This window comes from Mycobacterium paraseoulense (genome assembly GCF_010731655.1).
Classification (GTDB): Bacteria; Actinomycetota; Actinomycetes; order Mycobacteriales; family Mycobacteriaceae; genus Mycobacterium; species Mycobacterium paraseoulense.
In genome coordinates this window covers 2,806,112-3,260,905 of the sequence record NZ_AP022619.1, presented here as the reverse complement: position 1 = coordinate 3,260,905, position 454,794 = coordinate 2,806,112, and the positions used below count along the sequence as shown (strand labels likewise).

General features: G+C 67.9%; 435 protein-coding genes, 4 tRNA genes, 6 pseudogenes and 2 riboswitches (2 of these 447 only partly in view). Of the genes and pseudogenes, 258 read left to right on the top strand and 187 right to left on the bottom strand.

Annotation, left to right across the window (positions count from 1 at the left end):
• The 10 genes from G6N51_RS15020 to G6N51_RS14975 form a co-directional block, all read left to right on the top strand.
• On the top strand, positions 1-606 hold the 3' end of the coding sequence (locus G6N51_RS15020) for an aldehyde dehydrogenase family protein (protein ID WP_083168568.1). It extends 921 nt beyond the left edge of the window; the window shows 606 of its 1,527 coding nt (coding positions 922-1,527); its start codon lies off the left edge, out of view; the stop codon is at positions 604-606.
• Entirely contained in the window at positions 603-1,808 is a 1,206-nt protein-coding gene (locus G6N51_RS15015; RefSeq protein ID WP_083168571.1) for a CaiB/BaiF CoA transferase family protein, read from the top strand. The genes G6N51_RS15020 and G6N51_RS15015 overlap by 4 nt, the downstream gene beginning before the upstream one ends.
• A gap of 384 nt (positions 1,809-2,192) precedes the next feature.
• Positions 2,193-3,005, top strand: a complete 813-nt coding sequence (locus G6N51_RS15010) for an MlaE family ABC transporter permease (protein WP_083168577.1) — start codon at positions 2,193-2,195, stop codon at positions 3,003-3,005.
• Between the two features lie 9 nt (positions 3,006-3,014).
• Positions 3,015-3,860 (top strand): MlaE family ABC transporter permease, encoded by an 846-nt coding sequence (locus tag G6N51_RS15005; RefSeq protein ID WP_083168579.1) that lies wholly within the window; start codon positions 3,015-3,017, stop codon positions 3,858-3,860.
• Between the two features lie 19 nt (positions 3,861-3,879).
• Positions 3,880-5,142, top strand: coding sequence for an MCE family protein (locus G6N51_RS15000; protein ID WP_083168582.1), 1,263 nt, complete (start codon positions 3,880-3,882; stop codon positions 5,140-5,142).
• On the top strand, positions 5,139-6,161 hold the full coding sequence (locus G6N51_RS14995; RefSeq protein WP_083168585.1) for an MCE family protein: 1,023 nt from the start codon (positions 5,139-5,141) through the stop codon (positions 6,159-6,161). Before G6N51_RS15000 ends, G6N51_RS14995 begins: the two co-directional genes overlap by 4 nt.
• Positions 6,161-7,279 carry an MCE family protein gene (locus G6N51_RS14990; protein WP_083168701.1) on the top strand — a complete coding sequence of 373 codons (1,119 nt, stop codon included), beginning with the start codon at positions 6,161-6,163 and terminating at the stop codon, positions 7,277-7,279. The genes G6N51_RS14995 and G6N51_RS14990 overlap by 1 nt, the downstream gene beginning before the upstream one ends.
• Positions 7,276-8,700, top strand: coding sequence for an MCE family protein (locus tag G6N51_RS14985; protein ID WP_083168588.1), 1,425 nt, complete (start codon positions 7,276-7,278; stop codon positions 8,698-8,700). Before G6N51_RS14990 ends, G6N51_RS14985 begins: the two co-directional genes overlap by 4 nt.
• Positions 8,697-9,962: an MCE family protein gene (locus G6N51_RS14980; protein ID WP_083168591.1), complete on the top strand. Its 1,266-nt coding sequence runs from the start codon at positions 8,697-8,699 to the stop codon at positions 9,960-9,962. Before G6N51_RS14985 ends, G6N51_RS14980 begins: the two co-directional genes overlap by 4 nt.
• Complete coding sequence (locus G6N51_RS14975) at positions 9,963-11,708, top strand: MCE family protein (protein WP_083168594.1); 1,746 nt, start codon at positions 9,963-9,965, stop codon at positions 11,706-11,708.
• A 61-nt stretch (positions 11,709-11,769) separates the two neighbouring features.
• Here G6N51_RS14975 and G6N51_RS14970 read toward each other — a convergent pair whose 3' ends face one another.
• The 3 genes from G6N51_RS14970 to G6N51_RS14960 all read right to left on the bottom strand — a co-directional run bounded on the left by G6N51_RS14970 (position 11,770) and on the right by G6N51_RS14960 (position 13,846).
• Positions 11,770-12,291 carry an Rv2253/PknI dimerization domain-containing protein gene (locus G6N51_RS14970; RefSeq protein WP_083168704.1) on the bottom strand — a complete coding sequence of 174 codons (522 nt, stop codon included), beginning with the start codon at positions 12,289-12,291 and terminating at the stop codon, positions 11,770-11,772.
• Between the two features lie 134 nt (positions 12,292-12,425).
• The gene (locus G6N51_RS14965) at positions 12,426-13,043 is read right to left on the bottom strand and encodes a hypothetical protein (protein WP_083168596.1); all 618 of its coding nucleotides are present in this window, start codon (positions 13,041-13,043) and stop codon (positions 12,426-12,428) included.
• Entirely contained in the window at positions 13,040-13,846 is an 807-nt protein-coding gene (locus tag G6N51_RS14960; RefSeq protein WP_083168707.1) for a hypothetical protein, read from the bottom strand. Before G6N51_RS14960 ends, G6N51_RS14965 begins: the two co-directional genes overlap by 4 nt.
• 219 nt (positions 13,847-14,065) lie before the next feature.
• Here G6N51_RS14960 and G6N51_RS14955 point away from each other — a divergent pair, with 219 nt between their 5' ends.
• Positions 14,066-14,449: a hypothetical protein gene (locus G6N51_RS14955; RefSeq protein ID WP_174814388.1), complete on the top strand. Its 384-nt coding sequence runs from the start codon at positions 14,066-14,068 to the stop codon at positions 14,447-14,449.
• Positions 14,450-14,484: 35 nt separating this feature from the next.
• Here the strand turns inward: G6N51_RS14955 and G6N51_RS14950 are convergent, their stop codons facing one another.
• Entirely contained in the window at positions 14,485-15,087 is a 603-nt protein-coding gene (locus G6N51_RS14950) for a TetR/AcrR family transcriptional regulator (RefSeq protein ID WP_083168599.1), read from the bottom strand.
• Between the two features lie 100 nt (positions 15,088-15,187).
• Between G6N51_RS14950 and G6N51_RS14945 the strand changes: the two genes are divergently transcribed.
• Genes G6N51_RS14945 through G6N51_RS14930 form a run of 4 tightly spaced genes read left to right on the top strand, consistent with a single transcriptional unit; the run spans position 15,188 to position 17,635 of the window.
• The gene (locus G6N51_RS14945; protein WP_083168712.1) at positions 15,188-15,973 is read left to right on the top strand and encodes a hypothetical protein; all 786 of its coding nucleotides are present in this window, start codon (positions 15,188-15,190) and stop codon (positions 15,971-15,973) included.
• A complete protein-coding gene (locus G6N51_RS14940; RefSeq protein WP_083168602.1) occupies positions 15,970-16,773 on the top strand; it encodes a hypothetical protein in 804 nt (267 codons plus the stop codon). The genes G6N51_RS14945 and G6N51_RS14940 overlap by 4 nt, the downstream gene beginning before the upstream one ends.
• The gene (locus G6N51_RS14935; RefSeq protein ID WP_083168605.1) at positions 16,773-17,351 is read left to right on the top strand and encodes a cytochrome c oxidase subunit 3 family protein; all 579 of its coding nucleotides are present in this window, start codon (positions 16,773-16,775) and stop codon (positions 17,349-17,351) included. The genes G6N51_RS14940 and G6N51_RS14935 overlap by 1 nt, the downstream gene beginning before the upstream one ends.
• Positions 17,351-17,635: a cytochrome C oxidase subunit IV family protein gene (locus G6N51_RS14930; RefSeq protein WP_174814387.1), complete on the top strand. Its 285-nt coding sequence runs from the start codon at positions 17,351-17,353 to the stop codon at positions 17,633-17,635. The genes G6N51_RS14935 and G6N51_RS14930 overlap by 1 nt, the downstream gene beginning before the upstream one ends.
• Before the next feature lies 1 nt (position 17,636).
• Here the strand turns inward: G6N51_RS14930 and G6N51_RS14925 are convergent, their stop codons facing one another.
• The gene (locus tag G6N51_RS14925) at positions 17,637-18,932 is read right to left on the bottom strand and encodes a cytochrome P450 (protein WP_083168611.1); all 1,296 of its coding nucleotides are present in this window, start codon (positions 18,930-18,932) and stop codon (positions 17,637-17,639) included.
• 185 nt (positions 18,933-19,117) lie between these two features.
• Here G6N51_RS14925 and G6N51_RS14920 point away from each other — a divergent pair, with 185 nt between their 5' ends.
• Positions 19,118-19,819, top strand: coding sequence for a TetR/AcrR family transcriptional regulator (locus tag G6N51_RS14920; RefSeq protein ID WP_083168613.1), 702 nt, complete (start codon positions 19,118-19,120; stop codon positions 19,817-19,819).
• Here G6N51_RS14920 and G6N51_RS14915 read toward each other — a convergent pair.
• Together G6N51_RS14915 and G6N51_RS14910 are read right to left on the bottom strand one after the other, a co-directional pair.
• Positions 19,735-20,157 (bottom strand): hypothetical protein, encoded by a 423-nt coding sequence (locus G6N51_RS14915; protein ID WP_083168616.1) that lies wholly within the window; start codon positions 20,155-20,157, stop codon positions 19,735-19,737. The two genes, G6N51_RS14920 and G6N51_RS14915, sit on opposite strands and share 85 nt — an antisense overlap.
• Entirely contained in the window at positions 20,154-20,900 is a 747-nt protein-coding gene (locus tag G6N51_RS14910) for an enoyl-CoA hydratase/isomerase family protein (RefSeq protein ID WP_083168619.1), read from the bottom strand. The genes G6N51_RS14915 and G6N51_RS14910 overlap by 4 nt, the downstream gene beginning before the upstream one ends.
• Before the next feature lie 111 nt (positions 20,901-21,011).
• Between G6N51_RS14910 and G6N51_RS14905 the strand changes: the two genes are divergently transcribed.
• The 5 genes from G6N51_RS14905 to G6N51_RS14885 all read left to right on the top strand — a co-directional run bounded on the left by G6N51_RS14905 (position 21,012) and on the right by G6N51_RS14885 (position 24,983).
• Complete coding sequence (locus tag G6N51_RS14905) at positions 21,012-21,434, top strand: lipoprotein LpqH (RefSeq protein ID WP_083168621.1); 423 nt, start codon at positions 21,012-21,014, stop codon at positions 21,432-21,434.
• 84 nt (positions 21,435-21,518) lie between these two features.
• Positions 21,519-22,709, top strand: coding sequence for an amidohydrolase family protein (locus G6N51_RS14900; protein ID WP_083168623.1), 1,191 nt, complete (start codon positions 21,519-21,521; stop codon positions 22,707-22,709).
• Positions 22,710-22,721: 12 nt separating this feature from the next.
• On the top strand, positions 22,722-24,161 hold the full coding sequence (locus tag G6N51_RS14895) for a FadD3 family acyl-CoA ligase (protein ID WP_083168625.1): 1,440 nt from the start codon (positions 22,722-22,724) through the stop codon (positions 24,159-24,161).
• On the top strand, positions 24,158-24,784 hold the full coding sequence (locus tag G6N51_RS14890) for a fatty-acid--CoA ligase (protein WP_083168628.1): 627 nt from the start codon (positions 24,158-24,160) through the stop codon (positions 24,782-24,784). Before G6N51_RS14895 ends, G6N51_RS14890 begins: the two co-directional genes overlap by 4 nt.
• 13 nt (positions 24,785-24,797) lie before the next feature.
• Positions 24,798-24,983: a (2Fe-2S)-binding protein gene (locus G6N51_RS14885; protein WP_083168631.1), complete on the top strand. Its 186-nt coding sequence runs from the start codon at positions 24,798-24,800 to the stop codon at positions 24,981-24,983.
• An 11-nt stretch (positions 24,984-24,994) separates the two neighbouring features.
• Here G6N51_RS14885 and G6N51_RS14880 read toward each other — a convergent pair whose 3' ends face one another.
• Positions 24,995-26,680: an alpha-keto acid decarboxylase family protein gene (locus G6N51_RS14880; protein WP_163750718.1), complete on the bottom strand. Its 1,686-nt coding sequence runs from the start codon at positions 26,678-26,680 to the stop codon at positions 24,995-24,997.
• A gap of 64 nt (positions 26,681-26,744) precedes the next feature.
• On the opposite strand from G6N51_RS14880, the gene G6N51_RS14875 reads away from it, so the two are divergent.
• The 4 genes from G6N51_RS14875 to G6N51_RS14860 all read left to right on the top strand — a co-directional run bounded on the left by G6N51_RS14875 (position 26,745) and on the right by G6N51_RS14860 (position 29,352).
• Entirely contained in the window at positions 26,745-27,188 is a 444-nt protein-coding gene (locus G6N51_RS14875) for an SRPBCC family protein (RefSeq protein ID WP_083176127.1), read from the top strand.
• Positions 27,189-27,193: 5 nt separating this feature from the next.
• Complete coding sequence (locus G6N51_RS14870) at positions 27,194-28,327, top strand: CaiB/BaiF CoA transferase family protein (protein WP_083176129.1); 1,134 nt, start codon at positions 27,194-27,196, stop codon at positions 28,325-28,327.
• 58 nt (positions 28,328-28,385) lie between these two features.
• Positions 28,386-28,841 carry an SRPBCC family protein gene (locus G6N51_RS14865; protein ID WP_083176131.1) on the top strand — a complete coding sequence of 152 codons (456 nt, stop codon included), beginning with the start codon at positions 28,386-28,388 and terminating at the stop codon, positions 28,839-28,841.
• Positions 28,842-28,902: 61 nt separating this feature from the next.
• Positions 28,903-29,352, top strand: coding sequence for an SRPBCC family protein (locus tag G6N51_RS14860; protein WP_083176133.1), 450 nt, complete (start codon positions 28,903-28,905; stop codon positions 29,350-29,352).
• A gap of 9 nt (positions 29,353-29,361) precedes the next feature.
• Here the strand turns inward: G6N51_RS14860 and G6N51_RS14855 are convergent, their stop codons facing one another.
• Positions 29,362-30,540, bottom strand: coding sequence for a pyridoxal phosphate-dependent aminotransferase (locus G6N51_RS14855; protein WP_083176135.1), 1,179 nt, complete (start codon positions 30,538-30,540; stop codon positions 29,362-29,364).
• 172 nt (positions 30,541-30,712) lie between these two features.
• Here G6N51_RS14855 and G6N51_RS14850 point away from each other — a divergent pair, with 172 nt between their 5' ends.
• Positions 30,713-31,924: an acetyl-CoA C-acetyltransferase gene (locus G6N51_RS14850; protein WP_083176137.1), complete on the top strand. Its 1,212-nt coding sequence runs from the start codon at positions 30,713-30,715 to the stop codon at positions 31,922-31,924.
• A gap of 4 nt (positions 31,925-31,928) precedes the next feature.
• Positions 31,929-34,073, top strand: a complete 2,145-nt coding sequence (locus G6N51_RS14845) for a 3-hydroxyacyl-CoA dehydrogenase NAD-binding domain-containing protein (protein ID WP_083176139.1) — start codon at positions 31,929-31,931, stop codon at positions 34,071-34,073.
• A 71-nt stretch (positions 34,074-34,144) separates the two neighbouring features.
• Here the strand turns inward: G6N51_RS14845 and G6N51_RS14840 are convergent, their stop codons facing one another.
• Genes G6N51_RS14840 through G6N51_RS14830 form a run of 3 tightly spaced genes read right to left on the bottom strand, consistent with a single transcriptional unit; the run spans position 34,145 to position 36,898 of the window.
• Entirely contained in the window at positions 34,145-34,771 is a 627-nt protein-coding gene (locus G6N51_RS14840; protein WP_083176141.1) for a class I SAM-dependent methyltransferase, read from the bottom strand.
• Positions 34,772-34,802: 31 nt separating this feature from the next.
• Entirely contained in the window at positions 34,803-35,666 is an 864-nt protein-coding gene (locus G6N51_RS14835) for an LLM class F420-dependent oxidoreductase (protein WP_083176143.1), read from the bottom strand.
• Positions 35,657-36,898, bottom strand: a complete 1,242-nt coding sequence (locus G6N51_RS14830; RefSeq protein ID WP_083176145.1) for an FAD-dependent monooxygenase — start codon at positions 36,896-36,898, stop codon at positions 35,657-35,659. The genes G6N51_RS14835 and G6N51_RS14830 overlap by 10 nt, the downstream gene beginning before the upstream one ends.
• Before the next feature lie 74 nt (positions 36,899-36,972).
• On the opposite strand from G6N51_RS14830, the gene G6N51_RS14825 reads away from it, so the two are divergent.
• Positions 36,973-37,962, top strand: a complete 990-nt coding sequence (locus tag G6N51_RS14825) for an LLM class F420-dependent oxidoreductase (RefSeq protein WP_083176147.1) — start codon at positions 36,973-36,975, stop codon at positions 37,960-37,962.
• 3 nt (positions 37,963-37,965) lie between these two features.
• Here G6N51_RS14825 and G6N51_RS14820 read toward each other — a convergent pair whose 3' ends face one another.
• Positions 37,966-38,259: a putative quinol monooxygenase gene (locus tag G6N51_RS14820; RefSeq protein ID WP_083176149.1), complete on the bottom strand. Its 294-nt coding sequence runs from the start codon at positions 38,257-38,259 to the stop codon at positions 37,966-37,968.
• A 144-nt stretch (positions 38,260-38,403) separates the two neighbouring features.
• Here G6N51_RS14820 and G6N51_RS14815 point away from each other — a divergent pair, with 144 nt between their 5' ends.
• A complete protein-coding gene (locus tag G6N51_RS14815; protein WP_083176151.1) occupies positions 38,404-38,820 on the top strand; it encodes a Zn-ribbon domain-containing OB-fold protein in 417 nt (138 codons plus the stop codon).
• Between the two features lie 17 nt (positions 38,821-38,837).
• Positions 38,838-39,983 carry a thiolase family protein gene (locus G6N51_RS14810; RefSeq protein ID WP_083176153.1) on the top strand — a complete coding sequence of 382 codons (1,146 nt, stop codon included), beginning with the start codon at positions 38,838-38,840 and terminating at the stop codon, positions 39,981-39,983.
• A gap of 40 nt (positions 39,984-40,023) precedes the next feature.
• On the opposite strand, the gene G6N51_RS14805 is transcribed toward G6N51_RS14810, so the two are convergent.
• Both G6N51_RS14805 and G6N51_RS14800 read right to left on the bottom strand, forming a co-directional pair.
• Entirely contained in the window at positions 40,024-41,673 is a 1,650-nt protein-coding gene (locus tag G6N51_RS14805) for a DNA repair helicase XPB (RefSeq protein WP_083176154.1), read from the bottom strand.
• Between the two features lie 41 nt (positions 41,674-41,714).
• Positions 41,715-43,967: a helicase-associated domain-containing protein gene (locus tag G6N51_RS14800; RefSeq protein ID WP_083176156.1), complete on the bottom strand. Its 2,253-nt coding sequence runs from the start codon at positions 43,965-43,967 to the stop codon at positions 41,715-41,717.
• A gap of 118 nt (positions 43,968-44,085) precedes the next feature.
• Between G6N51_RS14800 and G6N51_RS14795 the strand changes: the two genes are divergently transcribed.
• From G6N51_RS14795 to G6N51_RS14780, 4 genes are read left to right on the top strand one after another with little or no spacing between them, the layout of a single operon-like run.
• Positions 44,086-44,286: a hypothetical protein gene (locus tag G6N51_RS14795; RefSeq protein ID WP_142275261.1), complete on the top strand. Its 201-nt coding sequence runs from the start codon at positions 44,086-44,088 to the stop codon at positions 44,284-44,286.
• Between the two features lie 8 nt (positions 44,287-44,294).
• The gene (moaC, locus tag G6N51_RS14790; protein WP_083176160.1) at positions 44,295-44,822 is read left to right on the top strand and encodes a cyclic pyranopterin monophosphate synthase MoaC; all 528 of its coding nucleotides are present in this window, start codon (positions 44,295-44,297) and stop codon (positions 44,820-44,822) included.
• Entirely contained in the window at positions 44,822-45,304 is a 483-nt protein-coding gene (locus tag G6N51_RS14785; RefSeq protein WP_083176164.1) for a MogA/MoaB family molybdenum cofactor biosynthesis protein, read from the top strand. The genes moaC and G6N51_RS14785 overlap by 1 nt, the downstream gene beginning before the upstream one ends.
• On the top strand, positions 45,301-45,726 hold the full coding sequence (locus G6N51_RS14780) for a molybdenum cofactor biosynthesis protein MoaE (RefSeq protein ID WP_083176162.1): 426 nt from the start codon (positions 45,301-45,303) through the stop codon (positions 45,724-45,726). Before G6N51_RS14785 ends, G6N51_RS14780 begins: the two co-directional genes overlap by 4 nt.
• A 78-nt stretch (positions 45,727-45,804) precedes the next feature.
• Here the strand turns inward: G6N51_RS14780 and G6N51_RS14775 are convergent.
• The 4 genes and pseudogenes from G6N51_RS14775 to G6N51_RS14760 all read right to left on the bottom strand — a co-directional run bounded on the left by G6N51_RS14775 (position 45,805) and on the right by G6N51_RS14760 (position 48,929).
• A pseudogene (locus G6N51_RS14775) lies at positions 45,805-46,723 on the bottom strand (transglycosylase family protein).
• A 12-nt stretch (positions 46,724-46,735) separates the two neighbouring features.
• Positions 46,736-46,933, bottom strand: a riboswitch (cyclic di-AMP (ydaO/yuaA leader).
• Positions 46,934-47,171: 238 nt separating this feature from the next.
• Positions 47,172-47,450, bottom strand: coding sequence for a MoaD/ThiS family protein (locus tag G6N51_RS14770; protein WP_083167554.1), 279 nt, complete (start codon positions 47,448-47,450; stop codon positions 47,172-47,174).
• 4 nt (positions 47,451-47,454) lie between these two features.
• Entirely contained in the window at positions 47,455-48,531 is a 1,077-nt protein-coding gene (gene moaA / locus G6N51_RS14765) for a GTP 3',8-cyclase MoaA (protein ID WP_083167549.1), read from the bottom strand.
• Positions 48,528-48,929: a YccF domain-containing protein gene (locus tag G6N51_RS14760; protein ID WP_083167544.1), complete on the bottom strand. Its 402-nt coding sequence runs from the start codon at positions 48,927-48,929 to the stop codon at positions 48,528-48,530. The genes moaA and G6N51_RS14760 overlap by 4 nt, the downstream gene beginning before the upstream one ends.
• A 163-nt stretch (positions 48,930-49,092) precedes the next feature.
• Here G6N51_RS14760 and G6N51_RS14755 point away from each other — a divergent pair, with 163 nt between their 5' ends.
• The 3 genes from G6N51_RS14755 (at position 49,093) to G6N51_RS14745 (ending at position 52,570) form a co-directional block, all read left to right on the top strand.
• The gene (locus tag G6N51_RS14755; protein ID WP_083167539.1) at positions 49,093-49,500 is read left to right on the top strand and encodes a cold-shock protein; all 408 of its coding nucleotides are present in this window, start codon (positions 49,093-49,095) and stop codon (positions 49,498-49,500) included.
• A gap of 105 nt (positions 49,501-49,605) precedes the next feature.
• Positions 49,606-51,534, top strand: a complete 1,929-nt coding sequence (locus tag G6N51_RS14750; protein ID WP_083167534.1) for an acyl-CoA dehydrogenase family protein — start codon at positions 49,606-49,608, stop codon at positions 51,532-51,534.
• A 28-nt stretch (positions 51,535-51,562) separates the two neighbouring features.
• Positions 51,563-52,570, top strand: coding sequence for a glutathione S-transferase family protein (locus G6N51_RS14745; RefSeq protein WP_083167530.1), 1,008 nt, complete (start codon positions 51,563-51,565; stop codon positions 52,568-52,570).
• A 14-nt stretch (positions 52,571-52,584) separates the two neighbouring features.
• Here the strand turns inward: G6N51_RS14745 and G6N51_RS14740 are convergent, their stop codons facing one another.
• Together G6N51_RS14740 and G6N51_RS14735 are read right to left on the bottom strand one after the other, a co-directional pair.
• Positions 52,585-53,073: a DUF2771 domain-containing protein gene (locus tag G6N51_RS14740; protein ID WP_083167525.1), complete on the bottom strand. Its 489-nt coding sequence runs from the start codon at positions 53,071-53,073 to the stop codon at positions 52,585-52,587.
• Complete coding sequence (locus G6N51_RS14735; protein ID WP_142274819.1) at positions 53,070-54,722, bottom strand: MFS transporter; 1,653 nt, start codon at positions 54,720-54,722, stop codon at positions 53,070-53,072. The genes G6N51_RS14740 and G6N51_RS14735 overlap by 4 nt, the downstream gene beginning before the upstream one ends.
• A gap of 131 nt (positions 54,723-54,853) precedes the next feature.
• On the opposite strand from G6N51_RS14735, the pseudogene G6N51_RS14730 reads away from it, so the two are divergent.
• A pseudogene (locus G6N51_RS14730) lies at positions 54,854-55,636 on the top strand (DUF3027 domain-containing protein); the annotation flags it as partial.
• Between the two features lie 224 nt (positions 55,637-55,860).
• Here the strand turns inward: G6N51_RS14730 and G6N51_RS14725 are convergent.
• Both G6N51_RS14725 and G6N51_RS14720 read right to left on the bottom strand, forming a co-directional pair.
• A complete protein-coding gene (locus G6N51_RS14725; protein WP_083167512.1) occupies positions 55,861-56,316 on the bottom strand; it encodes an SRPBCC family protein in 456 nt (151 codons plus the stop codon).
• Positions 56,317-56,347: 31 nt separating this feature from the next.
• The gene (locus tag G6N51_RS14720) at positions 56,348-56,623 is read right to left on the bottom strand and encodes a DUF2530 domain-containing protein (RefSeq protein ID WP_083167507.1); all 276 of its coding nucleotides are present in this window, start codon (positions 56,621-56,623) and stop codon (positions 56,348-56,350) included.
• A gap of 192 nt (positions 56,624-56,815) precedes the next feature.
• Between G6N51_RS14720 and G6N51_RS14715 the strand changes: the two genes are divergently transcribed.
• From G6N51_RS14715 to G6N51_RS14705, 3 genes are read left to right on the top strand one after another with little or no spacing between them, the layout of a single operon-like run.
• Positions 56,816-57,247, top strand: a complete 432-nt coding sequence (locus tag G6N51_RS14715) for an Rv0880 family HTH-type transcriptional regulator (protein ID WP_083167504.1) — start codon at positions 56,816-56,818, stop codon at positions 57,245-57,247.
• Positions 57,244-58,122, top strand: coding sequence for a TrmH family RNA methyltransferase (locus G6N51_RS14710; protein WP_083167499.1), 879 nt, complete (start codon positions 57,244-57,246; stop codon positions 58,120-58,122). Before G6N51_RS14715 ends, G6N51_RS14710 begins: the two co-directional genes overlap by 4 nt.
• Positions 58,119-58,391: a DUF2537 domain-containing protein gene (locus tag G6N51_RS14705; RefSeq protein ID WP_083167494.1), complete on the top strand. Its 273-nt coding sequence runs from the start codon at positions 58,119-58,121 to the stop codon at positions 58,389-58,391. The genes G6N51_RS14710 and G6N51_RS14705 overlap by 4 nt, the downstream gene beginning before the upstream one ends.
• A 31-nt stretch (positions 58,392-58,422) precedes the next feature.
• Here the strand turns inward: G6N51_RS14705 and sepH are convergent, their stop codons facing one another.
• Together sepH and serC are read right to left on the bottom strand one after the other, a co-directional pair.
• Positions 58,423-59,196 carry a septation protein SepH gene (sepH, locus tag G6N51_RS14700; RefSeq protein ID WP_083167490.1) on the bottom strand — a complete coding sequence of 258 codons (774 nt, stop codon included), beginning with the start codon at positions 59,194-59,196 and terminating at the stop codon, positions 58,423-58,425.
• Positions 59,197-59,359: 163 nt separating this feature from the next.
• Positions 59,360-60,478, bottom strand: a complete 1,119-nt coding sequence (gene serC / locus G6N51_RS14695) for a phosphoserine transaminase (protein WP_142274809.1) — start codon at positions 60,476-60,478, stop codon at positions 59,360-59,362.
• A 242-nt stretch (positions 60,479-60,720) separates the two neighbouring features.
• Between serC and G6N51_RS14690 the strand changes: the two genes are divergently transcribed.
• The gene (locus G6N51_RS14690; protein WP_083167481.1) at positions 60,721-61,746 is read left to right on the top strand and encodes an AurF N-oxygenase family protein; all 1,026 of its coding nucleotides are present in this window, start codon (positions 60,721-60,723) and stop codon (positions 61,744-61,746) included.
• A 20-nt stretch (positions 61,747-61,766) separates the two neighbouring features.
• Positions 61,767-63,470, top strand: coding sequence for a 4Fe-4S binding protein (locus tag G6N51_RS14685; protein ID WP_083167476.1), 1,704 nt, complete (start codon positions 61,767-61,769; stop codon positions 63,468-63,470).
• On the opposite strand, the gene G6N51_RS14680 is transcribed toward G6N51_RS14685, so the two are convergent.
• Together G6N51_RS14680 and G6N51_RS14675 are read right to left on the bottom strand one after the other, a co-directional pair.
• Complete coding sequence (locus G6N51_RS14680; protein WP_083167472.1) at positions 63,467-63,925, bottom strand: VOC family protein; 459 nt, start codon at positions 63,923-63,925, stop codon at positions 63,467-63,469. The two genes, G6N51_RS14685 and G6N51_RS14680, sit on opposite strands and share 4 nt — an antisense overlap.
• A gap of 132 nt (positions 63,926-64,057) precedes the next feature.
• Complete coding sequence (locus G6N51_RS14675) at positions 64,058-65,179, bottom strand: citrate synthase 2 (RefSeq protein ID WP_083167467.1); 1,122 nt, start codon at positions 65,177-65,179, stop codon at positions 64,058-64,060.
• 104 nt (positions 65,180-65,283) lie between these two features.
• On the opposite strand from G6N51_RS14675, the gene pdxH reads away from it, so the two are divergent.
• The gene (gene pdxH / locus G6N51_RS14670; RefSeq protein ID WP_083167462.1) at positions 65,284-65,910 is read left to right on the top strand and encodes a pyridoxamine 5'-phosphate oxidase; all 627 of its coding nucleotides are present in this window, start codon (positions 65,284-65,286) and stop codon (positions 65,908-65,910) included.
• A 129-nt stretch (positions 65,911-66,039) separates the two neighbouring features.
• On the top strand, positions 66,040-67,332 hold the full coding sequence (locus tag G6N51_RS14665; protein WP_083167458.1) for a citrate synthase: 1,293 nt from the start codon (positions 66,040-66,042) through the stop codon (positions 67,330-67,332).
• A 51-nt stretch (positions 67,333-67,383) separates the two neighbouring features.
• Here the strand turns inward: G6N51_RS14665 and G6N51_RS14660 are convergent, their stop codons facing one another.
• From G6N51_RS14660 to G6N51_RS14640, 5 genes are all read right to left on the bottom strand, one after another.
• Positions 67,384-68,958, bottom strand: coding sequence for a phytoene desaturase family protein (locus G6N51_RS14660; RefSeq protein WP_083167454.1), 1,575 nt, complete (start codon positions 68,956-68,958; stop codon positions 67,384-67,386).
• Positions 68,955-69,218, bottom strand: a complete 264-nt coding sequence (locus tag G6N51_RS14655; RefSeq protein ID WP_083167449.1) for a DUF2630 family protein — start codon at positions 69,216-69,218, stop codon at positions 68,955-68,957. The genes G6N51_RS14660 and G6N51_RS14655 overlap by 4 nt, the downstream gene beginning before the upstream one ends.
• A 63-nt stretch (positions 69,219-69,281) precedes the next feature.
• Positions 69,282-70,622 (bottom strand): HAMP domain-containing sensor histidine kinase, encoded by a 1,341-nt coding sequence (locus tag G6N51_RS14650; RefSeq protein ID WP_083167445.1) that lies wholly within the window; start codon positions 70,620-70,622, stop codon positions 69,282-69,284.
• Between the two features lie 15 nt (positions 70,623-70,637).
• Positions 70,638-71,348 (bottom strand): two-component system response regulator PrrA, encoded by a 711-nt coding sequence (gene prrA, locus G6N51_RS14645; RefSeq protein ID WP_090418020.1) that lies wholly within the window; start codon positions 71,346-71,348, stop codon positions 70,638-70,640.
• Positions 71,349-71,562: 214 nt separating this feature from the next.
• Positions 71,563-72,702 (bottom strand): FAD-dependent oxidoreductase, encoded by a 1,140-nt coding sequence (locus G6N51_RS14640; protein ID WP_083167435.1) that lies wholly within the window; start codon positions 72,700-72,702, stop codon positions 71,563-71,565.
• A 117-nt stretch (positions 72,703-72,819) separates the two neighbouring features.
• On the opposite strand from G6N51_RS14640, the gene G6N51_RS14635 reads away from it, so the two are divergent.
• Positions 72,820-73,371 carry a TetR/AcrR family transcriptional regulator gene (locus tag G6N51_RS14635; RefSeq protein ID WP_083167430.1) on the top strand — a complete coding sequence of 184 codons (552 nt, stop codon included), beginning with the start codon at positions 72,820-72,822 and terminating at the stop codon, positions 73,369-73,371.
• 43 nt (positions 73,372-73,414) lie between these two features.
• On the opposite strand, the gene G6N51_RS14630 is transcribed toward G6N51_RS14635, so the two are convergent.
• Positions 73,415-74,887, bottom strand: coding sequence for an acetyl-coenzyme A carboxylase carboxyl transferase subunits beta/alpha (locus G6N51_RS14630; RefSeq protein ID WP_083167426.1), 1,473 nt, complete (start codon positions 74,885-74,887; stop codon positions 73,415-73,417).
• 27 nt (positions 74,888-74,914) lie between these two features.
• On the opposite strand from G6N51_RS14630, the gene G6N51_RS14625 reads away from it, so the two are divergent.
• The 8 genes from G6N51_RS14625 (at position 74,915) to G6N51_RS14590 (ending at position 82,849) form a co-directional block, all read left to right on the top strand.
• Entirely contained in the window at positions 74,915-75,646 is a 732-nt protein-coding gene (locus G6N51_RS14625; RefSeq protein ID WP_083167422.1) for an enoyl-CoA hydratase, read from the top strand.
• A gap of 5 nt (positions 75,647-75,651) precedes the next feature.
• Positions 75,652-76,764 carry an MBL fold metallo-hydrolase gene (locus G6N51_RS14620; RefSeq protein WP_142274808.1) on the top strand — a complete coding sequence of 371 codons (1,113 nt, stop codon included), beginning with the start codon at positions 75,652-75,654 and terminating at the stop codon, positions 76,762-76,764.
• 38 nt (positions 76,765-76,802) lie between these two features.
• Positions 76,803-78,389, top strand: coding sequence for a serine hydrolase (locus tag G6N51_RS14615; protein WP_083167417.1), 1,587 nt, complete (start codon positions 76,803-76,805; stop codon positions 78,387-78,389).
• On the top strand, positions 78,386-80,758 hold the full coding sequence (locus G6N51_RS14610; protein ID WP_083167412.1) for a cation-translocating P-type ATPase: 2,373 nt from the start codon (positions 78,386-78,388) through the stop codon (positions 80,756-80,758). Before G6N51_RS14615 ends, G6N51_RS14610 begins: the two co-directional genes overlap by 4 nt.
• Positions 80,759-80,826: 68 nt before the next feature.
• Positions 80,827-81,015 (top strand): antitoxin, encoded by a 189-nt coding sequence (locus tag G6N51_RS14605; protein WP_083167408.1) that lies wholly within the window; start codon positions 80,827-80,829, stop codon positions 81,013-81,015.
• Positions 81,016-81,019: 4 nt separating this feature from the next.
• Positions 81,020-81,493 (top strand): type II toxin-antitoxin system Rv0910 family toxin, encoded by a 474-nt coding sequence (locus G6N51_RS14600; RefSeq protein ID WP_083167403.1) that lies wholly within the window; start codon positions 81,020-81,022, stop codon positions 81,491-81,493.
• An 84-nt stretch (positions 81,494-81,577) separates the two neighbouring features.
• Positions 81,578-82,375, top strand: coding sequence for a VOC family protein (locus G6N51_RS14595; protein WP_083167400.1), 798 nt, complete (start codon positions 81,578-81,580; stop codon positions 82,373-82,375).
• 39 nt (positions 82,376-82,414) lie between these two features.
• Positions 82,415-82,849, top strand: a complete 435-nt coding sequence (locus G6N51_RS14590) for a hypothetical protein (protein WP_083167397.1) — start codon at positions 82,415-82,417, stop codon at positions 82,847-82,849.
• 5 nt (positions 82,850-82,854) lie between these two features.
• Here the strand turns inward: G6N51_RS14590 and G6N51_RS14585 are convergent, their stop codons facing one another.
• The 4 genes from G6N51_RS14585 to G6N51_RS14570 form a co-directional block, all read right to left on the bottom strand.
• A complete protein-coding gene (locus tag G6N51_RS14585) occupies positions 82,855-83,337 on the bottom strand; it encodes a VOC family protein (RefSeq protein ID WP_083167393.1) in 483 nt (160 codons plus the stop codon).
• The gene (locus G6N51_RS14580; protein WP_083167389.1) at positions 83,337-84,851 is read right to left on the bottom strand and encodes a carotenoid oxygenase family protein; all 1,515 of its coding nucleotides are present in this window, start codon (positions 84,849-84,851) and stop codon (positions 83,337-83,339) included. Before G6N51_RS14580 ends, G6N51_RS14585 begins: the two co-directional genes overlap by 1 nt.
• A 1-nt stretch (position 84,852) precedes the next feature.
• Positions 84,853-86,079 (bottom strand): acetyl-CoA acetyltransferase, encoded by a 1,227-nt coding sequence (locus G6N51_RS14575; protein WP_083167386.1) that lies wholly within the window; start codon positions 86,077-86,079, stop codon positions 84,853-84,855.
• Positions 86,080-86,337: 258 nt separating this feature from the next.
• On the bottom strand, positions 86,338-87,750 hold the full coding sequence (locus G6N51_RS14570) for an MFS transporter (RefSeq protein ID WP_083167384.1): 1,413 nt from the start codon (positions 87,748-87,750) through the stop codon (positions 86,338-86,340).
• A gap of 324 nt (positions 87,751-88,074) precedes the next feature.
• Here G6N51_RS14570 and G6N51_RS14565 point away from each other — a divergent pair, with 324 nt between their 5' ends.
• The 14 genes from G6N51_RS14565 (at position 88,075) to G6N51_RS14500 (ending at position 101,445) form a co-directional block, all read left to right on the top strand.
• The gene (locus G6N51_RS14565; protein WP_083167381.1) at positions 88,075-89,550 is read left to right on the top strand and encodes a DUF4185 domain-containing protein; all 1,476 of its coding nucleotides are present in this window, start codon (positions 88,075-88,077) and stop codon (positions 89,548-89,550) included.
• Between the two features lie 84 nt (positions 89,551-89,634).
• Positions 89,635-89,775 (top strand): hypothetical protein, encoded by a 141-nt coding sequence (locus G6N51_RS14560; protein WP_158086177.1) that lies wholly within the window; start codon positions 89,635-89,637, stop codon positions 89,773-89,775.
• A gap of 48 nt (positions 89,776-89,823) precedes the next feature.
• Positions 89,824-90,057, top strand: coding sequence for a hypothetical protein (locus G6N51_RS14555; RefSeq protein WP_083167378.1), 234 nt, complete (start codon positions 89,824-89,826; stop codon positions 90,055-90,057).
• A 240-nt stretch (positions 90,058-90,297) separates the two neighbouring features.
• A complete protein-coding gene (locus tag G6N51_RS14550; RefSeq protein WP_083167373.1) occupies positions 90,298-91,893 on the top strand; it encodes a GMC family oxidoreductase in 1,596 nt (531 codons plus the stop codon).
• Positions 91,894-91,918: 25 nt separating this feature from the next.
• A complete protein-coding gene (locus G6N51_RS14545; protein WP_083167368.1) occupies positions 91,919-93,142 on the top strand; it encodes a CaiB/BaiF CoA transferase family protein in 1,224 nt (407 codons plus the stop codon).
• Positions 93,139-93,576: a nuclear transport factor 2 family protein gene (locus G6N51_RS14540; RefSeq protein ID WP_083167363.1), complete on the top strand. Its 438-nt coding sequence runs from the start codon at positions 93,139-93,141 to the stop codon at positions 93,574-93,576. The genes G6N51_RS14545 and G6N51_RS14540 overlap by 4 nt, the downstream gene beginning before the upstream one ends.
• 116 nt (positions 93,577-93,692) lie before the next feature.
• On the top strand, positions 93,693-94,382 hold the full coding sequence (locus G6N51_RS14535) for a TetR/AcrR family transcriptional regulator (protein ID WP_083167358.1): 690 nt from the start codon (positions 93,693-93,695) through the stop codon (positions 94,380-94,382).
• Positions 94,383-94,527: 145 nt separating this feature from the next.
• A complete protein-coding gene (locus tag G6N51_RS14530; protein WP_142274807.1) occupies positions 94,528-95,799 on the top strand; it encodes an amidohydrolase family protein in 1,272 nt (423 codons plus the stop codon).
• 1 nt (position 95,800) lies between these two features.
• Positions 95,801-96,904, top strand: a complete 1,104-nt coding sequence (locus G6N51_RS14525) for an amidohydrolase family protein (protein WP_083167355.1) — start codon at positions 95,801-95,803, stop codon at positions 96,902-96,904.
• Between the two features lie 11 nt (positions 96,905-96,915).
• A complete protein-coding gene (locus G6N51_RS14520) occupies positions 96,916-97,941 on the top strand; it encodes an acyl-CoA dehydrogenase (RefSeq protein WP_083167350.1) in 1,026 nt (341 codons plus the stop codon).
• Positions 97,938-99,140, top strand: coding sequence for an acyl-CoA dehydrogenase family protein (locus G6N51_RS14515; RefSeq protein ID WP_158086176.1), 1,203 nt, complete (start codon positions 97,938-97,940; stop codon positions 99,138-99,140). Before G6N51_RS14520 ends, G6N51_RS14515 begins: the two co-directional genes overlap by 4 nt.
• Positions 99,112-100,359 (top strand): cytochrome P450, encoded by a 1,248-nt coding sequence (locus G6N51_RS14510; RefSeq protein ID WP_083167342.1) that lies wholly within the window; start codon positions 99,112-99,114, stop codon positions 100,357-100,359. The genes G6N51_RS14515 and G6N51_RS14510 overlap by 29 nt, the downstream gene beginning before the upstream one ends.
• The gene (locus G6N51_RS14505; RefSeq protein WP_083167337.1) at positions 100,356-100,547 is read left to right on the top strand and encodes a ferredoxin; all 192 of its coding nucleotides are present in this window, start codon (positions 100,356-100,358) and stop codon (positions 100,545-100,547) included. The genes G6N51_RS14510 and G6N51_RS14505 overlap by 4 nt, the downstream gene beginning before the upstream one ends.
• Entirely contained in the window at positions 100,540-101,445 is a 906-nt protein-coding gene (locus G6N51_RS14500; RefSeq protein ID WP_083167332.1) for an NAD(P)-dependent oxidoreductase, read from the top strand. Before G6N51_RS14505 ends, G6N51_RS14500 begins: the two co-directional genes overlap by 8 nt.
• 182 nt (positions 101,446-101,627) lie before the next feature.
• Here G6N51_RS14500 and G6N51_RS14495 read toward each other — a convergent pair whose 3' ends face one another.
• From G6N51_RS14495 to G6N51_RS14485, 3 genes are all read right to left on the bottom strand, one after another.
• On the bottom strand, positions 101,628-103,067 hold the full coding sequence (locus tag G6N51_RS14495; RefSeq protein ID WP_083167327.1) for an aromatic ring-hydroxylating oxygenase subunit alpha: 1,440 nt from the start codon (positions 103,065-103,067) through the stop codon (positions 101,628-101,630).
• 19 nt (positions 103,068-103,086) lie between these two features.
• Entirely contained in the window at positions 103,087-103,998 is a 912-nt protein-coding gene (locus tag G6N51_RS14490; protein WP_231965165.1) for an SDR family NAD(P)-dependent oxidoreductase, read from the bottom strand.
• Between the two features lie 78 nt (positions 103,999-104,076).
• On the bottom strand, positions 104,077-104,973 hold the full coding sequence (locus tag G6N51_RS14485) for an enoyl-CoA hydratase/isomerase family protein (RefSeq protein ID WP_083167322.1): 897 nt from the start codon (positions 104,971-104,973) through the stop codon (positions 104,077-104,079).
• A 76-nt stretch (positions 104,974-105,049) separates the two neighbouring features.
• On the opposite strand from G6N51_RS14485, the gene G6N51_RS14480 reads away from it, so the two are divergent.
• From G6N51_RS14480 to G6N51_RS14450, 7 genes are read left to right on the top strand one after another with little or no spacing between them, the layout of a single operon-like run.
• Positions 105,050-105,481 carry an SRPBCC family protein gene (locus G6N51_RS14480; RefSeq protein WP_083167317.1) on the top strand — a complete coding sequence of 144 codons (432 nt, stop codon included), beginning with the start codon at positions 105,050-105,052 and terminating at the stop codon, positions 105,479-105,481.
• A 42-nt stretch (positions 105,482-105,523) separates the two neighbouring features.
• Positions 105,524-106,834 carry an amidohydrolase family protein gene (locus G6N51_RS14475; protein ID WP_083167312.1) on the top strand — a complete coding sequence of 437 codons (1,311 nt, stop codon included), beginning with the start codon at positions 105,524-105,526 and terminating at the stop codon, positions 106,832-106,834.
• Positions 106,831-108,024 (top strand): acyl-CoA dehydrogenase family protein, encoded by a 1,194-nt coding sequence (locus G6N51_RS14470; RefSeq protein ID WP_083167307.1) that lies wholly within the window; start codon positions 106,831-106,833, stop codon positions 108,022-108,024. Before G6N51_RS14475 ends, G6N51_RS14470 begins: the two co-directional genes overlap by 4 nt.
• Positions 108,014-109,096, top strand: a complete 1,083-nt coding sequence (locus G6N51_RS14465) for an acyl-CoA dehydrogenase family protein (protein ID WP_083167302.1) — start codon at positions 108,014-108,016, stop codon at positions 109,094-109,096. Before G6N51_RS14470 ends, G6N51_RS14465 begins: the two co-directional genes overlap by 11 nt.
• Entirely contained in the window at positions 109,093-111,192 is a 2,100-nt protein-coding gene (locus G6N51_RS14460) for a CoA transferase (RefSeq protein WP_083167297.1), read from the top strand. The genes G6N51_RS14465 and G6N51_RS14460 overlap by 4 nt, the downstream gene beginning before the upstream one ends.
• Positions 111,182-111,424: a hypothetical protein gene (locus G6N51_RS14455; RefSeq protein ID WP_163750716.1), complete on the top strand. Its 243-nt coding sequence runs from the start codon at positions 111,182-111,184 to the stop codon at positions 111,422-111,424. Before G6N51_RS14460 ends, G6N51_RS14455 begins: the two co-directional genes overlap by 11 nt.
• Entirely contained in the window at positions 111,421-112,539 is a 1,119-nt protein-coding gene (locus G6N51_RS14450) for a thiolase family protein (protein ID WP_083167288.1), read from the top strand. Before G6N51_RS14455 ends, G6N51_RS14450 begins: the two co-directional genes overlap by 4 nt.
• An 8-nt stretch (positions 112,540-112,547) precedes the next feature.
• Here the strand turns inward: G6N51_RS14450 and G6N51_RS14445 are convergent, their stop codons facing one another.
• Positions 112,548-113,102, bottom strand: coding sequence for a TetR/AcrR family transcriptional regulator (locus G6N51_RS14445; RefSeq protein WP_083167284.1), 555 nt, complete (start codon positions 113,100-113,102; stop codon positions 112,548-112,550).
• A 184-nt stretch (positions 113,103-113,286) separates the two neighbouring features.
• Between G6N51_RS14445 and G6N51_RS14440 the strand changes: the two genes are divergently transcribed.
• A complete protein-coding gene (locus G6N51_RS14440) occupies positions 113,287-114,501 on the top strand; it encodes a cytochrome P450 (RefSeq protein WP_083167280.1) in 1,215 nt (404 codons plus the stop codon).
• A gap of 18 nt (positions 114,502-114,519) precedes the next feature.
• On the opposite strand, the gene G6N51_RS14435 is transcribed toward G6N51_RS14440, so the two are convergent.
• From G6N51_RS14435 to G6N51_RS14420, 4 genes are all read right to left on the bottom strand, one after another.
• Complete coding sequence (locus tag G6N51_RS14435; protein WP_158086175.1) at positions 114,520-115,809, bottom strand: phosphotransferase family protein; 1,290 nt, start codon at positions 115,807-115,809, stop codon at positions 114,520-114,522.
• A 63-nt stretch (positions 115,810-115,872) separates the two neighbouring features.
• A complete protein-coding gene (locus G6N51_RS14430) occupies positions 115,873-116,730 on the bottom strand; it encodes a mycofactocin-coupled SDR family oxidoreductase (RefSeq protein WP_083167272.1) in 858 nt (285 codons plus the stop codon).
• A 39-nt stretch (positions 116,731-116,769) separates the two neighbouring features.
• Complete coding sequence (locus G6N51_RS14425) at positions 116,770-117,990, bottom strand: CaiB/BaiF CoA transferase family protein (protein WP_083167663.1); 1,221 nt, start codon at positions 117,988-117,990, stop codon at positions 116,770-116,772.
• Between the two features lie 11 nt (positions 117,991-118,001).
• Positions 118,002-119,204: a cytochrome P450 gene (locus tag G6N51_RS14420; protein ID WP_232078395.1), complete on the bottom strand. Its 1,203-nt coding sequence runs from the start codon at positions 119,202-119,204 to the stop codon at positions 118,002-118,004.
• Positions 119,205-119,315: 111 nt separating this feature from the next.
• Here G6N51_RS14420 and G6N51_RS14415 point away from each other — a divergent pair, with 111 nt between their 5' ends.
• The 6 genes from G6N51_RS14415 to G6N51_RS14390 are packed head-to-tail and all read left to right on the top strand — an operon-like array spanning position 119,316 to position 125,630.
• Positions 119,316-120,551: a CaiB/BaiF CoA transferase family protein gene (locus tag G6N51_RS14415; RefSeq protein ID WP_197747121.1), complete on the top strand. Its 1,236-nt coding sequence runs from the start codon at positions 119,316-119,318 to the stop codon at positions 120,549-120,551.
• The gene (locus G6N51_RS14410; RefSeq protein WP_306460831.1) at positions 120,527-121,750 is read left to right on the top strand and encodes a CoA transferase; all 1,224 of its coding nucleotides are present in this window, start codon (positions 120,527-120,529) and stop codon (positions 121,748-121,750) included. Before G6N51_RS14415 ends, G6N51_RS14410 begins: the two co-directional genes overlap by 25 nt.
• Positions 121,747-122,196 carry a VOC family protein gene (locus tag G6N51_RS14405; RefSeq protein ID WP_083167255.1) on the top strand — a complete coding sequence of 150 codons (450 nt, stop codon included), beginning with the start codon at positions 121,747-121,749 and terminating at the stop codon, positions 122,194-122,196. Before G6N51_RS14410 ends, G6N51_RS14405 begins: the two co-directional genes overlap by 4 nt.
• A gap of 52 nt (positions 122,197-122,248) precedes the next feature.
• Positions 122,249-123,442, top strand: a complete 1,194-nt coding sequence (locus G6N51_RS14400) for a cytochrome P450 (RefSeq protein ID WP_083167658.1) — start codon at positions 122,249-122,251, stop codon at positions 123,440-123,442.
• A 2-nt stretch (positions 123,443-123,444) separates the two neighbouring features.
• Complete coding sequence (locus tag G6N51_RS14395) at positions 123,445-124,488, top strand: acyl-CoA dehydrogenase family protein (RefSeq protein WP_083167251.1); 1,044 nt, start codon at positions 123,445-123,447, stop codon at positions 124,486-124,488.
• Between the two features lie 2 nt (positions 124,489-124,490).
• The gene (locus tag G6N51_RS14390) at positions 124,491-125,630 is read left to right on the top strand and encodes an acyl-CoA dehydrogenase family protein (RefSeq protein WP_083167246.1); all 1,140 of its coding nucleotides are present in this window, start codon (positions 124,491-124,493) and stop codon (positions 125,628-125,630) included.
• A gap of 10 nt (positions 125,631-125,640) precedes the next feature.
• On the opposite strand, the gene G6N51_RS14385 is transcribed toward G6N51_RS14390, so the two are convergent.
• Positions 125,641-125,859, bottom strand: a complete 219-nt coding sequence (locus G6N51_RS14385) for a hypothetical protein (protein WP_083167241.1) — start codon at positions 125,857-125,859, stop codon at positions 125,641-125,643.
• A 117-nt stretch (positions 125,860-125,976) separates the two neighbouring features.
• Between G6N51_RS14385 and G6N51_RS14380 the strand changes: the two genes are divergently transcribed.
• Positions 125,977-127,272: an amidohydrolase family protein gene (locus G6N51_RS14380; RefSeq protein WP_083167237.1), complete on the top strand. Its 1,296-nt coding sequence runs from the start codon at positions 125,977-125,979 to the stop codon at positions 127,270-127,272.
• Between the two features lie 13 nt (positions 127,273-127,285).
• Here G6N51_RS14380 and G6N51_RS14375 read toward each other — a convergent pair whose 3' ends face one another.
• From G6N51_RS14375 to G6N51_RS14350, 6 genes are all read right to left on the bottom strand, one after another.
• The gene (locus tag G6N51_RS14375; protein WP_232078393.1) at positions 127,286-128,617 is read right to left on the bottom strand and encodes an adenylate/guanylate cyclase domain-containing protein; all 1,332 of its coding nucleotides are present in this window, start codon (positions 128,615-128,617) and stop codon (positions 127,286-127,288) included.
• Between the two features lie 161 nt (positions 128,618-128,778).
• Positions 128,779-129,726 carry an SMP-30/gluconolactonase/LRE family protein gene (locus tag G6N51_RS14370; protein WP_083167653.1) on the bottom strand — a complete coding sequence of 316 codons (948 nt, stop codon included), beginning with the start codon at positions 129,724-129,726 and terminating at the stop codon, positions 128,779-128,781.
• A complete protein-coding gene (locus tag G6N51_RS14365; RefSeq protein WP_083167228.1) occupies positions 129,723-130,259 on the bottom strand; it encodes a nuclear transport factor 2 family protein in 537 nt (178 codons plus the stop codon). The genes G6N51_RS14370 and G6N51_RS14365 overlap by 4 nt, the downstream gene beginning before the upstream one ends.
• 5 nt (positions 130,260-130,264) lie before the next feature.
• A complete protein-coding gene (locus tag G6N51_RS14360; RefSeq protein ID WP_083167223.1) occupies positions 130,265-131,080 on the bottom strand; it encodes an SDR family NAD(P)-dependent oxidoreductase in 816 nt (271 codons plus the stop codon).
• Positions 131,081-131,209: 129 nt separating this feature from the next.
• Positions 131,210-132,007 (bottom strand): enoyl-CoA hydratase/isomerase family protein, encoded by a 798-nt coding sequence (locus G6N51_RS14355; RefSeq protein ID WP_232078391.1) that lies wholly within the window; start codon positions 132,005-132,007, stop codon positions 131,210-131,212.
• Positions 132,004-133,200: a cytochrome P450 gene (locus G6N51_RS14350; protein WP_083167218.1), complete on the bottom strand. Its 1,197-nt coding sequence runs from the start codon at positions 133,198-133,200 to the stop codon at positions 132,004-132,006. Before G6N51_RS14350 ends, G6N51_RS14355 begins: the two co-directional genes overlap by 4 nt.
• A gap of 101 nt (positions 133,201-133,301) precedes the next feature.
• On the opposite strand from G6N51_RS14350, the gene G6N51_RS14345 reads away from it, so the two are divergent.
• Together G6N51_RS14345 and G6N51_RS14340 are read left to right on the top strand one after the other, a co-directional pair.
• Positions 133,302-134,114, top strand: a complete 813-nt coding sequence (locus G6N51_RS14345) for an enoyl-CoA hydratase/isomerase family protein (RefSeq protein WP_083167213.1) — start codon at positions 133,302-133,304, stop codon at positions 134,112-134,114.
• 2 nt (positions 134,115-134,116) lie between these two features.
• A complete protein-coding gene (locus G6N51_RS14340; protein ID WP_083167208.1) occupies positions 134,117-135,319 on the top strand; it encodes an acyl-CoA dehydrogenase family protein in 1,203 nt (400 codons plus the stop codon).
• A 2-nt stretch (positions 135,320-135,321) separates the two neighbouring features.
• On the opposite strand, the gene G6N51_RS14335 is transcribed toward G6N51_RS14340, so the two are convergent.
• Genes G6N51_RS14335 through G6N51_RS14315 form a run of 5 tightly spaced genes read right to left on the bottom strand, consistent with a single transcriptional unit; the run spans position 135,322 to position 140,002 of the window.
• Positions 135,322-136,092, bottom strand: a complete 771-nt coding sequence (locus tag G6N51_RS14335; protein WP_083167203.1) for an enoyl-CoA hydratase/isomerase family protein — start codon at positions 136,090-136,092, stop codon at positions 135,322-135,324.
• A gap of 9 nt (positions 136,093-136,101) precedes the next feature.
• Positions 136,102-136,899 carry an enoyl-CoA hydratase/isomerase family protein gene (locus tag G6N51_RS14330; RefSeq protein WP_083167199.1) on the bottom strand — a complete coding sequence of 266 codons (798 nt, stop codon included), beginning with the start codon at positions 136,897-136,899 and terminating at the stop codon, positions 136,102-136,104.
• Between the two features lie 6 nt (positions 136,900-136,905).
• Positions 136,906-137,757 carry an enoyl-CoA hydratase/isomerase family protein gene (locus G6N51_RS14325; RefSeq protein WP_083167195.1) on the bottom strand — a complete coding sequence of 284 codons (852 nt, stop codon included), beginning with the start codon at positions 137,755-137,757 and terminating at the stop codon, positions 136,906-136,908.
• Entirely contained in the window at positions 137,754-137,987 is a 234-nt protein-coding gene (locus G6N51_RS14320) for a lipoyl domain-containing protein (protein WP_083167190.1), read from the bottom strand. The genes G6N51_RS14325 and G6N51_RS14320 overlap by 4 nt, the downstream gene beginning before the upstream one ends.
• Positions 137,984-140,002 (bottom strand): alpha-ketoacid dehydrogenase subunit alpha/beta, encoded by a 2,019-nt coding sequence (locus tag G6N51_RS14315; RefSeq protein WP_083167185.1) that lies wholly within the window; start codon positions 140,000-140,002, stop codon positions 137,984-137,986. The genes G6N51_RS14320 and G6N51_RS14315 overlap by 4 nt, the downstream gene beginning before the upstream one ends.
• Positions 140,003-140,117: 115 nt before the next feature.
• Here G6N51_RS14315 and lipL point away from each other — a divergent pair, with 115 nt between their 5' ends.
• Entirely contained in the window at positions 140,118-141,392 is a 1,275-nt protein-coding gene (gene lipL / locus G6N51_RS14310) for an esterase/beta-lactamase LipL (protein ID WP_083167182.1), read from the top strand.
• 31 nt (positions 141,393-141,423) lie between these two features.
• The gene (locus G6N51_RS14305; protein ID WP_083167179.1) at positions 141,424-141,867 is read left to right on the top strand and encodes a nuclear transport factor 2 family protein; all 444 of its coding nucleotides are present in this window, start codon (positions 141,424-141,426) and stop codon (positions 141,865-141,867) included.
• Here G6N51_RS14305 and G6N51_RS14300 read toward each other — a convergent pair.
• From G6N51_RS14300 to G6N51_RS14280, 5 genes are read right to left on the bottom strand one after another with little or no spacing between them, the layout of a single operon-like run.
• Entirely contained in the window at positions 141,864-142,262 is a 399-nt protein-coding gene (locus tag G6N51_RS14300; protein WP_232078389.1) for a nuclear transport factor 2 family protein, read from the bottom strand. The genes G6N51_RS14305 and G6N51_RS14300 overlap by 4 nt on opposite strands.
• A complete protein-coding gene (locus G6N51_RS14295) occupies positions 142,259-142,654 on the bottom strand; it encodes a Zn-ribbon domain-containing OB-fold protein (RefSeq protein ID WP_232078388.1) in 396 nt (131 codons plus the stop codon). Before G6N51_RS14295 ends, G6N51_RS14300 begins: the two co-directional genes overlap by 4 nt.
• On the bottom strand, positions 142,651-143,817 hold the full coding sequence (locus G6N51_RS14290; protein WP_083167169.1) for an acetyl-CoA acetyltransferase: 1,167 nt from the start codon (positions 143,815-143,817) through the stop codon (positions 142,651-142,653). The genes G6N51_RS14295 and G6N51_RS14290 overlap by 4 nt, the downstream gene beginning before the upstream one ends.
• Positions 143,814-145,313, bottom strand: coding sequence for a class I adenylate-forming enzyme family protein (locus G6N51_RS14285; protein WP_083167165.1), 1,500 nt, complete (start codon positions 145,311-145,313; stop codon positions 143,814-143,816). Before G6N51_RS14285 ends, G6N51_RS14290 begins: the two co-directional genes overlap by 4 nt.
• Positions 145,310-146,383, bottom strand: a complete 1,074-nt coding sequence (locus G6N51_RS14280; RefSeq protein WP_083167160.1) for an LLM class flavin-dependent oxidoreductase — start codon at positions 146,381-146,383, stop codon at positions 145,310-145,312. Before G6N51_RS14280 ends, G6N51_RS14285 begins: the two co-directional genes overlap by 4 nt.
• Positions 146,384-146,485: 102 nt before the next feature.
• On the opposite strand from G6N51_RS14280, the gene G6N51_RS14275 reads away from it, so the two are divergent.
• The 7 genes from G6N51_RS14275 (at position 146,486) to G6N51_RS14245 (ending at position 152,943) form a co-directional block, all read left to right on the top strand.
• Positions 146,486-147,313: a MaoC/PaaZ C-terminal domain-containing protein gene (locus tag G6N51_RS14275; protein ID WP_083167155.1), complete on the top strand. Its 828-nt coding sequence runs from the start codon at positions 146,486-146,488 to the stop codon at positions 147,311-147,313.
• A 2-nt stretch (positions 147,314-147,315) separates the two neighbouring features.
• Positions 147,316-147,954, top strand: a complete 639-nt coding sequence (locus tag G6N51_RS14270) for a TetR/AcrR family transcriptional regulator (RefSeq protein WP_083167152.1) — start codon at positions 147,316-147,318, stop codon at positions 147,952-147,954.
• Positions 147,935-148,693 (top strand): SDR family NAD(P)-dependent oxidoreductase, encoded by a 759-nt coding sequence (locus G6N51_RS14265; RefSeq protein ID WP_306460830.1) that lies wholly within the window; start codon positions 147,935-147,937, stop codon positions 148,691-148,693. Before G6N51_RS14270 ends, G6N51_RS14265 begins: the two co-directional genes overlap by 20 nt.
• A 70-nt stretch (positions 148,694-148,763) precedes the next feature.
• Positions 148,764-149,531, top strand: a complete 768-nt coding sequence (locus G6N51_RS14260; protein ID WP_083167149.1) for an enoyl-CoA hydratase-related protein — start codon at positions 148,764-148,766, stop codon at positions 149,529-149,531.
• A gap of 6 nt (positions 149,532-149,537) precedes the next feature.
• Complete coding sequence (locus tag G6N51_RS14255; protein WP_083167146.1) at positions 149,538-151,178, top strand: class I adenylate-forming enzyme family protein; 1,641 nt, start codon at positions 149,538-149,540, stop codon at positions 151,176-151,178.
• Complete coding sequence (locus G6N51_RS14250; RefSeq protein ID WP_083167143.1) at positions 151,175-151,816, top strand: nuclear transport factor 2 family protein; 642 nt, start codon at positions 151,175-151,177, stop codon at positions 151,814-151,816. Before G6N51_RS14255 ends, G6N51_RS14250 begins: the two co-directional genes overlap by 4 nt.
• A gap of 14 nt (positions 151,817-151,830) precedes the next feature.
• Entirely contained in the window at positions 151,831-152,943 is a 1,113-nt protein-coding gene (locus G6N51_RS14245; RefSeq protein WP_083167140.1) for an acyl-CoA dehydrogenase family protein, read from the top strand.
• Between the two features lie 5 nt (positions 152,944-152,948).
• Here the strand turns inward: G6N51_RS14245 and G6N51_RS14240 are convergent, their stop codons facing one another.
• Positions 152,949-153,758, bottom strand: coding sequence for an SDR family NAD(P)-dependent oxidoreductase (locus G6N51_RS14240; protein WP_083167137.1), 810 nt, complete (start codon positions 153,756-153,758; stop codon positions 152,949-152,951).
• Between the two features lie 155 nt (positions 153,759-153,913).
• Here G6N51_RS14240 and G6N51_RS14235 point away from each other — a divergent pair, with 155 nt between their 5' ends.
• The 3 genes from G6N51_RS14235 to G6N51_RS14225 are packed head-to-tail and all read left to right on the top strand — an operon-like array spanning position 153,914 to position 156,693.
• On the top strand, positions 153,914-154,525 hold the full coding sequence (locus G6N51_RS14235; protein WP_083167134.1) for a TetR/AcrR family transcriptional regulator: 612 nt from the start codon (positions 153,914-153,916) through the stop codon (positions 154,523-154,525).
• A gap of 58 nt (positions 154,526-154,583) precedes the next feature.
• Positions 154,584-155,390, top strand: coding sequence for an SDR family oxidoreductase (locus G6N51_RS14230; protein ID WP_232078384.1), 807 nt, complete (start codon positions 154,584-154,586; stop codon positions 155,388-155,390).
• Between the two features lie 22 nt (positions 155,391-155,412).
• A complete protein-coding gene (locus tag G6N51_RS14225) occupies positions 155,413-156,693 on the top strand; it encodes a DUF427 domain-containing protein (RefSeq protein WP_083167129.1) in 1,281 nt (426 codons plus the stop codon).
• 25 nt (positions 156,694-156,718) lie between these two features.
• Here G6N51_RS14225 and G6N51_RS14220 read toward each other — a convergent pair whose 3' ends face one another.
• Positions 156,719-157,330, bottom strand: coding sequence for a TetR/AcrR family transcriptional regulator (locus G6N51_RS14220; protein WP_083167126.1), 612 nt, complete (start codon positions 157,328-157,330; stop codon positions 156,719-156,721).
• A gap of 225 nt (positions 157,331-157,555) precedes the next feature.
• Between G6N51_RS14220 and G6N51_RS14215 the strand changes: the two genes are divergently transcribed.
• The 4 genes from G6N51_RS14215 to G6N51_RS14200 are packed head-to-tail and all read left to right on the top strand — an operon-like array spanning position 157,556 to position 160,888.
• Positions 157,556-158,359 carry an SDR family NAD(P)-dependent oxidoreductase gene (locus G6N51_RS14215; RefSeq protein ID WP_264053520.1) on the top strand — a complete coding sequence of 268 codons (804 nt, stop codon included), beginning with the start codon at positions 157,556-157,558 and terminating at the stop codon, positions 158,357-158,359.
• Positions 158,360-158,374: 15 nt separating this feature from the next.
• Complete coding sequence (locus tag G6N51_RS14210) at positions 158,375-158,800, top strand: Zn-ribbon domain-containing OB-fold protein (RefSeq protein WP_083167121.1); 426 nt, start codon at positions 158,375-158,377, stop codon at positions 158,798-158,800.
• On the top strand, positions 158,800-159,975 hold the full coding sequence (locus tag G6N51_RS14205; protein WP_083167116.1) for a thiolase family protein: 1,176 nt from the start codon (positions 158,800-158,802) through the stop codon (positions 159,973-159,975). The genes G6N51_RS14210 and G6N51_RS14205 overlap by 1 nt, the downstream gene beginning before the upstream one ends.
• Before the next feature lie 46 nt (positions 159,976-160,021).
• Positions 160,022-160,888: an NAD(P)-dependent oxidoreductase gene (locus G6N51_RS14200; RefSeq protein ID WP_083167112.1), complete on the top strand. Its 867-nt coding sequence runs from the start codon at positions 160,022-160,024 to the stop codon at positions 160,886-160,888.
• A 201-nt stretch (positions 160,889-161,089) separates the two neighbouring features.
• Here G6N51_RS14200 and G6N51_RS14195 read toward each other — a convergent pair whose 3' ends face one another.
• Complete coding sequence (locus tag G6N51_RS14195) at positions 161,090-161,644, bottom strand: TetR/AcrR family transcriptional regulator (RefSeq protein WP_232078381.1); 555 nt, start codon at positions 161,642-161,644, stop codon at positions 161,090-161,092.
• A 240-nt stretch (positions 161,645-161,884) separates the two neighbouring features.
• Here G6N51_RS14195 and G6N51_RS14190 point away from each other — a divergent pair, with 240 nt between their 5' ends.
• Genes G6N51_RS14190 through G6N51_RS14180 form a run of 3 tightly spaced genes read left to right on the top strand, consistent with a single transcriptional unit; the run spans position 161,885 to position 164,372 of the window.
• Positions 161,885-162,739, top strand: coding sequence for an SDR family oxidoreductase (locus G6N51_RS14190; protein WP_083167103.1), 855 nt, complete (start codon positions 161,885-161,887; stop codon positions 162,737-162,739).
• On the top strand, positions 162,736-163,062 hold the full coding sequence (locus G6N51_RS14185) for a hypothetical protein (RefSeq protein WP_083167099.1): 327 nt from the start codon (positions 162,736-162,738) through the stop codon (positions 163,060-163,062). Before G6N51_RS14190 ends, G6N51_RS14185 begins: the two co-directional genes overlap by 4 nt.
• An 11-nt stretch (positions 163,063-163,073) precedes the next feature.
• Positions 163,074-164,372: a cytochrome P450 gene (locus tag G6N51_RS14180; protein WP_083167095.1), complete on the top strand. Its 1,299-nt coding sequence runs from the start codon at positions 163,074-163,076 to the stop codon at positions 164,370-164,372.
• A 391-nt stretch (positions 164,373-164,763) separates the two neighbouring features.
• On the opposite strand, the gene G6N51_RS14175 is transcribed toward G6N51_RS14180, so the two are convergent.
• From G6N51_RS14175 to G6N51_RS14150, 6 genes are all read right to left on the bottom strand, one after another.
• Positions 164,764-164,836: transfer RNA gene (locus tag G6N51_RS14175), tRNA-Arg, on the bottom strand.
• A gap of 40 nt (positions 164,837-164,876) precedes the next feature.
• Complete coding sequence (locus G6N51_RS14170; RefSeq protein WP_083167090.1) at positions 164,877-165,701, bottom strand: LLM class F420-dependent oxidoreductase; 825 nt, start codon at positions 165,699-165,701, stop codon at positions 164,877-164,879.
• Between the two features lie 23 nt (positions 165,702-165,724).
• Positions 165,725-166,780: a poly-gamma-glutamate hydrolase family protein gene (locus tag G6N51_RS14165; protein ID WP_083167085.1), complete on the bottom strand. Its 1,056-nt coding sequence runs from the start codon at positions 166,778-166,780 to the stop codon at positions 165,725-165,727.
• Positions 166,781-168,037, bottom strand: a complete 1,257-nt coding sequence (locus G6N51_RS14160; protein WP_372510159.1) for an Nramp family divalent metal transporter — start codon at positions 168,035-168,037, stop codon at positions 166,781-166,783.
• A gap of 90 nt (positions 168,038-168,127) precedes the next feature.
• Entirely contained in the window at positions 168,128-169,204 is a 1,077-nt protein-coding gene (locus G6N51_RS14155; RefSeq protein ID WP_083167077.1) for an NAD(P)H-dependent amine dehydrogenase family protein, read from the bottom strand.
• A gap of 24 nt (positions 169,205-169,228) precedes the next feature.
• Positions 169,229-170,020, bottom strand: a complete 792-nt coding sequence (locus tag G6N51_RS14150; protein WP_083167072.1) for an SDR family oxidoreductase — start codon at positions 170,018-170,020, stop codon at positions 169,229-169,231.
• 311 nt (positions 170,021-170,331) lie between these two features.
• On the opposite strand from G6N51_RS14150, the gene pstS (G6N51_RS14145) reads away from it, so the two are divergent.
• From pstS (G6N51_RS14145) to pstA, 4 genes are all read left to right on the top strand, one after another.
• Complete coding sequence (gene pstS / locus G6N51_RS14145; protein WP_083167069.1) at positions 170,332-171,444, top strand: phosphate ABC transporter substrate-binding protein PstS; 1,113 nt, start codon at positions 170,332-170,334, stop codon at positions 171,442-171,444.
• Between the two features lie 183 nt (positions 171,445-171,627).
• The gene (gene pstS / locus G6N51_RS14140; RefSeq protein ID WP_083167064.1) at positions 171,628-172,740 is read left to right on the top strand and encodes a phosphate ABC transporter substrate-binding protein PstS; all 1,113 of its coding nucleotides are present in this window, start codon (positions 171,628-171,630) and stop codon (positions 172,738-172,740) included.
• A 69-nt stretch (positions 172,741-172,809) separates the two neighbouring features.
• On the top strand, positions 172,810-173,745 hold the full coding sequence (gene pstC, locus G6N51_RS14135) for a phosphate ABC transporter permease subunit PstC (RefSeq protein WP_142274818.1): 936 nt from the start codon (positions 172,810-172,812) through the stop codon (positions 173,743-173,745).
• Positions 173,742-174,650, top strand: a complete 909-nt coding sequence (pstA, locus tag G6N51_RS14130; protein WP_083167056.1) for a phosphate ABC transporter permease PstA — start codon at positions 173,742-173,744, stop codon at positions 174,648-174,650. Before pstC ends, pstA begins: the two co-directional genes overlap by 4 nt.
• Before the next feature lie 16 nt (positions 174,651-174,666).
• Here pstA and ku read toward each other — a convergent pair whose 3' ends face one another.
• Positions 174,667-175,560 (bottom strand): non-homologous end joining protein Ku, encoded by an 894-nt coding sequence (ku, locus tag G6N51_RS14125; protein WP_083167052.1) that lies wholly within the window; start codon positions 175,558-175,560, stop codon positions 174,667-174,669.
• Positions 175,561-175,667: 107 nt separating this feature from the next.
• Between ku and G6N51_RS14120 the strand changes: the two genes are divergently transcribed.
• Both G6N51_RS14120 and G6N51_RS14115 read left to right on the top strand, forming a co-directional pair.
• Positions 175,668-177,938 carry an ATP-dependent DNA ligase gene (locus tag G6N51_RS14120; RefSeq protein ID WP_083167048.1) on the top strand — a complete coding sequence of 757 codons (2,271 nt, stop codon included), beginning with the start codon at positions 175,668-175,670 and terminating at the stop codon, positions 177,936-177,938.
• Entirely contained in the window at positions 177,935-179,872 is a 1,938-nt protein-coding gene (locus tag G6N51_RS14115; protein ID WP_083167044.1) for a fumarylacetoacetate hydrolase family protein, read from the top strand. Before G6N51_RS14120 ends, G6N51_RS14115 begins: the two co-directional genes overlap by 4 nt.
• Here the strand turns inward: G6N51_RS14115 and G6N51_RS14110 are convergent.
• Entirely contained in the window at positions 179,869-180,786 is a 918-nt protein-coding gene (locus G6N51_RS14110) for an SAM-dependent methyltransferase (RefSeq protein WP_083167040.1), read from the bottom strand. The two genes, G6N51_RS14115 and G6N51_RS14110, sit on opposite strands and share 4 nt — an antisense overlap.
• Before the next feature lie 76 nt (positions 180,787-180,862).
• Between G6N51_RS14110 and G6N51_RS14105 the strand changes: the two genes are divergently transcribed.
• Positions 180,863-181,669: an enoyl-CoA hydratase/isomerase family protein gene (locus G6N51_RS14105; protein ID WP_083167035.1), complete on the top strand. Its 807-nt coding sequence runs from the start codon at positions 180,863-180,865 to the stop codon at positions 181,667-181,669.
• Between the two features lie 67 nt (positions 181,670-181,736).
• Here the strand turns inward: G6N51_RS14105 and G6N51_RS14100 are convergent, their stop codons facing one another.
• From G6N51_RS14100 to G6N51_RS14085, 4 genes are all read right to left on the bottom strand, one after another.
• Positions 181,737-182,603 (bottom strand): LLM class flavin-dependent oxidoreductase, encoded by an 867-nt coding sequence (locus tag G6N51_RS14100; protein ID WP_083167030.1) that lies wholly within the window; start codon positions 182,601-182,603, stop codon positions 181,737-181,739.
• An 89-nt stretch (positions 182,604-182,692) separates the two neighbouring features.
• On the bottom strand, positions 182,693-183,457 hold the full coding sequence (locus tag G6N51_RS14095) for an STAS domain-containing protein (RefSeq protein ID WP_083167627.1): 765 nt from the start codon (positions 183,455-183,457) through the stop codon (positions 182,693-182,695).
• A gap of 448 nt (positions 183,458-183,905) precedes the next feature.
• Positions 183,906-185,138: a DUF4873 domain-containing protein gene (locus G6N51_RS14090; protein WP_232078380.1), complete on the bottom strand. Its 1,233-nt coding sequence runs from the start codon at positions 185,136-185,138 to the stop codon at positions 183,906-183,908.
• The gene (locus G6N51_RS14085; RefSeq protein ID WP_083167025.1) at positions 185,135-186,040 is read right to left on the bottom strand and encodes an AurF N-oxygenase family protein; all 906 of its coding nucleotides are present in this window, start codon (positions 186,038-186,040) and stop codon (positions 185,135-185,137) included. The genes G6N51_RS14090 and G6N51_RS14085 overlap by 4 nt, the downstream gene beginning before the upstream one ends.
• Before the next feature lie 122 nt (positions 186,041-186,162).
• Here G6N51_RS14085 and cobF point away from each other — a divergent pair, with 122 nt between their 5' ends.
• The 4 genes and pseudogenes from cobF to G6N51_RS14070 all read left to right on the top strand — a co-directional run bounded on the left by cobF (position 186,163) and on the right by G6N51_RS14070 (position 188,563).
• Positions 186,163-186,915, top strand: coding sequence for a precorrin-6A synthase (deacetylating) (cobF, locus tag G6N51_RS14080; protein WP_083167620.1), 753 nt, complete (start codon positions 186,163-186,165; stop codon positions 186,913-186,915).
• Between the two features lie 5 nt (positions 186,916-186,920).
• A pseudogene (locus tag G6N51_RS29225) lies at positions 186,921-187,163 on the top strand (DNA-formamidopyrimidine glycosylase family protein); the annotation flags it as partial.
• 150 nt (positions 187,164-187,313) lie between these two features.
• Positions 187,314-187,784, top strand: a complete 471-nt coding sequence (locus G6N51_RS29220; protein ID WP_232078555.1) for a zinc finger domain-containing protein — start codon at positions 187,314-187,316, stop codon at positions 187,782-187,784.
• Positions 187,785-187,813: 29 nt separating this feature from the next.
• Complete coding sequence (locus G6N51_RS14070; protein ID WP_083167016.1) at positions 187,814-188,563, top strand: SDR family oxidoreductase; 750 nt, start codon at positions 187,814-187,816, stop codon at positions 188,561-188,563.
• Between the two features lies 1 nt (position 188,564).
• Here the strand turns inward: G6N51_RS14070 and G6N51_RS14065 are convergent, their stop codons facing one another.
• Positions 188,565-189,884, bottom strand: coding sequence for an oxygenase MpaB family protein (locus G6N51_RS14065; RefSeq protein ID WP_083167011.1), 1,320 nt, complete (start codon positions 189,882-189,884; stop codon positions 188,565-188,567).
• Positions 189,885-189,976: 92 nt separating this feature from the next.
• On the opposite strand from G6N51_RS14065, the gene G6N51_RS14060 reads away from it, so the two are divergent.
• A complete protein-coding gene (locus tag G6N51_RS14060) occupies positions 189,977-190,552 on the top strand; it encodes a TetR/AcrR family transcriptional regulator (protein WP_167528613.1) in 576 nt (191 codons plus the stop codon).
• Between the two features lie 6 nt (positions 190,553-190,558).
• Here G6N51_RS14060 and pgi read toward each other — a convergent pair whose 3' ends face one another.
• Both pgi and G6N51_RS14050 read right to left on the bottom strand, forming a co-directional pair.
• On the bottom strand, positions 190,559-192,223 hold the full coding sequence (gene pgi, locus G6N51_RS14055; protein WP_083167002.1) for a glucose-6-phosphate isomerase: 1,665 nt from the start codon (positions 192,221-192,223) through the stop codon (positions 190,559-190,561).
• 191 nt (positions 192,224-192,414) lie between these two features.
• On the bottom strand, positions 192,415-192,747 hold the full coding sequence (locus tag G6N51_RS14050) for a chorismate mutase (protein WP_083166998.1): 333 nt from the start codon (positions 192,745-192,747) through the stop codon (positions 192,415-192,417).
• A 551-nt stretch (positions 192,748-193,298) separates the two neighbouring features.
• Between G6N51_RS14050 and pcrA the strand changes: the two genes are divergently transcribed.
• Positions 193,299-195,632 carry a DNA helicase PcrA gene (pcrA, locus tag G6N51_RS14045; RefSeq protein WP_083166993.1) on the top strand — a complete coding sequence of 778 codons (2,334 nt, stop codon included), beginning with the start codon at positions 193,299-193,301 and terminating at the stop codon, positions 195,630-195,632.
• A 128-nt stretch (positions 195,633-195,760) separates the two neighbouring features.
• Here the strand turns inward: pcrA and G6N51_RS14040 are convergent, their stop codons facing one another.
• Positions 195,761-196,339 carry a hypothetical protein gene (locus G6N51_RS14040; protein WP_232078379.1) on the bottom strand — a complete coding sequence of 193 codons (579 nt, stop codon included), beginning with the start codon at positions 196,337-196,339 and terminating at the stop codon, positions 195,761-195,763.
• Between the two features lies 1 nt (position 196,340).
• The gene (locus G6N51_RS14035; RefSeq protein WP_083167612.1) at positions 196,341-197,390 is read right to left on the bottom strand and encodes a M23 family metallopeptidase; all 1,050 of its coding nucleotides are present in this window, start codon (positions 197,388-197,390) and stop codon (positions 196,341-196,343) included.
• A 323-nt stretch (positions 197,391-197,713) separates the two neighbouring features.
• Between G6N51_RS14035 and sucC the strand changes: the two genes are divergently transcribed.
• Genes sucC through G6N51_RS14020 form a run of 3 tightly spaced genes read left to right on the top strand, consistent with a single transcriptional unit; the run spans position 197,714 to position 201,364 of the window.
• Complete coding sequence (sucC, locus tag G6N51_RS14030) at positions 197,714-198,877, top strand: ADP-forming succinate--CoA ligase subunit beta (protein ID WP_083166989.1); 1,164 nt, start codon at positions 197,714-197,716, stop codon at positions 198,875-198,877.
• A 12-nt stretch (positions 198,878-198,889) separates the two neighbouring features.
• On the top strand, positions 198,890-199,792 hold the full coding sequence (gene sucD, locus G6N51_RS14025) for a succinate--CoA ligase subunit alpha (protein ID WP_083166984.1): 903 nt from the start codon (positions 198,890-198,892) through the stop codon (positions 199,790-199,792).
• 51 nt (positions 199,793-199,843) lie between these two features.
• The gene (locus tag G6N51_RS14020) at positions 199,844-201,364 is read left to right on the top strand and encodes an acetyl-CoA acetyltransferase (protein ID WP_083166979.1); all 1,521 of its coding nucleotides are present in this window, start codon (positions 199,844-199,846) and stop codon (positions 201,362-201,364) included.
• A 10-nt stretch (positions 201,365-201,374) separates the two neighbouring features.
• On the opposite strand, the gene G6N51_RS14015 is transcribed toward G6N51_RS14020, so the two are convergent.
• On the bottom strand, positions 201,375-202,223 hold the full coding sequence (locus G6N51_RS14015) for an LLM class F420-dependent oxidoreductase (RefSeq protein WP_083166976.1): 849 nt from the start codon (positions 202,221-202,223) through the stop codon (positions 201,375-201,377).
• A 277-nt stretch (positions 202,224-202,500) separates the two neighbouring features.
• Here G6N51_RS14015 and G6N51_RS14010 point away from each other — a divergent pair, with 277 nt between their 5' ends.
• From G6N51_RS14010 to G6N51_RS13980, 7 genes are all read left to right on the top strand, one after another.
• The gene (locus G6N51_RS14010; RefSeq protein WP_083166972.1) at positions 202,501-203,391 is read left to right on the top strand and encodes a DUF5336 domain-containing protein; all 891 of its coding nucleotides are present in this window, start codon (positions 202,501-202,503) and stop codon (positions 203,389-203,391) included.
• 39 nt (positions 203,392-203,430) lie between these two features.
• Entirely contained in the window at positions 203,431-204,834 is a 1,404-nt protein-coding gene (locus tag G6N51_RS14005; RefSeq protein WP_083166968.1) for a cell division protein PerM, read from the top strand.
• A 21-nt stretch (positions 204,835-204,855) separates the two neighbouring features.
• Positions 204,856-205,503, top strand: coding sequence for a phosphoribosylglycinamide formyltransferase (purN, locus tag G6N51_RS14000; protein WP_083166964.1), 648 nt, complete (start codon positions 204,856-204,858; stop codon positions 205,501-205,503).
• On the top strand, positions 205,500-207,083 hold the full coding sequence (purH, locus tag G6N51_RS13995) for a bifunctional phosphoribosylaminoimidazolecarboxamide formyltransferase/IMP cyclohydrolase (RefSeq protein WP_083166959.1): 1,584 nt from the start codon (positions 205,500-205,502) through the stop codon (positions 207,081-207,083). The genes purN and purH overlap by 4 nt, the downstream gene beginning before the upstream one ends.
• A gap of 41 nt (positions 207,084-207,124) precedes the next feature.
• The gene (locus tag G6N51_RS13990) at positions 207,125-208,510 is read left to right on the top strand and encodes an ATP-binding protein (protein WP_083166955.1); all 1,386 of its coding nucleotides are present in this window, start codon (positions 207,125-207,127) and stop codon (positions 208,508-208,510) included.
• Positions 208,503-210,491, top strand: a complete 1,989-nt coding sequence (locus G6N51_RS13985; protein ID WP_083166952.1) for a vWA domain-containing protein — start codon at positions 208,503-208,505, stop codon at positions 210,489-210,491. Before G6N51_RS13990 ends, G6N51_RS13985 begins: the two co-directional genes overlap by 8 nt.
• Before the next feature lie 65 nt (positions 210,492-210,556).
• Positions 210,557-211,405 (top strand): aldo/keto reductase, encoded by an 849-nt coding sequence (locus G6N51_RS13980; protein WP_083166949.1) that lies wholly within the window; start codon positions 210,557-210,559, stop codon positions 211,403-211,405.
• Here the strand turns inward: G6N51_RS13980 and G6N51_RS13975 are convergent.
• The 7 genes from G6N51_RS13975 to G6N51_RS13945 form a co-directional block, all read right to left on the bottom strand.
• Positions 211,402-212,004, bottom strand: a complete 603-nt coding sequence (locus G6N51_RS13975; protein WP_083167608.1) for a DUF1707 SHOCT-like domain-containing protein — start codon at positions 212,002-212,004, stop codon at positions 211,402-211,404. The two genes, G6N51_RS13980 and G6N51_RS13975, sit on opposite strands and share 4 nt — an antisense overlap.
• Positions 212,005-212,110: 106 nt before the next feature.
• On the bottom strand, positions 212,111-212,893 hold the full coding sequence (locus G6N51_RS13970; RefSeq protein WP_083166946.1) for an enoyl-CoA hydratase family protein: 783 nt from the start codon (positions 212,891-212,893) through the stop codon (positions 212,111-212,113).
• Positions 212,893-214,059, bottom strand: coding sequence for an acyl-CoA dehydrogenase family protein (locus G6N51_RS13965; RefSeq protein ID WP_083166943.1), 1,167 nt, complete (start codon positions 214,057-214,059; stop codon positions 212,893-212,895). The genes G6N51_RS13970 and G6N51_RS13965 overlap by 1 nt, the downstream gene beginning before the upstream one ends.
• A complete protein-coding gene (locus G6N51_RS13960; protein ID WP_083166940.1) occupies positions 214,059-216,038 on the bottom strand; it encodes an acetyl/propionyl/methylcrotonyl-CoA carboxylase subunit alpha in 1,980 nt (659 codons plus the stop codon). Before G6N51_RS13960 ends, G6N51_RS13965 begins: the two co-directional genes overlap by 1 nt.
• A 5-nt stretch (positions 216,039-216,043) precedes the next feature.
• Entirely contained in the window at positions 216,044-217,633 is a 1,590-nt protein-coding gene (locus G6N51_RS13955) for an acyl-CoA carboxylase subunit beta (protein WP_142274816.1), read from the bottom strand.
• Between the two features lie 2 nt (positions 217,634-217,635).
• Positions 217,636-218,784 (bottom strand): acyl-CoA dehydrogenase family protein, encoded by a 1,149-nt coding sequence (locus G6N51_RS13950; RefSeq protein WP_083166934.1) that lies wholly within the window; start codon positions 218,782-218,784, stop codon positions 217,636-217,638.
• Positions 218,781-220,499, bottom strand: coding sequence for an acyclic terpene utilization AtuA family protein (locus G6N51_RS13945; RefSeq protein ID WP_083166931.1), 1,719 nt, complete (start codon positions 220,497-220,499; stop codon positions 218,781-218,783). The genes G6N51_RS13950 and G6N51_RS13945 overlap by 4 nt, the downstream gene beginning before the upstream one ends.
• Positions 220,500-220,720: 221 nt before the next feature.
• Between G6N51_RS13945 and rpmF the strand changes: the two genes are divergently transcribed.
• The 5 genes from rpmF to G6N51_RS13915 all read left to right on the top strand — a co-directional run bounded on the left by rpmF (position 220,721) and on the right by G6N51_RS13915 (position 225,329).
• The gene (gene rpmF, locus G6N51_RS13940) at positions 220,721-220,894 is read left to right on the top strand and encodes a 50S ribosomal protein L32 (protein WP_007168835.1); all 174 of its coding nucleotides are present in this window, start codon (positions 220,721-220,723) and stop codon (positions 220,892-220,894) included.
• 66 nt (positions 220,895-220,960) lie between these two features.
• On the top strand, positions 220,961-221,650 hold the full coding sequence (gene mprA / locus G6N51_RS13935; protein ID WP_083166928.1) for a two-component system response regulator MprA: 690 nt from the start codon (positions 220,961-220,963) through the stop codon (positions 221,648-221,650).
• A 16-nt stretch (positions 221,651-221,666) separates the two neighbouring features.
• Positions 221,667-223,217, top strand: coding sequence for a HAMP domain-containing sensor histidine kinase (locus tag G6N51_RS13930; protein WP_083166925.1), 1,551 nt, complete (start codon positions 221,667-221,669; stop codon positions 223,215-223,217).
• 73 nt (positions 223,218-223,290) lie between these two features.
• Positions 223,291-224,772 carry a S1C family serine protease gene (locus tag G6N51_RS13920; protein WP_083166922.1) on the top strand — a complete coding sequence of 494 codons (1,482 nt, stop codon included), beginning with the start codon at positions 223,291-223,293 and terminating at the stop codon, positions 224,770-224,772.
• Entirely contained in the window at positions 224,772-225,329 is a 558-nt protein-coding gene (locus G6N51_RS13915; protein ID WP_067921405.1) for a MogA/MoaB family molybdenum cofactor biosynthesis protein, read from the top strand. Before G6N51_RS13920 ends, G6N51_RS13915 begins: the two co-directional genes overlap by 1 nt.
• Positions 225,330-225,355: 26 nt before the next feature.
• Here G6N51_RS13915 and mscL read toward each other — a convergent pair whose 3' ends face one another.
• The 4 genes from mscL to G6N51_RS13895 all read right to left on the bottom strand — a co-directional run bounded on the left by mscL (position 225,356) and on the right by G6N51_RS13895 (position 227,630).
• Positions 225,356-225,814, bottom strand: coding sequence for a large-conductance mechanosensitive channel protein MscL (mscL, locus tag G6N51_RS13910; RefSeq protein ID WP_083166919.1), 459 nt, complete (start codon positions 225,812-225,814; stop codon positions 225,356-225,358).
• 66 nt (positions 225,815-225,880) lie between these two features.
• Positions 225,881-226,549, bottom strand: coding sequence for an SAF domain-containing protein (locus G6N51_RS13905; protein WP_083166916.1), 669 nt, complete (start codon positions 226,547-226,549; stop codon positions 225,881-225,883).
• A 66-nt stretch (positions 226,550-226,615) separates the two neighbouring features.
• Entirely contained in the window at positions 226,616-226,948 is a 333-nt protein-coding gene (locus G6N51_RS13900; protein ID WP_083166913.1) for an FmdB family zinc ribbon protein, read from the bottom strand.
• 88 nt (positions 226,949-227,036) lie between these two features.
• Positions 227,037-227,630, bottom strand: a complete 594-nt coding sequence (locus G6N51_RS13895) for a 5-formyltetrahydrofolate cyclo-ligase (protein ID WP_083166910.1) — start codon at positions 227,628-227,630, stop codon at positions 227,037-227,039.
• Between the two features lie 76 nt (positions 227,631-227,706).
• Here G6N51_RS13895 and G6N51_RS13890 point away from each other — a divergent pair, with 76 nt between their 5' ends.
• From G6N51_RS13890 to G6N51_RS13870, 5 genes are all read left to right on the top strand, one after another.
• Positions 227,707-228,618 (top strand): UTP--glucose-1-phosphate uridylyltransferase, encoded by a 912-nt coding sequence (locus G6N51_RS13890; RefSeq protein WP_083166907.1) that lies wholly within the window; start codon positions 227,707-227,709, stop codon positions 228,616-228,618.
• Positions 228,619-228,701: 83 nt separating this feature from the next.
• Entirely contained in the window at positions 228,702-229,991 is a 1,290-nt protein-coding gene (glp, locus tag G6N51_RS13885) for a molybdotransferase-like divisome protein Glp (RefSeq protein WP_083166904.1), read from the top strand.
• Positions 229,992-230,012: 21 nt separating this feature from the next.
• Complete coding sequence (locus G6N51_RS13880; RefSeq protein ID WP_180134418.1) at positions 230,013-230,666, top strand: GNAT family N-acetyltransferase; 654 nt, start codon at positions 230,013-230,015, stop codon at positions 230,664-230,666.
• Positions 230,667-230,829: 163 nt separating this feature from the next.
• Positions 230,830-231,876, top strand: coding sequence for a divisome protein SepX/GlpR (gene sepX / locus G6N51_RS13875; protein WP_083166901.1), 1,047 nt, complete (start codon positions 230,830-230,832; stop codon positions 231,874-231,876).
• A 46-nt stretch (positions 231,877-231,922) separates the two neighbouring features.
• Positions 231,923-231,995, top strand: a tRNA-Ala gene (locus G6N51_RS13870).
• Between the two features lie 36 nt (positions 231,996-232,031).
• On the opposite strand, the gene G6N51_RS13865 is transcribed toward G6N51_RS13870, so the two are convergent.
• The 3 genes and pseudogenes from G6N51_RS13865 to G6N51_RS13855 all read right to left on the bottom strand — a co-directional run.
• Entirely contained in the window at positions 232,032-232,505 is a 474-nt protein-coding gene (locus tag G6N51_RS13865) for an LppA family lipoprotein (protein WP_083166898.1), read from the bottom strand.
• 95 nt (positions 232,506-232,600) lie between these two features.
• Positions 232,601-234,541: a putative alpha/beta hydrolase gene (locus G6N51_RS13860; RefSeq protein ID WP_083166894.1), complete on the bottom strand. Its 1,941-nt coding sequence runs from the start codon at positions 234,539-234,541 to the stop codon at positions 232,601-232,603.
• 91 nt (positions 234,542-234,632) lie between these two features.
• Positions 234,633-234,833, bottom strand: a pseudogene (locus G6N51_RS13855) (hypothetical protein); the annotation flags it as partial.
• A 7-nt stretch (positions 234,834-234,840) separates the two neighbouring features.
• On the opposite strand from G6N51_RS13855, the pseudogene G6N51_RS13850 reads away from it, so the two are divergent.
• The 3 genes and pseudogenes from G6N51_RS13850 to G6N51_RS13840 form a co-directional block, all read left to right on the top strand.
• Positions 234,841-235,301, top strand: a pseudogene (locus G6N51_RS13850) (cytochrome P450); the annotation flags it as partial.
• Between the two features lie 109 nt (positions 235,302-235,410).
• A complete protein-coding gene (locus G6N51_RS13845) occupies positions 235,411-236,556 on the top strand; it encodes a M20/M25/M40 family metallo-hydrolase (RefSeq protein WP_083166891.1) in 1,146 nt (381 codons plus the stop codon).
• Positions 236,557-236,641: 85 nt separating this feature from the next.
• Complete coding sequence (locus G6N51_RS13840) at positions 236,642-236,893, top strand: hypothetical protein (protein ID WP_083166889.1); 252 nt, start codon at positions 236,642-236,644, stop codon at positions 236,891-236,893.
• 13 nt (positions 236,894-236,906) lie between these two features.
• On the opposite strand, the gene G6N51_RS13835 is transcribed toward G6N51_RS13840, so the two are convergent.
• The gene (locus tag G6N51_RS13835) at positions 236,907-237,647 is read right to left on the bottom strand and encodes a class I SAM-dependent methyltransferase (protein WP_083166886.1); all 741 of its coding nucleotides are present in this window, start codon (positions 237,645-237,647) and stop codon (positions 236,907-236,909) included.
• 209 nt (positions 237,648-237,856) lie between these two features.
• Here G6N51_RS13835 and G6N51_RS13830 point away from each other — a divergent pair, with 209 nt between their 5' ends.
• From G6N51_RS13830 to G6N51_RS13820, 3 genes are read left to right on the top strand one after another with little or no spacing between them, the layout of a single operon-like run.
• A complete protein-coding gene (locus G6N51_RS13830; protein WP_083166883.1) occupies positions 237,857-238,876 on the top strand; it encodes a GHMP family kinase ATP-binding protein in 1,020 nt (339 codons plus the stop codon).
• Positions 238,864-239,481 carry a D-sedoheptulose-7-phosphate isomerase gene (locus G6N51_RS13825; RefSeq protein ID WP_174814315.1) on the top strand — a complete coding sequence of 206 codons (618 nt, stop codon included), beginning with the start codon at positions 238,864-238,866 and terminating at the stop codon, positions 239,479-239,481. The genes G6N51_RS13830 and G6N51_RS13825 overlap by 13 nt, the downstream gene beginning before the upstream one ends.
• 13 nt (positions 239,482-239,494) lie before the next feature.
• A complete protein-coding gene (locus G6N51_RS13820) occupies positions 239,495-240,049 on the top strand; it encodes a D-glycero-alpha-D-manno-heptose-1,7-bisphosphate 7-phosphatase (RefSeq protein WP_083166878.1) in 555 nt (184 codons plus the stop codon).
• On the opposite strand, the gene G6N51_RS13815 is transcribed toward G6N51_RS13820, so the two are convergent.
• Positions 240,015-240,842, bottom strand: a complete 828-nt coding sequence (locus tag G6N51_RS13815) for a WecB/TagA/CpsF family glycosyltransferase (RefSeq protein ID WP_083166875.1) — start codon at positions 240,840-240,842, stop codon at positions 240,015-240,017. The genes G6N51_RS13820 and G6N51_RS13815 overlap by 35 nt on opposite strands.
• Positions 240,843-241,094: 252 nt before the next feature.
• On the opposite strand from G6N51_RS13815, the gene G6N51_RS13810 reads away from it, so the two are divergent.
• Genes G6N51_RS13810 through G6N51_RS13800 form a run of 3 tightly spaced genes read left to right on the top strand, consistent with a single transcriptional unit; the run spans position 241,095 to position 243,446 of the window.
• On the top strand, positions 241,095-242,045 hold the full coding sequence (locus tag G6N51_RS13810; RefSeq protein ID WP_083167599.1) for a GNAT family N-acetyltransferase: 951 nt from the start codon (positions 241,095-241,097) through the stop codon (positions 242,043-242,045).
• Between the two features lie 26 nt (positions 242,046-242,071).
• Complete coding sequence (locus G6N51_RS13805) at positions 242,072-242,764, top strand: DUF5642 family protein (protein ID WP_083166872.1); 693 nt, start codon at positions 242,072-242,074, stop codon at positions 242,762-242,764.
• 28 nt (positions 242,765-242,792) lie between these two features.
• Positions 242,793-243,446: a DUF5642 family protein gene (locus tag G6N51_RS13800; RefSeq protein WP_083166869.1), complete on the top strand. Its 654-nt coding sequence runs from the start codon at positions 242,793-242,795 to the stop codon at positions 243,444-243,446.
• Here the strand turns inward: G6N51_RS13800 and G6N51_RS13795 are convergent.
• Positions 243,443-244,048, bottom strand: coding sequence for an alpha-ketoglutarate-dependent dioxygenase AlkB (locus G6N51_RS13795; protein WP_180134405.1), 606 nt, complete (start codon positions 244,046-244,048; stop codon positions 243,443-243,445). The genes G6N51_RS13800 and G6N51_RS13795 overlap by 4 nt on opposite strands.
• 58 nt (positions 244,049-244,106) lie before the next feature.
• Between G6N51_RS13795 and arcA the strand changes: the two genes are divergently transcribed.
• Positions 244,107-245,321, top strand: coding sequence for an arginine deiminase (gene arcA, locus G6N51_RS13790; RefSeq protein WP_083166863.1), 1,215 nt, complete (start codon positions 244,107-244,109; stop codon positions 245,319-245,321).
• A gap of 60 nt (positions 245,322-245,381) precedes the next feature.
• Here the strand turns inward: arcA and G6N51_RS13785 are convergent, their stop codons facing one another.
• Both G6N51_RS13785 and G6N51_RS13780 read right to left on the bottom strand, forming a co-directional pair.
• Positions 245,382-246,230: a DUF559 domain-containing protein gene (locus G6N51_RS13785; protein ID WP_083166860.1), complete on the bottom strand. Its 849-nt coding sequence runs from the start codon at positions 246,228-246,230 to the stop codon at positions 245,382-245,384.
• A gap of 118 nt (positions 246,231-246,348) precedes the next feature.
• On the bottom strand, positions 246,349-247,917 hold the full coding sequence (locus G6N51_RS13780) for a dolichyl-phosphate-mannose--protein mannosyltransferase (RefSeq protein WP_083166859.1): 1,569 nt from the start codon (positions 247,915-247,917) through the stop codon (positions 246,349-246,351).
• A gap of 25 nt (positions 247,918-247,942) precedes the next feature.
• On the opposite strand from G6N51_RS13780, the gene rsmI reads away from it, so the two are divergent.
• Positions 247,943-248,776 carry a 16S rRNA (cytidine(1402)-2'-O)-methyltransferase gene (rsmI, locus tag G6N51_RS13775; protein WP_083167594.1) on the top strand — a complete coding sequence of 278 codons (834 nt, stop codon included), beginning with the start codon at positions 247,943-247,945 and terminating at the stop codon, positions 248,774-248,776.
• A 3-nt stretch (positions 248,777-248,779) separates the two neighbouring features.
• Here rsmI and G6N51_RS13770 read toward each other — a convergent pair whose 3' ends face one another.
• The 3 genes from G6N51_RS13770 to G6N51_RS13760 are packed head-to-tail and all read right to left on the bottom strand — an operon-like array spanning position 248,780 to position 252,151.
• On the bottom strand, positions 248,780-250,030 hold the full coding sequence (locus G6N51_RS13770) for an aminodeoxychorismate synthase component I (protein WP_083166856.1): 1,251 nt from the start codon (positions 250,028-250,030) through the stop codon (positions 248,780-248,782).
• A 28-nt stretch (positions 250,031-250,058) separates the two neighbouring features.
• Positions 250,059-250,970 (bottom strand): RNA polymerase sigma-70 factor, encoded by a 912-nt coding sequence (locus tag G6N51_RS13765; RefSeq protein WP_083166854.1) that lies wholly within the window; start codon positions 250,968-250,970, stop codon positions 250,059-250,061.
• Positions 250,967-252,151 carry an NAD(P)/FAD-dependent oxidoreductase gene (locus G6N51_RS13760; RefSeq protein ID WP_083166851.1) on the bottom strand — a complete coding sequence of 395 codons (1,185 nt, stop codon included), beginning with the start codon at positions 252,149-252,151 and terminating at the stop codon, positions 250,967-250,969. Before G6N51_RS13760 ends, G6N51_RS13765 begins: the two co-directional genes overlap by 4 nt.
• 312 nt (positions 252,152-252,463) lie before the next feature.
• Here G6N51_RS13760 and G6N51_RS13755 point away from each other — a divergent pair, with 312 nt between their 5' ends.
• Together G6N51_RS13755 and G6N51_RS13750 are read left to right on the top strand one after the other, a co-directional pair.
• Positions 252,464-254,077: a hypothetical protein gene (locus tag G6N51_RS13755; RefSeq protein WP_232078554.1), complete on the top strand. Its 1,614-nt coding sequence runs from the start codon at positions 252,464-252,466 to the stop codon at positions 254,075-254,077.
• Between the two features lie 294 nt (positions 254,078-254,371).
• Positions 254,372-256,234: a putative bifunctional diguanylate cyclase/phosphodiesterase gene (locus G6N51_RS13750; RefSeq protein WP_083167585.1), complete on the top strand. Its 1,863-nt coding sequence runs from the start codon at positions 254,372-254,374 to the stop codon at positions 256,232-256,234.
• Positions 256,235-256,300: 66 nt separating this feature from the next.
• Here G6N51_RS13750 and G6N51_RS13745 read toward each other — a convergent pair whose 3' ends face one another.
• Positions 256,301-257,095 (bottom strand): FkbM family methyltransferase, encoded by a 795-nt coding sequence (locus G6N51_RS13745; protein ID WP_083166848.1) that lies wholly within the window; start codon positions 257,093-257,095, stop codon positions 256,301-256,303.
• A gap of 282 nt (positions 257,096-257,377) precedes the next feature.
• Between G6N51_RS13745 and G6N51_RS13740 the strand changes: the two genes are divergently transcribed.
• The 6 genes from G6N51_RS13740 (at position 257,378) to G6N51_RS13715 (ending at position 265,994) form a co-directional block, all read left to right on the top strand.
• Positions 257,378-259,090: a hypothetical protein gene (locus G6N51_RS13740; protein WP_232078553.1), complete on the top strand. Its 1,713-nt coding sequence runs from the start codon at positions 257,378-257,380 to the stop codon at positions 259,088-259,090.
• 178 nt (positions 259,091-259,268) lie between these two features.
• Complete coding sequence (locus G6N51_RS13735) at positions 259,269-260,720, top strand: polysaccharide biosynthesis tyrosine autokinase (RefSeq protein ID WP_083166845.1); 1,452 nt, start codon at positions 259,269-259,271, stop codon at positions 260,718-260,720.
• Entirely contained in the window at positions 260,720-262,192 is a 1,473-nt protein-coding gene (locus G6N51_RS13730) for an O-antigen ligase family protein (RefSeq protein ID WP_174814385.1), read from the top strand. Before G6N51_RS13735 ends, G6N51_RS13730 begins: the two co-directional genes overlap by 1 nt.
• A gap of 136 nt (positions 262,193-262,328) precedes the next feature.
• On the top strand, positions 262,329-263,342 hold the full coding sequence (locus tag G6N51_RS13725) for a glycosyltransferase family 4 protein (protein WP_083166839.1): 1,014 nt from the start codon (positions 262,329-262,331) through the stop codon (positions 263,340-263,342).
• Positions 263,343-263,358: 16 nt separating this feature from the next.
• Entirely contained in the window at positions 263,359-264,285 is a 927-nt protein-coding gene (locus tag G6N51_RS13720) for an aldo/keto reductase (RefSeq protein ID WP_083167576.1), read from the top strand.
• Entirely contained in the window at positions 264,282-265,994 is a 1,713-nt protein-coding gene (locus G6N51_RS13715; RefSeq protein ID WP_083166837.1) for a GMC oxidoreductase, read from the top strand. Before G6N51_RS13720 ends, G6N51_RS13715 begins: the two co-directional genes overlap by 4 nt.
• A 60-nt stretch (positions 265,995-266,054) precedes the next feature.
• Here G6N51_RS13715 and G6N51_RS13710 read toward each other — a convergent pair whose 3' ends face one another.
• Entirely contained in the window at positions 266,055-266,822 is a 768-nt protein-coding gene (locus G6N51_RS13710) for a class I SAM-dependent methyltransferase (RefSeq protein WP_158086174.1), read from the bottom strand.
• 230 nt (positions 266,823-267,052) lie between these two features.
• Between G6N51_RS13710 and G6N51_RS13705 the strand changes: the two genes are divergently transcribed.
• Both G6N51_RS13705 and G6N51_RS13700 read left to right on the top strand, forming a co-directional pair.
• Positions 267,053-268,369 (top strand): UDP-glucose dehydrogenase family protein, encoded by a 1,317-nt coding sequence (locus G6N51_RS13705; protein WP_083166831.1) that lies wholly within the window; start codon positions 267,053-267,055, stop codon positions 268,367-268,369.
• 9 nt (positions 268,370-268,378) lie between these two features.
• Entirely contained in the window at positions 268,379-269,332 is a 954-nt protein-coding gene (locus G6N51_RS13700) for a UDP-glucuronic acid decarboxylase family protein (protein ID WP_083166828.1), read from the top strand.
• On the opposite strand, the gene G6N51_RS13695 is transcribed toward G6N51_RS13700, so the two are convergent.
• The 7 genes from G6N51_RS13695 to G6N51_RS13665 are packed head-to-tail and all read right to left on the bottom strand — an operon-like array spanning position 269,307 to position 277,450.
• Positions 269,307-270,509, bottom strand: a complete 1,203-nt coding sequence (locus G6N51_RS13695) for a glycosyltransferase family 4 protein (RefSeq protein WP_158086173.1) — start codon at positions 270,507-270,509, stop codon at positions 269,307-269,309. The two genes, G6N51_RS13700 and G6N51_RS13695, sit on opposite strands and share 26 nt — an antisense overlap.
• Positions 270,499-271,452, bottom strand: a complete 954-nt coding sequence (locus tag G6N51_RS13690; RefSeq protein WP_158086172.1) for an NAD-dependent epimerase/dehydratase family protein — start codon at positions 271,450-271,452, stop codon at positions 270,499-270,501. Before G6N51_RS13690 ends, G6N51_RS13695 begins: the two co-directional genes overlap by 11 nt.
• A gap of 54 nt (positions 271,453-271,506) precedes the next feature.
• Entirely contained in the window at positions 271,507-272,565 is a 1,059-nt protein-coding gene (locus G6N51_RS13685; RefSeq protein ID WP_083166819.1) for a glycosyltransferase family 4 protein, read from the bottom strand.
• Positions 272,566-272,578: 13 nt separating this feature from the next.
• Positions 272,579-274,039 (bottom strand): oligosaccharide flippase family protein, encoded by a 1,461-nt coding sequence (locus tag G6N51_RS13680; protein ID WP_083166816.1) that lies wholly within the window; start codon positions 274,037-274,039, stop codon positions 272,579-272,581.
• A 6-nt stretch (positions 274,040-274,045) separates the two neighbouring features.
• A complete protein-coding gene (locus G6N51_RS13675) occupies positions 274,046-275,590 on the bottom strand; it encodes a sugar transferase (RefSeq protein WP_372510158.1) in 1,545 nt (514 codons plus the stop codon).
• 23 nt (positions 275,591-275,613) lie between these two features.
• The gene (locus G6N51_RS13670) at positions 275,614-276,186 is read right to left on the bottom strand and encodes a dTDP-4-dehydrorhamnose 3,5-epimerase family protein (protein WP_083166810.1); all 573 of its coding nucleotides are present in this window, start codon (positions 276,184-276,186) and stop codon (positions 275,614-275,616) included.
• A gap of 58 nt (positions 276,187-276,244) precedes the next feature.
• Positions 276,245-277,450 (bottom strand): PPE family protein, encoded by a 1,206-nt coding sequence (locus G6N51_RS13665; protein WP_083166808.1) that lies wholly within the window; start codon positions 277,448-277,450, stop codon positions 276,245-276,247.
• Positions 277,451-278,140: 690 nt separating this feature from the next.
• On the opposite strand from G6N51_RS13665, the gene G6N51_RS13660 reads away from it, so the two are divergent.
• From G6N51_RS13660 to G6N51_RS13650, 3 genes are all read left to right on the top strand, one after another.
• On the top strand, positions 278,141-278,818 hold the full coding sequence (locus G6N51_RS13660; protein ID WP_083166805.1) for a TetR/AcrR family transcriptional regulator: 678 nt from the start codon (positions 278,141-278,143) through the stop codon (positions 278,816-278,818).
• 128 nt (positions 278,819-278,946) lie between these two features.
• Positions 278,947-279,657 (top strand): TetR/AcrR family transcriptional regulator, encoded by a 711-nt coding sequence (locus G6N51_RS13655; RefSeq protein ID WP_083166802.1) that lies wholly within the window; start codon positions 278,947-278,949, stop codon positions 279,655-279,657.
• Between the two features lie 95 nt (positions 279,658-279,752).
• Positions 279,753-281,750, top strand: coding sequence for a hypothetical protein (locus G6N51_RS13650; protein WP_083166800.1), 1,998 nt, complete (start codon positions 279,753-279,755; stop codon positions 281,748-281,750).
• 54 nt (positions 281,751-281,804) lie between these two features.
• Here G6N51_RS13650 and G6N51_RS13645 read toward each other — a convergent pair whose 3' ends face one another.
• Together G6N51_RS13645 and metG are read right to left on the bottom strand one after the other, a co-directional pair.
• The gene (locus tag G6N51_RS13645; RefSeq protein WP_083166797.1) at positions 281,805-282,167 is read right to left on the bottom strand and encodes a PAS domain S-box protein; all 363 of its coding nucleotides are present in this window, start codon (positions 282,165-282,167) and stop codon (positions 281,805-281,807) included.
• Between the two features lie 153 nt (positions 282,168-282,320).
• On the bottom strand, positions 282,321-283,871 hold the full coding sequence (gene metG, locus G6N51_RS13640; RefSeq protein ID WP_083166794.1) for a methionine--tRNA ligase: 1,551 nt from the start codon (positions 283,869-283,871) through the stop codon (positions 282,321-282,323).
• A gap of 19 nt (positions 283,872-283,890) precedes the next feature.
• On the opposite strand from metG, the gene G6N51_RS13635 reads away from it, so the two are divergent.
• The 5 genes from G6N51_RS13635 (at position 283,891) to G6N51_RS13615 (ending at position 289,925) form a co-directional block, all read left to right on the top strand.
• Entirely contained in the window at positions 283,891-284,745 is an 855-nt protein-coding gene (locus tag G6N51_RS13635) for a TatD family hydrolase (protein ID WP_083166791.1), read from the top strand.
• A 166-nt stretch (positions 284,746-284,911) separates the two neighbouring features.
• Positions 284,912-286,039: a resuscitation-promoting factor gene (locus tag G6N51_RS13630; protein WP_197747120.1), complete on the top strand. Its 1,128-nt coding sequence runs from the start codon at positions 284,912-284,914 to the stop codon at positions 286,037-286,039.
• The gene (rsmA, locus tag G6N51_RS13625; RefSeq protein ID WP_083166785.1) at positions 286,003-286,956 is read left to right on the top strand and encodes a 16S rRNA (adenine(1518)-N(6)/adenine(1519)-N(6))-dimethyltransferase RsmA; all 954 of its coding nucleotides are present in this window, start codon (positions 286,003-286,005) and stop codon (positions 286,954-286,956) included. The genes G6N51_RS13630 and rsmA overlap by 37 nt, the downstream gene beginning before the upstream one ends.
• Before the next feature lie 54 nt (positions 286,957-287,010).
• On the top strand, positions 287,011-287,967 hold the full coding sequence (locus G6N51_RS13620) for a 4-(cytidine 5'-diphospho)-2-C-methyl-D-erythritol kinase (protein ID WP_180134404.1): 957 nt from the start codon (positions 287,011-287,013) through the stop codon (positions 287,965-287,967).
• Between the two features lie 323 nt (positions 287,968-288,290).
• The gene (locus tag G6N51_RS13615) at positions 288,291-289,925 is read left to right on the top strand and encodes a fatty acyl-AMP ligase (protein ID WP_083167572.1); all 1,635 of its coding nucleotides are present in this window, start codon (positions 288,291-288,293) and stop codon (positions 289,923-289,925) included.
• Positions 289,926-289,955: 30 nt separating this feature from the next.
• Here G6N51_RS13615 and pth read toward each other — a convergent pair whose 3' ends face one another.
• From pth to G6N51_RS13595, 4 genes are all read right to left on the bottom strand, one after another.
• The gene (pth, locus tag G6N51_RS13610) at positions 289,956-290,531 is read right to left on the bottom strand and encodes an aminoacyl-tRNA hydrolase (protein WP_083166775.1); all 576 of its coding nucleotides are present in this window, start codon (positions 290,529-290,531) and stop codon (positions 289,956-289,958) included.
• Positions 290,532-290,543: 12 nt separating this feature from the next.
• On the bottom strand, positions 290,544-291,203 hold the full coding sequence (locus tag G6N51_RS13605; RefSeq protein WP_083166772.1) for a 50S ribosomal protein L25/general stress protein Ctc: 660 nt from the start codon (positions 291,201-291,203) through the stop codon (positions 290,544-290,546).
• A gap of 248 nt (positions 291,204-291,451) precedes the next feature.
• On the bottom strand, positions 291,452-292,333 hold the full coding sequence (locus G6N51_RS13600; RefSeq protein ID WP_083166769.1) for an oxidoreductase: 882 nt from the start codon (positions 292,331-292,333) through the stop codon (positions 291,452-291,454).
• A gap of 25 nt (positions 292,334-292,358) precedes the next feature.
• A complete protein-coding gene (locus G6N51_RS13595) occupies positions 292,359-293,594 on the bottom strand; it encodes a cytochrome P450 (RefSeq protein WP_083167567.1) in 1,236 nt (411 codons plus the stop codon).
• A 171-nt stretch (positions 293,595-293,765) separates the two neighbouring features.
• Between G6N51_RS13595 and G6N51_RS13590 the strand changes: the two genes are divergently transcribed.
• Both G6N51_RS13590 and G6N51_RS13585 read left to right on the top strand, forming a co-directional pair.
• On the top strand, positions 293,766-297,062 hold the full coding sequence (locus tag G6N51_RS13590; RefSeq protein WP_142274806.1) for a helix-turn-helix transcriptional regulator: 3,297 nt from the start codon (positions 293,766-293,768) through the stop codon (positions 297,060-297,062).
• Positions 297,063-297,141: 79 nt separating this feature from the next.
• Positions 297,142-300,426, top strand: a complete 3,285-nt coding sequence (locus G6N51_RS13585; RefSeq protein WP_232078376.1) for a helix-turn-helix transcriptional regulator — start codon at positions 297,142-297,144, stop codon at positions 300,424-300,426.
• A gap of 82 nt (positions 300,427-300,508) precedes the next feature.
• On the opposite strand, the gene G6N51_RS13580 is transcribed toward G6N51_RS13585, so the two are convergent.
• The 5 genes from G6N51_RS13580 to G6N51_RS13560 form a co-directional block, all read right to left on the bottom strand.
• Positions 300,509-301,129 carry an LpqN/LpqT family lipoprotein gene (locus G6N51_RS13580; protein WP_083167563.1) on the bottom strand — a complete coding sequence of 207 codons (621 nt, stop codon included), beginning with the start codon at positions 301,127-301,129 and terminating at the stop codon, positions 300,509-300,511.
• Between the two features lie 23 nt (positions 301,130-301,152).
• A complete protein-coding gene (arsC, locus tag G6N51_RS13575; RefSeq protein WP_083166761.1) occupies positions 301,153-301,509 on the bottom strand; it encodes an arsenate reductase (glutaredoxin) in 357 nt (118 codons plus the stop codon).
• Complete coding sequence (locus G6N51_RS13570) at positions 301,510-302,490, bottom strand: ribose-phosphate diphosphokinase (protein WP_083166758.1); 981 nt, start codon at positions 302,488-302,490, stop codon at positions 301,510-301,512.
• Between the two features lie 97 nt (positions 302,491-302,587).
• Positions 302,588-304,057 carry a bifunctional UDP-N-acetylglucosamine diphosphorylase/glucosamine-1-phosphate N-acetyltransferase GlmU gene (glmU, locus tag G6N51_RS13565; RefSeq protein ID WP_083166756.1) on the bottom strand — a complete coding sequence of 490 codons (1,470 nt, stop codon included), beginning with the start codon at positions 304,055-304,057 and terminating at the stop codon, positions 302,588-302,590.
• A 99-nt stretch (positions 304,058-304,156) separates the two neighbouring features.
• Positions 304,157-304,228, bottom strand: a tRNA-Gln gene (locus G6N51_RS13560).
• A gap of 169 nt (positions 304,229-304,397) precedes the next feature.
• Here G6N51_RS13560 and G6N51_RS13555 point away from each other — a divergent pair.
• The 9 genes from G6N51_RS13555 (at position 304,398) to G6N51_RS13515 (ending at position 314,505) form a co-directional block, all read left to right on the top strand.
• Positions 304,398-304,991, top strand: coding sequence for a TetR/AcrR family transcriptional regulator (locus tag G6N51_RS13555; protein ID WP_141659210.1), 594 nt, complete (start codon positions 304,398-304,400; stop codon positions 304,989-304,991).
• A gap of 149 nt (positions 304,992-305,140) precedes the next feature.
• Positions 305,141-308,800 (top strand): transcription-repair coupling factor, encoded by a 3,660-nt coding sequence (mfd, locus tag G6N51_RS13550; protein WP_083166750.1) that lies wholly within the window; start codon positions 305,141-305,143, stop codon positions 308,798-308,800.
• Positions 308,797-309,816 carry a nucleoside triphosphate pyrophosphohydrolase gene (locus G6N51_RS13545; protein ID WP_083166747.1) on the top strand — a complete coding sequence of 340 codons (1,020 nt, stop codon included), beginning with the start codon at positions 308,797-308,799 and terminating at the stop codon, positions 309,814-309,816. The genes mfd and G6N51_RS13545 overlap by 4 nt, the downstream gene beginning before the upstream one ends.
• A 104-nt stretch (positions 309,817-309,920) precedes the next feature.
• Complete coding sequence (locus G6N51_RS13540) at positions 309,921-310,649, top strand: lytic transglycosylase domain-containing protein (protein WP_142274812.1); 729 nt, start codon at positions 309,921-309,923, stop codon at positions 310,647-310,649.
• Positions 310,650-310,719: 70 nt separating this feature from the next.
• Positions 310,720-312,009, top strand: a complete 1,290-nt coding sequence (gene eno / locus G6N51_RS13535) for a phosphopyruvate hydratase (RefSeq protein WP_083166741.1) — start codon at positions 310,720-310,722, stop codon at positions 312,007-312,009.
• A gap of 1 nt (position 312,010) precedes the next feature.
• Positions 312,011-312,694, top strand: a complete 684-nt coding sequence (locus tag G6N51_RS13530; RefSeq protein WP_083166738.1) for an FtsB family cell division protein — start codon at positions 312,011-312,013, stop codon at positions 312,692-312,694.
• Complete coding sequence (locus tag G6N51_RS13525) at positions 312,687-313,175, top strand: DUF501 domain-containing protein (protein ID WP_083166735.1); 489 nt, start codon at positions 312,687-312,689, stop codon at positions 313,173-313,175. Before G6N51_RS13530 ends, G6N51_RS13525 begins: the two co-directional genes overlap by 8 nt.
• Positions 313,169-314,113, top strand: coding sequence for a Ppx/GppA phosphatase family protein (locus G6N51_RS13520; protein WP_083166732.1), 945 nt, complete (start codon positions 313,169-313,171; stop codon positions 314,111-314,113). Before G6N51_RS13525 ends, G6N51_RS13520 begins: the two co-directional genes overlap by 7 nt.
• Positions 314,114-314,214: 101 nt before the next feature.
• Positions 314,215-314,505: a hypothetical protein gene (locus tag G6N51_RS13515; RefSeq protein WP_083166729.1), complete on the top strand. Its 291-nt coding sequence runs from the start codon at positions 314,215-314,217 to the stop codon at positions 314,503-314,505.
• 144 nt (positions 314,506-314,649) lie between these two features.
• On the opposite strand, the gene G6N51_RS13510 is transcribed toward G6N51_RS13515, so the two are convergent.
• From G6N51_RS13510 to G6N51_RS29215, 6 genes are all read right to left on the bottom strand, one after another.
• Positions 314,650-315,330, bottom strand: coding sequence for a response regulator (locus G6N51_RS13510; RefSeq protein ID WP_083166726.1), 681 nt, complete (start codon positions 315,328-315,330; stop codon positions 314,650-314,652).
• Positions 315,330-317,894 carry a sensor histidine kinase gene (locus G6N51_RS13505; RefSeq protein WP_083166723.1) on the bottom strand — a complete coding sequence of 855 codons (2,565 nt, stop codon included), beginning with the start codon at positions 317,892-317,894 and terminating at the stop codon, positions 315,330-315,332. The genes G6N51_RS13510 and G6N51_RS13505 overlap by 1 nt, the downstream gene beginning before the upstream one ends.
• 12 nt (positions 317,895-317,906) lie before the next feature.
• Positions 317,907-318,782, bottom strand: a complete 876-nt coding sequence (locus G6N51_RS13500; RefSeq protein ID WP_083166720.1) for a potassium-transporting ATPase subunit C — start codon at positions 318,780-318,782, stop codon at positions 317,907-317,909.
• Position 318,783: 1 nt separating this feature from the next.
• Positions 318,784-320,934: a potassium-transporting ATPase subunit KdpB gene (kdpB, locus tag G6N51_RS13495; RefSeq protein ID WP_083166717.1), complete on the bottom strand. Its 2,151-nt coding sequence runs from the start codon at positions 320,932-320,934 to the stop codon at positions 318,784-318,786.
• Positions 320,934-322,604, bottom strand: coding sequence for a potassium-transporting ATPase subunit KdpA (gene kdpA, locus G6N51_RS13490; protein ID WP_083166714.1), 1,671 nt, complete (start codon positions 322,602-322,604; stop codon positions 320,934-320,936). The genes kdpB and kdpA overlap by 1 nt, the downstream gene beginning before the upstream one ends.
• 85 nt (positions 322,605-322,689) lie before the next feature.
• Positions 322,690-322,842 (bottom strand): hypothetical protein, encoded by a 153-nt coding sequence (locus G6N51_RS29215; protein ID WP_232078375.1) that lies wholly within the window; start codon positions 322,840-322,842, stop codon positions 322,690-322,692.
• A 377-nt stretch (positions 322,843-323,219) separates the two neighbouring features.
• On the opposite strand from G6N51_RS29215, the gene G6N51_RS13475 reads away from it, so the two are divergent.
• Positions 323,220-323,759, top strand: a complete 540-nt coding sequence (locus G6N51_RS13475) for a DUF6611 family protein (protein WP_083166711.1) — start codon at positions 323,220-323,222, stop codon at positions 323,757-323,759.
• Here G6N51_RS13475 and G6N51_RS13470 read toward each other — a convergent pair.
• Both G6N51_RS13470 and G6N51_RS13465 read right to left on the bottom strand, forming a co-directional pair.
• The gene (locus tag G6N51_RS13470) at positions 323,726-325,276 is read right to left on the bottom strand and encodes a sensor histidine kinase (protein WP_083166708.1); all 1,551 of its coding nucleotides are present in this window, start codon (positions 325,274-325,276) and stop codon (positions 323,726-323,728) included. The two genes, G6N51_RS13475 and G6N51_RS13470, sit on opposite strands and share 34 nt — an antisense overlap.
• Positions 325,273-326,046 (bottom strand): response regulator transcription factor, encoded by a 774-nt coding sequence (locus tag G6N51_RS13465; RefSeq protein WP_083166705.1) that lies wholly within the window; start codon positions 326,044-326,046, stop codon positions 325,273-325,275. The genes G6N51_RS13470 and G6N51_RS13465 overlap by 4 nt, the downstream gene beginning before the upstream one ends.
• Positions 326,047-326,518: 472 nt before the next feature.
• On the opposite strand from G6N51_RS13465, the gene G6N51_RS13460 reads away from it, so the two are divergent.
• A complete protein-coding gene (locus G6N51_RS13460) occupies positions 326,519-327,883 on the top strand; it encodes a PPE family protein, SVP subgroup (RefSeq protein WP_163750714.1) in 1,365 nt (454 codons plus the stop codon).
• A 78-nt stretch (positions 327,884-327,961) separates the two neighbouring features.
• Here the strand turns inward: G6N51_RS13460 and G6N51_RS13455 are convergent, their stop codons facing one another.
• The 4 genes from G6N51_RS13455 to G6N51_RS13440 form a co-directional block, all read right to left on the bottom strand.
• Complete coding sequence (locus tag G6N51_RS13455) at positions 327,962-328,246, bottom strand: WXG100 family type VII secretion target (protein ID WP_046182844.1); 285 nt, start codon at positions 328,244-328,246, stop codon at positions 327,962-327,964.
• A gap of 43 nt (positions 328,247-328,289) precedes the next feature.
• Positions 328,290-328,586, bottom strand: coding sequence for a WXG100 family type VII secretion target (locus tag G6N51_RS13450; RefSeq protein WP_007771418.1), 297 nt, complete (start codon positions 328,584-328,586; stop codon positions 328,290-328,292).
• 161 nt (positions 328,587-328,747) lie between these two features.
• On the bottom strand, positions 328,748-329,908 hold the full coding sequence (locus tag G6N51_RS13445) for a PPE family protein, SVP subgroup (protein WP_083175227.1): 1,161 nt from the start codon (positions 329,906-329,908) through the stop codon (positions 328,748-328,750).
• A gap of 61 nt (positions 329,909-329,969) precedes the next feature.
• Positions 329,970-330,869 carry a PPE family protein, SVP subgroup gene (locus G6N51_RS13440; protein WP_083175230.1) on the bottom strand — a complete coding sequence of 300 codons (900 nt, stop codon included), beginning with the start codon at positions 330,867-330,869 and terminating at the stop codon, positions 329,970-329,972.
• Positions 330,870-331,226: 357 nt separating this feature from the next.
• Here G6N51_RS13440 and G6N51_RS13435 point away from each other — a divergent pair.
• The 5 genes from G6N51_RS13435 (at position 331,227) to G6N51_RS13415 (ending at position 333,971) form a co-directional block, all read left to right on the top strand.
• Positions 331,227-331,300 (top strand) — tRNA-Leu (locus G6N51_RS13435).
• A gap of 132 nt (positions 331,301-331,432) precedes the next feature.
• Positions 331,433-331,903, top strand: a complete 471-nt coding sequence (locus tag G6N51_RS13430; protein WP_083175233.1) for a hypothetical protein — start codon at positions 331,433-331,435, stop codon at positions 331,901-331,903.
• Between the two features lie 63 nt (positions 331,904-331,966).
• Positions 331,967-332,269: a hypothetical protein gene (locus tag G6N51_RS13425; protein WP_232078374.1), complete on the top strand. Its 303-nt coding sequence runs from the start codon at positions 331,967-331,969 to the stop codon at positions 332,267-332,269.
• A gap of 9 nt (positions 332,270-332,278) precedes the next feature.
• Positions 332,279-332,647 carry a DUF732 domain-containing protein gene (locus G6N51_RS13420; RefSeq protein ID WP_083175237.1) on the top strand — a complete coding sequence of 123 codons (369 nt, stop codon included), beginning with the start codon at positions 332,279-332,281 and terminating at the stop codon, positions 332,645-332,647.
• A 97-nt stretch (positions 332,648-332,744) separates the two neighbouring features.
• Positions 332,745-333,971, top strand: a complete 1,227-nt coding sequence (locus tag G6N51_RS13415) for a class I SAM-dependent methyltransferase (RefSeq protein ID WP_083175240.1) — start codon at positions 332,745-332,747, stop codon at positions 333,969-333,971.
• 93 nt (positions 333,972-334,064) lie between these two features.
• Here G6N51_RS13415 and G6N51_RS13410 read toward each other — a convergent pair.
• A pseudogene (locus G6N51_RS13410) lies at positions 334,065-334,688 on the bottom strand (chemotaxis protein CheB); the annotation flags it as partial.
• A gap of 229 nt (positions 334,689-334,917) precedes the next feature.
• Between G6N51_RS13410 and G6N51_RS13405 the strand changes: the two are divergent.
• Positions 334,918-335,700 (top strand): hypothetical protein, encoded by a 783-nt coding sequence (locus G6N51_RS13405; protein WP_083175243.1) that lies wholly within the window; start codon positions 334,918-334,920, stop codon positions 335,698-335,700.
• 15 nt (positions 335,701-335,715) lie between these two features.
• On the opposite strand, the gene G6N51_RS13400 is transcribed toward G6N51_RS13405, so the two are convergent.
• Genes G6N51_RS13400 through G6N51_RS13390 form a run of 3 tightly spaced genes read right to left on the bottom strand, consistent with a single transcriptional unit; the run spans position 335,716 to position 339,161 of the window.
• Positions 335,716-336,729 (bottom strand): VOC family protein, encoded by a 1,014-nt coding sequence (locus G6N51_RS13400; protein WP_083175246.1) that lies wholly within the window; start codon positions 336,727-336,729, stop codon positions 335,716-335,718.
• Between the two features lie 27 nt (positions 336,730-336,756).
• Complete coding sequence (locus G6N51_RS13395; protein WP_083175249.1) at positions 336,757-337,602, bottom strand: alpha/beta fold hydrolase; 846 nt, start codon at positions 337,600-337,602, stop codon at positions 336,757-336,759.
• Positions 337,603-337,613: 11 nt separating this feature from the next.
• Positions 337,614-339,161: a bifunctional 3-(3-hydroxy-phenyl)propionate/3-hydroxycinnamic acid hydroxylase gene (locus G6N51_RS13390; RefSeq protein WP_083175313.1), complete on the bottom strand. Its 1,548-nt coding sequence runs from the start codon at positions 339,159-339,161 to the stop codon at positions 337,614-337,616.
• Between the two features lie 86 nt (positions 339,162-339,247).
• Between G6N51_RS13390 and G6N51_RS13385 the strand changes: the two genes are divergently transcribed.
• From G6N51_RS13385 to dmpG, 4 genes are read left to right on the top strand one after another with little or no spacing between them, the layout of a single operon-like run.
• Positions 339,248-339,904 (top strand): TetR/AcrR family transcriptional regulator, encoded by a 657-nt coding sequence (locus G6N51_RS13385; RefSeq protein WP_232078372.1) that lies wholly within the window; start codon positions 339,248-339,250, stop codon positions 339,902-339,904.
• Entirely contained in the window at positions 339,901-340,698 is a 798-nt protein-coding gene (locus G6N51_RS13380) for a 2-keto-4-pentenoate hydratase (protein ID WP_083175254.1), read from the top strand. The genes G6N51_RS13385 and G6N51_RS13380 overlap by 4 nt, the downstream gene beginning before the upstream one ends.
• A 15-nt stretch (positions 340,699-340,713) precedes the next feature.
• Complete coding sequence (locus tag G6N51_RS13375; protein ID WP_167528585.1) at positions 340,714-341,661, top strand: acetaldehyde dehydrogenase (acetylating); 948 nt, start codon at positions 340,714-340,716, stop codon at positions 341,659-341,661.
• A 2-nt stretch (positions 341,662-341,663) separates the two neighbouring features.
• The gene (dmpG, locus tag G6N51_RS13370) at positions 341,664-342,680 is read left to right on the top strand and encodes a 4-hydroxy-2-oxovalerate aldolase (RefSeq protein WP_083175321.1); all 1,017 of its coding nucleotides are present in this window, start codon (positions 341,664-341,666) and stop codon (positions 342,678-342,680) included.
• A gap of 4 nt (positions 342,681-342,684) precedes the next feature.
• On the opposite strand, the gene G6N51_RS13365 is transcribed toward dmpG, so the two are convergent.
• Positions 342,685-343,809, bottom strand: a complete 1,125-nt coding sequence (locus G6N51_RS13365; RefSeq protein WP_232078371.1) for an AI-2E family transporter — start codon at positions 343,807-343,809, stop codon at positions 342,685-342,687.
• A gap of 289 nt (positions 343,810-344,098) precedes the next feature.
• Between G6N51_RS13365 and G6N51_RS13360 the strand changes: the two genes are divergently transcribed.
• The 8 genes from G6N51_RS13360 to G6N51_RS13325 all read left to right on the top strand — a co-directional run bounded on the left by G6N51_RS13360 (position 344,099) and on the right by G6N51_RS13325 (position 351,467).
• The gene (locus tag G6N51_RS13360) at positions 344,099-344,854 is read left to right on the top strand and encodes a dienelactone hydrolase family protein (RefSeq protein ID WP_083175259.1); all 756 of its coding nucleotides are present in this window, start codon (positions 344,099-344,101) and stop codon (positions 344,852-344,854) included.
• 11 nt (positions 344,855-344,865) lie between these two features.
• The gene (locus tag G6N51_RS13355) at positions 344,866-345,141 is read left to right on the top strand and encodes a DUF6295 family protein (protein ID WP_083175262.1); all 276 of its coding nucleotides are present in this window, start codon (positions 344,866-344,868) and stop codon (positions 345,139-345,141) included.
• A gap of 23 nt (positions 345,142-345,164) precedes the next feature.
• A complete protein-coding gene (locus tag G6N51_RS13350) occupies positions 345,165-345,911 on the top strand; it encodes a DUF427 domain-containing protein (protein WP_083175323.1) in 747 nt (248 codons plus the stop codon).
• 373 nt (positions 345,912-346,284) lie between these two features.
• Positions 346,285-347,349, top strand: a complete 1,065-nt coding sequence (locus G6N51_RS13345; RefSeq protein WP_083175264.1) for a WD40 repeat domain-containing protein — start codon at positions 346,285-346,287, stop codon at positions 347,347-347,349.
• A 145-nt stretch (positions 347,350-347,494) separates the two neighbouring features.
• Positions 347,495-349,126: a long-chain fatty acid--CoA ligase gene (locus G6N51_RS13340; protein WP_083175267.1), complete on the top strand. Its 1,632-nt coding sequence runs from the start codon at positions 347,495-347,497 to the stop codon at positions 349,124-349,126.
• 66 nt (positions 349,127-349,192) lie between these two features.
• Positions 349,193-349,666, top strand: a complete 474-nt coding sequence (locus tag G6N51_RS13335) for an SRPBCC family protein (RefSeq protein WP_083175270.1) — start codon at positions 349,193-349,195, stop codon at positions 349,664-349,666.
• A 19-nt stretch (positions 349,667-349,685) separates the two neighbouring features.
• The gene (locus G6N51_RS13330; protein ID WP_083175273.1) at positions 349,686-350,555 is read left to right on the top strand and encodes a class II glutamine amidotransferase; all 870 of its coding nucleotides are present in this window, start codon (positions 349,686-349,688) and stop codon (positions 350,553-350,555) included.
• A 42-nt stretch (positions 350,556-350,597) separates the two neighbouring features.
• Positions 350,598-351,467: a patatin-like phospholipase family protein gene (locus tag G6N51_RS13325; RefSeq protein ID WP_083175276.1), complete on the top strand. Its 870-nt coding sequence runs from the start codon at positions 350,598-350,600 to the stop codon at positions 351,465-351,467.
• A gap of 34 nt (positions 351,468-351,501) precedes the next feature.
• Here G6N51_RS13325 and G6N51_RS13320 read toward each other — a convergent pair whose 3' ends face one another.
• Together G6N51_RS13320 and G6N51_RS13315 are read right to left on the bottom strand one after the other, a co-directional pair.
• Positions 351,502-352,581 carry a patatin-like phospholipase family protein gene (locus G6N51_RS13320; RefSeq protein ID WP_142275215.1) on the bottom strand — a complete coding sequence of 360 codons (1,080 nt, stop codon included), beginning with the start codon at positions 352,579-352,581 and terminating at the stop codon, positions 351,502-351,504.
• Between the two features lie 91 nt (positions 352,582-352,672).
• The gene (locus tag G6N51_RS13315) at positions 352,673-353,116 is read right to left on the bottom strand and encodes a lipoprotein LpqV (RefSeq protein ID WP_372510123.1); all 444 of its coding nucleotides are present in this window, start codon (positions 353,114-353,116) and stop codon (positions 352,673-352,675) included.
• A gap of 114 nt (positions 353,117-353,230) precedes the next feature.
• Here G6N51_RS13315 and G6N51_RS13310 point away from each other — a divergent pair, with 114 nt between their 5' ends.
• Positions 353,231-353,806 carry a cysteine dioxygenase gene (locus G6N51_RS13310; RefSeq protein WP_083175281.1) on the top strand — a complete coding sequence of 192 codons (576 nt, stop codon included), beginning with the start codon at positions 353,231-353,233 and terminating at the stop codon, positions 353,804-353,806.
• The gene (locus tag G6N51_RS13305) at positions 353,806-354,246 is read left to right on the top strand and encodes a rhodanese-like domain-containing protein (RefSeq protein WP_083175284.1); all 441 of its coding nucleotides are present in this window, start codon (positions 353,806-353,808) and stop codon (positions 354,244-354,246) included. Before G6N51_RS13310 ends, G6N51_RS13305 begins: the two co-directional genes overlap by 1 nt.
• Here G6N51_RS13305 and G6N51_RS13300 read toward each other — a convergent pair whose 3' ends face one another.
• From G6N51_RS13300 to G6N51_RS13290, 3 genes are read right to left on the bottom strand one after another with little or no spacing between them, the layout of a single operon-like run.
• Complete coding sequence (locus G6N51_RS13300; RefSeq protein ID WP_083175287.1) at positions 354,247-356,007, bottom strand: alpha/beta hydrolase; 1,761 nt, start codon at positions 356,005-356,007, stop codon at positions 354,247-354,249. It lies immediately after the preceding gene.
• A 7-nt stretch (positions 356,008-356,014) separates the two neighbouring features.
• Entirely contained in the window at positions 356,015-356,806 is a 792-nt protein-coding gene (locus tag G6N51_RS13295; protein WP_083175290.1) for an enoyl-CoA hydratase, read from the bottom strand.
• Between the two features lie 12 nt (positions 356,807-356,818).
• Positions 356,819-357,856 (bottom strand): enoyl-CoA hydratase/isomerase family protein, encoded by a 1,038-nt coding sequence (locus G6N51_RS13290; protein ID WP_083175327.1) that lies wholly within the window; start codon positions 357,854-357,856, stop codon positions 356,819-356,821.
• 214 nt (positions 357,857-358,070) lie between these two features.
• On the opposite strand from G6N51_RS13290, the gene G6N51_RS13285 reads away from it, so the two are divergent.
• Both G6N51_RS13285 and G6N51_RS13280 read left to right on the top strand, forming a co-directional pair.
• The gene (locus G6N51_RS13285) at positions 358,071-358,922 is read left to right on the top strand and encodes a Bax inhibitor-1/YccA family protein (protein ID WP_083175293.1); all 852 of its coding nucleotides are present in this window, start codon (positions 358,071-358,073) and stop codon (positions 358,920-358,922) included.
• 125 nt (positions 358,923-359,047) lie between these two features.
• Entirely contained in the window at positions 359,048-360,040 is a 993-nt protein-coding gene (locus G6N51_RS13280) for an IS481 family transposase (protein WP_142275218.1), read from the top strand.
• A 193-nt stretch (positions 360,041-360,233) separates the two neighbouring features.
• Here the strand turns inward: G6N51_RS13280 and G6N51_RS13275 are convergent, their stop codons facing one another.
• Positions 360,234-361,451 carry an acetyl-CoA C-acetyltransferase gene (locus G6N51_RS13275; RefSeq protein WP_083175299.1) on the bottom strand — a complete coding sequence of 406 codons (1,218 nt, stop codon included), beginning with the start codon at positions 361,449-361,451 and terminating at the stop codon, positions 360,234-360,236.
• Between the two features lie 83 nt (positions 361,452-361,534).
• Positions 361,535-362,509, bottom strand: coding sequence for an SGNH/GDSL hydrolase family protein (locus G6N51_RS13270; protein ID WP_083175302.1), 975 nt, complete (start codon positions 362,507-362,509; stop codon positions 361,535-361,537).
• A gap of 230 nt (positions 362,510-362,739) precedes the next feature.
• Here G6N51_RS13270 and G6N51_RS13265 point away from each other — a divergent pair, with 230 nt between their 5' ends.
• The 4 genes from G6N51_RS13265 (at position 362,740) to G6N51_RS13250 (ending at position 367,273) form a co-directional block, all read left to right on the top strand.
• Positions 362,740-363,807, top strand: coding sequence for an alpha/beta hydrolase (locus G6N51_RS13265; RefSeq protein ID WP_083175307.1), 1,068 nt, complete (start codon positions 362,740-362,742; stop codon positions 363,805-363,807).
• A gap of 70 nt (positions 363,808-363,877) precedes the next feature.
• On the top strand, positions 363,878-365,272 hold the full coding sequence (locus G6N51_RS13260; protein WP_083175310.1) for a cystathionine beta-synthase: 1,395 nt from the start codon (positions 363,878-363,880) through the stop codon (positions 365,270-365,272).
• 78 nt (positions 365,273-365,350) lie between these two features.
• The gene (locus tag G6N51_RS13255) at positions 365,351-366,064 is read left to right on the top strand and encodes an RDD family protein (protein ID WP_163750711.1); all 714 of its coding nucleotides are present in this window, start codon (positions 365,351-365,353) and stop codon (positions 366,062-366,064) included.
• Between the two features lie 48 nt (positions 366,065-366,112).
• Positions 366,113-367,273 (top strand): cystathionine gamma-synthase, encoded by a 1,161-nt coding sequence (locus G6N51_RS13250; protein ID WP_083172201.1) that lies wholly within the window; start codon positions 366,113-366,115, stop codon positions 367,271-367,273.
• Between the two features lie 8 nt (positions 367,274-367,281).
• On the opposite strand, the gene greA is transcribed toward G6N51_RS13250, so the two are convergent.
• Together greA and G6N51_RS13240 are read right to left on the bottom strand one after the other, a co-directional pair.
• A complete protein-coding gene (gene greA, locus G6N51_RS13245; protein WP_007168983.1) occupies positions 367,282-367,776 on the bottom strand; it encodes a transcription elongation factor GreA in 495 nt (164 codons plus the stop codon).
• A gap of 219 nt (positions 367,777-367,995) precedes the next feature.
• The gene (locus G6N51_RS13240; RefSeq protein ID WP_083172221.1) at positions 367,996-368,421 is read right to left on the bottom strand and encodes a DUF4307 domain-containing protein; all 426 of its coding nucleotides are present in this window, start codon (positions 368,419-368,421) and stop codon (positions 367,996-367,998) included.
• Between the two features lie 114 nt (positions 368,422-368,535).
• Here G6N51_RS13240 and mca point away from each other — a divergent pair, with 114 nt between their 5' ends.
• The 4 genes from mca to G6N51_RS13220 are packed head-to-tail and all read left to right on the top strand — an operon-like array spanning position 368,536 to position 372,104.
• Complete coding sequence (gene mca / locus G6N51_RS13235; RefSeq protein ID WP_083172200.1) at positions 368,536-369,408, top strand: mycothiol conjugate amidase Mca; 873 nt, start codon at positions 368,536-368,538, stop codon at positions 369,406-369,408.
• The gene (locus tag G6N51_RS13230) at positions 369,405-369,722 is read left to right on the top strand and encodes a hypothetical protein (protein WP_083172199.1); all 318 of its coding nucleotides are present in this window, start codon (positions 369,405-369,407) and stop codon (positions 369,720-369,722) included. Before mca ends, G6N51_RS13230 begins: the two co-directional genes overlap by 4 nt.
• Positions 369,709-371,721, top strand: a complete 2,013-nt coding sequence (locus G6N51_RS13225) for a thioredoxin domain-containing protein (RefSeq protein WP_083172198.1) — start codon at positions 369,709-369,711, stop codon at positions 371,719-371,721. The genes G6N51_RS13230 and G6N51_RS13225 overlap by 14 nt, the downstream gene beginning before the upstream one ends.
• A gap of 11 nt (positions 371,722-371,732) precedes the next feature.
• A complete protein-coding gene (locus tag G6N51_RS13220) occupies positions 371,733-372,104 on the top strand; it encodes a nuclear transport factor 2 family protein (RefSeq protein ID WP_083172197.1) in 372 nt (123 codons plus the stop codon).
• Positions 372,105-372,108: 4 nt separating this feature from the next.
• On the opposite strand, the gene trhA is transcribed toward G6N51_RS13220, so the two are convergent.
• The gene (trhA, locus tag G6N51_RS13215) at positions 372,109-372,888 is read right to left on the bottom strand and encodes a PAQR family membrane homeostasis protein TrhA (protein ID WP_083172196.1); all 780 of its coding nucleotides are present in this window, start codon (positions 372,886-372,888) and stop codon (positions 372,109-372,111) included.
• Positions 372,889-373,055: 167 nt separating this feature from the next.
• On the opposite strand from trhA, the gene G6N51_RS13210 reads away from it, so the two are divergent.
• The 3 genes from G6N51_RS13210 to G6N51_RS13200 all read left to right on the top strand — a co-directional run bounded on the left by G6N51_RS13210 (position 373,056) and on the right by G6N51_RS13200 (position 375,935).
• On the top strand, positions 373,056-373,844 hold the full coding sequence (locus G6N51_RS13210) for a (2Z,6E)-farnesyl diphosphate synthase (RefSeq protein ID WP_083172195.1): 789 nt from the start codon (positions 373,056-373,058) through the stop codon (positions 373,842-373,844).
• A 39-nt stretch (positions 373,845-373,883) separates the two neighbouring features.
• Positions 373,884-375,254 carry a hypothetical protein gene (locus G6N51_RS13205; protein WP_083172194.1) on the top strand — a complete coding sequence of 457 codons (1,371 nt, stop codon included), beginning with the start codon at positions 373,884-373,886 and terminating at the stop codon, positions 375,252-375,254.
• 255 nt (positions 375,255-375,509) lie between these two features.
• Positions 375,510-375,935 (top strand): hypothetical protein, encoded by a 426-nt coding sequence (locus G6N51_RS13200; protein ID WP_083172193.1) that lies wholly within the window; start codon positions 375,510-375,512, stop codon positions 375,933-375,935.
• A 7-nt stretch (positions 375,936-375,942) separates the two neighbouring features.
• Here the strand turns inward: G6N51_RS13200 and coaA are convergent, their stop codons facing one another.
• Complete coding sequence (gene coaA, locus G6N51_RS13195; protein WP_083172192.1) at positions 375,943-376,881, bottom strand: type I pantothenate kinase; 939 nt, start codon at positions 376,879-376,881, stop codon at positions 375,943-375,945.
• A gap of 113 nt (positions 376,882-376,994) precedes the next feature.
• Between coaA and glyA the strand changes: the two genes are divergently transcribed.
• The 5 genes from glyA (at position 376,995) to G6N51_RS13170 (ending at position 383,189) form a co-directional block, all read left to right on the top strand.
• On the top strand, positions 376,995-378,275 hold the full coding sequence (gene glyA / locus G6N51_RS13190) for a serine hydroxymethyltransferase (protein ID WP_083172191.1): 1,281 nt from the start codon (positions 376,995-376,997) through the stop codon (positions 378,273-378,275).
• Between the two features lie 96 nt (positions 378,276-378,371).
• Entirely contained in the window at positions 378,372-379,199 is an 828-nt protein-coding gene (locus G6N51_RS13185) for an acyl-ACP desaturase (protein WP_083172219.1), read from the top strand.
• A gap of 219 nt (positions 379,200-379,418) precedes the next feature.
• Positions 379,419-380,720 (top strand): PhoH family protein, encoded by a 1,302-nt coding sequence (locus G6N51_RS13180; RefSeq protein ID WP_055404939.1) that lies wholly within the window; start codon positions 379,419-379,421, stop codon positions 380,718-380,720.
• Positions 380,721-380,761: 41 nt separating this feature from the next.
• Positions 380,762-381,637, top strand: a complete 876-nt coding sequence (locus G6N51_RS13175) for a polysaccharide deacetylase family protein (protein ID WP_142274983.1) — start codon at positions 380,762-380,764, stop codon at positions 381,635-381,637.
• Positions 381,638-381,722: 85 nt separating this feature from the next.
• A complete protein-coding gene (locus tag G6N51_RS13170; RefSeq protein ID WP_142274982.1) occupies positions 381,723-383,189 on the top strand; it encodes an adenylate/guanylate cyclase domain-containing protein in 1,467 nt (488 codons plus the stop codon).
• A gap of 16 nt (positions 383,190-383,205) precedes the next feature.
• Here G6N51_RS13170 and G6N51_RS13165 read toward each other — a convergent pair whose 3' ends face one another.
• Genes G6N51_RS13165 through glpX form a run of 3 tightly spaced genes read right to left on the bottom strand, consistent with a single transcriptional unit; the run spans position 383,206 to position 386,663 of the window.
• Positions 383,206-384,156, bottom strand: a complete 951-nt coding sequence (locus G6N51_RS13165; protein WP_083172190.1) for a hypothetical protein — start codon at positions 384,154-384,156, stop codon at positions 383,206-383,208.
• 16 nt (positions 384,157-384,172) lie between these two features.
• Complete coding sequence (locus tag G6N51_RS13160; RefSeq protein WP_083172189.1) at positions 384,173-385,585, bottom strand: class II fumarate hydratase; 1,413 nt, start codon at positions 385,583-385,585, stop codon at positions 384,173-384,175.
• Positions 385,586-385,610: 25 nt separating this feature from the next.
• Positions 385,611-386,663, bottom strand: a complete 1,053-nt coding sequence (gene glpX / locus G6N51_RS13155) for a class II fructose-bisphosphatase (RefSeq protein ID WP_083172188.1) — start codon at positions 386,661-386,663, stop codon at positions 385,611-385,613.
• A gap of 55 nt (positions 386,664-386,718) precedes the next feature.
• On the opposite strand from glpX, the gene G6N51_RS13150 reads away from it, so the two are divergent.
• The 3 genes from G6N51_RS13150 to G6N51_RS13140 are packed head-to-tail and all read left to right on the top strand — an operon-like array spanning position 386,719 to position 389,772.
• Positions 386,719-387,417, top strand: coding sequence for a DUF4245 domain-containing protein (locus G6N51_RS13150; RefSeq protein ID WP_083172187.1), 699 nt, complete (start codon positions 386,719-386,721; stop codon positions 387,415-387,417).
• A 13-nt stretch (positions 387,418-387,430) separates the two neighbouring features.
• The gene (locus G6N51_RS13145) at positions 387,431-388,228 is read left to right on the top strand and encodes a dienelactone hydrolase family protein (RefSeq protein ID WP_083172186.1); all 798 of its coding nucleotides are present in this window, start codon (positions 387,431-387,433) and stop codon (positions 388,226-388,228) included.
• An 8-nt stretch (positions 388,229-388,236) separates the two neighbouring features.
• Positions 388,237-389,772: a carboxylesterase/lipase family protein gene (locus G6N51_RS13140; RefSeq protein ID WP_083172185.1), complete on the top strand. Its 1,536-nt coding sequence runs from the start codon at positions 388,237-388,239 to the stop codon at positions 389,770-389,772.
• A gap of 6 nt (positions 389,773-389,778) precedes the next feature.
• On the opposite strand, the gene G6N51_RS13135 is transcribed toward G6N51_RS13140, so the two are convergent.
• The 4 genes from G6N51_RS13135 to G6N51_RS13120 form a co-directional block, all read right to left on the bottom strand.
• Positions 389,779-390,879, bottom strand: a complete 1,101-nt coding sequence (locus G6N51_RS13135; RefSeq protein WP_083172184.1) for a 3-beta-hydroxysteroid dehydrogenase — start codon at positions 390,877-390,879, stop codon at positions 389,779-389,781.
• Positions 390,880-390,940: 61 nt separating this feature from the next.
• Positions 390,941-391,177: an exodeoxyribonuclease VII small subunit gene (locus G6N51_RS13130; protein WP_083172183.1), complete on the bottom strand. Its 237-nt coding sequence runs from the start codon at positions 391,175-391,177 to the stop codon at positions 390,941-390,943.
• The gene (gene xseA, locus G6N51_RS13125; RefSeq protein WP_083172182.1) at positions 391,167-392,417 is read right to left on the bottom strand and encodes an exodeoxyribonuclease VII large subunit; all 1,251 of its coding nucleotides are present in this window, start codon (positions 392,415-392,417) and stop codon (positions 391,167-391,169) included. Before xseA ends, G6N51_RS13130 begins: the two co-directional genes overlap by 11 nt.
• Positions 392,414-393,001: a lipid droplet-associated protein gene (locus G6N51_RS13120; protein WP_083172181.1), complete on the bottom strand. Its 588-nt coding sequence runs from the start codon at positions 392,999-393,001 to the stop codon at positions 392,414-392,416. The genes xseA and G6N51_RS13120 overlap by 4 nt, the downstream gene beginning before the upstream one ends.
• An 89-nt stretch (positions 393,002-393,090) precedes the next feature.
• Here G6N51_RS13120 and G6N51_RS13115 point away from each other — a divergent pair, with 89 nt between their 5' ends.
• Positions 393,091-394,089 (top strand): 4-hydroxy-3-methylbut-2-enyl diphosphate reductase, encoded by a 999-nt coding sequence (locus tag G6N51_RS13115; RefSeq protein WP_083172180.1) that lies wholly within the window; start codon positions 393,091-393,093, stop codon positions 394,087-394,089.
• A gap of 37 nt (positions 394,090-394,126) precedes the next feature.
• Here G6N51_RS13115 and G6N51_RS13110 read toward each other — a convergent pair whose 3' ends face one another.
• Complete coding sequence (locus G6N51_RS13110) at positions 394,127-395,302, bottom strand: DUF6542 domain-containing protein (protein WP_180134403.1); 1,176 nt, start codon at positions 395,300-395,302, stop codon at positions 394,127-394,129.
• A 142-nt stretch (positions 395,303-395,444) separates the two neighbouring features.
• Here G6N51_RS13110 and ychF point away from each other — a divergent pair, with 142 nt between their 5' ends.
• From ychF to G6N51_RS13070, 8 genes are all read left to right on the top strand, one after another.
• Positions 395,445-396,539, top strand: a complete 1,095-nt coding sequence (ychF, locus tag G6N51_RS13105; RefSeq protein ID WP_083172178.1) for a redox-regulated ATPase YchF — start codon at positions 395,445-395,447, stop codon at positions 396,537-396,539.
• Between the two features lie 54 nt (positions 396,540-396,593).
• Positions 396,594-396,968, top strand: a complete 375-nt coding sequence (locus G6N51_RS13100) for a nuclear transport factor 2 family protein (RefSeq protein WP_083172177.1) — start codon at positions 396,594-396,596, stop codon at positions 396,966-396,968.
• A 168-nt stretch (positions 396,969-397,136) separates the two neighbouring features.
• Complete coding sequence (locus G6N51_RS13095) at positions 397,137-397,409, top strand: hypothetical protein (RefSeq protein WP_083172176.1); 273 nt, start codon at positions 397,137-397,139, stop codon at positions 397,407-397,409.
• A 139-nt stretch (positions 397,410-397,548) separates the two neighbouring features.
• Positions 397,549-397,884 (top strand): hypothetical protein, encoded by a 336-nt coding sequence (locus G6N51_RS13090; protein WP_083172214.1) that lies wholly within the window; start codon positions 397,549-397,551, stop codon positions 397,882-397,884.
• 46 nt (positions 397,885-397,930) lie between these two features.
• A complete protein-coding gene (locus G6N51_RS13085; RefSeq protein WP_083172213.1) occupies positions 397,931-398,482 on the top strand; it encodes a VOC family protein in 552 nt (183 codons plus the stop codon).
• Between the two features lie 202 nt (positions 398,483-398,684).
• Positions 398,685-399,083 carry a VOC family protein gene (locus G6N51_RS13080; RefSeq protein ID WP_083172175.1) on the top strand — a complete coding sequence of 133 codons (399 nt, stop codon included), beginning with the start codon at positions 398,685-398,687 and terminating at the stop codon, positions 399,081-399,083.
• Positions 399,084-399,258: 175 nt separating this feature from the next.
• Positions 399,259-399,813, top strand: coding sequence for a glycoside hydrolase (locus G6N51_RS13075; RefSeq protein ID WP_083172174.1), 555 nt, complete (start codon positions 399,259-399,261; stop codon positions 399,811-399,813).
• 322 nt (positions 399,814-400,135) lie between these two features.
• On the top strand, positions 400,136-400,459 hold the full coding sequence (locus G6N51_RS13070) for a putative quinol monooxygenase (RefSeq protein ID WP_083172173.1): 324 nt from the start codon (positions 400,136-400,138) through the stop codon (positions 400,457-400,459).
• Here G6N51_RS13070 and G6N51_RS13065 read toward each other — a convergent pair.
• The 3 genes from G6N51_RS13065 to G6N51_RS13055 are packed head-to-tail and all read right to left on the bottom strand — an operon-like array spanning position 400,456 to position 402,329.
• The gene (locus G6N51_RS13065) at positions 400,456-401,145 is read right to left on the bottom strand and encodes a guanylate cyclase (protein WP_083172212.1); all 690 of its coding nucleotides are present in this window, start codon (positions 401,143-401,145) and stop codon (positions 400,456-400,458) included. The two genes, G6N51_RS13070 and G6N51_RS13065, sit on opposite strands and share 4 nt — an antisense overlap.
• Complete coding sequence (locus tag G6N51_RS13060) at positions 401,145-401,516, bottom strand: carboxymuconolactone decarboxylase family protein (protein WP_083172172.1); 372 nt, start codon at positions 401,514-401,516, stop codon at positions 401,145-401,147. The genes G6N51_RS13065 and G6N51_RS13060 overlap by 1 nt, the downstream gene beginning before the upstream one ends.
• A gap of 12 nt (positions 401,517-401,528) precedes the next feature.
• Positions 401,529-402,329, bottom strand: coding sequence for an SDR family oxidoreductase (locus G6N51_RS13055; protein ID WP_083172171.1), 801 nt, complete (start codon positions 402,327-402,329; stop codon positions 401,529-401,531).
• Between the two features lie 77 nt (positions 402,330-402,406).
• On the opposite strand from G6N51_RS13055, the gene G6N51_RS13050 reads away from it, so the two are divergent.
• Positions 402,407-402,616 (top strand): hypothetical protein, encoded by a 210-nt coding sequence (locus G6N51_RS13050; RefSeq protein ID WP_083172170.1) that lies wholly within the window; start codon positions 402,407-402,409, stop codon positions 402,614-402,616.
• On the opposite strand, the gene G6N51_RS13045 is transcribed toward G6N51_RS13050, so the two are convergent.
• A complete protein-coding gene (locus G6N51_RS13045; RefSeq protein WP_083172169.1) occupies positions 402,568-403,392 on the bottom strand; it encodes an adenylate/guanylate cyclase domain-containing protein in 825 nt (274 codons plus the stop codon). The two genes, G6N51_RS13050 and G6N51_RS13045, sit on opposite strands and share 49 nt — an antisense overlap.
• 123 nt (positions 403,393-403,515) lie before the next feature.
• Here G6N51_RS13045 and G6N51_RS13040 point away from each other — a divergent pair, with 123 nt between their 5' ends.
• Together G6N51_RS13040 and gnd are read left to right on the top strand one after the other, a co-directional pair.
• Positions 403,516-404,922 carry a glucose-6-phosphate dehydrogenase gene (locus tag G6N51_RS13040; RefSeq protein WP_083172168.1) on the top strand — a complete coding sequence of 469 codons (1,407 nt, stop codon included), beginning with the start codon at positions 403,516-403,518 and terminating at the stop codon, positions 404,920-404,922.
• A gap of 14 nt (positions 404,923-404,936) precedes the next feature.
• A complete protein-coding gene (gnd, locus tag G6N51_RS13035) occupies positions 404,937-405,959 on the top strand; it encodes a phosphogluconate dehydrogenase (NAD(+)-dependent, decarboxylating) (RefSeq protein ID WP_083172167.1) in 1,023 nt (340 codons plus the stop codon).
• Positions 405,960-405,998: 39 nt separating this feature from the next.
• On the opposite strand, the gene G6N51_RS13030 is transcribed toward gnd, so the two are convergent.
• Complete coding sequence (locus G6N51_RS13030) at positions 405,999-406,862, bottom strand: alpha/beta fold hydrolase (RefSeq protein ID WP_083172166.1); 864 nt, start codon at positions 406,860-406,862, stop codon at positions 405,999-406,001.
• 123 nt (positions 406,863-406,985) lie between these two features.
• Between G6N51_RS13030 and G6N51_RS13025 the strand changes: the two genes are divergently transcribed.
• From G6N51_RS13025 to G6N51_RS13015, 3 genes are all read left to right on the top strand, one after another.
• Positions 406,986-407,459 carry a VOC family protein gene (locus G6N51_RS13025; protein ID WP_083172165.1) on the top strand — a complete coding sequence of 158 codons (474 nt, stop codon included), beginning with the start codon at positions 406,986-406,988 and terminating at the stop codon, positions 407,457-407,459.
• Positions 407,460-407,570: 111 nt separating this feature from the next.
• Positions 407,571-408,476 carry an alpha/beta fold hydrolase gene (locus G6N51_RS13020; protein ID WP_083172164.1) on the top strand — a complete coding sequence of 302 codons (906 nt, stop codon included), beginning with the start codon at positions 407,571-407,573 and terminating at the stop codon, positions 408,474-408,476.
• Positions 408,477-409,718 carry a WS/DGAT domain-containing protein gene (locus G6N51_RS13015; RefSeq protein WP_083172163.1) on the top strand — a complete coding sequence of 414 codons (1,242 nt, stop codon included), beginning with the start codon at positions 408,477-408,479 and terminating at the stop codon, positions 409,716-409,718.
• Here the strand turns inward: G6N51_RS13015 and G6N51_RS13010 are convergent, their stop codons facing one another.
• Together G6N51_RS13010 and G6N51_RS13005 are read right to left on the bottom strand one after the other, a co-directional pair.
• Positions 409,719-410,333: a MarR family transcriptional regulator gene (locus G6N51_RS13010; RefSeq protein WP_083172162.1), complete on the bottom strand. Its 615-nt coding sequence runs from the start codon at positions 410,331-410,333 to the stop codon at positions 409,719-409,721.
• A complete protein-coding gene (locus tag G6N51_RS13005) occupies positions 410,330-411,907 on the bottom strand; it encodes a pyruvate, phosphate dikinase (RefSeq protein WP_083172161.1) in 1,578 nt (525 codons plus the stop codon). Before G6N51_RS13005 ends, G6N51_RS13010 begins: the two co-directional genes overlap by 4 nt.
• A gap of 200 nt (positions 411,908-412,107) precedes the next feature.
• Here G6N51_RS13005 and G6N51_RS13000 point away from each other — a divergent pair, with 200 nt between their 5' ends.
• Complete coding sequence (locus G6N51_RS13000) at positions 412,108-412,617, top strand: DoxX family protein (protein WP_083172160.1); 510 nt, start codon at positions 412,108-412,110, stop codon at positions 412,615-412,617.
• Here the strand turns inward: G6N51_RS13000 and G6N51_RS12995 are convergent.
• Both G6N51_RS12995 and G6N51_RS12990 read right to left on the bottom strand, forming a co-directional pair.
• Positions 412,614-413,081: a hypothetical protein gene (locus G6N51_RS12995; protein ID WP_232078369.1), complete on the bottom strand. Its 468-nt coding sequence runs from the start codon at positions 413,079-413,081 to the stop codon at positions 412,614-412,616. The two genes, G6N51_RS13000 and G6N51_RS12995, sit on opposite strands and share 4 nt — an antisense overlap.
• 135 nt (positions 413,082-413,216) lie before the next feature.
• Positions 413,217-414,581 (bottom strand): flavin monoamine oxidase family protein, encoded by a 1,365-nt coding sequence (locus G6N51_RS12990; RefSeq protein WP_083172158.1) that lies wholly within the window; start codon positions 414,579-414,581, stop codon positions 413,217-413,219.
• 118 nt (positions 414,582-414,699) lie between these two features.
• Between G6N51_RS12990 and prpD the strand changes: the two genes are divergently transcribed.
• Positions 414,700-416,205 carry a 2-methylcitrate dehydratase PrpD gene (gene prpD, locus G6N51_RS12985; RefSeq protein WP_083172157.1) on the top strand — a complete coding sequence of 502 codons (1,506 nt, stop codon included), beginning with the start codon at positions 414,700-414,702 and terminating at the stop codon, positions 416,203-416,205.
• A gap of 120 nt (positions 416,206-416,325) precedes the next feature.
• Here prpD and G6N51_RS12980 read toward each other — a convergent pair whose 3' ends face one another.
• Positions 416,326-416,535, bottom strand: coding sequence for a hypothetical protein (locus G6N51_RS12980; protein WP_083172156.1), 210 nt, complete (start codon positions 416,533-416,535; stop codon positions 416,326-416,328).
• Between the two features lie 122 nt (positions 416,536-416,657).
• On the opposite strand from G6N51_RS12980, the gene G6N51_RS12975 reads away from it, so the two are divergent.
• Positions 416,658-418,382 (top strand): DUF3556 domain-containing protein, encoded by a 1,725-nt coding sequence (locus G6N51_RS12975; RefSeq protein ID WP_083172155.1) that lies wholly within the window; start codon positions 416,658-416,660, stop codon positions 418,380-418,382.
• 90 nt (positions 418,383-418,472) lie between these two features.
• On the opposite strand, the gene metE is transcribed toward G6N51_RS12975, so the two are convergent.
• From metE to G6N51_RS12935, 8 genes are all read right to left on the bottom strand, one after another.
• Positions 418,473-420,743, bottom strand: a complete 2,271-nt coding sequence (metE, locus tag G6N51_RS12970; RefSeq protein WP_083172154.1) for a 5-methyltetrahydropteroyltriglutamate--homocysteine S-methyltransferase — start codon at positions 420,741-420,743, stop codon at positions 418,473-418,475.
• A 155-nt stretch (positions 420,744-420,898) separates the two neighbouring features.
• Positions 420,899-421,062, bottom strand: a riboswitch (cobalamin riboswitch).
• A gap of 81 nt (positions 421,063-421,143) precedes the next feature.
• Positions 421,144-421,785 carry an SDR family oxidoreductase gene (locus tag G6N51_RS12965; RefSeq protein ID WP_083172153.1) on the bottom strand — a complete coding sequence of 214 codons (642 nt, stop codon included), beginning with the start codon at positions 421,783-421,785 and terminating at the stop codon, positions 421,144-421,146.
• Between the two features lie 125 nt (positions 421,786-421,910).
• Positions 421,911-422,753 (bottom strand): SDR family oxidoreductase, encoded by an 843-nt coding sequence (locus tag G6N51_RS12960; RefSeq protein WP_083172211.1) that lies wholly within the window; start codon positions 422,751-422,753, stop codon positions 421,911-421,913.
• Between the two features lie 77 nt (positions 422,754-422,830).
• Entirely contained in the window at positions 422,831-424,111 is a 1,281-nt protein-coding gene (locus G6N51_RS12955; protein ID WP_083172210.1) for a TetR/AcrR family transcriptional regulator, read from the bottom strand.
• A gap of 138 nt (positions 424,112-424,249) precedes the next feature.
• Complete coding sequence (locus G6N51_RS12950) at positions 424,250-424,897, bottom strand: nitroreductase family protein (protein ID WP_083172152.1); 648 nt, start codon at positions 424,895-424,897, stop codon at positions 424,250-424,252.
• Positions 424,897-426,000 carry an acyl-CoA dehydrogenase family protein gene (locus G6N51_RS12945; protein ID WP_083172151.1) on the bottom strand — a complete coding sequence of 368 codons (1,104 nt, stop codon included), beginning with the start codon at positions 425,998-426,000 and terminating at the stop codon, positions 424,897-424,899. Before G6N51_RS12945 ends, G6N51_RS12950 begins: the two co-directional genes overlap by 1 nt.
• Positions 425,997-427,142 carry an acyl-CoA dehydrogenase family protein gene (locus G6N51_RS12940; RefSeq protein ID WP_083172150.1) on the bottom strand — a complete coding sequence of 382 codons (1,146 nt, stop codon included), beginning with the start codon at positions 427,140-427,142 and terminating at the stop codon, positions 425,997-425,999. Before G6N51_RS12940 ends, G6N51_RS12945 begins: the two co-directional genes overlap by 4 nt.
• Before the next feature lie 43 nt (positions 427,143-427,185).
• A complete protein-coding gene (locus G6N51_RS12935) occupies positions 427,186-428,160 on the bottom strand; it encodes an SDR family NAD(P)-dependent oxidoreductase (RefSeq protein ID WP_083172209.1) in 975 nt (324 codons plus the stop codon).
• Between the two features lie 136 nt (positions 428,161-428,296).
• Between G6N51_RS12935 and G6N51_RS12930 the strand changes: the two genes are divergently transcribed.
• The 10 genes from G6N51_RS12930 to G6N51_RS12885 all read left to right on the top strand — a co-directional run bounded on the left by G6N51_RS12930 (position 428,297) and on the right by G6N51_RS12885 (position 439,955).
• Positions 428,297-429,946 carry a nitric oxide reductase activation protein NorD gene (locus G6N51_RS12930; protein ID WP_083172208.1) on the top strand — a complete coding sequence of 550 codons (1,650 nt, stop codon included), beginning with the start codon at positions 428,297-428,299 and terminating at the stop codon, positions 429,944-429,946.
• A 98-nt stretch (positions 429,947-430,044) separates the two neighbouring features.
• Entirely contained in the window at positions 430,045-430,887 is an 843-nt protein-coding gene (locus tag G6N51_RS12925; protein WP_083172207.1) for a CbbQ/NirQ/NorQ/GpvN family protein, read from the top strand.
• Between the two features lie 90 nt (positions 430,888-430,977).
• Positions 430,978-432,090 (top strand): ABC transporter substrate-binding protein, encoded by a 1,113-nt coding sequence (locus G6N51_RS12920; protein ID WP_083172149.1) that lies wholly within the window; start codon positions 430,978-430,980, stop codon positions 432,088-432,090.
• Between the two features lie 7 nt (positions 432,091-432,097).
• Positions 432,098-433,240: a spirocyclase AveC family protein gene (locus tag G6N51_RS12915; RefSeq protein ID WP_083172148.1), complete on the top strand. Its 1,143-nt coding sequence runs from the start codon at positions 432,098-432,100 to the stop codon at positions 433,238-433,240.
• Positions 433,233-434,222 carry an SDR family oxidoreductase gene (locus G6N51_RS12910; RefSeq protein ID WP_083172206.1) on the top strand — a complete coding sequence of 330 codons (990 nt, stop codon included), beginning with the start codon at positions 433,233-433,235 and terminating at the stop codon, positions 434,220-434,222. The genes G6N51_RS12915 and G6N51_RS12910 overlap by 8 nt, the downstream gene beginning before the upstream one ends.
• 2 nt (positions 434,223-434,224) lie before the next feature.
• Positions 434,225-435,439, top strand: coding sequence for a cytochrome P450 (locus G6N51_RS12905; protein WP_083172147.1), 1,215 nt, complete (start codon positions 434,225-434,227; stop codon positions 435,437-435,439).
• Positions 435,440-435,529: 90 nt separating this feature from the next.
• Positions 435,530-437,014: an aldehyde dehydrogenase family protein gene (locus G6N51_RS12900; protein ID WP_083172146.1), complete on the top strand. Its 1,485-nt coding sequence runs from the start codon at positions 435,530-435,532 to the stop codon at positions 437,012-437,014.
• Between the two features lie 333 nt (positions 437,015-437,347).
• The gene (locus tag G6N51_RS12895; RefSeq protein ID WP_083172145.1) at positions 437,348-437,857 is read left to right on the top strand and encodes a hypothetical protein; all 510 of its coding nucleotides are present in this window, start codon (positions 437,348-437,350) and stop codon (positions 437,855-437,857) included.
• A gap of 152 nt (positions 437,858-438,009) precedes the next feature.
• On the top strand, positions 438,010-439,155 hold the full coding sequence (locus G6N51_RS12890; RefSeq protein WP_083172144.1) for a thiolase family protein: 1,146 nt from the start codon (positions 438,010-438,012) through the stop codon (positions 439,153-439,155).
• Positions 439,152-439,955 carry a crotonase/enoyl-CoA hydratase family protein gene (locus G6N51_RS12885; protein ID WP_083172143.1) on the top strand — a complete coding sequence of 268 codons (804 nt, stop codon included), beginning with the start codon at positions 439,152-439,154 and terminating at the stop codon, positions 439,953-439,955. Before G6N51_RS12890 ends, G6N51_RS12885 begins: the two co-directional genes overlap by 4 nt.
• Positions 439,956-439,960: 5 nt before the next feature.
• Here the strand turns inward: G6N51_RS12885 and G6N51_RS12880 are convergent, their stop codons facing one another.
• Together G6N51_RS12880 and G6N51_RS12875 are read right to left on the bottom strand one after the other, a co-directional pair.
• A complete protein-coding gene (locus tag G6N51_RS12880) occupies positions 439,961-440,977 on the bottom strand; it encodes an NAD(P)/FAD-dependent oxidoreductase (protein ID WP_083172142.1) in 1,017 nt (338 codons plus the stop codon).
• Entirely contained in the window at positions 440,974-441,474 is a 501-nt protein-coding gene (locus G6N51_RS12875; RefSeq protein WP_083172141.1) for an isoprenylcysteine carboxyl methyltransferase family protein, read from the bottom strand. Before G6N51_RS12875 ends, G6N51_RS12880 begins: the two co-directional genes overlap by 4 nt.
• A gap of 187 nt (positions 441,475-441,661) precedes the next feature.
• Here G6N51_RS12875 and G6N51_RS12870 point away from each other — a divergent pair, with 187 nt between their 5' ends.
• Together G6N51_RS12870 and G6N51_RS12865 are read left to right on the top strand one after the other, a co-directional pair.
• Positions 441,662-442,807: an NAD(P)H-binding protein gene (locus G6N51_RS12870; protein WP_083172140.1), complete on the top strand. Its 1,146-nt coding sequence runs from the start codon at positions 441,662-441,664 to the stop codon at positions 442,805-442,807.
• A complete protein-coding gene (locus tag G6N51_RS12865; RefSeq protein ID WP_083172139.1) occupies positions 442,804-443,526 on the top strand; it encodes a CPBP family intramembrane glutamic endopeptidase in 723 nt (240 codons plus the stop codon). The genes G6N51_RS12870 and G6N51_RS12865 overlap by 4 nt, the downstream gene beginning before the upstream one ends.
• A 5-nt stretch (positions 443,527-443,531) precedes the next feature.
• On the opposite strand, the gene G6N51_RS12860 is transcribed toward G6N51_RS12865, so the two are convergent.
• Both G6N51_RS12860 and G6N51_RS12855 read right to left on the bottom strand, forming a co-directional pair.
• Complete coding sequence (locus tag G6N51_RS12860) at positions 443,532-444,881, bottom strand: DUF2867 domain-containing protein (protein WP_083172138.1); 1,350 nt, start codon at positions 444,879-444,881, stop codon at positions 443,532-443,534.
• 84 nt (positions 444,882-444,965) lie between these two features.
• Positions 444,966-445,775, bottom strand: a complete 810-nt coding sequence (locus G6N51_RS12855) for an enoyl-CoA hydratase (RefSeq protein WP_083172137.1) — start codon at positions 445,773-445,775, stop codon at positions 444,966-444,968.
• A 97-nt stretch (positions 445,776-445,872) separates the two neighbouring features.
• Here G6N51_RS12855 and G6N51_RS12850 point away from each other — a divergent pair, with 97 nt between their 5' ends.
• Positions 445,873-446,958 carry a CaiB/BaiF CoA transferase family protein gene (locus G6N51_RS12850; protein ID WP_083172136.1) on the top strand — a complete coding sequence of 362 codons (1,086 nt, stop codon included), beginning with the start codon at positions 445,873-445,875 and terminating at the stop codon, positions 446,956-446,958.
• Positions 446,959-447,023: 65 nt separating this feature from the next.
• Positions 447,024-447,788: a 3-hydroxyacyl-CoA dehydrogenase gene (locus G6N51_RS12845; protein ID WP_083172135.1), complete on the top strand. Its 765-nt coding sequence runs from the start codon at positions 447,024-447,026 to the stop codon at positions 447,786-447,788.
• Between the two features lie 132 nt (positions 447,789-447,920).
• On the opposite strand, the gene G6N51_RS29440 is transcribed toward G6N51_RS12845, so the two are convergent.
• Positions 447,921-448,043 carry a hypothetical protein gene (locus G6N51_RS29440; protein ID WP_085981634.1) on the bottom strand — a complete coding sequence of 41 codons (123 nt, stop codon included), beginning with the start codon at positions 448,041-448,043 and terminating at the stop codon, positions 447,921-447,923.
• Between the two features lie 312 nt (positions 448,044-448,355).
• On the opposite strand from G6N51_RS29440, the gene G6N51_RS12840 reads away from it, so the two are divergent.
• Together G6N51_RS12840 and G6N51_RS12835 are read left to right on the top strand one after the other, a co-directional pair.
• Positions 448,356-450,671 carry an MMPL family transporter gene (locus G6N51_RS12840; RefSeq protein WP_083172134.1) on the top strand — a complete coding sequence of 772 codons (2,316 nt, stop codon included), beginning with the start codon at positions 448,356-448,358 and terminating at the stop codon, positions 450,669-450,671.
• A 64-nt stretch (positions 450,672-450,735) separates the two neighbouring features.
• On the top strand, positions 450,736-451,365 hold the full coding sequence (locus G6N51_RS12835; RefSeq protein WP_083172133.1) for a class I SAM-dependent methyltransferase: 630 nt from the start codon (positions 450,736-450,738) through the stop codon (positions 451,363-451,365).
• A gap of 8 nt (positions 451,366-451,373) precedes the next feature.
• Here the strand turns inward: G6N51_RS12835 and G6N51_RS12830 are convergent, their stop codons facing one another.
• Positions 451,374-452,087, bottom strand: coding sequence for an NAD-dependent deacylase (locus G6N51_RS12830; protein ID WP_083172132.1), 714 nt, complete (start codon positions 452,085-452,087; stop codon positions 451,374-451,376).
• A gap of 37 nt (positions 452,088-452,124) precedes the next feature.
• Between G6N51_RS12830 and G6N51_RS12825 the strand changes: the two genes are divergently transcribed.
• Positions 452,125-452,490, top strand: coding sequence for a GntR family transcriptional regulator (locus G6N51_RS12825; protein ID WP_067277218.1), 366 nt, complete (start codon positions 452,125-452,127; stop codon positions 452,488-452,490).
• 21 nt (positions 452,491-452,511) lie between these two features.
• Here the strand turns inward: G6N51_RS12825 and G6N51_RS12820 are convergent, their stop codons facing one another.
• Positions 452,512-453,033 (bottom strand): DUF1697 domain-containing protein, encoded by a 522-nt coding sequence (locus G6N51_RS12820; RefSeq protein WP_083172131.1) that lies wholly within the window; start codon positions 453,031-453,033, stop codon positions 452,512-452,514.
• 76 nt (positions 453,034-453,109) lie between these two features.
• Between G6N51_RS12820 and G6N51_RS12815 the strand changes: the two genes are divergently transcribed.
• Positions 453,110-453,553, top strand: coding sequence for a PPOX class F420-dependent oxidoreductase (locus G6N51_RS12815; RefSeq protein ID WP_083172130.1), 444 nt, complete (start codon positions 453,110-453,112; stop codon positions 453,551-453,553).
• Between the two features lie 37 nt (positions 453,554-453,590).
• Positions 453,591-453,779, top strand: a complete 189-nt coding sequence (locus tag G6N51_RS12810; RefSeq protein WP_083172129.1) for a DUF5302 domain-containing protein — start codon at positions 453,591-453,593, stop codon at positions 453,777-453,779.
• Between the two features lie 48 nt (positions 453,780-453,827).
• Here the strand turns inward: G6N51_RS12810 and G6N51_RS12805 are convergent, their stop codons facing one another.
• Positions 453,828-454,361 carry a nuclear transport factor 2 family protein gene (locus tag G6N51_RS12805; protein ID WP_083172128.1) on the bottom strand — a complete coding sequence of 178 codons (534 nt, stop codon included), beginning with the start codon at positions 454,359-454,361 and terminating at the stop codon, positions 453,828-453,830.
• Positions 454,362-454,474: 113 nt separating this feature from the next.
• Here G6N51_RS12805 and G6N51_RS12800 point away from each other — a divergent pair, with 113 nt between their 5' ends.
• On the top strand, positions 454,475-454,794 hold the 5' portion of the coding sequence (locus tag G6N51_RS12800; RefSeq protein ID WP_083172127.1) for an HhH-GPD-type base excision DNA repair protein. 253 nt of this gene lie beyond the right edge of the window; 320 of the gene's 573 nt are visible here — the first part of the coding sequence; the start codon lies at positions 454,475-454,477; its stop codon lies beyond the right edge, outside the window.

Below are 454,794 nucleotides of genomic sequence, written 5' to 3'. Positions count from 1 at the left end.
GGGCAGGGATGCGCCTTGACGTCGCGGCTGCTGGTGCCGAGGTCGCACCACGACGAGATCGTCGAGCTGATCGCGCAGAACTTCGCCCGCGTCCGCCACGGCGACCCGGCGGATCCGAAAACCTATATGGGCCCGCTGATCAACGAGCGCCAGCGGGACAAGGTCGACGGCATGGTCCAGCGGGCCGTCGCCGCGGGCGCGACCCTGGTCACCGGTGGCAAGCGGCTGGACCCGGGCTCCTTCTATGCGCCGACGTTGCTCACCAACGTGGATCCCGACAGCGAAATCGCGCAGGAGGAGATCTTCGGGCCGGTGTTGGTGGTGATCGCGTTCGACGATGACGACGACGCGGTGCGCATCGCCAACAACTCGATCTACGGACTCGCGGGTGCCGTCTTCAGCCGTGACCAGGACCGGGCGCTCGCGGTGGCGCGCCGGATCCGGGCCGGCTCCTTCTCGATCAACGGCGGCAACTACTTCGGTGCGGACAGCCCGTTCGGGGGCTTCAAGCAGTCGGGGGTGGGCCGCGAGATGGGTGTGGCGGGGCTGGAGGAGTTCCTGGAGCGCAAGACGTTCGCCGTGCCGGCGCCGGGAGCCCCGGCGTGAGTCCGCTGGAGGGTATCCGCGTCCTGGAAGTCGCCATGTACGGGTTCGTGCCGTCGGCGGGTGCCGTGCTCACCGAGTGGGGCGCCGACGTCGTCAAGGTCGAACACGCGGTGACCGGGGACCCCCAGCGCGGTCTCCGGCAGACCGGCATGCTGCGGGTCGAGGGCGACCCCAACCCCAACATCGAACACGCGAACCGCGGCAAGCGCAGCATCGGCCTGGACATGTCGGTGCCCGAGGGCAGGGAAGTGCTCTACGAGCTGGCCCGCCGTTCGGATGTGTTCCTCACCAGCTTCCTGCCGGACGCGCGCCGCAAGTTCGGGATCGACGTCGACGACATCCGGGCGGTGAACCCGAACATCGTCTACGCGCGCGGAAGCGCGCTCGGTCCGCGCGGCGAGGAGGCCACCAAGGGCGGCTACGACATGACCGCGTTCTGGTGCCGCGCCGGAACCGCCGCGACCATCACGCCGGCGGGGATGCCGGGGATGATCGCGCCGCCCGGACCCGCCTACGGCGACACCATCTCCGGCACGAACCTTGCGGGCGGCATCGCGGCGGCCCTGCTGAAACGGGAGCGCACCGGCGAACCGTCCGTCGTCGACGTGTCGCTGCTGGGCAGCGGGCTGTGGTCGATGGGGCACACGGTCGCGCTCACCAAGCATCTGGGCCAACGGATGGAGGCGCCGCCACCGGGGGTGCACGGCGCCCCGAATAACCCGTTGGTGGGCCTGTACACGACGTCCGACGGACGCTACATCTCCTTCGTGATGATGCAGCCCACCAAGTTCTGGGCCGACGTGTGCCGGCACGTCGAGCTGCCGGAGCTGGCGGACGACCCCCGCTTTGAAACGGTGGAGAAGATCGCCGCCAACACGGCGGAGGCGGTGGAGATGCTGACCAAGGCCATCGCGACCCGCACGCTGGCCGAGTGGAGCGAACGCTTCGCCACGCTGGCCGGCCCCTGGGCGCCCGTCCAGGACACCCTGCAGGCCGCCGACGACGCGCAGGTTCGGGCGAACGAATACCTGGTGCGCGCCGGCGAGCTGGACCTGGTCGCCAACCCGGTCCAGTTCGACGTCGCGGCGCCGCAAACGGGGCCGGCGCCCGGATTCGCCGAACAGACGGACGAGATCCTGCTGGAACTCGGACTCGACTGGGACCGCATCATCGAGCTCAAGACGGCCGGCGCCGTCACCTAGGACCGGAGGTCTCGTCGATGTTCGAGCCGACCGTTGCGGCTGTGGCGACACACTCGCCCCGGCTAAGCGGAGTGCTGATTGCTTGTCGGATAACGGTTATGCGTTTTCCATTCCGTCCGGACTCGGCATGAGTCATAATCGCCGGACGCTTCAAGACATGGGGCCCCACGTGTTGGAGCGTCAACTCACGCGACAGAACGGAGGGCCTGGCGTGAGGATGGACAGCGCTGTCATGCCCGAGGCGGATACCGGATTCCGGTCGCCCACAGGGCGTTTCGTCGTCGTCAGCGCGCCGTCGTGGCCGTCGATTCAGCCGAATCTACAGCAGTCAGTACGCGAGAACAAGACTGTCGGTCTCGTAACTCAGGAAAGGGTTTGAGCCCGATGGCAATTAGCAACGACCGCTGGTCACCCGGATTGCCCTCGCTGAGACTCAAGAATCTGTCCGGATCCATGCAGGCCGTGGGGGCCCTCTTCGCCATGTCGGCCGATGCGGTCAAGTTCCTGTTCCGCCGGCCGTTCCAGTGGCGGGAGTTCCTGGAGCAGTCCTGGTTTGTCGCGCGGGTGGCGCTGGCCCCCACTTTGTTGGTGGCCATCCCATTCACTGTCCTCGTCAGCTTCACCCTCAACATCCTGTTGCGCGAACTGGGCGCGGCGGATCTGTCCGGCGCGGGAGCCGCGTTCGGTGCGGTCACCCAACTCGGTCCGCTGGTCACGGTTTTGATCGTGGCGGGCGCTGGTGCTACGGCCATGTGTGCGGACCTGGGAGCCCGAACCATTCGCGAAGAAATCGACGCGATGGAGGTGCTGGGCATCAACCCGGTGCAACGGTTGGTCACACCCCGCATGCTGGCTTCGGGGTTGGTCGCCTTCTTGCTCAACAGCCTCGTCGTCATCATCGGCATCCTTGGCGGCTACGTCTTTTCGGTGTTCGTGCAGGACGTCAACCCCGGCGCGTTCGCCGCGGGTATCACCCTGCTCACCGGCGTGCCCGAGGTGATCATTTCGTGCGTCAAGGCGGCGCTTTTCGGTCTCATCGCCGGCTTGGTCGCCTGCTATCGGGGCCTGTCGATCACCGGCGGGGGCGCCAAGGCCGTCGGTAACGCGGTGAACGAGACCGTGGTTTATGCCTTCATGTCCCTGTTCGTCGTCAATGTCGTCGTCACCGCGATCGGCATCAAGATGACGGCGAAATAGGGGCTGCCAATGGCGCTGAGGGCCACATATCCGCGATTGTTCCGCCAGTTCGAGAGGCCGGTCGCCTCGCTGGGTCGGATCGGCGACCACACCCTGTTTTACGGTAAAGCGCTCGCCGGAATACCGTTCGCAGCCACCCGTTACACGCGCGAAGTCATTCGACTGATCGCCGAGATCAGCATGGGTGCGGGCACTTTGGCGATGATCGGCGGAACCGTTGTGATCGTCGGCTTCCTGACGCTGGCGGCGGGCGGCGTACTGGCGATTCAGGGATACACCTCGCTGGGCAACATCGGCATCGAGGCGCTGACGGGCTTTTTGGCCGCGTTCATCAATGTGCGTATCGCGGCACCGGTGGTCGCCGGGATCGGTCTGGCGGCGACCTTCGGCGCCGGGGTCACCGCTCAGCTGGGTGCCATGCGGATCAACGAAGAAGTCGATGCGTTGGAAGCCATGGCCATTCGGCCGGTTGCCTACTTGGTGAGCACCAGAATCCTGGCGGGAATGTTGGCCATCACGCCGCTGTACGCCATCGCCGTCATCCTGTCGTTCCTGGCCAGTCAGTTCACCACGACGTTCTTGCTCGGGCAGTCGCAGGGCTTGTACCAGCACTACTTCGACACGTTCCTGAACCCCATCGACTTGTTGTGGTCGTTCCTGCAGGCGATTTTGATGGCGCTCACCATCTTGCTGATCCACACGTACTACGGCTATTTCGCTTCGGGGGGTCCGGCCGGTGTCGGCAACGCGACCGGCAACGCGGTGCGCACCTCGCTCATCGTCGTGGTGTCGGTAACGCTGTTGGTCTCGCTGTCTATCTACGGTACGAACGGCAACTTCAACCTGTCCGGTTAGCAGAGGAGGTGGAACGGCAGTGACGCAAGGTGTGCCAGCGGGTCGCGGTGCGGTCGGCGGTCGTCCCCCGCGCGCCGGCCATGCACGGCCCCCGGCGGGACGGAATTACCTGCCGCCCCTGCTCGGGCTGTTCACCGTCGTCGTCATTGGCCTGATTTTCGCCGTGGCGGTGGGGCTTTTTCAGGGCTCCTTCACCGAAACCGTGCCGGTGACCGTGATCTCGCAACGCGCCGGCCTGGTGATGAACCCGGAGGCCAAGGTCAAGATGCGCGGCGTGCAGGTGGGCAAGGTCGCCTCGGTCGAATCGCTGCCCAACGGCCAAGCGGCCATCCACTTGGCGATGGACCCGTCGCAGTTGCGCTTCATTCCCAGCAACGTGCTGGTCGACATCGCGTCGTCGACGGTATTCGGTGCGAAGTCCGTCCAGCTGGTCGAACCTGCCCAACCGTCGGCCCAGCGCCTGCACGGTGGTCAGACGCTGCAGGGCCAGCACGTCATGGTCGAAATCAACACGGTATTCCAGGAATTGGTGTCGGTCCTCTCGCACATCGACCCACCGAAGCTCAACGAGTCGCTGGGTGCGCTCGCACAAGCGTTCAGCGGGCGGGGCCCACAGCTCGGCCAGTCGCTGAGCGACCTGGATTCCTTTCTGGCCAGGCTGGAGCCGAGCCTTCCCGCGTTCAGGCATGACCTCTCGGTCTTACCGGCGGTGGCCAACGCCTACGCCGACGCGGCGCCGAACCTGGTGAAGACCGCGGCCAACGCGACCCGGATCAGCAAGACGATTGTCGATGAGCAACACAACCTGGATGCGCTGTTGATCAGTGCGATCGGCCTGGCCGACATCGGCAACGACGTGTTGTCGACCAACCGCGAACGGCTCACGGATGTGCTGCATCTGTTGGTGCCGACCACCGATCTGACCAACGAGTACCACGAGGTGTTCACCTGCGGTTTCGGTGGGATGATCAATATCGCTCACGGCCCGCCGTTGTCGGAGCCGAGCATCAACATCTCGGCGAGCCTCACGTGGGGCGGTGAACGTTATCGGTATCCGACGAACCTGCCCAAGGTTGCGGCGACGGGTGGCCCCCAGTGCATGGGTCTGCCGAACCTGCCGTTCAACACACATCCGAAGCAGCTGATCGCAGATATCGGCGCCGACCCGGTGGGGTACGGAAACCCGCAGCTGCTGATCAACTCCGATCTCCTCAAACAGCTGTTGTACGGGCCGATCGCCGGCCCGCCCCGCAACTCCGCCATGGTTGGAATGCCCGGATGAGAACGCGCGCCACGCTGATCAAGTTCGCCATCTTCGCGGTCGTGATGGCCATGCTGACCGCATTCCTGTTCTTCATCTTCGGCCAGTACCGGACGGGCGCGACCAACGGGTATTCCGCGGTGTTCACCGACGTGTCGCGTCTCAAGGCGGGTCAGTCGGTGCGGGTCGCCGGTATCCGGGTCGGAACGGTCAATAGCGTTTCGCTACAGCCGGACAAAAAAGTCGTGGTCAAGTTTGACGCCGACCGCAGCATCGTCCTCACCGAGGGCACCAGGGCGGCGGTCCGTTACCTGAACCTGGTGGGCGATCGCTACCTGGAACTCGTCGATGGTCCGGGCTCGACGAAGCACCTGCCGGCCGGCGGTCAGATTCCCGTCAACCGCACAGCGCCGGCGCTCGACCTCGATCTGCTACTCGGCGGACTGAAACCCGTTACCCAGGGCCTGAATGCGCGTGACGTCAACGCGCTGACGTCAGGACTGATACAGGTCTTCCAGGGGCAGGGCGGGACTCTCGAGTCGCTGTTCACCAAGACGACATCGTTCTCAAACGCCCTGGCCGACAACGATCAGACCGTGCAGCAACTGATCGACAACCTCAATATCGTGATCGGCACGATCTCCAAGGACGGCACCAAGTTCTCCGGCGCCATCGATCGCCTCGAACGCCTTGTCAGCGGGCTGTCGGACGACCGCAACACCATCGGCTCCGCCATCGACGCGCTCGACAGGGGAACCGCGTCGCTGGCTGACCTGCTGAGCAGCGCCCGGCCGTCGCTGTCCGGCACGATCGATCAGCTGAGTCGGCTGGCGCCGATTCTCGATAGCGACAAGGACCGCCTAGACGCCGCACTCGGAAAGGCGCCAAAGAACTACCGCAAGCTGGTTCGACTCGGCGTGGCCGGCGCCACCATCCCGTACTACCTGTGCCAGTTGACACTCCGCGGCACGGATCTTCAGGGCAGGACGGTAAGAGCCCCCATATTTAGGTCGGACGCGGGAAGGTGCACGGAACCCTGATGCTCAAGTATCGCGGAGCTGGGCTCGTCAAGGCAGGACTCATCGGCGTCGTCCTGGCGGTGATGGTCATCCTGGTGGGCCTGTCACCTGACCGGTTCATCTCGTGGGCGACGATGGTCAGGTACCAGGCACTGTTTACCGAAGCCGGCGGCTTGGCGACGGGCAACCCCGTGATCGTGTCGGGCGTGAAGGTCGGCACGGTGTCGGATGTGAAGCTGCAACGCGGCGATGCTTTGGTGACGTTCGCGATGAAGGGCAACATCCTGCTCGGGTCGGAGACTTCCGCGCACATTCGCACCGGCACGCTGTTGGGTGAACGGATGCTGGCGGTGGAGTCCGCCGGCAGCGGCACGTTGCACCCGATGGCGCTCATTCCCGTCTCGCGCACGTCTTCGCCTTACTCGCTGACGGAAGCGGTCAGCGACTTGACAAATGACACTGCTGGGACGAACACCACGGCGCTGAACCAGTCGCTGGACACGCTGGCGGCGACGCTCGACCAGATCGCGCCACAAATGGGGCCGGCCTTCGACGCGCTCACCCGGTTGTCGCGCACCCTCAACAGCCGCAACAAGAACCTGGGCGAGCTGTTCAAGAGCGCCGGCGACGTCACCGGGATCCTTTCCGAGCGCAGCCAGCAGGTCAACAAGCTCATCCTCAATTCCGACTCTCTGCTCCAGGTGCTGGTGGCGCGGCGGCAAGAGATCGTCGACCTCCTGGCAAACACGTCGGCGGTGGCCAAACAGCTGACGCTGTTGGTGCACGAGAACGAAAGCAAACTGGCCCCGACGCTGGAGAAGCTGAATTCGGTGACCGCGGTGCTGGAGAAGAACCGCGACAACATCAGCAAAGCGCTGCCGGGCCTCAAGAAATTCCAGATCACCGTCGGTGAGGGTATCTCCAGCATGTACGCCTATCAGGCGTTCGTTCCGAACTTCCTTGCCCCACAACTCTTCCAACCGATCTTCGACTACCTGTGGGGATTCCGCACCTTCGATACCTCGAAGGGACCTGGCTACCCGTCACCGTTGCCGCGGTCGCTGACCCCCTGGCCGTACAACGGTATTCCGGTGTGCCCTGGCTGCACGTTGGGCGGCAGGGTCGGAGGATCACAATGACCTCCCGAATCCCCCGTAACAGGCTGACTGCCGTGGCGGCGGTTGTCCTGGTCGGCCTCATCGTCGCTGGCGCCGCCGTCCTCGTTCGTAATACGTTGTTCGGCCCCAAGACGATCACCGCCTACTTCACCACGGCCACCGCGATCTATCCCCATGACGAGGTGCGGGTATCGGGTGTCAAAGTCGGCACCATCAAATCCATTCAGCCGCAGGGCACTCAGGCCAAGATGACCCTCAAGGTCGACCGCGATGTGCCGATTCCGGCGGATGCGAAGGCGGTGATCGTCGCCCCGAACCTGGTGGCCTCCCGCTACGTCCAACTCACACCGGCCTATCGAGATAGTGGACCGGTCATGCGCGATGGGGGAGTGATACCGGTCGAACGGACCGCAGTCCCGGTCGAGTGGGATGAGGTCAAGACCCAGTTGATGCGGCTGGCAACGGATTTGGGGCCCAAGAGTGGGGTATCGGGCACGTCGGTGGGCCGGTTCATCGACAGCGCCGCCAATGCGCTCGACGGCAACGGCGACAAGCTGCGGCAGACACTCGGTCAGTTGTCGGGGGTGGGCCGCATCCTCGCCAACGGTAGCGGCAACATCGTCGACATCATCAAGAACCTGCAGACCTTCGTCGGCGCGCTACGCGACAGCAACGTGCAGATCGTGCAGTTCAACGAACGCCTGGCCACGCTCACCAGCGTGGTCAACGACAGCAAGTCCGACCTGGACGCGGCGCTCACCGACCTGTCGACGGCGGTCGGCGAAGTGCAGCGGTTTATCGCTGGGACGCGCAACCAGACCAGCGAGCAGATTGCCCGGCTGGCCGACGTCACGCAGACTCTGGTCGATCACCACATGGATCTGGAAAACATTTTGCACGCGGCGCCGAATGCGCTCGGCAACTTCTTCAATGACTACAACGCGGACACCGGAACCATTGTGGGCGGGTTCGGGATCATGAATTTCGCGAATCCGACATGGGGGGGCCAGCTTCTGCTGTCCTTCCCAGGCTGCGACCAAATCGGCGCCATCGAGAACGTCACCGCGGTTGAATCGGGGAAGCTGTGCGCCCTGTTCCTCGGTCCCGGCCTGCGACTACTGAACTTCAACAATCTGCCGATTCCCATCAATATCTTCCTGCAGAAGTCGATAGATCCCTCCAACATCCTCTACACCGAACCGCGGCTGGCTCCCGGCGGCGAGGGCCCGAAACCCGGACCACCCGAGATGCCGCCCGCGATATCGGCCTACACCGGCTTGCCCGGTGATCCGGTTGGACCGCCGGGCGCAGTGCCGCCGGCCCGGATACCGGGCGCGGCGATGCCGCTGCCGCCCCCGCCGTCCACACCCGTGCCGCCGCCTCCGCCCCCAGCGCAGAGCACGTCAGACATGCTGTTGCCGACCGACGGGCCACAACAATGATCGCCCGGGTAGCGGCGCGGCGGGTGTTCGCCGTCGGCTGTTGCGTGGTGGTGACGGCAACGGGATGCGCATTCCACGGCCTGAACTCGCTACCGCTGCCCGGCGCGGTCGGACGCGGGCCGGGAGCCAACATCTACCATGTCGAGCTGCCGAATGTCGGCACGATGGAGTCGAATTCGCCGGTGATGATCGACGATGTCGTCGTTGGCAGCGTCGGCGCGATGAGGGTGCACGGCTGGCACGCCGACGTCGAGATCTCGGTGAAGCGCGATGTCGTCGTCCCGGCCAACGTGGTGGCCACCGTGGGCCAGACCAGCCTGCTGGGGTCGATGCACGTGGAGCTCAACACGCCGCTCGGCCAGCCGGGAAGCGGACGGTTGCAGCCGGGCGCCACCATCCCGCTCAGTCGATCATCGGCCTACCCGTCGACGGAGCAGACGCTGTCGTCGCTGGGAGCGGTCGTCAACGGCGGCGGGTTGGGACAGATCGGTGAGATCATCCACAATTTCTCCGCCGCCCTGTCCGGGCGAGAGGGCGCGGTACGTGATCTGATCACTCGCCTCGACACCTTCGTCGGAACGCTGGACGATCAGCGGGACAACCTCGTTGACTCGATCCAGGCGCTGAACCGGCTGGCGGCCACGTTCGCCGACCAGCGCGACGTGCTCACCCAGGCGCTGCAGAAGATTCCGCCCGCTCTCGATGTGCTGGTCAAGGAGCGCCCACGGCTCACCGCCGCCCTGGACAAACTTCGCGTCTTCAGCAACACCGCCACCCGGTTGGTCAACGACTCGCAGGCCGACCTGGTCAAGAATCTCCAAAACCTGGAGCCGACCATAAAGGCGCTCGCCGACGTCGGGCCGGAGTTGGGCACGGCGATCGCGGCCGCGTTCGTGTTCCCGTTCACCCAGAACTTCGTCGACCGAGCCGTGCGGGGCGACTACTTCAACCTGCACGTCGATCTGGACTTGTCGATTCCACGGCTCAAGCGAGGACTGATGCTGGGAACGCACTGGGGGCAGCTGGATCAGCCGTTGGTGCCGCTGCCCGGGGACCCGTATTACCTGCAGTACACCCACGATCCGATGCACGACCCCCTGCGGCCACCGTGGGTCGACCCCAATGCGCTGCCGCCGCTCCCCGGGCCTCGGCCGGGCGCGGCCCCGCTACCCGGGCCACCGCCCACTGCGGCACCGCAGTCCGACGCGGCTCTTGGTCAAACACCGCCGCCGGCAACGGCACCGACGGAAGGTGGCGGATAGATGCTGACGCGCTTCGTCCGGATCCAACTCGCGGTCTTCGCGATCGCCGGAACCATCGGCGTGATCGCGATGGTCCTCTTCTACATCCAGGCGCCGACCCTGCTGGGCATCGGCCGGATGACGGTGACGCTGGAGCTGCCGGCCACCGGCGGCCTGTACCGGTTTTCCAACGTGACCTACCGTGGGGTTCAGCTCGGCAAGGTCACTTCGGTGGGCCTGACGGCGACCGGCGCGAAAGCGACGCTGTCGCTTAGCACTTCACCGAGGGTCCCCGCGGACCTGACGGCGAAGGTGCTCAGTGTCTCCGCGGTGGGTGAACAGTACGTAGACTTGCAGCCCAAAACCGATTCGCCGCCCTACCTGCACGACGGTTCGGTCATCTCCGTAGGCGACACGACGATTCCGCAGCCGGTCGGGCCGATGCTCGACCAGCTCAACGCCTTGGTCCAAAGCATCCCGAAGACCAAACTCGGCCAGTTGCTCGACGAGTCCTTCCAGGGATTCAACGGTTCGGGCTACGACCTGGGGTCACTGATCGATTCGTCACAGACATTGTCCCGCGACGCCAACGGCGTCGTCGATCGCACCCGAGCCCTCACGGAAGACACTGGGCCACTTCTGGATACGCAAGCACGCACCACCGATTCGATCAGGACGTGGGCACGTAGTTTCGCCGGCATCTCGGATGTGCTGGCCAACAACGATTCCCACTTCCGCACGATCCTGCAAAACGGTCCCGAGGCTGCCAACGAAGCGTCCCGGCTTCTCCAACAGATCAAACCGACGTTGCCGGTGCTGCTCGCCAACCTCACCACCATCGGTCAGATCGGCGTCACCTACCACCCCTCGCTGGAGCAGCTGCTGGTCTTGCTGCCGTCCGCGGTGGCCATCGAGCAGGCCGCCGCGGCGCCAAACCACCCCGAAGGTACGGCCCAAGGCGACTTCGCGCTCACGATCGACGACCCGCCGATTTGCACGGTCGGGTTCATGCCACCCAACACATGGCGATCCCCGGACGACCTCACCGACATCGACACCCCGGACGGGCTGTATTGCAAACTCCCGCAGGATTCACCGATCGGGGTCCGCGGTGCCCGCAACTATCCCTGTATGGGTCACCCGGGCAAGCGCGCGCCCACCGTCGAAATCTGCAACAGCGACAAACCGTACATGCCGTTGGCGATGCGCCAGCACGTCCTCGGTCCCTACCCACTCGATCCGAACCTGCTTGCCCAGGGCGTCCCGCCCGACGACCGGATTACTTCCAACGACAGAATCTTCGGCCCGGTGGAGGGCACGCCGCTGCCGCCGGGGGCGGTGCCGCGCGGCACACCGGCGGGGCCCCGGGGAGAGAACCCACCACCGGGCACGGTCGGAGCGGCGGTACCGCCCGTGCCGTCGTCCGGACCACCTCCGCTGGCGCCCATGTCGAGAATGTCGGCTGACCTTCCGCCCATCGCGCCGCTCGACGTCCCTGCGGCCGGGGACCTCCCCCCGCCACCAGCGGCGCCCGCGGCGCCCGCGCCTCCCGAAGCCGCACCGCCCGACACCGCCGGCGGCGCAGGGCCGCAGGCCGCGCCCAGCGCGTTCGGTGGCGGCGCCGGTAAGCCGGTGCCGTCGGTCACCATCGCCCGGTACGACCCGCGCACGGGCCGTTATGTCGGTCCCGACGGCAAGCTGTACCAGCAGTCCGATCTCGTTGCCCCGAAAGCACCCAAGACGTGGCAAGACATGCTGCCCACCTGAAGTCGCGGTGCGGCGCCGCCTAGATGTGGGGCGAGGTGACTCGGTGGGCGGGAACGCCCGTTCAGCCTAATTTGTCCAGGCGCAACGGCATCGCGATATCAAGCCACTGGTTTTGCCCGCAGGCACCCGACGGTCCGACCGTCTTGTCTTTTCCGGCGTAGGTCGACGTCCCGAGCTGATATCCGCCGTATTCGTTCACGGGATAGAAGTAGAAGGTCTGCTGCCCGGTGAACGCGGTGCCGTCCTCGCACCGTTCCCAGTTTGGCACCTCGCGCTTGACCTTCCACATCTCCCCGTCATTCATATATAGGGGCGCGCTCCATCCCTGGTCGCTGGTCACGGTACCGTGGCATTCCTGAAACGTGACGCACGACGAGCTAATCGTCCAGGTCTGGACGACCGTCGGCTCGCCGAAGTACTGATCGTTCCGCTGGGCCCAATCGCCGATGGACGTGGCGCGGAACGTCCCGTTGACGGCCACTTCTTCCTTGGTTGTTGCCCGCGCTATGGATGGCGTGCCCACACCGCCGAATACGGTGGCAGCGACCAGCGTTGCGGTGGTGAGTGTTCGAACTGATCGCATCAGGTGCTCCTCGACCCGCTTCAATTGGCCGACATTATTAAATGCGGTATCGACATTGCTTGCGGCTTTTCGTGCAATGAGATTAACACCGCTTCGGCTCCGATAAAATGGCGATTGAACCAAATGGAAAGCGGTCACGACAGCGGATCCAACTCCGAGATCAGCCATGCACCCTTGACTCTCGTCAACGTCACCCGGGCGCTGTTCGCGGTTGTCTGCGGTTGCGGCTTCTCCTTGCTTGTGGCGGTCTGGTTGATGAACACCAGCACCACGGCTGAATCTGGGTGCAACTCCGAGACGGCGGCCCGAACCACCTTGGCTGTCTGCGTGACGTGTCTCTGCTGGGCCAGCGCCGCCATCTGTTCTGAGAACTTGGTGTAGTAGGCGAGAAAATTACCGGTGAGATATGACTTTGCCTTGGCGAAATCACGGTTGAGGTTGTCGGGAGCGTACGACAACACCGCTACAGAACCTTCTGACGCCGCCTGGATCGCTCGGTGCGCCGCCGCGTCGCCGACCTGCTGATCCGGCCGGTACAGAACGAAGTAGAGACCGGCGGCGACGCCCATCGCGGTGACGACCAACAGGGTCGCGACTATCGCACGCCACCTCGCCACGCATCCGCGGATCCAGCGCTTGATCATGGCCACTCCGTTGATCCGAGCCGGCCCCGGGGCAGCGGCTGGCGACCCGCCGTCGTCGGACGCCGTCGTTTCCGCGTCGTCCAGTGACGAGCCATGCTCGACAGTCATTGCAGGAAATCAACTCTCGACATCTTGAGCCGGCCGTGATCGCGGTCCATATTGACGCTGAGCCGGAATAAAGCCGGTGGTGGCTTGGCGTTATCCGGCCCGATGGCAACGGTTTTCGCTGCCACAAGCACGACTCCCGAAGTGTCGCTCAAGGACTCGACGGCGACGGCTTCCACGGTGACCGTGCTGCCAACCTTCGTGTCCTCGGCCTTCTTGACCATGAGGAGTGACATCGCCGACAGCTGGCTGTTGAGGTCGCCCGTCGAGGCATCGATCATGCGCTGGACATCCCTCTTGGCGTGATCGGGGTCAATTGACATCAGCGCGGTGACCCCCTGCCGGGCTGCGGCAGTGAACTCCGCCGTGAGCCGCTGTTTGTGCACGGTGGTGCGGTGCTGCGACAGCATGAAACCGCTCGCTGCGAGTGAGGCGGAGGCGAGGACGACGCCGACGCCGGCGGCTACGGTCTTCCGCCCCGGACGTCGGAGCCACCCCGGTCGTCTCGGACGTCGAGGCACCCGCAGTCGTGCCCGGACCGACTTTGCGGGGCGCCGCTCGACATCGTGGAAAGCTGTGTCGTCGTGCGTCTTCCCGGCTTCGGCTGCCGCGCGCAGCCTTGCGAGGCGTTCCCGAGCCGCCGCCGCGCGCGCTTCGGCCTCGGCGATTTCGTCTTCCGCTCTTACTTCGGGAACGGGCGCGATGGCGTCGTCGCCGGCCTTTGAGCGCGCCCGTGGCCGGGCGGGATCGGTCACGTCCGCCGGACCATCAGACTGGCCGGCGTCGGGCCCCTCCGGTTCGTGCACGGAGAAGCAGCTTATCACTTCGGACCGGCCGCAACGGCGTCATCGGTCGGCCGTAATCGCGGCCCTCACATGCGAAAATGCTCGCCCGCCGGGTCACGACGCGCAGTCCCATCGGGGCGCCCGGCGCCGAACCCGCCGTGGGGCCCGGCTGATCTTCTCCAACCAGGAGAATTTTCTTTTCGCGTGTGGCAAAGTAATCGGGTGCGATTCATCGTGGCGATGGCTGCCGCGTTGCTCGGAGCCGGTGTGCTGGCGGCCCCGCCAGCGTCGGCTGGGCCGACCGTCTGCGACTACCCTGCCTGCACTCCGGGCATCATGCCGCATCAGGTTCTGGGCGCGCCGTGTGAGAACACCACCTATTACGCCTTCGGTGTCGCCGACGGTTATGTCTCGTTCGCCTCCGAGCCCGGACGGCTGATGTTCTGCGGCTCACCGAGGAGATACCAGCCGCGATGGTTCCGGTCACCGCCGATGGCGGGCGTCAAGGAGGAAGGCGCCAACTGCCAGAACTACCAGAACTACGTCGCGCAGGCGCCCGACGGCCTGTTCCTGATCTGTTTCGCCCACGACGGCGTCATGACCTGGGTGCGCGCCGACACCTAGCCGCACCGTTCCTGTTCAGCCGGCTGACACATCGCTCACTTGCGGGCCTGCCGAGGCAGACCGAGCAGGCGCCGGCTCAAGTCGGTAACCCGGTCGAGCAGTGTGTCGTCATCGATGTCGGCAACCAGCGGATGCATGACAGCCGTGCTGAGCGCGCCGGAGAACATGGCCGCCTCGATCCGCCCGTCCAGGCCCGCATCGCTCAGCAGCACCCGGTACAGACGGTCCATGAAGACTTGAAACGGCTTGTGCTCGGCCAGCAATCGGACGACGACGGGATCGAATTGCAGCGTGCGCACCAACCGGCGGTCGCGGACGGCCATCTCAACCACCCGCACCAATAAGGCATCTCTTGCCTGAGGCCCGTCGTCGAATGCTTCGGCCTCCTCGATGGCCGGCTCGAGCCGGCCGAGTTCGCGTTCGGTCACCGCGATGACGATCTGCTCTTTAGTCCGGAATTGATGGTAGACAGCAGCTTTCGTTATCCCGACGGCATCGGCGATCATCTGCAGCGACGTACCGCTGACACCGTGTGCGGCGAACAGTTCCAACGCGGCATCGAGCACCCGCGTCCGGGCCGCGCTGTGCTCGATCAGCCGGAATTGCCCACCGCTGACCTGTTCCCGTGCTGTTCCCACGCACCGAGACTAGACGATGCTATTGACCTAGACTAGCCGATCGGCTAGCTTCGCTGACTAGCCGCCTGTGGGTAGCCGACCTGGTAGGGGAGGGGTGCTGATGTCCGACGTCGATGGTGGCGTGACGCAAGCTCGGGGGGTGGCGCGGGCGCCGCTGCGTCGGACCGACGGTGAGCTGATCCTGCTGTGGAGTCTGCCCGTCGCCCTGATCATTTGGATCGCCTCGTTCTTCCTCTTCCCGGGTTTCAACCCGCCGATGTCTCCGACGATGCCGGCGGAACAGGTCGCCGCGTTTTACCGCGATCCGGCGCACATTCCCGAGGTCCGGTACAGCATGATCCTGTTCAACTGGTTCGGCGTGTGCCTGGTCCCGATTCTGGCTTTGATCGTGCTGCAGATCCGCAGGATGGCACATCGAACGCCGATCTTTTCCTACGCGATGCTGGGTTGCGCGGCCGGCGGCCCGACCCTGTTTCTCATCGCCAACGTCTGCTGGTTGCTGGCCGCCTTCCGTCCGGAGCGGAGTCCGGCGCTGACCCAGCTGCTCAACGATTTCGGCTGGATCACCTTCACGATCCTGGTGCCGTTTCTGATCGGGCAAAGCATGATCCTCGCCCTGGCAATCTATTTCGATGATCAGCCTCGCCCGGTGTTCGGCCGCTGGGTGGCCTACTTCAATGTTCTCGTGGCCACCGCTCTGGTGCCCGCGGCGTTCGTCGGCGTCTCGTTGACCGGACCGCTGGCATGGGACGGCTTCCTGTCGTTCTGGGTGAAGAACGTTGCGATCGCCGTCTGGATCGTCGTGATGGGCGTCGCGTTGGGGCGGGCCGTTTATCGCGAGCGCGCCGAGAACCACGGGCAGCCAGACGAAGCGGTCAACGCATGAGTGCGGTGATCACATCGCCGCCGCCCCCTCCCCCGGAAGCTCTGCATCGGCGAATCCGCTGGCACGTAAGGCACGACCCCAAACGTGAGCTATGGTTCGCATGGGGGACGCTGATGTTGTTCTACAACATCTTCTTTCCGATGTTCTTCATCGTGGCGCAAGTCCAGCCCCCGCCGGAGCCCAGCTGGGACCTCGCCACGCAGCTGCACTGGTTCACCGAACGCCATCTCGGGATACCTGTTGGCTTCGGCATCATCTTCACCATCAGCGGCATGATCGCGGTCAACAACGCCTTGATCGCGTACTCGATGCGGCGCATGTCGGTCAGCCGCGCCTTCGCATATTCGTATCTGCTCATCTATTCGCTCAGTGCGGTTCCGGGCATGCTGCTGCTCAATATCGCGCTGATCGTCGGCACGCTGCGACCCGAGCGCGACCTCGAAGCGATCGGTTGGCTTTACGACTTCGCCTTCTTGTCTTTCGACGGCACGATGGGGGTGTTCCTCATCGGCTCGCTGATCTGGATGGTTGCGATCCTGCTCGACGAGAACCGCGTGTTCCCCAAGTGGTTCGGCTATCTGAACCTGTGCAACGCGCTGACCGAAGTGGTGGTGGCGCCCTGCTGGATCTTCCGGCGTGGCGTGTTCGCGTGGGATGGTGAAATCGCCTGGTGGCTGGACATGGTCGTATTCGGGATCTACCAAGTCACTTTCATCGTCATGCTGTTTCGCATGATCCGCCGCGAAGACTTCGGTACCGGGCGGCTGCCCGATCTGCCGCGAAAGGAGGAGGCTGCGTGATGACCGGCGTCGCGGAAAAGGATCAACGGACCAGGTTCGTGCCCGGCCAGCCCGACATGTGGGCCTTCGTGTTGTTCGAGACGCTGGTCTTCACCGCATATTTCGGCTTCTACCTGTTCTCCCGCGCTCGTGACCCCGAGCTTTTCCTGCACTCGCAGGCACAGCTGGACCTGCGCATCGGGGTCTTCAACACCCTTGTCCTGCTGCTGAGCTCCTGGTCGGTGGCGCAGTGTGTCCAGTCTGCCCGTGCCGGCGCCTACCGTGCGGCGCTGCGCGACGTGTTCGTCACGGCCGCATTCGCCGCAATGTTCCTGTTCTTCAAGGTGTTCGAGTGGGTCCGCTTGGTCGGCATGGGAGACGGGTTGGACAGCAATGACTTCTTCACCTATTACTTCTTTCTCACCGGCATCCATTTCGTGCACCTGCTGATCGGCTTCGTCGCGCTCGGCGTCGTCGTCTACCAACTGCGCAGTCCGGCCCGCCGTTCGCAGGAACTCGTCGAAACGTGTGCGACCTATTGGCACACCGTTGATTTCCTATGGGTGCTCATCTTCGCGCTGCTCTACGTGGTGAGGTGATCGGAATCAAGTTCAACAGGCGGTTGCCGGCGGTATGGCTGATCCTGGCGTCGCTGACGCTGGCCTACCTGTGGATAGACCATTCCGCCGGTGGATCGCCGCGATCCAGTGCGGCGGTCACGTCGGGCGTCATCGTGATCGCACTTGTCAAGGTGCGCATCATTTTTCGCGAGTTCATGGAGGTCCGGAACGCTCCGGTCCTGTTGTGCCGGCTGACCGACGCGTGGGTGGTCGTCATGGCCGCCGCCCTGCTCGGCTGCTACTTCGTCGGCATGAACCTTTGATTCAGCCCGCGACGGCGATCGCGTCTGCGGTCGTGAACCTCAGGTGCAGTTCGCTCAGGCCGCGCAGGATGTACGTCGGCTCGTAGGTGTAGCGACGATCGGCGCTCGGCCCATGGTGGGTTTCGTTGATCTCGATGTGCGACATCCGGTCCAGCAGCCGCTCGATCGAGACCCGGCCCTCGACGCGGGCCAGCGGGCCACCGGGGCAGGAATGCACGCCGCGGGCGAAGGCCATGTGCTCGCGCACGTTGCGTCGGTGCAAGTCGAATTCGTGCGGATTCTCGAAGCGGCGCGGGTCACGATTCGCCGCGCCCGGCAGCACCATCACGACGGTGCCGGCGGGGATCTCGACCCCACCGATGGTGGTCTTCTTGACGGCCAGCCGTGAATCGCTCTTGACGGGACTCTCCATCCGCAGCGATTCCTCGATGAACCCGGGAATCAGGCTGCGGTCCTCGCGCAGCTCCCGCTGGATGTCCGGCCGGTCGCCAAGTACCTGCAGCGCCGCACTGAGCAGCTTGGCCGTGGTCTCCTGGCCGGCGGCGAACAGGAACGTCGCCGAACGGACGACCTCGATGACCGGCGGCGTCGAACCGTCGGGGTATTTCGCCGACGCCAGCGACGTCAGGACGTCATTGCGCGGCTCGCGTCGCCGATCCTCGATGTACGTGCAGAACTTCTCGTCGAGCCACTCCAGCGGATTGATGCCGACCGACTCGTGGTCCAGCGCGCCCACCCGCGCCTCGGGGCGGTCGGCGCCCAAGACCTTGCGGAACTCCTTGTGGTCCTCTTCGGGCACGCCCAGCAGATCGGCGATCACCAAGGTGGCGAACGGTTTTGAGTACTCGGCGATGAATTCGCACTCTCCGTATCGCAGGAACTCGTCGAGCTGACGGTCGGCGAGGCGCCACATGAATTCCTCGTTCTGCTTCAGCCGGCTCGGCGTCAGCAGCTTCGCCAGCACCGATCGCGCCTTGGTGTGGTCCGGCGGATCCATGGTGACCATGTGCTCGTGCATCGGGAAAAAGCTGCGGTGCTCTTCGATCTGGGCACTGATGTCGTCGCCTTCGGGCTGGAAGGGCAACGGGGGAAACGGCCCGCCGAGGGCGACGATGTTGGAGAACGTCTCCGGGGCCTTGTAGACCTCACAGGCCTCGTCGTAACCGGTGACGGCGACGACGCCGTAATGGGGCAGACGCAGCACCGGATTCTGACTACGCAGGTAGTCGAAGTAGGGGTGGGGATCGGGGACCAGAGACGGATCGGTGAAGAAGTCGATCGACTCGTAGTTACTCATCGGATGTGCGTCTCCCTGGGCTGGGTTTACCGGCGGGGTTCGGCGGCATGCGTTACCGCCCCCCAATTCCAAGATCTGCTGAGCACCTGCTTAGCACGACGGTAATGTCGTGGTCAAGGTCACAACGCCGTGCCGCGATACGATTCCCCTGGTCGGCAGGCGATCGGGAGGGACGGAGTAGCGGTATGACATCGGTCCGCAGGATCGGGGCGCCGGACGCGAAGAATCGCGGTCTGTTGCTCGACGCGGCCGAGCAGCTGATGCTCGACGAGGGCTATGCCGCCGTCACGTCGCGCCGCCTGGCGAACAAGGCCGGGCTGAAGCCTCAACTCGTGCACTACTACTTCCGCACCATGGAGGAGCTGTTCCTGGAGGTCTTCCGCCGCCGCGGTGAAGAAGCTCTCGCGGTGCACGCGCAGTTGATGAAGTCGCCGCAGCCGCTGTGGGCGCTGTGGCGATTCGGTACCGATCCCGCGTTCACGCGCATTTCGATGGAATTCATGGCGCTGGCCAACCACCGCAAGGAACTACGAGCCGAAATCGCTTATTACGCAGAGCGTTTGCGCGAAGAGGAACGGCAAGCGGTGACGACTGCCCTGCAGCGGTATGGGGTCGCCACAGAAGAGATGCCGCCGGTCGTGGTTACCGTGCTGATGTCGAGCTTGTCGAGATTTTTGGTCCTCGAGCGGGCGATCGGCATGTCCAGCGGTCACGCCGAAACCGTGCAATTAGTGGAAGATCACCTGCGTCGCCTGGAAGGCGAGCCGCAGCCCATCGATGGTGTACCGCAGACCTGGGTTGTTCACCAGTTCCGCAGCGAACAGAGCACGCCCTTGGGGCCGTCCTTGGACACGACCACGGCTCCGTCGACCGCCAGATCGCAGTGAAGCCCCGGCGTGCCGGGCTCTGTGCCCGTGCTCGCGACGACCATCGCGTAATCGTCGGGGTTCGACATGTCCAGGTCGAAGCTCCACGGCGTGCCGGGGCCGAGGTCGACATCGACGTGCGGTGTGAACGAGTAGGGGTTGTGGCTGTAATCGGAGAATTTCTCCGGCTGATGGTCCAGGTAATAGATGTCGGTGTAGATCGGGTTGTTCGCGGTAACGGTGTACTTGACGTGATGCATGACCGGGTCCGCCTGGGCGTGGCCGGCGCTCACGAGTAAACCGCTGGCACCCATCAGCAGCACCGACAATGTCGCTGCGCCCGCCAGCCTGCCCGTCATCTCGCTCCTCCGGCCGCCCGTCGCGCACTCATGGTGCGGTTCATCACCCGCTCAGCGGCCCGCCAGTGCGCGTCGGCAACCCACAGCCGCGCAAAGGATGCTATCGCTTCGTCCGCCGAAACTCCGCTGATTACCCGCTTTATCTCGGTCGCCGGGTGGCGAGCCAGCGACCTCGCGATGGATTGCCATCCCTCGTCGAACGAGGCGCGTGGCAACACCCGGTCCACCAAGCCGATTCGCTCGGCCTCGTCCGCGGTGAGGGCGGTACCGGTGCCGGCCAGCAACAGCGCCCGGCTTTTCCCGACGAGCTCGGCCAGCCGTTCGGCACCGCCCCAGGCCGGCATGATTTCCAGCTCGACCTGGTTGAAGGCGATCTTGACGTCGTCGGCGGCCAGCCTGATGTCGGCGGCGACGGCGACCTCGGCGCCACCGCCGAAGGCGTGACCGTTCAGCGCGGCGATCACCGGAGCGGGGAAGCCGGCAAGCTGATCGCAGATCGCCCGCATCCGCTTGGCCATCGCCGCGGCGTCCTCTTCCGTCCGCAGCGCGCGCAGCTCCTTGAGGTCACCGCCGGATACGAAGGCCCGATCACCCGCGCCCTTGATCACGAGGGTCTTGGCGCCCGCCGCCGCGTCGAGTGCCTTCTCCAGCTGCTGCATGGTGTCCAGCGCGATGGCGTTGCGCGCGTGAGGGCGATCGATGGTCAGCACCGCCAGCCCGTCGTCGATCTCCAGGTCCACCATGCGGCATCGCTCCTTGGACGAGAACAGACGATATTGGCATTGTCTGAAGTGCGAGAATAACATCGTCGCTGCAGGCCGAAGCGCTATCCGTCAGCGAAGACAGGGGCACCCGTGCGGGATCGAATCGCGGCCGCGGTCGCTGCGGCGCTCGCCGTCACCGTCGTCGGGGCGTGCACCCCGCAGCCGCCTAGCCGGCTGTCCAGCACCGCCTCCGTGACGGTCAATGGCAATGAAACGAAGTTCAACGTCGTCAAATGCGGACAAAGGCAATGGACCCGGACGATCGACATAGGCGGTGATTTCGCCGGAGCCAGCATCGTCGTGGACGAGCACGCGGAGCCCGTCAGCGCGGAGTCGGTCCACCTCCGGAATGTGAGCGGCTTCACCGGCATGTACTCGCGGGGCGGAGAGGGCGACGCCGACGCGAGGCTGAACGGCGACCGGTTCACCATCACCGGCACCGCGCATGGCTATAAGTCCGACAAGCCCAACGAACCGGACACCGCCACCTTCAAAATCACCGTCGCCTGCTGACCGCTACCCGGACGATGCCGGGGGCCCGTTGCGGTTCGGCGCCCGGAGAGAATAGTATTCTCATAATTCGCGAAGGAGGATTTCATGGGCCAGTTGTCGCATCGTGAGGACGTCCCGTTCCCGCTCTTTGACGCCGATAACCATCTGTACGAGCCGCCGGAGGCGCTGACAAAGTTCCTGCCCAAGGAGTACAAGGACTTCGTCCAGTACGTGCAGATCAACGGGCGCACCAAGATCGCGCTCCGTGGTGTGATCAGCAACTACATCCCCAACCCGACCTTCGAGGTCGTCGCCCGGCCGGGCGCCTGGGAGGAGTACTTCAAGTACGGCAATCCGGAGGGCAAGAGCAAGCGCGAGTTGTTCGGCGAGCCGATGCGCGCCATCCCGGCGTTCTTCGAGCCCGGCCCGCGCCTGGAGAAGATGAACGAGCTGGGCCTGGACCGCACCCTGATGTTCCCGACGCTGGCCAGCCTGATCGAGGAGCGGTTGCGCGACGACCCGGTCGCCATCCACGTCCTGATCCACGCGCTGAACCAGTGGCTCGACGAGGTCTGGGGCTTCAACTACCAGAACCGCATCTTCACCACGCCGGTCATCACCCTGCCGATCGTCGAGAAGGCGATCGAGGAGCTCGAGTGGGTGGTCAAGCGCGGGGCGCGGTGCATCCTGATCCGTCCGGCACCGGTCCCAGGCTTCCGTGGGCCGCGGTCGTTCGCGCTGCCCGAGTTCGACCCGTTCTGGGAGCGGGTCGTCGAGTACGACCTGCTGGTCGGCATGCACTCCAGCGACAGCGGCTACTCCCGGTACACCTCCGAGTGGGATGGCGCGGACCAGGAAATGCTGCCGTTCCAGACCAACGCGATGGGCATCCTCAACGAGTGGCGGCCGATCCAGGACGCGGTGGGCTCGTGGGTGATCCACGGCGCGCTGTACCGCCACCCCAAGCTGAAGGTGGCGATCGTCGAGGCCGGATCGAAGTGGATGACGCCGCTGCTGGACGGCCTGGCCGAGGTCTTCCGGAAGGCCCCCGAAGCTTTCCCGAGCGACCCCGTCGAAATGGTCAAGAACCGGATCTACGTCAGCCCGTTCTTCGAAGAGGGCATCGACGATCTGATCAACCTCGTCGGCGTGGACCAGGTGCTGTACGGCTCGGACTGGCCGCACCCGGAGGGGCTCGCGGAGCCGACCTACTACATCAACGCGCTGTCGCATCTGCCTATCGACGACCAGGCCAAGATCATGGGCGGCAACCTCGGCCGACTCGTGACGGTGTAACGCCCGAGCCAGATGACGCCTGCCCCACCGTGGGACACCATCCCCGCGATGGTCTTGAGCGCGGCGGACCGCTTCGGGGACGCGGAAGCGGTCGTCGACGGTCCGCTGCGCCTCACCTTTAGTGAGGTGGTCGAGAAAATCCGCTGCGCCGCAGGCGCGTTCGCCGACCTCGGGGTGGGTAAGGGCGACCGCGTCGCGATCTGGGCGCCCAACTCGGCGGAGTGGATCATCGCGGCCTTCGGGCTGCTCACCGCGGGCGGCGTCCTGGTTCCGATCAACACGAGGTTCAAGACCGACGAAGCGGGCGACATCATCACCCGCAGCCGCGCGAAGGCCGTCCTGGTACAGAAGGGCTTCCTGGGCCAGGACTACACCGCGCCCGCCGGGATACCGGTCATCGATGTCAAATCCGACTTCCTCTCCGGCGGCTCACCGCTCGAGCGCACGGTGAGCGGAGCCGACATCGCCGACGTCATCTTCACCTCGGGCACGACCGGCCGCCCGAAGGGCGCGATGATGAACCATCGCCAGACGCTGCGGATGTACGAGGAGTGGGCGACGCTCGCGGACCTGCGCGAGGGCGACCGCTACCTGCAGATCAACCCGTACTTTCACACGTTCGGCCTGAAAGCCGGGCTCGTCACGTCGTTTCTGCGCGGCGCGACGATGCTGCCGGTGGCGGTGTTCGACGTCGACACGGTGGTCAATCTCATTGAATGCGAACGCATCACGATGTTGCCGGGCCCTCCGACCCTGTATCACTCGTTGCTGACGGTCGGCGACAAAGCCAAGCTCGCGACGTTGCGGGCGGGCGTGACCGGAGCCGCCGACATCCCGGTCGAACTCGTCCGCCGCATACACGGCGAGTTGCCCTTCCAGACGCTGATGACCGGATACGGGCTCACCGAGGCCGGCAACGTCACCCTGTCCCGGCCCGGGGATTCGTTCGAGGACGTCGCCACCACGGCGGGCCTGCCGTGTGACGGGGTCGAGGTACGCATCGCCGACGACGGCGAGGTGCTGGTCCGCGGCTACGGCGTCATGCAGGGGTATCTCGACGACCCGGAGGGCACCGCCGCGGCGATCGACACCGACAGCTGGCTGCACACCGGCGATCTGGGCCGCCTCGATGCGGCGGGCCGGCTGCGCATCGACGGGCGCAAGAAGGACATGTTCATCGTGGGCGGGTTCAACGCCTACCCGGCGGAGATCGAAGGCTACCTGCTGGAGCATCCGGCGGTGGCCCAAGCCGCCGTCATCGGGGTCCCCGATGACCGGCTCGGTCAGGTGGGCAAGGCCTTCGTGGTGACGAAAACCCCGGTGGCCGAAAGTGACCTGCTGATATGGTGCCGAGAGCGGATGGCTGGTTTCAAAGCGCCGAGGTCCATCCAGTTCCTCGACGAGCTGCCGCTGAATGCCACCGGGAAAGTGATGAAGGATCAACTCCGTTGAGTGACGGCGATATTCATTCGATGGTGATCGCGTCGGACTATCGCGTTCCGGATCCCAGCCGGGTATGGCCGCTGCTCGAGCGCAGGAAGGCGGCCCTTTCCGACATCGGCGCCCATCACGTGCTGGTCTACACCTCGACGCATGACTACGGCCGCGTGCTGGTGATGATCGGCGTCCACAGCCGCGAGCCGATCGTGGAGCTGCTGCGCTCGCGGGTCTTCTTCGACTGGTTCGACGCGGCCGGCGTCGACGACATCCCGGCGGTCTTCGCCGGTGAGATCGTCGACAGATTCGTCCCCGCCCCCAACGCGCCCCCGGACGCGCCGGGCGTCGTCGTCGCCACCATCGCCTCGGTCCACGATGTGTCGGCGCTGGCCGCCGAAGTCGCCTCGGCCACAGACAGATTCGTCGCGGCCGGCATCCGCAAGACCTGGATCTTCCAGGCCTTCGACGATGAGCACGAGGTGCTGATCATGTCGGAGTTGGCCGACGAGGAGAGCGCGCGACGATGGATCGAGCATCCCGACGCCGCGGCCGAGTGGATGTCCGGCGCCGGGGTGGGGCCCTATCCGCCGGTGTTCGTCGGCCGATTCACCAACATGATGCGCATCGAGGCGGACTGAGCGGCCACCTGGAATGTTCGTGTGCCTGTGCAACGGGGTCACCAGTCAAACGGTGACCGAGGCGGTCGAGGCCGGGGCGTGCACGACCCGGGATGTCGCCCAGGCCTGCGGCGCGGGCGCCGACTGCGGTCGCTGCCGGCGCACCGTCCAGGCGATACTGCGATCGGCGGGACCGAACGGCGCGCCCACGCAATGCTGATGCGGGCGGCCTTACCGGCGAACGCTGCCGTCCGGCGACATCGGCTGGACGAGTTCGACCAGCAGCGGCGGGATTTCGAGCCGAGGCAAGACGACCTCGACGAGCACCATGCGGTCCCGGTGCTGCGCGGCGGCGGTCAGGGCGTCATCGAGCTCACCGTAGGTCTGTACCCGGAACGCCAGGTGGTCGGCGACCCCCAGCGCGCGGGGGACGTCCGTCCACCGCCAATTCACGATGTCGTTGTAGGGCGCCGTCTCGCCATGGATCGCCCGCTCGACGGTGTAGCCGTCGTTGTTTACCACCACGATGACCGGGGACAGGCCTTCCCGTGAGAAGTTGCCGAGCTCTTGGATGGTCAGCTGCGCTGCGCCGTCGCCGATGAGCAACACGGTTCGGCGGTCCGGATGCGCCACCCCGGCCCCCAACGCCGCAGGCAGCGTGTAACCGATTGAGCCCCAGAGGGGTTGGCCGATGAAGGTGACGTCCTGGGGCAAGCGGTGGTCGGCCATCCCGTAGAAGGAGGTGCCCTGGTCGGCGAGGACCACGTTGCCCGGGGTGAGGGCTGTGCACAGGCGGTCCCACAACATCTCTTGCGTCAGCGGTTGGTCGTGTGGCGGGGGCGGGGGCAGGGGGTCGGCGGGCGGCGGCACCACCGCCGGTGACGTGATCGGACGCCGGGTCAGGATGGCGGCCAGCGCCTCCAGCGCGGCGCCCATTTCCAGCGGCGCGAAGACCTCGCCGGCCACGCAGCTTTGGTACTGCCCGACATCGATGGTCCGCGCCGGGTCGATCCGCTGGCTGAAGAAGCCGCTCACCATGTCGGTGAACACCACGCCGGCGGTCACCAGCACCGGCGCCTGTTCGATGGCGGCACGCACCGCGGGGGCGCTGGCCGACCCGGCGTAGATGCCCAGGTAGTGGGGCGAGCTTTCGTCGAGCAGGCTCTTGCCCCACATCAGCGTCGCGTAGGGCACCACGTCGGCGGTCAGCAGCGCCTCGAGTTCCTTGACCACCTGCAGCCGGTGCACCAGGAGGTCGGCCAGCACCGTCAGCTGATGGTCGCCGATGAGCTCTGAGGCGGCCTCGACGAACAGTGACAGCGCGCGCGGGCTGGTGCCGCCGGTGTAGCGGGGCAGTGGGTCGCCGGGAGGTTCGGTGGGGAAGCGGGCCACATCGGTGGACAGCAGGATGTATCCGGGTCGCTTCTGTTCGCGCACCTCGGACAGGACCCGGTCGATCTCCCGACGGGCGGTCGCGGGCATGAGGTTGGCTTGCGCGCAGGTGATCTCGCGGCTGATCCGGAAGAAGTGCTCGAAGTCTCCGTCGCCCAGCGAGTGATGCAGCGCGCGCCGGGTGCCCTGCGCGTCTTTCGAGGGTCCGCCGACGATGTGCACCACGGGTACCTGCTCGGCATAGCTGCCCGCGATGGCGTTGGCCGCCGACAGCTCGCCCACGCCGAAAGTTGTTACCACGGCTGACATTCCGCGCAGGCGGCCATATCCGTCGGCGGCGTAGCCGGCGTTCAGCTCGTTGGCGTTGCCCACCCAGCGGATGCTGGGGTGGGCGACGATGTGGTCCAGGAATTCCAGGTTGTAGTCACCCGGAACGCCGAAGATCTCGGTGACCCCGAGCTCGGCGAGGCGGTCCAACAGGTAGTCACCGACGGTGTAGACGGGCTGGCTGGCGGCGTCAGTCACAAGCACGACGGTACCTCGGCCGAATCAGTCCCGGGCCGGACGCCGTTTCAGTATCGTGCGGGCCATGGCACTCAAAGAATCCCGTGACATCGTCATCGAAGCCAGTCCGAAGGAGATTCTGGACGTCATCGCCGATTTCGAAGCGATGCCCGAGTGGTCCGAACCGCATCAGAGCGCGGAGATCCTCTCGACGGGGGACGACGGGCGGCCCAGCCAAGTGAAGATGAAAGTGAAGGTGGCCGGCATCACCGACGAACAGGTGGTGGCCTACACCTGGGCAGACGACTCGGTGAGCTGGAAGCTGGTGAGTTCATCACAGCAGAAGGCGCAGGACGGCAAGTACACCCTGGTACCGCAGGGGGAGGCGACCCTGGTCAAGTTCGAGCTGCTCGCGGACCCGAATGTGCCGCTGCCCGGTTTTGTCCTGAAGCGCGCCGTGAAGGGCACGATCGATTCCGCGACCAAGGCGCTGCGCGAGCGGGTGCTGAAAGTGAAGAAGGGCAACTAGTCGCGGTGGTCGACGGCGGGCCCCTGGCCGGGGTGAAGGTGATCGAGCTCGGCGGGATCGGACCGGGGCCGCACGCCGGGATGATGCTCGCCGATTTGGGCGCCGACGTGGTGCGGGTGCGGCGCCCTGGCGTGGCGATCGCAAGCGCGGCGGAGCCGGGCGCAGCGGGTCGCCACCGAGCGGGCGGGTTGACGATGCCGGCCGAGGACCGTGATCTGCTGCATCGCGGGAAGCGGATCGTCGACCTCGACGTCAAGGCGCAGCCGCGGGCGCTGCTCGATCTCGCCGCCAAAGCCGACGTGCTGTTGGATTGTTTTCGGCCCGGCACCTGTGAACGACTCGGTATCGGCCCCGACGAATGCGAGGCGGTCAATCCGCGGCTGATCTTCGCGCGGATCACCGGCTGGGGACAGGACGGGCCGCTGGCCCAGACGGCGGGCCATGACATCAACTACCTGTCGCGGACCGGCGCGCTGTCCGCGCTGGGCTACGCCGACCGGCCCCCGATGCCGCCGCTGAACCTGGTCGCCGACTTCGGCGGCGGTTCGATGCTCGTGCTGCTCGGCATCGCCGTCGCGCTGTACGAGCGGGAACGTTCGGGCCGGGGGCAGGTCATCGACGCCGCGATGGTGGACGGCGTCAGCCTTCTCGCGCAGATGATGTGGACCATGAAGTCGACCGGCGCGCTGCGCGACCGGCGTGAATCGTTTCTGCTCGACGGGGGCGCCCCGTTCTACCGCTGCTATGAAACCGCCGACGGCAAATACATGGCCGTCGGCGCCATCGAGCCGCAATTCTTCGCGGCATTGCTCGGCGGGCTCGGCCTGTCCCCCGACGAGGTGCCCGCGCAGCTCGACTCCGGGTCCTACCCGCAGATGCACGACGTCTTCGCCAAACGGTTCGCCAGCCGGACCCGTGCGGAGTGGACGACCGTTTTCGCCGGCACCGATGCGTGCGTCACTCCGGTGTTGACGTGGAACGAAGCGGCCGCCGACGAGCACCTGAGGGCCCGCTCCACCGTGATCACCGCCCACGGCGCCGACCAGGCCGCACCCGGCCCCCGCTTCTCGCGCACCCCGGCCACACCGGTTGGACGGCCGCCGGCGGCCACCACACCCCTCGCCGAAATCGACTGGTAGTCCGCCTGTTACGGCGAAGCTATGCCACGGGCCGGCCGGCATTGCTAGGTTGAAACCAGTGGCCGTAAAAGCATCACGTGAATTTGTCGTCGACGCGCCGCCAGAAGTGGTCATGGAGGCGCTGACAGATGTCGGCGTCCTGTCCTCGTGGTCACCACTGCACAAACACATCGAAGTGATCGATCGTTATCCCGACGGTCGACCCCACCACGTCGCCACCACGATCAAGATTCTGGGTCTGGTCGACAAGGAGATCCTGGAATATCACTGGGGTCCCGATTGGGTCGTGTACGACGCCAAAGGGACGTCCCAGCAGCACGGTCAGCACGTGGAGTACAACCTCAAAGCCGAGGGCATCGACAAGACCCGAGTGCGCTTCGATGTCACGGTCGAGCCCGGCCGGCCCATGCCCGCGTTCATCGTCCGGCGGGCCAGCGAGAGCGTCCTCGACTCGGCGGTAAAGGGGCTGTGCGAATTGGTAAAGCGCGTCAACGGTTCGGCCGACGCGGAATAGTCCCCCAGTCCCTATCTTTTTCTGCTTCGTCAGTGGCTGAGCGGTTGCTAACTTATTAGCAGTGGCCGTTCAAGCATCGTCGGAAATTGTGATTGACGCGCCTCCGGAAGTGATCATGGAGGCGTTGGCCGATATGGACGCCGTACCCACCTGGTCGTCGGTGCACAAGCGGCTGGAGGTCGTCGACAAGCACCCCGACGGGCGACCCCACCACGTGAAGGTCACCATCGCGGTGACGGGCATCCATGACACCGAACTGCTCGAATACCACTGGGGCCCGGACTGGATGGTGTGGGACGCGGCCAAGACCGCCCAGCAACACGGCCAGCACGGGGAGTACAACCTGAGCCGGGTGAGCGATGACAAGACCCTGGTGCGCTTCACCATCACGGTCGAACCAAAGGCCCCGCTGCCGGAGTTCTGGGTGAACCGGGCCCGCAAGAAGATCCTTCAGTCCGCGCTCGAGGGTCTGCGTAAGCGGGTGACCGAGGGCTTGGGCCCGGTCGGGTGAGCCGGCCGGTCACCGGAGCGCGGCCAGCCTCCTGATCGCCTCGTCGAGGGTGTCCTCGCGTTTGCAGAACGTGAAGCGCACCAAGTGATTCCACACCTCGGCCTGCGCCGGGGCATGAGGGGCGGCCGGGTCGCAGAAGGGCGACAGCGGAATGGCCGCCACCCCCGCCTTTTCCGGTAGGGCCGCACAGAACGCGGCGCTGTCGTCGTAGCCCAGCGGACGCGGGTCGGCGCACAGGAAATACGTGCCGGCGCTGTCGTGCACCTCGAAGCCGACCTCCGACAGCCCGGCGGCCAGCCGATCGCGGCGGGCCCCCAGCGAGCGGCGCAGCTCGGCCACCCACGCGTCCTCGGTATCGAGGGCGAGGGCCACCGCGGGCTGGAACGGCGCGCCGCCGACGTAGCTCAGATACTGCTTTGCCGCACGCACCCCGGCGATGAGTTGTGCTGGGCCGCAAGCCCACCCGATCTTCCATCCGGTGCAGTTGAACATTTTGGCCGCACTGGAGATCGTGATCGTCCGCTCGGCCATGCCGTCGAAGCCGGCCAGGGGCAGATGCCGATGGTCATCGAACACCAGGTGCTCGTACACCTCGTCGGTGATCACCAGCAGGTCGGCGGCGACCGCGACGTCGGCGATGGCCGTCAGCTCGGCCGCGCCGAGCACCGTGCCGGTCGGGTTGTGCGGTGAGTTGACGATGAGCGCGCGGGTGCGGGGCGTCACCGCCCGGCGCAGGGCGTCGGCGTCCAGGGCGAACCCGCGGCCGTGCGGGACCAGGGGCACGGCCACCCGGTGCGCGCCCGCCATCGCCACCACCGGCGAGTACGAGTCGTAGAACGGCTCGATGAGCAGCACCTCGGAGCCGGGCTCGACCAGGCCGAGCACCGCGGATGCAATGGCCTCGGTCGCCCCGACCGTTACCAGCACCTCGGTGTCGGGGTCGTATTCGATGCCGAAGTGCCGCTTCCGCTGGGCGGCGATGGCATGCCGTAGCGACGCGACGCCGATGCCCGGCGGGTACTGGTTGTTCCCCTCGGCGATGGCGTCCTGGGCGGCCTTCAGCATCGCCGCGGGCCCGTCCTCGTCCGGGAACCCCTGACCGAGGTTGACCGCGCCGACCCGCGCGGCCAGCGCCGACATCTCGGCGAACACCGTCGTCGCGTACGGACGCAGTCGCGACACCGTCATGCTGGCGAGCTTAGGGTGCCGTCATGCTCGGGCAGGCCGGGGTTCCGGCTCGGCGAGCTGGAGTCGTGGGGATCGGCCCAACCAACAGGTTGGCCGGGCACTTTGTTAGGGTGCGGTATCTGGACCTACCTTTGATACGGATCCGAAACCCACTCGCGAAGAGGAACTCGACATGTCCGAAGAAGCCTTCATATACGAAGCCATCCGCACCCCACGGGGCAAGCAGAAGAACGGCTCGCTGAACGAGGTCAAGCCGGTGAACCTGGTCGTCGGGCTGGTCGACGAGCTGCGCCGGCGCAACCCCGACCTCGACGAGACCATGATCAGCGACCTGATCCTGGGGTGCGTCTCGCCCGTCGGTGACCAGGGCGGCGACATCGCCCGGACGGCGGCGCTGGTGGCGGGGCTGCCCGAGACCACCGGTGGTTTTCAGCTCAACCGGTTCTGCGCCTCGGGCCTCGAGGCTGTCAACACCGCCGCGCAGAAGGTGCGCTCCGGCTGGGACGACCTGGTGCTGGCCGGCGGCGTCGAGTCGATGAGCCGCGTCCCGATGGGCTCCGACGGCGGCGCCTGGGCGACCGACCCCGAGACCAACTACCGGATCGGCTTCGTGCCACAGGGCATCGGCGCCGACCTGATCGCCACCATCGAGGGCTTCTCCCGCGAGGACGTCGACGCCTACGCGCTGCGCAGCCAGCAGAAGGCCGCCGAGGCCTGGTCGGGCGGCTACTTCGCCAAGTCGGTGGTGCCGGTGCGCGACCAGAACGGTCTGGTCATCCTCGACCACGACGAGCACATGCGGCCCGACACCACGATGGAGGGTCTGGCCAAGCTGAAGACCGCGTTCGACGGCATCGGCGAAATGGGCGGCTTCGACGACGTGGCGCTGCAGAAGTACCACTACGTCGAGAAGATCAACCATGTCCACACCGGCGGTAACAGCTCGGGCATCGTGGACGGGGCGGCGCTCGTGCTGGTCGGCTCGGAGAAGGCGGGCGCGTCGCAGGGCCTGACCCCCCGCGCGCGCATCGTGGCCACCGCGACCAGTGGCGCCGACCCGGTCATCATGCTGACCGGCCCGACCCCGGCCACCCGGAAGGTCCTCGACCGCGCGGGGCTGACCGTCGACGACATCGATTTGTTCGAGCTGAACGAGGCGTTCGCGTCGGTGGTGCTGAAGTTCCAGAAGGACCTCAACATCCCCGACGAGAAGCTGAACGTCAACGGTGGCGCCATCGCGATGGGCCACCCGCTGGGCGCCACCGGCGCCATGATCACCGGCACCATGGTCGACGAGCTCGAGCGCCGCAACGCGCGCCGCGCGCTGATCACGCTGTGCATCGGCGGCGGCATGGGTGTCGCCACCATCATCGAGAGGGTTTAAGACCATGGCAGAGAACACCATCGCGTGGGACAAGGATGCCGACGGCATCGTCACGCTGACGCTCGACGACCCCACCGGGTCGGCGAACGTGATGAACGAGCACTACAAGGAATCGATGCACAAGGCGGTCGAACGGCTTGTCGCGGAGAAGGATTCGGTCACCGGTGTGGTGATCACGAGCGCGAAGAAGACGTTCTTCGCCGGCGGCGACCTGAAGAGCATGATCACCGCCGGCCCGGAGAACGCCGGGGACGTCTTCACCGAGGTCGAGGACATCAAGCGCGACCTGCGGACATTGGAGACCCTGGGCAAGCCGGTGGTGGCCGCCATCAACGGCGCCGCGCTCGGCGGCGGCCTGGAGATCGCGCTGGCCTGTCACCACCGCATCGCCGCGGACGTCAAGGGCCTCGTCGTGGGTCTGCCCGAGGTGACGCTGGGCCTGCTGCCCGGCGGCGGCGGGGTGACCCGCACCGTGCGGATGTTCGGCATCCAAAACGCGTTCATGAACATCCTGTCGCAGGGCACCCGGTTCAAGCCGGACAAGGCCAAGGAGATGGGCTTGGTCGACGAACTCGTCGGCTCGGTCGAGGAACTGGTGCCGGCCGCCAAGGCGTGGATCAAGGCCAATCCCGACGCGCACACGCAGCCGTGGGATGTCAAGGGCTACAAGATGCCTGGCGGCACCCCGTCCAGCCCGGCGCTGGCCGGCATCCTGCCGTCGTTCCCGGCGTTGCTGAAGAAGCAGCTCAAGGGCGCGCCGATGCCGGCGCCGCGGGCCATCCTGGACGCGGCCGTCGAGGGCGCGCAGGTGGACTTCGACACCGCCACCCGCATCGAGAGCCGCTACTTCACCCAGCTGGTCACCGGTCAGGTCGCCAAGAACATGATCCAGGCGTTCTTCTTCGATCTGCAGCACATCAACGGCGGCGGCTCCCGCCCCGAGGGCATCGAACCGGTCAAGATCAACAAGATCGGCGTGCTGGGTGCCGGCATGATGGGTGCCGGTATCGCCTACGTGTCCGCCAAGGCCGGCTTCGACGTGGTGCTCAAGGACGTCAGCATCGAGGCCGCCGAAAAGGGCAAGAACTACTCGGAAAAGCTTGAGGCCAAGGCGCTTCAGCGGGGCAAGACCACCGAGGAGAAGAGCAAGGCGCTGCTGGACCGCATCACGCCGACCGCCGACCCGGCCGACTTCAAGGGCGTCGACTTCGTGATCGAGGCGGTGTTCGAGAACCAGGAACTCAAGCACAAGGTGTTCCAGGAGATCGAGGACATCGTCGAGCCGAACGCGCTGCTCGGGTCCAACACCTCGACGCTGCCGATCACCGGTCTGGCGACCGGCGTCAAGCGCCAGGAGGACTTCATCGGGATCCACTTCTTCTCACCGGTGGATAAGATGCCGCTGGTCGAAATCATCAAGGGCGAGAAGACTTCCGACGAGGCGCTGGCCCGCGTGTTCGACTACACGCTGGCCATCGGCAAGACCCCGATCGTGGTCAACGACAGCCGCGGCTTCTTCACCAGCCGCGTCATCGGCACCTTCGTCAACGAGGCCCTGGCGATGCTGGGCGAGGGCGTCGAGCCCGCCAGCATCGAGCACGCCGGCTCGCAGGCCGGCTACCCGGCGCCGCCGCTGCAGCTGTCCGACGAGCTCAACCTCGAGCTGATGCACAAGATCGCGGCCGCCACCCGCAAGGGTGTCGAGGACGCCGGCGGCACCTACGAGCCGCACCCGGCCGAGGCCGTCGTCGACAAGATGATCGAGATCGGCCGGCCGTCGCGGTTGAAGGGCGCGGGCTTCTACGAGTACGTCGACGGCAAGCGCGCCGGGCTGTGGCCGGGGCTGCGGGAGACGTTCAAGTCGGGTTCGTCGCAGCCCCCGCTGCAGGACATGATCGACCGGATGCTGTTCGCGGAGGCGCTCGAAACCCAGAAGTGCCTCGACGAGGGCGTGTTGACGTCGACCGCCGACGCCAACATCGGGTCGATCATGGGCATCGGCTTTCCCCCGTACACCGGTGGCAGCGCGCAGTTCATCGTCGGCTACTCCGGTGCGGGCGGTACGGGCAAGGAGGCCTTCGTGGCCCGGGCCCGCGAGCTGGCCGCCAAGTACGGCGACCGTTTCCTGCCGCCGGCCTCGCTGACGTAGGTTCTGTAATCGCGAAGGCCCCCGAAGCGCTTGTCTTCGGGGGCTTTTGCGTCGCGTGTCGTCGCGACCGGTTACGTATCGCGGCGCTGGAAGAGGTAGTAACGCGCAGGGGTCTGTTCGCGCGCATTTCCCCGGCTCAGCCGCGCTTCGTCGAGGTCCCCCTCGTCACCGGCGGACAGCAGCGCCCATGCGGCTGAGAACCGCGATTCCATCTCGGCGGGCTCGACACCCGCCACGCCGAACCTCCCGCCGGGACGGAACGCGACGATGAACAGCCGTGCGTCGGGCGCGGCCACCGTGCTGACCTCCCGGACGTACGCCTCGCGATCCGTGTCGCTCATGTTGTGCAGGCAGCCGTTGTCGACGATCAGGTGGAACCCCGTGCCGATCCCGGTCTGACTCAACCGCGTGACGTCGGCGCCGACGAAGTTGACCGGCAGATTGGCGGCCTTGGCCCGGGCCTTGTCGAGTGCCTTCGGGACGAAGTCGACGCCGGTGACTTTCCAGCCGTGCTGTGCGAGGTAGATCGACGAGTCCCCGGTGCCACACCCGAGATCCAGGGCCGAACCCGCGGGCAGTGGGGGCGTGTCATTGGTGCCCTCGACCAGGTCTCGCAAATTTTGTGCGAGCGGATGGCCGTCCCACGGCGTGAAGCCGATGCGGTAGAAGATCCGAAACAGCGTCTGCTTGGAAGCCATACCCCACCCTAAGCGCGAGCGAGGCGGCGGGTCATCCCTGCGTGGCGGCGGCGATGCGGCGCCATTGCTCGCGCGGGAAGGCCTTCGGGTCGGCCAGCAGCACCTGGACGCACACGTGGTCGGCGCCGGCCGAATGATGCTCGGCGACCCTGCGCATGATCGCCTCTTCGTCGCCCCACGCGATGATGGCGTCGAAGAGCCGATCGCTCACCTGCGCCACGTCCTCCTCGGAGAACCCGCTGCGCAGCAGGTTGTTGGCGTAGTTGGGTAACGCCAAATACGCGCGCAGCCAGTCGGTTCCGATGCGCCGCGCCTCGTCGGCGCTGTCGGTCAGGATCACCGTCTGCTCCGGGAGCAGCAGGGGGCCGTCACCCAAAGCCGCACGGGCGGCGGCGGTGTGGTCGGGCGTGACCAGGTACGGGTGCGCCCCGCGGGACCGGGTCGCGGCCAGGGCCAGCATCTTCGGCCCGAGCGCGGCCAGTACGCGGCTCTCGGCGGGTACGGGCCGCGGGGCGGCATCCAGCCCGTCCAGGAATGCCGCCGTCGCCGCCAGCGGTTTGCGGTATCGCCCGGGTTGGCCGGCGTCGATCAACGGTGCGTGGCTGACGCCGATGCCCAGCAGGAAGCGGTCCCCGTGCTCGGCGGTCAACGTCGCATAGGAGTCGGCGACATCGGCCGGCGCATGCATCCACAGGTTGAGGATCCCGGTGGCGATCACGGTCCGTTTGGTCGCGGCCAGCAGGGTACCGACCGCGTCGAACACCGGACCGCCGACGTCGGGTATCCACAGGGCGGGAAAACCAAGTTCGTCCAATTCCGCTGCCGCGTCGGCGGATTCGGACGGATCGCCGTAGCGCAGTTGACTGCTCCAGATTCCCACACCGGTTAGTTCCATCGGCGGTAGCTCCCTTCGTCGGCGTGGGGGTCGGTGGCGCCGTAGTCGGGCACCGGCATCGAGTCGTGCATGCGCACGCCCTTCGTGTTGAGTTTCGCCGCTGCCCGGGACAGCGAGCCGGGCAGCAGCGAGACTAGCTGGGCGCCACGGGTCAACGCCCACACCCCAAGACGCGAGCCGGGAATGATGCCCCTGGCGGCCCCGCGTGCGAAGGCCCGGCTGCGGTGCACCGGTTCGCGCATCTGCAGTTCGTAGGCCGCGAACGCGCGCAGGAGGTCGCCGTCGGCCCCGGCGAGCTCGCCGGCCAGCACGTAGGCGCCGAGCACCGCAAGGCTGGTGCTGCCGCCCACCGCGGGCCCGGGGCAGTATCCCGCGTCACCGACCAGGGTGACCCGCCGCCGCGACCATCTGTCCAGCCGCAGCTGGCTGATCGAATCGAAGTAGAACGCGGGCGTGTCGTCGATCTCGCCGAGCCAACCGTCCACCTGCTCGTGCATGTTCGCGAACGATTCGCGCAGAATATCCTTCTGCTGCAACGCATCCCGATGGTCATAATCGAGTTCGTGCTTGGCGCGGAACAGGAAGACCGCGCGCGCGTCGTCCAGGTGTTCGGCGGTGTAGATGCCCGCGAGGCGGCCCACACCGACGTGGCAGGTCATCTCGCCGCGGCTGGCGAGCGCCTTGGGCGCCGACACCACCGCCAGATAGCCGCCGAGGAACCGCGTGAGGTCGGCTTCCGCGCCGAAGGTCAGCTGCCGGACGTTGGAGTGCAGCCCGTCGGCGCCGACGATGACGTCGAACCGCCGGGCGGGGCCATGCTCGAACGTCACCTCGCCGTCGTGTTCGATCGCGGTGATCGAGTCGCCGAACAGGTACTCGACGTCGTCGCGGCCGGCGGCGTAGTAGATCTCGCTGAGGTCGTCGCGCATGATCTCCACATGCCGGTCCGACGTGGCGGCGTAGATCTTGGTGAGGTCGATCTCGAAGGGCCGCGCCCGGCCCTCCCGATGCATGATCATGTGGTTCGTTCCGGTGGCGAGCGCCTCGATCTGGGGCAGGACGCCCATGCTCGCCGAAATCTCCATGGCGGGGCGGAACAGGTCGACGGCGTGGCCGCCGGTCTTGCGCAGTGTGGGCGCCCGCTCGACGACGGTGACGTCGAAGCCGCGACGGCTCAGCCAGTAGGCCAGCACCGGGCCGGCGATGCTGGCGCCGGAGACGAGGACCCGCACGGCGACCTCCCGCTTGCTTGACGATGGGTAAGCCTAGCGGGGGTCTGCCCGACCGATCGGGCTAGAGTCCCGCTATGCGCTTCGGTCTCTTCATCCCGCAAGGCTGGCGAATGGATCTGGTCGACATCGAGCCGAAGAAGCACTGGGCGGTGATGCGCGACCTGGCCGTCTATGCCGACAACGGCGCGTGGGACTCGCTGTGGGTCTACGACCATTTCCACACCGTCCCGATGCCGACGGGCGAAGCCACCCACGAGGCGTGGTCGCTGATGGCCGCCTACGGGGCGGTCACCTCGCGGATCAAACTCGGCCAGATGTGCACCGCGATGAGCTACCGGAATCCGGTATACCTGGCCAAGGTCGCGGCGACCGCCGACATCGTCTCCGGTGGCCGGATCCAGATGGGCATCGGCGGCGGGTGGTACGAACACGAGTGGCGCGCTTACGGTTACGGTTTCCCGTCGGCCGGCGTGCGGCTGGGCCGGCTAGACGAGGGCGTGCAAATCATGCGGGCCGCCTGGCGCGACGGCAAGGTCAGCTTCGATGGCAAGCACTACCAGGTCGACGGGGCTATCGTTGCCCCGAAGCCGCTGCAGGACAACGGTATACCGTTGTGGATCGCCGGCGGCGGTGAAAAAGTTACCCTGCGCATCGCCGCGAAATACGCGCACTACACCAACTTCACGCCGGAACCCGAAGCCTTTGCCCACAAGTCGGAAGTGCTTGCGCAGCACTGCCGGCAGCTGGGCACCGACTTCGATGCCATCGTGCGGTCGGCCAACTTCAACGCCGTCGTCGGAACCTCGGACGCCGACGTCAAGGACCGGCTACGGCGCGTCCGCGACCGCGTGGTCCGCTACGTGCCCGAGGCGGCCGCCGATGCGATGCTCGCCGCCGGCAGCGGCCCCGATTCGGCGACGGGCACACCGGAGCAGGTGATCGAACGGATCGCCAAGCTCCGCGACCTGGGGTGCGAATACGCCATCTGCTATTTCCCCGAGGCCGCGTACGACCGCTCCGGCATCGAGCTGTTCGAGCGCGAGGTCATTCCGGCCCTCGGCTAGCCGTCAGATGTCGGAGGTGGTGTACCTCTTCTTGACGGGCGGCTCGGCCAGCAGCGGCGGCAATTCGGTCAGCTTGCCCTCGCCGGCACGAAACGCGCGATAGGCCTCGTCGTGCTCGACCGTGTCCCACAGTTCATAGATCAGCCAGTGGGCCTCGTCGTCCTCGTCGACGAGCACGTCGGTGCCGAGGTTGCCGGCGAACGCCCGGGTGTCTCGCAACGCCCGGCCCATGACGTCGCGCGCCTGCGACACCTCGTCGGGCTTGAACTTCAATTCGAGTATCACCGTGACTGGCATGCCGCCCAAGATATCGCTCCGTGAGGTGCCTACCGGCCGCGGTGCCACGGATGAGAATGCGGTTTCCACTTTTCGGAAAGCTGTTATACGGTTCAGTGAGCAACATTCTGTTGGCGGCCCGTGGACGCTTCTGGAGGATCCCCGATGCAAAAGGCACTCGCCCCCGAGATCTCGACCTGGCCCGATGACAGCCCACAGCTGATCGGCAGCCGATGCGGCAGTTGCGGCGCCACCACCTTCCCGGTGCAGCAGTGGTGCCCGCGGTGCAGTGTCGGTGAGATGACCGACGTGTTGCTCCCGCGCCGCGGAACCCTGGTCGCGTGGACCACCCAGGGCTTTCCGCCCGGGGCGCCCTACGCCGGTCCGACCGGCAAGGACTTCGTCCCGTTCGGGGTGGGGCTGGTCCAGCTCGACGACGTGATCCGGGTCGAGGGCCGGTTGACCGAGAACGACCCTGCCAAGCTGCAATTCGGGCAGGAGGTCGAGCTCACCATGGTGCCGCTCACGACTGACGAAGAGGGCGCCGAAATCATGACGTTCGCGTTCCGGCCGGTCGCGTAAGGCATAAGGAGAGAGCGATGACCAACGATGTCGCCATCATCGGCGTGGGCCTGCACCCGTTCGGCCGATTCGACAAAACGTGCATGCAGATGGGCGCCGAGGCCGTCCAGTCCGCGCTGCAGGACGCCGGCGTGTCCTGGAGAGACATCCAGTTCGGTTTCGGCGGCAGCCACGAGATCTCCAACCCCGACGCCGTGACGCGGCTCGTCGGGCTGACCGGCATCACCTTTACCAACGTCTTCAACGCCTGCGCGACCGCGGCCAGCGCGATCCAGCAGACCGCCGACACCATCCGGCTGGGCAAGTATGACCTCGGCATCGCCATCGGCATGGACAAGCATCCGCGCGGTGCCTTCACCGACGAACCGTCCTGTCTGGGCTTGCCGCGCTGGTACGGCGAGAACGGGCAGTTCGTCACCACCAAGTTCTTCGGCATGAAGGCCAACAAGTACCTCCACGACCACCACATCTCGCAGGCGACGCTGGCCAAGGTGGCGGCCAAGAACTTCCGCAACGGTGCGCTGAACCCGAACGCGTTCCGGCGCAAGCCGATTCCCGAGGACGAGATCCTCAACTCGACGGTGCTGAACTACCCGCTGACCCAGTACATGTTCTGCGCCCCCGACGAGGGCGCCGCGGCGGTGATCATGTGCCGCGCCGACATGGCGCACAAGTTCACCGACAAGCCGGTGTACGTGCGTGCCTGCGAGATCCGCACCCGGCGGTACGGCGCCTACGAGGTGCATGCGACGTCGGCCCCGCTGGACGAGGACGCCTCACCCACGGTGTACGCCGCCAGGGCCGCCTACGAGGCAGCGGGCATCGGGCCCGAGGACGTCGATGTCGCGCAACTGCAGGACACCGACGCCGGCGCCGAGGTGATCCACATGGCCGAGACCGGCTTGTGCGCCGACGGCGAGCAGGAGAAGTTGGTGGCCGACGGCGCGACCGAGATTCACGGCTCGATGCCGGTCAACACCGACGGCGGGTTGATCGCCAACGGCGAGCCGATCGGGGCGTCGGGGCTGCGGCAGATGCACGAACTGGTGCGTCAGTTGCGCGGTGAGGCGGGCGAGCGTCAGGTGCCCGGCAACCCGCGCGTCGGCCTGGCTCAGGTGTACGGCGCGCCGGGCACCGCCTCGGCGACCATGCTGTCGCTTTAATTCGCCACCGCGCCGCCACCCCGGGGCATAGGGCTTTCGTCTAGATCGCCGGTCCCAGCAGGTCGTCCGCGTCGCGGATGATGTAGCCGTAACCCTGCTCGGCGAGGAAGCGCTGACGGTGCGCCGCGTACTCGGCGTCCAGGCTGTCGCGGGCCACCACGGAGTAGAAGATGGCGCCGCCACCGTCCGACTTGGGGCGCAGCAGCCGGCCCAGCCGTTGCGCCTCCTCTTGGCGAGACCCGAAGGTTCCCGAAACCTGAACCGCCACAGAGGCTTCCGGTAAGTCGATGGAGAAGTTGGCGACCTTGGACACCACCAAGGTGGACACCTCGCCGCGACGGAACGCGTCGAACAGCTCTTCGCGTTCCTTGGTCCGCGTCGACCCCTGGATCACCGGGGCGTCCAGCTCGGCACCGAGCTCGTCGAGCTGGTCGAGGTAGGCGCCGATCACCAGCGTCTGTTCGCCCGGGTGCTTGTCCAGAATCGACTTGACCACCGCGATCTTGGAATGCGCCGTCGAGCAAAGCTTGTAGCGCTCTTCGGGTTCTGCGGTGGCGTACATCATCCGCTCGTTGTCGGTCATGGTGACCCGCACCTCGACGCACTCGGCCGGCGCGATCCAGCCCTGGGCCTCGATGTCCTTCCACGGCGCGTCGTAACGCTTCGGGCCGATCAGGGAGAACACGTCGCCCTCGCGGCCGTCCTCGCGGACCAGAGTGGCCGTCAGGCCCAGGCGCCGCTTGGATTGCAGGTCGGCGGTCATCCGGAACACCGGTGCCGGCAGCAGGTGGACCTCGTCGTAGATGATCAGCCCCCAGTCGCGGCTGTCGAAGAGCTCGAGATGCCGGTACTCGCCCTTGGTGCGGCGGGTGATCATCTGATACGTCGAGATGGTGACGGGCCGAATCTCCTTGCGCTCTCCGGAATATTCGCCGACCTCGTCCTCGGTCAGCGAGGTGCGGGCCACCAGTTCGCGCTTCCATTGCCGCGCCGCGACGATGTTGGTGACCAGGATCAGCGTCGTCGCGCTGGCCTTCGCCATCGCGGCCGCACCCACCAGCGTCTTGCCCGCCCCGCACGGGAGCACCACCACCCCGGACCCGCCGGACCAGAACGAGTCGGTGGCCATCTGCTGGTAGTCGCGCAGGTGCCAGCCGTCCTGCGCGAGGCTGATCGGGTGTGCCTCGCCGTCCACGTAACCCGCGAGATCCTCTGCGGGCCAGCCGATCTTGAGCAGCATCTGCTTGACGCGGCCGCGCTCGCTGGGGTGCACGACGACGGTGTCCTCGTCGATGCGGGCGCCGAGCATGGGGGCGATCTTCTTGTTGCGTAGCACCTCCTCGAGCACCGCGCGGTCCACGCTGAGCAGCGTGAGGCCGTGCGCCGGGTGTTTGACCAGCTGCAGGCGGCCATAGCGGGCCATGGTGTCGACGATGTCGACCAGCAGCGGCTGGGGCACCGCGTAGCGCGAGAAACTGACCAGCGCGTCCACCACTTGTTCGGCGTCGTGGCCGGCGGCGCGGGCATTCCACAGCGCCAACGGCGTGATCCGGTAGGTGTGCACGTGCTCGGGCGCGCGCTCGAGCTCGGCGAACGGTGCGATGGCGGCACGCGCGGCACCGGCCAGCTCGTGGTCGACCTCGAGCAGCACCGTCTTATCGGACTGCACAATCAACGGGCCGTCAGTCAAGGGCGCAGCTCCTCCTCGTTTCTCGCCGCATCAGCCATCCATTATCGGCCGTTGGCCGACACCACGGACGTGATGCGGTGGATGGCGAAGTCACGCAGCCGCCCCGAGGCCGAGTCGAAGGCGGTCAGCTGGCCGCCCCGGACGGTGATCGGCGACACGACCCGCTGGGTGGCGACGCCGGCGGCATCCAGATAACCGATCACCAGCGTGTCTTGTTCCCTGGCCGCGCGCTGCAACAACGACATCGTCACAGCCGGGTCGACGCGAATGTTGCCGAACGGCGCGGCCGTCACCTTGCGCAGCACCGCGACCACGGCGTTGAGGCTCTCGCTGTTGGGGCGCGGCATCGGGCGGTAGGACCGCCGCTGCTGCGGCGCGGGCACGCGAGCCCCCCGGGGACGGACGTCGACGATCGCGCCGGTCGAGTCCTCGGCCGCGGGGGCGAAGCCCGCCGCCCGCAACGCGACCAGCACCTCGCCGATCGGCGCGGGGGATACCGCGACCGTCGGCGCCAGGGCGCGCAGTTGCACCCCTTCGGTGGCGGGCGCGGCCACGGCCTGGGCCAGCAGGGCCGGGTCCTCGCACCGTACGAACGAAGCCGCCATGCCGATCCGCAGCTGGCCGTGCCGGCGTGCGACATCGTCGATGAGATAGGTCAGGCCCTGCGGGACGGGCGTTTTGGAATGCCTGGCGAACAGGGCGTGCATCCAGTCGCTGGTCTTTCCGACGTCGAGGGCATGCCGGATCGTCTGCTCGCTGATGCGATACACCATCGCGGTGCCGGCCGACTCGACGGTCGCCACCGCGGCCAGCTGCTCGGCCAGGTCGCGCTGCAGCGGGCCGGGTACCACCACGGTCAGGTCGGCCTGGATGAGGAAGTAATCGATCGGTTTGGGCAGGGCCCGCGCCATGGCGTCGACTGCGGACTGGGCGTCTTCGTGCAGCAGGACTCGGCCGGCCGTGCTGAGCGCACCGCGTCCCACCAGCCCCAGCGCTTGGCTCTCGGCCAGCAGATCACCCACCGGGCCGGGCTGCAGCCGCTTGGCCCAGCGTGGCCGCCGCCAGATGAGCGCCGCCGACGCTTCGACCGCGTTGACCCCCGCGCCCGGCGGCAATTCGGCCAGCGTGCCCAGCAACAGCCGACGGTCCAGCGGCGCGGCAGTCGAGTACAACGCATCCGTAAGGGCGCCATAGGGTTTGGCGTCGGGTCCGCGGGTTCCGATCAGGGCCGGCCGGCTGGGCAGGTCGAGCCAACTGCTGGCCAGCAGCTGCCAGCGCTCGGCGGTCGGCATCGACGTGAACCGGTCGGTGGCCACCGTCGGCGCCCAGTACGGCGCCTCGCCGGTGGCCGGTTCCGGGTCGGGCATCCCGCTCGCGATCAAGCCGGCTGCGGCCGCCACCTCGAGAAGCAACCCCAGGCGCGACTCGTCGATGCCGGTCGACTTGCTGAGCCGCTTGACGTCGCGGATACCCAGCCCGCCGCTGCGCAGCTCGGAAACCGGTGCGGCGGCCAGCGTTTCGAGCAGGACGTCGAGTTCTCGCAATAGGTCGATGGTGGCCCCGGCCGCCACCGCGTCGACGTCGTCGGCGGTGGTGGTCGACACCACCGGGTCGGGTGCCGTCAGCCGCATGGGCCCGGGCTGTTCGCCGCGCAGCACCTGCCCGACGTGGCGCGGCAATATCACCGTCTCGGCGTCGATGCGGCGCAACAGACCCATCGCCAGCAGCTGGGGCACCGGCCGGTCCACGGGGGCGCCGGGCGCGGCGTCACGGGTGCGCCCCATCGGGGAACCCTCGAGGAGCTTGTCCAGCACGTCGAGCTGCGCCTGGTTCAACTCGTCGATGAGGCCGGCGATCTGCTCGCCGGTGCGGGAGGCGTCCTCGAGGGTGACCTGGCCCGGGTGCCACGGCAGCGCGGTGCCGGCGTCGGGTGCGACGCGCAGCGCGGCATCGCCCCAGACCAGGGCGCGCTCCCGGAGGTCGTCCAAGGCCGCCAGCAGGTCGGACTCCGGAGCTCGTTCACCGATCAGGGCCAGCAGTTTCGCCGTCGGCACCGGAGTGGCGTCGGCCTGCAGCACCAGCAGCGCGTCGAGCACCGCGAGCCGCAGGAAGTCGAGCTCGTCGGTGGCGGCCTTGACCGACTGGCGGGCCTGCGCGCGGGCGGCCAGCGCGGCGATGCTGCCGGGCGGCGGCTGGGCGAGGTCCGGCCGCAGCGCTAGCAGGCGGATCAGCCGCTCGTCGGACAAGTCGGCCAGCCACGACCCCAGCGGGATATCCGGGGTGTTGTCGGTCATTGCTGACCAGCGTAAAGCAGTCAGCGGGTCATGAGCAGGCGGCGAATGCCGGCAGCTCGTCCGCCGAACTGGCGGTCTTGCACGACGGGCGCAAGAGCGACCTGTCAGAATGGACGGCGTGGCTGACACTGCTGAGGGCAAAGCCCGCAAAACCAGGTATGTCGACAATGGGTGGCCGACGACGGACCCCGACGACCACGCGGTGAGCGAACTCGTGACCGACCGGACGGGTGCGTTGTCGCCCTTTGGCGAGCTGGCGTTCCCGCTGCCCCCCACTGACCTGCCCTACCTGCACCCGGTCACCGTCGTTAACCGGTAGGCGCCAGGATGGCTAGGGCCTCCGAGGCCGCCAAGCCCCCGGCGAGCTGGGCGTCGGGAGAATCCCCTGCGGGCGCACTGTCACACCTGGACGACCGCGGTGCGGCCCACATGGTCGATGTCAGCGGCAAGGGGGCGACCAAGCGGACCGCGGTCGCCGCGGGTGCCCTACATACCTCGCCGCGCGTCGTGGAGCTGATCTCGGCCGGAGGACTGCCCAAGGGCGACGCGTTGGCCACCGCCCGGGTGGCGGGCATCCTGGCCGCCAAGCGCACCAGTGACCTGATCCCGCTCTGCCATCAGTTGGCGCTCACCGGAGTCGACGTGGAGTTCATGGTGGGAGAATCCGACATCGAGATCACCGCGACGGTGCGCAGCACCGACCGCACGGGTGTGGAGATGGAGGCGCTGACCGCGGTCAGTGTGGCCGGTCTGACGCTCTACGACATGATCAAGGCGGTCGATCCCGCCGCCCGCATCGATAACATTCGGGTGCTGCGCAAGGAAGGCGGCAAGACCGGAACGTGGGAGCGGTGATGGGCGCCCGATCCGCCCGCGTCATCATCGCCTCGACCCGCGCGTCGGCGGGGGTGTACGACGACCGGTGTGGGCCGATCATCGCCGAATGGCTTGGGGAGCGGGGGTTTTCGTTCGCCGAGCCAGAGGTGGTGGCCGACGGTGAGCCGGTCGGGGAGGCGCTGCGCAAGGCGGTCGGCGACGGCGTCGACGTCATCATCACGTCCGGGGGCACCGGCATCTCGCCCAGCGACAGCACCCCCGACCAGACGGTGGCGGTGCTGGACTACATGATCCCCGGGCTGGCCGACGCCATCCGCCGGTCGGGACTGCCGAAGGTGCCGACGTCGGTGTTGTCGCGCGGAGTGTGTGGGGTGGCGGGCCGGACCCTGATCGTCAACCTGCCGGGTTCCCCCGGCGGGGTGCGCGACGGCCTGGGCGTACTTGCCGACGTGCTCGATCACGCGCTCGATCAGCTCGCCGGTGGAGACCACCAGCGATGACGCTCGTCGTCCGCGCGGCCATGACCGATCACCCGATCTTCCTGGCCGAGCACGAAGAACTCGTGGCCCACCAGTCGGCCGGGGCCATCGTCGGCTTCGTCGGGATGATTCGCGACCACGATGACGGCCGGCGGGTGGTGCGGCTGGAGTACTCCGCGCATCCGTCGGCTGAACAGGTCTTGGCCAAGGTGGTCTCCGATGTCGCGGAACAGTCGAGCGGGGTGCGCGCCGTGGCGGCCAGCCACCGGACCGGGGTGCTGCGCATCGGGGAGGCGGCGCTGGTGGCCGCGGTCGCGGCCGACCACCGCCAGGCGGCGTTCACCACCTGCGCGCTTCTCGTCGACACCATCAAGGCGCTGCTACCGGTGTGGAAGCACCAGTTCTTCGACGACGGAACCGAAGAATGGGTGGGCTCGGCGTAGCGCCGTAGCGATTGGAATGCCGGCACGCCCCGAAAGCGCAAACTTTCGAGGCGTGCCGGGCGGTCTGACGGGCGGGACTCAGGTGGCCGGGGACGGCTGGGCGATCGCGTCGAGCGCGTCGTTGCCCTGGATGTCCTGCGCCCGAATGGCCTCCCACAGCTGCTTCGTGTAGCCAACCGAGGAAACCTCCTGCGGCATGTTGGCCGGCACGAAACCGTGGAAGTCGTCGACGACGACGGGTGCGTCCGCCGGGGGTGCCGGCGGCAGGTCCGCCGGGGGTGCCGGCGGCAGGTCGGCGGGCGGCGCGGGCGGGATGGCGTCGGCGGGCGGCACATCAGCCGGGGGTGCCGGGGGGAGGTCCGCGGGGGGTGCCGGCGGCAGGTCGGCGGGCGGCGCGGGCGGGATGGCGTCGGCGGGCGGCACATCAGCCGGGGGTGCCGGGGGAAGGTCCGCCGGGGGTGCCGGCGGGAGGTCCGCCGGAGGTGCCGGCTGGTCAAAGCCCGTCAGTTGTACCGGCGGGGGCGGGGGGGGGCGCGTCGGCGGGCGGCGGAGCCAGCGGTGCCGGCTGGCCGTTGATCCCGGGCGCATCCAGGGGAGCGTCCAGGCCGGCCGGTGCGGGGACCTCGCGCGGCGTCGGGCCCGACAGCGGGCCACCGCACACCGGCCACGCGCCGCGGCCCTGGGTGGCCAGCACGCGCTCGGCGACGGCGATCTGCTGTTCTTTGGTGGCCAATTCGGCCGACGGGGCGTACTGGCCGCCGCCGTGTGCGGCCCACGTGCTCGAGCTGAACTGCACGCCACCGTGGTAGCCGTTGCCGGTGTTGATTCCCCAGTTGCCACCGGATTCGCAACGGGCTACCTGGTCCCATTCGCCGTCGGTGGCCGCGGCCGCCTGCGCGGCCAGGGCGATACTGCCGCCACCGAGGACCGCGCCGGTGACGGCGATCTTGGCGACACTGATGTTTGACGTGCTGGGCTTACGGTGACGTCCACTCATAGGCCGTAAAAAATCCTCTCTCGTCACGCGCCTGCGAGGTCAGCTGTCGGGTTCGGGTTGGAGAGGCCACCCGGCCGTCATCGAATGCACTGCGTATCCGCTGTGAAACGACGTCGGCTTCGCCCCTAGGGGCCGCACGCGGCCCCAATCCGATCACGGTGGACCGGTGGGTCCCCCGTCTCCATCCACGTAGGTCGGTGGGCCCCTGCCTACTGGATGGAGCTCGGCGCGATAGGGAGGGGAGGTCCGCCAATTCGATTGTCTTGGCGAGCCTTCGGAGAAAGGTATCGGTTTCTGTCGATCCCGTCACGTTCAGCGAAACCGGGCGTTTCCCTCTCGGCCATCTGCGAAAACCCGAGGAACACCCGGCATTCACGCAGGTCATAGCACCCGATATCGGAGTGTGATTGCGTCGTTATCGTTCCGTTACGTGAGATAACTCACAGTTTTAGCCGCCGGCGAAGGGGGGTAGGACGTCGATCGTGTTGCCGGTGCGTAACGGTGCGGTCTCGTCACGGATCGCCACGCCGTCGCAGAGGTAGGAACATCTGCCCAACACCGTGGCGAGTCGTGAGCCGCGCACGGAAAGGCGCTCGACCAGCTCGGCCACCGTGGTGCCGAGCCGCACCACCACCGTTTCGGACTCGGCGCCCGCCGCCGCCCGCGCGGCCGCGAAGTAGCGCACCGTCACCTGAATCCCGTTTTGTTGGACGGACGCCTGACCCATGGGGCTAGCCACCGATCGCGCTCATCGGGCGGTCGGGCTGGACGAAGCTCGGATCGTTGATCCCGTGACCGGCGGGCTTGCCCCACATCGCGACCCGCCACGCCCTTTCGATGGCATCGTCGGACGCGCCGCTGCGCAGCAGGATCCGAAGATCGGTCTCCTCGGCCGAGAACAGGCAGCTGCGGACTTGACCATCGGCCGTGAGCCGGGTGCGGTCACAGGCCGAACAGAACGCATGCGAGACCGACGCGATGACGCCGAACTTGCCGCTCGGCGTCCCTGGGCCGGTGTCGACCAGCCAGAGCTCGGCGGGGGCCGAGCCGCGGGGCGCCAGGTCGGGACGCAGCCGGAAGTGGGGGCGCAGCGTGTCGAGCACATCGTCGGCGCTCAGCGCGGCTCCGCGGCGCCATTGGTGTCCGGCGTCCAGGGGCATCTGCTCGATGACCCGCAATTGGTGGCCGCGCTCGAGGCAGAACCGCAGCAGTTCGACGACGTCGTCGCGCCCGGTGACGGGGTCCAGCACGGCGTTCACCTTGACCGGCGTCAGGCCGGCGTCGTGGGCGGCGGCCAGGCCGGCGAGCACGTCGTCGAGTCGATCGCGGCGGGTGATCGCCGCGAAGTGGTCGCGATCCACGCTGTCCATCGACACGTTCACCCGGTTCAGGCCTGCCTGGGCCAGGGCGGCGGCGCGCCGCGCCAGCCCGATCCCGTTGGTGGTCAGCGAGATCTCCGGGCGCGGCCGCAGCCCGGCCGCCGCCGCGACGACCTCTTCGAGGTGCCGCGCCAACAGGGGCTCGCCACCGGTGAACCGGACGCTGGTAATGCCCAACCGGGTGACGGCGATGTGCATCAGCCGGGCCAGCTCCTCGGGCCGCAGGAGTTGTTCGCCGGGCAGCCAATCCAGGCCCTCGGCCGGCATGCAGTAATTGCACCGCAGGTTGCAGCGGTCGGTCAGCGAGACCCGCAGATCGGCCGCGACCCGCCCGTAAGTGTCCACCAACGGTCCCGTCATCGGCGCGTCCGGCGCCTTCCGGGCGGTGCGGCCCGGCACCGTCGGCACACCCAGCGTCGTCAGGGTCATGCGGCCATCACCTGCGACGACGGCGAACCGACCGGAACGATCTGCTTGCCCAGCGGCATCAACGACACCGGGATCAGCTTCAGGTTGGCCAGCGCCAGCGGAATGCCGACGATGGTGATCGCCATGGCCAGCGCGCTGAGCACGTGGCCAATCGCCAGCCAAAGCCCGAACAACAGCACCCAGATGACGTTTCCGATGAGGGTCACCGTGCCGGCGGTCGGCTTGTCGACGATCGTGCGGCCGAACGGCCACAACGCATACGAGGCGATGCGCAGCGACGCGACGCCGAAGGGGATCGTGATGATGAGCAAGAAGCTGATGAGCGCCGCAACCACATACCCGGCGGCCATCCACAGGCCGCCGAACACCAGCCAGATGATGTTCAGGATCAGGCGCATATCTCCTCCACCGTCGCTGCCCAGCCTACCGAGTGGGCGATAACGGGGGTGCTCGTCAGGTGAGCATCCGAGTAGGATCTACAGACCAAACGGCGTCCTGCGCAGGCGGGACGCTTATTGTGTTGGCCATTCTATTAATCCGTTAGACAAGCAGGTGAGACCAGTGCCGACCGGCAAGGTTAAGTGGTACGACGCCGACAAGGGGTTTGGCTTCCTGTCGCAAGAGGACGGCGAAGACGTGTACGTCCGCTCGTCGGCGTTGCCCGCTGGGGTCGAGGGGCTCAAGGCGGGCCAGCGCGTGGAGTTCGGCATCGCCTCCGGGCGGCGCGGGCCTCAGGCGCTGAGCCTGAAGCTGATCGAGCCGCCGCCCAGCCTCACCAAGGCGCGCCGCGAGGTGCCCGCCGAGCACAAGCACAGCCCCGACGAACTGCACGGCATGGTCGAGGACATGATCACGCTGCTGGAAAGCGCCGTGCAGCCCGAGTTGCGCAAGGGCCGCTACCCGGACCGCAAGACGGCTCGACGGGTCTCCGAGGTGGTTCGGGCGGTCGCCCGGGAGCTCGACGCCTAGCTCGTCGCCGCCGGCCCGAGTGCCACCCGCCCCCACGAAGGGGTGAGGAAGTGCCGGTCACGGGGTACTCCCACCTCGCCACAGTCGTCGAGCGAGGAGGCTGCGATGGCACAGCAAGCGCACGTCACCGAGGAACAAGCCAGGGCACTGGCCGAGGAGTCTCGCGAAACCGGTTGGGACAAACCATCCTTCGCGAAGGAGCTGTTCCTTGGTCGTTTTCCGTTGGAGCTCATCCACCCGTTTCCCAAACCGTCCGATGCCGACGAGGCGCGCACCCGCGCGTTTCTCGACAAATTGCGCGGCTTCCTCGGCGGCGTTGATGGCAGCGTCATCGAACGCGACGCGCAAATTCCCGACGAGTATGTGAAAGGTCTGGCCGAGCTGGGTTGTTTCGGCATGAAAATCCCGTCGGAATACGGCGGCCTGAACATGTCGCAAGTGGCCTACAACCGGGCGCTGATGCTGGTTTCCTCCGTTCATCCCAGCCTCGGTGCGCTGTTGTCGGCCCATCAGTCGATCGGGGTGCCGGAGCCGCTCAAACTCGCCGGAACCCCGGAGCAGAAGAAGAAGTTCTTGCCCCGGTGTGCCGCGGGCGCCATCTCGGCGTTTCTGCTGACCGAACCGGATGTGGGCTCCGATCCGGCCCGGCTGGCCTCGACGGCAACACCCGTCGAAGACGGGACGGCCTACGAGCTCGACGGCGTGAAGTTGTGGACCACCAACGGCGTGGTCGCCGAACTGCTGGTCGTGATGGCCCGGGTGCCCCGCAGCGATGGGCACCGCGGCGGCATCAGCGCTTTCGTCGTCGAGGCCGACTCACCCGGGATCACCGTCGAGCGGCGCAACAAATTCATGGGTTTGCGCGGCATCGAGAACGGGGTGACCAGGCTGCACCGCGTTCGGGTGCCCAGCGAAAACCTGATCGGCCGCGAGGGCGACGGTTTGAAGATCGCGCTGACCACGCTCAACGCCGGGCGGCTGTCGATTCCCGCGATCGCTACGGGTTCGTCAAAGTGGGGCCTGAAGGTGGCGCGCGAGTGGTCGGGGGAGCGTGTGCAATGGGGCAAGCCGCTGGCCGAGCACGAAGCGGTGGCCCGCAAGATCTCGTTCATCGCAGCGACCAACTATGCGCTCGACGCGGTACTCGAACTGTCCGGGCAGATGGCCGACGAAGGGCGCAACGACATCCGGATCGAGGCGGCGTTGGCCAAGCTGTGGTCCAGCGAGATGGCGTGCATCATCGCCGACGAGGTCATGCAGATCCGCGGCGGCCGGGGCTATGAGACGGCGGAGTCCCTGGCCGCGCGCGGCGAACGCGCCGTGCCGGTCGAACAGGTATCGCGGGACTTGCGGATCAATCGCATCTTCGAAGGATCCAGCGAGATCATGAGGCTGCTCATCGCCCGGGAGGCGGTCGATGCCCACCTGTCTGCGGCCGGTGACCTCGCCAAGCCTGACACCGGTTTGCGGCAGAAGGCCGCCGCGGCGGTCGGGGCCAGCGGATTCTACGCAAAGTGGTTGCCGCAGCTCGTTTTTGGAGAAGGGCAGCGACCCAGGGCTTACAGCGAGTTCGGACCGCTGGCGTCGCACCTGCGGTTCGTGGAACGCTCCAGCCGCAAGCTGGCCCGCAACACCTTCTACGGGATGGCGCGCTGGCAGGCCAAATTGGAGCAGCGTCAGGGGTTCCTCGGGCGCATCGTCGACATCGGTGCCGAGCTGTTCGCGATGTCCGCGGCCTGTGTGCGGGCCGAGGCCCAGCGCGCCGCGGACCCGGCGGTCGGTCAGCAGGGCTACGAGCTGGCCGATACGTTCTGCCGGCAGGCCACCCTGCGGGTCGAGGGGCTGTTCGACGCGTTGTGGACCAATACCGACAGCTGCGACGTCCGGCTGACCCGCGAGGTGATGCAGGGCCGTTATTCTTGGCTCGAGGAAGGCATCATCGACCAGTCGGAGGGCACCGGCCCGTGGATCGCCCACTGGGAGCAGGGCGCCTCCACCGAGACGAATCTGGCTCGGCGATTTGTGAGTTCCTAGCCGACGTTCTTAGCGAAACACGGGAGATATGGCCACCTACGTTGCCGGGGCGGGTGAATTCACCCGCGACACCAACTACATCACCACCCGCATCACCGCCGACGGGCGGGACGGCTATCCCGTCGAGCCCGGCCGGTATCGGCTGATTGTCGCCCGGGCGTGCCCCTGGGCCAACCGGGCCATCATCGTGCGCCGATTGCTGGGACTGGAACCCGTTCTCTCCATTGGGTTTTGCGGTCCGACGCACGACGAGCGCAGTTGGACGTTCGATCTCGATCCGGGCGGTGTCGACCCGGTGCTGAAGATCCCCCGGTTGCAGGACGCGTACTTCAAGCGCTTTCCCGACTACCCCAAAGGCATCACCGTCCCCGCGATCGTGGAGGTGCCGACGGGGGCGGTGGTCACCAACGATTTCGCCCAGATGACCCTGGACCTGTCCACCGAGTGGTCGGCATATCACCGCGACGGCGCACCGGACCTGTACCCCGAGCGGCTGCGCGCCGAGATCGACGAGGTGAACAAACGGGTCTACACCGAGATCAACAACGGGGTGTATCGGTGTGGTTTCGCCGGCTCGCAGCAGGCCTACGAGGCGGCCTACGACCGGCTGTTCACCGCGCTGGATTGGGTCAGTGGTCGCCTGGCCAATCAGCGATATCTGGTGGGCGACACCATCACCGAGGCCGACGTGCGGCTGTTCACCACGCTGGTCCGCTTCGATCCCGTCTACCACGGGCATTTCAAGTGCAACCGCAGCAAGCTGAGCGAGATGCCGGTGTTGTGGGCGTATGCGCGCGACCTGTTCCAGACGCCCGGATTCGGCGACACCATCGACTTCGTCCAGATCAAGCAGCACTACTACATCGTGCACGCCGACATCAACCCCACCGGCATCGTGCCCAAGGGGCCGGACCTAGCGGGCTGGCTGTCGCCGCATGGCCGGGAGCTCCTGGGCGGCAAGCCTTTCGGCGACGGAACCCCGCCCGACCCGCCGGTCGAAGGGGAGCGGGTGCCCGCCGGGCACGGCGCACAATAACTCGTGTCGAGCGCTCAATAGGTCAGGCGCACTGACCATTCCGCGTGCGGCACATCGCGCAGTTCCCCGCCAGGGTCCATTACGAGCGTCAGCAACTGCACGACGATCCCGACCAGGCGCCCACGCTGTGGGTCGACCGGGGGGATGGTCACCGCGAACCGGGTGTTCGGCCGAAAGATGGTGCTGGTGGTGTTGGTTGGGTCCTCGTATACCTGCAGGAGCCGCCAGGGCGCCCGGTAGATCGCGTCGGGCACCGAGAGCTGCACGGGGTAGCGCTCGCTGACCTTCAGCTCGCCCTGGGCTTGAGGTGTGTCGCAGTCGTCGAGGTTGAGCACGCTGCAGTAGAGGTAGGGCCCCACCCTGGCGAGGTGGCCGTGCGAATACGCGCTGATCTCGGGCCGCTGCGGGCCGGCTGGGCGCACCAGCAGCCAGGTGCCGACACCGACGGCCACGCACGCCACAGTCACCAGGCCGGCGAGCAGCACGGCCACACCGCGTTTCACTCGGGCACCACCGCCGGGCTGCCGCGGCGTGCGCCCTCCTGCTCGACCATGACGGGGCGGTTACCGCCGAGGCCGGGGATCAGCGAATTCCCTTGATAGCTGACGAGTGTCTGCGCCAACCCGAGGATGAGCAGCGCGGTGACCGCGGTGAAGCCGACCCACAATTCGGTGTAGACCAACACGCCGACCGCCCCGCCGAGCACCCAGGCCAACTGCAGCGTCGACTCCGAACGCCCGAAACCCGAGGCCCGCGATTCCTCGGGCAGGTCGTTCTGCAGCGAGGCGTCCAGCGAGGCCTTCGCGATGGCGCTGGAGCCCGACGTGACCAGGGTGGCGATCACGGCGGCTGCCAGGGTTCCCGCGACCGAGGCCGCCAGCGCGACCGCGGAGACCGCCAGCGTGCAGCGCACCACCAACACGGCCGGCCTACCCAGTTGCAGGCGGGCGGCGGCGAAGTTGCCGGCGAAGTTGCCGATTCCGGCCGCCGCGCCGATCATTCCGAGCATGCCCAGCTGGACCCAGCCGTTGGCCTGGTGCGCCTTGGCGACGAACGCCGGGTACAGGAACAGGAAGCCGACCATGACCTTGATGGTGCAGTTGCCCCACAACGCGGTAATGATGTTGCGGCCCAGCGGTTGTCGCAGTGTTCCGCCGACCTTCTTGACTTCGCTGTGCCAGTGCCGGCGTTGCGGCTCGCTGTCCTGGCGGTAGCTCAAGGTGGCCGGCACCTCGCCCGCCGTCACCTCGACCCAGCGCGGAATCCGCATGGCCAGCAAGGCCCCCACGATTGTGACCGCGATGACGACGAACAACGCGCCGGGCAGCTTGAACAGGCGGGTGCAGACGAACTCGACGCCCGCCGCCACCGCCCCGCCGGCGATGGTGCCGCCGAGAAGGCCGAACACGGTCAACCGGGAGTTCACCCGCACCAGGTCGATGGTCGGCGGCATGACCCGCGGCGTCACGGCGCTGCGCAGCACGCTGAACGATTTGGAGAACACCATCATGGCCAGCGCGCAGGGATAAAGCACCCACGACGGATAGCTCCCTGTGGCGCCGTCGTAGTTCGTGATCAGCAGCAGCGCCAACCCCGTCCGCAGGGCGAACGATGCGGCGAGCGCGACGCGCCGGCCGTGCTGCAACCGGTCCAGCGCCGGGCCGATGAGCGGCGCGATGACCGCGAACGGCGCGATGGTGATCAGCAGATACAACGCGACCCGGCCCTTGCTTTCCCCGGTGGCCGCCGCGAAGAAGAGCGTGTTGGCCAGTGCCACCGCCATCGCGGCGTCCACCGCGAAGTTGGCCACCACCGGCCACGTCAGCGCGGTCAGACCGGACTTGTCGGCGCCGTCGGCGGTGGCGGCGCGTTGCACCATCCAGTACATCCGCGAACCCATCTCGCGGCTTCGCTGCGCGGCGGCGCGGGTGACGGTGATGCGTTCGCCCGTGGGGGCAGCGCGTGGGGGTGTGCTGTCGCGTCGATCCGGCTCCGGCTGATGACCGATGGGCGGCAGGTAGCGGTTGGCGCTCGGCATCGGCGGCGGGCGGCGCGACCGGCGGTAATCGGCGTCGTCGGCGGGGTAATTGGCCATGCCCGGGTGCTGTTTGCCCGCTCCATTGCGGGGCCGGCGACCCGGAGTGGAGGCCACGCGGCCCGGATCGTCACGCCGCCGTCCAGACACGTTGGAGATTCTCCCCTATGCCGACGACATGCGTCTGCAGGTAACGGGGCGTGGCTCGCCAACCTAGTATTGGAAACGCAATGCAGGAAGGGGACAGGGTGACCGGGCCCATCGAGGAATCCGCCGTGGCGACCGTGGCCGAGTGGCCTGAGGGGTTGGCGGCCGTGCTCACGGGCGCGGCGGACCAGGCCAGGGCCGCCGTCGTGGAGTTCAGCGGGGCGGAGGCGGTCGGCGACTACCTGGGCGTCAGCTACGAGGATTCGGCCGCTGCCACGCACCGGTTCCTGGCGCATTTGCCCGGCTATCAGGGCTGGCAATGGGCCGTCGTCGTCGCCGCGCATCCCGGCGCCGACCACGCCACGGTCAGCGAAGTGGTGCTGATCCCGGGCCCGACGGCGTTGCTCGCGCCGCAGTGGGTCCCGTGGGATCAGCGGGTGCGCCCCGGGGACCTGAGCCCCGGCGACCTGCTCGCCCCCGCAGCCGACGATCCGCGGTTGGTTCCCGGCTATCTGGCCACCGGTGACGCGCAGGTCGATGAGACCGCCGCGGAGATCGGGCTGGGCCGGCGGTGGGTGATGAGCGCCTGGGGCCGTGCGGAGGCGGCCGAGCGCTGGCACACCGGCGATCACGGCCCCGATTCGCCGATGGCGCGCTCCACCAAGCGGGTGTGCCGCGACTGCGGTTTCTTCCTGCCGTTGGCGGGCTCGCTCGGCGCGATGTTCGGGGTATGCGGCAACGAACTGTCGGCCGACGGTCAGGTCGTCGAAAAGCAGTACGGTTGCGGCGCGCATTCGGATACCCCCGCTCCGGCGGGAACCGGTTCGCCCATGTACGAGCCGTACGACGATGGCGTGCTCGACGTCGTGGAGGCACCGACCGAGGTGGCTGAGGCGACCGCGCCGGTCGAAGCGGAGCCCGTCGCGGTGGCTGAGGCGCCCGAGCCGGCGGAGCCGGACGTGCGCCCGCAGGTCGAGCCGGAGGTGGAGGCGTCGGCGCCCGAGGCGCCGGAGGCCCAGCCCGAGCAGCCCGAGGTGTCGGACGCCCAGCCCGAGCAGTCCGAGGCATCGGATGCCCAGCCCGGGCAGACCGAGCAGTCCGAGGCGGACTAGCCCTTTTCGGCGGCCGCCTTGATCCTGGCGAGCGAGGTGTGCATGCCCTCGACCAGCTCGCGTTCGAAGTTGGTGGTCCCGCCGAACAGTGTGTTCACCGACAGGTTCGAGAAGGCGGTCACGCCGTTCTCGGCGTGACGGCTCTCGATCACCCGGGTGCCGGCGCCGGTGGGCTGGAGTTCGTAGCTCCAGATGGTGTGGTTGGCGTCGACTCGAAACGCGAGCTTGGTTTCCGGGATCACCTCGACGACGGTGCAGGTGGTCGGCCAGAACATCCGCTTACGGCGATTGATGTTGAGGCTGCGCATGCCTTGGCGCAGCGGCCCGAAGGTCTTCATCCAACGGCATTGCGGGCTCCACTCGGGCATCCGCCGAAGATCGGATATCAGCCCCCACACTGTGGAAACCGGTGCGTCGATATCGATTTGCGCCTGCAGTAGCGGGGCTACCATCGGTCCTCCCGTTTCGTGATGGGTGCGAGAACTAGCTGTGGTCGAGATAGTTGTCGAGTCCGGTCTGCGCGCCGCGCTCGCCGCGGCGGGCCGCGGCGAGCTGTAACACGAAGATGCCCGTCCCGAGCGCGCCCACTCCGAGCCCGGCCAGCGTCAGCGGACGCCAAGTCTGCAGGGCCGGCACCAAGAACGCGGCGGTCGCCGCGGCCAGCCAGCCGAGCGCGCCGAGTGCGATGAAGGGCCACGCGTTGAGCAGCACGGGTGGCAGCGGCGGCGCCTCGCGGTTCTGGCCGGTTTCGTCGGGCATCGCGATTAACATAGCGCCGCCCGCGCGGGCGCCCTACCGCCGCCGCGCCCGGGTGGCCGAAATGCCTGGCAGCGCGGTTTCCGGGCCACAAAAACGGTTCGGAGATCGTCGGCCCATGCGGCCCCTGGGACCAAAGCCCGTCGTTCACCGGTTCGTATCCCGATTTCTTGAGCTTCCGTGTAACCTCGCGCCATGCCTGACAGCGATGCGCGGCTGGCGAGCGACCTGTCGCTGGCGGTCATGCGGCTGGCCCGCCAACTCCGGTTCCGGAACCCGTCATCGCCGGTGTCGTTATCCCAGCTGTCGGCGCTGGCAACGCTTGCCAACGAGGGTCCGATGACGCCCGGCGCGCTGGCGATCCGCGAACGGGTCCGGCCGCCGTCGATGACCCGGGTGATCGCGTCACTGGCCGACATGGGTCTGGTGGACCGCGCCCCGCATCCCGTCGACGGCCGGCAGGTGCTGGTGTCGGTGTCGCAGTCCGGCGCCGAGCTGGTCAAGGCGACGCGGCGGGCCCGTCAGGAATGGTTGGCGAAACGGCTGGCGACGCTGGACGGCGAACAGCGTGACACTCTGCGCAACGCGGCCGACCTGATGTTGGCCCTGGTCGACGAAAGCCCGTGAGCGATGCAACCGCTGGCCCGAACGTTCAGGACGTCGATGATCCCGGCGACCCCCGGCTCGACGATTTCCGGGACCTGAACAGCGTCGATCGCCGCCCCGATCTGCCGACGGGCAAAGGCCTGGTGATCGCCGAAGGGGTGCTCGTCGTCCAGCGCATGCTTGCTTCCCGGTTCACCCCGCACGCCCTGCTGGGCACCGGTCGCCGGCTCGGCGAGCTCGCGGACGACCTGGCCGGTAACCCCGTGCCGTTCTATCGGGCCTCCGCGGACGTGATGGCGCGCGTGGTGGGCTTTCACCTCAATCGCGGTGTGCTGGCGGCCGCCCGCCGTGTGTCGGAGCCCACCGTCGCAGATCTGGTCGAAGGCGCCCGGACCGTCGCGGTGCTCGAGGGCGTCAACGATCACGAAAACCTGGGCTCGATCTTCCGCAATGCCGCCGGCCTGGGCGTCGACGCGGTGGTATTCGGCAGCGGCTGCGCCGACCCGCTGTACCGTCGCGCCGTCCGGGTCTCCATGGGCCACGCCCTGCTGGTCCCGTATGCCCGGGCGAGCGACTGGCCCGCCGAGCTGAAACTGTTGAAAGAGAACGGATTCCGACTGCTCGCGATGACCCCGCAAGGCGATGCCTGCACCCTGGCGGAGGCCATGGCGGCCGCCTGTGACGAACGTGTCGCGGTGGTTGTGGGCGCCGAGGGGCCGGGGCTGACGCCGGCGACCCTGCGCATGAGCGACGTGCGGGTGCGCATCCCGATGTCGCGCGGAACCGACTCGCTGAACGTCGCCACTGCGGCCGCTTTGGCGTTCTACGAACGGGGCCGCTCGGCGACGATGCGGTCCGCGGAGTGGCCCGGCGATAAGGTTAGGCTCGGCGGGTGACCGACGATTCCCCGCCCTGGGCAACGGGTTTGACGGTAGCCGGGTTCGTCGCCGCGGTGACCGGGGCCGCCATCGTGGTGCTCAGTCTGGGGCTCATCCGGGTGCATCCGCTGCTGGCGGTCGGGCTCAACATCGTTGCGGCAGGCGGGCTGGCGCCGACGCTGTGGAGTTGGCGGCACAAGCCGGTTTTGCGCTGGTTCCTGCTGGGCGCGGGAATGGGCGTCGCGGGAGCGTGGCTGACGCTGCTCGCGATGACCGTGGCGCGGTAGCGCGGCGTAGCCGGGCGCGGCGGGTCGCGGGCTAGCGCTGTCCGCCCGAGCGCACGCCCAGTAGCACGTCCTCCCACGCCGGGATGACGGGCTTGCCGCGCCGGGTGTGCACCGGCGGCTCCTGCGGCACGGGCTGTTCTTGCGGAGCGGCGGCCGCGGGCTTCGCCGGCTCCTCGAAGTCCACGTGGGCGACCCGCGCGAGCGGGCGCAGCGGTCGGTCGAAGTTAGGGTCGACCAATTCCTTGGCCGCGTCGTCGATCGCCGTGACCGTTCCGCCGTGCGCGCCGGGGGCGAAGCAGAAGTGCGCGATGTTGTCGGACCGGCCGGCCTTCCACGCGAGCTGCACGGTCCAGCGGCTGTCTTCGTTGCGCCAGGCATCCCAGCTGAGCCGGTCGGGTTCCAGGCCGCGCGTCACCAGGGCCGCGCTCACGGTTTCGAGCAGGCTGAGCACCGCGGGTCCGTCGGCGAGCACCGGGTGCGCCGCGGTTGCCAACTCCGCGGCGCGAGCGCGCTCGAGCAGCACCGGGTGCGCGAATCGGCGGACCCGCGAGACGTCGGAGCCCGACGCAGCGGCTACCTGTTCGACGGACGCGCCGGCGCGGATCCTGGCCTGAATCTCTTTGGGGCTCAGCATGTTGGTGACCTGGATGTCGAGCTGCGGTTGCTCCTGCGGCACGATCTCGCCCCGCACGGCGGCCTTGAGCTGATCGTCGACGGCGAGCTTGAACGGTTCGGCGGGATCGCCGGTCTCGCAGATGATGTGTTTGCCGCCGGCATCGACCCCAACCATTTTGAGTTCCCGCATGGCTTCTCCTCGCAGGCTCCGTGCAGGTCGACGGACCCGTCTCGTGCGCACTCTAGTGCAGCTGACGCCCATAACCTGTGCTGACACGCTGGGCGGTTGCGTGCCGATTGCGAGCGGGTTACAGCCCGGCTGCGCGTCTTCGCATCGGCCGTTGCTCGCCGGGCTAAAGCCGCTCGACCACCCAGTCGACGCATTGCGTCAGGGCGCTGACATCGTCGGGGTCAACCGCCGGGAACATCCCGACCCGCAGCTGGTTACGCCCGAGCTTGCGGTACGGCTCCACGTCGACAATGCCGTTCGCCCGCAAGGTCTTCGCAACCGCCGCGGCGTCGACGTCGTCGACGAAATCGACGGTGCCGACCACTTGAGAACGCAAGCCCGGGTCCGAGACGAACGGCGTGGTGTACGGCCGCTCCTGCGCCCAGGAGTACAACCGCTGCGACGAGTCGGCCGTGCGCTTGACGGCCCACTCCAGCCCGCCGTTGCCCAGCATCCAGTCGATCTGCTCGGCCATCAAAGCCAGCGTGCCGACCGCCGGGGTGTTGTACGTCTGGTTCTTCAGGCTGTTGTCGACGGCGATCGGCAACGACAGGAAGTCGGGAACCCAGCGGCCCGACGCGGCGATGGACTCGACCCGCGCCAGCGCGGCCGGGCTCATGATGGCGAACCACAGGCCGCCGTCGCTGGCGAAATTCTTCTGCGGCGAGAAGTAGTAGGCATCGGTCTCGGTGATCTCCACCGGCAGCCCGCCCGCGCCGGAGGTGGCGTCGATGACGACCAGGGCGTCGCCTGCGTCGGCCGGCCGCCGGATGGGCACCGCCACCCCGGTCGACGTCTCGTTGTGCGCCCAGGCGATCACATCGACCGACGGATCGCCCTGAGGTTCCGGTGCGCCGCCGGCTTCCGCCTTGATGACGATCGGGTCGCCGACGAACGGGTTGTTGGCGACCGCGGAGGCGAATTTCGCGCTGAACTCGCCGAAGGACAGGTGCAGCGAGCGCTTGTCGATCAAGCCGAACGCCGCGGCGTCCCAGAACGCCGTCGCGCCGCCGTTGCCCAGGATGACCTCATAACCGTCCGGCACGGAGAACAGTTCGGCCAGCCCCGCCCGGACCCGGCCGACCAGGTTTTTGACGGGCGCCTGCCGGTGCGACGTGCCGAACAGCGAGGCCGCGGTCGTGGTCAGCGCCTGCAACTGTTCGGGCCGGACCTTGGAAGGGCCGCATCCGAAGCGGCCGTCGCGGGGTTTGATGTCAGCGGGAACCTCAAGCTGGTCAGCCATGCTCATCAGGGTAGTGAGCCGATGTGACCGGCGACGCGGCGGTCCGATGGCCGACGCCCGTGAGCCGCGCAAAACGCCTGGCCGCCCCCGCGGTGTTTCACGCACTGTGAGGCAGGGCACACCATAAGCCTGACCACTGGTCAGGCCACAGTGCCCGCGGGGGGTCTAGAAGATATCCGGTACCTGCGGTACTGTCTGGACATAGCACGTCCAAATGTAAACCTCGCTGGGGAGGCTTGGATATGGCCAGGACACGCATGGTTCGGCGCTGGCGCCGCAAGATGGAAGTGCGCGACGACACCGAGTACGTCAACACGCTTGCCACACTGTCCGAGGGGTCGGTGCGGCGAAACTTCAACCCGTACACCGACATCGACTGGGATGCACCGGAATTCGCTGTCACACAGAACGATCCGCGGTGGATTCTGCCGGGGACCGACCCCTTGGGGCGTCATCCCTGGTATCTGGCGCAGCCCGACGAACGCAAGATCAAGATCGGGATGTGGCGTCAGGCCAACGTCGCCAAGGTCGGGCTGCACTTCGAGTCGATCCTGATCCGCGGCCTGATGAACTACACGTTCTGGGTGCCGAACGGCTCCCCGGAATACCGGTACTGCCTGCACGAATCGGTCGAAGAGTGCAACCACACCATGATGTTCCAGGAGATGGTGAACCGCGTCGGCGCGGACGTCCCCGGCATGCCGCGGATGCTCAAGTGGCTCTCGCCGCTGGTTCCGCTGGTGGCCGGGCCCTTGCCGGTGGCGTTCTTCATCGGGGTGCTGGCCGGCGAGGAGCCGATCGACCACACGCAGAAAAACGTTCTCCGCGAAGGGAAGTCACTGCACCCGATCATGGAGCGGGTGATGGCCATTCACGTGGCCGAGGAGGCGCGTCACATCTCGTTCGCGCACGAGTTCCTGCGCAGGCGGGTGCCGCAGCTGACCAAGCGGCAACGGTTCTGGACCGCGCTGTACCTGCCGTTGACGATGAAGATTCTGTGCCGGGCCATCGTGGTACCGCCCAAGGCGTTCTGGCAGGAGTTCGACATTCCGCGCGAGGTGCGCAAGGAGCTGTTCTTCCGGTCGCCGGAATCGCGAAAGTGGCTCAGCGACATGTTCGGCGACGTCCGGATGCTGGCCCACGACACCGGCCTGATGGAGACGCGCTCGGCGCGACTCATGTGGCGGCTCTGCAAAATCGACGGCAAGCCCTCGCGCTACCGCAGCGAGCCGCAGCGCCAGCACCTGGCCGCGGCGCCGGCCGCCTAGGACCGCACGGGTAAACGCCTATGCCGCACGTTATTACCCAGTCGTGCTGTAACGACGGGTCCTGCGTTTTCGCGTGCCCGGTGAATTGCATTCACCCCACGCCCGACGAGCCCGGCTTCGCCACCACGGAAATGCTCTATATCGATCCGGTGGCCTGCGTGGACTGCGGCGCGTGCGTGAGCGCCTGCCCCGTCGGCGCGATCGCGCCGGACACCCGGTTGGACGCCAGGCAGCTGCCGTTCGTCGAGATCAACGCGTCCTTCTACCCGCCGCGGCCGCCGGGTGAGAAGTTGCCCCCGACGTCGAAGCTGGCCCCGGTGATTCCGGCCGCGCAGGTGGGGGCGGGCCGTCGGCCGCTGACCGTGGCCATCGTGGGATCCGGGCCGGCGGCGATGTATGCCGCCGACGAGCTGCTCACGCAGGAGCGGGTGCGGGTCAACGTCTTTGAGAAGCTGCCTACTCCCTATGGGCTGGTGCGCGCCGGGGTGGCTCCGGATCACCAGAACACCAAGCGGGTCACCCGGCTGTTCGATCGGGTCGCGGGTGATCGCCGCTTCCGCTTCTATCTCAACGTCGAGGTCGGCAGGCACCTCAGTCACGCCGATCTGCTGGCCCACCACCACGCCGTGGTGTACGCCGTCGGCGCCCCCGATGACCGTCGCCTCGAGATCGGGGGAATGGGCCTTCCTGGCACCGGAACCGCGACCGAACTGGTCGCGTGGATCAACGGCCATCCCGACTTCGCCGATCTTCCAGTCGATCTCGGCCATGACCGGGTGGTGATCATCGGCAACGGAAACGTCGCCCTGGATGTCGCCCGCGTGCTCACGGCGAATCCTGACGACCTGGCCCGCACCGATATCTCCGATCGTGCCCTGGCGGCTATTCGTGCTTCCGCGGTCCGCGAAGTGGTGGTCGCCGCGCGGCGCGGCCCCGCCCAGTCCGCATTCACGCTGCCCGAACTGATCGGACTCACGGGCTCGTCCGACGTCGTGCTCAGCGCGGCCGACCACGAACTGGTGGCGGCTGATCTCGCGACGGTCACGGACAGCCTCACCAAGCGCAAGCTGGAAATCCTGAGCACACTCGGTGACGACTCGGCCCCGGCCGGACACGGTGGGCGACCGCGAATCCGGCTGGCGTATCAGCTCACCCCGAACCGTGTGCTGGGCGCGCACCGCGCCACCGGCGTGGAGTTCACCCGCACCGGCACCGACGAGCTGTATGAACTGGGTGCGGGCCTGGTGCTGACGTCAATCGGATACCGCGGCAAGCCGATTCGCGACCTTCCGTTCGACGAGTCGGCGGCCGTCGCCCCCAACGACGGTGGCCGCGTCGTCGATCCCGACTCCGGGGTCCCGGTGCGAGGTGCGTACGTCGCGGGCTGGATCAAGCGGGGGCCGAGCGGGTTCATCGGCACCAACAAGTCGTGCTCGTTGCAGACCGTGCACGCCCTGGTAGCGGATTTCAACGCCGGCGAGCTGAGCGACCCGGTGGCCGAACCGGACGCGCTGGCCGAGCTCGTACGGGCCCGGCAACCCGACGCCGTCGATGCCCGCGGCTGGCAGGCCATCGACGCCGCCGAACTCGCGCGCGGCGGCGCCGACGGCCGGCCAAGGAGCAAATTCACCCGGGTCGCCGACATGCTGGCCGCAGCCGCAGCCGCCGCGGCCGAGCCGGCACCGCCGGCGCGGCGCGGCCTGCTGGACCGGCTGCTCGGCTAGCTTGCGCCCTGCCCTGCCATCGCGGCCTGGATCTCGTCGTAGCCGACCTCGCGCACCGGCTGGCCCATCGACCAGTGGTGGCCGAACGGGTCGGCGACCACGCCGTAGCGGTCGCCCCAGAACTGATCGTCCAACGGGGCGACCACGGTGGCGCCCGCGTCCAGCGCGCGCTGGAACTTGGCGTCGACGTCGGTGACGGTCAGGTGAATCGTCACCGGGGTGCCGCCGAGTGACGTCGGTGTCATCGACTTGCCGCCGCACATCTCGGGGAAATCGTCGTTGAGCATGACCAGAAAGCCGTTGATGCGCACGGCGGCGTGCACGAGCTTTCCGTCCGGGCGCGGCACGCGGCCCAGCTCTTCGGCGCCAAACGCCTTGACGTAGAAGTCGATCGCTGCGGCGGCGTCATCCACCACAAGGTGCGGGGACAGGGCCGGTTCGACGGTGATCGCCATGGTGACTCTCCTTGGTGTCGGTATCCCAGGCCCGCCCGGGGCGGGCAGGCTCGCGAGTTATGACTTCCCCCGCGACACAAACTCATCGCGGCGACATCATTTAATCGCCGGGCACCGACAACTGGGCCCGTCTCAGGCGTGGGTGAGGCTGCGGTCCCAACCTTCCACGGACTCCGGGCTGCGCGGGGCCGGTCCCACATAGATCGCCGACGGACGCACCAGCTTGCCGAGCCGCTTCTGCTCGAGGATGTGCGCGCACCAGCCCGCGGTGCGCCCGCAGGTGAACATCGCCGGCATCATGTTGGCCGGCACCTGGGCGAAGTCCAGGATCACCGCCGCCCAGAACTCGACGTTGGTCTCGATGGCCCGGTCCGGGCGGCGCTCGCGCAGCTCGGCCAGGGCGGCCTGCTCCAGCGCGACCGCGACCTCGTGGCGCGGCGCGCCCAGCCGCTCGGCGGTCGCGCGCAGCACGCGCGCCCGCGGGTCCTCGGCGCGGTAGACACGGTGCCCGAAGCCCATCAGCTTGTCGCCGCTGTCCAGGATCTTCTTGACCAGACCGCGGGCGTCTCCGGTGCGCTCGACCTCTTCGATCATCGGCAGGACCCGCGCAGGCGCTCCGCCGTGCAGCGGCCCGCTCATCGCACCGATCGCCCCGGACAACGCAGCGGCTACGTCGGCGCCGGTCGAGGCGATCACCCGCGCGGTGAACGTCGAGGCGTTCATCCCGTGCTCGGCGGCCGAGACCCAGTAGGCGTCGATCGCCTCGACGTGCCTCGGGTCCGGCTCGCCCTGCCAGCGGGTCATGAAACGAGCTGTGACGGTGTCGCATTCGTCGATCACCCGCTGCGGGACAGCGGGCTGGTAGATGCCGCGGGCGGACTGCGCCACATAGGACAGGGCCATCACCGAGGCCCGGGCGAGCTGGTCGCGGGCGGTGGCGTCGTCGGTGTCGAGCAGGGGCCGGTAACCCCAGATCGGCGCCAGCATCGCCAGGCCCGCCTGGACGTCGACGCGCACGTCGCCGGTGTGGATGGGCAGCGGGAACGGCTCGGCGGGCGGCAGGCCGTGGCCGAATTTGCCGTCAACCAGCAGACCCCAGACGTCACCGAAGGTGACCTGCTGATCCACCAGGTCTTGGATGTCGACGCCGCGGTAGCGCAGCGCGCCGCCGTCTTTATCCGGTTCGGCGATCTCGGTGGTGAAGGCGACGACGCCTTCGAGGCCGGGGACGAAGTCTTCGGGGACCACAGGCATAGGAAAATTCTCGCACCCCGCCTTCGGGTCGACGCTACCGGCCGGTAGCAAGCCCCGGTAGCGTTGGCGAGGTGGCAGGACCAGACTCCGAACGCCTGCAGCGCATGCGCGTGGAATACGGATCCGTCGAAAAGGACGGCAGCCCCGATCTCGACACCGACTGGCTCGACGACGGTTGGGTTGCCTTGTTGCGCAAATGGATCGACGACGCCGAACGGTCCGGAATCGCCGAGCCCAACGCCATGGTGCTGGCCACCGTCGCCGACGGCAGGCCGACCAGCCGGACGGTCTTGTGCAAGAGCGTGGACGAGTCCGGGATCACATTTTTCACCAACTATGACTCGGCCAAGGGTGTTGACCTGGCGGCGACGCCGTACGCATCGGTGACGTTCCCCTGGTATCAGCTGGGCCGGCAGGTTCACCTGCGCGGTCCGGTGAGCAAGGTCACGCCCGAGGCCACCGAGGACTACTGGTCCAAGCGGCCGCGCGGCTCTCAACTGGGCGCCTGGGCGTCGCACCAATCCCGTCCGATCGCGTCGCGCGCGGCGTTGCTCGACCAGCTCGCAGAGGTGACCGCCCGCTTCGCCGACCGCGAGCGCGTGCCGGTGCCACCGGGTTGGGGTGGCTATCTCCTTGCCCCGGAGTCCGTCGAATTCTGGCAGGGCCGGGAGAACCGCTTGCATAACCGGATCCGGGTCACCGGCGGGCGGATCGAACGCCTCCAGCCCTAGGCCGCCCCGGGGGTCGCCGCGACGCGACGGAGCCGACCCCGGGCAGGCACGCGAACGCGACAACGACTACCTTCACCTATAAGCACCTAGTCAGGGCAGCCATACCAGCCAGAGCGCAAAGGGGTTCTCGTGGCCGACACCGACGACACCGCAACTCTGAAGTACCCGGGGGGCGAGATCGACCTAGAGATCGTCCGCGCCACCGAGGGTGCTGACGGGATTGCTCTCGGTTCCCTGTTGTCCAAAACGGGGCACACCACCTTCGACAACGGCTTCGTCAACACGGCCGCCTGCAAGAGCGCCATCACCTACATCGACGGCGACGCCGGCATTCTGCGTTACCGCGGCTACCCGATCGAGCAGCTCGCCGAGAAGTCAACCTTCATCGAGGTGAGCTACCTGCTGATCTACGGTGAGCTGCCGGACTCCGACCAGCTCGCGGAGTTCACCAAGCGGATCCAGCTGCACACCATGCTGCACGAGGACCTGAAGCGCTTCTTCGACGGCTTCCCGCGCAATGCACACCCGATGCCGGTGCTGTCCAGCGTGGTGAACGCGTTGAGCGCCTACTATCCGGACGCGCTCGACCCGATGGACAACGCGCAGGTCGAGCTGTCGACCATCCGCTTGCTCGCAAAACTGCCCACCATCGCCGCGTACGCCTACAAGAAGTCCGTCGGCCAGCCGTTCCTCTACCCGGACAACTCGATGTCGTTGGTGGAGAACTTCCTCCGGATGACCTTCGGGCTGCCCGCAGAGCCCTACCAGGCCGACCCCGAGGTGGTGCGGGCGCTGGACATGCTGCTCATCCTGCACGCCGACCACGAGCAGAACTGCTCGACGTCGACGGTCCGGCTGGTGGGGTCGTCGCGCGCCAACCTGTTCACCTCGATCTCCGGTGGCATCAACGCGTTGTGGGGACCGCTGCACGGCGGCGCAAACCAGGCGGTGCTCGAGATGCTCGAGCAGATCCGCGAAAGTGGCGATGACGTCAGCGAGTTCGTCCGCAAGGTGAAGAACCGCGAAGAGGGCGTCAAGCTGATGGGCTTCGGCCACCGGGTCTACAAGAACTACGACCCGCGCGCCCGCATCGTCAAGGAACAGGCCGACAAGATCCTGGCCAAGCTCGGCGGCGACCCGCTGCTGGACATCGCCAAGGAACTGGAAGAGGCGGCGCTGACCGACGACTACTTCATCGAGCGCAAGCTGTACCCGAACGTGGACTTCTACACCGGGTTGATCTACCGGGCCCTCGGCTTCCCGGTCCGGATGTTCACCGTGCTGTTCGCGTTGGGCCGGCTGCCCGGCTGGATCGCGCACTGGCGGGAGATGCACGACGAGGGTGACAGCAAGATCGGGCGTCCGCGCCAGATTTACACCGGCTACACCGAGCGCGACTACACGACCATCGACGCGCGTTAGTGGCGATCGCGAGCGCGGCGTAGCCGGGCGAAGCGGGTCGCCACCGTTGCGCTAACCCAGCGAGGCCAGCACCGCCATGGCGGCGTTGTGCCCGCCGATGCCGGAGACCCCGCCGCCGCGGCGGGCGCCCGAGCCGCACAGCATGATCCGCTCGTGCGCGGTGGCCACCCCCCATTGCCGCGCCGGGGTGTCCAGCGGGTCGTCGTCCTCGGCGAAGGGCCACGCCAGGCCGCCGTGGAAGATGTTGCCCGCCGTCATCTTCAGGGTGCGGTGCAAGTCCAGGGTGGTGGTGGTCTCGATGCACGTCCGGCCGTTTGCATCGCTCATCAACACGTCCTGAATCGGTTCGGCCAGAACGGAATTCAGCGACGCCAACACCGACTCGGTTAGCCGGTCGCGCAGGGCGCCGGAGTAGGTGCCGTCGAACAGCGAGTGGGGGGTCTGCAGGCCGAACACGGTCATCGTGTGGGCGCCCGACTCGCGTAGGTCGCCCGACAGGATGCTCGGGTCGGTCAGCGAATGGCAATACGCCTCGCACGGCAGCGGATCCGGGATCTGTCCGGCGGCCGCGTGCGAATACCCGCCGTCCAGTTGGGTCCAGCTCTCGTTGACGTGAAACGTCCCGGCGAAGGCCTGTTCGGGGGTGACGCTGTCGTCGCGCAACCGGGGTAGGCGCCGCAGCACCATGTTCACTTTGACCTGCGCGCCCTGAGCGGGTGGCGCGGGTCGTTCGCCCAGTAGGCCGGCCAGTGCCGACGGTGTGACCCCCGCCAGGACGAACCGGGCGCGGAGCAGGTGCTCCTCGTTGCCGGCGCGATAGCGCACGACACCGTCCGGTTCGACAGCGTAAACATCTGTGCCGGTGTGGATTTCGGCACCGTGGCCGACGGCGGCCGCCGCCAGGGCCTCCGTCAGCGCGCCCATCCCGCCGACGGGAACATCCCAGTCGCCGGTCCCACCGCCGAGCAGGTGATACAGGAAGCAGACATTCTGGATCAGCGACGGGTCGTCGAGGCGAGCGAACGTTCCGATCAGCGCGTCGGTCGCGATCACCCCGCGGACCACGTCGTTGCCGACGGCGGCGGTGATGGCGTTTCCGATCGGCTCGTCGATCAGGGCGTGCCACGCGGCCGCCGCCTGCTGATCACCGCTTGCCAGGACGTGCCGGCGGGCCTGCTCGCGGGTGCGCAACGGCTCCAGCACGGTCGGCCAGAGCCGCTCGGTCACCAGGCGGCAGCGCTGATAGAAGGCGGCGAACCCGGGCCCGTCGGGGCCGGCGCCGATCGCGGCGAACGTGGCGGCGTCCGCCCCGATCAACAGCCCGCGGCGGCCTTCGGTGGCCGGGTCGGGCGTGTAGGAGGAATACCGCCGCCGGGCCAGCCGCACGGCGGCGCCCAGGTCCTTGACGATGCGGGGCGGCAACAAGCTGACCAGGTAGGAGTACCGCGACAGCCGAACCCCGACACCGTCGAAGGCCTGCGCCGAGATTGCCGCTCCGCCGACGTGTCCGAGCCGCTCCAGCAACCGCACCCGCAGGCCCGCGCGGGCCAGATAAGCCGCCGCGACCAGGCCGTTGTGACCGCCCCCGATGACGACGACGTCGACATCCCCCGATTGAGGGCTCAGCTCAGGTAGCCCTCGACCTCGTCGGGCGGGCGCACCTCTGCCTCGCGCGGGTCACCGCCGGTTTCACGCAACGCCCGACGTTGCCGTAGCAGGTCCCAACACTGGTCGAGCTCGACCTCCAGCCGGCGCAGGCGATCGTGCTCGTCCGATTCGGAGATGTCGCCCTGTTGCAGCTGAGCCCGCAGGGCCTTCTCCTCGGCGACCAGGTCGCGGATATGTGCCAGGGTGTCGCTGTCGGTCGGTTTCTTGCCGTTGCCCATGGCTCCAGTGTGCCCGACCCGGCGGCGGCCAAAGCCCCGACCGCCGTGGCCCCGCGCCCGCGGCTAGCTCGGTCCGGGGAGGCGCAGCACCAGCCGCGCGCCACCCAGCGGACTGCTTTCCAGTGCGGCGGTCCCGCGATGCAAGTGGGCCTGTTGGGCCACCAGCGCCAGCCCCAACCCCGACCCCGAATGCGAGGCGGTCGACCCGCGGGAGAACCGCTCGAACACCACGTCGCGTTCGTCCTCGGGCACGCCGCTGCCGTTGTCGTCGATGGCGATTTCCACCCCGGCGCGCGAGCTGACCGCCGAGAGCTGCACGCGGGTGGCGCCGCCGTGCTTGACGGCGTTGGCGATCGCGTTGTCCACCGCCAGGCGCAACCCGGCCGGCAACCCGACGATGATGCACGTCGGCGACGGCACCAGCGACACGTCGAGGTCGGGGTAGATGCGCATCGCGTCGTGAGCGGCGCGGTCGAGTAGCTCGGTGATGTCGACCGGTACGTGGTCGTCGGACGTCGACAGTTCGCCCTGGGCCAGGCGCTCGAGGGCGCTCAGGGTGGCCTCGATCCGCGACTGGGTGCGGATGACGTCGCTCAGCACCTCTTTGCGTTGGTCGTCGGTCATGTCCAGGGTGGACAGCACCTCGAGGTTGGTGCGCATCGCGGTCAACGGTGTGCGCAGCTCGTGCGAGGAGACGGCGGCGAAGTCGCGGGCCGACGCGAGCGCCTCCTTGGTCCGGTTCTGCTCGTTCCAGATGCGCTGCAGCATGCCCCGCATGGCTTCGGCGATCTCGACCGCCTCGGTGGCGCCGTGCACCTCCACGCGGGGCGCCTCGTCGCCGGCGTCGATCGACCGGGTCTGCTGCGCGAGCTGTTTGAAGGGCCGCACCGCGAACGCGGCCAGCAGCCAGGCGAACACCGCCGCCGCGACGATGGCGAAGCCGCAGATCAGCAGGACCCGCCGGTGCAGGTTGTTGGTCTCGGCGAGGGTCGCGTCGTACGTCGCGCCGACGGCCAGCGACGTGGGCTCCGGCGCGGGGATCTCGACCGTCCGCACGCGGTACCGCACGCCTTTGACATAGGCGTCTGCGTAGTCGACGTCCAGCTTGGGCAGTGTCACGTCGGAGTTCGACTTGACCAGGTCGCCGCGGCGGATCGTCATGATGGCGTCGCTGTCGTTGGGGGAGCGCGGAATCTCGTCCAGACCGCGCGGCAGGAATGGGATCGCGAACCCCGCGACCTCGTCGAGCCGGCGGTCCAGTCGCTCCTTGCGGTCGTTGCTGATGCCCACCCAGACGACGACGCCGACGATGAGCACGGGGATCGCGGCGCCGATGACCGTCGCGACCACGACCCGGGCCCGTAGCGATGGCGTACGGGTCAAAATTCGGGACAGGACATTCATGGCCGCTCGACCTGACTACTGCATGCGCAGTACGAACCCGACTCCTCGGACGGTGTGCAGCAGCCGGGGACCGCCATTGGCCTCCAGCTTGCGGCGCAGGTACCCGATGAACACGTCGACGACGTTGGTGTCGGCCGCGAAGTCGTAGCCCCAGACCAGCTCCAAGAGCTGCGCGCGGGACAGCACCGCGGTCTTGTGCTCGGCCAGCACCGCCAGCAGGTCGAACTCCCGCTTGGTCAGGTCGACGTCGACGCCGTTGACCCGGGCCCGCCGGCCGGGGATGTCCACCTCCAGCGGGCCCACGGTGATGGTTTCCGAGGAGGAGGTCGCCGTCGCGCCGCGGCGGCGCAGCAGCGCCTTCACCCGCGCGACCAGCTCGGCCAACACAAACGGCTTGACCAGGTAATCGTCGGCGCCGGCCTCCAGCCCGGCCACTCGGTCGTCGACCGAGCTGCGGGCCGACAGCACGCACACCGGGACGTCGTTGTCCATGGCCCTCAGCGCCGTGACGACGCTGACGCCGTCCAGCACGGGCATGTTGATGTCGAGCACGATCGCATCCGGCCGGGTCTCGGTGGCGCTGCGCAAGGCTTCCGCGCCGTCGACCGCGGTCGACACCTCGAATCCGGACAGCCGCAGGCCGCGTTCCAGGGAGGCGAGCACATCGGAGTCGTCGTCGACGACCAAGACGCGGGGTGAGGTCCCAGCAGTGTCCATGCCGCCCATTTTGCCTGATTGCCGATCGCGGCGGCGCCGTGGCCGGGCCGCCGGTGCCCAAAAGGTTACTTTTTCGACGCCGCGCCGCGACTGGCCGGTGATGTCCTCTTGTCGGCACCGAAACATGTTGCGGGGGTTTGTTATTCGCTTTCGTTGGGGCGCGGTGCCAGCCCCGGGACGTTGGTGCGCCTTGGCGGTTGCGTTGGCGCCGTGGGCCTTTCGATCACTCCGTGGCGAGCCCGCTCAACCGCACGGCCAGCTGCCGTCGCACCGCTGGAACCTCGGCGGCCAGGCGCATTCCCGTGTTGCGCAGGGGGCGCAACGGGCGTGGCAGTGTCGCGACCCGGGTCAGCCGTCCCGTCAGCTTCAGCACCCGCTCGGCTCGTCGGCGCTGCGCGGCGCTGTAGGCGTCCAGCGCGGCATCCGGGCCGCCGTGCAGGACCTCGGTGAGCGCGTCGGCCAGCGCCACCGCGTCGGTGATCCCGAGGTTCATGCCTTGGCCGCCGGCCGGGCTGTGCACATGGGCCGCGTCGCCTGCCAGTAACAGGCGGCCCGCCCGGTAGCTGTCGGCGACGCGGTGATGGATGTGGAACCGCGACCCCCACACCAGTTCGGTGACGACCGTCCGCCCCGCCCCGAAGCCCCGGGTGTCCAGCAGCGCCTGCACGAATTGCACCGACGGCAGCTGCGGCGCGTCGGCGGTCGGCGCGACGACGCGGAAGATGTCGCCGGGCAGCGGCGCCAGCACCGTCAGGCCGTCTTTGGCGTAGAACAGGATCACCTCGTCGCGGGGCGCCTCGCCGGTCACCCGCACGTCGGCGAGCGTGAACGACTCGGCGAATTCCCCACCCGCGAAGCCGATTCCGGCTTCCGTCCGAACCGTGCTGTGCATGCCGTCCGCCCCGACGGCGTAGCGGGCCCTGACGGTGTCGCCATCGTCGAACGTCGCCGTCACGCCGTTGGCGTCCTGGGTGACGCGGTGCAGCGCCTTGGGCCGCACGACCTCACCGCCCAGCTCGTGGAGTCGCTCGAGCAGCAGCCGCTCGGTGTCGGCCTGGGAGAGCATCAGGGTGTAGGGGTGCTCGGTCGGGAGCTCGCTGAAGTCGACGGGGAACAGGATGCGCCGGCCCTCCCGCATGGTGAATCGCGGCGCGATCAGGCCCGCCTTGACCATGCGCCGGGCCACATCGAGCTCTCCGAGCACCTCGAGGGTGCGGGCGTTGACGGCGGCGGCGCGCGAGGTGTTCGCGCCTTCAGCCACCTGGTCGACCAGAGTCACCCGAATCCCGCGGACGAGCAGTGCGGCGGCGAGCGTCAGGCCGGTAGGACCTGCGCCGACCACCAGGACGTCGGTGTCTTTCATGGCGGGCTCCTCTCCCTAAGGGTTAGTCAACGCTTGTTGGCATAACTCCATGCTGGCGCGCCGCTCGCGCTATGTCAACAGTTGTTGGCCTACAGTTGTTGGCCTACAATTGTTGGCATGAGACGGTCGTCCGACGAAACCAAGGCGGCGATCCTGGCGGCGGCGCGCGAGCGGTTCGGCGCGGTCGGCTTCCAGGGCGCGACGATCCGGGCCATCGCCGCAGACGCGGGGATCGACCCGGCGATGGTCATGCGGTACTACGGCAGCAAGGACAAGTTGTTCGCCGCGGCGGCCGAGTTCGACCTGCGGTTTCCCGACTTCGCCGCGGCCGACCCGACGCAGGTCGGGCGGTCGCTGGTGCGGCACTTCCTCGAACGCTGGGAGGGCGACGAGGCGCTGGTGATCCTGCTGCGGTCCAGCGCCACCAACGGCGAAGCGGCGCAACGGATGCACGAGATCTTCGGGAACCAGATCCGGCCGCTGGTGAGCTCACTCGTGCCGGCGGCGGAAGTCGGTGTGCGGGGCGGTCTCATCGCCACGCAGATCCTGGGGATGGCGCTGTGCCGCTTCGTGTTACGGCTGCCGCCGGTCGTGGAGATGACCCGCGACGAGATCGTCGACTGGCTCGGCCCGACCATTCAGCGCTACCTCGGGCTGCCCGAGGGGTGACGCGCGAGACCCCAACCGCGGTCACGCTCTACGCGGCGACGGGTCACGGCACGCCGATGCGGCGGTAGCGCTGCAACCGGGTGGCCAGGCGCTCGTCGGCGGGCAGCGCACGCAGCCCGTGCACCTCGGCGGCGATGGCGCGCGAGAGTCGCTGGCAGAACTCGACCGGCTCGTCGGCCGCGTCGGGATGCTCCGGCACAATGGCGTCGACGATGCCCGACGCCAGCAGGTCCGCCGACCGGATGCCCTGCGCCGCAGCGAGTTCGGCGGCGTGCGCGGTGTCGCGGAAGACGATCGCGCTCGCGCCCTCCGGCGGGAGCGGAGCCAGCCACCCGTGCAGCGCGCACAGCACCCGGTCCGCGGGCACCATCGCCAGCGCGGGCCCGCCGCTGCCCTGTCCGAGCAGTACCGAGACCGTCGGGGTGTCCAGCGTCACCAGCTCGGCCAGGCACCGGGCGATCTGGCCGGCCAGCCCGCCCTGTTCGGCCTCGGCCGACAGCGCCGGGCCGGCCGTGTCGATCACCAACACCAGGGGCAGCCGCAGCTCAGCCGCCAGCGCCATGCCCCGCCGGGCCTCGCGCAGCGACGCGGGGCCCACCATCCCACCCGTCACCCGCTGCTGCCCCAGCACCACCGCGGGCTGGCCGGCGAAGCGGGCCAGCGCCAGCAGGGTGGTCGCCGCATCTCCGTGCCCGGTCCCCGACAACAGCACCCGGCCGGTCGTGCCGTGGCGCAGCAACAGCCCGACACCGGGCCGGTCCGGGCGTCGCGACGCCACCACCGAATCCCACGCCGGGACGTCGGGCACCGGTTCGGGCGGGGTCGCCGCGGGCAGGGGCCCGGGCGGGTCGGCGATGACCGTCAGCGCGCGGTCGAGCATCCGCCGCAGCCCGTCGAGCGGAACGACGTCGTCGAGCACGCCGTGGCGCTGCAGGTTCTCGGCCGTCTGGATGCCTTCGGGGAAGGGTTCGCCGTAGAGCAGCCGGTACACCCGCGGCCCGAGGAAGCCGATGAGGGCGCCCGGCTCGGCGACCGTGACGTGGCCCAGCGATCCCCACGACGCGAACACCCCGCCAGTGGTCGGGTTGCGCAGGTAGACGAGGTAGGGCAGGTGGGCCTGCGTGTGCAGCCGGACGGCGGCGGCGATCTTCACCATCTGCAGGAAGGCGACCGTGCCCTCCTGCATGCGGGTGCCACCGGAGCTCGGCGAGGCCAGCAGCGGCAGGCGTTCGGCGGTCGCCCGCTGCACCGCCGCGGTGATCCGTTCGGCGGCCGCCACCCCGATCGAGCCGCCCAGGAAGCCGAACTCGCAGACCACCACCGCCACCCGGCGCCCGACGATCCGGCCCTCGCCGGTCAGCACCGATTCGTCGAGGCCGCTGGCTGCCCGCGCGTCGGCCAGCTCCCGGGAATATTCCTCGCTGACCGGCACGGCGAGCGGCTCGCTGTCCCATCGGATGAAGGAGCCCTCGTCGAGCACCGCGTCGCGCAGCTGAGCAGCCGTAATACGACTCACGAGACGAGGCTATATAGGGTGGCAGCCATGATCGGTGTTACCCAGGCCGAAGCCGTGCTGACCATCGAGTTGCAGCGTCCCGAGCGCCGCAACGCCCTGAATTCGCAGCTGGTCGAGGAGCTGCGGGAGGCCGTGCTGAAGGCGGGCGACGGGGCGACCCGCGCGATCGTCCTGACCGGCCAGGGCACCGTGTTCTGCGCCGGCGCCGACCTCAGCGGCGACGCCTTCGCCGCCGACTATCCCGACCGGCTCGTCGAGTTGCACAAAGTCCTGGACGCCACGCCGATACCGGTGATCGGCGCCATCAACGGTCCCGCCATCGGCGCCGGGCTGCAGCTGGCCATGCAATGCGATCTGCGGGTTGTCGCGCCGGAGGCCTTTTTCCAGTTTCCGACGGCGAAATACGGTCTGGCGCTTGATAACTGGAGTATTCGGCGGTTGGCGTCGCTGGTCGGTCACGGCCGTGCGCGCGCGATGCTGCTGGCCGCCGAGAAGCTGACCGCCGAGGTGGCGCTGCAGACCGGCCTGGCCAACCGCGCAGGCACGCTCGCCGACGCGCAGGCCTGGGCGGCCGAGATCGCCGGCCTGGCGCCACTGGCGATTCAGCACGCGAAGCGGGTCCTCAACGACGACGGTTCCATCGAGGAGCCCTGGCCCGTGCACAAGGAGCTCTTCGACAAGGCCTGGGGCAGTCAGGACGTCATCGAAGCCCAGGTCGCCCGCATCGAGAAGCGACCGCCGAAGTTCCAGGGGGCCTGAGAGCCATGCTGCGGGGGGCGCTGCGGCTGGCCGCCGGCACGGCGTCGCTGGCGGCCGGCAGCTGGGTGGTCCGGGCGCTGCACGGCGCGCCTGCGGCCCTCGGTGCCCACCCCGCCGCGATCAGGGCGGTAACGCAGGGATCGCCGAATTACCGCGACGGCGTCTTCGTCAACCTCGACCCCGGCTCCGATTTCACGATGGATCGCGAGGAGATGCGGCTGGTCGCGTGGGACCTGATCGGTAACCGCGGCGTGAGCCGGCCGGCGGCGCCGATCCCGTTGGCCGCGCCCGCGCTCTTCGACGGCGATCCCCGCCGGCTCGCCGTCAGTTGGTTCGGCCACTCCACCGCGCTGCTGGAAATCGACGGTTACCGGGTGCTCACCGACCCGGTGTGGAGTAATCGCTGCTCACCGTCGGACATCGTGGGGCCGCAGCGGCTGCACCCGCCGCCGGTGCCACTGGAAGGGCTGCCCGCCGTCGACGCGGTGGTGGTCAGCCACGACCACTACGACCACCTCGATATCGACACCGTGCTGGCGTTGGCCCGTACGCAGCGGGCGCCGTTCTTCGTGCCGCTCGGTGTCGGCGCGCACCTGCGCGCGTGGGGGATACCGGAGCATCGCATCGTCGAGCTCGACTGGCATCAGAGCGGCCGGGTGGACGAGCTCATCGTGACTTGCCTTCCGGCCCGGCATTTTTCGGGCCGATTCCTGGACCGCAACACGACCCTGTGGGCGTCGTGGGCGGTCATGGGCCCGAACCACCGGGCGTATTTCGGCGGCGACACCGGCTACACCCAGAGCTTCGCACAGATCGGCGCCGACCACGGACCGTTCGATCTGACCCTGCTGCCCGTCGGCGCCTACAACACCGCGTGGCCGGACGTCCACATGAACCCCGAGGAAGCGGTCCGGGCGCATCTGGACCTCACCGACTCAGGGCTGCTCGTGCCGATCCACTGGGGCACCTTCCGGCTGGCCCCGCACCCGTGGGCCGAGCCGGTCGAACGGCTGCTTGCCGCCGCGGCGCCGGCACGGGTCGCGGTGACGGTGCCCGCCCCCGGCCAACGCATCGACCCGACCGCCCCGGGGAAATCGAACCCCTGGTGGCGGCTCTGATCCGGGGCCTGGCACCCGTCGCGGGCTAGAGTTCCGCCATGACGAAACGCGCGGCCGCGGCCGCTGTCACCGTGCTGCTGGGCATGACCGGATGTGGGCCCGCGCAACCGGTCTCCAGCCCGCCCGCGCTCTCCGATGCACCGCCCAACGAGGTGTCGGGTGTGACGATCCCCGCCGGGCGCATCGACGAGGCTCTCGCAAAGGTCGACGGTCTGGTTGGCGACCTGATGAAGAGCACCGGCGTCCCGGGAATGGCCGTCGCCATCGTGCACGGGGGAAAGGTGCTGTACGCCAAGGGATTCGGCGTCAAGGACGCCAGCAAGGGGCAGGGGCAGGACAACAGGGTGGACGCCGACACGGTCTTCCAGCTGGCCTCGGTATCCAAATCGGTCGGCTCGACGGTGGTCGCGCACGAGGTCAGCGACAACGTCGTGGCATGGGACACCCCGGTGGCGTCCAAGCTGCCGTGGTTCACCCTCGGCGATCCCTACGTCACCAGCCATGTCAGCATCGGCGACCTGTATTCGCATCGCTCCGGGTTGCCCGACCACGCCGGTGACAAACTGGAAGACCTGGGCTACGACCGCCGCCAGACGCTCGAACGGCTGAAGTACCTGCCGCTGCGGCCCTTTCGGATCAGCTATGCCTACACCAACTATGGCGTGACCGCCGCCGCCGAGGCGGTGGCCGCCGCCTCGGGCAAGTCGTGGGAGGACCTGTCCGACGAGGCGCTCTACCGCCCGCTGGGAATGACGTCGACCAGTTCGCGCTTCACCGACTTCCTCGCCAGGCCCAACCGTGCGGTCAACCACGTCAAGACGGCCGGCAAGTGGGAGGCCCGATTTCAGCGGGACCCGGACCCGCAGTCGCCCGCCGGCGGTGTGAGCTCCTCAGTCAACGACATGGCCCGCTGGTTGATGATGTTGCTGGGCAACGGAACTTACGACGGCCGGCGGATCGCCTCACCGGAGGCCCTGCTGCCCGCTACCAGCCCGCAGATGGTTTCGGCGCCCGCGACCACACCCAAGGCGCGCACCGGGTTCTACGGATACGGGTTCAACGCCTCGGTGGATTCCTCGGGGCGCACCGAATACAGCCATTCCGGCGCCTTCGCTCTCGGGGCCGCGACGAACTTCGTGGTCATGCCCTCGGAGGACCTGGGCATCATCGCGCTGACGAACGGCGCGCCCTACGGCATCCCCGAGACGCTGACAGCCGAATTCATGGAGCTCGTTCAGTACGGCCAAATCCGCGAGGACTGGGGAGCCTTGTACCAGAAGGCGATCGGCTGGCTGAACAATCCGGAGGGCTCGCTGGTCGGCAAGCAGCCACCCGCCAACCCCGCCCCGGCCAGGCCACTCGGCGATTACGTCGGCGTCTACGCCAGCGACTACTGGGGCCCGGCCGTCATCACCGAACACGACGGCTCACTGCAGCTGGCGATGGGCCCGAAGAACCGGACGGTCACGCTGACGCACTGGGACGGTGACACCTTCACCTTCGGGTTGACCGACGAAAACGCCCCACCCGGAACGATTTCCAAAGCGACGTTTTCCGGTTCGCCGGCCACTACCTTGAACCTTGAGTACTACGACTCGGACAAGTTGGGAACGTTCACCCGATGATCGCCGGACTGACCGACGCCGAGGTTGCGCAGCGAGTCGCCGCAGGCCAGAGCAACGCGGTCCGGGAGCGCGCCACCCGCAGCATCCCGGACATCGTGCGGGCCAACGTCTTCACCCGGATCAACGCGATCCTGGGGGTGTTGCTGCTGATCGTGCTCTCGACGGGCTCGCTGATCAACGGGATGTTCGGCCTGCTCATCGTGGCCAACAGCGTCATCGGCATGGTCCAGGAAATCCGGGCCAAACGGACACTGGACGCGTTGGCCATCGTGGGGCAGGCGAAACCGTTGGTGCGCAGGCATTCCGGCACGCGAACCCGGTTGCCTGCCGAAGTGGTGCTCGACGACATCATCGAACTGGGGCCGGGCGACCAAGTCGTGGTCGACGGCCAGATCGTCGAGGAGACGAGCCTGGAGGTCGACGAGTCGCTGCTCACCGGGGAGGCCGACCCGGTCGGTAAGGCCGTCGGTGATGCGGTGATGTCGGGCAGCTTCGTCGTCGCCGGGACGGGCGCCTACCGCGCCACGAAGGTCGGGCCGCAGGCCTACGCCGCCAGGCTCGCCGAGGAGGCCAGCAAGTTCACCCTGGTCAAATCCGAACTGCGCAACGGCATCAACCGGATCCTGCAGTTCATCACCTACCTGCTGGTGCCGGCCGGTCTGCTGACGATCTACACCCAAATGTTCACCACCCACGCCGGCTGGCGGCAGTCGGTGCTGCGGACGGTGGGTGCGCTGGTGCCGATGGTGCCCGAAGGTCTGGTGCTGCTGACGTCGGTCGCGTTCGCCGTCGGGGTGATCCGGCTCGGCCAGCGTCGGTGCCTGGTGCAGGAGCTGCCCGCCATCGAGGGGCTCGCCCGGGTCGACGTGGTGTGCGCGGACAAGACGGGCACCCTGACCGAAAATGGCATGCGCGTCGCGGGTGTCGAGGAACTCGAAGCGGCACGGCGGCACACGGTCACCGACGCGCTGGCGGCGCTGGCCGCCGCCGATCCGCGACCCAACGCCAGCATGCAGGCGATCGCCGAGACCTATCAACGGCCACCCGACTGGATCACCACGGCGACAGCGCCTTTCAAGTCGGCCACCAAGTGGAGCGGGGTGTCCTTCGGCGAGCACGGCAACTGGGTGATCGGGGCGCCGGACGTGCTGCTCGAGCCGGCGTCGGCGGCGGCCGAACAAGCCGAGCGGATCGGTGCGCAGGGGTTGCGGGTGCTGCTCGTGGGCACCGGTGACGTGGCCGTCGACCACCCGGACGCGCCGGGCCGCGTCACGCCCGTCGCGCTGGTGGTCCTCGAGCAGAGGGTGCGCCCGGATGCCGCGCAAACGCTGGATTACTTTGCCGAGCAAGGTGTTTCGGTGAAGGTGATCTCCGGCGACAACGCGGTGTCGGTCGGCGCGGTCGCCGGAAAGCTCGGGCTGCACGGCGAGACGATGGACGCGCGCCGGCTGCCGTCGGACGCCGCGCAATTGGCCGACGCGCTGGACACCTACACCACCTTCGGCCGGGTGCGGCCCGACCAGAAGCGGGCGATCGTGCACGCCCTGCAGGCGCACGGGCACACCGTCGCGATGACCGGTGACGGCGTCAACGACGTGCTGGCGCTCAAAGATGCCGACATCGGCGTCGCGATGGGCGCCGGCAGCCCGGCGTCGCGAGCCGTCGCACAGATCGTGTTGCTGGACAATAAGTTCGCCACCCTTCCGTATGTCGTCGGCGAGGGCCGTCGGGTGATCGGCAACATCGAGCGGGTCGCCAACCTGTTCTTGACCAAGACCGTCTACTCGGTGCTGCTGGCGCTGCTGGTCGGCACCGAATGTCTGTTCGCCAAGCCCCTCAAGGCCGACCCCTTGCTGTACCCGTTCCAGCCGATCCACGTCACCATCGCCGCGTGGTTCACCATCGGAATCCCGGCGTTCATCCTGTCGCTCGCCCCCAACAACGAACGCGCCAATCCCGGCTTCGTGCGGCGGGTGCTCAGTTCGGCGCTGCCGTCCGGGCTGATCGTCGGCACCGCGACGTTCGCCTCCTACCTGCTGGCCTACCACGGCCGGCATGCGACGTTCCAGCAACAGGAGCAGGCGTCCACCGCGGCGCTGATCACGCTGCTGATGACGGCGTTGTGGGTGCTTGCGGTGGTGGCGCGCCCCTACCAGTGGTGGCGGATCGCGTTGGTCGCCGGCTCCGGCCTGGCCTACGTGGTGATCTTCAGCCTGCCGCTGGCCCGCAAGGCATTCTTGCTCGATCCGTCCAATGTGGCGGTGACGTCGGCCGCCGTGGGGGTCGGCGTGCTGGGTGCCGCCGCGGTCGAGGCGATGTGGTGGATCCGTGCCCGCATCCTGGGCGTGCACCCGCGGTTGTGGCGCTGACCACTCCGGTCGCCCGCCGACAGGCTTTCATGGGGCAAGTAGGATTTCGGCGGGGAAAGGACGGGTACATGGGATTTCTGGACAAGGCGAAAGAACTGTTGTCGCAGAACGCCGACAAGGTCGAGACGGCAATCAACAAGGCCGGCGAATTGGTCGACGACAAGACGCAGGGCAAGTACTCCGACACCATCCACAAAGTGCAGGAACAAGCCAAGAAGGCGGCCGAATCAGCGGCACAAGGCGACCACCAGGACTGAGCTCATGGCGAAACTCTCCGGATCCATCGACGTCCCGCTGCCACCCGAGGTGGCCTGGAAGCATGCCTCCGACCTGTCCCGGTACAAGGACTGGCTGACCATCCACCGGGTGTGGCGCAGCAAACTGCCCGAAGACATCGACAAGGGCACGATCGTGGAGTCGATCGTCGAAGTAAAGGGCATGTACAACCGGATCAGGTGGACGGTCGTGCGCTACAAGCCGCCGGAAGGTATGACCCTCAACGGCGACGGTGTCGGCGGCGTCAAGGTCAAACTGCTGGCCAAAGTTCAGCCCGCAGAACAGGGCTCCATCGTCAGCTTCGACGTCCACCTCGGTGGCCCCGCGCTGTTCGGGCCGATCGGGATGATCGTCGCCGCCGCGCTGCGCGGTGACATCAACGAATCGCTGCAGAACTTCGTCACGGTGTTCACCCGGCCCGATCCGAGCACCAACGGGTCCGGCGGCGGTCATCGCTGAGGTCCGTGCGCGATGAGTTTCCTCGGCCGCGGCGGTCTATAGGTCTGAACCCCGGATTCGGGGCCGGACTACGAGGAGGTCAACGTGCCCATCCGTGACGACGCGCCACTGGGCGCCCCCTGCTGGATCGATCTGACGACGTCGGACCTCGACGGCGCCCGGGACTTCTACGGCCACGTCTTCGGCTGGACGTTCGAGTCGGCCGGACCCGAGTACGGGGGATACGTCAACGCCGCCAGGGACGGCCATGGCGTCGCCGGCCTGATGGCGAATCGGCCCGAGTCGCGGTCTCCGGACAACTGGGCCACCTACTTCAGGACCGACGACGTCGAGGCGACGATGTCGGCGGTCACCGCGGCGGGGGGTTCGGTCTGCATGGGACCGATGGAGGTTCCCGTCAAGGGGTTCATGGGTCTGTGCGCCGACCCGTCCGGTGCGGTCTTCGGACTCTGGCAGCCGCTGGAGCACCGCGGCTTTCAGATCGTCGGGGAGGCCGGCTCCCCGGTGTGGCACCAATTGACCACCCGCGACCACCGCGGCGCGGTGGACTTCTACCGTGCGGTCTTCGGCTGGCGCACCGAGCGGACCGCCGACACCGACGAATTCCGCTACACCACAGCATGGTTCGGCGACCAGCAATTGCTGGGTGTGATGGACGGTTCCGCGTGTCTGCCCGACGGCGTCCCGTCGAATTGGACCGTCTTCTTCGGCGCCGACGACGTCGACGAGGCCCTCCGGGTCATCGGGGAAAACGGCGGCGCGGTGGTGCGTGGCGCCGAGGACACCCCGTACGGGCGACTGGCCGCGGCGACCGATCCGACCGGCGTCATCTTCAACCTGTCGTCACTGCACCACCAGCGATCGGGCGCCACGCTGGCGTGACGTTCCCGGGTCGGTCCCGAGTCGGCTAATCTCGCTGACATGACTCGCCGGCTGCGTCCTGGTTGGCTGGTGGCGTTTTTCGCGGTGGTGATCTCGGGCAGCGCGTGGCTGCCGTGGCTGACCACGGCGGTCAATGGTGGCGGCTGGGCCAACGCCATCGGGGGCGCTCACGGCAACCTGGAGCTCCCGCGGGGATTCGGTGCCGGCCAGCTCATCGTGCTGTTGTCCTCGACGCTGCTGGTGACCGGGGCGATGGTCGGCCGGGGCCTGGCGGTCCGCATGGCTTCGGCTGCCGCACTGGTGATTTCGGTGCTGATCGTCGCGCTGACGGCGTGGTACTACAAGCTCAACGTGAATCCGCCGGTATCGGCGCAATATGGCCTGTACGTCGGAGCGGTCGCGGCCGTCGGCGCGGTGGTGTGCTCGATCGCGGCCGTCATTGCGGCACTGGCTTCCGGTCGCTCCAGCCGCTGAGGTTTCTACTGCGCCGGAAACTCGTGCGTCCCCGAGGCGGAGCTGTCACTCGGCTCGTTGACGCCGAAGACGAAGGGCGCGAACACGATTTCGCGGCCGTCCGGGTCGCGGTAGGTCACCGCGCCCGTCGCCTCCCAGTACGGGTGCTGTTCGACGGGTTGAATGCCCGCTTTCTGCAGACGGGCGATCGCCCCCTGCTGCGCCTGCCGGTCGGGGAAGTACAGGCACAGCTGTTCGTGGTGGTCCACCGCGACGGGCTCGGCCGATTCCACGATCTCCAGGGTCAGGTTCCAGCTGGGCAGGCCGAAGATCGCGCCGTTGCTGCCGTAGCTGTCGCCGAACGTCTCGAAGAGCGGCAACCCGACCAGCTCGCGGTAAAACCGCACCGTCTCTTGAAAGTTCGACGACCGGCGTGCGAAGCGAATGCCGCCGATGGACGCCAGCTGCGCCGGCCAGTGGGTGTGCCGCCGGGGCTTGTTGCCGTCCATCACAACCCCACCGCGCCGGCCGCCGACTCCGCGGTTTCCCAGCGCCGCAGCTGTTCGCCGGGTGCCCACGTCGAATGCGTGCCACTGGAAATCCGCTCCGGCAGTTGCAGTTTGCACACCGGACCGTCGGCGAGACGCCCGGCGTCGAAGACCAGGCAATACGAGGCATCAGTGTTCATATCGGTGGCCAGCGTGACCAGGTAGCCGTCGTCCTCACCGGTCGAACCCACCCGCGGCGCCATCGCCGTCTCGCTTCCATAGATCCCGTCACCGAAGGAGAATTCCTGCTGGCTCCCGGTGCGCAGATCGTGTTTGACCAGCCCGTCGAACAGGAACCAGCCCGGTTTGCCGGTGGCGGCATAGGCGTAGCGGTAATTGCCCGCGGCGTAGTCGGGGTTGATGGTGCCGAACTCGGTGATGGACTCCGACAGCCGCTCCTCGTGCACGGCACCGGTGGCCAGGTTGAACCGCCATCGGTGCAGCCGCGACTGCAGACGATCCAGCGCCAGGAACCGAAACAGCTTGTCCCACTTTGACCCACCGTTGTCAACCGGCGAAGGGTCGCCCTCGAAGAAACCGTCGAGCACGATCTCGTCACCGTCCTCGTAGGCGTTGACGAAGTGCAGCACGAACGTGGGGTCGGCCTCGAACCATCGAATGTCTTGGGTGCCGCCGCGGCGGGGCAGGACCGCGAAGCGTGACGGCATATCCGGGTAGAAGCGCGGTAGGTGCACGTCCTGCTCGAGCAGGACCGGGTCCCAGAACAACGGAAAGTCATTGAGAATCACGTAGTTTTCGGTGAACGCCATGTCGTGCGGCAGCCGCGGCCCGGGCAGCGGGACGTCCACATAGTGGACCAGCTCGCCGTTCCCGTCGACCACGCCGTAGCGCATGAACGGGTCCCGCTTGCTGTAGTTGAAGAACAGCAGTTCGCCGGTTTTGCTGTCCACCTTCGGATGCGCGGACACGCCCCAATCGGTCGGGAAGCGCCCGTTCCAGGTCTCCTTGCCCAGCGTTTCACCCGAGTGCGGGTCGACCCGGTAGAGGTCGCCGCACTGGTAGAAGCTGGTCAGCGCGACGCCGCGGTGCACGATGACGTCGGTGCTCGACGCGTCCTTCATCCGGGTGCGGGCGCCCCAGCCGTCCGCGCGCTTGGCCAACTGCACGGGCTCGGCCAGCCCCGGCCACAGCGGCCCGCCCGCCTCGTTTTCCGCCAGGAAGCCGTCGGTGCGGACAAACCGGTTGCGGTAGAAGGCTTTTCCGTCACGGAAGCCGACGATGTGCACCATGCCGTCGCCGTCGAACGGGTGATAGGTCTTCAGCGCGGGGTGTAGCGGGTTTTCGGTGTTGCGCAGGTAGATGCCATCCAGGTCGCGCGGGACGTCGCCTTCCACGGCGGTGAGGTCGTCGGCGTCCCATTCGGTGGTCTGGGGACGCCACGGCCCGGTCCGGTAGGGGTGGTCGTCGTCTTCGGGCAGTGTGGACAGGAACTTGCCGACGATCTCCACGTCCATCTCACACCCCTTCTGCCGCGCCGACAACGAAACTCACGGTGGTGGCGGTGCTGCCGCCGAAGTTCAGGGTGCCGAACGTCTTGGCCCCCTCGACCTGGTATTCGCCGGCCGCGCCGCTGACCTGCTTGGCCGCGTCGAGCAGCATGCGCACGCCGGAGGCCCCCACCGGGTGGCCGCCGCCGATGAGGCCGCCGCTGGGATTGATCGGCAGCCGGCCGCCGATCTCGATCTCGCCGTTTTCGATGGCCTTCCACGACTCACCGGGCCCGGTCAGTCCGATGTGGTCGATGGCCAGGTATTCGCTGGGGGTGAAACAGTCGTGCACCTCGTAGCCGTCGAGGTCCTCGAGGGTCAGCCGGGCGCGCCGCAGCGCGTCGTGGACCGCCGCCCGCACGTGCGGAAGGATGTAGGGGTCGTCCGCCGCGCGGTCCAGCTTCTGCCGCAGCCCCAACCCCACGGTCCGGTGTCCCCAGCCCTCGATGCGGCCGATAGGCCGCGCACCGGGGTGGTCGCGCAGATAGGCGTCGCCGACCAACACCAATCCCGCGGCGCCGTCGGTCATTTGGCTGCAGTCGAAGCGCCGTAGCCGGCCCTCGGTGACCGGGTTGGTGGCGTCGTCGTCCGTGATGGGGTCGGGGACCGTCCATGCGCGGGTCTGGGCGTTGGGGTTGCGCCGCGCGTTCGCGAAGTTCAACTGTGCGATGGCGCGCAGGTGTGCATCGTCCAGGCCGTAGCGCCGGTCGTATTCGTCGGCGACCTCAGCGAACATCGACGGCCACAGGTACCGCGCCCGTGTACCCTCGTGACCCGTCCACGCCGCCGCACCCAGGTGCTGGGCCGCGGTGTCGCCGGGCACGGTCTTCTCGAGTTCGGTCCCCACTACCAGCGCGGTGCGGTAGGTGCCCGACCGCAGATCGGCCATCGCGGACAGCACCGCGATGCTCCCGGACGCGCACGCCGCCTCGTGCCGGGAGGCCGGAATGTCCCAAAGGTCGGCGCAGACCGTCGCCGGCATCGCCCCGAGGTGACCCTGGCGAGCGAACATCTCGCCGAAGGCGTTCGCGACGTGGATCACTTCGATGTCGGCGGCGTTGACCTTGGCCGAGGCGAGCGTGCCTTCGACGATTTCCATGGTCAGGGCGGCGAAGTCGCGGCCCTCTTTGCTGAGGTTGCGGGCGAAATCGGTCTGCCAACCGCCCAGAATCCACACGTCGGCCGAGCCATCCATACGCCGCACGCTACTCCTGGATGGCCTCGTCGTTGCGGCGTATCCTTCGGCGGCCCACGGTCAATAGGGTGCCCCAAAGCGGGCGGCCCCGTCGGCTCTCGGGCTGAACCGACGGGACCTAGGCGGACGCGAAGGCCGGCCGACGCGTGCGCCTCTTATGGAACATTGCCCCGTACAGCGGCAGACAAACATGCGGACTCACCTCAATGCCGCGCCAAACCGAACCAGGGGCGCCGGTGTCGGGTCCGCGCGCACGGTTCAAATGGCGCCCTCTGCGAGCTCAGTGGGCCCGGGGCCGCCCGATTCAAGCGCCCGAACAGCCCGGCGTTTGTGGGCGTCGGCCAGGTCGACGGCGGCCAGGTCGATGCCCTTCGTCTCGGCGGCGGCGACGACGGACACCGCGCTCACCGCCGCGGTGGCGGCCAGGTACCACGCGATGGGTACCGCGGATCGGTAGGTCTCGAGCAGGCGAACCGCGATGATCGGTGCCAGCGAACCGGCCACGATCGAGGTGACCTGATAACCGAGCGACACCCCCGAATACCGCATGCGGGTGGGAAACATCTCGGCCATCGCCGCCGGCTGAACCGCGTACATCAGGCCGTGGAAGACCAATCCGATCACGATCGCCGACATGATGACGGCGTTGCGCCCGCTGTTCATCATCGGGAAGGCGAAGAAGCCCCAGGTGCAGGCGCTGATCGCGCCGATGAAATAGATTGGCCGCCTGCCCAATCGGTCACTGAGACCCCCGGCCAGCGGGATGACGGCGAAGTGGACGGCGTGCGCGGCCAGCAGCCACCACAGGATGGTTTTGGTGTCGGCGTGCACGTGGACCTTCAGATACGTGATGGAGAAGGTGACGACGAGGTAGTACATGGTGTTCTCGCCGACCCGCATGCCCATGGCGGTGAAAACTCCACGCGGATAATGCTTTAGCACCTCGACCACGCCTACCCGGGTGGAATCGACGAGGTCGTCCTGGCGCTGCGCTTCGTAGAAGATCGGTGCGTCCGTCACCTTGGTGCGGATGTAGTAACCGATCAGAACGACGACCGCGGACAGCCAGAATCCGATGCGCCAGCCCCAGCTCAGGAACGCCGCGTCCGAGAGCGTCGAGGTGAGCACCAGCAGCACGACGGTGGCCAGCATGTTTCCACCCGGCACGCCGGCCTGCGGCCAGCTGGCCCAGAAGCCGCGGCTGGATTTCGGGCTGTGCTCGGCGACCAGCAGGATGGCCCCGCCCCACTCGCCGCCGACGGCGAAGCCCTGGACGAAACGCAGCACCACCAGCAACGCGGGAGCCCAGTAGCCGATCTGGGCGTAGGTGGGCAGGCAGCCCATCGCGAATGTGGAGACACCGACCAGCAGCAGGCTGAGCTGCAACAGCTTCTTTCGGCCGTGCCGGTCGCCGAGCTGGCCGAACACCATGCCGCCGAGCGGGCGGGCGGCGAAGCCCACCGCGTAGGTCACGAAAGCGGCAAGGATGGCGTCGAGCTCGTTGCCGCCCCGGGGAAAGAACACTTTGCTGAAGACCAACGTTGCGGCGGTGCCGTACAGGAAGAATTCGTACCATTCCACGACCGTGCCGGCCATAGACGCTGCGACCACGCGGCCTAGGTAGGCCTTGCTTTGGAACAGCTTGCGGCCCAGGTCATTACGCACACTCATCGGTCGCCCTCCTTGGCGGGCCGCGCAGCCAGGGCGCCGGGTGCGCTGGCGGATGGGAGCGTACCTGGCTCCAGCGCTCGACGCACGGTGTTCGGCTGGCGCCCGATGTGCCGTTGAAGCTGCCGGAGATGCCGCGTCGTGAGCCGGAGCCAGGGGGCTGACCGGCAAAAACGCAAGAGGATGGGGCTACCGGCTGGGTTTCGACACGGTCACGGATGCGTACCTATCGTCGCATCACTAGTCACAACAGACGCGCTGATAACTATCGTCACATGAGCCAACTGCGGACGTCAATGCGGTGTCCTGCCGCTCGAAAGGTGTTACATGTCGGCGATTCTGCGAAGTGTGTCGCTCTCGATGGCTTCGGCGGCCGCTGTCGGACTCGTCTACGTGGTCGGGCCGGCGCCGTCGGCCAATGCCACCCCGTGTGGCGCGCCGGAAGCGAACGTCGAACCGCCGGCCGCGCCGCCCGCGATGCCCGCGCCCCAGCCGGTTGTCCAACCGCCCACCGGCCGCAGACCCAGCCACACCAACGACCAGGCGCCGCTGCCGAGGCTGGGGCCGCTGATCTCGTCCTTCCTCAAGCCGGCGGTCCCCCGGCAGGTCGCCCCGATGAGACCGCAGGCGGAGGTGCTGCCGCCCGGGCCCAATCCGCCCGTCCCCGGGCTTGCGCAACCGCCGAACGCCGGTCAGCTGCAGCCCAACGCGGCCCCCGTCCCGCCGCCGCAACCCGCGCCGGCACCGCCCCCCTCGATCGCGGGTGCGCCGACGTCGCTGGTCGACTGGGTGACCGGACCTGACGGCCCGAACAAGACCCTGCAGCGTTTCAGCATCTCCGGCACCGACCTCGGAATTGCTTGGGACAACGGCGATCCGGTGAACCGCCAAGTGCTCATGGCCTTCGGTGACACCTTCGGCTACTGCAAAGTCAAGGGCCAGCAGTGGCGCTACAACACGCTCTTCCGCAGCTCGGACCGTGATCTCTCGCACGGGATCCACATCGCCGAAGGCGTCCCCAACGACCGGTACTCCGGTTCACCCGTGTGGGCGCCGAGCCTGTCCAAGCAGGTCGTCAACACCATCCACAAGGCAGCGCACGAGACGGGGATCATTCCGACCGCCGGCATCTCGATCGGCCGGACGCAGTACATGAGCTACATGTCGATCCGGCAGTGGGGTCGCGACGGCGAATGGTCGACGAACTACTCCGCCATCGCCAGGTCCAATGACAACGGTCAGAACTGGGGGATTTTTCCCACCTCCATCCGTACGGCCTCGGCGGACGCCATCCCGGGAGCCGGGTTCACCCCCGGCAACGAGAACTTCCAAATGGGTGCGTTCATGAAGGGCAACGACGGTTACCTCTATCAGTTCGGGACCCCGTCGGGGCGCGGTGGCGCGGCCTTCCTGTCGCGGGTGCCACCCGGCCAGCTGCCCGACCTCACCAAGTACCAGTACTGGAACGGCGACAACGGCGGCCGCTGGGTCCCGAACAATCCGGGTGCGGCGACGCCGATCTTCCCGGGCCCAGTGGGCGAAATGTCCGCCCAGTACAACAACTACCTCAAGCAATACCTGGTGCTCTACACCAACGGCGGCAGCAATGACGTGGTCGCGCGCACCGCGCCGGCCCCGCAGGGACCGTGGAGCCCGGAGCAACCGCTGGTGTCGTCGTTCTCGATGCCCGGCGGCATCTACGCGCCGATGATCCATCCGTGGTCGTCGGGCCGGGATCTGTACTTCAACCTGTCGCTGTGGTCGGCATACGACGTGATGCTGATGCACACCGTCTTGCCCTAATCGTGACCGTGTCGCACCCCGAATAGTCGGTATACGTGTCGCACCCTGAATAAAGCGGGGGCCTAGTGAGAGAGGAGATCGACGATGATCACCTTCGACAACCCGGCCACATCGACCGCGGGTAAGCCACGGCGACCAGACATCGAGGTGCGCATCGAGGGTGTGCGTCGAAGAGATGGCGCCCTCCGGCTGGGCATCATGCTCGACGGGCGGATGGCCACCTAACCCCACGCGTCGGCTGCCGGCCACAGCGGTCGGGGCAAGATGTAACGCGTGAGTTGGGCGAAGCGCGAAGCGAGGGCGCTCGCGGACACGACGCTGACCGGCGACGCGCTACTGGCTGAGCTCGAAGACTATGTCCGCGCGAACAATCCGCGCCTGACGGACGTTCGGCTCGAGCGGGCGACCGCGACCGAGGAGTATGACACCGGCGTCCAACCGCCGAGGCGGTGGTACGACGTCACCTATCTGGCCGACGACGGCGAGGGATACGGCATTCGACCGTAGGCCATGCCGCCGAAAGGCTTGCCGGTTCCCAGACCGGCTACACCAACACGCAACGAGCTCGCCCCGTGACGATGCCGCTGGGTTCGAGAATTGCTGCCGATCATCTCAATCGTCAGGCGCGCGCAGCGCCGCCTCGACGCTGGCGATTCGCTGAGGTACTTCCGTCCCTGAACCGCCGAGGCTACTCTGCTGAGAACACTGTTCTCGTGCAGCGAGTACGCCGAATCGGAAGGGCTGACGGTGAGCGAGTTCGACTACGTCGTGGTGGGTGGCGGGTCTGCGGGGTGTGTACTGGCTGATCGGCTCAGTGTGGACCCCGGCAACAAAGTCTTGCTCCTCGAGGCTGGCGGCACCGACCGCAACCCGTTGGTGTCAATGCCCAAGGGCTTCGCGTTCTTGATGAAAAACCCGCGCTACGTGTGGGAGTACGACGTGGAACCGTTTGGGCCGCACCGACAGCAGGAGCATTGGGTCAGGGGCAAGCTACTCGGCGGGTCGAGTTCGATCAATGGGCTGGTCTACAACAGAGGTCAGGCGGCCGACTACGACGATATCGTCGCCCGCGGCAATCCCGGTTGGGGTTGGGACCAGATGCTGCGCGTCTTCCGGGCTATCGAGGATCACAGTCTGGGCCCCTCCGCGGTCCGCGGCGCCGGCGGCCCCCTCGGTGTAAGCGTTATCAACACCCACGACGAGGTCTCCGAGGCGCTGATGGATGCCGCGACCACTCTGGGCATCAAGCGGGTCGAGGACATCAACGCCTCCGACGAGGAGCGCACCGGGTACACCGCGGCCACGATGCGGAAGGGTAAACGAGTCAACTCCGCGAGGGCTTTTCTGCACCCCGCTATGAAGCGGCCCAACCTCACGGTGCTGACCGGCGCAATCGCCCAACGAATCGTCTTCGAATCCGATCGCGCCGTGGGTGTGGAGGTGAGTTCGGCCAAGGGCAAGCAGGAGCTTCGAGCCTCCCGCGAGGTGATCGTCTCGTGCGGGAGTTTGGCAACTCCGAAGCTGTTGCAACTGTCGGGGATTGGGCCGAAAGAAGTATTGACCGCGGCCGGCGTCGACGTCAGGGTGGACAGCCCCCGAATCGGCGAAGGATTGCGCGAGCACCGGTGCATACCGCTGCAGATGCGGCTCAAAGAGAACAAAGGCTACAACCGGTTTCTGTCCACCCCCGTTGGCCAGGCGCGCGCGGGGCTGCGCTATCTGACCACCCGCAAGGGGCCGATCGGCACCGCCGCCTACGACATGCTCACTTTCATCCGCGCCGACCCGGCCAGCGACCGGCCCGACGCGCAAGTGCTCATGACACCCTTCTCGTTGGGTGTCGGGCCCGTTGACGGGGGCATCGAAGGCCGGGCGGGCCTATCCCTCCTGGGCTTCGTTCTGCGGCCGACCAGTCAGGGCTCGGTGCGGATTCGATCGGCCGATCCCGGTCAACCGCCGCGCGTCGAGGTCGCGTACCTCGAAACCGATTACGACAAAAGGGTATCGGTGGCAATGTTCCGGCGCATGCGGGAGATCGTCGAGCAGCATCCCGTGGCCGACATGATCTTTTCCGAGATCGAACCCGGGCCCGCGGTCGACGACGACGACAGCATCCTGCGGGCAGGACTGCTCTACGGCGGCGCCGGGTATCACGCGTCCGGGGCGTGCGCGATGGGCCCGGGGGAATCCGACCCGTTGGACGCCAGCCTGCGTGTGCGTGGGGTGCCCGGCCTGCGCGTCGTCGACGTGTCCATCCTGCCGACGATGGTGGCCGGCAATCTCAACGGCCCCATCATGGCGATGGCCTGGCGGGCCGCCGAAATGATCCTCGAGGACCGATGACCGATCAACAATTAGGACAGTTGCCATGACCGCTGTGATGCAAGGGATCCGCGTCCTCGAGGTCGCCGAGCACACCTTCGTTCCCGCGGCGTCGGCGATCCTGTCCGACTGGGGCGCGGACGTGATCAAGGTGGAACCCGCCGAGCGCGGCGACGCGATGCGAGGCATCATGTCGACCGGCAACCTAGGCCTCGACGGTGGTGCGTGGCATCCGCTGCTGCAACATTCCAATCGCGGAAAGCGAAGCATCGGTTTGGATTTGAGCACGCCCGAAGGCGTCGACATCCTCTACAAGCTGGCGGCGACCTGCGACGTCTTCCTGACCAACAAGCTGCCCGCGGTTCGTTCCAAGCTGCGCATCGACGTCGACGACATCCGGGCCGCCAATCCCAACATCGTTTACGTCCGTGGATCAGGGTTCGGCTCGCGCGGCCCGGACGCCGATCGCGGGGGATATGACGTGCTGGGCTACTGGTGCCGCGCCGGCGTCGCCTACGGGGCCAAACCCGTTGAATTCGAGGCGATTCCGGGCCAACCCGCGCCCGCGTATGGTGACTCGATCGGCGCGATGACCATTGCGGGCGGCATCTCGGCGGCACTGCTGCATCGCGAACGCACGGGCCAGCCGCCGGTTGTCGACGTGTCGCTTCTCGCCACCGGAATGTGGGCGATGGGGGCCGCCATCGCGTTGTCGCACGAGTTGAACCATCCGTGGGGCCAGTTCCCGGTCGGCACAGATGTGGGCAACCCGCTGGTGGCCACCTACCAGACGTCGGACGGGCACTGGTTGCAATTGGCGTGCCTGCAGGGATTCCACTACTGGCCCGAGACTTGTCGGGTGATGGGCCTGGCCGAATTGGTCGATGACGAGCGGTTCGCCGATGTCGCAAGCTTCGCCGCGAACAGCCCCGTCGCGAGGTCGATCCTGGCCGAGCGATTCGCCTCTGCGCCGCTGGCCGAATGGAAGCAACGCCTCGGCGACTTCCGTGGCCAGTGGGCGCCGGTGCAGGACTCTATCGAGGTGACCGCCGACCCACAGGTCATCGCCAACGGATATGTGGTTCAGGCCGAGGCCGCCTCGGGTGAGAAGCACCCGCTCGTGGCCACGCCCGTCCAGTTCGACGACGAGCCGGCACCGACGCGACGCGCGCCCGACTTCAATGAACACGGGGACGCGATTTTGACCGACGACCTCGGCATGGACTGGGACGACATCATTGATCTAAAGGTCAAGGGCGTCGTCGCGTGACCGCCGCCGACGCGTTGGTCGACGAGCTACGTATCCGCGGGGTGATCGAGCGCTACTGCGCGTTACTCGACAGCGGCGCGACCGATGAACTGCTCGAATTGTTCGACGAGAGTTGTTCCTTCGCCGCGATGGGACGGACCTACCGGGGCCACGCCGAGCTGGCAGCGCTGTGGGCGGGTCTGCGCCGCACCGACCGCCCTGGCACCCTGCATGCTGTCGTCAATCCCGTCATCACCGTCGACGGCGACCGTGCGAGCGCTGTGAGTGGTTGGGCAATGCTGGACCGAAGCGGTCAGGCAGGTACGACGGTCATCGCCCTGGCGGGGCGCTACCTGGATAGATTGGCCCGCGGATCCGACGGGGTGTGGCGCTTCACCGATCGCCGCGTGCAGACCCTTGCCCGGCCGGCGGCGACAGCCGAACAAAACACGTGACGGCCCCGTGCGTCATCGAAATCACTGCATGTTCTCATCATGAGCACTACGTGTATCCGTTAGCCGAGGCCAACGTTATCGGCTAATGGAAACGCCGACTCGCTACGCTGTGATGTGTGAGCAAATCGCGAACCGACGTATCGGCCTGGTTGACGTCGGCGCCACGGCCGGAGTCGCGCTGGCGGGTACGCTCGACGGAGCGGGCGACCGAGGATGTGCGCAAACGGGCTCAGGCACGCAGCGACCGGTTCCTGCACATCGCGCTGGAATTGCTCAGTGAGGGAGGCGCGGAAAATCTCTCCGTCCGAAAGGTCGTCGAACGATCAGGCATGTCACTGCGGTCTTTCTACCAATCGTTCAGCGGTACCGACGACCTTTTCCTGGCCATCTACGAAGAAGCCACGCTCGGCGGCCTTGAGCGGCAGCTGGCCGCGGTCGCCGAAGCGGGCACTGACCCGCTAGATCGCCTTCGGGCCTTCATGCAAGCCGAGTGGTTGGCGTCCGATCCGGCCCCGCCACTGTTGCAGCGCTCGTTGGTCAGCTTTCATCAGCGGCTCAGCGAAACCCGTCCGGCAGAGCTTTCGGCCTTGCTGCAGCCCCAGCACCGAGCGCTGACCGAGCTACTTGCCGCCTGCCGTGGCGCCGGTATGTCCAGTCCGCCGCTAGATGATTCGACGATCGCGTCGATCTTGCTGCACACGACGATGGAGATGTTGCAGGCGCGCGTGCTCGGCTTCTACGTGGGCGAGAACGTCGCGTTCGACCAGTTCTGGACCTTCTTGGAAACCGCCTTTACCCGGCCCTGATCGGAGCGCGAAAGGCGCGCACCCGGACAAGATCTGTACTGGGTATCGCAAGCATTGCCTGAGGCTGCGGCGTCGGCTAGCCTCGCATGAGAACGGTGTTCTTCTATAGCGGATACACCGAATCGGACTGCGAGGAGAGTTTGCGGTGGATCTTGACGACATGATCTTGGTGAGCATCGATGACCACGTGATCGAACCGCCGGATATGTTCAACGGTCATGTCCCCCAGAAGTGGGCGGACCAGGCGCCAAAGGTCGAGCGCAGCCCGGAGGGCATTGATCGCTGGGTATTTCAGGGCATCGAGACCTCGACGCCGTTCGGCATGTGCGCGGTGGTCACGTGGCCCAAAGAGGAATGGGGCTTCAACCCCGGCGTGTTCTCCGAGATTCGGCCCGCCTGCTACGACGTCAACCTGCGGGTGCGCGATATGGACGCCGGGGGCGTCCTCGCGTCGATGAACTTCCCGACCATGGCGGGGTTCAACGCGCGGACCTTCTGCGAGGCTGAGGACAAGGACCTCGCGCTGATCATGCTGAAGGCCTACAACGACTGGCACGTCGACGAGTGGTGCGGATCGCATCCGGGCCGGTTCATCCCGATCGGCATTGTGCCGATGTGGGATCCGGAATTGTGTGCGGCCGAGGTGCGGCGTCTGGCCGACAAAGGCTGCAAGGCCATCAGCTTCCTCGAGGCACCGCACGCTTTCGGCTTCCCTAGCTTTCACAACGAGCACTGGGATCCGATGCTGACCGCGATGTCGGAGGCGGGCAGCGTGCTGTGCATGCACATCGGGGCCAGTGGCGGCCTGATCACGCTGGCGCCTGACGCTCCGATCGACCATCACATCATCCTGCCCACCCAGCTCACGCTGATGGCCTTGCAGGACCTCATGTTCGGCCGTACCTTGCGCAGATTCCCGGACCTGCGTATCGCCCTTTCCGAGGGCGGCATCGGTTGGATCCCCTACTACCTCGAGAGGGCCGACCGACACGCCAAGAATCAACTCTGGATCGGTCAGGACTGGTCGGATCGCATGCCCAGCCAGATATTTCGGGACCAGGTCCTGGCTTGCTTCATCACCGACCCGGCCGGCGTCAAGCTGCGCAACGAGATCGGCATCGACAATCTGGCGTGGGAGTGTGACTATCCGCACACCGACTCGACCTGGCCCAACGGCCCGGAGCAGTTGTTTGGCGAGTTCACGGCTGCCGGTGCGACCGACGAGGAAATCAACAAGATCACTCACGAAAACAGCTGTCGTTTCTTTGATTTCGACCCGTTCAAGCACACCGCGAAGAAAGACGCGACGGTGGGTGCGCTACGCGCCAGGGCCACCGACGTCGACCTGTCGACGGTGAGCAAGGCCGAGTACCGGGCCCGTGCCGAGGCGGCCGGCCGGGAGACGGTGCAGGTCTGATATGACGAGTACCGTCGATCTGCCCAAGATCTCGGCCGATGCGCACGTCGACGAGCCGCATGACCTCTGGTATGAGCGCCTCAGCGTGGACCTGCGCGATCACGCCCCGCGCCGCATCCTGGCCAATGACGCCGGCGGGTGGAGCCTGGTCGTCAACGGCAGCCCCATCGGTTGGAACGAACTGTCGGCGGAAGAGGCAGCGGCCAAGGAGGCCGAGCGCGTGGCGGCCGCCTCGCCCGACGTGCGGCTCGACATGATGCGGACCGACCGCATCAACGCCGAAATCGTCTTTCCCACCATCGGGCTATACGCGTGGGACATCTCCAATCCCCCTGCCGGGCAGTCGGTATGCCAGGTCTACAACGATTGGATTCGCGAGCAGATCGGGGGACACGACCGGATCAAACTTGCGATGATGATCCCCACCTGGGATGCCGACATGGCCATCGCCGAGGTCGAGCGGGTGGCTGCCGATCCGTCGGTGGGTGGACTGCTGTTGCCGCTGGTCGGCAAGCCGGAGTGGAACTCCAAAGAGTGGGAACCGCTGTGGGGCGTCATCGCGTCGACGGGCCGGCCGGCCGTCATGCATCAGGGCAGCGGCCACGACATGATCTTCTATCGAGGGTGGGGGAGCGGCACGGCGAATCTTCTTGCCACGCAATCGATGGCGCCGCGCGCAGCCGCCTTGTTGAGCTGCAGCGGGATCCTGGAGCGGCATCCAGACCTGCACGCTGTCTTCGTCGAGTGCAACGGCGGCTGGATCTCGTGGGCAATGCAGACGCTGGACTACTATTACCAGGCGCACGACGAGATCGGCTGGACCAAACCGAAACTTGCCGAACTGCCCAGTCACTACATCCGGCATCAGATCCACTCGACCTTTCAGGACGATCCCGTCGCGATTACGAACCTCGCGGATACCGGAGCCGAATGCCTGTTGTGGGGCAACGACTATCCCCACCCCGAGAGCACATACCCAGAGTCGGAGAAGATCCTCGACAGGCTATTCGACGGCGTCGACATCGACAGTGCGCGGGCCATCGTCGGCGGAAACGCACGCAGGCTATTCGGTTTTGACGAAAGCGTCCTGAAGGACGCCCCCTGAGTGGCCGTCCGATGAACGCAGAGTTCTCGCTTCGCCAACAGGATTACTCGCTCAGCAAGGAGCAGGCCGCACTGCGGGATTCTTTCCGGGCCTATTTCGAAAAGACCATCCCAACATCACGGGTTCGCTCGGCCGAACCGGGGGGGTTCGACGCGGCGCTGTGGGACGAGCTCCAGGAACGTGCCGTCGTTGAGATGGCGCTGCCGCAAGCGGTCGGTGGCGACGGGGCCGGCTTGGTCGAGCTGGCGCTCGTGCTCGAAGAGGCCGGCCGCCGCGCGGCGCCGGTACCCCTGGCCGAGGTGTTGGCGGCGGCTCGCGCGCTGGCTCGCATCGACCCGTCATCGCGCCTGCTGGCCGCCATGCGCGATCGTGGCGCGGTTGGCACCCTCGCCCCGGGCACCGCCGACCGTCGGCTCGCACCCGCCGGAGCGATCGCAGAGGCCGTACTCGCGCCGCAGGGCGCCAACCTGACGCTGGTCACCGGCCCGCCGGCGCCGACCGAGCCCAATCTGGCGTGCGCTCCGCTGGGCTGGCGCGAGGTTACCGGTGGCGCACGGGTGGGTTCGGCCGACGACTGGGACCTAGCTGAACGGGAATGGCACGTCTTGACGGCGGCCGCGCTGGTCGGGCTGGGTCAGGCCGCCCTGGACCTCGGTGTGCAATACGCCAAAGAGCGCACGGCATTTGGCACCCGGATCGGAGCGTTTCAAGCCATCGCTCATCCATTGGTCGACGCCGCCAACAGCGTGGGCGCGGCCCGGCGGCTACTGTGGCGCGCTGCCTGGTTCTGCGACCATGAACCCGAATCCGTTGGTGCCCTGGCCTTGTGCGCCGTGCTGGCCGCCGGCGACGCCGCCGAGAAAGCCGGGGCCACCACCATCCACACCCAGGGCGGCTTCGGGTTCACCCTCGAATCCGACGTTCAGCTCTACTACCGCCGGGCCAAAGGCTGGGCGATGGCCGTCGGCGATCGTCGCACCCTTCTGCGACGCGCCGCGCAGTGGGCGCCGCACGCGCTAATGGATGCGCTCGCGTGAATTTCGAAACCATCGACCTCGACGACGACACCCTCACGTTCTGGCGTGAGGCACGCGCCTTCTTCGACCAACATGTCACCCCGGCGGTGCTGGAAGACGAACGGCTGCACGGCGGCGGATTCAGCGAGAGCCTGCACCTGGCGATGGGGGCGCGCGGATGGGTCGCGACGCAATGGCCGACGTCTGAGGGTGGGGCGGGCCTGGACGCGTTGCGGGCGCGCATCGTCGCCACCGAATGGTCGCGCAGCGGTGCGCCCTACATCTTGGCCTCCACGACGTTGCTACCACCGATCGCCATCCGCATGTTCGGCTCGCCGGACATCCAGGCCGAGGTGCTGCCGCGGGTGGCTGACGGCACCGTTCGCATCTGCCTGGGTTACACCGAACCGGACTGCGGATCGGATTTGGCCGCGGTGCGCACCCGCGCGGAGCGGGATGGCGACGAATGGGTTATCAACGGACAGAAGATGTTCACCACCGGTGCCCAGTTCAGCCAGTACTGCTTTCTCCTCACGCGAACCGACCCGTCGGCGCCCATGCACAAGGGCCTCACCGTTTTCCTTCTGCCCCTGGACACTGTGGGGGTGGAGATCCGGCCGATCGGCACACTTGGCGGCGAACGTACCAATTTCGTTTACCTGCAAGATGTTCGCGTCAACGACCGCTGGCGCCTGGGCGACGTCAACGCGGGTTGGACCGTGGTCGCCGCGCCGCTGAGCCAGGAACACGGCATCTCCGCCGACGGCAGTGACCCGACCATCGGGGGGCCCTACCTGGCCGAGTGCGAGAAACTCCTCGCGGAGTTCGTTCGTTGGGCCGCAACGCAACCGGGTTCCGCAGGCAAATCCTTGCTCGACGACGCCGCAGTGGCCGAGCGCATCGGCGAAGCGCTCGTCAAGGTCGAGATGACGCGTTCGGCGTCGGGACCGCCGGCTCGCATCCTGTCCTCCGACCTGCTGGTGCAGACGGCGTCGGAGCTGATCGATCTCATCGGTCCGACAGCCCTTCTGGCGCGCGGGGCGGAGGGGAGTGCCGGCGACGGTGCATTCGAAGCGGGATTCCGATTCGCGCCGGGAACCGGCATTTATGGCGGATCCACCGACGTGGCGCGAAACGTGATTGCCGAGCGATTCCTGGGACTTCCCCGTAGTACACCGCGAAGGAACAAAAATGAGCGAAACGACAGCGCTGTCGGCTAGCCACGACGAAGAGTCCGACGACGTCGTAACGGAGGGCATTGCCGCCGAGGCCTTCGGGGGTGACTTCGCAGCGATGCTGACTGTCCCCGAACCACAGGAAGTGTACGCAGGCATCGGATCGGCGCCGATAATCGTGATCGACGGCAATCACATTGTCGGCGCCGCCAAGAGCGTCGACGCTCTGACCCGCAGCCACGATGTGCGCGGATCGGGGGCACTGGGCAATACACAGAGCGCCGATCGCCCGCTGATTCCGCTGGACATCGACCGGCCCGAGCACACCAAATACCGCAAACTGCTTGACCCGATCTTTTCGGCGAAGGCGATCGCTCACCTGGAGACCGACGTGAGAACGCTCGCCGACGAGCTGATCGACAAGTTCATCGAACGCGGCCACGCTGACATCTACGATGAATTCTGCGCGATCCTGCCGTCCACGATTTTCCTGCGCCTCATGGGAATTCCGCTCTCCGAGCTGAACTACTTCCTGCAGAACAAAGACGATCTGCTGCGCGACATCGACGGGGAAACCGTCGCGCAACGCGAGGCCAGGTACAAGGCGGCGGGCAAACGGTGCTACGCGTACTTCAACCAAGTTCTCGACGAACGCGAAGCGAGCGGCGAACCCGGGGACGACATCCTCGGCCGCTTCATGACAGCCGAAGTCGACGGCCACTCACTGACCCGCGAGAACATTCTCGATATTTGCTTCCTGCTGATGATTGCCGGCCTGGATACCGTCGCGGCGTCGCTATCCTGCATCCTGTCCTGGCTCGCGCGCCATCCCGACGAGCGCCGTCAGGTAGTGGCGAACCCGGAAATGTGGCCCGACGCCATCGAAGAGTTGATGCGTTGGGAGACCCCGGTGCCGGTGGCATCGCGGACTCCAACCGTGGACATGCAGGTCGGCCAGACGACCGTGGCCGCAGGAACGCAGGTGACGGTGCTGTGGGCCGCTGCCAACCTGGATCCGGAAAAGTTCAAAGATCCTCTCAAAGTGAACCTGACCCGTCGGCCCAATCCGCATTACTCGTTCGCAAGCGGTTTTCACCGTTGTCTGGGAAGCCATCTCGCCCGGATGGAGCTGCGGGCGGCACTCGACCAATTTCACAAGCGGATCCCCGATTACGAGATAACGCCGGGCTCGTCGTTGAAATACGAAGCTCTTCCGGTGCGGCTGGCGCGGCCGCTGCCACTGAGCTGGGAGGTGCGTGGATGAGGCTGGAACTCGACAGCGGAGCCTGCCAGGGGCATGGCCGCTGCTACAGCCTCTCGCCCGCGTTGTTCGACGCCGACGAGGAGGGGCACAGCGTGCTGCTGGCGGCCGAGGTGCCAGTAGGAGAGGAGCCCTCCGCCACGGACGCCGTGCAGTCCTGTCCCGAGGAGGCCATCGCCCTTCATGACTGACCAGGCCGGCTCGACCGCGCGACCCGACTCCGCGACGCCGACATCGTCGGATCGTCCGCAGATCCGAGCCGGATTCATCGGTCTCGGGGACCAGGGCAAGGGAATGGCAGATCGGCTCATAGCCTGCGGGGTGCCCACGACGTTGTGGGCACGCCGGGCGGAATCGCTTGAGCCCTACCGCGGTTCTGCGGCGTCGTTCGCGGAAACCCGGGCCGAGCTGGGGGCCAACAGCGACGTGGTCGGGATCTGTGTGGTCGACGATGCGGGGGTCCAAGACGTCGTCCTGGGCGAATCCGGGGTGCTCGCCGGCATGTCGCCCGGGTCCGTGCTGGCCATCCATTCGACAATCAGCCTGGAGGTCTGTCACCAGATTGCGCGGATCGCGGCGGAACGGGCTGTCGGGGTGATCGACGCTCCGGTCAGCGGCGGCGGATTCGCGGCCGCCGAGGGCAAGCTCACCGTCCTCGTCGGCGGCGAGGACGAAAACTACGAAAAATGCCGCGCGGAGCTCGAAACCTTCGGGGGCAACGTGATTCACATCGGGCCGCTCGGCAGCGGGTTGATCGCCAAACTCGTCAACAACACTCTGCACGCCGCACACTACGCCCTGGCGCGCGACGCGATGGTTGCCGGCACTCGGTTGGGCCTGGACGAGCACGCTCTGGGCCGCGCTTTGTCGGTCAGCAGCGGCAACAGCTTTTCGCTGAACACCGCCGTCGCTGTCGGTGGCTTCGGGGTGTTGGCTCCAATGGTCGGACCCCTGCTCCGTAAAGACATCGGAATCTTCGACCGGCTGACCGGCGAACGCGATGCCCCCACCGGCTCGCTGATCGCAGTCGCCGACGAAGCACTGCAACTCTTCGGATATCCGCGTGAGCCGACCGAATCAGGTGTCTGACCGGTCACCAACGTGTTTCTGGCGCAGCCCGATTCGGCAAGTTGGCGTTGCGCCCACCCGGAACTCCACGTGGGTCGCCAACCAGCTTGTACGTCAGGCCATCCCGGCGATCGGCTTCACGGTCCCGGTGTTGCTGTCGTCGCATGAATGCGGCTGGGAGCCGCCGCCGATGGCGAGAACCGCTATCGCTCCTCCGATGCCGACGCGGAGGAACCGCCCTCCTGAGCGCGATGATCCACACCGTCGCGGTCCGCACCGAAAAGAAACCTGTCGGCGATCGCATGCTCGTTGCGAATGGACATCTCCTGGGCGGTGTTGAGCCAGAGTCCCTCGAACCCGGCCGAGTGCATGCCCGCGTGGATGGCGCCGATGTTCCTCAGGTCCTGTGAGGGCAGCTCGCCCCAGCCGTCGTGGTCCTGCCACCGCTCGAAGACCTGCCACTGCGTCTCGGGCACCTCGCCGGGCGCGAAATGCTCCAGCGAGAACATCTCGAACGTGCACCGATTCGGGTCTTCGGCGTCGGGCAGCATGCGGTATCCCAGCAGGCAGGACTTCTCGACCAGGATCACCATGGTCGGAAACACATGCCAGTCGCCGTTCCCCGCGAAGTATTGCTCCATCGACATCCGCGGGAAGTCAACGCCTTCGGCGCGGGCGAGTTCCTCGCACATCTGGTGGTACAGAACAAACGGTGGGACGTCGCCGGGCTCCATCGCGGCCAGCTTTTGCGCGGCCCGGTAGTCTCGCTCGGTGACCAGCGACCCGACCTCGAGGTGTTGGTATTTCATCGAATTCGCGAACACCTCTGGTCGCGCCGCCTGCTCCTGGCGACCCTTGTCACGGCCGGCATGCTCGGGACGCTGCGTATAGACGAACCGCGAGTGATTCTTATAGGTGATGGTCGGGGTGTAGGGAGCGTAGACGTATTCTTGCGGCGCTGCGGGCTCCGCAGACGGCCGCGGGCCCTGCGCCGATCGCATCGTCTGCGGATGGGTCCCGGGCGTGTGATAGCCCTCGATGAAAGCGTCGATGACGGTCTTGTAGTTCGCCGCCAGGAACGTGCGCTTGCGCCAGCGGTAGCGCATGTCCTGCAACCGAAATGGGGCCAGCGCGGTCGGCAGCGGGTCCAGCCACTCGAGCAGATCCGGCGGGTCCTCGGCCATGCTCACGAACACCCAGCCACCCCACGTCCCCACCGCGACGGGACGCAGGCCCCACTGCTGGCGGGGGCGCGGTGCGAATTCGTCGCGACATGGGACGAAGGAGGATCGGCCGTCCAATTCATAACGCCAGCCATGGAATTCGCAGCGCAACTCTTTGTTGGCCGAGCAACCGCTGCCGCGGACGACCTTCATGCCGCGGTGGGCGCAGGTGTTGTGGAATGCCTTGATGCTGCCGTCCTTCTGTCGCACCACGGCGATGGACTGCCGGCCGATCGTGTACTCGTAGAAGCAGCCGGCGTCCGGTACTTCCTCTTCGCGACACGCGGGCTGCCACACCCGGGTGAACAATCGCTCCAGCTCGAGGTTCAGGAATTCCGGGTCGATGTAACGGCTCTTGGGCACGAAAGTCTCACCGCAGGCGAACTTCTGTGGCACCCGCTCGGTGGCAAGCTCGGTCATTGTCGCACTTTTCGTCGGCTCAGCTGGACGGTGGCTTGTCAAAGATATTGGGATACAGCACCGCTTCCTTGAACGACGTCTCGATCTCGGCGAATGCGGTCGGGATGTCCCACGTCCCCGACGCCGACACGATCTCGCGTTCGACGACCGGATTGGACATCAGGCTGATCCGCCCGTTCCCGGCGAAGATCACGCGCCGGTTGAGCCAGTCGGACTGCTCGCTGGCCAGATACACGACCGGCGGCACGCAATTCTTCGGCGAAAGGCGAACGTTCGAGTCCGAGTAGTCCATGCTGCCGCCGCCCTTGATGCCCTGCGTCATCCGGGTGCCCGCGATCGGCGCAACGGCGTTGCAGCGCACCCCGTAGTTGCGCAGCGCGTTGGCGCACGAGAAGGTCAGGCCGACGATGCCCATCTTGGCCGCGGCGTAGTTCGGCTGGCTCGGCGCGCCCTGCAAGCCCGACATGGATGTGAAAGTGATCAGCCGGTACTGCCCGCCGCGGTTCTCCCGCCACCAGGCCGCCGCGTGGCGCGTGACGTTGAACGTCCCTTTGAGGTGCACCGACACCACCGCGTCCCAGTCCTGCTCGCTCATCTTGAAGACCATGCCGTCCCGAAGGATCCCCGCGGCGTTCACCACGACGTCCAAGCCGCCGAGCGTCTCGGCGGCGCGGCCGATGAGATCCGCGCACGCGGCGAAGTCGGTGATGTCGGTGGTATCGGCGAATGCCTTGCCGCCACGGCTCGTTATCGCCGCCGCGACGCTTTCGGCCGGACCGGAGTCGTGTCCGGTCCCGTCGACGCCGACGCCCGCATCGGAGACCAGGACCGTCGCGCCCTCGGCGGCCAAGCCCTCGGCCACCGCGGCGCCGATTCCCCGCCCGGCTCCGGTCACCAACGCGGTCCGTCCGTCCAACACACCCATCGTCATCCAACTCCTCGTGGCCTCGCGTTAGAAACGAGCATACAGAACATACAAACAATATCTGTATAGCTGTTTAGCCATCGCCTACTCGAACCCCCACTCGGCATAGCGGCGCTCCAACTCGGCCATCGCCTCCCGGCCGCCGCGGGTACTGCGTTCCTTCATGAAGTTGAACTCGTCGTCGCGCCACACGAGGTTGCTGAACACCGTGTGGCCCATCGGGACCCAGTCCCCGAACTGCGCCATCCCGACGGCGTGCCAAAACGCGATCAGAGCGTGCTTTCCCACCATCAGGCCGTCGGCCGAGTGGTGAGCGATCGCGCGGGCATAGCGCAACACTTCGTCGCGGAGCCGCTCGGCGGGCACCACCGACGCGGCTACCCCCCACTCGCGTAGTTCGTGCGCGGTCACCTTGCGGCCGGTGATCATCGCCTCGTAGCCGCGGTTGGGTCCCATCTTGAGCAGCGCGAGCGGCATGGCCGTGGAGAATCCGGCGAACCCGATGCGCGCCTGGGGGCGGGCAACGTACATGTCATCCGAGACGACCAGAATGTCGGCGGCCAGGGCCAGATTCATGCCGGCGCCCAGCGTGGCACCCTGGCAGCCGGCGATCACCGTCTTCGGGAACTCCAGCCAGTTGGTGAGGTGCCGGTGCAGCCGCCGGGCGTTGCCCAGGCGCGCGGTCTGCGGCAATCGCTCGCCCTTGCGCAGTCCCGCTTCTTCCACCGGGAGCCGGCGCACGTCGTCGCCGCTAGAGAAGTCCTTGCCTTCGGCCAGCAACACGACGACCTTGACCTGGTCATCGTCCTCGGCGCGGTCCAGCCGCTCCTTGAAGAGTCGATGCATTCCGGGAGACAGGATGGCGTTGCGCCGTTCGGGCCGGTTGATGGTGATCTGCGCGATGTGCGGTTCGACAACCTCATAGCGGACCCAGTCCTCATCGACCTCGAATTCGCCTCCAGCGGCGGAGTCGGTGGCCATCAGCCCTCCTTCGCGCGTTGGCAGTACATAAGTACACTAGTCGATCAATTGTCACATCTGGTGATACGGTCGGGAAATGCCAACTTTCACGGTCACCAAGCGGCTCGCCGTGTCACCGGACGCGGTGTGGGCCGTTCTCGCCGACTTCGGTAACGTCGACTGGATCCCCGGACCCAGCGATGTCAGGGTCGAGGGCGAAGGACCCGGCATGCGGCGGTTCATCGCCGCGAGCGCCGAGAAGCCGGTCATCGAGACCCTCATCTGGATCAAGCCGGACGAGCGCGCGCTGTCGTATGAGATCACCAACAATCCGATGCCGGTCAGCCGCTTCGTGGCGGTCAACACCGTAACCGAGAGCTCGGATGCCGGCGGAGAATCCATCGTGGTCTGGGACATCGACTACGAGCCCATTGGTGACGACGCCGCCGCGCGCGATGCCATGGAGTCTGTTTACGGCCTTATGGCGGGCTGGGTGCAGGACTTCGCCCAAACGAGAGGGTCCGGATAGAACACTTAGACAGAAAGTGTTTATTAGTTTAGGATTGTTCGAGTGATTGATCCTCTCGATCTGGTACTGATCAGCGTCGACGACCACACCGTGGAACCACCCGACATGTTCAACGGCCGGGTGCCAAGCCGCTTCGCCGACGACGCACCGCGCATCGTCGAGGACGCCGACGGCATGTGTTTCTGGGTGTACGACGGTCTGCAGCTGCCGAACATCGGGCTCAATGCCGTTGTGGGCCGGCCCAACGACGAATGGGGATTCGAGCCGTCGCGATTCAGCGACATGAGGTCGGGGTGCTACGACGTCGACGCACGGGTGAACGACATGGACGCCTCGGGGGTCCTTGCGTCGCTGTGCTTCCCGTCGTTCCCGACCATCTCGGGCGCGCTGTTCACCTACCGCGGGGACCGCGACGTGTCCGAGGCGATGGTGCGCGCCTACAACGACTGGCACATCGAGGACTGGTGCGGCCGGCATCCCGACCGGTTCATCCCGATGGGGATCCTGCCGTTGTGGGACGCGAGCCTGGCCGCGGCCGAAGTGCGGCGCCTGGCGGGGCGGGGCTGTCGCGCGGTGACGGCTCCACAGCACATCGGGAGCTACGGGCAGCCGCCCTGGCAGGATCCGCAGTGGGATCCGCTGTGGGAGGCGATCTGCACAGAGAACACGGTGGTGAACATCCACATCGGCACGGGCGGCGGATTGCCCGTGCCGTCGGACCTGACCACCTATCTGGCCTATAACTCGATGCTGCCGATCGACACCCAGCGCTTCGTGGCCGATCTGTTGTTCTCACCCATTGTGAAGAAATTCCCGTCCATCAAGTTCTCGCTGTCGGAGGGCGGCATCGGATGGATTCCGTTCCTGCTGGAGCGATTCGAGGACATCTACTCGCGCCAGCGGGCTTGGACGGGAGACGATTTGGGTGACGGGCTGAGCCCCAGCGACGTGTATCGCCGCAACTTCATGTCGTGCTTCATCCGCGACCGGGTCGGCATCGAGATGCGGGAGCGCATCGGAGTGGACACCATCTGCTGGGAGATGGACTACCCGCATTCGGACAGCAGCTGGCCGGACGCGCCCGAGCAGCTCGCCGCCCAGTTGGAGGGCTGCACACCCGACGAGGTCGAGGCGATCACCTGGCGTAATGCGGCCCGCGCCTTCGGCTACACCGGCGTCGAGCGACGGGGCAGGGAACACTGCACCGTCGCGGCGCTGCGGGAAAGAATTGCCGGCTTGGATCTGTCGGCGCCGAAGGTGGACGCCGGCCGCGCGCCCAGGGCGGGCGCTACCGCGATCACGTACGGCGACATGAAGGTACGGATGGCGTCGATCCTTCGCGGTGGGGCGTGACCGAACCGGATTACGGGGTCGTCCTCACCGAGGCCGATCAGCAGTTCCGCGACGAGGTGCGCGCCTTCCTGGCATCCGCACTGACGGATGACGTCCGCGGCTCCGGGCGCGACGAGGCCGACCGGCTACACCGAATGCGTTTGTGGCAGAGCCGACTTCACGACGCTGGCCTGGCGGCGATCTCCTGGCCCGTGCAGTTCGGTGGTCGCGCGGCCACCCCGGTGCAACAGCTCATCTTCAACGCCGAGATGGCCGCCGCGCACGCTCCAGAGCCGATCAACCGCAGCGCCGTCAATCAGCTCGGCCCGACGATCATTCAGTGGGGTACCGATGAGCAACGCCAACGCTATCTGCCGAAAATCCTTTCGGGCGAAGAGGTGTGGTGTCAGGGATTCAGTGAACCCGACGCGGGCAGTGATCTCGCCGCCCTGAAGACCAGGGCCGAGATCCACGGCGACGAGCTGGTCATCACCGGGCAGAAGGTCTGGACGTCCAAGGCGCAATACGCCGACTGGATCTACATCCTGGCGCGCACGGATCCCGCGGCGGACAAGCACCAAGGAATCAGCTACATCCTCGTGCCCCTACGCACGAGCGGGATCGAGGTGCGCCCGATCCGCCAGATCACCGGGCAGGCCGAGTTCAATGAGGTGTTCTTCGATTCGGTGCGGGTGCCGCTCGCCAACGTGCTCGGCCCACTGCACGGCGGTTGGCGGGTGGCCAAATCCACGCTGGGCTACGAGCGCGTCGGACAGAGCCGCACCCATCGCATCGAACGGCGGCTGGCGATTCTGATCAAGATGGCGCAGGAGCAAGGAGCGCTGGGGCACGAGGGCTGCGGCGACGGCTACGTGGCCGATCGGATCGTCGGTTTCGCCGCGCGGGTGGAGGCGCTGCGTCAGATCTCGGCCCAGGCGACGGCCGCCGGCGTCCGCGGGGTCAGTCCCGGACCCGAGGCGTCGGTGGCCAAGCTGCTGACGTCGGAAGTCGATCAGGAGATGGCCAATTTCGGGCTGGAACTCACCGGGCCGGGTGGCACCCTGGAGCGCGGCTCGGCGGGGGCGACGAACAACGGGAACGTCGCACGGAGCTACCTGCTGATGCGGGCGGCGACCTTCGGTGCGGGCACATCTGAGGTCCAGCGCAACGTGATCGCCGAGAAGCTGCTGGGACTGCCGCGTGACCCCTGATGGTCCGTCGTCGCTGAGCGAACTCGCACGCAGCGCGGCCGAACTCGAGCAGTTGCGGGCGTCGGCCGACGACGCCCTCCGAAAGGTGTGGTCTGCCAGCTCTTTTCGGGGCCTGCTCGATGGCCCCGGCCCGGTGTTCGACCCGAAGCTGTGGCAGACGATCGTCGAGGCCGGGTGGGCCGACGTCTTGGTTGGCGAGGCCGCCGGGGGCGGAGGGGGCGGGCTCCGTGATCTGTGCGTGCTGGCCGAGGCCGCCGGCGCGGCGTCGGCCCCTGCCCCGCTTGCGATGGCGGCGGCCGCGGGATGGTGCGAGAACCGCTGCGCCGACGGGATCGGCCTGCTGCTACCCGAGCGCGGAGAGCGCACCGCGGCGGGCGTCTCCGGAGTGTGGCCGCTCGTGCCGTTCGGTGCGGTCGCAACCAAGTTGTTGGTCTGCGCGGGCGACGGAGAGTCCGCCGTGCTCGGGGTTGTCGACCCGGCGGAGGCGGGCGTGGTGCGCGAGCCGGTGACGCCCCTGGATCACAACCCGGGCGCACGAATCACGCTGAGCGATGCGCCGATTCAGGTCCTCGAGACTGGGCCGAACGCGGTCCGCCGCCACGGTGAAGCCGCGCTGCGCGGCCTGATCGGCCGGGTGGCCGAGTTGGTTGGCATTGCGGCGGCCGCCAACGAGGCCGCAACCGAGTACGCGAAACTGCGCGTCGCGTTCGGCCGCCCGATCGGCGCCTTCCAGGCGATCAAGCACCGCCTGGTCGATCAGCGGTGCGCGATCGAGATCGGGCGGGCGCTCGTCAATCGTGCCGCCGACGCCTGCCAACACGGGCATCCCGAGGCCCCTGCACTGGGCTCCCTCGCCGCCTACTGGGGCATCGACGCGCTGCGTACCGTGCCCGAGGGCGCCACCCAGGTATTCGGCGGCATCGCGTACACGTGGGAGCACGATGCCCACGTTCATCTCCGCCGGGCGGCCAGCGCCGCGGGAAATCTCGGTCAGCGCGCGCACCACCGCGACATCGTCACGCGCTGGCTCACGGGGCGGTATCCGGTGGAGCAGCCGGGAGGTGACGGGTGAACTCGTTCCTCTCGGGTGTCAAAGTCCTTCAGGTCGGCGACGGGATCGCCGCTGCGGCGGCCACGTCGCTGCTGGCGAACCTCGGCGCCGAGGTGAGTAAGCTCGGCGGCGGTTTCTCGCCGCCCCGGGTAGGGCCGGTGATCGCGGTTGGCACCGCGTCGGTGCCGCTGGTTGACGTGGTTCTCGATCGTGGCAAGCGAGTCCTGCAATCACCAAGCGACACATCGGCATTGATCGATGCACACGACATCGTGATCATCGACCACGACGCCGCGATCGACCCGCCGCACGCCAGAAACGCCGTGGTGGTGAGCGTCAGCCCATTCGGCCTGACCGGACCGCGCTCCGTCGAGCGGGGTGGTGAACTGATCGCCCAGGCGGCCGGCGGCATGCTCGCTACGATCGAGGGCTCCGACGGGACGCCGGTGCCCGCCCCTGGCTATGTCGCGCTGAAGGCGGCGGGCGCGGTGACGGCGCTGGCGGCCCTGCACGGCCTCGATCGGCGCAACGCTACGAGCGCGCCGGTGAACGTGGATGTGTCGGTGCAGGAGGCTGTCGCATTCACCGCGGCCCTTCCCGAGTGCGCCCACGTGCTGTACTCCTGCCCGGGACGGGCGGGCAGCGGGCGTTATCTCGCCCCGTCGGGCTTGTTCGCCTGCCGCGACGGACTGGTGCGCATCACCGCCGTCGAAAATCATCAGTGGACCGGCCTGTTGGTGGCCTTGGGTCATCCCGCATGGGCCACGGGCCTAGGCGAACGAGCCGCCCGGATAGAGCACGCCGATTTGATCAACCACCAGGTCGGGGCGTGGGCGGCGACGCGCCTCAAGGAAGACTGCGCAGCCCTGTTGCAGGCCAACGGCGTGCCATCGACGCCGGTGAATACACCCGCGGAGATCCTGACGTCGCCCCAATTCGCTTCTCGCGGAGCCATTTCGGCGACTCGACTGGGCGGTACTGCCCTGTCCGTACTGGCCCCCCCATGGGCGACGCGCCCGGGCGGGCGGTTCGGACGGCACCGCACGGGCCGGCTGAACGACCTGCGAGTCGCCGAGCTGACCCACGTCCTGGCCGGGCCGATCGTCGGCGCGTTGCTCGGTGGGATGGGTGCCCAGGTGCTGCGACTGGAAGACCGCGACCGACTCGACATCTACCGGCGCACCGGACCGTTCGCCGCGGGGCGGCCCGGCGTCGAGCGCGGCGCATATTTCGCGGTGGCCAACCACTCCAAGCGCAGCGCGCTGATCGATCCCGGCCGGGCGACGCAGGACGTCGCCGCCGCCCTCGAGGAAGCCGACGTGCTGATCGAGAATGTCGGCGCGGCACGGCTGACCCGGCTCGGCGTCGACCCCGTCGAAATCGCCGACTCGGGCCGGTTGGTGATGCGGGTTTCGGGTTTCGGGTCGACGGGTCCCATGGCCGGATACCGCGTGTACGCCAACAACGTTCAGTCCTACGGGGGTCTGGCCGGACTCACCACGGGATCCGACGGGTCGCCGGCGCGGCTCGGCACGGTAATCGCCGACCCGCTGTCTTCGGTGGTGGCCGCCACCGTGATAGCGGCGTGGGCGCTCGGGCCTGCACGCGACTCCGGGGCGGTGATCGATCTGTCCATGGCCGAGGTGGTGGCGTCCACGGTGGCCGAATTCGTCGCCGCGGCTTCGGCCGCCGAGGGGGTGGTGTCCGACAGTGGGGCCGCCGCGCGGGGCGGCGTCTACCGTGGCGCCGATGACCGCTGGGTGGCGGTCGAACTCTCGGCTCCCGCGGACTGGGCGCGCCTGACGGAATTGGCCGGGGAACCCGATCAGCTCGCCGCACTGATCGCCGGCGCGCCGGCCGGCGAGGCGGCAGCGCGCCTGACGGCCGCGGGGTTGCGCGCGGCGGTCGTGCAACGCGCGGACGACCTGGTGAACGACCCCCACCTGGCCGCGCGGGGATTCTTCCCGGAGATCACCCACCCCGATCCGGATATCACCACCGCGCGCCTGGTCGGTCTCCCGTGGCGATTCACCGGGCAGGGCCCGATCCCGCTGGCGCCGCCGCCGGCCCTGGGAGACGCGAATGCCCGTCAGGAGAGGATGACAAGTGCCGGCTGATCCACCCAGTGATGAGACTGCGACGGTGTGGGCATCGACGTTCGTGCCGTCGAGGTCGCCGATTCCCGAGTTCGGCCAGGAGGGCTACTCCGTCGCATGGGTCGACACCTGCGACGGCCGGGTGCAACTCCTGGTGTCCGGGCCGCGGCCCGGGCCCGGTGCCGTTGGCCGGATCGTCGAGCGGAAGCTTGGCGAGGCTGAAGTGCTGCTCTTCGAGGCGGATCCGGCGTGACGGGCGTCCACGTCGCGGGCGTCGGGCTCACCCCGTTCGGCAAACACGGCGACACCGCGCTCGCCCAGTTCGGGGTGACGGCCGCTCGGCAGGCGCTCGAGGACGCGGGTCTCGGCTATGACGTCATCGGCGAGGTCTTCTGCTCGTCGTCGATGGCACCGCCGCAGACCGGGCTGAAGGTCGCGCATGCGTTGGGACGCAGTGGGATCCCGGTAACCGCGATCGAAAGCGCATCGGCGGGAGGCATGGTCGCCCTGCGGCATGCTGTGTGGGCGGTGGCGTCGGGCCGCTGCGAGGCCGCGTTGGCGATCGGCTATGAGAAGACGACCGCGCTTGAGCCCGGCGGGGTGGTACCGGCAGCGGTCGATTTCTGGGACCGGTTCCCGCCGCAGATCCACTACGCGATCGAGGCGAATCGCTTTCTGTACGAGGCGAACTGCGCGCCGGATGTTATCGGTGCCGTCGCGGCCAAGTCGTACAACCAGGCGCGCCTGAATCCGCTGGCGGCTCGGCGCAACGACCACGAGGTGACCGTTGAACAGGTGATGTCGTCGCGGATGATCGCCGAGCCGCTAACCAAGATGATGTGTCACGCCTCGGTCGACGGCGGCGCCGCGATCGTCGTGACGTCCGGACAACGCCCGCGGTCCGTGGCGATCAACGCCATCGAGCAGACGAGTTGGCCCCGCGACCCGGGCTGGCCGCTGGCCGGTCCGTGCGTCGGTCCGCCGTCGCAAATAACCCTGACGGCACGGCGAGCTTACGCCGCGGCGCAGGTCGCGGCGAATGACGTCGGAATCGTTTCCCTACATGACATGTGCGCCAGCGAGGAGGTCACCGCGCTGATCGCACTCGGCCTCGTCGACGTCAAGGACGCCGCCGAACTCGTCCAGTCGGGCGGGTTGGGATCCAAAGGCAGGCTGCCGACCAACACCGACGGCGGCTGCCTTGCCCGCGGGCACGCGTTCGGTGCGACGGGACTGGCCCAAGTCGCCGAGGTGGTGAGTCAGCTTCGCGGAGAGGCGGATTCGCGGCAGGCCGCCGATCCCCGCGTCGGGCTGGCGCAGGCGATGGGCGGCGGTGGGTCCTGTGTGGTGGCCGTACTGGGTCGGTGATTCGGCCCTCAGCCAGGGTCTTCGTAAGACCCGCCGAGAAAGCGTTCGACGACGGCGCGTTCGTCGGCGGGGTCCTTCACCGGCCACCACCACAGCGCCAGGAACACCCGGATAAGCCATTGGGCGGCAAGTGGATCTGCATTGTCGGATCCGAGCATGTCATAGGCGAATGCGGTGACAGCGGGGGAGTTCGTGAGCCACTCGCTGCGCGGCACCGTCGGTGCGGTCTGCATGAGCTGAGCCAACGGATCAGAGCGCAGGCGCTGCAAAGCCAGGATGGTGGCCGTCACCACTCGTTCGCGGCCGGTCAGGTCTTTGATGGCCTCGCGCACGGTATCGACGATGCGGCTTGCCTGGAGGGCAACCACCGCGTCCCTGATGGCCGCCTTTCCGCCGGCGTGCCGGTAAATCGTCGCCGGTGAGCAGTGGACCGTTTCGGCGAGGCTCTCGATGGTGAACTCGTCGTATCCGACGTGCGCGATGAGGTCGGCGGCCGCCGCATATATCCGTTCGGCGGCTGCGCTGCGGCGATCCCGGCCCACCAGCCAGTCGTTCTGTGCCATGCAACCCTCCCCGTACAGCCAACAGAAACTTCCCTCAGGCTGAGAATTATCGGTAACAATTCTCAGGCTAACGCGCTGGTCCTCCCGCGCAAAGGGTTTGGGGTGCACGGACGGCGCGGCGGGAGGCTTATCAACCTTTCCACGGCCTATTGACCGCGCCGAGGGTCACCTTCAGCCTGGGTCTATGGCGGTCTTGAGCGACCCGGTCGATTTCTTCGGTGCCGAGGCTTTGCAGGATCCGTATCCGATGTATGACCGGATGCGCGCGACGGCTCCGGTGCATCGCATCGCCGATTCCGACTTCTATGCCGTATGCGGCTGGGACGCGTTGATCGAGACCGTCACTCGGGTCGAGGACTTTTCGTCCAATCTCACGGCAACCATGATTTTCCGCGAGGACGGCAGCATCGCAGCGTTGCCAATGATGGAGGCGGGAAGCCCCACCCACGCCCTGGCCACGGCCGATGATCCGGCGCACGCGCTGCACCGCAAGATCTTGCTCCCACACCTGTCCGCGCGCCGGGTGCGGATCATCGAGGAATTCGCCGCGGAGACCGCCGAGCGCCTGTGGGAGGAGAACCTGCACCAAGGACGCATCGAATGGATGGGCGCGGTGGCGAACCGGCTCCCGATGATGGTGGTCGCAAAATTGCTGGGGCTGCCCCACGCCGATGTCGACAAGCTGATCCGGCTGGGTTACGCCACCACCACCCTGCTCGACGGCATTGTCACCGAGGCGCAGCTCGCGGAGGCCGGGGCTGCGGCGTTCGAACTGGCCGGGTACGTCATGGAGCATTTCGACAAGGCTGATACCGCAGATAAATCCGGGCTGATACCGGACATGGCCGCCCGCTACGCCTCCGGCGAGGTGGACCAGGCCGTGGCGATGAGCATCATGCTCACGCTGTTCAGTGCCGCCGGCGAGTCGACCGCCTCGTTGTTGGGCAGTGCGGCATGGATTCTCGCTGACCGCCCCGAGGTCCAACAGCGGCTCCGCGAAAGCCCGGAATTATTGGGCGCTTTCATCGAAGAGGCCCTGCGCTACGAGCCGCCGTTCCGTGGGCACTACCGCCATGTGTGGCGCGACACCACACTCGGTGGGGTGGAAGTGCCAGGGAATGCGCATTTGCTTCTCCTATGGGGAGCCGCCAACCGCGACCCCGAGCACTTCGAGTCGCCCAACGAATTCCGTCTCGACCGCAGCAACGGGAAGGGGCATGTGACGTTCGGCAAGGGCGTGCATTTCTGCGTCGGGGCGGCCCTGGCCCGGTTGGAGGCTCAGATCGTGTTCAAGATGCTACTGGAGCGCACCACCTGGATCGACGCGTGTGACGTCGGAGATTGGCTGCCCAGCATCCTGGTCCGCCGACGGAAGCGTCTGGAGCTCGTCGCCCGGTAGCGGCCTACGACGCGCGCGTCAGCGGCCGAGTAACCGGGCCAGGGGCGTTAGCGGGTACACGCCGCCGGCGCGGTTGAGAACCGGCTCCAGTAAACGCATTTGCCGCATGATGCGGCGGTAGAACAGCCGAATGAGCTCGGTGTCCATGTTGTCGGGCGCCTGCAGCACGAATGCCTCCAGCGCCGCATCGCCTGCACGCCAGTCGGCGTACCGGGAGCCGAGCAGGCGTTCGACGTCGTCGAGGTTTTCGGATTCGATCGCGGGACCATGCCGGCAGACGCCGGCAACGTAGCGCGCGGTTTGCGCGGTTTGATGCCGGCGAAAGCGGTCAATGTCGGTCTCGGCGGGTAATTCCTCGATGATGGGTGCCAACGCGTTGGCGAGGCCGTTCTGGCGGACGTCTGTCGCCTGCGGGAGTCGGTAATCGTCGAGGGCGACGCCCTCGACCGCGGCCATGGCTTCGACGGCGTTGAGCGAGCATTGCTGAAACCACTCCTCGTATTGCAGCGACTCGCTCATCGGAAAAGGGTTGTGCAAGACCATCACCAACGAGAGAGGCGTGGTGAGCGAGAACTGCGCGGTGTGGAACTCAACCACCGGCAGGTCCAGTTCCATGCCGGAAACCTCCTCATAGCGCCGGAACGCGCGCTCGAGGTCGCCGAAGGGCTCGGAGATGTCCCGCAGGCGCAGTCCTGCGAGGTCATGGGCGGTGTCGCCGAGGTAGGCCAGTTCGACGTCGAGCAGTCCGGTCACACGACCGTCGGCGAACATGAACTGTCCGGGATCGCCGAGGACGAAGCGCGGGTCGAACCGGTGCGCGGGAACGTGGCGGCGGATCCAGCCGATACCGAATTCCAGAAACGGCTCCGGGCGCATTTTGGTAGACCGATACCGCGCGACCGACTCCTCGAAGCTCGACAACGCGTGCTGCTGAGGGCTTTCGGGCAACTTAAGTCCGGCGGTGGAGAACTCACCCGGATCCAGCCGATGGATCCGCGCAAGGATTTCCATGTATTCGTCGATGACCGAGTTGCGTTCTGCTGCACTCGGCGAGGTTGACAGGTTGGTGGCGCCGGGCAGGCGATCCATCACGATGGCCGGTGGTGCGTCAATCCGACCGTGAATGTGTGGGACGGGGATGCCTTGCTTCTCCAGGGCTTCAAGGACGTCCGCTTCTCGATGGGTGGACAACGAGAACTCCATGCCCTCGCGATCACCACGCACATATAGCGGCATGATTGTGCCGTCGCGTTCGACATCGGCGAACCAGGCCGGACGCCAACGTGGTTGGCGCTCGAAGGCCCGCACGGGCCCTAGGTGACTCTCGAGCCAGCTTCGTACCGCCTCATCGGGTGTCATACCGTCGGGAGGTCAGAAACCCATTTTCAGCGCGGCACCGGCGTCGATGAACATCTGCAGTCCGGTGACGTATCGCGATTCGTCGGAGGCGAGGTAGACCACGGCGTGCGAGATGTCCTCGGGCTGCACCCAGGGCACCGGCATCGCCTGGAGCATCGGGTAGATCACAAAGGCATCGTCGTGGGTCGGAGCCTCCAGGTCGGGCCGAAACGTCTTGTACATCATCGGGTTGTTCATCATCGCGGTGTTGACGTTCGTCGGGTGCACGGCGTTGACGCGTATCTGGCGCGCCGCCAGCGTCATCGCCATCGATTTGACCCAGTCGCGGACGAACTTCTTGGCCAGACCGTAGCCGAGGCCGCCGGGGCCCGAGTTGCCGCCGCCGTTGAACATATCGTGTTGGGAGACCAGTCCGGCGATCGAGCCGGTGGCGATGATCGACGCACCGGTGTCCAGATGGTCGAATGCGGCGTTGACGGTGTTGACAACGCCGAGAAAGTTCACGTCGAGCACGTCGCGGAACGCCGGATACCCTTTGTGCTCTCCGTGGGGGCAGATGCCGGCGTTGGCGACGACGACGTGCAGCCCGCCCAGTTGGGCGACGCCGTCGTCGATCGCCTTCTTCAGTGCCGCCCGATCCCGCACATCGGCCACCGCGGTGACCACCCGCCGGCCGGCCTTCTCGACCAGCTTCGCCGTCTCGTCGAGGTCGCTCTTGCGTGCCATCGGGTAGTCGTTGGTCGCGATGTCGTCGCAGATGTCAACGGCGATGATGTCGGCGCCCTCGTCGGCGAGATGGACTGCGTGACTGCGTCCTTGGCCGCGCGCGGCACCCGTGACGACCGCTACTTTGCCGCTGACTCGATTCATCTGCTTACTCCGTTGGTTGGATCTTAAGAGGGCTGTCGATCACGCGATGGTTCCGCTGTCCTTGAGGTCGATGATGTCTTCCCAGTCCTTGCCCAGTTCGAGCAATAGCGCCTCGGTATGTTCGGCGAACTCCGGTGTCGGGCCCAGAGCAAACGGTGTCTGATCGAAAAGCACGGGGCTCGAGACTAACTCGAGGGCACCGCCGCTGCCTTGGATGGGCGCGATGACACCGTTTGCCCTCACCTGCTCGTCAGCCACAACATCCATCGTGTTCTGCACGGGCGCCCACTGCCCTTCGAAACCGGCCAGGGCTTTGCGCCAGTGCTCGAGGGTTTTGCTTCCGAGCACCTCGCGCAGGATCGCAGTTGCCTGCGCCGCGTTGCGGGTTAGCAGCTCATGGCTGGCAAAGCGTTCGTCGGTGGCAAGCTCGGGGAGCCCGACCCGCGCACAGAAGTCCGCCCAATAGCGGAAACCTTGCATCATCGACAATCCCATATACCGCCCGTCGCCGGTGCGGTAGAAGCCCACCAGCGGATTGTGCGGGGCGACGTTGGCGCCGGCGGGGTTTGCCTGCCACGGCTCTCCGGAGATCAGCGCGGCGTTGACTGCCACCCCCATCGCCCACACCCCCACTCCGAGGAGCGACACATCCACGACCTTGGCCTCACCGGTCCGATCACGAGCGAACAGCGCCGCCGCGATTCCGCCGGCAATTGTCATGCCGCCCAGAGAATCTCCGTACGCCGGGCCGGGTTGTGCGACAACGCCGCCCATATCGGGCGGGGTGACGCTTGCCGCGCTACCGCCTCGGCTCCAGAAGCCGGTCATGTCGTAGCCACCGATGCCGGCCTCGTCGCCGAGCGTTCCGTATGCGCTGCCCCGCACATAGACGATGCCGGGATTCGCAGTCCGCAAGTCGTCGACGTCGATCCGCAGTTTGGCACGGGCGTCGGGCAAGAAGTTGGTCAGGAACACGTCGCTTGTGCGCGCAATGTCCATCAGCAATTCATGGCCGGCCGGTGTCGAGATATCCAGGGCGATGGATCGTTTGCCGCGGTTCGCGTGCTCCATGACGGGGTTGCGGTTGCCGGCGATCTGCACGTTGCCGAGCTGACGTAGGCCCCGCTGGGCATCGCCGGTGCGCGGATGTTCGATTTTGAGAACGTCGGCGCCCCAGTCCGCCAGCACCGCGCCGGCGGCCGGAACGAACGTCCACTGGGCAACCTCGAGGACGCGTACGCCCGCCATGGGTCCGCTCATGGACATGCCCCTCAGCGGTAGTCGAGCACAACAGGCAGGTGGTCGTGCGTGTGCACCAGCGTCGACACGCGGGGCACTCGGTCGCCGACCACGTGAATCCCCTTGGCGCGCCGCGCCACTTCCTCCAGCAGCAGACGAGCTTCGCGTCGAGCCAGGGCGGCGCCCATGCAGAAGTGCTCGCCGACCCCGAAGCCGAGGTGATTGGCGGCGTCCTGGCGGTGGATGTCGAACTGTTCGGCGGTCGGGCCCCAGTGCTCCTGATCGCGGTTCGCGGACGCATAGGCGAGCAGCACCCCGTCGCCTTCCTTGACATCCGCACCGCGCAGACGAACGTCGCGGGCCGCCTGCCGGGCCATGCTCATCACCGGCGTCCAGTAACGCAGCACCTCCTCGACGGCGTTGCCGCTGAGACCCGGATCGGCGAACAACACCGCCGATTGGTCGGGATGTGTGTCGAGGCAATCGGCGATTCCCGCGATCAGGCTCTGCGTCGTCTCACTGCCGGCGGCGAGCAAGGTGAGCGCGTAGATCATCACCTGCATGTCGTCGAAGGGCTCCCCGTCAACGGTCACCTGGGAGAGCATCGTGAGCAGATCGTCCTGAGGATGCTCCTTGCGTTCGGCGACGAGGCTCATCAGATAGGGCCCGATGTGTTCGAAGATGAACGCGTAGTCCTCGTCGCTCGCGGCTCCACCACCGACGTTGGCGATCGTGGTCGCCCAGCCCGCGACCTTGGGCCAGTCTTCTTCGGGTACTCCCAGCAGGTAGGCGAACACATACACGGGGATGGGCTCGGCGACCCGTTGAATCCAGTCGAATTCACCGTTCGGCAGGTCGTCGAGCACATCGTTGACGACCTGGCGCACCCGGGCCTCCATCTTGGCGACCGCGGCCGGTGTGAACCGCACGCCGACAGCCTTGCGGTGCACTCGGTGCACCGGCGGATCCATGAACATGATGCCGCGGTTGCCATATCCCTGGGGGTCGCGGCCCTCCCGGTGCGCGATCAGATCCATCATGATCCCAATGCGCTCCGACTTGAACTTCTCGGGTCGAGCCGAGACACCCTTGATGTCTTCGTACTTGGTGATGACCCAGAACTGGCCCTCCTCGTACCAATGCACGGGATCGTGTTCGCGCAACTGCGCGAATGTGGCGTTCGGGTCGCCGAGGTAGAACGCCGGCTCGTCGAAGCGGGCCGCTGTGATCGTCACCATAAGACTGAACAATAGAACATCAACTGTTAATCTGCGAGTAGCGGTCCCGCCGGGCCGGGCTGCGGCGCGGCGTTGGCAGAAGAACAAAATCTGTTTTATTGTTGCATGGTGAGCGTCGGGTTGTCCCACCTTCGGGTATGCGACCTCGGCGGTCAACTGGCCGGCGCCGGGGCGACGAAGATCCTGGCCGCCTTCGGTGCCGAGGTCATCCGAGTCGAAGACCCCGCAACGCGCGGGATGTGGGACGCGCTGCGCGGCGTCGGCCCATTCGTCGACGAGCGCCGCGGCGTGAATCTGGGTGCCGGCTTCAACAACCACAACGTGGGCAAGCTCGGGGTGACCATCAACCTGCGTCAAGAGGCAGGCAAGCAGCTGTTGCGTGAGCTGATCGCCGTCTCCGACATCGTCTGCGAGAATTTCGCCGCCGGCGTGCTGGACAGGATGGGTTTCGGCTACGACGAGCTGCGCCGGATCAAGCCGGACATCATCTACGTCTCCAACTGCGGCTTCGGACATAGCGGCCCCTACCGCGATTTCAAGACCTGGGGTCCCATCGTTCAGGCGCTGAGCGGGCTCACCTTCACCGCCGGGTTGCCCGACCGGGAGCCCGCGGGATGGGGCTACTCGTACATGGACCACGTCGCCGCCTACTACATGACGGTCTCGATCCTGGCGGCCCTGCATCAGCGCGAACGCACCGGCGAGGGACAACACATCGACTTGGCCACGGTGCCTGCGGGCATCGCGATGCTGCCCACCGAGGTGCTGGACTGGACGGTCAACGAGCGGCCCGCGCGCCGGCCGGGGTTCCCGGACGGTAACCACGCCGACTTCGGTGAGATGGCCCCGCATGGGATCTACCCGTGCCGGGGCGAGGACCGGTGGATCGCCATCGCCTGCCGCGACGACCGGGACGTCGCCCTGCTGTCCAAAGTCGTCGACGAACCGCGATTGACGGACGACCGATTCGCCACCCTGGAGCAGCGGTTGCTCGGCGCCGACGCACTCGACGCGCTCGTCAGCGCCTGCACCCGGACCCGCGAAGCCTCCTCGCTGGCAGCCGAACTCAGTGCGGCCGGCGTGCCGGCGAGTGTCGTGAAGTCGCCCCGGGAACGGATCGACGAAGACCCGGACCTCGCCGAGTGGGGACTCTTTCCGACCGTGACGCACCCCGAGATCGGGACGGTGCGCGTCGAAGGGCTTCCCCTGCGAATGTCGGCCTCGCCGTGGAGCATTTCGCGGGCCGCGCCGTGTCTGGGCGAACACAACCGGCACGTGCTGGGCGGGCTGCTCGGGCGCAGTGATCAGGAGCTGGACGAATTGACGAAACGGGGTGTGATCTGAACGCGCTGAGCGGGATTCGCGTCGTCGAGATCAGCGGCCAGTTCACCCCCATCGGGGGAAGGTTGCTCGCCGAACTCGGCGCGGAGGTCGTCGTGGTCGAACCGCCCGCGGGATCCTCACATCGGTTGCGACCGCCGTTCGCGCACGACAACATCGGCCCGGATACCAGCCTGCGGTGGTGGAGCGGCAACGTGGGCAAGAGATCGGTGACCGTCGATCTCGACACCGCGGAGGGTGTCAACGCACTGGGGCGCCTGATCGCTAGCGCCGACGTCGTGATCTCCGGGTCGGGCCCCGTCGGCGATGCCCGGCACCCGTCCCTGATCTGGGTGGCGGTCACCCCATTCGGCCTCGACAGCATGCGGGCCGACCAACCCGTCACCGACCTCACCTTGCTCGCCGGCGGGGGTCCGGTCTGGAACTGCGGCTACGACGACCACTCCCTGCCGCCGGTTCGCGGCGCCGGCGAGCAGTCGGCCAACATCGCCGGCCTGTATTGCGCGATCGGAGCGCTGGTGGCCCTTGCGCACCGGGACCAGACCGGCCAGGGTCAGCTCGTCGACGTCAGCGTCAATGCGGCCTGCAACGTCAGTTCCGAGCAGACGACGTACCACTGGCTGGTCAACAACGAGACGTGCGTCCGCCAGACCGGCCGTCACGCGTACTTCACGCGGAGCCAACCGACGCAGGTCCGGTGCGCGGACGGCGCCTACGCCACCACCGGCGTGCTACCCCGCAAGCCGACCGAATTCGCGAACCTGCTGACCTGGCTCGCGGACCTCGGCCTGACCGACGAGCTTCCCGAGGCGGTGTTCCTGGAAATGGCCGCCTCTCGCGACGAGCCGGTCGACATCGCGATGATCGGCGCCGACGACGAGACCACCGCGATCCTGATGGCGGCCCGCGACGCGATCACCTTGATCGCTGCCCGGATGCCGGCCAACGAGTACTTCCTGGAAAGCCAGCGACGCGGATTCCCCGCCGGAGCGGTGCTGTCACCCGACGAGGCCTTCGAGGACGAACACATCGCCGCCCGCGGGTTTCACGTGCCGGTCCACCACCCGGAACTGGGGGAGAGCTTCCGCTATCCCGGCACGCCATACCTTTTCAGCGCCAATCTTGCGGGCGGGCCCGTACGGCCACCCTTGCTCGGAGAACACAACGCGCTGCTCGACGAACTCGCCGACGACACCGCATGAGCTCCGGTGACCGCCTCACCCATATCGGGCTGTGCGTCAGCGATCTCGAAAGGTCCGTCCGATTCTATTGCACGGCAATGGGATTTGACGAAAGCGGCCGCCTGAGGGTCGGCGGGCCCGAGACGGCACGGCTGCTGGGCGTGCCCGGGCTGGTGCTCGACCTCGTCTACCTGCAACGCGACGGATTTCGCCTCGAGTTGCTCGGCTACCCGGTACCGGGCGTGCGCGAGAAGCGCAGGCCCCGCCGGATGAACGAGGTGGGCTTCACGCACCTGTCGTTCCGTGTCGACGACGCGGACGCGTTCGTCGCGCGTATCGAGCGCCTGGGTGGCCAAGCCCGACCGGAACGAACGGTCACATTCGACGGCGGCAACCGGGGACTGATGGCGACTGACCCCGACGGCAACTGGATCGAATTGATCGAACGCACGCCGCCGAGCAACTGAGCAGTTAGTCACTCAACGTCCGATTGTTCATTGCGGTGATAGAGTCATGGCTGTGCCAGCGACCAGCGAGTTGATGTATTCGCCGTTCTCCAAGGCGATCTTCGACGATCCATACCCGGTGTACCGGAGATTGCGCGACGAGGCGCCGGTCTACCGGGACCCCGAAAACCGCTGGTGGGTCCTGTCCAGGTTCGACGACGTGTCGCAGGCTCTGCGGGATTGGGAGACGTTCTCATCCAAGCGCGGTCCGGCACCGGAGAACCCGGACAACGACGGACGCAAGTACTCGGTGATCTCGATGGACCCGCCTCGCCACGACCGCATTCGCGGGGTCCTCAAAGGGTTCTTCACGCCAAAAGCGGTCGCCGCCATGGAGTCTGCCCTGCGGGCGGTGGTCCACACGCACCTGGGCCGGCTGCGATCGGGCACCACCGTCGACGCGATGGAGGCCTTCGCGTTCTCGGTGCCCACGGACGTGATCGGTGATCTGCTCGGCGTGCCGCACAGCGACCGTGCGCAGCTGCGCGTCTGGTGGGAGGCCTTCCTCACCCGGGAGGAAGGGCAGGTCGCGATGCCGGCCAAAGCCATCGAGGCCAACCGCCTGATCAGCCAGTACATCGGTGACCTCATCGAACGGCGCCGCACCGACCCGGGTGACGACCTGATCAGCGTCGTGCTGCAAGCCACCTTCGACGACCCCGAAGCCGGCGGCCAGCGCGCCCTGACCCCGCACGAGGTGCTCATGTTCTGCAATCTCCTGTCGGCCGCCGGCTCGGAAACCACGCAGAAGCTGATCTCCAACGGCCTCGTCGCGCTCGCCGAGCACCCCCAGGAGTGGCAGCGCATCGTGAAGGACCGCAGCGTCATTCCCGCCGCGGTGAACGAGGCGCTGCGCTACGACACGCCGAGCCACTGGGTCGCCCGCACCTTGACCCGCCCCATCGAGCGGCACGGCGTCACCATGGACGCCGGCGACTGGGTGCTGCTGCTCCTGGGCAGCGCCAACCGCGACGAACGGCGCTACCACGATCCCGACCGCTTCATCATCGGCAGGCCGCGCGGCACCGACGTGTATTTCGGGTGGGGAATCCACATCTGTCTCGGGCAATGGTTGGCTCGCCGCGAGGCGCAGCTGGTGTTCGAGTACATCGCCGACAGGTTTCCCGACTACGCCATCGGGGCGCGGGAACGCGTGCTCACCGCGACCGTGCGCGGATACACCAGCGTGGAGATGACCCTGCGCTGACCATGGAGATCGCCTTCACCGACGAGCAGCAACTGCTCCGCGACACCGCCGCGCAGCTGGGGGAGAGCGTGGGTGTCACCAGTGCGGACGAGATCGCGACCGGCGAGGCGCTCGACGCCCAGTGGCGCCGCCTGGTGGATCTCGGTGTGCCGACGTTGCGTTCGCCGCGCCTGTGCGGACTCGACGCGAGCGGCGTGGAAGCCGTCATCGTGATCGAAGAACTCGCCAAGACCCTCAGCGCCGTTCCGGTGGTGGGCCAGGCGGTGCTGGCCACCGAGCTCCTGGAGGCGGCCGGAGCCGAGAAGGAACTGGAGCTCGTCGCGGAAGGGAGCCTCCGGCTGGCGCCCGTGCTGAGCCCGGACCTGATGGGTTTCGGCTCGGCTCACCGACCTGGGGTGGCATTCGACGCCGCGGGCGCCACCCACGGACTACTGACCGCCCGCACCGACGGACAACGTCGGCTTGTGTGCGCACCACTGGGCGGCGCCGACCCGCGCGGACTGGACCTGACCCGTGAATTCCGTTTTTTGCCAGCAGATTCGGTCGCTTCGGCGGTGGTCACCGGCGAGGCCATCGATGACGAACGGTGGCAGCGGGTGGAGTCCTTGGCGATGACCGCCGTCGCCGCCGACCTGGTCGGCATCATGCAGGGTGCCCTGGACGACGCGGTCCGCTATGCGGGCGAGCGGGCTCAATTCGGGGTCAAGATCGGCTCGTTTCAGGCCGTGGGTCATCTGCTCGCCGATGCCCTGGTGCAGGTGGAAGGCGCCCGGAGTTGCCTCTGGCACGCCGCGTGGGCGATCGACCACTCGCCGGCCGACGAGGCGCGGCTGGCGGCGATGACGGCCAAGGCATACGCCTCGGCCGCGGGCCGGGAGGTGGTGGAGACCACGGTTCAGGTCTTTGGTGGCATCGCGATCACCTGGGAGCACGTTTCGCACCTGCGGCTGCGCCGGACTCTGTTGGACCGGCGGTTGTTCGGCGACGAGACGGTGCAGTACGAGGCCGTCGCCGCGCTGCGGCTGGCGAACCGGGAACTCGCTTAGCCATGGACTTCAACGACAGCGCACCCGAAGCGCAGTTCCGCGCCGAGCTGAGGCAGTGGCTGTCCGACCACGCTGCCGACGCCGCGATTCCCGACGACCCGGCGGCGCGGGCTGACGCGCAAAACGCCTGGCACCAAACGCTTTACGAAGCCGGCTACATCGGGTTGTCCTTTCCCGTCGAGTATGGGGGGCATGGCAAGGCGCCGGTCTACGAGGCGATCCTCAACGACGAGCTCGGGCGGGCCGGCGCCGCGCCCATCGAGGGCGTCGGTCACCTCAGCAACGCGTTACGCCTGTTCGGAACCGACGAGCAGCGCGACACGCTGCTGCCCGGGCTGTTGTCCGGCCGGGTGCGCTGGTGTCAAGGGTTCTCCGAACCCGAGGCCGGATCCGACCTCGCCGGCCTCAAGACCCGGGCCGATTTCCTCGACGCCGGCGGGCGTGAGATGTTTCGCGTCAACGGCCGCAAGATCTGGACGAGCTTCGGTGCGGTCGCCGACTGGTGCTTCCTGCTGTGCCGCACCGAGCCGGACGCACCGAAGCACGCCGGCATTTCTGTGTTGCTGGTGCCGATGTCGACGCCCGGCATCGAAGTGCGGCCCATCGTGAACGCCGCGCGCAACCGCGAGTTCACCGAGATCACGTTCGACAACGTCGATGTACCCGCGGGCAACCTGCTCGGCGGGCGCGGGGAGGGCTGGTCCATTGCCAACCAGCTGCTGGCCTACGAGCGCGGTCCCAGCGACATCAACTGGATCGGCCGGCTCAAGACGCAGCTACGTCGCCTCGAGGACGACGTTCGCGTCGGCTGGCTTGAAGACTCGCCGTCGGCGCGGGCCCGGCTCGGGCAGGCCTACGCGGAGCTGCGAGCACTGCAGATCAAGGTCATGAGATCGCTCACGGAGCGCCAGAACGGCCGGCTTCCCGGGCCCGAGGGTTCGGTGGACAAGTTGCTCATGACACGTGCCGACCAGTTCTTCGCCCACGCCATGATGGACCTTTCGGCCAGCGGCCCGCTGCTCACCGAAGGCCTGGAATGGGATATCTACGTGTGGTCGCGCGCCGCGAGCATCTACGGTGGAACGGCCCAGGTCCAGCGCAACATCGTCGCCCAGCGGGTGCTGGGCTTGCCGCGGGCCTGAGTGGGCCGGGTCAGCCCTGTGGGTCCCGGGTCAGGTGCTTGTAGGCCTCCTGGAGCCCGTTGAGTCGTCGCGTCAGGGTCTCGTCCTGATCATCCGACGCGCCGAGTTTGGCAGCGACCTCGGCGATCTCGGCGGCGAGCCGTTCGGCCGCCTCACCTTTGGTGAGCAGGTCCTGGTCGGCCCAATCGTCGTGCGGGATGCGCGACTGTGGGCTATCGGGTGTTGTCATGGTCCTCCTTGATGCGCGCTGTTCGTTTGGGCTCTGGCCACCATCGGCGCTATAGTCAAATAGTCAGAATCTGTTCACTTGTACCGTATCGCACGACTTCGAGAGACGACTCCCACAATGCCGCTGCAACCTTCGATGAAGCTCCTGTCCGTCGATGATCACCTGATCGAGCCACCGCAGGTCTGGGCGGACCGACTGCCGAAGAAATTCCTCGACGCCGGTCCCCGCATCGTCGATTTCCCGCGCGACGGGGCTCCGCCGGTGCAGCAGTGGGTCTACGAGGGCAGGGCCTATCCGAACATCGGGCTGAATGCCGTCGCCGGAAAGTCGCCGGAGGAGTTCGGTGTCGACCCAATCCGCTACGCCGACATGATCCCCGGGTGCTACGACCCGAAAGCCCGACTGGCGGACATGGACATCGACGGCGTGCACGCCATGCTGTGCTTTCCGTCCTTCCCGCGCTTCTGTGGCACCGTTTTCCTGGAGGGCGAGGACAAGGAACTCGCGCAGTTGTCCGTCCAGGCGTGGAACGACTTCTCACTCGACGAATGGTGCGCCACCGACCCCGCCCGCTTCATCCCGATGGCGATCACGCCGCTGTGGGACGCGGCCCTGATCGTTGCCGAGATCGAGCGGGTGGCGGCCAAGGGCGCGCGCGCGATCGGGCTGCCGGATAACCCGACCAACTTGAAGCTGCCCAGCTACCACACCGCATACTGGGAGCCGGTGTGGTCGGCGCTCGAAGAGACGAACCTGACCGCGGTGATGCATTTCGGCAGCGGCGGATTCCCGCCCCAGACCGCACCGGAGGCGCCCTTCGCGGTGATGATCACCTTGATGGGCACAACGTCCATGGCCGCGGCGACCGAGCTCATCTTCTCGCCGGTGTTTCACAAGCACCCGAACCTCAAAGTCGCGTTCTCCGAAGGCGGCGTCGGCTGGATGCCGTACCTCGTCGAGCGCGCGGACTACGTCTGGCGCAAGCACAAGTTCTACCAGAACATCCATCCCACGGTGGCGCCGTCGGAATTGTTCCGGCGCAACATCTCCGGATGCTTCATCGAGGACGAAGTCGGCATGTCGATGCGCCACCAGATTGGGATCGACAACATCACCTGGGAATGCGACTATCCGCACTCGGACTCCTTCTGGCCCAAGAGCCGCGCGCGCGCCGAGGAGATGCTCGCCGACGTGCCCGACGAGGAGGCCGCCAAGATCGTCGAACTCAACACGCGGCGCTGGTATGCGTTCCCCGAGGACGGCTTCAAATCCTGCACCGCGGATGCCGGGTGGCGCCCCAACGGCGGCAACCCGCCACAGTACGACTACGACGAGGTCATGGCCGGCCACGGCGGCATCGGCTTGGAGGCCTTCCTGAACAAGATGGAAGAGCAGAAGTCGCACAAGGTCTGACACGCATGGAGCTTCAATCGACCGGGACGGCGATGTCGGTCCAATTGGCTCGGCCGCGTAGCACTTTGGAGTCGACGACCCGCCACCGCCTCGACTCCTCCTGACCGGCCATCACCAGTGCCGTGGCCGACGCGGCGACGCCCACCGACAGCTTGGCGACTTCGGTGAGCCGCGCCGCCTCGTTGACCGGGTCACCGATCACCGTGTACTCGTAGCGGCCCGGGTGGCCGACGTGGCCGGCCACCGCCATGCCGGCCGAAACGCCGATGCCGGCCCCGATCGGCGCGCCCGGCGGATTAAGGAGCCTGTTGAGTTCGCGCGCCGTCGCCAGTGCATGCGAGGCCCGGTCGCCGTCGTCGACGGGAGCGCCGAAGACCGCCAGCGCCGCGTCCCCCTCGAACTTGTTGACGAAGCCGCGATTCGCTTCGACGACGTTCACCACCATCGTGAAGAAGTCGTTGAGCGTCGCCAGCAACTCGGGTGGCTCCAGTGTGGTGGCCATCCGTGTCGAGCCGACCAGGTCCACGAACAACACCGCCACTTCGCGGTTGACACCCCCCATCTCGATCTGGTCACCGGCGGCGGCGAGTTGCTCGGCCAACCGAGCCACATCGTGGCCAACGTGGCGGCCGAACAGGTCGCGCAGCCGTTCTCGTTCCCGCAGCCCGGTCGCCATCGTGTTGAAGCCCGCCTGCAGCAGTCCCAGCTCGGACGCGTCGAAAACGGCTACGGACACCTCGAATTCGCCGCGCTGCACCCGTTGCATGCCGTCCCTGACTTCGTCGATCGGATCGGCGATGGATGACGCGTTGAATGCGGCGACCACCAGGCCACAGGCCATGGCGCAGCCCCCGAGTACCAGAACAACCACTGCCAGCCGATGCGCGGAGTACTCGACGAAAAGGGCGCTCGCGGTGACGAGCATGACCATCAGCGTCGGAATACCGGTTCCGATCACCCAGGCGCTTACCGCGCGCAGCCGAAGTCCCGGCCCCCGGGGCTGTGTCGGCGGGTCTTCGGTGAGCAGCCTGGCGGCCGTCGGCCTCAGCGCAATTCTGCACATCCAATAGGACAGCGCGGTTGTCACGATGGCTCCGAGCAGAATCGACACTCCCAGGGTTGCCGCCAGCCAGGGTGTATCGAGATTTGTGAGCACGAAGACGACGGCGGCCGCCGACCATACGGTCCCATGAACCACGGCCATCCTCGTCGGGATGGCCAGGACGACGCGGCGCGCGGTGGCATCGCTTGCCTCCGCGGGCAGGCTCAACAAGACGTACCCACAGATCCCGGCCAGCGGCAGGGCGATGCCGGAATAGCAAATTCCTGCAACGATATTGACCACCATTACATGGTGTTCGCGGAGCGCCGCACCGGTCGGCAGAGCCCAGGCGGTCAGTGCTGCGATCAGGGTTGAGCCGATGACGGTCGGGACAATCGCCCCCGACATCACGAGTGATTTGCCGGAGGGCGCGAACGGCGAACGCAGCCGGCGCCGGACCAGCTTCACGGTGGTGCCTGCGCAGCGCCCAGATGTACCCGCCAGTTCCGGACCGTCACCAAACGTCCCGATGAGGCGAGTGTCATGAACAACGTCTCGCCATCGGTGCTCACAGCGACGTTGGTCGTCATCGGGTCGTCGGCGGGAATCGTCCCCAGCAGTTCGCCGGTCGGGGCGAAGACGGTGACACCACCGGTGCCCAGGGTCGCGACGAGGATTCTGCCGGTCGCGTCCACACAGAGCCCGTCGGCCCCACCGACATTCAGCGGGCCCCCGCTGGGCACCGTTGCCAGACCGCGCGCCCGCGACACCACTCCCGGCCCGTCGAGCGCGAACTCCCAGACCCGGCGCGTTCGCGTCTCGGCCACGTAGAGCAACGCCCCGTCCGGGGACAGGGCCACGCCGTTGGGCATCTCGAGTGGGTAGACGATCTCGCGAAGCCCACCGTCGACGGTGCCGTACAGCAGTCCGGTCATGCCGCGGTTGCGGCCTCGCGTGACTCCACCGTCGGTGACGTAGAAGCCGCCATCGCCGTCGACGCAGATGTCGCTGGGCCGCATCAGCGGCAGCGTGCTGCCTGAAAGCGCGGTGAATACGGTGCACAGGGTGCTGACCTCACCGCCGGCTTCGATCAGCTGCAGCGCGGGAGTGACGGGGTGGTCGGGCGGCCCCACCGGCCGGAAAAGCGTTGCGCAGCCGACGAAGTCGTACGGCCAGGGGCCGAGCCCGAAGGTGGAGCCGCCGTTCTGGCAGACCACCAGCCGACCGTCCGAAAGCCGGGCCACCCCGTTGGGACCACCGCCGGTCTCGGCGACCGTCTCGGTGACGCCGTCGGGGCGGACGCGGGTGATCCTGCCGGCCGCCATCTCCGAGACCACGACGGAACCGTCGTCGTAGACGACCGGGCCTTCGGGGAAGGAGAGCCCCTCGGCCAGGCAACGGCCGGCGCTCACGGCCGCGTTTCCCCGCCGGCCCTGCTCTGCCACCAAGCCGTGAAGACCGGGTCGCTCAGCGGCAGGTCACCGACGCCGGTCTGGTTTCGTGGCCAGGCTGCGGCTTCTTGTGTCAGGGGCGATGGCCGGCGGCTTACGCCGTAGCACAGGCGATGCCTTCGGTGCAGGAAAAGCCAACGCCCGCAGTGCCGCTCGTAGCGGTCCTCGTACTTGATGAGCTGTTCGACAAACCCCTCGGCGTCGGTCTGGGCGAAACACTGGGCCCAAACCTGCCCGCGGGCGCGGTCCGCTGTGTCCAGCTCGACGAGGTGGTTAGCGACAAGGATGACCGCGAATACGCTCCCGTCGACGCTGGCCGACATCAGCCGGCGCAGCGCCCCGGGGCCCTCTCCGTGGTCGCCGAACCGGGCGTGCGGGACGAACAATTCGGCCATCGCGTCGACGTCCCGCGTTTCAATCGCGGCGGCGTAACGGTAAGGCAGTTGACGAATTTCCTCCTTCGCCAACAGATCCCGAATTTCGGTGTCGTGCATCGTGGCTAGGGCACCGGGGTCGACGGGCCGAGTACGTAGCGCCCCGATTGCGGATGGTGATACCAGCCGCCGGCCGCTGATGTCCCGCCGTCGACGTGCAGCGTCTGCCCGGTCACGTAGGCGCTGAGGTCACTGGCGAGGAAGATTGCGGCTCCGGCCATTTCGTCGACGTGGCCCGCGCGGCCCATCGGCACCATGAGTTTGGCGTTCTCGACGCCGTTGGGCGCCATCTTCCGCAGGCTCTCGGTCAGCGTGAAGTCGGGCGCGAGCCCGTTGACGCGGATGTTGTGCGGTGCCAGTTCCAGAGCGGCGGTCTTGGTGAAGTTGACCACGCCCGCTTTGGCCGCGGCGTAGGCGGCAAACCCGGGGGCGGCGCGCACCGCCTCGATGGTGCTGATGTTGATGACGCTGCCACCGTGTCCCGCCTCGACCAAGGCCCGCGCTACGCGCTGCGTACAGAGCAGCACCTGCGTCAAATTGATCCGGATCAGGGCATCCCAGCCGTTGGGCGAGGTGTCCAGCAGGCCCGACCAGAAGACCCCGCCGGCATTGTTCACCAGGATGGTCGGAACCCCCAGCGCATCGACGGTCGTGGCCAGCGCCGCGTCGACCTGTTCGGCGTTGCGTACGTCGGTGACGCACGCGAGGCCGCCGACCCGCGCGGCCACCTCCGTGGCACTCGGCTGGTCCTTCTCCCAGATGGCCACCCGTGCGCCGAATTCGGTGAGGGCCTCGGCGATGGCGCTTCCGATCCCACCGCCCCCGCCCGTGACGACGGCGACCCGGCCGTCCAGCGACGCGGCGTTTCGGTGCAGCGTCATGCACTTCTCCTCACGCCCATGGGACGGCATCGGGGAGCGGGCCTGCGCCGGCTCGCGGCGAGTGACAGATTAACACTGAGTGTTCTATTATCCAATCGAGTCACCGCGGCATCGGGCAACCGCGAGAGCTCAGCGTCCACGAAAGTCCGGGTCGCGTCGCTCGGTGAAAGCCGCCATGCCCTCGGCGACATCGTCGGTCGCGGCGACCTGCTCCACCAACAGCGCCTCGGTGCGAAACGCGGCATCGCGGTCGACGTCGAACGCCTGATTCAGCATCGCCTTGGCCGCCGCCAGCGCACGGGTGGGCCCGCTGGCGAGCCGTTGGGCCCAGGCGGCCGTCTCGGCTTCCAGGTCATCGGCACCGACGACCTTGTTGACCAGGCCGATGCGCTCGGCCTCCGCGGCGGAGAGCTCCTCACCGAACAACAACAGCTGCTTTGCGACGTTGAACGGAACCTTGCGCGCGAGCAGATAGGCGGCGCCCCCGTCGGGTGCGAGCCCGCGCCGCGCGAAAAGCTCGATGATGCGGGCACTTTCGGCGGCCACGACGAGGTCGCACGCCAGCACCATGCTGGCGCCCACCCCGGCGGCGGTCCCGTTGAGCGCACACAACACCGGCTTTTCGCAGTCCAGCAACGCCGTCACCACCGCCTGAGACCCGGTACGCAGAATGCGGGCGGCATCGCCCGCGACGCGGTCCTTCTTGGGCTGCATTCCCGGGTCCCGAAGATTCGGTCCCGTACAGAAATGCTTGTCACCGCGGCCGGTGAGCACCACCGCCCTGACGCCTGCGTCGTCGGAAGCGGAGCGCAGGTTTTCGATGAGGGCCTGCTGCACCGCCCGCGTTACCGAATTGCCGGCCTCGGGGCGGTCCAAGACCAACCAGAGCACCGCGCCTTCGGTGCGGACGGCGAGGTCGGGTGTCACAGCCGCATCGGCACGCTGGCGGGGCCGCGCACGGAATTGGTGTGCACGTACGTCACGGCATCACCGTCGACGTCCCAGGTGGGGAAACGCTTCAACGTCTCTTCGAGGGCGACCCGGGCCTCGAGGCGGGCCAGCGCCGCGCCCAGGCAGAAATGTGATCCGTGGCCGAAGCTGATGTGCCGGATTCCCGTGCGCTCGACGTCGAGGACGTCGGGGTTCTCGTATTGGCGTTCGTCGCGGCCCGCCGACCCGGTCAGCAGGGCAACGCGCGAGCCCGCCGGGATGAGCGTGCCGTTGTAGGTGACGTCGCGTTTCGTGTAGCGGCCCTGTACCGGCGAGGGGGCGTCGTAGCGCAGCAGCTCCTCGACGGCGTTGCCGATCAGGTCGGGGCGGTCGACCAACTTGGCCCGCTGGTCGGGGTATCGCGCCAGGGTCAGCGCGGCCCACCCCAGCAAGCGGGCAACCGTCTCGTTGCCGGCGACGTTGATCATCGCGATGAACATCAACACTTCGCCATCGTCCAGGCGACGGGTCTCGCGGCCCGCCTGGACCAGGTCGGAGCTCATCAGGTTGCCGACGATGTCGTCGGTCGGTGCGGCCCGCCGTCGCTGAATCTGATCGGCGTAGTAGCCCAGCAGCTTCGCGTTGGCCTGCTGGCCTTCCTCATTCAGCTCGGTCGTGCCCTCGTCGCGGTGGAGCTGGGCATCCGACCACTCGCGCAGGTTGTCGTGGTCTTCCTCGGGGAAGCCCAACAGGGAGCTGATCACCATCACCGGGAGCTTCATCGAGAAGTCGCGCACGTAGTCAAAGCCGTCGGTGCCGACGAACGCATCCAGGTAGGCGCAGCACAGCGAGCGTACCCGGTCCTCGAGCTGGGCGATTTGAGTGCGGAAGAAGGTTCGATTGACCATCTTTCGCAGTGCGGTGTGGTCGGGTGGATCCATCATGATCATCGCCCGGGGCGGCGGCCAAGGCTCGTCGGTGATCGCGTCGAGGGTGATCCCGTGCGACGAGGAAAACGTCTCGGTATCCAGCGACGCTTCCATTACGTCGGCGAACCGGCTCAACGCGTAGAAGCCGTACTGGTCGTTGTAGTACGTTGGCGCTTCGTCGCGCAGCCGTTTCCAGACCCCGTACGGATTCTGGTGCAACGCGCGGTCGAACGGATCCCAACGTAACTCGATCGTCGTCATCGGCACCGTCCCTTCGCCAAAGAACACTAATACATTATCTGTATAGTTGCACCATGCTGACGGCGTGGTGATCGTCTGCCCGGTGTTGAGGAGGACGAACGATGGAAACGCGAGAACTCGAGCACGTGATCTATGAGAAGGATGGCCCGATCGCGCGGATCATCCTCAACAACCCGGACGCCGCCAACGCCCAGAGCTCGGAAATGGTCCACAGCGTCAACGAGGCGCTTGACGATGCGCAGTACGACTATGACATCAAGGTCGTCATCATCAAGGCCAACGGCAAGGGGTTCTGCTCCGGTCACATCCCCACCGGTGCGTACCCGGAGTTCATGGCCGAACTGCAAGCGTCCGGCAAGGTGTGGCGTTCGGCGGCGCAGTTGTTTCTGTGGCCGGTGCTGAAGTTGTGGGAATTCCCCAAGCCGGTGATCGCCCAGGTGCATGGGTATGCGATCGGCGGGGGTACCACCTGGGCGCTGATTCCCGAGATCACGGTGTGTTCCGAGGACGCGTGGTTTCAGATGCCCCTGGTGCCGGGGTTCGGCCTGCCGGGCGCCGAGACCATGTTCGAGCCATGGGTCTTCATGAACTACAAGCGGGCCGCCGAATACCTGTACACCGCCCAGCGATTGAGCGCGGCCGAAGCGCTCGAGTTCGGTCTCGTGAACCGGGTGGTCCCGGCCGACCAGCTCGAGGCCACCGTCGAGGAACTGGCCACCCAAATCGCCAAGGCGCCGCTCATCACGTTGCAGGCCGTCAAATCCGGCATCATCCGCGCGTGGGAGACGATGGGGTTCCGCACCCACCAGCAGGCCACCAACGACCTGCAGGCGATGGTGACCGGCAGCAAGGAATTCCAGGAATTCATGGCGGAGCTGATGAAGAAGGGCTCCAAACCGACCGAGCGCATCTAGCCATGCCGTGCAAGCCCATCATCCAATTCGGCGGTGACGAGAGTACCGAGGCGCTGCGGGCTTCGATCCGCGAGTGGCTGTCGGACAACCTCGCCGACGAGTTCCGCCGCACCGCGGCCAATCCCGATTACCTGCCGCGCGACGCCCACGAACGTGCGGTCGCGTTCTGCAGGTTGCTGCACGAGCAGGGCTGGTTCGTGCCGCACTGGCCCGCCGAGTACGAGGGCGGCGGACGCGGGATCGTCGAACAGGTGGTCATCCGCGAGGAACTCGCTTATGCGGGCGCACCGCTGGTAAACACCAACGGAGTCAACATGCTGGCACCGGTGCTGTTCAAGTACGGCACGCCCGAACAGAAGGCCGAGCACCTGCCGGCCATCGCCCGCTCGGAACGCATGTGGGCACAAGGTTATTCGGAACCTGAGGCCGGCTCGGACCTGGCGTCGCTGCGCATGACGGCCCGGCGAGACGGCGACGAGTACGTCCTCGACGGACAGAAAACGTGGACCAGCAACGGCGTGCTCGCCGATTGGATCTTCGTCCTGGCGCGCACCTCGCCCATGGCGGACAAGCGCCAAGCCGGAATCTCGTTCCTCCTCGTCGACCTGGAAAGTCCGGGAATCACGCGCCGGCCCATCCGATCCATGACCGGGTACCCGACCTTTGCCGAGGAGTTCTTCGATGGTGTGCGTGTGCCCGCCGCCAACCTCGTCGGAGCCGAGGGGCAGGGCTGGACGGTCGGGAAGGCGCTGCTTGACGCCGAACGGTCGAACATCACCAGGGCGGCCCAGGCGCAACGCTACCTCGATGAGCTCATCGACTGGTGCCATGCGCAGAAGGGCTCGGCGCACGACCCCCTGTCCGATCCGGCCAACCGCATCGCGTTGGCCCGCGCCGTCGAACGCGTCGAGGTGGGCCGCGCCCTGTCGTATCGGGTCGCGCACCTGCAGGCGGCCGGCGCCCTGGATCCCGCGCTTCCGTCGTTGTCGAAGCTGTATCACTCCGAACTGACCGCCGAACTGCGCGCACTCGGGGCCCAGATCCTGGGTCCGGGAGGCGAACTCATGCCGGACGATCCCGACGCGGTGCTCGACGGGCACTTCTCCGAAGGCCTCTTGCTGTCGTTGCTGCACACGATCGGCGGCGGCACCAGCGAGATCCAACGCGATCTGATCTCGACTGTCGGCCTCGGGATGCCGCGCTGACGTCAGGAGTACCCGGCCCGCCCCTTGGCGGCCGCCGAACGTTGTTGCGCCACGGTCGCCATCGCCAATTCAAGCGGATGGAAGGCGGCGAGCTGGGCGGCCTCGGCGGAATTGATCAGCCGCTTTGTCATTTCGATCGCCCCCGCATCGGCCTGGCAGAGTTCGTCAGCGATGGACAGGGCGCGGCTGACGGTGGATCCGGGTTCAACGATCTCGGTCACCAGTCCCAGTCGCTCCGCCTCGCTGGCCGGCAATCGTGTTCCTCGTAGTAGCAACGACGCAGCGCGGGTGCGGCCCAGCTGCTGCGTTAAGCGCCAGGCCAATCCGCCGTCGGGCACCACCGCACGCGCGACGAACGGGGCAGCAAAGAATGCGTCGGACGCGCTCACGACGAGGTCGCACGCCAGCGCCAAGCTCCAACCGAGGCCAACGGCCGCACCCTCGACTGCTGCGATCGTCGGTACTGGCACAGCTTTGAGTTGTTCCATTACGCGTTGGGCGTGTTCGACGCGGCTGGCAGGGCCCAACGGACCGTCGCCGTGCGCCGGCCCCGTCTTCAAATCTCCACCGGCGCAGAAGAAGTCTCCGGCGCCGGCTAATACCAACGCGCGGTCGCCATACGCAACCACCCCGCCGAGCGCGATGGATAATTCGGTCCAGGACTCGTAACACAAGGCGTTGCGCTGGCGCGGTCGATCGAGAAAAACCACTGCGATGCCGTCTCGATCTTCGTAGCGAATCAGCGCAGCCTCCGGGTTGGTGTCGCCGGTCATCGAGTGGTCCTACCGGTTGAGGAACTTGTCGATGGCGGCCCGGTGTTCGGGAGTGGTGAAACACTCGGTCTCGGCGGAGATCCCGTATTCGAGGATGCCGGTGATCGCGCGCTGGGCGTGCAGGTTCAGCGTCCGCTTCGTGTCCTGCACGGCCCTCGGTGGCAACGCTGCGAGGCGGTGGGCAATCGACAGACCCTCCTGCTTGATCTCCGCGTGCGGCACGACCCGATTGGCCAAGCCCAACTCGACGGCCTTCTCGGCCTTGATGCGTTCGCCGAGCATCAGATACTCCTTGGCCTTCAGAAGGCTCATCAGCAGCGGCCACAGCACAGATCCTCCGTCGCCGGCGACCAGGCCACTGGCGACATGAGTGTCCGCGAAAAAGGCCCGATCGGACATCAAGACGATGTCACACAACACCGCGATGCTGCACCCGAAGCCGACCGCGGGCCCGTTGACGGCAGCGACGACGGGCAGCGGAAAGTCGATCATGTCGCGCACGATGCGCCGGGCGTCGCGCATCCCGGCGCGGCGGGTCACCGGGTTGTTGACGTGGGTTTCCAACCACTCCACCAGGTTTCCGCCGGCGGAGAAGTAGTCGCCCGTACCGGTGATCAACACCGCCCGCGCGTCGACATCCTCGGCCAGGGTCGCCCACAGTCTCGTAAACGCCGTGTGCATCGTGTTGTTGACCGCATTGGCGTCGTCAGGGTTGTTCAACGTCACGATCCGGACGGGACCGTCGGCGGCCACGAGGATCTCCTCGCACCCGGTCAGGTCCGACGTCCCCTGCGGAAGCTCAGTCATGGGCAGTCAGCCATCCTCGTGCGGCGCCAGCCACGCCGACCGTCGGGTCTGAACGAACGCGTCGCGATCGCGGTTGACCGCCCAAGCCGGAGATCGCTTCTGCAGGAACGCCGTAAAGGCCTCGATCTGTTCGGCGGTTCCTATCGACGACCAGTAGCCGGTCACGTCGACGGGCGGTAGCGCGCGCGCCATTTCGCGTTTGACGGCCGCGCGCGCGGCGGGGCCCGTCTTCCGGACCCTTTCAAGCAACGCGTCGACCTCCGACCGCAGGGCGTCGTGCGCAACGACCTTGCCGACTAGCCCGAGACGCTCGGCCTCTTGCGCGTCGATCCAATCATTGCCGTAAATCAGGTGATTGGCCCTCAGCGTGCCCAGTCGTTGCGGCATTCGGGCAGCGACGAACGCCTCGTACACGCCGCGGGTAAGGTCCGGGACCCGGAACCGGGCGCGATCGGAGGCGATGACGAGATCGGCGAACAACGTCATCACCAAGCCGCCACCCATGGCAATGCCGTTGACGGCGCAGACGACGAGTTTCGGTATCTTGCCCAGCGTTTCGAACGGTGTTCCGTCGTAGGACTCGGTGAACGCGTCCCACCTGCGGTCTGGATTCTGCACCGCGTTCATGTCGCCGCCCGCGCAGAACACGTCGCCCGTCCCGGTGATCACCAGGAAGTTCAGGTCCGGTTCGTCGGCGACGATCATCGCTGCCCGTTTGATCCCGTGGTAGCCGTCCGCGGTGACGGCGTTCTTCTTCTCCGGTCGGTTGATGGTGACGGTCAGGGTGTCGCCGTCGATCCTGCCTTCGAGCTCGGGGGCGCAGAGGTCGACGTCGACGGAATCCGGTAGCGCGCTCACCGCGCCTCGATCACTGCGAGCACTTCGCCGACGTCATAGGTCGTCCCGGCGCTGATCTTCCATGTAACGATGCCACTGGCGGGTGCTTCGATGTCCATCTCGACTTTGTCGGTGGCGATCTGGTACAGGGGATCCCCCTCGGAGACGTGTCCGCCGTCCGCTACGTAGAGGTCGGTGACCTCGGCCTCGGTGATCGCGTCGCCCGGTTTCGGCATCCGCACTTCCGTCACGCGATCCTCCTGACCGCTTCGACGAGTTGCGCGGCGTCCGGGCGGCAGGCGGCTTCCAATGTCGCCGCCCGGGGCACGGGCGTGTACGTTCCCGCTACGCGCTGAATCGGGCTGACCAGCACGCCAAAAAGCTCCGTCCCGACCGCCGCCGCGATTTCGGCGCCGGGTCCGCAGAAGCCGACGGACTCGTGGGCCACCACCAGGCGACGGGTCTTGCGTACCGAGTCGAGGACCGTCCCCAGATCCAATGGAACCAGGCTGCGCAGGTCAACCACCTCCACCGAAACATCCTCGGCGGCAAGCTGATCGGCGGCATCGAGCGCGGCGTGCACCAGGCTGCCGTAGGTGCAGATTGTGACGTCGGTGCCGGCACGTTTGACGTCCGCCTGGCCGAGCGGGATCACGTAGTCGGCCGTGGGCACGGGCCCCTTGCCACCGCCGTAGTAAAGCTTCATCGACTCGATGAACAGGCATGGATCTTGCTCTGCCAGGCAGGCATTGAGCAGCCCGACCGCGTCGGCGGCGGTGCTGGGCCACACGACCTTGATGCCCGGTGTGTGCATCGCCCAGGCCTCGAACGCTTGGGAGTGTTGCGGGCCGGCTGCCGTGCCCACCATCGCGCGGATGACGAGCGGTGCGCCCTGCCGGCCGCCGGACATGTAGCGGATCTTCGCGGCGTGATTGGCGATCTGGTCCATGGCGACGCCCAGGAAGTCCACGAACATGAGCTCCGCCACGGGACGGAGCCCGCCCAGGGCCGCACCCACGGCAGCGCCGATGATCGAGGACTCGGCGATCGGAGTGTCGCGTACCCGGTGGGCGCCGTACTTGGTGGACAACCCGGCGGTGATCTTGAACATGCCGCCCGACGGGTCGGCGATGTCCTCGCCGAGGAGCACGACCGAATCGTCGGCCGCCATCGCGCGGTCCAGCGTGCGGTGAATCGCCTGCACGAGGCCGAGGATCTCCGTTTCGCCCTCGGGAATCGCCGCCCGTTCCGTGACCGGTGCCGCGATCTCGACGCCGTGCGCGGCGAACACGTCGCGGGTCAGTTCGTCGGCGTCGGGGTAGTCGGCATCGCGCGCGGCGGTGAAGGCTGCGTCGATCTCGGCAATGAGATCCGCGTCGATGCGATCGAGGTCGGCCTCGTCGGCCAGACCCGCGTCGATGAGCCGCCGCCGATACCGCGCGAACGGCGGGTCGGCACGCTTGGCGGCCAGTTCGTCGGGGTCGGCGTAGGGCATCTGGTCGCCGAAGTAGTGCCCCTGCAGGCGGTAGGCGACCGCTTCGACGAACGACGGGCCGGCTCCGGACCGTGCGCGCTCGGCGGCCTCGGCCACGGCCCGGTAAACCGCTTGCGGGTCCGTGCCGTCGACCGTGACGCCGGGCATCGCGTAGCCCGCGGCCCGGTCGGACAACCGCGCCGTGCGGGTGTACCCGGCCACCGGCGTGCATTCGGCCCAGGCGTTGTTCTGGCAGAAGAACACCACCGGAAGCGCCCACAGCGCCGCCATGTTCATCGCCTCGTGGACATAGCCGATGCTGGTCGCCCCGTCGCCGAAGCTCACCAGCACCACGCGGTCGCTGCCCTTGATGGACTCCGCCAGCGCGATCCCGTTCGCGATCAGGGGCCCGGCACCCACGATGCCGGTGGTCCAGGCGATGCCATGCTCGGGGTCGTAGATGCCCATCGCGCCGGCCTTGCCCTTCGACAGGCCGGTGCCGCGGCCCAAGATCTCGGCGAAATACCCGGGCAGGTCGATGCCCTTGGCGACCACGTCGCCGAGTCCCCGATAGGTGCTGACCAGTTGGTCGGTGCTTGACAGGGCGAGCGCGGCGCCGGCCGACATCGCCTCCTGGCCGTCCACTGGCCAGTAGCTCATCGCGATTTCGCCGGAAGACAGCCCCTTTCGGACACGCTGGTCGCTGTGGTGCACCTTGCTCATCAGGCGGTACAACTCCACGGCACGGTCGCTGCTCAGGGCCCGGGCTCGGTTGTCTACTTGCGTGGCCATCACCCCTCCTTTGCGATGTGCACTCCGCCGACGAGCATACAATACAATATGACGATATCTGTTCAGTCGTCCGATGGGGCGACCCAAGCGCCAGTTGAGGAGAGATTCGACCGCGATGCCCGATCGACCAGCCCTGCAGGCCGGTGATGGTCTGCCCGCCCATGTGCACGGCGCAGCCGATCCCCGGTTCGCCTGCGCAGTAAAGACCTTTGCCAAGCTTTTTCCCGGCCCGCGATATGGCGGTGGGGCGCTGTCCGTGTATGTCGATGGGGAACCCGTCGTCGACGTGTGGACCGGCTGGGCGGATCGGGAGGGCACGGTGGCCTGGTCCGCGGACACCGGGGCGATGGTCTTCTCCGCGGGCAAGGGGGTGGCGTCGACGGTCCTGCACCGGCTCGCCGACCGTGGGTTGCTGGCGTACGACGACCCGATCGCGCAGTACTGGCCCGAGTTCGGCGCCAACGGCAAGTCCGAGATCACCGTGCGTGACATGATGCGTCACACAACGGGCCTGTCCCGGCTAGGGGCCATCACCACCGAGCAGTTGCTCGATCACCGGTTCATGGAAGAGCGGCTGGCCGCGGCGCCGGTCGACCGCCTTGCCGGCCGTGCGGCGTATCACGCGTTCACCTTCGGCTGGTTGGCATCCGGATTGGCCCGCGCGATCACCGGCAAGGGCATGCGGGAGCTGTTCCGCACGGAGATCGCGCGACCACTGGACACCGAGGGTATCCACCTGGGACGCCCGCCGGCCGACGGGCTCACGAAGGCCGCGCAAACCCTGTTCCCGCAACGCTTCTCGGGCGGAGAGGCGCTCGGCCGGGTGATCTCCATGATGGCCAAACTGCCGGTTCCGGGTCCGTTCGGTGCGACCTACGTACCCGGTATCACCTCCCTGGTGCAGGGTGACATGGCGCTGCTGGACAGCGAGATGCCCGCGGTGAACGCGGTGGTGACCGCACGGGGACTGGCCAAGATGTACGGGGCGCTCACCAACGACGGACGTATCGATGGGCAGCGATTCCTGTCGGAGGAATTGGTCGCGTCGCTGACGGGCAGGCGCAGTTTCCGGCCGGACCTGAACGTCTTCTTCCCGATGTCCTTTCACCTGGGCTACCACGGATCGCCGGTGCCGGGCCTACTGCGGGGTTTCGGGCATGCCGGGCTGGGCGGGACCATCGGCTGGGCCGACCCGATCACCAAGAGCTCGTTCGGCTTCGTTCACAACCGCCTGCTGACGCCGATGGTCGCCGACCAACTCCTCTTCGTGCCGCTGCTGATACCGCTGCAGCGTTCCGTCAACGAGGCTCACGGCAGTGGGCTCGTCACCGTGCCCCGCTTCGGCGCAGGATTTTCCGACGAGGCGCGCACCGAAACCGCCGGCCGCTGACCCGGCAACTTCCGGCCGGTACGGGAAGCAGATGGATCTCTCGCAAGCAGTTCCCCAGGCGGAGCTTGAGGCGTTGTCCCGCCGGTATGCGGCGGCGGTCGATCGCCGAGACCGCGACGCGCTTTTGGCGGTGTTCGCGCCCGACGCGTCCATGCTCGTCGAAAGGCCGGGGCGCGAACCGGGCACGATGACCGGTCACGACGAGATCCAACAGATCATTCGCATCGTCTCGCGCTGGCCGCGCACGGCTCACCTCGTCGCCCAAGCCCTCTATGTCGTCGAGGAGGAGTCGGCGGTCGGCGAAATCTACTGCACCGCCAATCACTTTCGCGGCGGCGAGCCGAGCGGCCACAACCACGTCATGCACATCCGCTATCTGGACAAGTATTCGCTCGACGGTGAGGGTCGGTGGCTGATCGCGCACCGCAGGGTCGTCGTCGACGCGACCGAAGAACGGCGCGCGTCGATCGGCTAAGGCGTGCGGGTCGACTCGAGCTGTTGAGCGAGCAGCATCCGATCGAAATAACACCGTTCCAGGACCAGATCGGGCCCGCGGAAGCCGAAGAGGTTGATGCTGAGCATGTCGACCGGTGTACCGGGTGCCGTCGTTCGGGTTTCCACGATCAACCAGTTGTCGCCGTGATAGAGCGCCTCGGCGGAGTACTGCAGCATGGGCAGATCCGCCCACTGCCGCAACAGCATCGCGCGGACCGCCTCGTCGCCATCGAAAACCATTCCCGTAGGGATGATCTCGTAGCGAGGATGCGTGAAGGTGGCCATCGCCGCCTCCAGGTCTCGCGCATTCTCGGCCGCGACGTGGCGGAGCACGAGCTCTTCGCGGACGCGCCGCAGCGCGGTCTCGTGACTCACTTCGGTTCGAAGACAGCGAGGTTGCGGCCGTCCTCGAGCGGCATCCACGCCAGCCTGACGCGGTCACCGACCGCGGGAGGGGGACCGAAGACGTTGGACATCATGCGGACACCTTCGTCCAGATCGACGAGCACCACCGAATAAGGCACCTTGTCGGCGAGGGCGGGCAGCGCGGCGCGGTGGTGCACGCTGACCGCGTAAACGACGCCGCCGCCGCTCAACTTCTCCCACACCAGCGATGACCCGCCGCAGTGCGGGCAGATGAACCGTGGATACCAGACGAGCCGCGCGCACGATTCGCATCGTTGGACCCTCAGCTCGCGACGCCGGGTCGCATCCCAGAAGGGCGCGGACGCCGGGCTGGGCTGCGGGACAGGCAGCGCATCGGTCACAGGGCAGCCTCCGTTCCGAGAATCACCGTGGAGGTGGCCGAGAGCACCCCGCCGGTGCCATGTGCGACAGCCGTTCTCGCTTCCGGGACCTGGCGTTCGCCGCATTCGCCGCGCAACTGCCGCGTGGCCTCGACGAGGAGGAAGGCCCCGAACGCCCCGGGGTGCGTGTAGGCAAGGCCGCCGCCGGACGTCTGACCGGGCAGCGTGCCCCCGGGCCCCAACGCACCGTCCGCGACGAACGGACCGCCCTCGCCCTTGCCGCAGAAGCCCAGGTCTTCGAGCGCCAGCAGCACGGTGATGGTGAACGAGTCGTAGAGCTCGACCACGTCGATGTCGGAAGGGGTTAGCCCCGCGGTGCGGAAGGCGGCCGGCCCCGAGCGGGCGCCCGGCGTGATGGTGAGGTCGGGCATTTGGGAGATCATCGCGTGCGAGGCCGCCGACGCCGCCCCCAGGACGACGGCGGGCGGCTTGGCCAGGTCTCGCGCGCGCTCGGCGCTTGTGACCACCAGCGCCGCGGCGCCGTCGGTGACCAGACAGCACTCGAGCTTGTGCAGCGGTCCGGCGAGGAAGCCCGAGTTCAGGACGTCCTGCACGCTGATCGCCTCGCGCAGGTGAGCCCGCTCGTTCAGCGCGGCCCACCGCCGGGTGTCGACGGCGATCTGTGCCAGCTGTTCGGGCGTCGTCCCGTACGTCGCCATGTGCCGGTTGGCGGCCAGGGCGTAGGCGCTGATCGGGAGCATCACGCCGAACGGCGTCTCCCATTCCAGCCGCTCGGGGGTGGCGAAAACTCCGAGGCCTTTTTCACCGCGCTTGCGCGCGGCGCGCGGCGTCGAGGCGTAGACGATCACCACCGTTTCCGCCTCGCCGGCCGCGATCGCTGCGGCGGCGTGCTCGACATACAACCCGTAGCTGGCGCCGCCGGTCTGCGTCGCGTCGGTGAAGCGCGGCGCTATCCCCAGGTACTCGGCAAGTTCCACCGAATGCATGAGCGTTCCGCCGGTGCAGGTGCACAGCCCGTCGACGTCGCGCAGCGACAAACCCGCGTCGGCCAGGGCGGCGGTGATCACCCGAGCCTCGAGCTCGCGCAGTGGAACATCGATCACCCCGCTCGCCGAAACCTCGTCGGCGACACCGACAATGGCGGCCACACCTCGGGTCGTCAACTTGCTGTCCCTTCGAAGAGTTCGCGCAGCGCGGGTTGGCTGACCTTGAGCGACGGCGTGCGGGGCAACTCCTCGACCACGATCACCCGGGCGGGGACGTAGTAACGGCTCACCCGTTCACGCAAGTAGGCGAGCAGGTCCTCCGGCGTGGCGCGCGCGCCGTCGGTCAACTCGACCGCCGCGACCGGCACCTGGCCTAGCCGTTCGTCGGGCAGGCCGGTCACGCCGGCATCGCGCACCGCCGGATGGCCGCGGAGCACGCGGACGAGATCGGCCGGATTGACCTTGAAACCGCCGCGAATGATGACGTCATCAGTGCGCCCGTCGACGAACACAAACCCGTCTGCGTCGACCCGGCCGAGGTCGGTGGTCCGCACCCATTCCCCGCCGGTGGTGCGAACCTCGATGCGGCCCTGCTCGCCGGGTGGCACTTCAGTGTCGTCCTCGACGGACATGACGCGGATCTCCCGGCCGCGCTGCGGGCGCCCCACGCTCCCACGTTTGGCGGTCGCCCACTGCCGGTGTAAGGCGAGGTTCCAGCCGGCCACGCCGCCGGCGAATTCCGTTGCGCCGTAGGACGGCAGCACCGCGACGCCGTAGCGACACTCGAACCTCGTCTGTACGTCGACCGGCAGATGTGCGGTGCCCGAGGTCACCACCTCGACGCTCGAGAAGGCCTCCGGATCCACCCCGGCGTCGAGCACCATCGCCATCGCCGACGGCACGAGGCTCACGGCTTTCGGTCGGTGCCGAATTAGCAAGTCCACGAAGTCGGGAACGCGGAATCGCTCCAGGAGCGCGATCTTTCTTCCCTCGCAGATGTTGAGCAGGGTGCGGAACAGCCCGGACATGTGCACCAGCGGCGACGAGACGATGGCGACGCCCGAACGCAGTCTCGGTTCCGAGTCATGCCCGGCGCCATCACCGTAGTGTGCGCTCGCCGCCGCGACGGTGTGCTCAAAGGAGCTGTAGGACAGCGGTATTCGCTTGGGCGGACCGGTCGTGCCGCTCGTCAGCATTTCGACTGCCACGCCGTCACGGGGCGGGCGGAACGGGCCCGGTCCGCAATGTTCCAGCCCCTCCACAACGGTCGCGCCGGCCGGGTCGCTCGATACGCGAACACCCAGGGCCCCGACGGCGGCGTCGGTGACTCCGGGGCGCTCCCAGTCGGTCTGCAAGGCCACCACCGCGGGCAATCGCAGCTCGTCAATGTCCGCACAGAGCCCGGCGTCGCCCTGTGACGGGTTGATCGTGACCACGCAACCACCGGCCAGCAACACGCCGAGCAGGGCCTCGACCATCGCGGGATGATTGCGCAGCACCAGGCCGACGGGGGATCCCTGACCCAAACCAGCTGTTCCCAAACAATGTTGAACGTCCGCGGCAATGTCCGACAATTCCTGCCAACCCACCCACCGGCCCTCATACTCGATCGCGGGCGCCCGCGGGTCGAGGGCGAGGACCACGCGGATGCGGTCGGCGAGTTGCTGGCTCAAGCCGCGGCTGCCGCGAGCTCGGTCGCCGCAGGGATCACCTCTTGGGCGAACAACTTCATCGACTCGTATACCTTCGTGCGGTCCATGGCGCCGCCGCGCGACATGCGCAAAATGATGTTGCGCCAGCCCATGTCGATGACGGTGTGCATCTTCTCGACGATGCGGTCCGGGTCACCCATCAGCGTCAGGTGCGAATTCAGCACCTGTTCGTAGCTCTGCTTGTCGTGTTTGTCGAACCAGTCCGAGTAGGCCTTGTAGTCGGCCGGTATCTCCCCGCCGCGCTCGAACGGGCTCGAATACTTGCGATGAGTCTGAATGGAGAGCTCGACGCTCTCTCGCGGGTAGCTGCGGGCGAACGCGTCGTCCTGGTGGCAAAAGGCGTTGAGCAGCGCCCACACGTGGCCGGTGGCGGCCTCGAGTCCTCGTTCGGATTGCACCTTCAGGTAGATGTCCAGCGCTCCCTGCAGATCCGGGTCCACCTGGTAGGGGTTGCCGATGATCGCCCCGAAGCCCTTCTCGGCGAGCCATTCGAAGCTGGACGGCGTCTTCATCACGGTGCCCCACACCGGGATCGGCTGCTGCGCCGGCCGCGGGTAGATCGTGACGTCCTCGAGATGGAAGTACTTGCCGTGGAAGCTGACGTTCTCTTCGGTCAGGAGGCGGCTGACGATCTCGACGCACTCCTGGTATCGGCCGGTGGCTTCCTCCATCGAGATGCCGAAGCCCTTGAACTCGTGCGCCTGATAGCCGCGCCCGAAGCCGGCGTCGAAGCGCCCGCCGGACAGGACGTCGACCAAGGCGATCCGTTCGGCCAGCTGAGTCGGCTCGTGGAAGGGCGCCACCATGCAGGCGGTACCGATACGGATGCGTTCGGTCTGCGCGGCGATGGCGGTCGCCACTTGGGGCAGGTCCGGGAGCATGCCGTACGGGGAGAAGTGGTGTTCGGCCAGCCAGATCTCGTCGTAGCCGAGCTCCTCCGCCCAGCGCGCCTCCTCGAGCACGTTGGCCAGCACCTCCCGCTCGCTGAGGTGGTTGGGCTTGTCGCCGAGGATGAACACGCCGAACTTCATGTCGGTCCCTCCCGCTGTTCGCTTCGGTAAAAGTAGTTGCACTGACTGCCACAATAATGCACGATTGAACACATATCGTCAATCCGTTCAGTAGGGGGTGTCGTGGTCCTTTCCGACTCTGCGATCGGAACCGCTTTGCCGCCGAGCACCTTCCGCTGGGGAGAGACCGACGTCATCCTCTACGCGTTGGGCGTAGGCGCCCGCCCGCCATCCGAGCTGAGGCTTCTCAACGAGGCTTGCGGTCCCGATGTGCTGCCGACGTTCGCCTTGGTGGCCAACTGGTGGGCCGTCAAGGACCTGCGTAGCGCGCTCGACCTGGGGACTTATGCGATCGTGCACTCCGCGCAATCGCTAGAGCTGCACCGGCCGATCGGCGCCGCCGGGGAACTGTCGGTGCAGGCCGAGGTGTCGGCCGTGTGGGACAAGGGCAAACACGCCGCCGTGGAGTTGACCAGCCGCGGCGCCGACCCGGACGGGACCGTGTTCGTCGCCAGGTCCCAAACCATGGTTCTCGGTGCGGGGGGATTCGGCGGCGACCGTGGACCCGCTGCCGAACCGGACCCCGACGGCCCGCCGGATGCGATATTCGACGACGTCGTCCGGCCCGAGCAGGCCGCGCTCTACCGGCTCTCGGGTGACCGCAACCAGCTGCACATCGACCCGGAGGCGGCCCGGAAGTACGGCTTCGACGACGTCTTCCTGCATGGGCTGTGCACGCTAGGGTTCGCCGCGCGGGCGATGATCGACCGCATCGGCGACGGGGATCCCCGGTCGCTGACATCCTTGGGCTGCCGGTTCTCCAAGCAGGTAAAGCTCGATGCGCCGCTGCGGACGGAGATCTGGCGAGCCGAGGGTTCGGTGCGTTTCCGGACGCTGCAGGGTGACGCCGTCGCCCTGAGCTCCGGAACCGCCACGCTGGCAGGGGTATGAGCATGGACCAACGACGGGCCCGCGGGTTGCGCAACCGACAGGCGCTCCTCCACGCGGCGATCGAGCTGTTCACCACTCAGGGCTATGAGGGGACCACCGTCGACCAGATTTCGGCGGCAGCCGGGGTCGCGCCGCGCACGTTCTTCCGTCACTTCGCCACCAAGGAAGACATCCTGTTCGACGGCTACGCCGAGCGGCTGCAGGAGGCGATCCGCCGCTTCCGCGCCACGCGCTCCGACTCCCTGTGGGACGCACTCGCCGAGACATCGATGGCGGTGGCGCAGGCGATCGTCGATCAGCCTGACATGTTCTTGGTCCGCGCGCGGATGTATCACAGCCTGTCCGCGCTGCGCGCGACCATGCTGCGGATCAACGAGGACTGGATCGATCAGCTCACCGCCGAGGTGGCGCGCTGGCTGGGCAGCGACACCGAACCGGACTTGCGGCCCCGGCTGGCCGCCACGCTGATCAACGCCGCCAACCGCGCAGCGATCGATTCGTGGGTGGCGGCCGGTGGTCGGGGTGACTTGGGACAACTGATGGCCGAATCCGTGGAGTTGGTGCGGCCCTCGATCGCCGCGATCGAGCGCACCGGCGCGGCGTCCGGACCCAGGCGGGGAGGTGGGAAGCGTGTCGGGTGACTCCCCTCCCCTCGCGGTCGTCACCGGGGGAGCGCGAGGCATCGGAGAATCGATTGTGGCCGAGCTCATTCGCGGTGGATACCGGGTGGCCGCGATCGACGTGAACGCGAAGGCCATTGCGCGCGCGCAGGATTCGGATGACGCAAGATCGGGATTGCTCGTCCCGATGAACGTATCGATCACCGACCGTCAGGCGGTCGAGGACGCGCTGAGCGGACTGGAAGGCCGGTACGGGCCCGTTCGAGCCTTGGTCAACAACGCGGGAATGACGCTGCCCGGCACGTTTCTCGAGCAGACGGACGAGGACTGGGACCGCATCGTCGACGTCAATCTCAAGGGCACCTTCGTGATGGCGCAGGTCGCCGCGCGGCAGATGGTCGCCCACGGCGGCGGCGCCATCGTGAACGTCAGCTCGGTGTCGGCCCACGGGGTGCGCACCGGGCCGCCCGCCTATGCGGCCGCCAAGGCCGGTGTTGAAGGGCTGAGCCGGCTGATGGCCGTTCAGCTCGGTCTGCACGCCATACGGGTCAACACCGTCGTTGTTGGAACCACCGCGACACCGTGGCTGTTGTCCCGCAAGACGGAGGACGAGCTGGCGCAAATGCGCCGGACAACGTTGACCGGAAACATCGGTGAGCCGGACGACGTGGCCGGCGTGGTGGCGTTTCTGTGCTCACCCGCGGCCAAACACGTCACCGGCCAGCTGATTTCGGTGTCGGGTGGGCAGTGGATGCCATGACCTCGACGCGGAACGACAAGACATATGTTGATGTAGTGTTTAGTGCTACGAATCGATGCCAGGGGATGTCGTGGAACTGAAGAGAATCCTGTTCGACGTCAGCGAGCAGGTCGCCACCATCACGATCAACCGACCGGAGCGGCTCAACGCCACCGACGACCTGACCCGCACCGAACTCGGCATCGCGTGGGCACGGGTGCGGGAGGACCCGAACATCCGGGTCGCCATCATCACCGGAGCCGGCGACCGGGCGTTCTCCGCGGGCCAGGACATCCGGGCAACGGCCGAGGGTGGCATCCGCAACAAGGTTCCCGGCTCGCGGCTGCACCACAACGTGTGGAAGCCGGTAATCTGCGCCCTCAACGGAATGGTCGTCGGCGGCGGCCTGCATCAGGTCGCCGATGCCGACCTCATCATCGCGGCCGAGCACGCCGAGCTCATCGACACGCATCTGGCCGTGGGCAACGTGTTCGCGCTCGAGCCCGCCGTGCTGCTGCGCAGAATGCCGCTGTCGATGGTGATGCAGCTCGGCCTGATGACCAAGCAGGGCCGGATCAGCGCGCAGCGGGGCTACGAGATCGGCCTGATCAACGAGGTCGTGCCCGCGGACCGGCTGCAACAGCGGGCGCGCGAAATCGCCAAGGACATCGCGAAACTCTCGCCGGCGACGGTCCAGGCGTCGATCAAGGCGATGTGGAGCAGTCTCGATGTCGGGTTACGTGCGGCCAACGACGTCGCGTATCGCTATGTGCTGCAACACCAGCTGACCCACCCCGACTACCGGGAAGGGATGCTCGCGTTCGCGGAAAAGCGGGAACCGCGGTGGGTAGTGGAATGACGCGCGATGAGTGAGGCGCCACGGACTTTCGCCTACGAACCGATGCCGTACGCACCGGTCGTCCCGGCGATGCTGGTCGACCTGGTAGCCGCTTACGGAGACAACGACTTCGTCATTTCCACGGCGGGCGGGGGGACGATCGAGCGAATCACCTATGCGCAGGCCGCTGCTCGGTCCGCCGAGATGGCGCGGCGGTTGCTTGCGGCGGGCGTCATCAAAGGCGTTCGGGTCGGAATCCTGGCGCCGAACGGACCCGATTTTGCAGTCGCTTTCCTGGCTGCCACGCGAATCGGCGCCGTGGCGGTGCCGATCAACACCTTCTTTCAGCCGCCGGAGTTGAGCTGGCTGCTGCGCGACGCCGACATCCACACCCTGCTGTCGGTCGACTCGCTGCTCGGCAAGGACATGCTCGCTCGTGTCGGAAATGCTACAGGCGAGTTACCGCCCCCGGGCGCACCGCTCGGCCTCGAACGGCTGCCCCAGTTGCGCAACATCTTTGGGCTTGGCGACAGCGAGCGGACCTGGCCCAGTGCATGGCCGGAGCCGGCGCCCGAAACGTTTCTGCGTGCGTGCGAATCGACGGTCCGCCCGTCCGACGACCTGGTCGTCATCTACACATCGGGAAGCACCTCGGACCCGAAAGGCATCATCCACACGCACGGCACCGTGATTACTCACTCCCGCTTCGTCGCCACGCAGCACGAGTGGAAGCCCGACGACCGGGTCTACATCCCGATGGTGTTCTTCTGGGTCGCTGGGCTGGTCTTCGGTCTGCTCGGGCCGATGCAGACCGGCGCCACCATTCTCACCGAGCACAAGTTCGACGCCGGCGACGTGCTGCGCCTACTCGAAACCGAGCGCGCCACTTACGCAACGGGGTTCCCCCACGTCGGCCGGGCACTGGCGAATCATCCCGACTTCACCTCCGCCGATCTGTCAAGTCTGCGCGGGGGATACCACCAGGTGCTGCTACCGCCGGAACTGCGCGCGGCCGATCCGTCACTGCTGGTGACGCAGTTGGGGATGACCGAAACGTGCAGTTCCCACACCTGGTGGCCACCACACGAACCGGTGCCCGAAAGCAAGCGCGGTTCACTCGGGGTTGCCGCACCCGGCTACGAGCACAAGGTCGTCGACGAGTGTGGTGCGGAGGTGCCCAACGGCACCATCGGGGAAATCTGCGTGCGGGGAGTCGCGATGATGCGCGGCATGATCGGACGGCAGCACAGCGATCTGTTCGACGCCGACGGCTGGTACCACACGAAAGACGCCGGATACCTGGACGACGAGGGCTTCCTGTTCTTCACCGGACGCACCGACGACATGATCAAATCCTCGGGCGCCAACGTCGCACCGGTGGAGGTCGAGGCGGTGATCGGCGGCGTCGACGGCGTGCGGATCGCCTATGTCGTCGGCGTTCCGGACGCGGACAAGGGTGCGCTCGTCTGCGCCGTGGTTGTGCTCAACCAGGGGCGGTGCGCCTCACAGGATGAACTCGCGGCGGCATGCCGCAGGGAACTCGCCGCCTACAAGGTCCCAAAGCGGTGGGTGATTCTCCCCGACGCCGATCGGCTGCCGTACACCACTACGAACAAGATCGACAAGCCACGGTTGGTGCAGCTTGTCACCTCGGGGGAGCTGGCATGACTGGGTTGGAGGCGCGGATCGCCCGCCTGGAGGCCATCGAGGAAATCCGTCAGCTGGCGGCACGGTACGCGGTGGCGTTGGATATGCGTGACTTCAATTCCCTGGCAAATCTGTTCGTCGACGACATCGGGGTGCCGGGCAAGCGCCGCGGTCGCGACGCGTTGCGCCAATGGTACGACGCCGAGGTTCGTCCGACGCTGCTGGGCAGCGCGCACGGTGTCCTGGGCCATGTCATCGACGTCCACGACACCGACACCGCGAGCGGTCTTGTCTACTCGCGCAACGACTTGGAAACCGAGGGCGCCTGGTTCATCGAGATGCTGGCCTATCTGGACCGTTACGAACGGCGCGACGGCCATTGGTATTTCGCGCGCCGCATCCCGCTGTTCTGGTACCGAAGCGACATCACCGACCCGCCGGTCGGTCCGCGAAAGGTGCGCTGGCCCGGCAGCCCGAACCAGGACGGCTCGTTCCACCACGCGTTCCCCTCGTGGGAGGCATTCTGGGCCGCCGACCCCGGGCGCTTCGACGCGCCGGTCCCGGCCCCGGCCGCCGTCGGCGATTGGCTGCGCGCCCTGCGCCAGGGCGCTGAAGCACCGCGGGTGAGCCCGACCGGTCGCGCGCCCGCGGAGTCGTGATGTCTGGTTGTGCAATGGGTTTCGGATTCACCGATGAGCAGAATGAGTTGCGCCGCGTCGTGCGCTCTTTTCTCGAAAGCAAGGCCGACGAGGCACGCGTGCGCGGCCACATGGAAAACCCGGTGGGCTACGACCCGTCGCTGTGGGCGCAAATGTCCGACGAACTGGGCCTGGTGGGGCTCGCCATCCCCGAAGAATTCGGCGGTCAGGGGTACACGTTCGTCGAACTCGGCATCGTCACCGAGGAATTGGGGCGGGCCCTGGCTCCGTCGCCATACTTCGCGTCGGCGGTACTGGCGTCGAGCGCGCTGCTTGAGTCGGGTGACTATGCCACCCAACAACGATACCTGCCGGGCATCGCGTCCGGAGCGACCATCGCCAGCCTGGCGGTCACCGAGGAGTCGGGCCGCTGGGAAGCCGGGGCGATCCACACGCGGGCGCGAGAAACGGCACACGGCTGGGTGGTGGACGGAGCCAAAACCTATGTCCTCGATGGCTGCAGCGCCGATGTGCTGTTTGTGGCCGCCCAGGCCGACTCCGGATTGTCGTTGTTCGCCGTCGACCGGTTCGACAGCGTCGCCCGACGCGCGCTGTCCGGCCTGGACCAGACTCGAAAACAGGCCCGCATCGAATTCACCGCAACGCCGGCCTCGCTCGTCGGTCGTTTGGGTGGCGCGGAGGAACTGTTGCGGTCGACCCTCGCGCTTGGTTGCGCCGCGCTGGCCGCCGAACAGGTCGGCGGCGCGCAACGCTGCCTCGAGATGGCGGTCGCTTACGCGAAGGCCCGCAGGCAGTTCGGCAAGCCCATCGGATCTTTCCAGGCCATCCGCCACAAGTGCGCCGATGTACTGCTCGACATCGAATGTGCCCGCGGCGCGGCCTATTACGCGGTGCGGGCCGCGGCGCAACGCTCGCCCGAATTGCCGGCGGTGGCGTCATTGGCCAAGGCGTGCAGTTCCGAGGCGTACGCCCGGGCCGCTGCCGCGAACATCCAGATTCACGGTGGGATCGGATTCACCTGGGAGCACCCGGCCCATCTGTACTTCAAGCGGGCTCAATCGTCAGGGCACCTGCTGGGCGACGCGTCCTATCACCGGGGACTCCTCGCGGACGAGATCGGCCTCTGAGGGGGTCAGAAGTCCGTGCCCCCGTCGATGTTGACGGCCGCGCCGGTCATGAAAGCTGCCCTGTCGCTGAGCAGGAAGGCGATCAGCTCACCCGCTTCTTCGGGACGCCCGCCGCGGCGGAGGGCAACCCGCATGTTCCAGTCCGGGTTGCTCGCGAGGTGCGTATAGATCGCGTCCTCCAGCGCCACCCCGTACTCCGCTGCCCGTCGGGCGCGGATGAAATCGTTAACCTCGGTGTCGAACAGCCCCGGGCATACGGTGTTGACCCTGATGCCCTCGGGGCCATGTGTTTTCGCCAGGATCTTTGACAAGGTCAACACCGCCGCCTTGAGCGCGTTGTATGGCGGAATCAGGATCTTCGGCGCCCGAACGGAATACGCGGCCGTCGTGACGATGGTTCCACCGCCATTGCGTTGCAGGTGCGGGATGACCGCGCGGCAGGAGCGCACGGTTCCCATCAAAATCAACTGGTAATACCAGTCCCACGACTCGTCGCCGTGTTCGAGGAACGGTCCCTGTTGATTCATCGGTCCCGCGGTGACGGCCAGGCCGCGCAGCGGCCCCAGGCTCGCGGCCGCCTCGTCGACAGCGCGATCCACCCCGTCGCCCGGGGCGGCCGCGTCGACGGCGATTCCGACCGCCCGCACTCCGTAGTCTGCGGTCAATTGCTCGGCCCGCGCTCGAGCACGCGCTCCGTTACGAGCCAGCAGCGCCACGTTGGCACCGTCGGCCGCGAGCTGCCGCGCGGCGGCGAACCCGATACCGGTCGTCCCGCCGACGAGAACAAAATTGCGTCCCCCCAGGCCAAGCTCCACGCGCTGCCCTCGTTTCTGGCGTCACCGCCGACGACAGCCATACTAGACAGCGGTACGCTGTGTGTCGCAATGACCACTATCTGGGCCCAGTTCAGTGGCGAATTGGCCCATGGATGGAACACAACGGCGAAATTTGTCGCGTAGCATAGAGCGACATGTCGACGAAACCCGCCCCTGCCGATCTCGAATCGGACGGGGAATTCGATCGCAGGGACCAGATCCTCGAGGCGGCGAACGAATGCTTCACCCAGCTCGGCATCCAGCGCACCAGCGTGCAGGACGTCGCGCGAAAAGCCAACGTGTCGCGGGGCACGGTGTACCGGTACTTCGAAGACCGCAACGTGCTCATCGACGCCGCGATCGAATTCGGTGCGCAGCGGTTTTATCGGGAGGTCGCTTCCGCCATGGCCAAGAAGAACACGCTGGCTGAGCAGGTCGGCGCGATGGCGGAAACGCACGCCAGAATCCTGCTCGACCATCGCACACGGAACCGTTTGATGGCCGACGATGCCGAGCTGATGCGGCACCTGATCTCCGACGGTGACACCGCGGTCCGGCGATCCACGCAGTTTCTCGAACCCTACGTGCGGGCCGCGCGCGAGCGCGGCGAGGTGGGCACCGGCGTCGACGTGAGTGCGGCCAGCGAATGGCTGGCCCGCATCATCTGGTCGTTCTCGACCGTCAACGAGGCCCAGACGTTCGACATGTCCAAGCCGGACACTGTCCGGCGCTACGTGGAAACGTTCGCCATCAACGGGCTTCGCTGAAGGACCAAGCGGCGTCGCTCAACTAAACAATAGATGTACTATTGTTCTCCGATGTCGGATGGCTTTCGACACTGGATTCTCGATCGGTGGTCAGCGCATGGGCGAACGGACATTGGCCGGCAAGCGGGTCGTGGTGGTGGGCGCATCAGCCGGGATCGGGCGGGCATTCGCCGTCCGTGCCGGCAAGGAGGGCGCCGACCTGCTCATCGCGGCGCGCCGACGAGACCGTCTCGACGAGGTCGCCGCCGATGCCGGCTGCGGCGCGGCCATCAGCGCGGATGTGCGTAACGCTGACGATTGCGCGCGGCTCGCCGATATGGCCCGAGAGAGCCTTGGCGAAATCGACCTGCTCTTCATCTCGGTGGGATACGCGCCGTTGCGAATGTTCGCCGACACTTCCGTCGACGATTGGACGGACGTGATGCAGACCAATGTCGTCGGTGTGCATCAGGTCATCAAGTGCTGCCTGCCGGTGCTCGCTCCCGCCGCGATCGTCAGCGCCCTGTCCTCCGAAACCGTCGGCCAGCCGCGGACCGCGCTGGGCGCCTATTCCTCCAGCAAGGCCGCGCTATCAGAAAGCCTGAATGCCTGGCGCACTGAGCATCCCGACTTTCGCTACTGCTGTGTCACCGTGGGCGGCACCGTTCCGACGGAGTTCACCGCGGCGTTCGAACCCGGGCTGCTCGGTGTGGTCGTGCAGGATTGGGTGGCGCGCGGCCTCTTGCAAGAGACATTGATGTCGCCCGCCGACGTCGCCGACATGCTGGCGGGAACATTCGCCAGCGCTTTGAATTTTCCCGCCGTAGGCCTCGAGCAGCTCGTAATTCGTCCACCGTCGTCGCCGCGTCGCGCGGTGACGGTATGAGGCCGGCGACGAGAGGGTAGTGATGTCAACGCAAGTCGAGTCGGCGTGGCCCGATTACCCCGACTACCGCATCGAGGCGACCCCGTGTCCATACCGGGGCCAGGTGTGGTTCGGTGACGTGCTCGTTGCCCAGAGCGACCGGTGCCTCGTGGTGACCGAGACCGACCACGAGGACCGCTTGTACTTTCCCGAGTCCGACGTGCGGTGGGAGTTGTTCCGCCCGTCGGATCACAGCACCGTCTGCCCTTTCAAGGGCCGGGCGAGTTACTGGAGCCTTGACGGGGCGGATTCCGGTGTCGAGAACGTCGTGTGGGCCTACCGCACCCCGTTGCCAGAGGTCGCAGCGATTGCGGGACACGTCTGTTTCTACGACGACGCGCTGCGTGTGGTCGTCGTCGAAGACTGGCCGGACGGCTCAAAGATTCCTGCGACGTTCCCGCTATGGGGAGACGCCGACGAGCTGTGCAGAATCATCGACGTGCAGCAGGTATCCGAAAGCGGGTTCATCGGGCCAGCGCACGGGCCGACGCGTCGCAATGTCGTCGAGGGTGGCCAGCTGCTCGGCGAAGCGATCGTGGCGGCGTCGAAAGCGCTTCCCGGGCAACGAATCACGTCGGCATCGATGATCTTCGCCAAAGCGGCCTCCTTCGACGCGCCCGTAGATCTATCCGTCGACGTGCTACGGCGGGGCAGATCGTTTTCGACGGCCGAAATTCGCATCAGTCAGCGGGGCGTATTCCGCAGCGCGGGCTTGGTGCTTGCGGACTCGGGAGCCGGCGACGTCATGCGGGACGCCGAGCCCATGCCGGACGTTCCGGGACCCGAGTCGGCGGTGTCGTTTCCGGGCTTCGGGATGACGGGACGCGAGATCCGGGTGGTCGATGGTGCTTACGATCCGGATCCCGACCGGGTGGGCCCGCCGATCATCAACGTGTGGGTGCGATTCCGCGATGCGCCGCCGACCCCCTATCTGCGGACTGCGTTGCTGGCCCAGTCGACGACGCATTGGACTATCGCCGCAGGTATGTTGCCGCATTTGGGTTTGGGCGAAGCCCGCGCGCATGCCACCTTGTCGACCGGAATCATGAAAGCCACCATCGCGTTTCACGACGACGTCGATGTTGCGGACTGGCTGCTGTACACCAACCACGCCTTCTGGTCGGGACGGGGGCTTGTGCAGGGCGACGGCCGGGTCTTCGCCCGAGATGGACGGCTCGCCGCGTCGTACACGATCCAGGCGATGGTGCGTGAGTTCGCGACCGAGCCCGCGGCGATGGGCCGCGACAGCCGCACGGCTATGTGATGGGCAGGTGAAATTCGCGACCGCGTCAGCGCAGGCCGTTGATCGCGAATTTCTCGACGTAGCGGCGGACCGTGGCCGGCTTGGTCATATCGAAGGTCAGACCTTGATTGACAGTCGAAAAGGAATAGATGATTCTCGCCAGCCATTCGCTACCGGCGGTCACGTCGACTCCGGCGCCGACCTCGCCGCGTTTCTGGGCGTCGCGCACGTAGGGTTCGAGGAACTTTGTGGTGCGGCGGACTGCGGCATCGCCGTCGGCGACCATGTGGCGCATCAGCTCGGCGTCATCGGCCATCAGCCGGTTGCGAGTCCGATGGTCCAGAAGGATCTTCGCATGGGTTTCGGCCATCGCGCCCAGTTGTTCTGCCAGCGTTGACTTCTTGGCCATCGCCGCGGCGACTTCACGGTAGAAGCCTTGTGCGCCATGCTCGATGGCCGCTTCGATCAGGACATCGCGATCGACGAAGTACCGATAGATGGTGCCCCGGGAGACCTTGGCCATGCGCGCCACGTCCTGCACACTGGTGCGGTGGATGCCTAACTGAGCGAAGCATTCATTTGCGGCGTCGAGTATCTGGTCGCGGCGTTCGGTCTCGGCGCCGACCTCCGCCTCGTTGGTGACCGGATCAGTCAACATCACACTCCTACGCGCCAACGGCAGTGATCCCGATTGTTCATGCTACGCGACGTGCGGCGTTGCGTCCGGGAGCCGCACCGGCCCTGCGAGGACGGCTACGCCCTTGGGGCGCGGGTCTTCCTCGCACGAGGAGGGTCGTGGCGGGTGCACTAGGCACCGCCGCGACGATCTGCAATCATTGGATAATTGAACGCTTGATGTTCCATTGTTACACCGCAGCAAGGAGTGCTCTTGTCTCGTCTGGAGGACAGATACGCCCTGGTTACCGGCGGGGCCCAGGGTTTGGGAGGGGCCATTGCCGACGAGTTGGCCAGCCTGGGCGCCCACGTCACAATCGTCGACCTGAACGGGGAGAAGGGCCTTGAGCGCGTCGAGCGCATTCGTGGCAATCGCGGGCAAGCCTCCTTCATCAGGGCCAATGTGGCCCACCGCGACGCGATTCAAGCGGCCGTGCACGAGGTGGCGGAAACCGGGAACGGCCGGATCGACATCTTGGTGAACGCGGCCCAGTTCTTCGCGATGCCGAAGGCGCTCGAACTGGTCAGCGACAAGGATTGGGAACTCTCAGAGGCCACCGGGCCCAAGGCGACCTTCCGGTTCATGCAGCTCTGTTTTCCGTTCCTCCGCGAGTCGGGGCGGGCGTCGGTGATCAACTTCGTGTCGGGCTCCGCCCTCGCCGGCATCGCGTACACCGCTCCCTACTCGGCGGCCAAGGGCGCGGTGGCGGCGCTGACCAAGGTCGCCGCCAACGAGTGGGCTCGCCACGGCATCCGAGTCAATGCGGTCTGCCCGTTCGCCCTTACCGAGGCCCAGGAAAAACTGATCGGGACCGAATGGGACAACTACACTCGAACCGCCGCCGCCTCGCCGATGAAACGGGGCGCCAGCCCGGTGGAGATCGCGCCCGCAGTCGCCTTCTTGGCAGGGGATGACGCGGCGTTCGTGACCGGCACGGTGCTGCACATCGATGGTGGCATGACCGAGTTATCGACGGTGGACTACTCGCAATCACCGGGAGTGTTCGGCTAGCAGTCGAATTCACCCATGAACCACATGCCAGACCCTCACCGGCCGGTTCCGGCGCTGACCGCTCTGAATCGACCCTTCTGGACCGCTGGCGCCGACGGCGTGCTGCGCATGCAACGCTGCACCTGCTGTGGGCGGCTGTGTCACCCGCCTGCGTTGCTGTGTCCTGTTGACCACGCGACCACCGAGTATGTCCACCTCAGCGGCCGCGGATTCGTCGAATCCTGGACGGTGAACCGCCATCAATGGTTCCCGGGGTTCACGCCGCCCTACCTGATCGCATTCGTCAACCCGGTCGAGGACAAGCGGGCGCGCCTGCTGACCAACCTGGTGAACGTCCACCCCGACGAAGTCACTCCGAACATGCCCGTCCGGGTCACGTTCGATCGATGCGTGGACGGTGACGACGAGGTGTTCATCCCGTCGTTCGAGCCGGAGCGCTGATGAATAATGCGGTGACCGGGCGGGCCATCATCAGCGGCATCGGCCAGTCGGCGATCGGCCGCCGGCTGGGGCGGGACCCGCTGGAGCTCACCGCCGAAGCGTGTCTTGCCGCGGTTGCCGACGCCGGCCTGTCGTTGGCCGACATCGACGGACTCACAACCTATCCCGGGTCGTCGCAACCCGGCGTCGGGTTCTCCGGGGCGTCGCTGCGGGATATCCACGACGCGCTGGGAATCAACCCGAACTGGGTCGCCGGGGGAGTGGAATCCCCGGGGCAGCTGGGCGCCGTGGTGGACGCAATGCTCGCGGTGGCCGGGGGGCTTGCCAACCACGTCCTGTGTTGGCGCAGCATCTGGGAGGGCACCGCTCAGGGCGCCGGCCGGCGCAAGGGCTATGGGTCCGGCGGCGGACGTCCCACCGGAATGCTGGGGTGGCAGATGCCTTTTGGTGTGACAGCGGCCAACCTGGCGGCGCTCCAAATCCGCGCGCGGATGCTGCGATACGGCCTGACCCGGGAGCAGCTCGCGTCGATCGCGATCGCGCAGCGGGCCCACGCCGCGCGCAACCCCGCGGCGATCTATCGCGAGCCACTCGACCTGGACGCGTATCTGAGCGCGCGGATGGTTTCCGACCCGCTGTGCATGTTCGACTGTGACATCGCCTGCGACGGGGCCACCGCGTTCGTCGTCTCGCGCGCCGAGCACGTCGCAGGGTTGGACCATCCGGGGGTGGCCGTAGAGGCCCTCGACTGCGCCCACCACGACCGGTTTACCTGGGAGGGAGGCGAAGACATCACCCGCATCAGTTCACGCTGGTCCACCATTTGGGAGCGCACCGATTTCACGATCGACGATGTGGACGTGGCTTCGTTGTACGACGGTTTCAGTGTCTTTGTGCTCTGCTGGCTGGAGGACTTCGGTTTCTGCCCGGTCGGCGAATCCGGCGGGTGGGTCGCTGACCCGGCTCGCATTTCGCTGGGCGGCCAATTACCCATCAACACTGCCGGAGGGCAATTATCCGGAGGACGACTGCACGGCTTCGGGCATCTTCATGAAGCATGCCTGCAGATCCGCGGCGAAGCCGGCGCGCGACAGATCGACGGGGCGGGTCTGGCCGCGGTCGGCGTCGGAGCGGCAAACAGCGGCACCACCGCGATGTTGTTGCGGCGGGCGTGAGCATGCCGTCGTGCACAATGATCACGCGACTCCGAGGAGGATATCCATGGCGGAAGATCCGAAGTTGGGCTTCATCGGGCTGGGAAATCTGGGCGCGCCGATGGCCAGGCGATTGGTCGACTGGCCCGGTGGCTTGATCGTCTTCGACGTCCGGCTTGACGCCACAACGTCATTCGCCGATGCCGGAGTGCAGGTGGCCGACACCGTGGATGACGTAGCAGCCGCCGACATCATCAGTGTGATGGTGCTCAACGACGAGCAAGTGCGCGACGTGGTGGCGCGGCTCGGCCCGCGGGCCAAGCGCGGTACCGTCATCGCGATCCACTCGACGATCGACCACCGGACCGCGGTCAACCTGGCCGCCGAGCTGGAGCCGAATGGGATTCACGTCATCGATGCACCGGTCAGCGGCGGCGTCGAAGCGGTCAAGACGGGCGACTTGGCTGTCATGGTGGGCGCCGAACGCGAGGTCTACCAGCGCGTCAAGCCGGCGTTCAAGCAGTGGGCATCCATGGTGGTCCACGCTGGAGAACCCGGCGCGGGGACCCGGATGAAGCTGGCGCGCAACATGCTGACCTTCACGTCATTCGCGGCGGCCTGCGAAGCGATGAAGCTCGCCGAGTCGGCAGGTCTTGACGTGCAAGCGTTCAGCCGGGTCGTGCGCCACACCGACGCACACAGCGGTGGCACCGGCGCAATGATGTTCCGCGACGACATGAGCAAGCCGCTCGCCCCAGACCACTTCCTCTACCAACCCTTCCTGCACACCCGCGACTTGGGAGAAAAGGACCTCAGCCTGGCGCTGGGGCTCGGCGGGGAAGTGGGAGCGGACCTGCCGCTCGCGAAGATCGCTCTGCAGAATCTTGCCGAAGGGCTGGGCGTGCCGCACACGACTGCGACCGAATCTCATTGACAGGGATCCCCCGACCGAAACTTGGTCAAGCGCGCGCTTAAGCGTCGCACCCCGATCCGATACCGTTGCGCCTGTCTGGGCCATCAACGTCGGCCGCAGCGGGTGATAGCTGGAGATCAGGAATTCGTTCCGAACGGCCCGGCGCGGGACTGGCCGTAGCCTCCATGTCTGTCCCGTCCCGAGTCACTGAAAGTGATCGGGTCAGCGCGTCGAGAGGCCACTCATCAATGTGTCTATCAGGCCGTCGTAACGTCCGATCGTCTCGCCAACCGTCGTTGTGACGCTGAGCATGCGATATAGCGTGGCTCCAATCAATGCGTCAGCGGCAGCTTCGATGTCGGCATCGGCGCGAATTTGACCCCACGCGATTCCGGTTTGCAACCGCTGCATCACCGCGTCGTGGAAGCGGCCAGTGAGTTGTTGGTACAAGGTGTCGCGGTCTTGAAGGTTCTCAGCCGCGGCAGCGGCAAGAGCGCGGACGAGTGCGATGTTCTCTGGGGCGGCACTGAGCGCGGCAGATTCGTGCATCCAAGTCCTCAAATCTTCGACCATGTCTCCCGTATCAGGAAGCGTGAAGTCGGCTTGCGCATACGCCTGCATTACCGCTTCGGCCACCAAAGGAGCTTTCGACGGCCACCGTCTATAAACCGTTTGCGTTCCCACTCCGGCATTGGCGGCAACCTTGTCCATTGACACCCCGCCGTACCCCACGTCCACCAGCAGGCTGCGGGTGGCGTCAAGGATCGCCTCATGCACAGCCCCGCTACGCGGTCGCCCTCGGCGGTTTTGGCTCACGTCACGACCCTAAAGCAAATCTAAAGCCCCTGAGTCGTCTGTCTGGGCGGGGCACGTTGCCTGTGTACATCGGCGGCGCAACGTGCCATGATTTACGAGAAAAATAATCTCGTAATAGCGGCCGCCCGTTCCAACAGCCGGATTAGAGCGGGTGACGAGTCCGTCCGAACTGGGACTTCGCGTCGAGCGGAAAGGTAGCGAATGCGCGAATTGTCTGTCATCACCGGAGCTGCGGGTGGCATCGGACTCGCCGCAGCGAAGATCGTCGGACGCGACCACTCGGTCGTCATCAGCGATGTCAGTGAAGCCCGTCTCGACGCGGCGGCGACGGAATTGCGGGAACTCGGTGTCGAGTGCAAGCCCGTCGTGGTTGACGTCACCGACCATGACTCTGTCGCCGAGTTGGTCTGCGAATCACAGGCATTCGGTACCGTTGCCTCGGTCATCCACACCGCAGGGGTGAGTCCCAGCATGGGTTCAGCCGAGCAGATCATCCGGATCAATGCGCTGGGCACGGTCAACGTGAACGAAGCTTTCTACCGACTTGTGGAGGAAGGCTTTGCGATCGTCAACGTTGCGTCGATGGCGGCGCACACCTTTCCGCGAGTGTTAGTACCTAAGGGGCGTTTCAAGTACGCGCTGCGCAACCAGGACGTCTTCGTGAAGAAGATGACATCGGCGTGCAACGTCGTGCCTACCAAGATGCGGCCAGGGTTCGCATATTCGATCAGCAAGAACTTCGTAACGTGGTACTGCTCCTCACAGGCGGCCAGGTTCGGCGAGCGCGGCGGAAGAATTGTCTCGGTATCTCCGGGCACCATCGACACACCCATGGGGAGGTTGGAGGAACGAGCCGGCTCGGGAGCGATGTTGAATTATGCCGCGTTGAAGCGGTTCGGCAGACCCGAGGAAGTCGCAGAACTTTTGGCATTCTGCGCGGACACGAAGGCCAGCTATATGACTGGCGTCGATATCGCCTGCGACGGCGGCGTTCTCGCGGCGTTCACGATGAGAGACATGATCGCCGTGGCTCGCAACACCCGGCAACATCAATGACCGACACAATGACTCGTCGTTCGGAAAGGGGCCGCGAACAGTGCGTCGCTGTCATCGTTGCCGTGATCGGTGTTGCGCATTTCTTCGTTCCACGGTTCTTCGACCCCATCAACCGCCTCGGCTTTGCCGAACACGCGCGCATGTTCACCTACATCAACGGTGCCATCGAAACGACGATCGGGGTCATGATGGCGAATCCTCGAATGAGTCGGCAGTTGACCATCGTATCTGCGTGTTACGTCATTCATTTGACGACCAACATCGTCCGCAATCAGGTTCGAATTCGGCGCGGAGGCAGTCAGGGGAGCGGGTGGCTCGGGTAAGGGGAGCGAAAATGTCGATCAGTCAGACCGCCCAAGGGGTTGCCGAAGCCATTAGGCCGTTCAGTAATGCCGTTCGGATGAACCTGGCTGCCGCGATACGCACCCGCCGACGCGGCTACGACGCTTGGACGGGCGCGATGAATACAGACTATGACCCACAGAATCCGATCACCGCTGCCCAACCATTCGACGCCTACCGGGCTCTACACAGAAGTGGCCGCGTGCACTACAACCCCAGGCGAGCCACCTGGATCGTCAGCCGACTCGACGACGTGCGAGCTGCACTGCGCGACACCGATCAGGTCACCAGTACGCAAGGGGTCACCCGATTGAGGATGTCGGCACCGCTCGCGGTGCTGACCGACGGTGAAGAACACACCCGACTCCGTAAGCAGATCCAGCCGGGATTCAGCAAGGGAGCCATGAGCGCCTGGCAGGAAATCGTCGAGAAGCTGGCCGTGGAACTCGTCTCCGACCTGTTGAACAACCCCGGCTGCGATGTCGTGCAGCACTTGGCGATACCGATGCCGATCCGTCTGATCGCGCAGATCCTCGGGGTACCCGAAGACGACGTCAATGACTTCCGGCGGTGGTCAGAAAACGCCGTGAAAGTCATGGAATTGACGCCGACACGTGCAGGTCTCGCAGAGGCTGTCAGATCCATATCCGCAATGGTGGCGTTGCAGCGCTACTTCGTGAAGCAATTCGCAGTGGGTGGATTAAAGGGATCGGGCACTGTGCTGGGGCGACTCCTCGAACACAACACCGATGGCAGTCTCACCGATCGCCAGCTTTGGCTGATCGCGATTCACCTGTTGATCGCCGGGAATGAAACGACCACGAACCTTCTCGGTGGAATGTTCGACACCCTCGCCCGTCACCCCGATCAGTACGACTTGATCCGCGCCAACCCCGACCTCGTCCCGATCGCCGTCGAGGAGCAACTTCGCATCACGACCCCGATACAAAACCTCTACCGTTACACCCGCGCCGACTATCAAATCGGCGGCGTCACCATCCCCTCCGGATCACGCGTCCTTTTGTCCTTCGGGGCGGCGAATCGCGACCCGGCAGCCTTCGACCAACCTGACGAGTACCGCGCTGACCGCAACCCGCGAGCTCACGTCGCTTTCGGCTACGGCGCACACATGTGCATAGGAGCGCCACTGGCTCGAATGGAAGCCCAAGCCGTGCTGAGACAACTCGTCACCCACGTCAAACGGATCGCTCCCGGCGGCCCCACAGAATGGTCGACCCATAGTTCGTTACGCGGTCCGACCCACCTACCGCTTCACCTGACGCCAGCCTGACCGACCCTTCCGGGCGAGAGAGGCGGCAGGAACGGATGTCCCCTGCAACACCCCATCCACAGGTATTGCCTATTCCTCGAATCCACTGACCTGGCCTTTGATCGATCCAGAGCGTCAATCAAAACATTGCATTGCTGTCGAGCGTGCATGTGGCTAAAGCGCACAACTGCCACATTCATTCCGGCTGGGTGGTCCGCTGTTGATGGAGGCGCGGCGCGTCAAGGGGGGCGACTCTTGGCGCGTCCCAGCTATCCCGATACTGGGTCGCTACAGTCGCAACAACTGCGCTGGCTAGTGCTGGCACGCGCTACAGAAGATCACACGGAGATCGCACGCGCCGACCCGCGCCTACGCCCAAAAATGGCCTCTGAGCAGGTAATATATGACGTCGTGCCCCCGGCAGGATTCGAACCTGCGACACCGGCTTTAGGAGAGCCGTGCTCTATCCCCTGAGCTACGAGGGCGGACCGCCTGAGCTTACCGGCAGTCCGTAACCGCGACGGCTCAGCGCAGCTCGGCGATGACCTTCGCGAAGTTCTTGATGTGGTTGTCCTGCACGGTGACGGACGTGACCCCGTATTTCTCGCGGTAGAAGGACAGCCTGTTGGCCATCTCACGCGGCGTGCCGCTGAGCACCGAGGTCTGCTCGAGCAACTCCTCGTCGGACAGCCCCGGGGCGTATTGCCGGGTCATCCTCAGGTCGGGCATGGTCTCGCCTTCGGCCGGCAGAGCAGTGATGGCCAGGTTCAGCTCCAGCGAGTCGAATCGGTCGCCGGCGGCGCTGCGGACGAACTCGACGCGTTCGGTCAACGGGTCGTCGGCTTCTTTCACCCTCGAACCTGTCAGCCCGATGATGTCGGCGTGCCGGGCGGCGATGGTCAACACCCGGTCGCCGTTGCCGGCAATGAGGATTGGCGTCTTCGGGTGATGCTCCTTCAGGTATTTCGTCATGTGCTTGAGGTAGTCGACCCGGGCGCCGGCGCTGGGGTAGGGGAGCTCGGCCGCATCGAACTCTTCTTTGACGTATCCGGTTCCGAGGCCGATCTCGAGACGGCCGTCGCTGAGTTTGTCCAGGTCGCCAAGGTCTCGACTCAACAGGGCCGGCTTGTAGAAGGCGGCGTTGAGCACATACATGCTGAGCTTGAGTCTCGTGGTGACCATGGCGGCCGCGGTCAGCGCGGCGATCGGGGAGGCTGCCCCCAAATGATCTGGCACACAGAGAATGTCGAAGCCAACATCTTCGGCGCGCTTCACCTTTTCGGCAAACGCCTCGCGCGACTTGATGAAGCGCATGCTCATTCCGAAACGAAAATCCTTGGCCACCAACAACTCCGTTCAACAGATGAGGACAATTACCAACAACGTGCCGCCTCCGCGAGTCCCAGGATCAGCGCCGTGGTGACCGGAGACAGGCCGTCGTCGCCGGGCAGCGGGCTGCGCGGGCTCAACCCGCGCACGCGTGGGGACAGCTCCAGCTGGGTCCCGCCGTCGCGCACCCGGTTGACCGGGTTGCCCGGATGCAGACCCCGCAACTCCGGCGGGATGTCCTCGAGGTCGGTGATCACCAGGTAACCGGTCAACCGAATGTGCCGGGCCAAATGCGCGGCCAGCGCGCGGTTGCGGCCACCGGCCAGCAGTTGAGTGCTGCGCCCGATGCGGCCGTAGCCGTGCAGCGACACCGCGACGTCGACATGGTCGAGGAACTCGGCGAGCCGGGGCGACTCCGCCGGGTCGAACAACGCCGACGGCAGGTGGTGCGGATAGCGGTCGGGGTGACGCAGCACGTACACCGACGCGTCGGCGGCCTCGGCCGCGCGTTCGGCGATCACGTCGGTCATCTCTTCCAGCCCGCCGCCGTGGATGGCGAGGAAGCCGAAGCGCGACCGCAATCGGCTGGCCTCGGCCACCCCCGGTTCGCTCAGCAACGCCGAAAGCGATTGCGGCGCAGGGCCGGACGTCGATACCCGGCGAGGCCAGCGCGAGGGATCCCAGCGCCGCAAGAAGTCGATCCAGCGCTGCGGCAACCCGTGCTGCACGGCACCGTCGATGATCTTGGGCAGGTAACCCGGCCGGGGCGGGCCGGGTGTCACCCGATGGTCGATGTAGACCCAGGCCGGCGATGGCCCGGCGTCGGTGTGCACCGTCAGCCGGTCACGCCGGTAACGCACCGGCACACCCTCGGCGCTGTCCAGGGTGACCAGGTCGCCGTCGGAGATCTGCCAGACCACGCCGTGCACCTGATTGCCGGCGCACGGTTCGACGGTGGCCACGCCGCGCTGGTTGATTAGCCAGTCGTGATCGGACAGGACGGCCGGGCGCGGATCGTCGGCGTCGGGACACCGTTGCGCCATCTGCCGCACGCACAGGTTCGACCCGTATGCGAAGTAGGCATGCCGGCGGCCCGGCATTCAGCCAGTCACCGTCAGCCAGATGAGCACCACGTTAAGCAGACTAATCATCACGCCGACGGCCCAGCCAATAACCGTCGTGACGGGGTGATTGGTGTCGTCGCCCATCAGCTCGCGGTCGCCGGTCAGCTTCACCAGCGGCAGGACCGCAAACGGTATCCCGAACGACAGCACGACCTGGGAGAGCACCAGCGCGCGGGTGGGGTCGAACCCGACCGCGAGGATCACCAGGGCGGGGCAGACGGTGACCAGGCGGCGCACCAGCATCGGAATCCGGCGGTGCAGCAGGCCCTGCATGATCATGGCGCCGGCGTAGGCGCCGACCGACGACGACGCCAGCCCGGACGCCAGCAGCCCGACCGCGAACAGCACCGCGATGGTCGCGCCCAGCGTGTGGTGGATCGCGGAGTATGCGCCCTCGATGGACACGCTGATGTCGCGGTGCTGCAGGTTGATCGCGGCGACCAGCAGCATCGCGGCGTTCACCGTTCCGGCCACGGCCATCGCCAGCACGACGTCCAGCCGGGTCACCCGCAGCAGCAGGCGTCGGTGTGCGCCCTCGGCGGGATGCCCGTGCCGGTCGAGGACCAGCCCCGAATGCATGTAGACCGCGTGCGGCATCACCGTGGCGCCCAGGATCGCGGCGGCCAGCAGCACGCTTTCGGTCCCCCGGAATCGCGGCACCAGCCCGCCGAGCACGGCATCGGGCGGCGGCGTCTTGACGAAGAAGCTGGCCGCGAAGCCGATGGCGATGACCAGTAGCAGGCCGGTGATGACGCGTTCGAAGATGATCTGCCCCCGCCGGTCCTGGATCGCCAGCAGCAGCAGGGACACCAGCCCGGTGATGATGCCGCCGACCAGCAGCGGCAGGTCGAACAGGATCCGCAACGCGATTGCGCCGCCGACGATCTCGGCCATGTCGGTGGCGATCGCCACCAGTTCGGCCTGTACCCAGTAGACCAGCCGGACCGGACGGTTCATTCGCTTGCCGATGGCCGCCGGCAACGAGCGTCCGGTCACCAGGCCGAGCTTGGCCGACAGGTACTGCACCAGGCCGGCCAGCGCATTGGCCACCACGATCACCCACAGCAGCAGGTAGCCGAACTTGGCGCCGGAGCTGACGTTGGCCGCGACGTTGCCGGGGTCGACGTAGGCGATCGCGGCGACGAAGGCGGGCCCCAGCAGATACCAGCTGCTTTTCAGCGAGTCCTGGCTGCTCTGCGTCAACGCGTCGCACCTCGATTCACACGTCCGAATAAGAAAGTGAGGTTAGCCGAAGACTCCGCGGTGACTGGGACGCCACCCGCCATTCGGGCGTGGACGGCGGTTGATTGCCGAGCGGCCGAATCAACCCGGCAGGTAGAGCCCCTTGCCGGTGATCAGGGGCAGGTCCAGCGTCGTCACGATGCCCGGCGGGGCCGCCACGACGGCGGGGATCGCATTGACCACCCGCATGGCGGTGGCCACCAACCCGGCGTGGTTGTGGTCGCCCCTGCGGCTGCTGAGGCAGACGTCCATGGCGTAGGACGGTTCGCCGCTGATCTCGATGCGATAGGACCCACCGGGCTGGGCGGGCTGCGGCCAATCCGGGCAGAGGTCCTCACGCAGCCGGGTGACGTGTTCGAGGACCACGACGGGGTCGCCGTTGACCATGCCGAACACCTCGAACCGCAGCGCGGCGGCGCTGCCCTTGGGGATGTGCCCCGACGCGATGTCGAAGTCCTCGGGCGCCGGCACGCGGACGTACTCCTGCGCGACCGAGTCGAGTGAGACGCCCAGGCCGGCCGCCAGTTGCCGGACCACCGAGCCCCAAGCCAGGCTGAGCACGCCGGGCTGCAACAGCATGGGGATCTCGTCGAGCGGCTTCCCGAAACCCATCACGTCGAACATGACCGCGGCGCTGTCATAGGTGGCGTAGTCGACGATCTCCATGCAGCGGATCTGCTGGATGTTCTGGCAGGTGCCGGCCAGCGCCAGCGGCAGCAGGTCGTTGGCGAAGCCGGGGTCGATCCCATTGACGAATACGCTCGAATTCCCTTCGCGCGCAGCGTCTTCAATGGGCTTGATCAGCTCCTCGGGAATCACCTGCCACGGATACTGCAGAAACACCGGGCCGCTACCCACGACGTTGATCCCGGCCGCCAGGACGCGCCGGTAGTCCTCGAGCGCCTCGGGCAATCGGTTGTCGGCCAGCGCGTTGTACACGGCGCATTGCGGCCCGGCCGCCAGGACGGCGTCCAGGTCGGTGCTGGCCAGCACGCCGGTCGCGTCGGAAAGCCCGGCAAGCTCTGCCGCGTCCTTGCCGGCCTTGGCGTCCGACGACACCCAAACGCCCCTGAGGTCGAACGCCGGGTTGGTGATGAGCGCGCGCAGGGCGTGAACACCGACGTTGCCGGTGCCCAACTGGACGACGGGTATTGCCATGACGGGCTCCTCAGCGGTCGGGGGTCACAGATCGGGGACGGGGATGTCGAGGTTGGGGTAGGTGAGGCCGCCGTCGACCTCCAGCGTCTTACCGGTCAGGAAGCTGCCCGCCGGGGACGCCAAATACACTGCGGCGGCGGCGATGTCGACGGGATCACCGAGGCGGCGCATGGGGGTGGCCTTCTCCATCGGCGCGCGCAGTTCGTCGTTGGAGGCAACCACGTCCAGCGCGGAGGTGAGGATCGACCCCGGCGCGATCGCGTTGACCCGGATGCGCGGGCACAGGTCCAGTGCGGTCAGCCGGGTGTAGTGCGACAGCGCGGCCTTGGCGGTGCCGTAGGCGGCGAAACCACGGCCGGCCAGCCGGCCCATCGTGGAGGTGATGTTGATGACGCTGCCCCCGCCGGCGTGCTCGAGCATGAGGGGCACCGCCGCGACGGTCAGCGCGTGGGCGGTGGCCACGTTGAAGGTGAACGCGTCCTTGAGCTCTTTGGTCGAGGTGGTCAGCAGGGTGTTGGGCATGGTCCCGCCGACGTTGTTGACGACGATGTCCAATTTCCCGAAGGCGTCGACGGCCTGGCCGGCCAACTGCGCGGTCACCTCCGGATGCGCCAGGTCGGCGGCGACGATGTGCGCCCGCCGGCCGGCGGCGCGGACCTGTTCGGCGACGCCTTCTAGTTGCGCTTGCGTTCGCGAGGCGATCACGACATCGGCGCCCGCCTCGGCGAAAGCCAGCGCGATCGCCGCCCCGAGGCCGCGGCCCGCACCGGTGATGACGGCGACTTTGTCATCGAGACGAAATCTGTCCAGGATCATTGCGGCCTCTCTTCGCCCAAGTTGTCAGCCGACACGGTAGCAAGCCCCGCCGTCTGGGATGCGGCATTTCTGGAACAGGTTCTACTTTTGCATACGGGCGGAGCGATGGAACGCCCCGCGCCCGGGTCCCGGCAGGCCCGGACCGGTCGGTCGAATGGGTGTCTCAACGCGATACGGGACGGCCTCGCCCGATTTCGTGTCCACTGCGAAGACATTCGCTCGGCGCTAGCCTTAGTGCTGACCGTTTGGTCGGCGCGCAGCGGCTATTGAATGGTGGCGATCATGTTTGATCCTTCCTGTTGGGGATCCTATTGGGCCTGAACCGATTCGGCGCGGCGCTGAGCGTTTTGACCGTCGCCGCCCTCGTGGTGTCGGGCTGCGGCAGCAACGACAACGGGGCGGGGGAAAGCGCGGGACCGGGCGCGTCGCCCGTCAAGGTGAGTTGTGGCGGCACGAAGACGCTGAGGGCCAGCGGGTCGACCGCCCAGGCGAACGCGATGACCCGCTTCATCAAGGCATTCGAGCAGGCCTGCCCGGGCCAGACGCTGAACTACACGCCCAACGGCTCGGGCGCCGGTATCGGCGAATTCACCGGAAAACATACTGATTTCGCTGGGTCGGACTCACCGCTGGCGCCCATCGAATACTTTGCAGCGCAGGCGCGCTGCGGTTCACCGGCGTGGAATTTGCCGGTGGTGTTCGGACCGATCGCGATCAGTTACAACGTCGCGGGCGTGACTTCGCTGAATCTGGATGGGCCGACCGCCGCGAAAGTATTCAAGGGCGCCATCACGACATGGGACGATCCGGCGATTCAGGCGTTGAACCCGGGCGTCGCGTTTCCGGCCGAGCCGATTCGGGTGATCTTCCGCAACGACCAGTCCGGTACCACCGACAATTTCCAGAAATACCTCGACTCCGCCGGTCATGGGGTCTGGGACAAGGGCATCGGCAAGACGTTCAACGGCGGTGTCGGCGAGGGGGTCAGAGGCAACGACGGCGCGTCCGCGGCGGCCAGGGCCACCGAAGGGTCGATCACCTATAACGAGTGGTCTTTCGCCCAGGCGCAGAAACTCAACATGGCCAAGATCATCACGTCGGCCGGGCCGGACGCGGTGGCGATCAACGCCGACTCCGTCGGCAAGACGATCGCCGGCGCCGACTTCACCGAGGAGGGCAACGACTTGGTCGTCGACACCTTCTCCTTCTACAGGCCGACCCAGCCCGGTTCGTACCCGATCGTGCTGGCGACGTACGAGATCGTCTGCTCGAAGTACGCGGATCCCCAGGTCGCCGCGGCCGTGAAGGCGTTTCTCCAGAGCACCATCGGTGCTGGGCAGAACGGTTTGGCGGACAATGGCTACATTCCCGTCCCGGGCGCGCTCAAGTCCCGATTGTCCGCGGCGATCAACGCCATTTCGTGAGCGCCTCGCGTGGGGTGCGCCGACCCGCAAAGCCGTCCTGGCCAGCGGCAATCGGCCGACAGCAATTTGCCCAGCGTTAACCTTCGTGCTGTTAGCTTCCTTGCTGCAAGAGACGGCTGGTCGCCGCAGAGCGGCGAGGACAACGCCGGCAATCATGTTTCATCTCTACCGTTAGGAAGTGACTTGAAACTCAACCGATTCGGTGCCGCGCTGAGCGTCGTGACCGCTGGTGCGCTGGTGTTGTCGGGATGTGGAAGCGACAACAACGCCGGCGGCGGGAGCTCGACCAGCGGTTCGTCGGCGGGCAAGGTCAGCTGTGGCGGCAAGAAGACGCTGAAGGCCAGCGGGTCGACCGCGCAGGCCAACGCGATGACCCGCTTCGTCAACGCTTTCGAACAGGCATGCCCCGGGCAGACGTTGAACTACACGGCCAACGGCTCGGGCGCGGGAATCAGTGAATTCAACGGCAATCAAACCGATTTCGGTGGCTCGGACTCGCCGCTTGTCCCCAAGGAATACGCCGCCGCGCAGCAGCGGTGCGGCTCGCCGGCATGGAACCTGCCGGTCGTGTTCGGCCCGATCGCCATCACCTACAACGTCAAGGGCGTGAGTTCGCTGAGCCTCGACGGTCCCACGGCGGCGAAAATCTTCAACGGCGCGATCACGAGCTGGAATGACCCGGCCATTGCGGCGCTGAACTCCGGCGTCACGTTGCCCGCCGAGCCGATTCATGTGGTGTTCCGCAACGACGAGTCCGGCACCACGGACAACTTCCAGAAATACCTCGACGCCGCCTCCAACGGCGCGTGGGGCAAGGGCGCGGGGAAGACCTTCAAGGGCGGCGTCGGCGAGGGCGCCAAGGGTAACGACGGCACGTCGGCGGCGATCAAGTCCACCGAGGGATCCATCACCTACAACGAGTGGTCGTTCGCCGAGGCGCAGAAGCTCAACATGGCCAAGGTCGTGACGTCGGCCGGTCCGGACGCCGTGGCGATCAGCTCTGACTCGGTCGGCAAGACGATTTCCGGGGCCAAGATCAGCGGGCAGGGCAATGACCTGGTGCTCGACACGCTTTCCTTCTACAAGCCGACCCAGCCGGGGTCTTACCCGATCGTGTTGGCGACGTACGAGATCGTGTGCTCGAAGTACCCCGATTCCCAGGTGGGTACGGCGGTGAAGGCTTTCCTGGAAAGTACCATCGGTGCGGGGCAAAGTGGCCTGGCCGACAACGGGTACATCCCGATCCCGGATTCGTTCAAGTCGAGACTGTCGGCTTCGATCAACGCCATCACGTGATCTGAGGTGGTCGTGACCCGTGGAGCGGTAGCCAGCCCGTCGACTCCGAAGGAACCCGAGCTCAAGGCGCTGGGTGCGTCGTCGGCTCGGCGGGCCGACCGACTGTTCAAGCTGACGGCTGCCGCTGCCGGGTCGACGATCGTGGTCGCGATCCTGCTGATCGCGTTGTTCCTGCTGATTCGTGCGGTTCCGTCGTTGCGGGCCAACCACGCGAACTTCTTCACGAGCGCCCAGTTCAGCACCACCGACCCGGGGAAGCTCGCGTTCGGCATCCGCGACCTGTTCATGGTGACCGTGTTGAGTTCGATCACCGCGCTGGTCCTGGCGGTGCCGGTTGCGGTCGGGATTGCGGTGTTTCTCACCCAATACGCGCCCAAGCGGCTGGCTCGCCCGTTCGGGGCCATCGTCGACCTGCTGGCCGCGGTGCCCTCGATCATCTTCGGGTTGTGGGGGATCTTCGTGCTGGCGCCCAAGATCGAGCCCGTCGCGGCGTTCCTCAACCGCAACCTGGGCTGGTTCTTCCTGTTCAAGCAGGGAAACGTGTCACTGGCCGGTGGCGGCACCATCTTCACGGCGGGCATCGTGCTGTCGGCGATGATCCTGCCGATCATCACGTCGGTCTCGCGTGAGGTGTTTCGGCAAACCCCCCCGATGCAGATGGAAGCGGCGCAAGCGCTGGGGGCCACCAAGTGGGAAGTGGTGCGGATGACCGTGCTGCCGTTCGGTCGCAGCGGTGTCATCGCGGCGTCGATGCTGGGGCTGGGCCGCGCGCTCGGTGAGACGGTGGCGGTGTTGATCATTCTGCGCTCGGCGGCACGCGCGGGGAATTGGTCGCTGTTCGACGGCGGTTACACGTTCGCCTCCAAGATCGCCTCCGCCGCGGCTGAATTCAGCGAGCCGTTGCCCACCGGGGCCTACATCGCCGCGGGGTTCGCGCTGTTCGTCTTGACGTTCGTCGTCAACGCGTTGGCCCGCGCGATCGCCGGCGGGAAGGTCAACGGATGACGGACGTGGTCGAGGCGTTCGACCGGCCGGTCAAAGCCCAGGCGTTCCGGCCCGTCAGCATCAGGCGCCGGCTCACCAACAACGCCGCGACGATATTCTTCGTCGCTTCGTTCCTCATCGCGCTGGTGCCGCTGGTCTGGGTGCTCGCGGTCGTGGTGGCCCGCGGTTGGTACGCGGTCACCCGGATGGGCTGGTGGACTCACTCGCTGCACGGGATTTTGCCCGAGCAGTTCGCCGGGGGCGTCTATCACGCGCTGTATGGAACCGTGGTGCAGGCCGGTGTGGCCGCGCTGATGTCCGTGCCGCTGGGCCTGATGACCGCGGTCTTTCTGGTGGAATACGGTTCCGGCCGGCTGGTGCGGCTGACCACGTTCATGGTCGACGTGCTCGCCGGGGTGCCTTCGATCGTGGCGGCGCTGTTCATCTTCAGCCTCTGGATCGCCACCCTGGGATTCCAGCAGAGCTCGTTCGCCGTGTCGCTGGCGCTTGTCTTGCTGATGCTGCCGGTGGTGGTGCGGTCCGCCGAGGAGATGCTCCGGTTGGTGCCCGACGACCTGCGCGAGGCCAGCTACGCGCTCGGCGTTCCCAAATGGACGACCATCTTGCGCATCGTCTTTCCCATCGCGATGCCCGGCATCGTCTCCGGCGTCCTGCTGTCGGTGGCGCGGGTGATCGGGGAAACCGCTCCGGTGTTGGTCCTGGTCGGCTACAGCCGGTCGATCAACCTCGACATCTTCCACGGCAACATGGCCTCGCTGCCGCTGCTGATCTACACCGAACTCACCAACCCCGAGCACGCCGGCTTCCTGCGCATCTGGGGTGCGGCCCTGAGCCTGATCATCATGGTCGCCGTGATCAACCTGATCGCGGCGGCGATCCGATTCCTGGCGACCCGCCGGCGCTGAACGCGCGGGATCCGCGTCACGACCTCGACGCGGACTTCTTCGCCGGTGCCTTCTTGGCCGGTGCCTTCTTGGCGGCCGATTTCTTGGCGGGTGCCTTCTTGGCGGCAGCCTTGCCGTCACCGGAGCGCGCCTTGACACTGGCTTCGAGCTTGGCCAGCAGGTCTGAGACGTCCTCGGTCTCGTCGAGTTCCTTCGGTTGCTCCTCGGTGGTGAAGGCCTCGCCGCCTTCGAGTTTCGCGTCGATGAGCTCCTGCAGCTGCTCCTGGTAGGTGTCGTGGTAGCGGTCGGGATTGAAGTCCTCTGCCATCGATTCCACGACCTGACCGGCCATCTTCAGTTCCGCCGGCTTGATCTCGACTTCCTTGTCGAGCACGGGGAAGTCGGGGTCGCGGATCTCGTCGGGCCATAACAGGGTGTGCACCATCATCACGTCCCGCTTGCCGAAGTCCTTGACGCGCAACGCCGCCAGCCGCGTCTTGTTGCGCAGCGTGAAGTGCACGATGGCCATCCGGTCGGTTTCGGCGAGCGTTTTCGCCAGCAGCACATAGGATTTCGATGACTTGGAGTCGGGCTCGAGGAAGTAGCTGCGGTCGAACAGCATCGGGTCGACCTCTTCGGCGGGAACGAACTCGAGCACCTCGATCTCGCGGCTGCGTTCTTCGGGCAGGGTGGCGATGTCGTCGTCGGTGATGATGACCATCTGGCCGTCGTCGGATTCGAAGGCGCGGGCGATGTCACGGTATTCGACGACCTCGCCGTCCACCTCGCACACGCGTTGGTACCGGATGCGGCCGTTGTCCTTGGCGTGCACCTGATGGAACTTGATGTCGTGGTCCTGGGTGGCGCTGTACACCTTCACCGGGACGTTGACCAGCCCGAATGCGATTGAGCCCTTCCAGATGGAGCGCATGTAAGTCAGTATGCCCATACTGTTCGCCGGCTAACAGGACGCGGGGCCGTTGCGCCGCAGGTCGTGACCGCATCGAAGCCTGGCGACCGACGACGTACGTTGAGACTATGAGCACGACGGCGGGCCCCAGGGTGCGGCTGACCAACGCCGACAAGGTGCTGTACCCGGCCACCGGGACCACGAAGCGGGACGTCTTCGACTATTACACCCAGATCGCCGAGGTGATGATCCCGCACATCGCGGGCCGCCCGGCCACCCGGAAGCGCTGGCCCAACGGTGTCGAGCAGGATGCCTTCTTCGAGAAGCAGCTGGCCGGCTCGGCGCCGGACTGGTTGCCGCGCGCCAGTGTCACGCACCGGTCCGGAACGACGACGTATCCGATCATCGACAGCTCCGAGGCGCTGGCCTGGATCGCGCAGCAGGCCGCGCTGGAAGTGCACGTGCCGCAGTGGCGGTTCGTCGCCCAGTGGACTCGACGCAATGCCGAAGAGTTGAAGCCCGGCCCGGCGACTCGATTGGTGTTCGACCTTGATCCCGGTGAGGGCGTGAGCATGGCGCAGCTGGCCGAGGTGGCCCACGCCGTCCGCGACCTCATCGACGGGATCGGGCTGACCCTGTTCCCGCTCACCAGCGGCAGCAAGGGCCTGCACCTCTACGCGCCGCTGGCTGAGCCGGTGAGCAGCAAGGGTGCGACGGTGTTGGCGAAACGGGTTGCCCAGCAACTGGAAAAGTCGATGCCCAACCTGGTCACGTCCACCATGACCCGCAGCCTGCGGGCGGGAAAGATTTTTCTCGACTGGAGCCAGAACAACGGATCCAAAACGACGATCGCGCCGTATTCCCTGCGCGGGCGCGAACACCCGACGGTCGCGGCGCCACGCACCTGGGAGGAGATCGGGAACCCGGCGTCACTGCGCCAACTGCGTTACGACGAGGTGCTGGCCCGGGTGGCGCGCGACGGCGATCTGCTGGCGGCCCTGGACAGGGACGTCGCGGTCCCGGACCCGCTGACCAAGTACCGCAGCATGCGCGACGCGTCGAAAACCCCGGAGCCCGTGCCGCGAACGAAACCGACCACGGGGCAGGGCAATTCGTTCGTGATCCAGGAACATCACGCGCGGCGGCTGCACTACGACTTCCGGCTGGAGCGCGACGGCGTGCTGGTGTCGTGGGCGGTGCCGAAGAATCTGCCCGAAACCACATCGGTGAACCACCTGGCGGTCCACACCGAGGATCATCCGCTGGAATACGCGACGTTCGAGGGCAACATCCCCAGAGGGGAGTACGGGGCCGGGAAGGTGATCGTCTGGGATTCCGGAACGTATGAGGCGGAGAAGTTCCGCGACGACGAGGTCATCGTCAACCTGCACGGCAGCAAGGTTTCCGGGCGCTATGCGCTGATCCAAACCAAGGGCGACCAGTGGTTGGCGCACCGGATGAAAGATCAGAAGGTCTTCGATTTCGACGGGATAGCACCCATGCTCGCCACCCACGGCTCGGTCGCGGCGTGCAAGGCCGGCCAATGGGCCTTCGAAGGCAAATGGGACGGCTACCGGCTGCTGGTCGAGATCGACCACGGAGACTTGCGGGTCCGGTCCCGGCGTGGCCGGGAGGTCACCGGCGAATACCCCCAATTGCGCCCGCTGGCAGCCGATCTCGCCGACCATCACGTGGTGCTCGACGGCGAGGCGGTCGTGCTGGACCCCTCCGGTGTGCCGAGCTTTCACGCGATGCAGAACCGTGGCCGCGGCAGCCGCGTGGAGTTCTGGGCGTTCGACCTGCTGTATCTCGACGGCCGTTCGCTGCTGCGGGCGCGCTACCAAGATCGCCGAAAGCTGTTGGAAACGCTGGGCGGCGGCAGCGACCTCATCGTCCCCGAGTTGCTGCCCGGCGACGGGAAACAGGCGCTGGAGCACTCCGCCAAGCACGGCTGGGAGGGTGTGGTCGCCAAGAGACGCGACTCCACCTATCAGCCGGGCCGGCGCTCGGCGTCCTGGATCAAGGACAAGCATTGGAACACCCAGGAAGTCGTCATCGGTGGCTGGAAGGCCGGGGAGGGCGGACGCAGCAGCGGCATCGGCTCGCTGCTCATGGGCATCCCCACCGACGGTGGCCTGCGCTTCGCCGGGCGGGTCGGTACCGGGTTCACTGAGCGTGACCTGTCGAACCTGAAGAAGACGTTGGCGCCGCTGCACACCGACCAATCGCCCTTCACCCCGCCGCTTCCCCGCGGTGAGGCCAGGGGGGTGACGTACGTCCGGCCGGTGCTGGTGGGCGAGGTGCGCTACAGCGAGTGGACACCGGATGACCGGTTGCGCCAATCGAGTTGGCGCGGGCTGCGGCCGGACAAGGAACCGAGTGAGGTGGTACGCGAATGAAATGGGTGACCTATCGTGACGCCGAGGGTGAACGCACCGGGGTGCTCTCCGGTGACGCCATCCACGCGTTGGCCGCCGGCGTGACGCTGCTCGCCCTGATCGGTCGCGGCGCCGACGGGTTGCGCGCGGCCGGTGAGGAGGCGCTGCGTGCGCCGGCGGCGACGGTGCCCCTGGATGCGGTGCGGCTTCTGGCGCCGATCCCGCGCCCGCCGTCCATCCGCGACTCGCTGTGCTTTCTGGACCACATGCGCAACTGCCAGGCCGCGGTGGGCGCGGGCCGGACACTCGCCGACACGTGGTACCGCATACCGGCCTTTTACTTCGCCTGCCCGGCAACGGTTTTGGGACCCTACGACGACGCCCCGACCGCACCCGGAAGTGCGTGGCAGGACTTCGAATTGGAGATTGCGGCGATCATTGGAACGGGCGGGCGGGACCTGACGGTGGACGAGGCCGAGCGGGCCATCATCGGCTACACCATCTTCAACGACTGGTCCGCCCGCGACCTGCAGCAACTGGAGAGCCAGCTGGGGATCGGGCAGGGCAAGGGCAAGGACAGTGGCGTCACGTTGGGCCCGTTCCTGGTGACGCCCGACGAACTCGAGCCCTACCGGCGCGACGGCAGGCTGGACCTGCGGGTAACCGCCCTGGTCAACGACGCCGTGATCGGGTCGGGGTCGACCGCCCAAATGGATTGGACCTTCGGCGAAGTCATCTCCTACGCCTCGCGCGGCGTGACGCTCGCCCCCGGCGACGTCATCGGCTCGGGCACCGTGCCCACCTGCACACTGGTCGAGCACCTGGATCCGACGGCGCTGGACTCGTTCCCGGGCTGGCTGCACGACGGCGACGTCGTCACGCTCCAGGTCCAGGGGCTCGGGGAGACCAGACAAACCGTGCGCGCCAGTCCCGCACCCCACCCGTTGGCCGTTCGGCCCAATCCGGACGCCGTGCCCGCCCCACAGCGGGTCAACCGGGCACCCGCCAAGGTGCCCTACACTCGCGGCCTGCACGTGGTCGCCGACCGGGTGTGGGCGTGGACGTTGCCGGACGGCGGTTACGGCTGGAGCAACGCCGGGCTGGTCGCCGGCGATGGGGCATCCCTGCTCGTCGACACCCTGTTCGACCTGGCGCTGACCCGCGAGATGCTCACCGCCATGCGCGACGTCACCTCGTCGGCACCCATCACCGACGCGCTGATCACCCACTCCAACGGCGACCACACCCACGGCAACCAGCTGCTCGCCCCCTCGGTGCGGATCATCGCGGCGCGGGGCACGGCCGACGAGATCGCGCACGGGATGGCGCCCGAGATGCTGGCGATGGCGCAGACCGCGAACCTCGGGCCGGTCGCGACCCCCTACACCCGAGACCGCTTCGGGCACTTCGACTTCAGCGGCATCACGGTGCGCAACGCCGATCAGACGTTCGACCGCGAGCTGACCATCGAGGTGGGCGGGCGGCGCGTCGACCTGCTGAACCTGGGTCCCGCGCACACCGCCGCGGATTCGGTGGTGCACGTGCCCGATGCCGGGGTATTGTTCGGCGGCGACCTGCTGTTCATCGGCTGCACCCCGATCGTGTGGGCCGGCCCGATCGCCAACTGGATCGCCGCGTGCGATGCGATGATCGCGCTCGACGCGCCGACGGTGGTGCCCGGACATGGCCCCGTGAGCGACCCCGACGGAATCCGTGCCGTGCGTGGATATCTCGCCCACGTCTCGGAACAAGCCGAGGCCGCCTATCGCCGCGGGCTGACGTGGTCGGAGGCGGCCGACACCATCGATCTCGGCGAGTACGCGTCCTGGCTGGACGCCGAGCGCGTCGTCGTCAACGTCTATCAGCGGTACCGCGAACTCGACCGCGAGACCCCGCAGTTGGAGGTCATGGCACTGCTGGTGATGCAGGCCGAGTGGCTGGCCAAGCGTGCCTAAAGGCGCACCGCCCGAACGAATTTGATCGTGGTGGACGGCACCTGCAACGCCGTCGGCTCCAACTCCGGCAGCCCGGCGGCGGCGAACAGGTCGGCGAGCCGGGATTCGGTGGTTTCCCAGCCGTTCGCGTGCAGATGCGCGGCGACGTCGGTGTGCTCGCCCGGATACGTCAAGCTGGTCAGGTCCATCTCGAGTCCCTGCCGTCGCCAGCCCTCGGTCATCAGCCGGGCCTGTTCCCGGGCCGCCGGCGAGGTGCCGGTCACCGTGCCGTAGTCGGCCGCGAACCGGCTGCCCTCGGCGGAGAGGGGGATGATGGAGTCCAGCAGTCGGATCTCGGCCTCCGGCGGGAGCCATCCGATGAGCACCCCCTCGGCGAGCCATGCGGTGGGATGGGCCGGATCGAAGCCCGCCTCCTGAAGCGCCGCCGGCCAATCCTCGCGCAGATCGATCCCGACGTCGCGCAGCTTGGCGGTAGGCGCCGCCCCGATCTCCGACATCGTTGCGGCCTTGAACGCGATCACCTCGGGCTGATCGATTTCGTAGACCGTCGTCCCGATCGGCCAGCGCAGCCGGTAGGCGCGGGAATCCAGCCCGGAGGCCACGATCACGACCTGGAGCAGCCCCGCCTGCCCGGCCGCGGCGAAATAGTCGTCGAAATACCGGGCGCGGGCGGCGAACGTGTCCACCATCCGGTGAAAGCCGACGCCCCTCTCGAGGACGTCGGGATCGAGTTCTCCGCTGGCGAGCCTGGTGAACACGTCCAGTCCGACGGCACGCACCAACGGTTCGGCGAAGTCGTCGGTGATGACCGGCTGCGGACGCTTGCTCGCGGCGGCGCGGGCGGCGGCGACCATGGTGGCCGTCGCGCCTACGCTGTTGGCCAGGTCCCAGCTGTCACCTTCGCTTCGTGCCATGGCTTCTCCTTCGATGTGGCGGCCGAACCACCGTATGCCCCCTCGGTGAACATCCGCATCGCCTACGGTTTCTGCCATGCCCGCAGTGGAATTGGAAACCGTCGAAGACGGCATCGCCCGCATCACGCTGAACCGGCCGGAGCGCCTCAACGCCATCGACGGGGCGTTGATCGACGGCGTGGACCATGCCTTGGATGCGCTGGGCGGCGGCGGGTTCCGCGCCGCGATTCTGACCGGTGCCGGACGCGGATTCTGCGCGGGGGCGGACTTGAGCGGCACCGGCGAGCCGTGGACCAAACCCAGGCCGTCCACCCCGCCGTTCAAGGTCAACTACGACTCCCAGGTCCGCCTGGCGGACCTGTTCACCCGTATCTACGAGCTGCCCATTCCGGTGATCGCCGCGGTCAACGGCGTGGCCGTCGGGGGAGGGCTGGCCTTCGCGCTGGTCTGCGACGTCCGGGTCGCCTCCGATCGTGCCCGGTTCTCCTCGGCGTTCATCAAGGCGGGCTTCTCGTCGATGGACATGGGCACCAGCTACCTGCTGCCCAAGATCGTCGGCGCGGGAGTGGCCCGCGAACTCATGCTGACCGGCCGCATCATCGAGGCGGCCGAGGCCTACCGCATCAAGCTGGTGCACGAGGTGGTGGCTCCCGACGACCTGATGCCGGCCGCGCTGAAGGTGGCCCGCTCGATCGCCGAGAACAACGCCTACGGCGTCTGGCAGACCAAGATCGGCCTCAACGCCGCATTGGATGCGCCCAGTTTGCGGCTTGCCATCGAGATCGAGAACCGCACCCAGATCCTCAGCGGCTTCACCAACAACCCGGCCGAGGCGGCCAAGGCGCACCGGGAAAAGCGAGCGCCGAAGTGGGACCCGCTGTGACGGTGCGCCGCCGCTGGCGGATGGCGGCGGCCCGCCGCGCCCGGCTTCGCCGCGCTTGCGACCGCCGCTAGACCTTCGCGATGACGTTCTCGGCGAACATCTCGAGGTTGCGGATCTTGTTCTCCAGCGGCTCGGTGTCCTTGCCCTTGATGTAGGGGATGCGGAAGCCGACGATGGCGTCGGTGACGCCCTTGTCTTCGAGGCGTCTGATGCCGTCCACGGTGTAGGCGTCGGCCGAGATGACGTGAATCTGGAACGGCCCGGTCTTGCCGGCTTCCTCGCGATACCGCTTGAGCTTGGCGATGAGCCCGTCGAGTTCTTCGGGGTCGCCGCCGCCGTGCATCCAGCCGTCCAGCCGGGCCGCGCGGCGCAGCGCCGCGTCGGCGTGCCCGCCGATAAGGACCGGGATGGGCTGGGTGGGCGCCGGCGTCATCTTGGTCTTGGGGATGTCATAGAACTCGCCGTGGAATTCGAAGTAGTCGCCGCTGGTGAGCCCCTGGATGATTTCGATGCACTCGTCCATGCGCTTGCCGCGCTTGGCGAACGGGACGCCCAGCAGTTCGTAGTCCTCCGGCCACGGGCTGGTGCCGACGCCGAAGCCCACCCGGTTGTTGGTCAACGCGGCCAGCGAACCGATCTGCTTGGCCACCAGCGCCGGCGGCCGGATGGGCAGCTTGAGGACGAAGAAGTTGAAGTGCAGCTTCGTCGTCACCGCGCCCAATGCCGCTGTCAGCACGAAGGTTTCGATGAATTCCTTGCCATCCAGGAACTCGCGATCCCCGTCGGGCGTGTAGGGGTATTTCGAGTCCGACTCGAAGGGGTAGGCGATGCTGTCGGCGATCGTCATCGCGTGGTAGCCGGCGGCCTCGGCCGCCTGGGCCAGCGGGATGTAGTACCGGTGGTCGGTCATCGCCTCCGCGTAGGTGAACCGCACGTCATCTGCCTTCCTGGAAACGGGTCGTCACACGAGATTAGAACGTGTTCTAGTTCTACCCGCGCCCGGGTTCCCAGCACAATAAGGCGTCAGAGCTGGTTTTCGGGACCGATGACCGCCCACACCGTCTTTCCCGCCGAGGTGGGAGTGCTGCCCCACGCGCGTGACAACGCGTCGACGATCGCCAGGCCGGAGACGTCGATGCCGTTGGCCGGCGATGGCAGCCGCACGGCCGGGGCATGGCTGCTGTCGGACACCGCGATGGTCGCCGTCGCGCCATGGCTCTCGATCCGCACCACCGGAACGCTGGCGGTGTGCTCCAGCACGTTCTCGACGAACACGTTGACCACCACCAACGCGACGGGGATGAGCGTGGACTGCGACCAGGCGGTGAGCCATTCACGGACCAGGCGGCGTGATTCCCGCAGGCTGGTCAGGTCGGCGGGCAGCTGTGCGCCGGCGCGACGCACGGCCCGCCGGCTCTGCTGGCTGAGCGCCTTCCTCGCCGCCTTCTCCGTCGAGTACACGGGCATGAAGTAGGCGACGCCGCTGCGGGTGATCGCCTCACGTGTGCCGCGCTGCGCGCACACCAGCACGACCGAAACGTTCGGATTGTCGCGGATCTGCCAATGTGCGCCGATGAACGTCGACCACGCCAATTCGGCTAGCACCTTGAGGCCGGAGATGTCGACGATGACCGCGGGGGGCCCTTCCAGCGTGGCCTGCAAGATGTGGTCGCGCAGGGCGGCGGAGTTGGTGGTGTCGAGCGCACCGTCGACCGTCAGGACGACCACCGATTGATCCGTCCGCGTCGCGACGGCCAGTGTGCTCGGTGATTCAGCTACGGAGCTCACCACCGCGGCCCCTTCGCCGTCGACAGCCCACGGTGTCGCGGCGACCGGATACGCGACTGGATCAGAAACGGCGGGGACGTCGCAATACGGCTTGCCGGCTGGGTCCTGTCGTCCGGTTCCATCGCTGCTCCTCGAGTTACTGCCGGGCCAACTGCTTGAGTATCCGCCCTCAGCGGCAAAAGTCTAATTCGGGTCGAGTGGCCCGCACGCCATTGGAAAGCGCAGCCTGCGGGCGTGGTGTACCGGACGCGCGCGGCACCCGGCGCGATAGGAGTGAGTCGCGTGCCCGTCCCCACCCGTTCGAGGCCCCCGCCTCTACCGCGCCGAACATGTTGTTCGAATCCGCTGCGCAGCACGCGCATCTCGCGTGGTTACCACTTTCTCGGGGCGCCCAAACGCCCGGGAAACGCACCGTAAAACGGCACGATGAGCAGGGCAAACGGGCCGGTCAGTTGGGCGCGTACGGCGGGGCGCCCACCCCGGTGACCGAGTGCGTCCCCCACGGCGTTTGTTCGACGATCCGCGCGGCGGCGCTGCGCCCGCCCACCGTCAACGTCGCGGACCGCGTTTGCCTGAGCACCTCGTCGGGCAAGGGCCGCGACGGCGAACCGAACACCGTCCCCTGCCAGTGGTAGTGGCCGTCGATCGGGTCGAGGTGGCCGGTCAGCCGGACACGCACCGGATGGGCGGCGCCGGCGATTTCTAGTGTCGCCGCCCCGTCATAGGTGTCGTCGCGATCGGGCGTGGCGGACGACAGGTCAAAGGCGGAGGCCGCCGCAGGGGCCTGCTCGGGTGTCAGCTGCGCCCGCTCGTTGAAGACGCGCAGGCTGCTGCTGCGCACCTCGATGCGGCTGCTGGCCGTGCGCGCCATCAGCCGGAGGCATTCGGCGATGTAGCGCGCCTGCGCGCCGGCGTCCGGACCGGTGATGAAGAAGTAATTGGGGAAGCCGCGAACCGCCACACCGTAGAACGGCTCCATGCCGTCCTGCCATGCCTGCCGGATGGTCAGCCCGCCGGCGCCGATGAGCGTGTCATCGGCCAACTCGTCGGGGATCGAGAACCCGGTGCCGTAGACGATGGCATCGACGGGGTGATCGACGCCGTCGCGGGTGTGGATGCCCGAGGCGGTCACGGCCTCGATCGCCGACTCGGCCACGCTGACCGAAGGGCGCTTGGCGGTCGGCCGGATGCGGCGACGCAGCCGGCGTCGGACCCGGGTCGACCACAGCGGGACCTCGGTGACCACGCGGCGCGGGGACAGGGGAAAGACGGTGACCGACGTCGCCGCCTGGCTTAGCCGGCCGATGTAGTGGCCGGCGGTGGCGTCGGTGCCCACCACCGCGATGCGCTTGCCGGACGGATCGAAGCCGGGAACCCACTCGGCCGCGTGAAACGACTCGCCGAGGAAGTCGTCGCGGCCCGCGATGTCGGGCAGCCAAGGGACGAAGGGCGTCCGGTCCCCGGCGATGACGGCGCGCGCCCGCACATCCTCGCCGCCGGGCGTCGTCAGCAGCCAGGTGTCGGTCCTGTCGTCGAACCTCGACCGGACCTCGGCGGCCGGCGCGTCGAGGGCCATGAAATCGGTGACACCGGCGCGCAGCAACGCCGATTGGACGCCGGGGTGCGCGCCGAGGATGGCTATCGGGTGGCGGGGCTCGGCGGGGTCGCGCGGCCGCGTCACAGAAATCTGCTGCGCTTCCAGCCGCGGCGGGCGATGGGGCCCAGCAGGCCCACCTCGGTCAGGAACGCCGCCAGCGGGGCGAAACCGGCGACCTGGATGTCGCGGCGATGCGGGCTGGTCCGCGCGATCCGTCGCGCCCGCGTCGGGTCCAGACCGGCGCGCGCATACGGGATCGGGTTGCTGAACAGATAATTGAAGAAGTACCCGCCCAGCCCATTGATGTTGGCCATGAACCAGCGGTTGAGCCGGGGCATCTCGGCGACGCGTTTGCGGGCACCGTCGCGGGCGAACTGGATGTGGCGTGCTTCCTCGGTGACGTGAATCCGCATGAGCCGCTGGATGATCGGCTGCAACTCGGGGTCGTCCATCATCTGCCGCTGCAGCGAGTCGAAGATCTCTTCACCGATCAGCGCGGCCACCCACAACATCGAGCCCCACTGGAACGCCAGCGGCAGCGCGTTGATGATCATGCGGTGAAACAGCCTTGGCCGCACCGGCTTTGCGCCGATGCGCTCGATGGCCTTGCCGAACATCACCATATGACGGGTCTCGTCACCGAGTTCGGTGAGTTTGTAATGGGTCGAGGAGCTGGTCGGGTCTTCGTGCAGGATCGTGCGCAGCAGCGACTGGTTGAGCATGTTCTCGAACCAGATGCCGGCCGAGAGCGTGTTGACCAGCTCCTGGCGGGATAGCTCGATTTGTTGTTCGCGGGTCAGCTCGTCCCACATCGGCGTCCCGTAGAGCGACACCAGCCGCGGTGGCAGGTAGAACTTGTCGGGGTCCAGCGGGGCGTCCCAGTCGATGTCGACGATCGGTTCGTAGGACTTCTTCACCGAGCCCCTGAGCAGGCGCTCGGAGAACTCTTCACGACTCGGCCCACCTGGCTTCACAGCTGAGGTCATCGCGGGGTCCCTTCGTTGGGAGCTGCAGACGGTACCCATGGTACTGGGTACTTGTGGACCCGACTAGGGGTTGACGGTTGCGATTCGGCAGTGTGGCGGGCAACGAGCATCGGGAGGCAGTCGTGAGTCGGCATATCCACGTCATCGGCATCGGCGCCGGTGATCCCGACTACCTGACCGTCCAGGCGATCGACGCGCTGAACGACACCGACGTGTTCTTCGCGATGGACAAGGGCGAGACGAAAAGCGACCTGGTCGCGCTGCGACGGCAGATCTGCGCCCGGTTCATCCGCGAGCCGGGGTACCGCTTCGTCGAGCTGCCCGACCCCAAGCGATCGGCCGATGCCGACTACCGCGAGGCCGTTGCCGACTGGCATGCCGCGCGGGCGCGGGTCTGGGCGGCGGCCATCGCCGACGAGCTGGGCCCCGACGGGGTCGGGGCCTTCCTGGCCTGGGGCGACCCTTCGCTGTACGACAGCACGCTGCGCATCCTGGATGCCATCACGGCCGAAGCCGCCGAGCTCGAGTTCACCTTCGATGTCATCCCCGGCATCACCGCGGTGCAGGCGCTGACGGCCCGGCACCGCATCCCGCTCAACGAGGTCGGGGAACCGGTCCTCATCACCACCGGCAGAAAGCTGCGCGCGCACGGGCTGACCGGGTCGGCGGTCGTCATGCTCGACGCCGAATGCTCCTTCCAGGTCTGCCCGCCGCGCACCCGGATCTGGTGGGGCGCCTACCTGGGCACCGCCGACGAGCTGCTGGTGGCGGGCACCGTCGGCGAGACCGGCCCGCGTATCGCGGCGCTGCGGACCGAGGCGCGGGCACGGCACGGCTGGATCATGGACACCTATTTGCTCAGACCGGCAGACTGAAGGGCGTGCCCGAACTGCCCGAGGTCGAAGCGCTGGCCGACCATCTACGCCGCCATGCCGTCGGCTTGACGATCGGTCGCGTCGATGTCGGTGCGCTGTCCGTGCTGAAAACCTTCGACCCGCCACCCACCGCGCTGCACGGCCGGCCCGTGACCGGGGCCCAGCGGTGGGGCAAGTACCTCGGGCTGCAGGCGGGCGAGCTGTTCCTGATCACCCACCTGTCGCGGGCGGGCTGGCTGCGCTGGTCGGACAAGCTGGCCGCGGCGCCGCTGCGGCCGGGCAAGGGCCCGATCGCGCTGCGGGTGCACCTCGGCACGCCCGGCGACGCGCCGGGCTTCGACCTCACCGAGGCCGGCACCCAGAAGCGGCTGGCCGTGTGGCTGGTCGACGATCCGCAACTGGTGCCCGGGATCGCCGCGCTCGGCCCCGACGCGCTCGAGCTCAGCGCCGACGATCTCGCGGGCCTGCTGGCCGGCAATACCGGGCGGATCAAGACGGTCATCACCGACCAGAAAGTGATCGCCGGCATCGGCAACGCCTACAGCGACGAGATCCTGCACGTGGCCAAGATCTCGCCGTTCGCCACCGCGGGCAAGCTCACCGACGAGCAGCTCACCACCCTGCACGACGCGATGGTGTCCGTCCTGCGGGACGCGGTGAGCCGATCCGTGGGCCAGGGGGCGGCCACGCTCAAGGGTGAGAAGCGTTCCGGGCTGCGGGTGCATGCGCGCGCCGGGCTGCCCTGCCCGGTGTGCGGGGACACCGTGCGGGAAGTTTCCTTCGCCGACAAGTCTTTTCAGTACTGTCCGACGTGCCAGACCGGAGGCAAGGTGCTGGCCGACCGGCGGATGTCGCGGCTGCTCAAGTAGGCGACGGCCGCGGTCGCTATGCTGCCCGGGTGACTCGTCAGAAGATCCTCATCACGGGCGCCAGCTCCGGCCTGGGCGCCGGCATGGCGCGTGCCTTCGCCGCCAAGGGCCGCGACCTGGCGTTGTGCGCCCGACGCACCGACCGGCTCGACGAGCTGAAAGCCGAACTGTCGCAACGGTATCCCGGCATCAAGATCGCCGTCGCCGCGCTGGACGTCAACGACCACGAGCAGGTGCCGAAGGTCTTCGGCGAACTGAGTGACGAGCTCGGCGGCATCGACCGGGTCATCGTCAACGCCGGCATCGGCAAGGGCGCCAAGCTCGGCTCGGGCAAGCTGTGGGCCAACAAGGCGACCATCGAGACCAACCTGGTGGCCGCGCTCGTGCAGATCGAGACCGCGCTGGAGATGTTCAACAAGAACGGTTCGGGTCATCTGGTGCTGATCTCATCGGTGCTCGGCAACAAGGGAGTGCCCGGCGTCAAGGCCGCCTACGCCGCGAGCAAGGCGGGGTTGAGCTCGCTGGGTGAGTCGCTGCGCGCCGAGTACGCCAAGGGCCCGATCAGGGTGTCGGTCATCGAACCCGGGTACATCGAGTCGGAGATGACGGCCAAGTCGAACAGCACAATGTTGATGGTGGACAACGAGACTGGCGTCAACGCGCTCGTCGCGGCCATCGAGCGCGAGTCCGGCCGGGCCGCGGTGCCGTGGTGGCCGTGGGCGCCGCTGGTCCAGGTGATGCGGGTGCTGCCGCCCCCGCTCACCAAGTGGTTCGCCTGAGCTAGTGCGGGACTGGCGTGTAATGAGTTGCGTCGGTGGTGAATTCGGGCTTGCCATAAGTGGCTAGCCGCAGCTTGAGCAACCCGATCACATAGGCGTCGGTGATGTCGCGGAGCACGGGAATGCGGCTGGCCTGGCTCACGACGTTGAACCGCCCGATGATGAATGGCGCGGTGAGGGCGACGCGCAGCAGATCCGTCGGCCCCATCGAGACGCCCATGGCCTCGGCGATCTCCCGGTCGCCGTTGCAGAAGGTGCGAACGAACGTGAGCTTGCTGAAGCTCTTTTCGACCGCCTCGGCGCAACGGTCGAACAAGGAGGTGCCGGGGCGCAGGTAGGCCGCCATTGTGCCGCGGACGAGTTCTTGGCAGATGCTGTCGAACCCGTCGCGCAGCAGTGCCGATCGGGCATGCATGACATGGATGATGTCGGCGGGTTCAGCGGGCAGCAGTTCCTCCGGCAACCCGAGCAGAAAGCAGCGATACCTGGCGAATTCGACCACGGCGCGTTCTTCGGCGGTGAACTCCGTGCGGCCCTGCTGGCGCGCCTTGCGGGCCAACAGGTACTGGCCGATCATTCCGGCCGGCATCTGATCGACCTGGGGTACCGGCATGCCGTAGATGGCCGTATCCCACTTGTCGGATCTCTTGAGGGCGTTGTAGCGGACCATCGAGTGCATCAGCCGAACCATCGCGGCGGCTTCAAAGCCGGGGCCATAGCGGTCCAGCGCGCCGGGCAGTGTGGTGACGGCGAAGAAGCTGGCAGTCTCGTTGACGCGGCGCGCTGCCCGCTTGCCCGAGAGCGCACCGGTCAGCGCCATCGGCAGCGCGGCGTAGGTGTTGGTGAAAGTCGCGATGAAGGCCCCGCGCGTGATGAATGGAGCCAGCAGCGCCGCGGGGATGCGTTCTTGGCGAGCGCCCTCCCGGACCAGGTCGAAGTCGATCCATGCCGGGGTGGCCTCCATGGCGGCGATGAACGCCGCCAGTTCGGGCGGCGCGTCGGCCACCGCCTCGATCCCCTCGCGGCAGGCCGTCTTGAGCATCTCGATCAGGTGCGTGACGCTGTGCGAGTTCATCAGGGCCGCATAGGGATCCGCGACGACGTCGCCGAGCAGGGTGGCCGTGCTCATCAACTCGACGACGCGGTCGTCTTCCAGAATCGGTGCGCGGTCGGCGATCCAGGTGGGCAGGGCGGAGTCGGCGTCGGGCTCGGTGGCCAGGCGATCCGGTCGCCTGTCGAAGTCGAAATCTCCGTAGAGGTCGGGCAGCAGGTCGCGCTGGCTGCGGACCCGCCGCGCGAGTTCGGGGTAGTACGTGACCATCGCTGCCTCCCATTAACTAACAATCTGTGAGCAATACTCACAAGTCGTTAGTTATGCTGTCAAGCGTGACTGTGGGCAACCCGAAGCGGCGCATGACGGCCGAAGGCCGGCGCCGGCAGATCCTCGACGTCGCGCACGCGATCGTCGACGCCGAGGGGTTCCACGCGGCAACACCGAACCGCATCGCCGAGACGGCCGGCATCAATCGGTCGTTGATCTATCAGCTGTTCGGCGACCCGGCCGGGCTGTTCGTCGCACTCATCGACCGTGAGGCGGCCCGGGCCGGCGCCCAGTTCGCCGAAGCGATCTCCGGATTGGATGCGGTCGCCGTTGACCAATCGCTGATGGTCGCGTTCGACGGTGTGCTGGCCGCGGTGGACGCCCATCCCGCGACGTGGCGGCTGTTCTTGTTCCCGCCGCAAGGCGCCCCGCCGGAGTTGTATGCCCGGCTGGCTCAATCTCAGGCCGTGGTGCTGAAGTTTTTCGTCACCGAACTGCTGCGCATCAACCCGCACGTACACGATCCCGAATACACCGCGCGGATCCTGCACGCTGCGGGTCGCGAACTGCTGCAGCTTCACCTGTCTGACCCGGAGACCGCGACCGTCGACCGGTTGCGCACCTTCGTGCGGCGGCTGGGCTCCGACGTCATGAGTCGAACCGGTTGAGCCCGATTAGCCGACCCTCCCGCGTTCCGTCCGGTAACGCCGCACCAGCGCATCGGTCGAGCTGTCGGACTGCGGCGCCGGCGAGTTGTCGGACGTGATCACCGGCAGCAACGCCTTGGCCTGCGTTTTGCCCAGCTCCACGCCCCACTGGTCGAACGAGTCGATGCCCCAGACGACGCCCTCGGTGAAGACCTGGTGCTCGTAGAGCGCGATCAGCTGGCCCAGCACCGACGGCGTGAGCCGGTCGGCCAGGATCGAGGTCGACGGCCGGTTGCCGGGCATCACCTTGTGCGGCACGATGTCGGCCGGCGTGCCTTCGGCGGCGATCTCCTCGGCGCTCTTGCCGAACGCCAGCACCTGGGTCTGGGCGAAGAAGTTGCTCATCAGCAGGTCGTGCATGCTGCCGGTGCCCTCGACCGTGGGCAGGTCGTCGAGGGGCTGGCTGAAGCCGATGAAGTCGGCCGGCACCAGCCGGGTGCCCTGATGCAGCAATTGGTAGAAGGCATGCTGGCCGTTGGTTCCCGGCTCGCCCCAGAAGATTTCGCCGGTGTCGGTGGTCACCGGAGTGCCGTCGGCGCGGGTCGACTTGCCGTTGGATTCCATCGTCAGCTGTTGCAGATACGCCGCGAATCGCGCCAAGTCGTTGGAATAGGGCAGCACCGCGCGAGATTGGGCGCCCATGAAGTTGGAGTACCACAGCCCGATCAGCCCGAGGAGCGCCGGCGCGTTGGATTCCAGCGGGGCGGTCTTGAAATGCCGGTCCACGATGTGGAATCCGGACAAGAAATCGGCGAAGGCCTCCTTGCCGATGGCCGCCATCACCGACAGCCCGATCGCCGAGTCGACCGAGTACCGTCCACCGACCCAATCCCAGAAGCCGAACATGTTGTCGGTGTTGATGCCGAAGTCGTCGACCAGCCGCTTGTTGGTGGAGACGGCCACGAAGTGCTTGGCCACCGCGGCATCGCCGAGCGCGTCGGTCAGCCAGCGGCGCGCCGCGGTCGCGTTGGTCAGGGTTTCCAGCGTGGAGAACGTCTTCGACGCGACGATGAAAAGCGTTGTGGCGGGGTCCAAGTCGGCGAGGGTGGCGATCAGGTCGGCGGGGTCGACGTTGGAGACGAAGCGGGCGGAGATCCCGGCATCGGCGTAATGGCGCAGCGCCTGGTAGACCATCACCGGACCCAGATCCGATCCGCCGATGCCGATGTTGACCACCGTGGTGATTCTTTTCCCGGTGGCCCCGGTCCATTCACCGCTGCGTAACCGGTCGGTGAAGTCGCCCATCCGGTCCAGCACGGCGTGCACGTCCTCTACGACGTTGCGGCCGTCGACGATCAGTTCGGCGTCCCGGGGCAGCCGCAGCGCGGTGTGCAACACCGCCCGGTCCTCCGAGACGTTGATGTGCGTGCCGGCGAACATCTGGTCGCGGCGCTCTTCGAGGTTAGCCGTGCGCGCGAGATCGATGAGTAGCCGCAGCGTCTCTCGCGTGATGCGGTGTTTGCTGTAGTCGATGTAGAGGTCGCCGACCGAGACGGTCAGTTCGCGGCCGCGGTCGGGATCCTCGTCGAACAACTGACGCAGATGCGTCGCGCCGATCTGTTCGTGATGCCTGCGCAGGGCATCCCACGCTGGGGTGGCGGTGATGTCGGGGAGGCTTTGCACGGGGGTCATACCCCGACCCTAGTGACGGTCGCAAGCGCGGCGTAGCCGGGCGCGGCGGGCCGTCACGATTGGTTCGTGTGACGGTCGCAAGCGCGGCGTAGCCGGGCGCGGCGGGCCGTCACGATTGGTTCGTGTGACGGTCGCAAGCGCGGCGCTGGGGGCACCTCCCGCTTGCGGGGGACCGGGCGCGGCGGGCGGGCTCAGTGGCCGAGCCGGCCCCTGCCCAACCTCAGCAGCAGGATCGCGAGGTCCTTGCCGTCGGGGCCGAGCTCGCTGTAGCGCTCGATCACCTTCATCTCGCGGCTGTGGACGAGCCGCGTGCCGCCGGATGCCATCCGCACCTTGCCGATCGCCCGGGACACCTCGGTGCGCCGCTTCACCGCGGCGAGGATCTCGGCGTCCAAGCGGTCGATCTCGTGGCGCAACTCGTCGATGCTCAACTCTTCGGGGTCGGCGGTCTCGGGGGTTTCCACCGTCTCAACCTTCATCTCTGCTAACTCCGCATTCTCGGGATGTGGGGGTTGTGGTCTCATCCGGTTTCGGGCCTCACAAAGAGACGAGCCCCGGTCCGGAAGCGGACCACGGGGCTCTGACGAAAGCAGCTAGACCACGGGGACCGCTAACCGGTACCCGTAGAAAAATCGGCGGCAGTTCGGGGTGCGGGGCTGCCGATCGCACTGCGCGTTGAGCACCAAACGAGTGTGCCACTAATAACAGGTCAGGCGCAAAAAGGCATTCGTGAGCTGGCCATTGCGCCATCGCGGTGGGCCGGGAGCGCGCGGCCTTCAATCGCGGCGACGCACGTGCCGCGGTGGCTTGCCGGTGTGGAATTCCTTAATGGGAGGTGAAATTGAGTTTTGCGGGAGACCGTGCCGGATTCGGCGAAGGCGCAAACTCCGACGCAATTATGCGGCTTTTTCGACGCGGGTGTAATTGGTCGGCATTTTGAAACGGGCCAGCATTGGATTGCGAAACACCCGTGTCTTGCGGCCGTGATCTGCCCGCCGACGCCGCCGTCCGGGCATTAGCCTGGTCTGACGCCTTGGCGCGTTGCGTCGGTGGGCGGCGGTAAGTTTGGACCAACATGAGTGTGTACGCAACCGATGCCAATCTGGCCTCCGAAGCAGATCAGCTGCTCGAAGGCCTCAACCCGCAGCAGCGCAAGGCGGTGGTGCACGAGGGCTCGCCGCTGTTGATCGTCGCGGGGGCGGGGTCGGGCAAGACCGCGGTGCTGACGCGCCGCATCGCCTATCTCATCGCGGCGCGCGGCGTCGGGGTGGGCCAAATTCTGGCCATCACCTTCACCAACAAGGCCGCGGCCGAGATGCGCGAACGCGTGGTACGGCTGGTGGGCAACCGCGCCCGCGCCATGTGGGTGTCCACCTTCCACTCGACCTGCGTGCGCATCCTGCGCAACCAGGCGTCGTTGATCGAAGGGCTCAACTCCAACTTCTCGATCTATGACGCCGACGATTCCCGCCGCCTGCTGCAGATGATCGGGCGCGACATGGGGCTCGACATCAAGCGCTACTCACCTCGGCTGCTGGCCAACGCGATCTCCAATCTGAAGAACGAGCTGATCGACCCCGCCGAGGCGGTCGCCAAACTGACGGATGATTCCGACGACCTGAGCCGCACCGTGGCCTCCGTCTACGGCGAGTACCAGCGGCGACTGCGTGCGGCGAACGCGCTGGACTTCGACGACCTGATCGGTGAGACCGTCGCGGTGCTGCGGGCCTTCCCGCAGATCGCTCAGCACTACCGGCGGCGGTTCCGTCATGTCCTGGTCGACGAGTATCAGGACACCAACCACGCGCAGTACGTGCTGGTGCGGGAACTGGTCGGTCACGACGCGGCGGAGTCGCCCGACGACGTGCCGCCGGCGGAATTGTGCGTGGTCGGTGACGCCGATCAATCGATCTATGCGTTCCGCGGTGCGACCATCCGCAACATCGAGGACTTCGAACGCGACTATCCGGACGCGATAACCATTCTCCTGGAACAGAATTACCGCTCGACGCAGAACATCCTGTCGGCCGCCAACTCGGTGATCGCCCGTAATTCCGGACGTCGGGACAAGCGGCTGTGGACCGACGCCGGCGCCGGCGAATTGATCGTCGGCTACGTCGCGGACAACGAGCACGACGAGGCCAGGTTCGTGGCCGAGGAGATCGACGCGCTCGCCGATCGGGGTGAGATCACCTACAACGACGTGGCGGTGTTCTACCGCACCAACAACTCGTCGCGGTCGTTCGAAGAGGTGTTCATCCGCGCCGGCATCCCCTACAAAGTCGTTGGGGGAGTGCGCTTCTACGAGCGCAAAGAGATCCGCGACATCGTCGCCTACCTGCGGGTGCTGGACAACCCCGGCGATGCGGTGAGCATGCGCCGCATCCTCAACACCCCGCGCCGCGGCATCGGGGATCGTGCCGAGGCCTGCGTGGCGGTGTACGCGGAGAACACCGGCGCAAGTTTCGCCGACGCGCTGGTGGCCGCCGCCGAAGGCAAAGTGCCGATGCTCAATTCACGCGCGGAGAAGGCGATCGCCGGGTTCGTCGAGCTGCTCGACGAGCTCAGGGGCCGCCTCGACGAGGATCTCGGTGACCTGGTCGAGTCGGTGCTCGAACGTACCGGCTATCGGCGGGAGTTGGAGTCCTCCACCGACCCGCAGGAGCTGGCCCGCTTGGACAACCTCAACGAACTCGTCAGCGTGGCACACGAATTCAGCACCGACCGGGCCAACGCCGCCGCGCTGGACGAGTCGCTGCAGGCCCCGGACGACGAAGACGTGCCGGTAACCGGTGTACTCGCCGAATTCCTGGAACGCGTCTCGCTGGTGTCAGACAGTGACGAGATACCCGAGAACGACGCCGGCATGGTCACCTTGATGACGCTGCACACGGCCAAGGGGCTGGAGTTCCCCGTGGTGTTCGTCGCCGGCTGGGAGGACGGGATGTTCCCGCACATGCGGGCGCTGGACGACCCGGTCGAACTGTCCGAGGAGCGGCGGCTGGCTTACGTCGGCATCACCCGCGCCCGTCAGCGGCTGTATGTGAGCAGGGCCATCGTGCGGTCCTCCTGGGGCCAGCCCATGCTGAACCCGGAATCCCGCTTCCTGCGCGAGATTCCGCAGGAACTCATCGAGTGGCGGCGCACCGCGCCGGCCCCCTCGTTCAGCGCGCCGGTGAGCGGCGCCGGGCGGTTCGGTACCCCGCGCGCGGCCCCGACCCGCTCCGGCGCGGGCAAGCGCCCGCTGCTGGTGCTCGAGCCGGGCGACCGGGTGACGCACGACAAGTACGGGCTTGGACGGGTCGAGGAAGTTTCCGGGGTCGGTGAATCCGCCATGTCCCTCATCGACTTCGGCAGCGCGGGACGGGTCAAGCTGATGCACAACCACGCCCCGATCAGCAAGCTTTGACCGTTGCGGCCGCCGGCCGACCGCGGATGGCCCCCGGGACCAGGAAGCGGTCCGGGAATGTGATACCGCGGGTGATATCGGATGCCAGAGTCGCCTGATGGTCGGCGGCCGCGGCCCGGTCGGGCCGGTCAGGCCTCCAGCCAGCGTTTGGTTCGCGGGTGCATCGCGAGCACCACGCTGGCGATCGGCAGCAGCGGCAGCAGGTGCACTATCCACGCCACCCGGGCGCCCGCGATGAACACACCCAGATAAGTCAGCACGGCGACCACCGCGCCGACCGCGATGAGGTAGCGCCCGACGGGCCGGTGCTGCAGCAACGCGATCACGCCGGAAATGGTGGTGACCGCGAATACCAGGGCCAAGAACGCGACGGCGATACAGAACAACCGGTCGGATCGCCACCACCCGGCGATCAGGTCGGTGGCCACCACCGATGTTGCCCACCCGCTGATGATGCTGACGGCGCACGCGGCGACGGTCGTCCGGTCGCTTGGCCCGTCGGCCGGCGCGCCGTAGATCGCTCGGTTGCCCGCGCGACTAGCGCCCTGATAGGGCGGGGGCTGCGGCGGAATGTGGGTGGTCGGGGATTCCGGCGCTACCGGCAGCGGTCCGGTGGGTGCACGGCGGATGATCCGCGTCTTGGAGTCCGACGGCGACGTGGACTCGGGCGGTTGCGGACCGGGAGATGATTGGTTCGGCTCGCTCACCTCAACCAGCGTAGTTACCCACCATGAGACCCCGCTTAGCCAGCCACGGGACCGGGTCGATTCGTTCGGTGCCACCCTGCAGCACCTCGAAATGCAGGTGGGGGCCGGTGGAGTTACCGCGGTTGCCCATGGTGGCGATCTGGTCGCCGGCCATCACGCGCTGCCCGACGCTGACCAGCGTGGTGTTGACGTGGCCGTAGAGCGTCACGGTGCCATCGGCGTGGCGCAGCTTGACGAGCGCCCCGTAGCCGGCGGCAGGCCCGGAGTCGATGACGACGCCGTCGGACACCGCGTAGATCGGCGTTCCGATCGAGTTGGCCAGGTCAATGCCGGCATGCAGCACGCCCCAGCGGTAACCGAAGTTGGAGGTGAAGATGCCCTTCGTCGGCATCACGTAGAGCGGCTGCTGCAACCGGGCCTCACGCTGGGCGCGGTCGTTGGCGAACGCGACGCCCTTGGCGAGTTCCTGGTTGTGCACCGCGGCGGTAGCCGCCGGCTCGAGCGCGACCACCTGGGCGCCGCGGATGGTGTTGTTGCCCGACCCCCCGGTGAGCGCCGATGCGTTCGCGGTCAGCACGGCCTCGGTCTTGGGGGTGTCGGCATGGCTGGTGGCGGTGTGGGCCGCCGCGGCGGCCGCGCCGGCGGCCATCGCCGAGATCATCAGGCGACCCCTGGCCGCGCTGGTCGGTTGTTTGCGATGCTGGCCGCCGCGGCGTGCCACCCCTACGACGTCGGTGGTGTGCGCGCGAGCCAGCCGCCGCTCGGACGCCGATGTCACGACTACGCGGGGGAGCACCTCGGTCGCCGGCGCGGCGAGCCACAGCGTGACAGGGTCGTCGGCCTCATTCAGGTCGTCGAGCTCCGGGGCCAGCAACACCTGCGCTTCGTTGTCGAAGGTGGAGTCGTTGCTGTAGTCGAGGTCGCCGAGCTCGCTGACCTCGTCGCGCCACTCCAGATCGTCGAAGTCAAAGCCATCGAGCGGGAGGATTTCGGTCACTTCGTTGCGATGAGGCTCGATCCCCCGGCCGCCCGCGGCGCGCCCAACCCTCACCACGCCTGCTGTTTCAGCAGTTGAAGGAGCTAAACGGTGCTGGGACAAGCTGAAATGTCCTCGTATCGTGACCATAACGTTATCTGGACCCTGAGACGGTATCCGCTAACTCGCGGAACTGGCAACCTCGTCGCGCAATCCGATCGAAATTGTGATTTGGGTCACGAACCGGGTATCCCGGCATGCCGTGAGCTGTGCCACATCGCCGGACGCGGCGGTAAGGGCCCGTTGGCCAGTGGATACAGTTCGTCCGTGCGAGTTGCCGAACGCGGCACCGCCCATCAAGAGGCCAAGTAGTTGAGTCGAACGAAGACAGAGAGTCCATGGACCTTTTCGAGTATCAAGCAAAAGAATTGTTCGCCAAGCACAACGTACCGACTACGCCGGGGCGGGTCACCGACACCGCCGAGGGCGCTCGGGACATCGCCGCCGAAATCGGTCGGCCGGTGATGGTCAAGGCGCAGGTGAAGGTCGGCGGGCGCGGCAAGGCCGGTGGCGTCAAGTACGCGGCGACGCCGGAAGACGCCTACGAACACGCCAAGAACATCCTCGGCCTCGACATCAAGGGCCACGTCGTCAAGAAGTTGCTGGTCGCCGAGGCCAGTGACATCGCCGAGGAGTACTACATCTCCTTCCTGCTGGACCGGGCCAACCGCACCTACCTGGCCATGTGCTCGGTCGAGGGCGGAATGGAGATCGAGGAGGTCGCCGCCACCAAGCCGGAGCGGCTGGCCAAGGTCCCGGTGAACGCCGTCACGGGTGTCGACCTGGCGACCGCGCGGTCCATCGCCGAGCAGGGCCACCTGCCCGCCGAGGTGCTCGACGCGGCGGCCGTGACCATCAACAAGCTGTGGGAGCTCTTCGTCGCCGAGGACGCCACCCTGGTCGAGGTGAACCCGCTGGTGCGCGATCCGAAGGACCAGATCCTGGCCCTGGACGGCAAGATCACGCTGGACGCCAACGCCGACTTCCGCCACCCGGAGCACGCCGAGTTCGAGGACCGCGCGGCCACCGACCCGCTGGAGCTCAAGGCCAAGGAGCACGACCTCAACTACGTCAAGCTGGACGGCGCCGTCGGCATCATCGGCAACGGCGCGGGCCTGGTGATGTCCACGCTCGACGTCGTCGCCTACGCCGGCGAGAAGCACGGCGGCGTCAAGCCGGCCAACTTCCTGGACATCGGGGGCGGCGCGTCGGCCGAAGTCATGGCCGCGGGCCTCGACGTCATCCTGAACGACAAGCAGGTCAAGAGCGTCTTTGTGAACGTGTTCGGGGGCATCACCTCGTGCGACGCGGTCGCCAGCGGAATCGTCACGGCGCTGAACATGCTCGGTGACGAGGCCAACAAGCCGCTCGTCGTACGGCTCGACGGCAACAACGTCGACGAAGGCCGCCGCATCCTGGCCCAAGCCAACCACCCGCTGGTGATCCAGGCCGAGACCATGGACGCCGGTGCCGACAAAGCCGCCGAGCTGGCGAACAAGTAAGGGAGCCAACGAATGTCGATCTTCCTGAACAAGGATTCGAAAGTCATCGTCCAGGGCATCACGGGCGGCGAGGGCACCAAGCACACGGCGCTCATGCTGAAATCCGGCACTCAGGTGGTGGGCGGGGTGAACGCCCGCAAGGCGGGCACGACCGTCTCGCACGTCGACCCCGTCGGGAAGGACGTCGAACTGCCGGTGTTCGGGACGGTCGCGGAAGCGATGAAAGAGACCGGCGCCAACGTGTCCGTCGTCTTCGTCCCGCCGAAATTCGCCAAGGACGCGATCATCGAGGCCATCGACGCCGAGATCCCGCTGCTGGTGGTCATCACCGAGGGAATTCCGGTGCAGGACAGCGCGTATGCGTGGGCCTACAACGTGGACAAGGGCCAGAAGACGCGCATCATCGGGCCCAACTGCCCCGGCATCATCACGCCCGGCGAGGCGCTGGCCGGCATCACCCCCGCCAACATCAGCGGGCCCGGCCCCGTCGGGCTGGTGTCCAAGTCCGGCACGCTGACCTACCAAATGATGTACGAGCTGCGCGATTTCGGGTTCTCCACCTCGATCGGCATCGGCGGAGACCCGGTGATCGGCACCACACACATCGACGCCATCGAGGCCTTCGAGAAGGACCCCGACACCAAGGTCATCGTGATGATCGGTGAGATCGGCGGCGACGCCGAGGAGCGGGCGGCCGACTACATCAAGGCCAACGTGTCCAAGCCGGTCGTCGGCTATGTCGCGGGATTCACTGCGCCGGAAGGCAAGACGATGGGCCACGCGGGCGCCATCGTGTCCGGCTCGTCGGGCACCGCGGCCGCCAAGAAGGAGGCCCTGGAGGCCGCCGGCGTCAAGGTCGGCAAGACCCCGTCGGAGACGGCTGCCCTGGCCCGGGAGATCCTGCAGAGCCTGTAGCGGGTCGAGCTCGATTAGGCCGGGAGCGGCCCTGCGGTACATAGTGGGTCTATGAATCTCGACCCGAACACCCCCGTCGTCGTTGGCGTGGGGCAGGCCGCCGAGCGCATCGACGATGCGGCCTACCGTGGGATGTCGCCCGTCGAGCTGGCCGCCGCGGCGGCCCGGGCCGCCGTCGACGACTGCGGCGCCGAGGACGTGGCGGCGGCCATCGACACCGTGGCCGGCGTGCGGCAGTTCGAGATCTCGGGTGTGATCAACGCCCCCCTGGGGCGGTCGAACAACTACCCGCGGTCCGTGGCCAACCGCATCGGCGCGTCGCCGGCCCGCGCGATCCTGGAAATCGTCGGGGGACAGGGGCCGCAGCACCTGATCAGCGAGCTGGCGGGGGAGATCGCGGCGGGCCGCTCCCAGGTCGCGATGGTGTTCGGCTCCGACGCCACCTCGACGTTGCGCTACTTCGCGAAAGCCGAAGCCCGGCCCGACTTCACCGAGACGGTCGACGGCGATCTGGAAGACCGGGGCCAGGGGATCGAGAAGCTCGTCTCGCGCTACACCGTCAGTCACGGGCTGACCAGCGCGCCGATCCAGTACGCACTGCTGGAAAACGCGAGGCGGGCCGGGACCGGGCTGGGGCCGGCCGAATACCGGCGGCGGATGGGCGAGTTGTTCGCGCCCTTCACCAAGGTCGCGGCCAGCAATCCGTTCGCCGCCGCGCCGGTGGAACGCACGGTCGACGAGCTGATCACCGTCACCGAGCGCAACCGGATGATCGCGGAGCCGTACCCGCGGCTGATGGTCGCCCGTGACCAGGTGAACCAGGGCGCGGCGGCGCTGCTGATGTCGGTCGGGGCGGCCCGTCGCCTCGGGGTGCCCGAGGAGAACTGGGTGTACCTGCACGGCCACGCCGACCTGGAGGAGCAGGCCCTATTGGAGCGCCCGGATCTCGGACACTCCCCGTCGGCCGTCCTGGCCGTGCGCGAGGCGCTCGCGATGGCCGGCGTCGGCGTCGAGGACATCGCCACATTCGACCTGTACAGCTGCTTTCCGGTGCCGGTGTTCAACATCTGCGACGGCATGGGCATCGCGCCCGACGACCCGCGCGGCCTGACGCTGACCGGCGGGCTGCCGTTCTTCGGCGGCGCCGGCAACAACTACTCGATGCATGCGGTCGCCGAGACCGTCGCGCAATTGCGAAGCGCGCCCGGCGAATACGGCCTCGTCGGCGCCAACGGCGGAATCCTGAGCAAGTACTCGGTCGGCGTGTACTGCAGCACTCCGGCGGAATGGAAGCCCAACCGCAGCGCCCAAGCCCAGCAGCAGGTCGCCGATTGGCCGAGTGTGCCGGTGACCGAGCACGCCGACGGGGTCGGCACCGTCGAGACCTACACGGTGCGCCGCGACGACGGCCGCCCCACCGGCATCGTCATCGGCCGGCTGGACGACGGCAGCCGGTTCCTGTCGACCACCGAAGACGACGAACTGATCGCGCTGTTGATCGACGGCGACCCGGTCGGGCACTCGGTGCGGGTGCGCTCGTTCGACTACGGCAACCGCTGCACGTTGGCCTGACTACTCGCGCTTACACGAGGGCGGCCAACTTGCCGGCCAGCCGCTCGACGTACGCGGCTACCTCGTCATCCGACTTGTCCGGCAGGCCGAACAGCACCTCGGTCACTCCGAGTTCGGCCCATTTGGCGAGCTTCTCGGGGATCGGCTTGAAGTCCAGCGCGACGATCTGCGGGGCGCCGTCGCGGCCGGCGGCCGCCCACGTGTCCTGCAGCAACTTCACCGGCTCGTCGATGTCGAAGTCGCGCGGGGTGGTGATCCAGCCGTCGGCGCTGCGGGCGATCCATTTGAAGTTCTTTTCGGTCCCGGCCGCGCCGACCAACACGGGAATGTGCGGCTGGACGGGCTTGGGCCACGCCCAGCTGGGCCCGAACTTGACGAACTCGCCGTCGTAGGCGGCTTCCTCTTTGGTCCACAGCTCGCGCATGGCCTCGATGTATTCGCGCAGCATGGTGCGGCGCCGAGCGGGGGGCACGCCGTGGTCGGCGAGCTCGTCGGTGTTCCACCCGAAGCCGACGCCCAGGCTGACCCGGCCGCCGGACAGATGGTCGAGGGTCGCAATACTTTTCGCCAACGTGATCGGGTCGTGCTCGACCGGCAGCGCCACCGCGGTGGACAGCCGCACCCGCGACGTCACGGCGCACGCGGCGCCCAGGCTCACCCATGGGTCTAGCGTCCGCATGTAGCGGTCGTCGGGCAGCGACGCGTCGCCCGTGGTCGGGTGCGCCGCCTCGCGCTTGATCGGGATGTGCGTGTGTTCCGGCACGTAGAAGGTTGTGAAGCCGTGTTCGTCGGCAAGCTTCGCGGCCGACGCCGGAGAGATGCCACGGTCGCTGGTAAAAAGCACAAGCCCGTAATCCATGGGGAGAATTAGAACGTGTTCTACCTCCGCTGAGCAAGCCGCGACGGCGCCGGCCGTCCCCGGTGAGGCCCGCTTCCCCGATCGACGGCGGTCTGGTGTCGAAGCCGGTCGCCACGGCACGGGCGTTCCGAAGTGCGCTAGCGTGGTTGATCGATCGCGTCGCAACGCAACCGCCGGGCACGGCGTTTATGGAACGGCGCGCCCGCAAGCACAGCGTCGCGACGCAACCGTGGCGCCCGCAAGGCACTTCAAGGCACTGGAAGCAACAGGAGGAGCCATGACCTACTCGCCCGGCAGCCCCGGATACTCGACCGCGCCGCCCGGGGGGTCCTACGCAGGCGCCACACCGTCGTTCACCAAGGACGACGACGGCACGACGAAGCTCCCGCTCTACCTGAACATCGCGGTGGTCGTGCTCGGCCTCGCGGTGTACCTGCTGAACTTTGGGCCGACGTTCACCATCGGCGCCGACCTCGGCCCGGGTGTCGGCGGCCGCGCCGGCGATGCGGGTACCGCCGTCATCGTCGCGTTGCTGGCCGCGCTGCTGGCCGGGCTGAGCCTGCTGCCCAAGGCCAAGAGCTACGCCGGCATCGTCGCCGTCATCGCGGTGCTGGGCGGGCTGCTGGCCATCACCGAGACGATCAACCTGCCCACCGGCGTCGCGATCGGCTGGGCGATGTGGCCCCTGGTGGCGTGCAGCGTGCTCCAGGCGATCGCCGCGGTCGTCGTCGTTCTGCTGGACGCGGGCGTGATCACCGCGCCGGCGCCGCGGCCGAAATACGACCCCTACGCCCAGTACGGCCAGTACGGGCAATACGGGCAGTACGGCCAGCAGCCCTACTACGGTCAGCCGGGGGGCCAGCAGTCGCAGCACCCCGGGTACGGATCGCAGTACGGCGGTTATCCGGCCAGTCAGGCCCCGACCCAAAGCGCGGTCCCGACCGGCGGTTTCGGCGCGCAGCCCGCGCCGCAATCCGGACCCCAGCAGGCCGCGCAGCAGGGGCCGTCCACGCCGCCCACCGGCTTCCCCAGCTTCAGCCCGCCGCCTGGGGCCGGAGCCGGCTCCGAGGGCTCGGCGCCCAACTACTCCAACCAGGCCGGGGGCCAGCAGCCCTACGGCCAGGAGCAGCAGTCGCCTTCGTCGCCGTCTGGTCCCGCGCCGTCCTAACGGTGCGCCTTCGCGCCTGAGTCGGGACGTGCGCCGAGAGTGAAAAGGGTGTCGGAAGGCGCGGACAGCCGGCCGGCGGGCGCCCGCCAGGCGCGTGACCTTGTCCGGGTCGCGTTCGGCCCGGCCATGGTGGCGCTGGTCATCATCGCCGCGGTCACGCTGCTGCAGTTGTTGATCGCCAACAGCGACATGACCGGGGCGCTGGGCGCGATCGCCAGCATGTGGCTCGGCGTGCACCAGGTGCCGATCTCCATCGGCGGCCGCGAACTCGGCGTGCTGCCGCTGCTGCCGGTGCTGCTGATGATCTGGGCCACGGCGCGAAGCACGGCACGGGCCACCTCTCCGTATTCCTCCTGGCTGGTGGTCCGCTGGGTGGTTGCGTCCGCGCTCGGCGGGCCCCTGCTGATCGCCGCGATCGCCCTGGCCGTGATCCACGACGCCTCGTCGGTGATCACCGAGCTGCAGACGCCCAGCGCGCTGCGCGCGTTCGCCAGCGTGCTCGTCGTGCATGCGGTCGGCGCCGCCCTCGGGGTGTGGTCGCGGGTGGGACGGCGGCTGCTGGTGGCGTCGTCGCTGCCGTTGTGGCTGGGCGACGCCCTGCGTGCCGCGTCCGCCGGGGTGTTGGCGTTGCTCGGGCTCTCCGGCATGGTCACGGCGGCATCGCTGGTGGTGCACTGGGCGACGATGCAGGACCTCTACGGGATCACCGATTCGATATTCGGGCAGTTCAGCCTCACGGTGCTGTCGATCCTGTACGCCCCCAACGTCATCGTCGGCACCTCGGCGATGGCGGTCGGGTCGAGTGCTCACCTGGGCTTCGCGACGTTCAGTTCGTTCACGGTCTTCGGCGGCGACATCCCGGCGCTGCCGATCCTGGCCGCGGCCCCCAGGCCGCCGCTGGGGCCGGTGTGGGTCGCCCTGCTCATCATCGGCGCATCGTCCGGGGTCGCCGTCGGGCAGCAATGCGCCCGGCGCGCGCTGCCGTTGATCCCGGCGGTGGCCAAGCTTCTGGTCGCCTCGGCCGTCGGGGCGCTGACGATGTCCTTGCTCGCGTACGGCGGCAGTGGCCGGCTGGGAAACTTCGGCGACGTCGGCGTCGACCAGGGCGCCCTGCTGGTCGGGGTGTTCTTCTGGTTCTCGGTGGTGGGCGGGATCACCATGGTGATGACCGGCGGCATCAGCGCCCGGCCCCGGCGGCCCAAACCCGCGCCCGCCGCGGCCGGCCCCGCGGACTTTGCGCGGGCGTTCGACGAGCCGGACGGCGAGCCCGCCGAGGAGGCGTCGGCCGGTTTCGTCGATCCTGACGATTTCGCCGCTGACGACGCGCTGGTCGGCGACGACGACGCACCTCTGAGCGGCGACGACGTCTTGACGCCCCCCGACGACGACCCGCCCCCCCACGAGGCGGATCCGACAGTGACCGACCGCGACTCCGGAGAGTAGCTCCCACTAGGCTCTCTCGTTGTGGCCGAACCGCTCCATGTCCCGCCGAGCGCGCCGGCGCGGGTGGTGGTGTTGGCATCCGGCACCGGGTCGCTGCTGACCTCCCTGCTCGATGCCGCCGTCGGGGAGTACCCGGCCCGCGTGGTCGCCGTCGGCGCCGATCGCGACTGCCTGGCCACCGAGATCGCCGCGGGGGCCGCGCTGCCCACCTTCACCGCACGGCTCGGCGATCACCCCGACCGCGCCGCTTGGGACGCGGCCGTCACCGCGGCCACCGCCGCGCACTCGCCCGACCTGGTGGTGTCGGCGGGCTTTATGAAAATACTTGGCCCGCAATTTCTTTCGCGTTTCTACGGGCGGGTGATCAATACGCATCCCGCGCTGCTGCCGGCGTTCCCGGGTGCGCACGGAGTGGCCGACGCGTTGGCCTACGGCGTCAAGGTCACAGGTTGTACGGTGCACCTGGTGGACGCCGGGACGGACACCGGGCCGATCCTGGCTCAGCAGTCCGTGCCGGTGCTCGACGGCGACGACGTCGAGACCCTGCATGAACGCATCAAGGTCACGGAGCGGAAGCTTCTGGTGGACGTGGTGGCCGAGATCGCGACCGGTGGCCTGACCCTGGTCGGAAGAACGGCGACGATCGGACGAAAGGCGAGCAAGCGATGAGCACCGACCACTGGCCGGAGACGGCGAAACGGCCGATCCGCCGCGCGTTGATCAGCGTCTACGACAAGACCGGCCTCGTCGAACTCGCGCGGGGGCTGGCGGACGCGGGCGTCGAGATCGTCTCCACCGGATCGACCGCGAAGACCATTGCCGACAAAGCGATTCCGGTCACCCGGGTGGAGGAGCTGACCGGCTTCCCCGAGGTGCTCGACGGCCGGGTCAAGACGCTGCATCCGCGGGTGCACGCCGGGCTGCTGGCGGATCTCCGCAAACCCGAGCACGCCGCGGCGCTCGAGGAACTCGGGATCGCCGCCTTCGAACTCGTCGTCGTCAACCTGTACCCCTTCAGCGAGACCGTCGACTCCGGCGCCAGCATCGACGAATGCGTCGAGCAGATCGACATCGGCGGGCCGTCGATGGTCCGCGCGGCCGCCAAGAACCATCCCAGCGTGGCGGTGATCACCGACCCGCGCGGCTACGACGGCGTGCTCGCCGCGGTGCGGCACGGCGGTTTCACCCTCGCCGAGCGTAGAAAGCTGGCGGCGCTGGCGTTTCAGCACACCGCGGAGTACGACATCGCGGTGGCGGGCTGGATGGAGTCGACGCTGGCGCCCGAGCACCCGCCGACGGCCTTCCCGAAGTGGTTGGGGCGCAGCTGGAGACGCTCGACGATGCTGCGCTATGGCGAGAACCCGCACCAGCAGGCGGCGCTCTACGGCGACCCCGCCGCCTGGCCGGGGCTGGCGCAGGCCGAGCAGCTGCACGGAAAAGAGATGTCCTACAACAACTTCACTGATGCCGACGCGGCCTGGCGGGCCGCCTTCGATCACGAAGAGACCTGCGTCGCCATCATCAAGCACGCCAACCCCTGCGGGATTGCCATCTCGTCGGAATCGGTGGCCGACGCGCATCGCAAGGCCCACGAATGCGACCCGCTGAGCGCCTTCGGCGGCGTCATCGCGGCCAACACCGAGGTCAGCCTCGAGATGGCCGAGTATGTGAGCACCATCTTCACCGAGGTCATCATCGCGCCCGCCTACGCGCCCGAGGCTCTGGAGGCCCTGACCCGCAAGAAGAACATCCGGGTGCTGGTGGCCTCCGAGCCGCTGACCGGCGGCACCGAGCTGCGGCCGATCAGCGGCGGGCTGCTGGTGCAGCAACGCGACGAGCTCGACGCGCACGGCGACAACCCGGCGAACTGGACGCTTGCGACGGGATCCCCGGCCGATCCGGCGACGCTGACCGACCTGGTCTTCGCGTGGCGGGCGTGCCGCGCCGTCAAGTCGAACGCCATCGTCATCGCCGGTGGGGGCGCCACCATCGGGGTCGGCATGGGACAGGTGAACCGGGTGGACGCCGCGCGGCTGGCCGTCGAGCGCGGCGGCGACCGGGTCCGCGGCGCGGTCGCGGCCTCGGACGCGTTCTTCCCGTTCCCCGACGGGCTCGAGACGCTGACCGCCGCCGGGGTCAAGGCGGTCGTGCACCCCGGCGGGTCGGTGCGCGACGACGAGGTGACCGCGGCGGCGGCCAACGCCGGCGTCACGTTGTACCTCACCGGGGCCCGCCACTTCGCCCACTGAACGCTCGGCGCGTGTAGCCATTCCGCACCGCGTACTTTGGAGTGGTGCCATCACCCAGCAATCTGCCCCGCACCGTCGGCGAGCTGCGTGCCGCCGGCCATCGTGAGCGGGGAGTCAAACAGGAAATCCGGGAAAACCTGCTGACCGCGTTGGCTGAGGGCGACGAGGTCTGGCCGGGCATCCTGGGCTTCGACGACACCGTCCTGCCCCAGCTGGAGCGGGCGCTGATCGCCGGCCACGACTTCGTCCTGCTCGGCGAGCGCGGCCAGGGCAAGACGCGGCTCCTGCGCGCGCTGGTCGGGCTGCTCGACGAGTGGACGCCGGTGATCGCCGGGGCGGAATTGGGCGAGCACCCCTACTCGCCGATCACGCCGGAGTCCATCCGCAAGGCCGCCACCCTGGGCGACGACCTGCCGGTGGAGTGGCGGCATCGCAGCGAGCGCTACACCGAGAAGCTGGCCACGCCGGACACCAGCGTCGCCGACCTTGTCGGCGACATCGACCCGATCAAGGTCGCCGAAGGCCGCAGCCTCGGCGACCCGGAAACCATCGCCTACGGCCTGATCCCGCGGGCCCACCGCGGCATCGTCGCGGTCAACGAGCTCCCCGACCTCGCCGAGCGCATCCAGGTCTCGATGCTCAATGTGATGGAGGAGCGCGACATCCAGGTCCGCGGGTACACGCTTCGCCTGCCGCTGGACGTGTTGGTGGTCGCCAGCGCCAACCCCGAGGACTACACCAACCGCGGCCGCATCATCACGCCGCTCAAGGACCGGTTCGGCGCGGAGATCCGCACCCACTACCCGCTGGAGCTCGACGCGGAGGTGGGGGTGATCGTGCAGGAGGCGCACCTGTCCGCGCAGGTACCCGATTACCTGATGCAGGTGATCGCCCGGTTCGCCCGGTATCTGCGGGAGTCCAATTCGGTCGACCAGCGCTCCGGGGTGTCGGCGCGGTTCGCGATCGCCGCCGCCGAAACCGTCGCGGCCGCCGCCCGGCACCGCGGCGCGGTCCTGGGGGAGACCGACCCGGTGGCCCGCGTGGTCGACCTCGGCACGGTGATCGACGTCCTGCGCGGCAAGCTGGAATTCGAATCCGGTGAGGAAGGCCGCGAGCAGGCGGTGCTCGAGCACCTGTTGCGCCGGGCCACCGCCGACACCGCCTCGCGGGTGCTGGGCGGCATCGACGTCGGGTCGCTGGTGTCCGCGGTCGAGGGTGGTTCGGCGGTGACCACGGGCGAGCGGGTGTCGGCCAAGGACGTGCTGGCCGCGGTTCCGGCGCTGCCGGTGGTGGAGAAGATCGCGGCCAAGGTCAACGCCCGGTCCGAGGGTGAGCGCGCCGCGGCGCTGGAGCTCGCGCTGGAGGCCCTGTATCTGGCCAAGCGGATCGACAAGGTGTCCGGGGAGGGCCAAACCGTATATGGCTGAACCTTTTAAGGGGCACCGTCTACGCTACTCGGCGTATACCGGTGGGCCCGACCCGCTGGCCCCGCCGGTGGATCTGCGCGAGGCCCTCGAGCAGATCGGGCAGGACGTGATGGCCGGCACTTCGCCGCGCCGCGCGTTGTCCGAGTTGCTGCGCCGCGGCACCAAGAACATGACCGGTGCCGACCGGCTGGCGGCCGAAGCGAACCGCCGCCGACGGGAGTTGTTGCGCCGCAACAATTTAGACGGAACCTTGCAGGAGATCAAGAAGCTGCTCGACGAGGCGGTGCTGGCCGAACGCAAAGAACTGGCCCGCGCGCTCGACGACGACGCCCGGTTCGGCGAACTGCAGCTCGACGCCCTGCCGGCGTCGCCGGCCAAGGCCGTCCAAGAGCTCTCCGACTACAACTGGCGCAGCAACGAGGCCCGCGAGAAGTACGACCAGATCAAGGATCTGCTCGGCCGCGAGATGCTCGATCAACGCTTCGCCGGCATGAAGGAGGCTCTGCAAGGCGCTACCGACGAGGACCGCCAGCGCGTCAACGACATGCTGAACGACCTCAACGAGCTGCTGGACAAGCACGCCCGCGGTGCGGACACGAGTGCGGACTTCCAGGACTTCATGGACAAACACGGCGAGTTCTTCCCGGAGAACCCGCGCAACGTCGACGAGCTGCTGGACTCGCTGGCCAAGCGCGCCGCGGCCGCGCAACGCTTCCGCAACAGCCTGAGCCCGGACCAGCGCGCCGAGCTGGACGCGTTGGCGCAGCAGGCATTCGGCTCGCCATCGCTGATGCAGGCGCTGAACCGGCTCGACGCGCACCTGCAGGCCGCCCGGCCAGGGGAGGACTGGACGGGGTCCGAACAGTTCTCCGGCGACAACCCGTTCGGCATGGGCGAGGGAACCCAGGCGCTGGCCGACGTCGCCGAGCTCGAGCAGCTGGCCGAGCAGCTCTCGCAGAGCTACCCGGGCGCCACCATGGACGACGTCGACCTCGACGCGCTGGCCCGCCAGCTCGGCGACCAGGCCGCCGTCGACGCCCGCACGCTCGCCGAATTGGAACGCGCGCTGGTCAACCAGGGATTCCTGGACCGGGGCTCCGACGGCCAGTGGCGGCTCTCGCCGAAGGCCATGCGCAGGCTGGGCGAGACGGCGCTCCGCGATGTGGCGCAACAGCTTTCCGGCCGACGCGGCGAGCGGGACCATCGGCGCGCGGGGGCGGCCGGCGAACTGACCGGCGCTACCCGGCCGTGGCAGTTCGGTGACACCGAGCCGTGGAACATCTCCCGCACGCTGACCAACGCCGTACTGCGGCAGGCGGGAACGGCCGCCCCGGACGGCGGTGCCGCATCGCTGAAGATCACCGTCGACGACGTCGAGGTCTCCGAGACCGAGACGCGCACCCAGGCCGCGGTGGCGCTGCTGGTCGACACGTCGTTCTCCATGGTGATGGAGAATCGCTGGCTGCCGATGAAGCAGACGGCGCTGGCCCTCAACCATCTGGTGTGCACCCGATTCCGCTCGGACGCCTTGCAGATCATCGCGTTTGGCCGGTACGCCCGGACGGTGACCGCCGCCGAGCTCACCGGACTCGAAGGCGTCTACGAGCAGGGCACCAACCTGCATCACGCCCTGGCCTTGGCCGGCCGGCACCTTCGCCGCCATCCCAACGCGCAGCCCGTCGTCCTGGTGGTGACCGACGGGGAGCCCACCGCTCACCTGGAGGATTTCGAGGGTGAGGGCACCACGGTGTTTTTCGACTACCCGCCGCATCCGCGGACCATCGCGCACACCGTGCGCGGATTCGACGACATGGCCCGCCTGGGCGCGCAGATCACCATCTTCCGGCTGGGCACCGACCCCGGCCTGGCCCGCTTCATCGATCAGGTCGCGCGGCGTGTCGAGGGGCGCGTGGTGGTGCCCGATCTCGACGGCCTCGGTGCGGCCGTGGTGGGTGACTACCTCCGGTCGCGCCGCCGCTAGCCCGGCGCCGCTCAACGGATAGGTGCGCGCCCGAGCGGGTACATGGAGCGAGAAGGAGGAGATGCATGAGCAACGTTCCCACGATCGAACTCAATGACGGTGTGCGCATTCCGCAGCTCGGCTTCGGTGTGTTCCAGATCAACCCCGACGAGACGGCGGCGTCGGTCAAGACCGCGCTCGAGATCGGCTACCGGCACATCGACACCGCCGAGATGTACGGCAACGAAAAGCAAGTCGCACAAGGCATTCGGGACGCCGGTCTCGACCGCGCCGAGGTGTTCGTCACCAGCAAGCTCAACAACGGCTTTCACAAGCCCGACGACGCTCGCCGCGCCTTCGACCGGACGCTGAGGGCCTTGGACTCCGACTACGTCGACCTGTTCCTCATCCACTGGCCGCTGCCCACCCTCTACGACGGCGACTTCGTGTCGACCTGGAAGGTGTTCGAAGAGTTCGCCCGCGAGGGGCGCGCCCGCAGCATCGGGGTCTCGAATTTCCAAGTCGCGCACCTGGATCGGCTTGCCAAGGAAACCGACACCGTCCCGTCGGTCAATCAGGTCGAGCTCCATCCGTACTTCGGCAACACCGAGGTCAGGGCGTACGGGCGCGAGCACGGCATCGCCACCGAGGCCTGGGCGCCCATCGCACAGGGCAAGGTGCTCGACGATCCGGTGATCAACCGCATCGCCGACGCGCGGGGCAAATCGGCGGCGCAGGTGGTGCTTCGCTGGCACCTTCAGCGCGGCGACATCGTGTTCCCCAAATCGGTGACCCCGGAGCGGGTCAAAGAGAACTTCGAGCTCTTCGACTTCGACCTGGACGACTCCGACATGGACGCGATCACAGCCCTGGACAAGGGTGAAGCGGGTAGGAACGGACCCAACCCCGACACGTTCGACTACGTGCCCGGCTAACCGCGGGGCCGGCGGGCCTTGCGGATGATGCCGACAGCGCCCCACAGTGAAAAGCCGCGAATGTTCACCTTCGGCGCCCCGGGGGTGCCCTGGCCGAGGACGCTGCGGTCGAAGTTGCCCATGACGCCGCGGCCGTGAATCTCGACGTTGACTTCGGGCGGCAGCAAAATCTTTGTCGCCCCCATGATCGACATCGCGTGGATGTCGACCTCGGTCGAGGTGAAGTCGGCGTAGCGCAGATCCACCACCCCGCTGCCCCACAACGTGAACGTGGTCAGCTTCTTGGGCACGTTCCACCGGCCCCGCCGCTCGAACCCGCTCAGCAGGGCCAGCAGCAGCGTGGAGGGCGCCGGGTTGGGCTTGCCACCGCGGCGCGGGTTGATCGGCGCGCCCGGCAGATCGTTCCGCAGCTGGTCCAGTTCGGCGTACGTGGTCGCCGCGTATGCCCTGGTCAGGCGGTCTTCGTAGTCCTTCAGCTGCAGGCGACCCTGCTCGGCCGCATACGCCAGCAACTGCGCGAGCTGGATGCGATCAGTATCGCCCGCGCGCGACGATTCGTCGCGCGTGTCCTTCGCATCGCGTTGTGCGGAGTTGCTCATCACCCACGAGCCTACGACGTCCAGCTTTTGCTGCAAGAGGATTGGTCAAACTGCAACCTCGCGCCGCGCCGACGGGTCAGGCCCGCGGCCGTTGTTTGACACCTGGCTAACTCACCCAGCCGGGAGCGCGCTTCTGCAGGAACGCCAGCATGCCCTCGCGGGCTTCGTCGGAGACGAAGAGCCGCGCCGACTCTTCGGCAAGCCGTCGGGCGTCACGATCGAACCCTTCCAGGACCGCCGCCGTGGTCAGCGCCTTGGAGGCCGCGAGCCCCTGGGGTGAACCGCGGCCCACGTCGGCGAGCAGTCCACCCACCGCGGCGTCGACGTTCTCGGCCGCCGCCGTGACCAGCCCGATGTCCGCCGCCGTGGCGGCGTCGAACGTCTCGCCCGTCAGGTAGTAGCGCGCCGCGGCCCGCGGCGACAGTTTCGGCAGCAGCGTCAGCGAGATGATGGCCGGGGCGACGCCGATGCGGGCCTCGGTCAGGGCGAACGTGCTGCGCGGCCCGGCGACGGCGATGTCGCAGGCGCCGACGAGTCCGAATCCGCCCGCGCGCACATGCCCGTCGATGGCGGCGATCACCGGCAGCGGCGAGGAGACGATGTCCCGCAGGACCGCGATCAGTTCGCGGGCCCGGGCGACGGCCATGTCGTACGCCGACGATGGCGACCCGGCCTCGCTGAGGTCGGCGCCCGCGCAGAAGGTGTTGCCGGTATGCCCCAACACCACCGCGCGCACCGCCGCGTCCGCCGCCGCGTCGCGCAGCCCCTGATGCAACTGCTCGACGAGCGCGGTCGACAGCGCGTTGCGGTTGTGGGGCGAATTGAGCGTCAACCGCGCGAACGGCCCGCCGGTCTCGGCGGGACCGGCGTAGTCGACCAGCGTCTCCATCAGTAGGACCGGGGAAGCCCGAGCGAGGTCTGCGCCACGAAGTTGAGCACCATCTCGCGGCTCACCGGAGCGATCCGCCCGAGCCTGGCCGAGGCGAGCATGGCGGCCACGCCGTACTCCTTGGTCAGTCCGTTGCCGCCCATCGACTGCACGGCCTGGTCGACCGATCGGGTCGCCGCCTCGGCCGCAGCGTATTTGGCCATGTTGGCCGCCTCGGCCGCACCGGCGTCGTCGCCGCTGTCGTAGAGCGTGGCGGCCTTCTGCATCATCAGCTTGGCCAGCTGCACCTCGATATGACACTGCGCCAACGGATGTGACAGTCCCTGGTGCGCGCCGATGGGTGTGCCCCACACCTGTCGGGTCTTGACGTAGTCGGCGGCCTTCTCGAGGGCGAACCGTCCCATCCCGACCGAGCTGGCGGCGCCCATGATCCGCTCGGGGTTCAGGCCCGCGAAGAGCTGCGCGATCGCGGCGTCCTCGGAACCGACCAGCGCGTCGGCCGGCAGCCGGACATCATCGAGGAAGACCTGGAACTGCCGTTCAGGGCTGATCAGCTCCATTTCGATTGGCGTGTAGCTGAATCCGGGCGAGTCCGTGGGCACCACGAACAGGGCGGGACGAAGCTTGCCCGTCTTGGCCTCCTCCGTGCGGCCCACCACCAACACGGCCTGCGCCTGGTCGATCCCGGAGATGTAGACCTTCTGACCCTTGAGGATCCAGTCGCCGCCGTCGCGGCGGGCGGTGGTGGTGATCTTGTGGGAGTTGGAGCCGGCGTCGGGTTCGGTGATGGCGAAGGCCATCGTCAGGGTTCCGTCCGCGATGCCGGGGATCCAGCGCTTCTTCTGGTCTTCGGTGCCGAACTTGCTGATGATGGTGCCGTTGATCGCCGGCGACACCACCATCAGCAGCAGCGCGCTGCCCGCCGCCGCCATTTCCTCCATCACCAGCGACAGCTCATACATGCCGGCGCCGCCGCCGCCGTACTCCTCGGGCAGGTTCACCCCGAGGAACCCGAGTTTTCCTGCCTCCGACCACAATTCGTCGGTGTGCTCGTGCGCGCGGGCCTTCTTCAGGTAGTACTCGCTGCCGTAGTTGGCGGCCCACGCCGCCACCGACTTGCGCAGCGCCTGGCGCTCCTCGCTCTCGATGAAGCTGGTGTCGGTCATTACGAATCTCCTTCTGCTTGCGGCGCTGCGATCACTCCGAGGACGGCGCCCACTTCGACTTGCTGGCCGGTCTTGACGTTCAGTTCGGCGAGGACGCCGTCGGTCGGCGCGGTGATGGTGTGTTCCATCTTCATCGCCTCGAGCCAGATCAGCGCCTGGCCGGCGGCGACGGTCTCGCCGACCGCGGCGCCGATCCGGATCACGTTGCCGGGCATGGGCGCTACCAGCGAACCCCGTTCGACGGCCGAGCCCGGCTCCGGGAAACGCGGCAGCGCGACCAGGTGAACGGGTCCGCGCGCCGAGTCGACGTAGACGTCGTCTCCGTAGCGCGCGACGGCGAAGCCGCACGCCACCCCGGACCCGTCGGCCAGCACAACCTCGTCCGGCGTGGCCGAGACCACCCGGACCGGCTCATCGTCGGCGAACAGCACTCCCGTTCTGGTGAAGCGGTATTCGACCCGGTGCTCGCCGCCGTCGGCGTCGCGATAGGTCTTCACCTGATAGCCGGACGCCAGGTTGCGCCAACCGCTGGGCAGCGACCCCAGGACCGGCGCGGTCGCGCGGTTGTGCGCGGCCTCCGCGAGCGCCGCGGCCAGCGCGGACAACCGGACGGTCGCGGCGTCGGCCAGTGGAGCCGACAGTCGCTGAAGGCCGTGCGTGTCGAAAAACGCGGTGTCGGTGGCGCCCTCGAGGAACGCGCGGTGGCGCAGCACGTTGACCAGAAGCTCACGGTTGGTGCGCAGGCCGTGCAGCCGGGTGCGGGCGAGCGCGTCGGCAAGCACGAGCGCCGCTTGCCGGCGGGCCGGCGCATACGAGATCACTTTGGCGAGCATCGGGTCGTAGTGGATGGACACCGCGGAACCGGCGACGATGCCCGAATCGAGCCGGATGCCGGTCCGGTGCCCCAGCGTGCCGAATCGCGACCGGACCGCGGGCACGTCGACGCGGTGCACGCGCCCGGCCTGCGGCTGCCAGCCCTGGGCGGGATCCTCCGCGTAGAGGCGGGCCTCGATCGAATGCCCTTGAGCGACGGGAGGTTCGGCGGCGAGGCGGTCGCCGTCGGCGACGGTGAGCTGCAGTTCGACCAGGTCGAGGCCCGTGGTCTCCTCGGTCACCGGGTGCTCGACCTGAAGCCGGGTGTTCATCTCCAGAAAATAGAACTCGCCGTCGTCGTCGGCGAGAAACTCGACCGTCCCGGCGCCCGTGTAACCGATCGCCCCGGCCGCCAGGCGGGCCGCGTCGAACAGCTTGTCCCGCATGCCCGGTATGCGCTCGACCAAGGGGGAGGGGGCCTCCTCGATGATCTTCTGGTGCCGGCGCTGAATCGAGCATTCCCGTTCCCCGACGGCCCACACCGTGCCGTGCGTGTCGGCCATGACCTGCACCTCGATGTGGTGCCCGGTGGGCAGGTAGCGCTCGCAGAACACGGTCGGGTCGCCGAACGCGGACTGCGCCTCGCGGCGGGCCGCCTCCACTTCGCCGGCCAGGGCGGACAATTCGCGCACCACCCGCATCCCGCGCCCGCCGCCACCGGCGGAGGCCTTGACCAGCACGGGCAGCTGCGCCTCGGTGACCGCGTCGGGGTCGAGCTCGTCGAGCACCGGGACCCCGGCGGCGGCCATCAGTTTCTTGGACTCGATCTTGGAGCCCATCGCGCGCATCGCGTCCACCGGCGGCCCGATCCAGGTCAGGCCCGCGCCCTGCACGGCGGCCGCGAAATCGGCGTTCTCCGAGAGGAACCCGTAGCCAGGGTGCACGGCGTCGGCGCCGGCCGCGCGGGCGGCCGCGATGATCGCCTCGGCGTTGAGGTAGTCGTTGGTCTTGGGCAGCCGCACGCGCGCGTCGGCCTCGGCCACGTGCGGCGCGGCGGCGTCCGGGTCGGTGTAGACGGCGACGGTTCCCACGCCCAGCCGCCGGCAGGTGGCGAACACCCGGCGGGCGATCTCGCCGCGGTTGGCGACCAGCACTCGAGTGACCATGGGGCTCACATCCGGAAGACGCCGAAGTTCGACGTCCCCTTGATCGGGCCATTGGCGATGGCGGACAGACACATTCCCAGCACCGTGCGGGTGTCGCGCGGGTCGATCACCCCGTCGTCGTAGAGCATGCCGGACAGGACCAACGGCAGCGACTCCGCCTCGATCTGCCCCTCGACGGCGGCCCGCATCGCGGCGTCGGCCTCCTCGTCGACCTGCTGGCCGCGGGCCTCGGCCGCGGCGCGGGCCACGATCGACAGGACGCCCGCAAGCTGCGCGCCGCCCATGACCGCGGATTTGGCGCTGGGCCAGGCGAACAGGAACCGGGGGTCATAGGCCCGGCCGCACATGCCGTAGTGGCCGGCGCCGTAGGAGGCGCCGATCAGCAGCGAGATGTGCGGGACGGTCGAGTTGGAGACGGCGTTGATCATCATCGATCCGTGCTTGATCATCCCGCCCTCCTCGTAGTCCTTGCCGACCATGTAGCCGGTGGTGTTGTGCAGGAACAACAATGGGGTGTCGGAGCGGTTGGCCAGCTGGATGAATTGGGTCGCCTTCTGCGATTCCTCGCTGAACAGCACGCCGCGCGCATTGGCCAGGATGCCGAGCGGGTAGCCGTGCAGCCGGGCCCATCCGGTCACCAGCGACGACCCGTACATGGCCTTGAATTCGTCGAATTCGGATCCGTCGACGATGCGGGCGATCACCTCGCGCGGATCGAACGGGATGCGCAGGTCCGCGGGCACGATGCCGATCAGCTCCTCGGCGTCGAACAACGGGTCGACGACCGGGCCGGGTGCGGGTCCCTGTTTGCGCCAGTTCAGCCGGGCGACGATGCGCCGCCCGATGCGGATCGCGTCGAGCTCGTCGACGGCGAAGTAGTCGCCCAAACCGGAGACGCGGGAATGCATTTCGGCGCCACCCAGCGATTCGTCGTCGGATTCCTCGCCGGTGGCCATCTTGACCAGCGGGGGACCGGCCAGGAACACCTTCGAACGTTCCTTGATCATCACCACGTGGTCGGACATGCCGGGAATGTAGGCGCCGCCGGCGGTCGAGTTGCCGAACACCAGGGCGATGGTGGGAATGCCGGCCGCCGACAGGCGGGTCAGGTCGCGGAACATCCGCCCGCCGGGGATGAAGATCTCTTTCTGAGTGGGCAGGTCCGCCCCGCCGGATTCCACCAGCGAGATGACGGGTAGCCGGTTTTCGAAGGCGATCTGATTGGCCCGCAGTATCTTTTTCAGGGTCCACGGGTTGCTGGTGCCGCCCTTGACCGTCGGGTCGTTGGCGACGATCAGGCATTCCACACCCGACACCACGCCGATGCCGGTGACGGTGCTGGCGCCGACCGTGAACGCGCTGCCGTAGGCCGCCAGCGGGCTGAGCTCGAGGAACGGGGCGTCGGCGTCGACGAGCAACTCGATGCGTTCCCGGGCGGTCAGCTTGCCTCGGCCGTGGTGGCGCTCGACGTATTTGGGGCCGCCGCCCGCCAGCGCTTTGGCGAGTTCGGCGTCGATCTCCCCGAGCCGGGATGTCGCCGTCGACGCCGCGTCGGTGTAGGCGGCGGACGCCACGTCGAGGGTGGACTGCAGCACGGTCATGATTGATATCCAAGGGTTTTGGCGGCCAGTGAGGTCAAAATCTCGGTGGTTCCGCCGCCGATTCCCAGGATCCGCATGTCCCGGTATTGGCGCTCGACTTCGGATTCGGCCATGTAGCCCATGCCGCCGAACAGCTGGACGGCCTGGTTGGCCACCCATTCGCCGGCCTCCACGGCGGTGTTCTTGGCAAAACACACCTCGGCGATCAGGTTGGTCTCACCGGCGAGTTGACGCTCGACCACGTGGCGAGAGTAGACCCGGGCGACATCGATGCGGCGGGCCATCTCGGCCAGCGTGTTCTGTACCGACTGGCGGGATATCAGCGGCCGCCCGAAGGTTTCCCGGTCGCGGCACCATTGCACCGTCAGCTCCAGGCACCGCTGCGCGCTCGAATACGCCTGCGCGGCAAGGCCGATCCGCTCCGAAACGAACGCCTGCGCGATCTGCAGGAACCCACTGTTCTCGGCGCCCACGAGATTGGCCGCCGGCACCCGTGCGTCGACGAAGGACAGCTCCGCGGTGTCCGAGGACCGCCACCCCATCTTGGCCAGTTTGCGGCTCACCTCGAATCCGGGTGTGCCCTTCTCGACCGCCAGCAGCGAAACCCCCGCCGCGCCGGGACCGCCGGTGCGCACCGCGGTGACGACGTAGTCGGCGCGGACCCCCGAGGTGATGTAGGTCTTGGCGCCGTTGACCACGTAATGATCACCGTCGCGCACCGCCGTTGTTCGCAGGTGCCCGACGTCCGAACCGCCGCCCGGCTCGGTGATCGCCAGCGCCCCGATCTTGTCGCCGGCCAACGTGGGCCGCACGAACTCGTCGATCAACCGCCGATCGCCGGAGGCGATCATGTGCGGCACCGCGATGCCGCAGGTGAACAGCGACGCGAATACCCCTGCGGGTGCGCCGGCCTGATGCACCTCCTCGCAGATGATCACCGCGTCCGCGCCGTCACCGCCGCCTCCGCCGACCGCCTCGGGAAAGCCCGCGCCCAGCAGGCCGGCCGCCCCGGCGCGCCGGTGCAGCTCGCGCGGCAGCTCGCCGGCGCGCTCCCACTCGTCGGCGTGGGGCAGGATTTCGCGTTCGGTGAAGGAGCGCACCGTCTTTCGCAGCGCTTCCCGCTCCGGCGTCGTCCAAAGATTCATAACAGCCTTTCGGGGATGTCGACGTGGCGGCCGCGCAACCATTCACCCAGCCCCTTGGCCTGCGGATCGAACCGCGCCTGATAGGCGACGCCCTGGCCCAGGATGCCGTCGATGACGAAGTTGACCGCGCGCAGGTTCGGCAGCACGTGGCGGGTGACGTCGAACTCCGCGGCTTCGGGCAGCAGCTCCTTGAGCAGCCCGACGGTCAGCGTGTTGGCCAGCCAGCGCCATTGGTCCTCGGTGCGGACCCAAACCCCGACGTTGGCCGAGCCGCCCTTGTCTCCGCTGCGCGCCCCGGCGATGCGGCCCAGCGGCACCCGCCGGGTCGGCCCGGCGGGTAGCGGTTCCGGCAAGGGCGGCGGATCGGCGGGCGACAACGCCAAAGTCTCGGTGGCACAAGGGATGCCGGTGCGGGTACCGTCGGCGTGCACCGCGACATGCGGCACCTCGTTGGCATCGACGTAGCCCGCGGTGAACACGCCGTAGACCTGACCGTCACCCGGCGGGGCGGTCACATGAAAGCCCGGGTAGCTGGCGAGCGCCAATTCCACCGCCGCCGAGGAGAACTGGCGCCCGACGTTCGCGGGATCGGGGTCGCGGACCACGCAGTGCAGCAGCGCGCTGGCGGCTTCCTCGGTGTCGGCGTCGGGGTGGTCGGTGCGGGCGAGCGACCACTGCAGCTCCGCGGGCTTGACGGTCAGGGCGGCCTCGAGCTGGCGGCGCACCAACTCGGCCTTGGCCTCGATGTCCAGCCCGGTCAGCACGAAGGTCATCGCATTGCGGAATCCGCCGATGCTGTTCAGCGACACCTTGTAGGTGGGCGGCGGCGGTTCGCCGCGCACACCGCTGATGCGCACCCGGTCGGGGGCCTCGGCCGACAGCTCGATGGTGTCCATCCGGGCGGTGACGTCGGGGTTGGCGTAGCGCGCGCCGGTGATCTCGTAGAGCAGCTGCGCGGTGACGGTGTCGACGCTGACCAGGCCGCCGGTGCCGGGGTGCTTGGTGATCACCGACGAACCGTCGGCGTGCACCTCGGCCAGCGGGAAGCCGGCGTGAGTCAGGTCCGGCACTTCGGTGAAGAAGGAGTAGTTGCCGCCGCTCGCCTGCACGCCGCACTCGATGACGTGGCCGGCGACCACCGCGCCCGCGAGCCGGTCGTAGTCGGTGCGGCCCCAGCCGAAGTGCGCCGCGGCCGCCCCGACGATCACCGAGGCGTCGGTGACCCGGCCGGTGACGACCACGTCGGCGCCGTCGCCCAGGCAGTCGACGATGCCCCACGCGCCCAGGTAGGCGTTGGCGGTCAGCGGGGTGCCCAGCCCCAGTTCGGCGGCGCGCGCCAGCAGGTCATCACCTTCGACGTGGGCCACCCGGGCCGGGATGCCGAGGCGCTCGGCCAGGGCGCGTATCGCGTCGGCCAGCCCGGCCGGGTTGAGGCCGCCGGCGTTGGCGACGATGCGGACGCCCCGATCGCGGGCCTCGCCGAGGCAGTCCTCGAGCTGGGTCAGGAAGGTCTTGGCGTAGCCGCGCTCGGGATGCTTCATCCGGTCGCGACCCAGAATCAGCATGGTCAGTTCGGCCAGGTAGTCGCCGGTGAGGTAGTCCACTGGATCATTGGAGCCGCCGGCGAGCATCTCGCGCATCGCCGAGAACCGGTCACCGTAGAACCCGGAGCAGTTCGCGATCCGGACCGGGTCGCGACCAGGGGCAGAGGCCATGCAGTCCTCCCATCTGCGTTTCACCGGTGAGCGCAAACCAACCAACCAACCGGTAGGTTAGCGGGTCGCGCCGGTGTCACGTCAAGGACGCCCCTCGGCGCCTGCGGGCTTCGTTTTGGTGCCCGGCAGGCCACCGACTATCCTGGTGGCAATCGTCGCACGTTCGGCCGCACCGGCCACGCCGCGCGACAAGCCCCCGACACGAGGAGTTAGGCCCGATCATGGCCGTACCCAAGCGCAGGATGTCGCGCGCGAACACCCGTAGCCGTCGCGCGCAGTGGAAGGCCACCAAGACCGAGCTCGTCGGCGTGACGGTCGCCGGCCAGAAGCACAAGGTGCCCCGCCGGCTGCTCAAGGCGGCCCGGCTCGGCCTGATCGACCTGGACCGGCGTTAGTTAATCTCGGCAAATACCCGGCGCGCCTCTCAGCCCGCTCTCAGGCGTCGGGACGACACTAGGCCCGTGCGGATACTGGTCGTCGACGACGATCGCGCAGTGCGTGAGTCGCTGCGCCGGTCGCTTTCCTTCAATGGCTACTCGGTCGACTTGGCCCATGACGGGCTGGAGGCGCTCGAGATGATCGCCAGCGACCGGCCCGACGCGCTCGTGCTCGACGTGATGATGCCGCGGCTGGACGGGCTCGAGGTCTGCCGGCAACTCCGCAGCACCGGCGACGACCTGCCGATCCTGGTGCTCACCGCTCGTGATTCGGTCTCCGAGCGGGTCGCCGGGCTGGACGCCGGGGCGGACGACTACCTGCCGAAGCCGTTCGCCCTGGAGGAACTGCTGGCCCGGATGCGGGCGCTGCTGCGCCGCACCAAGCCGGACGACGACGACGCCGACTCGGTGGCCATGACGTTCTCCGACCTGACGCTGGACCCGGTGACCCGCGAAGTCACCCGGGGGCAACGCCAGATCAGCCTGACGCGCACCGAATTCGCCTTGCTGGAAATGTTGATCGCCAACCCGCGCCGGGTGCTCACGCGCAGCCGGATCCTGGAGGAGGTGTGGGGATTCGACTTTCCCACCTCCGGCAACGCGCTCGAGGTCTATGTCGGCTACCTGCGCCGCAAGACCGAGGCCGACGGGGAGCCACGGCTGATTCACACGGTGCGCGGCGTGGGCTACGTCCTTCGCGAGACACCGCCGTGATGAGCCGCATTCGACGATGATCCGGTACCAACGGCCCCAACGCGTTCCGCTGCGCGCCACCAGTTCGTTGTCCCTGCGCTGGCGGGTCATGCTGCTGGCGATGTCGATGGTGGCGATGGTCGTCGTGCTGATGGCATTCGCCGTGTACGCGGTGATTTCGGCTGCGCTGTATAGCGATATCGACAACCAGCTGCAAAGCCGGGCGCAGCTGCTGATCGCCAGCGGTTCACTGGCCGCTGACCCCGGCAAGGCCATCGAAGGCACCGCCTACTCGGATGTCAATGCGATGCTGGTGAACCCGGGCCACTCGATCTACACCGCGCAGCAGCCGGGTCAGACGCTGCCCGTCGGTGCGCCCGAGAAGGCGGTGATCCGCGGTGATCTGTTCATGTCCCGGCGCACCGCGTTCGATCAACGGGTGCTGGCCATCCACTTGCCCAACGGCTGTTCGCTGCTGATCTCCAAGAGCCTCAAGCCGACCGAGGCGGTGATGACCAAGCTGCGCTTGGTGCTGCTGATCGTGGGCGGCATCGGCGTCGCGGTCGCGGCGGTGGCGGGCGGCATGGTCACCAGGGCGGGGCTGCGCCCGGTGGCGCGCCTGACCGAGGCGGCCGAACGGGTGGCGCGCACCGACGACCTGCGGCCCATCCCGGTGTTTGGAAGTGACGAATTGGCAAGGCTCACCGAGGCATTCAACTTGATGTTGCGCGCGCTGGCCGAATCCCGCGAGCGGCAGGCGCGGCTGGTCACCGATGCCGGGCACGAATTGCGCACCCCGCTGACGTCCCTGCGCACCAATGTCGAGCTGCTGATGGCGTCGATGGAACCGGGAGCGCCGCGGCTGCCCGAGCAGGAGATGGTCGAGCTCCGCGCCGACGTGCTGGCCCAGATCGAGGAACTGTCCACGTTGGTGGGCGATCTGGTGGACCTCACCCGCGACGACGCCGGCCAGGTGGTGCACGAACCGGTCGACATGTCCGAGGTGGTCGATCGCAGCCTGGAGCGAGTCAGGCGGCGCCGCAACGACATTCACTTCGACGTCAACGTGATGCCGTGGCAGATGTTCGGCGACGCCGCCGGGCTCTCGCGCGCGGTGCTGAACCTGTTGGACAACGCGGCCAAGTGGAGTCCGCCGGGCGGCCGCGTCGGCGTCACCATGCGGCAGCTCGACCCGTCGCACGCGGAGCTGGTGGTGTCCGACCACGGCCCGGGCATCCCACCGCACGAACGCCGCCTGGTGTTCGAGCGGTTCTACCGTTCGACGACGGCGCGCGCCATGCCCGGCTCCGGCCTGGGCCTGGCGATCGTCAAGAAGGTCGTGCTCAATCACGGTGGATTGCTTCGTGTCGAGGACACCGTGCCGGGCGGACAGCCGCCGGGGACCTCGTTTTATGTCCTGTTGCCCGGCCGGCCGATGCCGCCCTCGACATATCCCGCGCCCAGCGCCGGGAACGCCGGAGAAGAATCGGGCAACGATCCGACCGTCCCGGTGGCCACCGACGAGGCGAACTCTCGGGAACCGTCGAACGTTATCTCAGTGGACTCTCAGTCCGCGCGGGCAAGGTAGGTCTGCAGCTACTGTTGGAGAGCCCGTCGAGCCGACGAGCCGAACGGAGATAGAGGAAGTGCGACCCAGCGACATGACGAATGACCCGAGGTATTCGCCACCGCCGCAGCAGCCGGGATACCGTCCCGCGCCGAATCAGCCTGCGCCCGCCCAGAGCCACCCGGGGACCTCCGCTTACGGCCAGGGGCATCAGCAACCGTCGTATAGCCAGCCATTCGACTGGCGCCACCAGTCGCACACGACCCAATTCCGGCAGCCATACGACCCCTACGAGCCGTTCAGTGGCACCGGTCCGGGCCGGATACCGGGGGGGACCGGGGTAGGCCCGATCCCCGCGGGCGCCGGGACGGGCCCGATGCCCGGCATGCTGCCGCCGATGCCGCCCGGCGCCCAAAGGCGGCCCCGCGCAGGGCTGTTGGCCGTCGGCGCGTTGGCCATCGCGGTGGTGTCGGCCGGCATCGGCGGGGCCGCGGCCACGGCCGTCGAGCTCGGCACGCACCCGACCACCGGCAACGGGCACACCGTCATCGGCGCCCCCAGCGTTCCCGCGGCCAACATGGCGCCCGGCAGCGTCGAACAGGTCGCCTCCAAGGTGGTGCCCAGCGTCGTCATGCTGGAGACCGATCTGGGCCGGCAGTCCGAAGAGGGCTCCGGCATCGTCCTTTCCGCCGACGGCCTCATCCTCACCAACAACCACGTGGTGGCGGCGGCCGCGGGGCCGCCGAAGGCGCCCGGCGTTCCCGGCGCTCCCCCCGGCGGCCCGCCCGGGGGGCCCGGCGGCGGGCCTGCTCCCAAGACGACGGTGACCTTCGCCGACGGCCGCACCGCGCCGTTCACGGTCGTCGGCACCGATCCGACCAGCGACATCGCCGTGATCCGTGTGCAGGGCGTGTCCGGCCTCACCCCGATCGCCCTGGGTTCCTCGTCGGATCTTCGGGTGGGACAACCGGTGGTGGCCATCGGGTCGCCGCTGGGCCTGTCGGGCACGGTGACCACCGGGATCGTCAGCGCCCTCAACCGGCCGGTGTCCACCACCGGTGAGTCGGGCAACCAGAACACCGTTCTGGACGCGATCCAGACCGACGCGGCCATCAACCCGGGTAACTCCGGCGGCGCATTGGTCAACATGAGCGGGCAGCTGGTGGGCGTGAACTCGGCGATCGCCACCCTGGGGGCCGACTCGCCGGACGCCCAGAGCGGTTCGATCGGGCTCGGGTTCGCCATCCCGGTCGATCAGGCCAAGCGCATCGCCGACGAGCTGATCAGCACCGGCAAGGCGTCCCACGCCTCGCTGGGCGTGCAGGTGACGAACGACAAGGGCGCCCCGGGCGCCAAGGTCGTCGACGTCGTGCCGAACGGTGCGGCCGCGGCCGCCGGCGTCCCCAAGAACGTGATCGTCACCAAGGTCGACGACCGCCCGATCAGCAGCGCCGACGCCCTGGTCGCCGCCGTGCGGTCCAAGGCGCCGGGTGACAAGATTTCGCTGACCTTCCAGGATCCCGCTGGTGGTGGCAGCCGTACCGTGCCGGTGACTCTGGGGAAGGCGGATCAGTGATGCGAGTCGAAGAACCCTCGGCGGCGGGATTGTCGGAGCTCGGTTATACGGTGGCACCCATGGAGACGGGTGCCGAATTGGTGGTCGGCCGGGCCCTTGTCGTGGTGGTCGACGATCGCACCGCCCACGGCGACGAGGACCACAGCGGGCCGTTGGTTACCGAGCTGCTGACCGAGGCGGGATTCGTCGTCGACGGTGTGGTGGCGGTCGCGGCGGACGAGGTGGAGATCCGCAACGCGCTCAACACCGCGGTGATCGGCGGGGTCGACCTGGTGGTCTCCGTCGGCGGGACGGGCGTCACGCCGCGCGACGTCACCCCGGAGGCGACCCGCGAGATCCTGGACCGCGAAATACTCGGCATCGCCGAGGCCATCCGGGCGTCGGGGCTGTCGGCGGGCATCATCGACGCCGGCCTGTCACGCGGCCTGGCCGGGGTATCCGGCAGCACGCTGGTGGTGAACCTGGCCGGCTCGCGGTACGCGGTGCGCGATGGCATGGCGACGCTGAACCCGCTGGCCGCTCAGATCATCGGGCAGCTGTCGAGCCTGGAGATCTGACCGCCCGAAAAGCAGTCTCTGCCGGCCTATTGCGACTCGGCGTCGGCGCGGGGACCGTGTGCCGGCGGGGGCGTGGTGCCGGTTTCGCCGTGCCTGCCGGACGAGTCGCCGTTGGTCTGGGCGAGCAGGTCGCGGATCTCGGTGAGCAGAACGACCTGGGCGTCGTCCGCCTGCTCGACCTCGCCGCGCTTGCGCAGCGTGTTGTAGGGCAGCACGACGAGGAAGTAGACGACGGCGGCGACCAGCACGAAGTTGATGGCGGCCGACAGCAGGATGTTCAAGTCGATGGTCTGGCCGCCGCCGATGCTGATCTTCAGCACGCTGACATCGGAGTGTTGGTTGACGCCGATCCGGTTGATCAGCGGTGTGATGATGCTGTCGGTGAACTTGGTGACCAGCGCGGTGAAGGCGGTACCGATGACCACCGCGACGGCCAGGTCGACGATGTTGCCCCGCGCGAGAAACTCCTTGAACCCTTTGAACATTCAGATGTCCTTCCTGGGATTGAACAGAGTTTGCTGTCGTTCGCAGGGCCGACGGCGGCGAGGCGCTCAGTGCAGGGTGAGCGTCACCGCCTGACCCAGCGCCGAACCCGCCACCGTGTTCGCCACGCGAGCCGGCAGCGCAACCAAGACTACGCGGTCACCGTCGCCGGCCTGGACCTTTGGCTTGGCCGACACGAGCACCACGACGGCGTCGGTGGCCACCACCTTGGGAGCGGCCGGGGGCGTCTCCGGCGACCCGGTCGCCGGTGCGGCCAGCACGTCGACGACGTCGCCGACGCGGACCAGGTCGATCAGGGCGCTGTCGGCCAGACGCAGCGGCACGATGCGGGCGCCGGGTCCCGCGGTCGACTCGGCCAGCCGGCTGCCCAGCACCCGCACGTCGGTGAGGACCTCGCCGCTCCTGGTCGGGCCGGCCAGGATGGAACCGATCACGGCGCCGACGTCGGTGCGTGCCCCATCGGGGACGGTTGTGGCCAAACGCTTTTCGAGGCGGACATCGGCTGGGGTGAGTGCCATGCCGGGCCGTAGGTCGTGGTCGGCGACCACTACCTCGGCGTAGTCACCGGCGGGGTGGGAGCGCAACGCTGCCAGGCCGGCCAACACGACAAGCCCGCCGGCGGCGACTCGCCGCGCCAGCACGGTCCTGGTCCAATCGGGGCGCAGCCACGTCGAGAGGCGGCTGAACAGGCTGGGGTTCAGCGACGGTTCGCCCATCCCGCAACGGTAAGCGCACCGCGGTCAGCGGCGAATGCCTGCGGCGACGGGTTTGTGGATAACCCGTCAGCTCGAGGCGGCGGCGGACGCGGTGGCGCTGCTGGTCGACTTCTCGGCGGATCCGGACTTCTCGCCGGACGCGGACTTCTCGCTCGATCCCGAGCTCGACCCCGAATCGCTCGACGAGGATCCGTTGGGGGAGGTCGTCGGTTTCTTGCCGGACTCACGGCTGTCGGTGCGGTAGAAGCCGCTGCCCTTGAACACGACGCCGACGGAGTTGAAGCGCTTGCGCAGCCGCCCGGAGCAGCGCTCGCAGGTGGTCAGCGCATCGTCGGTGAAGGCCTGCACGATGTCGAAGCGATCGTCGCACTCGGTGCACTGATAGCTGTAAGTCGGCACGAAAACCTCCGGATGATTGCAAAGTCTGTTAGCACTCTAGCGTCTCAAGTGCTAGAACCGCCACGTGACGCCGCTCATTCCCGATCCGTTACCCGAGGGCGATCAGGCCCGCCCGCGGCGTGAGCGCGTCGGTCATCGGTACGTCGTGGGCCTCGGCGGGTAAATCGTCCACCAGCTCCGCGTCGCGCACCACCGCGACCAGCCGCGCGTCTGGGTCGCGGGCGGCCAGCGATCGGTCGTAGAAGCCGCGGCCCCGGCCCAACCGGACCCCCGAGCGGTCGACCGCCAGCGACGGCACCAGGATCAGGCTCGCGTCCGCGATCGCGGACGGCGGGAGCCATGGCTCCGGCGGCTCCAGCAGTCCCCACCGCGCGGCGGTCAGCGTCCCGGGCCGATATTCGCCCCAGCGCAATGGCTGCGGCGTGTTTCCCGCGGTGGTGCGCGCAACCGGCAGCAGCACTCGCCCGGACCGGCGCAGCAACACGTCCAGCATCTCGACCGACCCGGGCTCGGCGCCCACCGGCACGTACGCGCACACCGTGCCGCCGCTGCTCACGATGTTTTCCGCGGCCTCCAGTCGCTCACACAACATTTCCGCCTCGCGGGCCCGAACGACGTCGGCAACGCGGCGCCGGGCCGCCTGGAGCTGCTCACGCAACGCGGCCTTACTGGTGGTCGCCATGTCTCAACCATCCCAGCCGGGTCTTTGCCCGCGCCACATCGGATCGGCGATGCGCGTTCGGGTTATCGTGTGAACAATGTCAAGCCCAAAAGTGGTGGTCCCACACACGGCGATCGTGCCCGCCGCCGGTCTTGGTACTCGCTTCCTGCCCGCGACGAAAACGGTGCCCAAGGAGCTGCTGCCGGTCGTCGACACCCCCGGCATCGAGCTGGTCGCCGCCGAGGCGGCCGAGGCGGGGGCCGATCGCCTGGTGATCATCACCTCCGAGGGCAAGGACGGCGTCGTCGCGCACTTCGTCGAGGACCTCGTCCTCGAGGGCACGCTGGAGGCCCGCGGCAAGAAGGCGATGCTGGACAAGGTGCGCCGCGCGCCGCAGCTGATCAAGGTCGAGTCCGTGGTGCAGGCCGAGCCGCTGGGACTGGGGCACGCCATCAGCTGCGTGGAGCCCACGCTGGCTCCCGACGAGGACGCCGTGATGGTGCTGCTGCCCGACGACCTGGTGCTGCCCACCGGCGTCCTGGAGACGATGTCCAAGGTGCGGGCGCACTACGGCGGCACGGTGCTGTGCGCCATCGAGGTGACGCCCGAGGAAATCAGCGCCTACGGGGTTTTCGATGTCGAGCCGGCGCCCGGCGACGACAACCCTGACGTGCTGAAAGTCAACGGCATGGTCGAGAAGCCCAGGCGCGAGGAAGCCCCATCGATGTTCGCCGCTGCGGGCCGTTACGTGCTCGACCGCGCTATCTTCGACGCGTTGCGCCGCGTCGACCGCGGGGTGGGCGGGGAAATACAGCTCACCGATGCGATCGCGTTGCTCATTTCCGAGGGCCACCCCGTGCATGTCGTCGTGCATCGCGGATCTCGACACGACTTGGGAAATCCCGGCGGCTACCTCAAGGCTGCGGTTGACTTTGCATTGGATCGTGACGACTACGGCCCGGATTTGCGGCGATGGTTGGTGGCGCGGTTAGGCCTGGCCGAGAAGTAGCCGGCTTTGAACGCCCGGCCCACGACGGCGCCCCCGCTGGGGCATTGAGGGCCTAGGCCGCCGCCAGGGCAGAGAGGCGCGCTGTGCGTTCTGTGGAGGAGCAGCAGGCCCGGATAACCGCCGCCGCGGTGGCTCCGCGGCCCATCCGGGTGGCCATCGCCGAGGCGCAGGGATTGATGTGTGCCGAGGAGGTTGTGACCGAGCGCCCGATGCCCGGTTTCGATCAGGCCGCGATCGATGGCTATGCGGTGCGCAGCGTCGACGTGCTGGGCGTCGGCGAAGTGGGCGCCGACGCCCTGGGTGAGCCGCCCGGCGACGCGGAGCTCGAGGAAGACCGGCGCGAGGGCCTCGTCCTGCCCGTGATGGGAACCGTCGAGGCCGGGGCGCGCACGCCCAGCCGGCTGCAGCCCCGCCAGGCCGCCAGGGTGCACACGGGCGCCCCGCTCCCCACACTGGCCGACGCGGTCATCCCGCTGCGCTGGACCGACGGTGGCAGCACGCGGGTGCGGATTCTGCGCGGGGCGCCTTCGGGTGCGTATGTGCGCCGCACCGGCGACGATGTGCAGCCCGGTGACGTGGCGGTGCGCGCCGGAACCGTCATCGGCGCCGCCCAGGTCGGCCTGCTGGCCGCGGTCGGCCGCGAGCGGGTGCTGGTGCATCCGCGGCCCCGGGTGACGGTGATGGCCGTCGGCGGCGAACTGGTCGACATCTCGCGGACCCCGGGCAACGGCCAGGTGTACGACGTGAACTCCTACGCGCTCGCGGCGGCGGCCCGGGACGCCGGAGCGGAGGTCAACCGCGTCGGCATCGTCAGCAACGAGCCCAAGGAATTCCGCGAGATCATCGAGGGTCAGATCAACCGCGCCGAGGTGGTGGTGATCGCGGGCGTCGGGGGCGCCGCTGCCGAGCCGGTGCGCGCGGTCCTTTCCGAGCTCGGGGAGATGGAAGTCGTCCGCGTCGCGATGCACCCGGGGTCGGTCCAGGGGTTCGGTCAGTTGGGCCGCGACGGCGTCCCGACGTTCTTGCTGCCCGCGAACCCGGTCAGTGCCCTGGTGGTCTTCGAGGTGATGGTGCGGCCGCTGATCCGCCTCTCGCTGGGCAAGCGCCAGCCGATGCGCCGGATCGTGCAGGCCCGCACGCTGTCGCCCATCACGTCGGTCGCCGGGCGCAAGGGCTACCTGCGCGGCCAGCTGATGCGCGACCAGGAAACCGGTGAATATCTGGTGCAGGCGCTGGGCGGGGCCCCCGGCGCGTCCTCCCACCTGCTGGCCACGCTCGCGGAAGCGAACTGCCTCGTGGTGGTGCCGACCGGCGCCGAACAAGTCCGCACCGGCGAGATCGTCGACGTCGCCTTCTTGGCCCAGCGCGGTTAAGTGCAACGACTCCACGGGCTCGTGAACCTGTTGCGCACCAACCCCCGCCACCCGGGTTGGCCGCTGGACGTCGGTCCGTTGCGGGTCCCGGCCGGGGTGGTCCGGCTGCGGGCCGTGCGGATGCGCGACGGCGCCCAGTGGAGCCGGATCCGGTTGGCCGACCGCGCGCACCTCGAGCCGTGGGAGCCCAGCGCGGAGACCGATTGGACGAGCCGGCACACGGTCGCCGCGTGGCCGGCGTTGTGCTCCGGGCTGCGTGCGGAGGCCCGCGCCGGCCGCATGTTGCCGTACGTCATCGAGCTCGACGGTCGGTTCTGCGGCCAGCTGACCATCGGCAACGTCACCCATGGGGCACTGCGGTCGGCGTGGATCGGCTATTGGGTACCGCGGTCGGCGACGGGCGGCGGGGTGGCCACGGCGGCGTTGGCGCTGGGGCTGGACCACTGCTTCGGCCCGGTGATGTTGCACCGCGTCGAGGCCACGGTGCGGCCCGAGAACGTCGCGAGCCGCGCCGTGCTGGGAAAGGTCGGATTCCGCCAAGAGGGGTTGTTGCAGCGCTACCTCGAGGTGGACAAGGCGTGGCGCGACCACCTGCTGATGGCCATCACCGTCGAGGAGGTGTCCGGATCGGTGGCGTCGACGCTGGTCCGCGCCGGGCACGCCAGCTGGGCCTGAGCACCCCTAGCGGGCCGGCCGCAATGTGGCTACCGCGACACGAGTGACTCATGGTGCTTGTGAGAGCGAAATTACAGGTGTGTAATTGTCCTGGTCACTCAGACCCGGCCGCGCTGGCCACCGGTGGGCCTCGCGGGATCGGAAACGAAGAGAGCAGGTCGTCATGCCAAGCATTCCGCAGTCACTGTTGTGGATCTCGCTCGTAGTGCTCTGGCTGTTCGTCTTGGTGCCGATGCTCGTCAGCAAGCGCGACGCCGTGCGGCGCACCAGCGACGTGGCGCTGGCGACCCGGGTCCTCAACGGTGGGGCGAATTCGCGGCTGATCAAGCGCAGCGGTCCCGCCGCCGGGCACCGCAGCGATCCCGACTGGCAGCCGCCGGAAGAGGCGGCCGACAACGAGCTCGACGACGAGCGTGACCTCGCCGGGGACGAGCACGACGACGAAGAACACGGCGACGACCACGACACCGACGAGCTGCGCCAGCTGCGACCGGTGGTCGTGACGGCCGCGGCGCCCGAGCGCCCCGATCCCGACTACCTCGACGTCGACGTCATCGAGGATTCGCAGGCGCTCCCCGCCGGCGTCGCTGCCGTGGTCGAGGACGAAGCCGAAGCCGACGAGGACGACGAGGAGTCCGACACCGACGTCGTCGCCCACGCCGGCGACGAGGACGACGAGGGCTACGAATACATCGAGGACTCCTCCGGGTTGGAGCCCGAGGCGGAAGCCGACGACGAGGAAATGCCGGCGCCGGTGCCGCGGAACGCCTCGCGGCGCCGCCGGTTCGACGCGAAAACCGCCGCCGCCGTCAGCGCCCGCAAGTACAAATTCCGCAAGCGCGTGCTGATGGTGATGGCGGTCGTGTTGGTGGGCTCGGCCACGGCCGCGTTCAAGATCTCGCCCAGCGCCTGGTGGGCGTGCGGCACCGCCACCGCCGTGACGCTGCTGTACCTGGGTTACCTGCGGCGCCAAACCCGCATCGAGGAAAAGGTGCGTCGCCGCCGGATGCAGCGGATGGCGCGGGCGCGGATGGGCGTGGAGAACGCCTACGACCGCGACTACGACGTGGTGCCGTCGCGGCTGCGGCGCCCGGGCGCGGTGGTTCTGGAGATCGACGACGAGGACCCGATCTTCGAGCATCTGGACTACGCGATGCCGATGCGCCACTACGGCTGGTCCAGGGACTTGCCGCGGGCCGTCGGCGAGTAGTGCGGTTCGGCGGTTCGGGCCGCGGCTGGTAGCCTGCTAGCGATCAGGGGCTATGGCGCAGTTGGTAGCGCGACTCGTTCGCATCGAGTAGGTCAGGGGTTCGAATCCCCTTAGCTCCACAAAGTTTGACCAGGTCAGGGTCGCTCGTCGCCCACCTATTTCTTGTCACGCGGCAGCCGGCAGCCGGTGTAGCCCGAGACGACCAGGTTTCCCCGGTAGCCGACTTTGATGAAGATCCCGGTGGGGCCGTAGAAGCCCACGTCGTGGTTTCCGGGGTTGTTATGCATCACCTGCACGTCGGTCGCACCGATCTTGGCGGCCGCCTGTTTGGCGGCCTCTTGGATGGCCGTCCACTGTTGCTCGGAGACCGCCACATTGGCGGCCACGGCGTCGGGCAGGAAGTACCGCTTGCCGTCGGTTTGCTCGTACGGTCGCTCGCAGATGTCGCCGGAGCCTTCCTGCGGCGTCTCCCAGGTGATCGAGGGAACGACATGGCTTGCGGCGGCGGTGATCTCGTTCATCGCCGCTTGGACCTGGGCCTGGGTGTCCTCGAACGAGGGCAGGGACTTGAGCACCTGTAGCGCCTTGGCGGCGTCATTGGGTGGGGTGGGTGCGTAGGGCTGGGACACGTGGCATCCTCCTGCGGCTAGTGCGATTGCGGCCACGGCGGTGCACAGGATCCGGTGGCGTCGCGGGTTGCGGGAACTGGTTGCTCGGTTGTTGCTCACTTCGTGGGAACCGCCTTGTCGCCCAGTCCGGCGAGGACGGCGGCGATGTTGTAGTTGGTCGTTCTGAGCCCTCCGCCGTCGGGAAAGCGGGGGTAATCGCTGTGACCGTGCGCGTCCTGGAGGGTCAGGGTGCCGCCGTGGCCGTCGGGGACGGTGGCGGGGCCGGTGGCCAGGTGGGTGAAGTTGGGGTTGGTGGCCGGGTTCGGGCCGAAGTGGCCGGCGCCGGTGGCGTCGGCCGTGCCCAAGACGCTTTCGGCGAGGTCTCTGAAGGGCGGCGGGAGGAACGGGGCCACGTCGTGGGCGATGGCGGGGCCGTCGTAGGTCCATTGGATCGGATCGTCGGGGGTCTCCATGGTGAACACATGGCCGGGCTGCAGGTGCAGTTGCCGGGGTGTGGAGGCTTCGATGCCGGGCGAGCCGTAGAACAGCGCCCGTGACACCCCGTGATCGCCGGGCTCTTGTAAGGCCAGCCCGGTGGTCAGTGACCCGTAGGAGTGTCCGATCGCGGTGAGGTCGGCCGGCCCACCGTGGTGGGCGGCCTGTATCCCGTCGTAGAAGCCGGCCAGGTCATGCGCGCCGGCTCGGGCGACGGCGTCGTGGCTGACGTCCCACCCACCGGCGAGCGATTTGCCGAGATCGTCGAACCCCGGCACCTGGGGCGGGTCATAACCGATCCACGCAATCGCCGAGACGGTGTCGTGTTCGTGGCCGGGGGTCAGGTTCAGTTGGCGCAGGGCTTCCTTCCGGACGTCGGTGGCCTCCGACACCATGCCGCCGATGGCGCCGCGAACGGTGGTGTTCAACCCAGGCGCGGTCACCGACACATGGGTGGCCGTGTCGGGGTCCCCGACGGCGATCGCGGCCCGGGCCTGCTTGCCGGTCTTGGTGTCCAGCAGCATGAGCTTGCGGTCCGGGCTCGCTTTGACGGTTCTGTCGACGGCCTGCAGGTCGGGCAGGTACTTGGCCCCGTCCCGGGCGGCGTCGTATCGGCGTTGCCACGCCTCGTAGGCGAGGCGATCGTCGAAGATCGCCCCCGGCTCGTTGGGGGCCGGAATGTTCTTGCCCTCCGCCCAATCGGGATGCTGGGCCTTCAGCGCATCGGCCTGCGCGGCGGCGGCCTGAGCGCGGCCCAGTTCGTCGGCGAGATCGAGCCGGTTGTAGTGATCGCGGTCCACCGCGGGCATCCCGTTGTGGTTTCCGATCAACGGATTCCGTTGGTACTCACGGTCTTTCTGTGCGGGCGTCAGAGTGCTCCAGACCTGCGCGAACTCCTTGGGGTCGTCGGGCAGGTCCGGCACCGGCGAGAGCGGACCCTCGACCGCCTGGATACCCGACTGGTCGTATCCATCGCCGTGCAGGGCGCCCAAAGACTTCTGCAAGGTGTTGGAGTAGCCGTCGCGGATCGACTGCAGCTGGTGCAGGGCATCTCTGGTCTCGTCGGCGGCGTCGGCTTTGGCGTCCTTGATCAACGATTCGAGTTGGGACCGGCTGTTCGCGTCGAGGTTGCGATCCTTGAGATCCTCCATCGCCGCGCCGATCAGTTTGTCGAGCAGCTGCAATTGCCGTTCCAGCGCGGCGATCTGTTGAGCGCCGGCTTTTTGCGCCTCGGCCAGGGCGGCGGCGATGGTTTCCAAATCGGCCGCGATCTTGGGCAGTTGCAGGGACTGCGCCCCAAGCGACTTGACCGTGCGCTGCACCTCGGCGGAGTCGTTGATCGGATGGTCGCCGTTCTGGTGGTTCCACGCCGCGTCGAAACGCTGACGGGCTTGCTCGAACGCATGGTCCGCCTCGGCCGTGCACCGGCCCGCGTCGTGGAAGGCACCCGCCAGTTGAGAGATCTCGAGCGGACTCCCGGCCTGCAGGCTCCGGTTGATCGCCCACGGGTCGCCGCCGGCCTGCGCGATCAGATCGGCAACGTTCAGCCAGATCAGCTGCATCGCACCGCCAGAAGTTCGCTACTTGTTCCCCGGACCGGCCAATGACGTTACTCCGCGTGTCGGGATCCCGTGCTCGCGCAGACTCAACTGTTCACGGGTGGGTGACGAGATACGTTTCGTTGTCCAGCTCGGCGGTGAGCTCATCGATGTTGAAGGGCCGGGCGAGCCGAGCGTGCAACGCCGTCGGGTCGATCAGGAGGCTGATCTCGGCGGTCTGAGGGGCGAACAATCGGCCGATGAGTGGATAGATCCGGCGCATGATCGCGCGCTCACCGGCGGTGCAACGAGATGCGCCATTCCTGATCGGTTCTGCCGCTTGGATTTTGGCGACGCGGCCGGACATCCAGCGGCAGGTGCGCGATCAGCCGGATCTGCTCGGGCCGTTTCTGGAAGAGGTGCTGCGCTACGAACCGCCCTTCCGGGGGCACTACCGGCACGTCGTCAACCACACCGAACTATGCGGCGCCGCATTGCCGGCGGGTTCACGGCTGCTTTTGTTGTGGGGGGCGGCCAATCGCGACCCCTCGCATTTCGACAATCCCGGGGAATTTCGCCTCGACCGCCCGGCGGCCAAGGGCCATATCAGCTTCGGCAAGGGAATCCACTTCTGCGTCGGGGCGGCGCTCGCACGATTGGAGGCAACCATCGTGCTGGGCCAACTTCGGAGCGGACCTCAAACGTCACGGCCGCCGAGGTGGGGAAGTGGCTGCCCAGTCTCTTGGTGCGGCGCCTGGAACGACTGGAGCTCGCGTACGCGTAGGCGCCTTGGCCCTTCCGCCTCCCGGATCCAGCGCACGGGATTCGCGCGATTGCCCGTTACGCGTGCGGGGTATTGATCCTTTCGACGAGCCACAGAACGAAAGGACCGCATGGCGACGCGCGAGAACAACGCGGCCGACGGCCTGCTGCAGGAACTCCTCTGGGCATACGGGCCCTGCGGCCAGGAAGCCGCCGTCCGCGCGGTGTGTGCCCGCGAACTGCAGCCCGTCGTCGACGACATGTGGACCGACGACGCCGGCAACCTGATCGGGTACGTCGCCGCCGAGCCCCCGGCCGGCGACGTCGGGCGCGGGCACCGGCACCGGGTGTCCTCGGCGGCCGAACCGGGCGTCGCGACGCGGGTCATGGCGCACCTGGACGAGCTGTCCATGCTCGTCAAACGGGTGGAGCCGGACGGCGCCCTGCATGTGACCCAGCTGGGCACGATGTATCCCGGCAACTTCGGCCTTGGACCGGTCGCAGTGCTCGGCGAGCACGAGACACTGACCGCGATCCTCACCCTGGGCTCCGAACACACCACCCAGGAGAGCCAGCGGATCTGGCAGACCAAGCCCGACAAGGGCGACCGCGCCCTGGACTGGCATCACGTCTACGTCTTCACGGGTCTGAGCACCGACGAGTTGGAGGTCGCCGGGGTGCGCCCCGGCACCCGGGTGTGCGTCGACCGCAGCAAGAGGACGCTGGTCGAGTTCGGTGGCTACCTGGGCTGCTACTTCCTCGACGACCGCGCCGCGGTGACCGCCCTGCTGCGCGCCGCGCGCCAGCTGCGCGACCGTGGCCAGCGACCGGTCGACGACGTCTATTTCGTGTTCACCACCAACGAGGAGATCGGCGGGGTGGGGGGCACCTACGCCAGCGGGTCGTTGCCCGGGACCCTCACCCTTGCCCTCGAGGTCGGCCCCACCGAGCGCGAGTACGACACCAGCGTCACCGGCGGGCCGATCGTCGGCTACAGCGACGCCTTGTGCGTCTACGACAAGGACGTCGCCGACCGGCTGATGGGCATCGCCACCGAGCTCGGCCTGTCGCCACAGGCGGCCGTGCTGGGCGCCTTCGAGTCCGACGCGTCGCACTCGAAGGCCAGCGGGCTGACGCCGCGCGCGGGTCTGTTGTGCGTGCCCACGCTGAGCACTCACGGTTTCGAAGTGATTCCGCGCAGCGCCATCGACGACATGGCGTCGATCATCGTCGAATTCGTGCGGCAGCCCGGTGCGCATGCGCGCGGGGAAGATTAATACGGTCCCAAAATTTGCCTGAACATTGCCTAAGAGGCGCGTGGCGGCGCCGGGCGCGTCGGACTAGCGGCCCTACGGTCGACAGATGAACGTTGACTACTACCTGCAGAAGGTGCCGGTTGAGTCGGTGCGGCCAGGCTTCTCGCTCGCCGTCGGTGACGGCGGTGACTATCGCCTGTTCCGGGTGGAGTGCACGCAGATGACGCAGCGCAGCGCGCAGCCGGTGATGTTCACGCTCACGTCGGAGGCCGTGGACGGCGGTGCCCCCTGGGTGCTGGAGTGCGAGGCGGGCACGCCGGTGGTTCGGGTCCTCGGCGTGTGCAAGGCGGCTTCCTGAGGTCTGCCAACCGTCAGCCGGGCTTTGCTGCGGCGACGAACTGCAGCGCGCGCTGCGTCTGCTGATCGACGTCGACCAGCCCGGCCGACGAGAACAGGTCGACGAAGGCGTGCCGGTCGAACATGGTGAGCCCGATGACGCCGGCGCCGGCGGTCATCACGTGCCGGATTCCGGGCAGGTCCGGGACAAAGCTGGTGAGGACCGCGATGCGACCCCCGGGCCTGAGCACCCGCACCATTTCGTGTGCCACCCGGAACGGCTCGGGCATCAGGTACAGGGCGCCGAAGCAACAGACCGCGTCGAAAGTCGCGTCGGCGAACGGCAACGCGCGGGCATCGCCGCGGACATAGCAGGTCCGCGGCGTGCTGTTGTCCAGGACGGCCCGCGTCAACATCGGTTCGGAGATGTCGAAACCGACCGCGAGTCCGCCATCCGGTAGTTGTCCTGCCAACGAGCCGGTGAAATTGCCTGGGCCGCAGGCGACGTCGAGCAATCGCCCCGCGGTGGACACCCGCAGCGCCGATGCCGCCCGCCGTTGTTCGGCGAGGGTGGTAACACCGCTGGCCGCGTAGAACGCCGCCGGGCGCCACAGGCGCTCGTAGACTGTAGCGACCAGGGGGCTGTTCATGGCGCGCTGCGCGAACGTCGGGGCCGGAGAACTCGTCGATTCGCCCAATACGTCGAGGAAACCATGCCGCAGCGCGGCGTCCTCGGTCAGCAGACCGCGGGTCAATTCGACTGCACCCTGGCTCATTTCGTCGCTTTCTTTCGGGCGTGGACCTGGTGGGACAATCCGCAGGTGAATCCCCATTTTTCTGCCGATCCGACTGCTACGCTAGGGCTCTTCCGCGAGAGGCGATGCTCTGGGGCCTCTCGCAGGCAACGGATGGAGTGAGGACGTGGCGCACAATCCGCCGACGACCGCGGGACGCGCGTCGGCCTGCTGAGCGGATTACGTCGACAGTGAATCCCCGGCCCCGAATCCGCGCGCGTGCGCCGCTGCGGATTTCCTTCGCGGGGGGCGGCACCGACGTGCCGCCGTTCCCGACCACCGAGGGCGGCTGTGTCCTGTCCGCGACCATCGACCGCTACGCGCAGGGATCGCTCACTCCGCGCACCGATCGCATGGTCACCATCGAATCGGTGGACTTCAAGACCACTACCGAGATGAGGCTCGACAGCGAGATTCTCTACGACGGCAGCCTGGACCTGATCAAGGCCGCCGTGCGCCGTTTCGGCAGGGCAGGCACCGACGGCTACGACCTGGTGCTGCGTTCGAGCGCTCCGCCGGGCTCGGGGCTGGGCTCCTCGTCGACGATGATGGTGGCGCTCACGGGCCTGCTCGCCGAGCACTACGGCGTGCCGATGGGCGAGTACGAGACCGCCCAGTTGGCCTGTGCCATCGAGCGCGAGGACCTGGGCATCACGGGCGGCATGCAGGACCTGTACGCGGCGACGTTCGGCGGATTCAACTTCATCGAGTTCACCGACCGCGTGATCGTCAACCCGCTGCGCATCCGCGACGAGACCGCCTTCGAGCTCGAACTGAGCCTGCTGCTGTGTTTTACGGGCATCACGCGGGACTCCGCGCGAGTGATCGAGGACCAAACGCGGCGCGCCGCCACCGGCTCGGACGACACCCTGGCCGGACTTCGGGCGCAGAAGGAGCTGGCGGTGGCCATGAAGGCCGCACTCCTGACGAACAAACTGAACGATTTCGGCGCCCTGCTGGGTGAGGCCTGGACGCAGAAGAAGCGCATGTCGCCCTACATCACCAACGAGCGCATCGACGAGCTCTACGACCTCGCCCTGCGCAACGGCGCACTGGGCGGCAAGATCACCGGCGCGGGCGGTGGCGGTTACATCCTGTTGTTCTGCGACTTCGCGAAGAAACACCGCCTCATCGAAAGCCTCGAGTCGGCCGGCGCGACCATCACCGAATTCGCCTTCGAGAGCAAAGGATTGACCACATGGCAGGCATGAGCGCCTCGGATGTCGTCACGCCAAGCGTCGAACTGGTCCAGGAGCGGCTGGCGGAGACGATCGCCGTCAAACAGCAAATGCTTTCGGGCGTCATCGCCGCGCAGACCGTCGAGATCGCGCGACTGATGATCGAGTCGCTGCGTTCCGGCGGGAAGGTGATCTTCTTCGGCAACGGCGGATCCGCGCAGGACGCGGGGCACCTGGCCGCGGAGCTGATGGGCCGCTTCGCTTTCGACCGCCCGGGTCTCGCCGCGATCAGCCTGCCGGACGCCACGGCGGCGATGACGGCGATCGGTAACGACTACTCCTACGACGAGGTCTTCGTCCGCCAGGTGCTCGCCGCCGGCCGCGCGGGCGACGTCGTGGTCGGCCTGACCACGTCGGGGAACTCACCGAACGTCGTCCGCGCGCTGGAAGCCGCCGCCGCCGCCGGGATGACGACGGTCGCGCTCACCGGTGCGCGCGGCGGGAAAGTGGCCGACGTCGCCGAATTCTGCGTGCGGGTCCCGAGCGACAACACCGGCCGGGTCCAGGAGGCGTGCCTGCACCTGGGCCATTCGATCTGCGAGATGGTCGAGGCGGCGCTGTTTCCCCGGCCCTGCTGAGAACGCCCCGAGCATGGCCGATTTGCGCAACGTCCGCACCGTCTTCCTGGACCGGGACGGGACCATCAACGTCAAGGCCGACGACGGCGAGTACATCCGATCGCCCGAGGATCTGGTCCTGCTGCCGGGCGCGGCCCGGGCGGTGGCCGCCTTGAACGCCGCCGGCCTGCGTACCGTCCTGGTGACCAATCAACGCTGGTTGTCCGACCCGGGCGCGGACGCGGTGCGTTTCGACGCCGTCCAGCGCCGCCTCGAGCGGCTCCTGGCCGACGAGGGTGCCCGCCTCGACGCCGCCTACCACTGCCCGCACGCGACGGCCAGCTGCGAGTGCCGCAAGCCCGGGGCGGGCATGTTGACGCAGGCGGCGCGCGAGCACGCTTTTGAGCTGGCCGAGTCGGTGATGATCGGGGACAGCGAGACCGACATGGAGGCGGGCCGAGCGGCCGGCACGGCGACCGTCCTGCTCCGCGGCGGTGACGGCGAGGCGGCTGGCGCCGACGCGGTGGTCGACGATCTGGCCGCCGCCGTGCGACTCATCCTGAGCGCCAAGGACTCTCGCTCCGCCTGAATCGTCGCGCCGCCGAGCGAATCACGAGCGCCAGCGCAAACGGTAGGTCGTCGCGAAGATACCTGCGGGCGAGGCGCCGCGGCTCGAGCGCCAGCCGGTGCACCCATTCGAGCCCCAGCCGCTGCAGCACGGGCGACGCCCGGCGGACGACCCCGGCCGTCATCGCGATGCCGCCGCCGCAGGCGAGGAACCAGGCAGTGGGTAGCTCCCGGCGCAGCAGCTCGATCAGGCGTTCCTGCCTGGGAAAGCCCAACCCCACGAACACCAGATCCGGTGCGGCCGCCGCAACGGCGGCGACTGCGCGGCGCGCCCCCTCCTCCGTCGTGTCGAAGCCGAATTCCGGCGAACAGGTGCCGGCGACGCGCAGGTGGTTCGACCGCGCCAGCAGCGCCGCGGCCGCCCGCTCCGGCACCCCCTGGGCGCCGCCGAGCAGATACACCGATTTCCCGCCGGCGGCCGCCGCGGCGCTCAACGGAAAGATCAACGACGAGCCGGCGACGCGCTCCGGCAACCTGTCACCCGTTGCCCGCGCCGCCCACACCAGAGGCATCCCGTCCGCCACGACGAGGGACGCCCGGGCGATCAGGGCGGCGAGGTCGGGGTCGCGAGCGGCCGCCCGGGCCACGTCGACGTTCACCGGCACGATCGAGCCGCCCCGGCCCGTGGCCCATGCCGCGCGCACGACGTCGACCACCTGTTGTTCGGTCACGGCATCGAACCGCAGACCGCCCACCTGGACTTTGCGCGGGCCCGCGCCGGTCGATCCCGGTGAACTCCGGTGGGCTCGGCTCACTCGCTCATCATGCCCCGCGGCATCGCCGACGGATACGGCCGACGCGCACTCCTTGCCCCGGCCGGAACCCAGCCCATAACCTGGGCAACATCCGACCGCAACCGGGAGTGTCGGGCCTGGCGCGGTAGACGACGGCACCTCAGGCGGGCAGGTCATGGCACAGCGGCGGTCACCGCGCCCAGACCCACGCGGTGTGAGCGGCGGGCTATCGCGGTGGCGTTGACCGGCGCGCGGGCCGACGAGCTGGCGACGATGGACATCTTCGAGGGATGTCCCACCACCGATCTCGCGCCGTTGGCGGCCTCGCTGCAACCGCTGCGCGCAGCGGCCGGCCAGGTGCTGATGCAGCAGGGTGAGCAGGCCGTCTCCTTCCTGCTCATCTCGTCGGGCGTCGTCGAGATCACCCACGTCGGCGAGGACGGCGTGGTCATCGTCGAGCACGCGTTCCCGGGCATGCTCATCGGAGAGATCGCCCTGCTGCGGCACATCCCGCGGACCGCGACGGTCACCACCGCGGGACCGCTGACCGGTTGGATCGGCGACAACGACGCCTTCGTCCGCATGGTCCACATACCCGGGGTGATGGGCCGGCTGCTGCGCACGGTGCGCCAGCGTCTGGCCGCGTTCATCACACCGATCCCGATCCGCGTCCGCGATGGCACGCATCTGATGCTGCGACCGGTGCTGCCCGGCGACACCGAGCGGACGGTGCACGGACACATCCAGTTCTCCAGCGAGACGCTGTACCGGCGGTTCATGACGCCGCGCCTTCCCACCCCGGAGCTGATGCACTACCTCTCGGAGGTCGACTACGTCGACCACTTCGTCTGGGTGGTGATCGACGGCGGGGACCCGGTGGCCGACGCGCGCTTCGTGCGCGACGAAGGCGACCGCAGCGTCGCCGAGATCGCGTTCACAGTCGCCGACGCCTACCAGGGGCGGGGGATCGGCACCTTCCTGATCAACGCGCTGTCCATCGCCGCCCGGGTCGCCGGGGTCGAAAGGTTCTCCGCGCGAATGCTTTCCGACAATCTACCGATGCGCACCATCATGGACCACCACGGGGCGATCTGGCAGCGCGAAGACGTCGGCGTCATCACCACCGTCATCGACGTGCCCCACCGTCGCGACCATGGCGTTCGGCGCGAGGTGGCTGCCCAGATCGAGCACGTGGCCCGCCAGATGATCGAGGTGGTCGGCTGAGCCTGCGCGTTGTGCCACGAACGGGCATGCGGCCGTTTCGGTTTGGCCGGGTGACGACTCCGGCGCTCGCGGTGCTGGTGGCCGCGTGCGCTCACCCATCGGCGCCCGCACCGCCGCCGACCGCCACGACGGCGCCACCACCCGCGGCGGTCAACCCGGCCAACATCAAGAGGGTGGTCCGCGAACTGCCGCCCGGTTACGAGGCGACCACGGTCATCCCCAGCGGAGCTTCCCCGCAAGTGATCTGGAGCCTCGGGCCCGACGCGTCGGAAAACACGGCGAGGCCGCCGCAATGCGGGGCGCTCGCCGACCCCGGCAATGGGCGTGACCAGTCGGCGCAGGGCGTGGCCGGGTCGGGCAGCGGCGGCATCGTCGACGCGGTGGTGGTGGCTTTGCCGGGCCCGGTGGACCGGCCCGACGACGTCGTCGCCGCATGCGGCCGGTGGACCATGACCGCCGGACGCGCCACCGCAAGCGTGCACCTCATCGACGCCCCGCGTATCGATGGAGTCCCAACCCTCGGGATGGTGGCCGACGTCAAGTCGTCGGTCGAGTCCGGTACCGAGATAGATTCGCGCACATACACGTTCATCGCGTACCTGGGCAACTTCTACGCGTTCACCACGCTGACCACCGATCCGGGTTCGGTGGTGCCCGCACTGCCACCGCAATTCGCTGCCGACCTGCTCGTCAAAACGGTGTCCACGTTGCGCAGCTGACGCGCCGGCCTTGGGTAGATTAGCCACGATGTTCAAGGTGGCGTTCGCGGTGGCGGCGGTGGGGGTGCTGGCCGCATGCTCGTCAGGGCCGGCCAGCTCGGCGAAGGTGGACATCAAGAAGGTCTCCGAGGTGAAGTCGAGCTTCGGGCCCGACTTCAAGGTCAACGACATCGGTGAGCGGGGAATCGATCCCAAGGTGCTGTCGGGCCGCAAGCTTCCCGAGGGGCTGACGTTCGACCCCGCCAATTGTGCGAAAGCGGCGACCGGGCCAGAAATGCCACCGGACCTGCAGGGCAACATGGCGGCGGTCTCGGCCGAGGGCAAGGGCAACCGATTCGTGGTCATCGCCGTGGAGACCTCAAAAGCCTTGCCGTTCAACGACCCCGGTAAGGACTGCGCCAAGGTGGCGTTCACCGGCCCGCAGTTGCGGGGCGGCATCGAGGTCGTCGACGCGCCGCAGATCGACGGAACCCGCACGCTGGGGGTGCATCGCGTCCTGCAGGCACTGGGTCCGGGCGGACCCCGCACCGGCGAGCTCTACGACTATTCGGCCCAATTCGGCGATTACCAGGTGATCGTCACCGCCAACCCGCTGGTGATTCCGGGGCAGCCGGTCGCGCCGGTCGATACGGAACGCGCCCGCGACCTGCTCGTCAGCGCGGTGAAGTCGGTCCGCAGCTAGCGCACGCCGCGCGGCCGGAACTGGATGCTGACGCGCGGGCCCACCGGGGCCGCCGTCTTGGGCACGGCGTGCTCCCAGGTGCGCTGGCACGACCCGCCCATCACCAGCAGATCCCCGTGCGCCTGCGGCAGCCGCAACGACGGGCCTTGAGAAGGACGTGCGCGCCGCCGCATGGCGAACGTACGGGTGGCGCCCAGGCTGATGATCGCCACCATGGTGTCCTCGGAGCTGCTGCGCCCGATGGTGTCCCCGTGCCAGGCGACGCTGTCCGATCCGTCGCGGTAGCAGCACAACCCGACCGTGGTGAAGGGTTCGCCGAGCTCGCCCGCGTAGATGTCGTTGAGCCGGCGCCGCAGCCGGGCCAGCGCCGGATGCGGCGGCTCTTCGACCGTCAGGTCGTGAAAGCTGACCAGGCGCGGCACGTCGACCACCCGGTCGTACATCTGACGGCGTTCCTCCCGCCACGGCACGGCCGACAGCAGCCCGTCGAGCAGGTCGTCGGCATCGGTGAGCCAGCCCGCGCGGATCTCGATGAAGGCGCCGTCACCGAGTTCTCTGCGCTCGGTGAGTTCGAACAGGGAGCCCTGTACCGCGATCTCCACGACGCCGAGTCTATCGCACATCCGTTCGATGACAGGCTGACCGGCTACCGTTTTCGGTGTGGGCGTGGTTGAGCTGGGGACCAATTCCGAGGTGGGGGCGCTGCGGGTCGTGATCCTGCACCGGCCCGGTGGCGAGCTGCGGCGCCTGAACCCGCGCAACATGGACCAGTTGCTCTTCGACGGGCTGCCCTGGGTCGCACGCGCGCAAGACGAACACGACCAATTCGCCGCGTTGCTGCGTTCGCGCGGTGTCGAGGTGCTGCTGCTGTCGGACCTGCTGGCCGAGGCGCTCACCCACAGCGGGGCCGCGCGCATGCAGGGCGTCGCGGCCGCCGTCGACGCGCGCCGATTGGGAGTGCCGTTGGCGCAAGCACTTTCGGCCTACCTGCGCGGTCTGGACGCGGGCAGGCTGGCGCAGGTGCTGATGGCCGGCATGACGTTCAACGAATTGCCGTCGGACATCCGGACCGACGTCTCGCTGGTGCTGCGCATGCACCAGGGGGCGGACTTCGTCATCGAGCCCCTGCCCAACCTGGTGTTCACCCGTGATTCGTCGATATGGATCGGCCCGCGGGTGGTAATCCCCACGCTGGCGCTGCGGGCCCGGGTGCGTGAGGCGTCGCTGACCGATCTGATCTACGCCCATCACCCGCGGTTCACCGGGGTGCGGCGCGCCTACGAGTCGCGCACGGCTCCGGTCGAGGGCGGAGACGTGCTGCTGCTCGCCCCCGGTGTCGTCGCGGTCGGGGTGGGCGAGCGCACCACACCGGCGGGCGCGGAAGCGTTGGCCCGCAGCCTTTTCGACGACGACCTCGCGCACAAGGTGCTCGCGGTGCCGATCGCGCAGCGGCGCGCGCAGATGCACCTGGACACGGTGTGCACGATGGTCGACACCGACACCGTGGTGATGTACGCCAACGTCGTCGACACGCTCTCGGCTTTCACGATCGAGCGGACACCGGACGGTGTGGCCATCAGCGACGAGACACCATTCTTGGAGGCCGCCGCCAAGGCGATGGAGATCGACCAGCTGCGTGTCATCGATACGGGACTGGACCCCGTCGTCGCCGAACGGGAGCAGTGGGACGACGGCAACAACACCCTGGCGTTGGCGCCCGGTGTCGTGGTCGCCTACGAGCGCAACGCGCAGACCAACGCGCGGCTGCAGGACGCCGGCATCGAGGTGCTGACCATCGCCGGGTCCGAACTGGGCACCGGCCGCGGCGGCCCGCGCTGCATGTCGTGTCCCGTCGCCCGCGACCCGCTGCGTTAGGCGCCGAGCTGGGCGCCGAGATTGCCGCCATGGTCGTGGTTGGTGCGCGGACCACAACCCTCACGGCAATCTCGGCGACGAACGGCGGGCCAGCGCCTCGCGGGCCCGCTGAACGATCACGGTCGGGCGGTCCTCGTTGATGACCCTGATCACGGTCCAGCCCAAGCTGCCCACCATCTCGGCTCGGCGGATGTCTTTCACGTATTGGCCGCGATCGGTGCGGTGCTGTTCGCCGTCATACTCCATCGCCACCATCGGCTCTTCCCACCCCATATCCAGGTAGGCCACCATCCGCCCGTCGGTGACTCTTATCTGCGTGGTCGGCCGCGGCAAACCGGCGTCGATCAACACGAGGCGTAACCAGCTTTCCTTTGGCGACTGCGCACCCCCGTCCATCAGGGACAGGGCGGTTCGGCATTGGCGAACGCCCCGGGCTCCCTTGTTGCGGCCAATCAGCGCAGCCACGTCGGCCGAGGTAAGGCCGGTCGCGGCCGCCAGCGCATCAAGGTGGGTCACGGCGAGACTGCGCGGCAAATGGCGGCCCAGATCGAACGCCGTACGCGTCGGGTTGGTGACCGGTAGCCCGTCGAGGTTGACGACATCCTCCGCGCTGATGCTTTCGCGCCGGACGATGATGCCGGGTGGCGGATGGTGGAAAGGCCCGATGATCTCGATGGGCGCAAAGTCGTCGACCCATTTCGCTCCGTGCAACGCGGCGGCGGCCCGTCCGGCGATGGTTGCTCGCCGGCCCGACCATAGCCACGCCGCCCGGATATTGTCGCGAAGCGACCTGCGTGCGTTTTTCGGTATGTACACGTCGCGATGGATTCGCCAGTAGCGCCAACGCAATTGGCCGCGCGTCAGCGAACCGCCCGCAATCGCATCGCTCCCGATAAAGGCCCCCGCCACGCGGACATCATGGACGGCACCACCGATATCGCGTCCACATTGCCGCCATGGTTGTGGACAGTGCGGGTTTTACAGCCATAGCGGCAATCTCGGCGACGAACGGGAAGGGGACAAAGACCTAGCGCCAGCTGGGCAGCCAGATCTCCATGTCCCACGTCTGCTGCGATATCGGCAGCCCGGTGAGCACCGGGAAAAGCCAGGCGAAGTTGGTCACCACCAACGCGACGTAACAACTCACGGCGATCAGCCCCAGCGTGCGTCGTTCCGAACTCAGGCCCCGGGGATGACCCGGCGGGTACAGGATGTCCCCACAGATCAGGGCAATCCCCATCACCAAGAACGGCGCCATCGTGGCCGCGTAGAAGAAATACATCTGCCGGTCGATGTCGGCGAACCAGGGCAGCCACCCCGCGCAGTAACCGGTCAGCACCACCGCGTAACGCCAGTCGCGACGGACGAACGCGCGCCAGCAGGCGTAGAGCAGCACCGGCACCGCCAGCCACCACATGGCCGGCGTGCCCACCAGCATCTCGGCCTTGACGCACGACTGCGCGCCGCACCCGGACACGTTCTGCTGGTCGATCGCGTAGAGCACCGGCCGCAACGACATCGGCCAGCTCCACGGCTTGGATTCCCAGGGGTGGTGGTTGCCGGCGGCGTTCGTCAGGCTCTTGTGGAAGTCGAAAGCCTTCACGGTGTAGTGCCACAGCGAGCGAACGGCGTCGGGCAGCGGGACCACCGAACGCGGGCCGATCGACTGGCCGACCTCGTGTCGATCGATCGCCGTCTCGGACGCGAACCACGGCGCGTAACTGGCCAGGTACACCGCGCCCGGGATGAGCACCAGCGCGTAGGCGGTGGGGATCAGGTCACGCCGCAAGACCCCGGCCCAGGGCCGGGGCACCTGGTATTGGCGGCGGGCCGCGACGTCGAAGGCCAACGACATCGCGCCGAAGAACACCACGAAATACAGCCCGGACCACTTTGTCCCGCAAGCCAATCCGAGCAGGACGCCGGCCAGGAAGCGCCACCAGCGCACCCCCAGCCGCGGACCCCACACCGTCTCGGCGGCGCGCCCCTCGAGCAGCGCGACGTGCATGCGCCGGCGCACCTGATCCCGGTCGACGATGAGCGCGCCGAACGCCGCGACCACGAAGAAGGTGAGGATGCCGTCGAGCAGCGCGGTCCGCGCGGTGACGAAGCTGACGCCGTCGCAGATCACCAGCACGCCGGCGATGGCGCCGACCAGAGTGGAGCGGCTGATCCGCCGGACGGTCCGCATCACCAGCACCACGAGCACGACGCCCAGCAGCGCGCCGGTGAACCGCCAGCCGACGCCGTTGTAGCCGAAGATCGCCTCGCCGACCGCGATCAGCTGTTTGCCGACCGGTGGATGGACCACCAGGCCGAACCCGGGGTTGTCTTCCACCCCGTGGTTGTGCAGCGCCTGCCAGGCCTGGGGCGCGTAATGCTTCTCGTCGAACACCGGCGTGCCGGCGTCGGTGGGCGAGCCCAGGTTGAGGAATCGGGTGATGGTCGCCAGCACCGCGATCACGCCCGTCACGACCCAGCCGCGAATCTGGTCGGTCGGCCCGAAGTCGGCCACCGGAACCATCGGTCCCGGGCTGACGACGGGCACGACGCGCTCCTGGCCGGCGACCGGGGCTTCGCGGGGCGGGGCGGACATCGGTGTCGATCGTAGGCTGTCCGTCATGACCACTGGCCGCCTGTTGCTGGGCGCGACCCCCCTGGGCCAGCCGTCGGACGCCTCGCCCCGCCTGATCGACGCCCTCGCCCACGCCGACGTGGTGGCGGCCGAGGACACCCGGCGGGTACGGACGCTGGCGAAAGCGCTGGACGTGGCCATCACCGGCCGGGTGATCAGCCTGTTCGACCGCGTGGAGGCGGCCCGGGTCGACCCGCTGATCACCGCGCTGGAGGCCGGCGCGACGGTGCTGGTGGTCAGCGACGCCGGGATGCCCCTGATCAGCGACCCCGGCTACCGGCTGGTCGCGGCTTGCGTGGAGGCCGGCCTCCCGCTGACCTGTCTTCCCGGCCCGTCGGCGGTGATGACCGCGCTGGCGGTGTCCGGCCTGCCGGCGGAAAAGTTCTGCTTCGAGGGTTTCGCCCCGCGCAAGAAGGCGGCGCGGCGGGCCTGGCTGGATTCGCTGGCCGACGAGCGGCGCACCTGCGTGTTCTTCGAGTCGCCGCGCCGGTTGGCCGCCTGCCTGCGCGACGCCGTCGACCAGCTCGGCGGCGCCCGCCGCGCGGCGGTCTGCCGGGAACTGACCAAGGTGCACGAGGAGGTGGTGCGCGGGTCGCTGGACGAGCTGGCGGCGTGGGCGGACGACGGGGTGCTCGGCGAGATCACCGTCGTGCTGGCCGGCGCGACGCCGCGCGCGGACCTGCCGTCGCTGGTGGCGCGGGTCGAGGAGCTGGTCGCCGAGGGTGCGCGCGTCAAGGACGCCTGCGGCGAGGTGGCCGGCGCGAATCCGGGGGTGCGCTCGCGTCAGCTCTACGACGCGGTGCTGCGGTCGCGCCGCTAAAGGTCAGCGCGCCGAGAACGCGGCCGCGATGCGTGGCTGTCCGACGATGGGAGACGCCTTGTGCAGGCATTCGGCCCATTCGGCGTCGGGATCGGAATCGGCGGTGATCCCTCCGCCGACACCCAGCACGGCGCCGCCCGCGGCGTCGAATTCGACCGTGCGGATGGCGACGTTCAGTTCGCATCCCGCGACCGGGGAAGCCAGACCGATTGTCCCGCAATATATTCCGCGACGGTGTGGCTCCCACTGCGAAAGCAGTTGGCGAGCACGGTGTTTGGGTGTCCCGGTGACGGACGCGGGAGGGAAGGCGGCATCGAGCAGCGCCGACGTCGGCAGTTCGGTCCGAACCCGCGCCGACACGGTGGACACCAGGTGCCACACACCCGGGGCGCGCCGCACCACCAGTAGCTCGGGCACGGTGACGGTGCCGACGATCGCCACCCGGCCGAGGTCGTTGCGCACCAGGTCGACGATCATGATGTTCTCGGCCACCTCTTTCGCCGACGCCCGCAACGCCGACGGCCATGCGTCCAGGGGCAGGGTGCCCTTGATCGGGCTGGACGTCACCAGCGCGCCGCGCCGCCGCAGGAACAGTTCGGGGGACAGCGACGCCACCGCGCCCCACGGCCCGGCGATGTAGGCCGCGCGCGCCGGGGAGGTGCGGGCGATGCCGTCGGCGAAGAAATCCAGCGGGGCACCGCTGACCGCCCCGGTGAAGTGCGTGCAGACGCACGCCTGGTAGACCTCGCCCGCGCGGATGGCCTCGAGGCAGTTCAGCACCCCGGCGCGGTGAGCCGCCCGGTCGGCGGTGCCCCAGTCGACGCGGCAGTCGCGCTCCGGCGGCGCCGTGGCCAGCGCGGCGGCCAGCCAGTCCGGCATCGGCGCGCCGGACAGGCTTTCGTACCACCACCGGCCGTCCCGGTCGCGGCGCAAGACGCAGTCCGTCCACCCGCCCGCGGCTTCCGGGATCCGGTTGGGCCGGCCGTCGGCGCCGGGATCGGGATAGGACAGGTAACCGATCCAGCCGCCGCCCACCGCCGGCGAGTCGGCGGGCCGCGCGCCCAGTGGCACCGCGAAGGCGGCGCCGGGATCGACCGGCTGCGCCGCCACGCTCGGGGCGATCACCGCCAGCGCGCCGAACCAGTCGCCGGTCAGCGCGGCCGGCGGCGGCAGCCCGAGGCGAGCCGTCGCGTCGCCCACGGCACGCAGCACCGCGGGTGCGGCCCCGAGGTCGCCGAGCCGGTCGATACGCACCGCCCTAGCTTGACAGAAGGGCGGCCGCCTAGCCGCGGCTGACGTCACGGGCGGTCGCCAGGGCCGCCAGCTTGTCCGGGTTGCGCGTCACGTAGAAGTTGGTGATCTTGTCGTCGGCGATCTCCAGCGTGATCACCCCTTCGAGGTGATCGGCGAGGTAGAGCAGCACGGCCGGGGCGCTGTTGCAGGTCACCATCTCGATGCGGAACTCCACGAGCTCGGTCGCCTTGCGGATCAGGCCGACGATGGCCCGGGCCACCCGGTCGGCGCCCACCACCGGCCGGCGCGCCGCGGACACCTTGCCGCCGCTGTCGGCCGTCCACGTGGCGTCGGGGGCGAGCATGGTCATCAGCGTCTGCACGTCACCGCTGGCGGCCGTCTGAAGGAACTGGGCGGTGAGCCGCGCGTTGCGCTGCGGGTCCGTCGCGTCGAACCTCTTCCGCCGCGCCCGCACGTGTTCGCGCGCCCGGTGCGCCACCTGTCGTACCGTCGGCGCCGGTTTGCCGACCGCCTCGGCGATCTCGCCGTAGTCGAAGCCGAACACCTCGCGCAGCACGAACACCGCCCGCTCGTCGGGGCTGAGCGTTTCCAGCAGGACCAACATCGCCATCGAAATCGATTCCGCCAGAACGACATCCGCCGAGGGGTCCTGCTCGTCGAGCAACAAGGGCTCCGGCAGCCACGGCCCCACGTAGTCCTCGCGCCGGCGCGCGCCGGCGCGCAGCGCGTTGAGCGCCTGGCGGGTCACCAGCTGGGCCAGGTAGGACTTGGTGTCACGCACCGTGGACAGGTCGACCGCCGCCCAACGCAGATAGCTGTCCTGCAGCACATCGTCGGCCTCGGTGGCCGAGCCCAGCATCTCGTAGGCGATGGTGAACAGCAGCGGCCGCAGCACGGTGAACCGTTCGGCGTGCTCGCCGCCGGTGGGCGCGCGCGTCATCGCAGCGCGATCTCGGCGGGCACCGGCGCGGGCCGCTTGCCGCCCTTGAGCCAGCGGTACGAACCCGGCTTGGCGGCCTCGCGCCGGATGGCCCACAGCGTGCCCTTGCAGATCGCCTCTTTGATGGACGCGGCCGTCCGGCCGCCCAGCACCATGTTCACCGGGGTGTCGTCGGTGCGCGCCAACTGCACGGTGGCGTAGGTGCGGCCCAGGCTGATGCATTGCCCGACGAACGCCTGGTTGAGCCGGGCGGGGGCGGTCCCGGCGATGCGGCTGAGCACGGTGTTGGCGGCCTGGGCGCCCAGCGGTCCGGCGGCCTGGCAGCTCATCCGCAGCGGCTGGCCCGACGGTGCGGCCGCGTCACCCGCGGCGACGACGTAGGGGTTGTCGATGCTGGTCAGCGTCTCGTCGGTGAGCAGCCGACCGAGCGCGTCCGTGCTCAATCCGCTACGCGCGGCCAGGTCCGGGACGGCGAATCCCGCCGTCCAGATGGTCGCCCCGCTCGACAGCACGGCGCCGTCGCTGAGCACCACCGCGTCCCACCGCACCTCCGTCACCGTCGCCGATTCCAGCACGTTGACCCCGAACCCGCGCAGCCGCCTGGCGACGGAACGGCGGCCCCGCCTGCTCAGCGACGGGCCGAGCGCGGCCCCGCACACCAGCGTCACCCGGCGGCCCCGTTCGGCCAGCTCGGACGCCGTTTCGATGCCGGTCAACCCGCCGCCGACGACGGTGACGGGCGCGGTGAGCGGCAGGTCGGCGAGCGCGTAGCGCAGCCGCTGCGCGCTTTCCAGGTCGGCTATCGGGTGGGCGAAGTCCGCGAACCCGGGCACGGTGGTCACCGGTGCCGCGCCGGTGCTGCCGACGGCGTAGATCAGGTAGTCGTAGTCGACTTCGCGGCCCGAGGACAGCAGGACGCGCCGGGCGGGGGCGTCGATGCGGTCGACCGCGTCGACGACCAACCGGATCCCGTCGCCGAGCAACGTCGCGTAGTCGGCGGTCGCGGCGCCGGTGTCGGCGACCAACTGGTGCAGCCGGATTCGCTCGACGAACACGGGGCGGGGGTTCACCAGGGTGATGTCGATGTCCGGACGCTGGCGTAGATGGTTGGCGGCCAGGGTTCCGGCGTATCCGCCTCCGACCACGACGACATGAGTTTTCTGGGCGGCCACCTCGGTCATTGCTGTCTCCTGTTCTCACGGGCCTGATGCCCTCGAGACACCGCGGGCCGGCCGGGCGTGACAGGCCCGTCCCCATTGTGACGTGTCTCACCGGCGCGGCTCCCCTCCCCGGGCCGCCCGACCTCGGACCCGTGGAGGGCCGGGTAATGCGTGTTAGGCTGCGCTACGCCAATTCGTGAATTGCCCCGCGTCGGATACACGCACCAGATAACCCAGGCAGTATGGGGCCCCTTCGGGGTGCATCGGTGTGTGTTGGGAGAAGCAACCGTGACAACGAGGAAGAGCGCGCTGGCCGCTGTCGTGTGCACGGCGATGGTGCTGAGCGGATGCGGTGGCAAGAGCGATCCCGGGCCGCTGTCCGCCATGGTCAGTCCGGCCATCCCGCCCAGCGCTCAAGAGATCCCCAACCCGCTGCGCGGCCAATACGAGGAAGGCTTGAATCCGCTTTTCCCGCAAGGCAATTCCGCGCAGCGGCACGCCGCCTGGCCGGCATCGTACGACGCCAGCCTGCGGGTCTCGTGGCGGCAGTTGCAGCCCGTCGACCCGCGCACGCTGCCCCCCGACGCGCCCGACGACCGCAAGTTCGACTTCAGCGCGATCGACGACGCGCTGGGCAAGGTCGGCAGCAGGAACATGCGGCTGATCCTGGGCGTCTACGCCTACAAATCCTGTTGCAACGATTCCTATCCGAACAACACCAACATCGCGATTCCGGACTGGATCCGCTCCGCGGCCACCACCTACCCCGCTGCGCCGAACAGTTCGGGTGTCGCGCAGGTGGTCCCGAACTGGAATGACGCCGACTACCTCGACAACTTCGGGCAGCTGCTCGCCGCGCTCGGGCGGCGCTACGACGGCGACGAGCGCCTCAGCGTGTTCGAGTTCTCCGGGTACGGCGATTTCGGCAAGACCAGCCTCGCGTACGTGCGCGACGCGCTCGGGGCGCCGGGGCCGGCACCGGACGACAGCCCGTCGAAGTTGGGTTATTACAGCCAGTTTCGCGATCAAAGCATCACCAAAGCGTCCATCGGGCGGCTGGTCGCTGCGAACGTCGGCGCGTTCGGCCACACCCAGTTGGTGGTCACCGGGGAAAACCCGGAGATCGTCCGCGAACTGTTCGCCGACGACGTGACGAAGAAACTGTCCGCCCCCGTCGGCGTCCGCGCGGATTGTCTTGGCGTGCAGGCACCGCTGCCGGAATGGGCCGAGTCCAGCGACTCCCACTACGTGCGGTTCAACGACGCCGCGGTCAACGCGATCAAGCAGCGGCTCACCTCGGCGCTGGTGATCAGCCAGTGGTGCCCGTTGCCGAACGGGACCGACCCGCGGTCGTACTACGAGAAGGCCCTGCACGACGTCGTCAGGTATCACGTCTCGATGACGTCGAGCGCCAACTTCCCCGACCGGGATTCGACGTCGGCGATGGACCCCAAGCTGTACCTGCTCTGGGCCAAGGCGAACACCTCCGCCGGTTACCGGTATTCGGTGGAGGCCAAGCCGGGATCGCAGTCGATCCAGGGCAAGGTGGCGTCCATCTCCGTCGTCTGGACCAACTACGGCTCGGCGGCGGCCACCGAGCATTGGGCGCCGGGCTACAAGCTGGTCGATTTCTCCGGAGCGGTCGTCCGCACCCTTCCGGCGACGGTCAATCTCAAGACGCTGGTCCACGACGACTCCAGCTCGTCGCGCGAGGAGGCCGTCCCGGAGTCGTCCACCGAGTCGGTGCACGTCGACGTGACGGGCCTGGCCCCCGGGCACTACACGCTGCGCGCGTCGGTGGATTGGCAGCAGCACAAGCCGGGCGCCTCGCACGTGGTGAACTACGCGCCGATGGCGCTGGCGCGCGACGGTCGGGACGGTTCCGGTCTGTATCCGATCGCCACCCTGGATATAGCGAGCGACGCGGCGTCGGCCAACGGACCCTGAGGCATCGGTGACCCCCCGCGAGGCGCCCCTCGCGCCGTCGACGAGCCCCGCGCGGAAGTCGCTCGTTACCCCTAATGCACTCCGTCCTGCGTGATACGTTTTTGCTGACAAAACAGATCGTGACCTGCCCCTGGTCCGAATACGTCCGACAGGCCAACACGCGAATCAAAGTGGTCCGTCGATGCGCATGGGCCCGCATCCGACGGGGTTCGTCATCACGACCGTCCCCCGATAGGGCAACCGCCAACCCGGTGGCCCGCCCCCCAGGGATGTATGCCCGCATCGGAGGAGACCGTGCCGCGCAGCCTGGACCTGGTCGTCACCTCCGTCGCCACGCAATTGATGGAGGCCACCGCGGCCACCGCCACCCTGGTGAGCGGGCAGGTGCTCGCGCAACTCGTCGAACAGTTCGATGTGGACGCCAGCTTCTTGCGGCACCTCGACCCGCACACCCGGAACTCGGCGCTGGTCGCCGAGTGGCCACCCCGGACCGACGCCGACGACCCGGATCCGCCGGCCTCCGCCCAGCTGGACCTCGCCGAGTCGGTCCTCGCCCAGTGCGGGCCGGGCCACAAACCGGTGGTGATCCGGCCGGCGCAGTCCAAACGCTATTTCCGGCGCAGGCTGGGCGGGACGCACGGTGCCGCATCGCCCTCGGTGGCCGCCGCCCCCCTGGTCTCGGGTGGGACGACCACCGGGTTGCTGGGCTTCGTCAAGTTCGGCGCCCGCAAGTGGGAGCAAGACGAGATCAACACGCTCGAGGCGGTCGCCGCGCTGTTCGCACAGCTGCAGGCGCGCATCGCGGCCGAAGAAAAGCTTCGCTATCTCGCCGAGCACGACGATCTGACCGGCCTCTACAACCGTCGCGCCCTGGTCGCGCACCTGTCCGAACGGCTCGTCGCGGGACGCCCCGGCCCGGTCACCGTCATGTACCTCGATCTCGACCGGCTCAAGCCGATCAACGATTACCTTGGCCACACCGCCGGCGACTGGTTCATCCGAATCTTCGCGCAACGCATCCGGATCTGCGCCCCCGACAGCACGATCGCCCGGTTGGGCGGTGACGAGTTCGTCGTCGTTCCCGACCAGTCCATGTCGCCGGAGGACGCGGAGTCGTTCGCCCGTCGGCTGTCGGCGATGCTGTGCGAGCGCCTGGCCATCGGCGGCCACGTGATCAGCCGCACGGTCAGCATCGGGCTGGCGGTCGGCGAGCCGGGACGCGACAACTGCACCGACCTGCTCCGCCGCGCCGACGAGGCGGTGCTGACCGCCAAACGCGGTGGCGGCAACCAGATCGCGGTGTCCACCGACGACATGTCCCTCAAGCGTGCGTTCCGCAACGACATCGAACTGCATCTGCAAGGCGACATCGGCAGCGACGCGTTGCTTCTGCACTATTTGCCCGAGGTCGACCTGTCCACGGGAGCCGTCGTAGGCGCGGAGGCGCTGGTGCGGTGGCGGCACCCGATCTGGGGCCTGCTGCTACCGGACTCCTTCATCGGGATCGCCGAATCGACCAACCTGGCGGGGGAGTTGGGCCGCTGGGTGATGCGCACGGCGTGCGCAGACTTCAGCCGCTGGCGGGCCAAGGGCGTCGGCCAAGGGACCGTGATGCGCATCAATGTGTCGCCGATCCAGCTGATCACCCGGGGTTTCGTGCGCGATGTCGCCGACACCATCGACGAGTTCGGCCTCGACGCCGGCTCGGTCTGCCTGGAGATCACCGAGCGCGCCGTGGTGCACGACATCGACACCACTCGAAAAACCTTGGCGGAGCTCAAGGAAATCGGGGTCCAGCTGGCCATCGACGACTTCGGTACCGGCTACGCGGTGCTGTCGCACCTGAAATCTCTGCCGGTCGACATGCTCAAGATCGACACCGGGTTCGTGCGCGACCTGGGTAACAACGCCGGCGACCTGGCGATCGTTCGGGCGATCATCGGTCTGGCCGAAGCGTTCGGTCTCGACGTTGTTGCCGAGGGCGTCGAAACACCGCTGGCGGCAATGACTTTGATCCAGCACGGTTGTCGTCGGGCCCAGGGTTTCCTGCTGTCGCGCCCGGTCCCCGCCGATGCGATGGAAGCCCTGCTGGCCGCGCGCTGGCTGTCGCTGCCGTTTTTGGCCGGCCCCAAGGAATTGCCGACGGGCGGCAGCTAGCGTCACACCGAGGGTCGCGACATTCGCCCGACGCGTGGCGGTGGCCGTGCCTCGTGCGGTCTGCGCTCACCCGCCCCGAGGCACGAAGACGAAGTTGTTGACGTAGACGCCGCGAGGCGCCCAGTCGTTGTTCCGGTCGCCGACGTTGGCCGGGTCTTGATGTTCGCCCGGGTCGAAATCGTCGATCCGTCTCCGGACGCCATCGAGGTCGAAGTAACCCGAGTAGCCGAACTCGCGCAACAACGCGGTGATCTCGGCCACGGCGTTGGGGTAATGGCGTTGCTCGGCTTCGACCATGATCGCGGGCCGGTTGCGTGCGAGTGTCTGTGCGGCGCCGCGCAACACGGCGAGCTCATGGCCCTCGACGTCGATCTTGATCATGCCGATGTCGTCCAGGCACAGGTCGTCAAGCCGCCTGATCGGGACGTCGACGTTGCGGATTCCGCTGCCATCGACGTCGGTCAGGGCATTGGTGAGGTCGATGGTGCTGCGGCCCGGCTCGGACTCGACCACCCGCATCGTGCTCACGCCGGCCGCGTCCGACAGGGCGATCGCCTCCACCCGCACGGGGGCACCGACCGCGCCGAACATCGCCTCCAGATCGCGAGCCTGAGCGGGCCGGGGTTCGAATGCGATCACCGACCGCGACGACGCGAGCATCGCGATCGTAAATTGGCCGACGTCGGCACCGATGTCCAACGAGACCCGGTTCGGGTCGCATAACGACACCGCCAACTGCACGTCCGCCCGGGTTTGCCCGAGGCGTTGCAAGATGCGGTACTTGCGCCGCCAGTAGAAGCGTGGCGCGAGTGTCTTTGCCGCGGGCGCCAGCCAACGTTTGGCCGATCGAGCCAGCGGCATGTTGCGGTCTCCTGAGCGATTCGCGGAGCCATCAGCCTAGTAGACGGCGTACCCATTCCCATATGGGCGGCTTAGCCGGCGCCGGCGCGCCCCGAAAAGGGACGCGCCCGCCCGCGGCCGTTCAACTTGGTCGGGATATGCCCGAAGATGTGCATGATTGACAGATGATGCGGGGCAACGCTGCATCGTTGCCAACACCACTGCGCTTCACGGAGGGAGCGCCGGCGACCGGAGAGGTGTCAGTCCTTGGATCTGATGGAGGGCCTGAGGTCGGTGTGCAGGATGCCGACGTCGACGGCGGCGTGCGCCGGCCGGGCGCGGGCGCCGAGGAAGGCCGCATTGCTGATCGCCGTTTGCGCGACGCTCTTGCTCAGCGGGTGTGCCGGTCGTGCCGATGCCCAGCTGGTGACCGCGATAATCAGTCCCGCGATCCCGCTGTCGGTTCAAGACGTACAGAATCCGCTCCGCGGTCAATACGAAGACCTCTTGATACCCTTGTTCCCGCAAGCCAATTCGGCGCAGCAGCGATACCCGGCCTGGCCGGCGTCGGATGACGCCAGCTTGCGGGTCACCTGGCGGCAGTTGCAGCCCACCGATCCCGGCACGCTGCCTCCCGACGCTCCTGACGAGCAAAAGTACGACTTCAGCGTGATCGATGACGCGCTTTCGAAATTGGCCGCCAGGAACATGCGGATGACTCTCCGCATCGTCGCCTACCACTCCTGTTGTGACACGGTGTTTCCGAACAACACCAACATTGCGATTCCCGACTGGATGCGGTCGGCCGCCACCGACCACGCGGGCCCGGAACGATATTGGTGGACCCCCGGCGTGACGCAGGTGGTACCGAACTGGAACGACCCCCGCTACCTCGACGGCTTCGGAAAGTTACTTGCCGCCCTCGGACGACGGTATGACGGCGACGAGCGGCTCAGCGTTTTCGAGTTCTCCGGCTACGGGGATTGGAGCGAGAACCACATAGCGTATTTGCGCGACAAGCTCGGCGCGCCTGGCCCGTCCGCCGACGAAAGCATGGCGAAGCTCGGCTACTACAGCCAGTTTCGTGATCAAAGCATCACCCTCACATCGATCAAGCAGCTGGTGGCGGCGAATGTCAACGCATTTCGCCGGACCCAGTTGGTGACGACGCTTCTCAATCCGGAAATCGTGCGCGAACTGCTCGCCGATGACGTCACCAAGAAACTGTCGGCGCCGGTGGGCGTGCGGGCCGACTGCCTGGGCGTGATCGCGCCGTTGCCCGGCTGGGTCGAATTGGAAGGCTCGCGCTATGTGCAGACGAAGGATCCGGTCATCGCCGAACTGAAGGCAAGGCTGATCTCGGCACCGGTCATCACCGAATGGTGCCTGTTGCCGGAAGGCACTTCACCGCAGTCGTACTACCAAAAGGCCGTGCACGACGTCATCAAGTATCACGTCGCGATGACATCGAGTTGCGACTTCGCAGACGCGGAGTCGGCGACCCCGATGGACCCTGCGCTGTACCTGTTGTGGGCGCAGGCCAACGTGGCCGCGGGGTATCGGTATTCGGTCGAAGCGCGGCCGGGACCGCACCCGGTACGCGACGGTTTGGCGACTCTCGCCGTGACGTGGACCAACTACGGTTCTGCCGCCGCGATCGAGAAATGGGTTCCCCGCTATCAACTGGTGAATTTCACGGGAGCGGTGGTTCGCACCCTGCCGACCACCGTCAACCTCAAGACCCTGGTTCAGACTCAATCCGGCGGCAACTCCGGCAACCAGCCGGCGCCGGCGTCGTCGACCGAGTCTGTGAAGCTGGACCTGGCGGGCTTGGCGCCGGGCAACTACACGCTGCGGGCATCAGTGGACTGGCAACAGCACAAGCCGGACGCATCGCACGTGGTGAACTACCCGCCCATGCAGTTGGCACGCAACGGACGCGACGGTTCCGGCGGCTACCCACTGGCAACGATCAACATCTCGCGTGACGTGCTCACCGCCGGGCCCCGAGGGTGAAGAACGCTCCGGACGGTCACCGCCGAGTTCTTCGGGTGCGCGCATAGGCTTGAACATCGCTTTTCGGGCAAATGCTGCATGACGATGCCGGAATCATGTTGAATGATTGAGCCCATCCGGATAGCCGACCGGTTGGATGCTTTCGCGCTGCCAGAGTTTTCAGAAAGGCCGTTGGTCGATGGATTTCCGTACCTTTGTCCGGATCCTCGTCGCGCACTGGAAGCTGGCATTGGCCGCGGTGCTGGCGTGTACGGTCGGTGCCGCGGTCATCACCGCATTGCAGACCAAGCATTACCAGTCGTCGACCACGGTCCTGATCTCGTTCTCCGGGGCCACCGACCTGACTGAGCTGTATAACGGCACGCTGACGGCGCAGGAACGACTGTCGTCCTACGCCCAGATCGCGGGCGGCCGGACGGTGGCAGACCGCGCGATCAAACAGCTTCAACTACCGATCAGTGCCGACGACCTGCTGAGCCAAAGCCAGGTGAAGTACACCGCAAAGTCCCAGCTGTTCACCATCACCGTCAAAGACACCGACCCGAGGCGAGCGGCAGCGCTGGCGGGCGCGATGGCCGACCAATTCGCGGCGATCATCCCCACGCTGGGCATGAGTTCCCGTCCGGACGTTCCGAATTCCGGGAACCGACCCGATTCCACGGATGCCACCTCGCCCCCGGGCCAGCCCATGCAGGTGCCCGGCGGGCAGGAGCCGACGGGTAAGCCGGTACCGGTGGCGAGGGCGCGGGTGGTGGAGCCGCCCCGGGTACCCGAGCACCCGGTTACCCCGGCACCGGTGCGCAACATGGCGATGGGGCTGATCGCCGGCCTGCTTCTGGGCATAGCTGTGGCGCTCACCCGCGAGGCCAGCGATCGCACGGTGCGCACCCGCGAAAAGCTGGAACACCTTTCGGGATTACCGACGCTGGGCGAATTGCCGCGGAGGCGTGGCGGCACGCCGCGCTTCGGCACCGACGTCACATTCGACGACGCCGTGCGCGATCTCCGGACCCGGTTGCGCAGGGCGATGGGGCCCGACGGTCGCCGGGTGCTGGTGGCGGCACCTTTCGGCGGCGAGGGGACGACCACGACAGTCCTCAACCTGGCACGGGCATTCGCCGAAGCCGGTGAGGACGTACTTGTCGTCGAGGGCGATACCCGCCGGCCCGTGATCGCCGGTTCCCTGAAGGTGGAATCGGGCGAGGGCCTGGCCAACGCCCTCGCGAACCCCGAGGTCGCAGCGGAAGCTGTGAAACCGACACCCTTTCCGAGGCTGTTCGTCCTTGCCGCGCGTGCCGCCCGCCGCGAGACCCTGCCCTGCAGCGCATACCCGCCGGAGGTGATCGACAATGTGCTGCAAGGCTTCTCGTCACGATTCGACCGGGTAGTGGTCGACGGACCGCCGGTGCTCGCGACGGCCGACGCGGGTTTGCTGGCCGGCGCCGTTCAAGCGACGGTCCTGGTCGTCCGTGCCGGCCGCACCACGACCGACGAACTCCAGGACGCGTTGGCGACGCTGCGCTCGGTCGACGCGGAGATTGTCGGTACGGTGCTGACCGACGCGCGGCTGTCGTTACACCGCCGGGCCGCCTCCCAGGCCTACCGTGCGAAGGCCAGCCCGTCGCCGTGATGTTCTACCTGCGCAGTCGCCATCGCCTGGCCATGAGCGGAGCTTCGCTGGCGCTGTTCCTGTTTGGATGTTTCGTGTACGGCGTGCTCTCGGTGCGACTCACGACCGAGGGCATCATGCTGATCGCCGCCACGTTCTGCGTCGTCGTGTACTGGGTGAGGCCGGAGGCGATGGTGTGGGTCGCGTTGGTCGGTGCGTTCGCGGCGCTGCCCCAGGGTCTGCACGTCGGCAAGGTCATCGGTCCAGCGGTCGTCTACCTGTACCTGGTGGCGGCGATGCTGGCGATCAGTTATCTGATCCCGATCGTGAAACCGCAATTCTCCGACTATTGGTTGCCGGGCCTGTTCACGCTCGTCGTCGTGATTTCCACGGTGGCCGGATTCGAGAACGGTCATGACGCCACGATCGTGCTGCGGGAATCGCTGAGCATGCTCGAAATGGCCGTGGGGTACGTGCTGGCGATGTTGGTCGTGTACGGCGGCTTCATCAAGTGGTCGATCCGCGTGACGGCCGTCATCCTGTGGTTTTCCGCGGGCATGGCAGTCGTGAGTTCGCTGCATGCCATCCGGCTCGCGGGCAGGGCGGAAAGCTTGGGGGCGGTGACCGGTGCCGACCAGGCCGTCCGGATCATCCTGACCACGCAATCGCCGGCCACCGCGACGCTGAGCGCGCTGGTCGCCGCCGCCATAATCGGCTGCCTGAGACCTGCCACGCTCCTGACCCTCGGCCCACCCGCGCTTATCATTTCGCTGCTGTCGTTCTCCCGCAACACGCTTATCTCGATGGCCGTGGCCGCGGGTGCGGCGCTGTTGGTCAGCCTGAGCGTGTCAACCGTGCGCCGGACCGCCGTCATTGCCGTGATCTGCGCGGCGGTGATCGCGGCGACGGTGCCGGCATTGCTGTTCCTGCTGCAGGGTTCGGACGCCGGAGCGTGGCTCGGTGACCAGCTCACGGCCTTCAACGAGCGGGTGCTCGGCGGCGTTTCGTCCAGCGCGCTCGCCGTGGACGAGTCGGCGCTGGAGAGGGTGCGGGAGAACTCCCTGCTGAACCGCTCGATCGCTCAGGCGCCCGTATTCGGCCATGGCCTCGGTTACGCGTATCAGCCGCCGAAAGGTGACGACGAGTTTTCCGCAAAGTTCTATCCGGCCTACTCGCACAACTTCTATCTGTGGTGGCTGGCGAAAGCGGGTGCGGTCGGCATGACGGCGTTCGTCCTGTTCGCGCTGATCCCGTTGATCAAAGCGGTCCGCTGCCGGACCGCGGCGGCGAAGGTCAGCGTGGCGGTCAGCGCGGGCCTTCTCGCGATATCCGTGGTGTGGCCGTTGCCCGAGATGCCATCGGACGCCTTCGCGCTGGGCATCGCGCTCGGTGCGGCGATGGGGTTCGCCAACTTGCGCGGCAGGGAACGCGGCGCCAACCTCGCCGTCAGCCCCGACGCGCCGGCGCTGACGGCACCATCCGGAGCCCGCTGAAGTGGGGGCGCCGGGCGTACGACCGGTGTACTTTGACGCCGTGGCCAATCACTTTGGGAGTTAGCCGAATGCGAAATGTCTGTCTTTTCGACCACCCCCGCCACGCGCCGCTGTGCGATCGGAATTTCGGACAGCGATGATCTCCGTCATTCATGTCGGGCCGGGCGTGTACAGCTTCGGCGGGACGCAGACCGTGATTCGAGTCATCCGAGACCACAAGATGGGCGCGGACGACATCCGCGTCCTGTCGACGTGGGAAGGGCCGCACCACGTGAAGAACTTCGTGCTGACCGCGCGCGCGGCGGCCGTGCTGGCCCGGGCGCCCCGCACGACCATCGTGCACTTCCACATCTCCGACGGTGGGGCGTGGCTGCGCGAAGGACCGCTGATTCGACTGGCCAAGGCGCGGGGTTTGCGGATTGTCGCGACGCTGCAGGGCGCCGACGTCGCCAGGGAAGCCCTTCGACACCGCCGCTATATCGGTGCCACCCTGCGCCGCGCCGACCACCTGATCGTGTTCTCGGAGGACGCGCGGGCCGCCGTGGCGGAGCTGGCTCCGCGGGTGCCGAGCACCATTTCGGTGAACCCGGCGCCGATCGACTGGGACGCGCCCGGGGCCAGCACGACACCGCCGGTGGCGCTCTTCGCCGGGACCATCGGCCTGCGCAAGGGTGTCGACACGCTCGCCGCGGCGTGGCAGCTGCTGCTCGACGAGGGCATCGAAGGCCAGTGCCGGGTGGTCGGGCCGATCGACGACTACACGCCTCCTCAGCTGGAGCGCTTCTCGGTGGAACCCGCGGTACATCCTGACGCGATCCCCGAGCTGATCCGGTCCGCGCGGGTCGTGGTGCTGCCGTCGCGCGCCGAGGCGATGCCGCTGATCGTGACCGAGGCCCTGGCCGGCGCGCGCCCGGCCGTCGCGACGCCCGTCTCCGGCACGCCGGGCATCGTTCCCGACCCGAAAATGCTCGTCCCCGTTGACGATCCGCCCGCGTTGGCGGCGGCGATCGGTCGCTACCTGCGCGATCCGGAGCTGGCGGAGCGCGACGGGCTCAAGGGGCAGGCGCACATCGCGGCGACGCGCAGCCCCGACGTCATCGGCGCCGAGCTTCGCCGGATCTACGAGAGCCTCGGCGTTGGAGCAGATTGAGCTCAGCGGGCCGGCGCTGAAAGTCAGCGCGGTCGGTTTCGGGTGCGGGGGTTTGATGCAGGCGCCGTTCCGCAAGGAGCGGATGGCCGTGCTGGGCTCCGCGGTCGAGCACGGCATCACGCACTTCGACACCGCGCGGATGTACGGCCTCGGCTTGGCGGAGTCCGAGCTGGGGGTGTTCCTGCGCACCGTGAATCGCGACGCGGTGACGGTGGCCACCAAGTTCGGCATCGACGTCGGCGGGGCGGCCCGGCGTCTCGGCCGCTTCCAGGCGCCTGCGCGGGCGTTGCTGCGCAAAGCCCCGGCGCTGCGCCGCGCGGTCAAGCGGCAACAGGAACCGGACCTGACCCCGCGGCGCTACGACGCGGGGGCCGCGACCCGCAGCCTGGACCTGAGCCTGGCCGCGCTCGGCGTCGACTACGTCGACATCTTGTTCGTCCACGGCCCAAGGCCTTTCGACACCGTCGCCAGCGATGAACTCGGCGAGTTCTTCGAACGGGCCCACCGGCAGGGCAAGATTCGCGCCTGGGGCGTGTCCCAGGACGAGGGCCTCGAGGTGGATTTTGCCCGTGCATTCGCACCGCGTGGCGTCAGCCAGGTCCGCGGCGACCTGCTCGGTCCTCCGCCACGACCTGCTGATCTCGCGTTCGGGGTCTTCAACCGGGCGTACACGACGCTGTCCGCGGCGCTGTCGGCGGATGCCGGAACGGCCGAACGCTGGCGGGAAACACTCGAGGTGGACCCGCTGGCCCCCGGTGTGTTGCCGCGGCTGATCCTCGCGTCGTCGGCCACGGCCACGAGTTGTCGCGCGATCCTCTACAGCAGCACCGACCCGCGGCGGGTTGCCGACGCGGCGCAAGCCGTCTCGTCGCCGCCGGACGCGGGGCTGCTGAGGCGTTTTCTCGCTCTCGCCCAGCAGTTGCGACCGGGCCCCGCCGCGTGATTGTTGGTCCGGCGCAGTTCGCTCCCGACATGACGATCCGATCCGATGTTGTGGTGGTCGGGGCCGGCCCGATTGGCATCGCGACCGCGCTGGAGCTCGCGGCTGCGGGCGTCGAGGTTGCGCTGATCGAAAGTGGTCTGGAACGTGCGGACCGCGCGGCACAGGAGCTGGCGACGTTCGACTCCCGCCAGGACGACTACTTTCATTCACGCAGTGAGGTTTCCGTTCGCCGGCAGGTGGGCGGCACCTCGGCGCTGTGGGGCGGACGATGTGTCAAGTTCGACGCGATCGACTTCGAGAATCGGCCCATCACCGCGCAGTCGCCCTGGCCGATCGGGTTCGACGATGTCGAGCCCTACCTGCAGCGGGCCTGCGACTGGGCGGGATGCGGGCAGGCGGTATTCAATGCGCGGGACATCCCGGAGTTGGCGCAGCGGGACTTGGTCGTGGGGCTGCCCGATGAACAGGTGCGCACCACCGACCTCGAACGCTGGTCGTTGCCAACGCGTTTCGGGCGCGAATACCGCGCCGAGTTGCGCAACACCCCCGGTCTGACGGTGTGGACCGGCCTCACGTGCACCGAGGTGGTGACCACCGAAGCCGGTGATGCCGTCGACCATCTCGTCGTCAAGACGCTTGATGGACGGGAGGGCAGAGTCGTTGCGGCGGACTATGTCCTTGCCACCGGCGGCCTCGAGGCTACCCGCCTGCTGCTCGCGTCGGATCGTCATCATCCGGCCGGGCTGGGCAACGCGGGCGGCCACCTCGGGCGCTGGTACATGTCCCACGTCGAGGCCCGGGTCGCGCGCGTGCACTTCACCAGCGACGACGTCATCTACGAACACGAGCGGGACCGCGAGGGCGTCTACGTCCGACGCCGTTTCACGTTCACTCCACAGCTGCAACGCGAACTCGGGATGCCGAATGCCGCTGTCTGGATGGTGAATCCGCCGATCAGCGATCCGGCGCACGGCAGCGGAATCCTGTCGGGTGTCTACCTGACGTTGATCTCCCCGCTGGGGCGTTTCCTGCTCGCGGCGGCCATCCGCGAGGCCCACACCAAGACCGCGGGCCCGCCGCGCGTCGCCGCACACCTGCGCAACATCGTTCGAGACCTGTTCGGTTCCATCCGATTCGCGGTCCGGTTCTCCTACGCGCGGTTCCTGCGCCGGGGCCGCAAGGCGCCGGGCTTCTTCGTCAAGGGGTCCGGCAATCGCTACCTGCTGCACTACCACGGCGAGCATCTCCCGCACTGGGACAGCCGCATCGAACTGACCGATGAACGCGACGCCCTCGGCATGCGCAGGATACGGACCCACATGCATTTCTCCGACGCCGACTACGAAAGTGTGCGCAGGGCAATCGACCTGATCGACAAGCAGCTGCGCCGCCACGGCGTCGGACACGTGGAGTGGCTCGCCGACGACGTCGAGGCCTCGGTGCACGATTTCATGCAGGGCTACGCCGGCTTTCATCAGGCCGGCACAACCCGGATGTCCGCGACCGCCGACGGCGGCGTCGTGAACCCGGATCTTCAGGTGCACGGGGTGCGCGGGCTGTACGTCGCGAGCACCTCGGTCCTGCCGACGTCGAGCCAGGCCAACCCGACGCTGCTCGGGATAGCGCTCGGTGTGCGGCTTGCGGAGCGGCTCATCGGCACTCGAGCGGAGCGGCCCGGGATCGCCGACGGCACATCGTTCATTGGCTGAATTCGATTATCGCCCAAGTTATTTGCGGACGGCCAAAGCGGAAGCATGTCACCGGTGGAGTCAGTTGACGACCTCAAACAGCCAGTGATGACCGCGCGCCGTGGCCAGCGGGCGGAACTCCCGTGGCGAGCGGGCCATGAGTTCCTTGAATGCCCGCATCTCGTGATCGCGGTCGGGGAACTCATCGAAGTAGATCAGCGTACCGGGCTGGAGGAACGGCTCCGCCCAACTCAGCACCGTGGCAGCGCTGGAGTACACGTCGCAGTCGACGTTGATGATCAACTGGTCGTGCTCGGGGACGTCGAACTTCGGGAGGCTGTCGTCGAACCAGCCGACGACGAACGAGACGCGGGCATCGTCGATCTTCGGCGGCTCGCCGCCGACGTCGAAGTGGCCGGCTCCCAGGCCGGGCCGCCAGTCCTGCGGCAGGCCTTCGAAGCTGTCGAAACCGATCAGCCTCGCTTCGGGATGCGGGAGGTGCTGCGACCACCACCGCATCGAGCCGCCCTCGAACACACCGAATTCGAGGTACAGGGGCCGCTGCCCGCGGACCTTGGCCAGCGCCCGGTCGAACAACGCAAATTGGTCGGCGACGACATCTACCGTTGCATTCGAAAAATCCTGCGCCAGCCAATGGCCGAGCTCGAGGTAACTGAGCACCGAACGCAGATTCGCCAGGCGGCTGGCCGTCACTCGACGGCCGGCCTTCATCAGCGAGAGGCGGACTTTCGTTTTTGCCGTGCCGCCGACGCGATGACCGAGGTTTTGGAGGAGCCGCCGGGTTGGCGCCGATGGCGTCGGGTCGCGCTCGGCATCCGCGTTAGGCACGCACCACACCCTATCGGACCTGGGCTGTCGCCAAAATCCCATTTGGACAAAGATTCCCGCTGTCCCGCGCCGGTGGCGTGCCCTGGGCCGGCCGCCGATTCCGGTTGATGTCGACGGTTGGGGAATGGGGAGACAAAATCCCGGATCGGCTACGAAGCTAGATGAAAAGTGCGCGTGGGCCGCTCGCGTGCGGGACGATTGGGCGATCGTCGGGAAGCGAAGGTGTCGTCTTGAAGATTTCGATCATCGGGTGCGGGTACGTGGGCCTCGTCACGGGCGCTTGCCTGGCCGACAGCGGCAACGACGTGGTGTGTGTCGACATCGACCAGGCGAAGGTGGACGAGCTTCTGGCCGGGGGGGTTCCGATTTACGAACCCGGCCTCGCCGAGCTGATCGCCCGGAACCGGGAGAACGGCTCCATCGATTTCACCACCGACCGGCGCAGCGCGATCGAACACGGCGACGTGGTCTTCATCGCCGTCGCGACGCCGATGAGCGAAAGCGGCGAGGCCGACCTGTCCTACGTGCACGCGGCAGCCGCCGACATCGGGACATACCTGGATCGCTACAAGGTCATCGTCGACAAGTCGACCGTCCCCGTGGGCACCGCCGAGCGGGTCCGCGAGATCATCGCCGCCAAGACCCCGCAGGAATTCGACGTGGTGTCCAATCCCGAGTTCCTCAAGGAGGGCACCGCGGTCACCGACTTCATGAAGCCCGACCGCGTGATACTCGGCAGCGACTCCAAACGCGCGGTGGAGATCATGCGGGAGCTCTACGAGCCGTACCTGCGCACCTTCCATCCGCTGATCGTCATGGACATCAAGAGCGCCGAGATGGCCAAGTATGCGGCCAATTGCTTTCTGGCCACCAAGATTTCGTTCATCAACGAGATTTCCAACCTCTGTGAGAAGGCCGGGGCCGATATCAGCGCGGTGCGGGAGGCCATCGGGGCGGACCGGCGCATCGGCTACGAATTCCTTTTCCCGGGGGTCGGCTACGGCGGGTCCTGTCTGCCGAAAGACGTTCAGGCCCTGATCCACACCGCCGCGGGACTGGGCACGGACATGCGGCTGCTGCGCGCCGTCGACGAGGTCAACACGGAGCAGAAAGCCACGCTGGTCGCCAAAATCGTCGCGCACTTCGGGGACGGACGGCCCGCGGGTGACCTGACCGGCCTGCGGGTCGGCCTGTGGGGCCTCAGCTTCAAGCCGCAGACCGACGACATGCGCGAGGCCGCCTCGCTGGTGATCGTGCGGCGGCTGCTCGAGCTCGGCGCGACGGTGCGGGCTTTCGACCCCGAGGCGAGCGTGCGAGCCAAAGAGGCGCTGGGCGATTCGATCGAATACGCCGGGAACATGTACGAGGCGGTCGAGGGCGCCGACGCGCTCGTCCTGGTCACCGAGTGGAAGCAGTTCCACCGGCCGTCGTGGCAGCGCGTCAGGTCGGCCATGCGGGGTCACGTCGTGTTCGACGGTCGAAACATCTATGACCCCAGGCGGTTGCGGGCCGAGGGTTTCGACTACTACGGCATGGGCCGCCACTAGGCTGGGTGGATGAGAGCCCTCGTCACCGGCGCCGCCGGATTCCTTGGATCCCACCTCTGCGATCGCCTTCGCCGCGACGGCGTCGAGGTTCTCGGCCTGGACAACTTCTATACCGGCAGGCGTGAAAACCTCGCCCACCTCTCGGGTGACCCGGGGTTCAGCTTCTTCGAACACGATGTCACGCGGCCGCTGGACGCGGCCGCCGTTTCGGGCCCGCTGGACCTCATCGTCAACATGGCCTGTCCCGGTTCGCCCTTCGCCTTCCAGCGCGACCCGGTGTTCACCCTCGACACCAACTACCTCGGGACGAGAAATCTTCTCGAGCTAACGCTCGCCAAAGAGGCGACGATGCTGCAGGCCTCTACCAGCGAGATCTATGGGGATCCCACCATCCATCCGCAGACCGAAAGCTATTGGGGGAACGTCAACTGCTTCGGCCCCCGCGCGTGCTACGACGAGGGCAAGCGGGTCGCCGAGACGCTGATGCTCGAGTACGCGCGCCGCTTCGGCGCTCGGATCAAGGTCGTCCGGATATTCAACACCTATGGCCCCAGGATGGATCCTGAGGATGGGCGGATCGTGTCGCAGTTCATCGTGCAGGCCCTGCAGGGCGAACCAATCACCGTCTTCGGCGATGGCAGCCAAACCCGAAGCTTCTGCTACGTGGACGATTTGATCGACGGGCTGGTGAAAATGGCGACCAGCGACCCCTCGTTTACCGGCCCGGTCAACCTCGGCAGCGAGGACGAGCTGACCGCGCTGGAGGTCGCGCGCACCATCAAGGAGATGACGGGGTCGTCCTCGCCCATCGTTTTCCAGGCCCTGCCCGAGGACGACCCGAAGAAGCGTAAGCCGGATATCACCCTCGCCGAGTCGAGGCTCGACTGGCGCCCGCTGATCCCGTTCGGGCGGGGCGCCAAGCTGACGATCGAGTATTTCAGATCTGGCGGTCTTGGGCGATGATCTCTCGGTAGACGCAAACGGTGCGGGCGGCAACAGATTTCGGGTCGAATCGCTGCTGCGCCTCGGCGCGTGCGCTGCGCTCGATTCGTGCTCTCAAGGCGTCGTCGTCAAGCATTCGGCGGATGTGTTGGGCGCAGGCCGCGACGTCGCCGTACGGAAACAGGAGTGCGGTGCGGCCGTCCTCGACCATGTCCGGAATGCCGCCGACGCGAGACGTGATCACCGGCAGCCCACACGCCATGGCCTGCGCGACGGCTTGTGGGGTGGTCTCTTCGCGCGAGCCCATCAACAGGACCTGCGCGCGCGCATATTCGTCGAGCAGTTCTGCGTGGCTGATGGGTCCGAGGAGCCGTACCCGCCGCTGCAGGCCGCATTCTGCTATCGCCCGCCGGACCTCGAGTTCGCTGCCCGGGTCCGCGATGGGGCCTGCGATCCGCAATTGCAGGCCCGGCCGCCATGGTTGGTCCTGATCGCGATCATTGACGACCTCACCGATCGCACGCACCAGATGGTGCACACTCTTGCGCGGCACGAGGGTCCCGACAAACAGTGCTCGGCCGGCTTCGGGTGCGCGCTCTATGCGGAAGAAGTCGTCTTGGATCGGGTTCTCGATGAACCGGCAGCGCGCCGTCAGCATCGACCCGTATACCTGCGCCAGATAGGGCGAGATGACGATCATGTCCCGGGCGCGCCGAAACACCTCCCGCTCCATGCCGGCGACGGCGCGCTTCTTCAGGGCACCCAGAACGTCCCACCGGTTCTTTTGCAGCAAGCGGCTCTCGATGAAGAGCACGCCGTGCGGTGTGATGACGGCGGGTGCCCGGCTCGCCAACGCGCCGAGCGCGTGGCGATCCTGGCCCTGTCCGTGCACGACATCGGGATCGATGGAACGGATCACGGCCGCCAGGCGCGGCACGTCGTTGCCGCGCAACGTGATCAATCGCGGCAGGTTCAGGCGCTTGACGTAGTGGACGTGCAGTGCACCGGCCCGCCGGTAGGTCGTCGTCGCGTCGTTCATCGCGCTGACGACGTGGCACTCGACGTCGGAACGGGCGGCGAGGGCATGTGCCAGCGTGTACGTCACCGACTGCACCCCGTTCTGCACGGCCGCGCCTTCGTCGATGGGATAGTCGCCCACCAGGGCGACCCGCAGCGGGCGCGCGGAATCAGGACGCACCGCGACCGTTCCCAAGCTCGGGGTACTCGGCGAAGATTTTCCGCGCCGTGTCCTGGCTGAACGGCTCCGCCGCGCGGCCGACGGTGCGGCGTAACCGCTGCGTGTCCGGGCACAGGAACGGCCGATCATTGGGACGCTGACGCTCGGGCACCGACCTGAAGTCAACGGGGAACGGCAGGACGGACGCGAGGATGTCCAGCGCCTCGCGAACCTCGATCGCCTTGCCGGATCCGATGTTGAGGATCTCCAGTCCGTCTACTCGCGAGACGGTGTCGACGATGACGCCGGCCATCGAGTCGACATCCACGTAATCGCGCAGCGGCCAGAGGTTTCCGACTTCCACTTCGCGCTTGCCCTCCCGCGCGATCTGGCGGGTGACCTCGGCGAGCATGTGCGGGTTGGTTTCACGCGGTCCCGCGGCGTTGAAGAGCCGGCCGATCACCAGCGTGCGAAAGCAGGCCTTGGATTCGAAATAGCGCATGCACAGCTGCTCGGCCAGGAACTTCGTGTGGCCGTAGACATAGACCGGCCCGGTCGGATCGACTTCCCGGTGGGGGACGAAGTTCGGATGGTAGACGTCGCCGGTGGATGCGAAGAAGAAGGCTTCGGCCCCGTGCCGGCTCGACGACTCCAGTATGTTCAACGTGCCGTTGACGTTCAGGGCATACGCCTCGTAGATGTGCTCTTCGCACCAGGGGACGAAGTGTTGTGCCGCCAGATGAATGACGTTCTGCGGCTTGATGTCACGGAACACCTGATCGCAGGAGTCGGCGTCGAGGATGTCGTGCACGATCAGCGTCGGCTTGCGGAGTGAGTTGCACCACCGGTCTTTCCCGAGTGAAAGGTCGTCCATGACGAAGACTTCTTCGCCCCGTTCCAGCAACGAATTGACGACCGATGACCCGATGAATCCGCAACCGCCGGTGACCAGATACGTGCTCACGTTGCTATCCTTTCGCGCCCGCATGGTTGGATACGGGCGCTGTCCGGTGCGCGGTCACCGTCGATGGCCCATCACCTCGTCGATGACCTCCAGGAAACGATCCGCGACCAGGTCGACGGCGCAATGGCGCTCGTAGTGACGCGCCGCGACGGCTCCCTGCCGAGCCGCGGTGGCCGGGTCGGCCAGGGTGTCGAAAGCGGCAGCCAGCCCGGCAACGTCGTCGACGCCGATCGGGCGACACTCCGGCGGTTGGTACTCGGGTGGGCCACCTTCCGTCGACACGATCGGCATAACCCCCAACTGCATCGAGAGCACCTGCACGCCGCTCTGAGTGGCGCGCCGGTAGTGGGCGATCGAGCCCTTGGCGGCGGCCAGTGTCGTGACGACATCGCCGTAGCGGTAGCCGCCCCGACGCCACTGCGTGTGTGCGGGCAGCGTATCGGCGTCCAGCGCCCCGTCGCCGATCAACACGAGGTCGTCACCGCGCCAGCCGCCGCCTTCGACGTGGCGCCGCCAAGCCTGCAGCACCACGCCGACGTTCTTGTATGGATTGAGCCGGCCGAACATGACAAAGTCGTGCCGGCCGCCGGCATCCACGAACGGAGGGACCCGATCCAGATCGAGATCGCTGGCAAGCGGCACAACGTGCACCGGCGTGCCCGCGACGTCGGGCCGCGTCGCGACCGCGCGGGCGACATAGTCGCAATAGGCGATGGTGGCTGCCGAGCGGGAACCCCAGCGATCCAGCACCGCAAGTTCGTAGGACGGCAGCGCCTCCGCGGGGTCGTGCGGGCGATCGTCGTGGATCACCTGGATGCGGGGCGTCCGCCCGGCCAGCGCGATCCAGCGTGGATCACGGACCTGCTCGGCGATTACGACGTCCGGCCGGAATCTGCGAACGCGTCGCCAGGCCTTGAGAGTCGGGGGCCACGTCGCGGCCGAAAGGAATCGCGGTTCGAGCACCAACTCGTAGTCACGGGCGGCGTCTGACTCCGGGTGCCGGTCCGAGGTCACCAGCAGCACGTCCGCCCCGTGTCGCATCAGCGCTTCGGACTGCACGCGCACCGCCGGTCGTGTCCAGGGCGAAAGCCAAAGGACCCGAGGCGATTTCATGCGAGCCGACCGATCACGCCAGCTTTTCTCGGCGCAACGATCTCAGGTTGGACCAGGTGAGCGGGCCGACCGCCGCGCTGGTTGCCAGGTAGACGGCAACGGCGGCCAGCAGGATCAGGACCACGTGTTGGCCCGAAAGCAGCAGTGTCACCGCGACGCTCGCTCCCGTGGGCAGCAGGACCCGCGCCAAGAACATCACCGGCGTACGGTAACCGCACTTGCGGTGCAGCCACCAGCTGCTGAACAGCATGTTGAAAAATTCCGTACATACCAGCGCGATACCCGGCCCGATGGCGCCCAGTTGCGCGTCGAGGGCCAGGTTCAGCGCGACGTTGACCGCGAGCGTGGCGACCGTCAACCACAGCAGGACCTTTTGGTGGTGGCTGGCGACCAACCCTTGGCCGAGGGTGCCCCCGACGAACCGCAGCGCCGCCGCGATGAACAACAGCGCCAGCGTCGGCGTTCCGCGCGCGACGAACGCCCTGTCGCCGAAGAACGCGATCAACGGTCCGGCCAGCAGCGCTCCGACCACCGCGACGGGGACGGCCACGAAATACATGAGTTCGACGCTGCGGCGCAGGAAGCGGGCGAACGCCGCCACGTCCCGCGCGTACAGTTCGGTGCCCGTCGACAGCGTGGCCTTGAGGAAGACCAGCGACACCACGATGGTGTTGAACGCGACCGTGAGGGCCAACCCGTACACGCCCATCTCGGAATGCGTGCTGAGCAAGGACAGGATCACCCCGTCGGCGCGGGTGTACAGGATCCCGACGACCAGGAATCCGATCAGCGGCAGGGTTTCCCGCAACAGGTCGGCGGCCTCGCGCAGGGCGAACACCGGGCGCACCGAGATGTGCCGCATCGCGGCGGCGCCCTGAATCACCAGCTGCACGGCGGGCGGGATGAGCTGTGCCACCGCGAACCAGATGACGTTCGAGCGCGCGGAGACCAGGACGGCGACCATGGCCAGCGTGGCCGTGCGGGCCGTGACGTCGGAGATGGCCACCGCGGAGAACCGGACGGTGGCCAGAAAGACCGGCTCGAAGCGGGTGGTCATGGTCTGCAGCAGCAGGCCCCCGGACAGCACCACCAGCATGACCCGCACGTCGAAGTCGTGATAGACGAGCAATCCCGACCCGGCCGCCAGCGCCGCGAGCGGGACGCAGTAGATCAGGGCCAGCCCGCTGTTGACGCGCACCAGGCGTTCCAGGTCGCCGCGGCCGCCGGTCACGCGGCGGACGATCACGGTGGCGACACCGAGATCGGCAAAGCTGTTCCACATCCCGACGAACGCGACCGCGATGGAGAGCTGGCCGTAGCGCCCCGGACCCAGGTAGCGCGCGGTCATCGCGACCGAGGCCACCGAGGCCACCATTCCCAGTGCCCGGCAGATCAGTTGAATGGAGAACGCGTGAGCCATCCGCGAGAGCGGCACCGACGGGACGACCGCACCAGGCGTCGTCGGCTCAGTCATGACTCCCTAGTATGCGCCGTGACTGGTGAGAACGGCCTTGATCGTCTTCGCGATGATCATGAGATCGCCCGACATCGACCAGTTGTCGACATACGACAGGTCCAGCCGCACGGACTCGTCCCACGACAGGTCTGATCGGCCGCTCACCTGCCACAGTCCGCTGACGCCCGGCTTCACCAGCAGTCGGCGCCGGACATCGCCGTCGTAGTTCTCGACCTCGCGCCGCAGCGGGGGGCGCGGCCCGACGACGCTCATGTCCCCCTTGAGCACGTTGATGAACTGCGGCAACTCGTCGATGCTGAACCTGCGCAAGAACCTGCCGACCGGCGTCACGCGCGGGTCTTCGCGCATCTTGAACAGCACGCCGCCGGCGCTGTCGTTCAGCGCCAGCAGGTGCTCGATCTGGGCGTCGGCGTCGACGGTCATCGTCCGGAACTTGAGCATCGTGAAGGGCTTCCCGTCGATGCCGATCCGTTCGGACGGGTAGAACACCGGCCCCTTGCTGGTGAGCTTGATGGCTATTGCGGCCGCGATGAGAACCGGCGCCGTTGCGATGAGGGCCGCCAATGAGAACAGGAAGTCGAAGGCCTGTTTCTGAAAGCGTTGCGTGCCTTGGTATTGCGGCTTCTCGACATGCAGCAGCGGCATACCCGCGGTGGGGCGCAGGGTCAGGCGCGCTTCCGCGACGTCCATCACTCCGGGTGACACGACGACGTCGACGTCCATCGTCTCCAACTGCCACATCAGCTCTCGGATCCCGTGCATGCCAAAGTGATCCGTCTGGGTCACCGCGACGGTGTCGGCGCCGCAACTACGGATGGCGGCCACCGCGTTGGTCACGTCACCGAGAATCGGTACCTCGCGGCCGCCGATGGTGAGGGTCTTGCCGCGGGCCGGGCCGTAGCCCGGAATGCAGACACCTGCCACGACATAGCCGTCCAGCGGGTTGCGGGCCAGTTCGCGCGCCAGGTGCGAAACCGCCTGTCGATCCCCGATCGCCAGGACCGTCGTCTGGCACTGGCCGTGCGCCCGCAGACGGCCGATGTGCTTGCGCCACAGGCTGCGGCTCCCCAGCAGACCCATCGTCCCGACCGGAAGCGCGATCGCAAGATAGCCGCGGGCCAGGTCGACCTTGGCGAGCAGCGTCACCATCGCGATGATGCCGAACGTCCAGAATGACGCGCTGCCGATCCGCCGGTATTCGTCGATGCCGGCGCCGATGACCCGCGGCGAGCGCGTCTGGAACACCGCCAGCGACGACAGCCACAGGCCGGCGAACAGGAAGGAGAACAGCGTCATCACGAGGTCGGAGTAACCCGACGTGTTCGCGATCTCCCCGAAGCGGACGTATTGCGCGAGAAACACGGACGCGCAAACGATCAGCGCGTCGGTGATGCGCAGATAGTGCGAATACCGGTGCTGCCAGCGCCGGATGGCATTCCCGGCGGGGGAAGGCGCGTCGACGGGGGCGACCGGCAGGGCACCGGTTTGGTGGCGAGCCAACGACGTCACGCGGGGGCTGGGCTCGAGCGGTTGTGGTTCGACGCGCATGACGTCCACCAATTCCTGGGTCATCACCGGGTTAGACATGACGCTGCTCTCTCGATCGGCGTGAAGCTCGGCGTTCGCGGGGGCCAACTGGCGTCCCGCTCGGAGATGACCGTCACCGGCAGCGGCCACACGATCCCGAATTCGGGGTCGCTCCAATGAAATCCCTGCTCGTCGGACGGCGCGGGCTGGCCGCTGACCTGGTAGCTGACTTCGGTGTCGTCGACCAGCGTCTGGAAACCGTGCGCGACGAACGGCGGCAGGAACAGTGCGCGGTAGTTGTCGGCGCTCAACTCGACCATGACGTGGTCGCCATAGGTCTGTGACCCGGGGCGGATGTCCACTGCGACGGCGGCGACGGAGCCGCGGGTGCAGCGAACCAGCTGGGTTTGGGCGTACGGCGGCGTCCGATGGTGCAGACCCCGCACGGTGCCACGGGTGTAGTTGAAGAAGATGTTCGTCTGGGTGACGTCGAAAGTCAGCCCACGGCTGGCGAATTCGTCGGCGCAGAAGGATCGGAAAGTGAGCCCGCGATGGTCTCGTTGCGGTTCGAGGTCAATGATCGTCACGCCGGCGACCTGGGTGGGCGTAAATTTCACCTACCGCTCCTTCCGCGACGGGGCGCGCCTGTTGATTGGTCTAGGTTCATCCGATGGCCTACGCGTATCCACCCGACGGCGGGCGCGTCATCACGGTCGGGATGGTCCCGTAGCGGGGCCCGAGGTTCTTGCCCGACGCGGCGGCCAGGCGCGGCAGCGAGCCCATGATGCTGGGCGGCACGTTGGCGCCGGCGAGGCTGATGTTCGGCAACGCGGAGGCGGCGCTCTGAGCCGCGGGGATCACGCTGGTCCAACTGGCCGGCACCGCCAGCGGTCCGAGCGAAGCCGCGCTGCCCAGACTGCCGATGACACCCGATCCGAGTGACCCGAGTGCGCCGGCGCCGGTGCTCGCCGCGCTGGCCGCCCCCGCGGCCGCGGTGCCCGCGGCTGACATCGCCCCGTTCGCCAAGCCCTGCGCGGTTTGGGCCATGCCCAGGATGGAGGACATCCCGTACAGCGGCGTCGCTCCGGCCATGAAGTAGGTGGGAAGCGCGCTGGGCAGGCTGGACGCGAGGCTGTTCATGAGCGAGGAACTGGCCGTAGTGGTCGTCGTGCCGACCGCACTTCCGGCGCCGGTACCCACGTCGCCGAGTGTGGCGGTCCCGGCGGTCATCGGCGACGAAAGCCCCTGCAGGGTATTGGGCACCGTGGACATCATGTGCGACAGGGACGTATGCGTCGCGGTCAGCGTTTCGGACTGGGCGACCGCGCTGCTCTGGTTGGCCAAACCGGCCGAGTCGGTGACGTTCGGGGGCGGGGTGAACGGGGTGACCTCGCAGGCGGCCGCCGAACCCGCGGCGTACTCATACATCGCCGCGGCGTCCTGCGCCCACATCTCGCCGTATTCGGCTTCGGTGGCCGCGATCGCCGCCGAGTTCTGGCCGAAGAAATTGGTCGCGATCAGTGTCGCGAGCTGAACCCGGTTGGCGGCGACCGCAGGCGGTGGAACGGTCATCGCGAAGGCGGCCTCGTATACCTCCACGGCGAGCCTTGCCTGACCGGCCGATTCCGCCGCCCGCGCGGCCGCGCCAGCGGTCCAGGCCATGTAGGGGGCGAACGCGGACGCCATGGTCAACGACGAGGGACCCAACCAGCGTCCCGTCGTCAGTCCCGCGATCACCGAGCGGTAACAGCTTGCCGCGGTGTGCAATTCGGCGGCCAGGCTGTCCCAGGCCACCGCGGCGGCAACCAGGGAAAGCGGACCGGGGCCGGCATACATCCGTGCGGAGTTGAACTCCGGGGGAAAGGCGCCGAAATCGATCACGTCAGGCCCTCGCCCTATTGGCGGCCCGGTTGGCCGCGGGTGAACGCCCGCTAACGCCGGATCCATCAGCTTCGGCGACGACGTACTCCAGCGCCGGCATTCCGCAACTAAACATACTTAAAGTATGAACAAAGAGGTTTGCGCTGGCGAAGAGTATTTTGCGTGCGGCTGCCAAGGTATTTAGTCCCTTGGCCAGTGGTCCAACTGCCCAGGCCGCCAGCCCACGTGCCCCGGTGGTCACGACCGGCATGTGCTTCTCCTCGCGCCCGCAGATGGCCCGGATCCGGGCGTATTTGCTGCTCAAACACTTGAGGTCGAGGTCTGGGCAGCGCTCGCGTACAAACTGACAATGTGATAATAGCGTATAAAACATACTATTGGTCTGTAAAGGTCCTGTGATCTGGACTACAGGTATTTACGGGACCGTCAACCCGGGCGCCCGCGGCTGCTAACCTCGGACTTGGCCAGAGAACTGCCCGGGGGTGGCCGGTCGGTATCGATGCGAAACCGCCTGAGAACCGAGGTGTTTGCCCTGCTGATCAACCTGACGGCCGTCGACCAGGTTCGGGTCGCCACCCCCCGCAGGATCGCGCGCGTCGCCCACGGATTAGGGGCCGGCACTCCCGCCGGGCACAGGCCTCTGCGCCCGGGCCGGGCCGTCCGGCCCGACGACCTGGGCCGGCAATTCCGATGACGACCCATTCACCGGACGGGCGTGCGGATGCGACGCGGCGACAGATTCTGCAGGCCGCCTCGCATCAGTTCGCGCGCCGGCCGTACCACGACGTCGGACTCGATGACATCCTCGCCGAGGCTCAGCTGACCAAAGGCGCGATGTATTTCCACTTCAAGTCGAAACACGCCCTGGCGGTGCAGCTCATCAACAAGCAGATCGCCGCGGCCACCGTCGCCGTGGGAGACCTGTTGACCAGAGGGCTTTCCGGTCTGGAAACCCTGATCGACTTCTCGTATCTGATCGCGGTTCAAGACATCAAGACGGATCTGGTCAGGGCGGGCCTGAATCTGATCGAGTCGGTCGGGCACTCCGAAGGACTGCAGGACACCCTGATGAACGGCTGGGTGGACGCGTTGGCGGACGTCGTTGCGCAGGCGATCGCCGAGGGCGACATCGACGACCAATGCGATCCGCGCGACGTGGGACGCCTGATGGTGGCCCTGCACATGGGGCTGCGGAAGACCAGCAATCTGGACGAACCGGAACGGTTCCTGCTCGATCTGGAGAACTGCTGGATGCTTATCCTGGGCGGGATCCTGCGACCGGACCGAACCGATTACTTCCGTCAATTCCTAAGGCGGCGCGCGGCCCTCGCCGTCAACGCCAGTTCGCCCGATGAAGATTCGACGTAACGGATGGGGGCTGACCGCACCGCGCGCTCCCGGTCGCCACGGCTGCTAGCCTTGGACGCCTCGGCGGCAGATGTGAGGCCAGACCCACGGCTTCGCGCATCGGACGCGACTCCGGAGGTGCAGGAATAATGGCGCGTCAGATCCGATCCGAAGCCACTCGGCGCCGGATTCTCGATGCGGCGATCGAGGTGTTCGGCGAAGTCGGATATGCCGCCGCGGGGTGGGGCGCGATCATCGAGCGGACCGGCATGACCAAGGGCGCCCTCTATCACCACTTTGATTCGAAGGAATCGTTGGCGTCCGACATTCTCAACGAAGGCTCCGAGACCCTTCTCACCGCTTTCGCCAACGTATGCGGCTCGTCGTCGCCTGGGCTGGAGAACCTGCTACACGGCGCCTTCATGATCGTCGAAGTACTGAACACCGACAAGATGGTTCGCACATCCGAGCAATTGGCCTCTGCCTTAAGCGGATTGAACGAGGCCGCCGCGAGCTTCTACGCCGACCTGGCCGGGAAGATCGCTGAGCAGGCCAAGCGGGCGATCGGCGAGGGCGACCTGCGCAAGGACGTCGACCCCGAAGTGCTCTCCGAGTTCCTCGTCGGCGCCATGTTCGGAACGCGGTTGGTATCCAATGCGATAGCTCGCCAAGACGCCGCCAGGACCGTCGCCGGTGACACCACCGGACGCTTGCGTCAGATCTTGGAGCTTCTGCTTCCCGGCACCGTCACGGAGGCGTCGCTTCCATATTTCCGGCAATTCCTTGGCCGCGAAATCATGCGCCACGCCCCCGCCATCGCGGCCCGCGCGGACGCCGACACCGAGCCCTTAATCGGTTAGCTTCCGGTCACCGAAGTTCGGGCCGGGTGTGCCACACGCTCTTTCGGGGTCGTCGAGACGGGGATTCGATAACCGGGCTCGATGCGCTTTCCACAATGCATACTGTTCCGGTGATGTACCCGAGCCTGCTAGGCAAAGTGGTGGCGATGGCCGCTGTGTCCGGACTATTGGTGATGAGCGCTCCGGCATCGTGGGCTGCGCCCGGCGACCCGGTTACGGCGACGGACTCGCCGACACTGTCGCTGACCGACATTGGATCCGCCCCCACCCTGGAGTTCTGGGGCGTGACAAGCACCCAACAGCTGACCGTGCCGGTGCTGCACGGTCTGACACCGACGGCACTGAACGCCACCGTCGAATTGCCGATCAATTTGCGGTCTGGCATGCTCACCGTCTCGCAGGGTGAACGAACTCTTGCGCGACTGAATCTGCCGTCCGCCGACCAGACGCCGATCGTCATTCCCCTGGCGGGTGCGGAAGTCAACGACAACTGGCTGACCGTGACGCTGCGTTCCTACGTGGTGCCGTTGGACGGATACTGCTTGTACCCGGAGAGCCCGCTACGTCTGGCCAACGGGTCGATCACCTACACCGGGGTCGAACTGCCGCCCACCACGGTGGCCCACTTCCTGCCACCGGTGCTGCGAAAGCTCTCCATCTTCCTGCCGCCATCGCCGTCGGCGAACGAATCCGACACGGCGGTCCAACTGGCCGCGTCCGCGGCCGCACGCTACGGCAGGCAGAACCCCGAGATCGCCGTGATCCCGTTGGCCGAAGGACAGGCCGCACCGCCGACGCCGCCGCAACCGCTGGAACGTCAGATCGTCGTGAAAGAAGGCCCCGACAACGGGCTTTCGCTCCAGGGCGCCTCCGGGGTGCCGTGGTTACTGATGTCGGGACCGCTCGGCCAGTCCGACGAATCGAACACTGCCGTGCTGTTCAACGACGTATCGCAGCTGGCTCTGTCGTCCAGGGCGGCGGTGGAAGAACTCAAGCCCAGTCTGCAGCAGCCCGGCAACACCGTTGCGCTGCGCGAGCTCGGGCAGCCGGTCCTCAACTCCACGTCGCTACAACCGCGGGTGTCGATCGGAGTCGATCAGACCCGGTTCGCCAGATCGGTGCACGACGTGCGCGTGCATCTCCTGGGCTCCTACACCCCGACACCGGGAAACGTCGCCGGCCGGATCGCTGTGACGATCGGCCCGGAAACCATCGACCACTGGCCGACCGACGGCCAGGGCACCATTGACCGCTGGATCGACGTGCCCGATCGGCTCTTGCAGCGATACACGAGCCTTGACCTGGTACTCGACGTTGCGGCCAACACCGGGCACTGTGGCGACTTCTACAACGTCGGGCCGGGTAACCAGCTCCTGACGGTGAATATCAACGGAGACAGCACTATCCAGAGCAGTCCCGCCGCGCCACCGGTGCCGGACGGCTTCCAATCGGTGCCGCAGTCCTTGATGCCGCGGATGCAGGTCGGCATCGAGGCCCACTCGTTGATCGACACCGTGCGGGCGATCAGCGTCGTGGTGGGGCTGCAGCGCATAAGCTCGGTGCCGTTGTACACCACGGTCACGAGTGTGCAACAGGCGATCGACTCGTCGGATCCGGCGATCTTGATCGCGGCCGACGGGTGGAACCACTCCAACGTCGCGCTCCCGGTGTCTGCCGGGCCCAGCGGGCCGATCACGGTCAACGCCGTCGAATCCAACGGCAAGCCCGCCAAGCTCACGCTGGACCCGGATCTCCGGTTCGCCTCTCTCCAAACGGTTTTCAACAAGGGCAGGTCGCTGTTGGTGGCGACATCCAACGGCGCGCCCGCACAGCTCGACGAGCTGCTCCGCTGGCTGAGTGGCGACAACAAACGCTGGCAACGGCTCAAAGGCGTCGCGATGGTGTCCGCGCCGGGAGGGCGGGACCCGGTGACCGTCGAGCGCTCGCCCGGGGCCGGTCCGGCCGCGGGACCGCAGAGCCACTCGGATCTGGGCTGGCTATGGTGGTTCGGCGCGGGCTGGGTCGCGGTCGCCATCGTCGGCGCGGGCGTGATCGTGTGGCGCACCAGGCGCGAATCCTGGCGGCGCCGTTAGCTTTCGGCGCTGCACCGCCGCCAAGGCCAAGCGTTATGACCCGACCGGGTGCGGCTAGCGGTCTTCCTCCCACAACTGCTCGGTCAGATCCTGGAATGCCGCGAGGACGAACTGGTCGTCGGCTCGCATCGCGGCCGACTTGCTCATCAGGGCGCGCACCACAGAGCCGTCCTTGTGCGCCAGTTCGACGACCATGTTCGCCAGCGAATGAACGACCGATAACAACGATTCCGAGACCGGCGCCTGATGGAAGATCTGGTGGAACCGGAGCGACAACACCTCCTCCGGCTCATAACCCATCATCTCGGCGAACGCGGCGTTGGAAAACAGGATGCCGCCATCGTTCTCGATGGCCAGCACCGGGATCGGAATGCGCTCCAGCACAACCAGCGCAGGCAGCTGCTTCAAGGCCGTCATCGGCGAGTCGCCATGATGCCGATTGCGTCGTCGCTCCACCGGCCGATTATGGCGCATAACATAGGCTATACACGAGGCCTTTGCGCAGATGCGGATAGGAACGTTCGCGCCCCGGCACTTTTCCCGGTCACTTCACTGCGGTGCCGGCGCCGTTCACTCCCCTTCGGGAACCTGGTGGCGGGGGAACACCCCGCTGGGCGGCGGCAGCTTCGTGCCGGGGGCCAGGCGCGCGCCGACGGCGTCGAACGCCCGTTGATCCGCCGCCTGCCCGAGCAGGTCGAGCAGCTTGCCGGCGGAGTCGGGCATCACGGGCTGGACGAGCAGCGCCGCGATGCGAACCGCCTCGCACGTGGTGTACAGGACGGTCCGGAACCGGATTTGGTCCGGATCGGACTCGCTCTTGCGCAACACCCACGGCTGTTGGGCAGAGAAGTACCTGTTCGCCTCGCCGAGCATCAGCCAGATCGCTTCCAGCGCCAGATGCATGGCCTGCCCGTCGAAACTGGCCCGCACCCGCTCCAGCAATCCGTCGGCCGTCGCCAGCAGATCCGCGTCCGCGCCCGTCAGCTCACCCGGTTCGGGAACGACCCCAGCCAGGTTCTTCGCCACCATGGACAACGACCGCTGGGCCAGGTTGCCGAGCTCGTTGGCCAGGTCGGCGTTGATGCGCGTGACGATGGCGTCTTCGGTGTAGCTGCCGTCCTGACCGAACGGCACCTCCCGCAGCAGGAAGTAGCGCAGCTGGTCCACGCCGAATGTGTCGATCAGGGCGACCGGGTCGACGATGTTGCCTACCGACTTGCTCATCTTCTGCCCACGGTTGAGCAGGAATCCGTGCGCGAAAACCCTGCGCGGCAATTCGATCCCGGCCGACATCAGAAAAGCCGGCCAATACACGGTGTGGAATCGGATGATGTCCTTGCCGATCATGTGCAAGTCGGCCGGCCAGTAGCGGCGGAACAGCTCGGATTCGGTGTCCGGGTAGCCGACGCCGGTCAGGTAGTTGGTCAGCGCGTCGACCCAGACATACATGACGTGGTCGGGATGCCCGGGCACTTTCACGCCCCAGTCGAACGAGGTGCGCGAGATCGACAAATCGCGCAGCCCGCCGGAGACGAAGCTGACAACCTCGTTGCGGCGCACCTCGGGCCCGATGAAATCGGGGTTGGCGTCGTAGTGGGCCAGCAGCTTGTCGGCGTACGCCGACAGCCGGAAGAAGTAGGTCTGCTCCTCGGTCCAGGTCACCGGGGTCCCGGTTTCGACGGCGATCCGGGTCCCGTCGACGAGCGCGGTCTCGGATTCGACGAAGAACCGCTCGTCGCGCACCGAGTACCAGCCGGAGTAGGTGTCCAGGTAGATGTCCCCGGCGGCCTCCATCCGGCGCCAGATCGCCTTGGAGGCCTCGTGGTGGTCGGCGTCGGTCGTGCGGATGAACCGGTCGAAGGAGATGTTCAGCTTCTCCTGCAAACGCTGGAACGCGTCCGAGTTGCGCCGCGCCAGCTCGGCGGTGGGAATGCCCTCGGCCGCGGCGGTCTCGACCATCTTGAGTCCGTGCTCGTCGGTGCCGGTCAGGAATCGCACGTCGAACCCGTCCAGCCGCTTGAACCGGGCGATGGCGTCGGTGGCGATGTATTCGTAGGCGTGCCCGACGTGCGGATCGCCGTTGGGATACGTGATCGCGGTGGTGATGTAGTAGGGCCTCATCGAGAGTCCACCCTATTGTGTGGCCGTGAGTTCCAACCGCTCCGGTGAACGAGAAGCGCCGCCCGCACCCGAACCGCTGGCGCCCCTGGTCGACGCCCATACCCACCTCGACGCCTGCGGGGCTCGCGACGCCGAGGACGTGCACGCCATCGTGGACCGCGCCGCGGCGGTCGGGGTGGGCGCGGTGGTCACGGTCGCCGACGACCTGGATTCGGCGCGCTGGGTGACACGAGCCGCCGACTGGGATCCGCGGGTGTATGCCGCGGTGGGACTGCACCCGACCCGCTCCGACGCGCTGGACGACGACGCGCGCACCGAGATCGAGCGCCTGGTGGCGCAACCGCGGGTGGTGGCCGTCGGCGAGACCGGCCTGGACCTGTATTGGCCCGGGCGTCTCCAGGGGTGCGCGCGGCCGGACACGCAGCGCGAAGCCTTCGCCTGGCATATCGACCTGGCCAAGCGGTCCGGCAAGCCGCTGATGATCCACAACCGCGAGGCCGACGCCGAGGTGCTCGACGTGCTGGTGGCCGAGGGAGCTCCCGACGTCGTGATCTTCCACTGCTTCTCGTCGGACGCCGCGATGGCCCGGCGTTGCGTGGACGCCGGATGGTTGCTCAGCCTGTCGGGAACGGCGAGCTTCCGCAACGCGCGCGCCCTGCAGGAGGCGGTTCCGTTGATACCGCCGCAGCAGCTTCTGGTGGAGACCGACGCGCCCTTCTTGACACCGCATCCCTACCGCGGGTCGCCGAACGAGCCGTACTGCCTTCCTTATACTGTGCGAGCGGTCGCTGAACTGATGGGTCGTCCCGCCGAAGAGCTGGCCCGGACCACCACGGCCAACGCCAGGCGGGTCTACGGACTGGCTCCCGGTTAGGCCGCCGAGCCGGGCGATTCCGCTGACAAAGTCACGCAGGAGTTGCTCAACATTGGCCGGTTCGTTACCGTCTTGTGATCGAAAGGGTGGGGCCTACGGGCCCTAATTTGTCGTTTGGTGCTGATTAGGTCGTTGGGGTGCTTGCTGTGGTCGGGATAGACGCGCGTTGACCGTATTAACAAAACTTCATCAGACGCCGTCTCCGATGTTGCGGCTCGTCGTCGGGGGCTTGCTGGTAGTCCTGGCGTTCGCCGGTGGATTCGCGGTGTCCGCCTGCAAGACGGTCACGTTGACCGTTGACGGCATCGCGATGCGGGTCACGACGATGAAGTCGCGGGTCATCGACATCGTGCAGGAGAACGGCTTCGCCGTCGACGATCGCGACGACCTGTACCCCGCCGGAGACGTCAAGGTGCACGACGCCGCCAACATCGTGCTGCGTCGCAGCCGGCCGCTGCAGATCTCGCTGGACGGCCACGACACCAAACAGGTGTGGACGACGGCATCGACCGTCGACGAGGCGCTGGCCCAACTCGCCATGACCGACACCGCCCCGGCGGCGGCCTCCCGCGGCAGCCGGGTCCCGCTGGCGGGGATGGCACTGCCCGTCGTCAGCGCGAAGACGGTCCGCATCAACGACGGCGGCGCGACGCGCACGGTCCACCTGCCGGCGCCGAATGTCGCGAGCCTGCTCAACGCCGCCGGCGCACCGCTGCTCGAGGGGGATCAGGCGGTGCCGAGCGCGACGTCGCCGATCGTCGATGGCATGGAGATCCAGGTGACCCGCAACCGGATTCAGCGGGTCACCGAGCGGATGCCCTTGCCGCCGAACGCCCGTCGGGTCGAGGACCCGGACATGAACATGAGCCGCCAGGTGGTCGAGGACCCGGGCAGCCCGGGCACCCAGGACGTCACCTTCGCGGTGGCCACCGTCAACGGCGTTGAGACCGGCCGGTTGCCGATCGCCAACACCGTGATCACCCCGGCCCGCGACGCCGTGGTGCGGGTGGGCACCAAGCCGGGCACCGATGTCCCGCCCGTGACCAACGGATCCATCTGGGACGCGATCGCGGGCTGCGAGGCCGGCGGCAACTGGGCGATCAACACCGGCAACGGCTATTACGGCGGCGTGCAGTTCGACCAGGGCACCTGGGAGCGCAACGGTGGGTTGCGGTTCGCTTCGCGCGCCGACCTGGCCACTCGCGAAGAGCAGATCGCCGTCGCCGAGGTGACCCGGGAGCGCCAGGGCTGGGGCGCCTGGCCGGTGTGCAGCGGAAGAGCTGGTGCCAACTGACCGTCCGGCTGCTCGGTCGCACCGAGATCAGGCGGCTTGCCAGAGAGCTTGACTTCCGGCCACGAAAATCCCTCGGCCAAAACTTCGTCCACGACGCCAATACCGTTCGCCGGATCGTCTCGACTTCGGGGGTCGGCCGGACCGACCACGTCCTCGAGGTCGGACCCGGCCTGGGCTCGCTGACCCTGGCACTGCTCGACCGCGGCGCCACCGTCACCGCCGTCGAAATCGACCCCGTGCTGGCCGATCGCCTGCCGCAGACCGTCGCCGAACATTCGCATAGCGAAATCCAGCGGCTCACCGTGCTCAACCGCGACGTCTTGACCCTGCGTTCCGACGAGTTGACCACCCAGCCCAACGCGGTCGTGGCCAACCTGCCCTACAACGTCGCCGTGCCGGCGTTGCTGCACCTGCTCGCCGAGTTCCCATCGATCCGGACCGTGACCGTCATGGTGCAGGCGGAGGTGGCCGAGCGTCTTGCCGCCGAGCCCGGCGGCAAGGATTACGGCGTCCCCAGCGTCAAGGTGCGCTTCTTCGGCGCGGTTCGGCGGTGTGGCATGGTGTCGCCCACCGTCTTCTGGCCGATTCCCCGCGTCTATTCGGGGCTCGTTCGCATCGACCGGCACGCCGCCCCGCATTGGCCCACCGACGAGGCGTTCCGTCGGCAGGTGTTCCGGTTGGTGGACATCGCGTTCGCGCAGCGGCGCAAGACGGTTCGCAACGCGTTCGTGGAGTGGGCCGGCTCGGGCAACGAGTCGGCGAACCGGCTGCTGGCCGCCAGCATCGACCCGGCCCGCCGCGGCGAGACGCTGTCCATCGACGACTTCGTGCGGCTGTTGCGCCGATCGGCCGAATCGGCCGACACCGCCACCCCGGCCGGCCCGTCCGCTACTGAAGAACAGCCGTCCCCGAGCTGACTGCGGCGGCGCTGCGTGTAGTTGGCCGGTCGCAGCGATAGTCTGCTGCGGTGGGTGACAATGACTGACGGCAATACCGCCGCCCAGTGGGTGCCCACCGGGTCGGTCACCGTCCGCGTTCCCGGAAAGGTCAACCTGTATCTGGCGGTCGGCGACCGCCGAGAGGACGGCTATCACGAGCTGACGACCGTCTTCCAGGCGGTCTCGCTGCTCGACGAGGTGACCGTCCGCAACGCCGACGTGTTGTCGCTCGAGCTCGTCGGCGAGGGCGCCGACAAACTGCCGACCGACGAGCGCAATTTGGCCTGGCAGGCCGCCGAGCTCATGGCCGAACACGTCGGCCGGGCGCCCGACGTCTCGATCATGATCGACAAATCCATCCCGGTGGCCGGCGGGATGGCCGGTGGCAGCGCCGATGCGGCGGCCGTGCTGGTCGCGATGAACTCGCTGTGGGAACTCAACGTGCCCCGGCGCGACCTGCGCATGCTCGCCGCCCGGCTGGGCAGCGACGTGCCCTTCGCGCTGCACGGCGGCACGGCGCTGGGCACCGGCCGGGGCGAGGAACTGGCGACCGTCCTGTCCCGCAACACCTTTCACTGGGTACTGGCGTTCGCCGACGGCGAGTTGCTCACGCCATCCGTGTTCACCGAGCTGGACCGGCTGCGCGACGCGGGGGACCCGCCGAGGCTCGCCGGGCCCGGGCCGGTGCTGGCGGCCCTGGCCGCCGGCGACCCCGAACAGCTGGCGTCGTTGCTGGGCAACGAGATGCAGGCGGCCGCGGTGAGCCTGAGTCCGAAGCTGCGCCGGACCCTGCGCGCCGGGGTCCAGGCCGGTGCACTGGCGGGCATCGTGTCCGGCTCGGGCCCGACGTGCGCCTTCCTGTGCTCCTCTGCAGCCTCGGCGGTCGACGTCGGCACCGAGGTGTCCGGTGCGGGCGTGTGCCGCACCGTGCGGGTCGCCAGCGGGCCGGTGGCCGGGGCGCGCGTGGTGCCTTCTCCCACCGAGGTGTGAAAATCGCCCCAAATTACGCGTTCATTTGGGCTGTTCCCTAAGAGGAGTTTAAGATATTGCGCGGTGACGGGTAGCGCTGAGCGAGAACACTCATCTTCGTCCGCCGGGGTCCCCGGCGGACGACTGATACTTCGGGCCCACCGGCGGTTCCGGGGCCCGGTTCGCGCTGATTGGGCGGCCGTACGCGCGGCCGTCGACCCATCGCCGATTCGAGACCTAACTGCTGCCCGAATGTGTTTGCGTGCCTGCTCCCAAGCGTTACCCAGTGAGCGGAATATGAGATCCCGGGCGTCGTGGCGAGCGCCGAAACCGAGGAGGTTTGTGTGAGCAGGTTTACCGAGAAGATGTACCGCAATGCCCGTACCGCGACGACGGGCATGGTCACCGGTGAACCCCACGAACCGGTGCGCCACACCTGGGGCGAGGTGCACGAGCGCGCTCGCCGCATCGCGGGCGGCCTCGCCGCCGCCGGCATCGGCCTGGGCGACGCGGTCGGTGTGCTCGCCGGCTTCCCGGTGGAGATCGCCCCGACGGCGCAGGGCCTGTGGATGCGTGGTGCCAGCCTGACGATGCTGCACCAGCCCACCCCCCGCACCGACCTGGCCGTGTGGGCCGAGGACACGATGAACGTCATCGGCATGATCGAGGCCAAGGCCGTCATCGTCTCCGAGCCCTTCCTGGTGGCCATCCCCGTGCTCGAGGAGAAGGGCATCAAGGTCCTCACCGTCGCCGACCTGCTGGCCTCGGATCCGATCGATCCCGTCGAGGTCGGCGAGGACGACCTGGCGCTGATGCAGCTGACGTCGGGCTCCACCGGATCTCCCAAGGCCGTCCAGATCACCCACCGCAACATCTACTCCAACGCCGAGGCGATGTTCATCGGCGCGCAGTACGACGTCGACAAGGACGTCATGGTCAGCTGGCTGCCCTGCTTCCACGACATGGGCATGGTCGGGTTCCTGACCATCCCGATGTACTTCGGCGCGGAGCTGGTCAAGGTGACGCCGATGGACTTCCTGCGCGACACGCTGCTGTGGGCCAAGCTCATCGACAAGTACAAGGGCACCATGACCGCGGCGCCCAACTTCGCCTACGCCTTGCTGGCCAAGCGGCTGCGTCGCAACGCCAAGCCCGGCGACTTCGACCTGTCCACCCTGCGCTTCGCGCTGTCCGGTGCCGAGCCCGTCGAGCCCGCCGACGTGGAGGACCTGCTGGACGCGGGCAAGCCGTTCGGCCTGCGGCCCTCGGCGATCCTGCCGGCCTACGGCATGGCCGAGACCACGCTGGCCGTGTCGTTCTCGGAGTGCAACGCCGGCCTGGTCGTCGACGAGGTCGACGCCGACCTGCTGGCCGCCCTGCGTCGCGCCGTGCCCGCCACCAAGGGCAACACCCGCAGGCTGGCCACACTCGGCCCGCTGCTGCAGGACCTCGAGGCGCGCATCATCGACGAGAACGGCGACGTGATGCCCGCCCGGGGCGTCGGGGTCATCGAGCTGCGCGGGGAGTCGCTGACGCCCGGCTACCTCACCATGGGGGGCTTCATTCCGGCGCAGGACGAGAACGGCTGGTATGACACCGGCGACCTCGGCTACATGACCGAGGCCGGTCACATCGTGGTGTGCGGCCGCGTGAAGGACGTCATCATCATGGCGGGCCGCAACATCTATCCCACCGACATCGAGCGGGCCGCCGGCCGCGTCGAGGGGGTGCGGCCCGGTTGCGCCGTCGCGGTGCGCCTGGACGCCGGCCACTCGCGCGAGACGTTCGCCGTGGCCGTCGAGTCCAACGCCTGGCAGGACCCGGCCGAGGTGCGCCGGATCGAGCACCAGGTCGCCCGCGAGGTGGTGGCCGAGGTCGACATGCGGCCGCGCAACGTGGTGGTGCTCGGGCCGGGCACCATCCCGAAGACACCGTCGGGCAAACTGCGCCGGTCCCACTCCGCCACGCTGGTCACCTAGGGGCGGATCCCGCGCACGCGCGATGGGTGTTCACCAGGCGTGGACGCGGTTCTGCGCCGGTTCCAGCCCGAGCTCGACGAGCAACTCGGTGGCGTCCGCCGCCTGCTCGCAGATGGTGGGGACCTCGGCGCGCTCGGCGGCGGAGAAGTTTTCCAGCACGAACGCCGCCGGGTCTTTGCGTCCCGGCGGTCGGCCGATCCCGATGCGGACCCGCTGAAACTCCTTGGTGCCCAGCGCGGCCGCCACCGATCGCAGCCCGTTGTGACCGCCCTCGCCGCCGCCGATCTTGAGCCGGATGCGGCCGAAGTCGAGGTCGAGGTCGTCGTGCACGACCACGATGTCGGCCGGCGCCACCGAATAGAACTTGGCCAACGGCCCGACCTGGCGGCCGGACTCGTTCATGTAGCAGCGCGGCTTGGCGACCAATACCGGGTGCCCGGCCAACCGGCCGCTGACCAACTCCGCGCCGGACCGCTTGTGCACCTTGAATTTTGAGCCCAGCCGGCCGGCGAGCAGGTCGGCGACCATGAACCCGAGGTTGTGCCGGGTGCGGGCGTAGTTGTCCCCGGGGTTGCCCAGGCCGACCACCAGCAACGGCTCGGCCATGCTGGGGTCCGCCTACTCGGACTCGCCCGCGGGGGCCTCGGCCTCGCCGGCTTCCTCTTCCGCGGGGGCCTCCTCGGCCGCGGGGGCCTCGCCGGCGCCTTCTTCCGCGAGGTCCTCGGCGGTCGGCGCGGTCACCACGTTGACCACCAGCATCTCCGGGTCGGAGATCAGGTTGACGCCGCGCGGCAGCGTGATCTGCCCGGCGGTGAACTGGGTGCCCGGTTCGGCGTCCTCCACCGACACGGTCAGCTGCTCGGGAATCGACATGGCGTCGGCCTCGATTTCGATGGTGTTGGTGTCCTGGGTGACCAGGGTGCCCGGTACGGCGTCGCCCTCGACGACCACGTTGACCTCCACGACGACCTTCTCGCCGCGGCGCACGGCGAGCAGGTCGGCGTGCTGGATGGTGCGGCGGATCGGGTGGATGTCGAGCGCTTTGGTCAGCGCCAGCTGTTCCTTGCCCTCGATGTCGAGGGTCAGCACCGCGTTGGTGCCCGCGTGGCGCAGCACGGCCGCGAAGTCGTGGCCGGGCAGCTCCAGGTGCTGCGGGTCGGCGCCGTGACCGTAGAGGACGGCGGGAATCTTGCCTTCGCGGCGGGCCCGGCGGGACGCGCCCTTGCCGGTCTCGGTTCGCACCGTGGCGGTGAGTTGGTTGCCTGCGGACTTGGCCATCGTGTCGCTCCTGTGTGCTCAGTGCCTGAATGTGGGGGCACGGCCAGGGTTCGCGACAATTCGTCGGTCTCCGTCGATAACGGTGCTGGCTGGCCAGCCACCCTCGCCGTGACGCCCGGTCAGGTTAGCGCATGCGCACCTCAGAGCGGAAATTGCGGCGGTCTGGAAGGCGCGCGCCCGGCCGGCCGGGCGCTCAGCGTCACACTCCCGGCTGGACGGGCGCTGGGCAACGGCTCGGCCCCGGGGGCTCAGAGCGGGAAGTTGGTGCCGGTGAGCTGCTCGGACAGCTCCCAGAGCGCGCGGGCCATCGCCGGGTCCTGCGCCCGCCGGCTGCGCGCAACGGGTTGGGTGCGGCCGATCTGGCCGAAACGCGGTCCGACGAACGTATCTCCCGGCAGGTCCTGCGACGCCGCGTACAGCGTCTGGCGCGCCCCGAAGTCGGCGTCGGTGGCCACCACCCGGGTGACTGCCGACATCATCGCGTCACCCAGCTTGCGGCCGGAGGCGCCCTGCAGGTTGGTGTGCGAGTAGCCGGGGTGCGCGGCCAGCGCGCGCAGCTTGGAACCGGCCGCATCCAGCCGACGCTGCAACTCGCTGGTGAACAGCAGGTTGGCGAGCTTGGACTGGCTGTAGGCCAGCCACGGGGAGTAGCGCCGCGTCTTCCAGTTCAGGTCGTCGAGGCTGATCCGGCCCGCCCAGTGCGCCATCGACGACACGGTCACCACCCGGTCGGTGATCCTGGGCAACAGCAGGTTGGTGAGCGCGAAATGCCCGAGATGGTTGGTGCCGATCTGGCTCTCGAAACCGTCGATGGTCTGCTGGTACGGGGCGGCCATGATGCCCGCGTTGTTGATCAGGACGTCGACCCTGTCGACCCCCTCGGCGAATTCCCGCACCGACGACAGATTTTGCAGGTCGAGCGCGCGCACCTCGACCGGGCCGGTGTGCGTGCCCCTGATCTGCAGCGCGGCCTTCTCGCCCTTGCGAACGTCGCGGACCGCCATGACAAGTGTCGCGCCGCGCCTTGCCAGCTCGCGGGCCGTCACCGCGCCCAGTCCGCTGTTGGCGCCGGTGATGATCACGGTGCGCCCGGCGAACGACGGCAGGTCTGCGGCGGTCCAGTTGGTCATGGTTGACGAGCCTAATCGGGCTCGCTCAATGCCCGGGGTCGAACTCCAGCGGCAAGGTCGTGGGGCCGGTTATCCCGCTGATGGCCTTCCACGGGGCGGGGCCCGTTCGACGGGCGTCGGGCATGCGTTGCGTGATGACCCGAAGCGCCTCCGTGAGTTCCAGGCGCGCCAGGTGCGAGCCGAGGCAGTAGTGCACCCCACCGCCGAAGGTGAGCATCGCCGGCGGGTCTGTGCGGGTGATGTCGACGCGATCCGGGTGAGTGTAGACGTCGGGGTCGCGGTTGGCCGCGGCGGTGTTGGCCACGACGAGGGTGCCGGCCGGAATGCCGACGCCGGCCAGCTCGACGTCTTCAGCGGCCAGCCGCATGGTGCCGAACACGATCGGGTAGTAACGCATGAGCTCGTGAACCGCGTCGGATGCGAGCGCTGGGCGCTCGGCGAGCAACGCCCACTGGTCGGGGTGGCCGGCCAGCACCTGTACTGCCGCGGCGAGCTGGTTGCGGGTGGTGTCGGTGCCGGCGCCGAGCAGGGTCGCACACAGCATCAGCAGCTCGTCATGGGTGAGCCGGTCGCCGTCGTCCTCGGCACGGATGAGGTCGGAGACGAGGTCGTCGCTCAGCGACGCCCGTCGTCGCGCGATCAGGTCCTCGAGGTAAGCATCGAGTTGATCCCATGCCGCAAGGATCGCGGGTCCGTCCTCGGCGACGTTCCAATCGAAGATCTTCTTGATGTCGTCGGTCCAGTCGCTGAACAGTTGCCAGTCCTCGGGCGGTGCGCCGAGCAGCGCGCAGATCACCGGCGTGGGGTAGCGGCGGGCGATGTCGGACACGACGTCGCAGCGCCCAACGGTGGTCAGCGGATCGACGAGCCCGGTGATGATGTCGACGACCAGGGTGCGCAGCCGCTCGGCGCCCCGCGGCGCGAACGCCGTGGATACCAGCCGGCGCAGCCGGTGGTGCTGGGTGCCGTCGAGCCCCAGGATGTTGGCGGTCGCCCTGTCCCACAACGGACCGGAGGTGACGCCTTGCAGGTCGAGCCCGAGGCCGCGCGCGGTGACGAAGCGGCTGTCGCGCAGCACCGTTCGGACCAGCTCGTAGCTCAACACCTCGGGGCCGTGCGGGCCGATCGCGATCGGGGCCTGCCTGCGCGCGTCGTTAATGATCGAATGCGCTTCGTCGGGATCGGTGAGGTGGTCATAGCGGAAGGTGGGCAACCCGGCATCAAAAATGCTCGGGCAGTGACTGATCTGAACGGTTGTCATCGGGGTCTCCTCGTCCGGTCTGGAGTCGACTATGCGGTGTCGCGCGACCAAGACCATCCGCCTTAGCGCGTAGATCTGAGCGGCGCCAGTCGTAACTTCGTGGGGGCGTTGTTGGATCTGTGCGTAATTGCAGATGGTTTTGCCTGGTTTGCGAGCGCGATGCTGGCTACTATGAGCCAACGCGCTGATATGCTGGCGCTGACCTGGAGCGATTTGGGTGTGGTTGAGTTGCTGCCAACCGGTACGGTGACGTTGCTGCTTGCCGACGTTGAGGGTTCGACGCGGCTGTGGGAAACCAAGCCCGAACAGATGGCCGCGGCGCTGGCGGTGCTGAACGACACGGTGGATGAGGCCGTCGCCGCTCATGGCGGGGTGCGCCCGCTCGAGCAGGGCGAGGGTGACAGTTTTGTGACGGCGTTCGCGCGCGCGTCCGACGCGGTGGCGTGTGCGCTGGCATTGCAGCGCGCCCCGCTCGCGCCGATCCGGCTGCGCATCGGTGTGCATACCGGTGAAGTGCAGTTGCGTGACGACGCCAACTACGCCGGTCCGACGATCAATCGGACCGCGCGGCTGCGTGATCTGGCCCATGGCGGGCAGACCGTGTTGTCCGGCGCGACGGAACCGCTGGTGGCGGATCGGCTGCCGGACGGGGTGTGGCTGGCCGATTTGGGCAGCTATCCGCTGCGTGATCTGCCGCGCCCCGAACGTGTAATGCAGGTGTGCCACGCGGATTTGCGCAACGACTTTCCGCCGCTTCGTGTCCGCCAGGTTGCGGTGTCGCACAACCTGCCGGCCCAGTTGACGAAATTCGTTGGGCGCCAAGCGCAAATGGCGGAGTTGTGTCAGTTGGTCGCCGGTAACCGGCTGGTGACTTTGACCGGCGCCGGGGGAGCGGGCAAGACCCGCCTCGGCATGGAACTCACCTCGCTACTGACCAACGAGTTTTCTGACGGGGTGTGGTACATCGACCTGGCACCGATCACCAATTCCGCTGTGGCGCCGGTGACCGTGGCGCGTAGCCTCGGCCTGCCCGATCAGCCGGGCCGCTCCACGATGGAGTTGCTGCAACGGTTCTTCGCCGAAAAAAGAATGTTGATGCTGCTCGACAATTGTGAGCATCTGCTGGACGCGTGCGTGACGCTGGTCGTCGAATTACTCGCGTCCTGCCCGCAGCTCACGGTCTTGGCGACGAGCCGTGAGCCGCTCGGCGTGGCCGGTGAACTGAGCTGGCGGGTTCCCTCGTTGAACGTTGTCGACGAGGCCGTCGAGTTGTTCGCCGACCGTGCACGGCGGGTCCGGCCCGAATTCGCCATCACCGCGGAGAACACCGCGGTGGTCGAAGAGATCTGCCGGCGGCTGGATGGGATGCCATTGGCGATCGAGCTTGCCGCCGCGCGGATCAGGGCGCTGTCACTGACCCAGATCATGAACAGTCTGCATGACCGATTCCGGCTCCTGACCGGGGGTGCGCGTACCGCGGTGCGCCGCCAGCAGACGCTATGGGCCTCGGTGGACTGGTCGCATGCGCTGCTCACCGAACCGGAGCGGGTGTTGTTCCGCCGGCTGGCGGCGTTCGCCGGAGGGTTCGACCTGGACGGCGCCCAGGCGGTCGGCGCCGACGGCGACGTGGAGCGTTACCAGCTGGTGGACCAACTCAGCCTGCTGGTCGACAAATCCCTGGTGGTCGCCGACGACACCGGCGAGGGGATGCGGTATCGGTTGCTGGAGACGGTGCGCCAATATGCGCAGGAAAAGCTCGGCGAGTCCGGTGAGGCCGACGAGGTACGCACCCGTCACCGCAACTACTACACCGCCACCGCGGCTGAGCTGGAATCACGCCAAGAAAGCGGCGACGAGTCGCTGCTGGTGTGGGCGCAAACTGAGATCGACAACCTGGTGGCGGCCTTCATGTGGAGCCGCGAGAATTCCGACCTCGAGACGGCGCTGCGGTCGGTATCCACGTTGCAGCTGGTCTGGATAGCTTGTGGCCGGTTCCGCGAAGGGGTGGCCGGGTTCGAAATGGTGTTAAGCGACGGCCGCTGCTCGGAAGTCGACACGGCGGTGTGGGTTCGCGCGGTCGCCGACCAGAGCACGCTCACGGGGTGGGCGGTCGTCCCGGCGAACGAGGATCGGGTACAGGACGCCCTGGCTGCCGCACGCGAACTCCAAGACCCGGCACTGCTCGCTCGAATACTGATCGGGTGTGCGAGCGCCGCCTTCTACACCCCCGAGATCGCCGAGTGCTACCTCGCCGAGGCCACGGAACTGGCCCGCGCTTCCGGTGATCGCTGGAGTCTGTGCCAAATCCTCAGTTATCGAGCGACCGCGGGTTGCCTGGCGGGTCAACCGACCGGCGCGCGCGCCGCGGCTGAGGAAGGGCGTGACATTGCCGACGCGTTGGGGTTCGGGTTCTTCTCGCGTCACTCCCGGGCGTGGCTGGCCATCTCGCTGATGATGCAGGGAAATCTGGCCCACGCAGCTCGGGTCGCAGCTGGCCTGGTCGAGGAAGCCGAAGCTGCCGGGGATAGGCCTATGAAGGTCTACGGCGACGTGGCCCGGACCGTGGTGCTCGCATATCAAGGACAGGCGGCTGCCGCTCAAGCGGCGGTCGAATCCGCACGGGTACTTGCCGAGGCGCTGGGCGGTCACTGGGCAGACGCGGTGGGTGCGGTCGCTGCGCATGCCGCGCTGGCGGCCGGTGACGCCGCCCTGGCCAGGGACGCCACGGAGGTGGCATGGCGACACACCGTGCCCTTTCGCGAAGTGTTCATCAAGAGCGTGAATCCATTGGCCGAGGCCGCACTGGCCTGCGGTGATTTGGTCACTGCGCGCAACTGGGCGGACGACTGCGTAGCGCTGGTTCCAGGCTGGCACCAAGTGGTCGCCCGCACGGTTCGCGCCTTTGTCGCGATCGCGCAGGGTGAGCCGGACCAGGCCGAGCGCGATGTCCACGAAGCACTTGTGTCCGCCACTGGTTCGCAGGGGTATCTGCGAGTGGCAGACACGCTGGAATGCCTGGCCCGCCTGGCGGCCGACGGCGGCAATCACCCCTATGCGGCGCGCCTGTTGGGCGCATCGGCCGGCATCCGGCAGCGAATGGGGCAGGCCCGTTATCCGATGTATCAACCCGGCTACGACATTACGGTCGCGGCGGCCCGCAACACGTTGGGCGAGAAGGATTTCGACATGATGTGGGCCGAAGGTGCGGCTCTGTCCACCGAGGAGGCCATCGCCTTCGCGCAGCGCGGACGCGGCGAGCGTAAACGGCCTGCAAATGGTTGGGCATCACTGACTCCCATGGAGAACGACGTGGTACGCCTGGTCCGTGAGGGGCTGGGCAACAGGGAGATCGGCGCGCGGCTGTTCATCTCGCCGCGCACCGTGCAGACCCACCTCACCCATGTTTACGCCAAGCTCGGCCTGGCCTCCCGCATTCAGCTCATCCAGGACGCGGGGCTGCGAACCTAGCCGAGTACGCGCTTTGCGGGCGGTGATCTACGCGATCTCGCGGATGTAATGCGCAAGGGTGTCGGCGATGCTGGCCAACATGAGCCAACGCGCGGAGATACCGCCGCTGACCCGGAGCATAAGTGAATTGCTGCCGACCGGAACGGTGACGTTACTGCTGGCCGACGTCGAGGGGTCGACGCGGCTGTGGGAAACCCAGCCCGACAAGGTGACGGCCGCGATGGCGCAACTGAATAAGACGGTCAACGAGGCCGTCCCCGCCCATGACGGCGTGCGCCCGCTGGAACAGGGCGAGGGCGACAGCTTCGTGGCCGCCTTCGCCCGCGCCAGCGACGCGGTGTCGTGTGCCCTGGCGTTGCAGCGCGCCCCGCTGGCGCCGCTCCTGCTCCGCATCGGCGTGCATACGGGAGAGATCCAGTTGCGTGATGACGCCAACTACGCTGGCCCGACGATCAACCGGACGGCGCGGCTGCGCGACCTGGCCCATGGCGGGCAGACCGTGCTGTCGGGCATAACCGAATCGCTCGTCCTGGAAAGGCTCCCCGACGGTGCGTGGCTGGCCGAGCTGGGCAGCTATCCGTTGCGGGACATGCCTCGGCTGGAACGTGTGGTCCAGCTGTGTCATCCGGATCTCCGTAATGAGTTTCCGCCGCTTCGGGTCCGCGCTGTCGTTGCGTCGCACAACCTGCCGACTCAGTTGACGAGTTTCGTTGGGCGCCAAGCCCCAATGGCGGAGTTGCGTCAGATCGTCACGGGCAATCGGCTCGTCACCTTGACCGGTGCGGGGGGCGCCGGCAAGACGCGACTTGCCGTCGAAGTCGCCTCGCAACTGAACACTGAGATCTCCGATGGGGTCCGGTACGTCGATCTGGCACCAATCACCAATCCCGCTGGCGCGCCGGTGACTGTCGCGCGCACGCTGGGTCTGCCCGATCAGCCGGGCCGCTCCACGATGGATGTGCTGGTGCGGTTCTTCGCAGAGAAGAAAATGTTACTGCTCCTGGACAACTGCGAGCACCTGCTGGAAGCGTGCGGGACCGTGGCCGTTGAGCTGTTGGCAGCCTGCCCCGATTTGACGATTTTGGCCACCAGCCGTGAGCCGCTGGGGGTGCCCGGCGAAGTGAGCTGGCGGGTGCCGTCGTTGTCGCTTGTCGACGAAGCGATCGAGTTGTTCACCGACCGCGCCAGGCACGCTCGTCCCGAATTTGTTGTGGGCGAGGACAACACCGCGCTGGTCGCCGAGATCTGTGAGCGCCTCGATGGCATGCCGTTGGCGATCGAGCTTGCCGCGGCACGGGTTCGGGCGCTGTCTCTGCCCCAGATTCTCGACAGCCTGCATGATCGGTTCCGGTTACTGACCGGGGGGGCACGCACCGCGGTGCGCCGCCAGCAGACGTTACGCGCCTCGGTGGACTGGTCACACGCGTTGCTCACCGAACCCGAGCAGGTGTTGTTCCGCCGGCTCGCGGTTTTTGCCGGCGGGTTTGATCTCGACGCCGCCCAGGCGGTCGGCGCCAGTAGCGAAGTCGAAAGCTACCAACTGCTCGACCAACTCAGCCTGCTGGTCGACAAATCGCTGGTGGTCGCCGACGACACCGCCGATGGAATGCGATATCGCCTACTGGAGACGGTGCGCCAGTATGCGCAAGAAAAACTCGGCGAGTCCGGTGAGGGCGACAACGTGCGCACCCGACATCGGGATTACTACACGGCCACCATTGCCGAGTTGGATTCGCGGGGACCGGCCCATGTTGAGCCGTTGGTGCGTTGGGCCACCGTGGAGATCGACAATCTGCGCGCGGCGTACGTGTGGAGCCGCGAGAATTCCGACCCCGAGACAGCGCTGCGGCTGGTGTCGTCGCTGCAGCAGTTTTGGATAAGGCGCAGCATTTTCCGTGAAGCGCTGGCCGGGTTCGACGCGATCCTGGACCACCAGGATCCCGAGACCATAGACCCGGGCGTGTGGGCGCGCGCGGTCGCCGATCACGGCGCGATCGCCGGGTGGGTGGCCGTGCCCGTCAGCCTGGAGCGGGCACAGGACGCCCTCGCCGTCGCCCGCCGGCTCGACAATCCGGGACTGATTAGTCGAGCGCTTATCACGTGCGGGATGATGACGTTCTATAACGCCGAGCTAGCCCAGCAATACTTCGGCGAGGCGTTCGGCATGGCCCGCGCATCCGGCAATCCGACCAGCTTGGTCCAAGTCCTCACCTTCCTTGCGGCGGCCGGCGTGATTGCCGGCGAACCCGTTGCCGCACGCGCGGCCGCCGAAGAAGGACGCGACGTCGGCGCTGCGCTCGGCGATCCGTTTACTGCCCGAGGCTGCGAAACCTGGCTGGGCACAACGCTGTGGCTGCTGGGAGACTTCATCCAAGCGGACGAGATACTTCGCCGCGTGACCGTCGAGGCGGAGACGGCCGAGGATTCGATCATGACGACCTTCGGTCACGTGGCTCATAGCTTCACGCTGGCACACCTGGGGCAGGCGGCTGCCGCGCACGCCGCGGCGCAATCCGCGCTGCGGGCAGGAGAAGCGATAGGTGGGTTCTACGGAGACACGGTGTATGGGGTGTTGGCGACGGCTGCGCTCGCCGATGGCGACGCGACACGGGCCAGGCAGGACGCCGAAGAGGCTTGGCGGCGTACCGTTCCCGAGCGCGAGGCGTTCGCCAGATGCTACAACCCGATGGCCGAGGCCGCATTGGCATGTGGTGATCTGGTCGCGGCTCGCGATTGGGCTGATCGGACTGTCGCGCTGGTACCCGGCTGCCACCAAGCGCCCGCGCTGACGACACGCGCTTTTATCGCGATGGGGCAGGGTGAGCCGGAGCAGGCCGAACGCGACGCCCACGACGCCCTCACGGTCGCCGCCCGTACCCAGGGATATCTGCGGTTGGGCGACACCCTGGAATGCCTTGCCCGCCTAGCGGTCGACGACGGCCACGATCCTTACGCGGCGCGTCTATTGGGCGCGGCGGACGCCCTAAGGCAGCGCATGGGACATGTCCGCTTCCCGATGTATCAAGCCAGTTACGACACCGTGGTGGCAACAGTTCGGGAGGCCTTGGGGCAGAGTGGTTTTGATGCCGCCTGGGCCGAAGGGGCGGCCCTGTCCACCGAGGAGGCGATCGCCTACGCGCAACGGGGCCGCGGCGAGCGCAAACGCCCCACCAGTGGCCGGGGATCTCTCACGCCCATGGAAAAGGATGTGGTGCGGCTGGTCCGGGAAGGTCTGGGCAACAAGGACATCGGGGCCCGACTGTTCATCTCACCGCGCACTGTGCAGACCCACCTCACCCACGTCTACGCCAAGCTGGGTATCTCGTCACGGGTGGAACTCATCAAGGACCAGCACTGCACATGATCACGCCGAGATTGCCGCCATGGCTGTGGTTCGGGTCCCGATCACGACCATGGCGGCAATCTCGCCGACCAAAGGCCTGAAATCACTTCGCGGCGACGACGAACCCTCGCATGATCGTCTCGATGTCGGTGGACTGTTCGACGGCCTGGTTGGCCAGCCCGGTGATGGTGAGCTGAACCAGGTACCGCTGGCGGGCGGGCGGGGAACCGGTGGCGATGACGATCCGGTTGAAGCTGTGCAACCGCGTGCCGTCCAGGTCGTAGCTGCCCTGGATCATCGAGGAGGGGAAGCCGTTGTAGGGCGTCGTCGAGGCGTCCAGCTGCTTGAAGTTCTCGAAGAGCTGGGCGTCGTCGTTGCCGTGCTGGATCACTTGGGCCGGATCGAAATCGCCCCGCAGGAGGAACACCACGAGTCTGGCGGTCGGATACTTGCCGCCCTTGGAAAGCATCACCGTCTCGGGGGCGATGTGCGGATTGCTCGCGGCGGTCCAGCCCGGCGGCGTCGGGATCGACACCGTCAGGTCGGGTAGGTTGCCGGGCGCCACTTGCTGTCCCGTCACGCCGATGTTCTGCAGATATTGCGACAGGGGCACGGGCTTCTCGACCCGCGTCGTGGTCGTCGTGGTTGTCGGAGTCGTCGACCAGATCGATTGATAGTCAGGTGATTTCGGCCCGCATGCGACTGTGGGCAGGATCAGCGCCATGGCCGCGACCGCGCACGAACGTTTCACAGAATCTCGCGGACTTTCTCGACCGGCCGGGCCAGCCGGGTGCCCTTCGGCGTGACGACGAACGGCCGTTCGATCAGGATCGGGTGTTCGACCATGGCGTCTAGCAACTGGTCGTCGGTCGCGTCGGCGAGATTGAGTTCGGCGTACAGCGATTCGCGCTTGCGCACCGCGGTCCGCACGTCGATCCCGGCGTCGCTGATCATCTGCGCCAGTTCGCGGCGCGACGGCGGATCCTTGAGGTACTCGACGATCGCCGGGTCAAAGCCGTTGTCGCGCAACAGGTCCAGTGTTTTGCGGGAGGTGCTGCACCGGGGGTTGTGGTAGATGACGGCCTGTTCTGGCTGTGCAGCCATCTAGGCGTCCCCGTCGAACAGTCCCGTCACGGAACCGTTTTCGAAGACGGCGCGAATGGTACTGGCCAACAGCGGCGCGATGGACAGGACCGTGAGTTGGGGGAAACGCTTCTCCTCGCCGATCGGCAGCGTGTTGGTGACGATCACCTCCCGCGCGCCGGACGCCGCGAGCCGCTCGGCGGCCGGGTCGGACAGCACGCCGTGGGTCGCCGCGATGATGACGTCGGCAGCGCCGTCATCGCGCAGCAGCTGCACCGCGCCGGCGATGGTGCCGCCGGTGTCGATCATGTCGTCGATCAGCACGCAGGTCTTGCCCTCGACCTCGCCGACGACGCGGTTGGACACCACCTGGTTGGGCACCCGCGGGTCGCGCGTCTTGTGGATGAAGGCGAGTGGAACGCCACCCAACGCGTCGGCCCACTTCTCGGCGATGCGCACCCGGCCCGAGTCGGGGGAGACGACCACCATGTTTCCGTCCGGGTAGTTGTCGCCGATGTAGCCGGTCAGCAGGTTCTGGGCGCGCATGTGGTCGACCGGCCCGTCGAAGAAGCCCTGGATCTGGTCGGTGTGCAGGTCGACGGTCACGATCCGGTCGGCGCCCGCGGTCTTGAGCAGGTCGGCGACCAGGCGCGCCGAGATCGGTTCGCGGCCGCGATGCTTCTTGTCCTGGCGGGCGTAGGGGTAGAACGGCATGACCGCGGTGATCCGCTTGGCGCTGCCCCGTTTGAGCGCGTCGATCATGATCAGCTGTTCCATCAGCCAGTCGTTGACGGGTGCGGGGGCGGACTGCAGGACGAACGCGTCGCAGCCGCGCACCGACTCGTGGAACCGCACGAAGATCTCGCCGTTGGCGAACTCCCGCGCCGTCTGAGCGGTGACGTGCACGTCGAGCTCTTTTGCCACCTGCTCGGCCAACTCCGGATGCGCACGGCCGGAGAAGAGCATCAGGTTTTTGCGGTTATCGGTCCAGTCGTGGCTCAACGCACTGCCCTCGCCGTTCGGAGAATGGAACGCCCCATCGTACGTAGCGAATGGTACGGAAATGTGGCCGGGTTACCAGATACCGAAATCGCCATGTCTATTCGGGTGCCGACGTTGTCTCGTCGGCGGTTTTGGCCGCTTCTTCCGCCGCTTTCGCCGCCGCGCTGCCCGGCCGTTTGCGCTGCACCCAGCCCTCGATGTTGCGTTGCGGTCCCGCGGACACCGCCAGCGCGCCCGGGGGGACGTCCTCGCGGACCACGGTTCCCGCGCCGGTGTAGGCCCCGTCGCCGACCGTCACCGGGGCGACGAACATGGTGTCCGACCCGGTGCGCACATGCGACCCGACCGTGGTGCGCCGCTTGGTGGCGCCGTCGTAGTTGACGAAGACGCTCGACGCTCCGATGTTGCTGTGTTCGCCGATGTCGGCGTCGCCGACGTAGGTCAGGTGCGGAACCTTGGTGCCGGTGCCGATGGTCGAGTTCTTGGTCTCGACGAACGCCCCGAGCTTGCCGTCGTCGCCCAGCACGGTGCCCGGCCGCAGGTAGGTGAAGGGGCCGACCGTGGCCCCGGCGCCGATCGACGACGACGTGCCATGGGTGCGGACCACCGATGCGCCGTCACCCACGGTGACGTCGGTGAGCGTGGTGTCCGGGCCCACGGCGCAGTGGCCGCCGACCTGGGTGCGGCCCAGCAGCTGCGTGCCGGGATGGATGACGGAGTCACGACCGATCGTGACGTCGACGTCGATCCAGGTGGTCGCCGGGTCGATGATGGTCACCCCGGCCAGCTGATGGGCGGCGACGATCCGGCGGTTGAGCTCGGCACCCAGTTGGGCCAGCTGCACGCGGTTGTTGACGCCGGCGACGAGGGCGCTGTCGTCGACGTGCTGGGCGTGGATGGCCTGGCCGTCCCCACGAAGGATCGAGATGACGTCGGTCAGGTAGAGCTCCTGCTGGGCGTTGTCGTAGCTCAGCCGGCTCAGCGCCGAGCGCAACGCCGCGACGTCGAAGGCGTAGACCCCCGCGTTGACCTCGCGGATTTCGCGCTGCGAGGGCGTCGCGTCGGCGTGTTCCACGATGGCGGTGACCTCGTTGTCCTGGGTGCGCAGGATGCGGCCGTAGCCGGTGGGGTCGTCGAGTGTGGTGGTGAGCACCGTCGCGGCGGCCGACCCCGCGTTGTGGGTGGCGATCAGGTGGGCCAGGGTGTCGGAGTCCAGCAGCGGCGTGTCCCCGGAGGTCACGACGACCACACCGGCGTAGTCCTCGGGCAGCGCGGACAGGCCGCAGCGGACGGCGTGGCCGGTGCCCAGCGGCCGGTCTTGCAGGGCGACCTCGATGCCGCGGCCCAGGGCTCCGGCGGATTCGGCGACCAGCGGGGCGATGCGCTGGTGGTCATGGCCGAGGACCACCACCAGGTGCTGCGGCGCGACCTTGGTGACGGCGTGCAGCAGGTGGGACAGCATGCTGCGCCCGGCGATCGTGTGCAGCACCTTGGGGGTGTCCGACCGCATCCGGGTGCCGGGCCCGGCCGCGAGCACCAGGACCGCGGTATCACCACGAGACGCCATCAACTCTCCTCAACCCCGGCGTGCGCGTTGGCACGACGACACGCCGTCAAGCGTGGCACTTCATGCACGCCCGAAGCAAAGAGCTCGCGCCTTTTCGGGCTCCGTCGCCAGGACTCGAACCTGAACTCTCAGAACCAAAATCTGATGTGCTGCCGATTACACCACGACGGATCGCAAGCCCCGTAGGCCCCGCGCCACCAAGAGACTTTAGACGGTGTGCGGGCCGATCGCGGCGTCAAGGGAAAGACGGCCGGTTCGGCGCGCGCGACGCTATACGCTGATTGACGTGGCTGTTCTCGATAAGGAGCCGGACAAGGAGGTCCGCGCGCCGCGCGCGCGGATGACCGGGAGCGAGCGCCGACAGCAACTCATCGGCATCGCGCGTTCGCTGTTCGCCGAACGCGGTTACGAGGGCACCTCGATCGAGGAGATCGCGTTGCGCGCCAACGTGTCCAAGCCGGTCGTCTACGAACATTTCGGTGGCAAGGAGGGGCTGTACGCCGTGGTCGTCGACCGCGAGATGTCGGCGCTGCTTGACGGCATCACCTCGTCGCTGACCAACAACCGGTCGCGCGTCCGGGTTGAGCGGGTCGCGCTGGCGTTGCTCACCTACGTCGAAGAGCGCACCGACGGGTTCCGCATCATGATCCGCGACTCGCCCGCCGCGATCAGCTCGGGCACCTACTCCAGCCTGCTCAACGACGCCGTCAGCCAGGTCAGCTCCATCCTCGCCGGCGACTTCGCCCGTCGTGGTCTGGATCCGGAGCTGGCCCCGCTGTACGCCCAGGCGCTGGTGGGCTCGGTGTCGATGACGGCGCAGTGGTGGCTCGACACGCGCGAGCCCAAGAAAGAGGTGGTCGCCGCGCACCTGGTCAACCTGATGTGGAACGGGCTGACCCACCTGGAAGCCGACCCCAGGCTGCAGGACGGCTAGCCGCGGCGCGGGATCGAACCGCGGGGTCGCCGCCAGTGTCATGAATCCAAGGCGCGCCCGCCGCGGTCGGCTGGCCGTCTTCCGTGCGATCCCTTGACGGCGCCGGGCTCGATATTGACCAATCTTGGCGCCCCTAGAATGGATTCATCATGACCGCACCGGGGCCTGCTCGCCCAGAACCCCCGATCGCGGGGCTCGTTGAATTGGCGCTCACCGCGCCGACCTTCCAGCAGTTGATCGAGAGCGCGGCGGAGCGGCCGGCCGAGCTGCACCTGGTGGGTCCAGCCAGCGCACGCTTGTTCGTCGCCAGTGCGCTGACGCGGTTGGGGCCTCTGCTGGTAGTCACCGCGACGGGGCGTGAAGCCGATGACCTGACCGCCGAACTGCGCGGCGTCTTCGGCGATGCCGTCGCGGCGTTTCCGTCCTGGGAGACGCTGCCGCACGAGCGGCTCTCGCCGGGCGTCGACACCGTCGGCGCCCGGTTGACGGTGCTGCGCCGGCTGGCCCACCCCGACGATGCGCGGTTGGGTCCGCCGTTGCGGGTGGTGGTGACGGCCGTTCGCTCGCTGCTGCAGCCGATGACGCCGCGGCTGGGCCACGTCGAACCGGTCACGTTGAGCGTCGGTGAGGAGATCGCCTTCGAAGACGTCATCGCCCGGCTGGTCGAGCTGGCCTACAGCCGGGTGGACATGGTCGGCCGGCGCGGCGAGTTCGCCGTCCGCGGCGGCATTCTCGACGTCTTCCCGCCGACCGCCGAGCACCCGGTGCGCGTCGAGTTCTGGGGCGACGAGGTCAGCGAGATGCGGATGTTCGCCGTCGCCGACCAGCGCTCCATCCCCGAGATCGAGGTCGAGACGGTGATCGCGGTGGCCTGCCGCGAACTGCTGTTGACCGACGACGTGCGGGAACGGGCCGCCGCGCTGGCCGCCCGGCACTCCGGCGCCGAGCCCGCCGTCACCGGCAGCGTCACCGGCATGCTGGCCAAGCTGGGCGAGGGCATCGCGGTCGACGGCATGGAGGCGCTGCTGCCGGTGCTGCGGCCCGGCGAACACGTGCTGCTGACCGACCAACTGGCCGAGGGCACGCCGGTGCTGCTGTGCGACCCCGAGAAGGTGCGCACCCGTGCCGCCGACCTGATCAAGACGGGCAGCGAATTCCTCGAGGCGTCCTGGTCGGTCGCCGCCCTCGGCACCGACGCGCCCGTCGACGTGGCGCAATTCGGGGGATCGGGGTTCGCCGAGCTGGAAGACGTGCGCGCCGCGGCGGCGAAAGCCGGTCACCCGTGGTGGACGCTGAGCCAGTTGTCCGACGAGTCGGCGGTGGAGCTCGAGGTCCGGGCGGCGCCTTCGGCCCGCGGGCACCAGCAGGACATCGACGGCATCTTCGCGATGCTGCGCGCGCACGTCTCGACCGGCGGCTACGCGGCCGTCGTCGCCCCGGGCGCCGGGACCGCCCACCGGGTCGTCGAGCGGCTCGCCGATTCCGACACCCCCGCCGCCATGCTGGAACCGGACGCGGCGGACACCACGCTCAAGCCGGGGATCGTCAGCGTGCTCAAGGGTCCGCTGCACGACGGCGTCGTCATCCCCGGCGCCAACCTGGTCGTCATCACCGAGACCGACCTGACCGGCAGCCGGGCCACCGCCGTCGAGGGCAAGCGGCTGGCGGCCAAGCGGCGCAACACCGTCGACCCGTTGGCGCTCACGGCCGGCGACCTGGTGGTGCACGACCAGCACGGCATCGGCCGGTTCGTGGAGATGGTCGAGCGCACGGTCGGCGGAGCGCGGCGCGAGTACCTGGTCCTGGAATACGCGTCGAGCAAGCGGGGCGGCGGCTCGGACAAGCTCTACGTCCCGATGGATTCGCTGGACCAGCTGTCGCGGTACGTCGGCGGGCAGGCGCCCGCGCTCTCCAAACTGGGCGGCAGCGACTGGGCCAACACCAAGACCAAGGCCCGCCGCGCCGTGCGCGAGATCGCCGGCGAGCTGGTGTCGCTGTACGCCAAGCGGCAGGCCAGCCCCGGGCACGCGTTCGGGCCGGACACCCCCTGGCAGGCCGAGATGGAGGACGCGTTCGGCTTCACCGAGACCGTCGACCAGCTCACCGCCATCACCGAGGTCAAGGCCGACATGGAGAAGCCGATCCCGATGGACCGGGTGATCTGCGGCGACGTCGGCTACGGCAAGACCGAGATCGCGGTGCGGGCGGCGTTCAAGGCGGTGCAGGACGGCAAGCAGGTCGCCGTGCTGGTGCCCACCACGCTGCTGGCCGACCAGCACCTGCAGACCTTCACCGACCGGATGGCCGGCTTCCCGGTGACCGTCAAGGGGCTGTCCCGGTTCACCGACAACGCGGAGTCGCGCGCCGTGATCGAGGGCCTGGCCGACGGCTCGGTGGACGTCGTGATCGGCACGCACCGGCTGCTGCAGACCGGGGTGCGCTGGAAGGACCTGGGCCTGGTCGTGGTCGACGAGGAGCAGCGGTTCGGCGTCGAGCACAAGGAGCACATCAAGTCGCTGCGTACCCACGTCGACGTGCTGACGATGAGCGCCACCCCGATCCCGCGCACGCTGGAGATGAGCCTGGCCGGGATCCGCGAGATGTCGACGATCCTGACCCCGCCCGAGGAGCGCTACCCCGTGCTGACCTACGTCGGCCCACAGGACGACAAGCAGGTCGCCGCCGCGCTGCGGCGCGAGTTGCTGCGCGACGGCCAGGCGTTCTACGTGCACAACCGGGTCAGCTCCATCGACCGGGCCGCGGCCCGGGTCCGCGAGCTGCTCCCCGAGGCGCGGGTCGTCGTCGCGCACGGGCAGATGCCCGAGGAGCGGCTGGAGCGCACCGTGCAGGGCTTCTGGAACCGCGAGTACGACATCCTGGTGTGCACCACGATCGTGGAGACCGGCCTGGACATCTCCAACGCCAACACGCTGATCGTCGAGCGCGCCGACACCTTCGGCCTGTCCCAGCTGCACCAGCTGCGCGGCCGGGTCGGGCGCAGCCGCGAGCGCGGTTACGCCTATTTCCTGTATCCCCCGCACGCGCCGCTGACCGAGACGGCCTACGACCGGTTGGCGACCATCGCGCAGAACAACGAGTTGGGCGCGGGCATGGCGGTGGCGCTCAAGGACCTCGAGATCCGCGGGGCGGGCAACGTCCTGGGCGTCGAGCAGTCCGGGCACGTCGCCGGGGTCGGCTTCGACCTGTACGTGCGGCTGGTGGGCGAGGCGGTGGAGGCATACCGGGCCGCGGCCGACGGGCAGACGGTGACCACCGCCGAGGAGCCCAAGGACGTGCGCATCGACCTGCCGGTGGACGCCCACCTGCCGCCGGACTACATCGCCAGCGACCGGCTGCGGCTGGAGGCATACCGGCGGCTGGCCGCGGCGGCGGACGACGCGGCCGTCGACGCCGTGGTGGAGGAACTCGTCGACCGCTACGGCGCGCTACCCGAACCGGCATTGCGCCTGGTGGCGGTCGCGCGGTTGCGGCTGCTGTGCCGCGCCGCGGGCATCACCGAGGTGTCGGCGCCGTCGGCGGCGACCGTGCGGCTGTCGCCCATGACGCTGCCCGATTCGGCCCAGGTGCGGCTCAAGCGGATGTATCCGGCCGCGAGCTATCGCGCCACGACCTCCACCGTGCAGGTGCCCATTCCGCGGGCGGGCGGGGTCGGCGCGGCCCGCATCCGCGACGTCGAGCTGGTGCAGATGGTGGCCAATCTGGTCACCGCGCTGCAAGGTAAACCCCAGACGGACGTTGGTATAACGAGCTCAGGACCTGCGACCAGTGAGGAGCGACAAGCGCGATGATCGTCGTCTTGTGCGACCCGCGTCGCCCGTCGCTGGTGCCCGTCGAGGCCATCGAGCACCTCGGCGGTGAGGTGCAGTACACCGAGGAGATGCCCGTCGCGGTGCCGTGGTCGCTGCCCGCCGCGCGTCCGGTGCATGCCGGGGACCCCGATGACCCAGCGCCGGTGTTGCTGTCGTCGGACCCCGACCATCCCGCCGTGACCGCACGGCTGTCCGCGGGCGCCCGGTTGATCGCCGCGCCGGAGACGCCGCGTGGCGAACGACTGGTCGACGTGGTCGCGATGATGGACAAGCTGCGCACCGCCGGGCCCTGGGAGAGTGAGCAAACCCACGACTCGTTGCGCCGGTTCCTGCTGGAGGAGACGTACGAACTGTTGGATGCGGTGCGCAGCGGCAGCGCCGACCAGTTGCGTGAAGAACTCGGTGACGTGTTGCTGCAGGTGCTCTTTCACGCGCGCATCGCCGAGGACGCCCCGCAGCTTCCCTTCACCATCGACGATGTCGCCCTCACGCTGATGCGGAAGTTGGGCAACCGGGTTCCAGGTGTGCTTGCGGGGCAGACCATTTCGCTGGAAGAGCAGCTGGCCCAGTGGGAAGAGCGCAAGGCGGCCGAAAAGCCGAGGAAATCGGTGATGGACGAGGTGCACACCGGGCAACCGGCACTCGCGTTGGCGCAGAAAGTGATTGAACGCGCCGCGAAGGCCGGCCTGCCCGCCGACCTGATCCCCGCCGACATCACCGCTATTTCCGTGTCGGCCGGCGGTGACGCGGAAGGCGCGCTGCGCACGGCGGTGCTGGAGTTCGTGGACACGGTCCGCGAGGTCGAGCGGGCGATCGCCGCGACGCGCCGCGGCGCCGGCGTCCCGGAGGAATTCGACGTGGCCCCGCTCGGGGAGGTCTCGGAGGACGAGTGGCGTGAGCATTGGCCGTCGAACCGGGCCGGCGCGGACGGGGCCGGTGTGGTGGAGGAAGTGGTCGACGAGGTCGCGGTGAACGACGCCGCCGACGACGCCTGATTGTGCGCCGGAGCCCCAACGCAGCCGGGCAACACCGGAACCCATGGGACGATGGTGGTGCGGAAGTTGGCGCAGGGGAGTCTGAGGGAGCTGCAAGCAGCATGGTGTCGCCGAGGCGTTGGTTGCGCGCGGCCGCCGTGATCGGCGCGACCGCGATGCTGCTGGCCTCCAGCTGCACGTGGCAGCTCAGCCTGTTCATTCCCGAGGGCGTCCCGCCGCCCGCGGGGGCTCCGGTGCCGCCAGTGGACACGCACGCCAGCGGCCGGCCCGCGGACCAGCTGCGGGGCTGGGCCGAACAGCGGTCGGCGACGCTGGAGATCCCCGTGATCGCGCTGGAGGCCTACGCGTACGCCGCGCGGGTCGCCGAGGTCGAGAACCCGAAGTGCCACATCGCGTGGACCACGTTGGCGGCCATCGGGCAGGTCGAGAGCCACCACGGCACCTACCGCGGCGCGCGGCTGGCCCCCAACGGGGATGTGAGCCCCCCGATCCGCGGTGTCCGCCTCGACGGCAGCGGGGGCACCCTGCGCATCGTCGACAGCGAGGAACAGATGACGGACGACGACGGGGTGGTGCGGGCCATGGGGCCGATGCAGTTCATCCCCGAGACCTGGCGGTTGTACGGTGTCGACGCTCACAACGACGGGCGCGTCAGCCCGGACAACATCGACGACGCGGCGCTCGCGGCGGCCGGTTACCTGTGTTGGCGGGGAAAGGATCTGGCGACACCGCGCGGCTGGATCACCGCGCTGCGGGCCTACAACAACTCCGGAGTCTATGCGCGAGCGGTGCGCGACTGGGCGACCGCTTATGCGGCGGGTCACCCGCTGTAGCAGGATGTATCAGGCTCTACGCTAACGGCGGCGAGGCCGGCACCCGCTACGGAACACAAGGAGAAACTCAGTGCCGATTATCGAGCAGGTCGGGGCCCGCGAGATCCTCGATTCCCGCGGCAACCCGACGGTCGAGGTCGAGATCGCCCTGATCGACGGGACGTTTGCCCGCGCGGCGGTGCCTTCCGGCGCGTCGACCGGTGAGCACGAGGCCGTCGAGTTGCGCGACGGTGGTGAGCGTTACGGCGGCAAGGGCGTGCACAAGGCCGTGCAGGCCGTCCTCGACGAGATCGGTCCGGCGGTGATCGGGCTCAACGCCGACGACCAGCGGTTGGTGGATCAGGCGCTGGTCGACCTCGACGGCACCCCCGACAAGTCCCGGCTGGGCGGCAACGCGATCCTGGGCGTGTCGCTGGCCGTCGCCAAGGCCGCCGCCGACTCCGCCGAGCTGCCGCTGTTCCGCTACATCGGCGGCCCGAACGCGCACATCCTGCCGGTGCCGATGATGAACATCCTCAACGGCGGAGCGCACGCCGACACCGCCGTCGACATCCAGGAATTCATGGTGGCACCGATCGGCGCGCCCAGCTTCGCTGAAGCGCTGCGCTGGGGCGCCGAGGTGTACCACTCGCTCAAGTCGGTGCTGAAGAAGGAGGGGCTGAGCACCGGCCTGGGGGATGAGGGCGGTTTCGCGCCCGACGTGGCCGGCACCACCGCGGCGCTGGACCTGATCGGCCGGGCCATCGAGTCGGCCGGTTTCAAGCTGGGCGTCGATGTGGCGTTGGCCCTGGATGCCGCGGCCACCGAGTTCTACACCGACGGTACCGGATACGCCTTCGAGGGCAGCACCCGCAGCGCCGAGCAGATGGCGGAGTTCTACGCCGGGCTGCTGGGCTCCTACCCGCTGGTGTCGATCGAAGACCCGCTGTCCGAGGACGATTGGGATGGTTGGGCGGCGCTGACCGCGTCGATCGGCGACAAGGTGCAGATCGTCGGCGACGACATCTTCGTCACCAATCCCGAGCGCCTCGAGGAAGGCATCGAGAAGGGCGTCGCAAACGCGTTGCTGGTCAAGGTGAATCAGATCGGCACGCTGACCGAGACGCTCGATGCCGTCGCGCTCGCCCACCACAGCGGGTACCGGACCATGATCAGCCATCGCAGCGGCGAAACGGAAGACACCACGATCGCCGATTTGGCGGTGGCCGTCGGTAGCGGGCAGATCAAGACCGGTGCGCCCGCCCGCAGCGAGCGTGTCGCGAAGTACAACCAGCTGTTGCGGATCGAAGAGGCGCTCGGCGACGCCGCCCGTTACGCCGGTGATCTGGCGTTCCCGCGGTATGCGCCGGAGGCCAAATAGCTTGCCCGCCAAGCCGGATCCCAAACGGCGCTCCCCGGCATCGCGTCCGGGGAAGGCCGGGGATCCGGTTCGGCGCCGCCGCACTGCCAAGCCGTCCTCCAAGCCGTCCCCAACCGCGAAGCAGGCCGGCGCGCGGTCGTCGTTCGAGCACGTGGTCGAGCCGATCAAGCGGCAGGTCGCCGAGTCCGTCGAGCAGCGGTCCGAGCAGCGGCTCGGATTCACCGCGCGGCGGGCGGCGGTACTGGCCGCGGTCGTGTGCGTGTTGACGCTGACCATCGCCGGGCCGGTGCGGACCTACTTCGCGCAGCGCACCGAGATGAATCAGTTGACCGCGAGCGAGGCGGCGCTGCGCCGCCAGATCGCCGACCTGGAACAGAGAAAGGCCAAACTCGGTGACCCGGCCTACATCGCGGCGCAGGCCCGCGAGCGGCTCGGTTTCGTGAAGCCGGGCGACATCCCGTTCCAGGTTCAGCTTCCACCGTCGGCGGCCACGCCGTCCGAGCCGGGGGGCCAGGCGGTCAAACCCGCCAACACCGACCCCTGGTACACCTCCTTGTGGCACACCATCGCCGACACACCGCACCTGCCGCCGGCCAATGTGCCGTCGCCGGGACCCCCGCCGACGGAACCGGGCCCGGCCGGGTCTGCGCCGGCCGCACCGAACCCCACGGCGCCCGGTGGTTGATCGTGCCGACCTCGAGGCGGTGGCGCGTCAGCTCGGACGCGAGCCGCGCGGCGTGCTCGAGATCGCCTACCGCTGCCCCAACGGTGAGCCCGGTGTGGTGAAGACCGCGCCGAAACTCCCTGACGGGACGCCGTTTCCGACGTTGTACTACCTGACCCATCCGGTGTTGACCGCCGCCGCGAGCCGGCTGGAGACGACGGGGCTGATGCGCGAGATGTCCGAGCGGCTGCGGCACGACCCCGAATTGGCGGCGGCGTACCGGCGGGCCCACGAGTCGTACCTGGCCGAACGGGACGCGATCGAGCCGCTGGGGACGACGTTTTCCGGTGGCGGGATGCCGGATCGGGTCAAGTGCCTGCACGTGCTGATCGCGCACTCGCTGGCCAAGGGGCCGGGTTGCAACCCGCTCGGCGACGAGGCGGTGGCGATCCTGGCGCCCGAGCCCGCCATGGCCGGCATCCTGGTGGCCGGGCAATGGTGAGCAGGCGCGCCGGAATCGACTGCGGCACCAACTCGATTCGGTTGCTGATCGCCGATGTGAGCGACGGCCGGCTCCGCGACGTGCATCGAGAGACCCGGATCGTGCGGCTGGGTCAGGGTGTGGACGCGACGGGTCAGTTCGCGCCGGAGGCGATCGCGCGGACCCGGGAGGCGCTCAGCGACTACGCCGGTCTGCTGAAGCGGCACGGCGTCGAGCGGGTGCGGATGGTTGCCACGTCGGCCGCTCGTGACGTCGCCAATCGCGACGTCTTCTTCGCGATGACGGCCGACGTGCTGGGCGCGGCGGTGCCCGGCGCGGTGGCCGAGGTGATCACCGGCGCCGAGGAGGCCTCGCTGTCGTTCCGCGGGGCCGTCGGCGAATTAGACTCCGCCGCCGGGCCATTCGTCGTGGTCGACCTGGGCGGTGGCTCTACCGAGATCGTGGTCGGCGGGGAGTCGGTGGTGGCGAGCTACTCGGCGGACATCGGCTGCGTGCGGCTGACCGAGCGCTGCCTGCACTCGGACCCGCCGACGCCCGACGAGGTGGCCGCGGCCCGCGCGGTGGTGCGGGAGCGTCTGCAGGTCGCGCTGGGTGTGGTGCCCGTCGAAGGGGCGCGAACCTGGGTCGGGCTGGCCGGGACGATGACCACACTGTCGGCGCTGGCGCACAACATGACGACGTATGACTCGGCGGCCATTCACCTTTCGCGTGTTCCGGGCGGTGACCTGCTGGCGGTGTGCGAGCGCCTGATCGGCATGACCCGGTCCGAGCGTGCGGCGCTTCCGCCGATGCACGAGGGGCGGGCCGACGTGATCGGCGGCGGCGCGATCGTGGTCGAGGAGTTGGCGCGCGAGTTGCGCGCCCGCGCGGGCATCGACGAGCTGACCGTCAGCGAGCACGACATCCTGGACGGCATCGTGTTCTCGATCGCGGGGTGAGTCACAGGGGCCACTTTGGCCTCCGTGCCGGAGGAATCGACGATCTGCCCGCCTCACAGCGACAACTGGGGAGTGTCGTACCCCGATGCGATGGTGCGGCGATGAATCTCCGGGGAATCGAATTGCGTTACGTGCTGACGATGCACCTCGCCCACAACGGGCCGGCGACCATCGGCGAAATGATCGAGGCCCTTACCGCGCAGGGCTTTCGCGTAAGCGGCAGGGCATCAAAGGTGATTTCGGACTCCTTGCGCTGGGAAATGGGCCGAGACAGGGTGCGGCGCGTGGGCCGCGGCCGTTACGGGCCGCGGTCCATCCCGCGTTCCACCGAGCACCGAATCCACCAGCGCGTGCTGAGCCTGCGGGAGGTGGCACGAGGCCGCTCTGCGTGAGGTGACCTCTTGTCGCTGTGAGGCGGGCAGACCGGCGCTTCCTCCGGAGCGGAGGCACAAGTGCCAGATGTGATCACCCGCCCGATGCGGGTCGTTGACGGGCGGCGCCGACGCGCTTGAGTGTGCAATCACGGTGGCCCTGGCTCACGCCTCGAAGCGATAACCCATGCCGGACTCGGTCAGCAAGTGCTTGGGATGCGACGGGTCGTCCTCGAGTTTGCGCCGCAGCTGCGCCAAATACACTCGCAGATAATGCGTTTCGGTGGCATATGCCGGTCCCCATACTTCTTTGAGAAGCTCTTCGCGGCCGACCAGCTTGCCGCGATTGCGCACCAGCACTTCCAGCATCCCCCACTCGGTCGGGGTGAGGTGGACTTCGGTGCCGTTCTTGGTGACCTTCTTGGCGGCCAGGTCGACGGTGAAGGCCTCGGTCTCGATCACCGGCTGCTCCAGCTCGGAAGCCGCGGTGTTGCGGCGGACAGCCGCCCGCAGCCGAGCCAAAAACTCGTCCATCCCAAAGGGTTTCGTGACGTAATCGTCAGCCCCGGCGTCGAGGGCCTCCACCTTGTCGGACGAATCGGTACGCGCCGACAACACGATCACCGGTGCGGTGAGCCAGCCCCGCAGCCCGGCCAGCACATCGATTCCGGAGATGTCGGGCAGACCCAGGTCGAGGATCACCACGTCGGGTTTGTGCTCGGCGGCGGCGCGCAGCGCGCCGGCGCCGGTCGACGCGGTGATCACCTCGTAGCCCCGTACGGACAGGTTGATGCGCAGCGCGCGCAGGATCTGCGGCTCGTCGTCGATCACCAACACGCGGGTCATCACGCACCCACCATTTCCGGCGCGGCCAACTCCACCGTCACGGTCAGCCCGCCGCCCGGAGTGTCACCGGCGGTGATGGTGCCGCCCATGGCCTCGACGAATCCCCGCGCCACCGACATGCCCAGACCCACCCCCGTGGTGTTGTCGTGATCGCCGAGGCGCTGAAACGCTTCGAAGATCTGCTCCTGTGCCGGCAGGGGGATGCCGGGCCCCTCGTCGATGACGTTGATCAGGACGCGATTGCCCACGCGGCCCGCGTTGACCCGCACCACACAGTTCGGCGCGTAGCGCAGCCCGTTGTCGATCAGGTTGGCAAGCACGCGTTCCAGTAGCCCGGCGTCAGCCACCACCACGGCGTCGCCCACGTCGACCTTGACCCGATCGATGGCGGATCGGTAGAAACCGGTGGCGCCCTTGCCAATACTGATCAGCGCACGCTGCACCGTTTCCTCCAGGTACACCCGCCGCAGATCCGGGCGCACCACACCGGCGGCCAGGCGCGACGAATCGAGCAGGTTGCCGACCAGCGCCGTAAGCTGATCGATCGATTCCTCGATGGTGGCCAGCAGCTCCGCGGTGTCCGCGGCGGAGAAGGCGACGTCCTCCGCGCGCAGGCTGGAGACGGCGACCTTGGCCGCCGCCAGCGGAGTACGCAGGTCGTGGCTGACCGCCGAGAGCAGGGAGCGCCGCAACTCGTCGGCCCGCACGATCGCCTCCGCGCGGCTGGCTTCCTCGGCCAGCTCGCGCTGCCGGATCAGGCCCGCGGCCTGCTTGGCCACCGCGCTCAGCACCCGGCGATCGCGTGCCGAAAGCTTCCTGCCCGCCAACAACATCCAGAACTCGTCGTCGCCAACCTCGATCGCGGTGTCGGCGGAGGCGACGGTGACGCAGGGGTCCCTGCCCACGCAGGCGACGACGGCGGCCTTCTTGCCCTCGGCGCGGTCCTCCTCGTCGGGTTCGCGCAGCATGCTCACCGAGCGTTGCGAGTAGGTCTCGCGCACCCGCTCGAGCAGCGTTTCAAGATCGGCTCCGCGCAGGACCGAGCCGGCGAAGAGCGTCAGCAGCTCGGCCTCCTGGGAGGCGCGCCGGGCTTCGCGCGTACGTTTGGTAGCGCCGTCGACGAGGACCGCGACCGCGACAGCGACCAGCAGCAGCACCAGTTCGGTGACGGCGGCATCGGGTTCGGCGATGGTGAACGTGTGCCGGGGCGCGGTCAAGAAGTAGTTCAGCAACAGGCTGGACAGCACCGCCGAGGCCACCGCCGGGGCGACGCCTCCCAGCAGTCCGACCAGCAGCACTCCGACGAAGAACAGTGCGCTGTCGCCGCTGGTGCCCAGGTACGGGTCGAGCGCATTGACGATGACCGCGCAGATGGCCGACGGCACGATGACGGCCGCCAGCCATGACGCCACCCGCCGCTCGTTGGGACCCAGCGATGCCGCGCGAAAGCCGCGTTTGGACTCCTCGTGGGTGACCAGGTGCACGTCGATCTTGCCCGACCGCTCGACGATCCTCGCGCCGATGCCCTCCTCGAAGACCCGCGTCCACCGCGACCGCCGCGAGGTGCCGATCACCAGCTGGGTGGCGTTCATCTCGCGGGCGAAATCGAGGAGGGCGGCGGGCACGTCGTCACCGACCACCGTATGCAGCGACGCGTCCAAACTGGTTGCCAGGTCCCGGATCTTGGCCATCCGGGCCTCCGACAGGCCGGCCAGCCCGTCGCCACGGATGACGTGCACAACCATCAGCTCGGCGCTGGACTTCGACGCGATCCGCGACGCGCGTCGTACCAACGTCTCCGACTCGGGGCCGCCCGTGACCGCCACCACGACCCGCTCGCGGGCCTCCCACATGTCGGTGATCTTGTTCTCGGCGCGGTATTTGGCGAGCGCCGTGTCCACCTGGTCGGCCAGCCACAGCAGCGCCAGTTCCCTTAGCGCGGTGAGGTTTCCGCGGCGAAAGTAATTAGACAGCGCGGCATCGATGCGCTCGGGGGTGTACACGTTTCCGTGGGAGAGCCTGCGGCGCAACGCCTCCGGAGTGATGTCGATCAACTCGACCTGCGAGGCCTGCCGAACGACGGAATCCGGGATGGTCTCTTTTTGTTCGATGCCGGTGATCTGGGCGACGACGTCGTTGAGGCTTTCCAGGTGCTGGACGTTGACGGTGGAGATCACCGTGATCCCGGCGTCGAGCAGTTCCTCGACGTCCTGCCAGCGTTTGGCGTTCTTGCTGCCCGGCGTGTTGGTGTGGGCGAGCTCGTCGACGAGGACGACCTGCGGTTTGCGCGCCAGGACGGCCGGCACGTCGAGTTCGGGAAAGGTGCTGCCGCGATAGTCGATGTAGCGGGGCGGAATGACCTCGATGCCCTCAAGCAGGTCAGCGGTTTTCGCCCTGCCGTGGGTCTCGACCACGCCGGCCACCAGGTCGGTGCCGCGTTCCAGCCGGCGATGCGCCTCGCCGAGCATCGCGTACGTCTTGCCCACCCCTGGAGCCGAACCGAGGTAAATCCGCAGCTCGCCGCGCTTGGGGCGGTGGTCAACGGCACTCACGTCAACCATCATCCCCCCATCGCGCTAGCTCGAGACTGGATATGTGTGATCGAGTTGCAGGTTCAGTTGCAACACGTTGACGCACGGTTCACCGAAGAACCCGAGCGTGCGGCTACTTCGGTTCCGCGCCAACACCTCCCGTATCTGGTCGACGCTGACGTGGCGGGCCTTCGCCACCCTGGCGACCTGGAGATCGGCGTAGGCCGGCGAGATGTTCGGGTCGAGGCCGCTTGCGCTGGCGGTGACGGCGTCCGCGGGGACGGCGGGGTCGGCGGGCGCGGCGCCGCGGATCGGAACGATCTGGCCGAGCGTGTAGTCCTCGCCGTCCTTGGCGCACTCGACGCGCACACCTTCGTAGAGGCTCAGGAAGGGGGCGGGCGTAGCCTGGCACGGCTCGTTGACGCTGACCACCCGGGTGGGGTGGACGACGTTTCCGCGGGCGTCGCGCGGTCCGATCACGGAAAGGACCGCACCCACACCGCCGCCCGTGCAGAACGGGCGCGCCCCGTCGACACCCTCGAGCTGGCCCACCGCCAAACTGCGCCTGCACACCTGCGTCAGCAGGCTCGGTTTGCCCGGTGCGTCGACGACGCTCTCCGGCCCGAGATTGCTTGCGCCCGAAGACAGGGGGTCATAGCCATTGCCGGCGGCCGAGGGGCGGCTTTGAAAGTACTGGGGCAGCGGGTTGCCGTTCGAGTCGGTGAACAGCTGACCGATGAGCCGGCTGCCGGTGGGCTTACCGTTGGCGGTGAGGATCGACCCGTCGGCCTTGTCCTGCAGCCCCGGTATCTGCGCCACCAGCCAGATGAACACCGGATAGGCCACACCGGTGACGACCGTCAGCACCAGCAACGCGCGAAACGCCGCCCAGTGCATGCGCACGAAACTCGAGAAGCTCATGTCAGGACATCCCCGGGACGAATTGGACGATCAGATCGATCAGCTTGATGCCGGCGAACGGGGCGACGATGCCACCGAGGCCATAGATGTAGAGGTTGCGGCTCAACAGTTTTGACGCACTGCTCGGTGTATAGCGCACGCCGCGCAGCGACAACGGGATCAGCGCGACGATGACGATCGCGTTGAAGATCACCGCGGACAAGATGGCCGACTGCGGGCTGTGCAGCCGCATGATGTTGATCGTGTCCAGCCCGGGGAACAAGGCGACGAACATGGCCGGGATGATCGCGAAATACTTCGCGATGTCGTTGGCGATCGAGAAGGTGGTCAACGCGCCGCGGGTGATCAGCAGCTGCTTGCCGATTTCGACGATCTCGATCAGCTTGGTGGGGTCGGAGTCGAGGTCGACCATGTTGCCGGCCTCCTTGGCGGCCGACGTACCGGTGTTCATCGCCACGCCCACGTCGGCCTGAGCCAGCGCCGGTGCGTCGTTGGTGCCGTCGCCGGTCATCGCGACCAGCTTGCCGCCCTCCTGCTCCCGCTTGATCAGCTCGAGCTTGTCCTCGGGCGTGGCCTCGGCGAGGAAGTCGTCGACGCCGGCCTCGTCCGCAATCGCCCTGGCGGTCAACGGGTTGTCGCCGGTGATCATCACGGTCCGGATGCCCATCCTGCGCATCTCGTCGAACCGGTCGCGCATGCCCTGCTTGACGACGTCCTTGAGGTGGATGACGCCGAGCACCGAAGCCTGACCGTCGCGGCTCTCGCCGACCACCAGCGGGGTGCCGCCGCCGGCGGAGATGCCGTCGACGAGCTCGCCGAGCTGCTGGGGAACCTTGCCGCCTTGCCCGCGCACCCATTCGGCGACGGAGCTGGCCGCGCCCTTGCGCAGCAGGTGCCCGTCGACGTCGACGCCCGACATCCGCGTCGCGGCGGAGAACTCCACCCAGTGCGCATGGGCGAGTTCGCCCGGCGTTCGTGCCCGCAGCCCGAAGTGTTGTTTGGCGTATACGACGATCGAGCGTCCCTCCGGCGTTTCGTCGGCGAGGCTGGACAATTGCGCGGCGTCGGCCAGCTGTTCGGGGGTGACACCGTCGAGGGGGACGAAGGCGCCGGCCTGCCGGTTGCCCAGGGTGATGGTGCCCGTCTTGTCGAGCAGCAGGGTGTTGACGTCACCCGCGGCTTCGACCGCGCGTCCCGACATCGCGAGCACGTTGCGCTGGACCAGCCGGTCCATTCCCGCGATGCCGATCGCGGAGAGCAACGCGCCGATGGTGGTGGGGATCAGGCACACCAGCAGCGACACCATCACGATCCCGGTGACACCGTTTGCGTTGAGCGCCTGGCTGTCCGGGACGCCCGGATTGTTCATCTTCGAATAGATCGCGAGGGGCTGCAGGGTGGCGACGGCGAAAACGAAGATGATCGTCAACGCGGCCAACAGGATGTTGAGGGCGATCTCGTTGGGGGTCTTCTGCCGGTTGGCGCCCTCGACGAGCGCGATCATCCGGTCGATGAAGCTCTCCCCGGGCTTCTGGGTGATCCGCACCACGATTCGGTCGCTCAGCACGGTGGTGCCGCCGGTGACCGCCGAGCGGTCGCCACCGGACTCGCGGATCACCGGAGCCGACTCGCCCGTGATCGCGGATTCGTCCACGGAGGCAATGCCTTCCACCACGTCGCCGTCACCGGGTATGACCTGACCGGCCTCGACCACGACGACGTCGCCCTGCTGCAGCAATGGCGCGGCGACCTCTTCCTCCACGACGGGCGCACCGGCCCGCCAATCCTTGAGCCGCCGCGCCAGTGTCTGGGTCTTGGCCCGGCGCAGGGTTTCGGCCTGAGCCTTGCCGCGGCCTTCCGCGACCGCCTCCGCGAGGTTGGCGAAAAACACGGTGAGCCATAGCCAAACGACGGTCAGCCAGGCGAACCACGTCGGGTTGATGATCGCCAGCACGGTGCTCCAGGTGGCCCCGATCTCGACGATGAACATGACCGGGTTGCGCCACAAGCTGCGCGGGTCGAGCTTTCCCAGCGCTTCCGGCGTCGAGCGCCACAGCATCTTCGGGTCGAGCAGGCCGCCTTGCACCCGTTTGGTGTTCGCGGAAGTGGACGGCTGCGACTGTTCGGCCGGGTCAACGGTGGTCGCGGTCATCAGTGGATTCCTTCGGCGAGAGGGCCAAGCGCGAGCATGGGCAGGAAAGTGAGGGCGACGAGAATCAAGGTCACCCCGGCGACCATTCCGACGAATTGCGGCCGATGGGTGGGCAGGGTGCCCGCCGATGCGGGAGTCTGGCCCTGCCTGGCCAGCGAGCCGGCGAGCGCCAGGACGAGCACGATCGGCAGGAACCTGCCGAACACCATGGCCAGGCCGAGGGCGGTGTTGTACCAGTTCGTGTTGACGCTGATACCCGCGAACGCGGATCCGTTGTTGTTGGCCGCGGAGGTGAACGCGTACAGCACTTCCGACAGCCCGTGCGGGCCGGTGTTGAGCATGGCGGCGCGTTCGCCCGGCAGCCCCATCGCGATCGCGGTCCCGGTCAGCACAATCAATGGCGTGACCAGGAAATAGCTTGCGGCGAGCTTGATTTCGCGCGGGTTGATCTTCTTGCCCAGATATTCGGGGGTGCGCCCGACCATCAGCCCCGCGACGAAGACGGTGATCACGGCCAGGATCAGCATGCCGTACAGACCCGAGCCGGTGCCGCCGGGCGCGACCTCGCCCAGTTGCATGTTGAACATGGCCATCATGCCGCCGAGGCTGGTGTAGGAGTCGTGGAACGAGTCGACGGCGCCGGTGGAGGTGAGCGTGGTCGAGTCGGCGAACACCGCGGAGTTGGCGACGCCGAACCGCTGCTCGACGCCCTCCATCGCCGAGCCCACCGCGGTGGGCACCGTGCCGTGGTGCTGCAGCTGGAACCACATCATGAAGGTCACACTGAGCGCGTACAGCGACGCCATCACGCCTGCGATCGCGTAACCCTGCTTGGTGTTGCCCACCATGCGCCCGAAGGTGCGCGGCAGCGAGAAGCTGATCACCAGCAGCAGGAAGATCTCCAGCCAGTTGGTCCACGTGGTCGGGTTCTCGAACGGGTGGGAGGAATTGGCGTTGTAGAAGCCGCCGCCGTTGGTGCCCAGCTCCTTGATGGCCTCCTGGCTGGCCACCGGCCCGCCCGTGATGGTCTGGTGCGTCCCGTTGAGTGCGGTGACGACCTGGTCGTTGAGGTGGAAGTTCTGGATGGCGCCGCCCGCGATCAGCAGGATCGCGCCCAAGGTGGCGATCGGCAGCAGAATCCGCAGCGTGCCGCGCACCAGGTCGACCCAGAAGTTGCCCAGCTCGCCCGTGCGCGTGCGGGCGAACCCGCGCACCAGCGCGATCGCGACGGCCATGCCGACGGCGGCGGACACGAAGTTCTGCACCGCGAGCCCGGCCATCTGCACCAGGTGCCCCTGGGTCGATTCACCGGAATAGGCCTGCCAGTTGGTGTTGGTGACGAAGCTGACCGCGGTGTTCCACGCCAGTCCGGGGGTCATCTGGGTGGCCGGATCGTGGAGATGCAGCGGCAGTTTGCCCTGCACGAGCTGGAACACGAACAAGAACAGAATGCTGATCGACGAGAACGCCAGCACACTGCGCGCATAGGCGCCCCAGCTCTGCTCCGAGCGCGCGTTCACCCCGATCAGTCGGTAGATGCCGCGCTCGACGTAGCCGTCCTTCTTCGACGTGTAGACCCGGTACATGTAGTCACCCAACGGCACATGCACGGCAACCAGCGCCACGACGAGGACGGCGAGAAAAAGCAGCCCCGCTGTCGTCCCGCTCATCAGAACCTCTCCGGGAACAGCAGGGCGCAGCCGAGAAACAATGCGATGAGGACGGAAAGCGCCAAACCTACGATGTTTTCGTAGTTCACAGCCGCTCTACCAACTTCTGCACCAGGCCCAGTGCGGCGAACACCGCCACCGTGAGCACGACGAACGCCACTACGCCCATTTCGAGCCCATCTTGTCTCCGTTCCGCGCCCATCGCGTGCATACGAAAGGACCTCATCGAGGTAGCCACAGCGCTTTCCTCGGAGGCAAGGTCAGCTTGAAGTTAGCTGGGGCCGCGCCGGTAGGGCCTTTGGTTGACACTTTCCTAACGGGCTCGCTGGGCACCTTTACGGCTTGTTTACGCACGCCAGTTCGAACCCGTTGCCGCGCGTCCCGTCAATGGGCCACCGTAGCAAGGGCTTTTGAGAAGTACCGCGCCACAGCTCATGGCACGAGCCGTTCGCACCGGTGATTCGATCCAGACTCACGCTGATGATGAGGGGTCGAAAAGGATCCGTAAACATTGGCGCCTCGGGCGTATGGATGATGTTCGGGGTCGCAGCGGGCGACATGAGCCAGGCGTAGACCCGAACCATGCGTGAGCCTCAACAACGGACCGTTGAACGCGTGGTTACCCAACCCGCCCAGGCACCGATTTCCGGACCGAACTTCTTGTCGCGCCTGCGCGACGGCGCCCACCGCTGGGGATCGTATGAGGCCGTGGTCAGCCGGTACGGTGTTCGCCGCTACAGCCTGATCATCTACCCGCCGGGAGCCAGCACCACCGACCGGCGGCTGGCACGGCTGTGGCGTGCCTGGCCGACAACCGCCGCCGCGCTCATGCTGCTGTGCGCCATGGTTTTTGACAATGCGATGACCTCACCCGACACCGCGCTGACAGTCGCCGCGGCCGCTTACCTGAGTATCAGCATGCTCCTCTTCCTGCGGGGCGGACCGCTCCGCGTTCGAGCCAGGTCGATGTCGATCATCCTCATGCCCGACACCACCGACGTGCAGGAGTTGCGCAGGTACATGCAATGGCGAACGTTGGTCGAAATGCTCATCGACGCCGACCGCATGTTGGCGACTCGTGCCATTTCACCGGTCGAGCATGAGGCCACGTGGTGGGAAGCCTATGACAGCTTGGCGGCGCTCACGGATGTCTGATGCGCGCCCGGGCCGTCGATCATCGGGATCCGGACCCGGAAAACCGTTCTGCCCTCTGCGGATTCGGCGGCGACGGAGCCGTGGTGAGCCTTGACGATCGAGTCGACGATGGCCAGGCCCAGCCCGGTGCCCGAGCTGTTGAGTCTGGAGTTGTCGGCCCGGGCGAACCGTTCGAACAGGCGGGGGAGAAGCTCGGGGTCGATGCCCGGCCCGTCGTCGGTGACGCTCAGTTCCGCGAAGGGCGTCCCCGGCCCGCCGCGATGGCAGGTGATCGCCGTCGTGACGGTGACCCCTGGTGGGGTGTGCACCCAGGCGTTGTTGAGCAGGTTGCTGACCAGTTGGTGCAGCCGGGCATGATCGCCGCGGACCCACACCGGTTCGTCGGGCAGGTCCTTGACCCAGTGGTGCGTGGGCGCCGCGACCGCCGCGTCGTTCACGGCGTTGACCACGAGCTCGGCCAGGTCGACATCCTCGCTCTGCAGGTCTTGCCCTTCGCCGAGGCGCGAGAGCAACAGCAGCTCGTCGACCAGCAGCGTCATCCGCCGCGCTTCGGACTCGATGCGGGCCAGCGCGTATTCGGTGGTAGGGGGCAACTCCGAGCTGTCCTGCCGGGTGAGTTCGGCATATCCCTGAATCGCCGCCAGCGGCGTCCGCAGCTCGTGGCTGGCGTCGGTGATGAATTGCCGCATGCGCAGGTCGGATTCGGCCCGCTGGGCCAGCGCGCTGTCGACGTTGTCCAACAGCTTGTTCAGGGTGTGGCCGACGATGCCGACCTCGTTCAGCTGGTTGGTGTCCCGCGGCCGCACCCGCACGCTGATTCGGTGGTCGTCGTCGGTGAGCGGCATCGCGGCGACCTCCGCCGCGACGCCGGCCAGCCGGCGTAACGGTCGGAGGGTGTAGCCGACGACCCACATGGTGAGCCCGGCGGTGACCACCAAGGCGGCCGCGATGAGCAGGGTGGTGGTGAGTTGCTTGCGGGCGATGATCCGGTCGGCGAGGTTCAGCGAAACCCCGGCAACCAGCACGTCTGACCCGGCGACGTGGCTGTTGAGCCGGTAGAACCCGAGGCTGCCCAGGTTTTCGGTCCGTGGCGGCCCGTCACCCCACGACTGCACTTCGATGGCGCGGACCACATCGGCGGGTGCCGGCCGTGCTTCGGCCTCCGAGAACACGGCCGATCCGATGACGGCGCCGTTATGCAGCACCACGATCAGGTTTCCCGGCGTCTGATCGGTGAACTGCAACATCGCCTGACCCAGCGGCTTACTACCGTCGGCCGTATTACGTTCACCGTCACGGTATTTGGCGTACGAGTGGCCCAGCGCGTCCAAGGACCCGGCGACGTCGGCGTCGCTCATCGCGGTGACGTAACCGCGCAGGCTCAGCACGGAGACGATCCCGACCGTCATCAGCACCACGCTGACCACGGCCAGTACGCCCAACAGCAATTGGCGACGCAACGAACGGGGCAGCCACCGCGGAAGGTCTCGGGCCAAGGCGTCCCGGCCCGGGCTCATTCCGGAGGCCGCAGCATGTATCCGACACCGCGCACGGTGTGAATCATCGGATCCCGGCCGGAGTCGATCTTCTTCCGCAAATACGAGATGTACAGATCGACGATGCTGGTGCGCCCGGCGAAGTCGTAGTTCCACACCCGGTCGAGGATTTCGCTGCGGCTCAGCGCGCGGCGGGGATTGCGCATGAGGAAGCGCAACAATTCGAACTCGGTGGAGGACAGCGATATCTGGGTGCCGTCACGGGTCACCTCTCGGCTGGCGGTGTCGACCCGCAGGTCGCCGACTTTGAGGGTTTCGGCGGCCGGCGGGGTCTGCTGGCCGGAACGGCGCAGCAACCCGCGCAGCCGGGCGACGAGCTCTTCGAGGCTGAACGGCTTGGTCATGTAGTCGTCGGCGCCGGCGGTCAGGCCGGTGACGCGGTCCATGACCGAGTCCCGCGCGGTCAGGAAGAGCGTCGGGGTGTAGGCATCGGATTGGCGGACGCGTTCCAGGATTCGCAGCCCGTCCACGTCGGGAAGCATGATGTCGAGCACGAGCACGTCGGGGTTGACCCTGTCGAACTTCGCCAGCGCCTCGCGACCGTTGTGGGCGATGTCGACGACCCAACCCTCGTAGTGCAGCGCCATCTTCACCAGGTTGGTCAGCGCCGGCTCGTCGTCGACCAGCAGGACCCTGATCGGTGAACCGTCGGCGCGGTAGATCCTGGGCAGCTGCCCGAGGATGGCTTGGCGAGGGCGCTGGCCGCCCCCGTATCCCGACATTGCGGTCATGTTCCTCCATTCTGGCAAGGCACACACCCGACTGTCACGAAGCTCATAGGAATCTCAAATGTTGACGTCTGGGTGCGTCACGTCAGCGGGCGCTCAAATATGTGTTTGATATGTGTCCTACCGGCTTGTCCGAGATGGTCTGGTTTGCCAAACCTGCGGATTTGCAAGGCCGTTGGTCGGGATGCACCGGCTGATTCCAGCGAATATGACCCAAACAGGCTGCGCTAGAACCAGTTTAGCTTGTTTGCAACGGGCGGCATTTCGGCGAATGCGCCTTCCGGCCGAATGCATACCCTTGTTACAAGGACGACGGAGTCCCGGCTCGCATTAAGTCAACGCTACGTGCGCGTTACCAAAAATGGCTCTTTGAACCGCTTTTCGACGCAAGGGTGCACGTCGCAGGGCGTTCTTCCGTATGGTCACCGGCACCTCTTTCGCGGATTCGGCAAAACCGACTAGCAAAAGGACAGTAATGGATTTTGGTGCGTTGCCGCCGGAAGTCAACTCCGGGCGGATGTATGTGGGGCCGGGGCCCGCGACGCTGCTAGCGGCCGGGGCCGGATGGGACTCGCTGGCCCTCGAGCTGCACTCGGCGGCAGCCGGCTACGACTCGGTGATCACGACCTTGACGGGCGAATGGCTGGGGCCGACGTCGACGGCGATGGCCGCCGCGGTGACGCCGTACATCGTGTGGTTGCAGGCGACCGCGGCGCTGTGCGAGCAGTCGGCGATGCAGGCGACCGCCGCGGCGGCGGCCTACGAAGCGGCGTACGCGATGACGGTGCCGCCGCCCGTCATCGCGACCAATCGCGCTCGCCTTATGGCGTTGATCGCGACCAACGTCCTGGGCCAGAACACCCCCGCGATCATGGCCACCGAGGCCGAGTACAGCGAGATGTGGGCCCAGGACGCCACCGCGATGTACACCTACGCCGCCAGTTCGGCAACCGCGTCCACCTTCAGCACCTTCGCGCCGCCGCCGCAGACGACCAATCCTGGTGGGGTCGCCGGCCAGGCCGGCGGGGTCGCCCAGGTGACGGGCACCCAGGCCGCCACCAAGGTGCAGAGCACGTCGGCGCATGTGATGTCGTCCGTTCCGCAAGCCCTGCAGGGCCTGTCGACGCCCGGGTCGTCGCCCAACGCGGGTCTGGCGCAGGCGGCGATGGGCACCGAGGCGTCAGTCGGTACCTCGGGAGCTACCGCGCCGGTCAGCGCGCTGTCGAGCCTGACCAGCGCGTCCGGCAAGGGCTTTGCCAAGACCGCCAGCGCGGGTACCGCGGCCGCGTCTGGAGTGGCCACGGGCTCCGGATCGTTGCTGAGCGGCGGAGAAGGAGCAGTCTTCACGGCGTTCGGTGTGGGCTCGGATGCCGCCGGCCTGGGCGCCGACGGGGCGGGCCTGGGGGCCGACGGCGGGGGGATCGGTATGGACGTCTATGGGGTGACGCTGGACCTGGAGGGGGCGGGTTCGATCCTGGGGGCCGAGGGCGTTCCCGGTTTCGAAGGCCCGGAAGCCCTGGGCGGTGTCGGTCTGGGAAATGTCGGGTCGCTGGGAGGTTTGGGCGAGGGCGCCTCGGCAAGCGTGGGTCAAGGAGCCTCGCTGGGGACGTTGTCGGTCCCGCCGGGCTGGGCCAACGCCGCGTCGGCGGTGACGCCGGTGCCCGCCGCCCTCGACGCCAACGGCGCGCCGGCCGGGTGGAGTGCGGCGCCCACGCCGTCGCAGGCCACCGGGATTTCCAAGCTGCCGCTGGGCGCCATGGTCGGGCGTGAGTCCGACGGCGCGGTTCACCGGATCGGGTTCCGTCCCTCACTCATCCCGCGGTCGCCGGTGGCCGGATAGGCCCGGCCCCAAGGCTCCCGCAACCGAAAGGGCCCGCACACCGTGGTGTGCGGGCCCTTCGAGTGAAGAGGCGCGGTGTCAGGCCCAGCTGGAGCCAACGGCGCTGTCGGTGCTGGCCATGTTGCTGCCGGCGCTTTGCACCTTCTGCCCGTGGGCGTTGGCCTGCTCGTAGATCACCTGGAAGTTGCGACCCAACTGGGTGATGAACTCCTGGCAGGCCACCGAACCGGCGCCGCCCCAGAAGTCACCCGCAGCAAGCACATCGCGAACGATGGCCTGGTGCTCAGCCTCCAAAGACGCGGCCTGGGCGCGGATCAAGGCACCGTGGGCGTCGACATCGCCGAACTGGTAGTTAATGGTCATTGCTTAGCTCCTTAAAAGTGTTGGAAGACAGCGGGTTCGACCGTTAGCTGCCGAGGATCTGCTGCGAGGCCTGCTCTTGCTGCTCGTAGTTGTTCGCGTCGCGGATCAGCCCGTCGCGCACCCCGTGGAGCATGTTGACGATGTTGCGGAAGGCCTGGTTGACCTGACCCATGGTGTCGTACGAGGTCGCCTGCGCCTGACCGCTCCAGCCCGAGCCGGCGATGTTCATCGACGACGCCCACATCTTGCGGGCCTCGTCCTCAACCGTCTGGGCGTGCACCTCGAAGCGACCCGCCATCGCCCGCATCTCGTGCGGGTCAGTCATAAAACGTGTTGCCATTTGCTTTCTCCTTGTCGTTCAAGCCTTCAATGTCGAAGTCTTAACAGCTGTAATTGATGCGGTGGTGGCCGCGTTATGGACAGATTACGGCCTACCGGTTAACTGATCGCCTCAAACGGGTGACATGTACCCCCTTATTTCCCGTAGCGGTAATCCCGACATCAGACAACGACCTGCTTGGGCATGACGATCGGCTTGAAGCCGTACCGCGGTCCGGAGCCGTAGGCGCCGGCGCCCTTTGCCGCAGCGGCCATGCCCGGCATCCCGGGCATCGCCGCGACCGGCTCGGCCTCCGCCGCGGCCGTCCACCCGGAGCCCTCGAGCGGAGCGGTGGAGGAGGCCAACGACGCCGGGGCGGCCGCATTCCAGCCGGCCGGCACGGACAGCCCGCCGACCGCGGAGGCCTCGCCCAGGGCGGCCGACGCACCCGCTCCCGACACCGAGCCCACCATGGTGCCCTGCACCATCCCGCCGGCGAGCGGAGTGACGGAGTCGGTGAGCGCGAACGGGATCGACGGCACGGAGCCCAGGGTGTGGCCCAGCGACACGGCCGTCGGGATGGCGTTCATGACCCACCAGGCCGCGGTGTTCACGCTGCCGTTGATCGCGTTCAGCACCGATGGCGTGCCGAGGAAGTTGTCGATCGAGCCCAGCAGGCCAGGGAACGTCGGTGTGATGGGGTCCGCGGCGGCCGCCAACGGCGCCGCCAATGGCGCCGCCAACGCCTGGACGGTGCCGCCCGTCGAGTCCGCCGCGAGGGCAGCGCTGTCCGCGGCCGCGGCGGTCGCCGGACTGGTGGTCGAGGTCAGCGGTGTCACGGGCGTCAAGACTCCCGCGGCCAGTGAGGCCGCCTGGTACGCGGCCATCGCGGCGGCGTCCTGGGCCCACATTTCGGCGTACTCCGCGTCCAATGCGGCGATCTCGGCGGCGACGGTCGGGATGATGGCCATCGGCAACAACGACGCTTGCAGTGTTCGATTCGCCACGACCAACGGTGGGGGCACCACCGCCGCGTACACCGCGTCGAAAGCAGCCGCCGACGCCGTGGCCTGGGCGCTCGCCTGCTCGAGCGTCGCCGCCGTCTCGGTGAGGTAAGTGATGATGGGCTGGGCCGCGGCCGCCGCCGCTGCCGACCCGCCTCCCGTCCACTGCTCGCTGGTCAGCAGCGAGATGATCGATTCCCACTGGGTGGCGGTGGTGCTGATCTCCGCCCCCAGGTTGGCGTACGCCGCCGCGGCGGCCATCAGCGGCGCGGAGCTCGCACCGGAGTAGATGAGCGAGGAGGTGATCTCCGGGGGAATTGCTGCAAAGTCAAGAACCATTGGTGTTTCCCGCTCCTTTTGTCTATTGGAATTTCACGTCTCTTGAGTAAGTGAGCAATGCCTAGACGGCCGTCGGCTTCGGCATGACGATCGGCTTGACGCCGTAGCGCGGCGCACCGAAGCCGGCGCTGTTGCGCGCGGCGGCGCCCATCCCCGGCATCCCGGGGATGATGCCCCCGGTGCCGGCCTGCGGCGCGGCGGCGGTCCAGCCCACGGTCTCCAACGGTGCGGCGCTGGTGCCGACCACCGGGGTGGCGGGGGCCGCCCACGTCGGCGGCACCGAGAGCTTGCCGACCAGGCTCGCCTGGCCCGCCGCGGCCATCGGCATCGCGCCCATGCCGGCCATGCCGCCACCCATCGGCGCCGTGACATCGGCGAGGCCCGCCGCGTCGGCGGCCGAACCGGCGGCGTCGGCGGCGGAGGTGTCGAGCAGGCCGCCACCGGCCAGGCCGAGCAGGTCGGAACCGGCGGAGGCCCAGTTGCCGAAACCGATGTTGCCGATGTTGGCGCCGTTGCTCGACAGGCCGAAGAGCCCCCCGAGCATGGCCGGGTTCGTGCCGTTGCCGGTGCTACCGAGGAGGTAGGAAAGCCAGTCGAGGGCACCGCCCGGCGTGGCGGTCGCGGCGGCGGGAGCTGCGGCTGCGGGATTTGCGGCGCTCGCAAGAGTGGCCTGGGCGGCGTTGATGGCCTCGGTGTCCCCGTAACTGCCGGAGCTGATGCCCAGGGTTTGCGCGTACTGCTCCAGCATCGTCTGGGCCTCTGCGGCAATGGCCTGGTATTGGGTGCCGTACGCCGAGAAGATCGCCGCCTGCTGGGCCGAGACCGGGTCGGCGCCCGCGGGAGCGATCACCGTCGTCGCCGCCGCCGCGCCCGCGTTCTGCGCAGCCAGGTTGGTATTGATTCCCGACAGCAGCTGCTCCGCAGCTAACATCTCTTCTGTCTGTGTCGTCAGAAATGACATTTATTGCTCCCTACTGTTCGGAACGGCCGACCCCCATGCGGTGGATCGACCCTGAGTGTTCGCGTAACGGCCCCTGTGCGTTGGCGTAACACTAACGACCCCCGAGTCCACGTTCCCGGCCGAAAGGCCCGGGGTGACAGCCGTTTACGGCTTCTTAACGAGGAGGGCAGTAGTTTTAACACGGTCCTGCCGGACGACATAGCGGTGTGATCTGTCATCTGCCGGAAAGCCGTGGTTAAGCGGCGTGGGCGCGGATACTAGCCGATGGCTGCCCGCGTCGCATGGTGTGAATTTCCCTCAACTTCAGCGGGACGCGATGTCCCGGTTTCGGCGGCCGCGCGCTAGATTCGCCGCCGAGCCCCCATAGCCCAATTGGCAGAGGCAGCGGACTTAAAATCCGCCCAGTGTCGGTTCGAGTCCGACTGGGGGCACAAGCGTCCGCGCAGCTCAGCGCAACGGCCGCAGGTACAGCCGAGCTTGGTACCAGAGGTAGAGCCTTTATGCCCTGGCTGGCGGGCGTCGTCGGGGCGAAGGATCACCCTGTACAAGGTTGAGGAGGCCGGGTGATCAAGCAAGCCATAGTGGGTGCTGCGGTGGTTCTGTTGGTCGGTGGCTGCTCACCTGGCACGCACAGCAGCGGTGGCGGCACCACCACCACAACGGCCCACGCCCAGGCCGTGCGCGGCTGGGTCGAACTGACCAAAGACCACATGCAGGACTTGGGCATCGCCATGGGCAAGGCCACCTTTGCCATCGGCAGCCAGGACTACCCCGCGCTGGGGGCGGCCTGCCACGAGGGCCACGAGGCGGCGAGCTTCCTGCAGGGGCACATGCCTTCGCCCGACAAAGAACTCACCGACGCGCTGCAAGCCAGCCTCGACGACTTCGACGCCGCGTCCCACTTCTGCGTCGCGGCGATCGAGGACCACGACGCGAACGAGGCCCGCCACGCCGGCGAATTCATGAATTCCGCGGAGGGACATCTCACCACCGCCACCGCCGTCCGCGACCGCATCGTCAACGGAGCCCCGTAGCAAGCAGAGGGCAGGCCGACATTGAGGTTTTGCGACTTCGTCGCAACGGAGAGAGGAAGAGGCATGAATCGCGAAGTGAGCAAGTTCTTCTGCGGAGCGTTCGCCGGGATCGCCTACGCGCACGCGGGCTACGCCATCGCCGCGTCCAGCGGCATCATCGACGAGCCCATCTTCCTCGGCAGGAAGTGGGGCGTCGGATTCATGTGGACGGAGGCCGCCGTCTACACCGCGGTCAGCGCGGCATTCGGGTACGCCGGCTGGCGTCGCCATCCCGTCACGCTGCGAGACGTGAGCGCACCGGGGACGGACGGTCAGACTACGCACGTTACGGACGTGGCGAAGGTCCCGCTGTCTTCGTCGAATTGATCGGCCCGGATGAACGCCCGTCGTAGGAAGTGGCGGCCGGCCGCCTGTGCGGTCCTGCTGTTCGCGACCGTGCCCCTCTTCTCAGCGTCGGCGGCGGCGGATCCGGCCGATGACGCGTTCATCGCGTCGCTGGCGAACTACGGGATCGACGTCCGAGACAGTGGCACGGCGATCGCGATGGCCCACCGGGTGTGCACGGGGTTCGACAACAACGCGAATGCCAGCGTCCTGGCGATGAAGGTGAAGCGCGACACCAATCTCTCGATGAGGCAGTCCAGCTACTTCGTCGGCCTCTCCGTGGCCGCGTACTGCCCGCAGTACCGCGGACAGATCGACAGCTCGCTGATCTGGCTGATTCCCGGGCCCCCGCTGATGTGACCGCGCAGTCTGGTCGGGAGGCGCATCGCCGGCAGGCCGAGGCGCGCCGGGCACAGTAAGTTGGTCGCGACCGCCACCGCGAAGGAGTTGCGCCGAAGTGACCGACGATCCGCGGGGCGACGGCGTCTCCCGTCAATACGATCGGTGGCAGTATCCGCCCCCGGTGACCGACCTCGCGGCGTGGAGCAAAAACCACTGGGATTGGTTCGATCCCCACTGGGCGCACCGGGTGTTGTGGCCGGACCGGGAGTACAAACCGGACCTCGACATTCTCATCGCGGGTTGCGGCACCTTCCAGGCGGCCCTTTTCGCCTTCATGAACCGCGGCGCCAAGGTGGTCGCCATCGACGTCAGCCGGTCGGCGCTCAGTCATCAGCAATATCTGAAAGACAAGCACGGCCTGGGCAACTTGGAACTGCATCTGCTGCCCATCGAGGAGGTGTCGACGCTGGCCCGCGACTTCGACCTGATCGTCTCCACCGGCGTCTTGCACCACATGGCGGATCCGCTGGCCGGTCTGGAAGCGCTGGGCGGCTGTCTGCGCACAGATGGCGCGCTGGGCGTCATGCTGTACGCGCGGTACGGCCGGATCGGCGTCGACATGCTCGAGTCGGTCTTTCGCGACCTCGGCCTGGAGCAGGACGAGGTCGCGGTCCAACTGGTCAAAGAGGCGATCGCGGTACTACCGGCGGATCACCCCGTGCGCACATATCTGAAGGGCGCGCGCGATCTGGTGTCCGACGGCGCCCTGGTCGACACCTTCCTGCACAGTCGGCAGCGCAGCTACACCGTCGCGGAATGCCTGGACCTGGTCAGCTCGGCGGGGCTGGCATTCCAGGGCTGGTTCCACAAGACGCCGTACTACCCGCACGACTTCGTCGCGCCGGTCAGCCGGTTCCAGGAGATGCTGAACCAACTTCCCGAGGTCAAACTCTGGTCGGTGATGGAACGCCTGCAGCCGGCGAATGCCACCCACTTCTTCATCGCCTGTCGGCCGGAACGGCCGAAAGCGCATTACGCCATCGATTTCTCGAGCGCCGCCGCGCTCGACTACGTCCCGTTGCTGCGAACGGCCTGCCTGCTGGCCGGGGATGAGATCCACCTGCCCGGCACGAAGCTGAAGCTCAACCCGGCTCAGCTGCCCTTCGTTGCGCAGGTCGACGGCCGTCGCCCGATTCGGGAGATCATCGCGAACGTTGCCCAGCACGGCGGCGTCGGCCCGGACAAGGCCGATCTGGTAAAGGAATTCGGGCGCAAGCTGTTCGAATCGCTATGGCGCCTGGACTTTTTGGCGATCGCGCTGAACCAGAACCCGTCGGGATAGCTGCAGGCGCGTTCAGGTGCATTCGCGCTAACCGGCTGGCGGCACCGCGTCGTTTGCCAGTGCTGCTTCCGCGACGGACGGCCGCCCGCCCGGATCGGGCGGCTCGCCCCGGTCGGCCAGCCGCGTCAGCAGGCTGCCGATATCTTTCGCCGCTGCCGTGTGGTCGGCCGCGCCGGCGTTTATGGCATTCTTCGGCAGATCGGGAAACTGCGCATCGGCCGGCTCCTGAACCACGGTTACCCCTCCGCTGGCCTGGATGGCGCGCGGCCCGGCCACGCCGTCGTCGAGCATCCCCGACATCAGGACACCGATCGCGCGCGGGCCGTAGTCCAGCGCGACGGATCGGAACAGCGCATCGATCTCCGGTCGGCGACCGCCCTCCCGCGGCCCATCCGACAGCGCGACCCGGTGGTCTCGCGCAAGCAGATGATGGTCGGGCACGGCGGCGTATATCCGCCCGGCCTCCAGGACCGCCCCGTCGACCGCCCCGACCGCCGGCAACGGGCCGCTTCGCCCGACGATCTGCGCCAGCAGGGACGGCCCGCCCCGGCTCATGTGAATGACGATCATGACGGCGAATGGGAAGTCGGTCGGCATGCCCGCCGCCAGTTCGCACAACGCCTCGATGCCCCCGGCGGAGGCACCGACGGCCACCACGCCTTCAGCGGTGTTGCCGTGCGCTCCATGACTCGACCAGCCTTGCCCGCCCTGACTCACGGCTCGGAGAACCCGCCGCCGTCCACAGGCGTGTGGCCTCCAGACTGGCCCCGGCAGGAGGCGACGCCAAGGGCAATAAGCCCTTTCCTGGCCCACGATCGGCAAAGCCCTTGGCCGCGCGGCGATCACGGCGATCAGCGCGGCTGGACGGTGGTTGTCTTGACGCCGGACCAAATTTTGGGCCTGCCGCCGACAGTGGGGCGAACCGCCACTCATACACTGACCCATCGTGGGCATGCTGTTTGGTCTTGCGCCGTGGATTGTTTATTGGGTGCTCGTCGGAAACGTCCCGTTCGGTGCCGCCGCGCTGGCCGGCCTCGCGGTCGCGGTCATCGCGCTGGCGATCGACGCCGTCACCGGGAAGCCGGAGCGGACGCTCGAAATCGGTTCTGCCGCAGTGTTTGCGATAGTGACGGCGCTGACGTTCGCGCTGGGCGGGTCGTTCGTCCAGCGGTGGATGCTGCCGCTCAGCATCGCCGGCCTGCTGGTGGTGGCGCTGGCCGGCACGCTGACCGGCAAGCCGTTCGTGCGCGCGTTCGCGGCCGCAGAACAACCCGCCGACGTCGTCAGGACCGAGCTGTTCGGCCGGACCGTCGGCGTCCTGACCTGGACCTGGGTGGCGACGGCGGCCGGCATGACGGTGTCGTCGGCGATCCCGCCGATCGTGCGGGCTGACGCCACGATGCTGGACACCGGGGCTCCGTTGTCGTACGTGTGTTACTGGCTGATTCCGTTCACGCTGTTCGGCCTCGCGGCGCTGGCCTCGCGGTTACTGCCCGCGCGGATGCTGATCGGTGTCGAGGACATGGAACGGGAGACCTCGTTCGTCGCCTACGACGAAGCCACCATCGACGAGCTGTACTTCCTCGCCCAGGAACACGCGAACCGGGAGGTCGGCCCCGGCAAGGAGGCCTACAACGTCAAGGTCGGGGGCATGGGCACCCCGTTGACGGGGGACGAGTCGCGCAAGTCGTGGCCGTCGACCTACAAGGTGCGCGACAAGCGGCGCTGAACGCGCCTCCCGCCGCTAGTCGTCGGCGATCCCGGGTGAGCTGAGCGCCGCGACGGTGTCTTCCCGGCGGCGTAGCGAGCGCGCGGCCACCGCGAACTGGTTGAGCTTGTCGATGACGGTCTGCCCTTCCGGCCTGTGACCCCAGATGCTGATCCCCTGGTGGGTGGTGGGCTCCCAGGTGGCTTCGTCGACGACGATCGGGTTCCACCCGACCTCCCATTCGAAGCCCGACGGCGTCAGAGCGTAGTAGGACAGCTCCTTGTCGTTGGTGTGCTGCCCGACCGACAGGGCCATGCCGAACCCCAGTTCCTTGACCCGCTGGTAGGAGCTCACCATGTCGTCGAGCGTGGCGACCTGGACGTTGACGTGCTGGACCCGGGTGCGAATCGGGTTGACCGGCAACGCATTCACCGACGCGATCGCCACGGAATGGTGACGCTCGTTGACCCGGAGGAACCGGATCTTGAGTTTCAGCCCGTTGATGGTCTCGTCGATGTAATCGGAAAGCCGCGCATCGAAGACGTGGTGGTAGTACCCGCGCATCTCGTATGGCTTCTTCGTCGCGAGGGCGACGTGGCCCATTCCGCTTGCGCCGGTGACGAATCCGCTGCCCGGTACGTCCAGGGACAGCGGCGCGGTCCGGGCGGTGGTGTAGATCTCCTGGGCGAGCCGGTTCGGGCCGGGAAACCGCACGTAGCGCTCGACACCGCGCAGCTTCGCTTCTTCGTCGGGACCCTCGACGCTGGGCACCCCGTGGTCGGCGACGCGGCGACTGATCTCGTCGAACGTCGCATGGTCGTCGAGCTGCCAACCCAGCGCCACGACGTCCTCGGCCGGGCCCCGTCGCAGCAGCACGCGACATGCGTTGTCGTCGAGGCGGAACCGGACGGTGTCGGGCGCCATCTCGTCGAGGTGCATGCCGATCGCGTCGCGCCCGAAGCGCTTCCAGTCGCTGATCTTGTTGGTCTCGATCACGACATAACCCAGGTGAACATTGCCGAACACCGAGGGCTTTGGAGTGGTAGTCATATTGATCCCGGTAATCTCTTGCAGCGGTTAGGTCTTCAGGAACGCGGCGGTGACCGCGTTGAACAGGTCGGCGCGCTCCCACTGGACCCAGTGGCCGGTGTTGGCGGCGATCAGCACGTCGGCGTTGGGCATCCGCTCGGCCAGCATCGCCGCGCCGCTGGGTTTGTTCACCTTGTCGTCTCGGCCCCAGACGATCAGCGTGGGCGTCGCGAGGCCGCCGAGCCGGTGGTCGCGGGTGAAGTCCATCCGCCACAGCGTGCGCAACCCCGAGGGGCGTTGCAGCGGCGGATCGGCGATGACCTCGGGGTCGATCGAGGCCTGGTAGCGGGACTCGATCAGCGAGTCCGGCACGGCGTCGCCGTCGTACACCAGGTACGAACGGATGAACGTGCGCAGCTTGTCCAGGCTCGGTCCGTCGCCGCCGTAATAGGCCAGCAGGCTCCGCAGACCCTCGCTGGGCAGCCCGCGGCTCGTGCCGACGCCGCCCGGACCCATCAGCACCAACTTGGTCACCCGGTCGGGGGTGTCCAGGGCCAGCCGCAGCGCGCACGACCCGCCGTAGGAGTTGCCGACCAGGTGCGCGCCGTCGATGCCGAGCTCGTCGAGCATGCCCCGGATGTGATCGGCGAGGTATCCGAACGGATCTCGCCGGTCGACGCCCTTGCCGGAGCGGCCGTATCCGGGCATGTCCGGAACGATCACCCGGAAGTGCTCGGCGAGCGGCTCAATATTGCGCGCGTAATTCGACATCCCGGACGCGCCCGGTCCGCCGCCGTGCAGGAGCACGACCGCCGGGCCGGTGCCGGTCTCGGCGACGAAGATGTCCTTGCCTCTGACGCTTATGGTGCGTTCGGTGATCGTGTTCGTGGGCACTGGGTCTTTCCTTACGACTTGAAGCCGGCCGGCGGCGGGGGGAGGGGCTGGGCGCCGGTGGCGCCGGCGTAGACGAAGCCGTCGGGGCGAACTGCCACCGCCGAGGCGCCCTTCTTGCCGAGCCAGCGGGTCAGCGACCCGTCTTCGTCGACCAGGCAGTCGCGGCGCGGGACGCTGCCGGATGGGGTGATCTGCAAGAGGGGCACGCCGGCGGCGCGCCAGTCCGGGCATTCGGCTGCGCGCCCGGTATGCAGCACGGTCCAGCGGCCGCCGACCACGTCGTCGAGACGCACGCGGTCCCCCTTTTCGTCCTGGACCCAGGGCTGGGGGATGAGCCAGCCGACGGCGCCGTTCCCGTTGCGCGCCAGCAGGCCCTCCCGGTAGCGGGCGTCGGGCAACCAGCGGTGGTCGCGCAGCCAGGTGAGGAAGTACGGCACCCTGCTCGCGGCGCGCAAGAGGTGATTGCGGGCGGCCGCGCGGAAGCGGTTGCGCTGAATGATGAGCTTGCCGGTCTTCACCGCGCGGTTGGTCACCTCCCGCACGTGCGGCAGCCGCTCGGCCTGGTAGGTGTCCAGGACGGACTCCGGCAGCGACCCGTTCAGCACGGCCCCGAGCTTCCAGCACAGGTTCGCCACATCCCGCACCCCCGCGCACATGCCCTGGCCGATCCACGGGGGCATCGCGTGGGCGGCGTCGCCGGCCAGGAAGATCCGGCCCACCCGCCACCGATCGGCGAAGCGAACGTGGTGGCTGTAGCAGGCGAAGCCCAGGATCCGCACGTCGTCCGGCGTTATCCCCTGGCCGCCCAGCACCTTCCAGATCGCGTCCTCCGACAGCAGGTCGAGCTCGTCCTCCTCGTCGCGCACCGGGAACTCCCAGCGGTGGTGTCCCAGCGGGGTGGGGCAGTCGACGGTCGGCCGTTCGGGGTTGCAGTGAAACCGCAGCCGGTCGTGCCCGGGCCATTCCTTCAGCACCTTGGTGTCGATGACGATCCAGCGCTCGGCGAACGTCCGCCCGCCGAACCCGACTCCCAGCTGGGCGCGCGTCGCGCTGGACCCGCCGTCGGCGGCGATCACGTAGGAGGCGCGGATGCGCCGGAATTCGTCGGTGGTCAGATCGGCGAGCATCAACTCGACGCCGTCGCCGTGCGGGACCAGCCGCAGGCATTCGTGCTGGAGCAAGACGGACACGTTGGGGAAGCGGTCAACCCCTTCGCGCAGCACCTTCTCCAGCGCCGGCTGGTAGATGAACTGCTGGGGCGGGTGCCCGTTACCCCTCGACACGGGCAGTAGCTTGACGAACGGCACGCCGTTGGCGTCGACGAAGCTCGCGCCGCAGCCCGGCTGCATGTCGGCGTTGAGCCGGTCCGCCAGCCCCACCTGCTGCCAGATGCGAACCACCTCCTCGTCGGTGGAAATGGCGCGCGCTCGCGCATAGATGTCGGGATCACGTTCGACCACAACGACGTTGAGGCCCAACCGGCCCAGCAGGTTCGCAGCGGTGCAGCCGACCGGGCCGTAGCCGACGATCGCTACGTCATAGGTCTTCGGGTCAGTCATCTCGGGCCCTTCGCCGGACTTGTTAATGTAGTGATCCATACAGTAAGCTCATGGAGCGTGACAGTCAACACCCCAAAGGAGGCAACGTGAGCGCCGACGCCGGTAGCACCGACTCCGCCGGATCCCGCACCCGCCGCCGCACCCGGGCCAACGGGGAGCAGTCACGGGAGCGGATCCTCGATGCGGCGACGGAGGTCGCCACCGAACGCGGGTACGAGGGCACCACCATCTCGCTGGTCAGCAAGAAAAGCGGCCTGCCGCCGACATCGATCTACTGGCACTTCGCCGACAAGGACGACCTGATCGCCGCGGTGATCGAGCGCAGTTTCGGTCGCTGGCTGGCGGCGCTGGACCTGCCCGGCGGCGCCCTGGTGCCGGGGCGGGTGGCCGAGCTCGGGACGCAGGTGGCCAAGGCGCTGCTGGATGCGCCCGACTTCATCCGCCTCGGCCTGATGCTGGCGTTGGAGCGCCGCCCGGTCGAGCCGCGTGCGAGAGAGATGTTCCTTCGAGTTCGCGACGAAGCCTTTCGCCGGTTCGAGGCGGTCGTGCGCGACGTCGCGCCCGGGCTCGACGAGGAGGGCGTGCGCCTGCTGACCACCTACGCGATCGCCGGAGCCGACGGCCTGTTCATCGCCAAGGAAGTGGGCGGCGACTCGGTGGACCTGATCAAGCTGTTCGACCTGCACGCCCGCCTGGTTTTCCAGTCGGCGACCCGGCTCCTGGAGTCCGGAGAATTCGCATGATCGAGACGACCGCCCAGGACCCGCAACTGGACGAGGCGGCCCAGCGGTTGTACGCGGCACAGGCGAGCAGCAGCCCGATCCAGCCGCTCACGGACGCTTATCCGAGTTTCAGTGTGGCCCAAGCCTATTCGGTGCAGCGGCGCAACCTTGCGCGCCACCTCGGTGCGGGCGCGCGGCTGCGCGGCCACAAGATCGGGCTGACCTCCGCGCCGATGCAGGCGCTGCTCGGTGTCGATGAACCCGACTTCGGCTACGTCCTGGACAGCATGGTGCTGGGCGACGGGACGGCGGTGCGGCGGGCCGCGTTCTGCATGCCGCGGGCAGAACCCGAGGTGGCGTTCTTGCTGCGGGCACCGCTGCGCGGCCCGGGGGTGACCGTCGCCGAGGTGATGGCGGCCACCGAGGCGGTGGCCGCGGCGCTGGAGATCGTGGACAGCCGCATCGCCGACTGGCGAATCACCCTGGCGGACACCGTCGCCGACAACGCCAGCTCCGGCGCGGTGGTGCTGGGCGAATGGGTGCCGATCGCGGACGCGCCGCCCCTGCCCGGTACCACCGCGGCGCTCTACCTGAACGACACGCTCGTCGAAACGGGGCGGGGCAGCGCCGTGATGGGTGACCCTGCGGTGGCCGTCGCCTGGCTGGCCAACGCCCTGGCCGAGTACGGAACGGCGATCGAGGCCGGGCAGTTCGTGATGTCGGGCTCCTACACCACCGCCGCGTTCGTCGAGGCCGGCGACCGCGCGGCGGCCACCGTCACCGGCCTCGGCGCGGTCGGCGTGAGCTTCGCGTAGACCGAGAGGAAACCCATGACCAGTCAACAGTTCGCCGTGGCGATCATCGGGTCGGGCAACATCGGCACCGACCTCATGCTCAAGATCCTGCGCTGCGGCGGACCGCTGAGGATGGCCGCGATGGTCGGCATCGACCCGAACTCCGACGGGCTGGCGCGGGCGAAACGCCTGGGCGTCCCGACGTCGTCGGAGGGCGTCCACGGGCTGCTGGCCATGCCGGGCTTCGAGCAGGTCCGCCTGGTGTTCGACGCCACCTCGGCCGAGGCCCACGTCGAGCACTGGGAGGCGTTGCGCCACACCGGAGTCCGCGTGCTCGACCTCACCCCGGCCGCCGTCGGCCCGTTCTGCGTCCCGGTGGTCAACCTCGAAGATCATCTCGACGCGCCGAACCTCAACATGGTGACGTGTGGCGGGCAGGCCACCGTGCCGATCGTCGCCGCGGTGAACCGGACGGCGCCGGTCACCTACGCCGAGATCGTCTCATCGATCTCCTCGAAATCCGCCGGCCCGGGCACCCGCGCCAACATCGACGAGTTCACCGAGACCACCGCTGCCGCACTGGAAGTCGTCGGCGGAGCGCAGCGGGGCAAGGCGATGATCGTCCTCAACCCCGCAGAACCGCCGATCCTGATGCGCAACACGGTGTACTGCCTCGTGGAAGGCGACTGCGACCACGCCGCCGTCGAATCGTCCATCGCGGCGATGATCGAGCGCGTCCGGTGCTACGTGCCCGGCTACCGGCTCACCCAACCGGTGCAGTTCGAGACCTTCGGACCCGACAACCCGCTGCACATCCCCGAGACCGGGAAATTCATCGGCACCCGCGTCACCACCCTGCTGCAGGTGACCGGCGCCGCCGATTACCTGCCCGCCTATGCCGGAAACCTCGACATCATGACGTCCGCGGCGCTGGCCACCGCCAAAAGCATTGCCGCGCACTCATTGACGAATGTGGGAGGGTGATCGTGACCCAGCCGCTCTACATCAGCGACGTCACGTTGCGCGACGGGATGCACGCGGTCCGCCACCAGTACACGCTGCGCCAGGCCGCCGCCATCGCCGCGGCGCTGGACGCGGCCGGGGTGGACTCCATCGAGGTTGCCCACGGCGACGGGCTGGGCGGGTCCAGCTGCGTGTACGGTTTCGGCGCACACACCGACCTGGAGTGGATCGAGGCGGTCGCCGGGGCGGTCCGCCGCGCCAAGATCGCCACGCTGGTCCTGCCGGGCATCGGCACCGTTCGCGACCTCGCCGCGGCGCACCGGTCCGGGGCCACCGTCGTGCGGGTCGCCACCCACTGCACCGAGGCCGATATCTCCGCGCACCACATCGCCGCCGCCCGCGAGCTGGGCATCGACACCGTCGGCTTCCTGATGATGAGCCACCTGGCCACCCCGCAGGCCCTGGCCCGGCAGGCCAAGCTGATGGAGGAATACGGAGCGGGCTGCGTGTACGTCGTCGACTCCGGCGGTGCGATGACCATGCGCGACGTCGCCGAGCGCGTCGACGCGGTGCGCCAAACACTCTGCGCCGAAACCGAAGTCGGCATCCACGCCCACCACAACCTCTCCCTGGGCGTGGCCAACTCGATGGTCGCCGTCGAGCATGGGTGCCGGCGCGTCGACGCCTCCCTGGCCGGGATGGGCGCCGGGGCGGGCAACGCCCCGCTGGAGGCCTTCATCGCGGCCGCCAGCCGGATGGGTTGGGAACACGGCTGCGACCTGAACGCCCTCGAGGATGCCGCCGACGACCTCGTCCGCCCGCTGCAGGAGCGCCCGGTGCGCGTCGATCGCGAGACGCTGACGCTCGGCTATGCCGGGGTGTACTCCAGCTTTCTGCGTCATGCCGAGGCGGCGGCCGAACGGTTCGGCGTCGACGCGCGCGCGCTTCTCGTCGAGGCCGGGCGTCGCGGGATGGTGGGCGGGCAGGAAGACATGCTCGTCGACATCGCCCTCGATCTCACGGGTGTGGCGGCGCGTTGACCGCTCACGCCTCGTCCAGCGCGGGGAACAGCAGTTCCTGCGCGAGCAGCTGCAGGGCCGCCGCGAGCGGGATCGCCACCAGCGCTCCGACCACGCCCAACCACGCGGCGCCGAGCAACACGGCGACCACCGTGACGCCGGCCGGCACCCGGACCGCCCGGCCAATGATCCGGGGGGTCAACAGATAATCCTCGCCCAACCGAAACCCCATGTAGAAGGCGACGGTGGCGATGGCGACCGGGATCGAGACGCTGAGCGCGACCGCTGCGACGATGAATCCGCCAACGGTTGAGCCGTAGGGGAACAGGTCCAAGACGGCGACCACAACCCCCAGCAGGACCGCGTAGGGGACATCGAGCAGGACGCACCAGACGAAGGTGGCGAATCCGGCGATGACCGACGTCAGCACGTTGCCGAAGAGATAGGCACCGAACTTCGCCACCACCTCGTCGCCGATCAGGATGGCGCGCGGCCGTCGGGAGTTCGGCAACAGCCGGTAGAAGCCCGCCCGGATGCGGCGCATATCGGCGAGGAAGTAGATGGTCAGCATGGCCACGATGCCGACATGGGACAGCACACCGAACACCTCGGAGCCCGTCCGCACGATCCCCGCGAAGGTGAAACGGCCGGAGCCACTGACCATCTCGGTGATCCGCTGTTGCAGGTGCACCCGCTCGTCGAGGCGGCCGATGAGCGACGAGCGGTCGTGGGCGTGCTGCAGGTAGTGCGGCAGTTGCTCGACGAGCTGGCGCGCCTCCTGGACCAGCGGGGGTATGGTCGCGGCCACCGTCCCGGCTACGAGGCCGAAGACGGCCGTGACCACGACCGTGACCGCCGCCCACCGCGGCAGCTTGTGGTTGACGAGCCACGACACAGCTGTCTCGAGCCCGAGCGCGAAAAACATCGCCACGCCGATCAACACCAGAACCGACGACATCGACCCGAGGACCCGCACCGCGCCATAGGTCACAGCCACGCCGGCCGATGCGGTCAACCCCATGATGAACGGTGAACGCCGGTCGAACCGCTGTCCCCGCCGGCCGAAACGGTGTTCAGCGGAACGCAACCGGGCGGCTCGTTGTTCGGCCTCGACAATCGGGCCTTCGTCGTCGCGATGCGGCTGACCCACCAGCCGGTGATGACCCTGATCTCCGGGATGGTGTGGAGGGTCTCGATGTTCAGCGCTGTCAACCACGTGCAGTGCCCCAATCATCGGCAGTTCTCGCCCGGCGTCCCCTACAGCGTGACGTTCGCGCGGGGTAAGAGGTCGCATGACACGCGCGTCGAGACCCGCCGTGCAGCGCAGTCGGTCGGCCCTCCCGGTGTTCGGATACGTTGGTGTCCGGCGGGGCGGCCCGACCAGCCGCATGCGCTCCGCGTCCGGTTGCGGCGCTACCAGGGAGGCCCACGGGATAGCCATGAACGCGCTCAGCCCAGACGCCATTCGCGCGGAAACCATCATCGTCACCGGCCACGGCGGTGACGAGATCGAGGCATACCGCGCCACCCCCCTCGCCGAGGGGGCGCGCGGCGGGGTCGTGTGGATCCATCACATGCCCGGCTACGACCGCGAGACCAAGGAGTTCGTCCGGCGGCTCGCCGTCAGCGGCTACCACGCGGTGGCCCCGAACCTGTATTCGCGTGAGGCACCGGGCGCGTCGCCCGACGACGCGGCCGCGGCGGCGCGTGCTGCCGGCGGGGTCCCCGACGACCGGCTGGTCGGCGACGTCGCGGGCGCGGTCGAGCACCTGCGTACCCTGCCGGGCGCCAACGGGCGGTTCGGTGTGATCGGGCACTGCTCGGGCGGACGCCACGCGTACCTGGCGGCGTGTTCGCTGCAGTTCGACGCCGTCGTGGACTGCTACGGCGCGTTCATCGTCGAGGATCCGCCCGAGGGCATGCCCAAGACGATGAAGCCGATCCTGGAGTTGGCGCCGAACCTGAGCTGCCCGTTGCTCGGCCTGTTCGGGCTCGACGACCGGTTCCCGTCGCCCGCCTCGGTGGCCGCGCTGGACGAGAAGCTGAACACGCTGAACAAGCCGCACGAGTTCCACTCCTACGCGGGCGCGGGCCACTCGTTCTTCTCGGTCGATCGCCCCGCATACCGGCCAGAGGCGGCGGTCGACGGCTGGCGGCGCATCGATGCCTTCTTCGCCACCCACCTGAAAGGCTAGGTTGGCCCGCCATGTGCACTCATCTCACCGAACATGTTGCGATCGACGGCAGCGGCAAGGGCTCCACGGGGTGGTTCGGCGCCAGCCGCGCGACGGTGTACGTCGACCACCCGGTCCACGCGCCCTACGGCCACACCGTCAACATCGACGTGATCAACCCGGCGCTCGGGCCGTCGGCGCGGGTGGCGCTGGAGCTCACCGAGGAAAGCGCCCTGGCGCTGGCCGACGCCATCCGGGCCGCGATCGCCCACGCGCCGGCCGGCCTGGCCGCCAAGGATCAGACGTGACCGCCGGGCGCGACTACCCCGTAATGGCCGCCGTGCGCGGCAGGGTCGAGCCCGCGCCGCGCCGGGTGCGCGGCTATCTCGGCGACGCGCTGGTGTTCGACACCACCGCCGCCCGCTATGTGTGGGAGGTTCCGTACTACCCGCAGTACTACATCCCGTTGGCCGATGTCCGGGCGGAGTTCCTGCGCGACGAGAACCATCCGCAGAAGGTGCAGTTCGGTCCGTCACGGCTGCATTCGATCGAGGGCGCCGGCCAGACCCACCCGTCCGCCGCGCGGGTCTTCGACGCCGAGAGTGACAGCCCGGTGGCCGGCACGGTGCGCTTCGAATGGAACCCACTGCGGTGGTTCGAGGAAGACGAGCCGATCTACGGGCACCCGCGCAACCCCTACTCGCGGGTTGACGCGTTGCGCTCACACCGGCGTGTTCGGGTGGAGTTGGACGGAATTACGCTGGCGGACACCAGGTCTCCGGTCCTTTTATTCGAAACCGGTTTACCCACAAGGTATTACATCGATCCGACGGATATTTCGTTCGAGCATCTCGAGCCGAGCGCGACACAGACGCTGTGCCCCTACAAAGGGGTGACGTCGGGTTACTGGTCGGTGCGGGCGGGGGATGTCCTGCATCCCGATCTGGCTTGGACTTACCACTACCCGCTGCCCGCCGTCGGCCAGATCGCCGGACTGGTGGCGTTTTACAACGAAAAGCTCGACATCTTCGTCGACGGTGCCGCCCTGCCCCGACCGCAAACCCAATTCAGCCCGTGAGCGCCGTGTGATCTTTCCCTCGTTGAGGGCTCATCCTGAGAATTTCTTATCTTGACCAATGCCGCGGCCTTGAGCGGGGACGTTAGCGGCTGACGCGAAATCCGCCGGTGCGCGTTTGCGTCGGTTTCGCTACGGGTAAGCGACTGCGATACAGCGTAATTGAAAGCCTGTGCAGAACCTGAGCGCGGGGAGTGACGTAGCTAACGTCGGGGGATTTGGGACCGTTCGACGCGAATTTTGGCCGGTAGACTCGCAAAACCAGTCGCGTCGGCGCCTCTAGGTGCTGAGATCCGGTGGATCCGGAGGGCCGAATTGTCGTGCAAGTCCCGGCGACTTTGCCTCCGCGCCGACGACATAGCAAAGGCGGTACAGCGTGAGCGCTTTGAACGGCCGCAAGGCCTTGCAGGACGAGCGGGATGAGCGGCTATTCCGACTCGACGAGACCTCGGTAGTCAACATTCCGGTACGAAACGGTCCGGTCAGCGACATCGGCATCAGCCCCGACGGCAGCCGGCTGGTCGCGGCCAATCACGCTCGCGGCACGGTCTCCATCGTCGACACCGATGCCCGCCTGGTGGTGCAGACCCTCAACCTCGACGAGCCGTTCGCGATCGCTCTGAGCGGCGGGGACGCACCGCGCGCCTACATCAGCACCGCAACATCGTCGTATGACTCCGTCGACGTCGTCGACGTCGCCGCGAACGCGCACATCGCGACCTATCCGCTCGCCCACAGCGTGAGCGACCTGACCGTGAGCGCCGACGGCGGGTTCGTCTACGCCGGACGGAACCGCGCCCGCGGTGCCGACATCGCGGTCGTCGACACCAGAACGGATGACGTCGACGTGATCGAACTCGCCACCGCGCCGGGGACCACCGTGGACTGCGTGCGCATCAGCCCCGACGGCGGTCACCTGTTCGCGGCCACCAACGGGCCCGCCGGTGGCCAATTGGTCGTCATCGAGGCGCGCACGACCTCCGACGGCGCCGCCGGCACCTACGACCTGGGTTTACCCATCCGCGACGTCGCGCTGACCGCCGACGGCGGCACGGCCTACGTGGCCAGTTGCGGGCCGGTGGTCGGCGCGGTGCTCGACGTCATCGACACCCGAACCCGCAAGATCACCGCCACGCGCAAGCTCAGCGAGGTCGCCGGCCCGCTCACCCGCTTGGCGCTCAGCCGCGACGGCCGCCGCGCCTACTTGGTCAGCGACGACCGCGTCGCGGTGGTCTGCACGCGAACCCTCGACGTCGTCGGTGATATCGGGGCGGCGAAGCACCCGTCCTGCGTGGTCGAAAGCCCCGACGGCAGATACCTCTACGTCGCCGGCCATTCCGGTGTGGTGACCGTCGTGCCGATCGCCGCGGGCGGGGGACCGGCCGAGGCGCCGACCACTCGGCTGGCCGAGCCGGTGTGGCGGGAACCCGTACTCGCCTAGGGCAATTGCTCACGCCGGCGCCGAACCCGGGCTTAGGGTGGAGGCTGCCGACGGCTGATCGCTGCCGGCCCCGGATGCTGCCACCCGGTGGCCCGGAGGGTTGACATCAGGCGACGCTGCGCCGCGATTCAAAGGCGGTACCTCGATGGACAGCACGATGCAGGACTTTCCGTTGACGATCACCGCCATCATGCAGCACGGCTGTGGTGTGCACGGCGCGCGCACGGTCACCACCGCCGCCGGTAACGGTTACCGGCGCACCACCTACCGAGAACTCGGTCAGGACGCCGCCCGGCTGGCGAACGCGTTGCGGCGCCTCGGCATCAGCGGGGACCAGCGGGTGGCGACGTTCATGTGGAACAACGCCGAACACCTGGCGACCTACCTGGCCGTGCCGTCGATGGGTGCCGTGCTGCACACACTCAACATCCGCCTCTTCGCCGAGCAGATCGTCTACGTCGCGAACGAGGCCGAAGACCAAGTGGTCCTGGTCGACGCGTCGCTGGCCAGGCTGCTCGCCCCCGTGCTGGGCGAGCTTAAGACCGTGCACACCGTGATCGTGGTCGGGGAGGGTGACACCGCCGCGTTCGAGGGCGCCGGCAAGACCGTGCTGCGCTATGGTGACGTGCTCGCCGGCGAGTCGACCGAATTCGACTGGCCGCAGATCGACGAGAAGTCCGCCGCCGCAATGTGTTACACAAGTGGCACCACCGGAAACCCGAAAGGTGTTGTCTACAGCCACCGTTCGAGCTACCTGCACACCATGGCGGCCTGCACCACCAACGGCATCGGCGTGGGTGCCGTCGACAGCGTGCTGCCCATCGTGCCCATGTTCCACGCCAACGCGTGGGGACTGCCCTACGCGGCGCTGATGGCGGGCGCCGATCTGGTATTGCCCGACTGCCATCTCGACGCGCGGTCGCTGATCCGCATGGTGGAGGACCTGCGACCGACCGTGGCGGGCGCCGTTCCCACGATCTGGAACGACGTCTTGCATCGCCTGGAGGAAGAACCCGGCCACGACATGTCGTCGCTGCGGCTGGTGGTCTGCGGCGGCTCGGCCGTCCCGATGTCGCTGATGCGCACCTTCGAGGAGAACCACGGCGTGCAGATCCGGCAGCTGTGGGGGATGACGGAGACCTCGCCGCTGGCGACCATGGCCTGGCCGCCGCCGGGAACGCCCGCCGACCAGCACTGGGCGTTGCGCGCCACCCAGGGCCAACCCGTCTGCGGTGTGCAAATGCGGATCGTCGACGACAACGGCCAGGTGCTGCCCAACGACGGTGAAGCGGTGGGCGAGGTGGAGGTTCGCGGCCCATGGATTGCCGGCTCGTACTACCTGACGGCCGACGACGCGAAGTTCGACTCCGGCTGGTTGCGCACCGGCGACGTGGGACGGATCGACGAGCGCGGTTTCGTCACGCTGACCGACCGGGCCAAGGACGTCATCAAGTCCGGTGGGGAGTGGATCTCCTCCGTCGAGTTGGAGAACAGCCTGATCGGTCATCCGCATGTGGTCGAGGCCGCGGTGGTCGGGGTGCCCGACGAGCGGTGGCAGGAGCGTCCCCTGGCGGTCGTGGTGGCCAAGGAAGGCGCCACGGTCAGCGCCGAGGACCTGCGTAAGTTCCTGGCGGAGAAGGTGGCTCGCTGGTGGCTGCCCGAGCGGTGGGCGTTCGTCGAGGAGATTCCGCGCACCAGTGTGGGCAAGTACGACAAGAAGGCCATCCGGGCGCACTACGCCGAGCACGGCTACTGGGTGGTCGAGGCGCGCGACTGAGGCTGGGCGTCAAATTCGTTGGCTGACGGTGCATTCGAGATTCAACAGCGCCCAGGAAGGAGCCCCGTGACCCAGCCCCTCGTCGTGGAGCAGTCGCAGGTGGTGCCCGTCGCGCCGGACGCGGCGTTTCACGGCACGCTGCCCATCCCACTCCCGGAGATCTTCGGGCGCTGGTATGGGCCGATCCCGCCGATCAAGGAGGTGCGCGACCAGACCGGCGACTGGGACACCGCCGGCCGCAGCCGCACGATCGTCTTGGCCGGCGGCGGCAGCGCGCGCGAGGACCTGACCAGTGTCGACGCGCCGCGCTCGTTCGGCTACCGGCTCACCCGAATCCGCGGCCCGATGGCGCTGCTGGTCGACTCGGTCACCGGTGAGTGGACCTTCACCCCCGCGGACGGCGGTACCGAGATCACCTGGCGCTGGGCCATTTACCCCAAATCGTCGCTCTCCGCGCCCGGCCTGCCGCTCTTCGGGATGTTGTGGAAACGCTACGCGCGGCGAGCGCTGCTCGACCTCGGCGACGTGTTGACCCGCTGAAGCTGGGTACCGTGCCGGTATGTGTCGACTTTTTGGATTGCATGCCGGGACCGACGTTTGTAGGGCGACCTTTTGGCTGTTGGACGCCCCTGACAGCCTTTCAGTCCAGAGCAGAAGAAACCCGGACGGCACCGGCCTGGGCGTGTTCGACGAGCGGGGCCGGCCGCAGGTGCAGAAGCAGCCCATGGCGGCCTGGAGGGATTCGGACTTCGCCACGGAAGCGCACGAGATGAGCGGCACCACCTTCATCGCGCACGTGCGCTATGCCACGACCGGCTCACACGAGACCCGCAACACCCATCCCTTTCTGCAGGACGGGCGGATATTCGCGCACAACGGCGTGGTCGAGGGGCTCGACGTCCTGGATTCCCGGCTGCGCGAGCTCGGCACCGACGACCTGGTGCAGGGCGATACCGACTCCGAACGGGTCTTCGCCTTGATCACCGGTTGCACCCGAGCCCGAAGCGGTGACGTGACGGCGGGTTTGCTCGACGCCATCCGTTGGCTTGCGAACAGCGTGCCGATCTTCGGGGTCAACCTGCTGCTGAGCACGGCCACCGAGATGTGGGCGCTGCGCTACCCGGCGGGCAACCGGCTCTACGTCTTGGACCGGCGCTACGAGCCCGAGTCGGCGCAAGACTTCCACATGCGCACCGACCGGATCCGCGCTTGGTCTCAGCATCTGTGCACCCGCTCGTCGGTGGTCTTCGCCAGTGAACCGATGGACGGCGACCCGCGCTGGCGCCTGCTGGATCCCGGCGAGCTCATCCATGTCGATGCGGGACTGCATATCAAGAGCGAAGTGGTGCTGCCCGACCCGCCCAGGCACCTGATCCGGGAGGAGGATCTCAGCATTCCGGCGCAGCAGGCGCAGCTGCTCTCGCCGTAAACCCCGGCGGCGACCAATCCCGGCCTGGCAGAGTGGGTGGGCGTGACAACCAGACGAGCGCTAGTGCTGGCCGGCGGCGGAATAGCGGGGATAGCCTGGGAGACAGGCGTTTTGCGCGGTATCGCCGATGAGTCGCCTGCGGCGGCCGGGCTGCTCCTGGATTCCGACGTGCTGGTCGGGACCTCGGCGGGCTCGGCGGTCGCCGCGCAGATCGGCGGCGGCGGCACGCTCGACGAGCTGTTCGAGCGGCAGGCCGCCGAGGCGTCGGCCGAGATGGATTCCGGGGTCGACGTGGAGACCATCACCGAAATGTTCCTGGCGGCCTTGGCGGAGCCCTACGCGGACCAGTCGGACAGGACCCGGCAGCAGATGCAGCGGATCGGCGCCGTCGCGCTCGCGACAGAAACCGTTCCGCCGGCGGCGCGCCGCCGGGTGATCGCGCAGCGCCTGCCGTCGCACGAGTGGCCCGACCGGCCGCTGCGGATCACCGCCATCGACGTTGCCACCGGGGAACTGGTCGTCTTCGATCGCGACTCCGGCGTCGACCTCGTCGACGCCGTGGCGGCCAGCTGCGCGGTGCCCGGGGCGTGGCCGCCGGTGGCGATCGCGGGCCGGCGCTACATGGATGGTGGGGTCGCCAGCACGGTCAATCTGGGCGTGGCCGGCGATTGCGGCGCGGCGGTGGTGCTGGTGCCCTCGGGCGCGGACGCCCCGTCGCCGTTCGGCGCCGGGCCCGCCGCGGAGGTCTCCTCCTTCCCCGGCGCGACGCTCGCGGTGTTCGCCGACTCCGACTCGTTGGCGGCATTCGGGCCCAATCCGTTGGATCCCGCGTGCCGCGTCGCCTCGGCACTGGCCGGGCGCGAGCAGGGCCGCCGCGAAGCCCGGGCCGTCGCGCGGTTCCTGGGCGTCTGACCGCGCGACCGGTTGAGTTGCGGCGGCGTCCTTTTCAGCCCTCGGCCGGGGGCGGGGCGGCGCGGTCGTTCTCGAAGGCGTCCAGCGCCTCCTCCGCGAGCGCACGGCCGACGCCGATCACCTCGGCCGCTCGGTGAAATTCCAGGCCGCGGCAGATTGAGCGTGGGACCTCGATCAACAGGTCGGGCGGGTAGACCGCCAGCATGTGGCGGGCCAGCGCGGCCTGGGCGATGTCGATCGTCCGATTCATCACCTCGAAACTGCCCAGCTTCGGGACTTCCGGTGCGGCGTCGGCCAATTCACCGGCCGGATCGTCCTCGGCAGCGGACTCCGCACCGTCCGGGTCGTCCGACCAGCCTTCCGCGTCCGCGGGGGACGCGCCGAATCTGGCCAGGACGGCGCGCGCGGTCGGCCGGTCGAGCACCGACCGGGCCGCGGAGGTGTCGAGCAGCGCGGACGTGCTGCGCACCATGCGGTTCAGCCACTCGGCGGTCACCCCGGACTCCGCGTCGCGCGAGGCGATCGCCTCGCTGCCGCTGAGGCTCACCGCGATCGTCACGTCGGCGTTGACCGCCGACAGGGGTGCCATCGGCAGTGGGTCCAGGATGCCGCCGTCGGCCAGCAGCCGCCCGTTCACTTCGTGGGGGGCGATCACGCCCGGAATCGCGATGGAGGCGCGGATCGCCTCGTCGACCGGGCCGCGCTGAAACCACACCGACTTACCGGCCAAGAGGTCGGTCGCCACCGCGGTGAACGGGATGGGCAGTTGCTCGATGGCGACCGGGCCGAGAATGTCGCGCACGGCGTCCAGGATCTTCTCCGCGCGCATCACGCCGGCCGCGCTGATCGAGAAGTCCAGCAGCCGCAGGATGGTGCGCTGGGTCAGGGACTTCGCCCAGTCGGCGAACTCGTCGCGGCGCCCGGCCGCCTCCAAGCCGCCGACCAGCGCGCCCATCGACGAGCCCGCGATCCCCACGATCTCGTACTCCCGGGCGCGCAGCGCTTCGATCACCCCGATGTGGGCGTAGCCGCGGGCGCCGCCGCTGCCCAGCGCCAACGCCACGCGCGTCGGTGACGATCGGCGCGCGGGCCCTCCGCCAGGTCCGTCCGGCATCCCTTCATTCTGCGCGGCGCCGCCACCCGGTGACGGCCGGGCCGCCCACTTTAGGTACTCGTGAATTCAATCGTGCACGAGTTCGAAGGGGCTAGCCGCATTCGTCGTCGGCGGCGGCGCGCGCGGCGGTGATCACGGCCGCCTGCCGGGCCGGCGTCAGATCGGCCCATCGGGCGTTCCAGCTGCCCGCGGTGCCCGACGGCGCGGCCTGGACCATCGCCAGGTACGGCTCGAACAGCGACCGACCGGTCCGGGGCTGGGCGTCCATCCACACTTTCGCGGCATGACAGGCCTGGTAATACTCTTCCTCGGTCGAATTCGCGGGGACGTCGACCCTGGTCGTCACTCCGGCGGGGGAGAGCCCGACGGCGCCCGGCGGCGCCGCGCTGGGCCTGCCCGGCACGCCGGCCGGCTGCGCCGACGAGGACGCGGGCTTGCCGCTCGGGGCGCCGGGCGAGCACGCCCCGCCCGCCAGCAAACCGGCCGCCACGACGAGCGTGCCCCACAGCCCGGGTCGACGACGGCGCCAGCGCACCCTCCCAATCTATGCAACACTGGCGGCCGTGATGGAGCGCTTCGGATTTTGCGAGTGTTGTCGGCCGTAACACGCCGCCGCCCGTCCGATTCCGTTTGCTCTGGAGCTCCCCAAATGTCTGTGCCCCTCGCCGCCCCGGCTGCGCTGCGCCCGCGCACCGTCTCGTCCCCGTCATCGGGGCCTACCCGTTTGCGGGTGCCCGACCTCCTGCACGCCACCGACCAGGCCGCCGACGACGTGCTGAGCGGACGCTGCGATTACCTGCTGCCGCCGGGCGGGCTGCCCGATTCGCGTCGCTGGTTCACCCGCATCCACGGCGACGAGGAGCTGGACGTCTGGCTGATCAGCTGGGTTCCCGACCATCACACCGAGCTGCACGATCACGGCGGGTCGCTCGGCGCGCTGACGGTCGTGTCCGGATCCCTCAACGAATTCCGTTGGGACGGCCGCGCCTTGCGGCAGCGCCGGCTCGACGCCGGCGATCAGGCCGGATTCCCGCTGGGCTGGGTGCATGACGTGGTGTGGGCGCCCCGGCGCGTGGCCGTGCCCGTCTCGGGGCCCGCGCGGCCTTCACTGAGCGTGCATGCCTATTCGCCGCCGTTGACCGCGATGTCCTACTACGAGGTGACCGGCCGAAACCGGTTGCGCCGCCAGCGAACCGAACTGACCGATCAACCGGAAGGACCGTGATGAGCCGCATCGACGTCGTGCTGAGATCCGCCCGCCGCCGCTACCGTCGCCTCCCCGCGGCCGAAGTGCCAGAGGCGCTGCGGCGCGGTGCGGTGCTCGTCGACATCCGGCCGCAGGCCCAGCGCCTCCGGGAGGGTGAGATCCCCGGTGCGCTGGTGATCGAACGCAACGTGCTGGAGTGGCGCTGCGACCCGACCAGCGAGGCCCGGCTGGCCGAGGCGGTCGGCGACGACGTCGAATGGGTGATCGTGTGCTCGGAGGGCTACACCTCCAGCCTCGCGGCCGCCGCGCTGCTGGACATCGGCCTGCACCGTGCCACCGACGTCGTCGGGGGGTACCACGCGCTCGTGGATGGCGGTGTGCTGGAACAGCTTTCCGGCGCCGCCCCGGTCGACGGCGGCCGTGGAGCTCTCGCCGACGCCGGTCGCCGCTGGCTCTAGCTACCCGGTGGAGGTGGCATCCGAATGCAGCAGTGGCCGCAGCTTGTCGGTCTTCTCCGGCGTCCAACCGGGCGGTGAGAGCACCGCGGCCCAGCCGTCGGCCGCGTCGGCCACATAGTGGTGGCCATGCCCCTCGGGAACCTCGACCGCCACCGCCATGTCCGCCGAAACCTGTAGGAACGTCACCACCGGGATCCAGCGTGTCTCGGGCAGCACGTCATAGCCGCGCCGTTCCCGCAGCCAGTCCGGTTCGCTGAACAGCAGGTCGGGCGACCACCAGGCGATCGGATCGGAGGCGTGCTGTAGATAGACCACCCGCGGGTGGTCCCACGGGACGTTCGGGCGACCCAAATTCGTTGGCCGAGCGGCGAACCGGACGTTCTTCCCGTCGTCGTAGATCGGCAGCCACTCCGGGGATCCGGCGTCGCGCGTCGACGTCAGGTCGGTCCAGATGGTGTTCTGGAACGTCGGTCCGCTGAACAGGGCGCCGTCGGTGCGGGCGAGGACGTTGTTGAGGCTCATGAACGGCGCTTCGCCGCCGAACGACCCCAGGCTTTCCCCGAACACCACGAGCTTGGGGCGTTGCGCTTCGGGCATCTGGCGGATCAGGCGGTCGACGGCCTCGAACAGTGCCTGCCCGGCGTGGCGGGCGTTCTCCTTGTCCACCAGGAAGGACAGCCAGCTCGGCAGGAACGAGTACTGCATGCTGACGATCGCGGTGTTGCCGTTGTACATGTACTCGAGCGAATCGGCTTCCGCCTCGTTGATCCAGCCGGTGCCGGTGGTGGTCGCGACGGCGACGACGGCGCGCTGCAGTCCGCCGGTGCGCTGCAGCTCGCGCGCCGCCAGTTCGGCGGTCGCCGTGATCCCGTCCGCGGAGTTCAGCCCGGCGTAGGTGCGGATCGGCTCGGTTGCCGGAGCACCGTTGAAGGTGCTGAGCTGGGCGACGGTGGGGCCTGCTTCCACGAAGATGCGGCCTTGGTGGCCAAGGGATTCCCACGACACCAGCGACTCGGGGCCGCCGGATCGCAGCGGGGTCTTCGGCGGCGCCGTGTCGGGATTCATCTCGTTGTTCGCCGAGGCGAAGGTGTTGTTCATGGTGCGCATGGCGAACTTGAGCACGACACCGTTGAGCACGGTGATGGTGAGCACCACCAGCAGTGCGACCACGATGGTCGCCGACAGCCGGAACGGCGCGATCCGGTCGACCTGGCTGACCAGGAACTTGACCAGCCACCGGATGAACTGGCCGATTTCGACCAGGGTGAACAACACCACCAGCGACAGGCCCGCGGCCACCGGGTAGTCGTACCACTTGAGGTGCGCGACGCCCATCAGGTCGCGCACGTTGTCCTGCCACACGTGGAACCAGACGGCCATCAACACCATGCCCAGGGCGCCGACCGGGATCAGCACCATCCACGCCCAGCGCGGGGGCGGGGGGCTGTGATCCTTGGCGCGCATGTAGCGGACCAGCCACACGGCGAAGACGCCCAGCCCGTAGCCGATGGCTCCGGAGATCCCGCTGACCAGTCCCTGGAACAGTGCGCCGCGCGGCAGCAGCGACGGCGTCATGGAGAACCAGATGAAGACGAGGCCGACCGTGGTGCCGGTAAACGTGTAATGTCGTACCCACCAAGGCTTTTCGGTCCACCGAGGCCAGCGAGTTGCCGGGCGGGCTTCGGATTCGGTTTCCGCGGGTGCGGCCTCCTCGGTGGTCACGGCCGTCGGGTTGTTCGTTGCTGGACCCGCTTCGCTCATCGCCGGATTACCTGTGGGTGAAGTTGGGAGCGCGCTTCTCGACGAACGCCGCCATGCCTTCGGACTGGTCCTCGGTCGCGAAGGTCGAGTGGAAGAGGCGTCGTTCGTAGAGGAGCCCTTCGGACAGGGTCGACTCGAATGCGCGGTTGACGGCCTCCTTGGCCATCCGGGACGCCGAGCGCGACATTTGCGAAATCGTGGTGGCGACGGCCTTGGCCTCAGTCAGCAAGTCGTCGGCCGGTACCACGCGCGAAACCAGGCCGCTGCGTTCGGCTTCGGCGGCGTCGATGGTGCGACCGGTCAGGATGAGGTCCATGGCCTTGGCCTTGCCGATGGCGCGGGTCAGGCGCTGGGAGCCGCCCATGCCCGGCAGCACGCCGAGTTTGATCTCCGGCTGGCCGAACTTCGCCGTGTCCGCGGCGATCAGCACGTCGCACATCATTGCCAGCTCGCAGCCGCCGCCGAGCGCGTGTCCGGCCACCGCGGCGATGGTCGGCGTGCGCACGGCGGCCAGCTTGGCCCAGGGGGCGAAGAAGTCGGCGTCGAACGCGTCGGCGAACGTCAGGCCGGCCATCTCCTTGATGTCGGCGCCGGCGGCGAACGCCTTGGCCGAACCGGTGATGATGATCGCCCCGATGCCGGGATCGTTGTCGAAATCCATTGCCGCGCTGGTGACTTCGCTCATCACCTGGGTGTTCAGCGCGTTCAGGGCTTTCGGCCGGTTCAGGGTGATGGTGCCGACGCGCCCGTCGCGCTCGACCAGGATGGTTTCAAAGTTCTTGGAGCCAGTGTCCGTCATCCAATCGCCTTTCTAGAAACTCAAGTCGTCGTCGACCGGGGCGAAATACGCCTCGACATCTGCGGCGGTCACGGCGGCCAGCGTCGCCGGCGACCACTTCGGGTTGCGGTCTTTGTCGATCAGTTGCGCCCGGATGCCCTCGACGAGGTCGTGTGACCGCAGCGATGCCGACGACACCCGATAGTCTTGGACCAGAACGTCTTTCACCGTCTGAAGTTTGGCCGCGCGCCGGACGGCCTCCAGGGTCACCGACAACGAGATCGGCGAGCGGGTGCCGATCAGGTTGGCGGCGTCTTGGGCAGGTCCGGCGTCGTGCTTACGCAGACTCGCCACGATGTCTTCGACCGTGTCACCGGCGTAGCATTCGTCGATCCAATGGCGTTGTGCCGCAAGCACGCTCGGCGGCGGATCGACGGCATGCGCGGCAATCGCGCTCTGCACACCACCGGCGACGATGGCCCGGGTGAACGCCTGAAGATCGTCGTGCGGCACGTAGTGGTCGGCGAATCCCATGGCGACGGCGTCGGCGCCCGAAAACGGCGCCCCGGTCAGCGCCGCGTGCAGACCCAGCCCCCCGGGTGCCCGGGACAGCAGGAACGCCCCGCCGACGTCGGGAACGAAACCGATGCCGACCTCGGGCATCGCGATCTTCGAGGTGTCGGTCACCACCCGGGTGTTCGCGTGCGCGCTGACGCCGACGCCGCCGCCCATCACGATGCCGTCCATCAACGCCACGTATGGCTTGGCGAAATCGGCGATCTGGCCGTTGAGCAGGTACTCGTCGCGCCAGAACCGCCGCGCCTCGATTCCGTCCTTGCGCGCGCTGTGGTAGATCGAGACGACGTCGCCGCCGGCGCACAGTCCGCGCTCGCCGGCACCGGAGAGCACCACCGCGCGGATGGCGTCGTCGTCCGCCCAGTCGGTGAGGATGGCGCTGAGCGCATCCACCATCTGCTGATTGAGCGAATTGATCGCCTTGGGGCGGTTGAGCGTGATCAGGCCGACGTTGCCGTCGACCCGGGTGAGAACCTCGTCGGATTCCTCGGTCACGCCCTTGCCTCCCATCACCGGTCCACCCCCGAGGGAAAAATCTAGATCGTGACGACCGGCGCGATACCCGCGGGTAAGGGTTATGTTTAACGCGACGACAGCAGCAAAGCCCCCAGGCATCCAAAAAACATGCCCAGGTCGCCGGGAACCCGGACGGGACGCTGCTCGTTGAGATTGTGTTCGCACAGCTCGAGCCAATAGAGAGGATCCGACGGTGCGGGAGACAAGCAACCCGGTATTTCGTTCGCTGCCCAAGCAGCGGGGCGGATACGCGCAATTCGGTACGGGCGCGGCCCCGATGCAGGGCTATGGAGCCGACCCCTACGCGGCCCCCTATCAGGCTCCCTACCAGGAGGCCAGGGCTTCGCGTCCGCTGACCATCGACGACGTCGTCACCAAGACCGGCATCACGCTGGCGGTGCTGGCGCTCTCCGCCGTGGTCTCCTACTTCCTGGTGGCGTCCAACGTCGCGCTGGCGATGCCACTGACCATGGTCGGCGCCCTCGGTGGCCTGGGGCTGGTGCTGGTCGCGACCTTCGGCCGCAAGCAGGACAGCCCGGCGATCGTGCTCAGCTACGCCGTCCTCGAAGGGCTCTTCCTCGGCGCGATCTCGTTCGTCTTCGCCAACTTCTCGGTCTCGCACGCCAACGCGGGCGCCCTGATCGGCGAGGCCGTGCTGGGCACCTTCGGGGTGTTCTTCGGCATGCTCGTCGTCTACAAGACGGGCGCGATCCGGGTGACGCCCAAGTTCACCCGCATGCTGGTCGCGGCGATGTTCGGCGTCCTGGCCCTGATGCTGGGCAACTTCGTGCTCGCGATGTTCCACGTCGGCGGCGGTACCGGCCTGGGCCTGCGCAGCGGCGGACCGATCGCCATCATCTTCTCGCTGGTGTGCATCGGCATCGCGGCGTTCAGCTTCCTGATCGACTTCGACGCGGCCGACCAGATGGTGCGCGCCGGCGCGCCGGACAAGGCGGCCTGGGGCATCGCCCTGGGACTGACCGTGACCCTGGTCTGGCTCTACCTCGAGATCCTGCGGCTGCTCAGTTACCTGCAGAACGACTAGCTGTAGTGCCCAGGCAGGTTGGTTGAGGAAGTGTGACGACACGCTGTAGTGGTCGTTGATGGGCGAAGGCCTCCTGTCGTGGAGTGGAGCTGCTACCACCACACCCACACGAACAGGAGACCTTCGTGGTCCACGCTAATGCCGTACTGACGCCTCGTGGGCGCTTGTTGCTTGCGCGTCGTGTCGTTGACGAGGGTTGGCCGATCGCTCGAGCAGCCGAGCATTTCCACGTATCGTGGTCGACGGCCAAACGCTGGGCATCGCGGTATGCCGCGATGGGCAGCGCTGGTATGGCTGATCGATCCAGCCGGCCGCATTGCAGCCCTAACCGCACCCCGCCACCAGTGGTGCGCAAGATCGTACATCTGCGGTGGCGCCACCGGCTCTCACCACTGGCGATTGCCTCCCGCTTATCGATGTCAGCGTCCACCGTCCATGCGGTGTTGGTGCGGTGTCGGTTGAACCGGTTGTCGCACATCGACATCCGTACCGGCGAGCCGATTCGACGCTACGAACACGACCGTCCTGGTGCGCTGATCCATGTGGACGTCAAGAAGCTGGGAAACATTCCAGACGGGGGTGGGTGGCGGTTCGTCGGCCGTGCGCACGGCAAAAAGAACCGCACCACCACCGCCGGTGTCACCCGTAATCACCGATACCAACCGCTGCTGGGGCATGCCTACGTGCACACCGTGATCGATGACCACTCGCGCGTCGCCTACGCCGAGATCCATGGCGACGAGAAGACTCCAACCGCCATCGCGGTGTTGCAACGAGCCGTGCGCTGGTTTGGTGCGCGCGGGGTCCGCGTCGAAAGGGTGTTGTCGGACAACGGCGCGTGCTACCGGTCCTACGCCTGGCGCGCTGCGTGCGCTGAACTGCAAATTCAACCCACACGTACCCGCCCATATCGGCCACAGACCAACGGCAAAATCGAGCGATTCCACCGAACCATGGCCAACGAATGGGCTTTCGCCCGCCATTACCCCAACGAACTCACTCGCCGATCAGCCCTACCAGCATGGCTCCATACCTACAATCACCACCGGCAACACTCCGCGATCGGCAAGGTCCCGCCCATCACTCGGTTGACCAACCTGCCTGGGCAGTACAACTAGCCCTCTTCACACGAAAAGACCGGCGCGCCGATGGCGTGCCGGTCTTTTCGTGTGGGGACATGCCTCGGGCTCATCGCGTGTGTACCGGTGGCTTCGGGTGTGCGCTGGCGGCGGGGCCCCTCGGCGTGTCGCCGCCCTGGGCGCACACGCGACGCCCAGGGCGAGCACTCAACGTCGCGGCGGTTTCAGCGGGTCAGCTTAGCCGCTCGATGATCATCGCCATGCCCTGCCCGCCGCCGACACACATGGTCTCCAGGCCGAAGGTCTTGTCGTGGGTCTGCAGGTTGTTGATCAACGTGGTCGCGATGCGCGCGCCGGTCATGCCGAACGGGTGGCCCAGGGCGATCGCCCCACCGGACACGTTCAACTTGTCCTCGTCCATGCCCAGCTCGCGCGCCGAACCCAGCACCTGCACCGCGAAGGCCTCGTTGATCTCGTAGAGGTCGATGTCGCCGATCGACATGCCCGCGCGCGCCAGCGCCTTCTTGCACGCCTCGATCGGGCCCAGGCCCATGATCTCCGGGGAGAGGCCGCTGACCCCGGTCGACACGATGCGCGCCAGCGGGGTCAGGCCGAGCTCTTTGGCCTTGGTGTCGCTGGTGATCACCAGCGCGGCGGCGCCGTCGTTCAGGGGGCAGGCGTTGCCCGCGGTGATGGTGCCGTTGGGCCGGAACACCGGCTTGAGCTCGGAGACCTTCTCGTAGGTGGTGCCCGGACGGGGGCCGTCATCGGTACTGACGGTGCTGCCATCCGGCAGGGTCACCGGGGAGATCTCGCGCTCGAAGAACCCGCTCTTGATCGCCTCCTCGGCCCGGTTCTGGCTGCGCACGCCCCAGTGATCCTGGTCTTCGCGGCTGATGCCGGTCAGGATGGCGACGTTCTCGGCGGTCTGTCCCATCGCGATGTAGACGTCGGGCAGGTTGCCGTCGGCGCGGGGGTCGTGCCACTCGTCGGCGCCCGCGGCGGCGGCCTGCGAGCGCTCCTGCGCCTCGTCGAACAGCGGATTCTTGGTGTCGGGCCAGGAGTCGGAGTTGCCCTTGCCGAACCGCGACACGGTCTCCACACCCGCGGAGATGAACGCGTCACCCTCGCCGGCCTTGATGGCGTGGAAGGCCATCCGGGTGGTCTGCAGCGACGACGAGCAGTAGCGGTTCACCGTGGTGCCCGGCAGGAAGTCGTAACCCAACTCGACGGCGACGACGCGCGCCATGTTGAAGCCGGACTCGCCGCCCGGCAGGCCGCAGCCCAGGATGAGGTCGTCGATCTGGTGGGGGTTGAGCGCGGGCACCTTGTCCAGCGCGGCCCGCACCATCTGGGCGGCCAGGTCGTCGGGCCGCATGGAGACCAGCGACCCCTTCATCGCGCGGCCGATCGGCGAGCGGGCGGTTGAGACTATGACGGCTTCAGGCATGACGGTTCCCTTCAAATCCCTTCCGGATTCCGACGAGTTCGCTTCACAAACCGTTGACTCGACGCCGACGGGCTAGACCAAATCTAGTCGTTGCCCACCAGGGGGTGCGACGACGGGGCGGGTCCCGGCACCGGGCGCCGCCACAGCCGCGACATCACGCTGATTCGGGTGTGGCGCTGGCCGAGCACCGGCGGGGTCGTCGACGCCGCCAACTCCAGCGGCGGGATATCGACCTCTTCGCCCAGCGCCTCGCACAGCGCGCGCAGCAGCGCGTCGGCCGCGATCGCGTACGCCGGGGCGGACGGGTGGAAGCCGTCCGGGGAGAACATCACGTGGGGCGTCGACCGGAATTGGGGCGTCATCAGCTGCGCCAGCGGTACCGGCATGCCGCCGGCGGACCGCACCGCCGCGGCCTGGGCGCGCGCGAGTTGCAGACAACGCTCGTGTGCGATCGAGCGCAGCGGTTGCGGGATGGCTGTGATGACGCCGAGATCCGGGCAGGTGCCCGCGATCACCACCGCGCCGCGGGCGCGCAGTTGGCGGACGCTCTGCCCGAGGCGCTGCGCCGACTGGCTGACCCCGTTGAGGGCCGTCACGTCGTTGGCGCCCACCATGATCACTGCCGCGTCCGGCGGCGGCCCCGCCACGAACATCGCATCCACCTGGCCGCGAAGGCCTTTCGACGTGGCACCGACGATGGCCTTGGTGCTCAGCCGGATTCGCTTGCCGGTCTGCTCGGCGAGGCCCCGCGCGATCCGCACCCCCGGAACTTCCTCGGCGCTGATGCACCCGTAGCCCGCGGCGGTCGAGTCGCCGAAGATCATCAGGCTCAGGTCGAAGGGCACGCCGCGGTGCCAGCGTTCGACCGGCCCACCGCCGCGGGTGTATATCCCGTCCGCGCGTGGCGGGATGTCCCACGCCTTGGGAATGACGGTGCGCGCGTGCGTCGCCTGGCCGACGAGCAGGTTGCGCGCCCCCAGGTAGGCAGTTCCCGTCGAGGCGAGTGCGCCCGCTGTGGCCAGGGCGATCGCCGAACGGCGTGGCACCCGCATGGTCACGAAACCAGTTTAGTTCGGCTTGCATGTTTGCGGGTTCGGCTGACCAACAATCCGATCACGGCGGGAAACGAATTGGTATCGAATCAGGCTATTCAAACGTTGCCCTGAGAAATGCCTGTCACGCTGATCCCCAGGGGTCGGTTGAGCGCCTCGAGCAAACGGCTGAACCAGACGCTTGGCCGCCTCGTCACATGCTGTATCGCACTACAACGGCGTAGGAAGTGTTGAGCATGAGCGCACCCGGCAAGGTATCCGGCCTGCCCCGGACTGCCCTTCGTCCACACGACATCCTGCGGGCCCGCAGAGCCAAGACCCGCAAGTTCGCGATGAGCGACGGCACCCCGGTCGAGGTCCTCGAATCCGGGCCGAGCGTTGCTGCGCGGGTGGCCAACCTGACGACCCGCATGACCGTCCGGCCGGTCCTGTCCGTCGGCAGCCACGTCCCCAACTTTCCCTGGCCCTGGGGCCTCATCGACCTGGCCGCCCGGGTGGTGCTCCCGGTGTCGGCGACCGTCCGTGAGACGGTGAAGCTGCCCAACGCCTCGGCGCAGCTGGTGCGGGCGCCGGGCGTGCTGCCCGCCGACGGCACCCGCCGGGTGGTCGTCTACTTCCACGGCGGCGCGTTTCTGACGTGCGGGGCGAACTCGCATGGCCGGCTGGTCGAGGCGCTGTCGAACTTCGCCGACTCGCCGGTGCTGGTGGTCAATTACCGGCTGTTGCCCAAGCATTCGATCGGGATGGCTCTCGATGACTGTCACGACGGCTATCAATGGCTGCGGCTGCGGGGATACCAGCCGGATCAGATCGTGCTGGCGGGCGACTCCGCCGGCGGTTACCTCGCCCTCGCGCTGGCGCAACGCCTCCAGGAGGAAGACGAGGAACCTGCGGCCCTGGTGATGATCTCGCCGCTGCTGCAGCTGGCGAAGGAATACAAGCAGGCGCATCCCAACATCAACACCGATGCGATGTTCTCCGCCCGGGCGTTCGACGCGCTCGCCGAGCTGGTTGCCGGCGCGGCCCGCAAGCGCAAAGTCGCGGGCAGGCCCGAGGAGATCTACGAGCCGTTGGAGCACATCAAACCGGGCCTGCCGCGGACGCTCATCCACGTCTCGGGCTCCGAGGTGTTGCTGCACGACGCGCGGCTGGCGGCGAGCCGGCTGGCGGCGGTCGGTGTGCCCGCCGAGGTGCGGGTGTGGCCCGGCCAGATCCACGACTTCCAGCTGGCCGCGCCGATGGTGCCGGAGGCGGTTCGCTCGCTCCGCCAGATCGGGGACTACATCCGCGAGGCCACCGGGTAGCCCGGCGGCGGTTGCCGATCAAAGGGAAGCGCACCGTGCACCGCCAAGACGTGCCTGAGACCATGAACCCATGCGGATCGCCCAGCACATCAGTGAGCTCATCGGCGGCACGCCGCTGGTACGCCTGAATTCCGTCGTTCCCGGGGGCGCCGGCACCGTGGCGGCCAAGGTCGAGTACCTCAACCCCGGGGGTAGCTCGAAGGACAGGATCGCGGCGAGGATGATCGACGCCGCCGAAGCGAGCGGGCTGCTGAAGCCCGGCGGCACCATCGTCGAACCCACCTCCGGCAACACCGGCGTCGGACTGGCGCTGGTGGCCCAACAGCGCGGGTACCAGTGCGTGTTCGTCTGTCCCGACAAGGTCGGCGAGGACAAACGCAACGTGCTGCTCGCCTACGGCGCGGAGGTGGTCGTCTGCCCGACGGCGGTCCCGCCTGACCACCCGGACAGCTACTACAGCGTCTCCGACCGGCTGACCCGGGAGATCGACGGCGCCTGGAAGCCCGACCAGTACGCGAACCCGGAGGGCCCGGCCAGTCACTACGCCACCACCGGCCCGGAGATCTGGGCCGACACCGACGGTAAAGTCACCCACTTCGTCGCCGGCATCGGGACCGGCGGCACGATCACCGGCGCGGGCCGCTACCTCAAAGAGGTGTCCGGCGGTGCGGTGCGCATCATCGGTGCGGACCCCGAGGGGTCGGTGTATTCCGGGGGCACCGGCCGGCCCTACCTGGTCGAGGGCGTCGGCGAGGATTTCTGGCCGGCCGCGTACGACCGCACGGTGCCCGACGAGGTCATCGCCGTGTCCGACTCCGACTCGTTCAACATGACCAGGCGGCTGGCCCGCGAGGAGGCGATGTTGGTCGGGGGGTCGTGCGGGATGGCGGTGGTGGCCGCGCTGAAGGTCGCCGAGGTGGCCGGGCCCGACGCGCTGGTCGTGGTGTTGCTGCCCGACGGCGGGCGCGGCTACATGGCGAAGATCTTCAACGACGCCTGGATGTCGTCGTACGGGTTCCTGCGCGGCCGCCTCGACGGCTCGACCGAACAGGCCAGGGTGGGCGACGTGCTGCGCCGCAAATCGGGCGAGCTGCCCGACCTGGTGCACACGCATCCATCCGAGACCGTGCGCGACGCCATCGGCATCCTGCGCGAGTACGGGGTGTCCCAGATGCCGGTGGTGGGCGCCGAGCCGCCGGTGATGGCCGGCGAGGTGGCCGGCAGCGTCTCCGAGCGGGAACTACTGTCGGCCGTTTTCGAGGGCCGGGCCAAATTGGCCGACGCCGTCTCGATGCACATGAGCCCGCCGCTGCCGATGATCGGCGCGGGAGAGCTGGTCGGCGCGGCCGGTAAGTCGCTGCGCGACTGGGACGCGTTGATGGTGGTCGAAGAGGGCAAACCGGTCGGGGTGATCACCCGATCCGACCTGCTCGGCTTCCTCTCCGACGGCCCGCGCCGACGCTAGCGGATCTCGCCCGGCCGCCGAGGGCTCAGGTACTGTAATGCGGCCTGGGTCAGCTGGTCCGCAGTGGAAAGGGTGCCCATGACCGATCAACCGCCGCCCGGCGGCACTTACCCGCCACCTTCCCCGGCGCCCGGGTCGCCCGGCGGGCAGGAGACCCCGCCCCCTCCGCCGGCGCCCGCCGGCGCTTCCTACCCGCCGCCGCCGCCCCCGCCCGGCGGCGGCTCCTACCCGCCGCCCCCGCCGTCGGCCGGCGGGTACGCTCCGCCGCCTCCCGGACCGGCGATCCGCACCTTGCCGACGGAGTCCTACACGCCGTGGCTGACCCGGCTCGTCGCGTTCATCATCGACATCCTCCCGTACGTCGTCGTGCACGGGATCGGGACCGGCATCCTCGTCGCCACGCAGCAGACGGCGTGCGTCACCGATGTCACGCAGTACGCCGTCAACCAATACTGCGCAACGCAGAACTCGACCATCGGCCTGGCCGCACAGTGGTTGGCATCGCTGGTGGGGCTGTGCTACCTGATCTGGAACTACGGCTACCGCCAGGGCACCACCGGGTCGAGCGTCGGCAAGTCGGTGATGAAGTTCAAGGTCGTCAGCGAGGTCACCGGCCAGCCCATCGGGTTCGGAATGTCCGTCGTGCGTTCCCTCGCCCACTTCGTGGACGCGATCATCTGCTTCATCGGTTTCCTTTTCCCGCTGTGGGATTCGAAGCGGCAAACGTTGGCGGACAAGATCATGACGACGGTCTGCCTGCCGCTCGACGGGACCGAGGAGCGGCCGAGGTAGTCGTGCGGGCGCGGTAGCCGGGGCGGCCGTCGCCTAGGCTGATCGTCAATGAGCGCCGACCGCAACGGACACTTCACCGGACTCGCCACCAAGGCGATTCACGCCGGCTACCGGCCGGACCCGGCGACCGGGGCGGTCAACGCCCCGATCTACGCCAGCAGTACGTTCGCCCAGGATGGCGTCGGTGCGCTGCGCGGCGGGTTCGAATACGCGCGCACCGGCAACCCGACGCGCGCCGCGCTCGAGGCCTCGCTCGCCGCCGTCGAGGGGGGCGGCTACGGGCGGGCGTTCGGGTCGGGCATGGCCGCCACCGACTGCGCGCTGCGGGCGATGCTGCGGCCCGGCGACCACGTGATCATCCCCAACGACGCCTACGGCGGTACCTTCCGGCTGATCGACAAGGTGTTCACGCAGTGGGGCGTCCGCTACACCCCGGTGGCGCTGTCGGACGTGGACGCCGTCCGCGCCGCGATCACCCCGCAGACGCGCCTGATCTGGGTGGAGACACCGACCAACCCGTTGCTGTCCATCGCCGACATCGTGACCCTGGCAGAACTGGCCAAGCAGGCGTCGGTAAAGGTGTTGGTGGACAACACGTTTGCCTCGCCCGCGCTGCAGCAGCCGTTGACGCTGGGCGCCGACGTGGTGCTGCATTCGACCACCAAGTACATCGGTGGCCACTCCGACGTGGTGGGCGGCGCGTTGATCACCGACGACGCCGCGCTGGACGAGGCCTTCGCCTTCCTGCAGAACGGGGCCGGCGCGGTGCCCGGCCCGTTCGACGCCTACCTGACCATGCGCGGCCTGAAGACCCTGGTGCTGCGGATGCAGCGACACAGCGAAAACGCTTCGGCCGTAGCGGAATTCCTCCACGGGCATCCGGCGGTCAGCGCCGTGTTGTACCCCGGCCTGCCCGGCCACCCCGGGCATGACGTCGCCGCCCGGCAGATGCGCGGCTTCGGAGGCATGGTGTCGGTGCGCATGCGCGGCGGCAGGCAGGCCGCCCGGGATCTGTGCGCCCGCACCGAGGTGTTCATCCTGGCCGAATCGCTCGGCGGCGTCGAGTCACTCATCGAACACCCCAGCGCCATGACGCACGCGTCCACGGCCGGTTCGCAATTGGAAGTGCCCGACGACCTGGTCCGGCTGTCGGTGGGCATCGAGGACGTTGCCGACCTGCTGGCCGATCTCGACCAGGCGCTGGCCTGACCGGCTCGCTACGAGTGGTAGGGCTCCGCGCTGACCAGCGTGACCTCGACGGTGTTGCCGTTGGGCACGACGTAGCTGCGGGTCTCGCCGACCTTGGCGTCGATCAGCGCGCCGCCCAGCGGTGAGTTGGGCGAATACACCTCGAGCTTGCCGTCGTTGACGCCCTCCTGGCGCGTGGCGATCAGGAAGGTCTCGGTGTCCGACTTGTCGCCGTTGTAGTAGACCTTCACCACCGAGCCGGGCAACGCGACACCGGACTGCTTGGGCGCCTCGCCGACCTTGGCGTTGTTGAGCAGGTCCTGCAGCTGACGAATGCGGGCCTCCTGCTGGCCTTGCTCTTCACGGGCGGCGTGGTAGCCGCCGTTCTCGCGCAGGTCGCCCTCTTCACGGCGGTCGTTGATCTCCGCGGCGATGACCGGACGATTCGCGATCAACTGATCGAGCTCCGCCTTCAGCCGGTCATGTGACTCCTGGGTCAGCCACGTCACCGAAGTGTCCGTCATCTTTGTCGTGCTCCTCGTGTTGTCGTTCCGCGTAACCGCGTAAGCCTGTTGACCCCGCCGCCGGAGTATCCGGGTCTGCCCCCGTGTGCTGCCGATCCGTTCTGCTCACGGCCTTAATGCAGCAATACACGGTCCCATCAGGAACCGTGCATTCACCCATGTTACCACCGCGCAAACAATTGATGACTCGAAATTCGCAGTTCGGCTGTTGTTACGGGGTCACGCGGGCCGCAGATAGGCGGGCACGTCGGTGCCGCACCCGTAGATGTCGGCCACCACCGGCGGTTTGCTGGACTTCAGCGTGGTGGTCAATTGCACCGTGGCCGCCCCGGACGGCGGGACCAGCACTTCCCGCCTGCCCGTTTCGCTGCCGTCCTTCGCCCGCACCCGCACGATGCAGTCCACCGGCCGCGACGGGTCAGATCGCGTCACGCTGATCGTTACCGACGCCGTCTCGTCGTCGAGCACCCGATAGCCGGCCAGCGTTCCCGACACCGCACCGGTGCCCAGCCGGTGGTAGCCGACGACGGCGATCACCAGCCCGGCGGCGACCACCAGCGCACCCAGCCCGACGATCACCCATCGCCGGGGCACCCGCGCGCGCCCGTAGCGGGCCTCGGGACGCGAAGGAGAAGTTTCGGTCATGCCTGGGTATGCCTGAACGGTCGGCTGCCGGACACCGGCCGGCAGCATGCAACGATCTGAAGAACTGGAATTATAGGTTCGCATCCGGCGACCAGCAGACCGACAAGGGGGCACGTGAGCGAACTGCGGTTGATGGCGGTGCACGCCCACCCCGACGACGAGTCCAGCAAGGGCGCGGCCACCCTCGCCCGCTATGCCGACGAGGGCCACCGGGTGCTGGTGGTGACCTTGACCGGCGGCGAGCGCGGCGACATTCTCAACCCGGCGATGGACCTGCCCGACGTGCGCGGTCACATCGCCGAGATCCGCCGCGACGAGATGGCGAAGGCCGCCGAGATCCTCGGTGTCGAGCACACCTGGCTCGGCTTCGTCGACTCCGGCCTGCCCCAAGGGGACCCGCCGCCCCCGCTGCCCGAAGGATGCTTCGCGCTGGTGCCGCTGGAGAAATCGGTCGAGGCGCTGGTGCGCGTGGTCCGCGAGTTCCGCCCCCACGTGATGACCACCTACGACGAGAACGGCGGCTACCCGCATCCTGATCACATTCGCTGCCACCAGGTGTCGGTCGGCGCCTTCGAGGCGGCCGGCGACTATCGGCGGTATCCGGATGTGGGCGAGCCGTGGGCGGTGTCCAAGCTCTACTACATCCACGGGTTCCTGCGGGCGCGGATGCAGTTGCTGCACGACGAGGCCGTCAAACACGGTCACGAACCGCCGTTCAAGAAGTGGCTCGAGCACTGGGACGCCTCGCACGACCCCTTCGAGTCCCGGGTCACGACGCGCGTCGAATGCTCGGCGTATTTCAGCCAGCGCGACGACGCGCTGCGGGCGCACACCACCCAGATCGACCCCGAGCATGACTTCTTCGCCGCGCCCATCGAGTGGCAGCAGCGGTTGTGGCCGACGGAGGAGTTCGAGCTGGCCCGCTCGCGGGTTCCCGTCCGGCTGCCCGAGGACGACCTGTTCGCCGGAATCGAGATCGACCGGTGAGCCACCTTTTCGTTGTGAGCGCGGCCGCCGGCTGGCTGGCCGATGGCGCGCCCCGGCACACCGGGCCGGACTTCGGCAAGGCCAGCCCGATCGGGCTGCTGGTCGTCGTGGTGCTGCTGATCGCCACGCTCTTGCTGCTGCGATCGATGAATCGGCAGCTGAAGAAGGTGCCCGACTCGTTCGACCCCAAGCACCCCGAGCCCGACCAGGCCGCCGACGAGGGCACCGACGCGATCGACGACACCGACGGAGGGCCCCCGGGCCCGGAGCACGGATCGCAGCGGCCACCGGGACCCGGCGATGAGCCCGGCTGACCCCGCCGCGACCAACACCCTCGGGCTGGCCACCAGCCCGTACCTGCGCCAGCACGCCGACAACCCGGTGCACTGGCAGCAGTGGACCCCGCAGGCGCTGGCGGCCGCGGCCGCGCGTGACGTGCCGATCCTGCTCTCCATCGGCTACGCCGCCTGCCACTGGTGTCACGTCATGGCCCACGAGTCGTTCGAGGACGACGAGGTGGCCGCCGCCATGAACTCCGGATTCGTGTGCGTCAAGGTCGACCGGGAGGAACGCCCGGACCTCGACGCCGTGTACATGAACGCCACCGTGGCGCTCACCGGCCACGGCGGATGGCCGATGACGTGTTTCCTGACGCCCGACGGCCGGCCATTCTTCTGCGGTACCTATTACCCGAAAGATGGTTTCCTGCAGCTGCTTTCGGCCGTTTCCGCGACCTGGCAGCAGCGTCGCGGCGAGGTGGAGCAGGCGTCCGACGCCATCGCCGGCGAGCTGCGCGCGATGGCGTCCGGCCTGCCCTCCGGCGGCCCCGACATCGCACCGACGCTGTGCGACCGTGCGGTCGCCGTGGTGCTCGACGACCAGGACGCGGTCCACGGCGGCTTCGGCGGCGCGCCGAAATTCCCGCCGTCGGCGATGCTCGAGGCGTTGCTGCGCCACTACGAGCGCACCGGATCGGCGGCCGCGCTCGAGGCGGTCGCGCGCACCGGGAACGCGATGGCCCGCGGCGGCATCTGCGACCAGCTCGCCGGTGGGTTCGCCCGCTACAGCGTCGACAACGCCTGGGTGGTACCGCATTTCGAGAAGATGCTGTACGACAACGCGCTGCTGCTGCGGGTCTACGCGCACTGGGCCCGGCGGACCGGCGATCCGCTGGCGCGCCGGGTCGCCGCCCAGACCGCGCGCTTCCTGCTCGACGATCTGGCCGACGGCCCCATGTTCACGTCGTCGCTCGACGCCGACGCGGACGGCCGCGAGGGCTCGACCTATGTCTGGACGCCCGGGCAGCTGATCGAGGCCCTCGGGCCCGCCGACGGCGCCTGGGCCGCAACGGTATTCGACGTCACCGCGGTGGGCACCTTCGAGCACGGGGCCTCGGTGCTGCAGTTGCCCGCCGACCCCGACGACCCGCAACGGCTCGAACGGGCCCGGGGCGCGCTGCTGGCCGCCCGGCGCGCCCGCGCCCAGCCGGGACGCGACGACAAGGTCGTCACGTCCTGGAACGGTTTGGCGATCACCGCGCTGGCCGAGGCCGGCGTGGCCCTGGACGAGCCCGAGTTGGCCCGCGCCGCGCGGGACTGCGCCACCGCGGTGCTGGGCTTGCACCTGGTCGACGGGCGGCTCCGGCGCGCCAGCCTCGGCGGGGCGGTCGGCGACAGCGCCGCCATCCTCGAAGACCACGCGATGCTGGCCACCGGCCTGCTCGCCCTCTACCAGCTGGACGCCCACACGGACTGGCTGACCGCGGCGACCGACCTGCTCGACACCGCGCTGCGGCACTTCACCGACCCGGAGCAGCCGGGCCGCTGGTTCGACACCGCCGACGACGCCGAGCGGCTCGTGTTGAGGCCCGCGGACCCGCTCGACGGGGCGACCCCGTCGGGCGCGTCGTCGATCACCGAGGCGCTGCTGACCGCGGCGCACCTGGTCGACGGCGACCGTGCGGAGCGCTATCTGCGGGCCGCCGGAGACGCGCTGAACGCGCATTCGGTGCTGCTGGAGCGCGCGCCGCGCTCGGCGGGGCACTGGCTGGCCGTGGCGGAGGCCGCGGTCCGCGGTCCACTGCAGATCGCCGTCGCCTGTGAGCCGTCGCGGTCGGCGTTGCTGGCCGAGGCCCGCCGGTTGGCGCCCGGCGGGGCGATCGTCGTGGGCGGGGAACGGGACTCGTCGGAGCTGCTGGCCGGGCGGGACCGGGTGGCCGGCGCCGACGCCGCCTACGTGTGCCGCGGCCGGGTGTGCGACCTGCCGGTCACCACCGCCGAAGACCTTGCGGGGGCGCTGGGCCTGCCACGGTAGCGTGAGGTTTCATGCCGAGCGCCCAACACATCACCGACACGGTCAACCGCTACATCGAACTGGTCGCCAAGGGCGGCGCCGACGAGTTGGTCGAGCTGTACGCCGACGACGCCACCGTCGAGGATCCCGTCGGCGGCGAGGTGCACATCGGCCGCCAGGCGATCCACGGCTTCTACTCCGCGGTCAACGACGTGCAGCGCGAATGCGAGCTGGTGACGCTGCGGGTCGCGGGCAACGAGGCGGCCTTCCATTTTCGCCTCACGATCACCGCGGGAGAGCACCGGATGGTGATCGAACCGATCGACGTGATGGCGTTCGACGACGACGGCAAGGTCGCACACATGAAGGCCTACTGGTCGCCCGCCGACGTCACGCAGCTGTAGCCGCTCAGTGCGCCAGCCAAGCGTGGTCGCCGACGTAGAACACCGCGAACCACATGGCGATGTAGTGCAGGATCGCCGCGACCGCGGTGAAGGCGTGGAAGAACTCGTGATAGCCGAACGTCCTGGGCCACGGATCGGGCCACCGGAGCCCGTAGAAGATGCCACCGACGCTGTAGAACACGCCGCCGACGGCCAGCAGCACCATCGCCGCCACGCCGGCCTCGTGCAGGATCGTCGGGCAGTACCACACGGCCACCCAACCCAGCAGCAGGTATAGCGGCACACCGAGCCACCGCGGCGCCGACGGCCAGCACACCTTCAACAGGATGCCCGCCACCGCGCCGCCCCACACGATCCACAGCACCTCCATCCCGGTCTGCTGCGGCATGGCCAGGCGCGCGAACGGCGTGTAGCTGCCGGCGATGAACACGAAGATCATCGAATGGTCCAGCCGCTTCATGCGTTTGCGCGCCACCTCGGATTTCCAGTGCACCCGGTGGTAGGTGGCGCTGACGGCGAACATCGCCACCGTGGCCGCCGCGTAGACCAGCGTCGAATGACCGGCGCGAGGCGAGGAGATGGCCCACGACACCGACACCAGGGTCGCGCCGGCGATGAACGCCAGCCACGCCGAATAGAAGTGGATCCAGCCACGCATGCGCGGCTTGGTCAGGACGTTGGTCGCCCCCTCGACAAGCTGCTCGACGGTGTTGCCAGGGGTGACGGCCTCGGATTCGCGATCCGAACGGTCCGGATTGGCAGACGTGCTGGTCTGGCTGCTCATGTCTCCTGTGCCTCGTGTGTTTGCAGGTCGGGGGATTGCCAGCGACTGCTTGTCACCCACAGTAATCGGGAATCGTCACGGGGTGGTCTCTGCCCGCGGGCGACGGACCCGAAACCGGGCCCGAATCGCGGGGGAATTCGGCGCGGCTCACAGTAGGCTGAATCTCCGTGGAAATTATCCCGCCGCGTCTCAAAGAGCCGCTCTATCGCGTCTACGAGCTGCGGCTGCGGCAGGGTCTGGCCTCGTCCAAATCGCACCTGCCCCGTCACATCGCGGTGCTGTGCGACGGCAACCGGCGGTGGGCCCGCGACGCCGGTTATGCCGACGTCAGCTACGGCTACCGGATGGGTGCGGCGAAGATCGCCGAGATGCTGCGCTGGTGCCAGGAAGCGGGCATCGAGATGACCACGGTCTACTTGCTGTCCACCGAGAATCTGCAGCGCGACCCCGACGAGCTGGCGGGACTGATCGAGATCATCACCGATGTCGTTGAGGAGATCTGCGCACCGGCCAATCGCTGGAGTGTGCGCACCGTCGGCGACCTGGAGCTGCTCGGCGAGGAGCCGGCCCGGCGGCTGCGTGACGCGGTGGAGTCGACGCCCGTCGTCGCACCGTTCCACGTCAACGTCGCCGTCGGATACGGCGGCCGCCGCGAGATCGTGGACGCGGTGCGGGCGTTGCTGAGCAAGGAACTCGCCAACGGCGCTTCCGCCGAGGAGCTCATCGACTCGGTCACCGTCGACGGCATCTCCGAAAACCTCTATACCTCAGGGCAACCCGATCCCGACCTGGTCATCCGCACGTCGGGGGAGCAGCGGCTCTCCGGGTTCCTGCTGTGGCAGAGCGCCTATTCGGAGATGTGGTTCACCGAGGCGCACTGGCCCGCGTTCCGCCGGGTCGACTTCCTGCGCGCGCTGCGTGACTACAGCCAGCGGCACCGCAGATACGGCAAGTAGCGGGTCGGCACGCATCCGACTCCGTGCCAAACTGTGAGCATGGCTGCGCTGTCGGCGGTGGTGTTCACGCTGAGCGGGTGGCTCGGGCTGTACCTGCTCGCCCGCGATCCGCGTAAGCCGGTGCTGGTGATGGCGGCGATCGGGCTCTGCGGTTTCGCGCTGGTGGTCGCGCTGGACGCGGTGCGGAACACCAGCCCCGCCTACGCGCACCTGCTCAGCCGCGTGGAGATCTACCTGGTGACCATTCCCGGCGTGGCGTGGTTCGCGGTGCTCGTCGAGCTGTCCCGGCCCAGGGACGGCGGGAGGGCGCGCGGCCGCGACCTGTTGCTCGTGGCGGCGGTCGCGGCGCTGGCGCTGTTCGGGGCGATGCTGGCCGGCGGCGTCGAGGGGCCGTTGCGAACAGGCCACTGGCTGATGTTCGCGGTGATCTCGCTCTCCACGTTCGGCGCGATGGCCGCCGCGTTGCGGCAGCCGCGCCGGCCCCGATCGGCCGTCGGACTCGCCGTCGTCGCGACCCTGTTCTTCGCGCTGGGCAATGCCATCCTGATCATTCCGCTGGGCCTGGTGCCCAGCTGGGTGGCGCTGGCGTCGACGAGTATCGACGTCCTCTCGCTCGGCCTCGCCGTGGCCCTGTGGGACGCCTTCGACGAGGGCCAGGCGCTGCGCGCGGACATGCGGCGTTCGTTCGTCGGCACCATGGCGGTGGCGGTGTTGTTCGGCGGCCAGGCGCTGATCGGCCTGGCGGTCACGCGGGACGAGCCCGCCGGGCGGACGGTGCTGGGCGTGCTGTTGTTCAGCAGCCTCGCGATCGCCATCGCGGTGCAGGTGCTGGCCGACCCGCTGGCCGGCGCGCTCGACCGGATGGCATTCGCGAAATCGCCCGCGCTGCGCGCCGACCGGGCCACGCTGCGGCACACCGAGGCGGCGTTGCCGTTGCGTTCGGCCGATCCCCTGCTCGACGCCGACGACCAAACGTTCGCCAGACTCACCCGCAGGGCGCTGGGCCACTACGCGGACCTGACCAAGCTCGTCGCCAGCCCGCTGAACGCACTGCCCGTCATCGACGAGCGACTCGCCGCACGGGGCGCGCCCGACCACCCGCTGGAGCGGGCCAACGAACTCAAGGCGGTCCTCGCCGAGGCGATCGCGCGGCTCAAACCGCGCGACGCCGGCGATTTCGGTACCACCGAGCAGTGGCGCCATTACAACTCGCTGTATTTCCCCTACGTCGTCGGCGTGCGCGCATACGCGCAGAACGCCACCCCCGCCGGCTTGGATCCGACCGCCCGCCAGGCCTGGCAGTGGCTGGTCACCGAGGTTCCGCAGCGCTCGCTGCACAACTGGCAGAACGCCGCGGCCCGGCTCATCGCCGCCGATCTGCGCGGGCGGGTCCCGGTGGCCAGCGACTAGCCGCCGGACGCGTGCGGCGCGTCGTGACTTCCATCATCGGCGCGACCCGTGGATCTGTGACTGCTGAGGCTGCTGAACACCAGACTGGCGTCCGTCGAATAACAATCGAGATTCGGGCGCGATCACGGGAATAGCCGAGGGAATCCCCTGGTCTTTGTATCCGTGGCAGTAATTGGCAGTGCCACGAGTCGATATGGCAGTGGGCCGGCGGCACGCTGATGTTCGACCCCGATCGCCATCGCGAGGAGTAATCACATGATGTATGCATCTGGCGCACCCGGTCTGGCAACCCGACCCCTGTACGACGCGACCGACTCGCTGCTGCGTTTCGCCATGCGCGCCGACGCCACATTGACGGGACTGTGCGGTTTGGCCATCGCCTTTCTCGCCGACCCACTTTCCTCGCTGACGGGCCTGACGTCGTTGCAGGAGTACAGCCTCGGCGCCTTCTTCGTGCTCGGCGGCTTGGCCGTGTTCCTGCTGGCGGCGGCGCCGAACCTGCGCCGCGTCGGCAGGGGCGTCATCGTGGTCAACGTCGTGTTCACGCTGGGCGCGATCGTGGCCGCCGAAGCGCTGCCGCTGTCCGGGCCGGGGGTCGCGGCAACGCTGGCCGGCGGCCTGTACACCGCGGCGTTCGCCGGGCTGCAGTACCTGGGGCTGCGTCGCCTCGAGACGGCGTGACCGTTACCTAGAGCTTGCGCAACCGGAGCCGGTTGATGGAATGATCGGCGTCCTTGCGCAGCACCAGGGTGGCCCGGGGGCGGGTCGGCAGGATGTTCTCGACCAGATTGGGCCGGTTGATGGACCGCCAGATCTCCTTCGCGGCGGCGACGGCCTTGGCGTCGCCCAGCGCCGAGTAGTGGTGGAAGTGTGATTCCGGGTCGGCGAAGGCCGTGCCGCGCAGCGACAGGAACCGGGACACGTACCACTGCTCGATGTCTTCGATCCGGGCGTCCACGTACAGCGAGAAGTCGAACAGGTCCGACACCATCAGGGTCGGACCGGTCTGTAGTACGTTGAGGCCCTCCAGGATCAAGATGTCGGGATGACGGACCACGTGTTTGGCCCCGGGGATGATGTCGTATTTCAGGTGCGAGTAGACCGGCGCGCACGCGTAGTCGGATCCGGACTTGACCGACGTCACAAACCGCATCAGCGCCCGGCGGTTATAGCTCTCCGGAAAACCCTTGCGGTGCATGAGGTTTCGCCGATCGAGTTCGGCGTTCGGGTACAGGAAGCCGTCGGTGGTCACCAGGTCCACCCGCGGGTGATGGTCCCACCGGGCCAGCAGCGCCTGCAGCACGCGGGCGGTGGTCGACTTGCCGACCGCGACACTGCCGGCGACGCCGATCACGAACGGAACCGGCCGGTCCGGATTCTGCTGCGGCTCGCCGAGGAACTCCGCGGTGGCGGCGAACAGCCGCTGGCGGGCGGCGACCTGCAGGTGGATCAGCCGGGCCAGCGGCAGGTAGACCTCTTCCACTTCGAGCAGGTCGATCTGCTCGCCGAGACCGCGCAGGCCAACCAGTTCCTCTTCGGTCAGCGCCAGCGGCGTCGACATGCGAAGCGCGCGCCATTGCTTTCGGTCGAACTCCACATAGGGGCTCGGCTCGCTAAGCCGCGGCATGGTGCAAGTGTCGCAGGGGCGGACGCGCGCCCGACGGCTGGGCTGGCTAAACCCTCGCTGGATAGACTGGCGCCGTGACTGCTGCACCCGACGCCCGCCCCTCCACGTCCGTGATGTCCGCCCCGCTCGCGGACGTCGATCCCGACATCGCCGAGTTGCTCGGCAAGGAGCTGGGTCGTCAGCGCGACACCCTGGAGATGATCGCCTCGGAGAACTTCGTGCCGCGCTCGGTGCTGCAGGCGCAGGGCAGCGTGCTAACGAACAAGTACGCCGAGGGCCTCCCCGGCCGGCGCTACTACGGCGGCTGCGAGTACGTCGACGTCGTGGAGAACATCGCCCGTGACCGGGCGAAGGCGCTATTCGGCGCCGACTTCGCCAACGTGCAGCCACATTCGGGCGCGCAGGCCAACGCCGCCGTGCTGCACGCGCTGATGACGCCGGGGGAGCGGCTGCTGGGCCTCGACCTCGCCAACGGCGGCCACCTGACCCACGGGATGAAGCTGAATTTCTCCGGCAAGCTCTACGAGACCGGCTTCTACGGTGTGGATCCCACGACGCACCTGGTGGACATGGACGCGGTGCGGGCCAAGGCTCGCGAGTTCCGCCCCAAGGTCATCATCGCCGGCTGGTCGGCCTACCCGCGGATTCTGGACTTCGCGGCGTTCGCCTCGATCGCCGATGAGGTCGACGCCAAGCTGTGGGTGGACATGGCGCACTTCGCGGGCCTGGTCGCCGCCGGGCTGCACCCCTCGCCGGTGCCGCACGCGGACGTGGTGTCCACGACCGTGCACAAGACGCTCGGCGGGCCGCGTTCCGGCCTGATCCTGGGCAAGCAGGAGTACGCCAAGTCCATCAACTCCGCGGTGTTCCCCGGCCAGCAGGGTGGGCCGCTGATGCATGTCGTCGCGGGCAAGGCCGTCGCGCTCAAGATCGCCGGCACCCCCGAGTTCGCCGACCGGCAGCAGCGCACGCTGTCCGGCGCCCGGATCATCGCCGACCGGCTGACCGCCCCCGACGTGGCCAAGGCCGGTGTGTCGGTGGTCAGCGGCGGCACCGACGTGCACCTGGTGCTGGTGGACCTGCGCGACTCCCCGCTGGACGGAAAGGCCGCCGAGGACCTGCTGCACGAGATCGGCATCACGGTCAACCGCAACGCGGTCCCCAACGACCCGCGCCCGCCGATGGTGACGTCCGGCCTGCGGGTGGGGACGCCGGCGCTGGCGACCCGCGGTTTCGGGGATGCGGAGTTCACCGAGGTCGCCGACGTCATCGCCACCGCATTGGCGGCGGGGGCCGCGGCTGACCTGTCCGCCCTGCGGCAGCGGGTGACGCGGCTGGCCCGCGATTTTCCGCTGTACGACGGCCTCGAGGAGTGGACGCTGGTCGATCGCTAGCGGCGGCGGGGGCCGGCTTAGGGACCAAAGTCACCAGTTGTCGCGACACGGGCGGAGCGATTTCACGAACCTGTGTACGCGAGTTACAGTAACCGCATGGCACAGAAACCTGTCGCTAACGCGCTGACCCTGGAACTCGAGCCGGTGTGCGAAGCCAACATGGACCGGCACCTGAACACCGAGGAACTCTGGTTCGCTCACGACTACGTGCCGTTCGACCGGGGCGAGAACTTCGCGTTCCTCGGCGGACGCGACTGGGAGCCGTCCGACGCGACGCTGCCCCGGGAGTACATGGACGCCTGCGAGATCCTGCTGCTGCTCAAGGACAACCTCGCCGGGCATCACCGCGAGCTCGTCGAGCACTTCATCCTCGAAGACTGGTGGGGCCGCTGGCTGGGCCGCTGGACCGCGGAGGAGCACCTGCACGCCATCGCGCTGCGTGAGTACCTGGTGGTGACCCGCGAGGTCGACCCGACCGCCAACGAGGAGGCCCGGGTCCAGTACGTCATGAAGGGCTACCGCGCCGACACCTACACCCAGGTGGAGACCCTGGTGTACATGGCGCTCACCGAGCGCACGCACGCCGTCTTCTGCGAGAACCTGGCGGCCAAGCTCGAAGAGCCCATCTTGGCCGGCCTCATCGACCGGATCGCGCGCGACGAGCGCCGCCACGAACTGTTCTTCTCCAACCTGGTCGAGCACTGCCTCGAATACACCCGCGACGAGACGATCGCGGCGATCGCGGCGCGCGCGGCCGACCTGCAGGTGCCCGGCGCCGACATCGACTCCTATCGGGACAAGCTGCGCAACGTCGCCGAGGCCGGCATCTTCGACCAACGGCAGCTGCGGCAGGCGATCTCGGATCGCATCACCGCATGGGGCGTCGCCGACGAGCCCACCCTCAAGCAATTCGTCATCGGCTAGGCCGATCTTCGCGCCCGGCGCTCGGTCGTCGGCGCGCCTGCGCTGCTGCGAAGCGGCGACGAGAGTAGCGTCGATCTCGATGGTCAGCGTCATGCTCTGCTGCCAGGGCGGCACCTCCCGTCACCACAACGGAAGGACCGGCCCCGGTCCTGGTGTCGCAGTTCCCGCCGACATGCCTGTGCGGGTCCGCGCGGGCTCATCCCGCTCGAGGAGCGCTACGTGACCGAAATCCGGACCTACGTGATCGACACCTCCGTGCTGCTGTCCGACCCCTGGGCGTGCAGCCGGTTCGCCGAGCACGAGGTGGTGGTCCCGCTGGTGGTGATCAGCGAACTGGAGGCCAAACGGCATCACCACGAGCTGGGGTGGTTCGCCCGTCAGGCGTTGCGTCTGTTCGACGATCTCCGGCTGGTACACGGACGCCTCGATCAGCCCATTCCCGTTGGCGCACAAGGCGGTACGCTTCACGTCGAGCTCAACCACACCGATCCCGCGGTGCTGCCCGCCGGCTTCCGCAGCGACAACAACGACTGCCGGATCCTGAGCTGTGCCGCCAACCTCGCCGCCGAAGGCAAGCGAGTCACGTTGGTCAGCAAGGACATTCCGCTTCGCGTGAAGGCCGCCGCGGTCGGGCTGGCCGCCGACGAGTATCACGCGCAGGATGTGGTGGCCTCGGGGTGGTCGGGGATGCGCGAGATCGAGACGGCCACCGAGGACATCGACGCGCTGTTCGCCGAGGGCGAGATCGATCTGGCCGAAGCCCGAGACCTGCCCTGCCACACCGGTATCCGGCTGCTCGGCGGCAGCTCGCATGCGCTGGGCAGAGTCAACGCGGACAAGCGCGTACAGCTGGTTCGCGGCGACCGCGAGGCATTCGGCCTGCGGGGCCGTTCCGCCGAGCAGCGGGTGGCGCTCGACCTGCTGCTCGACGAGTCGGTGGGCATCGTCTCGCTGGGCGGCAAAGCCGGCACCGGCAAGTCGGCGCTGGCGTTGTGCGCGGGCCTGGAGGCCGTCCTGGAACGGCGGACCCAGCGCAAGGTGGTGGTCTTCCGCCCGCTGTACGCCGTCGGCGGCCAGGAGCTCGGCTACCTGCCCGGCAGCGAGAGCGAAAAGATGGGGCCCTGGGCGCAGGCGGTCTTCGACACGCTCGAGGGCCTGGCCAGCCCGGCCGTGCTGGAAGAGGTGCTCTCCCGGGGCATGCTCGAGGTACTTCCGCTGACCCACATCCGGGGCCGGTCGCTGCATGACTCCTTCGTCATCGTCGACGAGGCCCAGTCCCTGGAGCGCAACGTGTTGCTGACGGTGCTCTCCAGGCTGGGCGCCGGGTCGCGGGTGGTGCTGACCCACGACATCGCCCAGCGCGACAACCTGCGCGTCGGCCGGCACGATGGGGTCGCCGCGGTCATCGAGAAGCTCAAGGGCCACCCGCTGTTCGCCCACATCACCCTGTTGCGCAGCGAGCGGTCGCCGATCGCCGCGCTGGTCACCGAAATGCTCGAGGAGATCGCCGGGCCGCAGTGACGGCGCATTTCGGCAGGCCAGGCGTTCGATAAACTGCCAGCGTGCCCACAAAACCCGACAACCAGTCCTGGCGCTACTGGCGCATGGTCGTCGGTGTGGTCGCGGCCGCGGCCGTCCTGGTGATCGGCGGGCTGACCGGTCACGTGACCCGGGCCGACAACCTCAGCTGCTCGGTGGTCAAGTGCGTGGCGCTGACGTTCGACGACGGGCCCAGCCCCTTCGACGCCCGGTTGCTGCAGATCCTCAAGGACAACGACGCCAAGGCGACGTTCTTCGAAATCGGCAACAAGGTGGCGGCCAACCCCGCGGGGGCCAGGCAGGTGGCCGACGCCGGGATGGAGATCGGCAGCCACACTTGGGAGCACCCCAACATGGCGACGATCCCGCCCGAAGACATCGCCCCCCAGTTCGCCAAGGCCAACGACGCGATCGCCGCCGCCACCGGGCGGACGCCGACGTTGTATCGCCCCGCGGGCGGCCTGTCCACCGACGCGGTGCGGCAGACCGCGGCAAAGTTCGGGCTCGCCGAAATCCTCTGGGACGTCATACCTTTCGATTGGGCGAACGACTCGAACACGGCCGCGACGCGGTACATGCTGATGACCCATGTCAAGCCGGGTTCGGTGGTGCTTTTCCATGACACCTACTCGAGCACCGTCGACCTGATCTACCAGTTCATGCCGGTGCTCAAGGCCAACGGCTATCGGATGGTGACGGTCAGCGAACTCCTGGGCCCCCGCGCGCCCGGCAGCAGCTATGGCAGCCGCGAGAACGGGCCACCCGCCAACGCGCTCCACGACATCCCGCCCGGCGACATCCCGACGCTGCCCGACACGCCTTCGCCCAAGCCGATGCCCAACTTCCCCATCACCGACATCCCGGGTCAGAACTCCGGCGGGCCGAACAACGGTGCCTAGCACGAGCTGGCGGGCGCGCGCGGCTACCCGGCTTGGGAAGTGGCGCCCGCGGGCGCCGGAGGGGCAACGAAAGTCCGCCCGCCGGTTGGCTATTGCATATGGGGCCGACCTCGCCCTGTCCTACTTTCTGGCCGTCATCGAGGCGGCCGCCATCTTGATCCCACTGCGCGGCCACACGGCGGTCGGGGCCAACGCCGACTTCGCGAAGGCCAACACCGCAGCGGTACTGGCGCTCGTGTCGTTGGGCATCGTCGGCGTCGCGGCCGCGGGCATCGTGAGCATCGCCCCGACGCTGCGTTGGTACTCGTCCGGAGCCGAACCCGACCAGAATCAGCGGGAAGTCGCACTGAAGCTGCCCGGGCGCCAGTCGGCCATCCTGTTCGGGGCCTGGGCCGTCACCGGCGGCATCTTCATGGTGCTGAATCTCGGCGGCGGGGCGCAGTTGCTGCTGCCCATCGGCCTCGGTGCGCTGCTGGGCGGGCCCGCCGCCGCGGGCACCGCGATGCTGCTGGCCCAGCGGGTCCTGCGGCCCATCATGCGCGCCGCGACGCTGGGCCGCGAGCCGCACATGGCCGTGCCCGGCGTGTACGCCCGCCTGGTCCTGCTGTGGTTCCTGTGCAGCGCCTTCCCCATCGGGGTGATCGCGACGCTTGTCGTGCTTCGCTCGTACGGGTGGCTGATTCAGAAGTCCGCCGCACTGGACGTGCCGATCCTGGTGGTGGCGCTGGCGGCCGTGGTCCTCGGGTTCCCGACCATGATCTTGACGTCGCGGTCCATCTCCGATCCGCTGGGCGAGGTCGTCGACGCCATGGCGGAAGTCGAGCAGGGCCACATGGGGACCTACGTCGGGGCGTACGAGCGTTCCCAAATCGGGCGTCTGCAAACGGGTTTCAACCGCATGGTGGCCGGGCTGGCCGAGCGGGACCGGTTGCGCGACCTGTTCGGGCGCCACGTCGGAACCGACGTCGCCCAGCGCGCCATCAAAGAGGGCGCATCGCTGTCGGGCGACGTGGTCGAGGCGGCGGTCCTCTACATCGACCTGGTGGGCTCGACGCAACTGGCGGAAAGCCGTCCCCCGCAAGAGGTGGCCGAAGTTCTCAACGATTTCTTTCGCATCGTCGTCAACGCGGTCGACGAGCACCACGGGCTGATCAACAAATTCGCCGGCGACGCCGCGCTGGCCGTCTTCGGGGCGCCGCTGCCGACCAGCGAGCCGGCGTCGGCGGCGCTGGCGACCGCCCGCGCCCTGGGCACCCAATTGCGCCGACTGCCGGTCGATTTCGGCATCGGCGTATCGGCGGGCCGGGTCTTCGCCGGCAACATCGGCGCCGAAAACCGTTATGAGTACACCGTGATCGGCGACCCCGTCAACGAGGCCGCGCGGCTGGCCGATCTCGCCAAGACCGCCGACCGGCGGATCCTGTGCGCGGCGGCGGCCATCGAGCGGGCCGGCGAATCCGAGGGAAGGCACTGGGCCGAATGCTATTCGACCGTCCTGCGGGGACGGTCCGAAGCCACCCACGTGTCGGCGCCGGCGTCCCCGGCCGGCTAGCGCGGCGAGGACCGCGTCAGGATTTGTTGACCTTCAGCGCGGCGATGATCTGGCCGATGATGCCCGCCGACGCGGCGTCACCGATGGGCGTGCTGCCGATGAAGACGGTGACCGGCTTGGTGTCGACGGCGATGACGGTGACGGAGTCGCCCTTGACGTTGCGGGTGGCGTCGGCGATCGTGACGTCGGCGTCGGCGCGGGCCGCCTTGGTGCCGTCGACGGTGATCGAGGATGTCTTCGTCGGGCCCAGCGTGGGCGAGGCGTTCGCATAGCCGGGCCCGTTGGCGACGCACTGCATCAACTTCGACGCCTGCGCGGTGACGTCCATGCTGGCGACGAAGTTGGTGACGCCGACCTCTGCCGTCATCATCCACTGGCTGGCCCCGGGCACTTCCTGGGCGACACCCACCGCGCCGATCAGGTTCGGGCTTTGGTCATCGGAGTACACCGTCCAGTTGGGCGGCACCGCGCTGGCCGGGAACGACAACTTGCCGGCCGCGATAGACGCGGACCGGGGCATCTCACCGCCGGACACGTTCGGGGTGCAATCGGTGGCCGTCTGCTGGCCCTTCGGCTGACTGGTCGTGCTGCTGGTCGATGAGGGTGCGGCGGTCGGGGACTTGCCGTGGCTGCCGCCGCGCATCACCATCAGGGTCGCCACCAGCGCGATGACGGCCAGGACGACCAGACCCGCGATGATCAACCACGGCAACTTCGAACCGGGCCCTCCCGGAGGCGGCCCCGGCGGATAAGGTCCGGGCGGGAACTGCTGTCCCGCTTGCGGATACCCCGGGGGTTGGTAGGGGTAGGGGCCGGTCGGCGGGTACTGTTGCGGGCCGGTCGGCGGGTACGGTTGCGGGCCGCCCTGCGGCGGGCCGCCCCAATAGGGTTGCTGCCCATAGGGATTACCGTATGGCCCCTGGCCGTACGGGCCTTGGTCGTACGGGCCGCCCGGAGGAGCCGTCATCGCGAAATCACCCCGTCTACGCTTCCGGCTTGACCTTGGCCATCGCCAAGACGTCCAAGCGGCGGTCCAGTTCTTCTTCCGACAGCTTGTCCCCGATCAGGCCACGGTCGATCACTGTCTGGCGAATCGTCTTGCGCTCCTTGAGTGCCTGCTTGGCCACCGCGGCGGCCTCCTCGTAGCCGATCGCCGAGTTCAGCGGCGTCACGATCGACGGCGACGATTCGGCCAGCTCCCGCAGGTGCTCGACGTTGGCCTTCAGCCCGATGATGCAGCGCTCCGCGAACAACCGCGACACGTTGGTCAGCAGCTTGAACGACTCGAGGACGTTGCGGGCCATCATCGGGATGTAGACGTTCAGCTCGAACGCGCCACTCAGACCGCCGACGGCGACGGCGGCGTCGTTGCCGATCACCTGCGCGGCGACCTGCGTGACCGCTTCCGGAAGAACGGGATTCACCTTGCCCGGCATGATCGAGCTGCCCGGCTGCAGATCCGGCAGCTGGATCTCGGCCAGCCCGGTCAGCGGGCCGGAGCCCATCCAGCGGATGTCGTTGGCGATCTTGGTCAACGACACCGCAATGGTGCGCAGCGCGCCGGACGCTTCGACCAGGCCGTCGCGCGCCGCCTGCGCCTCGAAAGAGTTTGCGGCTGTGCGCAATTCGACCAGACCGGTGGAGGCGATCAACGTCTCGACCACCCTGGCGCCGAAGCCGTCGGGGGCGTTGAGCCCGGTGCCGACCGCGGTGCCGCCGATCGCCAGCTCACCCAGCCGCGGCAGCGTGGCGCGCACCCGCTCGATCCCCGCCTCGATCTGGCGGGCGTAGCCGCTGAATTCCTGGCCGAGGGTGACCGGAACGGCGTCCATCAGATGGGTGCGGCCCGACTTGACCACCGTGTGCCATTCGCGGGCCTTGCTGGCCAGCGCTTCGTGCAGCACCTCGAGCGCCGGGATCAGATGGCGCACCGCGGCTTCGGTCGCCGCGATGTGGGTGGCGGTCGGGAAGGTGTCGTTGGACGACTGGGACATGTTGACGTCGTCGTTGGGGTGGACCGTGACCCCGTCCTTGGCCGCGATGCTCGCGATCACCTCGTTGGTGTTCATGTTGGAGCTGGTGCCCGACCCGGTCTGGAAGACGTCGATGGGGAACTGGTCGTCGTGCAGGCCGTCGGCGATCTCGGCGGCCGCGGCGATGATCGCGTCGGCCTTCTCCGGCGCCAGCAGCCCCAGGTCCTTGTTGACCTGCGCGCAGGCGCCCTTCAGCAGGCCCAGCGCGCGGATCTGGGTGCGCTCCAGGCCGCGGCCCGAGATGGGGAAGTTCTCCACCGCGCGCTGGGTTTGCGCCCGCCACAACGCCTTTGCGGGCACCCGGACCTCGCCCATGGTGTCGTGTTCGATGCGGTACTCGGAATCGGCGGCGCTATCGGCCATAGGTAGCAGTCCTCGCTGGTGTCGGTCAGGGCAGGGGATAGGCGGCGGTGCTGTCGCCGGTGAAGTCGATGGCGGAGTACTCGTTGAGCTTCGAGAGTCGGTGGTAGGCCTCGATCATGCGCACGGTGCCCGACTTCGATCGCATCACGATGGACTGCGTGGTGCAGCCGCCGGGGTAGTACTGCACGCCTTTCAGGAGGTCGCCGTTGGTGACCCCGGTGGCGCAGAAGAAGACGTTCTCGCCGGACACCAGGTCCTCGGTGGTCAGCACCCGGTCGACGTCGTGGCCGGCGTCGATGGCCTTCTGCCGCTCTTCGTCGTCCTTTGGGGACAGCTGCGCCTGGATCGCGCCGCCCATGCAGCGGATGGCGGCGGCGGCGATGATGCCCTCGGGCGTGCCACCGATGCCGGCCAGCATGTCGGTGCCGGACAGGTACCGGCAGGCCGAGATCGCCCCGGCGACGTCGCCGTCGGTGATCAACCGGATGCGGGCCCCGGTCGCCCGGACGTCCTCGATCAGCTGCGCGTGCCGGGGCCGGTCCAGGATGCAGACCGTCATGTCCCGCACCGACAGGTTCTTCGCCTTGGCGACCGCTCGCACGTTCTCGGCGATCGGCTGGGTGATGTCCAGCACGTGGGCGGCCTCGGGCCCGACGGCGATCTTGTTCATGTAGAACACGGCCGACGGGTCGAACATCGCCCCGCGCTCGGCCACCGCGAGCACCGAGATCGCGTTCGGCATGCCCTTGCTCATCAGCGTGGTGCCGTCGATCGGGTCGACGGCGAAGTCGCACTCCGGGCCGTCGCCGTTGCCGACCTCCTCGCCGTTGTAGAGCATCGGCGCGTTGTCCTTCTCGCCCTCGCCGATGACCACCACACCGCGCATCGACACCGTGTTGACCAGCTCGCGCATCGCGTCGACGGCCGCGCCGTCGCCGCCCTCCTTGTCGCCGCGGCCCACCCACCGGCCGGCGGCCATGGCGCCGGCCTCGGTCACCCGGACGAGCTCCAGGGCCAGGTTGCGGTCCGGGGCTTCACCACGTGGCCGTCCGGATGGGCGGTCGCCCTCAACTGTCATGGTTCGTGATTGTCCCAGAAGCGGATCGGTCTGCTGGAACTGGGATACTCGGGGGATGACCGAAGAGCCGCCGCTCAATGCCAGCTCGGACGCCCATGTCACGGGCGAGCCGGCCCCGGCGGCCGGGCCCGTTCCCAAGCCCGCCAAACCGCGGTTGCTGCAGGACGGCCGCGACATGTTCTGGTCGCTGATGCCGTTGGTCCTCGGATGCATCCTGCTGGCGGGCCTGGTGGGCATGTGCTCGTTCCAGCCCGGCAGCCACCAGGGCGCGGTCCCGTCCTACGACGCGGCGACGGCCCTGCGGGCCGATGCCGCGACACTGGGGTTCCCCATTCGGTTGCCCAAGCTGCCCGCCGGCTGGCAGGCCAACTCCGGCGGCCGCGGCGGTATCCAGGGCGGGCGCACCGACCCCTCGACCGGTCAACGCCTGAACGCGGCCACCTCGGTCGTCGGCTACATCAGCCCGACAGGGATGTATCTGAGCCTGACCCAGAGCAACGCCGACGAGGACAAGCTGGTGGGCTCGATCCACGCCTCGGCGTATCCGGCCGGAACGGTCGACGTCGCCGGGACCAACTGGGTCGTCTACAACGGCGCCGGCCAAAGCGGGGCGGACGCCGAGCCGGTGTGGACCACCCGGCTCGCCGCCCCGTCCGGGGCCACCCAAATCGCGATAACCGGTGCCGGAAGCACCGATCAGTTCCGTACGCTGGCCTCGGCGGCGCAATCGCAGCCGCCGTTACCCGCGCACTGAAGGAAGGCCGAGCGTGACTGCACCCCAAGCCGATCTGTCCGGTTGGTCGGTCGCGCCGTTCACCGGCGGCGGCTACACACACGACGTCTACCGCAAGGGCAGCGGCCCCGGAGTGGTCCTGATTCCCGAGATCCCCGGAATCCATCCTGGTGTGCTGGCCCTGGGCGATCACCTGGTGGACAACGGCTTCACCGTCGCCACGCCGTCGCTGTTCGGTGAGCCGGGCAAGGCGAAGACGGTCGGCTACATCGCCGCGAGCATCAGCCGGGCCTGTGTGGCACGGGAATTCGCGGCCTTCGCGACGAACAAGCAGCGACCGGTGTCGTTGTTCCTGCGGGCGCTGGCGCGGGACCTCAACGCGTCGACGCCGGGCAAGGGCGTCGGCGTGATCGGTCAGTGCTTCACCGGCGGCTTCGCGCTGGCCGCCGCGGTCGACGACGCCGTTCTGGCCCCGGTGCTCTCGCAGCCGTCGGTACCGCTGCCGCTGGGCCGTGCGCGGCGCCGGGATCCAGGGCTCAGCGAAGCCGAACTGGCCACCGTGGCCGATCGCTGCGCCAACGACGGCCTGTGCGCGATGGGTCTGCGGTTCAGCGAGGACAGCGCCGTGCCCCGCGAACGGTTCGCGGCGCTCACGGAGCGGCTCGGCGACGCCTTCGAGGTGATCGAGATCGATTCGAGCCCGGGGAATGCGGGCGGTTTCGGCAGGATGGCGCATTCGGTGCTCACCGACGAGGTCCGCGAAGTCGACGGCCAGCCGGCTTACGAGGCCCGCAAGCGGGTGGTCGAGTTCCTCACCCAGAGGCTCACCTAGGCAACCGCATGCCCGGTGACAGTCTCGTAGTCGACACCGTCTACGGCCCGGTCCGGGGCGCCGACCTCGGCCAGGTTCGAGCATGGAAAGGCGTCCGCTACGCCGCCCCGCCCGTCCGCGCCCTGCGGTTCCGGGCACCGCAGGCGCCCGCGCGGTGGACCCAGGTCGCCGACGCCACCCGCTATGGGCCGGCCTGCCCCCAGCCGGTCTTTCCCAACATGCCGCTCGACCTGGGCGCGCCGCAGGGCGAGGACTGCCTGCGGCTGAACGTCTGGGCGTCGTCCGGCACCCAGCCGGGTGACCGAAAGCCCGTGATGGTGTGGCTGCATGGCGGGGCCTACGTCCTGGGCTCGGGCAGCCAGGCGTTGTACGACGGTCGCCGATTGGTCAGCGGCGGTGACGTCGTCGTGGTCACGGTCAATTACCGGGTCGGAGCGCTCGGTTTCATGGACCTGTCGTCGTTCACCACCTCGCGGCGGCGGTTCGATTCCAACGTCGGACTGCGCGACGTGCTGGCGGCACTGGCCTGGGTGCGCGACAACATCGCCGCATTCGGTGGGGATCCCCGCAACGTCACGCTGTTCGGCGAATCCGCCGGGGCGGGGATCGTGACGACCCTGCTGGCCTGCCCGGCGGCCGAGGGGTTGTTCGCCCGCGCGATCGCCCAGAGCTCACCGGCCACGTCGGTGTACGACCGGCGCAGGGCGCAGCGCGTGGCCGAGACCGTCCTCGAACGGCTTGACGTCGATGCGGACCGGTTGCCGGAGGTGCCCACCGCGGTGCTGCTGGCCGCCTCCCAAGAGGTCTTCGACGAAGTGCCCGTGCGTAACCCCGGGATTCTGGCGTTCGTCCCGATCATCGACGGCGAGCTGCTGGACGACTACCCGGTCAAGCGGGTGCAGGAGGGCCGATCGCTTGCGGTCCCGTTGATCATCGGTACCAACAGGCACGAGGCGGCGCTCTTCAGGTTGATGCGCTCAAGGCTGATGCCGATCACCCCTCGCGCGATCACCTCGATGTTCGACCAGATCGCCGCCGAACAACCCGACCTGCAACTGCCCACCGAGGAGCAGATCGGTTCGGCCTACTCGCGATTTCGGCGCAGGGCAAGGAGTTTGAGCATCGCGACCGACGTCGGGTTCCGGATGCCGTCGGTGTGGCTGGCCGAGGGGCACTCCCGCATCGCTCCGGTGTTTCTGTACCGGTTCGACTACGCGACCCCGCTGCTGAAGCTGCTGTTGGTCAACGCCGCTCACGCGACCGAATTGCCTTACGTCTGGGGCAATCTGGGCGGTCCGAAGGATCCCACACTGAAGCTCGGCGGCGCCGAGACCGCCAAGGCGGTCTCTCGGAGGATGCGCACGAGGTGGATCAACTTCGCGGCGCGCGCCGACCCGGCTGGCCCCCCCGGCGAGCCGGAGTGGACGCCGTACCGCGCGGCCGATCGCGCCTGCCTGGTCATCGACAAGCGCGACACCGTCGCGCGCGATGTCGATGCGCGCATCCGCGCCGCGTGGGGCAGTGAGATGGTGGGCTTCCGCTAGCGGTGGTTAACCGTTGACGGACGGTTGCAGCGCTTCGGCCTTCATGCGCTGGAACATGTCGACGTAGTAGGGCAGGCATTGCGACATCGCCTGCTCGGTGGTGAACAGCGGCTCATAGCCGAGGTCGCGGCGCGCCTTTGCGATCGAGAAGTAGTTGTCCAGGTAAAGGCGCTCGACGGCCAGCGGCTCGAGCAGCGGCGCGGGTATGCCGAAGCGGAAGTGGAGCCGCTGCCAGCCCGTCATCGCCGCGCGGACCATCGGGCCGTTGATCCGCACCCGGGGCCAGCTCACGCCGCAGGCCTCGACCACCGGCCGGGCGAACTCGAACATGTTGATCGGTTCGTCGTCGTTGATGAAATACGCCTGCCCCGGCGCCGTGCCACCGGGGACGAGGTGCTCTGCGGCCAGGATGAAGCCGTGAATCAGGTTGTGCACGTAGGAGTTGTCCAGCCGCGCCGACTTGCGGCCGATCAGCACCTTGACGTGGCCGGCGATCACGCTTTCGAACAGCTTGCGGAACATCGTCTGATCGCCGCGGCCCCAGATCCCGCTGGGCCGGATCGCGCACGTCAGCAACCCGCCAACACCGTTCTGCGCCAGGACGAACCGCTCGGCGACCACCTTGGTCTCGGTGTAGAGGTCGTTGAACCGGTCGGTGTAGGGCAGGGTCTCGTCACCGCCGGGAATGTTCTGGCCGCCCATCACGACGCTGTTGGACGACGTGTAGACGAATCGCTTCACCCCGGCGGCCTGCCCCGCGTGCACCAGGTTCTCGGTACCGCCGACGTTGACCGCGAAGCTGCGCTGCCGATACGCGTCGGTCACCGACGCGCCGCCCATCAGGTCGATGATCGCCGCGGTGTGGAAGACGGTGTCGATGCCGTCGACCGCCCGGGCGCACACCTCCGTGTCGGTGATGTCACCCTCGAGCACCTCGAGGTGCTCGTGCTGCGCAAGCGGCGACGGCGCTCGGTCGAACGAACGCACCCGATGCCCGCGGTCCAGCAGCGTGGTGACCAGGTTGGCGCCGACGAACCCGGAGCCGCCGGTGACCAGGACCCGACCGATTCCGGTGGTCAGTGATGCATCAGCCATGGGCCGCAGCATAACTGAAACGTGTTCCAATTTGAAAAAAAGTCACGACCGCAGCTTTCGTAGAATGGCCAAATCAGGCGTCGTCGGCCTGTCCGGCCGCCAGCGCATCCGCAATCCGCTTACGGGCTCCAGCTAAGTGCTCCTCGCATCGTTTAGCGAGTTCTTCGCCTCTTTCCCACAATTTCAGCGATGCATCAAGATCCAAACCACCCTGCTCGAGCAGGCGGACCACTTCGATCAGTTCGTCCCGGCACGCTTCGTATCCCAGACTACTAATGGGCGTAATTGGCTGCTCCTCTTTACCGGCCATCGGTCGGACCCTCGCTCACCGCGGCGACCGCGCCGTCGGCCACGCGCACCCGCAGCCGGCTCCCCGCCGGAGCGTCGGCCACCGACCGCAGCACGACCGGGGCCCCGGAGTCCGGCACCGCCTGCACCACGGCATAACCGCGGGCCAGCGTGGCCGCCGGTCCCAGCGTCGCCAGCCGCGCGCTCAGGTGACCGACGCGCTCCGTCTCGGTGGCGGCCAGGCGGGAGATGTCGCGGCGAATCGCCGACCGGGCGCGGTGCACCTCGTCGGCGCGCGCCGTCAACGCGCTCAGCGGCTCGGCGAGCACCGGCCGGCTGCGGACCTGGGCCAGCGCGCGTTGTTCGCGAGCAACCCAATTGCGCAGCGCCTGCGCGCTTCGCCGGCGCAAGTCCTGGATCAGGCGCTGCTCGGCGGCGGTATCGGGCACCACCTTCTTCGCCGCGTCGGTCGGGGTGGCGGCGCGCAGGTCGGCGACCAGATCGCACAGCGGATTGTCGGGTTCGTGACCGACCGCGCTGATGACCGGGGTGCGGCACGCCGCGATCGCGCGGCACAGCGTCTCGTCGGAGAACGGCAGCAGGTCCTCGACGCTGCCGCCGCCGCGGGCCACCACGATGACGTCGACCTCGGCGTGGCGGTCGAGTTCGTAGAGCGCTTCGACGATCTGCGCCACCGCGTTGGGCCCCTGGACCGCGGTGTTGCGCACCGCGAAGCGCACCGCCGGCCAGCGCGCGCCCGCCACCGTTCGCACGTCGTGTTCGGCGGCGCTGGCCCGGCCGGTGATCAGTCCGATCATGTTGGGCAGAAAGGGAATTGGTCGCTTGAGCCGCGGGTCGAAAAGCCCTTCGGCGTCCAACAGCCGGCGCAGCCGATCGATGCGGGCCAGCAGCTCGCCAACGCCGACGGCCCGAATCTCGCTGAGCCGCAACGAGAATGTGCCCCGGCCCGTGTAGAATGACGGCTTGCCGCAGACCACCACCTGCGTGCCCTCGGCCAGCTTCACCGGGGCGTTGGTCACCAGGTCACGCGAACAGGTGACGCTCAGCGACATGTCGGCGGCCGGGTCGCGCAGCACCATGAACACCGTCTTTGAGTCGGGCCGCGCGCTGATCTGGGCCAGCTGCCCCTCGACCCACACCGTGCCGAGCCTGTCGATCCAGCCCGCGACCCGAATGGCCACCGCGCGCACCGGAAACGGGTTCTCGGCGGAGTTGGGTTCGGGATGTGCGGCCGGGGTCACTTCGCGTTCGCGCGGGTGATCCTGTTGGCCAGCAGCGTCTGGAACGGAGCGCGGGCCTTGGTGGCCTGCTCGTAGGCCAACAGGGATTCCAGTTCGTCGACGCTCAGCGACTGCAGGCGGGCCCGCAGCTGCGCCAGCGTCAGCGTTGGGTAGTCCAGCTCGGCGACCACCGACGGTTGCGGAACCGCCGGGGCATCCGTTGATTTCCTGCCCTGTTTCAGGGGGGCGGCATCGGAGGCGGCGTCGGCGAGCGAGTACAACGCGAATCGCCCCTCGGTTCGGCGATCGGCATCACCGCCGCCGTTCGGGGCGGTGCCGGGGGCTTCCACCGCGTCGGGCAGGTCCTCGTCGAAGGTCGCCCATTCCGGCTGCTCGTCCTTCGGCGGAAAGATGGTCTCCAGCGTGCTGTCGCCCTTGATCGCCAACTCGGCAAGGTTCTGCTGAAACCGCATCACCAGGTGCGCCGCCTGACTGGCTAACGTCATGGGGTACATCAGGATGGTTTTCGGCAGCTTCATGGTCTCCTCGACGGCGACTGTCGCCGCGCCGACCAACAGCCGAACTCCATACGGTGCAGAAGCCATGGGTCCAAGATTGCCTTAAGCGACGGCTAACTCCAAGCCCGCGGGCGCGAGCTGGCAAGCCCGCGTCGGCAGAACGTACCCTGGGTGTCATGCCGCCGACTGTCGACATGGGAATTCCCGGTGCGTCCAGCTCGGTAGCCACCGATCCAGCCCGCAAGCGAGTGCTTCTGGCCGAGCCGCGTGGTTACTGCGCGGGCGTGGACAGGGCCGTGGAAACGGTCGAACGGGCGCTGGAAAAGCACGGCCCGCCGGTGTACGTGCGCCACGAGATCGTGCACAACCGGCACGTGGTGAACACGCTGGAAAAGGCCGGCGCCGTGTTCGTCGAAGAGACCGACGAGGTGCCCGAGGGGTCGATCGTGGTGTTCTCCGCGCACGGGGTGGCGCCGACGGTCTATGCCGCGGCCGCCGAACGCAACCTGCAGACCATCGACGCCACGTGCCCGCTGGTCACCAAGGTGCACAACGAAGCCAGGCGATTCGCGCGCAATGACTTCGACATCCTGCTGATCGGGCACGAGGGGCATGAGGAGGTCATCGGGACGTCCGGTGAAGCGCCCGACCACGTGCAGCTGGTGGACGGGGTCGCCGCGGTGGACAACGTGACCGTGCGGGACGAGAACAAGGTGGTCTGGCTGTCGCAGACCACGCTGTCGGTCGACGAGACCATGGAGATCGTCGGCCGGCTCCGGCAACGGTTCCCGAAGCTGCAGGACCCGCCCAGCGACGACATCTGCTACGCGACCCAGAACCGGCAGGTCGCCGTCAAGGCGATGGCACCGGAATGCCAGCTGGTGATCGTCGTCGGCTCCCGGAACTCATCGAACTCGGTGCGGCTGGTCGAGGTGGCGCTGGGCGGCGGCGCCGCGGCTGCCCACCTGGTCGACTGGGCCGACGACATCGACCCCGCCTGGTTGGAAGGGGTGACCACCGTGGGCGTGACCTCCGGCGCGTCCGTCCCCGAGGTGTTGGTGCGGGGCGTGCTGGAGCGGCTCGCCGATTACGGCTTCGACGTGGTGCAACCGGTCACCACGGCCCAGGAAACCCTGGTGTTCGCGCTGCCGCGCGAGATCCGGTCACTGCTGTAGACCCCTCGGGCGCGTCTGACACGTCCGGATGGGGCGCTCAGGCGTCGTATTCCCAGGATTCCGTCGGGGGCCGCTGAGGCCGGCCATACGTCCGTGAGCGGTTGCGGCGGTCCGGGTGGCGCTCTGCCGTGGGCTCGTCGGGTGTGCCGGCTCCCCGGTAGCGCACCTGCGAGATGGGGTGATGCGTCCCGTTGTTGCCGCTGGTGGCGGGGCGGCGGCGCCTCGGCTCGTAGGTCGGCTCGTAGCGGTCGCTGTCATAGCGGCCAAAGCGCTCCGACGCCCCCGGCTGGTCGTACGCGTCATACCCGTCGAAACGGCTGCTCCTCGGCGCGGGCCGCTCGTAGGGGCTGCGCCGCGCGCGCGGCTCCCGACGGCCTTCCCGGGGCGATTGGCCGCGCGGCTCCGGGTCGGCGTCCGGCCTGGGCCGTCGCCGCGACCGGCGGGGCGGTTCCGCCGCGTCGTAGTCCCGGACGGGCGGCGAGCCTCTCCGGTTCGCGCGCCGCTCGCCGGGTTCGACCGCGTCGTCCAGCGGTTCCCGGGTGCGCCGCGAGTGGGTTCGGGCGGAGCGGGTGGCGGACCGGTCGCTGCGCGCCGTCCGGCGGGCCCGCGGCGAGGAACTGGTCTCGCGCCCGCGCCGCGCCCGGGCGGGGGCCGCCTCGTCGCCGTCGTGCTCGCCTGATTCCGGGCGCAGCATCGCCTGCAGTTTGGCGACGATGCCCCCGACGATCGACGTGGCGTCGGCGGCTTCGGTGTCGTCGGAGGTGGTCGGCGCCGCGGTCGCCCGGTGCGACATCCCGTAATACCACCTGACCAACCCGATCAGCAGCACGATGCCGGCGGTTCCCAGCATCAGCGGGAAGCGCTCGATGAGCGGGTAGCCGCAGTTGATCAGCAGATCTTTGAGATGGCCGACTTTGGCGTCGTGGAACAACCAGTACGCGCCGGGCACCGCGCAGAAAAGTATCAGCGGGGGCTGGATGATCGCGGTGAACAGCCCGTCCTGGCGCACCGCTAGGACCGCCGCCACACAGCCGGCTATATAGAAGCCGGCGAAGACATGGGTCAGCTCCTTGTGGCCGGCGTCGATTCCGTACCCGATGGCGGTGGCGGTGACGGCGAGAAGCAGCGCGGCGTACCACGGCACACCTGGGATTCCTGGGTGAATCGAGCGGTGGGAGGCCTCCACCGTCGACGTTGCCCGCTGTCCTGACACATGTAGACCGTACCGGCAATGGGCCCAAAGCCCCGTAAATACCTCGTAGCGATCGCGGGCGTGCCACGCTCGCGCGCCGGAGAGGGCGCACGAAAGGTCCAGGCAGCCGGTGTGGCCGGCCGACCCCTAGACTTGGGTCCCTGTGAGCCTGAGCCTGGGAATCGTGGGTCTGCCCAACGTCGGCAAGTCGACTCTGTTCAACGCGCTGACCCGCAACGACGTGGTGGCGGCCAACTATCCGTTCGCGACGATCGAGCCGAACGAGGGTGTCGTTGCGCTGCCCGATCCGCGACTCGACAAGCTGGCCGAGCTTTTCGGGTCCGAGCGCGTCGTGCCGGCGCCGGTGACGTTCGTCGACATCGCCGGCTTGGTCAAGGGCGCGTCCGAGGGCGCGGGCCTGGGCAACAAGTTCCTGGCCCACATCCGCGAATGTGACGCCATCTGCCAGGTGGTCCGGGTGTTCTCCGACGACGACGTGACCCACGTGGCCGGGCAGGTGGATCCCCGGTCCGATATCGAGGTCGTCGAGACCGAGCTGATCCTGGCCGACCTGCAGACCCTGGAGCGCGCGCTGCCGAGGCTGGAGAAGGAAGCCCGCACCAACAAGGAGCGAAGGCCGGTGTACGACGCGGCGGTTGCCGCGCAGGAGACGTTGGACGGCGGCACGACGCTGTTCGGGGCCGGTGTGGATGCATCCCTGCTGCGGGAGCTGAACTTGTTGACCACCAAGCCGTTTCTGTATGTCTTCAACGCCGACGAGGCGGTGCTGACCGATGAGGCGCGGATCGCCGAGCTGCGTCAGCTGGTGGCGCCGGCCGACGCGGTGTTCCTGGACGCGGCCATCGAAGCCGAGCTGAACGAGCTCGACGACGAGTCGGCCGCCGAACTGCTGGCGTCGATCGGGCAAGCCGAGCGGGGTCTCGACGCGCTGGCCCGCGCGGGCTTTCACACCCTCAAGCTGCAGACCTTCCTCACCGCAGGCCCAAAAGAGGCGCGCGCGTGGGTGATTCACCAGGGTGACACCGCGCCGAAGGCGGCCGGGGTGATCCACACCGACTTCGAAAAGGGCTTCATCAAGGCCGAGATCGTGTCCTATGACGACCTGATCGCCGCGGGCTCCATGGCGGCGGCCAAGGCGGTCGGCAAGGTCCGGATGGAGGGCAAGGACTACGTGATGGCCGACGGCGACGTGGTCGAGTTCCGCTTTCAAGCAACGTCTGGCCAGCAGAAGAAGTAGTACAAGATGCGATGATCGGTCGTTGGTGAATTCCCCCTAGAGAGCGAGTGCAACATGCATGACGACGACATGCGGGACGCGCTACGGCAGCACTGGGCCGCATCAGACGCCAATGACTTCGAGACCGAGCATCGGATTTATCGAGACGACGCAGTGCTCGAATATCCGCAATCGGGCGAGCGCATCCGTGGTCGGCACAACATTCAGGCGTCGCGCGAAGCGCAGCCGAATATGAAGCGATTCACTGTGCGACGCGTGCTCGGTGGCGGCGACCTCTGGATCAGCGAACTCGTCCTCACCTACGACGCGGAGCCGTTTTACGTCGTGAGCATCATGGAGTTCGAGGATGGGAAAGTCGCCCGCGAGGCGCAGTACTTTGGCGAAGCATTCGAACCTGGCCCGTCCCGTGCACAGTGGGTCGAACACTGAGCCACTGGCGAGAGGAATCACTGCAGCCGACGGCGACGTGGTCGAGTTCCGGTTCAACGTCTAGATATACCCGGCCTCATACGCCCCGGTGTCCCGTTGGCCCTTGAAATTTCTCTCCGGCGGAGCGCGACGGTTGACCAGAGCAGGTTTATTGGCAGGAGAGGAGCCATGCCGACCACGCCTGGTGAGTCCGATTCGGGGGCAGCCGAACTCGATGAGCGCAAGAAGCGTCTCGTGCTTCGTGAGGCCGAGGCCTTGGCGCGCGAGTGGCGCGCAGACGACCGCGAGGGCACGGCAGTCGAGCGTGAGCGACTGCGACGCGAAGCGGACCGCCACGAGCGTTTGGCGGCGCGTGACCGCTTGGCGTCCGCCGAAGAAGCGCGCAACCAGGCCGAGATCCGGCGTGAGATGGCCGCCGCCGAACGCCGCGACGGTGGGTGATCGCGGCTGGAGACGCGCCGCAGAGGTGGTCGAGTTCGGATTCGAACACCTAGCGTTCGAGTCGCTGCTCGACCATGCTTGACGGATGGCGACTGTCGAGCAGGCCAGACCGTGGGTCCGGCGGGTTACGGGCATTCTGATGGGTTGCGGGTTGGCGTTGCCCGGCTTCGGGCCGGCCGGGGGCCTCGCGCACGCGGCCCCGCCTCCCGCGCCGACCTCCCACTGGTGCCCCGGCGGTTCGTGGGACCCGAGCTGGGGCAGGGTCTACGACTGGGACTGGAAACACTGCCACGACTGGCAAGGTCCGGCGGGTCAGAGTTTCCCGGCGGGTGCGGGACCGTGGGGTCCCCCGCCGGTTTGGGCGCCGCCGCCGCCGCCTGCACCACCGTGGGCACCGGGGGCCCAGCTGATGTGGAACCCGACCGGCGCAGGCAACTGGGGGTTCTGGAACAACGGGATATGGACTCCGGCCTGACGAAGCGCCGGCTCCAAGCGTCGATCAGCCGTGGGGAGGAGGCATGGTGCGGTGGCGGGGCGTCTGTCACGTCGAGTTCGCGGTGCTGGACTATGAGGACTCGATCGCGTTCTACGACGCGTTGTTCGGCTGGTTGGGCTACAGCAGCTTCTCGACTTTGAACATGGAGTACGAGTCGACCTATTACATGACCCGTAATGCCAATCCGCACAGCTACATCGGCATTCAGCCTGCACGTACCGGGGGGAAACTGACGCACGGCGATCAGGCGGTCGGAATCAACCACGTCGCATTGTGGGCGCGCAGCAGGGGAGAGGTCGACCGTTTCTACCGCGAGTTCCTGGTGCTGCGGGACATCCCGGTCACCGACGAGCCGAAAGAATATCCGCAGTACTGGCCGGGCTACTACGCCGTGTTCTTTGACGACCCCATCAACGGGATTCATTGGGAGCTGGCCTGGCTGCCCAAAGTCCCTGCGCCCCGGCAACTCTGGTCGTTCTACCGTGCGATCCGGGCATTCGCCCGGAGTCGGCCGGACTTGGCGAACACGGTGCCCGGGGTCGTGTGGCAGGCGAGGCGAACTCTGCCGGCCCGATAGTTCGCCCCACCCGGCCACCAGTACGTGGTGGGGCGGCGGGATCGGCCCCAGTACGAGCGCTTGTTGATGGCGCGGACCAACGCCGTCCGGCCCAGCCGAACGCGACCTGCCTTAGTTCCGTTCCAAGCTGCCTTGTCGGAGGCGGTCCGTAGCATGCCCGTGTCGCACGAAGTCGCATCGTCACGGTAGTCAGGGGGCTCCCATGAAGTTCGTTTCCACCCGCATCATCACCGCCGACGTCAACAGGCTTGTCGAGTTCTACGAGGCGGTCACCGGGGTTCGGGCGGTATGGGGCAACGAGCTTTTCGCCGAGATTCCGACGCCGGTTGGCACGCTGGCCATCGGCAGCGACAAGACCGTGCCGTTATTCGCAGCCGGATCCGCCGAGCCGGCGGCCAACCGCAGCGCGATCGTGGAGTTCATCGTCGACGACGTGGACGCGCAATACGAGCGACTTCGCGAGAGCGTCGGACAGGTGGTGACAGCGCCGACCACCATGCCATGGGGGAACCGGGCACTGCTGCTACGGGATCCGGACGGAAATCTCGTCAACCTGTTCACTCCGGTCACGGAGGAGGCCCGCGCCAAGTTCGGAATCTGAGCGTGGGGTGGTGAGGCGGCCACTTGCGGGATGCGGCCGAGGAGTTTGCTGACGGCGTGATCTCCCGCCGCTGTCGGCTTTGCTGGAAGTGCGGTGAAGGCCACTGTCCGCGTAATGAATGGCGTGCGCCACAATTTTTGGCGAACAATAACGCGTATTGCTAGCGTCGCCGGCCATGGTAGTACTTGCAACATTGATGTCGTTGATCAATCAGGTCTCCGGAACGCCTTATATTCCGGGTGGAGATTCTCCGGCCGGGACGGATTGCTCAGGACTCGTTTCCTGGGTTGCCAACGCGGCGTCCGACAGGCCGATCTTCGGAAACCGGTTCAACACCGGGAATGAAGAAGCAGCTCTGTTGGCACGCGGCTTTCAATACGGAACCGCCCCCAACGCACTCGTGATCGGATGGAACGGCGGCCACACGGCGGCCACGCTGCCGGACGGGACCCCGGTAGCCAGCGGTGAGCGCGGTGGCGTGCACATCGGCGGCGCGGGGGCCTACCAGGCCGGCTTCACCCATCACATGTTCCTGCCGATGCCGCCGGACGGCGAGGGCGCACTTCCGCCTCCGCCGGATGCGCCTCCCCCGCCGCCGGACGTGCCTCCGCCACCGCCGGAAGCGCCGCCCGTGTTGGTCGACGCCACGGCCCCGGCGCCGCCCGCGCCGCCGGCTCCGCCGGCACCGGAATTGCCGCCGCCCGGCGATCCGGGAATTGCGAATCCCTAACGAACTGAATTCGCGAAGGTGTCAATCTATTGGCCAACTATTAGGCGTGTATATGACACGCGAATAGAACGGGCCCACTGCAAAGTGAAATAGACCCGGCTTTGGAAGTGTTGTGAGCCAGGCCACTTCCCGGCCGCGGACGGATGGGTCGCGATTACTGCGCAATCAGAGCGTCAGAGCGCCCCGGGTGTCGGTCAAGGCGCCCGGGGCGTTCTTTGCTGGCGCCGGCGCCGGCTAGCGGCGCGCGTTGGCCGATATGCTGGCGTTGCTCGCCGTGATCGAGCGGGCGCAACGTCGTCAGCGACCCTAGGCAGGCACCGGCATGATCTTCATCGTCGTCAAGTTCGAGACCAAGCCCGAGTGGACCGAGCGCTTCCCAGAACTCGTCGCCTCGTTCACCGCCGCCACCCGTGCCGAGGACGGCAACCTGTGGTTCGAGTGGTCGCGCAGCCTGGACAACCCGGCGGAGTACGTGTTGGTGGAGGCGTTCCGTGACGACGCGGCGGGCGCCCTCCACGTCAACAGCGATCACTTCAAGCGGGCGATGCAAGAGCTGCCGCAGGCCCTCACGTCCACCCCGAAGATCATCAACCAGACGATCGACGCGACCGGGTGGTCGGAGCTGGGCGAGATGTCGGTCGGCTAGCCGACTTCGCCTACCGTCACGGTGATTTCGCTGCCCAGTTGGTAGCCCGGCGCCAGGGGAAGCGTGTCACCGCTCCAAAATTTGCCCGGGTCGAACCAGTTCGCGTCCTTGTCGGTGTTGAGCAATCCCATTTCCTCATAGGTGATCGCCACCGTCTCCGCGCAATAGGCCGTGGAAAGGCTCATTCGGCGTTCTTCGCGCCGGCGCCGGGTTTGCTCGCGAACCTTGCTGTCCACCACCGGGATTCCCCGTACCCAGTCGTTGATGGTCGGAAGCCGGCCGCGGAACCAGCGACCGGTCAGCCGTGCGGTGGTGGGAAACGCGGTGCCGTCCATCCGCGCGATCACCCGCAGCAGTTTGTTCTCCTGTTCGCGGGTGGGGTTGGGTGTCAGCTGGCGCAGCCAGCACCGCTGCTGATACCGCTGCGTCCACTGCAGGACGGCCTGGTGCAGATCGTTGAGTTGTACGCCCCGGTGGTTGGTGCCGGTCCACATGTCGACGAGCTTGTCGCCCAACTCGGCGTGCCAGATCAGCGGCGGCAGGTCGTCGATGGCCACCGTCATGCCGACGTGATTCACCGGCGCGTTGGTCAACGCCTGAATCGCGCGATCGGGCCGCGAGCGTCCGCGAAACAGCCAGAGATCGCCGGTGCGGGTCTCGTTCAGCGCGTCCTCGAGGGTCAGCATCATGAGCCGGCAAGCACTTCTCGCGCGACGTTGCGCGCGTTGACGGCGGCGGGATAGCCGGCGTAGCCCGTCATGTGGTAGATCACCTCTTCGATCTCCTCGATGCTCAGCCCGTTGCGCAGCGCGATGGGGAAGTGAGACTTCAACTCGCCGGTGGCCCGCAGGGCGATGAGCGCGCCGAGCGTCACCAGGCTGCGCGAGCGCCGATCCAGCCCGGGCCGGTTCCACAGGGCGCCGAACACGTGCTCGAGACCCAAGTCGCCGAGTTCGTCGGCGATGCCGCCGTCACGCATCGTGGTGGCGCCGTCCGGGATCAGGCCGGGCAGCATCTCCTTGAGCACGTCCAGGCCTTCGGTGCGAGGGTCAGCCATTCGGGTTGCCTTTCATTCGGGTTCGCGGGAGATCTGGTAGTCGATGTAGGCGTCCCAGTCTTGGACGCGACGGCGCAGCTCGTCGACGACGTGCGGATGGGTGGGCACGAAGAACCGGTTGCGCAGGATCGCGTCGGCGACCAACTCGCCGACCGCCGCGGGGTCGAGCAACTCGAACTGCTCGCCGGGGATGCGCAGCCGTGTCCCGCCACCGAATCTCGGCACGGCGGCGGCGATGTTGGTCAACACCGGTCCCGGGCACAGCAGCGTGACACCGATGTTCTTGGGGCGCAGATAGATTGCGAGACCCTCGCTGATCTGCACGATGGCGGCCTTGGTCGCCGCGTACGGCAGCCGGTCGTAGGAGTAGCTGAATAGCCCGGCGAAGGAGGCGGTGTTGACCAGGTGCCCGCTGCCCTGGCCGAGCAGCAGCGGTAAAAAGGCCGCGTTGCTGCGCACCACCGACATGAGGTTGGTGTCGAGGATGCGTTGCCACTCGCTGACCGGAATGTCTTCGGGCAGGCCGTTCGTCAGGACTCCGACGTTGTTGACGACGATGTCGATGCGGCCGAATCGACGCAGGGCCGCGTCGCGAACGCCTTCGAAGGCAACCGTTTTCGAGACGTCGGCATGCTGCGGCAACGCGGCGCCGCCTCGGCTGCTCAGCTCGTCGGTCAGGGCGCGGACACCATCGTCGTCGACGTCGACGGCGACGACGTGCGCGCCGCGGTCGGTGAGCGTGCACGCGATCGCGCGGCCGATGCCGCTGGCCGCCCCAGTGATGACGGCGACCTTGTCGCGAAGAGTCTCCATGCGTCCGCGCCTGTGTGAGCCAGTTTCACCTGTTGCAAGAGCACACAAGTTAATCACAGCGCGAATACCCTGTGTCCATGCGCAGAGTGTGGAAGTGGGTTGGGCTGGCCGGCGTCGCCGGCGTCGTCGCCGGAGGCGCGCTGGTGGCTCGCGATCAACGCAAGCGACGCGCCTACACGGCGGACGAGGTCCGGTCGCGCCTGCATCAACGGCTGGCCGAGTACGACGGGGAGGGCTTTCAGTCCAGGTCGGGATCGGCGGGGGCCGCCACGGCGAACAACGAATAGGTTCCCGAGAAGCCTTTCAGCTCGACCTGGCGGCCCTTGTCGAAGTGGATGTCGTCGCAGTCGGAAAGGGCGTCCCGCACAGGTTGACTCACCAAGATCTCGCCGCCGGCGGCCTGGGCGGCCACCCGCGCCGCCATCGCGACGTTGCGGCCGAACAGATCATCGCCACGTCGGACCGATCGGCCCATGTGGATGCCGATCCGAACGCGAATCTCCTCGTGGCGCTTGCGTTTCGCGTCCTTGCGCAACGCGCGCTGCAGGTCGATCCCGCACCGCACCGCCTGATCGGCGCGCGAGAAGGCGATCATGAAGCCGTCGCCCTGGCTCTTCACCACGTGACCAGACCGCCGCCGTACCAGGTCGGACACCAGCTTGTCGTGTGCGCCAATCAGCTTGACCCAGGCGCGATCACCGATCCGCTCGTTCAGCGCGGTGGATTCCTCGATGTCGGAGAACAGGATCACCACCCGGCCGTCGGGGGTGACCCTGGCCAGGTCGGGCCGTTCCACCTCCGCCCAGTCGGCGAGATCCTCGATAGAACCACGTACGGCCGCGCCGAAACCTTCTTTGCGGACTACGTTGGCGGTATTCCACACGGTCTTGAGGGCCTCGCGCCCACCCGACAGCAGCCAGCTGCGGGTGTCGGCCCGGTGCCGCAACTCCTCGATCTCCCGGCGGCTGCGCACCAGCAACCACGCGAGCACGCCGAGCGCGACGGCCTCGATCGCGGCAACGCCGGCCAGGACGTAGAGCGTGATATGCAGCGCATCACCCACGCAAGCATCCTGCCAAGGACGCGACGGCTTGCGGTTGTCGGGCCTGGGTGCGGTGTCTAGTGTTAGGTCGGACCGCCGCGGGTAGTGAGTCTGGAAGAGCCGACGACTTTCGGAGGTGCGGGCTTGGCTGACGGCGGCGACAACGCTTCGAACAAGCTGGTGATCTTCGGCATCACCGGCGATCTGGCGCGAAAGATGACCTACCGCGCCCTGTACCGTCTCGAGAACCGCAAGTTGCTCGACATCCCGATCATCGGCGTGGCCAGTGACGACATGCCGCTCGAGAAGCTGGTCGACCGGGCTCGCGAGGCGATCAAGGCGTCCGGTGAGAAGTTCGACGACGCGGTGTTCGACCGGCTCGCGGGCCGGCTCTCCTATCTGCACGGCGACGTCACCGACGAAGAGCTGTACGGCCGCCTCGCCAAGGAGATCGGCCGGAACCGCCGGCCGCTGTACTACCTGGAGATGCCGCCGTCCCTGTTCGCGCCGATCGTCGAAAACCTCGCGAAGGCCGACCTGCTGGAGCGCGCCCGCGTCGCGGTGGAAAAGCCGTTCGGCCACGACCTGGCCTCGGCGCGCGACCTGAACGCCCGGCTGCGCGCGGTGCTCGACGAGGACCAGATCCTGCGCGTGGACCACTTCCTGGGCAAGCAGCCCGTCGAGGAACTGCAGTACCTGCGCTTCGCGAACAACGCCCTGGCCAAGTTGTGGGATCGCGACAGCATCTCCGAAATCCACATCACGATGGCCGAGGATTTCGGCATCGAGGACCGCGGCAAGTTCTACGACGCTGTGGGCACGCTGCGCGACGTCGTACAAAACCATCTGCTGCAGGTGCTCGCGCTGGTCGCGATGGAGCCCCCGGTCGGTCCCAGCGCCGACGACCTGAATGACAAGAAGGCCGAGGTGTTCCGGGCGATGCCGGCGCTGGATCCCGAGCGGTGCGTGCGCGGCCAGTATCGCGGCTACACCGACGTCGACGGGGTGGCGAAGGATTCGCAAACCGAGACCTACATCGCGCTGCGGACCGAGATCGACAACTGGCGCTGGGCGGGGGTGCCGATTTTCCTGCGCGCCGGAAAGGCGCTGCCGGAGAAGGTCACCGAGGTGCGGATGTTCCTCCACCACGTTCCGGGATTCTCGTTCCTGCCCAACCGCCGGCCGCCGGAGCCCAACCAGATCGTGCTGCGCATCGATCCCGACCCGGGAATGCGGCTGCAGTTGTCCGCCCAAGTCGGCGACGGATGGCACGACGTCCACCTGGACTCCTCGTTCGCCGAGGATCTCGGCGAAGCCGTCCGGCCCTATGAACGGCTCCTGTACGCCGCGCTGACCGGGGACCGCCAATTGTTCGCCCGGGAAGACGCGATCGAAGAGACGTGGCGGATCGTGCAGCCCGTGCTGGACAAGCCGAGCCGGATCCATCACTACGACCGGGGCTCGTGGGGCCCCGAGGCCGCGCAGTCGCTGCTGCATGGTCATCGCAGCTGGCAAGAGCCGTGGCTGCCCAAGCCCACGACGTCACAGTAAGGAGACGGGAAGAGATGCAGCTCGGCATGATCGGCCTCGGCCGGATGGGCGCGAACATCGTCCGCCGCGTCGTCAAGGACGGACACGAATGCGTGGTCTACGACCACAACCCCGACGCGGTCAAGGCGATGGCGGGGGAGGACAGGACCACCGGCGTGTCGTCGCTGAAGGAGCTCGCCGAGAACCTGAGCGCTCCGCGGGTCGTCTGGGTGATGGTGCCGGCCGGGACCATCACGACGGGGGTCATCGAGGAGCTGGCGCAGACGCTGGAGCCCGGCGACATCGTCATCGACGGCGGCAACTCGTACTACCGCGACGACATAACGCATGCGAAGACTTTGTCCGACAAGGGGATTCACCTGCTCGACTGCGGCACCAGCGGGGGTGTGTGGGGCCGGGAGCGCGGCTACTGCCTGATGATCGGCGGCGACGACGAGGCGTTTCTGCGCGCCGAACCCATCTTCGCCTCTGTCGCTCCCGGAGTGGAAGCGGCGCCGCGTACGCCGGGCCGTGACGGCGAGGTCGCCCGGTCGGAGCAAGGCTATCTGCACTGCGGTCCGTCCGGCGCCGGGCACTTCGTCAAGATGGTGCACAACGGCATCGAGTACGGCATGATGGCCTCGCTCGCCGAGGGACTCAACATCCTGCGTAATGCCGACATCGGCAAGCAGGTGCAGGAGGGTGACGCCGAAACCGCGCCGCTGTCGAACCCGGAGTTCTACCAATACGACTTCGACATCCCCGAGGTCGCCGAGGTGTGGCGGCGCGGCAGCGTCATCGGCTCGTGGCTGCTGGACCTGACCGCGATCGCGCTGCACGATTCGCCGGACCTCAAGGAATTCTCCGGACGAGTCTCGGACTCCGGGGAGGGCCGCTGGACGGCCATTGCGGCGATCGACGAGGGTGTCCCGTCGCCGGTGCTGACGACTGCGCTGCAGTCCCGCTTCGCCTCGCGTTCCCTTGACGACTTCGCCAATAAGGCGCTGTCGGCGATGCGCAAGCAGTTCGGCGGCCACGCCGAGAAGCCGGCCAACTAGCGCCGCGTCGCCGGGCGATGCGGGTCGCCACCAACGGGCTCAGTGGCGCTTGACGAACTTCACCACGGCGTCGCTGAAAGCGTCGTTATCGTCGCCGGCCGCGGTGTGCCCGGCGTTGGAGAGCTCGACGAACTCCGCGCGGGGCACGGTGGCCAGGAAGTGCCGAACACCTTCCGGGCTGACGACGTCCGACAGCTTGCCACGGATCAGCAGGACGGGGATCGACAGGTGTTTGGCGGCCTGCTCGAAGTTCTCCGTGCGCAACTCCGGGTCGTCGCCGGGCTTGGTCATGAACGCCGGGTCCCAGTGCCAGTACCAGCGCCCGTCCCGCAGGCGCAGGTTCTTCTTGAGCCCCTCGGGGCTGCGCGGCTTGTCCCGGTACGGGAGATAGGCCGCCACGGCGTCGGCGGCCTGCTCCAGCGAGTCGAAGCCGTCGAGGCCGCTGATCATGAAATCGCGGATGCGGGCGCTGCCGCCCTTCTCGAATCGGGGCACCACATCGACGAGGACCAATCGGGTCACCTTCGCCGGCCCCGCCCGGTGCGCGGCGAGGATGCCGGTGAGTCCGCCCATGCTCGCCCCGATGATCATCACCGGCCGGCCGATCGCCTCGATCACCTGCAGGACGTCGGCCGTCAGGGTCTCGACGTCGTAGTCGGCGTTGGGTGCGCGATCGCTGTCCCCGTGCCCGCGGCTGTCGAGCGCCACGACGTGCAGGCCCTCGTCGGCGAGGATTTGACCGGTGCTTTTCCAAGAATGCCGGTTCTGGCCGCCACCGTGCAGCATCAGGACACTCGGCCGGCCCGCGCCGCCGGTCCCGTGATTCCATTCGTCGGCGACCAAGGTGATCCCGCCGACGCCGGAAAATTCGACCGTCTGGGGGACGCTGCTGACCGCGCTCATGCGACCTGACGTTACATAGGGGGCTTAAGCACCGTTGCGCGGGTCGATGACGCGATGAATTTCCGCCGCCGCGGCGGTCTATCTGGGGACGACACCACCGAGCCAATGAGGAGGCCGCGACCCATGCCATCGATCACCCCGTCGTTGTGGTTCGACCACGATTTGGAGGAGGCCGCGAGGTTTTACACCTCGGTATTCCCGAACTCGCACATCGAGGGCTTCAACCGAACTACGGAGGCCGGGCCCGGCGAGCCGGGCACCGTCCTGTCCGGCAGCTTTGTGCTGGACGGCACCCGGTTCATCGGCATCAACGGCGGCCCGCACTTCCAGTTCGACGAAGCCGTCTCCTTCACGATCCACTGCACGGACCAGGACGAGGTCGACTACTACTGGGAGCGGTTGACCGACGGCGGCGAGGAGTCGCAATGCGGCTGGTGCAAAGACCGCTTCGGCCTGAGCTGGCAGATCATCCCGGACCGGCTCTACGAGCTCATCGGCGGCCCCGATCGGGTGCGCGCCGCGGCGGCCACCCGGGCGATGTATGGCATGCGCAAGATCATCATCGCCGAGCTGGACAGAGCCGCCGCGCAGGCATAGCGAAATTCCCTGTCGCAGCTGCAATTTGACCGCTAGCGGTATGCGGTCGGTGCGTCTTTTGGCCGCGCGCGTTAGGTTGGTCCGTGCGGACGCGCCGAGCAGGGAGTGAACATGGGTGAACCAGGCTGGATCGACGTGCCCAGCCCCGCTGGGGACCTCAAGGCACTCACTTGGGGGCCGCGCGACGCCCCCGTCGCGCTGTGCCTGCACGGGTTTCCCGACACTCCCTACGGATTTCGCAAGATCGCTCCCCGGCTCGTCGAGGCGGGCTGGCGGGTGGTGGCGCCGTTCATGCGCGGGTACGCGCCGTCGTCGATTCCCACCGACGGCAGTTATCACGTCGGTGCGATGATGGACGACGCCCTGCGGGTGCGCGCGGCAGCGGGCGGAACCCCCCACGACGTGGTGATCGGCCACGACTGGGGTGCGATCGCCACCACCGGTCTGGCCGCCATGCCCGACAGCCCCTTCGCCAAGGCCGTCATCATGTCGGTCCCCCCGTCGGCGGCCTTCCGTCGCAAGGCCGGCGCCGCCGAGCGCGCGCGGCTGGGCGCGCACCTGGCGCGCCAGCTGCTGCGCAGCTGGTACATCATGTACTTCCAATTGCCGTGGCTGCCTGAGCGTTCCGCCTCCTGGGTGCTGCCGCTGCTGTGGCGGCGGTGGTCGCCGGGCTATCACGCCGACGAGGACCTGCGCCATGTCGACGCGGCGATCGGGACGCCCGAGAGCTGGCATGCGGCGCTGGGCCCCTACCGCGCCACCATCCGAAACACCCCGTCGCCGGCGCAGTACGCCGAACTCAACGAGCTGTGGACCGAGGAACCCGTGTGGCCGTGCCTCTACCTGCACGGCCGCGACGACGGCTGCATGACAGCGGCGTTCGCCCGTTGGGCCGAGAAGGTGTTGCCGCCGGGCAGCGAGGTGGCCGTCGTCGAACACGCGGGACACTTCTTGCAGCTCGAACAGCCCGACAAGGTCGCCGACCTGGTGCTCGGGTTCATCGGTTCACCCGGCTGAATGGCCGCGCAGCGGATGGCCGCCGTCGATGCGCAGTTCTATTGGATGTCGGCCAAGATCCCCAACGACGAGTTCCTGCTGTACGCCTTCGACGGCGAACCGTCGGATTACCCCGCCGCCGCCGACCAGGTCTGCCGGCGGGCGCGCGCCTGCCCGGAGCTGACGACGCGGGTGCGGGACGGGAGCCCGCTGACCTACCCGCGGTGGGTGTCGGCGACCGTCGCGCCGGACCGGGTGGTCCGCCACGACCTCGACGAACAGACGTGGGCGGGTTGCCTGGCGGCCGTCGTCGCCCTCGCCGCCGACCAGCTGGACGTTCGCCGGATGCCCTGGCGACTGCACGTCTTCGCGCCGGTGCTGGACATCCCGGGCGTCACCGGGCCGGGGAGTGTGGCGGTCATGCAGGTCGCGCACGCGCTGGCCGACGGGGCGCGGGCGGCCGCGATGGCCGCCTGGCTGTTCGGCCGGTCCCATCCCGTGCCCGCGGTGCGACCGCCGCGGGCGGGCTTGCTGCCGTGGCGGGCGGCCCAGGCGGCACGCGCCCATCGCCGGCTGGAGCGCGACATCGGCGCGGGGCTGCTGGCGCCCAGGGCCGGTCCCCGCCCCCTGCTGCCGACGAACGCGCGTCCCGGACCGGCCCGCTCGGTGCGGACGCTGCTGCGACGCCGAAGTCAGGTGCGTGGCCCGACGGTGACCGTGGGTGCGCTGTGCGCGGTGTCCGCCGCGCTGTCCAACCTGCTGGGCGACGCCGCCGGTACGCTGGGCGCCGAGGTCCCGATGGCCAAGCCCGGTGAGCCGCATGCGCACAACCACTTCGGCAACGTCGTGGTGGGGCTGCATCCGAACCTGGGGTGGGAGGCGCGCGCCGAGCGGATCGCGGCCGAGCTGGCCGACGGCCGGCGCCGCTTCGCGCATCCGGCGACGCGCTACGCCGACCGCGCTTTCGCGGCGGTGCCCGCGCCCCTATTACGTTGGGGCGTGGCCCAATTCGACGCCGACGTCCGCCCGGTGCAGGTGTCCGGCAACACCGTCGTATCCAGCGTTCACCGGGGGCCGGCCGATCTGACGTTCGGGGGCGCCCGGGTGGCCCTGACGGCCGGCTACCCGGCACTGTCACCGGTGATGGGCCTGACGCACGGCGTGCACGGCATCGGCGACACCGTCGCGATCAGCGTGCACGCGGCGGAGTCGGCCGTCCCCGACATCGACGTCTACCTGGGGTTGCTCGACGCGGCGCTGTAGCTAGTGGGCGTCGCCGGACCTGGCCGCTTCCTCCCGCGTCAGGCCGACGGCCGTAATCAGCTCCTCGTGCAGCTCGAACCACACGGTGTGGTAGGAGTCGACGAGCGGCCTGGTCAGCCAGGCGCTGTCACCGTCCCGCACTTTGTCCAGTGCCGCAACCAATTTCGCCGAGTAAACCGACAATCGCGGCAGCTGAGCCGCGGCGGCCTCGATGATCGGCAGCACCCGCGCCTGCACATCGCCGAGGCGGGCCAGTACCGCGGCGTCGTATTCCGCGTCGTCGTGGGGGTTGGGGATGCCCTCGGGCCCGCCCTTGAGCTGCCAATCCGTGACCACCGATTTGAAATCGGCGTTGACGGGGCGAAAGTCGGCGTAGGCGGCGGCCAGCGCGGAATGGTCGGTGTGGCGGCGTTCCTCGTCCAGCAGCGCCGCGAGCCTCGCGCGCCCGGCGGGGGTGATCCGCACCGTCGCGCCATCGGCGAGCAGACCTGACGCGGTGAGCTGCTCGATCGCTGCCGTCACGCCGGCAAGGTCCTCGTGCAATGTCGCGGCCAGGTCGGTGGGACGCACCCGGCCTTTGAGTCGAACCGCCTGCAGCACGGCCAGTTCCGTCACGAGGTGGTCCCGCTCGCCAGGCGCAACGCGGTCAGCATGACGATCAGCGGGGTGGCCGAGACGACGTCGGTGCGCCCGCTCTGCATGGCCGCCGCGACCGCGGCCGGTGTGGTGTCGTCCAGCCGCGCGTGGTCGCCGGAGCTGTGGGCACGCAACGGGCTGATCCGCCGCGCGATGCCGGCCAGCTCCCGCAGCTCGGGCGTGTCGCTTTCCGACCACGCGGACAAGTTCAGATTGCCCTCGCGCACTTCGCCTTCGGCGCCGTCGACGGTGATCAACCTGCCGGCCAACGACGCGGCGACCCCGTGACCACAACCCACCACGGCCACCCGGCCGAGTTCGCGGCTGACCACCGCCGCGTGGCTGGCCGCGCCGCCCACCTCGGTGACGATGCCCTGGGCGGCCAGCATGCCGGAGACGTCTTCGGGCCTGGTGTGGTCGCGCACCAGGATCACCGACTCACCCCGCTCCGCGGCGTCGAGCGCCTCATCAACGTCGGTGTATGCCTTGCCCGACGCCACGCCGGGGCAGGCCGGCAGCCCCTTGGCTAAGAGCTTTGCGGCCAAACGTATCTCGGGTTGTAAAGCGGGCCGCAATAGCGTCTGCACGTGCGCCGGAGTCACCCGATGCAGCGTCTCGGCATCGTCGATGAGCCCCTCGTGCCGTAGCTGCAGCGCCAGCCGCACCGCGGCTTGCGCCGACCGCTCCGCGCCCCGCGTCTGCAGCAGCCACAGCTTGCCGCCTTCGACGGTGAACTCGATCTCTTGGACGTCGGACCCGAGTCGCTCCAATCGGCGGGCGGCGTCCATCAGCTCGTCGTAGACGGCCGGCTGTTCGTCGCGCAGGGCGGCGATCGGTTCCACGTCAACCGAACCGGACACCACGTCGTCGCCCTGCCCGCCGGGCAGCCATTCGCCGAACGGCGCGTTGTCGCCGGTGATGGGGTTGCGCGAAATGAGGACGCCCGCACCGGAATCGGGGCCGTGGTTGCCGAACACCATCGCCTGGATGACGACGGCGGTGCCGCTCCGGTCGTCGACGCCGTAGTGGGCGCGGTAGGCGACCGCCCGGGGCGAGTTCCACGAGGCGAACACCGCCTCGATCCCGGTGCGCAGCTGCGCGTAGGGGTCGGCGGGCACCGCTTCGTGGTCGCCTACGCCGACGATGCGCCGGTACATTCCCTCGAACCGCCGGCGGGTGTCACGGGCGAACGCCGCATCGGCGGCGGCCAGAGCGTGCTCGACTTCATCGTTCATGCCGAGGTCCAGGATCGTGTCCATCATGCCCGGCATCGACTGGGTGGCTCCCGAGCGCACGCTGACCAACAGGGGACGCGGACCCCGCCCGAACGTGCGGGAGGTCTGTGCCTCCAGCCAACTCATCCGGTCGAGCACGTCGTCCCAGATCGCGTCCATCGCCGAACGGCGGTCGGCGAGGTAGCGCAGGCCCACCTCGGTGGTGATGCAGAACGCGGGAGGCACCGGCAGACCGTGCCGGCGCATCACCTCGATGCCGTGGCCCTTGTTGCCCAGCAACTCCCGGGGGTGACTTGCTGTGCCGTCGAGTGACACCACGGATTGCCCGTCAGAAGCGACCCCAGACGCGTCACGGTGGGCGCCGCTGCCTCGTGCGATACGAGCCGTGGTGCACCCCCTTCGGGTCAGCTGCCGATCGGCCAACGTCGGAACGATCGCAATGTTCCCACACGGGTCACCGGAGTTAGCTGCTCGCCGCTCCTGTCCTCCGGTGCGCCCCATGATCTAGGTTTGCAGGTATGACTCCCTACGACGTCGGGTTATTGATCCTGCGGCTGGTGTTGGGCGTGACGTTGGCCGCGCATGGCTACAACAAGTTCTTCGGCGGCGGCCGCATCCCGGGCACCGCGCGGTGGTTCGAGAGCATCGGCATGAAGCCGGGCAAGTTCCACGCCACCGTGGCCGCCACGACCGAGATGGCCGCCGGGCTGGGCCTGGCCGCCGGCCTGCTCACCCCGATCCCCGCGGCGGGCTTCGTGTCGTTGATGCTGGTCGCCGCCTGGACCGTGCACCGGGCCAACGGCTTCTTCATTGTGAAGGAGGGCTGGGAGTACAACCTGGTCCTGGCGGTCAGCGCCGTCGCGGTCGCCACCCTGGGCGCCGGAAAGCTCAGCCTTGATTACGTGGTGTTCGGGCACAACTGGATGGACGGCTGGCGCGGACTGCTGATCTCGGTCGTGCTCGGCCTCGCCGGGGCGATCGGCCAGCTGGTGATCTTCTACCGGCCGCCCGCTAAGCAGACCGGTTAGCTGGCGGTGGTGCTCTTCGCTCTGGCGACGGTGAGCACGGTGCACACCACCAGCACGCCGGTGGACACGGCTTCGGCGATCAACGCGGAGGAGTTCAGCACTTCCCGGTCCGGGACCAGAGATATGCCCAATTCGTGCCCGGCATCGCCGGCCAGTACCGCCGGATACACCAAACACAAGGCAGCGCTGACGAATGCGACGACCGCGCATCCGCAGGCGACGAGTCCGAGCACCCGCACTCGGCTCGCGCCAAGCAGCGCGCCTCCGGCCGCAAGCGAGGCAATCACCACAACCCAGCCCGGCGTGCCGTTGACCAGGTCGGTGAACAGAGCACCATAGTGTTCGCCATGCTCGCCGATGTAGATGCCCAGACCGTTCCAGCGCATGGGCAAGCCCAACGGGCTCATATCGATCCATGGCAGAAGAGTCAGTGCGGCTGACGCGACGGCCGCCACGACGGTCACTACGTCGATTACCCTGGTGCGCACCCGGTTTCCTCCCGATCCCGTCGTCTGCTAAGGATCTCGGCTCACGTACGCCAATGTAGGGGTCTGCGGGATTGAACCAGGCCACTGAAAAGACGTGGCCGGGTGATTCGATCAGGCGACCGCGGCGGTCTCGGCTTCCCGGACTTCAGTGGCGGCGCGCTCACCGGAGCGGATCGCGCCGTCGATCCACCCGCACATGACGGCCGAACTCTCCGTCCCGGCCCAGTGGATGCGGCCACATGGCTCGCGCAGGGTGTAACCGAATTCGGTCAGCACGCCGGTCGGGGCGTGGCCGATCATCCCGCCGCCGGAGTAGCGGTCGATCGTCCAGTTCTGTTCGTGGTACTCCTGCGGCGTTCGGGCCTTCTCGCCGAATCGGTCGACCAGCTCGCCGACGAGCGCCGCCTTGCGCTCGGCTTCGTTGAGCTTCGTCAGCCGGCGTGCCGCGGGTCCCTCGGTGATGACGCACATGACGCCGGGGTCGCCGGTGTCCGCGCAGGCGTCGATGGTCAGGGTGGCAGGGCTCCCCGGAGCCGCCGACTGGCCGGACAGTCCGTCGGCGCGCCAGAACGGCTCGTCGTACACGATCGACGTCTTGATGACCGCGCCGCTCGGCATGCGCTGGTGCAGCATCGCCCGGTCCACCGGGAGCATCGGCTCGTAGACGATCGAGGAGGCGATCGCCAGCGGGATCGCCACGATGACCCGCCGGGCCCGCACCGTCAGGTCGGCCGCGGTCACCGTCACCCCGTCGGCGTCCTGCGCGATCTGCCGCACCGGCTGCGACAGGTGCACCGAGTCGCCGAGCTCGGCCGTGATGCGCCCGTAGATGGCGCCCATTCCGCCGACCGGGCGCGCGTCCTGGGAGCCGCCCTTGCCCGAGATCGCGAACGTCAGTCCGCCAGCCGATGCCGTCTGCAACAACCCCCACAGCAACGACGTCTCTGACGCCGCCGAGGTATAGAGGCCGGCAAAGGCCATGTCCAGCATCTCACGTGCCGCCTTGGACATGGTGTTCTGCTCGATCCATTCCCCGATGCTGATGCGGTCCCACTCGTCGGCCTGCTTGGCATCCCAAGGCGCCTCGCGCGGAAGGGATTTGGCCATTTTCTCGATCGACAGCAGGCCGACCCCGAGGTTGGCGACCGCCCACGGGCTCATCGTCCAGGGGATGGTGCCGCCGTAGCGGTGCTTCTTGCCGTCGACGATCATCATGGCGTCGCCGTCGTGGTGCTGCTTGTACTCGGACACGCCGAACTCGTCCATCAGCGCGTAGATCCGGTCCTGTCCCGGCCCGATCCACGCGCCGCCGCGATCGATCCATGTCCCGTCGGGCCGGTACTCGGTGAAGGTGCGGCCGCCGACCCTGTCACGCGCCTCCAGCAAGGCCACCGAATGGCCTGACTGTGTCAACCGCAGGGCGGCCGTCAGGCCCGCGAATCCCGCTCCGACTACGCAATAATCGACCTCTGACACGGCTGGCTCCTCAACCTAGGCACCGCCCCAGGAGCAAACTACACCTCGGCCGGTGCCGGTGGTTGTGGGTTAACGGAGATTTCCGCTCGCGTTCTCGCCGGTCATAGGGTGCGGGTTTGTGTTGATCCATACGGTGCGGACGCGGCGCAGCTCCGACGACTTTCCCCGCGCCGAACACCTGGCGGCCAAGATCGCCGAAGTCGCCGCCGACCCGGTCGCCGTCGAGCCGGAAACCGCGGAGATGGTGGCGAATCGCATCATCGACAACGCGGCGGTCAGCGCGGCCGCCGTGCTGCGGCGGCCGGTCACCGTGGCGCGACAGCAGGCGCTGGCCCATCCGGCGCGGCGGGGGGCCCGGGTTTTCGGCGTCGACGGGACCTATTCGGTGGAGTGGGCCGCCTGGGCGAACAGCGTCGCGGTGCGCGAACTCGACTACCACGACACGTTTTTGGCCGCCGAATACTCCCACCCGGGTGACAACATCCCCCCGCTGGTCGCGGTCGCCCAGCAGCTGGGGCTGGGCGGCGCCGACCTGATCCGTGGCCTGACCACCGCCTACGAAATTCAGATCGACCTGTCCCGTGGAATCTGCTTGCACGAGCACAAGATTGACCACGTCGCCCATCTGGGTCCGTCCGTGGCCGCCGGCATCGGAACCATGCTGCGGCTGGACACCGAGACGATCTATCAGGCGGTCGGGCAGGCGCTGCACCTCACCACCAGCACCCGCCAGTCCCGCAAGGGACTGATCTCCAGCTGGAAGGCTTTCGCCCCCGCGCACGCGGGCAAGGTCGCCATCGAGGCCGTGGACCGCGCGATGCGCGGCGAGACATCGCCGGCGCCGATCTGGGAGGGCGAGGACGGGGTGATCGCCTGGCTGCTGGGCGGTCCCGACCGCGAATATCAGGTGCCGTTGCCCGCTCCCGGCGAGCCCAAGCGCGCCATCCTGGACAGCTATACCAAGGAGCATTCGGCGGAGTATCAGAGCCAGGCGCCGATCGACCTGGCGCGGCGGCTGCGGGCCCGCATCGGTGACCTCGATGAGGTGGCCACGATAGTGCTGCACACCAGCCACCACACCCACGTCGTGATCGGAACGGGCTCGGGGGATCCGCAGAAGTTCGACCCTGACGCGTCACGGGAAACGCTCGACCACTCGCTGCCCTACGTCTTCGCCGTCGCGCTGCAGGACGGCAGCTGGCACCACGAACGCTCGTACACCGCCGAGCGCGCCCACCGGCCCGACACCGTCGAACTTTGGCGCAAGATCTCCACGGTCGAGGATCCGGACTGGACCCGCCGCTACCACGCGCCCGATCCGGCCGACAGGGCGTTCGGGGCCCGCGCCGAGGTCACGCTGAAAAGTGGGGAAGTGATCGTCGACGAGCTGGCCGTCGCGGACGCCCATCCGTTGGGCGCGCGGCCATTCCGGCGGCCCCAGTACGTGCAGAAGTTCACCGAGCTCGCCGGAGACGTCGTGGACGCGGCTGAGCGGGAAAGGTTTCTCTCCACCGTGGCCGCGCTGGCCGACCTGCGGGCGGGCGACGTCGGCGCGCTCAACGTCGTGGTTGATCGTCGGGCGCTCGAGCACGCGCCGACGATCGCCCCAGGCATCTTTCCGTGAGTGAAATCGCGTGTGCGCTCACGGCTTTCAGTGTGCATCCACGGCGGAAATGTCGCGGATTTCTCGCCCTCAGCGCACGCTGAAAGCCCTAGGCTCACACTCGACCAGGGAGACCGCCGTTTAGGCCGGCCCGCCGTACTGCCACACCAGGTCGTGGGCGCCGGTCATCGTGGGGTTGCACCACATCGTCCGGTTGTTGGCGTCCTGGGTGGTCGCGTGCAGCACCGTGCAGGCATCGCCCGGCGCGGGTGCCTCGGCGCGGGCGGCCGGTGCGACGGCGACGGCGACGGTCATCACGGCGGCCGAGCCGAGGATTCGAAGTCTGCTCATGGTGACGCCTCCTAAGGCCCGTGCCGACCCGCCTTCACGCTATCCGGCGGCCAAGTCATGGGCAAAGGTTTCTTGCCCGGCTCGGGTGCCGCGCGCCTAGAACACGTTCTAATCTGACCACCATGGGATTTCTCAAGCCTGAGCTGCCGCAGCTCGACATGGCCGAGTGGAACAAGGGCACCCGTAGCGAGAAGATCCGTCCGATGGCCAAGCACTGGGCCGAGGTCGGTTTCGGCACGCCGGTCGCGCTGCACCTGTTCTATGTCGTCAAAATCCTGCTCTACATCCTCGGCGCCTGGCTGTTCGCCTCGGCGACCAAAGGGTTCGGCGGCTTCACCAACGTCGCGTCGTGGTGGTCGGAGCCCATCGCGTTCGAGAAGGTCGTCCTCTACACGATGCTGTTCGAGGTGATCGGGCTGGGTTGCGGGTTCGGGCCGCTGAACAACCGGTTCTTCCCACCCATGGGCTCGATCCTCTACTGGATGCGGTTCGGCACCATCCGGCTGCCACCGTGGCCGGACCGGGTGCCCCTGACCAGGGGCACCAAGCGTAAGCCGATCGACGTCGCGCTGTACGCGCTGTTCCTGCTGGTGACCTTCAGTGCGTTGTTCTCCGACGGCACCGGGCCGATACCGGAGCTGGGCACGACGGTCGGGTTGCTGCCGACCTGGAAGATCGTGCTGATCCTGCTGCTGCTCGGCGTGCTGGGCCTGCGCGACAAGGTGATCTTCTTGGCCGCCCGCGGCGAGGTCTACGCGACCATGGCGGTGACGTTCCTGTTCGGCGGCGCCGACATGATCGTCGGGTCCAAGGTGGTGTTCCTGGTCATCTGGATGGGTGCCGCGACGTCGAAGCTCAACAAGCACTTCCCGTTCGTGATCTCCACGATGATGTCCAACAACCCGCTGGTGCGTCCCCGGTGGCTGAAACGGCAGTTCTTCGAGAGGTTTCCGGACGACCTGCGGCCCGGGCGGCTGTCGCGCTGGGTGGCGCACGTGAGCACCGCCATCGAGATGCTGGTGCCGCTGCCGTTGTTCTTCTGCCACAGCGGCTCGCCGATCACGGTGGCCGCCGTCGTCATGGTCTGTTTCCACTTGGGCATTCTCGTGTCGATCCCGATGGGCGTGCCGCTGGAGTGGAACGTCTTCATGATCTACGGCGTGCTCGCCTTGTTCGTCGCGCACGCCAGGCTGGGCCTACGCGACCTGAGACACCCGGTGGTGGTGGCGATCCTGTTCGTGGTCATCGCGGGAATCGTCTTGCTGGGCAACCTGTTTCCACGCAAAATCTCATTCCTGCCGGGGATGCGGTACTACGCCGGGAACTGGGACACCACGCTGTGGTGCATCAAACCCTCGGCCAACGACAAGATCAGCAGGGGCATCGTGGCGATCGCGAGCATGCCGCAGGCCCAGCTGGAGCGGTTCTACGGCAGCCCGGAGGCCGCCCAGATCCCGCTCTACATGGGATATGCGTTCCGCGGGTTCAACACTCACGGCCGCGCGTTGTTCACGCTGGCGCACCGCGCAATGGCGGGCCACAACGAGGACGACTACATCCTCATCGACGGCGAGCGCATTTGCAGCACCGCCATCGGCTGGAATTTCGGCGACGGCCACATGCACAACGAGCAGCTGATCGCCGCGCTGCAGGAGCGCTGCCACTTCGAGCCCGGCGAGGTGCGAGTGGTCCTGCTCGATGCCCAGCCGATCCACAAGCAGATCCAGGCCTACCGGTTGGTGGATGCGGCGACGGGCGAGTTCGAGCGCGGCGTCGTCCGGGTCGCGGACATGGTGACCCGGCAGCCCTGGGCCGACGACGTCCCCGTCGCGGTGCTTTCGGAGTAGGCGCGCGAGCGCCGCGGTCGTAACGCCAGGGCGGAATTTCTTGCCCATAGTCGCCCTGCCGTTACGCCCGCGAGCGCAACCACAGAAACCTCAAGCCCCCGAACGGACTTCCTGCGCGGCGGCGACCATGTTTCTCAGCGACGCGGTCACCTCGTCGGGGTTGCGGGTCTTGAGCCCGCAGTCGGGATTCACCCACAGCCGTTCCGCCGGCACGGCTCTCAGCGCCGCGCGCAACGACTCGGCCATCTCCTGCGTGCTCGGCACCCGCGGTGAGTGGATGTCGTAGACGCCCGGGCCGACGCTGTTGGAGAAGCCGACGGAGTTCAGGTCGTCCAGCACCTCCATATGCGAGCGTGCCGCCTCGATGGATGTCACGTCGGCGTCCAGGTCGGCGATCGCCCCGATCACCTCACCGAACTCCGAGTAGCACAGGTGGGTGTGGATCTGCGTGGAGTCCGCGACGCCGGAGGTGGCCAACCGGAAGGACCCTACGGCCCACCGCAAGTAGTCCTCCTGATCGGCGCGACGCAGCGGAAGCAGCTCCCGCAGCGCCGGCTCGTCGACCTGGATCACGGCGGTGCCGGCGGATTGCAGGTCCACGGTCTCGTCGCGGATGGCCAGCGCCACCTGGTTGGCGGTGTCGGCCAGCGGCTGGTCGTCGCGGACGAACGACCACGCCAGGATCGTGACCGGACCGGTCAGCATGCCCTTCACCGGCTTCTCGGTCAACGACTGCGCGTAGGAGATCCATTCGACGGTCATCGGGCGGGTACGGATCACGTCGCCGTACAGGATGGGCGGGCGCACGCAGCGGCTGCCGTACGACTGCACCCAGCCGTTCTGCGTCGCGAAGAACCCCTCCAGCTGCTCGGCGAAGTACTGCACCATGTCGTTGCGTTCCGGCTCGCCGTGCACCAGCACGTCGAGCCCGAGCTCCTCCTGCAGCTTGATGACGTCGGCGATCTCCTTGCGCATCCGCTTCTCGTACTCCGCCTGGTCGATCTCGCCGGCCCGCAGCGCGGCGCGCGCCTTGCGGATCGCGGAGGTCTGCGGGTAGGAGCCGATGGTCGTCGTCGGCAGCGGCGGCAGGTGCAGCCGCGCCTCCTGGCTGGCGCGGCGCTGGGCCGCATCACCGCGGTGGGTGCCGCTGGCGACGATCGAGTCGATGCGGGCGCGCAGCCCGTCGTTGTGCAGCCGCGGATCGCTCTTGCGGGAGGCCACCGCGGCGTTGGACCCCGCGATCGCGTCGGCGACGGCCTCGCGCCCGTCGCGCAGGGCGCGCGCGAGCGTCACCACCTCGATCACCTTCTCCTGCCCGAACGCCAGCCAGCTGCGGAGCGCGTCGTCGAGTTCGGATTCCGGTTCCAGCGAGTATGGGACGTGCATCGTGGAGCACGACGTCGAAACCGCCACCGTGGCAGCCGAACCCAGCAGGGTGGCCAGTTTGCCGAGCGCCGCCTCCAGGTCGGTGCGCCAGACGTTGCGTCCGTCGACGACGCCGGCCACCAGGGTCTTGCCGGACAACTCCGGAATGCCCGCCACGGCCGTGTCGGCGCCGTAAACCAGGTCGACGCCGATCGCCTCGACCGGGGTGCGGGCCAGCCCGGCCAGTGATGCGCCGGGGTCGCCGAAATAGGTGGCAACGAAGATGGCGGGGCGGTCGCTCACCTTGCCCAGCGCGTTGTACGCGGCCTCGGCCAGTGCCGGGGCATCGGGGGAGATGTCGGTCACCAGCGCCGGCTCGTCGAACTGCACCCACTGCGCGCCGTTATCGGCGAGCAAGGACAACAGCTCCCCGTAGATTCCCACCAGCTCCTCGAGCCGATCGATGGGAGCGCCCGAGCCTTTGACGCCTTTGCTCAACAGCAGGAAAGTGATCGGCCCGATCACGACCGGCCGGGCGGGAATCCCTTGCCCGAGAGCCTCTTTCAGTTCAGAAAGCACCTTGTCGGGGTTGAGCGAGAACGTGGTCGTGGGCTCGAGCTCGGGGACCAGGTAGTGGTAGTTCGTGTCGAACCACTTGGTCATCTCCAGCGGCGCGATGTCGGAATTGCCGCGCGCCGCGGCGAAGTAGCGGTCCAGATCGTCGGCGACCTGCGCGGCCCGGGCGGGCAAGGCGCCGAGCATCACCGCGGTGTCCAGCATCTGGTCGTAATAGGAGAAGGTGTTCACCGGAACCGAGTCCAGGCCGGCGGCGGCGAGCCCGGCCCACATGTCGCGCCGCAGCGTGGCGGCAACGGTTTCGAGCTCGGCTCGACTGGTTCGCCCCGCCCAGTAGCCCTCGGTGGCGCGCTTGAGTTCGCGTTTCGGCCCGATGCGTGGCGAGCCGATGACGGTGGCGGTGAATGGTTGAGGGGTCATGATACTTTTCGTCCTTCAATCGACGGGGTGGTCACCGCCAACGGACGCAAGCCAATCCGGTTGCGATGGCACCTCTGGTACATAGACCGCAACCGACCCAGCCAAACGCCCATTCCACGAGGCGGTGAGCCGCCGGGCGCGGCGCGCCCGGCACGGCTGGCAGGTCTTCGGACTCGCAGGCGCGCACCGGCTGGTGCTCCTACTGGCCGTCGCTTCCCAGTCTTGCGACCAGTGCTCGTGTGACGGCGGTCGTTCCTGCATACCGCTGCGGGACAGTCCCGGGCTCTCACCGGGTTCCCTCTCGCGAAGCGCTACCAACTTGCCTCGCTCGATGCCGGCGTCGCTTTGGCGCGGCGACGGCAAACCAGCTGCGTTTCGCAGCTTACCCGGGTGCTCCTTGTCAGCGTGCCAGCGCTTCGGCGATCGGTGTCTCGCCGTTGTTGAAGTCGATCGTTCGGCCGACGGTCGAGTCGTCCGCCAGCGCGGCGGCGGCCACCGAGGCGACATCGGCCCGGGAGACCTCGCCCTTGCCTTCGCCCAGCGCGATGCGGCCGGTGGGTGGTTCGAGGGTGAGCCGCCCCGGTCCCAGGACGGTCCAGTCGAGACCGCTGGCGCGCAGATGGGCATCGGCGGCCGCCTTGGCCTCCGCGTAGTGAAAAAACGAATTCTCCTGTGGTACACCATGATCTGGACCGGCGCCGAAGTAGGAGACCATCACGAATCGCTTGACGCCCACCCGCGCGGCGGCATCGATGACGCGGATCGCGGCATCGCGGTCGACGGCGTAGGTGCGCGCCGGGTTGCCGCCGCCGGCTCCGGCCGAGAAGACCACCGCGTCGTGGCCCGCCAGTAGGCCGGCCAGGACATCGGTGTCGAGCCGCTCGATGTCGGCCACCATGGGCTGGGCGCCGGTGGCCGCGACGTCGTCGGAGTGCTCGGGGTTGCGGAAGACCGACGTGACCTGGTCGCCGCGTTCGCGCAGGATGCGGGCCAGCTGCAGTGCGACCTTGCCGTGGCCCCCGATGACGACGATTCGTGCCATGCCCTCGACATTAGCCTTTGCGCGCCGGGCGCCCGGCTCGCCGGGCGCTCGCGGCTCGGCGCCCCGCTGGCCGGGCACCCGACACTTCTTACTAGTCCGCCGCTTCGCCCGGCCGCCCATACGGCCTAGAGTTTGACGCGCCCCATGATGATGTCGATGATCGGCTTGCCCGGCGGGTAGGCATTCGTCAGCGAGGCCATCGTGTGCCCGTAGTCCACCAACAGCGTGATGCCGCTGATGCCGAAGGCGGCGGCACTGTTGAGGAACGCCATCACGTCACCCATCTGCTCCGGGGTGTGCACCTTCGAACCGGTTTCTTCGCGGTAGTCCTGCGCGAAGGTGAGCCAGAGGTCGGCGTTGGCCTGGGCGAGGGGGGTGTCGGTGGGGCCGGGGCAGATCGCGTTGATCCGGATGCCCTTCTTCAGCAGCGGGTAGCCCTGCGTTGCGACGTAGGCGTTGACGACCTTCTTGGAGAAGCCGTAGTGGATGATGCCTTCGGCTTCGTGCGCCTTGACCCATTCCTGCGCCGAGGCGAAGTCCGGCGTGGCGAGGAACTCCGTCAGCAGATCCAGGTCGTTCTCCCAGCCCATGCCCGCGACCGAGGAGATGAAGCAGATCGCCGAGCCCGAGGGTAGCTGGTTCTTCTCGAGGAGCCGGTCGATGAGGTGGCGGTGGCCAATGAAGTTGATCGCCATCAGGTCGGTTGTTCCGTCGGCGATGCCGGCGGCCGAGAACAGGGCGTGGATCGGACCGTCGAGCTGCTCGAGTGCGGCGTCGATCGATGCGGGATCGCGCAGGTCGACCTGGATGGACTTGGCGACGTCATAGTTCACCGGCGCGTAGTCCATCACGATCACCTCGGCGCCGAGTTCGGCCGCTGACTTGGCCGCTGCCGCACCCATGCCGGTGGCGCCGCCGACGACAAGAGCCCGCTTGCCGTCGTAGCGCAAGCGATCGACAATAGTCATGGAAATCCCCTTCTCGTTCACTGCCAACGCGGTTCTAATTGCCCAACTGTATGGGTAACAGTTTTTTGGTTCAACACCTACCCGGCGCGAACCGCGACGCCACGCAGAACCGTGTCGCGGACATGCACCAGCGCCGCGCGTTTGCCGACCTCGGCAAGGATGTTCTCCGGTATCCACTGCAAGCCGATGACGCACCGCGCGAGCATCGCGGTGGATGCCGCGTCCACGCTGATCTCCCCGGAGCGGATGCCTTCGGAAAGCAGCGTTTTCATCTGCCGAAGTCGGGTCGCGTACAGCCAGCCCGGGTTGGGAGTGTCCGGCGGTGATTGACGCATCCAGGCGAGCTGAATGCGGAATTCGTCGGAGAACCGGTCGAGGGCGTTGACGTTGACCCAGCTCAGTGCGTCAAGCTTTTCGATGGGCGTGGCATCCGCGCGCAGCACGTTGACCCAGCCCGCCTCGACCTTGCGGCCGAACGATTCCATGATCGACGCGAGAAGTTCGTCCTTGGATCCGATCAGCCGGTAGACGGTTCCGGTGCCCAGGCCGGCCGCGGAGGCGATGTCCCGGATGGTGGTGGCCTCGTAGCCCTTGCGGCCGAATTCCGTTCGCGCCACCGCGCGGACGTGCGCCGCTTTGTCGCTGGGGTCGGCCTCGCTGTCGTCCGACCACGTGTCGATGACGTCCCGGGCGGCTGCGAAGGCGTTGGATCGGTCGAGCGCTGAGTCGGTGGGCGGCCGGGTTGCCAGCCCCTGCAACATGATTCGGCATAGGAGCGCGGCCACTTGGTCGGCGGGGGACCTGTGACGCATGACGTCCAGGCCGACCTGCAGCATGGTCTGGCAGATGCGGTCGGCCAACGTCGGCAGGTCGATGTCGGGTTTGATGTAGCCGCTCCACCTGCCCGCGCGCAGCGTCTGCAGCATCGCCTCCTGGATGGCCACGGGCCGCTGCTGCGTCAGTTTCATCAACTCCGGGTCCGTGCTCGGGCCCTCGTAGAACGACATCTGCAGGGCGGCGCGGTGCTGCACGGCGCAGTTGGCGATGGCCGAGCCCAGCTCGACGATCTGGTCGGGGACGGGGCGCGGGTCGGCTTTGTCCAACTTCGCTTGCGCGGCTTGCCCGATCCGGTCCAGATCGTCCTGATAGCGGTGGATCAACTCGATGAGGATCGCTTCTTTGGATTCGAAATGGTGATAGAGACTGCCGGGAAGAATGCCGGCCGCGTCGGCGATCTCCTGCAACGAGGTCCGCAGTCCCGACTGCGCGATCAACGAGGCTGCGGTGGTCAGGATCTCGGTTCGGCGCGTACCCAAATCGGCTGCGGCACCGGCTCGCAATGACTCCGCTCGCGGCATGATCAGCGGTGCGCGCATCCGGACGACTGCGGACCGGCATCCATTCGCATTCGTCCCTCTCACCGAACCAAATCTTTGTTAGAGGTTATCAGACCGGGCGCAACGAATGCGCTGCATAACGACGGTGACGGGACCATTCTAGAGCGCGGGCCCGTCCCAACCGTCGCGCGCGACCACCTCGCCGACGGGCCGTCGCCGGGCGGGCCGGAACGTGTGCCCGGCGCGCAGCCGGCCCACCGGCAGCAGACAACCCTGGACGTAGGTCTCGGGAATCCCGAGCAGCCGCCGCACCTCCTCCTCACGATGCAGATGCAGGGTGGTGATGCAGGTGCCGTAGCCCCGGGTGTGCAGCGCCAGCTGAAAGTTCCACACTGCCGGGAAGATCGAGCCGTAGAGCGTGGCCTGGTGAAACAATTCGTCGCCTTCGATGCGCGGCAGGTAGGGCTGGTAGCAGGGAATCACCAGCAGCGGAACCTTCGCCATATTGGTGACCAACCACTCCGTCGACGACATGATCCGGCCTTCGGGCGTTCCCGCCGGCACCACGTCGGCGATCAGCCGGCCACCGACCCGCAGCAGGTAGGCGGCGCGGTACAGCTCGGCGATCTCGTTGCGCAATGCCGGGTCGCTGACCACGAGCCACCGCCAGGACTGCTGATTGGAGCCGTTGGCCGCTTGCAAACCGATGCGCAGGCACTCCCGGATGTCCGCGAGGTCGACCGGCGCGTCCACGTCGAGCGTCTTGCGCGCCGAACGGGTGGCGGTGAGGAGGTACTCGATATCCATCACCGATGACCCCTGTTGGCAAGGCGCGCACCGAGTTCGGTGAGGTATCGGTCGGGCCCCGCCAGGAACGCGCTCCAGCTCAGCAGCCGCTTGAGGTAGAGGTGCGCGTCGTGCTCCCAGGTGTAGCCGATCCCGCCGAACACCTGGATGGCCGTGTCGCCCACCGTGGCGAGGCGCCCGGCGAACGCCTTCGTCCGTATCGCGGACTGGTGCCGCTCGTCGGCGTCGGCGTTGTCGGCGGCCCACAGCGCGTGGGTCACACCGCTGCGGGCCAATTCGACGGTCTCGAACATGTCGACGCACAAATGCTGGACCGCCTGGAACGAGCCGATGGGCTGACCGAATTGCGTTCTGGTTTTGGCGTATTCGATGGCCGTCGTCATGACGGCGCGCGCTGCGCCGAGCGCGTCGGCGGCGGTCGCGACCAGCACGTCGTCAACCACCGCCGCGACATCCTCCCGGGAAGCCGCGCCCAGCCGCTGTGCGGGCGCCGAGTCGAACGCGACCCGGAACTGCTTGCGGGTCTGGTCGATACCGCGCTCGGGCGCGACCGAGACACCCGGCGACGCGGTCCGCACCGCGAAAAGCCCTTGACCGCCATCGTCCTCGGCGAGCGTCAACAGCACGTCGGCGGCGGCGGCGTCGGGTACGGCGGCGATCTCGCCTAGCAACACGGCGTCGCCGCCCCGGCGGCTCGCGGCAGCCGAAGCGGTGTCGGCATCCAGGAAGCACACGGTGGCGACCGTGGTGCCGTCGGCGATCCCGCTCAGCAGCTCGGCTGCGCCGGCGGTGGCGCCGAGCCGCGTCAGCGCCCTGGCCGCGGCGACCGCGGTCGACAACCACGGCCCCGGGTGCAGGGCGGCACCGAGCTCTTCAGCGACGATTCCGGCCTCGACCATCGTCATGCCGGCGCCGCCGTAGTCCTCAGGCACCAGCAGACCCGTGGTCCCGAGCTCGGCAAGGCCGCGCCACACGGGTTCGGTGGTGCCGGTCGGGTCGTCGAGTAGCGGGCGCACATGATCGGAGACGGAGGCCTTTTCGGCGAGATAGCGGCGGGTGGTGTCGCGCAGCGCCACCTGCTCGTCGGTGAGTTCGAGATTCATGTGCGCGGCAGCCCGAGGACACGCTGGGCGGTGATGTTCTTGTTGATCTGGCTGGTGCCCCCCGCGATGGTCAGCGAGCGCGACGTCAGGCGGTAGTTCGCCCACGGCGCGCCGGCGCCGCTCGTGCCCAGCACGTCGAAGGCCAGTGCCGCCATGTCCTGCCCGATTTCCCCCCACACGGTCTTGGCGAGGCTGGCCGAACCGAACGCGTCTCCGCCGTGCAGCGTGGCCGAGATCGACCTCTGGCACAGGACTTCCAGATACTTGATGCGAAGCGCGATTTCACCGAGGCGCCGCAATGTCACGGGATCACCGAGCGCGTCGGTGTGCGCGGCGATGTCGTCGGCCAATTCCTCAAGCCGAACCTGCATTTCGGCGTACAGCCGGGCGGCGCCGGCGCGCTCGTGACTGAGCGTGGTGGTGGCCACCCGCCAGCCCGCGTTCAGTGGCCCGAGCAACGCGTCGGCGGGCACGCGCACGTCGTGAAAGAAGACCTCGGCGAAATCGGCGTCGCCGTTGAGCGTCACCAGCGGGCGGACTTCGATGCCGGGCAGTGTCATGTCGACGATCAGGCAGGAGATGCCCTTGTGCTTGGGCGCTTCGGGATCGGTGCGCACGTATAGCTGGCACCAATCCGCCCGATGCCCGAGCGACGTCCAGATCTTCTGGCCGTTGACGACGAAGTCGTCACCATCGCGCACCGCGCGGGTGCGCAGTGCCGCGAGATCGGACCCCGCTTCGGGTTCCGACATCCCTTGGCACCAGATGTCGTCGGCGCGCATCATGCGGGGGAGTAGCGTGAGCTTCTGTGACTCGGTTCCGTATTGCATGATGGCCGGCGCGATGTTATTCAGCCCAATGACATTGAGCGGCATGGGCGCTCGAGCGCGCGTGGTTTCCTCGGTGTAGACGAGTTGCTCGAGAACCGTCGCGCCGCGGCCGCCGTACTCGCGAGGCCACGAGACCGCGGCCCAGCCCGCATCGGCCATCGTCGCGCTCCACGCGCGCAGCAGCTCGAACGCGGCGTCATCGCGTCCGGAGGGCCGACGGGCGGCCACCAGCTCGTCGGTCAGGTTCTTCGATAGCCAGTCGCGCAGCTCGATGCGGAACTGCTCCACGCCCGCCGGATATGAAAAGTCCACTTGTCGGGACTTTACGTTTGAGCAGATAGCCGGTCAATAACGGTCAGCTCCCCCGTGGTTCGGGGAAGGCGACATCGGCCTCGCCCGGCATCGCGCTCACGCCGCGTCGTGCGCATACCTCGAGCACCTCGTCCACGATCGACGCGGGCACGACGAACTTCTCCGTCGACGAGATCTGCTCGAGGTGCGCCTGGATGTCTTCGGCCGTCGGTTGGCTCGCGGCGTCCGCGAGCCAACCCTCGCTCAGGCCGACGAACACGCGCGCGTAGCGGCCGGCGGCGGCCGAATAATTGCGGTGGGTGAACGTGCACGCGCTGCTGGCCAGGAAGGTCACCAGCGGCACCACGAGCTCTGGCCTGATGGCCTGCATGAATCCGGATTCGGCGAGGAACTTCTCGTCGCCGACGGTCTCGGTCACCATGCGTGAGAAGCCGGTCGGCATAACGGAGTTCGCGACGATGCCGTGCGCCTCGCCCTCGATCGCGATCACGTTCGTCAACCCGACCAGGCCCGCCTTCGCCGCCGCGTAGTGGGCCTCCATCGGCTGACCGAAGATCCCGGCGGACGACGAGATGAACACGAACCGGCCGCCCCCGTTGTTCCTCATCACGCGGTACGCGGGCTGGGACAGATAGAAACCGCCGTCGAGATGCACCCGCAGCATCCGGGCCCAGTCGTCAAGTGAGAGGTCCTCGAAGGCGACGGTGCCGAAAATGCCGGCGTTGCTGATGACCGCGTCCAGCCGCCCGAACGCCTCGACGGCCGCGTCGATGATCGCCTGGCCGCCCGCTGGGCTGTCGACGGAGTCGTAGGAGGCGATCGCGGTGCCACCGGCCCTCTTGATCTGGTCGACCACGTCGTCGGCGACGCGGGAGTCCGTGCCCTCGCCGCGCATCGAGCCCCCGATGTCATTGACCACCACCGCGGCGCCGCGGCGCGCCAGGTCCAACGCGTACAGCCGACCGAGTCCGCGGCCCGCGCCCGTGACGACCGCGACCTGCCCGGTGAAGTCAATCACCATGTGCTCCTTGCCCTGATTGACTGCCGTGGCACCGGACTCTACGGTGGAACAGATATTTGGTCAACGGAGTCCAGGCGTGCGGAGATCGAGCGTGTCCACCGACGTTCGAGGTGACCGGCTGCCCGGCCTCGGCATGCTGGCATCCGCGCTGGCGGGCCGGGCCGTGGCGGTCGCCGAAGTGCGTCCGGGCGAACCGTCATGGACCGACGGCCAGACCATCCACATCGATGCCGGTGCGGGCGCCCGCGGGCAGCTTGAAGCCGTTGCCGTGCAGGCGTCGATGATCGCGGCCGGCAGCCTGGATCCGGACGCGATGCGCCGCCTGCTGCGCCGCCCCCGGGTGGCCAAGCGTTACCTGGCGGTGGAAGGTCACCGTGCGCTCACCGCCAACGCCGACCTGCTGCCCGGTGTTCTGGCGTCGCTGGCCGACCCCGCCACCGCGCGGCGCAGCGATTCGCCCGCGGCTTCGCTGCGAATCGCCAACGGGCGGACGCCGATCGGCGATGCGGCACCCGAATTCGGTGTCATCCGCGCGGCGAAGGTGCTGGCCGCCTGCGCCCGGGCCGCCGACCAGCAGGACAAGGAAGACCCCCGACACGTACCGAGGCGCCAGGGCACCAACGACCTGGAGGAACTCGACGACGGCGAGACCGACGATTCGGACGATCCAGACATGTTCACCAGCCCGGTGGGCGGCGGCGGTTTCATCGGCAAGTGGCTGAAGAAGATGCTCTCGTCGGCGCGCAAGACCGGGAGCGGTGGGGGACCGCCCGGTGCGGACACCCCGACGCATCGGACCAACTCCGCCCAGCGCGGATTGCATGCGGTGACGTCGCTGGCCGCCACGTCGAGCGAGGACGGCGAGGACCAGCCGACGTCCGCGGACGGCGTCACCTACCCGGAATGGGACGGCGGGCGAAAGATGTACCGGCCCGCGTGGTGCACCGTGCGCGAGGTGGAGGTGGAGATCAAACCGTCGGCGACGCACGCGATCGAAGCCGCGATCAGCGTGCGCCGCCCGCTGTCCCGGCTCGGGATGGGCCTGCACCGCCGCCACCGGCAGACACAGGGCGACGACATCGACATCGACGCGGCGGTCGAGGCCCGCGTCGAGGTGCTGGCGGGGTCGGTGCCCGACGAGGCGGTGTATCTCGACAGCCTGCGGCGCCGGCGAGATCTGTCGGTGCTCCTTCTGCTCGATGTGTCGGGGTCGGCCGCCGAGCCCGGCACGGTCGGGCGCACGGTGCACGAGCAACAGCGCACGGCGGCCGCCAACCTCACCATCGCGCTGCACGACCTGGGTGACCGGGTCGCGCTCTACGCCTATTGCTCGCAGGGCCGGCGCGCGGTGCACATGATGCCGGTCAAGCGGTTCGACGATCACCTCGACGCCCGAGTCATGCGACGGCTCAACAGCCTTGAGCCGGGCGCGTATTCGCGCCTGGGCGCGGCCATCCGGCACGGGTCGGCGGTGCTGGAGGCGCGCGGCGGGACTTCGCGGCGGCTGCTGGTGGTGCTGTCCGATGGACTGGCCTACGACCACGGCTACGAGCGGGCCTACGGTGCCGCCGATGCGCGCCGCGCCTTGACCGAGGCCCGCCGCCGCGGCACCGGCTGCGTATGCCTGACCGTCGGCGCGGGTACCGACGTGCAGTCGTTGCGCCGGGTGTTCGGTAGCGCCGCGCATGCCACGATCGCGCGCCCGGACCAACTCGCCGGCGTGATCGGCCCGCTGTTCCGGTCCGCGCTGCGCTCGGCCGAGGTCCGGCGCCGGGTGTCGTGAGCGCCGGGGGAATCAATTGCCCATCCTAAACCCGCTCGTCAGAGAGCTTGAAACAAACATCTGTTCCGCGATAGGGTGCATTCACCATGACAGAAGCGATGGCCAACGAGTCCGGGCTGGTGCACCGGAACGGCGCGATGCCCGGGGCTGAGGGGTCGCGTCCCTACTACCGGGCGATCGGCGGCGAGGAAGCCATTTTCAAGGCGGCGTACCGCCAGGGTCTGGCCCTCGTCCTGAAGGGGCCCACGGGGTGTGGCAAGACCCGATTCGTCGAGGCCATGGCCCACGATCTCGGCCGGCCGCTCATCACGGTCGCCTGCCATGACGACCTCACCACCGCCGACCTGGTCGGCCGGTACCTACTGCAGGGCGACGAAACCGTGTGGGTGGACGGGCCGCTGACGCGCGCCGTGCGCGAAGGGGCGATCTGCTACCTCGACGAGGTGGTGGAGGCCCGCCAGGACACCACCGTGGTCCTGCACCCGCTCGCCGATCACCGGCGGCAGCTGCCGATCGAGCGGCTCGGTGTCACGCTGGACGCGGCGCCCGGCTTCGGCCTGGTGGTGTCCTACAACCCCGGCTACCAGAGCGTGCTGAAAGACCTCAAGGATTCGACCCGGCAGCGGATGGTCGCCATCGAATTCGGTTTTCCCGCAGCCGATGTCGAAGAGGGGATCGTCGCGCACGAGGCCGGCGTGGACGGTGCCACCGCCGCGGAACTGGTGCGCTTAGGGCAGGCCATCCGCCGGCTGGAAACCGGCGGGCTGCGCGAGGTCGCGTCGACCCGCGTGCTGATCGCCGCGGGCAGGCTGGTAGCGGAGGGGCTCACCATGCGCGAGGCGGCCCGGGCCGCGATCGCGGGGCCGCTGACCGACGACATGGCGGTGGGCAGGGCCCTGGGCGAGATGATCGAGATCTATCTGGGCGGAGCGGCCGAATGATTGACGCTGCATACGCCCCCCGCTAGGGTCTGAACAAAAATTAGGTTTGTGCTCGATCGACGCGTGTGAGTTCGTCACCCGGGAGGTCAGATGTCCTACGAAAGCAGCGCTGAGCCGATCAAGGTCGGCTACCTGATGGACTTCACGCTGCCACCGGGATTCCCCGAAGAACTGATGGCGAGTTTCACGCGGTGCTTCGACCTGATCTTCGAAGAGGCCGTCGAACAGGGCCTGCTCGATCGTCCGGTGCAAATGATTTACCGCGAGGTGGAGGGTCTACCCAAAGGTTCGGTCAAGGCCGTCATCGACGCGTTCGGCGAGCTTGTCGACGAGGGCTGCCTGGTGGTGTTCGGACCGCACATCACCGACAACTGCGTGCCCACCCGCGAGGCGATCGAGGAGCGGTTCAAGGTGCCGGCGATCAGCGTCACCGGCACGGATGACTGGCTGGGCGAGTGGACCTTCGCCTTCCCGCAGGGCTCGATGACCGACGAGCCGATCTTCATCGCCGACCTCGTCGCCAAACGCGGATTCTCCGAAATCGGAGTCCTCGTGGAGCAGAACCTGATCGGCGAGAGCTACCTGAAGAACCTGCGAAGCGCATGCCGGCGCAACGGGATTCGCATCGTCGCGGAAGCGCCTATCGCCCAGACCGCGCAGGACATCAACGATGCCGTCCGCGCGCTGCACGAAGCCAAGTCTCAGGCGATCGTGCATCTGGGTTTCGGCTTCGGCATCGTCTTCATCAACCCCGCGCTGGAAGCCGTGAATTGGGATCCACCGCGATTCACCACCACGGCTTTCCAGAACGCCTGGGTGAACCCGATCATGTGGAATGCGTTCATGGGGTGGGTCGGGGTCGATCAGTACGACGAGGCGAACCGGCTCGGTCAGGAATTCCTCGACCGTTACGCAACGAAATACGATGGCAGCCGTCCCGAATATTGCGTGGTGGTGGTCAACCACGACGTGGCCGCCACCCTCGTCCGCGCGTTCGCCGACGCTCACCCGCTCAGCCCGCGCGGCGTCAAGGAAGCGCTGGAGCGGGTGAAGATGATGCCCGCCGCCTCGGGCTCGCCGGGCACCCGCGTCTCCTTCGGGAAATGGACTCGCCGCGCGTGGATGGGCGCCGGCTATCTGGTGGCCCGGACCCTGGATGCCGACGGCACCAACTCCCACCTGGTCGATCGCTTCGGAGAGTGAGGCTGACATGAGCACCGACCAATCCGAATCGCCGGTGGCGCAGGAGCAATCCGCGTCGCCACGGCATACCGAGAAGCGCGGCTGGGGCGGCTGGATCGCCGGGGCCGCGCTGGCGGCGTTCGCGCTCTTCTTCATCGCGAATTGCCGCGTCGCCCTCGACCCGCGAGTCGCCAACCCGAATGTGCAGGGGCGGCCCCGTCCGGTGCGGTTCATCTTCGGACTGGACTACATCACCTTCCTGCACATCTCCACCGTCATCATGCTGCTCGTCCTGCTCGCGGTGTTCGTCAGGGGCTGGCGCCGCAATCCGGGCAGCCCGGTGATGCTGATGTTCCTGTGCACCACTCTGATCGTGTGGCAGGACCCGATCATGAACTGGGCCCCGTTCGCCGTGTACAACCCCGACCTCATCCACTGGCCGGAGTCCTGGCCGCTGGTGTCACTATCGCCCACCGTCGAGCCGTTCGTCGTCTTCGGGTACGTCACTTTCTATTTCGGACCCTACTTCCCGGCGATCTGGATCCTGCGCAAACTGCAGGCCAAGTACGGTCCGACGGCGTTCGTGTCGCGCCACCCGCTGATCAGCCTGGGCCTGCTGACATGTGTGATCGGCTTCGTCTTCGACGCCTGGCTGGAGATTCAGCTCGTCCACATGGGCATGTACATCTACTCCCAGGTGATCCCGTGGGGCTCGGTGTTCACCGGCACGACGTTCCAGTTCCCGCTGATCTGGGAGTCGTTCTCGGTGACCTTCGTGATGGTGCCGGCGGCAATCCTCTGCTACCGCGACGACACCGGTAAATCGGTGGCGGAGAAGCTGGCCGCGAAGGCCAAGATCTTCCCGACGCGTCCGGTGCTCGGCACGTTCCTGGTGATGTTCGCCATCATCAACGTGTCCTACTTCGCCTACGGGGCGTGGTTCTGGATCATCAAGGTCAGCCACGCGGCCACCTCCGTCGCGTGCCCGTGGCCGTACCCCGAGGCGAAAGTGTATGACCCGCAAGGCTATTACGAGAAGGCTGGTGCGCAAGGTCCGTACTCGGTCGGCATCTGGTCGACCTGGGCAAGCGGGGAGCCCAATGGGCGACCCCATGTCGATCCCCCGCCGCCGGGCGTGGGCGCCTGCGCAACCCCGAGCGCGCATGGCTGAGCCGCGCAGCGTCGTCCTGACCGGCGCGTCCCGAGGTCTGGGGTTCGCGTCGGCGGTGCGCCTGTACCGCGAAGGCTGGCGCGTGGTCGCGGCCATGCGGACGCCCGACGGCGGGCTCCCGCTGCTTCGGGAGGCCACGGGTGCCCACCAGGACGACGATCGGCTGGTCGGCGTGCAGCTCGATCTGCTGGACCCCGCGTCGATCTCCGCGGCGGCCAAGGCGATCGAGGAGGCCGTCGGCGCTCCCTACGCGGTGGTGCACAACGCCGGCATCTCCGCCGCCGGAATGGTGGAGGAGACCGATATGGCGTTGTGGCAGAGGATGTTCCAAACCACTGTCATGGGCCCCGTTGCGCTCACCCAGGCATTGCTGCCATCGATGCGGGCGGCCGGCGGGGGGCGCATCGTCCTGGTTTCCAGCGCGGCCGGCGTGCGCGGCCAGCCGGCCACCGCGCCGTACTCGGCGGCCAAGGGCGCGTTGGAGCGGTGGGGTGAGGCCATGGCGTGCGAGATCGCGCCCTTCGGTTTGGGTGTCACCGTGTTGGTGGCGGGCACGTACGACACCGAGATCATCACCGACGCGGGCACCACCGACAATCGCGACTTCGGCGGCCCGTACGCCCGGCTGCACAACACGATGAACAGCCGGGGCAGGGCCGCGATGAAACTGGCCCGGCGACCCGAGAAGTTCACCGACGGCCTGCTCGAGGCGCTGGATGACCGAGCGCCCTTCCGCCGCCGCGGCGTCGGGCCGGACGCGTCGATGTTGCTGGCCGCCAACAGGATCCTGCCGGCTTCCGGCATGCATCACGTGTCGCGGGTCGTGCTGGGCATACCCAGGCAGGGTTCGATGCGGGACGGGGCGTGGCCGCTGACAGCGGGCCAACGGGCGATGGTATTCGCGGCGCGCGTTCTGCCGCAGCCGGTGTTGCAACGCTTGGCCGCGCTGGCGGCCAAGCGCCGCAAGGGAAATGAGGGGTAACAGTGGAACAGCTTTTCGACGACCTGGAGGATTTCGGCGCCTTCGACGATGCGGTCTCCGGCGACGTGCGCGACCCCTACACGGAACTGGCGCGGCTGCGGCGCGAGGAGCCCGTCCAGCGACTGGACGTCTCCGGGATGCCGCACGAGGAATCCAAACCGGTCTTCATCGTCTACCGCCACGAAGAAGCCCAGCAGATGCTGCGCGACAACGAGACATTCTCGTCGGCGGCCGTGATCGCCGCGTTCGGCCCGGTGCTGGGGGAGCGGGTCATGCTCGGCATGGACGAGCCGGTGCACGGCCGGCTGCGGTCACTGGTGTCAAAGGCGTTCTCGCAGAAGGCGCTGGCGCGCTGGGAGGACGAGCTTGTCGGACGGGTGGGCAACAGCCTGATCGACAAGTTCGCGGCGAACGGAAAGGCCGACCTGGTCAAGGAATTCACCTTCGACTACCCGAGTCAGATCATCGCGGGCCTGCTGGGCCTGCCGCAGGACGACTATCCCCAGTTCCAGCGGTGGTCGATCTCGTTGCTGAGTTGGATTCTCAACCCCGAACGCGGCCTGGCCGCCTCGGCCGCGCTCTGCGACTACTTCGCACCCATCCTGCAGGCCCGCCGGGCCGAACCCAAGGATGATCTGATCAGCGCGCTGGCGGAGGCGGAGATCGACGGAGAGAAGCTCGCAGACGAGGAGATCTACTCCTTCCTGCGCCTGCTGCTGCCCGCCGGGGTGGAGACGACGTACCGGTCGTTGGGCAGCCTGCTGCTGGCCCTGCTTTCGGATCCCGCACAGCTGGACGCCATCCGCGCGGACCGGTCGCTGCTGCCGCAGGCCATCGAGGAGGGCGTGCGGTGGGAACCGCCCCTGCTAACCATCACCCGGGTGGCCACCCGCGACACCGAACTCGGCGGGGTGCCGATACCGGAAGGCTCGACGGTGATGCCGATGCTGGGCTCGGCCAACCGCCAGGAAGACCGCTACCCCGATCCGGACAGGTTCGACATCTTCCGGCAGGCCAGGGGACACCTGGGCTGGGGGCATGGGGTGCACGTCTGCCTCGGCATGCACCTGGCGCGGCTGGAAATGCGCACCGCCGTCAACCTTTTACTGGACCGGCTGCCCAACCTGCGGCTGGACCCCGGCGCGGACGACCCGCACATCCGCGGGCAGGTCTTCCGGTCGCCCACCTCGGTGCCGGTGCTGTTCGACCCCCAATGACCAGGCCCCCAGACGTTTGCGCTTGCCAATCGGCTAGTTTCCGGTAAGGCTCTCCATAGCCCCTCCGCGATTCAAAAGAGAGTGACAGATATGACCGAGGCTGTAAAGGTGCGTTTCGAGCCGAAGATGATGATCGACGGCAAGCTCGTCGACGGCCAAGCCGGCACCTTCACCAACATCAACCCCGCCACCGAGGAGCCGCTCGGGGAGGTCGCCGACGCGTCCAAGGAGGACATGCACCGGGCGATCGACGCCGCCCGCCGCGCCTTCGACGAGACCGACTGGTCGACCAACCGCGAGCTGCGCAAGCGCTGCCTGTTGCAGCTGCACGAGGCGATCGAATCGGAGAAGGAAGAGCTGCGCGAGGAGCTGATCCTCGAGGTGGGATCGCCGCGGGCCATCACTTTCGGGCCCCAGCTGGACGCCCCGCTGGAGGACGGGCTGAAGTATCCCGCCCGGTTGATCGACGAGTACGCCTGGGAGACCGACCTGGGGGACAAGGTGATCAGCCTGACCGGCACGCTGACGACCCGCAAGGTGTGGCGCGAGCCGGTGGGCGTCGTCGGCGCGATCGTGCCGTGGAACTTCCCGTTCGAGGTGACCCTCAACAAGCTCGGTCAGGCGCTGGGCACCGGCAACACCGTGGTGCTCAAGCCGGCGCCGAACACCCCGTTCAACGCGACCCGGCTGGGCCGGCTGATCGCCGAGAAGACCGACATCCCCGCGGGTGTCGTGAACGTCGTGACCGCGTCGGATCACTTTGTGGGCGAGGAACTTACCCTCTCGCCCAAGGTCGACCTGATCTCGTTCACCGGCTCGACCGTCGTGGGGCAGCGGATCATGGAAAAGGGCGCCGCGACGATGAAGCGGCTGTTTCTCGAGCTCGGGGGCAAGTCGGCCACCATCGTGTTGGAGGACGCCGACTTCGGCCTGGCGTGCGCGATCGGCATCGCACCGTGCATGCACGCCGGACAGGGCTGCGCGAATCCCACCCGGATGCTGTTGCCGCGGTCGCGCTACGACGAGGGCGTGGAAATCCTGAAGAGCATCTACGAGAACGTCACGTGCGGCGACCCGCAGGACCCGGGAACGCTGTGCGGCCCGGTGATTTCGGAGGTGCAGCGCAACCGCGTGATGGGCTACATCCGCAAGGGCGTCGAAGAGGGCGCGACCGCGCTCGTCGGCGGGCCGGACGCGCCCACCGGCTTCGACAAGGGTTTCTATGTCAGGCCAACGCTTTTCACCGATGTCGACAACTCCATGACCATCGCCCAGGAGGAGATCTTCGGCCCGGTGCTCGCCGTCATCCCGTTCGACGACGAGGAGGACGCGATCCGGATCGCCAACGACAGCAAGTACGGCCTGGCCGGCAACGTGATGTCGGGCTCGCTGGAGCGCTCGCTGGCGGTGGCCCGCCGGATCCGGGCCGGCTTCATGGGCGTCAACGGCGGCGCACCGTACGGCGCCGACACCCCGTTCGGCGGCTACAAGTACAGCGGGGTGGGCCGCCAGAACGGGGTCGCCGGGTTCGACCAGTACACCGAGATCAAATCGGTCGGCTACCCCGCCGGGTGAGGTAAGGAACGGCGGGGCAAGTCAATACGTTCCGGCGTTCCGGCGTTGCGTGTGGACGGTCTGAACGACGCCCGGTTTGACCACCCCGAGTTGTTTGTCTGCTGGGATACCAAAACGGTGGCGCCGTGAAGGACGCGGCCTGCATGCGGAAAAGCCCAACGTCCTGGAAAAAGCGGATTCAATCCCTGGTACAGGCCCTCGGTCAAATGGTCAAATACTCCGATGGATAGTCCACGTTTCGGTTTCACGCTCTCATGGGCACGCTCGCACCGGCCGCTGGTTTCACGGCGGGTCGCCCGCCGCGCCTTCGGCGTGCTAACTCTCCTCGGTGGTTTGAGTCTCACCACGCACGTCGGCGCTGCGCCCGCAGGCGCCATTCCGTTCAACCACGAAGAGCAACAAATCGTTGACGAGTTGCCCTTCGGATTCGCGGGCAATGCCTGCAAACCTTCCAGCGACGCGCCCCCCGGGTCCGTGGCCAGTCTGGACTGCGACCAAAATGCCGGGCTCTCGGCTCCGATGGCCGGGCGCTTCACGCGATTTGCCGACCTGGACTCGATGAACAGTGCTTTCCAGAATGACCTGGCCAGCCGTGGGTCTGACTACGCGCCGGTGCCGTGCCCGGGTGTGGACGGCTCGCCGGGGCGGTGGCACTACACAGCGAGTCCCGGCGAGACCGCCGGCCAGATTTTCTGCGGCACCTTCAAAGGCGCCCCCGATATCGAGTGGACACGGGAAGGGGAACTGTTGCTCCTCAACGTCCACGGCGGTCAGGACCTGAACAGCTTGTTCGGGTGGTGGGACGGGTACGCGAACGCCCGTCCCGCGCCCTACACCCGATGAGACCCGCTGATCCTCCTGGACGGTCTCGTGTCGGGGCGGCATGCACCCGCCGACTCCGATAGGAGCGACCCCGGCAGGCGACCGTCCAACGCGTTGGTTGACAATCGACGGACGATCTTCGTCTGAATTCCACGCGTCAAAGGAGACACACCATGGCTGAAGCCGTCATCGTCGAGGCCGTCCGCTCACCGCTCGGCAAGCGCAACGGCGGGCTGTCCGGGGTGCACCCGGCCGACCTGTCCGCGCAGGTCCTCAACGGGCTGGTCGACAAGGCCGGCATCGACCCGGGAATCGTCGACGACGTCATCTGGGGCTGCGTGATGCAGGCCGGTGAGCAGGCCCTCGACATCGGCCGCACCGCGCTGCTGGCCGCCGGATGGCCCGAGACCGTGCCCGGCGTGACCGTCGACCGCCAGTGCGGGTCGAGCCAGCAGTCCATCCACTTCGCCGCGGCGGGCGTGGTCGCGGGCCACTACGACGTCGTCGTCGCCGGCGGTGTCGAGTCGATGTCACGGACGCCGATGGGTTCGTCGCTGGCCAACGGCGGCAACCCGTACCCCCAGGCTTTCAAGGACCGCTACCACCGGACGCCGAACCAGGGCATCGGTGCCGAAATGATCGCCGAGCAGTGGGGCTTCGACCGCACCGCGCTCGACGAGTTCTCGCTGGGATCACACGAAAAGGCCGCCGCGGCACAAGATTCGGGCGCGTTCGACGACCAGATCGTCGGCATCAAGGATCAGGACGGGAACGTGGTTCTGAAGGACGAGGGTATCCGCCGCGGCACCCCGATGGAGAAGATGGCGTCGCTGAAGCCGGCCTTCAAGGAGGGCGGGGTGATCCACGCGGGCAACTCCTCGCAGATCACCGACGGTTCGGCCGCACTGCTGTTCATGTCGGCAGAGAAGGCCAAGCAACTGGGCCTCACGCCGATCGCCAAGGTGCACACCGCGGTGCTGGCCGGCGCCGACCCGGTGATCATGCTGACGGCGCCCATCCCGGCGACGCAGAAGGCGCTCAAGAAGTCCGGCCTCACCATCGGCGACATCGGGGCCTACGAGGTCAACGAGGCGTTCGCGCCCGTCCCGCTGGCGTGGCTGAAAGACATTGGGGCCGACGAGAAGAAGCTCAACCCCAACGGCGGCGCCATCGCGCTGGGCCACCCGCTCGGCGGCTCAGGTGCGCGGTTGATGACCACGCTGCTTTATCACATGCGGGACAAGGGAATTCGCTACGGCCTGCAGACGATGTGCGAGGGCGGTGGCCAGGCCAACGCCACCATCGTGGAGCTGTTGTGACCGACGCCCCGGTCGACCGGCCGGCGGTGCTGGTCGACCGCCGCGGCAACGTCATGCTGATCACGATCAACCGGCCCGAAGCCCGCAACGCGGTCAACGGCGCCGTCAGCATCGGCGTGGGGGACGCGCTCGACGAGGCGCAGCGCGATCCCGACGTGCGGGCGGTGGTGATCACCGGTGCCGGCGACAAGTCGTTTTGCGCCGGTGCCGACCTCAAGGCGATCTCGCGCCGGGAGAACCTGTATCACCCCGACCACGGGGAGTGGGGGTTCGCCGGCTACGTGCACCACTTCATCGACAAGCCCACCATCGCGGCGGTCAACGGCACCGCGCTGGGCGGCGGCACCGAGCTGGCCCTGGCCAGTGACCTGGTGGTGGCCGACGAGCGGGCCAAGTTCGGCCTGCCGGAGGTCAAACGCGGGCTGATCGCGGCCGCCGGCGGCGTGTTCCGGATCGTGCAGCAGCTGCCGCGCAAGGTGGGGATGGAGCTGCTGCTGACCGGCGAGCCGATCACCGCCGCCGACGCCTTCGAATGGGGCCTGATCAATCAGGTCGTCAAGGAGGGCACGGTCCTCGAGGCCGCGCTCGCCCTGGCCGCGCGGGTGACCGTCAACGCGCCGCTGTCGGTGCAGGCCAGCAAGCGCATCGCCTATGGGGTCGACGACGGCGTCGTCACCGACGAAGAGGCGGGCTGGGCGCGCACGATGGCCGAGATGGGCGTGCTGATCAGGTCCGAAGACGCCAAGGAGGGCCCGCTGGCGTTCGCCGAGAAGCGGGAGCCGGTCTGGAAGGCGCGCTAGCCCCCTTACATCGCCAGGACATTCACCCCGCGCCGGAACGCGCCGGGCAGCAGCGCGCAGGCGGGCACGATGGCACGGCGGGTGACCGCCGGGGCGCTGGCCAGCACCAGGGCCCGGGTGAGTAGTCGGTAGTTGCGGGTAATCCGGTGCCACGCAAGCTCATACGACGCCGGGGACTCGTCGACGATGGCGGCGACGGCGGCGGCCGCTTGTTTGACCGCCAGGCTGATGCCCTCGCCGGTCAGCGCGTCCTCGTACCCGGCCGCGTCCCCCACCAGCAGCACCCGCCCCGCGACCCGCCGGGACACCACCTGCCGCAGCGGGCCGCACCCCCGGGCCGGCCCGGGCGCCGCGCCTGCCAACTGCGGGGCCAGCGAGGGAAACCAGGCCAGGTCGGGCCGGCCGCGCGAGAGGATCGCCACGCCGACCAGGTCCGGTTCCACCGGGGTCACGTACGCCTCACCCCACCGCGACCAGTGCACCTCGACGAATTCCGACCATGCCGGCACCCGGAAATGCCAGCGCACGCCGTAGCGCCGGGGTTTTCCGGCGGTCGCGGTGATTCCGGCGGCCCGCCTGACCTGTGAGTGCAGCCCGTCGGCCGCCACCATCCATTTCGCGCGTACACCGGCGGCCGCCACCCCGTGGGCGTCCTGCTCCACGGTGGTCACCCGCGCCCGAAGCCATTCGACGTCTTGCTCTTTCGCGCGTGCGGCGAGTGCCGCGTGCAAAGTGGTGCGTCGCACGCCCCGGCCCGGCCCGTTGCGAAACCGCGCCTGCGTCCGGCGGTGTTCGCTGACGTAGGCGATCCCGTGGAAGGGCATGCCGGCGGGGTCGACCCCGAGCGACGTCAGCTCGGCCAGCCCGCCTGGCATCAGGCCCTCGCCGCACGCTTTGTCGATGGGACCCTCGCGCGGGTCGGCGACGATCACCGAAAGTCCGTGCCTGCGAGCGTGTAACGCGGTGGCCAGGCCTCCCGGCCCGCCGCCGACGATCAACAGGTCGGTGTCGTAACCGCTCACGTGTAGCCCAGAGCCGAGTTCTCGACCCGCAGCCGCACCCTGAGCAACGCCGCGTTGGCCAGCGTGAAAAGGGCCGCGGTCAGCCACGCCGTGTGCACCAGCGGCAGCGCCAACCCCTCGGCCACCACTGCAACATAGTTCGGGTGGTGCAGCCAGCGGTAGGGACCCTGCCGCACGAGCGGGGCATCCGGCAGCACGATCACCCGGGTGTTCCACCGCCGGCCGAGCGTGGCGATGCACCACCAGCGCAGACCCTGGCTGAGGGCCACCACAGCCAGCATCGGCCAGCCCAGCCACCCGATGAACGGCCGATGCAGCGCCCACGGCTCGACGATGCAGCCGGCCAGCAGCGCGGTGTGGACGAACACCATCACGGGGTAGTGCGGCCGACCAAACTCCTTGGCGCCCTGGGCGAAAGACCACTGCGCGTTCCGGTTGGACACCACCAGCTCCACCACGCGTTCGATGCCGACCGCCAAAACCAGCAGGTAGTACATGTCTCCGCTATCTGTCGACCAGGATCCCGTGTACCGGGTCCACGGTGCCGCGGCCCCGGGGGTTCAACCCCGAGGCCGGGTCACCGCCGCGAGCGTAACGCCAGTGCGACGATCCGGGCCGGATGCCGCGGTGGGGTTACGTACGCCGGGCCCCGCGCCCCCGACCCGCCGAGCTAGTGTCGACGGTATGCGGGTCCTGGTCACCGGTGCCACCGGTTATGTCGGATCGCGCCTGGTCACGGCGTTGCTGGCGGAGCGGCACCACGTCCTGGCCGCCACCCGACACCCCGCGCGTCTCGGGCGGTTCGGATGGTACGGCGACGTCACACCGGTGGCCCTCGACGCCGCGGATCCCGCCTCGATCCGGGCGGCCTTCGCCGCCTCCGGGCCCGTTGACGTGGTGTATTACCTCGTGCACGCCATCGGCCAGCCCGGCTTTCGCGACGCCGACAAGGCCGCGGCCGCGAACCTGGCCGCGGCGGCCCGGGACGCCGGTGTGCGCCGGATCGTCTACCTGGGCGGGTTCGTGCCCGCAGGCGAGGTGCTGTCCGAGCACCTGACAAGCCGGGCCGAGGTCGCCGAGGCCTTGACGGTCCCAGACGGCCCGGAGCTGGTGTGGCTCGGCGCGGCCATGATCATCGGCGCCGGCTCGACCTCGTTCGAGATGATGCGCTACGTCGGCGACCGCTTCCCGCTCATTCCCATACCGAGCTGGATGGACAACCCGATCGACCCGATCTCGATCCGCGATGTCCTGCATTACCTCGTCGCCGCCGCCGACCCCGGCCGGGTTCCGCCCGGGGCGTATGACATCTGTGGCCCGGACACCACGTCCTACCGGGAGCTGCTCAAGACGTACACGCGCATCTCCGGCAGGTGGCACGCCGGGTTGCCGGTCGGCAGGGTCGCCACCGGGCTGGCGTCGCTGATCACCGGCGTCGCCCTGCCGGTGCCGCCGGGTCTGGCGGGGGACCTGGTCGAATCGCTGGACCATCCGATGGTGGCGTCGAAGGGCGACCTTCGCGATCGGGTGCCCGACCCGCCCGGCGGGTTGCTCGGCGTGGGCGACGCCATCGCCCTAGCCTTGGCCGATCAGTCGAACCGCCCGTGCCCCGTCAACGGCCTGGCCGATCCCCATCACCTCGCCGACACCGATCCCGCGTGGGCCGGCGGTGACGTGCGGCGCATCCGCCGCGTCGCGCGCCGGGTCACCCCGCCCATCGCGCGGCCGGCTCTGGGGCTGGTGCGTATGATGCCCGGCCCGCTCGCCGGAGCGCTTCGCACCGGCCTTGACCTCCTGATCGCCCTGACCCCGAAGGTGCACCCCGCATGAGCCAGTCAACCGCTCGGTCCAACACCGGCACGCTGTCCGAGTGGTGGCGCGCGCTCACCAACGTCGCTGTGCCCCATCACGAATCGCCGGCCGTCGTACGTCGCCGGCGCGTCATCGTGACGGTGACGCTGTTGGTCGGCGCGGCGGTGCTGGCGTTCTCGCTGCGGCGCCACCCGGGCGAGTCGAGCTTCTACTGGCTGACCCTGGCGCTGGCGGGTGTGTGGGTCGCCGGCGGGTTCGTCTCCGGTCCGCTGCACCTGGGCGGCATCTGCTGGCGCGGCCGCAATCAACGGCCGGTCATCACCGGGACGACAGTCGGTCTCCTGCTCGGCGGGGTCTTCGTGATCGGCGGGCTGATCGCCCGGGAGATCACGCCGGTGGCGGAGTTGATCACCCGGGTGCTGGAATACGCCAACCACGGCTGGTATCCGGTGATCGTGGCGATCACGCTTGTCAACGGCGTCGCCGAGGAAGTGTTCTTCCGTGGCGCGCTCTACACCGCCCTGGGCCGCTATCACCCCGTCATGATTTCGACCGTCCTCTACACCTGTGCGACGCTGGCCAGCGGCAACCCCATGCTCGGCTTCGCCGCGGTCATCCTGGGGACGGTGTGCGCGTTCGAACGCCGGGCGACCGGCGGTGTCCTGGCGCCGATGCTCACCCACTTGGTGTGGGGGCTGATCATGGTGCTTGCGCTGCCCCCCATGTTCGGCGTCTGACGCCGTTATCGGGCCGAACCGACGACCTCGCGGGCCAGCGCACGCATCGTGGCGGTGTGGACCGGCCGCACGAAGAACCAGTACACCCGCCCCGGGATGCCCCGCGGCAGAAAGATGGACCGCTGGGTGTAGCGGCTGCCGCCACCGTCGCGCGGCGTGACCGCGATCTCGAGCCATTCCCGTCCCGGCGCTCGCTTGGGGGAGCGTAGCCGCAGCAGGGCTCCCGCCTCGCGCTCCTCGACCTTCCAGCCGCCCGCCCGTGAGTTCACGGCGTTCTCCGCCGCCGCCCAGACGGTGGCGGGTTCGGCGGCGATGTCCTCGGTGCGCACGTCGGCGTAGACGATCTCGCCCGCCCAATCCGGATCGGTGGGCAGCGCCTCGGCCGGGTCGGACCGCAACGACGACCACGAGGGTTCCGGGACGCCGTGCGCCGCGCGGTCGAGCGCCAACTCGACGGCGCGGCGGTAGCCGGTCAGCCCGGCGGGCGGGGGCCCGATGATGCTGTCGACCTCGTGGTCGCGCATCACCGCGTCGCACTCCAGCGACTCGATCAGCGGGCGCGCCAGACCGGGCGGGATCGGCGTCACGGTGCCGACCCAGAGGCTGGCGATCGTGGGTGTCAAGAACGGCAGCACGATCAGATAGCGCTTGCCCAGGCCCGCGACGTCGGCGTACACCCGCATCATGTCGCCGTACTCCAACACGTCGGGTCCGCCGATGTCCCAGGTGCGCGACTTGTCCTTTTCTGGCACCGTCGCGGTGGCCGCGGCGACCAGGTAATAGAGCACGTCGCGCACCGCGATCGGCTGAATCTTGTTGTGCACCCATTTCGGGGTGGTCATCACCGGCAACCGGTCGGTGAGGTGCCGGATCATCTCGAACGACGCCGATCCCGAACCGACGACGACGCCCGCCTGCAGCACGATCGTTTCGATGCCCGACGCGATGAGCGCGTCGCCGACGGCCGCCCGCGACTCGAGGTGCGGCGAGAGCTTGCGGCCCTCGGGATGCAGCCCGCTCAGATACACGATGCGCCGCACCCCCGTGCGCCGGGCCGCGGTCACGACGTTGCGGGCCGCGCGCGTCTCCTCGTCGGCGAAATCCTTCGCCGTGCCCATCGAATGAACCAGGTAGTAGACGACGTCGATCCCGTCGAAGGCCGCGATGAGGGAATCGACGTCACCCAGGTCGCCGCGCGCGACCTCCGCCTGCTGCCGCCACGGCACGTCCGCCAGCTTGGCCGGGTTGCGCGCCAGGGCGCGCACCACGTGGCCTTCGTCCAGCAGTCGCGGCACCAGCCGGGCGCCGATGTATCCGGTCGCCCCGGTCACGAGACTGCGAACCTGTCCAGCCATGGCTTCTCCGTTCGTCGTCTTCCAATTATTCGGACCCGACGCGGGGGAGGATTACCGGTGTGGGCCACCGGTAAGCGCCACAGGTCAGCGATCGGTGAACTCGGGCGCGCGGCGCTGCTGGAAAGCCTTTGTGCCCTCGACGAAGTCGTGGGACCGCAGCAGGACGGCCTGGCCGTCGTATTCACGCTGCAACGCCGGATCCAGCTGGGGGAGCGTGGCCGCGTTGATCGCGAGCTTGGTCTTGCCGAACGCGGCGACGGGGCCCGCCAAGAGCCGGGCGATCACCTTGTCGACCTCGGCCTCGAATTCGTCGGCGGGGTAGACGGCGCTGACCAGACCCCAGGACAGCGCCTCGGCGGCCGGGAGGCGGTCGGGCAGCAACGCCATGTGCATCGCCCGGATGCGGCCGACGGCGGCGGCGATCAGCGCGGACGCGCCGCCGTCGGGCATCAGGCCGATCTTGGTGAAGGCGAGCATGAAAAAGGCGCTCTCCGAAGCCAATACGATGTCGGACGCCAACGCCAAGGAGACGCCGACGCCGGCCGCCGGTCCCTGTACCACGGCGACGACCGGGTGCGGCACGGCGGCGATCGCCCGGATCAGCCGGTTGATCTCCAGGACGATCTCGTCCGGCGAGAGCCCGGTCTCGGACACGTCGTCGGCGCTGATCCCCGCCCCGGAGCAGAAGCCGCGGCCCGCGCCGCCGAGGCGCACCAGCTTCACCTCCGGGTCGGTCGCGGCGCGTTCCATCACGTCGGCGATGCCGGTAATCACCGGCACGGTCAGCGAATTGAGGCTGTCGGGGCGGTCGATGGTCACCGCCAACACGCCGTCGGACAGCGTGACGGAAAGGCCTGCGACGGGGGTCAGGGTGTCGATCGCGGATTGCGGCATGGGCTCACCCTAAGTGACCGGGCTGCGCGCCCGCCGTGGGCGGCTGCGAAGATGCCAACAACAACGGGCGTCAGAGCAGACGAAAGGTCGGTGGGTCGTGGCTGGACCGCTGAAGGGACTTCGGGTCGTCGAATTGGCCGGCATCGGGCCGGGTCCGCACGCGGCGATGATCTTGGGGGATCTGGGAGCCGACGTGGTGCGCATCGACCGGCCGTCCAGCGGTCCCGGCGGTGTCGCGAAGGACGCCATGCTGCGCAACCGGCGCGTCCTGACCGTCGACCTCAAGTCCGACGAGGGGCGCTCCGTCGTGCTCCGGCTGGTCGCCAAGGCCGACGTGCTGATCGAGGGATTCCGTCCCGGCGTCACCGAGCGGCTCGGCCTCGGGCCCGAGCAGTGCGCCGAGGTCAACGAGCGGCTGATCTACGCCCGCATGACCGGCTGGGGGCAGGCCGGCCCGCGCAGTCAGCAGGCCGGGCACGACATCAACTACATCTCGCTCAACGGCATCCTGCACGCCATCGGGCGGGCGAACGAGCGGCCGGTGCCGCCGCTGAACCTGGTCGGCGATTTCGGCGGCGGCTCGATGTTCTTACTGGTCGGAATCCTGTCCGCGCTGTGGGAGCGGCAGAACTCCGGCAAGGGGCAGGTGATCGACGCGGCCATGGTCGACGGCTCCAGCGTGCTGATCCAGATGATGTGGGCCATGCGGGGGCTGGGCATGTGGTCGGACGTGCGCGGCACCAACATGCTCGACGGCGGCGCGCCCTATTACGACACCTACGAGTGCGCCGACGGGCGCTATGTCGCCGTCGGCGCGATCGAGCCGCAGTTCTACGCGGCCATGCTCGCCGGGCTGGGTCTGGATGCCGCCAGCTTGCCGGCGCAGAACGACGTCAGCCGCTGGCCCGAGTTGCGCGGGGCGCTGACGGCCGCCTTCGCCGCTCACGACCGCGACCACTGGGCGAAGGTGTTCGCCGACTCCGACGCCTGCGTGACGCCGGTGTTGGCGTTCGGCGAGGTGCACACCGAGCCGCACATCACCGAGCGGAACACCTTCTACGAGGTGGACGGTGGCCTGCAGCCGCTGCCTGCCCCGCGGTTCTCCCGCACCACGCCCGACGTCCCCCGACCGCCGGCCGCGCCGCTGGCCGACGTCGAGGCCGTGCTGACCGACTGGGTATAGTCGCCAACCAACTGGTTGGCTGGACTCGTAAGGGATTCGCGAGGGATTCGCGAGGAAGGATTCGGATGAAGATCAAGGACGCCGTTGCCGTCGTCACCGGGGGCGCCTCGGGCCTGGGCCTGGCGACCACCAAGAGGCTGCTCGACGCCGGCGCGCAGGTGGTGGTGATCGACCTGCGGGGCGAAGAAGCGGTCCAGGAGCTGGGGGAACGCGCCCGTTTCGTGCAGGCCGACGTCACCGACGAGGCCGCGGTCGGCAAGGCGCTGGATACCGCCGAGTCGATGGGCCCGCTGCGCATCAACGTCAACTGCGCGGGCATCGGCAACGCCATCAAGACGCTGTCCAAGGACGGCCCGTTCCCGCTGGACGCGTTCAAGAAGGTCGTCGGGGTCAACCTGATCGGCACGTTCAACGTGTTGCGGCTGGCCGCCGAGCGCATCGCCAAGACGGAGGCCATCGGCCCTGAAGACAAACAAGAGCGCGGCGTCATCATCAACACCGCCTCGGTCGCCGCGTTCGAGGGCCAGATCGGCCAGGCCGCCTACTCGGCGTCCAAGGGCGGTGTGGTCGGCATGACGCTGCCGATCGCGCGCGACCTGTCGCGCGAGCTCATCCGCGTGGTGACGATCGCGCCCGGGTTGTTCAAGACCCCGCTGCTGGGCTCGCTGCCCGAGGAGGCGCAGAAGTCGCTGGGCAAGCAGGTCCCGCACCCGGCCCGGCTCGGTGACCCCGACGAGTACGGCGCGCTCGCGGTCCACATCATCGAGAACCCGATGCTCAACGGCGAGGTCATCCGCCTCGACGGCGCCATCCGCATGGCGCCGCGCTGAGGCCGGTGAACACGAAAGCCCCCCGCGATGAGCGGGGGGCTTTCGTAACGGAAGAAGGTCTATCGGCCTATCGACGGAACCATCGACTGACTGCGGGTTCGGCCATCAACAGCCGTGCGAGCATGCTCATGGTCAGCTCGCCGCTTGCAGTTCTTCGAACTGCTCCGAGGTCTCCCCTTCCACCAGCACATCGCCGTGGTAGAGGGCTTCGAAGTCAACCTTGATGACGTCGGCACTTGTGTCGTCGATCCACATGACACTGAGCGTATGGGCCACCATTAAGGAATCTTTGAGTCACGATTCGGAAAATGGTGGCAATTTACCGACGGGTAGGTTGAGCGCCGTCAAGCGCGGCGTTTAGCCCCGTGACCTGCTTAATCACCGGCCAATTTTCTGGCCGGACTCTTACTGTGTCCGCGGTTTAAAACGCCGCGTTGAACCGAGCAGTGCACGCGGTGCGTGCTTAGGGAGGAATCTGTTTGACGCGTGAAAACTAACGTTTGTTAGGTTGTCGCCGGTTACGCCAGCGGCCAGCGCGACCAGCACCGGCGGTGGGAAGGGCTCGAAATGCTGCAGGGGATCGCCCGCCTGGCCATCGCGGCGCCCCGCCGCATCATCGCCATCGGCGTCCTGGTTTTCGCCGCCGCCGCGATCTTCGGTGTCCCGGTCGCCAAGAGCCTGTCTCCCGGCGGTTTCCAGGATCCCCACTCGGAGTCCGCCCACGCGATCCAGGTGCTGTCCGACAAGTTCGGCCAGAGCGGTCAGCAGATGCTGATCGTCGTGACCGCTCCCGGCGGCAACGACAGCGCACGGGCCCGCGCCGTGGGCACCGACCTGGTCAACCGGCTGAAGAAGTCACCGCTGGTGTACAACGTGTCATCGCCGTGGACGGTCCCCCCGCAAGCGGCCGCCGACTTGGTCAGCCGCGACGGCAAGTCGGGTCTGGTCGTGGTCAACCTCAAGGGCGGCGAGAACTACGCGCAGAGCAACGCCCAAACCGTCGCGGACCAGTTCATCCACGACCGCGGCGGGGTCACGGTTCGCGCCGGCGGCGCTGCCATGCAATACGCCCAGATCAACACCCAGAATCAGGCTGACCTGCTGTTGATGGAGATGATCGCGCTGCCGCTGAGCTTCCTGGTCCTGATCTGGGTGTTCGGCGGTCTGTTGGCGGCGGCGTTGCCGATGGCGCTGGGCGCGCTCGCCGTCGTCGGGTCAATGACCGTGTTGCGGCTGATCACGTTCACCACCGAGGTGTCGATCTTCGCGCTCAACCTGAGCACCGCGCTGGGCCTGGCGCTGGCCATCGACTACACCCTGCTGATCGTCAGCCGGTATCGCGACGAATTGGCTGAGTGCAGCGACCGAGACGAGGCGCTGGTCCGGACCATGGCCACCTCGGGTCGCACGGTGTTGTTCTCCGCGGTCACGGTGGCGTTGTCCATGTCGGCGACCGTGGCGTTTCCGATGTACTTCCTCAAGTCGTTCGCCTACGCCGGCGTGGCCACCGTCGCGTTCGTCGCGACCGCCTCGATCGTGATCACCCCGGCCGCCATCGTGCTGCTGGGCCCCCGACTCGACGCACTGGACGTGCGCCGGCTGATGCGCCGCGTCTTCCGCCGGCCGGAACCGGCGCGCAGGCCCGTCGAGCAGCTGTTCTGGTACCGGTCGAGCAAGCTGGTGATGCGCCGCTGGGCCCCGATCGGGCTGACCGTCGTCGCGCTGCTGCTCCTGCTCGGCCTGCCCTTCATGGGCGTCAAATGGGGTTTCCCGGACGACCGGGTGTTGCCGCGGTCGGCGTCCTCGCACCAGGTCGGTGACCAATTGCGCACCGAGTTCGCGCACGACCCCGCGACGTCCGTGCCGGTGGTCGTCCCCGACGCGCGTGGGTTGAGCCCAGCGGACCTCGCCAGGTACGCCGCCGACTTGTCGCGGGTGCCCGAGGTGGCGGCGGTGGCGGCGCCCGGCGGGACGTTCGTCGGCGGGAACCGGACGGGGCCGCCGGCCGGTCCCACCGGCCTGGCCGACGGCAGCGCCTTCCTGACCGTCAGCAGCACGGCGCCGCTGTTCTCCGGCGCGAACGACGCCCAGCTCAAGCGATTGCATGAGGTGCCAGGGCCGGCCGGTCGGGCCGTCGTGATGGGCGGTGTCGCCCAGGTCAACCGCGACAGCGTCGACGCGGTGACGGACCGCCTTCCGCTGGTGCTCGGGCTGATGGCCGCGATCACCTTTGCGCTGCTGTTCCTGCTCACCGGCAGCGTGCTGCTGCCGGCCAAGGCGCTGGCCTGCAACATCCTGTCGCTCACCGCGGCCTTCGGTGCGCTGGTGTGGATCTTCCAGGACGGGCACCTGGGCGCGCTCGGCACGACGCCGAGCGGGACGCTGGTCGCCAACATGCCCGTGCTGCTGTTCTGCATCGCCTTCGGATTGTCCATGGACTACGAGGTGTTCCTGCTCTCGCGCATCCGCGAGTACTGGCTGGCGTCCGGGGCCGCTCGGCCGGCGAAACCGGGCGCGACGGAGGCCGACGCCGCCAACGACGAGAGCGTGGCGCTCGGTGTGGCCCGCACCGGCCGGGTGATCACGGCGGCCGCGCTGGTGATGTCGATGTCGTTCGCCGCGCTCATCGCCGCCCACGTGTCCTTCATGCGGATGTTCGGCCTCGGCCTGACGCTCGCCGTGCTCGCCGACGCCACCCTGGTGCGGATGGTTGTGGTGCCGGCGTTCATGCATGTGATGGGCCGGTGGAATTGGTGGGCGCCCAAGCCGATGGCGTGGCTGCACGATCGGTTCGGCGTCAGCGAGGGCGGGACCCACGGATACGCTGAGCCGATCCCGCTTGACGGGGGCCGGCTGGGGGAACCCGTACCCAACATCGGCTGACGCGCCGACCGCGTCGGCGGTAAGACCCTATTCTGGGGCCATCCGAATCGGAAGGTTGACCTTGATGACAACGGCGGTGGACAACCCGTTCTTCGCGCGCATCTGGCCCGTCGTCGCCACCCACGAAACCGAGGCCATCCGGGCCCTGCGGCGGGAGAATCTTGCCGGGTTGTCCGGGCGGGTGCTCGAAGTCGGCGCGGGCATCGGTACGAACTTTCCCCACTACCCGGAGTCGGTCCACGAGGTGGTGGCGATGGAGCCGGAGCCGCGGCTGGCGGCCCAGGCCCGCGCCGCGGCGGACGTGGTGCCCGCCCGAGTCGTCGTGACCGGCGAGACGGCCGAGGGGTTCAGCGGCGGCGAGCTGTTCGACGCCGTGGTCTGCTCGCTGGTGTTGTGTTCGGTGCGCGACCCCGACGGCGTGCTGCGACGCCTGTATTCGTTGCTGCGCCCGGGCGGGGAGCTGCGCTACCTCGAGCACGTGGCGAGCGCCGGCGGGCGGGGCCGCCTGCAACGGATCGCCGACGCGACGGTGTGGCCCCGATTGTTCGGCAACTGCCACACCCACCGCGACACCGAGCGCGCGATCGTCGAGGCCGGCTTCGAGGTCGACGTCTCCCGGCGCGAGTTCACGCTGCCGGCGTGGGCACCGATGCCGGTCTCGGAACTGCTGCTGGGCCGCGCCCGCAGGCCGTAGCTCGCGGGCTACGTCAGCAGGGCGGGCAGCCGCTGCAGCAACCCGGGCAGCGCCTCGCCGGCGGTCTCGCGGATGCTGATCGTGGCGTTCCTGGACAGTGGGGTGACTTCGGGATTGACCTCGATGACGGCGGTCCCGCGGGACAGCGCCAGCTCGGCCAGCCCGGCCGCCGGATAGACGATCGCCGAGGTGCCGACCACCACCATCACATCGGCGGCCTCGGTCGCCTCGACGGCGCTCTGCCACGGCTCGTCGGGCAACGGCTCACCGAACCACACGATGTCGGGCCGGATCAGGCCGCCGCAGTGACAGACCGGCGGCTCGACCTCGAGCATCGGTTCGGGCATCTCGGGCAGCGCGCCGGTGTAGGGCATACCGCAACGGTCGCAACGGAATTCGAACAGGCTGCCGTGCAGGTGGTGCACCGGCATGCTCCCGGCGCGCTCGTGCAGGTCGTCGACGTTCTGGGTGATGACGCTGACTTCGGCGCCGTCTTGCCAGGCGGCGATGGCGCGGTGCCCGACGTTGGGCGCGACGTCGGCCACCAGGTAGTGACGCCACAGGTACCAACCCCAGACCCGCTCGGGATTGTCGCGCCACCCCTGGGTGCTGGACAGCTCGTAGGGGTCGAACCGGGCCCACAATCCGTTCTTGTCGTCGCGGAAGGTCGGCACCCCGCTCTCCGCGGAGATTCCCGCGCCGCTCAGCACCGTTACTCGCATCCCACAAAGATAGCCGTGCTTGGGACATACTGAAGACGTGGAGCTGCGGGATTTGCTGAAGGTCGACGTGAAGGCGGGCAAACCGCTGTTCGACCAGCTCAGGACCCAGGTCATCGACGGCGTTCGCGCCGGCGCGCTGCCGCCCGGGACCCGGCTCCCCACGGTGCGCGACCTGGCCGGCCAGCTGGGCGTCGCGGCGAACACCGTGGCCCGCGCCTATCGGGAACTCGAGTCGGCGGCGATCGTCGAAACCCGTGGGCGCTTCGGCACTTTCATCTCCCGCTTCGACCCGACCGACGCCGCGATGGCGGCCGCCGCCAAGGAGTACGTCGAGGTGGCGCGGGCGCTGGGGCTCACCAAGTCCGACGCGATGCGCTACCTGACCAACGTGCCGGACGACTGAGCGCGCCTGGCGCGCCGTGCTTTACCGCAACACCTTGGCCAGCGTGCGCAGGTTGCGTGTCGTGGTCGACGACTTGTAGCGCGGCTTGCCCATCGTCTTGCCGATCGTGCTGTCCAGGGTGCCGCCCTTGGGTACCTGCCAATAGATGACGCCCGCGCCGACGCCGATCCTCTCGTGCGGGCCCGCGCCCTCGCCCAGCGTGGCGAGTTCGTCGAGCACCGCTTTGTCGGCGACGAACGTGACGTAGGACTGGTAGCCGTCGACCTCGGGCTCGAACGGGTAGGCGTCGACGACGGCGCGCACCGTTGCGAGGTCGTACACCAGCACCCACGCGTCGTAGCCGAACCTCTCCCGCAGGGTGGCTTCCGCTTTCTTGCGCACCGCCGCCGCGCCGCCGGATGACTCCAGCACGACGTTGCCGCTGGCCAGGATGGTGCGCACGTGGGTGAATCCCGCGCCGGTCAACGCGCGCGCCACCTCGGCCATCTTGAGGTTGACGCCGCCGACGTTGACGCCGCGCAGGAACGCCGCGTATTCGGTCATGGTCCGATTCCACCAGGGCGGTCCGCGCGGGCGCGATCCGGGACCGGTCGCTGGACCCGCGACGTAGGCTTTCGACATGGGACGCCAAGTGTTCGACGACAAGCTGCTGGCCGTGATCAGTGGAAACTCACTGGGAGTGCTGGCCACCATCAAACGCGACGGGCGCCCCCAGCTGTCGAACGTGAGCTACCACTTCGACCCGCGGGACCTGGCCGTGCGGGTGTCGATCACCGAGCCCCGGGCCAAGACCCGCAACCTGCGCCGCGATCCCCGGGCGTCCATCCTGGTCGATGCCGACGACGGGTGGTCGTATGCGGTGGCCGAGGGCACCGCGATCCTGACGCCGCCCGCGGCCGCCCCCGGCGACGACACCGTCGAGGCGTTGATTGCCTTGTACCGCAACATCGCCGGCGAACACCCGGATTGGGACGAATACCGCCAGGCGATGGTCACCGATCGGCGGGTGTTGCTGACGTTGCCGATCTCGCATGTCTACGGCATGCCGCCCGGGGTGCGTTAGCCGCCCGATTCCCGCGGCCGCGGGCTAGGCTGCCGGTATGGCTGAACCCAAGTCTTCCGAGGCGCCGGAATCGGACGACGACACCAAGCGCAAGTTCCGTGAGGCCCTCGACCGCAAGATGGCCAGGTCGTCGGGCACGACCGACCACAAGAACGGTGGCGGCAAGCAGTCACGTGCGCACGGCCCGGTGGAGAACCGCCGCGAATTCCGCCGCAAGAGCGGATAGATCCTTCCGTAAGTCGTTGCGCGCCAAGACTTACGTTGCATCCCCGGTTCAGACCTGGGGCGGCGTGAACAGGCTTATCGACGGGTCGGCCTGACCGGGTGCGCCGCGCAGGCTTCCCCGGGTGCTGGGGTGTCCGAAGTCCACTTGCGACGGGTCGTTCTGGTAGGCCCAGTCCGCCACGATGGTGCGTCGAAGGAACTTCCAGCGCCCGTCGTGTCTGGCGTAGCTGTCCAGGTACCGGCCGCCGATGATGACGTCCACGTCGTGTTCGGGACCGGCGAACGTGTGGAACACCAGGCAGTAGATCTCACCGCGGGCGGTGTCGTCCTCGACCACGAAGTTCGTCGTGGTGATGTTGTGTTGGGAGACACGCACATACGGTTCCGCCGCCTGTAGCTGCGCGATGAACTGATCGACGCCGCCGCTCGAGAACGACCCGTGCGAGTCGGTCGCCTCGGGGTGGTACAGGTCGCGAAGCGCCGCATAGTCGGCGCGGTCGACGGCGCGGCAATAGGCGGTGACGAGGGCATGCAGTTCGTCGCGGGCCAGCATCAGCGCCAATCGGGCCTCATCCACCACCAGGTCACGATAACGCGGTGGTTATGTGCTGGCCGTTGCCGCCGTCGGTGTGAGTAGTCTGTCGAACACAGACGCGTCGGTCTTAGGCTGTTCAGCGGAAAGGTTGGTCGTTGACGGTGAAACTTTGGCTCGCTCAAGACCCGGAGGCCGACGCGCTGCTGGACGAGGACCCGTTGGCCCTGCTCATCGGGATGGTTCTGGACCAGCAGGTGCCTTTCGAGACGGCCTTCGCCGGACCGAAGAAGATCGCGGACCGGATGGGCCGCTTCGGCGCCCATGAAATCGCCGAGTACGACCCCGACAAGTTCGCCGCGTTGTGCTCGGAAAGGCCTGCGATACATCGCTTTCCGGGATCGATGGCCAAGCGGATCCAGGCTTTGGCGCAGATCATCGTGGACCGCTACGACGGCGACGCCGCCGGCCTGTGGACCGCCGG

What these genes read in the sequence shown, in the direction of transcription:
- G6N51_RS14315 (WP_083167185.1), bottom strand. Translation starts at nt 140,002, where the DNA reads ATGGCCACGCAAGTAGACAACCGAGCCCGGGCCCTGAGCAGCGACCGT.
- G6N51_RS13760 (WP_083166851.1), bottom strand. Translation starts at nt 252,151, where the DNA reads ATGACCGAGGTGGCCGCCCAGAAAACTCATGTCGTCGTGGTCGGAGGC.
- G6N51_RS12965 (WP_083172153.1), bottom strand. Translation starts at nt 421,785, where the DNA reads ATGGCACGAATCGTCGTCATCGGGGGCCACGGCAAGGTCGCACTGCAG.
- G6N51_RS13305 (WP_083175284.1), top strand. Translation starts at nt 353,806, where the DNA reads ATGAGCCGCATCGACGTCGTGCTGAGATCCGCCCGCCGCCGCTACCGT.
- G6N51_RS14760 (WP_083167544.1), bottom strand. Translation starts at nt 48,929, where the DNA reads ATGCGCCTGATCCTGAACATCATCTGGCTGGTGTTCGGCGGCCTGTGG.
- G6N51_RS14785 (WP_083176164.1), top strand. Translation starts at nt 44,822, where the DNA reads ATGGGCGCCCGATCCGCCCGCGTCATCATCGCCTCGACCCGCGCGTCG.
- G6N51_RS14560 (WP_158086177.1), top strand. Translation starts at nt 89,635, where the DNA reads ATGATCACCTTCGACAACCCGGCCACATCGACCGCGGGTAAGCCACGG.
- G6N51_RS29440 (WP_085981634.1), bottom strand. Translation starts at nt 448,043, where the DNA reads ATGTGGATCGACGACACAAGTGCCGACGTCATCAAGGTTGACTTCGAA.
- G6N51_RS12860 (WP_083172138.1), bottom strand. Translation starts at nt 444,881, where the DNA reads ATGGCTGGACAGGTTCGCAGTCTCGTGACCGGGGCGACCGGATACATC.
- G6N51_RS13205 (WP_083172194.1), top strand. Translation starts at nt 373,884, where the DNA reads ATGGCTGCGCTGTCGGCGGTGGTGTTCACGCTGAGCGGGTGGCTCGGG.
- G6N51_RS13835 (WP_083166886.1), bottom strand. Translation starts at nt 237,647, where the DNA reads ATGAGCCAGGGTGCAGTCGAATTGACCCGCGGTCTGCTGACCGAGGAC.
- G6N51_RS14365 (WP_083167228.1), bottom strand. Translation starts at nt 130,259, where the DNA reads ATGCACGACACCGAAATTCGGGATCTGTTGGCGAAGGAGGAAATTCGT.
- G6N51_RS13380 (WP_083175254.1), top strand. Translation starts at nt 339,901, where the DNA reads ATGATCGAGACGACCGCCCAGGACCCGCAACTGGACGAGGCGGCCCAG.
- G6N51_RS14610 (WP_083167412.1), top strand. Translation starts at nt 78,386, where the DNA reads ATGATCGCCGGACTGACCGACGCCGAGGTTGCGCAGCGAGTCGCCGCA.
- moaA (WP_083167549.1), bottom strand. Translation starts at nt 48,531, where the DNA reads ATGACCCTGACGACGCTGGGTGTGCCGACGGTGCCGGGCCGCACCGCC.
- G6N51_RS14605 (WP_083167408.1), top strand. Translation starts at nt 80,827, where the DNA reads ATGGGATTTCTGGACAAGGCGAAAGAACTGTTGTCGCAGAACGCCGAC.
- G6N51_RS14580 (WP_083167389.1), bottom strand. Translation starts at nt 84,851, where the DNA reads ATGGACGTGGAGATCGTCGGCAAGTTCCTGTCCACACTGCCCGAAGAC.
- G6N51_RS13520 (WP_083166732.1), top strand. Translation starts at nt 313,169, where the DNA reads ATGGTGAGCAGGCGCGCCGGAATCGACTGCGGCACCAACTCGATTCGG.
- kdpA (WP_083166714.1), bottom strand. Translation starts at nt 322,604, where the DNA reads ATGAGCGGGACGACAGCGGGGCTGCTTTTTCTCGCCGTCCTCGTCGTG.
- G6N51_RS13000 (WP_083172160.1), top strand. Translation starts at nt 412,108, where the DNA reads ATGACTCCCTACGACGTCGGGTTATTGATCCTGCGGCTGGTGTTGGGC.
- G6N51_RS14280 (WP_083167160.1), bottom strand. Translation starts at nt 146,383, where the DNA reads ATGAAGTTCGGCGTGTTCATCCTCGGCGACAAGCCCAACCACCTCAGC.
- G6N51_RS14165 (WP_083167085.1), bottom strand. Translation starts at nt 166,780, where the DNA reads ATGCCGGGCCGCCGGCATGCCTACTTCGCATACGGGTCGAACCTGTGC.
- lipL (WP_083167182.1), top strand. Translation starts at nt 140,118, where the DNA reads ATGCCCGATCGACCAGCCCTGCAGGCCGGTGATGGTCTGCCCGCCCAT.
- G6N51_RS14430 (WP_083167272.1), bottom strand. Translation starts at nt 116,730, where the DNA reads ATGAATCGAGTCAGCGGCAAAGTAGCGGTCGTCACGGGTGCCGCGCGC.
- G6N51_RS14995 (WP_083168585.1), top strand. Translation starts at nt 5,139, where the DNA reads ATGAGAACGCGCGCCACGCTGATCAAGTTCGCCATCTTCGCGGTCGTG.
- G6N51_RS14445 (WP_083167284.1), bottom strand. Translation starts at nt 113,102, where the DNA reads ATGGCACAGAACGACTGGCTGGTGGGCCGGGATCGCCGCAGCGCAGCC.
- G6N51_RS14640 (WP_083167435.1), bottom strand. Translation starts at nt 72,702, where the DNA reads ATGAAAGACACCGACGTCCTGGTGGTCGGCGCAGGTCCTACCGGCCTG.
- G6N51_RS13985 (WP_083166952.1), top strand. Translation starts at nt 208,503, where the DNA reads ATGGCTGAACCTTTTAAGGGGCACCGTCTACGCTACTCGGCGTATACC.
- G6N51_RS13150 (WP_083172187.1), top strand. Translation starts at nt 386,719, where the DNA reads ATGACCGAAGAGCCGCCGCTCAATGCCAGCTCGGACGCCCATGTCACG.
- G6N51_RS13580 (WP_083167563.1), bottom strand. Translation starts at nt 301,129, where the DNA reads ATGGCGCTGATCCTGCCCACAGTCGCATGCGGGCCGAAATCACCTGAC.
- G6N51_RS13295 (WP_083175290.1), bottom strand. Translation starts at nt 356,806, where the DNA reads ATGACGGACACTGGCTCCAAGAACTTTGAAACCATCCTGGTCGAGCGC.
- G6N51_RS12830 (WP_083172132.1), bottom strand. Translation starts at nt 452,087, where the DNA reads ATGCGAGTAACGGTGCTGAGCGGCGCGGGAATCTCCGCGGAGAGCGGG.
- G6N51_RS14910 (WP_083168619.1), bottom strand. Translation starts at nt 20,900, where the DNA reads ATGGTGGACCTGGAGATCGACGACGGGCTGGCGGTGCTGACCATCGAT.
- G6N51_RS13025 (WP_083172165.1), top strand. Translation starts at nt 406,986, where the DNA reads ATGCCATCGATCACCCCGTCGTTGTGGTTCGACCACGATTTGGAGGAG.
- G6N51_RS13970 (WP_083166946.1), bottom strand. Translation starts at nt 212,893, where the DNA reads ATGGAGACGCTGGTCGACTACGCCGGTCCCGCCGAGACCGGCGGGCCG.
- G6N51_RS13240 (WP_083172221.1), bottom strand. Translation starts at nt 368,421, where the DNA reads ATGACCGAAACTTCTCCTTCGCGTCCCGAGGCCCGCTACGGGCGCGCG.
- G6N51_RS13500 (WP_083166720.1), bottom strand. Translation starts at nt 318,782, where the DNA reads ATGAGCTTCTCGAGTTTCGTGCGCATGCACTGGGCGGCGTTTCGCGCG.
- glpX (WP_083172188.1), bottom strand. Translation starts at nt 386,663, where the DNA reads ATGACAGTTGAGGGCGACCGCCCATCCGGACGGCCACGTGGTGAAGCC.
- G6N51_RS14115 (WP_083167044.1), top strand. Translation starts at nt 177,935, where the DNA reads ATGAAATGGGTGACCTATCGTGACGCCGAGGGTGAACGCACCGGGGTG.
- rpmF (WP_007168835.1), top strand. Translation starts at nt 220,721, where the DNA reads ATGGCCGTACCCAAGCGCAGGATGTCGCGCGCGAACACCCGTAGCCGT.
- G6N51_RS13810 (WP_083167599.1), top strand. Translation starts at nt 241,095, where the DNA reads ATGGACATCTTCGAGGGATGTCCCACCACCGATCTCGCGCCGTTGGCG.
- G6N51_RS14585 (WP_083167393.1), bottom strand. Translation starts at nt 83,337, where the DNA reads ATGGACGGCAACAAGCCCCGGCGGCACACCCACTGGCCGGCGCAGCTG.
- G6N51_RS13655 (WP_083166802.1), top strand. Translation starts at nt 278,947, where the DNA reads ATGGCGCGTCAGATCCGATCCGAAGCCACTCGGCGCCGGATTCTCGAT.
- pth (WP_083166775.1), bottom strand. Translation starts at nt 290,531, where the DNA reads ATGGCCGAGCCGTTGCTGGTGGTCGGCCTGGGCAACCCCGGGGACAAC.
- G6N51_RS13510 (WP_083166726.1), bottom strand. Translation starts at nt 315,330, where the DNA reads ATGACCCGCGTGTTGGTGATCGACGACGAGCCGCAGATCCTGCGCGCG.
- G6N51_RS13780 (WP_083166859.1), bottom strand. Translation starts at nt 247,917, where the DNA reads ATGTCCGCCCCGCCCCGCGAAGCCCCGGTCGCCGGCCAGGAGCGCGTC.
- G6N51_RS14800 (WP_083176156.1), bottom strand. Translation starts at nt 43,967, where the DNA reads ATGACCGACAACACCCCGGATATCCCGCTGGGGTCGTGGCTGGCCGAC.
- pgi (WP_083167002.1), bottom strand. Translation starts at nt 192,223, where the DNA reads ATGACCCCCGTGCAAAGCCTCCCCGACATCACCGCCACCCCAGCGTGG.
- mfd (WP_083166750.1), top strand. Translation starts at nt 305,141, where the DNA reads ATGACCGCACCGGGGCCTGCTCGCCCAGAACCCCCGATCGCGGGGCTC.
- G6N51_RS14385 (WP_083167241.1), bottom strand. Translation starts at nt 125,859, where the DNA reads ATGACAACACCCGATAGCCCACAGTCGCGCATCCCGCACGACGATTGG.
- G6N51_RS14085 (WP_083167025.1), bottom strand. Translation starts at nt 186,040, where the DNA reads ATGACCTCAGCTGTGAAGCCAGGTGGGCCGAGTCGTGAAGAGTTCTCC.
- G6N51_RS14565 (WP_083167381.1), top strand. Translation starts at nt 88,075, where the DNA reads ATGTCGGCGATTCTGCGAAGTGTGTCGCTCTCGATGGCTTCGGCGGCC.
- gnd (WP_083172167.1), top strand. Translation starts at nt 404,937, where the DNA reads ATGCAGCTCGGCATGATCGGCCTCGGCCGGATGGGCGCGAACATCGTC.
- G6N51_RS14625 (WP_083167422.1), top strand. Translation starts at nt 74,915, where the DNA reads ATGATCGGTGTTACCCAGGCCGAAGCCGTGCTGACCATCGAGTTGCAG.
- metE (WP_083172154.1), bottom strand. Translation starts at nt 420,743, where the DNA reads ATGACCCCTCAACCATTCACCGCCACCGTCATCGGCTCGCCACGCATC.
- G6N51_RS12945 (WP_083172151.1), bottom strand. Translation starts at nt 426,000, where the DNA reads ATGAATCTCGAACTCACCGACGAGCAGGTGGCGCTGCGCGACACCACC.
- G6N51_RS14635 (WP_083167430.1), top strand. Translation starts at nt 72,820, where the DNA reads ATGAGACGGTCGTCCGACGAAACCAAGGCGGCGATCCTGGCGGCGGCG.
- G6N51_RS13800 (WP_083166869.1), top strand. Translation starts at nt 242,793, where the DNA reads ATGTTCAAGGTGGCGTTCGCGGTGGCGGCGGTGGGGGTGCTGGCCGCA.
- G6N51_RS14440 (WP_083167280.1), top strand. Translation starts at nt 113,287, where the DNA reads ATGGCGGTCTTGAGCGACCCGGTCGATTTCTTCGGTGCCGAGGCTTTG.
- G6N51_RS12815 (WP_083172130.1), top strand. Translation starts at nt 453,110, where the DNA reads ATGGGACGCCAAGTGTTCGACGACAAGCTGCTGGCCGTGATCAGTGGA.
- G6N51_RS13960 (WP_083166940.1), bottom strand. Translation starts at nt 216,038, where the DNA reads ATGGTCACTCGAGTGCTGGTCGCCAACCGCGGCGAGATCGCCCGCCGG.
- G6N51_RS13375 (WP_167528585.1), top strand. Translation starts at nt 340,714, where the DNA reads ATGACCAGTCAACAGTTCGCCGTGGCGATCATCGGGTCGGGCAACATC.
- G6N51_RS12975 (WP_083172155.1), top strand. Translation starts at nt 416,658, where the DNA reads ATGGGATTTCTCAAGCCTGAGCTGCCGCAGCTCGACATGGCCGAGTGG.
- G6N51_RS14255 (WP_083167146.1), top strand. Translation starts at nt 149,538, where the DNA reads ATGAGTGAGGCGCCACGGACTTTCGCCTACGAACCGATGCCGTACGCA.
- G6N51_RS14330 (WP_083167199.1), bottom strand. Translation starts at nt 136,899, where the DNA reads ATGACTGAGCTTCCGCAGGGGACGTCGGACCTGACCGGGTGCGAGGAG.
- sucC (WP_083166989.1), top strand. Translation starts at nt 197,714, where the DNA reads ATGGACCTTTTCGAGTATCAAGCAAAAGAATTGTTCGCCAAGCACAAC.
- G6N51_RS14855 (WP_083176135.1), bottom strand. Translation starts at nt 30,540, where the DNA reads ATGACGGTGTCGCGACTGCGTCCGTACGCGACGACGGTGTTCGCCGAG.
- G6N51_RS14245 (WP_083167140.1), top strand. Translation starts at nt 151,831, where the DNA reads ATGGGTTTCGGATTCACCGATGAGCAGAATGAGTTGCGCCGCGTCGTG.
- G6N51_RS13975 (WP_083167608.1), bottom strand. Translation starts at nt 212,004, where the DNA reads ATGAGCAACTCCGCACAACGCGATGCGAAGGACACGCGCGACGAATCG.
- G6N51_RS14200 (WP_083167112.1), top strand. Translation starts at nt 160,022, where the DNA reads ATGGCGGAAGATCCGAAGTTGGGCTTCATCGGGCTGGGAAATCTGGGC.
- G6N51_RS13220 (WP_083172197.1), top strand. Translation starts at nt 371,733, where the DNA reads ATGCCGAGCGCCCAACACATCACCGACACGGTCAACCGCTACATCGAA.
- G6N51_RS14825 (WP_083176147.1), top strand. Translation starts at nt 36,973, where the DNA reads ATGCGCTTCGGTCTCTTCATCCCGCAAGGCTGGCGAATGGATCTGGTC.
- G6N51_RS13055 (WP_083172171.1), bottom strand. Translation starts at nt 402,329, where the DNA reads ATGGAGACTCTTCGCGACAAGGTCGCCGTCATCACTGGGGCGGCCAGC.
- G6N51_RS13605 (WP_083166772.1), bottom strand. Translation starts at nt 291,203, where the DNA reads ATGGCCAAGTCCGCAGGCAACCAACTCACCGCCACGGTGCGAACCGAG.
- arsC (WP_083166761.1), bottom strand. Translation starts at nt 301,509, where the DNA reads ATGGCTGCACAGCCAGAACAGGCCGTCATCTACCACAACCCCCGGTGC.
- greA (WP_007168983.1), bottom strand. Translation starts at nt 367,776, where the DNA reads ATGACGGACACTTCGGTGACGTGGCTGACCCAGGAGTCACATGACCGG.
- G6N51_RS15010 (WP_083168577.1), top strand. Translation starts at nt 2,193, where the DNA reads ATGGCAATTAGCAACGACCGCTGGTCACCCGGATTGCCCTCGCTGAGA.
- G6N51_RS13340 (WP_083175267.1), top strand. Translation starts at nt 347,495, where the DNA reads ATGGACAGCACGATGCAGGACTTTCCGTTGACGATCACCGCCATCATG.
- G6N51_RS14900 (WP_083168623.1), top strand. Translation starts at nt 21,519, where the DNA reads ATGGGCCAGTTGTCGCATCGTGAGGACGTCCCGTTCCCGCTCTTTGAC.
- G6N51_RS14495 (WP_083167327.1), bottom strand. Translation starts at nt 103,067, where the DNA reads ATGACCGAGCTTGCCACCGAGCGGGTGCCACAGAAGTTCGCCTGCGGT.
- G6N51_RS14395 (WP_083167251.1), top strand. Translation starts at nt 123,445, where the DNA reads ATGGAGATCGCCTTCACCGACGAGCAGCAACTGCTCCGCGACACCGCC.
- G6N51_RS13070 (WP_083172173.1), top strand. Translation starts at nt 400,136, where the DNA reads ATGATCTTCATCGTCGTCAAGTTCGAGACCAAGCCCGAGTGGACCGAG.
- G6N51_RS14185 (WP_083167099.1), top strand. Translation starts at nt 162,736, where the DNA reads ATGACCGACACAATGACTCGTCGTTCGGAAAGGGGCCGCGAACAGTGC.
- G6N51_RS14335 (WP_083167203.1), bottom strand. Translation starts at nt 136,092, where the DNA reads ATGACCGGCGACACCAACCCGGAGGCTGCGCTGATTCGCTACGAAGAT.
- G6N51_RS13330 (WP_083175273.1), top strand. Translation starts at nt 349,686, where the DNA reads ATGTGTCGACTTTTTGGATTGCATGCCGGGACCGACGTTTGTAGGGCG.
- G6N51_RS14980 (WP_083168591.1), top strand. Translation starts at nt 8,697, where the DNA reads ATGATCGCCCGGGTAGCGGCGCGGCGGGTGTTCGCCGTCGGCTGTTGC.
- G6N51_RS13020 (WP_083172164.1), top strand. Translation starts at nt 407,571, where the DNA reads ATGGGTGAACCAGGCTGGATCGACGTGCCCAGCCCCGCTGGGGACCTC.
- G6N51_RS13100 (WP_083172177.1), top strand. Translation starts at nt 396,594, where the DNA reads ATGCATGACGACGACATGCGGGACGCGCTACGGCAGCACTGGGCCGCA.
- G6N51_RS13260 (WP_083175310.1), top strand. Translation starts at nt 363,878, where the DNA reads ATGCGGATCGCCCAGCACATCAGTGAGCTCATCGGCGGCACGCCGCTG.
- G6N51_RS13165 (WP_083172190.1), bottom strand. Translation starts at nt 384,156, where the DNA reads ATGACGGCTCCTCCGGGCGGCCCGTACGACCAAGGCCCGTACGGCCAG.
- G6N51_RS13820 (WP_083166878.1), top strand. Translation starts at nt 239,495, where the DNA reads ATGGCCGATTTGCGCAACGTCCGCACCGTCTTCCTGGACCGGGACGGG.
- G6N51_RS14835 (WP_083176143.1), bottom strand. Translation starts at nt 35,666, where the DNA reads ATGGAACTAACCGGTGTGGGAATCTGGAGCAGTCAACTGCGCTACGGC.
- pdxH (WP_083167462.1), top strand. Translation starts at nt 65,284, where the DNA reads ATGCGCGTGGAATACGGATCCGTCGAAAAGGACGGCAGCCCCGATCTC.
- G6N51_RS13350 (WP_083175323.1), top strand. Translation starts at nt 345,165, where the DNA reads ATGGCCGCCGTGCGCGGCAGGGTCGAGCCCGCGCCGCGCCGGGTGCGC.
- G6N51_RS13745 (WP_083166848.1), bottom strand. Translation starts at nt 257,095, where the DNA reads ATGCCGCTGGCTCGATCGGCCAAACGTTGGCTGGCGCCCGCGGCAAAG.
- G6N51_RS14685 (WP_083167476.1), top strand. Translation starts at nt 61,767, where the DNA reads ATGCCGCACGTTATTACCCAGTCGTGCTGTAACGACGGGTCCTGCGTT.
- G6N51_RS13360 (WP_083175259.1), top strand. Translation starts at nt 344,099, where the DNA reads ATGAACGCGCTCAGCCCAGACGCCATTCGCGCGGAAACCATCATCGTC.
- G6N51_RS14915 (WP_083168616.1), bottom strand. Translation starts at nt 20,157, where the DNA reads ATGACGGGCAGGCTGGCGGGCGCAGCGACATTGTCGGTGCTGCTGATG.
- G6N51_RS13300 (WP_083175287.1), bottom strand. Translation starts at nt 356,007, where the DNA reads ATGAGCGAAGCGGGTCCAGCAACGAACAACCCGACGGCCGTGACCACC.
- G6N51_RS13200 (WP_083172193.1), top strand. Translation starts at nt 375,510, where the DNA reads ATGATGTATGCATCTGGCGCACCCGGTCTGGCAACCCGACCCCTGTAC.
- G6N51_RS14655 (WP_083167449.1), bottom strand. Translation starts at nt 69,218, where the DNA reads ATGGGCAACGGCAAGAAACCGACCGACAGCGACACCCTGGCACATATC.
- G6N51_RS12840 (WP_083172134.1), top strand. Translation starts at nt 448,356, where the DNA reads ATGCTGCAGGGGATCGCCCGCCTGGCCATCGCGGCGCCCCGCCGCATC.
- G6N51_RS13185 (WP_083172219.1), top strand. Translation starts at nt 378,372, where the DNA reads ATGGCACAGAAACCTGTCGCTAACGCGCTGACCCTGGAACTCGAGCCG.
- rsmI (WP_083167594.1), top strand. Translation starts at nt 247,943, where the DNA reads ATGACCACTGGCCGCCTGTTGCTGGGCGCGACCCCCCTGGGCCAGCCG.
- G6N51_RS14715 (WP_083167504.1), top strand. Translation starts at nt 56,816, where the DNA reads ATGCCTGACAGCGATGCGCGGCTGGCGAGCGACCTGTCGCTGGCGGTC.
- G6N51_RS13015 (WP_083172163.1), top strand. Translation starts at nt 408,477, where the DNA reads ATGGCCGCGCAGCGGATGGCCGCCGTCGATGCGCAGTTCTATTGGATG.
- G6N51_RS14840 (WP_083176141.1), bottom strand. Translation starts at nt 34,771, where the DNA reads ATGGCTTCCAAGCAGACGCTGTTTCGGATCTTCTACCGCATCGGCTTC.
- G6N51_RS14690 (WP_083167481.1), top strand. Translation starts at nt 60,721, where the DNA reads ATGGCCAGGACACGCATGGTTCGGCGCTGGCGCCGCAAGATGGAAGTG.
- G6N51_RS13735 (WP_083166845.1), top strand. Translation starts at nt 259,269, where the DNA reads ATGGATTTCCGTACCTTTGTCCGGATCCTCGTCGCGCACTGGAAGCTG.
- G6N51_RS13825 (WP_174814315.1), top strand. Translation starts at nt 238,864, where the DNA reads ATGGCAGGCATGAGCGCCTCGGATGTCGTCACGCCAAGCGTCGAACTG.
- G6N51_RS14425 (WP_083167663.1), bottom strand. Translation starts at nt 117,990, where the DNA reads ATGAGCGGACCCATGGCGGGCGTACGCGTCCTCGAGGTTGCCCAGTGG.
- G6N51_RS14970 (WP_083168704.1), bottom strand. Translation starts at nt 12,291, where the DNA reads ATGCGATCAGTTCGAACACTCACCACCGCAACGCTGGTCGCTGCCACC.
- G6N51_RS14675 (WP_083167467.1), bottom strand. Translation starts at nt 65,179, where the DNA reads ATGCCTGTGGTCCCCGAAGACTTCGTCCCCGGCCTCGAAGGCGTCGTC.
- prrA (WP_090418020.1), bottom strand. Translation starts at nt 71,348, where the DNA reads ATGGGCGGCATGGACACTGCTGGGACCTCACCCCGCGTCTTGGTCGTC.
- G6N51_RS13725 (WP_083166839.1), top strand. Translation starts at nt 262,329, where the DNA reads ATGATCTCCGTCATTCATGTCGGGCCGGGCGTGTACAGCTTCGGCGGG.
- G6N51_RS13650 (WP_083166800.1), top strand. Translation starts at nt 279,753, where the DNA reads ATGCATACTGTTCCGGTGATGTACCCGAGCCTGCTAGGCAAAGTGGTG.
- G6N51_RS14885 (WP_083168631.1), top strand. Translation starts at nt 24,798, where the DNA reads ATGTTCGTGTGCCTGTGCAACGGGGTCACCAGTCAAACGGTGACCGAG.
- G6N51_RS13135 (WP_083172184.1), bottom strand. Translation starts at nt 390,879, where the DNA reads ATGCTGCGGCCCATGGCTGATGCATCACTGACCACCGGAATCGGTCGG.
- G6N51_RS14015 (WP_083166976.1), bottom strand. Translation starts at nt 202,223, where the DNA reads ATGGATTACGGGCTTGTGCTTTTTACCAGCGACCGTGGCATCTCTCCG.
- G6N51_RS14210 (WP_083167121.1), top strand. Translation starts at nt 158,375, where the DNA reads ATGAACCACATGCCAGACCCTCACCGGCCGGTTCCGGCGCTGACCGCT.
- G6N51_RS12955 (WP_083172210.1), bottom strand. Translation starts at nt 424,111, where the DNA reads ATGCCGCGAGCGGAGTCATTGCGAGCCGGTGCCGCAGCCGATTTGGGT.
- G6N51_RS14590 (WP_083167397.1), top strand. Translation starts at nt 82,415, where the DNA reads ATGACTCGCCGGCTGCGTCCTGGTTGGCTGGTGGCGTTTTTCGCGGTG.
- G6N51_RS14815 (WP_083176151.1), top strand. Translation starts at nt 38,404, where the DNA reads ATGCAAAAGGCACTCGCCCCCGAGATCTCGACCTGGCCCGATGACAGC.
- G6N51_RS13860 (WP_083166894.1), bottom strand. Translation starts at nt 234,541, where the DNA reads ATGCAGCTGATCTGGCTGAACGTTGCCGATCTGATCGCGCAGGCCGGC.
- G6N51_RS13275 (WP_083175299.1), bottom strand. Translation starts at nt 361,451, where the DNA reads ATGCCTGAAGCCGTCATAGTCTCAACCGCCCGCTCGCCGATCGGCCGC.
- G6N51_RS14895 (WP_083168625.1), top strand. Translation starts at nt 22,722, where the DNA reads ATGACGCCTGCCCCACCGTGGGACACCATCCCCGCGATGGTCTTGAGC.
- G6N51_RS14575 (WP_083167386.1), bottom strand. Translation starts at nt 86,079, where the DNA reads ATGGATGGCTCGGCCGACGTGTGGATTCTGGGCGGTTGGCAGACCGAT.
- G6N51_RS13320 (WP_142275215.1), bottom strand. Translation starts at nt 352,581, where the DNA reads ATGCCGGACGGACCTGGCGGAGGGCCCGCGCGCCGATCGTCACCGACG.
- G6N51_RS14720 (WP_083167507.1), bottom strand. Translation starts at nt 56,623, where the DNA reads ATGCCCGACGAAACCGGCCAGAACCGCGAGGCGCCGCCGCTGCCACCC.
- G6N51_RS13080 (WP_083172175.1), top strand. Translation starts at nt 398,685, where the DNA reads ATGAAGTTCGTTTCCACCCGCATCATCACCGCCGACGTCAACAGGCTT.
- G6N51_RS12920 (WP_083172149.1), top strand. Translation starts at nt 430,978, where the DNA reads ATGTCCTACGAAAGCAGCGCTGAGCCGATCAAGGTCGGCTACCTGATG.
- G6N51_RS14620 (WP_142274808.1), top strand. Translation starts at nt 75,652, where the DNA reads ATGCTGCGGGGGGCGCTGCGGCTGGCCGCCGGCACGGCGTCGCTGGCG.
- G6N51_RS13905 (WP_083166916.1), bottom strand. Translation starts at nt 226,549, where the DNA reads ATGGGCGAACCGTCGCTGAACCCCAGCCTGTTCAGCCGCCTCTCGACG.
- G6N51_RS13555 (WP_141659210.1), top strand. Translation starts at nt 304,398, where the DNA reads ATGACCGGGAGCGAGCGCCGACAGCAACTCATCGGCATCGCGCGTTCG.
- G6N51_RS14505 (WP_083167337.1), top strand. Translation starts at nt 100,356, where the DNA reads ATGAGGCTGGAACTCGACAGCGGAGCCTGCCAGGGGCATGGCCGCTGC.
- moaC (WP_083176160.1), top strand. Translation starts at nt 44,295, where the DNA reads ATGGCTAGGGCCTCCGAGGCCGCCAAGCCCCCGGCGAGCTGGGCGTCG.
- G6N51_RS14050 (WP_083166998.1), bottom strand. Translation starts at nt 192,747, where the DNA reads ATGAGACCACAACCCCCACATCCCGAGAATGCGGAGTTAGCAGAGATG.
- G6N51_RS13225 (WP_083172198.1), top strand. Translation starts at nt 369,709, where the DNA reads ATGAGCCCGGCTGACCCCGCCGCGACCAACACCCTCGGGCTGGCCACC.
- G6N51_RS13645 (WP_083166797.1), bottom strand. Translation starts at nt 282,167, where the DNA reads ATGACGGCCTTGAAGCAGCTGCCTGCGCTGGTTGTGCTGGAGCGCATT.
- G6N51_RS13890 (WP_083166907.1), top strand. Translation starts at nt 227,707, where the DNA reads ATGTCAAGCCCAAAAGTGGTGGTCCCACACACGGCGATCGTGCCCGCC.
- G6N51_RS12875 (WP_083172141.1), bottom strand. Translation starts at nt 441,474, where the DNA reads ATGTACTACCTGCTGGTTTTGGCGGTCGGCATCGAACGCGTGGTGGAG.
- G6N51_RS13310 (WP_083175281.1), top strand. Translation starts at nt 353,231, where the DNA reads ATGTCTGTGCCCCTCGCCGCCCCGGCTGCGCTGCGCCCGCGCACCGTC.
- G6N51_RS14340 (WP_083167208.1), top strand. Translation starts at nt 134,117, where the DNA reads ATGCCGTGCAAGCCCATCATCCAATTCGGCGGTGACGAGAGTACCGAG.
- G6N51_RS14220 (WP_083167126.1), bottom strand. Translation starts at nt 157,330, where the DNA reads ATGTTGACTGATCCGGTCACCAACGAGGCGGAGGTCGGCGCCGAGACC.
- G6N51_RS14270 (WP_083167152.1), top strand. Translation starts at nt 147,316, where the DNA reads ATGGACCAACGACGGGCCCGCGGGTTGCGCAACCGACAGGCGCTCCTC.
- G6N51_RS12900 (WP_083172146.1), top strand. Translation starts at nt 435,530, where the DNA reads ATGACCGAGGCTGTAAAGGTGCGTTTCGAGCCGAAGATGATGATCGAC.
- G6N51_RS13465 (WP_083166705.1), bottom strand. Translation starts at nt 326,046, where the DNA reads ATGACCGCAATGTCGGGATACGGGGGCGGCCAGCGCCCTCGCCAAGCC.
- G6N51_RS13425 (WP_232078374.1), top strand. Translation starts at nt 331,967, where the DNA reads ATGAATCGCGAAGTGAGCAAGTTCTTCTGCGGAGCGTTCGCCGGGATC.
- G6N51_RS14230 (WP_232078384.1), top strand. Translation starts at nt 154,584, where the DNA reads ATGGCTTTCGACACTGGATTCTCGATCGGTGGTCAGCGCATGGGCGAA.
- G6N51_RS12960 (WP_083172211.1), bottom strand. Translation starts at nt 422,753, where the DNA reads ATGACTATTGTCGATCGCTTGCGCTACGACGGCAAGCGGGCTCTTGTC.
- G6N51_RS14110 (WP_083167040.1), bottom strand. Translation starts at nt 180,786, where the DNA reads ATGGCACGAAGCGAAGGTGACAGCTGGGACCTGGCCAACAGCGTAGGC.
- G6N51_RS13700 (WP_083166828.1), top strand. Translation starts at nt 268,379, where the DNA reads ATGAGAGCCCTCGTCACCGGCGCCGCCGGATTCCTTGGATCCCACCTC.
- G6N51_RS12820 (WP_083172131.1), bottom strand. Translation starts at nt 453,033, where the DNA reads ATGACCGAATACGCGGCGTTCCTGCGCGGCGTCAACGTCGGCGGCGTC.
- G6N51_RS14520 (WP_083167350.1), top strand. Translation starts at nt 96,916, where the DNA reads ATGAACGCAGAGTTCTCGCTTCGCCAACAGGATTACTCGCTCAGCAAG.
- mscL (WP_083166919.1), bottom strand. Translation starts at nt 225,814, where the DNA reads ATGTTCAAAGGGTTCAAGGAGTTTCTCGCGCGGGGCAACATCGTCGAC.
- G6N51_RS14510 (WP_083167342.1), top strand. Translation starts at nt 99,112, where the DNA reads ATGAGCGAAACGACAGCGCTGTCGGCTAGCCACGACGAAGAGTCCGAC.
- G6N51_RS12865 (WP_083172139.1), top strand. Translation starts at nt 442,804, where the DNA reads ATGAGCCAGTCAACCGCTCGGTCCAACACCGGCACGCTGTCCGAGTGG.
- G6N51_RS12855 (WP_083172137.1), bottom strand. Translation starts at nt 445,775, where the DNA reads ATGCCGCAATCCGCGATCGACACCCTGACCCCCGTCGCAGGCCTTTCC.
- G6N51_RS14770 (WP_083167554.1), bottom strand. Translation starts at nt 47,450, where the DNA reads ATGGGTCAGGCGTCCGTCCAACAAAACGGGATTCAGGTGACGGTGCGC.
- G6N51_RS14225 (WP_083167129.1), top strand. Translation starts at nt 155,413, where the DNA reads ATGTCAACGCAAGTCGAGTCGGCGTGGCCCGATTACCCCGACTACCGC.
- G6N51_RS13440 (WP_083175230.1), bottom strand. Translation starts at nt 330,869, where the DNA reads ATGTCATTTCTGACGACACAGACAGAAGAGATGTTAGCTGCGGAGCAG.
- G6N51_RS13660 (WP_083166805.1), top strand. Translation starts at nt 278,141, where the DNA reads ATGACGACCCATTCACCGGACGGGCGTGCGGATGCGACGCGGCGACAG.
- G6N51_RS13950 (WP_083166934.1), bottom strand. Translation starts at nt 218,784, where the DNA reads ATGAATCTTTGGACGACGCCGGAGCGGGAAGCGCTGCGAAAGACGGTG.
- G6N51_RS13130 (WP_083172183.1), bottom strand. Translation starts at nt 391,177, where the DNA reads ATGGCCGGTAAAGAGGAGCAGCCAATTACGCCCATTAGTAGTCTGGGA.
- G6N51_RS12835 (WP_083172133.1), top strand. Translation starts at nt 450,736, where the DNA reads ATGACAACGGCGGTGGACAACCCGTTCTTCGCGCGCATCTGGCCCGTC.
- G6N51_RS14345 (WP_083167213.1), top strand. Translation starts at nt 133,302, where the DNA reads ATGGAAACGCGAGAACTCGAGCACGTGATCTATGAGAAGGATGGCCCG.
- G6N51_RS14780 (WP_083176162.1), top strand. Translation starts at nt 45,301, where the DNA reads ATGACGCTCGTCGTCCGCGCGGCCATGACCGATCACCCGATCTTCCTG.
- G6N51_RS14810 (WP_083176153.1), top strand. Translation starts at nt 38,838, where the DNA reads ATGACCAACGATGTCGCCATCATCGGCGTGGGCCTGCACCCGTTCGGC.
- G6N51_RS13095 (WP_083172176.1), top strand. Translation starts at nt 397,137, where the DNA reads ATGCCGACCACGCCTGGTGAGTCCGATTCGGGGGCAGCCGAACTCGAT.
- G6N51_RS14570 (WP_083167384.1), bottom strand. Translation starts at nt 87,750, where the DNA reads ATGAGTGTGCGTAATGACCTGGGCCGCAAGCTGTTCCAAAGCAAGGCC.
- G6N51_RS12910 (WP_083172206.1), top strand. Translation starts at nt 433,233, where the DNA reads ATGGCTGAGCCGCGCAGCGTCGTCCTGACCGGCGCGTCCCGAGGTCTG.
- G6N51_RS13965 (WP_083166943.1), bottom strand. Translation starts at nt 214,059, where the DNA reads ATGACCGACACCAGCTTCATCGAGAGCGAGGAGCGCCAGGCGCTGCGC.
- G6N51_RS14060 (WP_167528613.1), top strand. Translation starts at nt 189,977, where the DNA reads ATGACGGCCGAAGGCCGGCGCCGGCAGATCCTCGACGTCGCGCACGCG.
- G6N51_RS13265 (WP_083175307.1), top strand. Translation starts at nt 362,740, where the DNA reads ATGAGCGCACCCGGCAAGGTATCCGGCCTGCCCCGGACTGCCCTTCGT.
- G6N51_RS14945 (WP_083168712.1), top strand. Translation starts at nt 15,188, where the DNA reads ATGTCCGACGTCGATGGTGGCGTGACGCAAGCTCGGGGGGTGGCGCGG.
- G6N51_RS12810 (WP_083172129.1), top strand. Translation starts at nt 453,591, where the DNA reads ATGGCTGAACCCAAGTCTTCCGAGGCGCCGGAATCGGACGACGACACC.
- G6N51_RS14480 (WP_083167317.1), top strand. Translation starts at nt 105,050, where the DNA reads ATGCCAACTTTCACGGTCACCAAGCGGCTCGCCGTGTCACCGGACGCG.
- G6N51_RS14120 (WP_083167048.1), top strand. Translation starts at nt 175,668, where the DNA reads ATGAGCACGACGGCGGGCCCCAGGGTGCGGCTGACCAACGCCGACAAG.
- G6N51_RS14985 (WP_083168588.1), top strand. Translation starts at nt 7,276, where the DNA reads ATGACCTCCCGAATCCCCCGTAACAGGCTGACTGCCGTGGCGGCGGTT.
- G6N51_RS14745 (WP_083167530.1), top strand. Translation starts at nt 51,563, where the DNA reads ATGGCCACCTACGTTGCCGGGGCGGGTGAATTCACCCGCGACACCAAC.
- G6N51_RS14940 (WP_083168602.1), top strand. Translation starts at nt 15,970, where the DNA reads ATGAGTGCGGTGATCACATCGCCGCCGCCCCCTCCCCCGGAAGCTCTG.
- G6N51_RS13420 (WP_083175237.1), top strand. Translation starts at nt 332,279, where the DNA reads ATGAACGCCCGTCGTAGGAAGTGGCGGCCGGCCGCCTGTGCGGTCCTG.
- G6N51_RS13805 (WP_083166872.1), top strand. Translation starts at nt 242,072, where the DNA reads ATGCGGCCGTTTCGGTTTGGCCGGGTGACGACTCCGGCGCTCGCGGTG.
- G6N51_RS13675 (WP_372510158.1), bottom strand. Translation starts at nt 275,590, where the DNA reads ATGCGCGTCGAACCACAACCGCTCGAGCCCAGCCCCCGCGTGACGTCG.
- G6N51_RS12845 (WP_083172135.1), top strand. Translation starts at nt 447,024, where the DNA reads ATGAAGATCAAGGACGCCGTTGCCGTCGTCACCGGGGGCGCCTCGGGC.
- G6N51_RS14020 (WP_083166979.1), top strand. Translation starts at nt 199,844, where the DNA reads ATGAATCTCGACCCGAACACCCCCGTCGTCGTTGGCGTGGGGCAGGCC.
- G6N51_RS14105 (WP_083167035.1), top strand. Translation starts at nt 180,863, where the DNA reads ATGCCCGCAGTGGAATTGGAAACCGTCGAAGACGGCATCGCCCGCATC.
- G6N51_RS13915 (WP_067921405.1), top strand. Translation starts at nt 224,772, where the DNA reads ATGCGAGTCGAAGAACCCTCGGCGGCGGGATTGTCGGAGCTCGGTTAT.
- sepH (WP_083167490.1), bottom strand. Translation starts at nt 59,196, where the DNA reads ATGCGGGAACTCAAAATGGTTGGGGTCGATGCCGGCGGCAAACACATC.
- glyA (WP_083172191.1), top strand. Translation starts at nt 376,995, where the DNA reads ATGTCCGCCCCGCTCGCGGACGTCGATCCCGACATCGCCGAGTTGCTC.
- G6N51_RS14650 (WP_083167445.1), bottom strand. Translation starts at nt 70,622, where the DNA reads ATGAATGTCCTGTCCCGAATTTTGACCCGTACGCCATCGCTACGGGCC.
- G6N51_RS13455 (WP_046182844.1), bottom strand. Translation starts at nt 328,246, where the DNA reads ATGACCATTAACTACCAGTTCGGCGATGTCGACGCCCACGGTGCCTTG.
- G6N51_RS12930 (WP_083172208.1), top strand. Translation starts at nt 428,297, where the DNA reads ATGCTGGCATCCGCGCTGGCGGGCCGGGCCGTGGCGGTCGCCGAAGTG.
- G6N51_RS13685 (WP_083166819.1), bottom strand. Translation starts at nt 272,565, where the DNA reads ATGAAATCGCCTCGGGTCCTTTGGCTTTCGCCCTGGACACGACCGGCG.
- G6N51_RS13090 (WP_083172214.1), top strand. Translation starts at nt 397,549, where the DNA reads ATGGGTTGCGGGTTGGCGTTGCCCGGCTTCGGGCCGGCCGGGGGCCTC.
- G6N51_RS12950 (WP_083172152.1), bottom strand. Translation starts at nt 424,897, where the DNA reads ATGGATATCGAGTACCTCCTCACCGCCACCCGTTCGGCGCGCAAGACG.
- G6N51_RS14065 (WP_083167011.1), bottom strand. Translation starts at nt 189,884, where the DNA reads ATGGTCACGTACTACCCCGAACTCGCGCGGCGGGTCCGCAGCCAGCGC.
- G6N51_RS14180 (WP_083167095.1), top strand. Translation starts at nt 163,074, where the DNA reads ATGTCGATCAGTCAGACCGCCCAAGGGGTTGCCGAAGCCATTAGGCCG.
- G6N51_RS13050 (WP_083172170.1), top strand. Translation starts at nt 402,407, where the DNA reads ATGCGCAGAGTGTGGAAGTGGGTTGGGCTGGCCGGCGTCGCCGGCGTC.
- G6N51_RS12870 (WP_083172140.1), top strand. Translation starts at nt 441,662, where the DNA reads ATGCGGGTCCTGGTCACCGGTGCCACCGGTTATGTCGGATCGCGCCTG.
- G6N51_RS14600 (WP_083167403.1), top strand. Translation starts at nt 81,020, where the DNA reads ATGGCGAAACTCTCCGGATCCATCGACGTCCCGCTGCCACCCGAGGTG.
- G6N51_RS12890 (WP_083172144.1), top strand. Translation starts at nt 438,010, where the DNA reads ATGGCTGAAGCCGTCATCGTCGAGGCCGTCCGCTCACCGCTCGGCAAG.
- G6N51_RS14350 (WP_083167218.1), bottom strand. Translation starts at nt 133,200, where the DNA reads ATGACGACGATCGAGTTACGTTGGGATCCGTTCGACCGCGCGTTGCAC.
- G6N51_RS13505 (WP_083166723.1), bottom strand. Translation starts at nt 317,894, where the DNA reads ATGATGGTTGACGTGAGTGCCGTTGACCACCGCCCCAAGCGCGGCGAG.
- G6N51_RS14500 (WP_083167332.1), top strand. Translation starts at nt 100,540, where the DNA reads ATGACTGACCAGGCCGGCTCGACCGCGCGACCCGACTCCGCGACGCCG.
- G6N51_RS15005 (WP_083168579.1), top strand. Translation starts at nt 3,015, where the DNA reads ATGGCGCTGAGGGCCACATATCCGCGATTGTTCCGCCAGTTCGAGAGG.
- G6N51_RS13680 (WP_083166816.1), bottom strand. Translation starts at nt 274,039, where the DNA reads ATGACTGAGCCGACGACGCCTGGTGCGGTCGTCCCGTCGGTGCCGCTC.
- G6N51_RS14010 (WP_083166972.1), top strand. Translation starts at nt 202,501, where the DNA reads ATGACCTACTCGCCCGGCAGCCCCGGATACTCGACCGCGCCGCCCGGG.
- G6N51_RS14725 (WP_083167512.1), bottom strand. Translation starts at nt 56,316, where the DNA reads ATGGTAGCCCCGCTACTGCAGGCGCAAATCGATATCGACGCACCGGTT.
- G6N51_RS13980 (WP_083166949.1), top strand. Translation starts at nt 210,557, where the DNA reads ATGAGCAACGTTCCCACGATCGAACTCAATGACGGTGTGCGCATTCCG.
- G6N51_RS13755 (WP_232078554.1), top strand. Translation starts at nt 252,464, where the DNA reads ATGGTGCTGAGCGGATGCGGTGGCAAGAGCGATCCCGGGCCGCTGTCC.
- G6N51_RS13120 (WP_083172181.1), bottom strand. Translation starts at nt 393,001, where the DNA reads ATGGCTTCTGCACCGTATGGAGTTCGGCTGTTGGTCGGCGCGGCGACA.
- G6N51_RS13470 (WP_083166708.1), bottom strand. Translation starts at nt 325,276, where the DNA reads ATGAGCCCGGGCCGGGACGCCTTGGCCCGAGACCTTCCGCGGTGGCTG.
- G6N51_RS13065 (WP_083172212.1), bottom strand. Translation starts at nt 401,145, where the DNA reads ATGCTGACCCTCGAGGACGCGCTGAACGAGACCCGCACCGGCGATCTC.
- purH (WP_083166959.1), top strand. Translation starts at nt 205,500, where the DNA reads ATGAGCACCGACCACTGGCCGGAGACGGCGAAACGGCCGATCCGCCGC.
- G6N51_RS13945 (WP_083166931.1), bottom strand. Translation starts at nt 220,499, where the DNA reads ATGGCCTCTGCCCCTGGTCGCGACCCGGTCCGGATCGCGAACTGCTCC.
- G6N51_RS14920 (WP_083168613.1), top strand. Translation starts at nt 19,118, where the DNA reads ATGACATCGGTCCGCAGGATCGGGGCGCCGGACGCGAAGAATCGCGGT.
- G6N51_RS14305 (WP_083167179.1), top strand. Translation starts at nt 141,424, where the DNA reads ATGGATCTCTCGCAAGCAGTTCCCCAGGCGGAGCTTGAGGCGTTGTCC.
- G6N51_RS14545 (WP_083167368.1), top strand. Translation starts at nt 91,919, where the DNA reads ATGACCGCTGTGATGCAAGGGATCCGCGTCCTCGAGGTCGCCGAGCAC.
- G6N51_RS12980 (WP_083172156.1), bottom strand. Translation starts at nt 416,535, where the DNA reads ATGAGCAGACTTCGAATCCTCGGCTCGGCCGCCGTGATGACCGTCGCC.
- coaA (WP_083172192.1), bottom strand. Translation starts at nt 376,881, where the DNA reads ATGCCGCGGCTTAGCGAGCCGAGCCCCTATGTGGAGTTCGACCGAAAG.
- G6N51_RS13845 (WP_083166891.1), top strand. Translation starts at nt 235,411, where the DNA reads ATGGCGACGCGCGAGAACAACGCGGCCGACGGCCTGCTGCAGGAACTC.
- G6N51_RS12925 (WP_083172207.1), top strand. Translation starts at nt 430,045, where the DNA reads ATGGCCAACGAGTCCGGGCTGGTGCACCGGAACGGCGCGATGCCCGGG.
- trhA (WP_083172196.1), bottom strand. Translation starts at nt 372,888, where the DNA reads ATGAGCAGCCAGACCAGCACGTCTGCCAATCCGGACCGTTCGGATCGC.
- G6N51_RS14680 (WP_083167472.1), bottom strand. Translation starts at nt 63,925, where the DNA reads ATGGCGATCACCGTCGAACCGGCCCTGTCCCCGCACCTTGTGGTGGAT.
- G6N51_RS14250 (WP_083167143.1), top strand. Translation starts at nt 151,175, where the DNA reads ATGACTGGGTTGGAGGCGCGGATCGCCCGCCTGGAGGCCATCGAGGAA.
- pstA (WP_083167056.1), top strand. Translation starts at nt 173,742, where the DNA reads ATGACGGACGTGGTCGAGGCGTTCGACCGGCCGGTCAAAGCCCAGGCG.
- G6N51_RS14490 (WP_231965165.1), bottom strand. Translation starts at nt 103,998, where the DNA reads ATGACGATGGGTGTGTTGGACGGACGGACCGCGTTGGTGACCGGAGCC.
- G6N51_RS14820 (WP_083176149.1), bottom strand. Translation starts at nt 38,259, where the DNA reads ATGCCAGTCACGGTGATACTCGAATTGAAGTTCAAGCCCGACGAGGTG.
- G6N51_RS14235 (WP_083167134.1), top strand. Translation starts at nt 153,914, where the DNA reads ATGTCGACGAAACCCGCCCCTGCCGATCTCGAATCGGACGGGGAATTC.
- sucD (WP_083166984.1), top strand. Translation starts at nt 198,890, where the DNA reads ATGTCGATCTTCCTGAACAAGGATTCGAAAGTCATCGTCCAGGGCATC.
- G6N51_RS14615 (WP_083167417.1), top strand. Translation starts at nt 76,803, where the DNA reads ATGACGAAACGCGCGGCCGCGGCCGCTGTCACCGTGCTGCTGGGCATG.
- G6N51_RS14990 (WP_083168701.1), top strand. Translation starts at nt 6,161, where the DNA reads ATGCTCAAGTATCGCGGAGCTGGGCTCGTCAAGGCAGGACTCATCGGC.
- G6N51_RS12915 (WP_083172148.1), top strand. Translation starts at nt 432,098, where the DNA reads ATGAGCACCGACCAATCCGAATCGCCGGTGGCGCAGGAGCAATCCGCG.
- G6N51_RS13840 (WP_083166889.1), top strand. Translation starts at nt 236,642, where the DNA reads ATGAACGTTGACTACTACCTGCAGAAGGTGCCGGTTGAGTCGGTGCGG.
- G6N51_RS13595 (WP_083167567.1), bottom strand. Translation starts at nt 293,594, where the DNA reads ATGACAACCGTTCAGATCAGTCACTGCCCGAGCATTTTTGATGCCGGG.
- G6N51_RS14390 (WP_083167246.1), top strand. Translation starts at nt 124,491, where the DNA reads ATGGACTTCAACGACAGCGCACCCGAAGCGCAGTTCCGCGCCGAGCTG.
- pcrA (WP_083166993.1), top strand. Translation starts at nt 193,299, where the DNA reads ATGAGTGTGTACGCAACCGATGCCAATCTGGCCTCCGAAGCAGATCAG.
- G6N51_RS13590 (WP_142274806.1), top strand. Translation starts at nt 293,766, where the DNA reads ATGAGCCAACGCGCTGATATGCTGGCGCTGACCTGGAGCGATTTGGGT.
- G6N51_RS14205 (WP_083167116.1), top strand. Translation starts at nt 158,800, where the DNA reads ATGAATAATGCGGTGACCGGGCGGGCCATCATCAGCGGCATCGGCCAG.
- G6N51_RS13160 (WP_083172189.1), bottom strand. Translation starts at nt 385,585, where the DNA reads ATGGCCGATAGCGCCGCCGATTCCGAGTACCGCATCGAACACGACACC.
- G6N51_RS13765 (WP_083166854.1), bottom strand. Translation starts at nt 250,970, where the DNA reads ATGACGCGCGCGCCCACCGGCGGCGAGCACGCCGAACGGTTCACCGTG.
- G6N51_RS13545 (WP_083166747.1), top strand. Translation starts at nt 308,797, where the DNA reads ATGATCGTCGTCTTGTGCGACCCGCGTCGCCCGTCGCTGGTGCCCGTC.
- G6N51_RS13075 (WP_083172174.1), top strand. Translation starts at nt 399,259, where the DNA reads ATGGTAGTACTTGCAACATTGATGTCGTTGATCAATCAGGTCTCCGGA.
- ku (WP_083167052.1), bottom strand. Translation starts at nt 175,560, where the DNA reads ATGCGCTCCATCTGGAAGGGCTCAATCGCATTCGGGCTGGTCAACGTC.
- G6N51_RS13600 (WP_083166769.1), bottom strand. Translation starts at nt 292,333, where the DNA reads ATGACCAACTGGACCGCCGCAGACCTGCCGTCGTTCGCCGGGCGCACC.
- serC (WP_142274809.1), bottom strand. Translation starts at nt 60,478, where the DNA reads ATGGCTGACCAGCTTGAGGTTCCCGCTGACATCAAACCCCGCGACGGC.
- G6N51_RS13585 (WP_232078376.1), top strand. Translation starts at nt 297,142, where the DNA reads ATGAGCCAACGCGCGGAGATACCGCCGCTGACCCGGAGCATAAGTGAA.
- G6N51_RS14750 (WP_083167534.1), top strand. Translation starts at nt 49,606, where the DNA reads ATGGCACAGCAAGCGCACGTCACCGAGGAACAAGCCAGGGCACTGGCC.
- G6N51_RS14955 (WP_174814388.1), top strand. Translation starts at nt 14,066, where the DNA reads ATGGCTGCCGCGTTGCTCGGAGCCGGTGTGCTGGCGGCCCCGCCAGCG.
- G6N51_RS13515 (WP_083166729.1), top strand. Translation starts at nt 314,215, where the DNA reads ATGAATCTCCGGGGAATCGAATTGCGTTACGTGCTGACGATGCACCTC.
- G6N51_RS13895 (WP_083166910.1), bottom strand. Translation starts at nt 227,630, where the DNA reads ATGGCGACCACCAGTAAGGCCGCGTTGCGTGAGCAGCTCCAGGCGGCC.
- G6N51_RS13920 (WP_083166922.1), top strand. Translation starts at nt 223,291, where the DNA reads ATGACGAATGACCCGAGGTATTCGCCACCGCCGCAGCAGCCGGGATAC.
- G6N51_RS14190 (WP_083167103.1), top strand. Translation starts at nt 161,885, where the DNA reads ATGCGCGAATTGTCTGTCATCACCGGAGCTGCGGGTGGCATCGGACTC.
- G6N51_RS13740 (WP_232078553.1), top strand. Translation starts at nt 257,378, where the DNA reads ATGCCGACGTCGACGGCGGCGTGCGCCGGCCGGGCGCGGGCGCCGAGG.
- G6N51_RS14965 (WP_083168596.1), bottom strand. Translation starts at nt 13,043, where the DNA reads ATGACTGTCGAGCATGGCTCGTCACTGGACGACGCGGAAACGACGGCG.
- G6N51_RS14525 (WP_083167355.1), top strand. Translation starts at nt 95,801, where the DNA reads ATGACGAGTACCGTCGATCTGCCCAAGATCTCGGCCGATGCGCACGTC.
- G6N51_RS13450 (WP_007771418.1), bottom strand. Translation starts at nt 328,586, where the DNA reads ATGGCAACACGTTTTATGACTGACCCGCACGAGATGCGGGCGATGGCG.
- G6N51_RS14925 (WP_083168611.1), bottom strand. Translation starts at nt 18,932, where the DNA reads ATGAGTAACTACGAGTCGATCGACTTCTTCACCGATCCGTCTCTGGTC.
- G6N51_RS13060 (WP_083172172.1), bottom strand. Translation starts at nt 401,516, where the DNA reads ATGGCTGACCCTCGCACCGAAGGCCTGGACGTGCTCAAGGAGATGCTG.
- sepX (WP_083166901.1), top strand. Translation starts at nt 230,830, where the DNA reads ATGCCAAGCATTCCGCAGTCACTGTTGTGGATCTCGCTCGTAGTGCTC.
- kdpB (WP_083166717.1), bottom strand. Translation starts at nt 320,934, where the DNA reads ATGACCGCGACCACCGTTGACCCGGCCGAACAGTCGCAGCCGTCCACT.
- G6N51_RS13140 (WP_083172185.1), top strand. Translation starts at nt 388,237, where the DNA reads ATGCCCGGTGACAGTCTCGTAGTCGACACCGTCTACGGCCCGGTCCGG.
- G6N51_RS14935 (WP_083168605.1), top strand. Translation starts at nt 16,773, where the DNA reads ATGACCGGCGTCGCGGAAAAGGATCAACGGACCAGGTTCGTGCCCGGC.
- G6N51_RS14485 (WP_083167322.1), bottom strand. Translation starts at nt 104,973, where the DNA reads ATGGCCACCGACTCCGCCGCTGGAGGCGAATTCGAGGTCGATGAGGAC.
- G6N51_RS13355 (WP_083175262.1), top strand. Translation starts at nt 344,866, where the DNA reads ATGTGCACTCATCTCACCGAACATGTTGCGATCGACGGCAGCGGCAAG.
- G6N51_RS14850 (WP_083176137.1), top strand. Translation starts at nt 30,713, where the DNA reads ATGTCCGAAGAAGCCTTCATATACGAAGCCATCCGCACCCCACGGGGC.
- G6N51_RS13930 (WP_083166925.1), top strand. Translation starts at nt 221,667, where the DNA reads ATGATCCGGTACCAACGGCCCCAACGCGTTCCGCTGCGCGCCACCAGT.
- G6N51_RS13460 (WP_163750714.1), top strand. Translation starts at nt 326,519, where the DNA reads ATGGATTTTGGTGCGTTGCCGCCGGAAGTCAACTCCGGGCGGATGTAT.
- G6N51_RS13445 (WP_083175227.1), bottom strand. Translation starts at nt 329,908, where the DNA reads ATGGTTCTTGACTTTGCAGCAATTCCCCCGGAGATCACCTCCTCGCTC.
- G6N51_RS14875 (WP_083176127.1), top strand. Translation starts at nt 26,745, where the DNA reads ATGGCACTCAAAGAATCCCGTGACATCGTCATCGAAGCCAGTCCGAAG.
- G6N51_RS14380 (WP_083167237.1), top strand. Translation starts at nt 125,977, where the DNA reads ATGCCGCTGCAACCTTCGATGAAGCTCCTGTCCGTCGATGATCACCTG.
- G6N51_RS13255 (WP_163750711.1), top strand. Translation starts at nt 365,351, where the DNA reads ATGACCGATCAACCGCCGCCCGGCGGCACTTACCCGCCACCTTCCCCG.
- G6N51_RS13400 (WP_083175246.1), bottom strand. Translation starts at nt 336,729, where the DNA reads ATGACTACCACTCCAAAGCCCTCGGTGTTCGGCAATGTTCACCTGGGT.
- G6N51_RS14360 (WP_083167223.1), bottom strand. Translation starts at nt 131,080, where the DNA reads ATGACGCTGCACCGAAACGCCGCGTCGCTGGACGGCCGGGTCGCCGTC.
- G6N51_RS14405 (WP_083167255.1), top strand. Translation starts at nt 121,747, where the DNA reads ATGAGCTCCGGTGACCGCCTCACCCATATCGGGCTGTGCGTCAGCGAT.
- G6N51_RS13115 (WP_083172180.1), top strand. Translation starts at nt 393,091, where the DNA reads ATGCCGCCGACTGTCGACATGGGAATTCCCGGTGCGTCCAGCTCGGTA.
- G6N51_RS14150 (WP_083167072.1), bottom strand. Translation starts at nt 170,020, where the DNA reads ATGATCCTGGACAGATTTCGTCTCGATGACAAAGTCGCCGTCATCACC.
- G6N51_RS13250 (WP_083172201.1), top strand. Translation starts at nt 366,113, where the DNA reads ATGAGCGCCGACCGCAACGGACACTTCACCGGACTCGCCACCAAGGCG.
- G6N51_RS14845 (WP_083176139.1), top strand. Translation starts at nt 31,929, where the DNA reads ATGGCAGAGAACACCATCGCGTGGGACAAGGATGCCGACGGCATCGTC.
- G6N51_RS14975 (WP_083168594.1), top strand. Translation starts at nt 9,963, where the DNA reads ATGCTGACGCGCTTCGTCCGGATCCAACTCGCGGTCTTCGCGATCGCC.
- G6N51_RS13730 (WP_174814385.1), top strand. Translation starts at nt 260,720, where the DNA reads ATGTTCTACCTGCGCAGTCGCCATCGCCTGGCCATGAGCGGAGCTTCG.
- G6N51_RS13030 (WP_083172166.1), bottom strand. Translation starts at nt 406,862, where the DNA reads ATGAGCGCGGTCAGCAGCGTCCCCCAGACGGTCGAATTTTCCGGCGTC.
- metG (WP_083166794.1), bottom strand. Translation starts at nt 283,871, where the DNA reads ATGAGGCCCTACTACATCACCACCGCGATCACGTATCCCAACGGCGAT.
- G6N51_RS13390 (WP_083175313.1), bottom strand. Translation starts at nt 339,161, where the DNA reads ATGACTGACCCGAAGACCTATGACGTAGCGATCGTCGGCTACGGCCCG.
- G6N51_RS14155 (WP_083167077.1), bottom strand. Translation starts at nt 169,204, where the DNA reads ATGGCAATACCCGTCGTCCAGTTGGGCACCGGCAACGTCGGTGTTCAC.
- glmU (WP_083166756.1), bottom strand. Translation starts at nt 304,057, where the DNA reads ATGGCGTCTCGTGGTGATACCGCGGTCCTGGTGCTCGCGGCCGGGCCC.